The 451,988-nt window shown below is 59.7% G+C and carries 451 protein-coding genes, 12 tRNA genes, 2 pseudogenes and 2 riboswitches (1 of these 467 running past the window's edge); of the genes and pseudogenes, 206 read left to right on the top strand and 259 right to left on the bottom strand.

All coding sequences use genetic code 11. The features are described 5' to 3' along the window. Positions 1-979, top strand: partial view of an HPP family protein gene (locus WDZ78_RS06310; protein ID WP_020012525.1) — the 3' portion only. The gene continues 170 nt to the left of window position 1, outside the view; only the last 979 of its 1,149 coding nucleotides appear in the window; its start codon lies beyond the left edge, outside the window; the stop codon is at positions 977-979. A 54-nt stretch (positions 980-1,033) separates the two neighbouring features. On the opposite strand, the gene WDZ78_RS06305 is transcribed toward WDZ78_RS06310, so the two are convergent. Together WDZ78_RS06305 and WDZ78_RS06300 are read right to left on the bottom strand one after the other, a co-directional pair. Further along, positions 1,034-1,297, bottom strand: coding sequence for a hypothetical protein (locus tag WDZ78_RS06305; RefSeq protein ID WP_020012526.1), 264 nt, complete (start codon positions 1,295-1,297; stop codon positions 1,034-1,036). Positions 1,298-1,330: 33 nt separating this feature from the next. Further along, complete coding sequence (locus WDZ78_RS06300) at positions 1,331-1,909, bottom strand: single-stranded DNA-binding protein (RefSeq protein ID WP_020012527.1); 579 nt, start codon at positions 1,907-1,909, stop codon at positions 1,331-1,333. Between the two features lie 263 nt (positions 1,910-2,172). Between WDZ78_RS06300 and uvrA the strand changes: the two genes are divergently transcribed. Both uvrA and WDZ78_RS06290 read left to right on the top strand, forming a co-directional pair. After that, positions 2,173-5,094, top strand: coding sequence for an excinuclease ABC subunit UvrA (gene uvrA / locus WDZ78_RS06295; protein WP_425672579.1), 2,922 nt, complete (start codon positions 2,173-2,175; stop codon positions 5,092-5,094). Between the two features lie 56 nt (positions 5,095-5,150). Next, entirely contained in the window at positions 5,151-5,951 is an 801-nt protein-coding gene (locus tag WDZ78_RS06290; protein WP_425672578.1) for a DUF72 domain-containing protein, read from the top strand. Between the two features lie 6 nt (positions 5,952-5,957). On the opposite strand, the gene dusA is transcribed toward WDZ78_RS06290, so the two are convergent. Then, complete coding sequence (gene dusA / locus WDZ78_RS06285) at positions 5,958-6,968, bottom strand: tRNA dihydrouridine(20/20a) synthase DusA (protein WP_425672577.1); 1,011 nt, start codon at positions 6,966-6,968, stop codon at positions 5,958-5,960. A gap of 137 nt (positions 6,969-7,105) precedes the next feature. Between dusA and WDZ78_RS06280 the strand changes: the two genes are divergently transcribed. Further along, complete coding sequence (locus WDZ78_RS06280) at positions 7,106-7,795, top strand: fumarylacetoacetate hydrolase family protein (RefSeq protein WP_020012531.1); 690 nt, start codon at positions 7,106-7,108, stop codon at positions 7,793-7,795. Between the two features lie 35 nt (positions 7,796-7,830). Continuing rightward, positions 7,831-8,364: a gamma carbonic anhydrase family protein gene (locus WDZ78_RS06275; protein WP_060725819.1), complete on the top strand. Its 534-nt coding sequence runs from the start codon at positions 7,831-7,833 to the stop codon at positions 8,362-8,364. 36 nt (positions 8,365-8,400) lie between these two features. Here WDZ78_RS06275 and zur read toward each other — a convergent pair whose 3' ends face one another. Genes zur through znuC form a run of 3 tightly spaced genes read right to left on the bottom strand, consistent with a single transcriptional unit; the run spans position 8,401 to position 10,548 of the window. Beyond that, on the bottom strand, positions 8,401-8,814 hold the full coding sequence (gene zur, locus WDZ78_RS06270) for a zinc uptake transcriptional repressor Zur (RefSeq protein WP_003502775.1): 414 nt from the start codon (positions 8,812-8,814) through the stop codon (positions 8,401-8,403). Beyond that, the gene (znuB, locus tag WDZ78_RS06265) at positions 8,811-9,629 is read right to left on the bottom strand and encodes a zinc ABC transporter permease subunit ZnuB (RefSeq protein WP_020012533.1); all 819 of its coding nucleotides are present in this window, start codon (positions 9,627-9,629) and stop codon (positions 8,811-8,813) included. Before znuB ends, zur begins: the two co-directional genes overlap by 4 nt. Continuing rightward, positions 9,622-10,548: a zinc ABC transporter ATP-binding protein ZnuC gene (znuC, locus tag WDZ78_RS06260; protein WP_020012534.1), complete on the bottom strand. Its 927-nt coding sequence runs from the start codon at positions 10,546-10,548 to the stop codon at positions 9,622-9,624. Before znuC ends, znuB begins: the two co-directional genes overlap by 8 nt. A 104-nt stretch (positions 10,549-10,652) precedes the next feature. Between znuC and znuA the strand changes: the two genes are divergently transcribed. Then, a complete protein-coding gene (gene znuA / locus WDZ78_RS06255; RefSeq protein ID WP_425672576.1) occupies positions 10,653-11,645 on the top strand; it encodes a zinc ABC transporter substrate-binding protein ZnuA in 993 nt (330 codons plus the stop codon). A gap of 177 nt (positions 11,646-11,822) precedes the next feature. On the opposite strand, the gene WDZ78_RS06250 is transcribed toward znuA, so the two are convergent. Further along, positions 11,823-12,875 (bottom strand): LacI family transcriptional regulator, encoded by a 1,053-nt coding sequence (locus WDZ78_RS06250; protein WP_425672575.1) that lies wholly within the window; start codon positions 12,873-12,875, stop codon positions 11,823-11,825. Positions 12,876-13,363: 488 nt separating this feature from the next. On the opposite strand from WDZ78_RS06250, the gene WDZ78_RS06245 reads away from it, so the two are divergent. The 3 genes from WDZ78_RS06245 to WDZ78_RS06235 all read left to right on the top strand — a co-directional run bounded on the left by WDZ78_RS06245 (position 13,364) and on the right by WDZ78_RS06235 (position 17,490). After that, positions 13,364-15,829 (top strand): beta-mannosidase, encoded by a 2,466-nt coding sequence (locus tag WDZ78_RS06245; protein WP_425672574.1) that lies wholly within the window; start codon positions 13,364-13,366, stop codon positions 15,827-15,829. A 124-nt stretch (positions 15,830-15,953) separates the two neighbouring features. Next, on the top strand, positions 15,954-16,985 hold the full coding sequence (gene mgrA / locus WDZ78_RS06240) for an L-glyceraldehyde 3-phosphate reductase (protein ID WP_425672573.1): 1,032 nt from the start codon (positions 15,954-15,956) through the stop codon (positions 16,983-16,985). A gap of 178 nt (positions 16,986-17,163) precedes the next feature. Continuing rightward, positions 17,164-17,490, top strand: coding sequence for an RcnB family protein (locus WDZ78_RS06235; protein WP_020012539.1), 327 nt, complete (start codon positions 17,164-17,166; stop codon positions 17,488-17,490). A gap of 68 nt (positions 17,491-17,558) precedes the next feature. On the opposite strand, the gene gndA is transcribed toward WDZ78_RS06235, so the two are convergent. The 5 genes from gndA to ccoG form a co-directional block, all read right to left on the bottom strand. Continuing rightward, a complete protein-coding gene (gndA, locus tag WDZ78_RS06230; protein WP_425672572.1) occupies positions 17,559-18,989 on the bottom strand; it encodes an NADP-dependent phosphogluconate dehydrogenase in 1,431 nt (476 codons plus the stop codon). Between the two features lie 164 nt (positions 18,990-19,153). Beyond that, positions 19,154-19,312 (bottom strand): cbb3-type cytochrome oxidase assembly protein CcoS, encoded by a 159-nt coding sequence (gene ccoS / locus WDZ78_RS06225; RefSeq protein ID WP_003502794.1) that lies wholly within the window; start codon positions 19,310-19,312, stop codon positions 19,154-19,156. Further along, positions 19,309-21,603 carry a cation-translocating P-type ATPase gene (locus WDZ78_RS06220; protein WP_425672571.1) on the bottom strand — a complete coding sequence of 765 codons (2,295 nt, stop codon included), beginning with the start codon at positions 21,601-21,603 and terminating at the stop codon, positions 19,309-19,311. The genes ccoS and WDZ78_RS06220 overlap by 4 nt, the downstream gene beginning before the upstream one ends. Next, positions 21,600-22,100, bottom strand: a complete 501-nt coding sequence (locus WDZ78_RS06215) for a FixH family protein (protein WP_425672570.1) — start codon at positions 22,098-22,100, stop codon at positions 21,600-21,602. Before WDZ78_RS06215 ends, WDZ78_RS06220 begins: the two co-directional genes overlap by 4 nt. Beyond that, positions 22,097-23,680: a cytochrome c oxidase accessory protein CcoG gene (gene ccoG, locus WDZ78_RS06210; protein ID WP_425672569.1), complete on the bottom strand. Its 1,584-nt coding sequence runs from the start codon at positions 23,678-23,680 to the stop codon at positions 22,097-22,099. The genes WDZ78_RS06215 and ccoG overlap by 4 nt, the downstream gene beginning before the upstream one ends. 120 nt (positions 23,681-23,800) lie before the next feature. On the opposite strand from ccoG, the gene WDZ78_RS06205 reads away from it, so the two are divergent. The 3 genes from WDZ78_RS06205 to WDZ78_RS06195 are packed head-to-tail and all read left to right on the top strand — an operon-like array spanning position 23,801 to position 25,035. Next, entirely contained in the window at positions 23,801-24,205 is a 405-nt protein-coding gene (locus tag WDZ78_RS06205; RefSeq protein ID WP_003502802.1) for an SRPBCC family protein, read from the top strand. A 10-nt stretch (positions 24,206-24,215) separates the two neighbouring features. Beyond that, entirely contained in the window at positions 24,216-24,572 is a 357-nt protein-coding gene (locus tag WDZ78_RS06200) for a VOC family protein (RefSeq protein ID WP_003502804.1), read from the top strand. A gap of 16 nt (positions 24,573-24,588) precedes the next feature. Beyond that, on the top strand, positions 24,589-25,035 hold the full coding sequence (locus WDZ78_RS06195) for a VOC family protein (protein ID WP_003502805.1): 447 nt from the start codon (positions 24,589-24,591) through the stop codon (positions 25,033-25,035). Positions 25,036-25,091: 56 nt separating this feature from the next. Here WDZ78_RS06195 and ccoP read toward each other — a convergent pair whose 3' ends face one another. From ccoP to cobU, 5 genes are all read right to left on the bottom strand, one after another. Then, positions 25,092-25,955, bottom strand: a complete 864-nt coding sequence (ccoP, locus tag WDZ78_RS06190; RefSeq protein ID WP_112277842.1) for a cytochrome-c oxidase, cbb3-type subunit III — start codon at positions 25,953-25,955, stop codon at positions 25,092-25,094. A gap of 3 nt (positions 25,956-25,958) precedes the next feature. Next, positions 25,959-26,111 carry a CcoQ/FixQ family Cbb3-type cytochrome c oxidase assembly chaperone gene (locus WDZ78_RS06185; RefSeq protein WP_003502810.1) on the bottom strand — a complete coding sequence of 51 codons (153 nt, stop codon included), beginning with the start codon at positions 26,109-26,111 and terminating at the stop codon, positions 25,959-25,961. Between the two features lie 13 nt (positions 26,112-26,124). Continuing rightward, positions 26,125-26,856, bottom strand: a complete 732-nt coding sequence (ccoO, locus tag WDZ78_RS06180) for a cytochrome-c oxidase, cbb3-type subunit II (RefSeq protein ID WP_026364104.1) — start codon at positions 26,854-26,856, stop codon at positions 26,125-26,127. 10 nt (positions 26,857-26,866) lie between these two features. Beyond that, positions 26,867-28,489: a cytochrome-c oxidase, cbb3-type subunit I gene (gene ccoN, locus WDZ78_RS06175; RefSeq protein ID WP_425672568.1), complete on the bottom strand. Its 1,623-nt coding sequence runs from the start codon at positions 28,487-28,489 to the stop codon at positions 26,867-26,869. A 239-nt stretch (positions 28,490-28,728) separates the two neighbouring features. After that, complete coding sequence (gene cobU / locus WDZ78_RS06170; RefSeq protein WP_425672567.1) at positions 28,729-29,250, bottom strand: bifunctional adenosylcobinamide kinase/adenosylcobinamide-phosphate guanylyltransferase; 522 nt, start codon at positions 29,248-29,250, stop codon at positions 28,729-28,731. 501 nt (positions 29,251-29,751) lie between these two features. Here cobU and WDZ78_RS06165 point away from each other — a divergent pair. Beyond that, positions 29,752-30,444, top strand: coding sequence for a DUF599 domain-containing protein (locus tag WDZ78_RS06165; RefSeq protein WP_020012551.1), 693 nt, complete (start codon positions 29,752-29,754; stop codon positions 30,442-30,444). A 93-nt stretch (positions 30,445-30,537) separates the two neighbouring features. Continuing rightward, positions 30,538-31,503 carry a heparan-alpha-glucosaminide N-acetyltransferase gene (locus WDZ78_RS06160; protein WP_026364105.1) on the top strand — a complete coding sequence of 322 codons (966 nt, stop codon included), beginning with the start codon at positions 30,538-30,540 and terminating at the stop codon, positions 31,501-31,503. A gap of 246 nt (positions 31,504-31,749) precedes the next feature. On the opposite strand, the gene WDZ78_RS06155 is transcribed toward WDZ78_RS06160, so the two are convergent. Both WDZ78_RS06155 and mgtE read right to left on the bottom strand, forming a co-directional pair. After that, entirely contained in the window at positions 31,750-32,136 is a 387-nt protein-coding gene (locus tag WDZ78_RS06155; protein WP_003495942.1) for a MerR family transcriptional regulator, read from the bottom strand. 70 nt (positions 32,137-32,206) lie between these two features. Continuing rightward, complete coding sequence (gene mgtE, locus WDZ78_RS06150; RefSeq protein ID WP_020012553.1) at positions 32,207-33,634, bottom strand: magnesium transporter; 1,428 nt, start codon at positions 33,632-33,634, stop codon at positions 32,207-32,209. A 393-nt stretch (positions 33,635-34,027) separates the two neighbouring features. On the opposite strand from mgtE, the pseudogene WDZ78_RS06145 reads away from it, so the two are divergent. The 3 genes and pseudogenes from WDZ78_RS06145 to WDZ78_RS06135 all read left to right on the top strand — a co-directional run bounded on the left by WDZ78_RS06145 (position 34,028) and on the right by WDZ78_RS06135 (position 37,141). Continuing rightward, positions 34,028-36,327, top strand: a pseudogene (locus WDZ78_RS06145) (FdhF/YdeP family oxidoreductase). Further along, on the top strand, positions 36,327-36,629 hold the full coding sequence (locus tag WDZ78_RS06140; protein ID WP_425672566.1) for a hypothetical protein: 303 nt from the start codon (positions 36,327-36,329) through the stop codon (positions 36,627-36,629). The pseudogene WDZ78_RS06145 and the gene WDZ78_RS06140 overlap by 1 nt, the downstream one beginning before the upstream one ends. 17 nt (positions 36,630-36,646) lie before the next feature. Then, the gene (locus WDZ78_RS06135) at positions 36,647-37,141 is read left to right on the top strand and encodes a peptide deformylase (RefSeq protein WP_425672565.1); all 495 of its coding nucleotides are present in this window, start codon (positions 36,647-36,649) and stop codon (positions 37,139-37,141) included. A 3-nt stretch (positions 37,142-37,144) separates the two neighbouring features. Here WDZ78_RS06135 and WDZ78_RS06130 read toward each other — a convergent pair whose 3' ends face one another. Further along, positions 37,145-37,570, bottom strand: a complete 426-nt coding sequence (locus WDZ78_RS06130; protein WP_425672564.1) for an OsmC family protein — start codon at positions 37,568-37,570, stop codon at positions 37,145-37,147. 111 nt (positions 37,571-37,681) lie between these two features. Between WDZ78_RS06130 and WDZ78_RS06125 the strand changes: the two genes are divergently transcribed. Next, positions 37,682-37,849 carry a Thivi_2564 family membrane protein gene (locus tag WDZ78_RS06125; RefSeq protein WP_003502827.1) on the top strand — a complete coding sequence of 56 codons (168 nt, stop codon included), beginning with the start codon at positions 37,682-37,684 and terminating at the stop codon, positions 37,847-37,849. 76 nt (positions 37,850-37,925) lie between these two features. Here WDZ78_RS06125 and WDZ78_RS06120 read toward each other — a convergent pair whose 3' ends face one another. Together WDZ78_RS06120 and WDZ78_RS06115 are read right to left on the bottom strand one after the other, a co-directional pair. Beyond that, complete coding sequence (locus WDZ78_RS06120; protein ID WP_020012558.1) at positions 37,926-38,312, bottom strand: PAS domain-containing protein; 387 nt, start codon at positions 38,310-38,312, stop codon at positions 37,926-37,928. A gap of 582 nt (positions 38,313-38,894) precedes the next feature. Beyond that, positions 38,895-38,979, bottom strand: a tRNA-Leu gene (locus WDZ78_RS06115). Positions 38,980-39,168: 189 nt separating this feature from the next. Here WDZ78_RS06115 and lipB point away from each other — a divergent pair. The 3 genes from lipB to WDZ78_RS06100 all read left to right on the top strand — a co-directional run bounded on the left by lipB (position 39,169) and on the right by WDZ78_RS06100 (position 42,058). After that, on the top strand, positions 39,169-39,900 hold the full coding sequence (lipB, locus tag WDZ78_RS06110; RefSeq protein ID WP_020012559.1) for a lipoyl(octanoyl) transferase LipB: 732 nt from the start codon (positions 39,169-39,171) through the stop codon (positions 39,898-39,900). 66 nt (positions 39,901-39,966) lie between these two features. Next, positions 39,967-41,034, top strand: coding sequence for an NAD(P)-dependent alcohol dehydrogenase (locus WDZ78_RS06105; protein ID WP_425672563.1), 1,068 nt, complete (start codon positions 39,967-39,969; stop codon positions 41,032-41,034). Positions 41,035-41,122: 88 nt separating this feature from the next. Further along, entirely contained in the window at positions 41,123-42,058 is a 936-nt protein-coding gene (locus WDZ78_RS06100; RefSeq protein WP_425672562.1) for a DMT family transporter, read from the top strand. A 20-nt stretch (positions 42,059-42,078) separates the two neighbouring features. Here the strand turns inward: WDZ78_RS06100 and WDZ78_RS06095 are convergent, their stop codons facing one another. The 5 genes from WDZ78_RS06095 to yajC all read right to left on the bottom strand — a co-directional run bounded on the left by WDZ78_RS06095 (position 42,079) and on the right by yajC (position 46,935). Continuing rightward, positions 42,079-42,537, bottom strand: a complete 459-nt coding sequence (locus WDZ78_RS06095) for a hypothetical protein (RefSeq protein ID WP_425672561.1) — start codon at positions 42,535-42,537, stop codon at positions 42,079-42,081. Between the two features lie 145 nt (positions 42,538-42,682). After that, positions 42,683-43,528 carry a phytoene/squalene synthase family protein gene (locus WDZ78_RS06090; protein WP_020012563.1) on the bottom strand — a complete coding sequence of 282 codons (846 nt, stop codon included), beginning with the start codon at positions 43,526-43,528 and terminating at the stop codon, positions 42,683-42,685. Positions 43,529-43,550: 22 nt separating this feature from the next. Then, positions 43,551-43,943: an Mth938-like domain-containing protein gene (locus tag WDZ78_RS06085; protein WP_425672560.1), complete on the bottom strand. Its 393-nt coding sequence runs from the start codon at positions 43,941-43,943 to the stop codon at positions 43,551-43,553. After that, the gene (gene secDF, locus WDZ78_RS06080; RefSeq protein WP_020012564.1) at positions 43,943-46,507 is read right to left on the bottom strand and encodes a protein translocase subunit SecDF; all 2,565 of its coding nucleotides are present in this window, start codon (positions 46,505-46,507) and stop codon (positions 43,943-43,945) included. Before secDF ends, WDZ78_RS06085 begins: the two co-directional genes overlap by 1 nt. An 80-nt stretch (positions 46,508-46,587) precedes the next feature. Then, on the bottom strand, positions 46,588-46,935 hold the full coding sequence (gene yajC / locus WDZ78_RS06075) for a preprotein translocase subunit YajC (protein ID WP_020012565.1): 348 nt from the start codon (positions 46,933-46,935) through the stop codon (positions 46,588-46,590). Between the two features lie 206 nt (positions 46,936-47,141). Here yajC and WDZ78_RS06070 point away from each other — a divergent pair, with 206 nt between their 5' ends. Together WDZ78_RS06070 and fdhA are read left to right on the top strand one after the other, a co-directional pair. Next, positions 47,142-48,014 (top strand): ATP-binding protein, encoded by an 873-nt coding sequence (locus tag WDZ78_RS06070; protein ID WP_020012566.1) that lies wholly within the window; start codon positions 47,142-47,144, stop codon positions 48,012-48,014. Positions 48,015-48,173: 159 nt separating this feature from the next. Then, positions 48,174-49,364 carry a formaldehyde dehydrogenase, glutathione-independent gene (gene fdhA, locus WDZ78_RS06065; RefSeq protein ID WP_003502846.1) on the top strand — a complete coding sequence of 397 codons (1,191 nt, stop codon included), beginning with the start codon at positions 48,174-48,176 and terminating at the stop codon, positions 49,362-49,364. A gap of 97 nt (positions 49,365-49,461) precedes the next feature. Here fdhA and WDZ78_RS06060 read toward each other — a convergent pair whose 3' ends face one another. Beyond that, positions 49,462-50,121, bottom strand: a complete 660-nt coding sequence (locus tag WDZ78_RS06060) for a TetR/AcrR family transcriptional regulator (RefSeq protein ID WP_425672559.1) — start codon at positions 50,119-50,121, stop codon at positions 49,462-49,464. Positions 50,122-50,231: 110 nt separating this feature from the next. Between WDZ78_RS06060 and WDZ78_RS06055 the strand changes: the two genes are divergently transcribed. Beyond that, positions 50,232-51,623, top strand: coding sequence for a cytochrome P450 (locus WDZ78_RS06055; protein ID WP_020012569.1), 1,392 nt, complete (start codon positions 50,232-50,234; stop codon positions 51,621-51,623). 55 nt (positions 51,624-51,678) lie between these two features. Here WDZ78_RS06055 and WDZ78_RS06050 read toward each other — a convergent pair whose 3' ends face one another. The 3 genes from WDZ78_RS06050 to WDZ78_RS06040 all read right to left on the bottom strand — a co-directional run bounded on the left by WDZ78_RS06050 (position 51,679) and on the right by WDZ78_RS06040 (position 53,767). Continuing rightward, positions 51,679-51,882 (bottom strand): DUF3126 family protein, encoded by a 204-nt coding sequence (locus WDZ78_RS06050; protein WP_003502851.1) that lies wholly within the window; start codon positions 51,880-51,882, stop codon positions 51,679-51,681. 140 nt (positions 51,883-52,022) lie between these two features. Next, a complete protein-coding gene (gene cysE, locus WDZ78_RS06045; protein ID WP_425672558.1) occupies positions 52,023-52,847 on the bottom strand; it encodes a serine O-acetyltransferase in 825 nt (274 codons plus the stop codon). A gap of 143 nt (positions 52,848-52,990) precedes the next feature. Further along, positions 52,991-53,767: an alpha/beta fold hydrolase gene (locus tag WDZ78_RS06040; protein WP_425672557.1), complete on the bottom strand. Its 777-nt coding sequence runs from the start codon at positions 53,765-53,767 to the stop codon at positions 52,991-52,993. A 170-nt stretch (positions 53,768-53,937) separates the two neighbouring features. On the opposite strand from WDZ78_RS06040, the gene WDZ78_RS06035 reads away from it, so the two are divergent. Continuing rightward, complete coding sequence (locus tag WDZ78_RS06035; protein WP_003502857.1) at positions 53,938-54,183, top strand: zinc-finger domain-containing protein; 246 nt, start codon at positions 53,938-53,940, stop codon at positions 54,181-54,183. A 29-nt stretch (positions 54,184-54,212) separates the two neighbouring features. Further along, on the top strand, positions 54,213-55,394 hold the full coding sequence (locus WDZ78_RS06030) for an FAD-dependent monooxygenase (protein ID WP_425672556.1): 1,182 nt from the start codon (positions 54,213-54,215) through the stop codon (positions 55,392-55,394). Between the two features lie 11 nt (positions 55,395-55,405). Here WDZ78_RS06030 and WDZ78_RS06025 read toward each other — a convergent pair whose 3' ends face one another. Then, on the bottom strand, positions 55,406-56,593 hold the full coding sequence (locus WDZ78_RS06025; protein WP_425672555.1) for a cystathionine beta-lyase: 1,188 nt from the start codon (positions 56,591-56,593) through the stop codon (positions 55,406-55,408). 376 nt (positions 56,594-56,969) lie between these two features. On the opposite strand from WDZ78_RS06025, the gene WDZ78_RS06020 reads away from it, so the two are divergent. From WDZ78_RS06020 to WDZ78_RS05995, 6 genes are all read left to right on the top strand, one after another. Continuing rightward, positions 56,970-57,992: an amino acid ABC transporter substrate-binding protein gene (locus WDZ78_RS06020; protein ID WP_020012577.1), complete on the top strand. Its 1,023-nt coding sequence runs from the start codon at positions 56,970-56,972 to the stop codon at positions 57,990-57,992. 109 nt (positions 57,993-58,101) lie between these two features. Then, the gene (locus tag WDZ78_RS06015; protein ID WP_020012578.1) at positions 58,102-59,298 is read left to right on the top strand and encodes an amino acid ABC transporter permease; all 1,197 of its coding nucleotides are present in this window, start codon (positions 58,102-58,104) and stop codon (positions 59,296-59,298) included. Positions 59,299-59,300: 2 nt separating this feature from the next. Beyond that, positions 59,301-60,458, top strand: coding sequence for an amino acid ABC transporter permease (locus WDZ78_RS06010; protein WP_026364108.1), 1,158 nt, complete (start codon positions 59,301-59,303; stop codon positions 60,456-60,458). 11 nt (positions 60,459-60,469) lie between these two features. Then, positions 60,470-61,243 carry an amino acid ABC transporter ATP-binding protein gene (locus WDZ78_RS06005; RefSeq protein ID WP_020012580.1) on the top strand — a complete coding sequence of 258 codons (774 nt, stop codon included), beginning with the start codon at positions 60,470-60,472 and terminating at the stop codon, positions 61,241-61,243. Between the two features lie 421 nt (positions 61,244-61,664). Next, positions 61,665-61,739 (top strand) — tRNA-Glu (locus tag WDZ78_RS06000). A 451-nt stretch (positions 61,740-62,190) separates the two neighbouring features. Further along, positions 62,191-62,265 (top strand) — tRNA-Glu (locus tag WDZ78_RS05995). A gap of 131 nt (positions 62,266-62,396) precedes the next feature. On the opposite strand, the gene recJ is transcribed toward WDZ78_RS05995, so the two are convergent. The 5 genes from recJ to WDZ78_RS05970 form a co-directional block, all read right to left on the bottom strand. Further along, complete coding sequence (gene recJ, locus WDZ78_RS05990) at positions 62,397-64,205, bottom strand: single-stranded-DNA-specific exonuclease RecJ (RefSeq protein ID WP_425672701.1); 1,809 nt, start codon at positions 64,203-64,205, stop codon at positions 62,397-62,399. Positions 64,206-64,300: 95 nt separating this feature from the next. Further along, a complete protein-coding gene (locus WDZ78_RS05985) occupies positions 64,301-64,525 on the bottom strand; it encodes a hypothetical protein (protein ID WP_020012583.1) in 225 nt (74 codons plus the stop codon). A 187-nt stretch (positions 64,526-64,712) separates the two neighbouring features. After that, positions 64,713-66,023 carry a homoserine dehydrogenase gene (locus WDZ78_RS05980; RefSeq protein ID WP_425672554.1) on the bottom strand — a complete coding sequence of 437 codons (1,311 nt, stop codon included), beginning with the start codon at positions 66,021-66,023 and terminating at the stop codon, positions 64,713-64,715. A gap of 61 nt (positions 66,024-66,084) precedes the next feature. Continuing rightward, positions 66,085-67,305: an LL-diaminopimelate aminotransferase gene (locus tag WDZ78_RS05975; RefSeq protein WP_003502876.1), complete on the bottom strand. Its 1,221-nt coding sequence runs from the start codon at positions 67,303-67,305 to the stop codon at positions 66,085-66,087. A 302-nt stretch (positions 67,306-67,607) separates the two neighbouring features. Further along, positions 67,608-68,567: a nucleoside hydrolase gene (locus WDZ78_RS05970; RefSeq protein ID WP_425672553.1), complete on the bottom strand. Its 960-nt coding sequence runs from the start codon at positions 68,565-68,567 to the stop codon at positions 67,608-67,610. A gap of 182 nt (positions 68,568-68,749) precedes the next feature. Between WDZ78_RS05970 and WDZ78_RS05965 the strand changes: the two genes are divergently transcribed. Continuing rightward, complete coding sequence (locus WDZ78_RS05965; RefSeq protein WP_425672552.1) at positions 68,750-69,553, top strand: TSUP family transporter; 804 nt, start codon at positions 68,750-68,752, stop codon at positions 69,551-69,553. Between the two features lie 56 nt (positions 69,554-69,609). Here WDZ78_RS05965 and WDZ78_RS05960 read toward each other — a convergent pair whose 3' ends face one another. From WDZ78_RS05960 to hemN, 8 genes are all read right to left on the bottom strand, one after another. Beyond that, on the bottom strand, positions 69,610-70,305 hold the full coding sequence (locus WDZ78_RS05960; RefSeq protein WP_003502880.1) for a hypothetical protein: 696 nt from the start codon (positions 70,303-70,305) through the stop codon (positions 69,610-69,612). Between the two features lie 279 nt (positions 70,306-70,584). Continuing rightward, on the bottom strand, positions 70,585-71,514 hold the full coding sequence (locus WDZ78_RS05955) for a lipid A biosynthesis lauroyl acyltransferase (protein ID WP_425672551.1): 930 nt from the start codon (positions 71,512-71,514) through the stop codon (positions 70,585-70,587). A 5-nt stretch (positions 71,515-71,519) separates the two neighbouring features. Beyond that, a complete protein-coding gene (locus WDZ78_RS05950; protein WP_003502882.1) occupies positions 71,520-72,548 on the bottom strand; it encodes a zinc-binding dehydrogenase in 1,029 nt (342 codons plus the stop codon). 152 nt (positions 72,549-72,700) lie between these two features. Beyond that, on the bottom strand, positions 72,701-73,984 hold the full coding sequence (locus WDZ78_RS05945; protein WP_003502883.1) for a beta-ketoacyl-ACP synthase: 1,284 nt from the start codon (positions 73,982-73,984) through the stop codon (positions 72,701-72,703). 11 nt (positions 73,985-73,995) lie between these two features. Next, the gene (locus WDZ78_RS05940; protein WP_425672550.1) at positions 73,996-75,192 is read right to left on the bottom strand and encodes a beta-ketoacyl-ACP synthase; all 1,197 of its coding nucleotides are present in this window, start codon (positions 75,190-75,192) and stop codon (positions 73,996-73,998) included. A gap of 208 nt (positions 75,193-75,400) precedes the next feature. Continuing rightward, positions 75,401-75,880, bottom strand: a complete 480-nt coding sequence (locus tag WDZ78_RS05935; protein WP_003502886.1) for a 3-hydroxyacyl-ACP dehydratase FabZ family protein — start codon at positions 75,878-75,880, stop codon at positions 75,401-75,403. 89 nt (positions 75,881-75,969) lie between these two features. Further along, positions 75,970-76,254 carry an acyl carrier protein gene (locus WDZ78_RS05930; protein ID WP_003495848.1) on the bottom strand — a complete coding sequence of 95 codons (285 nt, stop codon included), beginning with the start codon at positions 76,252-76,254 and terminating at the stop codon, positions 75,970-75,972. A gap of 114 nt (positions 76,255-76,368) precedes the next feature. Then, positions 76,369-77,718: an oxygen-independent coproporphyrinogen III oxidase gene (gene hemN / locus WDZ78_RS05925; RefSeq protein ID WP_425672549.1), complete on the bottom strand. Its 1,350-nt coding sequence runs from the start codon at positions 77,716-77,718 to the stop codon at positions 76,369-76,371. A 212-nt stretch (positions 77,719-77,930) separates the two neighbouring features. Between hemN and fnrN the strand changes: the two genes are divergently transcribed. Further along, positions 77,931-78,656: a transcriptional regulator FnrN gene (fnrN, locus tag WDZ78_RS05920; protein WP_003502897.1), complete on the top strand. Its 726-nt coding sequence runs from the start codon at positions 77,931-77,933 to the stop codon at positions 78,654-78,656. A gap of 547 nt (positions 78,657-79,203) precedes the next feature. Here fnrN and WDZ78_RS05915 read toward each other — a convergent pair. Beyond that, a complete protein-coding gene (locus tag WDZ78_RS05915; RefSeq protein WP_425672548.1) occupies positions 79,204-79,629 on the bottom strand; it encodes a hypothetical protein in 426 nt (141 codons plus the stop codon). A 138-nt stretch (positions 79,630-79,767) separates the two neighbouring features. Here WDZ78_RS05915 and WDZ78_RS05910 point away from each other — a divergent pair, with 138 nt between their 5' ends. The 6 genes from WDZ78_RS05910 (at position 79,768) to WDZ78_RS05885 (ending at position 86,408) form a co-directional block, all read left to right on the top strand. After that, the gene (locus WDZ78_RS05910; RefSeq protein ID WP_020012597.1) at positions 79,768-81,627 is read left to right on the top strand and encodes a PHA/PHB synthase family protein; all 1,860 of its coding nucleotides are present in this window, start codon (positions 79,768-79,770) and stop codon (positions 81,625-81,627) included. A gap of 33 nt (positions 81,628-81,660) precedes the next feature. Next, positions 81,661-82,380: a DNA/RNA nuclease SfsA gene (sfsA, locus tag WDZ78_RS05905; protein WP_020012598.1), complete on the top strand. Its 720-nt coding sequence runs from the start codon at positions 81,661-81,663 to the stop codon at positions 82,378-82,380. Positions 82,381-82,411: 31 nt separating this feature from the next. After that, positions 82,412-83,251, top strand: a complete 840-nt coding sequence (gene map / locus WDZ78_RS05900; protein ID WP_020012599.1) for a type I methionyl aminopeptidase — start codon at positions 82,412-82,414, stop codon at positions 83,249-83,251. 13 nt (positions 83,252-83,264) lie between these two features. Then, the gene (gene radC, locus WDZ78_RS05895) at positions 83,265-84,107 is read left to right on the top strand and encodes a RadC family protein (RefSeq protein WP_020012600.1); all 843 of its coding nucleotides are present in this window, start codon (positions 83,265-83,267) and stop codon (positions 84,105-84,107) included. Between the two features lie 137 nt (positions 84,108-84,244). Continuing rightward, on the top strand, positions 84,245-84,667 hold the full coding sequence (locus WDZ78_RS05890; RefSeq protein WP_020012601.1) for a TadE/TadG family type IV pilus assembly protein: 423 nt from the start codon (positions 84,245-84,247) through the stop codon (positions 84,665-84,667). 1 nt (position 84,668) lies between these two features. Next, on the top strand, positions 84,669-86,408 hold the full coding sequence (locus tag WDZ78_RS05885; protein ID WP_425672546.1) for a TadG family pilus assembly protein: 1,740 nt from the start codon (positions 84,669-84,671) through the stop codon (positions 86,406-86,408). 66 nt (positions 86,409-86,474) lie between these two features. Here WDZ78_RS05885 and WDZ78_RS05880 read toward each other — a convergent pair whose 3' ends face one another. Further along, a complete protein-coding gene (locus WDZ78_RS05880) occupies positions 86,475-87,851 on the bottom strand; it encodes a class II 3-deoxy-7-phosphoheptulonate synthase (RefSeq protein WP_020012603.1) in 1,377 nt (458 codons plus the stop codon). A 201-nt stretch (positions 87,852-88,052) separates the two neighbouring features. Continuing rightward, a complete protein-coding gene (locus tag WDZ78_RS05875) occupies positions 88,053-88,238 on the bottom strand; it encodes a hypothetical protein (protein ID WP_425672545.1) in 186 nt (61 codons plus the stop codon). 144 nt (positions 88,239-88,382) lie between these two features. Here WDZ78_RS05875 and WDZ78_RS05870 point away from each other — a divergent pair, with 144 nt between their 5' ends. After that, on the top strand, positions 88,383-89,243 hold the full coding sequence (locus WDZ78_RS05870) for a LysR family transcriptional regulator (RefSeq protein ID WP_425672544.1): 861 nt from the start codon (positions 88,383-88,385) through the stop codon (positions 89,241-89,243). 42 nt (positions 89,244-89,285) lie between these two features. On the opposite strand, the gene gor is transcribed toward WDZ78_RS05870, so the two are convergent. The 3 genes from gor to rpiA all read right to left on the bottom strand — a co-directional run bounded on the left by gor (position 89,286) and on the right by rpiA (position 92,099). Then, positions 89,286-90,674, bottom strand: a complete 1,389-nt coding sequence (gor, locus tag WDZ78_RS05865; protein ID WP_425672543.1) for a glutathione-disulfide reductase — start codon at positions 90,672-90,674, stop codon at positions 89,286-89,288. A gap of 143 nt (positions 90,675-90,817) precedes the next feature. Then, positions 90,818-91,387 carry a DUF2059 domain-containing protein gene (locus WDZ78_RS05860; RefSeq protein WP_003524811.1) on the bottom strand — a complete coding sequence of 190 codons (570 nt, stop codon included), beginning with the start codon at positions 91,385-91,387 and terminating at the stop codon, positions 90,818-90,820. Between the two features lie 16 nt (positions 91,388-91,403). Further along, a complete protein-coding gene (gene rpiA / locus WDZ78_RS05855) occupies positions 91,404-92,099 on the bottom strand; it encodes a ribose-5-phosphate isomerase RpiA (protein WP_425672542.1) in 696 nt (231 codons plus the stop codon). A 191-nt stretch (positions 92,100-92,290) separates the two neighbouring features. Between rpiA and WDZ78_RS05850 the strand changes: the two genes are divergently transcribed. Further along, a complete protein-coding gene (locus WDZ78_RS05850) occupies positions 92,291-92,992 on the top strand; it encodes an HAD family hydrolase (RefSeq protein ID WP_425672541.1) in 702 nt (233 codons plus the stop codon). A gap of 25 nt (positions 92,993-93,017) precedes the next feature. Next, entirely contained in the window at positions 93,018-93,581 is a 564-nt protein-coding gene (locus WDZ78_RS05845) for a hypothetical protein (RefSeq protein ID WP_425672540.1), read from the top strand. 77 nt (positions 93,582-93,658) lie between these two features. Here the strand turns inward: WDZ78_RS05845 and WDZ78_RS05840 are convergent, their stop codons facing one another. Continuing rightward, positions 93,659-95,527, bottom strand: a complete 1,869-nt coding sequence (locus tag WDZ78_RS05840; RefSeq protein WP_425672700.1) for a L,D-transpeptidase family protein — start codon at positions 95,525-95,527, stop codon at positions 93,659-93,661. 500 nt (positions 95,528-96,027) lie between these two features. Between WDZ78_RS05840 and fumC the strand changes: the two genes are divergently transcribed. Together fumC and WDZ78_RS05830 are read left to right on the top strand one after the other, a co-directional pair. Next, the gene (gene fumC / locus WDZ78_RS05835; RefSeq protein WP_425672539.1) at positions 96,028-97,419 is read left to right on the top strand and encodes a class II fumarate hydratase; all 1,392 of its coding nucleotides are present in this window, start codon (positions 96,028-96,030) and stop codon (positions 97,417-97,419) included. 211 nt (positions 97,420-97,630) lie between these two features. After that, positions 97,631-98,563: an alpha/beta hydrolase gene (locus WDZ78_RS05830; protein ID WP_425672538.1), complete on the top strand. Its 933-nt coding sequence runs from the start codon at positions 97,631-97,633 to the stop codon at positions 98,561-98,563. A 66-nt stretch (positions 98,564-98,629) separates the two neighbouring features. Here the strand turns inward: WDZ78_RS05830 and WDZ78_RS05825 are convergent, their stop codons facing one another. The 4 genes from WDZ78_RS05825 to WDZ78_RS05810 form a co-directional block, all read right to left on the bottom strand. Then, complete coding sequence (locus tag WDZ78_RS05825; protein ID WP_425672536.1) at positions 98,630-100,258, bottom strand: CTP synthase; 1,629 nt, start codon at positions 100,256-100,258, stop codon at positions 98,630-98,632. A gap of 159 nt (positions 100,259-100,417) precedes the next feature. After that, positions 100,418-100,876, bottom strand: coding sequence for a preprotein translocase subunit SecG (gene secG, locus WDZ78_RS05820; RefSeq protein ID WP_425672535.1), 459 nt, complete (start codon positions 100,874-100,876; stop codon positions 100,418-100,420). A 115-nt stretch (positions 100,877-100,991) separates the two neighbouring features. Next, on the bottom strand, positions 100,992-101,762 hold the full coding sequence (gene tpiA / locus WDZ78_RS05815) for a triose-phosphate isomerase (RefSeq protein WP_020012613.1): 771 nt from the start codon (positions 101,760-101,762) through the stop codon (positions 100,992-100,994). A 212-nt stretch (positions 101,763-101,974) separates the two neighbouring features. Then, positions 101,975-102,856 (bottom strand): alpha/beta fold hydrolase, encoded by an 882-nt coding sequence (locus tag WDZ78_RS05810; protein ID WP_026364114.1) that lies wholly within the window; start codon positions 102,854-102,856, stop codon positions 101,975-101,977. Positions 102,857-103,062: 206 nt separating this feature from the next. Here WDZ78_RS05810 and parE point away from each other — a divergent pair, with 206 nt between their 5' ends. Both parE and WDZ78_RS05800 read left to right on the top strand, forming a co-directional pair. After that, complete coding sequence (gene parE / locus WDZ78_RS05805) at positions 103,063-105,183, top strand: DNA topoisomerase IV subunit B (RefSeq protein WP_020012615.1); 2,121 nt, start codon at positions 103,063-103,065, stop codon at positions 105,181-105,183. Between the two features lie 67 nt (positions 105,184-105,250). Continuing rightward, a complete protein-coding gene (locus WDZ78_RS05800; protein WP_425672534.1) occupies positions 105,251-106,141 on the top strand; it encodes an NAD-dependent epimerase/dehydratase family protein in 891 nt (296 codons plus the stop codon). A gap of 8 nt (positions 106,142-106,149) precedes the next feature. On the opposite strand, the gene WDZ78_RS05795 is transcribed toward WDZ78_RS05800, so the two are convergent. The 3 genes from WDZ78_RS05795 to WDZ78_RS05785 are packed head-to-tail and all read right to left on the bottom strand — an operon-like array spanning position 106,150 to position 107,469. Then, positions 106,150-106,758: an ATP-dependent Clp protease proteolytic subunit gene (locus WDZ78_RS05795; protein WP_060725770.1), complete on the bottom strand. Its 609-nt coding sequence runs from the start codon at positions 106,756-106,758 to the stop codon at positions 106,150-106,152. Positions 106,759-106,801: 43 nt separating this feature from the next. After that, positions 106,802-107,158, bottom strand: a complete 357-nt coding sequence (locus WDZ78_RS05790; protein WP_425672533.1) for an SRPBCC family protein — start codon at positions 107,156-107,158, stop codon at positions 106,802-106,804. Further along, positions 107,155-107,469, bottom strand: coding sequence for an ArsR/SmtB family transcription factor (locus tag WDZ78_RS05785; protein ID WP_006697387.1), 315 nt, complete (start codon positions 107,467-107,469; stop codon positions 107,155-107,157). Before WDZ78_RS05785 ends, WDZ78_RS05790 begins: the two co-directional genes overlap by 4 nt. A gap of 156 nt (positions 107,470-107,625) precedes the next feature. On the opposite strand from WDZ78_RS05785, the gene WDZ78_RS05780 reads away from it, so the two are divergent. After that, positions 107,626-109,182: a phospholipase D family protein gene (locus WDZ78_RS05780; protein WP_425672532.1), complete on the top strand. Its 1,557-nt coding sequence runs from the start codon at positions 107,626-107,628 to the stop codon at positions 109,180-109,182. 15 nt (positions 109,183-109,197) lie between these two features. Here the strand turns inward: WDZ78_RS05780 and WDZ78_RS05775 are convergent, their stop codons facing one another. From WDZ78_RS05775 to WDZ78_RS05755, 5 genes are all read right to left on the bottom strand, one after another. After that, positions 109,198-110,031, bottom strand: a complete 834-nt coding sequence (locus WDZ78_RS05775) for a response regulator (RefSeq protein ID WP_003502949.1) — start codon at positions 110,029-110,031, stop codon at positions 109,198-109,200. Between the two features lie 160 nt (positions 110,032-110,191). Then, positions 110,192-112,705 carry a GcvT family protein gene (locus WDZ78_RS05770; RefSeq protein WP_425672531.1) on the bottom strand — a complete coding sequence of 838 codons (2,514 nt, stop codon included), beginning with the start codon at positions 112,703-112,705 and terminating at the stop codon, positions 110,192-110,194. Between the two features lie 215 nt (positions 112,706-112,920). Continuing rightward, positions 112,921-113,283 carry a hypothetical protein gene (locus WDZ78_RS05765; protein WP_026364123.1) on the bottom strand — a complete coding sequence of 121 codons (363 nt, stop codon included), beginning with the start codon at positions 113,281-113,283 and terminating at the stop codon, positions 112,921-112,923. Beyond that, positions 113,253-114,548, bottom strand: a complete 1,296-nt coding sequence (locus tag WDZ78_RS05760; protein ID WP_425672530.1) for a hypothetical protein — start codon at positions 114,546-114,548, stop codon at positions 113,253-113,255. The genes WDZ78_RS05765 and WDZ78_RS05760 overlap by 31 nt, the downstream gene beginning before the upstream one ends. 232 nt (positions 114,549-114,780) lie before the next feature. Beyond that, complete coding sequence (locus tag WDZ78_RS05755; protein ID WP_020012675.1) at positions 114,781-117,327, bottom strand: mechanosensitive ion channel family protein; 2,547 nt, start codon at positions 117,325-117,327, stop codon at positions 114,781-114,783. Here WDZ78_RS05755 and WDZ78_RS05750 point away from each other — a divergent pair. The 3 genes from WDZ78_RS05750 (at position 117,320) to WDZ78_RS05740 (ending at position 118,059) form a co-directional block, all read left to right on the top strand. Further along, positions 117,320-117,463, top strand: a complete 144-nt coding sequence (locus tag WDZ78_RS05750) for a hypothetical protein (RefSeq protein WP_425672529.1) — start codon at positions 117,320-117,322, stop codon at positions 117,461-117,463. The two genes, WDZ78_RS05755 and WDZ78_RS05750, sit on opposite strands and share 8 nt — an antisense overlap. A gap of 110 nt (positions 117,464-117,573) precedes the next feature. Further along, positions 117,574-117,828: a GlsB/YeaQ/YmgE family stress response membrane protein gene (locus WDZ78_RS05745; RefSeq protein ID WP_003524764.1), complete on the top strand. Its 255-nt coding sequence runs from the start codon at positions 117,574-117,576 to the stop codon at positions 117,826-117,828. 155 nt (positions 117,829-117,983) lie between these two features. Then, positions 117,984-118,059: transfer RNA gene (locus WDZ78_RS05740), tRNA-Lys, on the top strand. A 171-nt stretch (positions 118,060-118,230) separates the two neighbouring features. Here the strand turns inward: WDZ78_RS05740 and WDZ78_RS05735 are convergent. Then, on the bottom strand, positions 118,231-119,040 hold the full coding sequence (locus WDZ78_RS05735; protein WP_425672528.1) for a hypothetical protein: 810 nt from the start codon (positions 119,038-119,040) through the stop codon (positions 118,231-118,233). 105 nt (positions 119,041-119,145) lie between these two features. Here WDZ78_RS05735 and WDZ78_RS05730 point away from each other — a divergent pair, with 105 nt between their 5' ends. The 3 genes from WDZ78_RS05730 (at position 119,146) to WDZ78_RS05720 (ending at position 120,291) form a co-directional block, all read left to right on the top strand. Continuing rightward, positions 119,146-119,397, top strand: coding sequence for a hypothetical protein (locus tag WDZ78_RS05730; protein ID WP_026364126.1), 252 nt, complete (start codon positions 119,146-119,148; stop codon positions 119,395-119,397). Between the two features lie 201 nt (positions 119,398-119,598). After that, positions 119,599-119,829, top strand: coding sequence for a hypothetical protein (locus WDZ78_RS05725; RefSeq protein ID WP_006315379.1), 231 nt, complete (start codon positions 119,599-119,601; stop codon positions 119,827-119,829). 273 nt (positions 119,830-120,102) lie between these two features. After that, the gene (locus tag WDZ78_RS05720) at positions 120,103-120,291 is read left to right on the top strand and encodes a hypothetical protein (protein WP_020012681.1); all 189 of its coding nucleotides are present in this window, start codon (positions 120,103-120,105) and stop codon (positions 120,289-120,291) included. Between the two features lie 141 nt (positions 120,292-120,432). On the opposite strand, the gene WDZ78_RS05715 is transcribed toward WDZ78_RS05720, so the two are convergent. Both WDZ78_RS05715 and WDZ78_RS05710 read right to left on the bottom strand, forming a co-directional pair. After that, on the bottom strand, positions 120,433-120,681 hold the full coding sequence (locus WDZ78_RS05715; protein ID WP_003502962.1) for a hypothetical protein: 249 nt from the start codon (positions 120,679-120,681) through the stop codon (positions 120,433-120,435). A gap of 153 nt (positions 120,682-120,834) precedes the next feature. Further along, a complete protein-coding gene (locus tag WDZ78_RS05710) occupies positions 120,835-120,993 on the bottom strand; it encodes a hypothetical protein (RefSeq protein WP_003502964.1) in 159 nt (52 codons plus the stop codon). A 368-nt stretch (positions 120,994-121,361) separates the two neighbouring features. On the opposite strand from WDZ78_RS05710, the gene WDZ78_RS05705 reads away from it, so the two are divergent. Then, positions 121,362-121,799 carry a PACE efflux transporter gene (locus WDZ78_RS05705; RefSeq protein ID WP_003502966.1) on the top strand — a complete coding sequence of 146 codons (438 nt, stop codon included), beginning with the start codon at positions 121,362-121,364 and terminating at the stop codon, positions 121,797-121,799. Between the two features lie 31 nt (positions 121,800-121,830). On the opposite strand, the gene WDZ78_RS05700 is transcribed toward WDZ78_RS05705, so the two are convergent. The 5 genes from WDZ78_RS05700 to WDZ78_RS05680 all read right to left on the bottom strand — a co-directional run bounded on the left by WDZ78_RS05700 (position 121,831) and on the right by WDZ78_RS05680 (position 126,905). Then, a complete protein-coding gene (locus WDZ78_RS05700; RefSeq protein WP_425672527.1) occupies positions 121,831-122,796 on the bottom strand; it encodes an alpha/beta hydrolase family protein in 966 nt (321 codons plus the stop codon). Between the two features lie 101 nt (positions 122,797-122,897). Continuing rightward, a complete protein-coding gene (locus tag WDZ78_RS05695) occupies positions 122,898-123,503 on the bottom strand; it encodes an ABC-type transport auxiliary lipoprotein family protein (protein ID WP_080866166.1) in 606 nt (201 codons plus the stop codon). Positions 123,504-123,518: 15 nt separating this feature from the next. Beyond that, complete coding sequence (locus WDZ78_RS05690; RefSeq protein ID WP_003502971.1) at positions 123,519-124,889, bottom strand: MlaD family protein; 1,371 nt, start codon at positions 124,887-124,889, stop codon at positions 123,519-123,521. Between the two features lie 8 nt (positions 124,890-124,897). After that, positions 124,898-125,734 carry an ABC transporter ATP-binding protein gene (locus WDZ78_RS05685; protein ID WP_020012687.1) on the bottom strand — a complete coding sequence of 279 codons (837 nt, stop codon included), beginning with the start codon at positions 125,732-125,734 and terminating at the stop codon, positions 124,898-124,900. Between the two features lie 10 nt (positions 125,735-125,744). Further along, positions 125,745-126,905, bottom strand: coding sequence for an ABC transporter permease (locus tag WDZ78_RS05680; protein WP_020012688.1), 1,161 nt, complete (start codon positions 126,903-126,905; stop codon positions 125,745-125,747). Between the two features lie 143 nt (positions 126,906-127,048). Here WDZ78_RS05680 and dgcA point away from each other — a divergent pair, with 143 nt between their 5' ends. Then, positions 127,049-128,032, top strand: a complete 984-nt coding sequence (dgcA, locus tag WDZ78_RS05675; RefSeq protein ID WP_425672526.1) for an N-acetyl-D-Glu racemase DgcA — start codon at positions 127,049-127,051, stop codon at positions 128,030-128,032. Positions 128,033-128,529: 497 nt separating this feature from the next. Here dgcA and WDZ78_RS05670 read toward each other — a convergent pair whose 3' ends face one another. Beyond that, on the bottom strand, positions 128,530-129,369 hold the full coding sequence (locus tag WDZ78_RS05670) for a UDP-2,3-diacylglucosamine diphosphatase (RefSeq protein WP_020012690.1): 840 nt from the start codon (positions 129,367-129,369) through the stop codon (positions 128,530-128,532). Positions 129,370-129,597: 228 nt separating this feature from the next. Here WDZ78_RS05670 and WDZ78_RS05665 point away from each other — a divergent pair, with 228 nt between their 5' ends. Next, positions 129,598-131,913, top strand: coding sequence for an NADP-dependent malic enzyme (locus WDZ78_RS05665; RefSeq protein ID WP_425672525.1), 2,316 nt, complete (start codon positions 129,598-129,600; stop codon positions 131,911-131,913). A 136-nt stretch (positions 131,914-132,049) separates the two neighbouring features. Then, positions 132,050-133,156: a DUF2865 domain-containing protein gene (locus WDZ78_RS05660; RefSeq protein ID WP_425672524.1), complete on the top strand. Its 1,107-nt coding sequence runs from the start codon at positions 132,050-132,052 to the stop codon at positions 133,154-133,156. A gap of 206 nt (positions 133,157-133,362) precedes the next feature. On the opposite strand, the gene bluB is transcribed toward WDZ78_RS05660, so the two are convergent. Next, on the bottom strand, positions 133,363-134,079 hold the full coding sequence (bluB, locus tag WDZ78_RS05655) for a 5,6-dimethylbenzimidazole synthase (RefSeq protein WP_425672523.1): 717 nt from the start codon (positions 134,077-134,079) through the stop codon (positions 133,363-133,365). A gap of 77 nt (positions 134,080-134,156) precedes the next feature. Next, a riboswitch (cobalamin riboswitch) is annotated at positions 134,157-134,339 on the bottom strand. A 63-nt stretch (positions 134,340-134,402) separates the two neighbouring features. After that, on the bottom strand, positions 134,403-135,230 hold the full coding sequence (locus WDZ78_RS05650; RefSeq protein WP_425672522.1) for a TolB family protein: 828 nt from the start codon (positions 135,228-135,230) through the stop codon (positions 134,403-134,405). A gap of 192 nt (positions 135,231-135,422) precedes the next feature. On the opposite strand from WDZ78_RS05650, the gene WDZ78_RS05645 reads away from it, so the two are divergent. After that, the gene (locus WDZ78_RS05645) at positions 135,423-135,800 is read left to right on the top strand and encodes a glyoxalase superfamily protein (RefSeq protein ID WP_020012695.1); all 378 of its coding nucleotides are present in this window, start codon (positions 135,423-135,425) and stop codon (positions 135,798-135,800) included. A gap of 252 nt (positions 135,801-136,052) precedes the next feature. Here the strand turns inward: WDZ78_RS05645 and WDZ78_RS05640 are convergent, their stop codons facing one another. Then, positions 136,053-137,732, bottom strand: coding sequence for an NAD+ synthase (locus WDZ78_RS05640; protein ID WP_020012696.1), 1,680 nt, complete (start codon positions 137,730-137,732; stop codon positions 136,053-136,055). A 222-nt stretch (positions 137,733-137,954) separates the two neighbouring features. Here WDZ78_RS05640 and WDZ78_RS05635 point away from each other — a divergent pair, with 222 nt between their 5' ends. From WDZ78_RS05635 to sthA, 3 genes are all read left to right on the top strand, one after another. Beyond that, a complete protein-coding gene (locus tag WDZ78_RS05635) occupies positions 137,955-139,895 on the top strand; it encodes an LTA synthase family protein (protein WP_425672521.1) in 1,941 nt (646 codons plus the stop codon). A 116-nt stretch (positions 139,896-140,011) separates the two neighbouring features. Next, positions 140,012-140,545 carry a DUF1003 domain-containing protein gene (locus tag WDZ78_RS05630; protein WP_020012699.1) on the top strand — a complete coding sequence of 178 codons (534 nt, stop codon included), beginning with the start codon at positions 140,012-140,014 and terminating at the stop codon, positions 140,543-140,545. Positions 140,546-141,300: 755 nt separating this feature from the next. Further along, entirely contained in the window at positions 141,301-142,704 is a 1,404-nt protein-coding gene (gene sthA / locus WDZ78_RS05625) for a Si-specific NAD(P)(+) transhydrogenase (protein ID WP_425672520.1), read from the top strand. A gap of 197 nt (positions 142,705-142,901) precedes the next feature. Here the strand turns inward: sthA and WDZ78_RS05620 are convergent, their stop codons facing one another. The 4 genes from WDZ78_RS05620 to WDZ78_RS05605 form a co-directional block, all read right to left on the bottom strand. Then, the gene (locus WDZ78_RS05620) at positions 142,902-143,549 is read right to left on the bottom strand and encodes a hypothetical protein (protein ID WP_425672519.1); all 648 of its coding nucleotides are present in this window, start codon (positions 143,547-143,549) and stop codon (positions 142,902-142,904) included. 221 nt (positions 143,550-143,770) lie between these two features. Next, positions 143,771-144,331, bottom strand: coding sequence for an AAA family ATPase (locus tag WDZ78_RS05615; RefSeq protein ID WP_034501517.1), 561 nt, complete (start codon positions 144,329-144,331; stop codon positions 143,771-143,773). Between the two features lie 212 nt (positions 144,332-144,543). After that, the gene (gene tig / locus WDZ78_RS05610) at positions 144,544-146,019 is read right to left on the bottom strand and encodes a trigger factor (RefSeq protein WP_425672518.1); all 1,476 of its coding nucleotides are present in this window, start codon (positions 146,017-146,019) and stop codon (positions 144,544-144,546) included. Positions 146,020-146,260: 241 nt separating this feature from the next. Then, positions 146,261-146,343, bottom strand: a tRNA-Leu gene (locus WDZ78_RS05605). 659 nt (positions 146,344-147,002) lie between these two features. On the opposite strand from WDZ78_RS05605, the gene WDZ78_RS05600 reads away from it, so the two are divergent. The 3 genes from WDZ78_RS05600 (at position 147,003) to trmFO (ending at position 149,640) form a co-directional block, all read left to right on the top strand. Continuing rightward, positions 147,003-147,149 carry a DUF1127 domain-containing protein gene (locus tag WDZ78_RS05600; protein WP_003502992.1) on the top strand — a complete coding sequence of 49 codons (147 nt, stop codon included), beginning with the start codon at positions 147,003-147,005 and terminating at the stop codon, positions 147,147-147,149. A 458-nt stretch (positions 147,150-147,607) separates the two neighbouring features. Continuing rightward, the gene (locus WDZ78_RS05595) at positions 147,608-147,751 is read left to right on the top strand and encodes a DUF1127 domain-containing protein (protein WP_003495735.1); all 144 of its coding nucleotides are present in this window, start codon (positions 147,608-147,610) and stop codon (positions 147,749-147,751) included. Between the two features lie 446 nt (positions 147,752-148,197). Then, positions 148,198-149,640, top strand: coding sequence for a methylenetetrahydrofolate--tRNA-(uracil(54)-C(5))-methyltransferase (FADH(2)-oxidizing) TrmFO (gene trmFO, locus WDZ78_RS05590; protein WP_425672517.1), 1,443 nt, complete (start codon positions 148,198-148,200; stop codon positions 149,638-149,640). A 6-nt stretch (positions 149,641-149,646) separates the two neighbouring features. On the opposite strand, the gene WDZ78_RS05585 is transcribed toward trmFO, so the two are convergent. Genes WDZ78_RS05585 through WDZ78_RS05570 form a run of 4 tightly spaced genes read right to left on the bottom strand, consistent with a single transcriptional unit; the run spans position 149,647 to position 152,104 of the window. After that, positions 149,647-150,249, bottom strand: a complete 603-nt coding sequence (locus WDZ78_RS05585; RefSeq protein ID WP_020012705.1) for a TadE/TadG family type IV pilus assembly protein — start codon at positions 150,247-150,249, stop codon at positions 149,647-149,649. After that, positions 150,246-150,812, bottom strand: coding sequence for a TadE/TadG family type IV pilus assembly protein (locus tag WDZ78_RS05580; protein WP_425672516.1), 567 nt, complete (start codon positions 150,810-150,812; stop codon positions 150,246-150,248). The genes WDZ78_RS05585 and WDZ78_RS05580 overlap by 4 nt, the downstream gene beginning before the upstream one ends. 1 nt (position 150,813) lies before the next feature. After that, positions 150,814-151,941, bottom strand: a complete 1,128-nt coding sequence (locus WDZ78_RS05575; RefSeq protein WP_425672515.1) for a pilus assembly protein — start codon at positions 151,939-151,941, stop codon at positions 150,814-150,816. Positions 151,942-151,966: 25 nt separating this feature from the next. Then, positions 151,967-152,104, bottom strand: coding sequence for a hypothetical protein (locus WDZ78_RS05570; RefSeq protein ID WP_425672514.1), 138 nt, complete (start codon positions 152,102-152,104; stop codon positions 151,967-151,969). Between the two features lie 351 nt (positions 152,105-152,455). Here WDZ78_RS05570 and WDZ78_RS05565 point away from each other — a divergent pair, with 351 nt between their 5' ends. From WDZ78_RS05565 to WDZ78_RS05545, 5 genes are all read left to right on the top strand, one after another. Then, on the top strand, positions 152,456-153,583 hold the full coding sequence (locus WDZ78_RS05565) for an S-(hydroxymethyl)glutathione dehydrogenase/class III alcohol dehydrogenase (protein WP_425672513.1): 1,128 nt from the start codon (positions 152,456-152,458) through the stop codon (positions 153,581-153,583). 287 nt (positions 153,584-153,870) lie between these two features. Then, positions 153,871-154,611, top strand: a complete 741-nt coding sequence (locus WDZ78_RS05560) for a hypothetical protein (RefSeq protein ID WP_425672512.1) — start codon at positions 153,871-153,873, stop codon at positions 154,609-154,611. Between the two features lie 105 nt (positions 154,612-154,716). Continuing rightward, on the top strand, positions 154,717-154,980 hold the full coding sequence (locus tag WDZ78_RS05555; RefSeq protein WP_003503006.1) for an acyl carrier protein: 264 nt from the start codon (positions 154,717-154,719) through the stop codon (positions 154,978-154,980). After that, positions 154,977-156,509 (top strand): AMP-binding protein, encoded by a 1,533-nt coding sequence (locus tag WDZ78_RS05550; RefSeq protein WP_425672511.1) that lies wholly within the window; start codon positions 154,977-154,979, stop codon positions 156,507-156,509. The genes WDZ78_RS05555 and WDZ78_RS05550 overlap by 4 nt, the downstream gene beginning before the upstream one ends. After that, entirely contained in the window at positions 156,493-157,770 is a 1,278-nt protein-coding gene (locus tag WDZ78_RS05545; protein ID WP_425672510.1) for a type III PLP-dependent enzyme, read from the top strand. Before WDZ78_RS05550 ends, WDZ78_RS05545 begins: the two co-directional genes overlap by 17 nt. A gap of 104 nt (positions 157,771-157,874) precedes the next feature. On the opposite strand, the gene WDZ78_RS05540 is transcribed toward WDZ78_RS05545, so the two are convergent. The 6 genes from WDZ78_RS05540 to coaD form a co-directional block, all read right to left on the bottom strand. Next, entirely contained in the window at positions 157,875-159,032 is a 1,158-nt protein-coding gene (locus WDZ78_RS05540; protein WP_020012713.1) for an aminodeoxychorismate synthase component I, read from the bottom strand. Between the two features lie 124 nt (positions 159,033-159,156). Continuing rightward, positions 159,157-160,287 (bottom strand): tRNA guanosine(34) transglycosylase Tgt, encoded by a 1,131-nt coding sequence (gene tgt, locus WDZ78_RS05535; protein ID WP_045024749.1) that lies wholly within the window; start codon positions 160,285-160,287, stop codon positions 159,157-159,159. Next, positions 160,287-161,369, bottom strand: coding sequence for a tRNA preQ1(34) S-adenosylmethionine ribosyltransferase-isomerase QueA (gene queA, locus WDZ78_RS05530; RefSeq protein ID WP_425672509.1), 1,083 nt, complete (start codon positions 161,367-161,369; stop codon positions 160,287-160,289). The genes tgt and queA overlap by 1 nt, the downstream gene beginning before the upstream one ends. 243 nt (positions 161,370-161,612) lie before the next feature. Beyond that, positions 161,613-162,122, bottom strand: a complete 510-nt coding sequence (locus WDZ78_RS05525; protein ID WP_020012715.1) for a peptidylprolyl isomerase — start codon at positions 162,120-162,122, stop codon at positions 161,613-161,615. A gap of 36 nt (positions 162,123-162,158) precedes the next feature. Then, positions 162,159-162,728 carry a peptidylprolyl isomerase gene (locus WDZ78_RS05520; RefSeq protein WP_020012716.1) on the bottom strand — a complete coding sequence of 190 codons (570 nt, stop codon included), beginning with the start codon at positions 162,726-162,728 and terminating at the stop codon, positions 162,159-162,161. Positions 162,729-162,757: 29 nt separating this feature from the next. Continuing rightward, a complete protein-coding gene (coaD, locus tag WDZ78_RS05515) occupies positions 162,758-163,252 on the bottom strand; it encodes a pantetheine-phosphate adenylyltransferase (RefSeq protein ID WP_425672508.1) in 495 nt (164 codons plus the stop codon). A 417-nt stretch (positions 163,253-163,669) separates the two neighbouring features. Between coaD and WDZ78_RS05510 the strand changes: the two genes are divergently transcribed. The 8 genes from WDZ78_RS05510 to WDZ78_RS05475 all read left to right on the top strand — a co-directional run bounded on the left by WDZ78_RS05510 (position 163,670) and on the right by WDZ78_RS05475 (position 171,430). Further along, positions 163,670-163,849 (top strand): hypothetical protein, encoded by a 180-nt coding sequence (locus WDZ78_RS05510; RefSeq protein WP_003503030.1) that lies wholly within the window; start codon positions 163,670-163,672, stop codon positions 163,847-163,849. A gap of 42 nt (positions 163,850-163,891) precedes the next feature. Further along, entirely contained in the window at positions 163,892-164,026 is a 135-nt protein-coding gene (locus WDZ78_RS05505; RefSeq protein WP_003503032.1) for a hypothetical protein, read from the top strand. A gap of 373 nt (positions 164,027-164,399) precedes the next feature. Continuing rightward, positions 164,400-166,292 carry a peptidyl-prolyl cis-trans isomerase gene (locus WDZ78_RS05500; protein WP_425672507.1) on the top strand — a complete coding sequence of 631 codons (1,893 nt, stop codon included), beginning with the start codon at positions 164,400-164,402 and terminating at the stop codon, positions 166,290-166,292. A gap of 16 nt (positions 166,293-166,308) precedes the next feature. Continuing rightward, positions 166,309-167,322 carry an anthranilate phosphoribosyltransferase gene (gene trpD, locus WDZ78_RS05495; RefSeq protein ID WP_425672506.1) on the top strand — a complete coding sequence of 338 codons (1,014 nt, stop codon included), beginning with the start codon at positions 166,309-166,311 and terminating at the stop codon, positions 167,320-167,322. Positions 167,323-167,332: 10 nt separating this feature from the next. Next, positions 167,333-168,148, top strand: a complete 816-nt coding sequence (trpC, locus tag WDZ78_RS05490; RefSeq protein WP_425672505.1) for an indole-3-glycerol phosphate synthase TrpC — start codon at positions 167,333-167,335, stop codon at positions 168,146-168,148. Between the two features lie 7 nt (positions 168,149-168,155). Beyond that, the gene (gene moaC / locus WDZ78_RS05485) at positions 168,156-168,647 is read left to right on the top strand and encodes a cyclic pyranopterin monophosphate synthase MoaC (protein WP_020012722.1); all 492 of its coding nucleotides are present in this window, start codon (positions 168,156-168,158) and stop codon (positions 168,645-168,647) included. Continuing rightward, on the top strand, positions 168,648-169,865 hold the full coding sequence (gene glp, locus WDZ78_RS05480; protein WP_425672504.1) for a gephyrin-like molybdotransferase Glp: 1,218 nt from the start codon (positions 168,648-168,650) through the stop codon (positions 169,863-169,865). 494 nt (positions 169,866-170,359) lie between these two features. Further along, positions 170,360-171,430, top strand: coding sequence for a GGDEF domain-containing protein (locus WDZ78_RS05475; RefSeq protein ID WP_020012725.1), 1,071 nt, complete (start codon positions 170,360-170,362; stop codon positions 171,428-171,430). A 95-nt stretch (positions 171,431-171,525) separates the two neighbouring features. Here WDZ78_RS05475 and WDZ78_RS05470 read toward each other — a convergent pair whose 3' ends face one another. From WDZ78_RS05470 to WDZ78_RS05460, 3 genes are all read right to left on the bottom strand, one after another. Continuing rightward, the gene (locus WDZ78_RS05470) at positions 171,526-172,134 is read right to left on the bottom strand and encodes a pyridoxamine 5'-phosphate oxidase family protein (protein ID WP_425672503.1); all 609 of its coding nucleotides are present in this window, start codon (positions 172,132-172,134) and stop codon (positions 171,526-171,528) included. Positions 172,135-172,184: 50 nt separating this feature from the next. Continuing rightward, positions 172,185-173,996: a monovalent cation:proton antiporter-2 (CPA2) family protein gene (locus WDZ78_RS05465; RefSeq protein WP_020012727.1), complete on the bottom strand. Its 1,812-nt coding sequence runs from the start codon at positions 173,994-173,996 to the stop codon at positions 172,185-172,187. Positions 173,997-174,307: 311 nt separating this feature from the next. Further along, complete coding sequence (locus WDZ78_RS05460) at positions 174,308-174,676, bottom strand: gamma-butyrobetaine hydroxylase-like domain-containing protein (RefSeq protein WP_003509699.1); 369 nt, start codon at positions 174,674-174,676, stop codon at positions 174,308-174,310. Between the two features lie 132 nt (positions 174,677-174,808). Between WDZ78_RS05460 and moaA the strand changes: the two genes are divergently transcribed. The 5 genes from moaA to mobB all read left to right on the top strand — a co-directional run bounded on the left by moaA (position 174,809) and on the right by mobB (position 179,336). Beyond that, positions 174,809-175,858, top strand: a complete 1,050-nt coding sequence (moaA, locus tag WDZ78_RS05455) for a GTP 3',8-cyclase MoaA (RefSeq protein WP_111781066.1) — start codon at positions 174,809-174,811, stop codon at positions 175,856-175,858. A gap of 161 nt (positions 175,859-176,019) precedes the next feature. After that, positions 176,020-176,988, top strand: coding sequence for a DMT family transporter (locus WDZ78_RS05450; protein WP_060726306.1), 969 nt, complete (start codon positions 176,020-176,022; stop codon positions 176,986-176,988). A gap of 1 nt (position 176,989) precedes the next feature. Continuing rightward, on the top strand, positions 176,990-178,189 hold the full coding sequence (locus WDZ78_RS05445; RefSeq protein ID WP_111794188.1) for a multidrug effflux MFS transporter: 1,200 nt from the start codon (positions 176,990-176,992) through the stop codon (positions 178,187-178,189). After that, on the top strand, positions 178,186-178,824 hold the full coding sequence (mobA, locus tag WDZ78_RS05440; protein ID WP_060725729.1) for a molybdenum cofactor guanylyltransferase MobA: 639 nt from the start codon (positions 178,186-178,188) through the stop codon (positions 178,822-178,824). The genes WDZ78_RS05445 and mobA overlap by 4 nt, the downstream gene beginning before the upstream one ends. Further along, complete coding sequence (gene mobB / locus WDZ78_RS05435) at positions 178,821-179,336, top strand: molybdopterin-guanine dinucleotide biosynthesis protein B (protein ID WP_111794190.1); 516 nt, start codon at positions 178,821-178,823, stop codon at positions 179,334-179,336. Before mobA ends, mobB begins: the two co-directional genes overlap by 4 nt. Before the next feature lie 290 nt (positions 179,337-179,626). On the opposite strand, the gene WDZ78_RS05430 is transcribed toward mobB, so the two are convergent. The 13 genes from WDZ78_RS05430 to WDZ78_RS05370 form a co-directional block, all read right to left on the bottom strand. Continuing rightward, positions 179,627-181,189 (bottom strand): peptidoglycan DD-metalloendopeptidase family protein, encoded by a 1,563-nt coding sequence (locus WDZ78_RS05430; RefSeq protein WP_425672502.1) that lies wholly within the window; start codon positions 181,187-181,189, stop codon positions 179,627-179,629. 346 nt (positions 181,190-181,535) lie between these two features. Then, positions 181,536-182,189, bottom strand: coding sequence for a protein-L-isoaspartate(D-aspartate) O-methyltransferase (locus tag WDZ78_RS05425; protein ID WP_026364136.1), 654 nt, complete (start codon positions 182,187-182,189; stop codon positions 181,536-181,538). Continuing rightward, positions 182,186-182,956: a 5'/3'-nucleotidase SurE gene (surE, locus tag WDZ78_RS05420; RefSeq protein WP_020012736.1), complete on the bottom strand. Its 771-nt coding sequence runs from the start codon at positions 182,954-182,956 to the stop codon at positions 182,186-182,188. The genes WDZ78_RS05425 and surE overlap by 4 nt, the downstream gene beginning before the upstream one ends. A gap of 213 nt (positions 182,957-183,169) precedes the next feature. After that, positions 183,170-184,453 carry a serine--tRNA ligase gene (serS, locus tag WDZ78_RS05415; RefSeq protein WP_425672501.1) on the bottom strand — a complete coding sequence of 428 codons (1,284 nt, stop codon included), beginning with the start codon at positions 184,451-184,453 and terminating at the stop codon, positions 183,170-183,172. Between the two features lie 104 nt (positions 184,454-184,557). After that, complete coding sequence (gene tatC, locus WDZ78_RS05410; RefSeq protein ID WP_020012738.1) at positions 184,558-185,361, bottom strand: twin-arginine translocase subunit TatC; 804 nt, start codon at positions 185,359-185,361, stop codon at positions 184,558-184,560. Next, positions 185,358-186,095: a Sec-independent protein translocase protein TatB gene (gene tatB / locus WDZ78_RS05405; RefSeq protein WP_425672500.1), complete on the bottom strand. Its 738-nt coding sequence runs from the start codon at positions 186,093-186,095 to the stop codon at positions 185,358-185,360. The genes tatC and tatB overlap by 4 nt, the downstream gene beginning before the upstream one ends. A gap of 56 nt (positions 186,096-186,151) precedes the next feature. Beyond that, positions 186,152-186,358, bottom strand: a complete 207-nt coding sequence (locus WDZ78_RS05400) for a twin-arginine translocase TatA/TatE family subunit (RefSeq protein WP_003509722.1) — start codon at positions 186,356-186,358, stop codon at positions 186,152-186,154. Positions 186,359-186,486: 128 nt separating this feature from the next. After that, complete coding sequence (gene scpB, locus WDZ78_RS05395; RefSeq protein ID WP_425672499.1) at positions 186,487-187,221, bottom strand: SMC-Scp complex subunit ScpB; 735 nt, start codon at positions 187,219-187,221, stop codon at positions 186,487-186,489. Beyond that, entirely contained in the window at positions 187,214-188,059 is an 846-nt protein-coding gene (locus WDZ78_RS05390) for a segregation and condensation protein A (protein WP_026364137.1), read from the bottom strand. Before WDZ78_RS05390 ends, scpB begins: the two co-directional genes overlap by 8 nt. A gap of 58 nt (positions 188,060-188,117) precedes the next feature. Next, positions 188,118-189,134, bottom strand: coding sequence for a beta-N-acetylhexosaminidase (gene nagZ / locus WDZ78_RS05385; protein ID WP_425672498.1), 1,017 nt, complete (start codon positions 189,132-189,134; stop codon positions 188,118-188,120). Positions 189,135-189,381: 247 nt separating this feature from the next. Then, positions 189,382-192,411, bottom strand: a complete 3,030-nt coding sequence (locus WDZ78_RS05380) for an SPOR domain-containing protein (RefSeq protein WP_425672497.1) — start codon at positions 192,409-192,411, stop codon at positions 189,382-189,384. Between the two features lie 66 nt (positions 192,412-192,477). Continuing rightward, a complete protein-coding gene (gene argS / locus WDZ78_RS05375) occupies positions 192,478-194,235 on the bottom strand; it encodes an arginine--tRNA ligase (protein WP_026364139.1) in 1,758 nt (585 codons plus the stop codon). 76 nt (positions 194,236-194,311) lie between these two features. Continuing rightward, positions 194,312-195,529, bottom strand: coding sequence for a deoxyguanosinetriphosphate triphosphohydrolase (locus tag WDZ78_RS05370; protein WP_020012746.1), 1,218 nt, complete (start codon positions 195,527-195,529; stop codon positions 194,312-194,314). A 215-nt stretch (positions 195,530-195,744) separates the two neighbouring features. On the opposite strand from WDZ78_RS05370, the gene erpA reads away from it, so the two are divergent. Both erpA and xth read left to right on the top strand, forming a co-directional pair. Continuing rightward, a complete protein-coding gene (gene erpA, locus WDZ78_RS05365; protein WP_020012748.1) occupies positions 195,745-196,077 on the top strand; it encodes an iron-sulfur cluster insertion protein ErpA in 333 nt (110 codons plus the stop codon). A gap of 310 nt (positions 196,078-196,387) precedes the next feature. Beyond that, positions 196,388-197,185, top strand: coding sequence for an exodeoxyribonuclease III (gene xth / locus WDZ78_RS05360; protein ID WP_020811523.1), 798 nt, complete (start codon positions 196,388-196,390; stop codon positions 197,183-197,185). A 42-nt stretch (positions 197,186-197,227) separates the two neighbouring features. On the opposite strand, the gene exoR is transcribed toward xth, so the two are convergent. The 8 genes from exoR to WDZ78_RS05320 all read right to left on the bottom strand — a co-directional run bounded on the left by exoR (position 197,228) and on the right by WDZ78_RS05320 (position 206,373). Beyond that, a complete protein-coding gene (gene exoR, locus WDZ78_RS05355) occupies positions 197,228-198,022 on the bottom strand; it encodes an exopolysaccharide production regulator ExoR (RefSeq protein WP_020012750.1) in 795 nt (264 codons plus the stop codon). A gap of 562 nt (positions 198,023-198,584) precedes the next feature. Then, on the bottom strand, positions 198,585-199,874 hold the full coding sequence (locus WDZ78_RS05350) for an outer membrane protein transport protein (protein WP_065656003.1): 1,290 nt from the start codon (positions 199,872-199,874) through the stop codon (positions 198,585-198,587). Between the two features lie 461 nt (positions 199,875-200,335). Further along, positions 200,336-203,179, bottom strand: coding sequence for a valine--tRNA ligase (locus WDZ78_RS05345; RefSeq protein ID WP_425672496.1), 2,844 nt, complete (start codon positions 203,177-203,179; stop codon positions 200,336-200,338). A gap of 219 nt (positions 203,180-203,398) precedes the next feature. Continuing rightward, positions 203,399-204,370, bottom strand: coding sequence for a cell division protein PopZ (popZ, locus tag WDZ78_RS05340; protein ID WP_425672495.1), 972 nt, complete (start codon positions 204,368-204,370; stop codon positions 203,399-203,401). A gap of 392 nt (positions 204,371-204,762) precedes the next feature. Beyond that, on the bottom strand, positions 204,763-205,434 hold the full coding sequence (locus tag WDZ78_RS05335) for a protein-L-isoaspartate O-methyltransferase family protein (protein WP_020012753.1): 672 nt from the start codon (positions 205,432-205,434) through the stop codon (positions 204,763-204,765). Positions 205,435-205,617: 183 nt separating this feature from the next. Next, the gene (locus tag WDZ78_RS05330) at positions 205,618-205,863 is read right to left on the bottom strand and encodes a hypothetical protein (protein ID WP_020012755.1); all 246 of its coding nucleotides are present in this window, start codon (positions 205,861-205,863) and stop codon (positions 205,618-205,620) included. A 43-nt stretch (positions 205,864-205,906) separates the two neighbouring features. Next, positions 205,907-205,980, bottom strand: a tRNA-Cys gene (locus WDZ78_RS05325). A gap of 240 nt (positions 205,981-206,220) precedes the next feature. Beyond that, positions 206,221-206,373 carry a DUF3309 family protein gene (locus WDZ78_RS05320; protein ID WP_003495626.1) on the bottom strand — a complete coding sequence of 51 codons (153 nt, stop codon included), beginning with the start codon at positions 206,371-206,373 and terminating at the stop codon, positions 206,221-206,223. A gap of 708 nt (positions 206,374-207,081) precedes the next feature. Between WDZ78_RS05320 and WDZ78_RS05315 the strand changes: the two genes are divergently transcribed. Together WDZ78_RS05315 and WDZ78_RS05310 are read left to right on the top strand one after the other, a co-directional pair. After that, positions 207,082-207,384, top strand: coding sequence for a hypothetical protein (locus tag WDZ78_RS05315; RefSeq protein ID WP_003509745.1), 303 nt, complete (start codon positions 207,082-207,084; stop codon positions 207,382-207,384). 94 nt (positions 207,385-207,478) lie between these two features. Then, on the top strand, positions 207,479-207,724 hold the full coding sequence (locus WDZ78_RS05310; RefSeq protein ID WP_003509748.1) for a DUF982 domain-containing protein: 246 nt from the start codon (positions 207,479-207,481) through the stop codon (positions 207,722-207,724). A gap of 512 nt (positions 207,725-208,236) precedes the next feature. On the opposite strand, the gene wrbA is transcribed toward WDZ78_RS05310, so the two are convergent. Then, positions 208,237-208,836 carry an NAD(P)H:quinone oxidoreductase type IV gene (gene wrbA / locus WDZ78_RS05305; RefSeq protein WP_026364141.1) on the bottom strand — a complete coding sequence of 200 codons (600 nt, stop codon included), beginning with the start codon at positions 208,834-208,836 and terminating at the stop codon, positions 208,237-208,239. A gap of 278 nt (positions 208,837-209,114) precedes the next feature. Between wrbA and WDZ78_RS05300 the strand changes: the two genes are divergently transcribed. The 8 genes from WDZ78_RS05300 to WDZ78_RS05265 all read left to right on the top strand — a co-directional run bounded on the left by WDZ78_RS05300 (position 209,115) and on the right by WDZ78_RS05265 (position 217,450). Continuing rightward, the gene (locus tag WDZ78_RS05300) at positions 209,115-209,906 is read left to right on the top strand and encodes a competence/damage-inducible protein A (protein WP_425672699.1); all 792 of its coding nucleotides are present in this window, start codon (positions 209,115-209,117) and stop codon (positions 209,904-209,906) included. Between the two features lie 103 nt (positions 209,907-210,009). Then, on the top strand, positions 210,010-210,855 hold the full coding sequence (locus WDZ78_RS05295; protein ID WP_020012759.1) for a universal stress protein: 846 nt from the start codon (positions 210,010-210,012) through the stop codon (positions 210,853-210,855). A 299-nt stretch (positions 210,856-211,154) separates the two neighbouring features. Next, on the top strand, positions 211,155-211,652 hold the full coding sequence (gene gpt, locus WDZ78_RS05290) for a xanthine phosphoribosyltransferase (protein ID WP_003508098.1): 498 nt from the start codon (positions 211,155-211,157) through the stop codon (positions 211,650-211,652). Then, positions 211,653-211,949: a hypothetical protein gene (locus tag WDZ78_RS05285; protein ID WP_425672494.1), complete on the top strand. Its 297-nt coding sequence runs from the start codon at positions 211,653-211,655 to the stop codon at positions 211,947-211,949. It begins immediately after the preceding gene. 261 nt (positions 211,950-212,210) lie between these two features. Then, on the top strand, positions 212,211-212,342 hold the full coding sequence (locus WDZ78_RS05280) for a hypothetical protein (RefSeq protein ID WP_262514456.1): 132 nt from the start codon (positions 212,211-212,213) through the stop codon (positions 212,340-212,342). Beyond that, positions 212,332-216,150, top strand: a complete 3,819-nt coding sequence (locus tag WDZ78_RS05275; protein WP_425672493.1) for a vitamin B12-dependent ribonucleotide reductase — start codon at positions 212,332-212,334, stop codon at positions 216,148-216,150. The genes WDZ78_RS05280 and WDZ78_RS05275 overlap by 11 nt, the downstream gene beginning before the upstream one ends. 111 nt (positions 216,151-216,261) lie before the next feature. Beyond that, the gene (locus tag WDZ78_RS05270; protein WP_141097696.1) at positions 216,262-216,882 is read left to right on the top strand and encodes a DUF5343 domain-containing protein; all 621 of its coding nucleotides are present in this window, start codon (positions 216,262-216,264) and stop codon (positions 216,880-216,882) included. Next, on the top strand, positions 216,872-217,450 hold the full coding sequence (locus WDZ78_RS05265) for a Swt1 family HEPN domain-containing protein (protein ID WP_020012762.1): 579 nt from the start codon (positions 216,872-216,874) through the stop codon (positions 217,448-217,450). Before WDZ78_RS05270 ends, WDZ78_RS05265 begins: the two co-directional genes overlap by 11 nt. 203 nt (positions 217,451-217,653) lie before the next feature. Here the strand turns inward: WDZ78_RS05265 and WDZ78_RS05260 are convergent, their stop codons facing one another. Further along, positions 217,654-218,979: an Nramp family divalent metal transporter gene (locus WDZ78_RS05260; protein ID WP_425672492.1), complete on the bottom strand. Its 1,326-nt coding sequence runs from the start codon at positions 218,977-218,979 to the stop codon at positions 217,654-217,656. 463 nt (positions 218,980-219,442) lie between these two features. On the opposite strand from WDZ78_RS05260, the gene WDZ78_RS05255 reads away from it, so the two are divergent. Then, a complete protein-coding gene (locus tag WDZ78_RS05255) occupies positions 219,443-219,670 on the top strand; it encodes a hypothetical protein (protein ID WP_425672491.1) in 228 nt (75 codons plus the stop codon). A 23-nt stretch (positions 219,671-219,693) separates the two neighbouring features. On the opposite strand, the gene WDZ78_RS05250 is transcribed toward WDZ78_RS05255, so the two are convergent. Continuing rightward, positions 219,694-221,427, bottom strand: coding sequence for an ABC transporter ATP-binding protein (locus tag WDZ78_RS05250; protein WP_425672490.1), 1,734 nt, complete (start codon positions 221,425-221,427; stop codon positions 219,694-219,696). A gap of 231 nt (positions 221,428-221,658) precedes the next feature. On the opposite strand from WDZ78_RS05250, the gene WDZ78_RS05245 reads away from it, so the two are divergent. Beyond that, a complete protein-coding gene (locus tag WDZ78_RS05245) occupies positions 221,659-222,897 on the top strand; it encodes an AI-2E family transporter (protein ID WP_020012767.1) in 1,239 nt (412 codons plus the stop codon). A gap of 25 nt (positions 222,898-222,922) precedes the next feature. Further along, on the top strand, positions 222,923-223,066 hold the full coding sequence (locus WDZ78_RS05240; RefSeq protein WP_020012768.1) for a hypothetical protein: 144 nt from the start codon (positions 222,923-222,925) through the stop codon (positions 223,064-223,066). A gap of 87 nt (positions 223,067-223,153) precedes the next feature. Here WDZ78_RS05240 and WDZ78_RS05235 read toward each other — a convergent pair whose 3' ends face one another. Next, a complete protein-coding gene (locus WDZ78_RS05235; RefSeq protein WP_020012769.1) occupies positions 223,154-223,609 on the bottom strand; it encodes a GNAT family N-acetyltransferase in 456 nt (151 codons plus the stop codon). 106 nt (positions 223,610-223,715) lie between these two features. Here WDZ78_RS05235 and WDZ78_RS05230 point away from each other — a divergent pair, with 106 nt between their 5' ends. Then, entirely contained in the window at positions 223,716-224,150 is a 435-nt protein-coding gene (locus WDZ78_RS05230; protein ID WP_003508079.1) for a hypothetical protein, read from the top strand. 42 nt (positions 224,151-224,192) lie between these two features. On the opposite strand, the gene WDZ78_RS05225 is transcribed toward WDZ78_RS05230, so the two are convergent. From WDZ78_RS05225 to WDZ78_RS05215, 3 genes are all read right to left on the bottom strand, one after another. Then, positions 224,193-225,347: a DUF2336 domain-containing protein gene (locus WDZ78_RS05225; protein ID WP_425672489.1), complete on the bottom strand. Its 1,155-nt coding sequence runs from the start codon at positions 225,345-225,347 to the stop codon at positions 224,193-224,195. A 105-nt stretch (positions 225,348-225,452) separates the two neighbouring features. Further along, entirely contained in the window at positions 225,453-226,070 is a 618-nt protein-coding gene (locus WDZ78_RS05220) for a flavin reductase family protein (RefSeq protein ID WP_425672488.1), read from the bottom strand. Further along, positions 226,070-226,651 (bottom strand): nitroreductase family protein, encoded by a 582-nt coding sequence (locus WDZ78_RS05215; protein WP_425672487.1) that lies wholly within the window; start codon positions 226,649-226,651, stop codon positions 226,070-226,072. The genes WDZ78_RS05220 and WDZ78_RS05215 overlap by 1 nt, the downstream gene beginning before the upstream one ends. A gap of 109 nt (positions 226,652-226,760) precedes the next feature. Here WDZ78_RS05215 and WDZ78_RS05210 point away from each other — a divergent pair, with 109 nt between their 5' ends. Then, the gene (locus WDZ78_RS05210; RefSeq protein ID WP_020012772.1) at positions 226,761-227,741 is read left to right on the top strand and encodes a hypothetical protein; all 981 of its coding nucleotides are present in this window, start codon (positions 226,761-226,763) and stop codon (positions 227,739-227,741) included. Positions 227,742-227,954: 213 nt separating this feature from the next. Here WDZ78_RS05210 and thrS read toward each other — a convergent pair whose 3' ends face one another. The 4 genes from thrS to WDZ78_RS05190 all read right to left on the bottom strand — a co-directional run bounded on the left by thrS (position 227,955) and on the right by WDZ78_RS05190 (position 231,415). Further along, entirely contained in the window at positions 227,955-229,958 is a 2,004-nt protein-coding gene (thrS, locus tag WDZ78_RS05205) for a threonine--tRNA ligase (RefSeq protein ID WP_425672485.1), read from the bottom strand. A 126-nt stretch (positions 229,959-230,084) separates the two neighbouring features. Next, positions 230,085-230,609, bottom strand: a complete 525-nt coding sequence (locus WDZ78_RS05200; RefSeq protein ID WP_425672484.1) for a DUF1697 domain-containing protein — start codon at positions 230,607-230,609, stop codon at positions 230,085-230,087. Further along, complete coding sequence (gene yidD, locus WDZ78_RS05195) at positions 230,606-230,965, bottom strand: membrane protein insertion efficiency factor YidD (RefSeq protein ID WP_020012775.1); 360 nt, start codon at positions 230,963-230,965, stop codon at positions 230,606-230,608. Before yidD ends, WDZ78_RS05200 begins: the two co-directional genes overlap by 4 nt. Positions 230,966-230,968: 3 nt before the next feature. Then, entirely contained in the window at positions 230,969-231,415 is a 447-nt protein-coding gene (locus WDZ78_RS05190; RefSeq protein ID WP_026364143.1) for an iron-sulfur cluster assembly scaffold protein, read from the bottom strand. A 283-nt stretch (positions 231,416-231,698) separates the two neighbouring features. Between WDZ78_RS05190 and folE the strand changes: the two genes are divergently transcribed. The 4 genes from folE to WDZ78_RS05170 all read left to right on the top strand — a co-directional run bounded on the left by folE (position 231,699) and on the right by WDZ78_RS05170 (position 234,331). Beyond that, positions 231,699-232,325 carry a GTP cyclohydrolase I FolE gene (folE, locus tag WDZ78_RS05185; RefSeq protein WP_003495569.1) on the top strand — a complete coding sequence of 209 codons (627 nt, stop codon included), beginning with the start codon at positions 231,699-231,701 and terminating at the stop codon, positions 232,323-232,325. A 125-nt stretch (positions 232,326-232,450) separates the two neighbouring features. Further along, positions 232,451-232,903, top strand: a complete 453-nt coding sequence (hisI, locus tag WDZ78_RS05180; protein WP_425672483.1) for a phosphoribosyl-AMP cyclohydrolase — start codon at positions 232,451-232,453, stop codon at positions 232,901-232,903. Positions 232,904-232,998: 95 nt separating this feature from the next. Further along, positions 232,999-233,937 (top strand): patatin-like phospholipase family protein, encoded by a 939-nt coding sequence (locus tag WDZ78_RS05175; RefSeq protein ID WP_003508061.1) that lies wholly within the window; start codon positions 232,999-233,001, stop codon positions 233,935-233,937. A gap of 109 nt (positions 233,938-234,046) precedes the next feature. Beyond that, positions 234,047-234,331 (top strand): hypothetical protein, encoded by a 285-nt coding sequence (locus WDZ78_RS05170; RefSeq protein ID WP_425672482.1) that lies wholly within the window; start codon positions 234,047-234,049, stop codon positions 234,329-234,331. Positions 234,332-234,365: 34 nt separating this feature from the next. Here the strand turns inward: WDZ78_RS05170 and WDZ78_RS05165 are convergent, their stop codons facing one another. Next, positions 234,366-234,800, bottom strand: coding sequence for a CBS domain-containing protein (locus tag WDZ78_RS05165; RefSeq protein ID WP_003508059.1), 435 nt, complete (start codon positions 234,798-234,800; stop codon positions 234,366-234,368). 154 nt (positions 234,801-234,954) lie between these two features. After that, entirely contained in the window at positions 234,955-235,692 is a 738-nt protein-coding gene (locus WDZ78_RS05160) for a rhomboid family intramembrane serine protease (protein WP_020012778.1), read from the bottom strand. 354 nt (positions 235,693-236,046) lie between these two features. On the opposite strand from WDZ78_RS05160, the gene WDZ78_RS05155 reads away from it, so the two are divergent. The 4 genes from WDZ78_RS05155 to WDZ78_RS05140 all read left to right on the top strand — a co-directional run bounded on the left by WDZ78_RS05155 (position 236,047) and on the right by WDZ78_RS05140 (position 238,757). Next, positions 236,047-236,589: a PAS domain-containing protein gene (locus tag WDZ78_RS05155; RefSeq protein ID WP_425672481.1), complete on the top strand. Its 543-nt coding sequence runs from the start codon at positions 236,047-236,049 to the stop codon at positions 236,587-236,589. Between the two features lie 184 nt (positions 236,590-236,773). Then, a complete protein-coding gene (locus WDZ78_RS05150) occupies positions 236,774-237,391 on the top strand; it encodes a PilZ domain-containing protein (RefSeq protein WP_003508056.1) in 618 nt (205 codons plus the stop codon). An 81-nt stretch (positions 237,392-237,472) separates the two neighbouring features. Beyond that, the gene (locus WDZ78_RS05145; RefSeq protein ID WP_141097697.1) at positions 237,473-237,712 is read left to right on the top strand and encodes a DUF1993 family protein; all 240 of its coding nucleotides are present in this window, start codon (positions 237,473-237,475) and stop codon (positions 237,710-237,712) included. A gap of 436 nt (positions 237,713-238,148) precedes the next feature. Next, the gene (locus WDZ78_RS05140) at positions 238,149-238,757 is read left to right on the top strand and encodes a transglutaminase-like cysteine peptidase (protein ID WP_425672480.1); all 609 of its coding nucleotides are present in this window, start codon (positions 238,149-238,151) and stop codon (positions 238,755-238,757) included. An 83-nt stretch (positions 238,758-238,840) separates the two neighbouring features. On the opposite strand, the gene WDZ78_RS05135 is transcribed toward WDZ78_RS05140, so the two are convergent. Continuing rightward, positions 238,841-239,275: a DUF1489 family protein gene (locus WDZ78_RS05135; RefSeq protein ID WP_020012781.1), complete on the bottom strand. Its 435-nt coding sequence runs from the start codon at positions 239,273-239,275 to the stop codon at positions 238,841-238,843. A gap of 65 nt (positions 239,276-239,340) precedes the next feature. Continuing rightward, on the bottom strand, positions 239,341-240,744 hold the full coding sequence (locus tag WDZ78_RS05130) for an L-serine ammonia-lyase (protein ID WP_425672479.1): 1,404 nt from the start codon (positions 240,742-240,744) through the stop codon (positions 239,341-239,343). On the opposite strand from WDZ78_RS05130, the gene WDZ78_RS05125 reads away from it, so the two are divergent. Both WDZ78_RS05125 and WDZ78_RS05120 read left to right on the top strand, forming a co-directional pair. Continuing rightward, positions 240,743-241,132: a hypothetical protein gene (locus tag WDZ78_RS05125; protein ID WP_425672478.1), complete on the top strand. Its 390-nt coding sequence runs from the start codon at positions 240,743-240,745 to the stop codon at positions 241,130-241,132. The two genes, WDZ78_RS05130 and WDZ78_RS05125, sit on opposite strands and share 2 nt — an antisense overlap. Positions 241,133-241,402: 270 nt before the next feature. After that, positions 241,403-241,753, top strand: coding sequence for a hypothetical protein (locus WDZ78_RS05120; RefSeq protein ID WP_425672698.1), 351 nt, complete (start codon positions 241,403-241,405; stop codon positions 241,751-241,753). Positions 241,754-241,762: 9 nt separating this feature from the next. On the opposite strand, the gene WDZ78_RS05115 is transcribed toward WDZ78_RS05120, so the two are convergent. Together WDZ78_RS05115 and WDZ78_RS05110 are read right to left on the bottom strand one after the other, a co-directional pair. Then, positions 241,763-242,527: a phosphodiester glycosidase family protein gene (locus WDZ78_RS05115; protein WP_425672477.1), complete on the bottom strand. Its 765-nt coding sequence runs from the start codon at positions 242,525-242,527 to the stop codon at positions 241,763-241,765. A gap of 107 nt (positions 242,528-242,634) precedes the next feature. Continuing rightward, positions 242,635-242,796, bottom strand: coding sequence for an entericidin A/B family lipoprotein (locus WDZ78_RS05110; RefSeq protein WP_003495552.1), 162 nt, complete (start codon positions 242,794-242,796; stop codon positions 242,635-242,637). 193 nt (positions 242,797-242,989) lie between these two features. On the opposite strand from WDZ78_RS05110, the gene WDZ78_RS05105 reads away from it, so the two are divergent. Both WDZ78_RS05105 and WDZ78_RS05100 read left to right on the top strand, forming a co-directional pair. Next, positions 242,990-243,766: a formyl transferase gene (locus tag WDZ78_RS05105; protein ID WP_425672697.1), complete on the top strand. Its 777-nt coding sequence runs from the start codon at positions 242,990-242,992 to the stop codon at positions 243,764-243,766. 88 nt (positions 243,767-243,854) lie between these two features. After that, positions 243,855-244,775 carry a methylenetetrahydrofolate reductase gene (locus WDZ78_RS05100; RefSeq protein WP_425672476.1) on the top strand — a complete coding sequence of 307 codons (921 nt, stop codon included), beginning with the start codon at positions 243,855-243,857 and terminating at the stop codon, positions 244,773-244,775. A 53-nt stretch (positions 244,776-244,828) separates the two neighbouring features. On the opposite strand, the gene WDZ78_RS05095 is transcribed toward WDZ78_RS05100, so the two are convergent. Then, a complete protein-coding gene (locus tag WDZ78_RS05095) occupies positions 244,829-245,767 on the bottom strand; it encodes a LysR family transcriptional regulator (protein ID WP_003508046.1) in 939 nt (312 codons plus the stop codon). 239 nt (positions 245,768-246,006) lie between these two features. On the opposite strand from WDZ78_RS05095, the gene WDZ78_RS05090 reads away from it, so the two are divergent. Continuing rightward, positions 246,007-246,225 carry a DUF1127 domain-containing protein gene (locus tag WDZ78_RS05090; RefSeq protein WP_020012786.1) on the top strand — a complete coding sequence of 73 codons (219 nt, stop codon included), beginning with the start codon at positions 246,007-246,009 and terminating at the stop codon, positions 246,223-246,225. A gap of 271 nt (positions 246,226-246,496) precedes the next feature. Beyond that, the gene (locus WDZ78_RS05085; RefSeq protein WP_020012787.1) at positions 246,497-247,534 is read left to right on the top strand and encodes a GlxA family transcriptional regulator; all 1,038 of its coding nucleotides are present in this window, start codon (positions 246,497-246,499) and stop codon (positions 247,532-247,534) included. A 131-nt stretch (positions 247,535-247,665) separates the two neighbouring features. Here the strand turns inward: WDZ78_RS05085 and WDZ78_RS05080 are convergent, their stop codons facing one another. Continuing rightward, positions 247,666-249,141, bottom strand: a complete 1,476-nt coding sequence (locus WDZ78_RS05080) for an NAD(P)H-hydrate dehydratase (protein ID WP_425672475.1) — start codon at positions 249,139-249,141, stop codon at positions 247,666-247,668. After that, on the bottom strand, positions 249,138-249,410 hold the full coding sequence (locus tag WDZ78_RS05075) for a hypothetical protein (protein WP_243016602.1): 273 nt from the start codon (positions 249,408-249,410) through the stop codon (positions 249,138-249,140). The genes WDZ78_RS05080 and WDZ78_RS05075 overlap by 4 nt, the downstream gene beginning before the upstream one ends. 89 nt (positions 249,411-249,499) lie before the next feature. Between WDZ78_RS05075 and WDZ78_RS05070 the strand changes: the two genes are divergently transcribed. From WDZ78_RS05070 to hspQ, 4 genes are all read left to right on the top strand, one after another. Beyond that, positions 249,500-249,838 carry a P-II family nitrogen regulator gene (locus WDZ78_RS05070; RefSeq protein ID WP_003508042.1) on the top strand — a complete coding sequence of 113 codons (339 nt, stop codon included), beginning with the start codon at positions 249,500-249,502 and terminating at the stop codon, positions 249,836-249,838. Between the two features lie 71 nt (positions 249,839-249,909). Then, entirely contained in the window at positions 249,910-251,319 is a 1,410-nt protein-coding gene (gene glnA / locus WDZ78_RS05065; protein WP_003508040.1) for a type I glutamate--ammonia ligase, read from the top strand. Between the two features lie 97 nt (positions 251,320-251,416). Then, positions 251,417-252,337: a DMT family transporter gene (locus tag WDZ78_RS05060; RefSeq protein ID WP_020012789.1), complete on the top strand. Its 921-nt coding sequence runs from the start codon at positions 251,417-251,419 to the stop codon at positions 252,335-252,337. A 91-nt stretch (positions 252,338-252,428) separates the two neighbouring features. Continuing rightward, positions 252,429-252,758: a heat shock protein HspQ gene (gene hspQ / locus WDZ78_RS05055; protein WP_003508038.1), complete on the top strand. Its 330-nt coding sequence runs from the start codon at positions 252,429-252,431 to the stop codon at positions 252,756-252,758. Between the two features lie 102 nt (positions 252,759-252,860). Here hspQ and WDZ78_RS05050 read toward each other — a convergent pair whose 3' ends face one another. After that, complete coding sequence (locus tag WDZ78_RS05050; RefSeq protein ID WP_003508037.1) at positions 252,861-253,517, bottom strand: invasion associated locus B family protein; 657 nt, start codon at positions 253,515-253,517, stop codon at positions 252,861-252,863. Positions 253,518-253,823: 306 nt separating this feature from the next. On the opposite strand from WDZ78_RS05050, the gene WDZ78_RS05045 reads away from it, so the two are divergent. Genes WDZ78_RS05045 through WDZ78_RS05035 form a run of 3 tightly spaced genes read left to right on the top strand, consistent with a single transcriptional unit; the run spans position 253,824 to position 257,359 of the window. Continuing rightward, on the top strand, positions 253,824-255,671 hold the full coding sequence (locus tag WDZ78_RS05045; protein WP_425672474.1) for an extracellular solute-binding protein: 1,848 nt from the start codon (positions 253,824-253,826) through the stop codon (positions 255,669-255,671). Between the two features lie 35 nt (positions 255,672-255,706). Further along, positions 255,707-256,375, top strand: a complete 669-nt coding sequence (locus tag WDZ78_RS05040; protein ID WP_020012792.1) for a DsbA family oxidoreductase — start codon at positions 255,707-255,709, stop codon at positions 256,373-256,375. Between the two features lie 51 nt (positions 256,376-256,426). Next, positions 256,427-257,359: a DMT family transporter gene (locus WDZ78_RS05035; protein WP_020012793.1), complete on the top strand. Its 933-nt coding sequence runs from the start codon at positions 256,427-256,429 to the stop codon at positions 257,357-257,359. Positions 257,360-257,413: 54 nt separating this feature from the next. On the opposite strand, the gene WDZ78_RS05030 is transcribed toward WDZ78_RS05035, so the two are convergent. The 3 genes from WDZ78_RS05030 to WDZ78_RS05020 all read right to left on the bottom strand — a co-directional run bounded on the left by WDZ78_RS05030 (position 257,414) and on the right by WDZ78_RS05020 (position 261,948). Beyond that, positions 257,414-257,758, bottom strand: coding sequence for a hypothetical protein (locus tag WDZ78_RS05030; RefSeq protein ID WP_020012794.1), 345 nt, complete (start codon positions 257,756-257,758; stop codon positions 257,414-257,416). Positions 257,759-258,135: 377 nt separating this feature from the next. After that, positions 258,136-261,633, bottom strand: coding sequence for a transcription-repair coupling factor (gene mfd, locus WDZ78_RS05025; RefSeq protein ID WP_020012795.1), 3,498 nt, complete (start codon positions 261,631-261,633; stop codon positions 258,136-258,138). Positions 261,634-261,636: 3 nt separating this feature from the next. Then, positions 261,637-261,948 carry a succinate dehydrogenase assembly factor 2 gene (locus tag WDZ78_RS05020; protein ID WP_026364147.1) on the bottom strand — a complete coding sequence of 104 codons (312 nt, stop codon included), beginning with the start codon at positions 261,946-261,948 and terminating at the stop codon, positions 261,637-261,639. A 188-nt stretch (positions 261,949-262,136) separates the two neighbouring features. On the opposite strand from WDZ78_RS05020, the gene recG reads away from it, so the two are divergent. From recG to WDZ78_RS05000, 4 genes are read left to right on the top strand one after another with little or no spacing between them, the layout of a single operon-like run. Beyond that, the gene (recG, locus tag WDZ78_RS05015; protein ID WP_425672473.1) at positions 262,137-264,242 is read left to right on the top strand and encodes an ATP-dependent DNA helicase RecG; all 2,106 of its coding nucleotides are present in this window, start codon (positions 262,137-262,139) and stop codon (positions 264,240-264,242) included. 12 nt (positions 264,243-264,254) lie between these two features. Beyond that, a complete protein-coding gene (locus WDZ78_RS05010; protein ID WP_003508029.1) occupies positions 264,255-264,527 on the top strand; it encodes a hypothetical protein in 273 nt (90 codons plus the stop codon). A 54-nt stretch (positions 264,528-264,581) separates the two neighbouring features. Further along, entirely contained in the window at positions 264,582-264,839 is a 258-nt protein-coding gene (locus WDZ78_RS05005) for a type II toxin-antitoxin system Phd/YefM family antitoxin (RefSeq protein WP_425672696.1), read from the top strand. Next, complete coding sequence (locus WDZ78_RS05000) at positions 264,836-265,219, top strand: type II toxin-antitoxin system VapC family toxin (RefSeq protein ID WP_060724303.1); 384 nt, start codon at positions 264,836-264,838, stop codon at positions 265,217-265,219. Before WDZ78_RS05005 ends, WDZ78_RS05000 begins: the two co-directional genes overlap by 4 nt. A gap of 3 nt (positions 265,220-265,222) precedes the next feature. Here the strand turns inward: WDZ78_RS05000 and WDZ78_RS04995 are convergent, their stop codons facing one another. From WDZ78_RS04995 to pcsA, 10 genes are all read right to left on the bottom strand, one after another. After that, positions 265,223-265,891 (bottom strand): DUF502 domain-containing protein, encoded by a 669-nt coding sequence (locus tag WDZ78_RS04995; RefSeq protein WP_020012801.1) that lies wholly within the window; start codon positions 265,889-265,891, stop codon positions 265,223-265,225. Positions 265,892-265,904: 13 nt separating this feature from the next. Further along, positions 265,905-266,408 (bottom strand): GNAT family N-acetyltransferase, encoded by a 504-nt coding sequence (locus WDZ78_RS04990; RefSeq protein WP_425672472.1) that lies wholly within the window; start codon positions 266,406-266,408, stop codon positions 265,905-265,907. Continuing rightward, positions 266,405-268,231, bottom strand: coding sequence for a glutamine--fructose-6-phosphate transaminase (isomerizing) (gene glmS / locus WDZ78_RS04985; protein ID WP_020012803.1), 1,827 nt, complete (start codon positions 268,229-268,231; stop codon positions 266,405-266,407). Before glmS ends, WDZ78_RS04990 begins: the two co-directional genes overlap by 4 nt. A gap of 204 nt (positions 268,232-268,435) precedes the next feature. Beyond that, positions 268,436-269,797 (bottom strand): bifunctional UDP-N-acetylglucosamine diphosphorylase/glucosamine-1-phosphate N-acetyltransferase GlmU, encoded by a 1,362-nt coding sequence (gene glmU, locus WDZ78_RS04980; protein WP_425672471.1) that lies wholly within the window; start codon positions 269,795-269,797, stop codon positions 268,436-268,438. A gap of 222 nt (positions 269,798-270,019) precedes the next feature. Next, on the bottom strand, positions 270,020-270,757 hold the full coding sequence (locus tag WDZ78_RS04975) for a FadR/GntR family transcriptional regulator (protein ID WP_020012805.1): 738 nt from the start codon (positions 270,755-270,757) through the stop codon (positions 270,020-270,022). A 212-nt stretch (positions 270,758-270,969) separates the two neighbouring features. Next, complete coding sequence (locus WDZ78_RS04970; protein WP_003508013.1) at positions 270,970-272,043, bottom strand: BMP family ABC transporter substrate-binding protein; 1,074 nt, start codon at positions 272,041-272,043, stop codon at positions 270,970-270,972. A 35-nt stretch (positions 272,044-272,078) separates the two neighbouring features. Then, on the bottom strand, positions 272,079-272,999 hold the full coding sequence (locus tag WDZ78_RS04965) for an ABC transporter permease (protein ID WP_425672695.1): 921 nt from the start codon (positions 272,997-272,999) through the stop codon (positions 272,079-272,081). After that, complete coding sequence (locus WDZ78_RS04960) at positions 272,999-274,090, bottom strand: ABC transporter permease (RefSeq protein WP_425672469.1); 1,092 nt, start codon at positions 274,088-274,090, stop codon at positions 272,999-273,001. Before WDZ78_RS04960 ends, WDZ78_RS04965 begins: the two co-directional genes overlap by 1 nt. Next, positions 274,080-275,639 carry an ABC transporter ATP-binding protein gene (locus WDZ78_RS04955; RefSeq protein WP_020012808.1) on the bottom strand — a complete coding sequence of 520 codons (1,560 nt, stop codon included), beginning with the start codon at positions 275,637-275,639 and terminating at the stop codon, positions 274,080-274,082. The genes WDZ78_RS04960 and WDZ78_RS04955 overlap by 11 nt, the downstream gene beginning before the upstream one ends. Positions 275,640-275,852: 213 nt before the next feature. Then, on the bottom strand, positions 275,853-276,578 hold the full coding sequence (gene pcsA / locus WDZ78_RS04950) for a phosphatidylcholine synthase (RefSeq protein ID WP_425672694.1): 726 nt from the start codon (positions 276,576-276,578) through the stop codon (positions 275,853-275,855). Positions 276,579-276,787: 209 nt separating this feature from the next. Between pcsA and WDZ78_RS04945 the strand changes: the two genes are divergently transcribed. Continuing rightward, complete coding sequence (locus WDZ78_RS04945; RefSeq protein ID WP_425672468.1) at positions 276,788-277,996, top strand: UbiH/UbiF family hydroxylase; 1,209 nt, start codon at positions 276,788-276,790, stop codon at positions 277,994-277,996. Here the strand turns inward: WDZ78_RS04945 and WDZ78_RS04940 are convergent. Further along, the gene (locus WDZ78_RS04940) at positions 277,980-278,918 is read right to left on the bottom strand and encodes an AEC family transporter (protein WP_425672467.1); all 939 of its coding nucleotides are present in this window, start codon (positions 278,916-278,918) and stop codon (positions 277,980-277,982) included. The genes WDZ78_RS04945 and WDZ78_RS04940 overlap by 17 nt on opposite strands. Before the next feature lie 34 nt (positions 278,919-278,952). Beyond that, complete coding sequence (locus WDZ78_RS04935; RefSeq protein WP_020012812.1) at positions 278,953-279,699, bottom strand: cytochrome c biogenesis CcdA family protein; 747 nt, start codon at positions 279,697-279,699, stop codon at positions 278,953-278,955. Positions 279,700-279,981: 282 nt separating this feature from the next. Here WDZ78_RS04935 and WDZ78_RS04930 point away from each other — a divergent pair. Further along, a tRNA-Lys gene (locus WDZ78_RS04930) sits at positions 279,982-280,057 on the top strand. A gap of 310 nt (positions 280,058-280,367) precedes the next feature. Here WDZ78_RS04930 and WDZ78_RS04925 read toward each other — a convergent pair. Then, the gene (locus tag WDZ78_RS04925; RefSeq protein ID WP_425672466.1) at positions 280,368-281,630 is read right to left on the bottom strand and encodes a YcbK family protein; all 1,263 of its coding nucleotides are present in this window, start codon (positions 281,628-281,630) and stop codon (positions 280,368-280,370) included. A gap of 156 nt (positions 281,631-281,786) precedes the next feature. Further along, positions 281,787-282,227: a VOC family protein gene (locus WDZ78_RS04920; protein WP_003507992.1), complete on the bottom strand. Its 441-nt coding sequence runs from the start codon at positions 282,225-282,227 to the stop codon at positions 281,787-281,789. A 192-nt stretch (positions 282,228-282,419) separates the two neighbouring features. Here WDZ78_RS04920 and WDZ78_RS04915 point away from each other — a divergent pair, with 192 nt between their 5' ends. Together WDZ78_RS04915 and WDZ78_RS04910 are read left to right on the top strand one after the other, a co-directional pair. Then, entirely contained in the window at positions 282,420-282,998 is a 579-nt protein-coding gene (locus WDZ78_RS04915; protein WP_026364152.1) for a cold-shock protein, read from the top strand. Continuing rightward, positions 282,998-283,480, top strand: a complete 483-nt coding sequence (locus WDZ78_RS04910) for a DUF192 domain-containing protein (RefSeq protein WP_425672465.1) — start codon at positions 282,998-283,000, stop codon at positions 283,478-283,480. Before WDZ78_RS04915 ends, WDZ78_RS04910 begins: the two co-directional genes overlap by 1 nt. A 60-nt stretch (positions 283,481-283,540) precedes the next feature. Here the strand turns inward: WDZ78_RS04910 and WDZ78_RS04905 are convergent, their stop codons facing one another. Further along, positions 283,541-283,789: a BON domain-containing protein gene (locus WDZ78_RS04905; protein ID WP_003507987.1), complete on the bottom strand. Its 249-nt coding sequence runs from the start codon at positions 283,787-283,789 to the stop codon at positions 283,541-283,543. A gap of 213 nt (positions 283,790-284,002) precedes the next feature. Here WDZ78_RS04905 and WDZ78_RS04900 point away from each other — a divergent pair, with 213 nt between their 5' ends. Then, a complete protein-coding gene (locus tag WDZ78_RS04900; RefSeq protein WP_026364153.1) occupies positions 284,003-284,272 on the top strand; it encodes a DUF982 domain-containing protein in 270 nt (89 codons plus the stop codon). A 226-nt stretch (positions 284,273-284,498) separates the two neighbouring features. Beyond that, positions 284,499-285,641, top strand: a complete 1,143-nt coding sequence (locus WDZ78_RS04895) for a ceramide glucosyltransferase (protein ID WP_425672693.1) — start codon at positions 284,499-284,501, stop codon at positions 285,639-285,641. Positions 285,642-285,694: 53 nt separating this feature from the next. On the opposite strand, the gene WDZ78_RS04890 is transcribed toward WDZ78_RS04895, so the two are convergent. Beyond that, positions 285,695-285,771: transfer RNA gene (locus tag WDZ78_RS04890), tRNA-Pro, on the bottom strand. A gap of 267 nt (positions 285,772-286,038) precedes the next feature. Here WDZ78_RS04890 and WDZ78_RS04885 point away from each other — a divergent pair. After that, positions 286,039-286,344, top strand: coding sequence for an ETC complex I subunit (locus WDZ78_RS04885; protein WP_003507982.1), 306 nt, complete (start codon positions 286,039-286,041; stop codon positions 286,342-286,344). Positions 286,345-286,392: 48 nt separating this feature from the next. Beyond that, a tRNA-Arg gene (locus WDZ78_RS04880) sits at positions 286,393-286,469 on the top strand. Between the two features lie 453 nt (positions 286,470-286,922). On the opposite strand, the gene WDZ78_RS04875 is transcribed toward WDZ78_RS04880, so the two are convergent. Continuing rightward, the gene (locus tag WDZ78_RS04875) at positions 286,923-287,078 is read right to left on the bottom strand and encodes a hypothetical protein (protein WP_129565849.1); all 156 of its coding nucleotides are present in this window, start codon (positions 287,076-287,078) and stop codon (positions 286,923-286,925) included. 237 nt (positions 287,079-287,315) lie between these two features. On the opposite strand from WDZ78_RS04875, the gene WDZ78_RS04870 reads away from it, so the two are divergent. Genes WDZ78_RS04870 through WDZ78_RS04860 form a run of 3 tightly spaced genes read left to right on the top strand, consistent with a single transcriptional unit; the run spans position 287,316 to position 290,546 of the window. Beyond that, positions 287,316-288,614, top strand: coding sequence for an efflux RND transporter periplasmic adaptor subunit (locus WDZ78_RS04870; RefSeq protein WP_425672464.1), 1,299 nt, complete (start codon positions 287,316-287,318; stop codon positions 288,612-288,614). 14 nt (positions 288,615-288,628) lie between these two features. Continuing rightward, entirely contained in the window at positions 288,629-289,348 is a 720-nt protein-coding gene (locus WDZ78_RS04865) for an ABC transporter ATP-binding protein (protein ID WP_425672463.1), read from the top strand. Then, a complete protein-coding gene (locus WDZ78_RS04860) occupies positions 289,338-290,546 on the top strand; it encodes an ABC transporter permease (RefSeq protein WP_065695031.1) in 1,209 nt (402 codons plus the stop codon). The genes WDZ78_RS04865 and WDZ78_RS04860 overlap by 11 nt, the downstream gene beginning before the upstream one ends. Positions 290,547-290,614: 68 nt before the next feature. Here WDZ78_RS04860 and WDZ78_RS04855 read toward each other — a convergent pair whose 3' ends face one another. Further along, positions 290,615-291,142 carry a DUF6714 family protein gene (locus WDZ78_RS04855; RefSeq protein WP_425672462.1) on the bottom strand — a complete coding sequence of 176 codons (528 nt, stop codon included), beginning with the start codon at positions 291,140-291,142 and terminating at the stop codon, positions 290,615-290,617. Beyond that, positions 291,111-291,344, bottom strand: coding sequence for a hypothetical protein (locus tag WDZ78_RS04850; protein ID WP_425672461.1), 234 nt, complete (start codon positions 291,342-291,344; stop codon positions 291,111-291,113). Before WDZ78_RS04850 ends, WDZ78_RS04855 begins: the two co-directional genes overlap by 32 nt. Positions 291,345-291,518: 174 nt before the next feature. On the opposite strand from WDZ78_RS04850, the gene WDZ78_RS04845 reads away from it, so the two are divergent. Beyond that, positions 291,519-291,794, top strand: coding sequence for a hypothetical protein (locus tag WDZ78_RS04845; RefSeq protein WP_425672460.1), 276 nt, complete (start codon positions 291,519-291,521; stop codon positions 291,792-291,794). Positions 291,795-292,012: 218 nt separating this feature from the next. On the opposite strand, the gene sufA is transcribed toward WDZ78_RS04845, so the two are convergent. From sufA to WDZ78_RS04805, 8 genes are all read right to left on the bottom strand, one after another. Further along, positions 292,013-292,402 carry a Fe-S cluster assembly scaffold SufA gene (gene sufA, locus WDZ78_RS04840; RefSeq protein WP_045017228.1) on the bottom strand — a complete coding sequence of 130 codons (390 nt, stop codon included), beginning with the start codon at positions 292,400-292,402 and terminating at the stop codon, positions 292,013-292,015. A 105-nt stretch (positions 292,403-292,507) separates the two neighbouring features. Next, on the bottom strand, positions 292,508-292,891 hold the full coding sequence (locus WDZ78_RS04835) for an SUF system Fe-S cluster assembly protein (RefSeq protein WP_003507963.1): 384 nt from the start codon (positions 292,889-292,891) through the stop codon (positions 292,508-292,510). Positions 292,892-292,927: 36 nt separating this feature from the next. Beyond that, positions 292,928-294,178, bottom strand: coding sequence for a cysteine desulfurase (locus WDZ78_RS04830; RefSeq protein ID WP_425672459.1), 1,251 nt, complete (start codon positions 294,176-294,178; stop codon positions 292,928-292,930). Then, positions 294,171-295,442, bottom strand: coding sequence for a Fe-S cluster assembly protein SufD (gene sufD / locus WDZ78_RS04825; protein WP_425672458.1), 1,272 nt, complete (start codon positions 295,440-295,442; stop codon positions 294,171-294,173). Before sufD ends, WDZ78_RS04830 begins: the two co-directional genes overlap by 8 nt. A gap of 22 nt (positions 295,443-295,464) precedes the next feature. Next, on the bottom strand, positions 295,465-296,220 hold the full coding sequence (sufC, locus tag WDZ78_RS04820; RefSeq protein ID WP_003522658.1) for a Fe-S cluster assembly ATPase SufC: 756 nt from the start codon (positions 296,218-296,220) through the stop codon (positions 295,465-295,467). Between the two features lie 112 nt (positions 296,221-296,332). Next, a complete protein-coding gene (locus tag WDZ78_RS04815) occupies positions 296,333-296,674 on the bottom strand; it encodes a GIY-YIG nuclease family protein (RefSeq protein WP_425672457.1) in 342 nt (113 codons plus the stop codon). Between the two features lie 54 nt (positions 296,675-296,728). Beyond that, positions 296,729-298,198 carry a Fe-S cluster assembly protein SufB gene (gene sufB / locus WDZ78_RS04810; RefSeq protein WP_425672456.1) on the bottom strand — a complete coding sequence of 490 codons (1,470 nt, stop codon included), beginning with the start codon at positions 298,196-298,198 and terminating at the stop codon, positions 296,729-296,731. A 197-nt stretch (positions 298,199-298,395) separates the two neighbouring features. Beyond that, complete coding sequence (locus WDZ78_RS04805) at positions 298,396-299,565, bottom strand: cysteine desulfurase family protein (RefSeq protein WP_425672455.1); 1,170 nt, start codon at positions 299,563-299,565, stop codon at positions 298,396-298,398. A gap of 210 nt (positions 299,566-299,775) precedes the next feature. Between WDZ78_RS04805 and WDZ78_RS04800 the strand changes: the two genes are divergently transcribed. Beyond that, on the top strand, positions 299,776-300,453 hold the full coding sequence (locus tag WDZ78_RS04800; RefSeq protein WP_020012833.1) for an alpha/beta hydrolase: 678 nt from the start codon (positions 299,776-299,778) through the stop codon (positions 300,451-300,453). 241 nt (positions 300,454-300,694) lie between these two features. Here the strand turns inward: WDZ78_RS04800 and WDZ78_RS04795 are convergent, their stop codons facing one another. Further along, on the bottom strand, positions 300,695-301,816 hold the full coding sequence (locus WDZ78_RS04795; protein ID WP_425672454.1) for an anhydro-N-acetylmuramic acid kinase: 1,122 nt from the start codon (positions 301,814-301,816) through the stop codon (positions 300,695-300,697). A gap of 200 nt (positions 301,817-302,016) precedes the next feature. Between WDZ78_RS04795 and tyrS the strand changes: the two genes are divergently transcribed. After that, positions 302,017-303,270, top strand: a complete 1,254-nt coding sequence (gene tyrS, locus WDZ78_RS04790; RefSeq protein WP_020012835.1) for a tyrosine--tRNA ligase — start codon at positions 302,017-302,019, stop codon at positions 303,268-303,270. 45 nt (positions 303,271-303,315) lie between these two features. Here the strand turns inward: tyrS and WDZ78_RS04785 are convergent, their stop codons facing one another. Further along, positions 303,316-306,699, bottom strand: coding sequence for a DUF3971 domain-containing protein (locus WDZ78_RS04785; RefSeq protein ID WP_425672453.1), 3,384 nt, complete (start codon positions 306,697-306,699; stop codon positions 303,316-303,318). 233 nt (positions 306,700-306,932) lie between these two features. Here WDZ78_RS04785 and bcp point away from each other — a divergent pair, with 233 nt between their 5' ends. The 14 genes from bcp (at position 306,933) to WDZ78_RS04715 (ending at position 319,594) form a co-directional block, all read left to right on the top strand. After that, entirely contained in the window at positions 306,933-307,400 is a 468-nt protein-coding gene (gene bcp / locus WDZ78_RS04780) for a thioredoxin-dependent thiol peroxidase (protein ID WP_425672452.1), read from the top strand. Positions 307,401-307,414: 14 nt separating this feature from the next. Beyond that, entirely contained in the window at positions 307,415-308,239 is an 825-nt protein-coding gene (locus WDZ78_RS04775) for a ferritin-like domain-containing protein (protein ID WP_020012838.1), read from the top strand. A 92-nt stretch (positions 308,240-308,331) separates the two neighbouring features. Further along, on the top strand, positions 308,332-309,630 hold the full coding sequence (locus tag WDZ78_RS04770; protein ID WP_425672451.1) for a M23 family metallopeptidase: 1,299 nt from the start codon (positions 308,332-308,334) through the stop codon (positions 309,628-309,630). Between the two features lie 219 nt (positions 309,631-309,849). After that, the gene (locus WDZ78_RS04765) at positions 309,850-311,355 is read left to right on the top strand and encodes a DEAD/DEAH box helicase (RefSeq protein ID WP_425672450.1); all 1,506 of its coding nucleotides are present in this window, start codon (positions 309,850-309,852) and stop codon (positions 311,353-311,355) included. A gap of 8 nt (positions 311,356-311,363) precedes the next feature. Next, on the top strand, positions 311,364-311,789 hold the full coding sequence (locus tag WDZ78_RS04760; protein WP_425672449.1) for an NUDIX domain-containing protein: 426 nt from the start codon (positions 311,364-311,366) through the stop codon (positions 311,787-311,789). Between the two features lie 874 nt (positions 311,790-312,663). Continuing rightward, the gene (locus WDZ78_RS04755) at positions 312,664-313,743 is read left to right on the top strand and encodes an ABC transporter substrate-binding protein (protein WP_425672448.1); all 1,080 of its coding nucleotides are present in this window, start codon (positions 312,664-312,666) and stop codon (positions 313,741-313,743) included. A gap of 131 nt (positions 313,744-313,874) precedes the next feature. After that, positions 313,875-314,552, top strand: coding sequence for a ribulose-phosphate 3-epimerase (gene rpe / locus WDZ78_RS04750; RefSeq protein WP_003507931.1), 678 nt, complete (start codon positions 313,875-313,877; stop codon positions 314,550-314,552). A gap of 60 nt (positions 314,553-314,612) precedes the next feature. Next, the gene (locus tag WDZ78_RS04745) at positions 314,613-315,119 is read left to right on the top strand and encodes a hypothetical protein (RefSeq protein ID WP_425672447.1); all 507 of its coding nucleotides are present in this window, start codon (positions 314,613-314,615) and stop codon (positions 315,117-315,119) included. 81 nt (positions 315,120-315,200) lie between these two features. After that, entirely contained in the window at positions 315,201-316,508 is a 1,308-nt protein-coding gene (gene purB, locus WDZ78_RS04740; RefSeq protein WP_425672446.1) for an adenylosuccinate lyase, read from the top strand. An 81-nt stretch (positions 316,509-316,589) separates the two neighbouring features. Next, positions 316,590-317,153 (top strand): alpha/beta hydrolase, encoded by a 564-nt coding sequence (locus tag WDZ78_RS04735; protein WP_020012845.1) that lies wholly within the window; start codon positions 316,590-316,592, stop codon positions 317,151-317,153. Between the two features lie 203 nt (positions 317,154-317,356). Further along, on the top strand, positions 317,357-318,121 hold the full coding sequence (gene purC / locus WDZ78_RS04730) for a phosphoribosylaminoimidazolesuccinocarboxamide synthase (RefSeq protein WP_003516002.1): 765 nt from the start codon (positions 317,357-317,359) through the stop codon (positions 318,119-318,121). Between the two features lie 55 nt (positions 318,122-318,176). Then, positions 318,177-318,419 carry a phosphoribosylformylglycinamidine synthase subunit PurS gene (gene purS / locus WDZ78_RS04725; RefSeq protein ID WP_003507918.1) on the top strand — a complete coding sequence of 81 codons (243 nt, stop codon included), beginning with the start codon at positions 318,177-318,179 and terminating at the stop codon, positions 318,417-318,419. Between the two features lie 20 nt (positions 318,420-318,439). After that, positions 318,440-319,111 (top strand): phosphoribosylformylglycinamidine synthase subunit PurQ, encoded by a 672-nt coding sequence (gene purQ / locus WDZ78_RS04720; protein ID WP_425672445.1) that lies wholly within the window; start codon positions 318,440-318,442, stop codon positions 319,109-319,111. 33 nt (positions 319,112-319,144) lie between these two features. Further along, complete coding sequence (locus tag WDZ78_RS04715) at positions 319,145-319,594, top strand: hypothetical protein (RefSeq protein WP_020012847.1); 450 nt, start codon at positions 319,145-319,147, stop codon at positions 319,592-319,594. Between the two features lie 241 nt (positions 319,595-319,835). On the opposite strand, the gene WDZ78_RS04710 is transcribed toward WDZ78_RS04715, so the two are convergent. Further along, positions 319,836-320,141: a DUF1127 domain-containing protein gene (locus tag WDZ78_RS04710; protein ID WP_425672444.1), complete on the bottom strand. Its 306-nt coding sequence runs from the start codon at positions 320,139-320,141 to the stop codon at positions 319,836-319,838. 93 nt (positions 320,142-320,234) lie between these two features. Here WDZ78_RS04710 and WDZ78_RS04705 point away from each other — a divergent pair, with 93 nt between their 5' ends. From WDZ78_RS04705 to WDZ78_RS04690, 4 genes are all read left to right on the top strand, one after another. Then, a complete protein-coding gene (locus WDZ78_RS04705) occupies positions 320,235-321,653 on the top strand; it encodes a PLP-dependent aminotransferase family protein (protein ID WP_425672443.1) in 1,419 nt (472 codons plus the stop codon). Between the two features lie 112 nt (positions 321,654-321,765). Then, positions 321,766-322,356 (top strand): acyloxyacyl hydrolase, encoded by a 591-nt coding sequence (locus WDZ78_RS04700; RefSeq protein WP_020012850.1) that lies wholly within the window; start codon positions 321,766-321,768, stop codon positions 322,354-322,356. Between the two features lie 114 nt (positions 322,357-322,470). Further along, positions 322,471-324,705, top strand: a complete 2,235-nt coding sequence (purL, locus tag WDZ78_RS04695) for a phosphoribosylformylglycinamidine synthase subunit PurL (RefSeq protein WP_020012851.1) — start codon at positions 322,471-322,473, stop codon at positions 324,703-324,705. A gap of 16 nt (positions 324,706-324,721) precedes the next feature. Further along, the gene (locus WDZ78_RS04690) at positions 324,722-324,955 is read left to right on the top strand and encodes a BolA family protein (protein ID WP_003516012.1); all 234 of its coding nucleotides are present in this window, start codon (positions 324,722-324,724) and stop codon (positions 324,953-324,955) included. 136 nt (positions 324,956-325,091) lie between these two features. Here WDZ78_RS04690 and WDZ78_RS04685 read toward each other — a convergent pair whose 3' ends face one another. Beyond that, positions 325,092-326,240, bottom strand: coding sequence for a hypothetical protein (locus tag WDZ78_RS04685; protein ID WP_425672442.1), 1,149 nt, complete (start codon positions 326,238-326,240; stop codon positions 325,092-325,094). A 110-nt stretch (positions 326,241-326,350) separates the two neighbouring features. Between WDZ78_RS04685 and WDZ78_RS04680 the strand changes: the two genes are divergently transcribed. The 4 genes from WDZ78_RS04680 to WDZ78_RS04665 all read left to right on the top strand — a co-directional run bounded on the left by WDZ78_RS04680 (position 326,351) and on the right by WDZ78_RS04665 (position 328,850). Further along, positions 326,351-326,602 (top strand): hypothetical protein, encoded by a 252-nt coding sequence (locus tag WDZ78_RS04680; RefSeq protein ID WP_020012853.1) that lies wholly within the window; start codon positions 326,351-326,353, stop codon positions 326,600-326,602. After that, on the top strand, positions 326,599-327,030 hold the full coding sequence (locus tag WDZ78_RS04675; protein ID WP_425672441.1) for a hypothetical protein: 432 nt from the start codon (positions 326,599-326,601) through the stop codon (positions 327,028-327,030). Before WDZ78_RS04680 ends, WDZ78_RS04675 begins: the two co-directional genes overlap by 4 nt. A 138-nt stretch (positions 327,031-327,168) precedes the next feature. Then, positions 327,169-327,504, top strand: a complete 336-nt coding sequence (gene grxD / locus WDZ78_RS04670) for a Grx4 family monothiol glutaredoxin (protein ID WP_004442454.1) — start codon at positions 327,169-327,171, stop codon at positions 327,502-327,504. Positions 327,505-327,641: 137 nt separating this feature from the next. After that, on the top strand, positions 327,642-328,850 hold the full coding sequence (locus WDZ78_RS04665; RefSeq protein ID WP_425672692.1) for a multidrug effflux MFS transporter: 1,209 nt from the start codon (positions 327,642-327,644) through the stop codon (positions 328,848-328,850). 75 nt (positions 328,851-328,925) lie between these two features. On the opposite strand, the gene WDZ78_RS04660 is transcribed toward WDZ78_RS04665, so the two are convergent. From WDZ78_RS04660 to rpsD, 5 genes are all read right to left on the bottom strand, one after another. Further along, entirely contained in the window at positions 328,926-329,750 is an 825-nt protein-coding gene (locus WDZ78_RS04660) for an inositol monophosphatase family protein (RefSeq protein WP_020012856.1), read from the bottom strand. 30 nt (positions 329,751-329,780) lie between these two features. Continuing rightward, positions 329,781-330,608, bottom strand: coding sequence for an inositol monophosphatase family protein (locus WDZ78_RS04655; RefSeq protein ID WP_425672440.1), 828 nt, complete (start codon positions 330,606-330,608; stop codon positions 329,781-329,783). A gap of 16 nt (positions 330,609-330,624) precedes the next feature. Beyond that, positions 330,625-331,551 carry a tRNA 2-thiocytidine(32) synthetase TtcA gene (ttcA, locus tag WDZ78_RS04650; RefSeq protein WP_020012858.1) on the bottom strand — a complete coding sequence of 309 codons (927 nt, stop codon included), beginning with the start codon at positions 331,549-331,551 and terminating at the stop codon, positions 330,625-330,627. A 62-nt stretch (positions 331,552-331,613) separates the two neighbouring features. Further along, positions 331,614-332,543 (bottom strand): glutaminase, encoded by a 930-nt coding sequence (locus WDZ78_RS04645; protein WP_107675700.1) that lies wholly within the window; start codon positions 332,541-332,543, stop codon positions 331,614-331,616. Positions 332,544-332,612: 69 nt separating this feature from the next. Then, positions 332,613-333,230, bottom strand: coding sequence for a 30S ribosomal protein S4 (gene rpsD / locus WDZ78_RS04640; protein WP_003507896.1), 618 nt, complete (start codon positions 333,228-333,230; stop codon positions 332,613-332,615). 451 nt (positions 333,231-333,681) lie between these two features. Here rpsD and WDZ78_RS04635 point away from each other — a divergent pair, with 451 nt between their 5' ends. Further along, positions 333,682-334,665 carry a TerC family protein gene (locus WDZ78_RS04635; protein ID WP_425672439.1) on the top strand — a complete coding sequence of 328 codons (984 nt, stop codon included), beginning with the start codon at positions 333,682-333,684 and terminating at the stop codon, positions 334,663-334,665. Between the two features lie 185 nt (positions 334,666-334,850). Here WDZ78_RS04635 and WDZ78_RS04630 read toward each other — a convergent pair whose 3' ends face one another. The 7 genes from WDZ78_RS04630 to WDZ78_RS04600 form a co-directional block, all read right to left on the bottom strand. Then, positions 334,851-336,395 (bottom strand): helicase HerA domain-containing protein, encoded by a 1,545-nt coding sequence (locus tag WDZ78_RS04630; protein WP_425672437.1) that lies wholly within the window; start codon positions 336,393-336,395, stop codon positions 334,851-334,853. A gap of 101 nt (positions 336,396-336,496) precedes the next feature. Next, positions 336,497-337,384, bottom strand: a complete 888-nt coding sequence (locus tag WDZ78_RS04625; RefSeq protein ID WP_425672436.1) for an EamA family transporter — start codon at positions 337,382-337,384, stop codon at positions 336,497-336,499. A gap of 36 nt (positions 337,385-337,420) precedes the next feature. Next, the gene (locus WDZ78_RS04620; RefSeq protein WP_020012862.1) at positions 337,421-338,056 is read right to left on the bottom strand and encodes a LysE family translocator; all 636 of its coding nucleotides are present in this window, start codon (positions 338,054-338,056) and stop codon (positions 337,421-337,423) included. A 186-nt stretch (positions 338,057-338,242) separates the two neighbouring features. Further along, a complete protein-coding gene (locus tag WDZ78_RS04615) occupies positions 338,243-338,482 on the bottom strand; it encodes a hypothetical protein (RefSeq protein ID WP_080834873.1) in 240 nt (79 codons plus the stop codon). 392 nt (positions 338,483-338,874) lie between these two features. Beyond that, positions 338,875-339,696, bottom strand: a complete 822-nt coding sequence (murI, locus tag WDZ78_RS04610; protein WP_425672435.1) for a glutamate racemase — start codon at positions 339,694-339,696, stop codon at positions 338,875-338,877. Continuing rightward, positions 339,680-340,522 (bottom strand): RNA methyltransferase, encoded by an 843-nt coding sequence (locus WDZ78_RS04605; RefSeq protein WP_020012866.1) that lies wholly within the window; start codon positions 340,520-340,522, stop codon positions 339,680-339,682. Before WDZ78_RS04605 ends, murI begins: the two co-directional genes overlap by 17 nt. A gap of 116 nt (positions 340,523-340,638) precedes the next feature. Then, a complete protein-coding gene (locus WDZ78_RS04600; protein WP_425672434.1) occupies positions 340,639-341,169 on the bottom strand; it encodes a hypothetical protein in 531 nt (176 codons plus the stop codon). Positions 341,170-341,384: 215 nt separating this feature from the next. On the opposite strand from WDZ78_RS04600, the gene WDZ78_RS04595 reads away from it, so the two are divergent. The 3 genes from WDZ78_RS04595 to WDZ78_RS04585 all read left to right on the top strand — a co-directional run bounded on the left by WDZ78_RS04595 (position 341,385) and on the right by WDZ78_RS04585 (position 344,036). Beyond that, the gene (locus tag WDZ78_RS04595) at positions 341,385-342,599 is read left to right on the top strand and encodes an NADP-dependent isocitrate dehydrogenase (protein WP_020012868.1); all 1,215 of its coding nucleotides are present in this window, start codon (positions 341,385-341,387) and stop codon (positions 342,597-342,599) included. Between the two features lie 201 nt (positions 342,600-342,800). Further along, positions 342,801-343,052 (top strand): DUF1772 domain-containing protein, encoded by a 252-nt coding sequence (locus WDZ78_RS04590; protein ID WP_020012869.1) that lies wholly within the window; start codon positions 342,801-342,803, stop codon positions 343,050-343,052. Between the two features lie 357 nt (positions 343,053-343,409). Then, a complete protein-coding gene (locus WDZ78_RS04585) occupies positions 343,410-344,036 on the top strand; it encodes a glutathione S-transferase family protein (protein WP_425672433.1) in 627 nt (208 codons plus the stop codon). A gap of 76 nt (positions 344,037-344,112) precedes the next feature. Here WDZ78_RS04585 and WDZ78_RS04580 read toward each other — a convergent pair whose 3' ends face one another. The 3 genes from WDZ78_RS04580 to recA form a co-directional block, all read right to left on the bottom strand. Then, entirely contained in the window at positions 344,113-344,496 is a 384-nt protein-coding gene (locus tag WDZ78_RS04580) for a VOC family protein (RefSeq protein WP_020012871.1), read from the bottom strand. A gap of 86 nt (positions 344,497-344,582) precedes the next feature. Continuing rightward, positions 344,583-347,246 (bottom strand): alanine--tRNA ligase, encoded by a 2,664-nt coding sequence (gene alaS, locus WDZ78_RS04575; RefSeq protein WP_128286777.1) that lies wholly within the window; start codon positions 347,244-347,246, stop codon positions 344,583-344,585. 230 nt (positions 347,247-347,476) lie between these two features. After that, a complete protein-coding gene (gene recA / locus WDZ78_RS04570) occupies positions 347,477-348,568 on the bottom strand; it encodes a recombinase RecA (protein ID WP_020012874.1) in 1,092 nt (363 codons plus the stop codon). Positions 348,569-348,814: 246 nt separating this feature from the next. Here recA and WDZ78_RS04565 point away from each other — a divergent pair, with 246 nt between their 5' ends. Further along, positions 348,815-349,756, top strand: coding sequence for a carbohydrate kinase family protein (locus tag WDZ78_RS04565; protein ID WP_425672432.1), 942 nt, complete (start codon positions 348,815-348,817; stop codon positions 349,754-349,756). After that, positions 349,753-350,688 (top strand): annotated as a pseudogene (locus WDZ78_RS04560) (pseudouridine-5'-phosphate glycosidase); the annotation flags it as partial. The gene WDZ78_RS04565 and the pseudogene WDZ78_RS04560, both read left to right, overlap by 4 nt. 158 nt (positions 350,689-350,846) lie before the next feature. Here WDZ78_RS04560 and WDZ78_RS04555 read toward each other — a convergent pair. After that, complete coding sequence (locus WDZ78_RS04555; RefSeq protein ID WP_425672431.1) at positions 350,847-353,111, bottom strand: OmpA family protein; 2,265 nt, start codon at positions 353,109-353,111, stop codon at positions 350,847-350,849. A 341-nt stretch (positions 353,112-353,452) separates the two neighbouring features. On the opposite strand from WDZ78_RS04555, the gene WDZ78_RS04550 reads away from it, so the two are divergent. The 5 genes from WDZ78_RS04550 (at position 353,453) to WDZ78_RS04530 (ending at position 357,313) form a co-directional block, all read left to right on the top strand. Continuing rightward, positions 353,453-354,226 (top strand): ABC transporter substrate-binding protein, encoded by a 774-nt coding sequence (locus WDZ78_RS04550; RefSeq protein WP_003507867.1) that lies wholly within the window; start codon positions 353,453-353,455, stop codon positions 354,224-354,226. 112 nt (positions 354,227-354,338) lie between these two features. Next, positions 354,339-355,142 carry an ABC transporter permease gene (locus WDZ78_RS04545; RefSeq protein WP_425672430.1) on the top strand — a complete coding sequence of 268 codons (804 nt, stop codon included), beginning with the start codon at positions 354,339-354,341 and terminating at the stop codon, positions 355,140-355,142. Next, positions 355,139-355,969: an ABC transporter permease gene (locus tag WDZ78_RS04540; protein ID WP_020012879.1), complete on the top strand. Its 831-nt coding sequence runs from the start codon at positions 355,139-355,141 to the stop codon at positions 355,967-355,969. Before WDZ78_RS04545 ends, WDZ78_RS04540 begins: the two co-directional genes overlap by 4 nt. A 169-nt stretch (positions 355,970-356,138) precedes the next feature. Then, positions 356,139-356,405, top strand: a complete 267-nt coding sequence (locus tag WDZ78_RS04535; RefSeq protein WP_003507863.1) for an usg protein — start codon at positions 356,139-356,141, stop codon at positions 356,403-356,405. An 83-nt stretch (positions 356,406-356,488) separates the two neighbouring features. Further along, entirely contained in the window at positions 356,489-357,313 is an 825-nt protein-coding gene (locus WDZ78_RS04530) for a methyltransferase domain-containing protein (protein WP_425672429.1), read from the top strand. 260 nt (positions 357,314-357,573) lie between these two features. On the opposite strand, the gene WDZ78_RS04525 is transcribed toward WDZ78_RS04530, so the two are convergent. From WDZ78_RS04525 to WDZ78_RS04510, 4 genes are all read right to left on the bottom strand, one after another. Then, positions 357,574-358,539 (bottom strand): aliphatic sulfonate ABC transporter substrate-binding protein, encoded by a 966-nt coding sequence (locus WDZ78_RS04525; protein ID WP_425672428.1) that lies wholly within the window; start codon positions 358,537-358,539, stop codon positions 357,574-357,576. A 285-nt stretch (positions 358,540-358,824) separates the two neighbouring features. Further along, positions 358,825-359,313, bottom strand: coding sequence for an Lrp/AsnC family transcriptional regulator (locus tag WDZ78_RS04520; RefSeq protein ID WP_003507846.1), 489 nt, complete (start codon positions 359,311-359,313; stop codon positions 358,825-358,827). A 70-nt stretch (positions 359,314-359,383) separates the two neighbouring features. Then, positions 359,384-360,028, bottom strand: a complete 645-nt coding sequence (locus WDZ78_RS04515) for a uracil-DNA glycosylase family protein (protein WP_425672427.1) — start codon at positions 360,026-360,028, stop codon at positions 359,384-359,386. Beyond that, entirely contained in the window at positions 360,021-360,614 is a 594-nt protein-coding gene (locus tag WDZ78_RS04510; RefSeq protein WP_425672426.1) for a thermonuclease family protein, read from the bottom strand. Before WDZ78_RS04510 ends, WDZ78_RS04515 begins: the two co-directional genes overlap by 8 nt. A gap of 108 nt (positions 360,615-360,722) precedes the next feature. Here WDZ78_RS04510 and pdhS2 point away from each other — a divergent pair, with 108 nt between their 5' ends. After that, positions 360,723-362,258, top strand: coding sequence for a two-component system sensor histidine kinase PdhS2 (gene pdhS2 / locus WDZ78_RS04505; RefSeq protein WP_425672425.1), 1,536 nt, complete (start codon positions 360,723-360,725; stop codon positions 362,256-362,258). Positions 362,259-362,296: 38 nt separating this feature from the next. Here pdhS2 and WDZ78_RS04500 read toward each other — a convergent pair whose 3' ends face one another. Both WDZ78_RS04500 and cobT read right to left on the bottom strand, forming a co-directional pair. Next, positions 362,297-362,701 carry a diacylglycerol kinase gene (locus WDZ78_RS04500; RefSeq protein ID WP_020012886.1) on the bottom strand — a complete coding sequence of 135 codons (405 nt, stop codon included), beginning with the start codon at positions 362,699-362,701 and terminating at the stop codon, positions 362,297-362,299. 8 nt (positions 362,702-362,709) lie between these two features. After that, positions 362,710-363,744, bottom strand: a complete 1,035-nt coding sequence (gene cobT / locus WDZ78_RS04495; protein ID WP_020012887.1) for a nicotinate-nucleotide--dimethylbenzimidazole phosphoribosyltransferase — start codon at positions 363,742-363,744, stop codon at positions 362,710-362,712. Between the two features lie 152 nt (positions 363,745-363,896). On the opposite strand from cobT, the gene WDZ78_RS04490 reads away from it, so the two are divergent. The 4 genes from WDZ78_RS04490 (at position 363,897) to ribB (ending at position 366,668) form a co-directional block, all read left to right on the top strand. Next, positions 363,897-364,682: an adenosylcobinamide-GDP ribazoletransferase gene (locus WDZ78_RS04490; protein WP_425672424.1), complete on the top strand. Its 786-nt coding sequence runs from the start codon at positions 363,897-363,899 to the stop codon at positions 364,680-364,682. Between the two features lie 19 nt (positions 364,683-364,701). Then, on the top strand, positions 364,702-364,893 hold the full coding sequence (locus WDZ78_RS04485; RefSeq protein WP_425672423.1) for a DUF1289 domain-containing protein: 192 nt from the start codon (positions 364,702-364,704) through the stop codon (positions 364,891-364,893). Continuing rightward, on the top strand, positions 364,890-365,597 hold the full coding sequence (locus WDZ78_RS04480) for a TIGR02281 family clan AA aspartic protease (RefSeq protein WP_020012890.1): 708 nt from the start codon (positions 364,890-364,892) through the stop codon (positions 365,595-365,597). The genes WDZ78_RS04485 and WDZ78_RS04480 overlap by 4 nt, the downstream gene beginning before the upstream one ends. Positions 365,598-365,756: 159 nt before the next feature. Continuing rightward, positions 365,757-365,907, top strand: a riboswitch (FMN riboswitch). A 119-nt stretch (positions 365,908-366,026) separates the two neighbouring features. Beyond that, complete coding sequence (ribB, locus tag WDZ78_RS04475; RefSeq protein WP_111781119.1) at positions 366,027-366,668, top strand: 3,4-dihydroxy-2-butanone-4-phosphate synthase; 642 nt, start codon at positions 366,027-366,029, stop codon at positions 366,666-366,668. Between the two features lie 74 nt (positions 366,669-366,742). Here the strand turns inward: ribB and WDZ78_RS04470 are convergent, their stop codons facing one another. The 5 genes from WDZ78_RS04470 to WDZ78_RS04450 form a co-directional block, all read right to left on the bottom strand. Continuing rightward, positions 366,743-367,504, bottom strand: coding sequence for an ABC transporter permease (locus tag WDZ78_RS04470; RefSeq protein WP_425672422.1), 762 nt, complete (start codon positions 367,502-367,504; stop codon positions 366,743-366,745). Continuing rightward, positions 367,501-368,427, bottom strand: a complete 927-nt coding sequence (locus WDZ78_RS04465; protein WP_425672421.1) for an ABC transporter ATP-binding protein — start codon at positions 368,425-368,427, stop codon at positions 367,501-367,503. The genes WDZ78_RS04470 and WDZ78_RS04465 overlap by 4 nt, the downstream gene beginning before the upstream one ends. 105 nt (positions 368,428-368,532) lie before the next feature. After that, positions 368,533-369,354 (bottom strand): sulfite exporter TauE/SafE family protein, encoded by an 822-nt coding sequence (locus WDZ78_RS04460; RefSeq protein WP_026364169.1) that lies wholly within the window; start codon positions 369,352-369,354, stop codon positions 368,533-368,535. 479 nt (positions 369,355-369,833) lie between these two features. Next, entirely contained in the window at positions 369,834-371,117 is a 1,284-nt protein-coding gene (locus WDZ78_RS04455) for an extensin family protein (RefSeq protein WP_425672419.1), read from the bottom strand. 381 nt (positions 371,118-371,498) lie between these two features. After that, positions 371,499-373,313, bottom strand: a complete 1,815-nt coding sequence (locus WDZ78_RS04450; protein ID WP_425672418.1) for a methyl-accepting chemotaxis protein — start codon at positions 373,311-373,313, stop codon at positions 371,499-371,501. Positions 373,314-373,554: 241 nt separating this feature from the next. Between WDZ78_RS04450 and WDZ78_RS04445 the strand changes: the two genes are divergently transcribed. Beyond that, entirely contained in the window at positions 373,555-373,869 is a 315-nt protein-coding gene (locus tag WDZ78_RS04445) for a DUF1883 domain-containing protein (protein WP_020012896.1), read from the top strand. Positions 373,870-373,982: 113 nt separating this feature from the next. Here the strand turns inward: WDZ78_RS04445 and WDZ78_RS04440 are convergent, their stop codons facing one another. Both WDZ78_RS04440 and WDZ78_RS04435 read right to left on the bottom strand, forming a co-directional pair. After that, a complete protein-coding gene (locus WDZ78_RS04440; protein ID WP_425672417.1) occupies positions 373,983-375,299 on the bottom strand; it encodes a replication-associated recombination protein A in 1,317 nt (438 codons plus the stop codon). Then, entirely contained in the window at positions 375,296-376,702 is a 1,407-nt protein-coding gene (locus WDZ78_RS04435; protein ID WP_020012898.1) for a DegQ family serine endoprotease, read from the bottom strand. The genes WDZ78_RS04440 and WDZ78_RS04435 overlap by 4 nt, the downstream gene beginning before the upstream one ends. A gap of 184 nt (positions 376,703-376,886) precedes the next feature. On the opposite strand from WDZ78_RS04435, the gene WDZ78_RS04430 reads away from it, so the two are divergent. Beyond that, entirely contained in the window at positions 376,887-377,237 is a 351-nt protein-coding gene (locus tag WDZ78_RS04430; protein ID WP_020012899.1) for a lysozyme inhibitor LprI family protein, read from the top strand. 16 nt (positions 377,238-377,253) lie between these two features. Here WDZ78_RS04430 and WDZ78_RS04425 read toward each other — a convergent pair whose 3' ends face one another. Both WDZ78_RS04425 and ilvD read right to left on the bottom strand, forming a co-directional pair. Next, positions 377,254-378,255 carry a serine hydrolase domain-containing protein gene (locus tag WDZ78_RS04425; protein ID WP_425672416.1) on the bottom strand — a complete coding sequence of 334 codons (1,002 nt, stop codon included), beginning with the start codon at positions 378,253-378,255 and terminating at the stop codon, positions 377,254-377,256. Positions 378,256-378,640: 385 nt separating this feature from the next. Next, on the bottom strand, positions 378,641-380,476 hold the full coding sequence (ilvD, locus tag WDZ78_RS04420) for a dihydroxy-acid dehydratase (protein WP_026364171.1): 1,836 nt from the start codon (positions 380,474-380,476) through the stop codon (positions 378,641-378,643). 312 nt (positions 380,477-380,788) lie between these two features. On the opposite strand from ilvD, the gene msrP reads away from it, so the two are divergent. Both msrP and msrQ read left to right on the top strand, forming a co-directional pair. Beyond that, complete coding sequence (gene msrP / locus WDZ78_RS04415) at positions 380,789-381,730, top strand: protein-methionine-sulfoxide reductase catalytic subunit MsrP (protein ID WP_425672415.1); 942 nt, start codon at positions 380,789-380,791, stop codon at positions 381,728-381,730. A gap of 2 nt (positions 381,731-381,732) precedes the next feature. Then, positions 381,733-382,380 carry a protein-methionine-sulfoxide reductase heme-binding subunit MsrQ gene (msrQ, locus tag WDZ78_RS04410; protein WP_425672414.1) on the top strand — a complete coding sequence of 216 codons (648 nt, stop codon included), beginning with the start codon at positions 381,733-381,735 and terminating at the stop codon, positions 382,378-382,380. On the opposite strand, the gene WDZ78_RS04405 is transcribed toward msrQ, so the two are convergent. Then, positions 382,334-382,762 carry a DUF2809 domain-containing protein gene (locus WDZ78_RS04405; RefSeq protein ID WP_020012904.1) on the bottom strand — a complete coding sequence of 143 codons (429 nt, stop codon included), beginning with the start codon at positions 382,760-382,762 and terminating at the stop codon, positions 382,334-382,336. The two genes, msrQ and WDZ78_RS04405, sit on opposite strands and share 47 nt — an antisense overlap. A gap of 55 nt (positions 382,763-382,817) precedes the next feature. Between WDZ78_RS04405 and WDZ78_RS04400 the strand changes: the two genes are divergently transcribed. After that, positions 382,818-383,690 (top strand): DUF817 domain-containing protein, encoded by an 873-nt coding sequence (locus WDZ78_RS04400; RefSeq protein ID WP_020012905.1) that lies wholly within the window; start codon positions 382,818-382,820, stop codon positions 383,688-383,690. A gap of 124 nt (positions 383,691-383,814) precedes the next feature. Then, the gene (locus WDZ78_RS04395) at positions 383,815-384,762 is read left to right on the top strand and encodes a hypothetical protein (RefSeq protein WP_425672413.1); all 948 of its coding nucleotides are present in this window, start codon (positions 383,815-383,817) and stop codon (positions 384,760-384,762) included. A 137-nt stretch (positions 384,763-384,899) separates the two neighbouring features. Here WDZ78_RS04395 and rplQ read toward each other — a convergent pair whose 3' ends face one another. The 31 genes from rplQ to rpsL form a co-directional block, all read right to left on the bottom strand. Continuing rightward, positions 384,900-385,325: a 50S ribosomal protein L17 gene (rplQ, locus tag WDZ78_RS04390; protein WP_006313985.1), complete on the bottom strand. Its 426-nt coding sequence runs from the start codon at positions 385,323-385,325 to the stop codon at positions 384,900-384,902. A gap of 118 nt (positions 385,326-385,443) precedes the next feature. Beyond that, a complete protein-coding gene (locus WDZ78_RS04385; protein ID WP_003495228.1) occupies positions 385,444-386,454 on the bottom strand; it encodes a DNA-directed RNA polymerase subunit alpha in 1,011 nt (336 codons plus the stop codon). A gap of 195 nt (positions 386,455-386,649) precedes the next feature. Further along, positions 386,650-387,039, bottom strand: coding sequence for a 30S ribosomal protein S11 (gene rpsK, locus WDZ78_RS04380; protein ID WP_003495225.1), 390 nt, complete (start codon positions 387,037-387,039; stop codon positions 386,650-386,652). 138 nt (positions 387,040-387,177) lie between these two features. Then, positions 387,178-387,546 (bottom strand): 30S ribosomal protein S13, encoded by a 369-nt coding sequence (gene rpsM, locus WDZ78_RS04375; RefSeq protein ID WP_003507791.1) that lies wholly within the window; start codon positions 387,544-387,546, stop codon positions 387,178-387,180. A 300-nt stretch (positions 387,547-387,846) separates the two neighbouring features. After that, positions 387,847-388,437, bottom strand: coding sequence for an adenylate kinase (locus WDZ78_RS04370; RefSeq protein ID WP_003507790.1), 591 nt, complete (start codon positions 388,435-388,437; stop codon positions 387,847-387,849). Continuing rightward, positions 388,434-389,774, bottom strand: coding sequence for a preprotein translocase subunit SecY (gene secY, locus WDZ78_RS04365; RefSeq protein WP_020012909.1), 1,341 nt, complete (start codon positions 389,772-389,774; stop codon positions 388,434-388,436). The genes WDZ78_RS04370 and secY overlap by 4 nt, the downstream gene beginning before the upstream one ends. A 328-nt stretch (positions 389,775-390,102) precedes the next feature. Next, complete coding sequence (rplO, locus tag WDZ78_RS04360; RefSeq protein WP_003521009.1) at positions 390,103-390,582, bottom strand: 50S ribosomal protein L15; 480 nt, start codon at positions 390,580-390,582, stop codon at positions 390,103-390,105. A 16-nt stretch (positions 390,583-390,598) separates the two neighbouring features. Further along, on the bottom strand, positions 390,599-390,805 hold the full coding sequence (rpmD, locus tag WDZ78_RS04355; protein WP_003495212.1) for a 50S ribosomal protein L30: 207 nt from the start codon (positions 390,803-390,805) through the stop codon (positions 390,599-390,601). An 11-nt stretch (positions 390,806-390,816) separates the two neighbouring features. Further along, positions 390,817-391,386 (bottom strand): 30S ribosomal protein S5, encoded by a 570-nt coding sequence (gene rpsE / locus WDZ78_RS04350; protein WP_003495208.1) that lies wholly within the window; start codon positions 391,384-391,386, stop codon positions 390,817-390,819. Between the two features lie 119 nt (positions 391,387-391,505). Continuing rightward, entirely contained in the window at positions 391,506-391,868 is a 363-nt protein-coding gene (gene rplR, locus WDZ78_RS04345; protein WP_003507787.1) for a 50S ribosomal protein L18, read from the bottom strand. Between the two features lie 12 nt (positions 391,869-391,880). After that, positions 391,881-392,414, bottom strand: a complete 534-nt coding sequence (rplF, locus tag WDZ78_RS04340) for a 50S ribosomal protein L6 (protein ID WP_003495204.1) — start codon at positions 392,412-392,414, stop codon at positions 391,881-391,883. Between the two features lie 43 nt (positions 392,415-392,457). Further along, positions 392,458-392,856, bottom strand: a complete 399-nt coding sequence (gene rpsH / locus WDZ78_RS04335) for a 30S ribosomal protein S8 (RefSeq protein WP_003507786.1) — start codon at positions 392,854-392,856, stop codon at positions 392,458-392,460. 12 nt (positions 392,857-392,868) lie between these two features. Next, positions 392,869-393,174 carry a 30S ribosomal protein S14 gene (gene rpsN / locus WDZ78_RS04330; RefSeq protein WP_003507785.1) on the bottom strand — a complete coding sequence of 102 codons (306 nt, stop codon included), beginning with the start codon at positions 393,172-393,174 and terminating at the stop codon, positions 392,869-392,871. Positions 393,175-393,207: 33 nt separating this feature from the next. Next, positions 393,208-393,762, bottom strand: coding sequence for a 50S ribosomal protein L5 (gene rplE / locus WDZ78_RS04325; RefSeq protein ID WP_003507784.1), 555 nt, complete (start codon positions 393,760-393,762; stop codon positions 393,208-393,210). Continuing rightward, positions 393,755-394,063, bottom strand: coding sequence for a 50S ribosomal protein L24 (rplX, locus tag WDZ78_RS04320; protein WP_003495200.1), 309 nt, complete (start codon positions 394,061-394,063; stop codon positions 393,755-393,757). Before rplX ends, rplE begins: the two co-directional genes overlap by 8 nt. Before the next feature lie 12 nt (positions 394,064-394,075). Then, a complete protein-coding gene (gene rplN, locus WDZ78_RS04315; protein ID WP_003495199.1) occupies positions 394,076-394,444 on the bottom strand; it encodes a 50S ribosomal protein L14 in 369 nt (122 codons plus the stop codon). Between the two features lie 235 nt (positions 394,445-394,679). Next, positions 394,680-394,916, bottom strand: coding sequence for a 30S ribosomal protein S17 (gene rpsQ, locus WDZ78_RS04310; protein ID WP_003495195.1), 237 nt, complete (start codon positions 394,914-394,916; stop codon positions 394,680-394,682). Positions 394,917-394,927: 11 nt separating this feature from the next. Continuing rightward, complete coding sequence (gene rpmC, locus WDZ78_RS04305) at positions 394,928-395,128, bottom strand: 50S ribosomal protein L29 (RefSeq protein WP_003495193.1); 201 nt, start codon at positions 395,126-395,128, stop codon at positions 394,928-394,930. Positions 395,129-395,140: 12 nt separating this feature from the next. Beyond that, positions 395,141-395,554, bottom strand: coding sequence for a 50S ribosomal protein L16 (gene rplP, locus WDZ78_RS04300; protein ID WP_003495190.1), 414 nt, complete (start codon positions 395,552-395,554; stop codon positions 395,141-395,143). Positions 395,555-395,592: 38 nt separating this feature from the next. Next, positions 395,593-396,324, bottom strand: a complete 732-nt coding sequence (gene rpsC / locus WDZ78_RS04295; RefSeq protein ID WP_003507773.1) for a 30S ribosomal protein S3 — start codon at positions 396,322-396,324, stop codon at positions 395,593-395,595. After that, positions 396,324-396,713, bottom strand: a complete 390-nt coding sequence (gene rplV, locus WDZ78_RS04290; RefSeq protein ID WP_003495184.1) for a 50S ribosomal protein L22 — start codon at positions 396,711-396,713, stop codon at positions 396,324-396,326. Before rplV ends, rpsC begins: the two co-directional genes overlap by 1 nt. Positions 396,714-396,715: 2 nt before the next feature. Beyond that, positions 396,716-396,994, bottom strand: coding sequence for a 30S ribosomal protein S19 (gene rpsS, locus WDZ78_RS04285; RefSeq protein WP_003507772.1), 279 nt, complete (start codon positions 396,992-396,994; stop codon positions 396,716-396,718). A 15-nt stretch (positions 396,995-397,009) separates the two neighbouring features. Further along, positions 397,010-397,846, bottom strand: coding sequence for a 50S ribosomal protein L2 (gene rplB / locus WDZ78_RS04280; RefSeq protein WP_003507771.1), 837 nt, complete (start codon positions 397,844-397,846; stop codon positions 397,010-397,012). 43 nt (positions 397,847-397,889) lie between these two features. Beyond that, entirely contained in the window at positions 397,890-398,183 is a 294-nt protein-coding gene (locus WDZ78_RS04275) for a 50S ribosomal protein L23 (RefSeq protein ID WP_003495178.1), read from the bottom strand. Continuing rightward, positions 398,180-398,800: a 50S ribosomal protein L4 gene (rplD, locus tag WDZ78_RS04270; protein WP_003495173.1), complete on the bottom strand. Its 621-nt coding sequence runs from the start codon at positions 398,798-398,800 to the stop codon at positions 398,180-398,182. Before rplD ends, WDZ78_RS04275 begins: the two co-directional genes overlap by 4 nt. Before the next feature lie 12 nt (positions 398,801-398,812). Continuing rightward, complete coding sequence (gene rplC / locus WDZ78_RS04265; RefSeq protein ID WP_003507769.1) at positions 398,813-399,454, bottom strand: 50S ribosomal protein L3; 642 nt, start codon at positions 399,452-399,454, stop codon at positions 398,813-398,815. A 204-nt stretch (positions 399,455-399,658) separates the two neighbouring features. Next, complete coding sequence (rpsJ, locus tag WDZ78_RS04260) at positions 399,659-399,967, bottom strand: 30S ribosomal protein S10 (protein ID WP_003507767.1); 309 nt, start codon at positions 399,965-399,967, stop codon at positions 399,659-399,661. A 311-nt stretch (positions 399,968-400,278) separates the two neighbouring features. Then, positions 400,279-401,454, bottom strand: a complete 1,176-nt coding sequence (gene tuf, locus WDZ78_RS04255) for an elongation factor Tu (protein WP_279656171.1) — start codon at positions 401,452-401,454, stop codon at positions 400,279-400,281. Between the two features lie 65 nt (positions 401,455-401,519). Continuing rightward, positions 401,520-403,619 (bottom strand): elongation factor G, encoded by a 2,100-nt coding sequence (gene fusA, locus WDZ78_RS04250; protein WP_003523732.1) that lies wholly within the window; start codon positions 403,617-403,619, stop codon positions 401,520-401,522. A 34-nt stretch (positions 403,620-403,653) separates the two neighbouring features. Continuing rightward, a complete protein-coding gene (gene rpsG / locus WDZ78_RS04245) occupies positions 403,654-404,124 on the bottom strand; it encodes a 30S ribosomal protein S7 (RefSeq protein ID WP_003507761.1) in 471 nt (156 codons plus the stop codon). A 78-nt stretch (positions 404,125-404,202) separates the two neighbouring features. Then, on the bottom strand, positions 404,203-404,574 hold the full coding sequence (gene rpsL, locus WDZ78_RS04240) for a 30S ribosomal protein S12 (protein ID WP_003507760.1): 372 nt from the start codon (positions 404,572-404,574) through the stop codon (positions 404,203-404,205). A gap of 526 nt (positions 404,575-405,100) precedes the next feature. On the opposite strand from rpsL, the gene WDZ78_RS04235 reads away from it, so the two are divergent. The 3 genes from WDZ78_RS04235 (at position 405,101) to WDZ78_RS04225 (ending at position 406,940) form a co-directional block, all read left to right on the top strand. After that, positions 405,101-405,394: a hypothetical protein gene (locus WDZ78_RS04235; protein ID WP_020008893.1), complete on the top strand. Its 294-nt coding sequence runs from the start codon at positions 405,101-405,103 to the stop codon at positions 405,392-405,394. An 11-nt stretch (positions 405,395-405,405) separates the two neighbouring features. Further along, positions 405,406-405,756 (top strand): VOC family protein, encoded by a 351-nt coding sequence (locus tag WDZ78_RS04230; protein WP_425672412.1) that lies wholly within the window; start codon positions 405,406-405,408, stop codon positions 405,754-405,756. A 98-nt stretch (positions 405,757-405,854) separates the two neighbouring features. Then, entirely contained in the window at positions 405,855-406,940 is a 1,086-nt protein-coding gene (locus WDZ78_RS04225) for a helix-turn-helix transcriptional regulator (protein WP_425672411.1), read from the top strand. A gap of 154 nt (positions 406,941-407,094) precedes the next feature. On the opposite strand, the gene rpoC is transcribed toward WDZ78_RS04225, so the two are convergent. The 11 genes from rpoC to tuf (WDZ78_RS04170) all read right to left on the bottom strand — a co-directional run bounded on the left by rpoC (position 407,095) and on the right by tuf (WDZ78_RS04170) (position 421,841). Then, positions 407,095-411,303, bottom strand: coding sequence for a DNA-directed RNA polymerase subunit beta' (rpoC, locus tag WDZ78_RS04220; RefSeq protein ID WP_026363335.1), 4,209 nt, complete (start codon positions 411,301-411,303; stop codon positions 407,095-407,097). A gap of 180 nt (positions 411,304-411,483) precedes the next feature. Beyond that, entirely contained in the window at positions 411,484-415,620 is a 4,137-nt protein-coding gene (gene rpoB, locus WDZ78_RS04215; RefSeq protein WP_020008897.1) for a DNA-directed RNA polymerase subunit beta, read from the bottom strand. Between the two features lie 263 nt (positions 415,621-415,883). Next, positions 415,884-416,261 (bottom strand): 50S ribosomal protein L7/L12, encoded by a 378-nt coding sequence (gene rplL, locus WDZ78_RS04210; protein ID WP_003507708.1) that lies wholly within the window; start codon positions 416,259-416,261, stop codon positions 415,884-415,886. Positions 416,262-416,320: 59 nt separating this feature from the next. Further along, positions 416,321-416,839, bottom strand: a complete 519-nt coding sequence (gene rplJ, locus WDZ78_RS04205) for a 50S ribosomal protein L10 (RefSeq protein WP_003519348.1) — start codon at positions 416,837-416,839, stop codon at positions 416,321-416,323. Between the two features lie 355 nt (positions 416,840-417,194). Continuing rightward, positions 417,195-417,890 (bottom strand): 50S ribosomal protein L1, encoded by a 696-nt coding sequence (gene rplA / locus WDZ78_RS04200; RefSeq protein ID WP_003507704.1) that lies wholly within the window; start codon positions 417,888-417,890, stop codon positions 417,195-417,197. A 2-nt stretch (positions 417,891-417,892) separates the two neighbouring features. Further along, positions 417,893-418,324, bottom strand: coding sequence for a 50S ribosomal protein L11 (rplK, locus tag WDZ78_RS04195; RefSeq protein WP_003507702.1), 432 nt, complete (start codon positions 418,322-418,324; stop codon positions 417,893-417,895). Positions 418,325-418,468: 144 nt separating this feature from the next. Then, positions 418,469-418,999, bottom strand: coding sequence for a transcription termination/antitermination protein NusG (gene nusG / locus WDZ78_RS04190; protein WP_003523721.1), 531 nt, complete (start codon positions 418,997-418,999; stop codon positions 418,469-418,471). 45 nt (positions 419,000-419,044) lie between these two features. Then, positions 419,045-419,245 carry a preprotein translocase subunit SecE gene (gene secE, locus WDZ78_RS04185; RefSeq protein WP_003523719.1) on the bottom strand — a complete coding sequence of 67 codons (201 nt, stop codon included), beginning with the start codon at positions 419,243-419,245 and terminating at the stop codon, positions 419,045-419,047. A 183-nt stretch (positions 419,246-419,428) separates the two neighbouring features. Continuing rightward, a tRNA-Trp gene (locus WDZ78_RS04180) sits at positions 419,429-419,504 on the bottom strand. 125 nt (positions 419,505-419,629) lie between these two features. Beyond that, entirely contained in the window at positions 419,630-420,523 is an 894-nt protein-coding gene (locus WDZ78_RS04175) for an NAD-dependent epimerase/dehydratase family protein (protein WP_425672410.1), read from the bottom strand. Positions 420,524-420,665: 142 nt separating this feature from the next. Further along, positions 420,666-421,841, bottom strand: a complete 1,176-nt coding sequence (tuf, locus tag WDZ78_RS04170) for an elongation factor Tu (RefSeq protein ID WP_003525183.1) — start codon at positions 421,839-421,841, stop codon at positions 420,666-420,668. 403 nt (positions 421,842-422,244) lie between these two features. Here tuf (WDZ78_RS04170) and WDZ78_RS04165 point away from each other — a divergent pair, with 403 nt between their 5' ends. Beyond that, on the top strand, positions 422,245-422,877 hold the full coding sequence (locus WDZ78_RS04165; protein WP_099086092.1) for a TerC family protein: 633 nt from the start codon (positions 422,245-422,247) through the stop codon (positions 422,875-422,877). Positions 422,878-423,347: 470 nt separating this feature from the next. Here the strand turns inward: WDZ78_RS04165 and WDZ78_RS04160 are convergent, their stop codons facing one another. After that, entirely contained in the window at positions 423,348-423,716 is a 369-nt protein-coding gene (locus WDZ78_RS04160; RefSeq protein WP_425672409.1) for an MliC family protein, read from the bottom strand. A 651-nt stretch (positions 423,717-424,367) separates the two neighbouring features. Further along, positions 424,368-424,817, bottom strand: coding sequence for a hypothetical protein (locus WDZ78_RS04155; protein ID WP_020009392.1), 450 nt, complete (start codon positions 424,815-424,817; stop codon positions 424,368-424,370). Positions 424,818-425,113: 296 nt separating this feature from the next. Here WDZ78_RS04155 and WDZ78_RS04150 point away from each other — a divergent pair, with 296 nt between their 5' ends. Together WDZ78_RS04150 and WDZ78_RS04145 are read left to right on the top strand one after the other, a co-directional pair. Further along, positions 425,114-425,440 carry a BA14K family protein gene (locus WDZ78_RS04150; protein ID WP_425672408.1) on the top strand — a complete coding sequence of 109 codons (327 nt, stop codon included), beginning with the start codon at positions 425,114-425,116 and terminating at the stop codon, positions 425,438-425,440. A gap of 117 nt (positions 425,441-425,557) precedes the next feature. Beyond that, positions 425,558-425,752 (top strand): hypothetical protein, encoded by a 195-nt coding sequence (locus WDZ78_RS04145; protein WP_060723321.1) that lies wholly within the window; start codon positions 425,558-425,560, stop codon positions 425,750-425,752. An 85-nt stretch (positions 425,753-425,837) separates the two neighbouring features. Here WDZ78_RS04145 and WDZ78_RS04140 read toward each other — a convergent pair whose 3' ends face one another. The 3 genes from WDZ78_RS04140 to WDZ78_RS04130 form a co-directional block, all read right to left on the bottom strand. Further along, complete coding sequence (locus WDZ78_RS04140; protein ID WP_425672407.1) at positions 425,838-427,688, bottom strand: ABC transporter ATP-binding protein; 1,851 nt, start codon at positions 427,686-427,688, stop codon at positions 425,838-425,840. 310 nt (positions 427,689-427,998) lie between these two features. Beyond that, a complete protein-coding gene (locus WDZ78_RS04135; protein WP_060723323.1) occupies positions 427,999-429,024 on the bottom strand; it encodes an SAM-dependent methyltransferase in 1,026 nt (341 codons plus the stop codon). Next, a complete protein-coding gene (locus WDZ78_RS04130; protein WP_265613863.1) occupies positions 429,021-429,809 on the bottom strand; it encodes a DUF1295 domain-containing protein in 789 nt (262 codons plus the stop codon). The genes WDZ78_RS04135 and WDZ78_RS04130 overlap by 4 nt, the downstream gene beginning before the upstream one ends. 189 nt (positions 429,810-429,998) lie before the next feature. On the opposite strand from WDZ78_RS04130, the gene WDZ78_RS04125 reads away from it, so the two are divergent. The 7 genes from WDZ78_RS04125 to WDZ78_RS04095 all read left to right on the top strand — a co-directional run bounded on the left by WDZ78_RS04125 (position 429,999) and on the right by WDZ78_RS04095 (position 435,695). Next, positions 429,999-431,372: an NAD(P)/FAD-dependent oxidoreductase gene (locus tag WDZ78_RS04125; protein ID WP_265613862.1), complete on the top strand. Its 1,374-nt coding sequence runs from the start codon at positions 429,999-430,001 to the stop codon at positions 431,370-431,372. Then, on the top strand, positions 431,369-432,187 hold the full coding sequence (locus WDZ78_RS04120) for a DUF1365 domain-containing protein (protein WP_060726366.1): 819 nt from the start codon (positions 431,369-431,371) through the stop codon (positions 432,185-432,187). Before WDZ78_RS04125 ends, WDZ78_RS04120 begins: the two co-directional genes overlap by 4 nt. Further along, positions 432,174-433,406, top strand: a complete 1,233-nt coding sequence (locus WDZ78_RS04115) for an SAM-dependent methyltransferase (RefSeq protein WP_003507666.1) — start codon at positions 432,174-432,176, stop codon at positions 433,404-433,406. Before WDZ78_RS04120 ends, WDZ78_RS04115 begins: the two co-directional genes overlap by 14 nt. A gap of 27 nt (positions 433,407-433,433) precedes the next feature. Continuing rightward, positions 433,434-433,811 carry a DUF2147 domain-containing protein gene (locus tag WDZ78_RS04110; RefSeq protein WP_003507664.1) on the top strand — a complete coding sequence of 126 codons (378 nt, stop codon included), beginning with the start codon at positions 433,434-433,436 and terminating at the stop codon, positions 433,809-433,811. Positions 433,812-433,888: 77 nt separating this feature from the next. After that, a complete protein-coding gene (locus WDZ78_RS04105) occupies positions 433,889-434,320 on the top strand; it encodes a DUF2177 family protein (RefSeq protein WP_003507662.1) in 432 nt (143 codons plus the stop codon). A 125-nt stretch (positions 434,321-434,445) separates the two neighbouring features. Continuing rightward, positions 434,446-434,988: a sigma-70 family RNA polymerase sigma factor gene (locus tag WDZ78_RS04100; RefSeq protein WP_003507660.1), complete on the top strand. Its 543-nt coding sequence runs from the start codon at positions 434,446-434,448 to the stop codon at positions 434,986-434,988. Beyond that, complete coding sequence (locus WDZ78_RS04095; RefSeq protein WP_020009381.1) at positions 434,985-435,695, top strand: anti-sigma factor; 711 nt, start codon at positions 434,985-434,987, stop codon at positions 435,693-435,695. Before WDZ78_RS04100 ends, WDZ78_RS04095 begins: the two co-directional genes overlap by 4 nt. 269 nt (positions 435,696-435,964) lie before the next feature. On the opposite strand, the gene WDZ78_RS04090 is transcribed toward WDZ78_RS04095, so the two are convergent. Both WDZ78_RS04090 and WDZ78_RS04085 read right to left on the bottom strand, forming a co-directional pair. After that, positions 435,965-436,038 (bottom strand) — tRNA-Gly (locus WDZ78_RS04090). Positions 436,039-436,063: 25 nt separating this feature from the next. Then, a tRNA-Tyr gene (locus WDZ78_RS04085) sits at positions 436,064-436,148 on the bottom strand. A gap of 209 nt (positions 436,149-436,357) precedes the next feature. Between WDZ78_RS04085 and rlmB the strand changes: the two genes are divergently transcribed. The 4 genes from rlmB (at position 436,358) to WDZ78_RS04065 (ending at position 439,639) form a co-directional block, all read left to right on the top strand. After that, positions 436,358-437,245, top strand: a complete 888-nt coding sequence (rlmB, locus tag WDZ78_RS04080; protein ID WP_020009380.1) for a 23S rRNA (guanosine(2251)-2'-O)-methyltransferase RlmB — start codon at positions 436,358-436,360, stop codon at positions 437,243-437,245. A 76-nt stretch (positions 437,246-437,321) separates the two neighbouring features. Then, positions 437,322-437,714, top strand: a complete 393-nt coding sequence (locus WDZ78_RS04075) for an acyl-CoA thioesterase (RefSeq protein WP_003507645.1) — start codon at positions 437,322-437,324, stop codon at positions 437,712-437,714. Between the two features lie 108 nt (positions 437,715-437,822). Then, on the top strand, positions 437,823-438,227 hold the full coding sequence (locus tag WDZ78_RS04070; protein WP_425672406.1) for a DUF2946 family protein: 405 nt from the start codon (positions 437,823-437,825) through the stop codon (positions 438,225-438,227). A gap of 47 nt (positions 438,228-438,274) precedes the next feature. Beyond that, positions 438,275-439,639: a PepSY-associated TM helix domain-containing protein gene (locus WDZ78_RS04065; RefSeq protein ID WP_425672405.1), complete on the top strand. Its 1,365-nt coding sequence runs from the start codon at positions 438,275-438,277 to the stop codon at positions 439,637-439,639. A 68-nt stretch (positions 439,640-439,707) separates the two neighbouring features. Here the strand turns inward: WDZ78_RS04065 and WDZ78_RS04060 are convergent, their stop codons facing one another. Together WDZ78_RS04060 and WDZ78_RS04055 are read right to left on the bottom strand one after the other, a co-directional pair. Further along, positions 439,708-440,184 carry a nuclear transport factor 2 family protein gene (locus WDZ78_RS04060; protein WP_020009376.1) on the bottom strand — a complete coding sequence of 159 codons (477 nt, stop codon included), beginning with the start codon at positions 440,182-440,184 and terminating at the stop codon, positions 439,708-439,710. 12 nt (positions 440,185-440,196) lie between these two features. Next, the gene (locus WDZ78_RS04055) at positions 440,197-440,808 is read right to left on the bottom strand and encodes an NAD(P)-dependent oxidoreductase (RefSeq protein ID WP_425672404.1); all 612 of its coding nucleotides are present in this window, start codon (positions 440,806-440,808) and stop codon (positions 440,197-440,199) included. Between the two features lie 154 nt (positions 440,809-440,962). Here WDZ78_RS04055 and WDZ78_RS04050 point away from each other — a divergent pair, with 154 nt between their 5' ends. After that, on the top strand, positions 440,963-441,346 hold the full coding sequence (locus WDZ78_RS04050) for a winged helix-turn-helix transcriptional regulator (protein WP_003522442.1): 384 nt from the start codon (positions 440,963-440,965) through the stop codon (positions 441,344-441,346). A 118-nt stretch (positions 441,347-441,464) separates the two neighbouring features. On the opposite strand, the gene WDZ78_RS04045 is transcribed toward WDZ78_RS04050, so the two are convergent. Continuing rightward, on the bottom strand, positions 441,465-441,887 hold the full coding sequence (locus WDZ78_RS04045; protein WP_425672691.1) for a GNAT family N-acetyltransferase: 423 nt from the start codon (positions 441,885-441,887) through the stop codon (positions 441,465-441,467). Between the two features lie 108 nt (positions 441,888-441,995). Further along, entirely contained in the window at positions 441,996-442,349 is a 354-nt protein-coding gene (locus WDZ78_RS04040; protein ID WP_003507620.1) for a DMT family protein, read from the bottom strand. A 266-nt stretch (positions 442,350-442,615) separates the two neighbouring features. Here WDZ78_RS04040 and uvrB point away from each other — a divergent pair, with 266 nt between their 5' ends. Further along, the gene (gene uvrB / locus WDZ78_RS04035; protein ID WP_425672403.1) at positions 442,616-445,582 is read left to right on the top strand and encodes an excinuclease ABC subunit UvrB; all 2,967 of its coding nucleotides are present in this window, start codon (positions 442,616-442,618) and stop codon (positions 445,580-445,582) included. A gap of 19 nt (positions 445,583-445,601) precedes the next feature. Here the strand turns inward: uvrB and WDZ78_RS04030 are convergent, their stop codons facing one another. Next, positions 445,602-446,135, bottom strand: coding sequence for a hypothetical protein (locus WDZ78_RS04030; RefSeq protein ID WP_223564864.1), 534 nt, complete (start codon positions 446,133-446,135; stop codon positions 445,602-445,604). 256 nt (positions 446,136-446,391) lie between these two features. Here WDZ78_RS04030 and WDZ78_RS04025 point away from each other — a divergent pair, with 256 nt between their 5' ends. Further along, positions 446,392-447,360, top strand: coding sequence for an alpha/beta hydrolase (locus WDZ78_RS04025; RefSeq protein WP_425672402.1), 969 nt, complete (start codon positions 446,392-446,394; stop codon positions 447,358-447,360). 27 nt (positions 447,361-447,387) lie between these two features. Here WDZ78_RS04025 and WDZ78_RS04020 read toward each other — a convergent pair whose 3' ends face one another. After that, positions 447,388-447,813: a DUF1801 domain-containing protein gene (locus tag WDZ78_RS04020; RefSeq protein WP_020009369.1), complete on the bottom strand. Its 426-nt coding sequence runs from the start codon at positions 447,811-447,813 to the stop codon at positions 447,388-447,390. A 163-nt stretch (positions 447,814-447,976) separates the two neighbouring features. On the opposite strand from WDZ78_RS04020, the gene WDZ78_RS04015 reads away from it, so the two are divergent. Both WDZ78_RS04015 and WDZ78_RS04010 read left to right on the top strand, forming a co-directional pair. Further along, positions 447,977-448,432, top strand: coding sequence for a PRC-barrel domain-containing protein (locus WDZ78_RS04015; RefSeq protein WP_020009368.1), 456 nt, complete (start codon positions 447,977-447,979; stop codon positions 448,430-448,432). 158 nt (positions 448,433-448,590) lie between these two features. After that, positions 448,591-449,199 carry a DUF922 domain-containing Zn-dependent protease gene (locus WDZ78_RS04010; protein WP_425672400.1) on the top strand — a complete coding sequence of 203 codons (609 nt, stop codon included), beginning with the start codon at positions 448,591-448,593 and terminating at the stop codon, positions 449,197-449,199. A gap of 7 nt (positions 449,200-449,206) precedes the next feature. On the opposite strand, the gene WDZ78_RS04005 is transcribed toward WDZ78_RS04010, so the two are convergent. Further along, entirely contained in the window at positions 449,207-449,809 is a 603-nt protein-coding gene (locus tag WDZ78_RS04005) for a J domain-containing protein (protein WP_425672399.1), read from the bottom strand. Positions 449,810-450,203: 394 nt separating this feature from the next. On the opposite strand from WDZ78_RS04005, the gene WDZ78_RS04000 reads away from it, so the two are divergent. After that, a complete protein-coding gene (locus WDZ78_RS04000; protein WP_003507612.1) occupies positions 450,204-450,557 on the top strand; it encodes a nuclear transport factor 2 family protein in 354 nt (117 codons plus the stop codon). Between the two features lie 105 nt (positions 450,558-450,662). On the opposite strand, the gene WDZ78_RS03995 is transcribed toward WDZ78_RS04000, so the two are convergent. Together WDZ78_RS03995 and WDZ78_RS03990 are read right to left on the bottom strand one after the other, a co-directional pair. Beyond that, positions 450,663-451,232, bottom strand: a complete 570-nt coding sequence (locus tag WDZ78_RS03995) for a hypothetical protein (RefSeq protein ID WP_026363431.1) — start codon at positions 451,230-451,232, stop codon at positions 450,663-450,665. 424 nt (positions 451,233-451,656) lie between these two features. Next, positions 451,657-451,988, bottom strand: a 332-nt coding sequence (locus WDZ78_RS03990; protein ID WP_425672398.1) for a hypothetical protein, incomplete at its 5' end; no start/stop codon positions are given.

The following is a 451,988-nucleotide window of genomic DNA, read 5'->3' as shown; positions in this document are numbered from 1 at the left end:
TTCGGCCGTGCTTCTGTTTGCCGTGCCCTCCAGCCCGCTGGCGCAGCCCTGGTCGATCCTCTGCGGCAACCTCGTTTCGGCTTTCGTCGGGGTGACCGTGGCTCTGCTGGTTCCGGATTTATTCCTCGCCAGCGCACTCGCCATAAGCCTCGCCATCGCCGCCATGATGGCGCTGCGCTGCCTGCACCCGCCAAGCGGTGCTGTCGCACTGACCGCCGTCCTCGGCGGCCCCGCCGTGCACAGCCTCGGTTACGGTTTCCTGCTGTGGCCGGTCGCCGGAAATTCGCTGATCCTTCTTGCTTTGGCCCTCGCCTATAACAATGCCACCGGCCGCGCCTATCCGCACGGCCTGAAGCTCGGCAAGGCCGCCCACGGCACCACGGATCCGACACCCATCCAGAAAATCGGCTTTTCCTCCACCGATCTCGACGAAGTGCTGAAGGAATATGACGAGTTCATCGATATCGACCGCGATGCGCTGGAAACCATCCTGCGCAGGACCGAGCTGCGCTCCTACCGGCGTCGCGCGCTGCATCTCGATTGCGAAAGCGTCATGTCGCGGGATGTGGTCGGTGTTGCTCCTGACGACAGCCTGCGACACGCCCATGCGCTGATGCACAGCCATCATTTCAAGGCTTTGCCCGTCACCAATGACAGGGCCGAAATCGTCGGCATCGTCACCCAGACGGATTTTCTGGAAAAGGCGAGCTGGAGAAACGGTCGTCCCTCCATCGGTTTCCTGCAGCGGCTGCGCCTCATCCTCTCAGGCGCAAGCGCACCCAATGATACGGTCAAGGACATCATGACATCACCGGTGAAAACCGTGCGGCCGGAAACCCCGATAGAGGAAGCCATCATCCGCTTTGCGGAGGAAGGGCTGCATTATCTGCCGGTGATCGATGCCAGGGGCAAGATGGTGGGCATCGTGTCGCAATCCGATGTCATGGTCGCGATGCTGGCGGACAAGGTCGCGGCATAGCCTGCCGCGACGTGGAAGTATCCTCCTCCCAGGAGGAACCGACAAAGCCTGACGTCAGCGTTTCGCTTTCAGGAGGCGCTGCCACAGCGTGCCGCCGAAGAACCGCCCGAGCACGACAAAATAGGCGATGATCAGCGCAAAGGCGATAAAGGCGGGCGCGCCGTTGAGGGCAAAACCTTCAGGCGTTCGCCCGCCTGCGACCGTTGCGACCAGAAATCCGGCGGCGAAAAACGCCGTCCAGAAATCGAGGAAAAAAGCGAGAATAATGCGCCAGGTGGCGGGCTGTTTCGGCTGCACGGTTTCGTCAGTCAAGCTCACCTCCTGTCGCAGGTTTCTTCATCCACCGCCCGATCAGAACGGGATATCGTCGTCCATGTCGTTGGAGAAGCCGCCGGAGGGCTGGCTGCCGCCGCGGGAAGCACCGCCACGCGACGAGGGCTGCTGGTCGTAACCGCCGCCATAGCCGGAGCCGCCGCCGCTGCCATAATCGTTGCCGCCGCCGAAATCACCGCCGCCGCTACGGCCGCCGCCCTCGCCGCGACCGTCAAGCATGGTCAGCGTGGAATTAAAGCCCTGCAGCACGATTTCGGTGGAGTAACGGTCGTTACCGGTCTGGTCCTGCCATTTGCGGGTCTGCAGCTGGCCTTCGATGTAGAGCTTGGCGCCCTTCTTGACATATTGCTCGACGACCTTGCACAGGCCTTCGTTGAATACCACGACGGTGTGCCATTCGGTCTTTTCCTTGCGCTCGCCGCTGTTGCGGTCACGCCAGGTCTCCGAGGTGGCGATGCGCAGGTTGGCGATGGGGCGGCCATCCTGCGTCCGGCGGATTTCGGGATCAGCGCCCACGTTCCCGATCAGAATTACCTTGTTTACGCTACCAGCCATCTCGTCATCCTGTCCGCCGGCCATCATGACCGGCAATTGCATTTCAAAAAATTCGCCACACAATAGCCGCCGCCGCCCGCAAAGGGCACCGCAAGCATGGAACTATCCACAAAGAATAATCTTAAGCTGCGGGAGCGGACATTCGCGCTTGCATTTCGTTCCTTTTTTGTTCTATTAAATCGCAGATTTCGAGTCAAGCTTTCCGAAAAGCTGCGACCGATAGGGAATAGACCTCGACACACCCGGCTGCGTCACTACATAAGACGCGCTGCCATCAAGCCTGTTATTTTTGTCCGAGCCATGTCATGAGTGAACTGAAGACGATTTCCATCCGTGGCGCCCGCGAGCATAACCTCAAGGGCATCGATCTGGATTTGCCGCGCAACAAGCTGATCGTCATGACCGGCCTTTCCGGCTCGGGCAAGTCCTCGCTTGCCTTCGATACGATCTATGCCGAGGGCCAGCGCCGTTATGTCGAGAGCCTCTCTGCCTATGCGCGCCAGTTCCTGGAGATGATGCAGAAGCCGGATGTCGATCAGATCGACGGCCTGTCGCCGGCAATCTCCATCGAGCAGAAGACCACCTCGCGCAACCCGCGCTCCACGGTGGGCACGGTCACCGAGATCTACGACTATATGCGCCTTTTGTTTGCGCGTGTCGGTGTCCCCTATTCTCCAGCCACCGGCCTGCCGATCGAAAGCCAGACGGTCAGCCAGATGGTCGACCGTATTCTCGCTTTCGAGGAAGGCACGCGTCTTTATATTCTTGCGCCGATAGTGCGCGGCCGCAAAGGCGAATATAAAAAGGAACTCGCCGATCTGATGAAGAAGGGCTTCCAGCGCGTCAAGGTGGATGGCCAGTTCTACGAAATCGCCGACGTGCCCGCCCTGGACAAGAAATACAAGCACGACATCGACGTGGTGGTCGACCGCGCCGTCGTACGCCCGGATATGGCAGCACGTCTTGCCGACAGTCTCGAGACCTGCCTCAAGCTCGCCGACGGGCTGGCGATTGCGGAATTTGCCGACAAGCCTTTGCCACCGGAAGAAACCGCCGCCGGCGGCTCCGCCAACAAGTCGCTCAACGAGACCCATGAGCGGGTGCTGTTTTCGGAAAAATTCGCCTGCCCCGTTTCCGGCTTCACCATTCCGGAAATCGAGCCGCGGCTTTTCTCCTTCAACAACCCCTTCGGCGCCTGCCCGAGCTGTGACGGTCTCGGCTCGCAGCAGAAGGTGGATGAAAACCTCATTGTGCCGGAGCCCGCCCGCACGCTGCGCGACGGCGCGATTGCGCCCTGGGCCAAATCCTCCTCGCCCTATTATAACCAGACGCTGGAAGCGCTCGGCAAGGCCTTCGGCTTCAAGCTCTCCAGCAAGTGGTCCGATCTTTCGAAGGACGCACAGCACGCCATCCTGCAGGGCACCGAGGAAAAGATCGAATTCAACTATCAGGACGGCGCCCGCTCCTACAAGACGGTGAAGAATTTCGAAGGCATCGTGCCCAATCTGGAACGTCGCTGGAAAGAGACGGACAGCGCCTGGGCGCGCGAGGAAATCGAACGTTACATGTCGGCAGCCCCCTGCCCGGCCTGCGCCGGTTATCGCCTGAAACCGGAAGCGCTCGCCGTCAAGATCAACAAGCTTCACATCGGTGAAGTCACCGAAATGTCGATCCGCACGGCGCGCGACTGGTTTGAAGTGCTGCCGGAAAACCTCAACGCCAAGCAGAACGAAATCGCAGTCCGCATCCTCAAGGAAATCCGCGAGCGCCTGCGCTTCCTCAATGATGTCGGACTGGATTATCTCAGCCTGTCGCGCAATTCCGGCACGCTTTCCGGCGGTGAAAGCCAGCGTATCCGTCTGGCCTCGCAGATCGGCTCGGGCCTGACAGGCGTTCTCTATGTTCTCGACGAGCCGTCAATCGGCCTGCACCAGCGCGACAACGCCCGCCTGCTCGATACGCTGAAACATCTGCGCGATATCGGCAATACCGTCATCGTGGTCGAACATGACGAAGACGCCATTCTGACGGCCGATTATGTCGTCGATATCGGCCCGGCCGCCGGCATTCATGGCGGTCAGGTGATTGCCGAAGGATCACCGCAGGAGGTGATGGCCAATCCGAAATCGCTGACCGGTAAATATCTTTCGGGTGAACTCGGCGTCGCCGTGCCTGTTGAGCGTCGCAAGCCCAAGAAGGGCCGCGAGATCAAGGTGTTTGGCGCGCGCGGCAACAACCTGAAGAATGTCACGGCAGCTGTGCCGCTCGGTGTTTTCACTGCCGTAACCGGCGTTTCAGGCGGCGGCAAATCCACATTCCTGATCGAGACGCTTTATAAATCGGCGGCGCGCCGGGTGATGGGTGCGCGCGAAATCCCGGCCGAGCACGACCGCATCGATGGTTTCGAATTCATCGACAAGGTGATCGATATCGACCAGTCGCCGATTGGCCGCACACCGCGTTCCAACCCGGCCACCTATACCGGCGCGTTCACGCCGATCCGCGACTGGTTCGCCGGTCTGCCGGAAGCCAAGGCGCGCGGTTACGCGCCGGGCCGTTTCTCCTTCAACGTCAAGGGCGGCCGCTGCGAGGCCTGCCAGGGCGATGGCGTCATCAAGATCGAGATGCACTTCCTGCCTGACGTTTACGTCACCTGCGATGTCTGCCACGGCAAGCGTTATAATCGCGAAACGCTGGACGTTACCTTCAAGGGCAAATCCATCGCCGATGTGCTGGATATGACGGTGGAGGAAGGTGTGGAATTCTTCGCCGCCGTGCCGGCTGTGCGCGACAAGCTGCAATCGCTCTTCGATGTCGGGCTCGGTTATATCAAGGTCGGCCAGCAGGCCAATACCCTCTCCGGTGGCGAAGCGCAGCGCGTCAAGCTCGCCAAGGAACTGTCCAAGCGCTCCACCGGTCGCACGCTCTACATTCTCGACGAGCCGACGACCGGCCTGCATTTCCACGATGTCAACAAGCTCCTGGAAATGCTGCATGCGCTGGTGGAACAGGGTAATTCGGTCGTGGTGATCGAGCACAATCTCGAAGTCATCAAGACGGCCGACTGGATCATCGATATCGGGCCTGAAGGCGGCACGGGCGGCGGCGAAGTGGTAGCGACCGGCACGCCGGAGGACATCGTGAAGGTTGAGCGTTCCTATACCGGACATTTCCTGAAGGAGCTTCTGGAGCGCCGGCCAGCCGGAAAACGGGAGGCTGCGGAGTAATCCGCAGCTTTCGTCGCAAGGGTAAGAAAGGCCGAAGGCCGGAGGAGGAATAACACATGTCGACATCAGGCACGATCCGCACCGGTATCGGCGGTTGGACCTTCGAGCCCTGGGAAGGCACGTTTTATCCCGAAAAATTGCCGAAGAAGCGCCAGCTGGAGCACGCCAGCCGGCAGCTCACGGCCATTGAGGTGAACGGCACCTATTACAGCAGCCAGAAGCCGGAGACCTTCGCCAAATGGGCGGCAGACGTGCCGGAGGACTTCATCTTCTCGCTAAAGGCAAGCCGCTTCGTCACCAACCGCAGGGTTCTGGCCGAGGCCGGTGAATCGATGACGAAGTTCCTGACGCAGGGACTGACGGAACTTGGGTCCCACCTCGGCCCGATCCTCTGGCAATTCGCGCCGACAAAAAAATTCGATGCGGATGATTTCGGTGCATTTCTGGCGCTCCTGCCCGAGAAGCAGGACGGCATCCGTCTTCGCCATGTCGTCGAGGTACGCAACCCGACATTTCAGGTTCCGGAATTCATCGATCTTCTCGCCAGACACAAGGTCGCTGTCGTCTGCGCCGATCATCATGACTATCCGATGCTGCCTGACGTGACGGCCGACTTCGTCTATTGCCGCCTGCAGAAGGGCGAGGACGACATCAAGACCTGTTATCCGGAAAAAGAGATCGTCCACTGGGCCGAGCGGGTAAAGACCTATGCCAAGGGTGGCGTGCCGGACGATCTGCCTTTGATTGCGCCGGAGCGAAAAGTCGAAAAGACAGCGCGCGACGTCTTCGCTTTCTTCATCACCGGCGGCAAGGTCAATGCGCCCAATGGGGCGCAGGAACTGCAAAAGGCGGTCTGAGCGCTTTCAGCCCGCCATTTCTTTCGTCGGGCTGAAATCGATTGTCGCAAAAGCGGCCTCGATCACTTCCGGCCCTGCCCCCGGCCGGGTGGCGTCGCTGGAGAGGATTTGCCGAAAACGACGCGCGCCGGGCATGCCCTGAAACAGTCCGACCATGTGGCGGGTGACGTGGTTGAGACGTCCGCCTGCGGCGATATAGTCGGCGGCATAGGCCATCATCGCGTCTCGCAGCGCCATCCAGTCCGGCTGCCGAGCCTCTTCGCCATAGATGCGATGGTCGACATCGGCAAGAATGGACGTATTGTGATAGGCGGCCCGGCCGAGCATCACGCCATCCATATGCTGGAGATGTTCGCTCGCCTGATCCAGATCGGCGATACCGCCATTGATGCCGATAAAGACGTCAGGGTTCTCCCGCTTCATGCGATAGACGAGATCATAATCGAGCGGTGGCACTTCGCGGTTTTCCTTCGGCGAAAGCCCTTGCAGCCAGGCTTTTCGCGCATGAACCCAGACCGCGTCCGCGCCTGCGGCAACAACCCGATTCAGAAAATCCGGCAGAACAGCTTCCGGCTGCTGATCATCCACCCCGATCCGGCATTTCACCGTAACCGGCACGCGGGCGACAGCCTTCATTGCGGCGACACATTGCGCCACCACATCAGGCTCGCGCATCAGGCATGCACCGAAAGTGCCGGATTGCACCCGATCCGAGGGACAGCCGACATTGAGATTGATCTCGTCATAAGCGTAGTCCCCGGCGATCCGCACGGCTTCGGCAAGCTTGGCCGGATCAGACCCGCCAAGCTGCAGGGCGACGGGATGTTCCTGAGGATGATAACCGAGCAGCCTATCACGCTGACCATGGATGATGGCGTCGGCGACGATCATTTCGGTGTAAAGCAGCGCGCGCTTCGACAATTGCCGGTGCAGAAATCTGCATCTCGTGTCGGTCCAGTCGATCATGGGGGCCACGGCGAAGATTTTTTCGCCGCTTGCAAGCGCTTGTCTGTACATGGATTAACCTCTTTGCGCCGGCTTCTACAGCAAAGGACCGCAAAAAGCCAGTTTTGCAGGCACGGACATTTTGAACTGGAAATCGCCCCGGAATCGCGGGACAAGAATTGCACCGAAAAAGACGACAGGAAATCGACATGGCCGCCACCGTCATCCCCGCTCCGAAACCCGTTCTCCTGCCCGTGGAAGGCACGGGCGATCTGTTCCCCGTCCGGCGGGTCTATTGCGTCGGCCGCAATTATGCCGATCACGCCATTGAGATGGGCCACGATCCCTCGCGCGAGCCGCCCTTTTATTTCCAGAAAAACCCGGACAATCTGCTGCCCGCCGGTCAGGACTTCCCCTACCCGCCGCTGTCATCGAATGTGCACTACGAAGTCGAGTGCGTCGTGGTTCTGAAAAGCGGCGGTGCCGATATCCCGGCGGCCGAGGCCCTGAACCATATCTGGGGTTACGCCGTCGGCATAGACATGACCCGTCGGGACCTTCAGGACGGTCTGAAAAAGATGGGGCGTTCCTGGGAGGGCGCGAAGGCTTTCGAATATTCCGCGCCGATTTCGGCCATCGTCCCCGCAGACAAGATCGGCCATCCCGCTACCGGTGCGATCTGGCTTGACGTCAATGGCGAACGCAAGCAGACGGGCGATCTTGCCCAGATGATCTGGAAGGTGCCGGAAGTGATTGCCGAGCTTTCCAAGCTGTTCACGCTTGCCGCCGGCGACGTCATCATGACCGGCACGCCGGCCGGCGTTGGCCCCATCGTGCGCGGCGATCGGATCGAATGCGGTGTCGAGGGTGTCGGCACGCTTGCCGTGACGGTTGCCTGACCGCAGTCGGAAAAAACCAAAAGGGAGACACCACCATGCCGCTTTACCGCCTTGCCGACCGGGTGCCGCAGACCCCTGCCCCGGATAGCTACTGGGTAGCACCCGACGCCAACGTCATCGGCTCGGTCACGCTCGGCGAGGATGTCGGCATCTGGTTCGGCGCAACGCTGCGCGGCGATAACGAGCCGATCAGCGTCGGGCGCGGCACCAATATTCAGGAAGGCGTGATGGTGCACAGCGATCCCGGCTTTGCCGCTGTCATCGGCGAAATGTGCACCATCGGCCACCACGCCATCGTGCATGGCTGCACCATTGGCGATAATTCGCTTGTCGGCATGGGGGCGACGATCCTGAATGGCGCAAAGATCGGCCGCAACTGCCTCGTCGGCGCCAATGCGCTGGTGACGGAGGGCAAGGAATTCCCGGACAATTCACTGATTGTCGGCTCGCCGGCGCGCGCCATCCGAACGCTGGATGATGAAGCTGTCGCGGGGCTCCGTCGCTCGGCGGAGAAATACATCGAAAACTGGAAGCGCTTTTCGAACGATCTGGCGATCATCGAGGGATAGGAACGGCGGGCCTCTATGCCCGCCCCCGTCGTGAGATTAAGCCGAGCAGGCGGCGCAAAGGCCGCGAATTTCAATGGTTGTCTTTTCCGCCTTGAACTTGCTGTCCTTCACCCAGCGCTCAAGGCGGTGGTCGATCTCATGATCGTGAAACTCCGTCACCTGCCCGCAGGATTCGCAGATGGCGAAAGCGACTGTTCCATGGTGGTGCGAGCAGCACTCCGCCTGCGTATGGGTGCAGGCGACAAAGGCGTTGAGGCTCTCAAGCCGGTGCACGAGACCAAATTCCACCAGCTTTTCCAGCGCCCGATAAACCTGCAGCGGCGCGCGAAAACCATCGTCGCGCAGCTTGTCGAGAATCATATAGGCGCTGAGCGGCTGATGCGCGTTTGAGAGAGCATTCATGACCAGCGACTGGTTTTTGGTGAGGTTCTGCTGGGTCTGCACATTCATGACTTGCCTCCTTCATCCGCGGCGCGGGAAAAACCCGGCGCCGGCAACAGGCTTATAACGAAGAGGATCACCGCGGCAACCACGATGGAAGGGCCGGACGGCGTATCGTAGGTGAGCGAGCCGAACAGGCCGCCGACAACTGCAACCGCACCGATCAGCGAAGCCACCACCGCCATCACCTCTGGCGTCGCGGAAAAACGTCTGGCGGTCGCCGCCGGTATGATGAGCAGCGAGGTGATGAGCATGATGCCGACCACCTTCATGGCAATAGCGATTACTAGCGCCATCAAGAGCGTAAAGATCAGCTTTGCACGCTCCGGGTTCAACCCCTCGGCCTCGGCCAATTCTGTATTCACGGTGGAGGCGAGCAGCGACCGCCACAGGAAGACCATGGAGACGATGACCACCAGCCCACCGCCCCAGATCAGGGCGATATCGCTGCGGGTAACAGCGAGAATATCGCCGAACAGGAATGAGACGAGGTCGATACGCACCCAGCTCATGAAAGCGACGATGACAAGACCGATCGCCAGCGCCGAATGGGACAATATGCCAAGCAGTGCATCGGAGGAGAGCGCCTGCCGGCGTTGCAAGAAGAGCAGCAGGATCGACACGGCCGACGCGACCAGAAAGACGCTGACGATGAGGTTGAGCTGCAACAGCAGCGAGAGCGCGACGCCGAGCAGCGCCGAATGGGCCATCGTATCACCGAAGTAGGCCATGCGCCGCCAGACGACGAAACAGCCGAGAGGACCGGCAGTGAGCGCGACGCCGATACCGGCGACCATGGCGCGAATGAAGAAATCGTCAAACATGGCGCTCTCCCTGCCGCTGGCTGGAGGAAATATGATCCTCATGCTCATGCTCATGCTGGTGGCCGCAGCCGCATTCGCCATGGTCGTCATGATGGCGGCCATGGTCATGCATATGGTGGTGGCCATCCTCGGGGTGGCAATGATCGGTTACGGAACCATCCGCATGCTGCACCCGGCCATCGGGCAAATGGGTATGATCGTGATGGTGGCTATAGACGGCAAGCGCCTTGGCTGCCGAGCCGCCGAACAGCCGCATATATTCCGGGCTCTGGCTCACCGCCTGTGGCGTGCCCCGGCAGCAGACATGGCCGTTCAGGCATATGACGGTGTCGGTTTCCGCCATCACCACATGCAGATCATGCGAGATTAACAGAATTCCGCAATTATTTGAATTTCTGATATTTTTTATCAGATCATAGAGAGCTATCTCGCCGGAGAAATCGACGCCCTGCACGGGCTCGTCAAGAACCAGCAGATCGGGCTTGCGGGCGATGGCGCGGGCCAGAAGCGCGCGCTGGAACTCGCCGCCGGAAAGGTGCTGGACCTCGGCATTGGCGAGATGCGCAATGCCAGTCGCATTCAGCGCCGCGTCGATTTCACGGGCTGGCAGCGGCCCGGTCAGCGTCATCAGCCGGCGCACCGAAAGCGGCATGGTCCAATCAACGGAAAGCTTCTGCGGCACATAACCGACCCTCAGACCGGCAATGCGCGAGACCTCGCCCTCAGTCGGCTTCACCACACCGATCGCCATCTTTGCGCTCGTTGACTTGCCGGAACCGTTCGGCCCGATCAGCGTGACGATCTCACCTTTGCTGACGGAAAACTCCACGCCGCGCACCAGCCAGCGGCCGTTGCGCTGCACGCCGGCATTGGCAAGGGAAACCAGTATCTCGTTGCCCCGATGGGCGGAATGAAGCATGGGATTGTCCGTTCGGCGATGTTGCTTACCGCTATTGCATACGTTATAGAGTAACGCAATAAATGTAATAACATAACTATACTTCTTCAAGTGGAGTGCATTTCATGAAATCGTTCCTGGTCCCGCTCATGGCATCGGTGGCTATCGCAGCCGCCGCTTCCGGCGCCACAGCAGCGCCCGATGTCGTGGTCTCGATCAAGCCGGTCCATTCCCTCGTCGCCGCAATCATGCGGGGCGTCGGCGAACCGCAGCTCATTGTCGACGGCGCGGCCTCGCCGCACACCTATAATCTCAGACCGTCCAATGCGCGCAAGCTGGAAAAGGCGGATGTGGTCTTCTGGGTTGGCCCCGGACTGGAAGCATTTCTGGAAAAGCCGCTGGAGGCGCTTGCCAGCAAGGCGACCGTGGTGGAACTGGAAGACGCCAAGGGGCTGGAGAAGCTGCCCTTCCGCGAAGGCGGCCCCTTTGAAGCACATGACCATGGCGACGAGGGCCATGATGCGCATGACGGCCACGCCGAAGAGGAAGGCGCACACGATCATGGACATGACCATGCGGAGGGTCACGAGGACCATGACCACGGCGCATACGACACCCATCTCTGGCTCGATCCCGCCAATGCCAAGGCCATGGCGCAGACGATCGAAACCGCGCTGATCGCGGCCGATGCCGGCAATGCCGCGACCTATCAGGCCAACACCAAAAAACTGATCGACGATCTCGATGCGCTTGATGCTGAACTGAAGGAAACGGTCAAGCCGGTGAAGGACAAACCCTTCATCGTCTTCCACGATGCCTATCAGTATTTCGAGCATCGTTACGGCGTGAAGACGGCGGGATCGATCACCGTCAGCCCCGAAACCCTGCCAGGTGCTGACCGCGTCAAACAGATGCAGGAAAAGGTTCGCCAGCTCGGCGCAACCTGCGTCTTCGCGGAACCGCAATTCGAGCCGAAGCTGATTTCGGTCATTACCGAAGGTACAGCAGCAAAATCCGCGACGCTCGACCCGGAGGCGGCGACGCTGGAGCCCGGCCCCGATCTCTATTTCAAGCTGATGCGTGGTATTGCCGGTTCTCTGAAGGATTGCCTGTCCTGATGCGCATTGTCGCGCGCTGACACGCCGCCGCCTTTCCGGCCCTGAGCCAGGATCAGCTCAAATATGAAGTAAAGATCATTTTATCCCAAAGGCTTGTGATAAAAAATTGAAGTGATTTATAAAAAAAGACGAACATAACTGCGTCACGGCGAGTAACGCCGAGCGCTAAGCGGCTGTCTACGGCTTCGGCGCCATCGAAGACCAGACCGGGCTGCTGATGCTCTGCAAGGTCTCCGGCGGCGCGCCGTTGATGCGCGCCAGAAGGGCCTTTGCAAGCTCCCTGCCCGCCAGCTTGATATCCTCATTGACGGTGTGGATCTGCGGTTTGATCCAGTTCAGGAACTCAGCGGACTGCTTCGAGACGATATCGATATCCTCGCCGATTCTCACACCCGCCGCCTCGAAACCGGCCACCAGCGCGATGGTGCTGCTGCCGCTGATCGAAACGATACCGTCGGGGCGGTCATCCGACTGCATCAGCCGCTGACCGAAATCGCGGATTTTCTCAAGCGGCGTTTCGATGGTGATGGCATCCAGCGGAAATTCGCTAAGGCCGAAATCCCTGATCCCCCTCATTAACCCCTTGCGGGCGTGATCGTGGAACGAAAACCGCGATGGCGGCACGATGACGGCGATCCTTTTACGTCCGCATTGCGCCAGCCGTTCAACCGCCTCATAGGCATAGGCCTCATTGTCAAAATCATGAAAGGCGTGTTCGATGCCCATATCCGACCGCCCATGGGTGACGAAGGGCATGTTGCGCTCAGTCATGAAACGGACGCGCGGATCGTTGGGCTCGATCTTCGAAATAATGACCCCATCCGCCGAACCGGTATCGAGAATGTAGCGGATCGGCACCATCGAATCCTTGGCGTGGATATGGGGCGTCACGACCAGATGATATTGTGTCGTGGAAAGAACCTCGGTGATGCCAAATACCATCTGACTGGTGAAACCCATCAGTTCTTCATCGACGCTCAGAACAAGGGCAATCACATTGGTCTTGCCGGTGCGAAGGCGCACGCCGGCGCGGTTTGGCTGGTAACCGATCTGCCGGGCTATCAGCCGCACACGCTCCTTGGTTTCAGCGCCGATGTCTGGCGCATCCTTCAGCGCGCGCGAGACGGTGGTGATGCCAAGACCCGTCATATAGGCGATCGTCTTCAAGGTCGGACGCTCGCCCGTCGTCGCGGGTATGTCATCCCTGCCGGATTTGCCAGTATCGTTCATTTCATTTCGCCACGCTTTACCGAACGATAATCATAGATAGCTTTTGCTCTGTTGCAAAGGCAAAGGTCTGCGGTCAAACGCCGGTCCTTTGCGACTATCTGCCAATTCAGCTAAAACGATATAGGTCCGGAAAATATTTCCCGACACTTCCCACTTCTTCCGGCACGGAATTTCCAGAAATCCACGGATACATATCTTAATTTCAAATATTAATATCTTGATACAAATAACTGATATAAAAATATAAAGTATACGATTTCTTCCAAGAAGTGACTTCGCCACCCCGACGCGGAGGTGCCCGTCATTATTCATGTCGCACGTTGTCACTCAAAGGAATGACGAAACGATTGTTTTACGGTAACGTTGCCGGAGGGAGGAAATCGCAAAGCCGGATAAGCGTGTCGCAGCCGCTTTGCGGGCATCCGCTCCCCCAGATTCTGACACAAGCCTGCACCATAATGCCGGCCAGTCCTCTTCGAATTCATACTATGCAGGGTCCGATTATGATTTCTTCTTCCTCGCCCGAAACCGTCATTGATCTGGCCGGGCCCTGGCGCCTGACCTCGGTGGAAGGAGACCATACCACCCAGCTTTCCGTACCGGGTGATATTCACAGCGCGCTCAAAAATGCGGGCATCATTCTCGATCCCTATCACGGCGCCAATGAAAAGGTGGTGCAATGGGTGGCTGAGCGCGACTGGGTCATCGAGCGCACATTCATTCTCGATGAGGCGGATGCCAGCTGGTATCTCGATATCGACTACCTCGACACCGTCGCCATCGTCTTCGTCAACGACGTCCCGGTATTGACCGCCGACAATTGCTTCCGCCGCTACCGCCCGGATATTTCCCGCGCTGTCCGTCCGGGTGAAAACACCATCCGCATCCATTTCCATTCCAACATCGTGGCCGGTGCGGAGCGGCAGGCGCGGCAGCCTTTTTACATTCCCTATCACCCCGGTAATTCACCCATTGCCAATGGCAACATGCTGCGCAAGCCGCAATGCCATTTCGGCTGGGACTGGAACATCGCGATTGCGCCGCTCGGCCTTTACGGCAAAATCCTGCTGAAGCGCCTCGATACGGCCCGCATTGAACATATCGTCACCTCGCAGCACCATGTCGAAGGCGGAGTCGAGCTGCATGTGGCCGTCACGCTGTTTGCCGAGGGTCCGGCGAGCCTGCCGGTCTACCTCTCCCTCAACGATGAAACACTGAGACTCGATTGCGGCGTCGGCGCCGGCGAGACGGTGGTGCGCCACGTCTTCTTCGTCGAAAATCCGGAGCTCTGGTGGCCGGCCGGCAGTGGCGAACAGACGCTCTACAAGCTGACGGTGGAACTGCCTGATGAGACCGTCACCCGCCAGATCGGCTTCAGGACAATCGAGCTTCTGACGGACGAGGACGAGGCCGGCAGCCGCTTCGCCTTCCGCATCAACGGCCGCGAGATCTTCTGCCGCGGCGCCAACTGGATCCCCGCAGATGCGCTCTATTCGCTCGCCAGCAGGGAAAAGACCGAAGATCTCCTCTGCTCTGCGGTGGAGGCAAATATGAACATGATCCGCGTCTGGGGCGGCGGCTTTTATGAGGAAGACTGGTTCTACGATCTCTGCGACCGGCTTGGCCTGCTGGTCTGGCAGGACTTCATGTTTGCCTGCAATCTTTATCCCTGCAGCGAGGACTTTCTCGACAATGTCGAACACGAGGTCGACTATCAGGTGAAACGCCTCTCCTCGCATCCGTCCATCGCACTCTGGTGCGGTGATAACGAGCTGGTGGGTGCGCTGACCTGGTTCGAGGAATCCCGCAACAATCGCGACCGTTATCTCGTGGCTTACGACCGCCTGAACCGCACGATCGAAAGAGCACTGAAAAAAGCAGCACCGGAAGCGCTCTGGTGGCCCTCCAGCCCGGCCTCCGGTTATCTCGATTATGGCGACGCCTGGCATGCGGATGGTTCCGGTGACATGCACTACTGGTCCGTCTGGCACGAAAACAAGTCGTTCGACAATTACCGATCGGTCAAGCCGCGTTTCTGCTCCGAATTCGGTTTCCAGTCCTACACATCCATGCCCGTCATCCGCACCTATGCGGAAGAAAAGGACATGAACATCGCCTCCCCGGTCATTGAGCTGCACCAGAAGAATGTCGGCGGCAATGAGCGGATCGCCGGCACCATGTTCCGCTATTTCCGCTTCCCCAAGGATTTCGAGAATTTCGTTTATCTGAGCCAGGTCCAGCAGGCGCTGGCCATCCGCACTGCTGTGGATTACTGGCGTTCGCTGAAGCCCCATTGCATGGGCACGCTTTATTGGCAGCTCAACGATACCTGGCCGGTCGCCTCATGGTCCAGCCTCGATTATGGCGGCGGCTGGAAAGCGCTGCATTATGCCGCCCGCCGCTTCTTCCAACCGGTGACCGTCTCGGCCATTCCCTCCGAGGATGGACGCCGGGTGAGCTTCTCCATGGTCAACGACACCGCGGAAGACGTCGAAATCGACATGAACATCGTTGCGCTGACCATGGACGGTAACCGCGTGCCGCTGAAATCCGCCAACGGCACCTGCGCAACGGACAAGGCTGCGACGCTCACCGAGATCGACATGGATAGCCTGCCGGATGGGGCCATCCTCGCCTGGAGCTTCATCGCCTCAAACGGCATGACAGGTGAAGGCCACCATGTGCGCGACACCTACAAGGCGCTGGAGCTTCAGCCTGCCGGGCTCGAATTTTCCGTGGGCCCGTTAAAAAACGGCCAGTACGAAATCGATGTCACCGCTGCCGGTCTCGCGCTCTTCGTCATGCTGGAGGCAGATCAGCCCGGCCGTTATTCCGACAATCTCTTCGATCTGGCCACCGGCGAAACGCGCCGTATCATCTTCACGCCGAAGGCGGGCGGCCCCCAGCCGCATTTCCGCATCTTCGATCTTCATACCTGCCAATCCTCGCATTGAAACCATGCGGAGAAAGGCATAACCATCCCTCTCGGGAATGACAGGTGAACCCGCGCCTGTTTCATCGCTTCAAAAGGCTGCCGGGTTCTCCGGCGGCCAGTCATCAGCAAGTGGAGGAAGACCCATGGTTTGGCAACCGGCCGAAAACCGATACGCATCCATGAAGTATAATCATTGCGGCAAGACCGGCCTGAAACTGCCGGCGATCTCGCTCGGCCTCTGGCACAATTTCGGCAACGACACGCCGCACCAGACCAAACAGGCCATCTGCCGCCGCGCCTTCGATCTCGGCATCACCCATTTCGATCTCGCCAATAATTACGGCCCGCCGCCCGGCAGCGCCGAAACCGCCTTCGGTGAAATCCTGAAGACGGATTTCAGGGGTTATCGCGATGAGATGATCATCTCCTCCAAGGCCGGTTACAACATGTGGCCCGGCCCCTATGGCGAATGGGGCAGCCGCAAATACGTCATCGCCTCCTGCGACCAGAGCCTGAAGCGCATGGGGCTGGACTACGTCGATATCTTCTACTCCCACCGTTTCGACCCCAACACGCCGCTTGAGGAAACCTGCGGTGCGCTCGACCAGATCGTGCGCTCGGGCAAGGCGCTTTATGTCGGCATCTCGTCCTACAACTCGAAGCGCACCCGTGAGGCCGCCGCCATCCTCAAGGACCTCGGCACGCCCTGCATCATCCACCAGCCGAGCTATTCGATGATCAACCGCTGGATCGAGGAGGATGGTCTCGTCGATACGCTGGAAGAACTGGGCATCGGCTCCATCGTCTTTTCGCCACTGGCGCAGGGCATGCTGACGACGAAATATCTGGGCGGCGTGCCTGATGGCAGCCGCGCAGCGCAGAGCAAGTCGCTGAACCCGGCCTTCCTCAACGAACGCAACGTCGAGAACATCCGGGCGCTCAACAGCATTGCCGAGCGGCGCGGCCAGACGTTGGCGCAGATGGCGATTGCCTGGGTTCTGCGCGGCGGCCGCATCACCTCAGCGCTGATCGGGGCAAGCCGCGTCGAACAGGTCGAGGATTGCGTGAAGGCACTCGACCGGCCGGATTTCACGGCCGAAGAGCTTGCCGAAATTGATCGTTACGCCAAGGAAGCGGATATCAACCTCTGGGCAAAATCCGCTGAACGCGTCTGATTGAGGAGAGACCGCCCGGTTCCTCCGGGCGGTCTGTTTGCCCTCAAAAACTCAAAATAAAAGATTAACTCACGCTCCTAACCATTAACAACCATTACATAAATGTAATTTTAAATTCAGTTTCCGTTCATTCGTTTATTCGTAAGTTCTCCTCATCGAAACACGAGAGGAAACATTCATGAAAAAGTTCGTCACCATTCTTCTGGCTGCCACCGTTCTCGCTGCTCCAATGGCGCAGGCACAGAGCCGTCATGACGATCGCCACCGTGGCGTTACCGTCGAGCGCCAGATCACCACGAAAAAGGTCATCGTCAAGAAGCACCGCTGGGATCGCGGCCAGCGCCTGTCTGCAGGCGAACGCCGTCACACCGTCGACCGCCGCGACTATCGCCGTTATCGCCTCGCCGAACCACGCCGCGACCAGCGCTGGGTGCGCGTCGACAACCAGTTCCTGCTCATCAACGCCGTCAGCGGCCTGATCGTCGGCCTCGCTGCCGCTCGCTGATTGAAGTCATCGGATGAAATGAAAAGGCCCGCTTGCGCGGGCCTTTTGTCGTTTATCGTTTCAGCCGATCAGAAAATGTCGGCGCCGCTGCCCCATGGGCCGTGCGGCTTGTCCACACCGTCGGTGCGTTCGAAACCATGCGCGCCAAAGAAGTCGCGCTGCGCCTGGATGAGGTTGGCGCTGCCGCGGCCGCGGCGATAGGCGTCGAAATAACCGAGTGCCGAAGCCAGCGCCGAAACCGGCAGGCCCGACAGAACGGCGTAGGAAACCACACGGCGCAGCGGCGCATCGGTATCCTTGACGATGCCGGAGAAGGCAGGCGTCACGATGAGGTTCGCCACATGCGGATCCTTGGTGAAGGCCGAGGTGATCTCATCGAGGAACTCCGAGCGGATGATGCAGCCGGCGCGCCAGATGCGGGCAATCGTCGGCATCGGCAGGTTCCAGTTGAACTCCTTCGATGCGGCCGACATGATCGCGAAGCCCTGGGCGTAAGCACCAACCTTGGCGGCCAGAAGCGCGCTTTCCAGATCGGCGATAAAGGCCTTTTTGTCAGCGGGCGCCGGTGCAAGGGTCGGCAGGCCGAAGATCTTCTCGGCAGCTTCGCGCTCGTCCTTCTGCGAGGAGAGAATACGCGCAGCCACGGCCGCTTCGATGGCGGTTGCGGCGACGCCCATGTTCTGCGCCTCGATGACCGACCACTTGCCGGTGCCCTTCTGGCCGGCCTTGTCGAGGATCAGATCGACCATCGGCTTGCCGGTGATCGGATCGGCGGCGCGCAGAACCTTCTCGGTGATTTCGATCAGGTAGGAGTTCAGGCGGCCCTTGTTCCATTCTGCGAACACGTCGGCGATTTCGACTGCGCTCATGCCAAGGCCGTCACGCAGGATGCCGTAGATTTCGGCGATCATCTGCATGTCGGCATATTCGATGCCGTTATGGATCGTCTTGACGAAATGGCCGGCGCCGTCATTGCCGAGCCAGGCCACGCACGGATCGTTGTTGTACTTGGCTGAAATGGAAGTCAGCACCTTCTCGACGCGCTTCCAGCTATCCTCGGTGCCGCCGACCATGATCGACGGTCCATGACGCGCACCTTCTTCGCCGCCGGAAACGCCCATGCCTATAAAGGTCAGGCCGCTATCCTTGAGATTGTCGAAACGGCGGATCGTATCGCGGAAATTCGCATTGCCCGCATCGATCATGATGTCGCCGTTAGAAAGATGCGGCTTCAGGATTTCCATCTGCTGGTCGACAGGGTCACCGGCCTTGATCATGATGATGATCGGGCGCGGAGGACGAATGGCGGCGACGAATTCCTCGATGGTTTCGCAGGGGATCAGCTGTCCCTGCAAGTCCCCAGCCTCGGCGTAGAATTTTTTCGTCGCTTCAGGGGTTCGGTTGAATACGGCAATCTTGTTGCCCTTTTCCGCGATGTTCAACGCCAGGTTCGAGCCCATGACGCCGAGACCGATCAAACCGATTTCTGCCTGTTCCACGGATGTGCCTCCATCTTGCTTTTAGGTGGTCGTGTTGTGGCACTGTAATGAACAAACGGCAAGGCTAGCCGCGACTGAAACGATTAAATTTTGATGACGCAAATCAGCTTTGCATATTTGCGACAGGTCAGAGCCGGCTCGAAACGACAGGCCCACCTCGCCTCCTATGATCGCCGGGGTCGGTCGTCGCCGTCATCCAGCGCACGCCAGGCGGCCCCGTCCATATCCTCATACTGGCCAGAGCGCACCGACCAGAGGAAGGCGAAAAGGCCGAGCGCCCCCAGAAACAGCGCGACGGGAATGAGATAGATCAGCATGTTCATGCCAGTTGCGCCCCCTCTCCCGCAAAACCTGTTTTTACGTCGTTCCGAGGACGCACGGTTTCAGCCGTGCCGGCAAGACGCAACGCATTGGCGACGACGATCAGCGAGGATGTCGACATGGCGATGGCCGCGATCATCGGCGTCGCATAACCGGCAATCGCAATCGGCACGGCGATGACATTATAGCCGATGGCGAGAGCGAAGTTCTGCCGGATGAGCCTTCCGGCCCGCTGCGACGTCTCGATCGCAAAGGGCACGGCATCAAGATCCTCCTGCATGAACACGAAATCAGCGGCCTGCCGGCCGATATCGGCGGCGGTGGCGGGCGCCATGGAAACATGGGCGGCGGCAAGCGCCGGCGCATCGTTGATGCCGTCTCCCACCATCAGCACCCTGCGACCCTCGCCGGCAAGCGCAGCGCAGCGCGCCGCCTTGTCCCTCGGCGAAAGGTCTGCACTCCAGTTGCCGATCCCCAGCCGCTGCGCCATGGCGCTGACAGCCGCCGCCCGGTCACCCGAGACGATTTCCTGCGCAAGGCCCCGCACTGAGAGGCTGCGCAATGCCGCAACCGCACCTGCGCGCGGATTGTCCTCGAAGCCGAAGCTCGCCAGATGCCGGCCGTCAAGGGACAGCACGACTTCCGACCGGGCATCGCCATTGTCGACGCCCGCGTCGTCATCCGGGCAGGCGAAACGGCGATTGCCGAGCCGGTAGGTTCCGGCTTCCGTCTCAGCCTCAACGCCGGAGCCGGGAATTTCCCGCACTGCCTCATAGGTCGGCATGGCACCGTTATAGGCGGCATACAGGGCTTTCGAGAGGGGATGGCGCGAATGGGCGGCAAGCCCCGCAGCAATCGCCATGGTGGCCGGCTTCACGTCACCTGTCTCGACCAGTCTCGGCTTTCCAACGGTCAGGGTGCCTGTCTTGTCGAACAGCACGGTATCGATTTCGGCCAGCCGCTCCATGGCCGAGCCTTCCTTGACCATGACGCCGTGCCGGAAGAGCCTTCCTGCCGCCACCACCTGCACGACGGGAACGGCAAGGCCAAGCGCACAGGGGCAGGTTATGATGAGAACCGCTATGGCGATCAGCATCGCCTGTTTCCAGTCACCGCCGAAAAAGCCCCAGCCAAGAAATGTCACCAGCGCGAGAAGATGCACGACGGGCGAATAATAGCTCGCGGCACGATCAGCGATGCGCCGATACCGCGCCCGGCCGCCTTCCGCCGCCTCCATAAGCCCGATCACCTCCGACAGGAAGGACTCCTTTGCCGAGGCGGTTACCCGCGCGATCAGCGAACCGGTGAGGTTGAGCGTACCGGCCTGCAGGCTGTCACCTGCCGTAACGCGGCGCGGTGCGCTTTCGCCGTTGACGATGGACATGTCGAGATCGCTGCTGCCGGAGACGACCACGGCATCAACCGCCACACGGTCCCCGGCGGCGATCGCTATCGACATTCCGGGTTGGACATCGGCAAGCTGGCGGTATTCCCGCGTTCCATCCTCACCGATGACGGTTGCGCCGCGCGGCGAAAGCCGGGCCAAGCCCGCAATGGCCGAACGCGCCTTGTCGCGCATGATATGGTCAAGCGTGCGGCCGATCAGCAGGAAGAACAGCAGCGACACGGTCGCGTCGAACCACGCATGTTCACCGTGATGGATCGTTTCCCACAGCGAAACGGCATAGGAGAGCGTGATGGCGAGTGCGATCGGCACATCCATATTGGTGCGGCCGTGTTTCAGCGCATTCCAGGCCGACTGGTAAAAGAAGCGGCCGCCATAGATCAGCGCCGGCGCGGCGATCATCGCCGAAATCCAGTGGAACATGTCGCGCGTCGCCGCATCCGCGCCTGACCAGACGGAGACGGAAAGGAGCATGATATTGGCGGAGGCAAAACCGCACAGCGCCACCGCCCTGATCAATTGCGAACGCAAGGCGTCGGAAGCATCCTGACCGCTGGCGAAAAGATGCGTGCGATATCCGGTCGAAAGAATGGCGCGAGCGAGATCGGAAGGATCGGTCCTGACGCCATCGACCTCTTCCTTCCAGACGATTGCGACGCGTTTCGACGACAGGTTCACGCGCGCGCGCTCCACCTGGCGGAGACGGCCGAGCGCGGTTTCGATGGTGGTGATGCAGGCGCCGCAATAGACATCCGGCACGCTGAGATCAGTCTGCCGCAGCCCCTGCCCCAGATCGCGGCTCGCCAGCAGCAATTCCTCCGACGATGGTGGATTGACCGGTTCGCCAAGCTGAAGCGAACCTTCCGTTCCCGGTGCGCAGCAGCTCATTTGCGCCCCCTGATGACGGCGATCCGCGTCCCCTCATGCACGATGATCCGGCCATCCTTGACGGCGGTGATCTCAACGATCCACTGGCCGGGCAGCATGTCATGCGCGCCGGTGAAGACGCCGATGGACAGCGGGGTGAGCTCCATGTCGAAATTCTGGCTTTCACCGACCGGCCGGCGGAAATGCGCCGTCACCGTATCCGTATCGACGGGGCCGGTGTCGGGATGGAAAACATCGTAGCGTACGGTCTGTTCGTCCACCACGAGCTTGCCCTTGATGCCGGTCGCAGCCCGTGCCTTGGCGGCTTCCGCCTTGGCGTTGAACTGCTGGCTGGCGACATAGGTATTGGGCACGACAAGCCCGCTCCAGCTGTTCACCGCATTCCAGGCCATGATCATGTTGACGGTGATGATGGTGCCGAAGAACAGCAGCATGACGCCGAGCATGTGCCAGCCGGTAAAAGTGAAGCCGGATGTCTGGCGATTGTTCACGGTCATTTTTTCACTCCCGGAGCGTTGAAGACAGCATCGTAACGGGCCGTCTCGTGGCCGCCCGTATCGCTGACGATGAACTCGAAATTTTCAGCCGTGCGCGCGACATCCTTGCCCGGCAGGGTGACGAAGACCTTCAGCGTCGTCGCCTCATCCGGCTCGACCGTGACGTCGAAAGTGCGCGAGGCCGTATCCGGCATGCCGTTTATCTTCATCACCGCATTCGGGATGCCCTCGATGGTGAGGCTCATCGTGCGCGGCTGCGGCACCATGTTGAGAATGCGCACGGTATAGCCGTTGCGGATGGAACCATTCGATTCCAGTACATATTGCGGATTGCGGTCGTGCAGAACGTTGAGCGCCAGCCGCTCGCGCGTCACCAGCGCAAACAGCATGCCGATGCCGACCGCCGCCCAGATGGCCGTGTAAAGCAGCGTGCGCGGACGGAAGACGATGCGCCAGTTGAAGTGGCGGATGCTCTTCCTGAAGCTGCCGTCCTCCTCGCGCACATTGGCGGGGCGGATGGCGTGCGAACCGTTGCCGGTCGCCAGCGCCATGTTGGACTGGTATTCCGCAAGCGTCGCATAGGCGATCAGCCCGCGCGGTTTGCCGATCTTGTCCATCACCCCGTCGCAGGCGTCGATGCAGAGCGCGCAGGTGATGCATTCCAGCTGCTGCCCATCCCTGATGTCGATGCCCATGGGACAGACGGCGACACAGGCGTTGCAATCGACGCAATCGCCGATACTCTCGCCCGCCGCAGCGGCTTTTTTGGCGTGCCGCGAGCGCGGTTCGCCGCGCCAGTCATTATAGGTGACAACAAGCGAATTCTCATCCAGCATCGCCGCCTGGATGCGTGGCCAGGGACACATGTAGGTACAGACCTGCTCCCGCATCAGCCCGCCGAAAACATAGGTGGTGGCGGTAAGCGTGGCGACGGTCGAATAGGCGATCATCGGCGCCTGCCCCGTCATGAACTGCATCGCCAGCGTCGGCGCATCGGCGAAATAGAAAATCCAGGCGCCGCCGGTCAGAACGCCAATCACCAGCCAGATCGCATGTTTCAGCACGCGCTTGCGCAGCTTGCCGAATGTAAGGGGCGCGGCGTCCAGTTTCATGCGGGCGTTCCTGTCTCCCTCTATCGCCCGTTCAACCACCAGAAACAGATCGACCCAGACGGTCTGTGGACAGGTATAACCGCACCATGCGCGCCCCACGGCTGAGGTGACGAGAAACAGCCCCAGCCCCGCCATGACCAGCAATCCCGCAACGAAAAAGAACTCCTGCGGCCAGATTTCGATGAAGAAGAAATAAAAGCGCCGGTTGGCGATATCGATCAGCACTGCCTGATCGGGTGCATAAGGCCCCCTGTCCCAGCGCAGGAACGGCGTCAGATAATAGATGCCGAGGGTGACGAGCATCACCAGCCATTTGAACCGCCGGAACCGACCTTCCGCGCGCTTGGGAAAAATCTTCTTGCGGGCTTCGTAGAGCGGTTTGCGCGTTTTTGCGGAATTGACGGCTTCCGCCTCCAGCCTTTCGACGGGCTGTTGCGGGCTGTCCTGTCCGGCGCGATAGATGTTCATGGTAAGATGTCCGTTTTTATCTCCTTGCTTTCTCCCATCTCCCCGGTGAAACATCCTTGACTTACATCAAGTGACGACAAAGTGGCGCAGTATGGGAACGCGCCGCCAAGGGAGGATGAAATGCCTGTCATGCAGTCGAGAATCATTCATCTGTCGATCGAAAAACCCTGGGCCCAGGTCTACGACTTCGCCTCAGACCCGCAGAACATGCCCAGCTGGGCCGCAGGCCTTGCGGGCGGCCTCAAATCCGATGGCGAGGACTGGATCGCCGAGGGCGGACCGCTTGGCGAGGTGCGCGTCAATTTTGCGCCCGCAAACGAATTCGGCGTCATCGACCATGTCGTGACATTGCCGGATGGCATCAAGGTTTATAACGCGCTACGGGTGACGCCGAACGGCAGTGGTACGGAGGTGAGTTTCACCCTCCTTCGCCTTCAGGATATGACGGATGAGGATTTCGAGCAGGATGCAAGAGCGATCACGGCCGATCTCGAAACGCTGAAGGCGCTGCTCGAAAAGGACTGATGGAGGAACGATGACCACGAATACAAACGACCGGCGGATCGACTATGTCGAATTCAACGTCACCGATATCGAGCGCAGCAAGGAATTTTACGGCGGTGCCTTTGGCTGGTCCTTCAAGGATTACGGTCCGCAATATTGCGAATTTTCCGACGGCCGGCTGACCGGCGGGTTCACCACAACGGCACCCGTCTCGGCCAAAGGCGGGCCGCTCGTGATTCTCTACGCCGCGGATATCGAGGATGCCCAGCGCCGCGTCGAGGCCGCCGGCGGCCAGATCAGTGTCGCGCTTTTCGAGTTTCCCGGCGGACGCCGTTTTCATTTCACCGATCCGGATGGATACGAACTGGCCGTCTGGTCGAAAAACTGATCGGCAGGAGCCCGTCATGACTTTGACAACGCCGCCTTTTTCGTTGGTCGGTATCGATCATATCGTCTTCATCGTCGACGACATGATGCGGGCGCTCGATTTTTACCGGAACGTGCTGGGGTGTAGGGATGGTTACTCTTACCCTGCTCTCGGGATGGAACAAGTCTGGTGCGGAAATGCCTTGATCGTGCTGTGGGATGTCACGCATCCCGGTGGCACGAAGGCTGCTCCGCCCGTCGCCGGAGGACGTAATGTCGATCACATCTGCATAGCGACCGGTCCTCTGAACCATGATGCACTTCGCGCACATCTGGCGAAATTTAACGTCACGATAGAACAGGAAGCCTTTCACGGCGGCGCGAGAGGAATGGGACATTCGTTCTATTTCCGTGATCCCTTCGGCAACAAGATCGAGTTGAAGGGACCAGCCGAATATCCGGATGGACGGGCGGAAAACGCCTGATCTAAACAATAAAAAAGGGCGCCTCCCCGGCGCCCCCTCTTTACATTCCGCTTGCTTCACTCGCCCCCACCAAGCGAATGCACGAAGATCGCCAACTGCTTGACCGTCGTATCGCCAAGGCGCTCACCCCAGGCGGGCATGACGCCATGCTTGGGCGAACGGATCTGCGCGACGATGCCCTCTTCTCCATGCGCCTTCAGCCAGATCGCATCGGCGAGGTTCGGTGCGCCAAACTCGCGGTTACCCTTGGCATCCTCGCCGTGGCACGAAGCGCAATTGTCGGCAAAGAGCTGCTTGCCGGGTTCCACCAGCGCCGGGTTGGCGGGCGTTCCCGTCAGGCTGACGACGTAAGCCGCAACCTCGCGGATTTCATCCGACTTGAGAATATCGCCGAAGGCGGGCATTTCCGACGCGCGCGTATCAGCGTCATCTGCAAAACGGATGCCGTGCTTCACCGTCGTGTAGATGTCGTCGACGCTGCCGCCCCACATCCAGTCGTCATCATTGAGGTTGGGATAACCCTGCCCGCCTTCCGCACCGGAACCGTGACACTGAATGCAATTGACCTTGAAAGCGGCTGCGCCACCGGAAAGGGCAAATTGCATCAGGGTCGGATCGGCCTGAATGTCGGCAAGCGACGAATTGGCGATCTTGTCGACAAAAACGCTCTGCGACTGTTTTGCATCGGCGATTTCGGCGGCTATCTCACCGCGGCTGCTCCAGCCGAGCAGCCCTTGTGTCGCCCCGTTGATCAACGGCCATGCCGGATAGGCGATGGTATAACCGATGGCCCAGAGGATCGTGAAGTAGAAGGTCCAGACCCACCAGCGCGGCATGGGATTGTTCAGCTCACGGATACCGTCCCATTCATGGCCGGTGGTTTCGACGCCGCTGATGTCATCAATGTGTTTTTCGGACATATCCTAGTCCTCCTTGAGCGGAATGCTGGCGGCATCGTCCGCGGCCTTCTTCGAGCCGGGGCGAAGGGTGAAAACGACGACGCCGGCGAAGAACAGGGTCATGGCAAGCAGGCCCCAGCTATCGGCGAAGTGGCGCATGGCCGTGTAGGTTTCCATGGCTTACACCTCCTCACCGGTATCCGGCGGCATCGTCATAGGTCGAAAAATCGACCAGCGTGCCGAGCATCTGCAGATAGGCGACCAGCGCATCCATTTCGGTGAGCTTGGCTGGATCGCCGTCAAAATCACCCACTTTCGCCTTGGGATACCGCGCCAGGAGTTCCGACGAATCCGCATTCGGGTCGGCCTGGGCGGCAAGATCGGCCGCGGATTTCTCGATCATCTCGTCGCTATAGGGCACACCAACGGCGCGGTTGGCCTTCAGCTCCATGGAAACGTCGGTGATCTTCAGCGGCGTGGTCTTGAGGAAGGCATAGGACGGCATGATCGATTCCGGCACCACCGAGCGCGGATCGGCCAGATGCTGCACATGCCATTCGTTCGAATAACGATCCCCGACGCGCGCGAGGTCAGGCCCCGTGCGCTTGGAACCCCACTGGAACGGATGGTCGTACATGGATTCCGCCGCCAGGCTGTAATGCCCGTAACGCTCCACTTCATCGCGGAACGGACGGATCATCTGGCTGTGGCAGACGTAACATCCCTCGCGGATGTAGATGTTACGCCCGGCAAGCTCCAGCGGCGTGTAGGGCCGCATGCCCTCCACCTTCTCGATGGTGTTTTCGAGATAAAAGAGCGGTGCGATTTCCACGATGCCGCCGATAGAGACGACCAGAAGCGAGCCGACCAGAAGCAGCGTGGCGTTGCGTTCGATGACGCCGTGTTTGTCGAGTATGGACATCGGCCTCTCCTTATTCAGCGGGCTGCAGCGAAGGAGCCGCATCCTTGCGGACGCCCTCCTCGCGTTGATGACCGAGGATGGTCATCGTGACGTTGTAGGCCATGATGAGTGCGCCGCTGAGGAACATCAGGCCGCCCAGTGCACGCATCACGTAATAGGGGAACAGCGCCGCGACCGATTCCGCGAAGGAATAGACGAGGAAGCCCTGGGTATCGTATTCGCGCCACATCAGCGCCTGCTGGATGCCGGCCACCCACATGACGGCGGCGTAAATGACGATGCCGAGCGTGGCGAGCCAGAAGTGCCAGTTGACCAGCTGCAGGCTGTAGAGACGCTCCCTGCCCCAGAGTTTCGGCGTCAGGTAATAGATCGCGCCGAAGGTGATCATGCCGTTCCAGCCGAGAGCGCCGGAGTGAACGTGGCCGATGGTCCAGTCGGTATAGTGGCTGAGCGAGTTGACGGCCTTGATCGACATCATCGGTCCCTCGAAGGTCGCCATGCCGTAGAAGGCCACCGCCATCACCATCATGCGCACGATGGGATCGGTGCGGATCTTGTCCCATGCGCCCGAAAGCGTCATCAGGCCGTTGATCATCCCGCCCCAGGACGGCATCCACAGCATGATCGAGAACACCATGCCGAGCGTCTGCGCCCAGTCCGGCAGCGCCGTATAATGCAGGTGGTGCGGGCCGGCCCAGATATACATGAAGATCAGCGCCCAGAAGTGGATGATCGACAGCCGGTAGGAATAGACCGGGCGGTTCACCTGCTTGGGAATGAAATAATACATCATGCCGAGGAAGCCGGCGGTGAGGAAGAACCCGACGGCGTTGTGGCCGTACCACCATTGCGTCAGCGCATCCTGCACGCCCGAGAAAGCCGAGTAGCTCTTCACCCCGAGGAAGGACACAGGCACCGCCAGATTGTTGACGATGTGCAGCATTGCGATGGTGACGATGAAGGCGAGGTAGAACCAGTTCGCCACATAGATATGCGGCTCCCTGCGCATCAGGATCGTACCAAGGAAGGCAACGAGATAGGCGACCCAGACGATGGTCAGCCAGATATCGACATACCATTCCGGCTCGGCATATTCGCGGCCCTGCGTGATACCAAGGAGATAACCCGTAGCAGCCATGACGATGAAGAGGTTATAACCCCAGAACACGAACCAGCCGAGATTGCCGCCGAACAGGCGCGCGCGACAGGTTCTCTGCACGACGTAGAAAGACGTGGCAATCAGCGCATTTCCCCCGAAAGCGAAGATCACCGCTGACGTGTGCAGCGGCCGCATGCGGCCGAAATTGAAATAGGGCGCGATGTTGAGATCGGGAAAGGCGAGCTGTAACGCCACCACGACCCCGACCAGAAAGCCGACGACACCCCAGAACACGGTGGCGATGACACCGTATTTCACCACCTCGTCGAAATATTCCGACTTGAGTCGCACGCGCGCAGCCTGATCGACCGGCGCGAAGGAAACGAGGCGCAGCAGAAGCACCGTGCTGACCAGGAGTGTAAAGAACAGCACCCACATATGGGCAGCGAAAAGACTGTCATGGGCAAAGGCTGCCCCGAGCAACGCGAGAAAGGCCCCGAGGGCCACGATCGCGGTTTCTAACGTGTAATTCATTGTTGGTTTCCCCCAACGTGCAAGCCGACCGACGAAAGGCACGGCACGCGCCTGGGAGAGCGGGAACGCGCCTTTGCGTCGGTTGGAGCATTGCCACCGCGCGGGAAAGCCCACCTTGATCCAGATCAAGAATGCAAAGCTGTCGCAGCCCCGGCAAAACAGGGCGCGGCTTTACGAGGGGAATTTGCGTAAAAGCAAAAAACGCAGGGCGATATCGACCAGCCTGGACGGGTGTCGTCTCAGCCCTTCATCTTCAGGGGCAGCCCGGCGGCGACAAAATAGACCTCGCCGGCAATGGCTGCGATTCGCTGATGCAGGCGGCCGGCGTGATCACGGAATTCGCGCGCCATGCGGTTTTCGGGCACGATGCCGAGACCCACTTCATTGGAGACGAATATCAGCGTCGCCTGCGACGATATGATCGCCGCCTCAACTGCGGTGAAGGCAGCCTCGATATCGGCATTCTCCATCATCAGATTGGTAAGCCACAGAGTGAGGCAGTCGACAAGAATGACATTTCCCGGGTCGTCGAGCCGCTGCAGAACGGCGACGATATCGACCGGCGCTTCATGGGTGGTCCATTCCCCGCCGCGCCGCTCCTGATGATGGCTGATGCGGTCGCGCATCTCGTCATCCCATGCTCGCCCGGTGGCGAGGTAATGCAGGCGTCCGCCGGCTTTTCCCGCGAGTTCCTCGGCAAAACGCGATTTGCCGGAGCGCGCGCCGCCAAGAATGAAAACGGAGCGGTTTTTATCTGTCATGGGAAACCTGAAGGAAAAGAATGAAGCGGACCGGCATCTTTGCGGTGAAGCAAGCCAGGGACAGGCGGTCATGAAGGGAACGATTCGTAGAAAAAGGCGTCCCCCGGTTGTTCATGCCGGACTGCCGCTGATACCGGACCGGAGAAACAAGACCCGCCCGCACGATGCGGGACATGGAAAGCCCTGATTACCCCGGATACCGGAAACACCGGTCCTGATGAAAGGCTAGGTGCGAAATGCCATCCTGTCAATCGGCGGGTGACCGTGCCGGGATTTACGCGGAACCGGTACGCAAAACCTTACCCGGAACCGGCAGACCTGTCGTCCGCAAGTGGATTGATAATGCGACTTGGTTACCGGAAAGTTAGCGAAAAACCGAATGATGAAACCGCAACGCCGAAGGAGAATATCGAGTGACGGCAGTCACCGCCATTGCCTTGCCATGGCCTTCAAATCAATATGCTTTCGAAGATTCGCTAACACCAGGGTGGCCTGCCCGTGATGACCGTCATGGACTATATCTCGATCGTCGTTTTCATCCTGCTTTGGGCCGTCTATACCCATGTAACGACGGGAACGAGGCTGTTTTCCAGAGCCAGCCTCAATCAGGCCATGGCCGAGCGCCGTCGCCACTGGATCATGAATTCGCTGAAACGCGACCTGAAAATGATCGACACGCAGATCATGGCCGGCCTGCAGAACGGTACAGCCTTTTTCGCCTCCACCTCCATTTTCGCCATCGGTGGGTGTTTCGCCCTTCTGGGAGCGACCGAGCAGGTGGAATCGGTGTTTCGCGACATGCCTTTCGTGCATTATGCCGGGCGCACGGCCTTCGAACTGAAGGTCATAGGGCTCACCTGTCTTTTCGGTTATTCCTTCTTCAAATTCGGCTGGTCCTACCGCCTGTTCAACTATTGCACGATCCTTTTCGGCGCCATCCCCATGGTCCACGATGTCAACGCGGATCGCGAGGCAGCGGAGCGAGCGGCCGAAAACGTCATAAAGATGAACATCATCGCTGCTAAGAACTTCAATGACGGCCTGCGGACGATCTTTCTGTCCATCGGTTATCTCGGCTGGTTCATCAGCCCCTATGTCTTCATTGCCAGTACGGTCATCATCATCGTGGCGCTGTTGCGCCGCCAGTTCTTTTCCGAGGCCCGGCGCGCGATCATGGAAGAAAACCAGCCTTGAAATAGCCGCACTTCAAGGGCCAAGCCCTCGGGTCATTTCGAGCGAATCCAAGTGAATGTCAGCTCCCTCGAAAAGCTGAAAAAAGCGGGAAACATGGACACAGACGCAGCCGTAAACGAAAACCGCCGCAAAGGCCGCATCGGCGGTCTCGACACCCTGCGCGGGCTGGCCCTCATCGCCATGGCGTCCTACCACTTCACATGGAACCTGGAATATTTCGGCTATCTCGAACCCGGCACGGCGACAACAGGTCTGTGGAAACTCTATGCGCGCGCCATCGCCAGCTCGTTCCTGTTTCTGGCCGGTTTCAGCCTGTTTCTCGCCCACGGCAGGGGTGTGAACTGGCCGTCTTTCGGCAAACGTTTTGCGATGGTGGCCGGCTCGGCGCTGCTCATTACCGTCGCGACCTATTTCGCCTTTCCGGACAGTTTCATCTTCTTCGGCATATTGCACAATATCGCCGCCGCAAGCCTCGTGGGGCTCCTGTTCCTGCGAGCCCCTGCAGCCGTGACGCTGCTTTTCGCGGTGATCGCTTTCATCCTGCCGCAATATCTGCAATCCGAACTGTTCAACGTAAAATGGCTGGCCTGGATCGGCTTTTCCACCATGCCGCCCCGCTCTAACGATTATGTGCCGCTTCTGCCCTGGCTTGCGCCGTTCCTCGCCGGGCTTGCGGTTTCGCAATTTGTCGCGCCGCGCGGTTGGCTCGATCGCTTTCGAAACCCGAGTTCACCTCGCAACCTGATCGCCAGCGCCGGCCGTCACAGCCTTGCCTTCTACCTCATCCACCAGCCGGTGCTGATCGGCCTCGTTTACACCCTGTCGCTCATCGCTCCGCCTCCGCCTGTCGATCAGGTCGAGCTGTACAAATCGAGCTGTGAAAAGAGCTGCGTCGAGCAGGCAAACGGGCTGGAACTGTGCCAGCGTTTCTGCGGCTGCACGCTGGAGAAGCTGCAGGCGGAAAATCTGTTCGATATGATGATGGAAGGTAAACTCAGCGCCGATCAGCAGACGAAGGTCAGCGAAGTGGCGCAGCAGTGCACGGCTGAGGCGCAGTAAGGAGAGTCAGGCCTTGGCACCCTTTCTTCTCCCCATGGGGGAGAAGGTGGCCCGAAGGGTCGGATGAGGGGCAACGTTGCCGTAACTCACTACCCTTGCCCCCTCATCCCGCTGCCGCGACCTTCTCCCCGGCGGGGAGAAGAGACAAGCGAAACCCGCTCGTTCCATATGCAGCAAAAGTGGAAAGGCTTCAGAGCCATTCTCGACGTAAGTTAACGGAATAGCCAAACCGCTACAGGGCGGGTTTCAAGTCCCCACGCCGATTTCGGCAAGCCGCGTCAGACAGGCTTCTTCAACATTGTCGAGTTCCGCCAGCGTCTCTTCGATGTCCTTGCGTTTTTGCCTGAGATCGGCGCGCTTTTCATCGACCTTCTTCATCAGAAGCACCAGTTGGCCCGATTCGCCCGGCGGCTCCTTGTAGACATGAATGATTTCGCGAATTTCGGAGATCGTGAAACCGATACGACGGCCGCGCAGGATTTCCTGAATGAGGCGGCGGTCCGCAGCCCTGAAAAGCCGGGTGCGCCCGCGACGCTCAGGGTGAATAAGCCCCTCGTCCTCATAAAATCTCAAGGTACGGGTGGAAACACCGAATTCGCGTGTCAGTTCGGTTATGCTATAATACTTGTCCAAGGGCCTATCCGATTCATAACCGGATGATATTATTTGACCTTCACGTAAAAGTCAATTTTTGCCCGCCTCCCTATCCGGAAATACCGTACCACCAGGTCGCGATCCCCAGAAAGGCGAAAAAGCCAACAATATCGGTCACCGCCGTAACGAAGACTGCCGAAGAGACGGCCGGGTCCGCTCCGAACTTGTCGAGCACCAGCGGAATGAGAATGCCCGCCAGCGCCGCCGCCAGCATGTTGAGACACATGGCCGTGGCGATGATGCCGCCAATATGGATATCCTGAAACCAGACACCGGCGACAATGCCGATGGCGCAACCGAACAGCATGCCGTTCAGGATACCCACACCCGCCTCGCGCCTGATGATGCGGGCGGCGTTGTGAATATCGAGGCTTTTGGTGGCGAGCGCCCGCACCGACACCGTCATGGTCTGCGATCCGGCATTGCCGCCCATGCCGGCCACCGCCGGCATCAGGATCGCCAGCGCGACGATCTGCTGGATCGTCGCATCGAACAGGCTGATGACGGAGGCGGAGAGAAAAGCGGTGATGAGATTGACCGCAAGCCAAGGCACGCGTGACCGGGATGTGCTGGCGATCGAGTCCGACAGCTCTTCGTCACCGACACCGCCAAGGCGCAGCAGATCCTCCTCGGCCTCTTCCTGAATGACGTCCACCACGTCATCGATGGTCAGCACGCCCACCAGTCGGCCGTTGTCGTCGACCACGGCGGCGGAGAGAAGGTCGTATTGTTCGAAAAGCTGCGCGGCCTCTTCCTGGTCCATCTCGGCCGGAATGGAATGGTTGGTCTCGTGCATGATCGTTTCGATCTTCACCTGACGCTTGGCGCGCAGCACCTTGTCGAGATCAAGCGCACCGACCAGCTTGAAGGTGGGGTCGATAACGAAAATTTGCGAGAAGGATTCCGGCAGCTCTTCTTCTTCGCGCAGATAATCGATGGTCTGCCCCACGGTCCAGAACGGCGGCACGGCGACGAATTCCGTCTGCATGCGGCGGCCGGCCGAACTTTCCGGATAATCCAGCGCCCGCATCAGCCGCACGCGTTCGGTGAACGGCAGTTGCGAGAGAATATCCTCGCGGTCTTCGTCGTCGAGATCCTCGAGAATATAGACGGCGTCGTCCGAATCCAGCTCGCCGATACCGGCGGCAATCTGCTCGTTCGACATCTGGTCGACGATATCGAGACGGATGCCCTCATCCACCTCGGTCAACGCCGTCATGTCGAAATCGGAACCGAGAAGCCGCACCAGCGCATGGCGCTGTTCTGGCAGGATGGATTCCAGAAGGTCGCCGAGTTCCGATTCATGCAGCCGCGCCACATTCTTGCGCAGGAAAAGCAGATCGCGGTCAGCGATCGCCGCACCCACCATCGTCAGAAAATCGGAGCGTACCGAACCGTCTTCGGCGTAGATATCGGAGAGCGCTTCCGTCGGCTTCATGTCCTCGGGCGCGACAGGATCGTCGTCACGGTCTGTCATCTGGCGTCCCCTCGTATTCAAATGCCGCAGTGCACGGATGCGCAGGCAGAATGGCGTTAAAAGGTATATTGTCAACAACCGGATAGCGGCAAATGAACAAGCTTTCCGACTGCGGCGAAAAATCCATTCAACATTCCTCTTCCTATTGGCCGGCAGGGTCTCAGCCAGCGGCCATAAGCATGTTTAGCCAATCTGCGCGGCTTGTTTTACGACAACGTCCGGCCCCTTTACGCCGTTCCCGTTTCAAAAGTCGAACGGGCAAATAAGGGTTTTACCGCAATGCACAATTAAGACATTGACAGGCGGTGTGGATCAGCGCTTTTGAAGCTGCTTTTGACAAACGGCAAGCGCCTTCGGGCAGGCGCAAGAAGACACATCCCGGGAATCACAGACATGAGCAAGACGGATTTCATAGGCAAGGCATCCTCCGCCGCAGGTGGCTGGGGCGCACTGAAAAGCGTCGGCAAACGCCTTCTGGAATCCGGCGCACCGATTTCCGGCGCCCGCACACTTTGAAGACCAACCAGCCGGATGGGTTCGACTGCCCGGGCTGCGCCTGGGGCGACCCCGAACACGGCTCCTCTTTCGAATTTTGCGAGAATGGCGTCAAGGCGGTGTCATGGGAAGCGACGGAAGCGCGCGTACCACCGGATTTCTTCGCCAGCCGCACCGTCTCCGAATTGCGCAGCTGGTCCGACTACGATCTGGAAAAACAGGGCCGCCTCACCCATCCCATGCGTTATGACCGGGATAGCGATAAATATCTGCCTGTCTCCTGGGACGATGCCTTCGCCGAAATCGGCGACATCCTCAAGGGTCTCGACAGTCCGGACCGGGCGGAGTTCTATACCTCCGGCCGCGCCTCCAACGAGGCGGCCTTCCTTTATCAGCTGATGGTCAGGCTCTACGGCACCAACAATTTCCCCGACTGCTCCAACATGTGTCACGAAGCGAGCGGCGTCGGCCTGAAGGAATCGATCGGCGTCGGCAAGGGCACCGTGCTGCTTGAGGATTTCGAGCAGACGGACGCCATTTTCGTCATCGGACAAAATCCCGGTACAAACCATCCCCGCATGCTGGGCGACCTGCGCCGCGCCGCCCTTCGCGGCGCCCGGATCGCGGTCTTCAACCCCATCCGCGAAAAGGGTCTGGAGCGCTTTGCAGACCCGCAGGACAAGGTGGAGATGATTACCGGTGGCAGCACCCGCATAGCCACCAATTATTACCAGCCCCGGCAGGGCGGAGACATGGCGGCGGTGCGAGGCATGAGCAAGGCGGTCTTCGCCGCCGACGACGCCGCAAGGGCGGCCGGTGAGCCCGCCATTATCGATTATGACTTCATCGCCGAACATGCGGCGGAGTTCGAGGCCTATCGCGCCACCGTCGAAGCGACGAGCTGGGAAAACATCCTCGACCAGTCCGGCCTCACCCGCGCGGAGATCGAGGAAGCCGCCCGTATCTACATGAATGCCGGGTCCGTCATCGCCACCTGGGCCATGGGCGTCACCCAGCACCGTCACTCCGTCATCATCGTTCGTGAAATCACCAATTTCATGCTGCTGCGCGGCAATGTCGGCCGTCCGGGCGCCGGCCTTTGCCCGGTGCGCGGCCATTCCAACGTGCAGGGTGACCGCACCGTCGGCATCGACGAAAAAGCACCGCCGGCGCTTCTCGACGCGCTGGAGAAGGAACTTGGTGTGCCTATGCCGCGCAGACCCGGCCACAATACCGTGGAAGCCGTCGCCGCGATGCTGGACGGCAAGGCTCAGACCTTCATCGCGCTTGGCGGCAATTTCATGCGCGCGACACCCGACAGCCCGCTGATTATCAAGGCTTTCGAAAAGCAGAAGCTGACCGTCAACATCGCCACCAAGCTCAACCATTCGCATCTGGTGCCGGGTGAAACCTCCTTCGTATTGCCCTGCCTTGGCCGAACGGAAATCGACCGCAATTCGGCCGGCCGCTCGCAGATCGTCACGGTGGAAGATTCCATGAGCATGGTGCACGGCTCCGGCGGCATCAATCCGCCGGCCTCGGAGGAGCTGCGTTCGGAAGTCGCCATCGTTGCCGGCATCGCCGAAGCAACGCTTGGCAATGCGCATGTCGACTGGAAGGCGCTTGCCGATGATTACGATCTCATCCGCGACATGATCGAGCGCGTCATTCCCGGTTTCGATAATTTCAACGAGCGCGTCCGTGTGCCGCGCGGTTTTCATCTGCGCAATGCCGCGGCCGAACGGGAATGGAACACGCCGGCGAAAAAGGCCACCTTCTATAGCGGCCCGCTGCCCGAACAGACCGAACACCAGCAGGCGCTGATGCGCGACAACCTCTTCGTATTGCAGACCTTCCGCAGCCATGATCAATACAACACCACGATCTACGGCATGGATGACCGCTATCGCGGCGTCTATGGCGAGCGCCATGTCATCTTCATGAACCCAGGGGATATGGAAGCGCTTGGCGCCCATTCCCGCCAGCGCGTCGATGTCATCGGCGAATATGGCGATGGTGTGGAACGGGTCGCGAGAAATTTCCGGCTGGTGCCCTATAATATCCCGCGTGGCAGCGTCGGCGGTTATTATCCGGAACTGAACGTGCTGGTTCCGCTGTCGAGCTATGGCGAAGGCAGCTTCACGCCGACATCGAAATCGGTGCTCGTCTCCGTTCGCCTGCGCCCGGACGCCTCCTGATGGACGAGGCGCACTCCGCCGCTGCGTTCATGGCGGCGATGGAGCGGGTTCAGGAAAGTTCCTCACAGGCGCTGACAGCCACGGGCGCGGCGATCCTTCTGGCGGTTTATCTAAACATTGCCGCCGACAGCCGCAGCATCGCCAACCGGCTTGGGCTTGCACACGCCCTCATTCTGCGCGAAATCACTCTGCTGTCGCCGCGTTTCGTGCGGGTCACAAAACGCGATGCCCGCACCCAGCGCAGCTTTCTGGAGGCAACGGAGGAAGGACAGGCGCTCGCCGCCTCTTCCTCCCGAATTTGAAAAGAACGGAGCATTCCTTGGCAATCAGGCCGATCCTGCCCTATCCCCATTTCGGTCTGTCCGAGATCTGCGCGCCGGTCACCGTTTTCGGCGAGCAGCTGCACGATCTGGTCACCGACCTGACCGACACGATGCGCGCCGCGCCCGGCGTGGGCATCACCGCCGCCCATATCGGCGTAAAACAGCGAGTTTTCGTGCTGGAGCTGACACCGGGAACTGTCCTGACTTACGTCAACCCTGAAATCGTCAGCCAGTCGTCGCAGACAATGCGCCATGTGGAGGGCAGCGTCTCCATGCCGGGCTTTACCGACGAGGTGGAACGGCCCTCGGAAATCGAGGTTAGGTTTCAGGACATATACGGGGCAGAACACCGGCAGACCGCCCAAGGATTTCACGCCATCTGCATCCAGCACGAGATCGACCAGCTGGATGGTATTTTCTGGCTGAAGCGCCTCTCGAAGCTCAAGCGCGACCGGCTGGTAAAAAAATGGGAAAAATCCCGAAAACCCTGACGGTCAGCCGGTAACTGACAGCATAAATTCCGCATCGCCCTTCAGCGTGTTGCTGACGGTGCAGATATCCTCGGCCATATGGGCGATGGCGCTGCGGGTGGCCTCATCGAAATCCCCCTTTATCTCGATCCGGACATCGAAACGCACGATCCGCGATGGCTCTTCATCGGCCTTTTCGCCCGACACACGCACCGTGACCTTTTCGAACCGGTCGAGCACAGCCATGCGGCTCGCCGCAATCCGGGCGCTAAGCGCCAGGCAGGCCGCCAGCGACGAATAAAGAAGATCGAGCGGATTGAAACCCGGCTCTGAGGCCCCCGTCACCACCGTCAGCGCGCCTCCGGTGGCCGTGACGACGTCGGGATGCCCAAGACGGCCAAGTGTAACGACGGCCCCCGTCGGACGCTTTTTAACCCGGAACTGATTCATACCCGACCTCACACCGCGATTTCACCCGATGGAACCAAAATTAGCCTCGCGCTTTTACTCACGCAACGGTGAACGACCGTCGAATATTGATTAAAAAGGGAGCTGGGACATATGGTTACATCTACGCTCGTCAGCATTCTGATCACCTTCCTGGTGATTGTGCTTGTCTTGTGGCTTATCGCGCGACTGCCGGTCGGCGGCGGTGCGAAGCAGATCGCTCAGGTGATCGTCATCATCATCGGCATTATTTCGTTGCTGAAATATCTCGCCGTGTTCTGATGTCCCGGCACGGTGCAGACAAAAAAAGGCGGCGAAAGCCGCCTCTTTTATGCGCTTTTTTCCACCCGCCTGATCGCTATTGGCGAGGCTCGAACTGATAGGCTTTTTTCAGTGTAATATCCCGGACGCTGCCAATGCCGAGAAACGGCGTATTGTCGGCGTCAAAAATCGCCCTGCCCTTCGCCACGATCCAGCGGCTCGAACCATCAGGCAGATTGACCTTGTAGCGCTGGTCGAAAAACACGCCGGTGGTGATACTCTCAAAAATGGCCTGCGCCACCTGATCGCGCATTTCGACGTCGATTCTTTCGAGAATTTCCTCGATCGTCACCCCGCGCGACGCAACGGGTTCCGGAAACCCATGACATTCCGCCGTTACAGCATCCATGATCAGCCTGTTGTCGGAAATGCTCCACATGTAATAGCCGAGCGCATTGTCTGAATCCGTTTTGTCCCCCAGCACGAAAACCCCCAGACATTTTTCCTGACAAAAGCTAACATCAGACCTCTAATATTCCACCCCTCGTTTTTATGGGGGGAAGCGTCTGGCTACTGCAGCGTGTATCGATATCCACGGAAATCTGCTGATCACCGAATCCAAATGGCGTTCCGAGATGGACGATAATTCTGAAAAGGCATCGCAAAACCACCTGCCTGCGCCTACATGGCTTAAGATGATATTTCGAAGGAGTTCAACATGGTGCGAACCGCCATCACTTTCGGATTGTTGACCGCAACCGTCTTTCTAGCCGGATGCCAGACATGGCATAGTCCATATCGTGGAAACGAGTGGCGAATGGATCAGGTCATGGACGGCGATCCCTACCGTGTCGGTGACGGGCAGCGCAACCGACGCTAGTTCACCTCGTCCATTCAAGCCGGACGGCGGCAAGTGGATAATTTGCCGCCCTTCAATCAGAGCGTTCCGGCTGCGCGCTAAAACATTGACATGGCCGATGTGCGCACCAACGAACCTTCGTGGTTTCCAAGGCGTAGGGCTAATCAGTTGACTAAAAAAGAAAAAACCCGCCGAAGCGGGTTTCTTTGGTGCGGTCGAGAAGACTCGAACTTCCACGGGTTGCCCCACAGCGACCTCAACGCTGCGCGTCTACCAATTCCGCCACGACCGCATCGTGGTAGGCGTCGACTTGCGCCGACGGGGGTGCATGTAGCAAAAGGATTTTCGGTGCACAAGAGCGTCGTGACAGTTTTTTGAAATTAAAAATCGCACTGCACCATCCTATATGCAGGAAGCCCGGAAATGCTGGGGTTGCGGCCCTGTCGCCATTTTGCGAGAAGGCTGTGGAAAGGACTTTTTCATGCTCACACGCACCGATATCGAGACAAATATGCTTGCCCCCGCCGGTTCGCCGCCGGTTCGCTGGCGAATCTCGGAAGGTCTCGTGCCTTACGAGGTGGCAATAGAGGAGATGGAGCGGGAAGTCGCCGCCATCGCCGCCGGGGAGGCTGACGAACTCGTCTGGCTTCTGGAGCATCCGCCGCTCTATACCGCCGGCACCAGCGCCGATGTCGCCGATCTCATCGAGCCGGAGCGTTTCCCGGTCTTCGCCACGGGTCGCGGCGGTGAATATACCTATCACGGGCCCGGACAGCGGGTCGTCTACGTCATGCTCGACCTGAAGCGGCGGCGGCAGGATGTGCGCGCCTATGTGGCGGCGCTGGAGGATGTCATCATCCGCACGCTCGACAAGATGAATGTCCGGGGCGAACGGCGCGAGGACCGCGTCGGCGTCTGGGTCAGGCGGCCGGAAAAACCCCTGCTTGCCGATGGCGGCATGGCCGAGGACAAGATCGCCGCGCTCGGCATCCGCCTGCGCAAATGGGTGAGCTTCCATGGGCTCTCGATCAATGTCGATCCCGACCTCACGCATTTTTCCGGTATCGTTCCCTGCGGCATCAGCGCCTATGGCGTCACCAGCCTTGTCGATCTCGGATTGCCGGTTATGATCGGCGACGTCGACGTTCTGCTGCGCGAGGCCTTCGAGGAGGTCTTTGGCCCTGCAGTGCCCGAAACCGGCGCTGGCGGCTGATTGCAGCGCAACCTTTGCCGCAGTCCGGTGTTTCCAGCATCGATCACTACAAGAGGAGGAACGACCATGTTCACAACGTCCGCCTATGCCTGCGACGACGGTTCTTCGCCGATGAAGCTCGCGGCCATCAAGCGTCGCGATCCCGGCCCGCGCGATGTCGAAATCGAGATCGAATTCTGTGGCGTCTGCCACTCCGATATTCATACGGCCCGCAGCGAATGGCCGGGGTCCCTCTACCCCTGCGTTCCCGGCCACGAAATCATCGGCCGTGTCGGCCGGGTGGGTGCGCAGGTCACCAAATTCAAGGCGGGTGACCGCGTCGGCGTCGGCTGCATCGTCGATAGTTGCCGTGAATGCGCGAGCTGCGCCGAAGGTCTGGAGCAATATTGCGAAAACGGCATGACCGGCACCTATAATTCGCCTGACAAGGCGATGGGCGGCGGCGCGCATACGCTTGGTGGTTATTCCGCCCATGTGGTCGTCGATGACCGCTACGTCCTCAACATTCCCGAAGGCCTCGACCCGGCGGCCGCCGCACCCCTGCTCTGCGCGGGCATTACCACCTACTCGCCGCTGCGGCACTGGAACGCCGGCCCCGGCAAGCGTGTCGGCGTCGTCGGTCTCGGTGGCCTTGGCCATATGGCTGTCAAGCTTGCCAATGCCATGGGTGCGACTGTCGTGATGATCACGACCTCGCCCGGCAAGGCGGAGGACGCCAAAAAGCTTGGCGCCCACGAGGTCATCATCTCGCGTGATGCCGAGCAGATGAAAAAGGCCGCCTCGAGCCTCGATCTCATCATCGACGCTGTGGCCGCCGACCACGACATCAACGCCTACCTCGCACTGCTGAAACGTGACGGTGCACTGGTGCAGGTAGGCGCGCCGGAAAAGCCGCTCTCGGTGATGGCTTTCAGCCTTATCCCCGGCCGCAAGACCTTTGCCGGCTCGATGATCGGCGGCATTCCCGAGACGCAGGAAATGCTGGATTTCTGCGCCGAAAAAGGCATCGCCGCCGAGATCGAGATGATCGATATCGATCAGATCAACGACGCTTATGAACGCATGATAAAAAGCGATGTGCGTTATCGCTTTGTCATTGATATGAAGAGCCTGCCGCGCCAGAAGGCCGCCTGACCCCGGAAGGGGGGCGACCTTGCAGGCGTCCCCTCTCCCGTTGGACCTTTTGGTCGAAAGCGCAGCCTGATCCATGACTCCCCGATCCATGACCAGCCAGACCGGTTTCAACGATATCGCCAAGGGCATGACCATCATGGCGGGTTGCATGCTGGTGCTGCCGGTCATGGATGCGATCGCCAAATACATGGCGGTGAGCGGCGGCATGTCGCCGGCGCAGGTGACCTTCTACCGATTCTTTTTCCAGGTGCTCTGCACCCTGCCGCTACTGCTTGCGGTGTCACCCAGGGCGCTGTTCAGCGCCAAACGGCCATGGATGAACTGCCTGCGCGGCGTGCTGCACGCCTCGGCCAGCCTGATGTTCTTCGCCGCTGTCAAATACATGCCGCTTGCGGATGTCTTTGCGATCTATTTCGTCGAACCATTCATGCTGACGATGATGTCGGCGATCTTCCTCGGCGACAAGGTTGGCTGGAAGCGCTGGACGGCGATCGCAGTCGGGTTTGGCGGCGCCTTGATCGTCATTCAGCCAAGTTTCGAAATCTTCGGCTGGACATCGCTTCTGCCGGTCGCCTGCGCCTTCCTGTACACACTTTACCTGTTCCTGAACCGCGCCATCGGCGATGCCGACAGCCCGCTGGTCATGCAGACCATGTCCGGCATTGCCGGCACGGTGTTCATGGGAGCGGCCCTTCTTGCCGGTGATGCACTCGGCGACAAGGATTTCGCCGTCTCGCTCCCGCAATCCGGCTTTGCCCTCACGCTGCTAATCCTGTTGGGATCGATATCCGGCTACATGCACCTGTTGATTGTCAGGGCCTTCCGGCTGGCGCCGCTTTCTCTGCTGGCGCCGTTCCAGTATTTCGAGATCATCTCGGCGACTATCCTCGGTTATGCGCTGTTTTCCGATTTCCCGACGCCATCAAAATGGCTCGGCATCCTCATCATCGTCGCATCCGGCCTGTTCATCATCTGGCGCGAGCGCCAGCAAACCGGTGCGACCCCGCCGCTTGACCGGCAGTGACAGTCGACACCTGACATGCCTCAACCGTTCGAGGGCAGCGGCCCGTCGTCGTGATGATCCTGCGCCTCCACAAGGCTGCCAAGCAGCCACAGCGAAACCTCGGCCGCCTCTCCGGCCGATTTGAACCGGTATGAGCCGCTATATTTCGGCATGTCGAAAAAGGTGACGACGAAACCGTCACCGCTTTCCAGACTCTCGACCCTGATGCGCTCGGGATCGATCATCACACACACATAATGCGACCCCATATTGCGCATGAAGCCGGCCTTGTTATCATGTAGCCGCACGAAGGCGGCACCACCATCCGCCGTCATGTGCAGACTTCTGATCGCCTCGTTGGGAAAGGCGCGGGCGAAATCCATGATCGCCTGCCCCACATCATGACTGTTATCCTCATCCGTCGCCCGCGTCATGCGCCAGGCGTAGACAGCGAAGACCGAAAGCAGCACGAAAACGATAATCCAGATCGCAATACTCATCCGGGGCGCTCCCTCAGCATCGAAACATCACGATTCGCGAATCGAAACGACGCGAACCCGGCTCAGGTTCATACAGACCGAGGCTTGTGTGAAGTGTGGCTCTGCCGGATCGACGTCGTTTCGCTGCGTTACGCGGTCTGCGCAATCAGAAACGCTTGAGGAAAGAGGCCTTTGCCAGCAGCCATTGCCGGCGAAGCTGCGACAGTTGCAGGTCGCCGTCAAATACGCCGCTCCCCGCCTTTCTCGCCGCAGCGATGACAGGGCCGGACAGGGCGACGGGAAGATAGGCGGCAAAAACATTTTTCGAGATCTTTGCGCGTCGCGCCCTCTCCATATGATCCAGCGCATGGGTCGCAAAAATCTCGATGGCAATGCCGATGCGCTGCCCGTCCTTGCCTTCCAGAAAGGTCTCGCGGTCGAGCCCGGCCGCAGCAAGCATATCGGCGGGAATATAGACCTGCCCGCGACGCCGGTGCAGCGGCATGAGCAGCAACATGCCGGCCATGGCCTGCGCCACGCCCGCGTGACCTGCCGCTTCCGCGCTGGATGCGGCATCCTCAGCGGAAAGCACGAGACTTGCAAGCTGGATCAAAGCGGATGCGGTTTCGCCAGCATAACCTTCAAGCGCATTGCGATCCTCGAACAGGTCGTCATAGAGATCGAAGATCCGGGCCTCGATCATATTGGCCAGAACCGGGCGCGGCAGGCGATATTGCTCGATCGTTGTCAGAAGCGCTGCAGCCACCGGGTGGGACTGGCTGTCACCGTGCGGATTGCCATCGATAAGGTCGCGCCACCATTGCATGCGCACTTCGCCGGGCAGCGCCTCGCGCACGGAATCGCGGATGCGGGCGATTTCGGCGTTGAAGGCATAAAGCGCAGCAAGGGCATTGCGCCTGTCGGCAGGCGACAGAAGGCAGGCAAGATAACGGTCGCGATCGGTATCGCGCAGCGTCGCGAGGCTGACGTCGAGATTTTCTGTGGGTGCCATGGTTCCCCGCGCGAAACGCCTGTCAGCCTTCGACGGCAATCAGCGCCGCAGCCACGGCGCGCGATTCCGAAAGCATGATATTATAGGTGCGCACCGCAGCACCCGTACTCATCGGGTCAACCGAAATGCCCGCCTCCTTAAAGGCGGCGCGCAGTTCTTTCGGCAGAACCCGCATGCCGTCACCGGTGCCGATCAGCAGCACTTCGATATCCTGTGCTTCCGCCAGAACCTTTTCGAAATGCCCGACGGTCAGTTCTTTTGCCTCAACGGGCTCCCACCCGTAAATGCCCGAAGGCAGAAGCAGAAGCGAACCGCGATGCGACATGTCGGCAAAACGGAAACCGCCATTGCCATAGGCATCGATGGGCGCCCGGCCGGGAAAATGGGCCGGGCGTATTTCGATCCCGCCGGCCATCAGACGGCAGGCTTGCCGCCGATGGCGTTGCCGGACTTCTCATCCTTCTCGTCTTCCGCATCCTTGCTATCGGGACGCAGCTTGAAGGCGATCAGCACCGGAGCCGCGATATAGACCGAGGAGAACACGCCGATACCGACGCCGAACAGCATAGCGAAGGTGAAGGAACGGATGACCTCGCCACCGAAGAGGTAGAGTGCCAGAAGCGCCAGAAGGACAGTCAGACCAGTCAGGATCGTGCGCGACAGGGTCTGGTTCAGCGACGCATCGATGATCATCGACAGCGGCATCTTTTTGTACCGCCTCAAATTTTCACGGACACGGTCATAGATGACGACGGTGTCGTTCAGCGAATAACCAATGATCGTCAGGATCGCCGCGATACTGGTGAGGTTGAACTCTATATCCAGGAAGACGAACAGGCCGATGGTGAAGACCACGTCATGAACCATCGAGATGACCGCGCCGAGTGCAAACTGCCACTCGAAGCGAACCCAGATGTAGACCATAATCGCCGCCATGGCGAGCACAACGCCGATCGTGGAGGTGAAGGTCAGGTCACCGGAAACGGCAGGACCGACGACTTCCACGCGGCGGAAGTCATATTTGTCCTCAAGCTCGCCACGCACCATGGTGATGGCGGACTGCTCGGCATTTTCACCGCCGTCCTGCGCCTGAATGCGGATGAGAACATCCTGCGGTGTGCCAAAGTTCTGCGCCTGGATTTCACCGAGGTTCAGCTGGTTCAGACGATCGCGAATATCGGCGAGATCGGCCTCACCCTGCTTGGCGCGCACTTCGATAACCGAACCGCCCTGGAAGTCGATGCCGAGGTTCAGGCCCTTGGCAACGAAACCGCCGACACAGGCGAGCATGATCACGCCGGTGATCATGAACACCACGCGACGATAGCGCATGAAGGGAATGTCGCGGCCATCGAACATGGCGGTACGCACACCCTTGGGCAGATGTTTCGGACGGCTGCGGCGAACCCAGTAGCCGAACATCCACGCCGTCAGCGTATACGCCGTGAAGACGGTGGTGATGATGCCGACGGCGAGCGTAACGGCAAAACCCTTGACCGGACCGGTGCCCATGTAGAACAGCACGCTCGCCACGATCAGTGTCGTCAGGTTGGCGTCGACAATGGTCGCAAAGGCGCGGGTGAAGCCGTTATCCAGGGACTGGATCAGCGGTTTGCCGCTCTTCACCTCTTCACGTATGCGCTCATAGATCAGAACGTTGGAATCCACCGCCATGCCGATCGTCAAGACGATACCGGCAATACCGGGCAAGGTCAGCGTCGATCCGATCACACTGAGGACGGCAAGCAGCATGACGACGTTGACGATGAGCGCAATATTCGCGAGCAGGCCGAAGAAGCCATAAAAGACGAACATGAAGATGAGGACGCCGACGGCGCCGATGGCGCTTGCCGTCAGGCCGGCGGTGATGGAGTCGTTACCAAGGCTCGGGCCGACGGTGCGTTCTTCTACCACGGTCAGCGTGGCCGGCAGCGCACCGGCGCGCAGCAGCACCGCAAGGTCGTTGGCGCCCTGAACCGAGAAGTTCCCGGAAATCTGTCCCGAACCGCCGATGATCGGCTCGCGGATAACAGGTGCGGAAATGACCTGGTTGTCGAGCACGATGGCGAAAGGCTTGCCGACATTCTGCTGCGTCGCCTGCGCAAAGCGTTGCGCGCCGCGGCTGTCGAAGCGGAAGGTGACGACCGGTTCATTGGTCTGCTGGTTGAAGCTTGCCTGCGCGTCGACGAGATTGTCGCCGGAAACGAGCGCACGGCGTTCCACCAGATAGGGAACCGGCGGATCATCCTGCGAATAGAGAACTTCAGAGGTCGCGGGCGGACGGCCGTTCATGGCTTCCTGCACCGGCATGGTGGTGTCCACCATGCGGAAGGACAGCTTTGCCGTCTGGTTGAGGAGCGACTTCAGGCGCTGCGGGTCTTGAAGGCCAGGCACCTGCACGATGATGCGGTCGGAACCCTGACGCTGGATGAGCGGCTCTGTGGTGCCGACTTCGTCAACGCGGCGGCGCACGACTTCGATGGACTGCGACACGGCCGAAGACAGGCGGTAATCGATGCCTTCATCCGTGAGGTTGAGCCGCAGCAGATTGTCGCCGCCGTCATTCATCGTCACTTCGGTGATGGAGCCGCCGACCAGCGTGCCGGCGGACACCGGCTGCGTCAGGTCGCGAAGCGCGGTTTTAGCCGCTTCGTATTGTGCCGGGTCACTGATGCGAACCTGAATTTGCTGGCCGTTGCCGGTGAGCCCCGAATAGCGGATGTTGGCGTCGCGAAGCTGGGTGCGCACATCGCCCACGATCGTTTCAAGCCGTTCCTTGACGATGTCGGAACGCTCGATCTTGAGCATGATGTGCGAACCGCCCTGAAGGTCGAGACCGAGCGTTACCTTGTTGTCCTTGTACCAGGCAGGCATGCCCTCCAGCTGTTTGTCCGTAAACAGGTTGGGAGAGGCGATGAAGACGCTTGCCAGCACAAGCAGCCAGATGAAGACTGTTTTCCAACGGGAAAAATGAAGCATTTCGATCTCGGTCAGGGTTGGGGTCGCGCTCCGCGCAACCCGTCAAAATTCGCAATCGGGCATTCGGTTGTCCGGCAGGATCAGGAAGCGGTTTCCGTCTTGACCACTTCGCCCTTCACGCGCACTTCGGCAATGTAAGCACGGGCGGCACGGATTTTCACGCCTTCGGCGATTTCGACTTCGAGTTCATTGTCATCGATGACCTTGGTCACCTTGCCAACGATGCCGCCGCCAAGAACGACCTGATCGCCACGGCGAATATTGGTGAGCGTTTCCTGACGCTTTTTCATCTGCGCGCGCTGCGGGCGGATAAGGAAAAAGTACCAGACCACCATGAGCGGCGCAAACAGGAAAAGCATTTCAAGGCCGGAACCGAAGGCAGATGCGCCGCCTGCTGCGTCCTGGGCAAAAGCTTGACTAATGAACATATAAAACTCCTCAGAATTACGGCACGACCTTGGATGCCGCCCCAGCTTTCAAGCCGCCGGAATATAGTGGGGAACGCCGGGATTGCAACAGATGCAGGGCCCACGCCGTACCGATTCCGGACCTCTTAACCTTTATGGGCGCCAAACACCATGCTAGGCCGGGCGCAAAACAGAGTTTTGAACACCAGACAAGCGGAAGAAACACCATGATTCGAGAAGAAACGGCCTCCCTGCTTCTTTCAGAACTGCGCCGGCTCACCCTCGCCGTGGAGCGGCTGGCCGGCCCCGCCCCCGCCGTGAACGACTGGGATGCGGCCGATTGTTTCGTCTGGGTGCCGACCAACTCCTTTATCCAGCCGGTTCCCCGCCCCAACCGCATCGCCCTGAAGCTCATCCGCGGCGTCGACCATGTCCGAGACATTCTCCACGAAAACACGCTGCGTTTCGCGGAAGGTTTTGCCGCCAACAACGTGCTCCTGTGGGGTGCGCGCGGCATGGGCAAGTCCTCGCTGGTCAAGGCCGTTCACGAAGATGTGCGCGCGGCAAGCGGCGTTTCGCTCAAGCTGGTGGAAGTGCACCGCGAAGACATTCACACCCTGCCCGCTTTGCTCGACACCTTGAAGACATCCGGCCATCGCGTCATCGTTTTCTGCGACGACCTCTCCTTCGATCATGACGACACGGCCTATAAATCGCTCAAAGCAGCACTCGACGGCGGCATCGAGGGACGGCCGGACAATGTGCTGTTTTATGCGACCTCCAACCGCCGCCATCTTCTGCCGCGCCACATGATGGAAAACGAGCAGTCCACCGCCATCAACCCTTCCGAAGCAGTTGAGGAAAAAGTGTCGCTTTCGGACCGGTTCGGCCTGTGGCTCGGTTTCCACAAATGCGGCCAGGAAGACTATCTGACGATGATCGACAGCTATGCCACGCATTTCGATCTGGGTCTGGACCGCGACACCCTGCATCACGAAGCGCTGGAATGGGCGACGACCCGCGGCGGCCGCTCGGGCCGTGTCGCCTGGCAATATATTCAGGACGCCGCCGGCCGCCTCAGAAAACCGCTCGACAGATAACGCCGCCGTGACATCAGGCGAAACGCGGTGTCGTTACGACCACACAGCGTGTCGTATTTCCGAACGCCACATCTCCCCTCACATGGTTTGCTGCACCCATGGAGTCACCTGCCCGCGGAGGAGCGGACAGGCACGGTGTTCACCACGGAGGAGATGGATATGAGCAGGAACAGAGGCGTCGTCTACATGCGGCCGGGTCAGGTCGAAGTCCGCGACATCGACGACCCGAAGCTTGAGGCGCCGGATGGCCGCCGTATCGAGCACGGCGTGATTCTCAAGGTGATTTCCACCAATATCTGCGGCTCCGACCAGCACATGGTGCGCGGCCGCACGACGGCAATGCCGGGCCTCGTTCTTGGCCATGAGATCACCGGTGAAGTCATCGAAAAAGGCATCGACGTCGAGATGCTGCAGGTCGGTGATATCGTATCCGTGCCGTTCAACGTCGCCTGCGGCCGTTGCCGCTGCTGCAAGTCGCAGGATACCGGCGTCTGCCTGACGGTGAACCCGTCCCGCGCCGGCGGCGCTTACGGTTATGTCGATATGGGCGGCTGGATCGGCGGACAGGCCCGCTATGTCACGATCCCCTATGCCGATTTCAACCTGCTGAAGTTCCCGGACCGCGACAAGGCGATGTCGAAAATCCGCGACCTCACCATGCTGTCGGACATTCTGCCGACCGGCTTCCACGGCGCGGTCAAGGCGGGCGTCGGCGTCGGCTCTACGGTCTATGTCGCAGGCGCCGGCCCGGTGGGTCTTGCCGCGGCCGCTTCCGCCCGCATTCTGGGTGCCGCCGTCGTCATGATCGGCGATTTCAACAAGGATCGCCTTGCCCATGCGGCAAAAGTCGGCTTCGAACCCGTCGATCTCTCCAAGGGCGACCGGCTGGGCGACATGATCGCCGAGATCGTCGGCACCAACGAGGTTGATAGTGCAATCGACGCCGTCGGTTTCGAGGCACGCGGCCATTCCGGCGGTGAACAGCCAGCCATCGTTCTCAACCAGATGATGGAAATCACCCGCGCCGCCGGCTCTATCGGCATTCCCGGGCTTTATGTCACGGAAGATCCCGGCGCGGTTGACAATGCGGCAAAACAGGGCGCCCTTTCGCTGCGCTTCGGCCTCGGCTGGGCAAAGGCGCAATCCTTCCACACCGGCCAGACGCCGGTGCTGAAGTACAACCGCCAACTCATGCAGGCGATCCTGCATGACCGCCTGCCGATTGCCGATATCGTCAACGCCAAGATCATCGCGCTTGATGACGCCGTGCAGGGTTATGAAAGCTTCGACCAGGGTGCGGCAACCAAGTTCGTCCTCGATCCGCATGGCGATCTGCTGAAAGCCGCCTGATACTTCAACGGCACCCGGCTGATACTCGTAAAAACGCCCGCGACGGATATCGTCGCGGGTGCTTTTGTTTTCCGGCTATGTCACCATCCGGTGAGATTTACGGCTCCACTACCAGAATCGCTTCCAGTTCGGCTTTCGCTTCCGGGGAGAGATAGGGTCTGAACAGGCTTGAGACCTGCTTCAACCCCCAGTCCAGCTGCTGCGGTCCAAATTCAGTGACACCTTCCTGAAGGTTGAGATAGGCCGCCCAATAGGTGGAGACGATCCAGAGATTTGTGAGGACGGCCGGCCGTCCTTCCTCGGGAATAACCGCCAGGCCCGCTTTCTCCATGCGGGAGACGATATCGCCGACGGCAAGGCGCATGGCGGCGCTTATGGTTCGCACGGGCTCCACCAGCGCCGGGGCGGAAGAGATAAGGCCGACCAGATCGCGAAACAGGAAACGATAGTCCCATACAAGCGAAAACCAGAGCCGCAGAAAACCGGCATAGGTCGCCGCCGCACCCTCATCCGCCCCGTCAATCTTTCCGACAATCGCCAGCGCATCGGCCTCGAATCGTGCAAACAGCGCCAGAAACAACGCTTCCTTGGTGCGAAAGTGGTAATAGAGATTGCCCTCATTGATCTCCACAGCCCTTGCGATTTCGGCCGTCGTCACATGATCGGGCCCGCGCTCGTTGAACAGCACAAGGGCGGCATCGAGAATTCTCTGGCGCGTGGGACGAGCGGACGTCCGTCCGGTACTGATTTTTTTCATTGATGTCGAACCCAACCATTGAAACCTAAGGCATGCACCTTAAATACGAAAAATAAGGTATACACCTTAACAGGAAATGTAAGTGTTCAACGCGGACAAAGGACCTGTAAATGACCGGCACCGACATTCGCACCGCCTCCCCCGATACGCCCGGAACCGCTCCCGTCTCCAAATTCGCGACGGTACGCGTCGCCCTGTCGCTCATCCGCAACCCGCTGAAGGCTCTGCCGCCGGAAATTTTCAGCGAGCCGGCGGTCTTTACGCGCCTTGGCGGCGTCATGCGGGTTCATCTCGCCGACCCCGTGCTTATTCATGAAGCTCTGGTCAAGAACGCGCATCTGCTCGGCAAGGGCGAAGATGTACGCCGCGCCCTCGGCCCCGCACTCGGCCAGGGCCTGCTGACGGCCGACGGCGATCACTGGAAGTGGCAAAGGCAATCCGTCGCTGCGGCCTTTCGGCATGAGAAGCTGCTGGAATTGCTGCCGGTCATGATCGACGCCGCGCATCGCACGCAAGGGCGCTGGCGCTCACCTGCCGGTGACATCGATATCGGCCATGAGATGATGCGGACGACGTTCGATATCATTGTCGAAACCATGATGTCCGGCGGCCATGGCATCGACATAGGACGTGTCGAGCAAAGCATCACCGATTATCTGAAACCCACGGGCTGGACCTTTGCGCTCGCCATGCTGGGCGCACCGGAATGGCTTCCGCATCCGGGCCGGCGCAAGGCCCGCGCGGCGGTCGGCTATCTTCGCTCCAGCCTCGCGACCGTCATTTCCGAAAGGCGCCGGAAGCCGATCGAGAGGAACGATCTGGTTTCCATGCTGCTCGAAGCGAAAGACCCGGAAACCGGACGCATGATGAGCGACACGGAAATCATCGACAATCTGCTGACATTCATCACGGCCGGTCACGAAACCACGGCCCTCGGCCTTGCCTGGACTTTCCATCTGCTCTCGCAAAACAGCGACGTGGAAAGCAAGGTCATCGACGAGATTGAAACCGTTACCGCCGGCGAACCGGTCGCGGCGGACCATATCGCCCGCCTGACCTATACCAGACAGGTGTTTTCGGAAGCGATGCGGCTCTACCCGCCCGCCCCTGTCGTGACACGCACCGCATTGCAGGACTTCAGGCTCGGCGAACACGATATTCCCGCGGGCACCGTTCTCTATGTGCCAATCTACGCCGTCCACCGGCACACCAGGCTGTGGGACGAGCCCGACCGCTTCGACCCGTCACGTTTCGAGGCCGAAAAGGTCAAGGCGCGCCACCGTTACGCCTATATGCCCTTCGGCGCCGGCCCGCGCGTCTGCATCGGCAACGCCTTCGCCATGATGGAGGCTGTCGCAATCCTTGCCGTGCTTTTGCAGAACGTCCACCTCAAGAACAAAAGCCCGGCAAATACGGAGCCGCTGATGCGGGTCACCTTGCGGCCGGAAAACCGCCTGATGATGCAGGTAAGCCCGCGAAAAAACAAATCGCCCGCGGCGTAACCACCACGGGCGACTGTTCTAATGCGAAACTCCATCCGTCACCGGATGGTGACGATCAAAGATCGACGTCGAGGATCGCCATGGAGAAGTTGTAGGAACGGTCGCCGTCTTCGTCATCGATATAAACGACGCCGAGAAACTCTTCGCCAAGATACACTTCGGCGGAATCGTCCTTGCGCGGACGCGCCTTCACAATCATCTTTTCATTGAAAGTGCGCTTGAAATAGGCGTCGAGTTTTTTGATTTCGTCGGCTTTCACCACTATTCTCCTGTGCGGTTCGCGTTGGCCCGCTTTTGGCATGGGACAAAGGCCAAAGTAAAGTGAAAGCGGCAAGTCATCCGCGTCTTCCACACGGACGACCGTGAAAACGCCGGCCCATCAGAGCGCGACAGGGCCGGTCAGATATCGGCTCCGATAAGCTGGTCCATCAGACGCGAGGGTTCCGAACACCCTGCTTCTCCCACCACGCGCGCCGGCACGCCGGCAACGGTGGTCTTCGGCGGGACCGCTTTCAGCACCACCGAACCGGCGGCGATGCGCGAGCAGCTGCCGATCTCGATATTGCCGAGGATTTTCGCGCCTGCCCCGATCATCACGCCGTTGCCGATCTTCGGGTGACGGTCCGCCCCCTCCTTGCCGGTGCCGCCGAGGGTGACGCCATGCAGAATGGAGACGTTGTCACCGATGACAGCCGTTTCGCCGACCACAAGCCCGGTGGCGTGGTCAAGGAAGATGCCCTTGCCGATGCGTGCAGCCGGGTTGATATCCGTCTGGAAAATGCTCGACGAGCGGCTTTGCAGATAAAGCGCCAGATCCCTGCGGCCCTTCTGCAGCAGCCAATGAGCAAGGCGATGGGTCTGGATGGCCTGGAACCCCTTGAAATAGAGGAGCGGCTCCATGAAGCGCGTGCAGGCGGGATCACGGTCGTAAACGGCCTGGATATCGACGCGCAGCACGCTGCCCCATTCCGGCCAGTCATCCAGCATGTCCTGGAAGGTCTGGCGCAAAAGGACGGCCTGCATATCGGGATGATCGAGGAGTTCGCAGATACGGTAGATCACACATTCTTCAAGAGATCGGTGATTGAGGATCGTCGAATAAAGGAAAGCGGAAAGCAGCGGGTCCTGCGCTGCGGCGCTACGCGCTTCATGCAGCAGGCTGCCCCAGATCGGATCGACGATCGCCAGCTGTTCGGGCTGACGGGCCTCGGTACGTGCGACCATGAATGGTCTCCTCGTTTGCAGTGGTCGTTCTTTATACAGAAAAAGACGTGCATTAGAAATGGGATTCGAATGACGACTTTAAAGGCGGCAAGGCTTCAGTTTTTCTTCATGCAGCATGAAAAACCGTTTCTTGCCGCCCCCGGTCAAAGCGAGCGGTAAAATTCCAGCACCGCCGCCTTGAACACCCGGTCGCCAACGGCCAGCATGTGGTCGCGGCCGGGAATGTCGATTGCCCGCGCATGCGGCATGATCGCGGCAAGCTCGGCACCCGATCCGGCGATGTCGTCTTTCGTTCCGACTGCGATCAGCGTCGGGGCATCGATCTTTTCCGCCTGTTCGCGGGTGACGAGAACCCGCGATGTCTCGATGCAGGCGGCAAGCGCCAGCCGGTCGCTTTTCGTCTGGTCGGCAAAGGCGCGGAACATACGACCGCGCTCATGCGTCACGACATCGAGCGAAGGCGCCAGAAGCGCCTCGGCAATCGGATCCCAGTCGCCGACACCCTCGACCATGCCGATGCCGAGCCCGCCGAAGACCAGCGAACGCACGCGCTCAGGATGGGCCATGGAAAGGAAGGCGGAAATGCGCGCGCCCATGGAATATCCCATCACATGCGCTTCGGCGATGCCGAGATGATTGAGCAGCGCCACCGCATCCCCGGCCATGACGGGCGGATAATAGGCTTCCGGATCATGCGGCTTGTCGCTTGCGCCATGCCCACGATTGTCGATGGCGATCACCCTGTAGCCCGCTTCACCCAGCGTCTTCAGCCAGCCGGGATGCACCCAGTTGACATTGGCGCTGGAGGCAAAGCCATGGATCAGCAAAACCGGATCGCCCGCCGGATCACCCTCGTCGAAATAAGCAAGGCGAAGGCCGTCATGGGAAAAATCGGAAAACTGCGGCGTGTTGAGATTCATCAAGGACATCCTTTTTGCCGGACCATATGGCAGGAATTAGCAATGTTGAACATGTTTTGCTGACGATTTTTATGGAGATGCAATGCGTTTGAGGCTACATATCCGCAACGACGAGCCGATGCGCGCAAACCAGCGGCGGCTTGATAACGATGTTGCATTTGGAGACGAACATGGCCGGCCATTCCATTCCCCACTTCCAGAACGATGGCGGACACCGCATGATCGAGATCGGCGTCAAGGAATTCATGTGCACCGGCGCTTCCGTGCCTTTCGATCATCCGCATATCTTCATCGATATGGGCGACGATAATGAGAAGGTCTGTTCCTACTGCTCGACCCTTTATCGCTACAATCCGTCGCTGAAGGCAGAGCAGACCAATCCTCCGGGCTGCGTCTTCCATGTGAAGGCTGCCTGACCTTCCACCTTTTCTGATCGGGGCGCACCATGCCCATAAAATCCGTAGCCATCGTCGGTGCCGGCATCGCCGGTCTCACCGCTGCCCTTTCTTTTGCCCGGCACGGTATCGACTGTGATATCATCGAACAGGCCGGCGAACTGGCGGAAGTCGGCGCCGGCCTGCAGCTTTCCCCCAATGCCGCCCGCATTCTCGCCACGCTCGGGGTACTGCCTGATATCGAGGCGCGCTGGACCGAACCTGTCAGCGTCGAACTCGCCTCCGGAAAATCGCTTGCCACGCTGCTCTCCCTGCCGATGGGCGCGGTGGCCCGCAGCCGCTGGGGCGCACCTTACGGTGTGCTGCACCGCTCGACGCTGCAAAACGCACTTCTCCAGGCGGTGATACGCAACCCGCTCTGCCGGCTGCATCTCGGAAAACGCATCGAAAATGCGACAGCGGATATCATCGCCGCAACCACCTTCCGCGACCATGATCTGATCGTCGGCGCGGATGGCGTCTGGTCGGCGGCCCGCTTCGCCGTGCCTTCCGCTCCCACCGCCACCTTCTCCGGCAATGTGGCCTGGCGCTTCACGGTCACAGCAAATGACGTGCCGTCAGCCATCAACAAAAGCGCCGTCACGGCCTATCTCGGCTCGGGCGGCCATATCGTCGCCTATCCGCTGAAGGAAGTCGGCGGCTTCAACATCGTCGCCATCGCGCTCGGTGCCGATCCCGGCGCGACATGGCGGGCGGAATCGAGTGGGCGTCAGAAAGCCCTCTTGCTGGAACAGTTTCGCGGCTTCAGCCCTGACATCGTCCGATTGCTCGATTCGTCTGAAAACCCCACCTTCTGGCCGCTCTATCAGGCTGGCCCCGGCCGCTGGCACAATGGCCGTGACACGGTGCTGATCGGCGACGCGGCGCACGCCATGATGCCGTTCGCCGCTCAGGGCGCGGCCATGGCGATCGAGGATGCGTTTGAACTTGCGGGAACCATGGCAGGCAGCAACGTTGCAGCCCCCCTGCCCCTGCCGCAGGCCCTTGCCGCTTTCGAGGCCCTGCGCCTGCCACGCATAGAAAAGGCCCGCAAGCGGGCCTCTCTCAATCGTTTTGCTTACCATGCCCGAGGCCCGGTCCGCACCGCACGGGACTTCGTGTTTTCGACGCGGCCGACGGAAGCCTTCCTGAAGGATTTCGACTGGCTCTACGGCTATCACGCAAAGGGCTGAGGGGTCTGAAATCAGACCCCGGCGGCAGCCGCGAACCCGGCTTCGAGGTCCTTCCGGAGATCGGCGACATCCTCCAGCCCGATCTGCAGGCGGATGACCGGCCCTTCCGAGGGGCCCTTGGCGATGGTCCTGTCGACAAGCGAGACCGAAACGGCAAGCGATTCGTACCCGCCCCAGGAATAACCAAGCCCGAAGAAGGTCAGCGCATCAAGGAAGGCAGCCGCCGTCTGCTTGTATTTGCCCTCTTCCGCCTTTAGCACGAAGGAAAAGACGCCGCTTGCGCCCTTGAAATCGCGCTTCCAGAGTTCGTGCCCGGCAAAGCTCGGCAAGGCCGGATGCAGGACGCGAACGACGTCGCCACGGCTCTCCAGCCATGTGGCGATTTCAAGCGCGCTTTTCTGGTGATGCGCCAGCCGGATTCCCATGGTGCGCATGCCGCGCAGGATCTGATAGGCATCGTCAGAGGTAACGCAGATGCCAAGATTGGTATTGGCCTGATAAAGCGTCTTCCAGTGCTTTTCATTGGCCGAGACAAAGCCCATCAGCACATCGGAATGACCCGAAGGATATTTGGTGGCGGCGTGAATTGAAACATCGACGCCGAAATCGAGCGGCCTGAAATAAAGCGGCGTCGCCCAGGTATTGTCCATCGTCACCACACAATCATGCCTGTGGGCGATATCGGTGATCAGCCGGACATCCTGAATCTCGAAGGTATTGGACCCCGGCGCTTCCAGATGCACGAGTTTCGTATTCGGACGGATCAGCGCCTCGATGCCCGTGCCAATTGCCGGGTCGTAATATTCCACCTCAACACCGAGCTTCCGCAGCATCACGTTGCAGAAGCGGCGCGTGGGATAATAGACGGAATCGACGATCAACGCATGATCGCCGGCGCCGAGATAGGCGAGGAACGGCACGGTAATCGCCGCAAGGCCCGACGGCACGAGAATGGTTCCGGCAGACCCTTCCAGTTCATCAACGAGACTGCACAGCGCATCGGTCGTCGGCGTGCCATGGGTGCCATAGGTGTATTTCTGATTTTCGGTCGAAAGCGTCTCGGCATCAGGGAAAAGCACGGTAGAGCCACGCACGATGGGCGGATTGACGAAACCGAAACAGTCCGCGGGATCGTTGCCGCCATGGGTCAGGCGCGTATTCACACCTGCGGCGGAAAGCAGGTCATTTGTCTTGGTCATTTCAGATCAGCTTTCGAAGGAACATTGACGCGTGCGACAATGCTAAGAGCGGACCGCAAGGTCAAGTCCCGCAGGGTTCTGTCAAACAGGGTGAATTGATCCGCCGAGAGCGAGCATACAACAAGTATACAAATACTGTGCAAGTTCAAATTTTCGCAAAAATATGCTTATATTTTCACCCTTTGCACACTTCCCGACCAAAATTTGGAAAATTCCGTTTTATAGGCACAATTATTGCCCGCATGTCTTGACCCCGCTGCCAATTGCGATTGTGATAGAAAAAGCGGATCGAAAAGGTCTCGCTGAAGGGGGAGCTGGGGCAAGACAATATGCCGGTCCTCTTCCAAGTGACGATAACAAACAAAGGTTGGGAAAAATGAAAAAGGCAATTCTGTCAGCCGCCATCGGCGCAGCAGTTTTGGGAGGAGCCTCGGTCGCTTCGGCTGCGACGCTTCAGGATGTGAAGGGCAAGGGTTTCGTCACCTGCGGCGTCAGCGCCGGCATTCCGGGATTTTCCAATCCCGATGACAAGGGCGAATGGTCCGGTATCGACGTGGACTATTGCCGTGGTATTGCCACAGCGGTTTTCGGCGATCCTACAAAGGCTAAATTTGTCGCTCTTTCGAGCAAGGACCGTTTTCCGGCTCTCCAGTCTGGCGAGGTCGATGTTCTGACCCGTAACACCACCTGGACGATCAGCCGCGACACGTCGCTCGGCTTCAACTTCCGTACCGTCAACTATTATGACGGTCAGGGCTTCATCGCCAAGAAGGGCTTGAATGTTAAGTCCGCGCTCGAGCTTTCCGGCGCCGCCGTCTGCGTTCAGACCGGCACGACCACCGAGCTCAATCTCGCCGACTACTTCAAGACCAACAATCTGCAGTACAACCCGGTCGTTTTCGAAAAGGAAGCCGACGCAACCTCCGCCTATGATTCCGGCCGTTGCGACGTCTACACCACCGACCAGTCCGGTCTTTACGCCATCCGCCTCAAGCTGAAGAACCCGGACGACAACATCGTTCTGCCTGAGGTCATCTCCAAGGAGCCGCTTGGACCGGCCGTTCGCCAGGGCGACGACCAGTGGTTCGACATCGTGACCTGGGTTCACTACGCCATGGTCAATGCCGAAGAACTGGGCATCACCTCGAAAAACGTCGATGAGCAGAAGACCAGCGCCAACCCCGACATCAAGCGCCTGCTCGGCACGGAAGAAGGCACCAAGATCGGCACCGATCTCGGCGTGACCAACGACTGGGCCTACAACATCATCAAGCTGGTGGGTAACTACGGCGAAGTCTTCGACCGCAACGTCGGTGCGGGCTCTCCGCTGAAGATCGAGCGTGGCCAGAACGCGCTGTGGACCAAGGGCGGCCTGCAATACGCACCGCCGGTCCGTTGATCGGCCCCATCATCGGCTAGATCATGACAGGAGGCTGGGCAATGCCCGGCCTCCATTTTAAAATTATATAAATAAGCTCGCAAAGAGCACATAAAAGGGAAAGGTGCCTATGGCAGGCAACGCGGTCAGTTCGCAACGATCGCGCGCGCAAAGCGCGTCGTCACTTATCTACGATCCACGCATACGCGGAATTTTCTATCAGGTCCTGACAGTCGTCATCCTGGCCGCCTTCGTCTGGATCATCGTGACGAATACGATCACCAATCTTCAACGGTCAAACATTTCGTCCGGCTTCGGCTTCCTCAACGGAAGAGCCGGTTTTGATATCGGCCAGTCGCTGATCGCTTATACCAGCGACGCGACCTATGGCCGGGCTTTGCTCGTTGGCATTCTCAACACGATCCAGGTTGCGTTTTTTGGCATCATCGCCGCCTCGATCATCGGTTTCATCGTCGGTATCGCCCGGCTGTCCAGCAACTGGCTGATTTCAAAGCTCGCGCAGGCCTATGTGGAAATCTTCCGCAACATCCCGCCCCTGCTCGTCATCTTCTTCTGGTACAAGGGCGTCATTTCCGTCCTGCCGCAGGCGCGTGATTCGCTGGAGCTTCCGCTGGGAAGCTACCTCAACAATCGCGGCTTCTTCTTTCCGAAGCCCCTTTGGGGCGAAGGCACCTGGCTGATACCGCTCGCCCTTGTGGTCGCCATCGTCATCAGCTTTTTCGTTTACCGCTGGGCAAAGGCGAGACAGGAAAAGACCGGTCAGCAGTTCCGCACCGGGATCACGGCCACACTTCTCATCATCGGCCTTCCGGCTGCGACATTTCTCGCGCTCGGCTCACCGCTGACCTTCGACTACCCGATTGCCGGGCGGTTCAACCTTTCGGGCGGCGCGGTGGTCGCACCTGAATTCATGTCGCTGTTTCTGGCGCTTTCCTTCTACACCGCCTCCTTCATCGCCGAGATCGTTCGCGGCGGCATCAAGGCCGTGGCGAAGGGTCAGACGGAAGCTGCGGATGCGCTCGGGCTTCGCTCCAGCACCACGACGCGCCTGATCGTCGTTCCGCAGGCGATGCGCATCATCATCCCCCCGCTGACAAGCCAATATCTCAACCTGACCAAGAACTCATCGCTTGCGGTCGCGGTCGGCTTCGCCGACATCGTCTCCGTCGGCGGCACGATCCTGAACCAGACGGGTCAGGCGGTCGAAGTCGTTGCGATCTGGCTGGTCATCTATCTCTCGCTGTCCCTGCTCACGGCCGTGGTCATGAACTGGTTCAACGCGAAAATGGCGCTGGTGGAGAGATGACGATGACAACAAGCAATCACGCTTTCGTGCGGCAGACCATCGAGGACGCCAGACCCGCGCCCTCGAGCGCCGTCGGCTTCGGTCACTGGCTGCGCACCAAACTCTTCGCCACGCCCAAGGACACGGTCCTGACGGTGATCGCCCTTGCCCTGCTCGCCTATCTGGTGCCGCCGGTCATTAAGTGGCTGTTCATCGATGCGGTGTGGACCGGTAGCGATCGTATCGCCTGCCTGACCGCCTCGCAGGGCGGCGCGCTGCCGGACGGCCAGTCCGGTGCGTGCTGGGCTTTCGTTTCGGCAAAGCTCGGACAATTCGTCTTCGGCCGCTATCCGATCGACGAACGCTGGCGTCCCATCCTTGTCATGGCGACGTTCGCCATCCTGCTGATACCGATGCTGATTCCAAAAGCGCCATTCAAGCGCCTCAACGCGCTGACGCTTTTCATCATCCTGCCCTTCATTGCGTTTTTCCTGCTCATCGGCGGCGTCTTCGGCCTGCCGAAGGTGGAAACGCAGCTGTGGGGCGGCCTGATGGTGACGCTCATCCTGTCCTTCTTCGGGATCACGGTGTCGCTCCCCTTCGGCATTCTCCTGGCGCTCGGCCGACGGTCGAACCTGCCGGTCATCAAGATGCTCTGCGTGCTCTTCATTGAAGTCATCAGAGGCATTCCGCTGATCACCGTGCTGTTCTTCGCCAGCATCATGCTGCCGCTGTTCCTGCCCGACGGCTGGACCTTCGACAAGTTCCTGCGTGCGCTTGTCGGCGTGTCGCTCTTCTCATCCGCCTATATGGCGGAGGTGATCCGCGGCGGCCTGCAGGCCATTCCGAAGGGACAATATGAAGGTGCGGATTCGCTCGGCCTGAACTACTGGCAGAAGACGCGGCTGATCGTGCTGCCGCAGGCGCTGAAGCTGGTCATTCCTGGCATCGTCAACACCTTCATTGGGCTGTTCAAGGACACGTCGCTGGTCTCGATCATCGGCATGTTCGACCTGCTCGGTATTGTCACACTCAACCAGTCGGATGCGAACTGGGCGACGCCCGTCACCGCCATGACTGGCTATATTTTCGCAGGCTTCGTATTCTGGATATTCTGCTTCGGCATGTCGCGTTATTCGCTGTTCATGGAACGGCACCTCGACACCGGGCATAAACGATAAGGGACGCTCAAATGGCAGAAACCCAAGCAAAAAAACTGACCGTCTCGACAACGGACGTAGCGATCGAACTCATCGGCATGAACAAGTGGTATGGCGACTTCCACGTGCTGCGCGACATCAACCTGAAGGTCATGAAAGGCGAGCGCATCGTCATCGCCGGTCCTTCGGGGTCGGGCAAGTCGACCATGATCCGCTGCATCAACCGGCTGGAAGAACATCAGTCGGGTACGATCAATGTCGATGGCATCGAGCTCACCAACGATCTGAAGAAGATCGACGAGGTGCGTCGCGAGGTTGGCATGGTGTTCCAGCACTTCAATCTCTTCCCGCATCTGACGATCCTCGAGAACTGCACGCTGGCGCCGATCTGGGTTCGCAAGATGCCCAAGAAGGAAGCCGAAGAAGTGGCGATGCACTATCTGAAGCGCGTCAAGATCCCCGAGCAGGCTCATAAATATCCCGGCCAGCTCTCCGGCGGCCAGCAGCAGCGCGTGGCGATTGCCCGTTCGCTCTGCATGAAGCCGAAGATCATGCTGTTCGACGAACCCACCTCGGCGCTTGACCCGGAAATGGTCAAGGAAGTGCTCGACACCATGGTCAGCCTTGCCGAAGACGGCATGACGATGCTGTGCGTGACCCACGAAATGGGCTTCGCCCGCCAGGTCGCAAACCGCGTCATCTTCATGGACCAGGGCCAGATCGTCGAACAGAACTCGCCCGCCGAATTCTTCGACAATCCGCAGCACGAGCGCACCCGGCTGTTCCTCAGCCAGATTCTGCACTGAGACCTTTTGCCATCAACGCATCATCCAACGGGGCCGTTTCGGCCCCGTTTTTTATTGCAGAAACAGTTGGCGACACCCAACGTCATCCTCGCCCCTGAGGCGAGGATCCATGGGTGACTAGAGAGCGGATCCTCGCCTCAGGGGCGAGGATGATGGCAAATGTGTTCTACCTTATCACTGCCTCGCCGTTAGGTTCCAATCCGGCCAACGCTTGTGCCGAGTCGTCGTTTCACAGCCCACATCCAAATCAACAGGCCTCTAAAATAGCCATAACCCGACCATTTAACCATTTGTTACGAAACAAGAATCCTTGTTTTTCAGGACTTCTGGCGGTCCATGTCATTTTTTTGTCAAATCATGCATTTTTCCGCTTGCGGAGCAACGGGAGCCTGACTATAAGGGCGCCACACCACAAGCGCACGCGCCCTTCGTCTATCGGTTAGGACGTCAGATTTTCATTCTGAAAAGAGGGGTTCGACTCCCCTAGGGCGTGCCACTTGCCTTCGTGTTCTTCCCCTTCAAAAATATAAAGCAGCTTCGCAGATCGCGAATTCGTCACGCGTGATCGATGCGCCGGAACCGATTCCCGGGCGACACGTTAGAGTGCTGTCCCCCCGATGGAAGGCAAGCCGGATGAAGCGCCAGCGTGCAAATCGACCGGCTTGCCTTTCCCCTTCCAGCCAAATCACAACGTCGGTTCTTTCTGGCGGGCAGCAGATGCCAGCTAAGGGTTGGGAAAGCACGCCCCGGGCCTTCCACGAGGCATGAAGGCGTTGCCGGCGCAAAGCGATAGCGGCGAAATTTCAAGGCCTTGGCCAGTCCCGGCGCAGTTTTCCACAGCCGTTCCGGCTTCCATAAAAAAACTCGCCAGGAAGCGAAAAAAATCAATTTTTCCGCTTGCGGAGCAACGGGAGCCTGACTATAAGGGCGCCACACCACAAGCGCACGCGCCCTTCGTCTATCGGTTAGGACGTCAGATTTTCATTCTGAAAAGAGGGGTTCGACTCCCCTAGGGCGTGCCACTTGCTTCTCCATAAAAATCAGTAGTCTGCACGAAAATCTTAACGCGTCGCGTGAAGACGCATTGGCGCGTCTCGGCCATTCGCCAGAGACAGTGTTCCATAAAATTCAGGGTAAGTGTGCGAAGGCCCTCTCAGGGCGCGAAAGCCGCGTCCAGAACGCGCAGCTGCACGCGCCTCTGGCCCTGCCACAGATCGGCGCCCACGGAGCCTGCGACGTGAATGTTCCTGCCGCGCGCATTCAGCAGCATCTGCCCCAGAGGCGCTTCTGCGGCGCGAAACGCTATACCGTCCAGCCGCGAGCCGTCCATGGCCTCCAGCGTGATCTTGACGTGAGCTGTACCCACGAGCCGCACATCGCGCAGGCGATGCGCCGGCACGGCAAAGATCGGCTGCGAGTGGCCTGATCCGTAAGGACCGGCCTGCTCCAATTGGTCGACAAGCTGCAATGTCGCACCCGAGGCGCCGATGGCGCCGTCGATCTTCAGCACGCTGCTTTCCACCAGCTCATTCACGGTCTTTGCGGCCGCCTCCTCGAAGAAGGTCCTGAGCTTGCCGAGATTGGCGCGCTCAACCGTCAGACCGGCCGCCATGGCATGCCCACCGCCCTTGACCAGCAAACCGGCCTCCACGGCGGCGCGCACCATGCGCCCCATATCGAAACCGTTGATCGAACGGCCGGAGCCGGTGCCCTTGCCGGAGGGATCAAAAGCGATGGCGAAAGCCGGGCGGCGGAAACGGTCCTTCAGACGCGAGGCGAGCAGGCCGACAATGCCGGGATGCCAGTTTTCCCGCGCCGTGACGATAACGCCCGCACCCGAGCCGTCACCATATTCGAACAGAGCCTCCGCTTCCGCTTCCGCGAGCATCGCCGCTTCCATGGCCTGTCGCTCGCGATTCAGCTCGTCCAGCCGCTCCGCGATCACCTCGGCCTGCGAGGAATCATCTATCGTCAGCAGTCGGCTGCCGAGCGCCGCATCGCCGATGCGGCCGCCGGCATTGATGCGCGGCCCGATCAGGAAACCGAAATGATAGGGTGTGACAGGTCCGCCGAGCCCGGCCTTCTTGAACAGCGCGGCAAGACCTGCATTGTTCATGTGGCGCGCGGCAATCAGCCCTTTGACCACATAGGCGCGGTTGAGGCCCTTCAGCGGCACCACATCACATACGGTGGCAAGCGCAACGATATCGAGAAGGGAGAGCAGATCGAGTGTGAAGGCCTGCCGGTTCCGCCTGTCCTTCAATAGGCGCAGGGTGGCGACCAGCACGAGGAACACCACACCGGCCGCACAGAGATGCCCCTGCCCCGAAAGATCATCCTCGCGGTTGGGATTGACCAGCGCCACGGCCGGCGGCAGCTCCGTGCCGACCTGGTGGTGGTCGATCACCACCACATCCGTTCCCGCGTCCCTGGCGGCCTGCAGCGATTCATGGCTGGTTGAGCCGCAATCGACCGTCACGATCAGTGTCGCGCCATTGGCGGCAAGTTGCTGCATCGCCGCCGGGTTCGGCCCGTAGCCCTCAAAGATACGGTCGGGAATATAGATCTCCGGCGTCAGACCGAAATGCGCGAGGAAGCGATACATCAACGCGGAAGAGGCCGCCCCGTCGACATCGTAATCCCCGAAGATCGCCACCTTCTCGCCGGTCTCGATGGCGCGTACCAGCCGCTCGGCGGCCTTCTCGCAATCGGTCAGCATATGCGGATCGGGCATCAAAGAGCGGATGGTCGGATCGAGGAATGCCAGGGCGTCATCGACACCCACGCCGCGCCCGGCAAGAACGCGTGCGATCAGTTCAGGAATGGCGTGAATCTGGGACATGGCCAGCGCACGGTTCTGCCCGGCCTGATCCAGCCGCGATACCCAGCGCTGTTCTGTCGCCGACCGCTCCACGCTTAAAAATGCGCGGGCCACGGTATCGGCCGGCTCCATCATTGCCATCCTGTCCATTCGTCCTGTCATGCGCCTGATCGCGCTCTTAAGACGGGCTAAATGGCGGTGGCGCGTTTTTCAAGCAAAAACGCGCATATGAGGTTTCACACCGAAAAAATCGAGAAAAACGGACTGACGATGGAGACCGCGCCAACGAGCAGCAGCAAAGAGAAGACGGCGAGCGAACACCAGTTGCGCTCATGCTCCCCCATGTCGAATTCCATAGTGCGAATATTGTCATTGGCATTGTGAGGCCGCGCCCGGTGATGGGCCGCCGCAACGCCAGCGCGCTTATTGTCCTTGAACAGGATGATCGATGTCACGGCCACGCCTCCCTCGCTTGGTGAACAAGATTAACCATAGTGCCGAATCGCCTTGTTTTCCAGCGCTTCCGTCGCCTTCCCCTCAAATTTTATGGGCGCCGGACCACCGGCGCTATACAGGCAGCCACGCAACTAAAAACCGCGCCTCCATATGGAAGCGCGGCTCTCGGTGTCATCAAAATAATGAAGCGTCTCAGGTCCGCTCGATGCGGATGACCTGCGGCTCGCTGACGAGATATTTCTCGTTCTTAATCGCCTTTACCGCCTTGCGGATCGCATCTTCCATCGTCGCATGGGTGACGAGGATGATGGTCTGCGGCGCGCCCTCTACATGCACGCGCTGGCGCTGCACGATGGATTCCAGCGAGATGTTATTGTCAGCCATGCGGGTGGCGATGGAGGCGAAGACGCCCGCCTGGTCCTTCACCGTCAGGCGGATGAAATAACCGCCCTCATGGCTCTTCATCTTGGCGCGGCGATACTCCGACAGGGATTTCGCCGGACGGCCGAGGACAGGCACCTGCTGGGCGCCGGGGCGGCTCTTGGCGATATCGGCGATGTCACCCAGCACGGCGGAAGCCGTGGCGTTGCCGCCGGCACCCGGGCCGACCATCAGCAACTCACCGAGAATGTCGGATTCGATCGCCACCGCATTGGTCACGCCGTCCACCTGGGCAATGACGGAATCAAGCGGCACCATGGTCGGATGCACGCGCTGCTCGATGCCGGATTCGGTCACCTGCGCCACGCCGAGAAGCTTGATGCGGTAACCGAGTTCGGCGGCCGCCTGAATGTCCTCGCTGGAGATATTGGTGATGCCTTCGAGATAGATGTCATCAGCCGAAATCTTGTTGCCGAAGGCAAGCGTGGTCAGAATGGCCAGCTTGTGGGCGGTGTCGTTGCCCTCGATATCGAAGGCCGGATCGGCTTCCGCATAGCCCAGCCGCTGCGCTTCCTTCAGACAGGCCTCGAAGGACAACCCTTCCTTCTCCATCTTGGTCAGGATGTAATTGCAGGTGCCGTTCATGATGCCGTAGATGCGCGACACATGGTTGCCGGTCAGGGATTCACGCAGCGCCTTGATGACGGGGATACCGCCGGCCACCGCCGCTTCGAAATTGAGAAGCGCCCCCTTGTCTTCGGCAATCGTCGCCAGTTCGACGCCGTGCTTGGCCAGCAACGCCTTGTTGGCTGTCACCACATGGAGACCACGGGCGAGTGCCGCGCGCACCGCATTTTCCGCCTGACCGGAAGCGCCGCCGACCAGTTCGACGAAGACGTCGATATCGGCTTCGCTTGCCATCTGCTCGGGCGTGTCGAACCAGCTAATACCCTTGAGATCGATGCCGCGGTCGCGCGAACGGTCGCGCGCGCTCACCGCAATAATCTCAATCGCGCGTCCGCAGGTAATCGCAAGTTCGTTGCTTCTCTGCTGGAGGATGCGCACGAGCGAAGCGCCGACAGTGCCGAGCCCCGCTATGCCGATTCTCAATGAATCTGCCATGGGTATGTTCCTGATTTGCTGGTGATGGTGGCGGCCGAGGCCCGGCCGCCTTCGGTTGCCCTTATCTGTGGGCGTTAAGCGAAACGACATTGTGCATCGTTTCGTCTGCGCTCGACAGGAAACGCTTCAGATTGCGCGCTGCCTGACGAATTCGGTGCTCGTTTTCCACGAGCGCGAGACGGACGTAATCGTCGCCCATCTCGCCAAAGCCGATGCCGGGAGCAACGGCGATATCGGCCTTCTCGACCAGGAGCTTGGAGAACTCCAGGCTGCCGAGATGACGGAATTTTTCCGGGATTTTCGCCCAGGCGAACATGGTCGCCGCCGGCGGCGGAACCTCGAAGCCGGCCTTGCCGAAGGTGTCGACCATGACATCGCGACGGCGGCGATAGACATTGCGCACTTCGGCAATGTCGGAGCCATCACCGTTCAGCGCATGGGTCGCCGCAACCTGGATCGGCGTGAAGGCGCCGTAGTCGAGATAGGACTTCACACGCGTCAGCGCCGCGATCAGCCGCTCGTTGCCGACGGCAAAGCCCATGCGCCAGCCGGGCATGGAAAACGTCTTCGACATGGAGGTGAACTCCACCGCGACGTCGATGGCGCCGGGAACTTCGAGAACCGAAGGCGGCGGGTTGTTGTCGTCGAAATAGATCTCCGAATAGGCAAGGTCGGACAGCACGATGATCTCGTGCTTCTTCGCAAAGGCGATCACGTCCTTGTAGAAATCGAGCGAGGCGACATGCGCCGTCGGGTTCGACGGGTAGTTGACGATCAGCGCCAGCGGCTTCGGAATGGAGTGGCGCACGGCGCGCTCCAGCGGGCCAAAGAAGCTGTCGTCAGGCTCGACATTCATCGAACGGATAACCCCGCCCGCCATCAGGAAACCGAAGGCATGGATCGGATAGGTCGGGTTCGGACACAGGATGACGTCACCAGGCGCGGTGATGGCCTGCGCCATATTGGCGAAGCCTTCCTTGGAGCCGAGGGTCGCGACGACCTGCGTATCGGGGTTCAGCTTCACGCCGAAACGGCGGGCATAATAACCGGCCTGCGCGCGGCGAAGGCCTGGAATGCCCTTGGAGGAGGAATAACGATGGGTGCGCGGATCCTGAACGACCTCGCAAAGCTTGTCGACGATCGCCTTGGGGGTCGGAAGGTCGGGATTGCCCATGCCGAGATCGATGATATCGGCCCCGGCCGCTCGCGCGCTCGCTTTCAAACGGTTGACCTGTTCGAAGACGTATTGCGGCAGACGCCGGACCTTATGAAACTCTTCCATCTCTTTCCTCATAGGAATGGACCGGTACTGCCGGTCCATAACGAAGGTTCGTTTTTTGTTGTTAAACGCCGCCGACACGAACCGACCCGGCAGGCGTTATTCATTGTAGCGCAAAGCACGGGAAAACCTACAGGGGTTTTCTCGGCCCACGCCGCATAGCGGCCATCCGCCCGTCCTTCCGGCACGGCCTTTTCAGCCCCTCAGGCATGGCGGATCGCGCACTACGATCAGGGAACTTGCATAACGCCAGATTCTTGGAAAATGCAAGGCAAGCCATGCTCAAGAACGGCCATTCCCGCCCGTCAGCCGCGCTCCCCTGTCACAATTGCGGCGCGGATGACCGAAAGCACGCGCTCCGGCTCGATATCCGTGCAGACCAGCTGGCTCGGATGCCCGTCCCAGTCACCCGGCGGAAAGGCGCGGCCATCCGGCTTCTGGATCGTCTGGCCGTCGGCAAGCCCGCCACAGACGACGCGTACCGGACCGCTGCGGGTTTCAAAAAGCTCAGGCGCCACGAGATAGACGCAGGCGCAGCTATCATGCACCACCATGCCGTCGCCGGTGCGGGTCTTGTAGAAATCGATATAGAACTGCGACAGGTCCGAAAGCAGCTCTACCGGCTTGCCGCCGGCCTTTGCCATGTCAGCCATGAAGGCGCTGGTCATCACCGTTTTCGTCGTCACATCGAGACCGACAACGACCACGCGCCAGGGCGCGGTGAAGACGAGATCGGCCGCTTCCGGATCGCCGTGAATATTGGCCTCGGCCGCCGGCGACACATTGCCGTTGATATCGAAGGCGCCGCCCATGACGATCACTTCCTTCACCAGCGCGGCAAAATCCGGCTCTTCGCTGAGCGCCAGCGCCAGATTGGTCATGCGACCAACAGCAATCAGCGTCACCTCACCGGGATTGGCCTTGACCGTCTCGATGATGAAGCGATGCGCCGGACGCGGATCGAGCGGCAGATCGATGGTCTCGGGGATATCGATATCGCCGAGACCGTTTTCGCCGTGGATGAAGGTCGGCCAGTGGCCTTCCTTGCGGGCGGGATCGAAGGTCACGCCGGCGCCCCTGGCGACCGGTGCGGTCATCTGCCATTCCCGCTTCAGGAAAAGCGCATTGCGGGTGGTGATATCGATGGGCGCATTGCCGAAAACGGTGGTGACGCCGATCAGATCGATATCGGGATGGCGGTGCAGAAAAAGAAGCGCCATGGCGTCATCCACACCGGGATCCGTATCGAATATCACTTTATGCATAATGCCCTCATCCGTATGTCTCAAGCGCCATCAGGCCTTCCGGCGACGCGCCACGGAAACATAACGATAAGCGGCAACACCGCAATCCCCCTGCCCGCAGCCGAACGTACAGAAAGATATTGCGCGGTGGCCTTTTCGGTGAAAGAAGAAGCCCTCTCCTCCCGCCTGCCCGGACATTCCCAGTGCAAGACATCGCCCTCAACGTTTTTATCGTTCTCTTCTGCGTCGCCATCTTTGCCGGATTTATCGATTCCATCGCCGGTGGCGGCGGCCTTATCGTCATTCCCGCAATGATGATCATGGGCATCGCCCCGCTCGATACGCTCGGCACGAACAAGCTGCAGGCGCAGTTCGGTTCCGCCTCCGCGACCCTTGCCTATGCCAGACGCGGCCACGTCAATCTCAAAGAGCAACTGCCAATGGGGCTGATGGCCATGGCGGGCGGAATGCTCGGCGCGCTGACAGCCGCCTTCGTGCCGGCCGATCTCATGCGCGCCATCATGCCGTTCCTGTTGATTGCGATCGCGCGTTATTTCGCCTTCAAACCGCAGCTCAGCGATATCGACAGCCATCGCCGCATCACGCCCTTCGTGTTCGGGCTGGCGGTCGCGCCGCTGATCGGTTTTTACGATGGTGTTTTCGGCCCCGGCGCGGGGTCCTTCTACATGCTGGCCTTTGTGGGCCTTGCCGGTTTTGGAATGCTGAAGGCGACCGCCCACACGAAGCTTCTCAACCTCGGTTCGAATTTCGGCGGCTTTCTCGTCTTTGCAATGGGTGGCGCGGTTTTGTGGAAGCTTGGCCTGGCCATGGGGGTCGGCCAGTTCATCGGCGCGCAGATCGGATCCCGTTTCGCGATGAAAAACGGCGCGAAGATCATCCGCCCGCTTCTCGTCCTGTCATGTCTCGCCATGGCGACGAAACTTCTTGTCGATGCATCGTCCGCCTGGTCCATCGCAACGGTCTGGGAAACCATCTTCCCGAAATAAGGGATGGTGGAACGCCGTTTCCCATCTTTACGACGATGGGAAGGCGCCTCGCTGCCTCAGCCGGCGGCGCGGCGACGGCGATCGGCGATTTCGCGGATCACCACCATCGCCCCCACGAGCTTGTAGGCGGACGAGTAGCACGGCGACATTTCCAGCGACTTGACGACCGTGCGGCCGTTCTGATCTTCCGCATAGGTATATTTCGACGTATCGCCCTTGAAGCAATTGTCGAGCTTTTCCCTGAGATTGTTCTGGAAACGGTGAACGCCGACAAGCTCGGCGATATGGCAGCCGACAAGCCCTTCCGGGGCATTGCGCTGAAATGCATCGAGAGCATTGGCGAAGGAAACGCGGTAGCCGGGTGAAACGATCACCACCGGCTCGTCGAGATCGTTGAGCATATCCTCATCGAGGATCAGGTGGCGATGATGCCATTCCAGAGTGTCTTCGTCCTCGTCACCGACGACCTTGGCCTTTGACGGCATGCCGACGTAGCGATCGACAAGCGTGCGAAGAAGCTCGGAGTTGCGCTGCACGCAGCCAAGGTCTTCCGCCTCGTGGTTGAGGAGATCGATGGCGAAACGGAACTGCTCGCGAATATCTTCGGAATTTTCTGTCTTACGTCCGACAACCCGCTCGAGGAGCTGTTCCAGTTCACGTTCCAGCACGGCAATCTTGTCGGCTTCGTTTTTACCAACGGCAGATTGCAGTTCCGTATAACGCAGCCAGAACAACTCAATCAAATCTTTCAACCCAACTCTCCCTGAACGGGCATAACCCCCGCTACCTATGCGAACGGATTAAGCCTTTATCCCCTGATTATAGCGTCTTTGCGCTTAAAAATGACGTAACGAAACGCAGGAACGCCGCGAGGATTGTTGTCCAAAATATCACAGCAACCGCTAATTTTTCAATTTCGATAATCCATGAACGAAAAATGAGGTTCCGCAAATATGGAAAAGCACCGAAACGCGCGATTTTCCCGTCGAATTTCATAAGAATCGCCGAAAATCCGGCCGCACGTGATCCCGTCAAATCTGATGCTTCACGTCCCAGCGGTCGTGATACCACAGCCATTGTCCGGGGTATTCGCGCACCCAGCTTTCGACCTTGTCGTTCAGAAGCTGCGCCGTCGCCTGAATATCGACATTGCCCTTGTCGTCACGCGGAATTTCAACCCTGGGCTCTATTTCCAGCCTGTAGCGGTTGTCAGGAAGACGCACGCAGCGAGCGGGATAAACATCGCAGTTGAACTGTCGCACCAGCTTGGCCAGAAGCGGGTTGGTGCGAACCTCAAGGCCGAAAAACTTCGTCGTCAGCCCCTTGCCGAACTTCTGGTCAACGAGCACGCCCACGCCGCCGCCCTTTTCCAGCTGCCGCGCCAGCGCGAAGGAAGAGCCGGCATGCGAGGGCACGAGATTACCCATGCGCTCCTTGCGGAAATTGAAAACCTTGTCAGCCACGAAGGGATTGTTGGGTGGCCGGAACAGCACCGTCACATCGAGACCAAAAGCCGAGCCGGCAACCGGCAACAGCTCGAAATTACCGCTATGGGCGGTAAAGACGATGAAGGGTCGTGGATTGTCGCGCAGTTCGAGGAAGGTCGAGATGCCTTCGACCTCGATGCGGCCCGGCTCGTTCTTTTCAGGGTCGAAGTCGAACAGACGGTCGAGAAATACATATTCCGCCGCAAGCCGGCCCATATTGGCCCAGCTGTCCATGGCGATCGCAAGCCGCTCTTCCTCTGACTTCTCGGGAAAGGCGCGCGCCAGATTATAGAGCATCAGCTTGTGGCGGCCGGTTTTCGGCCCCACCCAGCGCGCCAGCCGATCGGCGGCGCGAATGCCCGCATCGGCCGGAAAAAGCTTCAGCAGGTTGAGAAGGCCGAAGGCGAATGTCGCGATCAGCCACTGCCGGAAGTGGTCCAGTTTCAGGACGATCCGTGTCAGGAAAAGCTTCAAGATGGTCAATCCATCCGCAGAACGATTTTACCGAACACCTGGCGCGTCTCCATGCGTTCCAGCGCCCGGTCGATATCGTCGAAGGTGACTTCGGTGTCGATAACCGGATGCACGATGCCACGCGCCATCTTCTGCATGGCGTTGGCCATGTTTTCCATGCGGCAACCGAAGGAGCCGAGCAGCTTCAGCTGCTGCTGGAACAACATCATCAGGTTGATATCGGTGGAGACGCCTGACGTGGAACCGCAGGTGACGAGACGGCCGCCGCGCTTCAGCGAGAACATCGAGCCCGCCCAGGTATCCTTGCCGACATGTTCGAACACAACGTCGACACCCTTCTTTTTCGTCAGCTTGCGCACGACGCCTTCGAAACGGTCGGTCCGGTAGTTGATGACGTGGTCCGCACCAAGGGCCTTCGCCCTTTCGATCTTGTCGTCGGAGCCGACGGTGGTGATGACGGTGCAGCCCATCTTCTTGGCAAGCTGGATCGCCGCCGTGCCGATGCCGGAACCGCCGGCATGCACGAGGATCGTCTCACCGGATTCGAGCTTGGCATTGTCGAACAGCATGTGCTCGACCGTGCCGAAGGTGACAGGTGCAAGAGCGGCCGCAACGGCATCGACGCCATGCGGCGCAGGTACGAGCTGACGGGCGGGAATATTGATCTTTTCCTGGGCAAAACCGTCGAGATGGAAACCGTGAACGCCCTGCACATGTTCGCACAGATTGTCACGGCCTTCGCGGCAGGGTTTGCACAGCCCGCAGGTGCGCGCGCCATAGATTGCGACGAGCTGGCCGGGCAGCACATTCGATACGCCCGGACCGATGGCTTCGACCACGCCGGAGGCCTCCGCACCGATGGTGAGCGGCATCTTGCGCTTGGCGAAAGCCATGCCGCGCCAGCCCCACACGTCGATGTGGTTCAGCGCCACGGCCTTGACGCGCAGCGTCACCTCGCCCGGTGCCGGAGCATCCGGTTCGGGCAGGTCCACTTTTTCGAGCTTCCGGTCGTCCACGAGTTGAAGAGCGCGCATATATCAGTCCTTCGCCCGAGGGCGTTTATCTAAAGGGCTATTCCAGCAAACCTCTGTAACGGTTTTGCGGCCGGAATGCGTAATCAAAGAAGCGAGAGCGTTTCCGGAGTTCCATTCGGGCCCGAAAACGCTCCTGTTAGTGGTGAAACCGGTCAGGCCGGTTCCCGCGTCATGACAAGGCTTGCATTCTGCCCGCCAAATCCGAAGGAGTTGGACAGAACCGCGCTCACCTGAGCATCCCGCTTCACATTCGGCACCACGTCGAGCGTGATAGTCGGATCGGGATTGTTGTAGTTGATCGTCGGCGGCAGGGTGCCGGTCAGCATGGTCTGCAGCGAGAACACCGCTTCCACAGCGCCTGCGGCGGTCAAGGTGTGGCCGATCATCGATTTGTTGGATGACAGCGGGATGTTCTTCAGGCCCTCGCCGAAGACGGCGAGCATGGAGCCATATTCCATCTTGTCGTTTTCCGGCGTCGAGGTGCCGTGGGCGTTGATATAACCGATATCGCTTTCGGCCACGCCCGCATCGGCAAGTGCCGCGCGGATCGTCGCAATCGCCGGGCCGCCGTCGGGCGAAGAGCGTGTGCGGTGGAAGCTGTCAGCCTTTTCACCGGCGCCCTTGATGATGCCGAGAACCTTCGCACCGCGCGCAACGGCGGCTTCGAGCGATTCCAGCACCAGCGTTGCCGCGCCTTCGGCGATCACGAAACCGTCGCGGTCCTTGCTGAATGGCTTGGAGGCCTTTTCCGGCGGGTCGTTCTGGGTCGAAAGCGCCGACAGCAGCGAGAAGCGGATCAGCGCTTCGGCGCTGACCGAACCGTCTGTCGCAACCGTCAGCGCGCGCTCGGTGCGGCCCTGGCGGATGGCTTCGACACCGAGCTGGATCGCGGTCGCCCCGGATGCACAGGCGGTCGAAAGCGTGACCGGCAGGCCGCGTGTGCCAAAGCGGTCGGAAAGACGTTCGGAGATCGCGCCGAACAGCGCCGCCTCCTGGAATGCCGGATCGGGACGCTGGCGGAAAGCCGTCAGGAACCGTTCATAGGCGTCACCCGGCTGGGCAGCCGGCGGAGACCGGTCGGCAAGCTCGAAACGGGCGCTCCATTCCGGCTCGATTGGCGGTGCTGCGAGAAACAGCGGACCGTCGAAATCACCTGATATACCGGCCTGCGCCAGAGCCTCGATGGTGGTCTCACGCGCAAAAGCATAAGAACGCTCGACGGAATTCGGAACCGGGATATCGATGAAATCCACCGTGCCGCTGATCCGCGTCGAAAGCCCCTCGGTCGGGAAACGGGTGATCTTGTGGATGCCCGACTTGCCGGATGTCAGCGCCGCCCAGTTATCGGCAAGTCCCTGCCCAAGCGACGTGATGATGCCCATGCCCGTCACGGCAACGATGGGACGACCGAGATGATCCTTGAAGTTGGAAGTCATGGTCTTTCTCCTCACACGTCACGGGACAGAACGGCGACACCTTCGCCGCGCACATGGCCGACGGTGGTGACGACGGCTTCACTGGCCGCCTCGCCCATGGGTTTTTCCTCGGCCGCGTCAAAAGCCGGCACCTTCGCGCCGCTTTCAAGGGTAAGCGCCGCAAGCGCCAGTCCAAGCGGGAACTGCGCTTCCAGCCCGTGGCCGGTGATGCCGCCGAAACCGCGAATGACGGCATTTGGCAGAGCCTTTTCGAGAATGTCCTTCTCACGGGCCGTCACGCCGTCATAACCGCTTGCGCCGGAGAACACGACCGTCGCCGCACCGTCCTTAGCGGGGGCAAGCAGACGCTCCATGCGCTTTTCCATTTTGCCTTCGTCACGGCTGCCGCGGTCACCCTCGATGGCGTCGATACGGGCATAGATGCGCGCGCCGCGTTCACTGGCGTGCTTGCGCGATTCCAGCACTAGGAAGGCGCCGAGCGAACCGGAAATCATGCCGCCGCCGTCCTGGTCGCCACGCGACCACAGCGGCTGCCAGCCGCCTTGCGCATGTGCGCCGATGGCTTCAAACAGCAGGATCATGTCGGGACGTTCCGCAGAGAAAGCGCCGCCCACCAGCGCGTGGCTCGATTCGCCGGAGCGAATGCGGTGGAACGCGGTTTCGACGGCGGAAATGCCGGCCGCTTCCTCGCCCATGAAGGTGCGGGAAGACCCGGTGACCTTGTGCACGATGGAGATGTTGCCGGCCATCAGGTTGGAAAGCTGGGCGAGAAACAGCGTCGGGCGCAGTTCGGTCGTCAGCTTTTCGTTCAGCAGCTTTTCGCGGTCATTGCGCTTCAGCGCCTCGTCGACGATCAGCGTATCGACATTGATGTCGCGCTCACCACCACCGGCGGCAACGATCATGTCCATGGTGGCGCAGGCTTCGGCATTTTCCTTCAGCCCGGCATCATCAAGCGCCAGGCCGGCGGCAAAAACGCCAAGCCGCTGCCAGTTTTCCATCTGGCGCTGGTCGCCGCGCTTGGCGATCTGCGCGGACCAGTCGATCTCAGGCATGGGATGGACCGGATAGGGTTTGAATTTTTCGGTCTCGACAATCGTCGCCGGCGCGGCGGTTCCAGAAAGAAGCGCCACATGCGCCTGGCTGCCAACGCCGTGACAGGTCACGATGCCGACCCCTGTTATCACCACATCATTGTCAGATTTCATCGTCTGTCATCCTTTGCAGCCGGCCCCGCGGAAACGGTCACGGCTATCCACAGCGGTTGCGAACAACCACTTCATGCGTTGCGGAATAAAGCGCGCGATGCGGATTGGCAATGGTGAAGGCCCGATCCGCCGTCGCGAGCCCACGAATTTCATGCGTCAAAACCGGGCCGACGGGAAAAACGATCTCCTTCAAAACGGGTGGAAACGTCTATTTCTGCGCATCCGCGGCAATCGCCGCCATCAGGCCGACTTCCTCCGCCCGCTTCTTGACGATAGGCCCGAGCGGAATTTCGCTGAACGGCATGGTGCGCAATTTAAGCTGCGCGTCGCAGACCTTCTTGCCGGCAGAGGTTATCTTTGCCTTGGTGACGGCAAAACCGGAACCGTCATGCTCCAGCACCGCCTCGATGTCGAGAACAGCGCCCGGCTCCACGAAGGTGCGCATCTTGGCGCCGTCAACCGACATCAGGAACGGCATGGACGCAAAATCGGAAAATGCCAGAACCAGCATGCCGGAAGCCTGCGCCATGGTTTCGATCAGCAGCACACCCGGAACCAGCGGCATGCCGGGGAAGTGACCTTCGAAAACCGGGCTCTGGTCGGGAACGATCGACTGCGCCTTCAATGTGCGCGTCGCCATGTCCACGGCCTCGACCTTGTCGATCATCTGAAAATATTCAAGCAGCATCCGTCCGGCCCGTCTCTGGTCGGTTGCGACCCGCCGTTACAGGCTGGGTCCAGAAAGAAAAATGCCCGCCTGAAGCGGGCATCGTTGCTTCAGCCCTTGGCTGCGCGCAATTCGTCGATCTTGGCGCAGAGGTTCTTCAGCACGAAGTATTCTTCGGTGGAAACCTTGCCTTCGTTGACTTCCTGCGTCCACTGCTCGAGCGGAATCTTGATGCCGAATTCCTTGTCGATCGCAAAAACGATATCAAGAAAGTCGAGGCTGTCGATGCCGAGATCGTCGATCGTGTGGCTCTCCGGCGTAATGGTTTCGCGGTCGATTTCGCTGGTTTCGGCGATAATGTCGGCAACCTTGTCGAATGTAGCTGTCACGCCCATAATCCTTATTGTCGTTCGTATGAATTATCCTGTCTGACGCACCACATAGGCAAGTCGCACAAAAAAGCCAATGGTTTCGTGACGTAACTTTGTAATTTGCCCCAAAACTGTTGCCTAAACAGCAACCGAATGACGGCCGCGTCCGTTACCGAGATAGGTGTCGAAGATTGCCGCGATGTTACGCACGAACGGCTTTCCGGCCTCCGTCACGGCAAAAATATCGGCGTCCAGCCGCACCACGCCATCCCTGTCGCCTGCGGCGAACAGCTGCGCCTGATCCCTCACGGAATGGCTCGCCTTGCCGAAACGGTGCCGCAATTGCGAAAGATCGATCGAAAAATCGCACATCAGCCTTTCGATGACGTGCGAGCGCAGATGATCCTCCTCCGACAGTTCAATGCCCTTGGCGACGGCAAGCCCGCCCTCGCCCGCCATGCGCTGATATTCCCCCGTCGCCACCATGTTCTGCACATAACCCTGCGGCAGCCTGCCGATCGAGGATGCACCAAGCCCGATCAGCGCATCGGCGGTGTCAGTCGTGTAGCCCTGGAAATTCCGCCGCAACGCGCCGGCTTCTGCGGTCTGGCATAATGTATCGGTCGGCTTGGCGAAGTGGTCGATGCCGATCGCCTTGTAGCCTGCCTGTTGCAGCATCTCGCCCGCCATCGTCATCTGGCGGTAGCGCTCGGCAATATCCGGAAGCGCGTGTTCGGGGATCAGCGACTGGTGTTTTTTCATCCAGGGAACATGGGCGTAACCGAAAAGCGCGATGCGATCGGGATCGAGCGACACGATCTGGTTGACGGTCCTTTCCAATGTCTCACAGGTCTGGAACGGCAGCCCATAGAGAATGTCGCAGTTGACCGAGTGCACGCCCCTCGCCCGCACGGCATCCACGACCGATTTCGTCTGTTCGAAAGACTGGATGCGGTTGATGGTTTTTTGCACTTTGTCATCGAAGTCCTGAACGCCGAGACTTGCCCGCGACATGCCGATGGCGGCAAGCGCGTCATAGCGGCTGTCGTCCAGATCATTGGGGTCCATCTCGACGCTGATTTCAGGTGCAAGCCCGAAGGTGAAGTGACGCCGCAGACAGTCCATCAGGCTCTTTATGTCCTCCGGCTTCAGCATGGTGGGCGAACCACCGCCGAAATGAACAGCACTCACCACCGCATCGGGCGAAACAAGCGCGCCAACCGCCGCGATCTCCTGCTTAAGTGCTTCAAGATAAACTGCAATCGGCTCGTATTTCAGCGTGTGCTTGGTGTGGCAGGCGCAGAACCAGCACAGCCGGTCGCAATAGGGAATATGCAGATAAAGCGATATGCTATTCCTGTGGCCAAGCGCGCCGAGCCAGCTGCGATAGGCGCCATTATCGATTCCCTCGTGGAAATGCGGCGCGGTCGGATAGCTCGTGTAACGCGGCACTGCACCCGAATATTTGTGAAGAAGTTCGGTATTCATCACCCGATTTGCCTTTTATCAAGAAAATGTCGATTTCCTCTCTTTCAGTAACGGCTGCGACAGTTTGCAACTTTGACTTCAATCAAATTGCGCCATAAGTTCTTGCTAAAGTAGACGCGGGGACAACGGCTACATGGCGAAAGCCTTCCATGAGACCGGATTTGATACCCACGGTCGCAATCGTCCCGAAAAGCCAGCATTGGAAAAGGCTTATGGACACGCTGCAGAAGACCATCCACAATTCGGAAGAGCCCGTTGTTTGCCGCTCCTGCGAGGCGCGTCACGGCGGTCTTTGCAGCACGCTGACACCACAGCAGCTCTGCGATCTCAACCGCCATTCCAGCCGCAAAAAACTGGAAGCCGGCAACGAGCTTCTCGGCCAGGGCGAACTCGTCACCTCCTATGGCAATATCCTGAAGGGCGTGGTGAAGCTGTCGAAAATGATGTCGGATGGCCGCCAGCAGATCGTCGGCCTGCAATTCGCGCCGGATTTCCTCGGCCGTCCGTTCCTTGCGGAAAGCAAGATGACGGCGGAAGCCGCAACCGATGTGGAGATTTGTCTCTTTCCCCGTCGCGTTGTCGACCGCATGGTCTCCGAAGTACCCGATATGGAACGCAAGCTTCACAACCAGTCCCTGAAGGAACTGGATGAGGCGCGCGACTGGATGCTGACGCTGGGTCGCAAATCGGCGCAGGAAAAGGTTGCCAGCTTCCTTTATATGATCGCCACCCATATCGATCCGGAAAACGACGACAAATCCTGTTTCGACCTGCCGCTTTCACGCGCCGACATCGCCGATTTCCTTGGACTCACCATCGAAACGGTTAGCCGGCAAATGACCAAACTGCGTAAGGAAGGCATTATCCGCATCGAGAACAACCGTCACATCACGGTGCCTGATCTCGACGTGCTGAGCGAAGCCGCCGGCAACGACTGACGGGCTTTCCCTTCGATCATTGCCCCTGAAGCGCGGATGCTCCGAAATTGATGTGCGGCGCCCGCGCCTGTGCGGGTGCGAGCGCAAAACTGGCAAAAACCAGCAAAGCGGCGATGCATTTCATGATATTTCACCCCGTGCCTCGCTTTTTCAGCGGCCTGTTTGTTATGGCTGCATCATAGCGGCAAACCTCATCCATCCGCTTAACATCTTGGGTAAGCGGAAGGTTCAAAGGCAGGGTAAAGAAGGGGTTATGATTGCCGGGCCGACAGGACCTTCAGCCGTGATTGTCGCTGTAGCAAGTTCGGCACCCCCTCTTGTTTCTTGTCCCCGGCGGGGAGAAGGTGGCCCGAAGGGTCGGATGAGGGGCAAGCGCAGAGATATGCGGAGAGCTTACCCCCTCATCCCGCTGCCGCGGACTTCTCCCCGGCGGGGAGAAGAAACCGGGCGCACCCGCTTGCTCCATAGGGAATTCCCCGTTTGGGTGCATGTTTCGTCAATCAAAGATAATCTGGCCAGTCGCTGAGACCGCGCAAACTGCATGATCTCACTGCGAGGCTGCAGGCGTCGCAACCGGCTTCTGGTTTTCGGCAAGCGCCCGCAGCTCGGCCACCCGGCGCTTGTATTCGGCTTCCGAAATCTGGCCGTTGCGCCTTGCCGCACCGAGGCGCGACAGGCTCGATTCCATGGTGGAGGCCTCATCGTCACCCATCTGGGTGCCCGCGGCCGTCAGCGGCTGCGAGAAGGTCGGATAGGTGCCGGTATCGCGCTTCTGGCTCACCGCATTGTCGCTGACGGGGCGCGGACCGACGATTTCAGTCGTGGGACGGCGCATATGGGCGGGCGCAACAATCGGCTCCGGGGCCTTGCAGGCTGCAAGCGCGGTGACGAGCAATGTGCCGGAGAGCGAAAAGACAGCGATTCTCGCGGCGTTTTCCGCATATGTTCCCCATGTGCCCATGTGCTTGCCCATCGTCATGTTCCGCCTGTAAGGATATCGCCGATATCGAATTCGACTGCGGTTCGGCCCTTTGCGGCCTCCCCTTGCTGGTGGAACTTGTATTCGTTTTCATGCAGAATGTGCAAACACAAATTTGGTGGAGGATGGCGCATGGCAGGTGTTGACGGCGGGGCAGAGAAAAAGGGTGGAAAAACGCCCGGTTTCGACGCTACTTCCGCCGAGGCCTACCTGATCCGCGACCCGGAAACCTTCGCGATCAATATCGCCCGCGCGCTGGAGAATCTCGGCAAGGCCGCCTCCGAATGGCTGGCGCCGCGCGAACGCGGTGAAATTCCGCAGGCAAGCGCTGATCCCGTGACCGATCTGGTCAAGACGCTCTCCGATGTCGCCGAATACTGGATGGCAGAACCGAAGCGCTCGCTCGAAGCGCAGACCCATCTGCTTTCCAGCTATTACGATCTGTGGGCGAAATCGGTGGCGCAGTTTTCCGACGACGCCGATTCGGCTTTTGAAAAACCCGCCGAAAGCGGTCCTGCCGTCCGCAGGAGCAGGCGTTTTGCCGATGCCGACTGGCAGGCCAATCCGTTCTTCGATTTTCTCCTGAAAGCCTACCAGACCACCGTCGGTTTTGCCGACCGGATGGTGACGGAGGCAGACGGGCTGGACGAACATACCCGCACCAAGGCGCTGTTTTACATGCGCCAGGTGACGGAGGCCCTCTCGCCGGCCAATTTCGTCTTCACCAATCCGCAGGTCTTTCGCGAGACGGTCGCCTCCAGCGGCGCCAATCTCGTCAAGGGCATGGCGCAGCTGGCGGAGGATGTCGCGGCCGGCAATGGCCATCTGAAACTGCGCCAGACCGATTACAGCAAATTCGTCATCGGCCAGAATATCGCCGTCACGCCTGGCAAGGTCGTGGCGAAAAGCCCGCTCTGCGAAATCATCCATTATGCGCCGACGACGCAGAAGGCCTTCAAACGGCCGCTGCTGATCGTGCCGCCATGGATCAACAAATTCTACATTCTCGATCTCAACCCGCAGAAATCCTTCGTCGGCTGGTGCCTTGAGCAGGGCCACAGCGTGTTCATGGTCTCCTGGATCAATCCGGATGCCCGTCTGGCCGACAAGGGCTGGGACGATTACATCCGCGAAGGCATCGATTTTGCGCTTGATACCATCGAGGAACGGACCGGCGAGAAGGAAATCAACGCCATCGGCTATTGCGTCGGCGGCACGCTTTTGTCCTCGGCGCTGGCGCTGCATGCGCAGGAAGGCGATGAGCGCATCCGCAGCGCCACGCTGCTGGCCGCCCAGACCGATTTCATCCATGCCGGCGACCTCAAGGTGTTCATCGACGAAGGCCAGCTTGCGGCGCTGGACAAGCACATGCAGGCGGTCGGTTATCTCGACGGTTCGATCATGGCGACCGTCTTCAACATGCTGCGCGCCTCCGATCTCATCTGGCCCTATGTGGTCGATAACTACCTGCGCGGCGCCGAGCCCCTGCCCTTCGACCTGCTGTACTGGAACTCCGATTCGACCCGGGTGACCGCCGCCAGCCACTCGTTTTATCTGCGCAATTGTTATCTCGAGAACAATCTCGCCCGCGGACTGATGCGCGTTGCCGGCAAGCGCATCAATCTCGGCGATATCACGATACCCGTCTATGATCTCGCCACCCGCGACGACCATATCGCACCGGCGAAATCGGTCTTCACGGGCGCTGCGCTGTTCGGCGGGCCGGTGGAATTCGTACTCGGCGCTTCCGGCCATATCGCCGGTGTCGTCAACCCGCCGCAGCTTGAGAAATACCAATATTGGACGGGACCGTCACCGGCCGGAGACTTCGACGCCTGGCAGGCCGCCGCCACGGCCCATAAGGGCTCGTGGTGGGTGCACTGGCAGAACTGGATCGAAAGCCAGAGTGCCGAAAAGGTGAAGGCGCGAAAACCGGGGGACGGCAAGCGCCCGGTGCTCGGCGATGCGCCGGGAATCTATGTCCTGTCCTGATCACGCCCGCTACCTCTTAGTCTTTCAGGCCCCATGTTCTTCACACCCCCGCTTATTCCCGCAACGTTGATCTCCCGCTACAAGCGTTTCCTCTTCGATGCCGTTCTGGAAGACGGCACGGCGATCACCGGCTCCTGCCCCAATACCGGCTCCATGCGCGGGCTGACGACCCCGGGCTCCCGCATCTGGCTTTCCGAACACGACAGCCCCACCCGCAAGTACCGTCACATGCTGGAAATGGTCGAGGCCGATGGCACCGTGGTCGGCATCAATACCGGCATGCCGAACCGGCTGGCGGAAGAAGCGATCCTGAACGGCCGCATTCCGGAACTCGGCGGCTATTCGACGATCCGGCGCGAGCAGAAATACGGCCGCAATTCCCGCATCGATTTCCTGCTGTCCGAACCCGGCCGGCCGGACGCCTATGTGGAAGTGAAGAACGTGCATTTCATGCGCGAGCAAGGCCTCGCCGAATTTCCTGATACCGCCACCAAACGCGGCGCGAAACATCTGGAGGAATTGGGTGACGCAGCGGAATCTGGTTACCGTTCAGTGATGCTCTATCTCATCCAGCGCGGTGATTGCGACCGGATGCGCATCTGCGACGATCTCGATCCCGTCTATGCGCTGGCGTTTCAGCGGGCGATGGCGCGCGGCGTGGAGGCCTATGCGGTCAAATGCACGGTCTCCCCGGCACAAATTTCAGTCAGCGGAACGGTTAAGATGGACGAATGGCGTCCGGCTGTTTTATGAACGGGGACGTAAAGAGACAGAAAGCACCAAGATGGTCACCTATATCGAAGCAGCCTCCGCCCCCCTCAAGAATACCGGCGTCATCCGCCTTTATACGCCTGAGGACTTTGACGGCATGCGCAAGGCGTGCCAGCTGACGGCGCGTTGCCTCGATGAACTGGCAGCCATCGTCAAGCCGGGTGTGACGACTGACGCCATCGACCGCTTCGTCTTCGAATTCGGCGCCGACCATGGCGCGCTGCCGGCGACGCTGAATTATCGTGGTTATACGAAATCCGTCTGCACCTCGATCAACCATGTGGTCTGCCACGGCATTCCGGATGAGAAGCCGCTGCGCGAAGGCGATATCGTCAATATCGACGTGACCTATGTGCTTGACGGCTGGCACGGCGATTCGAGCCGCATGTATCCCGTCGGCCAGATCAAGCGCGCCGCCGAGCGGCTGATGGAAGTGACCTATGAATGCCTGCTGCGCGGTATTGCCGCCGTAAAGCCCGGCGTACGCACCGGCGCGATCGGCGCTGCGATCCAGGCCTATGCGGAAGCGGAACGCTGCTCCGTGGTGCGTGATTTCTGCGGCCATGGCGTCGGACGCCTGTTCCACGACACACCCAACATCCTGCACTACGGCCGCCCCGATGAAGGCCCGGAAATCCGCGAGGGCATGATCTTCACCATCGAGCCGATGATCAATCTCGGCAAGCCGCATGTGAAGGTGCTTTCGGACGGCTGGACCGCGGTGACGCGTGACCGTTCCCTTTCCGCCCAATATGAACATGCCGTTGGTGTCACGGCCACCGGCTGCGAAATCTTCACGCTGTCACCGGGTGGTTTTGATCGTCCGGGCCTGCCGCCGCTTTCCCCCGCATAAGGCCAGACCGCCTATGGCAAAACGCCCCGCCTCGCCTTCCGCCGATCTTTCCACGACGTCAGGCTTTGAGGCGGGCGAAGGCGATCTGTTTGAAGGGGCGGATGAGCGCGGCTTTTTTGCAGAACCGCGAAATGCGCCCAGGAAACCCGAGCGGGCCGTAGCCACCGCAGAACAGGAAACGGATGCGGCCCATTATCACGGTCACCGCGACAGGCTGCGGGCGCGTTACCGCGATGGCGGCGATGCAGCGCTTGCCGATTACGAGTTGCTGGAGCTTCTGCTGTTCCGGCTGATTCCGCGGCGCGATACCAAACCCATCGCCAAGGCCCTCCTTGCCCGGTTCGGAACCCTTGGCGGCGTTCTCGGCGCTCCTTTGGCATTATTGCAGGAAGTGAAGGGCGTGGGCGAAGCCGTGGCGCTTGATCTGAAGCTCGTCGCCTCCGTTTCCCAGCGCATGCTGAAAAGCGAAATCCGCAACAAGCAGGTTCTCGGATCCTGGTCGTCGGTCATCGATTATTGCCATGCCGCCATGGCCCACGAGACGCGGGAACAGTTCCGCATCCTCTTCCTCGACAAGCGCAACGTCCTGATCGCCGACGAGGTGCAGGGTCAGGGAACCGTGGACCACACGCCGGTCTACCCGCGCGAAATCGTGCGGCGCGCGCTTGAGCTATCCTCTACAGCCTTGATTTTAATACATAATCACCCGAGTGGCGACCCCACCCCTTCGCGAGCGGATATCGAGATGACCAAAACCATCATCGATACGGCAAAGCCGCTCGGCATCGCCGTTCACGACCATATCATCATTGGCAAGGATGGCCACGCCAGCTTCAAAGGCCTTCGGCTGATCTGAAGCAAACGCGAAAGTTTAACGCGAGTTGCAACCCATAGAGGCGGCATCAACACAAAATTAACACCTATAAATTAGCATTTCCGAAAATAATAAATCAAGGCATCGAACCTTGATGCCTGAAGGAACGGGGGTGCTTTATGTTTAATGGAGTGCGTTTCTTTCGCGATAGATCCGGCTCGTCTGCTGTCGAGTTCGCCATCGTCGCACCGATATTCTTTCTCGTCCTGCTCACGATGATCGCCTACGGCATTTATCTGATGGCCGCCTATTCGGTGCAGCAGATCGCCGCCGATGCGGCAAGAACGGCCGTTGCCGGACTGAACACCACCGAACGCCAGCAACTTGCCCGCGATTTCGTCAGCAAAAGCGATCTTAGCTACGCCTTCATGGACAAGACGCGTTTCACCGTCAACGTCGCCACCGATCCCGCCAATGCCAACCAGTTCACGGTCAAGGTCGAATATGACGCCCGTAACCTGCCGATCTGGAGCCTCTACAGCTACACCCTGCCCGAGCCGGTCATCCGGCGTTTTTCCACCATCCGGATCGGAGGAGCATGACATGCGAGATATCCATTCCCTTCTCCCCCGCTTCCTCAGGGATAAAAAGGGCAACATCGCCATCTCGGCGGGGCTCACCGCACCGCTTTTCATCGGCATATTGGCGCTCGGTGTCGATTACGGTTACCTGACATTGCAGAAACGGCAATTGCAGCAGACCGCCGACCTCGCCGCCATCTCGGCGGCGGCCAACGCCACCGATGCCGAAAAAGCGGTTCAGCAATATTTTGCCCTCAACGGCATGGATCTCGGCGTCCGGACGGCCCAGGGCATTTTGACCGCCAAGGGGCTCCAGCCATTCGATCCCCTGAATGAATTCGCCAGCAGCAAGGGTTATGCCGAAGTCATCAAGGGTCACTATGAGCCGGATGCGACGGTCCCTGTCGGCCAGCGTTTTGTCGATAACGCCCTGCCCACCAATGCGATAAAAGTGAACATCGTCGAACAGGGGCAGATATTCTTCGCCTCCGCCTTCACCAAGCCGCCGAAGGTTTCGGCGGTCGGAACGGCCTCGTCCCAGAAGATCGCGGCATTTTCGGTGGGATCGCGGCTCGCCAGCCTCGATGAGGGAATTCTCAACAGCCTTCTCGGCGGCCTGCTTGGCACCACGGTGTCGTTGAAGCTGATGGATTATCAGGCGCTTCTCGCCGCCGATGTCAACGCACTGAAGATCGTCGAGGCGCTGGCCATCGATCTCAACCTCACCGCCGGCACCTACAAGGATGTTCTGAAGACCGAAATCAGCTACGGCAAATTCCTCGACGTGCTGACGAAAACAACGGGATTGCAGCCGGCGGTCGTCAACATTCTGAATACGCTGCAAAAAACCGTCAACAAGAGCAACGTCAAGATCAAGCTCGAGGAAATCCTCAATCTCGGCCCGTTCTCGGACAAGCTGATCGGTACGGGTGAAAACCTCAAGGTCACCGCCGGTGTCTTCGATCTCATCAATGCCGCCGCGGTAGCCGGCAATGGCGGCAATCAGCTGGGGCTTAATATCAACGCCAATCTTCTCGGTCTCGCCTCGGTCAAGGCAACGCTTGCCATCGGTGAACCGCCGGTCGAAACGCCGTCGCTTGCCGTCGGAGGTCAGGGCACGGTGGTGCGCACCGCGCAGACCCGGCTTGCGGTCAATGTCGTGGTTGACGGGCTTCAGGCCATTGCCGGCCTCAAGGTCAATCTTCCGCTCTATGTGGAAGTCGCCCATGCCGAAGCGCGGCTTGCCGATATTCGCTGCACGGGCGGCGGACAGGGAACCGTCGATGTCGAGGTCGTTCCCGGCGTCGCGGAAATCGCTCTTGGCAATGTCGATACCACGGCCTTTGCCAATTTCGGCAAGGATCCGCGTGTCACCAAGGCGGCAATCGTGGATTCGGCGCTGCTCGCCATCAATGGCAGCGCCCTCATTAACGCCACCAATATGGCCAAGACCAAGCTGACCTTCACGCAGTCCGATATCACCCAGGCCAAGATCAAGAGTGTCTCCACCAAGGACACCGTTACCACTCTCGTCAGTTCACTGCTGAAGAACCTCAATCTGGATATCAGGCTTCTCTTCCTCAACCTTGATCTGGGAGGCCTGGCGGGCATTCAGGCGGCGCTTGCCAACACGCTTGCGGTAGTCACAGCCCCCGTCGATCAGCTGCTCTATAACGTGCTGCTGGTTCTCGGTGTCAAGATCGGCGAAGCCGATGTGCGGGTCACGGATGTCCGCTGCCAGCAGCCGGCGCTGGTGCAATAGTTCAGCACCGCGCACGAAAAAGCCGCCGGAAGGTCTCCCGGCGGCTTTTTTGTTTATGTCGTCAGATCAGGCGTTGGCAATCGCCAGACGCTTCTCATCGCGGCCGCTTTTCATGCGCTCGGACAGCAGGAACGCCAGCTCCAGCGCCTGATCGGCGTTGAGGCGCGGGTCGCAATGGGTGTGGTAACGGTCCGACAGCGAATCCGCCGTCACGGCGCGCGCGCCGCCCGTGCATTCCGTCACGTCCTTGCCGGTCATCTCGATATGGATGCCGCCCGGATGCGTGCCTTCGGCGCGGTGGATCTGGAAGAAGCTTTCGACTTCCGACAGGATCCGCTCGAACGGACGCGTCTTGTAGTGGTTGAGCGTGATCGTGTTGCCGTGCATCGGATCGCAGGACCAGACGACCTTGCGGCCTTCCTTCTCCACCGCCCGGATGAGCTTCGGCAGGCTGTCCGCCACCTTGTCATGGCCGAAGCGGCAAATCAGCGTCAGGCGGCCGGCTTCGTTCGCCGGGTTCAGCGCATCGATCAGCTCGATCAGGTTATCGGGCGTCAGCGACGGACCGCATTTCAAACCGATCGGGTTCTTGATGCCGCGGAAATATTCCACATGCGCATGGTCGAGCTGACGCGTGCGGTCGCCGATCCAGATCATGTGGCCCGACGTCGCGTACCAGTCGCCGGAGGTGGAATCGACGCGGGTCAACGCCTCTTCGTAACCGAGCAGCAGCGCTTCATGGCTGGTGAAGAAATCGGTTTCGCGCAGGCTCGGATTGCTGTCCGCCGAAATGCCGATCGCCTTCATGAAATCCATGGTTTCGGAGATGCGGTCGGCCAGCTTGCGGTAACGGTCCGCCTGCGGGCTGTCCTTGATGAAGCCGAGCATCCACTGGTGAACGTTTTCGAGGTTGGCATAACCACCCATCGCGAAAGCGCGCAGCAGGTTCAGCGTCGCCGCCGACTGGCGGTAGGCGTCGAGCTGACGCTCCGGGTTCGGAATGCGCGAAGCCTCGTTGAATTCGATACCGTTGATGATGTCACCACGGTAGGACGGCAGGGAAACGCCATCCTGCACTTCCACGTTGGAAGAGCGCGGCTTGGCGAACTGGCCGGCAATGCGTCCTACCTTCACGACGGGCAACTGCGCGCCATAGGTCAGGACGACGGCCATCTGCAGGAAAGCGCGGAAGAAGTCACGAATATTGTCCGCGCCATGCTCAAGGAAGCTTTCGGCGCAATCGCCGCCCTGCAGCAGGAAGGCGTTGCCTTCGGCCACATTGGCAAGCTGCTTTTTCAGGCGACGGGCCTCACCGGCAAAAACCAGCGGCGGATAGGTCGCAAGCGTGGCTTCCGTCGCCGCAAGCGCCGCCGCGTCAGGATATTCGGGAACCTGCTGGATTGGCTTCTGCCGCCAGCTGCCGGGGGTCCAATTCTGTGCCATGTTCTTACCCTTTTCTCGCCCGCGCGACTGCCGCGCGACCGCCTCGAAAAATTGAGCGGCTTATAGCTCCAAGCGCCGAGTTTGCATAGACACCCGCGCCACCGCGCCTCCCTTTCCGACCCTTTTGATGCCCTCCGACGAAGAAAAATCGTTTCAAACGATTAAAATATCACAAGATGGTGTCCGCCTGTTCCCAAGCAATCAAGAAATTCCCCATTTTGCGCGGATATAGTGGCGCAGAGAAAGAGGCAGATGGAAGAGAAAGACTGCCAGTCGGTCCATGGCAGAGGATGGCCATGTCTCCCACTCATCATCACTCCCGCCTTGCCTGCGCAGTACTTCAGTGCGCCTCATCTTTTCCATCAGGAACATGGTTTCCGGTAACATCTCTGCCTCCTTGGTGTGGAGACGAGTTAAGCGGACCCGGCGGGAGAGAGCATAGGTGCACGTTTGAAAGACCCGTTTCATATAAAAACGGAGAAAGCGGCCCCTGATGCGCATAGGGTGCTGCGGTGATTTGGAGAAGATGCCGTGAAGGAAGTAGACTGGGACGATCTGAAGCTTTTCGACATTGTTGCGACAGAGGGAGGTTTGGCTGGTGCTGCAGGCAGGGCCGGGCTCAGCGCGCCAACGATTGGCCGGAAAATGCTCCTTTTGGAGCGCAAGATCGGAAGAACGCTCTTTATTCGAAGCCAGAACGGATACCGGCTCGCCCCGGATGGTGAGGTCCTCCTCGAAAAGGTTCTGATCATGCGACAGAGCGCGGCAGAGATCGCGCAATGGCACGGTGAGGCCTTCTCGCTGCCGATTGTTTCGATATCGAGCGACATCTGGATTGCGGACTTCATAGCCGCCAATACGGCAGCCATCCGGGGCCCATCCGACGCTTTTCGGCTGTGCTGCAAACAATGCGAGAACGAAGACGAGCTGACCTATCGGCGCGGCCTGATTTCGATAAGGCACGACAAGCCAGCCTCCGGAAATTTTGCCGTGCGCAAATCGGTCGACGTCGCCTATTGCGCCTATCGCCCGCAGGACAGTTCAGGCGAAGAGTTCACGCAATGGATTTCAATTGGAACCGAGGTGGCAGCGTCCGACGCGGAGAAATGGGTATTTCGTCATCGGGAACCGCTTATCCACACCTGGACGAACGCGCCCTCACTTTTACCGGGCCTTATCCAGGGCGGCGCGGGAAAAGGCGTCCTGCCGTGTTTCGTTGGCGATGCCCTGCCCGGCCTTGTCCGCGATGGCGAGGCGATCGAAGAATTATCCCATCCGCTATGGATCGTCGTCAACGATGACGACCGACATGCCGCGGAAATGCGGCTCGCCATAGACCGTCTCGTTGCCCTTTTGAAGAGCAACGAGAGCCTGTTCAGCGGGCGTCGGTGATAATCGGGCGAAAATCACCGATGTGCCGAAGTGGGAGGGTGACTAGACCTTTTCGCCGTTCACCACGCGGTAGCTCGGCGAATACATCGTCACCAGTTCCTCGGACGCTGTCGGATGAACCGCCATGGTGCGGTCGAAATCATCCTTGGTGCAGCCGGCTTTCAGCGTGATGCCGAGAAGCTGCGCCATCTCACCCGCCTCATGGCCGAGAATATGGACGCCGACAACCTTGCGGTCGGCAGCATTGACGATCAGCTTCATGATCGTCTTTTCCTGACGGCCGGATAACGTCGCCTTCATCGGGCGGAACTGGGCGCGATAGACCTCCAGTTCCGGATATTTCCTGCCGGCTTCCTCTTCCGAAAGACCGACCGTGCCGATTTCGGGCTGCGAAAACACCGCCGTCGCGATCAGTTCGTGATCCGGCTTGGTCGGGTTGTTCTTGTATTCGGTTTCGATGAAGCACATGGCCTCGTGGATCGCCACCGGCGTCAACTGTACCCGGTCGGTGACGTCACCCAGCGCGAAGATGTTCGGCACATTCGTGCGCGAGTAATCATCGACGATGATCGCGCCCCGCGCATCGAGTTTCACCCCGGCATTTTCGAGGCCAAGGCCCTTGGTGTTCGGATCGCGGCCAAGCGCCAGCATCACCAGGCCGACATGCAGCGAGACGCCCTGCTTCGTGCGCGCCACGAAGCCACCGGCGCCATCCTTGCTGACGTCCTCGATGATGTCTTCCAGAATGATGCGGATGCCCTTGGCCTCCATCGCCTCATGCAGGCCCTTGCGCATGTCGTGATCGAACCGCGAGAGGATTTCCTTGCCGCGATAGATCAGTGTCGTTTCGACACCGAGCCCGTGGAAGATATTGGCGAATTCCACGGCGATGTAACCGCCGCCGGCGATCAGGATCGATTTCGGCAGCTCTTCCAGATCGAAAGCCTCGTTGGACGAGATCGTCAGCTCATGGCCGGGCAGCGCCTTGTGCTCGTTCGGCGTGCCGCCGACGGCGATCACGATACGCTCGGCCGTGAACGTCTGGCCGGTTTTCGTAAGCTTCACGGTGTGAGCGTCAACCAGTTCCGCCCGGCTGTCGAAAATGTCCGCCTTGGCGTTCTCCAGCCCCTTTCGGTAGAGTCCTTCCAGACGGGTGATTTCCTTGTCCTTCGCCGCGATCAGCTTCTTCCAGTCGAAGCTGCGTTCGCCGACGCTCCAGCCAAATCCTTCCGAATCCTCGAAATGCTCGGGGAATTGCGAGGCGTAGACGAACAGCTTCTTCGGCACGCAGCCGCGGATGACGCAGGTGCCGCCATAGCGGTATTCCTCGGCGATCGCCACGCGCTTGCCGAGAGAGGCCGCCACACGGCCGCTGCGCACGCCGCCAGAACCGCCACCGATGACAAAGAGATCGTAGTCATAAGCTGTCATAGTCAAAACCCCTGATCAAAACCGCCGTCCTCAGCCTCGAGACGGGCGGCGGCGCATTCACGGCACATATAGGTGCTGCGACGCACAAATGAAAAGCCCGGTCTTGCGACCGGGCTTTGAATATTTCTGAACTGTCTCTTCAATCAGGGTTTGGGAGCCGCCGGAGCACCGCCCGTGGCGTTCTGATCGGCCGGAAGCGGCTTCAGATCGGCGCCGGCGACTTTCTGCAGTTCCGACATGCTGGAGGCGTTCAGGTCACGGTTGATGCCGGCGGCCCAGATGTCGGCGGCCTTCATCAATTCGCGCGTGGCGATCGGGCCGTCCTTCAGGAGTTTCTTGCCGGCTTCGCTGCTGTAGAAGGTGGAAATGGCGTTCAATTCTTCAACGGTGAAAGCGCGCGCATAGGTCAGCGCAGCTTCGCGCTCCAGATCGGCGCGGCGCGGCGCAAGCTCGAGCGCCTTCGCGTCAACGGTCTCGGTGATCGCGTCCTGAACATTCGGCGAGGCCTGAATGAGTTCGGCCTTCAGACGCTCCGCCAGTCCAGGCAGGATGTCGTCGAAACGGTCAGTAACGCCAAGAGAGGTGATAGCCTGCCGTGCGGCAGCGATATGCGCTTCCGAAATTTCCTGAGCGCGTGCGGCAGTACCGAACACGATGCCGGAAATGAGGATCGAAGCAGCGGCAGCTTTGCCCAGTCCCGCTAGTTTGACCATGAAAATCTCGCTCCTGTTATACTGCCTGCATCACGCGGGCGCCTTCAGGACCCGCGATAATGGCAAGCGATGCCAAATTTATGAAAAGTCCGTGCTCGACGACACCGGGAATCGTGTTCAGCTCGCGTGCTAGCGCTTCTGCATCAGGAATACGGCCAAAAGATGCGTCAAGGATGACGTGTCCACCGTCGGTCATGAAGGCGCCATCACCTGACGAGCGCATCGTCAACGCGCCCGAAAGGCCTGATCGCGCCGCCAGTTTTTCGATGGCGATACGCGTTGCCACCTGGCCGAACGGGTTGATTTCGATGGGAAGCGGAAAGGCGCCAAGCGTCTCGACGACCTTGCTCTGGTCGGCGATGACGATCACGCGGGCGGATGCCGCAGCCACGATCTTTTCGCGCAGAAGCGCGCCGCCGCCGCCCTTGACGAGACGCAGCGCATGATCGACCTCGTCGGCACCATCGATGGTCAGATCGAGCTCCGGCAATTCATCGAGGGATTTCAACGGCACGCCAAGCTCGACGCACAGGCGCGCGGTACGCTCGGATGTCGGCACGCCCTCGACCTTGAGGCCGGCTGCGACCTTTTCGGCCAGAAGCCGGACAAATTCCTCGGCCGTCGAACCCGTGCCGATACCAAGCCGCATCCCGTCCTGAACGTGGGACAATGCGGCCTCGGCGGCCTTGATCTTCATCTGGCGGGCATCCATGTGCCTGAAACTCCGGTAGCTTTGTCGTCGCCGTGCTGTTTACACGGGTCGAAAGCCAAACGAAAGCCTTTTTCAAGGCAACGAACAGAACGTTGTGACGCGGTTGCAAAGCGAAAGCCGTTTGCCTAGGCTTGGCCGCAACGAACGCACCGATACCAACGCCAAAAGCATTCTCCAAGAGGCCAGTTCCCGTGACATCCCGCCCGCTCTCCCCGCTCGCCATTTTCGACCTCGACGGCACGCTGGTCGATACCGCCGCCGACCTGGTCTCTAGCCTCAATCACACCATCGCCGCCGCCGGCCTTGCGCCCGTCACCTATGACGACCTGACGCATCTCGTCGGCCAAGGCGCGCGAGTGATGATCAAGCGCGCCTTCGCGCTGCGCGAAACGGAATTGCCGGAGGCCGAGATCGAACCCCTCTATGAGCGTTTCATCACCCATTACCGCGCCGAAATGCCCGGCGAGAGCCGCCCCTACCCCGGCATCGTCGGCGTGCTGGATGCGCTCTCGGCAGCCGATATCACACTCGCAGTCTGCACCAACAAGACCGAAATCCTCGCTCTGCCGCTGCTCGAAAAACTCGATCTCACCCGATATTTCGCCGCCATCACCTGCGGCGACACCTTTTCCTTCCGCAAGCCGGATGCCCGCCATATTCTCGGCACCATCGAAAGGGCCGGCGGCGACCCGCAGCGCACGATCATGGTGGGTGACAGCATCAACGACATTCTCGCCGCCAAGAACGCCGCCGTGCCCTCGATCGGCGTTACCTTCGGTTATACGGATGTGCCGATGGCCGAACTCGAACCGGATGTCGTGATCGATGATTTCGCAGCACTGACGCCCGATCTGGTCAGAAGGCTGCTGACAGGGCGCAACGCGGCAGCGTAAATCAACCGCTACCGGTAGGCTCGCCATGGTCGATCGCAATTTCTTTTTCCCACGCACCGCCGTCGGCATCGTCGCCGTTGGCGATTCCGGCGAGGCCTTGCTTTTGAGGGCAATGCTGGAAAGTCTCGGCGCATCGGTGAGGCTCTATCTCCCCGGCACGCCGGAAGATATTCTGGCCTGCCTGAAACAACCCGATCAGCCGCCGCCCTATCTCATCATCAGCGGCCATGGTGATGAAAACGGCCTTGTCGTCGGCGAGTTTGATACGGAGGTGACCCGGATCGGGTTGAAAGACGGCAGCATGTGCGCCGATATTCTTTCTGGAGACATCGACCTGCGGGACACAGTCGTTTTCAGTACCGCCTGCTGTACGGGCTCGGAGGCTTTCGCCAAAGCCTTCATGGAAGGTGGTGCAAGAGCCTACATCGCCTCGCCCGGTTATCCCGACGGCGCGGCGACGCCGCTTTTCGTTCATCTGTTCTTTTACGAACTCCTCATCCGCAAATCATTGCTGGAGGATGCACTGCGGCACGCAAATACGCTCGATACAGATGGCCAACTGGGATTCACGCTTTTTACTGCATCATAGCCAAAAGACTGACCGATGATCGCAGAAACAAAAAAGCGCCGTCTCCGGCGCTTTCTTTTTCTCAAATCTGGTCTTGATCAGATCGACGCGGCCCGCGCCTTCGTCGTTACGGCGAAGGCCTTCTGCACATAGCTGTCGCGATCATAGACATCGTCGAAGAATTGGACCTTGCCGTCCTTGTCCGGCCATGCGGTGAAATAGGCCACATAGACCGGAACCTTCTCCGGCACCTGCACGGCCCGGTTCTTGCCGGATGCGATCTGCTCGCCAACCTTGTCGACGCTGGTGCCCAGAACCGCGGCCGCCATGCGGCGCGGATCGACCAGGCGTATACAGCCGTGGCTCAGCGCCCGCATGTCGCGGTTGAAGAAGCTCTTGGCCGGCGTGTCATGCATGTAGATGGCATGTGCGTTCGGGAAGAGGATCTTCAGGTCGCCCAGCGCATTGTCGCTGCTCGGCGGCTGGCGCACGGAAATCGCGTTGGTGGAGCCGTACCAGTTGACGCTGGTGGAAGAAACGGCACGGCCGCCCACCTGCACTTCGTAACCCAGACGGTCGAGGTAGGACGGATCACGGCGCAGCTTCGGCAGCATCTCGTTGACGATGATCGACTGCGGCACGCCCCAATAGGGGTTGAACTCGACGGTCTGGATCTCATCCTGGAAGAAATAGGTCTGGTTGGCCTTCGAGCCGACCACCACCTTCATGCCGAACTGTTCCAGGCCGTCATTGTGGTAATAGGCCATGAAAGCGGGCTGGTTGATGAAGACGTAACGCTGGCCGAGATCGGCCGGCAGCCAGCGGACCTGCTCCATGGCCACCTGCACCTTGGCGATCTTGGCGTCATTGCTTTCGCCGACCATGGCGCGCACGGTCGCGCGGCCGATGACGCCATCCGGCTTCAGGCCGTTTTCGCTCTGGAACGCCTTCACCAGATCAACGAGATCAGGCGTATAATCCGGCGTCTGCTGATAGGCGGAAATGATCGCCGCATGTTCGGCCTTGAAGGCGGGCGAAGCGCGATGTTCGATGGCCTTGACGACATTGGCCATATCCGCGCTGCTGTTGCCGGGCTTCAGCACCAGATCGGCGGGAACGCGCACGACATGCGCCGCATCACCCTCGCCGCGCAGGCGGGCAAGTTCGGACTTCAACGCCAGATATTCAGCGCTCGACGGTTCGCGGCTGCGCAGATAGGCGGCGACATCGGGGCTGAGGCCGGCAAGCTTCAGCACAGGTGCGAGGTTCACCGTCTTGCGCTTGAAATCATGGTAGCCGGAAAGCCGGTTCGGATCGACACGGCCACGGGTCGTATCCTGCACATAGGCAAGAACCTTGGCGGAGAGCGCCAGCTCGAACTGCATCTGCGCCCGCTGATAGGCGTCGGATACGGGCGCCGAGGCCGTTTCGACCGGCGTGCCGGTTGCAGTTGTGCCTGCAGCATTGCTGCTGATGCTGGCGGTCACGTCCCTTGCCGGTGCGGAAATGCTGTAATCGGCCGGATCGAGGCCGCTTTCGCCCACCGTCTCGAAAAAGGCGATGACGGCATTGGCGCGCTCGGTGAGCTCACCTTCCGAAACCCAAAGCGTCTTGCCGCCGGCGCCATAATAGGCTTCCAGCGCCTTGGCGATTTCTGGCGTGGCGCTGAATTTCAGATTGGCGAGACCTTCGCCGAAATTCGCCGTGCTCACCGCACGCGCCGCATCCGCCTTGTAGTCGTAATAGCGCGGGCCGGAAACGCGCGGCAAGGGTTCGGGATCGGACGCGTCCGCACTCTGTCCCGCGCCAGCCCCGGAGGTCGAGGGCGAGGTGACGATGCCGGCCGGCGGCAATTCACCGCGATCACGCGCGATCTTGCCGGGGCCGCCGCGCAGGAGGTCCATCAGCGTAACCGCCCCGGCGCTGCCGGGAAGAGCGGTGGAAACGGAAAGACCGAGAGCCAGCACCAGCGCTGCGGATGATTTTCCAGATGTGACTTGCAATTTGATCCTCGTAGCACCCAGCACCGCCAGCAAAGGGCGGGCATCAGTTTCATGCCTGTCTAGCCGATCGCCGGCCCGTTGAAAAGAAAACGCCCAAAGCCCACAACCGTGCCGAAATGAACCTTATGATACAGCCAAAGCCATAAAAACGTAATTTCCAGAATTGGCGAGAATGGTTAAATTTCTATTTATTTCATTCACTTTACCCTGCCCCAACAAGCCGTCAGCGACCCCGGTAAAGCCCGGTTTTCCGGCCATTTCGCGTCGTAGTAAAAATGACACGCCGACGCCTTTTTCTCCGCGTACCACGCCACACGGTAAAATCGCTTTTGCGCGGCGGGAAATATCTTCCTCTGCCGCATTGCAGCGCTTTCATTGGCGGCGCGATGATTCTATATATCGGCCGCGCAAGGCGGGCGAAGGCGCCGTTTTGGCGGAGGAACACGAGTAAAAAGGCAAGATTGATGACAGCCACACGGACGGAAACCGATACATTTGGCCCTATTGAAGTTCAGGCCGATCGCTACTGGGGCGCGCAGGCGCAGCGCTCGCTCGGCAACTTCAAGATCGGCTGGGAAAAACAGCCCGCCTCTGTCGTTCGCGCGCTCGGCATCGTCAAGCAGGCAGCGGCCCGCGCCAATATGGCTCTTGCCGGCCTCGACCCCAAGGTCGGAGACGCCATCATCGCGGCTGCTCAGGAAGTCATCGACGGCAAGCTGACAGAACATTTTCCGCTGGTCGTCTGGCAGACCGGTTCCGGCACGCAATCCAACATGAATGCCAATGAGGTGATTTCCAACCGCGCGATCGAGATGCTCGGCGGCGAAATGGGCACCAAGAAGCCGGTTCACCCCAACGACCACGTCAATATGAGCCAGTCCTCGAACGACACCTACCCGACGGCGATGCACATCGCCTGCGTGGAAGAGATCGTTCACCACCTGCTGCCTGGCCTCAAGCACCTGCACAAGGCGCTGGAGGCCAAGGTCAAGCAGTTCGAAAAGATCATCAAGATCGGCCGCACCCACACCCAGGATGCCACGCCGCTGACGCTCGGCCAGGAATTTTCCGGCTATGCCGCGCAGGTCGCCTCGGCCATCGCCAATATCGAACTCACCCTGCCCGCACTTTCCAAGCTCGCCCAGGGCGGCACGGCTGTTGGCACGGGCCTCAATGCCCCCATCGGCTTTGCTGAAAAGGTCGCCGATGAAATCTCCAAGATCACCGGCCTGCCCTTCGTGACCGCGCCGAACAAGTTCGAGGCGCTCGCCTCGCACGATTCCATGGTCTTCTCGCATGGCGCGATCAATGCGGCTGCCGCTGCACTCTTCAAGATCGCCAACGACATCCGCTTCCTCGGCTCCGGCCCGCGCGCCGGCCTCGGCGAGCTCTCGCTGCCGGAAAACGAACCCGGCTCGTCGATCATGCCGGGCAAGGTCAACCCGACCCAGTCGGAAGCGCTGACCCAGGTTTGCGCCCATATCTTCGGCAACAATGCAGCGCTCTCCTTTGCCGGTTCGCAGGGCCACTTCGAGCTGAACGTCTATAATCCGATGATGGCCTACAACTTCCTGCAGTCGGTCCAGCTTCTGGGCGATGCCGCCGTCTCCTTCACCGACAACTGCGTCGTCGGCATCGAGGCGCGCGAAGACAACATCCGAAAGGGCGTCGAAAACTCGCTGATGCTGGTGACTGCGCTCAACAGCAAGCTCGGCTACGACATCTGCGCCAAGATCGCCAAGACCGCGCACAAGAACGGCACGACCCTTCGCGACGAGGCCGTCGGCGGCGGATACCTCACCAACGAGGAATTCGACCAGTATGTGCGCCCGGAAAACATGATCGGCCCGAAGTAAGCCGGTCGAGGTTTATCGCTGGAACAGAGAACGGGCCTTCGGGCCCGTTTTTGTTTGTTCGATTGGCGGATCAGCAATCAGACTGTTGTGTAGGGCGAAAGCATCGGGATGTCCCGGTATTGACGGCGCTTGGTGTTTTCAAATCGTCCCCGTAAGCTGTTCTTCCGCAGAGAACGCCGAAACCAAGTGCGCCATTGAGGATGATGACATCATGATCTGCCGCCGCAGCCTGCTTCTAGGTGGCGCGTTCCTCGCCACGGCCATGAAAGCCCCAAACCTGCTTGCGCAGGCCGATCGGCCCCGAATTTCCCTTTGGCCCGGCCCTCCTCCCGGAGGCGGTGGTCCGAACGGCGTCCCGGATATCAGCAAAAAAGGCGCTGTCAACAACATTGTCGTACCGAGCCTGGAGGTGTTCGCCCCTGCAAAGCCAAATGGTTCCGCAATGATCATTGCAGGCGGCGGTGGATATAAACGCATCGAGGAAGGCAAGGAGTCCTATCCCGCCGCGCGCTGGCTCGCGGCCAGAGGCATTTATGCTTTTGTCCTCACCTACCGTCTTCCAACTGAAGGATGGGCTACCGGACCGCTGGCGCCGCTTCAGGATGCGCAGCGCGCATTTCGTCTGGTGCGCGCACGCGCTTCGGACTGGAAGATCGATCCGCACAGGATCGGCGCGCTTGGCTTTTCTGCAGGCGGGCACTTGATGGGGCTGGCCGCCGCCCGCTCGGCTTTTGCGTCTTACGAAGCAGTCGATGACATCGACAGGCAATCAGCCCGGCCGGATGTTGCGGCCCTGATCTATCCGGTCATCACGCTTGCAGCGCCCTATGACCATACATCGACCCGGAGGTCGCTTATCGGCAGACGCCCGACAGACGAGGCAACACGAGAGTGGTCGGTGGAGCGCCATGTGAGCAAAGATTGCCCTCCGGTCTTCCTCACACAGGCGGATGACGACCGGATTTCCAATCCCGCCAATAGCCGTATCATGCAGCAGACCTGCGAGAAGGCGGATGTGGATGTCGAATTTCAGCCAATCATTTCTGGCGGCCACGGCTTCGGCATGGGCAAGCCCGGAACCCCGACGCAAGAATGGCCTGGATGGTATGAGGCATGGCTGAGGAAGTGCAACCTTTTGGCCTGACGCTTTCTGTGCGCACCCCAATAAAAAAGGGCCGCAAAAGCGGCCCTCTCCGTATCATTCAAACCATCAAACCAGCCGGCTCTGCTCCACCGCCGCTTCAACGAAGCTGGCAAACAGCGGATGCGGGTCGAGCGGGCGGCTCTTGAGTTCCGGGTGGTATTGCACACCGATGAACCAGGGATGGTCAGGATATTCCACCGTTTCCGGCAGCACACCATCAGGAGACATGCCCGAGAAGACGAGGCCGCACTCTTCCAGCCGGTCCTTATAGTCCACATTCACCTCGTAACGGTGGCGGTGGCGCTCGGAAATATCCGTGGAACCGTAGATTTCGGCGATCTTCGTGTCCTTCTTCAGCGCTGCCTTGTAAGCGCCGAGACGCATGGTGCCGCCTAGATCGCCCTTGGTGGAGCGCTTCTCCAGCTCGTTGCCCTTTACCCACTCGGTCATCAGGCCAACGACGGGCTCAGCCGTCGGACCGAATTCGGTGGAGGAGGCATTCTCGATGCCGGCCAGATGACGCGCCGCTTCCACGACTGCCATCTGCATGCCAAAGCAGATCCCGAAATAGGGCACGTTGCGCTCACGGGCGAACTGCGCCGCCATGATCTTGCCTTCCGAACCGCGCTCGCCGAAACCGCCCGGCACCAGAATGCCGTTGACCTTTTCGAGATAGGGTGTCGGATCTTCCTTTTCGAAGACTTCCGACTCGATCCATTCCAGCTTGACCTTAACCCGGTTGGCGAAGCCACCGTGATGCAGCGCCTCGATCAGCGACTTATAGGCATCCTTGAGGCCGGTATATTTGCCGACGATCGCAATCGTGACTTCACCTTCCGGCGTGCGGATGCGGTTGCAGACCTCTTCCCATGGCTCCAGACGCGGCTTGGGCGCCGGCTCGATGCCGAAGGCGGCCAGCACTTCCGAATCGAGACCTTCCTTGTGGTAGGCGATCGGAACGTCATAGATGTTTGCAACATCCAGCGCCTGAATGACAGCGGAAGGACGCACGTTGCAGAACAGCGAAAGCTTGCGGCGTTCCGCTTCCGGGATTTCCCGGTCGGCGCGCACAAGCAGGATGTCGGGGTGAATGCCGAGCGCCTGCAGCTCCTTCACGGAATGCTGGGTCGGCTTGGTCTTCAGCTCGCCGGCTGCCGGAATGTAAGGCATCAGCGTCAGGTGAAGATAGATCGCCGTGCCGCGCGGCAGGTCGTTGCCGAGCTGGCGGATCGCTTCCATGAACGGCATCGCCTCGATGTCACCCACCGTGCCGCCGATCTCGCAGATGACGAAGTCGTAATCGTCATTGCCCTCGATCACGAAATCCTTGATCTCGTTGGTGACATGCGGAATGACCTGAACGGTTGCGCCGAGATAGTCGCCGCGCCGTTCCTTGTCGATGATGTTCTTGTAGATGCGACCGGTCGTGATGTTATCGGTCTTGGTGGCCGAACGCCCCGTGAAGCGCTCATAGTGGCCAAGATCGAGGTCCGTCTCGGCACCGTCGTCAGTCACGAACACTTCGCCGTGCTGTGTCGGGCTCATGGTGCCGGGATCGACGTTCAGATAGGGGTCGAGTTTACGAAGCCGCACCCGATAACCACGGGATTGCAACAAAGCTCCGAGTGCTGCCGCAGCGATGCCCTTGCCAAGAGAGGAGACCACGCCGCCTGTGATGAATACATATCGCGCCATGGGATTCACCGGATACCTTTTTACCTCTGATTCCGCCAGCCCAAAATTAATGGTTTCGAAAATTCGCTGTTGACGAATCTGCGATGGGACGAGCCGGAATGCGAACAAAAGAAAACCGGCAGGCTTTTGGCCTGCCGGAGCGTTAAATCAGAACCGGGCTTATTGACCGGTCGGAACTGCGTTCGGATCGGCGGGCTGCGCCGGTGCCGGGGCGGCCGTGCCGGAAGCGGCAGGGGCCGGTGTCGTCTGTGCGGGTGCGGCTGCGCCACTATTGGTCGGAACGCCATTCCCAGCCGGAGCCGGGGTTGCGGGCGTCGTTGCCGGGCCGAGCGTGTCGAGAATGCCGTTGCCCTGACCCTGCGTGGCCGGGATACGGTTCAGAATGTCGGTCGGGCGCGATTCGTAGCGGGTCATAAGACCAAGGCCGAGCGACGTCAGGAAGAACAGCGCGGCGAGGATGCCCGTCGTGCGGGTCAACGCATTGGCCGTTCCGCGCGCGGACATGAAGCCCGAACCGCCGCCGATACCGAGGCCGCCGCCTTCGGAACGCTGGATCAGGACCACGCCGACAAGCGCCAGCACGATCATGAGGTGAATAACAATCAAAACGGTCTGCATGACAATCCATTCCATGCCCCGCGCGGAGCACCATAAAGAAGGTTTTGCGGCTCTTTACATGAGGCGACGGCTTATTCCAAGCCCCTTTCCCGCCACTCTTGCAGGAAAGCTTGGATCAAGCCGTCAGTTGCTCGTATGCCGCATAGATGGAAAGGAAGTCGGAAGCTTTCAAGCTCGCACCGCCAATCAGCGCGCCATCGACGTTTTCGACGCCCATCAGTTCCAGCGCATTGGCCGGCTTTACCGAGCCGCCATAGAGGATGCGCATGGTCTTGCCGGCATCGCCGAAGCGCTTCACGAGCTCGTCGCGCATGAAGGCATGGGCCTCGCGCACGTCTTCAACCGTCGGCGTCAGACCCGTGCCGATCGCCCAGACCGGCTCATAGGCGATGACGGTGTTTTCGGCGGTTGCCTCGTCCGGCAGGGAGCCGGCCAGCTGCCGCTTGAGGATATCGAGTGTCTGGCCCGCCTTGCGCTCATCCGCCGTCTCGCCGATGCAGACGATGGCGATGAGATCCGCCTCGTGCGCGGCAACGGCCTTGGCGCGCACCAGATGATCCGTCTCGGCATGGTCGGTGCGACGCTCTGAATGGCCGACGATGACATGGGTGCCGAAGCAGTCGGCAATCATCTCGGCGGAAATATCGCCGGTATGGGCGCCGGATGCGTTCTGGTGGCAATCCTGCGCGCCGATCATCAGCGGGCTGTCATCACAGAGCGCCGTTGCAACGTAAAGCAATGTCGAGGGCGGGCAGATCAGCGCATCCACCTTTTCGGACAGCGCGCCCTTGACGCCTTCTGCCATGGCCTTGATCTGATCGAGCGAGGCACGGGTGCCGTTCATCTTCCAGTTTCCGGCAACAAGCGGTCGAACATTCGGCGTCATGCGTATCCATTCCCTTTGTCTCTGGCCCCACCTTTGGCGGCGCCCCATCCCTCAGCCGCAAAGCGGCCCTTAATCACGACAGAAATACTGCCGGAAATCCCGGGATATTCCTTTAACCGCAGCCGGCAACAAATGGTACAAAAAAGCGGCCCGAAGGTTCAAAACGACGGCCGATTTCGAAAATTTTGCCACCGCTGACCCAAATCGAGGCCTCAGCGGCTCAAAATCCAGTTCAAAACCGCCCGCCAGTCGGTCATCCGCACCGGCGTGCCGTGGCTTCCGGTCTCATACCGCGTGAACCGCGCCGGCTCGCCGGCCTTCAGCAGGGTGCGGAAGATCATCGCCTGCTGATCGGCCGAATAGACCTTGTCGGCGCTGCCATGGGTGAACCACACAGGCTTCTTCGCTTTTGCAAAGACGCTTTTCGGAAAATCGGGATCGACCGCACCACCGAGGATCGCCATGCCCTTGAGCTTGGCGACAGCAGCCTTGTCGCGGCTGATGCCATAGCAGATGAAGCTGCCCATGGAGGCGCAGGTCAGCACAACAGGCTTGCCGCCCGATTTTCTGGCTGCATCGGCAATCAACGCCGCGACATCGGCAACGCCGTTCTCATCGAAGGAGCGCACGCTCGGCGCATAATAGGTGCCGCCATTGGCGACCGCCAGGTTCTTCATGCGGTTGAAGTTGCCGCCGAAGGTGTAGTCATTCATGCCGAGCCGCCGGTCACCGCCGCGCCCGTGGATGAAGATGACGGTGAAGGCCTGTCCGCTTGCCGGCCCGACGCGCCCCACTTCGAGCGCCCTACCCTCGACCGACACGGTTTCAAGCGCCTGCGCGCTCTTCGGCGCCATATCGACATATTGCCGTTTCACCCGCCGCTCCGGCACCTCGTCGCGGCCGTTGATGTCGCGCATCTCCTGATAATCGATCACCTCAGATGCGCCGCCATCTCCAGTGGAAAGCACCGTCTGGGCGGAAAATAGCTCGTCCTTGAAGGGCCGCAGCGGCCCGTCAGCCGCCCCGGCGCCGCCCGGCATCGCCGCAACAGTCAGGCAGAAAAGAGTACAAAACGTGAAATGAGCTGTGGACATGCCTTGGTTAACCGTTCATTCGTGGCTGCGAGACTTGCCATTGCAAGGCCGGCAGCGCAATCCTCCTGTTGCGAAACCCTGACACAATCGTGGCATAAGGTGCGCCGCGTTCGGCCACACGCCTTACACGTTTGGCGCTATAATCGCCCCATTGGCATACTGATTCGCTTGGCGAAATTCTGACGACACGAATTTTGAACTTGGACATGATGGACGACAGCAACGATCTCTTCTCCGGTCTTCCGGCAGCACGAAACAGCGAAACGGAAACGAATGATGACGCGGTCAAACCCGTGAAGGCCCCGTCGACAGTTCCCGCCAACGCGAACGTGCAGCCGAAACCCGCAGCCGTTGCGGCTGCCACGCCGCCTGCGCCACCAGCACCCGTGTCTCCTTCCGGTGACGATTACGGCGCCTCATCAATCCGCGTGCTTGAAGGGCTGGAGCCGGTGCGCATGCGGCCGGGCATGTATATCGGCGGCACCGACGAGAAGGCGCTGCACCACCTTTTCGCCGAAGTCATCGACAACTCCATGGACGAGGCCGTCGCCGGCCATGCCAATTTCATCGAGGTCCATCTCGATGCCGAAGGCTTTCTGACGGTCACCGATAACGGCCGCGGCATTCCCGTGGAAAACCACCCGCAGGTTCCCGGCAAGTCGACGCTCGAAGTCATCATGACCAAGCTGCATGCCGGCGGCAAGTTCGACGGCAAGGCCTATGAGACATCGGGCGGCCTGCACGGCGTCGGCGTTTCCGTGGTCAATGCGCTGTCCGATCTTCTGGAAGTGGAAGTGGCGCGTAACCGCAAGCTTTACCGCCAGCGTTTTTCGCGCGGCGCGCCGATCGGCGGGCTTGAGGAACTGGGCGACGTGCACAACCGTCGCGGCACCCGCGTGCGGTTCCATCCCGATCCGCAAATCTTCGGCGATCACGCGAAATTCGAACCGGCGCGCATTTTCCGCATGGCCCGCTCCAAGGCCTATCTCTTCGGCGGCGTCGAAATCCGCTGGAGCTGCGATCCCGGCATGGTGCCGGCCGGCGGCGAAATCCCCGAAAAGGCCGTGTTCCATTTCCCCGGCGGCCTCAAGGATTATCTTGCCGCCACGCTCGGCAAGGAATTCACCGTCACCCGCGAGATTTTCTCGGGCCGCACCGAAAAGACCGGCGGCCACGGCGCGCTGGAATGGGCGGTCACCTGGTATGGCGGCGATACGCAGATCCATTCCTATTGCAACACCATCCCGACGCCCGAAGGCGGCACGCATGAGGCGGGTTTCCGCATCGCGCTCACCAAGGGCCTCAAAAATTATGCCGATCTGACGCAGAACAAGCGCGCCAAGGACATCACCACCGACGACGTGATGATCTCTGCCGCCGGCATGCTCTCGGTCTTCATCCGCGAGCCTGAATTCGTCGGCCAGACCAAGGACAAGCTCGCGACCGTCGAAGCCCAGCGCATCGTCGAAAACGCGCTGCGCGATCCCTTCGACCACTATCTCGCCGGCAATCCGGGCGAAGCGGCCAAGCTGCTCGACTGGGTGATCGAGCGCGCCGAAGAGCGCCTGCGCCGCCGCAAGGAAAAGGAAGTCAACCGCAAGACCGCCGTGCGCAAGCTGCGCCTGCCCGGCAAGCTGGCGGACTGCGCCCAGAACACGGCGGAAAATGCGGAACTTTTCATCGTCGAGGGTGACTCGGCCGGCGGCTCGGCCAAGCAGGCGCGCAACCGCGCCAATCAGGCCATCCTGCCCCTGCGCGGCAAGATTTTGAACGTCGGCAGCGCCAGCCGCGAAAAACTCTCCGCCAACCAGCAGATCGCCGATCTCATTCAGGCGCTCGGCTGCGGTACCCGCACCAAATACCGCGAAGAAGATTTGCGTTACGAGCGCATCATCATCATGACCGATGCCGATGTCGACGGCGCCCATATCGCCTCGCTGCTCATCACCTTCTTCTATCAGGAAATGCCGGAACTCATTCGCGGCAATCACCTCTATCTGGCGGTGCCGCCGCTTTACGTCATCCGTCAGGGTGCCAAGAGCGCTTATGCCCGCGACGACGCCCACCGCGCCGAGCTGATGGAAACCGTCTTCAAGGGCAAGAAGGTCGAAATCGGCCGCTTCAAAGGCCTTGGCGAAATGATGGCCCAGCAGCTGAAGGAAACCACCATGGATCCCGAAAAGCGCACCCTGCTGCGCGTCGAGATCGACGATGTGGATTTCGAAGGCACCCGCGAGGCCGTCGACAACCTGATGGGCACCAAGGCCGATGCGCGCTTCCGTTTCATTCAGGAGCGGGCGGCCTTTGCGGACAATCTGGATATCTGATCATCCGGATGCACCCCTGAAAGGCAGCGCATGGCGCTGCCTTTTGTGTTGATATGGAGGCAACATCATGCGGATAGTGCTCACGGGCAGTTCCGGTCGGGTCGGCCGTGCGATTTTCAGCGCCCTGGCCGGCAGGCACGATGTTACCGGCATTGACCGCTCCCCCTTCTCCACCACCCATATCGTTGGCGATTTCGCAGACAGGGCGCTCCTGCATTCCGCTCTCGAGCGCGCAGATGCGGTGATCCATACGGCGGCACTCCACGCCCCGCATGTCGGCATCGTTCCGGACGCGGAATTTCAGCGCATCAATGTCGACGGGACCCGCATGCTGGCGGAAGCGGCCATGGCGGCAGGCGTGCCACGGCTGGTTTTCACCAGCACCACGGCGCTTTATGGACACGCCGTATCTGCAGGGTCCTGCACATTCATCGATGAAGAGACGCCGCCCCGGCCGAAAAGCATCTATCACCGCACCAAGCTCGAAGCCGAGCAGGTGCTGGCGGAGATGGCGGGCCCGCATCTCGCCGTGCGCGTGCTGCGCATGTCCAGAAGTTTCCCGGAGCCCGCCGATGTGATGGCGGCCTACCGGCTGCATCGCGGCGTCGATATCCGCGATGTCGCCGACGCCCATCTGCTGGCGCTGAGCAATGCGGGAGACGATTTCCAACGCTATATCATATCGGCCGCGACCCCGTTTTCCGCTGATGACTGCGACATCCTCGCTCGGGATGCAGCCTTCATCCTGCGGCAGCGGACCCCCGCCCTCGCCGCCGCTTTCGCGCAGATGGGATGGGCGCTGCCGGCGACCATTGACCGGATCTATTCACCCGCACGCGCCGCAGAGGGGCTGGGCTGGACATCCCGCTTCGGTTTCGAGGAAGTAGTGGCTGAGCTTGCCCGGCGCAGCCTGGAAGTCCTGCCAGCAGGTGCCAATATCAGCCGGAAATCCGAGTAAGTCCGGCCCTATGCCGCCGCATCCTCGCGGACTTCCAGAATGCGGTCGATCAGGCCCCATTCCAGAGCCTCCTGCACCGTCATGAACCGGTCGCGATCCATCGCCCTCTCGAAATCCTCGTAGCTGCGCCCGCAATGTTCGGCGTAAAGCCGCGTCATGCGGTGTTTTGTCTGCCTGATTTCCTCGGCGTGGATAAGCATGTCCGACGCCTGCCCCTGAAAACCGCCTGATGGCTGGTGAATGAGGATGCTGGCATTGGGCAGCGCCGCCCGCATGCCGGGTTCGCCCGCCATCAGCAGGAACGAGCCCATGGAACGGGCCGTTCCCATGCACAGCGTATGCACCGGCGCGCGAATGTAACGCATGGTGTCATACATGGCGAAACCGCTGGTCACCATGCCACCCGGCGAATTGATGTAGAGATGGATCGGCTTCTTCGGGTTTTCCGCTTCAAGAAACAGCAATTGCGCGCAGACCAGCGCGGAAACCGTATCGTTCACCTCGCCATTGAGGAAGATGATCCTCTCCCGCAGCAGGCGGGAGTAGATGTCGAAAGACCGTTCTCCCCTTGACGATTGTTCGACTACCATAGGGACGAGTTGCATCGTTTCGCGCATCGGCGAACTCCTGTCGTTTAAGAATATCGGGAAACGTGCCGGATCAGGCGGCGAGCTTGATCGGCGAACCGTTGTGGTTTGCGGCGGCCTTCGTCATGCAGCCGGTATTTACGGGCAGGTCATGAATGATGCGCAGGCGGGTGCCGCCACGGTCATTCGTTGCGATCCGGAACGTGACGGTGCTTTCCAGAAATGGCGGATGATCCTCCCGCAGCCGGTAGCAGACCTCCTGCCCCGGCGTCGTCTTTATCGCCTCTGGTTCCGCCAGGGCCTGCCTCGGCAACCAGTGTTCGCGAAAGGCGGGAATGCTGATCGCACGCCACACTTTCTGCGGCGGCTCGTCCAGATCATATTCAAGCTCCAGACCGTTTTTCGGTGCTTCCGGTGTTTGCCTGTTCATTGATCCATATCCTTCAGCAGGAGCTTCAGAGCCTCGATGCGCTGCGGCCAGTAGGCGCGATATTTGCCGAGCCATGCCGCAATGCGGGTCAATCCTTCCGGATCGACCTCATAATTGACGAAACGGCCCTGCCGCCTTTCAACCACCAGCCCCGCCCCGCGCAGGACAGAAAGATGCTGCGACATGGCCGGCTGGCTGATCTCGATGCCTTCACGCAAGGCGGAAGCGTTCATGGCGCCGTCCGCCAGTTTTTCGAAAATGGCGCGGCGTGTCGGATCGGCCAGCGCACGGAAAATATCATTCTCAGTCATGACAACACATAAGCACACACTTATCTTAATCACAAGTCCCTTCGACGGGCGGAAGACAGCGTTTTTCATCCACAACGTCCAATGCCGTGAACGCTTTATCTCCTCGCGCGTTTTCACTGCGCCTGATACTCTTCGGGCCGGGAGCGATCAAAACAAGTGACTGCATTTACGGTCTTCATCATCATTCTTCTCCTGGTCATAGGACCGAGCCTGTTCGTCGTCATCGGCAAGCAGCGGGAAAGGGCCATTCCCAAACGCCCCTCCACCGCCATGCCCGTTGCCGAGGATGAAACGGCGCTGGACCGGCACTGGCAGTCGATCAGAAACGGCTGGAACGAGAAGAATGCGCTCTGCCTCTTACATTCCAATCTCGATGCCTTTGCGGTGCGCGTGGCGGCGGCCCGGGCGGCGGGGCGCAGCCTCGATCTCATGTATTACATGTGGAATGCCGACCTGACCGGACGGCTGATGATGCGTGAGGTGATCGCCGCCGCCGATCGCGGCGTGCGCGTGCGTCTGCTCCTCGACGATCTCGGCGTTTCCATTTCCGACCGTATCTTCCACGCCATCGACAGCCATCCGAATATCGAACTCAGGCTGTTTAATCCCACCCGGGCGCGGGAAAACATGCTGCATCGAGGCATCGAGCTGGTGCTGCGTTTCCGAAGCGTCAACCGGCGCATGCACAACAAGGCGTGGATTGCCGACGGGCGGGCCGTGATCGTCGGCGGGCGCAATATTGGCGACGCCTATTTCGATGCCGCCGAGCGCGCGAATTTCCATGATTTCGATATTCTCGGTTTCGGCAGCATCGTCGCCGACGCCACCGAGATCTTCGACGATTACTGGAACAGCGCCGTTTCCGTTCCCGTGCGTTCCCTGCTTTCACGCAGGCCAAACAAACTCGCCAAATTGCGCCGCGAACTGGATGCCCTGCCGAAAAGCGAGGCGGCCAAACCCTATCTGGAACGCGTCGAAAGCCAGTATGGCCGCGATCATTTTCTGATGTCGGACCGCCTGCACTGGGTTGAGGCGGCGGATATCCTTGCCGATCCGCCGGAGAAAGCGGCGGGTAAACGCCGCAAGGGCCACAACTTCCTGATGGAAAGCCTGCTGCCGCTGATGCAGGCAGCAGGCGACAGCCTGCATATCACCTCCCCCTATTTCATTCCCGGCAAACAGGGGGTGGGGATATTCCTGCAACTCGCCGAAAACGGCGTGTCAGTCGCCATCCTCACCAATTCGCTGGCGGCGACCGATGTTGCCGCCGTTCACGCCGGTTATGCCCGCTATCGAAAACCGCTCCTCTCCGGCGGGGTGCAGCTGCATGAGCTGCGCGCGCAGGCGGATCAGTCAAACTTCACCCTGCGCGGTTCGGGACAGGCGAGCCTGCACACCAAGGCCTTCACCCGTGATGGCAAGACCGGCTATATCGGCTCGCTCAATTTCGATCCACGCTCCGCCTCGCTCAATACGGAAATGGGCGTCGTGTTCAACTCAGCCCCGCTGGTCGCCCGTATGGATGAGATATTCGCCGACGAAATCCGCCGCACCATGAGCTTCGAGCTGGAAATCGACAAAGGCAGGCATATTGTCTGGATGACGGAAGAACAGGGGCGGACGAAAACCTACCGGCGCGAACCCGACGCCGCCATCAGCCGCCGCATCGTCGCCGGTATCATGCGCTTCCTGCCGCTCGAATCGCAGCTTTAACGGGGAAGACCCGGCTCAGGCCGCCGGCCTTACTCCCGCTTTTGCCAGCTGTATCTGAACCAGCGTATCGAGGTTCTGGTTGACGCGGCAATAGAACTCCTCGTCAATGAAGGGCCGCAGCATGAAATCATTGCCGCCCGCCTTGAGGAACCGCGCGGAAAGCAGCCGGTTTGTGGAGGACGAGACGCCGATGATGCGCAGCTCATGCGACCCGCGTACGGTGCGGATGCGCCGCGTCAGTTCGAAGCCGTCAATATCGGGCATGTTATAGTCAGTCACCACGAGGCCGATATCGGAATTGGCCTTCAGGATTTCGAGCGCCTTGGCGCCGCTATCTGCCAGGCTGACACGGAAATTATAACGCTTGAGGCGGCTCGAAAGCAGCGCCCGCGCCGTCGGGCTGTCATCAACGATCAGCACATGGTGGCGGTGGTTGGTGAGAAAACGGCAGACGGATTCCGTCAGCATATCCACGGCGAAAATATTGTCCTTCAGGATATAATCGACCACATCCTTGGCGATCAGCGTTTCGCGCGTCCCCTCGTGGAAGGTGCTGGTGAAAACGATGGTCGGGATCGAAAGATCGATCAGATATTCCAGCGCCTCACCCTTTTCCGCCCCCGGTAGGTTGATGTTGGAAATCGCCAGCGTCACCGGTTCGGGAGAATGTTCGTAACAGGCCTGCAACTCTTCAAAAGAGCGGCACACCTCCACGGAAACGCCCAGCATCTCCTTGAGACGCAGGGTCACCATCTGGGTGAACACGTTGCTGTCTTCCGCCAGCAAAATGCGGTTGTTAGTGAAAGGCACGCCAGAATATTGCATGCCCGTAATGCCCAGGAAATTCATTCTGCCCCGATCCCCCATCGTATGTCAGGGAAAGATAGCAGGCTCATTTTTCAGAATGATTAATAACACTTTTGCGTGAAAGCCAGTTGAGCACATGCTTACTTAAAAGGAAATACGGCCCGCGAGGGGCCGTATTCCGACTTTGGGAGGGGATGTGGTCTTATACGCGCAGAAGCGCATTTTCGGTGTCGAACGGGCTCTCTTCAACCACTTCGGCATCATAGGACGTGCCGAGAATGCGGATCTTGAGCTTGGTGCCGATGGCCGCGTATTCCGGCTTGAGCATGGCAAGCGCGATGGATTTGCCCATGCGCCAGCCGAACCCACCGCTTGTTGCACGTCCGGCAAGCACACCGTTTTCATCGAAGATCGCTTCCGAACCGCGCGCATCGACATCCGTATTGCCCGAAACAGTCAGCGTCGAGAAGACCGACTTCAGGCCCGCCTCCTTGTAGGCCACCAGTGCGTCGCGGCCGATGAAGTTCTTCTCCGGGCGCAGGAAGCGGTCGAGGCCGGATTCATAGGCGTTATATTCGACCGACAGTTCTCGGCCCATGTTGCGGTAGGATTTTTCGAGCGACATGGACACCATGGCCCGGATACCGAAAGGCTTGATGCCGAATTCAGCGCCCGCTTCCATCAGCCGGTCAAAGATGTAGTTCTGCATCTCGATCGGATGGTGCAGTTCCCAGCCCAGTTCGCCCACGAAGTTGACACGCAGCGCATGCGCCGTCGCCACGCCGACGGAAATCTGCTTGCCGGTGAGCCAGGGGAAATCCTTGTTATCAAGGCTGGTGCGGGTGAGCTTCTTCAGGAGATCGCGCGACTTCGGACCGGCCAGAACCAGCACGCCGTATTTCTGAGTGATCGGCTGCAGCACCACGGACCCGTCGGTGGGCGCAAGACGGCGCAGCACGTCATGGTCATGCGTCTCGAGACCACCGGCCGAAACCATGTAGAAGCGGCCCGGCGCCCACTCATAAACGGTGAATTCCGCCTTCACGCCGCCAGTCGGCGTCAGAAGATGGGTGAGCGCGATGCGACCGCGCTTCTTCGGCACAGCGTTGGCAAGAATGCTGTCGAGCCATGCCCGCGCACCGGGGCCGGAAACCTCCATCTTCGCGAAGGCCGACATATCAAGCACGCCGACATTCTGGTGAACGTTCTTCACCTCGTTGCCGACATGTTCGAAATAATTCGAGCGGCGGAAGGACCATTTTTCAACGATACGGCCGTCATCCAGAGCCGGCGCGTGATTGTGGCTGGTGATCACATCGGCGCCGACGCCGAGATCTTCGTCGCGCAGCGCATAACCTTCCGGCGCATACCAGTTGGCGCGTTCCCAGCCATAAACCGAGCCGAACACGCCGCCGAGCTTCTTCAGGCGGTCATAAACCGGCGTGGTCTTCAGCGGACGGGCGGCGGAGCGCTCCTCATCCGGATAATGCATGGTAAAGACGTTGGCATAGGCTTCCTCGTTCTTCGCGATGAGGTAACCTTCCGTTGCGTAAGGCCCGAAGCGGCGCGGATCGACACCCATCAGGTCGAGCGTCGGCTCGCCGTCGACGATCCATTCGGCCAGCTGCCAGCCGGCGCCGCCGGCGGCGGTGATGCCGAAGGAATGACCTTCGTTCAGCCAGAAATTCTTCAGGCCCGGTGCGGGACCAACGATCGGGTTACCGTCAGGCGTATAGGCGATCGCGCCGTTATAGACTTTCTTGATGCCCACTTCGCCGAAGGCCGGAACGCGCACCATGGCGGTTTCGATATGCGGCATCAGGCGGTCCAGTTCTTCCTGGAACAGCTCATATTCGCTGTCATCGGAGGGACCGTCGACATAACAGACCGGCGCACCGACTTCATAAGGACCGAGGATCAGGCCGCCCGCTTCTTCGCGCATATACCAGGCCGAGTCGGATTCGCGCAGGACGCCCATTTCCGGCAGGCCCTGGCGGCGACGTTCCTGAATGGCCGGATGCGGCTCGGTAACGATGTACTGATGCTCGACCGGGATGACCGGAATGTTGATGCCGACCATCTCGCCGGTCTTGCGGGCAAAAGAACCCGTGCAGGAGATGATATGTTCGGCGATGATCTCGCCCTTGTCCGTCGTCACCTTCCAGTGACCGTCTTCCAGCTGCTCGATGGCGGTGACCGTCGTGTTGCGGTAGATGGTCGCCCCGCGATCACGCGCGCCCTTGGCCAGCGCCTGCGTCAGATCGGCGGGCTGGATATAACCGTCATCCGGATGCTGGATGGCGCCCAGCAGGCCGTCCGTCTCGCAGAGCGGCCAGATTTCCTTCACCTGCTCCGGCGTCAGCATGTTGACGCGCACACCGATAGTCTCGGCGATGCCGGCATAATACATATATTCGTCCCAGCGATCCTTGGTGCGGGCGAGACGGATGTTGGAGACCTTGGAGAAGCCGACATTCATGCCGGTCTCTTCCTGAAGCTCCTCATAGAACTTCACGGAATATTTGTGGATCTGGCCGACCGAATAGCTCATGTTGAACAGCGGCAGAAGCCCGGCCGCATGCCAGGTGGAACCCGAGGTGAGCTCCTTGCGCTCGATGAGAACGCTGTCGCTCCAGCCCTTCTTGGCAAGATGATAAAGCGTCGAAACGCCGACGACGCCGCCACCGATCACCACCGCCCGTGCATGTGTCTTCATTTACAGAACCCCTGAAAAGCGCCGGCCTTGCCTTATTCCGCCGACATTGGATGGGAGGAATATGAAGCGCTTGCCGGCCGTTCAGCCGCCTGATTGCGACATGGCCATAGGGTGCTGCGACAGGGAAGAAATTGCGCCATCGGGGTGGGCTTTGGTTCGACTGCCGCCGCCCCTGTGGAGACGGCGACACAGGCTGGATAGTATCGATCCGATATTCAGGGTGACCGATTCTGAAGCTGCTTCTGCATCTCAAGCATCTTGGGCTGATCCAGTTTGAATTCTTCGAACATGTTGTTGCCGGGAATAATTATCGTTTCCTTGAAAACGGAGGCTCCAGGCAGATTGTGAATGCCTCCTCCCCCTGCTGCCGGTGGTGGAGAGACCGGAGGCTTACCTGGAACACTGACGATTGGAGTTTCGCAAGGCGGAATCTCAAATTGGCAATCGGCGTTGATCGGGGAACCGTTGCCACCAACAGGCTGCGAGAGGGCATTTTGAGTACTGGCGAGAAAGAAGCAGAAAAGTCCGAACAAAATCGATGCGTTTTTCATTTCTGCGCCTCCGTTGATGTCGCGCATGCCAGCGTCGTGCCTTTTACTTTCTCATCGGCGGCTGCCTTTGCCAGATCATCCCTCCAGGCAGGTGTACTGCCGCGCATACCCAGCGAAACGGAATTGAAACCAATAACGAGGGGCCGGGCAAAACGACGTTCGGAGAAAAGGCCCGAACTATTGGCGCTGCGGATGGTATTTTCAGCAGCGAGCTTTTCCTTCACGGCGGCGTCCGCCGGGGTTTCCTTGGGTCGGTCGGTTGCCGCCGAATTCACGGCATCCTGCAATTGCTTCATGTCCGGCTTGCTACCGGCCAGATTGGCCTCAACCAACCGGCCACGGCCGTTGGTGACCTTCACACCACGCGTCAGGAATGCCTGGCGCACCACAAGCAGCCGGATGTCGTAGATGTAGCGCAGACCGCAATCCTTGGTTTCCGCACTTCTCAAAATGTCGCGGCCGAGAATATAGGACAGCTTCTCCCGCAGATATTCATCGTTACAAAGAAGCTGCGTTTTCTTGCCGGCACAAAACTGAATCAATGCGTATTGAGCGTGAAAAGGATTGATGGCGTACGTCTGAACGTTCTGCAGCTCGATTTCCTCGACATCCGCACGCGCGCCGCCGAAACCGATAGTGTTCCAGAGCCCGGCCATACCTTCCCGTCGCTCGATCTTGATAACCGGGAAAAGCACATCCTTCACCTCGAGACCCGACGTCGTGCCATTATTCTGGACTTCGGTGCGCGGCTGCGAAAGAGCAAGCTTTTCCTCACTCTGCTGCCAGGTATTGTCGCCGAAATAAGGGGCTTCCGATTTCAGGGAAAGGTATCGTCGAAGATCCGGTATCTGCGTCACCTTGACGTAGCGGCCGATGAAGGATTCGCTCTGGAGGTCGTCCGGCAGGGATTTGAACTTGTGGCCTGAATCTACGACCTCGGCGATGATATCGCCAACGTAAATGTCCTCCTGGGGCGGGTAGACCGGCGTGATACCCAACCGGCGGATGGATTCATTCCAGCGTTTGGGCAGGTAATCGTCGGTCACATCCGTCTGACCCATCAGGAAAAACAGACCCGCCGAACCTATAACGACCCCGGCCGTCAGAAGGGACAGCCGGGCGGCATGGGGCTGCATCCACGCCCAAAAACCCTTCAGTTTTTCGCGAAGAGGTATTTTTGCGGAAACCGGGCCCGGAGGCTGGGCAGGCTGGGCAGGCTGGGCAGGCTGGGCAGGCTGGGCAGGCTGGGCAGGCTGGGCAGGCTGGGCATTCTCATCGATTGGATCCGGCATTTGAACCCCGACAGAAACGAAATAAACTAAACAATAACCACAATATATCAACTTACAGTTTACATAACAATACAGTCATTACGGGTATTCCGATTATATTTTCGTGACGGCAGTCGGGCATATCCGGCCTCCATCAAGTAAAGGCAAACCCGGTGCGCCCATCATTCACCGCAAGACAGTCGGATGCGAGGCCTGCCCCGCACCCGTAAGGACCGATACCAGCCGCAGCCGCTCACTTGTCCTTGCCGGCCGCTTTTGCCGCGGCTGGCTGTTCCGCAACAGTCTTGCCGCCCGCCTTGCCGGCATCGTTCTCCGGCGCATTGCCGGCGACGGGCGACGCCGCACCCGTATGGGCCACCACCGCCTTGTCGCCCTCTTCCGAAAGCAGCGCCGCCAGCATCTGCGGATTGGCGTCGCCTTCGACGTGGATGTTGAGGTTGCGCTGCGGGAACGGGATGTCGATCCCCTCCTCCCGGAAGCGCTGGAGGATGGCGATGCGCAGCGCGTTTTTCACGCCAAGCCCGTTCGACAGATCAGCGAGATGGAAACGCAGTTCGAAATCCAGCGAAAAATCGCCGAAGCGGAGGAATTCCACATGCGGCTCGGGATTGCGCAGCACCGGCGGCTGGGCGCGCACGAGTTCCAGCAGAATATCCATGACCTTCTGCGGATCGGAATCGTAAGACACGGAAACCGGGATTTCGGCGCGCATGATGCGGTTGCGGTGTGTCCAGTTGCCAACCGAGGAATTGATGAATTCCGAATTCGGCACGATGATCGATTGCCCACGGAAAGTTTCGATCTCGGTGGCGCGCACGGAAAGCCGCTTGACGGTGCCCTCCGTCGTGCCTGTTACCACCCAGTCCCCCACCTTGAAGGGTCGCTCCACCAGCAGGATAAGGCCGGAGACGAAGTTCGAGACGATATTCTGCAGGCCGAAACCGATACCGACCGACAGGGCAGAAGCCACCAGCGCCAGGCTCGAAAGGTTGAGACCGGCCGAAGAGACGCCGAAAATGGCCGCAACTGCGATACCGAGATAACCGATACCTGTTTTGACCGAGTTGCGCACGCCGGCATCCACCTGCCCGCGCGCCATGACGTTGTTGTCCAGCCACTTCTGGAACCAGCGGGTGATGATATAACCGATGGCGAAGACGAGAACACCGCCGAAGAGGCCGATCAGCGAAATCGAGGCATTTCCGACGGTGATGCCGGTCAGCAGGCGATAGGCCCAGCTTTCAATATCGCCCGGCTGGAAACCCCAGGAAAACAGGATGAGCGGCACGCCGAAGGCAAGTGCTACCGCATAGATGCCGAGCCCGGCGGCAAGACCGGCCTGATCGAGCGCAACCGGGCCGAGGCCGAAACGTCGCCCAAGATAGCGGCCGGCAAGGGATTCCGAAAAGGCCCCCTGCCGTGAAATCGCCTTGCCGGAGAGAATGCCGATATACATCGTCGCCAGCACCGCGCCGGTGGCGACAATCTGCGTGGCGAGGAAGCGCGCAAGACCGACATAACCCGTCAGGCAGGCGCCGATGAGAATGAGACCGCCGACCCGCAGCAGAATGACGAGCCAGCGCGGCAGTCGCTGATTGCCGGTCTCGTAATCCTGCCCTTCGCCGATGACCGGCCGCAGGAACGACACGGTGAGCAGGATGAGGCCGATAATGATCGAGGCGACAAAACTCTTGGCGACGGTGACGATCAGCGGCGAATACAACGTCTCGCTGATAGTGCCGAACAGATAATCGAGCCCATTGACGAGCGCCATCAGCAGCACGGCCGAGGACAGCGTGTGTGCGCCGCGATTGGAAACCTGCAGCAGACGCCATTCCGACTGCGTCGGCGCAAAGATCGCATAGCTCAGCCGCGACACGAAATAAACGAAGCCCGTGACCGCCATGGCCCCGAACAGGATCGGCGCGATATCGGACCGCAGCACGTTGAAATTATCGAGGAAAAACGCCGAGGTGACGAGAAACAGGAAAAGCGACAGCGACTGCACCATGGTGGACCAGAAGGCCACCGAAAGCCGTCTGAGATAGGAAGGCTCGCCCGTAAACGCCCGCCGGTCCATGCGGCTGCCGAAAAAGCGGTAACCGCCCACCAGAAACAGAAGAGCCGCCATGATCGACAGCGTCACGGCCCCGAACATCGGCAGGCGCTTGTAATTCCAGACGAAACTCGCCCAGCTGCTGAAAGCGTTGTTCAGGTTGGTCAGCTCGGTCAGAAAGGCCGAGGACGCATCACCCAGCGTCTGTGCCGAAACTTCCGTGCGCTTGAACAGCGTGGCGGCGAAAAGCGCCCGGCGAACGGCGGTGATATTGTTGGAGATCTGCGCGGCATTGGTGGCCGTGCTCTCCACCTCGCCGGCAATCGCATTCACCTCGGCCCGTTCCGCCGTCAGCCGGTTTCGCTCTTCCGTCACCATGCTGGCTTCCGGCGGCTGGTCGTCCGCAGGCGCCGCACCCAGCGCATCCAGCCGGGTCTTGATCTGGTCGAGACGGGTGCGCAGCTTGGTGTTGGCGGCGGCCGCATCGGCGGCAATGGTATCGGCCCGCCCCTTGAGGTCCACAAGCTGCACGTCGTCGCTGCCGCCCGCTTCCACCTGCCGGGCGATGGCCGCAACATCGGCCTTCCATTTCTCCAGCTCCGCCCTCGCCTGTTCGACGGTCGAAGCCTGGATCGCCACCGGGGCGGGCGATGTCGTTCCCTCCTGCGCCGCGGCGGGCATTGCCGACAAGAGACCGCCGACCAGGAAAAGCACCATGGCCATTATCGCCGCCATGGCCGTCCTTTGCCGCCGATCCCGCGTCGAGCCGTCTAACACCCGTTTGCCGTCCATCAATCCGCCCAACATCAACCGCACATCCATGCCTTTCGTCTCTTCGCGCCCGCATCAGGCTATTTAGCGCCTGCCGCGCGGAAAACCACCCGCATAAAGCGAGGTTTTCAGGAGTTTGCCTTGCTTTTCACCACGGGAATCATCACCTTTGATAATGCAGCAACATGGGAGGAAATCATGGAATCTGCTGGCATTGGCTGGATCGCAGCCATCATCATCGGTGGTGTCGCCGGGTGGCTCGCCGAACAATTCATGAAAAGCAATATGGGTGTTTTCATGAACATCCTTCTTGGAATCGTCGGCGCGATCGTCGCCAACGCCATCCTTTCCGTATTTGGAATCGTTTTGACGGGTTGGCTCGGTTATCTCATCGCCGGCTTTATCGGCGCCTGCATCCTCATCCTTATCGGCCGGGCTTTCAGACGCGGATGAATAAAAGGAAAAATCCGTAAAACCCCGGATTTTCAGGCTTTTCCAGCGCGGCTGAAATTTTTTCGTCACAAAAATCGAAGAAATTTCATTTCCGCGCTGGACAAGCCCAAACTTCCCCTTTATACGCCCCCTCACACCGCCACACGGTGCCGGTCGGGTGATTAGCTCAGTTGGTAGAGCAGCTGACTCTTAATCAGCGGGTCGTAGGTTCGAGCCCTACATCACCCACCATTAACTCCTTGATTTATCATAAAATTAACGGACGCAGCCAGCGTCGGCCTTACGGGCCGATGATGCCCTTGGGGCGGGCTGGAAGCCTTGGACCGCGTCCATAAAAAGGCGGCTTGCACCGCCTCTGTCGGTGTTCCCAAAGCGCATTGTTGATGCGGAGCTAAAAGCCCGTCAGCGGCATTGCCCCGCCAGCTCGATACCTTCCTTGATCAACCCTTCATTGACTGCAAAACCGGTCTCCCGCCGGAACTTGCTTCCGAGAACGGCAACCAGATTGCCGACATTCGGTGAGCCGTCAGCACCAAAAAGCGCAAGATTGTCATTGATCCCGACTTTCACGCTGGCCGCCATGCCTTGCGCAACGCCATCGGGGCAATTGCAGCTTCCGCACTGGCCGGCCGCAGGCGTGCCGTTTGCGGGTTTTGCGCAGAGAGGACCTTTAAAGCCTGCAGGCGGCTGCGGGCCGCCAGTGCATGATCTGCCCCAGCCGTTTCGAACCCCGACGGTGCCGAGCGTATCGCACCAGGGTGAATAGGTCTCGGCAATCTGCATTGCAGATCGCAATCCCCTGCGGTTCTTTGAGCAATAATCCCGGACAACTGCGCGCACCGACCATTTCGGATGCTCGAAGATGGCATGACCGACCCTGTCGTTGGCGACTGCCCCTTGCCAGCTTCGCCCCATAACGCATCCATAATTATTCATTTTAACGCAACGCAAGCGGTTCTGGTGACGTTGCAGGTCCGCCGCATCGAACGTCAGGGCCTGACCATTATAGGTCAAATATTCGGAACCAAATTTTTTCCAGTCAGGAGCCGTATCCTGAGCAACAGACGGTGATATGGCGAAGAGAAAAAAAGCGAGCGTAACAAAAACGACCCTGATCATCTGAAAATCCCCATTTATAACCCCGAAGTAATAAAACCAGAATTCCCGTAAAACGCGAGTCATATTTAAAATTCGACTTAGTGCTTTCGTCAATTCGCTGCGGCGAGAAAAGGCGTTCTTTCCTTCTCAAGGCTGCCGAAACGGTGAATATAGGTCTCGCCGTGACGCCGTTTCCCCAAAGCTGTCTTAATCATCCCTATGATCGGGGGCATGAGATTGTTCATCAACATATTGCTTTTCATTCTCGGCGCGGTCGGGAGTGGGATATGTGCGTTTTTATTGTCGGCAGCACTCGCCGATTCCGGATTTCTCGGCTCCTGTTTTGAGGGAAACTGCGCTTATGCGGCGCTTTTTATGGTGCTGCCCGTCACATGGTTCGTGCTTTTTGCGCTTTACGTGATGGCGCTGCTGATCTGGCGGCGAAAACCGTTCCGGAACGGAAGGCTCTGAGAACGAGTATGGCGACGTTCCTGCCACCCTGCGCTCGTTGACAGCGATCAAGACTTACCGTTAACGTCCGCCTGCTGGGGGATTCGCTGCCAGTGATATGCGGGCCTCACAAGATACCCGATATCACCGGCCTCTGAATGTGCATGTTCCGATTTGCGTCTCGCGTAGAATGAGCATGCCGGAAAACAGGGAGACCAAAGGATGCGGGCCGCAATCAATTCCCCGTCGCTTTCGATCGACACCATGGACTACCAGGCAGAGTGCCAGTTCGCGCTGGAGCCTTCCATTCAAGGACTGATCGAAAAAGCGGAACATGCCGGCTGGAACCGCCAGCAGGCCGCCCTTGCCATCGTCGCGCTCGCCAGCGAGCATCTCACCGATCTCTTGACCGCCGGCAGCCTTCCCGCGCCGGATCAACGCCCCCTCTCCTGAGCCCCTCCTGAAGCCGGGCGGATCAGCCTCGCGCCTTCGAAACATCATCGTGAAAATCGACGTAGCCAGCCCGGAGTGTCCCTGTCGACACTGCCGGAACAGATCCGTGCGGGGCAGCTTGGCGCGTGGAGCAAAGCCGATCCCCACGCAGTCTTTCGCGCCGCCGTGCTCAGCGTGCCGGGGGCGTATCGATTACCTGCCCGTAACCGTGCCATAGTGTTGACACAAGCCATCAATAATGAGAACATAAAGTGAACATTATGGAGGTCAGCGATGAACACAGCAGACGCAACCATAGAAAATGCCCTTTCCGTCGTCGCCCGCTCCCGCGACATGCGCGAGCGCGCGCTCGAACGACGCCGCGAACTGCAACGGCGAACGGAAGTCATCATCACCCGGCCGCTTTACGTGCTGAAAAAGAACGAAGGGCCGAAACAGCTGTCGCTGAAGCTCGACAGCTAGTCGCTCCCGAAATGCCGGAGAAGGCGCGCGAAGCAGGCCTTTACCGTTAGCATTCCTGCCTCCCCTCGTTTTCAAAAAGCAAAATCCCGTGCGGATCACCTCACGCACGGGATTTCTGAATGAAGAGGTTATTGTTCTTGTCTATTGCATGCGCTGCATTGCGGCTTCGGGCTCACCGGTCGTCGCAACCGCAGCCGGAAGGCGGTCGGTCTTTTTCAGGATGACGACAGGCTTCTCAACCGGGTCCGTTGGCGGAACGATGCTTGCAGTTTTGAATTCACGGTCTACGGCAGGAACGGAAGCGTTGATCTGTTGATGACCTGCGCATTCCGCAAGCGCTGCACTGGCGGAAAAACCAAAGACAGCGGCGATAATGAGAACTGATTTCATGTCATTCTCCCTTCGCTCTTGTGGCGATCTCCAGTCTAGGTGGAGACGGGCCGGATTGAAAATCACACTTTAGAGACATCTAAAGCTTTCGATCATTTCGGCAGTCGTCGTCATCAATGTGCGGGGCCAAGTAACAGGCAAGTTCCCTCACCCTTATTTCTTCCGCACATCCAGCGGATTTCGGCAAAGCGGTCTGCGAAATATCATCGCCACATAGCTTCCCTTGAGGGAAATGAGGCTTGGCGTGTAAGTCGAAACCTTCGCCGTGTTGGCGGCCTTGATCGTTCTTCCCTCAGAGGAATTCTGCTGCATGGCACGCCTCCTTCCATAAGCGATAACGAAAATGCACCGGTCTGGTTCCGCATCGCCCTCTCTTTGCACCGAGAGAGATCGAGCCGCTGCCGCGTATTTCTTCTCCCCGCCGGGGAGAAGGTGGCCCGAAGGGCCGGATGAGGGGGCTAGCGCAGAGATATACGGAGAGCTTGCCCCCTCATCCCGCTGCGCGGACTTCTCCCCCTCGGGGAGAAGAAACAAGCGGCGACCTTCCAGCCATATCCAAGGCCCCAAATGCACGCGCTTGAAAAATTCGCCCAAAACCTCTATATGCCTCAGCGCGAGGACGACCTCGGCCATATCGGCGACAGCATGCGGGACGGCCCGGTCACATACCGGAGAATGAAATGCGTTCCCTGCAAGATCGTATCCGCCACGCCCTCAGTTTCGAAATCATCGGCCTTCTGCTCGTCATTCCCCTGGGCGCATTGCTCTTTGGCATGCCTATGGAAGATATCGGCATTGTCGGCCTCGTCAGCGCCACGCTGGCGACGGTCTGGAACTATGTCTATAATCTCGGCTTCGACCACGCCATGCAGCGGCTGAAAGGCACGACGCTGAAGACGCCCGCTCTTCGGGTGGCCCATGCCGTGCTGTTCGAACTGGGCCTGCTGATCGTGCTGATGCCCTTCATCGCCTGGTATCTGAATATCAGCCTTGCCCACGCACTGGTAATGGATATCTCGTTTGCGCTGTTTTACGTGGTCTATGCTTTTGTCTTCAACTGGAGCTACGACCGGGTTTTCCCCCTTCCGGAATGGAAGTCGCAGCAGGACGCCGTCTGATCGACGGCTTCCGCTACAGGCAAACAGCGCCTCAGCGCAGCGATGCCTTGAAGAAGCTGACGACATCGGCGTTGAAGCCGCGATGGAACTCCACCCGGTCGAAGCCCGCCGCATCGCTGCAAATCTGGGGCACGGCCTTTTCCATCTCGGCGGGGCAAGGGGTGATAAACGAAAAGTGCCCCGCCCCTTTCACCATCCGATAGTCCGGTTTCGCCGGCAGATCGCCGCGCAGCCGCAGAACATCCTGCGGCGCGACGCCATCGCCACCCCGTTCCGAACTCCAGAGCTGGACCGGGATCCTAATATTCTTCAGGTCGCCCGCGCCGGGAAAGGCATTTAACGGGTCGGCAGCAACCACAGCCTTCACACGCTCATCCTGACCGCCGTGCTGCGGTAATGTCGTCTTCTGCCGCATCTGCGCGCAAATGGGCGCCTGCGGGTCCGGACAGGGCAGCCCGGCATTCGCAAAATCGGGAGTGCCGCCGGCAAGCACCAGTGCGGTATAACCGCCACGCGAAAATCCGAAAACGCCGATCCGCCCGGCATCGATGGAACCGGCTTCGCTAAAACCTTCAAGCAGATGATCCAGCAAACGGGCAATCTCCGCCGGCCGGCCCGTCAGCGCGGAAAGTTCGCCCGCCTTCTTCATGTCAAGCGCATTGTCGCCGGGGTGATTGATCGCCGCGACAATGAAACCGGCATCCGCCAGCGCCGCCGCCGTGTCCCGATGGCTGAAATAGGTGCCGCCAAAACCATGGGAGATAACGATAAGCGGATATTTTCCATCGGGAACAGGGCAATCCCGCACGGCGGGCAAAATGAAGGGGCCGATCCTGACCTCCGCCGGCGCGGCCGCGCAGGGTGACCATACCGCAGCCTTCATGGCAGCTTTGCCATTCGCGGCTGGAACCTCGATCAGCCGGAGACCGGCCGCCATGGCGGCGCCCGCTCCAGACAGGGTGGAAAGCACAAGGCAAAGCAGCAGCAGAAAACGCATTACGAACTCACGGATCGGCAACATCGCATATGGACCGATCGGCAACCGGTCTGACGCAAACATAAAGCGATTTCTTCTGACGGCAATGACCGCTGAAACGCCTAGAGCGATTTCAGCGTCCAGGCCACGATCTCCCGCGTGGCGGCAGCGAAAGCCTGATCCAGCGCCTTTACGAAATTGGCGTTGCCGGAGCCGCTGACACGGGCGCTGGCGCGGAACACTTCCTGCGCCTTCACCGTGCCGTTGCGGTCATTCAGCAGCTTCACCGAGATTTCGATATTGGCGAGGTTCTTTGCCGTATCGATTTCGAAAGCGCGAATATCGGTCACGACCTGATAGTCGATCGCCAGCCCCTGCCCCGGCCGGCCGACGCCACCGAGCTTGCCGGTATCCTCGAAGGCTTCCACGAGCTTGGATTGCACCATGCGCGGCAGGCGGTCGCTCCATTGCGAATTGCCGAGATACTGCACCTCCGAGCCGGAAAGGCGCACCACGATGTTTTCGCTGTCCAGCGCCTTCAGCGCCGTCGGATCGGCGATCAGCAGCTGCCGGCTCCTGAGCGAAGGCCCCTGCGTCACCGTCGCCGAAGAGACGGAAAGATCGAAAGTATCGTTCTTCGGCGCACCCGCACAGCCCGCCATCATCGCGGCAAGCAGCGGAGCCAGAATGAGGGCGCGGCGCCTTTGGCCGTTCATCGATAGTCTCATTGGCCCATACCCCTCTTAGCGCCTTGTTCTGCCGTCATATTGTTTCACGGTTTCGCCGCCGAAGATCAACCGCTGCGGATCGCGGTCGATATTGGTGATGGCGTTGTTGAGATTGTCGACCGTCACCCGCGTGCTGCCGATCAGCGCCTGGAAATCTTTCAGGCCCGAGCTGGAGAAGCGCGTGAGATTGTCGGCAATCGGCCCGATGCGGGCATTGAGATTGTCGGCCACCGCCTTGAAGGAGGTGAGCGTCTCGCGCGCCTTGGCAAACAGCGAATTGGCGTCATCAGTGCCGAGCATGCCGTCCACCTTGGCGAGAATGCCATCGACGCGGCTGGAGGCCAGGTTCAGCTTGCGGCCCATTTCCGTGAAATCGGAAACCGCCTGATCGATATCGGCGCGGCGCGCGCCGACATCGTCGGCGATCCGCTTGAAGTTCGCCACTGCGTCGCGCGCATCGGCCGTGGCAGCCGAGACGTCGTTGACGACCGTGCCCACCTTGGCGGGATCAACCGAGGCGAGAAGCTCATCCGCACGCTTCACGACCGTTTGCACTTCCGTGCTCGCCGCCTCGAAATTGCGCGCTGTGCTCTGCACCGTCTCCATGATGCCCTGGATGTCGCTGGAAGCAGAGGCCACATCCTTCGTCACCTTGTCGACATTCGACAGGATGGAATCGATCTTGCCGGCATCCACAGCCTTCACCAGATCTTCGATCGCGGTCAGCGTGCCATCGAGACGCACTGAGACCGACTGCACGGTGGTGGAAAGCGAGCTGAGGCTTGCAATGAAATTCTTGATGCCGTCGGAATTGGCCGCCAGCGCATCGGAGAATTTCTCGGCGTTGCGCACCGTCTGCGTCAGCGGGCCGCGCGCATCCTGCACGAAGCCCTGCAATTCACCGATCGCGCCGTCCGCACGTTTCAGGATCTTGTCTGCGGTGGCAAGCAGGTTGGTGACACTGGAAAGATCGGCCGTCAGCTCGGCGGGAACGCCGCTTTCGACGGCTTTCTGCAGAATACGCTCGCCATCCTTGTTGCCGCCGGAAAGCTCGATATAGGCAGCGCCCGTCAGGCCCTGGATTTCAAGCACGGCGCGCGTGGACGGGAAAACCGGGGCATCGGCCTGCACTTCGGTAAAGGCGATGGAATAGGCCGGGTCATCGCGGTCGATGGCAAGGCCGCGCACGGTGCCGACAGGAATACCGTTGAAGCGCACGGGAGAACCGACGGACAAGCCGTTGGCCGAACCGGGAATACGCACGACAAGCTGCGCCGTCGGGCCGCCACGGCCGAATTCCGCCATCCAGTAAACGAAGCCGAATGCGGCGGCGATCACGATCAGCGTGAAAATTCCGACTATGGTGTAGTTCGCCTTGGTTTCCATGCTTCTTGTTACTCCACCGGATTTTCATGTCTGCCGTCCGGAAGAACGACAGAGCGCGCCCGTTTGCCGCGGAAATAGGACTGCACCCAGGGATCGTCACAGGCAAACATGTCCTGCAATGTTCCTTCCACCAGCACCTTCTTCTGGCCGAGAACCGCGATGCGGTCACAGACGGAGAACAGGCTGTCGAGGTCGTGCGTCACCATATAGACGGTCAGGCCGAGCGAATCGCGCAAGCGCGCGATCAGCATATCAAATTCCGCCGCCCCGATGGGATCGAGGCCGGATGTCGGCTCATCGAGGAAGACGAGGTCGGGATCGAGCGACAGCGCTCGGGCAAGGGCTGCGCGCTTGATCATGCCGCCTGACAGTTCGGACGGGTATTTGTCGCCCGCATCGGGCTTCAGCCCCACCATCTCGATCTTGAGATAGGCAAGCTCGTCCATCAGCTTTTTCGGCAGATCAAGATATTCGCGCATCGGCAGCTGGATGTTTTCCTTCACCGTCAGGCCGGAAAACAGCGCCCCCTGCTGGAACAGCACGCCAAGACGCTGGTCGAGCATCATGCGGTCGTCTTCGCTCGCCTTGTCGTAATCGGTGCCCAGAATGCGGATCGCACCCGCCTGCCGCGGCAGGAGCCGCAAAATCGCACGCATCAACACGGATTTGCCGGCACCAGAAGGGCCGATGAAGCCCAGGATTTCACCGCGATAGACATCGAGGTCGAGATTTTCAAGCACGTTCCGGCCGTTGAAACCAACGGTCACGCCCTCGACGGAAAGCACCACTTCGCGGCCGTCTTTTCCGGTTCTGGTCTCATGCGGTTTCTGGTCCAGGGTTTCCAACGCGCCCTCCTTAAAAATCGATGGCTGCGTAGAAGATGGCGAAAAGACCATCCACCAGAATGACGACGAAGATCGACTTCACCACCGAGGAGGTGACATGCTGGCCAAGCGATTCCGCCGAACCGCCCACCTTCATGCCCTCAACCGCCGCGACAATGCCGATGATGAGCGCCATGAACGGCGCCTTGATCATGCCGGCGGCAATGGTCGATTCCTCGACAGCGCCGTGCAGGCGCGACAGGAACACTTCGAACGTGATGCCGGAATAAAGCAGCGCCACGATAGCCGCGCCGAAAAGTGCTGCAAAATTGGCGAGAATGGTCAAAAGCGGCAGCGCGATGGTGAGCGCCACCAGACGCGGAAACACCAGCACGCCGACAGGGTTGAGACCGATCACCTTCAGCGCGTCGATCTCCTCGCGCATCTTCATCGAGCCGATTTCCGCCGTGATGGCGCTGCCGGACCGGCCGGCAATCATGATCGCGGTCAGAAGCACGCCGATTTCACGCAATTGCAGAATGCCGACGAGATCGACGACGAAGACTTCCGCACCGAAATATCTGAGCTGGAACGCGCCCTGCTGGGCGATGATCGCGCCGATCAGGAACGACATCAGCATGATGATCGGCACGGCGCGCACGCCCATATGGTCGATCTGGTTGACGATCGCCGCCGGCGACACGCCGCGTCCGCGCCCGAGCTTCATCTGCGCGCCGCGCACGGCGGAGCCGAGAATATACATGCCGGCGAGGAAATCCGCGCCGTTCTGGATCACGGCCTTGCCGATGGGCGCAAAAATGCGCTCGGCAAGCCCCTCCTTCGCAGCGGCTTCGCCCTCCATCTCCACCTTTTCGGGCAACTGGCCGATGACCTCTTCAATATGGTCATTGCCAGTCAAGGTGACGGTGGCGCCGTTGGCCTCAAGGTCCTTGCGCAGACGCTGAATGATCCACGCGCCCGTGGTATCGATGGCCTCGACGGCGGAAAGATCGATTTCCACCGCACCGGCGGATCTGCTTTTTTCGATCTTTTCGAGACTGGGGAAAACGCCGGAGAGATTGCTGTTGCGCCAGGAGCCGCTCATGACAAAACGCAACCCGCCGCCGGAGACGCTGTCGTCTTCGGTGATGGCGGCCGGGTTCGCCTGTTGCCGTGTGTCCTGTTCTTGCATAATGCTCCGAGCGAGTGCAGCCGTCATGAGATTCTTAAAGGTTTCATAACGGTTTGGCCTTCGGCAGGCCACAGTAACCGCCGACAATTCGTGATAAATTTGGCGTCATGTGTCTTTTGCCGCCCAATCGGAAGTGAAAAAACATGCCCCGTTACCTGCAAGCCACAACAGAACGTTTTCCCGTCGCCGGCAGCTTCACCATTTCACGCGGCACCCGCACGCATGCGGATGTCGTAACGTGCACCATCCGCGATGGTTCCTTCACCGGCAGAGGTGAATGTGTGCCCTATCCGCGTTATGGCGAAAGTATCGAAGGCGTCATCGCCGATATCGAGATCATGGCGGAGCGGATTGCCGACGGCCTGACAAGGCAGGAACTGCAGCAGGCGATGCAACCCGGCGCCGCCCGTAATGCGGTCGATTGCGCGCTGTGGGACCTCGAAGCCAAGATGAGCGGTAAAAGCGCCGCCGAAAGCATTCTCGGACAGGCGGCAAAACCGCTCGTCACCGCCTATACGATTTCACTCGCCGACCCCGAGACCATGGCCGCGAAAACGGCGGAAAATGCAGGCCGCCCGCTGCTGAAGATCAAGACCGGCACGGCCGATGACGAAGCGCGTCTGCGCGCCGTGCGCGCCGCAGCACCGGAGGCGCGCATCATCATCGACGCCAATGAGGGCTGGAATGATTATAATATCGAATATTATCTGAGACTTGCGGCGGAACTGAAGATATCTCTGATCGAACAGCCGCTCCCCGCCGGCAAGGACGCCATCCTCGCCCGCATCGACCATCCGGTGCTGATCTGCGCCGATGAAAGCGTGCATTCCACCAAGGACCTCACCGACCTGCGCGACCGCTACGATGCGATCAACATCAAGCTCGACAAGACCGGCGGGCTGACGGAAGCGCTCGTCATGAAGGCGGAAGCGGAGCGCCTCGGCTTCACCATCATGGTCGGCTGCATGCTCGGCACCTCGCTCGGCATGGCCCCCGCCGTGCTGGCCGCTCAAGGGACAGCCTTTGCCGATCTCGACGGGCCGCTGCTGCTGGCTGAGGACCGGCAGCCGGGTCTCGTCTATGAGGGTTCGCTGGTTTATCCCGCACGGCCGGAATTGTGGGGGTAAGCCCCGGCTATCGAAGGCAGAGAAACAAGATAAGACGCGACCTCGCCGCCTGTTTCTTCTCCCCGCCGGGGAGAAGGTGGCCCGAAGGGTCGGATGAGAGGGCAACCTCTCCGCATACCACCACCCTCGCCCCCTCATCCCGCTGCCGCGACCTTCTCCCCGGCGGGAGAAAAAACAAGCGGCATCCGCTTGCTCCATATTAGCTAGTCGAGGCTCGTCTACGACGAACGCAGTCCTAACGAGATTTTGAGGATAGCGATTGACGTTTGAGTTTCGCGCGAATGCACCGCGCCGACCGTCAAAGTGGCTCTTGCAACATCGCGTGAAGACGACCACCAGCTTTGCCGCACACTTGACGTCATCCTCGGGCTTGTCCCGAGGATCTATTCACATCGCGTGAAATCGATCTGCTGCAGATCCTCGGGACAAGCCCGAGGATGACGTCAGAGAGTGAGACCACGCTTAGGGATCGCCGCCGCCATCAAGCAGCACCCAGTTCAGGCCGCATGCTTCCCGATCAGCCCCGGAATATCCACCGGCTCCATCTCATCCGATGTCTGCTCGGCGGTAACGTCGCTTGTCTGCATCCAGGTGATCAGCTCGAAGCTGCCATCGGCGTTCTCGGCAATCGCCGTGCAGCTTTCCACCCAGTCGCCGGTGTTGATGTAACGAATGCCGTCCATGTCTTCCATGACAGCATGGTGAATGTGACCACAGATCACACCATCCACATTGTTGCGGCGCGCCTCGTCGGCCACCACGCGCTGGAACTCGCCGATGAAGTTGACGGCGTGTTTGACCTGCAGCTTGGCCCAGGCCGAAAACGACCAGTAAGGCAGGCCGATGCGACGGCGTACGGCGGCGATGACGATGTTGAGCGCGATCGCAGCGTCATAGGCCCAGTCGCCGAGATAGGCGAGCAGGCGGGCGTTGCGCACCACCACGTCGAACTCGTCGCCATGGATGATGAGATATTTCTTGCCATCGCCCGCCTCGTGGATCATGCGCTCGGCCACTTCGATGCCGCCGAAATGCATGCCCGGAAATTCCCGCAGGAATTCATCGTGATTGCCGGGAATATAGACGATGCGGGTTCCCTTGCGGGCCTTGCGTAGAAGCTTCTGCACCACGTCGTTGCAGCCCTGCGGCCAATACCAGCTGCGGCGCAGGCGCCAGCCGTCGATGATGTCGCCGACCAGAATGATCGTCTCGGCTTCGTGATGTTTCAGAAAATCGAGCAGGAAATCCGTCTTGGCCGCCTTGGAACCGAGATGGACATCCGAAATGAAAAGCGTTCTGAACTGTCTGGTTTCAATTTGACCGGCCACGGATTTCATCCCCCTGTTCGGTTGCGTCCCTGCGGCTTTCTTCCCTCTCAGAACCAGACTCGTGTTGCAGCAACATGACAATGGCCGGTTTTTATAGGGAATATGACTGGTGGCATCACGAAAACGCGAATAAGCCATGCCCGCATTTGCATAAGGGGGCGGTAAATAACGGCTGTACCATGGGAAAGTTTGTTGTATTCAGGGGGCCGGAATTGAACCAGACATGACGGTGGAAGAATGACCTCTCACGATAAGAACAACACGCCCGCCAACACGGCAAAGGCCGACATCGAGGAACAGGCGCTCTTTTTCCACCGCTACCCGCGCCCCGGCAAGCTGGAAATCCAGGCCACCAAGCCGCTTGGCAACCAGCGTGACCTAGCGCTCGCCTATTCGCCGGGCGTTGCCGCCCCCTGCCTCGCCATCCATGAAAATCCTGAGATGGCGGCGGAATATACCGCCCGCGCCAACCTCGTCGCGGTCATTTCCAACGGCACGGCGGTGCTTGGTCTTGGCAATATCGGTCCGCTTGCCTCCAAGCCGGTGATGGAGGGCAAGGCCGTCCTCTTCAAGAAATTCGCCGGCATCGACGTCTTCGACATCGAGATCGACGCGCCCGGCATCAATGACATGGTCTCCACCATCGCAGCGCTGGAACCCACCTTCGGCGGCATCAACCTTGAGGACATCAAGGCGCCGGAATGTTTCGAGGTGGAACGCCAGCTGCGCGAGAAGATGAACATCCCGGTCTTCCACGACGATCAGCACGGCACCGCGATCATCGTCGCCGCCGCCGTCACCAACGCTCTGGAACTGGCCGGAAAATCGCTTGCGAGCGTCAAGATCGTGGCGTCAGGCGCGGGTGCTGCGGCGCTCGCCTGCCTCAACCTGCTTGTCGCCATGGGCGCGAAGAAAGAAAACATCTGGGTCCACGACATTGAAGGCCTCGTCTATGACGGCCGCAACACGCTGATGGACGAATGGAAGGAAGTTTACGCCCAGAAGACCGACAAGCGCGTCCTTTCCGAAACCATCGATGGCGCCGACGTCTTCCTCGGTCTTTCGGCGGCGGGCGTGCTGAAGCCGGAACTGCTGGAGCGCATGGCGGAAAATCCGCTGATCCTGGCGCTTGCCAACCCGAACCCGGAAATCATGCCGGAGGCGGCCCGCGCTGCCCGCCCGGATGCGATGATCTGCACCGGCCGTTCGGACTTCCCGAACCAGGTCAACAACGTTCTCTGCTTCCCCTATATCTTCCGCGGCGCGCTGGATTGCGGCGCAACCACGATCAACGAGGAAATGAAGATGGCCGCCGTGCAGGCCATCGCCGAGCTTGCCCGCGAGGAGGTCTCGGAAGTCGCCGCCAGGGCCTATAGCGGCGAGACGCCGATTTTCGGCCCGAACTACCTCATTCCCTCGCCTTTCGATCCGCGCCTCATCCTGCGCATCGCCCCGGCGGTCGCCCGCGCGGCTGCGGCAAGCGGCGTCGCCGCCCGGCCGATCACCGATTTCGAAGCCTATCTCGACCAGCTGAACCGTTTCGTCTGGCGTTCCGGCTTCATCATGAAGCCGGTCTTCAATGCTGCCAAGGCCGCCGAAAAGAAGCGCATCATCTTTGCCGAAGGCGAAGACGAACGCGTGCTGCGCGCCGCCCAGGTTCTGCTGGAAGAAGGCACCGGCATCCCGATCCTCATCGGCCGTCCGCAGATCATCGAAACGCGCCTCAAGCGCTTCGGCCTGCGCATCCGTCCGCATACGGATTTCGCCGTGGTCAACCCGGAAGACGATCCGCGTTACCGCGACTATGTCGATGATTATTTCGCCCTCGTCGGCCGTGCTGGCATCAACCCGGAAGCAGCCCGCACCATCGTGCGCACCAACTCCACGGTGATCGGCGCGCTTGCGGTCAAGCGCGATGAAGCGGATGCACTGATCTGCGGTCTCGAAGGCCGCTACGACCGGCATCTTCGCGACGTGAACCAGATCATCGGCAAGCAGGAAGGCGTGCGTTCCTTTGCGGGTCTCAGCCTGCTCATCACCCAGCAGGGCGCGCTGTTCCTTACCGACACTTTCGTCAATTACGACCCGACGTCAGAGGAAGTGGCGGAAATGGCCATTCTCGCGGCCAAGGAAATCCGCCGCTTCGGCATCACGCCGAAGATCGCACTCGCCAGCCATTCCAACTTCGGCTCGCGCGATTCCGAAAGCGCCCGCAAGATGCGCCGTGCATTGAAGATCGTGCAGGCGGCGGCACCTGAACTGGAAGTGGACGGCGAAATGCAGGGCGGCTCCGCACTTTCGGAAGCGCTGCGCAAGCGTGCGATGCCGAACAGCGTGCTGACGGGCGAAGCGAACCTCCTGGTCTTCCCGAACCTCGATGCCGCCAACATCACGCTCGGCGTCACCCGAACGCTGACGGAGGGCCTGCATGTCGGCCCGATCCTTCTCGGCACGGCTTTGCCCGCCCATATCCTGTCGCCCAGCGTCACCTCGCGCGGCGTGGTCAACATGGCGGCCTTTGCCGTGGTGCAGGCATCGCATCCTTCGGTGTGATGCGGGCCGCATTAACGCAATTTTGAACATGCTGTTGCCGCATTGCGGCAACAGCTTATGTTATCTTCCTGAAACACGGATTTCGTGAAGTATAACGCCCCTGCCACCGGTCGGGGACATCGAACGGATCGAACAATTGACCCGGCGCCAAAGCCGCATCATCGGCCTCCTGCTTCCCCTCGTCTTCATCGCTCCGACCGCCGCTTTTGCGGATCAGGTCTGTGACACTCTCTATGCGCAATTGCGCGAGCCGCCGCGCGTCATCGGCAACACGGCCGAGGTGCGGCGCTACGCCAATGCGCTCACCCGCCAGAACATAGAAATCCGCAGGATCAGGAACGATCTGCGCCGTTACGGCTGCTCATCGGCAAGCATCACCGTTTATGGCAACCCCAATGCCGATCTCTGCGCGCAGATCAGCGATGCGCTGGTTGATGCGCAGAGCGAGCGCGACGCCATCATCCGCGACCGTGACGATGCGATGGCGGCCCAGAACAGCGACGACGGCGACATCAGACGCCAGCGCATTCTCGCCGCGCTCGACGCCAATGGCTGCAGCACCCTCCCGGAAACGGAAGCACAGCTGCCGCCGGCCCCCGATGTCACCCGTTACCCCGATACCTTTCGCCAGCAGGAAAATCAGCCGGGACAGGCAGGGCTTTCGCCCTATCCCAACGCCGCAGCGGAAGGTGGGCTTAGAACGCTCTGCGTGCGCACCTGCGACGGCTCGTTTTTCCCCATCGCCGCCAACGCCTCACCGCTTGATTTCCGCGCCCAGGCAGAACAATGCCAGAAGATGTGCCCCGGCACGGAGACGGAGCTCTATTTCCATTCCATGGCGGATCAGGAAACGGCCGACATGGTGTCTGCAGAAACAGGCAAACCCTACAGAGAGCTGCCAACCGCCTTCGCTTACAGAAACGCCAGCACAAAAGCGCCGGGCTGCGCCTGCAACATGGCCGCCTATCACAAGGAAATGCAAAAGCAGGAAGAGGCCGCCCCGCCGCAGCCCGAAAAACCCTATTCCGGCATCACCACAATTCCATCACCGCAAGGTGACAAGGCTGAGAAACCCGCCGAACAGCAACAGGCCGCCAAGCCACCGGAACAGCCTGTTCCCGAACGCGAATATGACCCGAACGACAGCCGCGTCCGCGTCATAGGCCCGAAATTTCTGCCCGACCAGACAGGCCGTATCGACCTGAAGAACCCGGCACTGAAGGGTATACAGCCGCAGCAGTGAAATCTCTTCCGCGCTCGTAATGGGGCGAGCGCGCGCCTTTCTTCTTCTCCCCTAGGGGGAGAAGTCCGCGGCAGCGGGATGAGGGGGCGGCGTCAGCGATATTCGGAGAGCTTGCCCCCCTCATCCGACCCTTCGGGCCACCTTCTCCCCGGCGGGGAGAAGAAACACGCGGCAACGTGTCCCGCCTTATTTACAGGCCTCCGCTTCTACACCCCGCCCCAGCGATTGCGAAACACCAGTTCCTCCAGCGGCAAGCGCTGACGCCAGCCCTTCACCGCCAGTTCCGGCTCGGTGTAAAGCGCATCGACACGGCCGACGCAGAGCCAGGCGACGATTTCGATATGGTCGGGAATACCAAGAATGGTGCGAATGTCGCTATCGTGGAAAATGCTGACCCAGCCGACGCCGATGCCTTCGGCGCGGGCCGCAAGCCAGAGATTCTGGATGGCGCAGACGGTGGAATAGACATCCGTGCGCGGATTATGGGTGCGGCCCAGCACCACCTTGCCGCCGCGTGTGGGATCGCAGGTGACGCAGATGCTGAGCGGCGCCTTGCGGATGCCTTCAAGCTTGAGACTGCGATAAAGCGCCTGCTGCTCGCCCGTAAACATCGCCGCCGCTTCCTCATTGGCGCGGCTGAAGGCCACAAAAGCCGCCTGGCGGATCGCGCCATCGGTGACGAGGGTGAAATTCCACGGCTGCATGAAACCGACCGAGGGTGCTGAATGGGCCGCCTTCAGGAGACGTTCCACCAGATCATCCGGCAGCGGATCGGACAGGAACTGATCACGCACGTCACGGCGGGTTTCAATGGCGCGGTAAATCGCCTCGCGTTCCTCACCGGAAAACGGGCGGGCGGGTGACAGCGCCTGATCGAAAGAACTGGCGCCGGGCGGATTGCTCACGGACGGATCGGCTGGCATCGTTTATCCCCAACAATGCGAAGGCCGGGCGCAAATGCGCACCCCGCCTCGACAACAACCTGCCGCCGTCCGCGCGGTTCGGTCTATCCCGTCAGGCCGGTCTTCTGACTTGGCTTCATCCGCCCTTTTCGCCTTCCCGAATTGCTTCAGTGGCTTCTAAAAAAGAGCGTCCGCCTCACAGCGCTGGGCACGTTCCGGGCTTTCACCGGATTCCCGATTCTCCCGCCGCAAGGGCGGGCACCTGACAAAGGAAGCTATGGGCAAAAAAGTTTGCGAATGCAAGTATTCTGCCGGTGGTGCGGCAATGTGGCCTGCCTCCCCCATTACACAGGGAAATACCTGACATAGGCGAACTCGTCCCCCTCAGGTGACCAGTTAGGCGAGTTCATCGTTCCCTGCCCGCCGAAAAGCTCAAACAGCGTCTCGGCATTACCGCCATCCATATCCATCAGCCGCACCCGTACATCGAGATCGCGCGGATGGTCAAAAACGTCGCCGTCATAGGAGACGAACACCACCTTGTCTCCCTTCGGAGACGGGTGCGGAAACCAGTCGCCATAGGGGCTGTCGGTGATGCGCTCGACGGCGGAGCCATCCACCCGTACGCGCCAGATCTGCATCAATCCGGTGCGGCTGGAATTAAAATAGATCCACGCACCGTCAGGCGAATAATCCGGCCCGTCATTGCGACCTTCGCCATGGGTCAGCCGCGTCTCGACGCCGCTTTCTATATCCATGGAGTAGATATCGAAGACCTGATCGCGAATGCCGCAATAGGCGAAGCTCTTCCCGTCCGGCGACCAGCCATGCCAGTAGGAGGGAAGGTTCTTCGTCATCAGCCATGGCGCGCCGCCTGCGGAGGCCATGAGATAGATGGCGCTCTTGCCGAATTCCACCTTGTCGGAAATGGCGTAGAGCGAACCATCGGGCGAAATGCCGTGATCGTTATTGCAGAGCGTGGCGAAGCCGGTATCGACCTTCTCCGGCGCAACATCACCGGCCAGAGACAGGCGATAAAGCAGGCCTTCGCTGTTCAACAGCAGGTATTTTCCATCCGGCGACCAGTTCGGCGCTTCAAAGAGATCAGGTGTCTGCCACACCACCCGCATCTGCCGGGTGCGGATGTTGAAGATTTCGATGGAGCTGCGCATTCTGCCTCCCGGGCGTGTCCGTGTTCTCGTTCAAAGCGCTGGGCAATGCAGACATTCCGTTTGCATCCGCCATCGCCTCGATTATGATCCTAGGGCGGCAGGCACCGTCCTGCAAATTCAAACCGGAAAAAACGCCAGCGCTCCGGCACCGTCCGCGCCGCTTCCCGTTTCTCCCAGATCCGAGGTTCCGCGATGAATACCATCGCCGATCACGGCATCCGCTTCGGCCGGATCGCCGCAATGCTTCCTGTCAAAAATATCGAAACGGCCCATGATTTTTACGTTGGCGTGCTGGGCTTCGAAAAGACCTTCGAAAACGGCAACCCCGTTGGCTTCATGATCCTGAAACAGGGCAATGCCGAGCTGCATCTGACATTGCAGCCCACGCACAAGGCAGCGCCCTTCAACGTGGCGCATATGATGGTGAGCGATGTCGATGCGCTGCACGCGCTCTGCAAGAGCCAGGGCTTGCGCATCATCAAGGGCCTGCAGGACAAGGATTACGGCCTGCGCGCCTTCGTCTTTGAAGACCCCGATGGCAACCGCATCGATGTGGGGCAGGTTATCTGAGGCGAGTGGGCGGCGCGGGGTTTTCTCCCCGCCGTCTGCTTAAACACGAAGTCCCACTGGGGACCGAGCACATGCCACTTGTTTCTTCTCCCCGCCGGGGAGAAGTCCGAGGCAGCGGGATGAGGGGGCAAGGGTCGAGATATTCGGCAAGGTTGCCCCCTCATCCGACCCTTCGGGCCACCTTCTCCCCCGAGGGGAGAAGAAACGCATGGCAACGCCGAGCAAACATCCGCTACCCGCGCCTTCCTTCAGTCACCGATCCCGGAACCGGTTGGTGATCGGATAACGCCGGTCACGGCCGAAGTTCTTCTTGGTGATCTTAACACCCGGGGCCGATTGCCGGCGCTTATATTCAGCGAGGTAAAGCAGATGCTCGACCCGGTGCACGGTGGCCAAGTCGTGGCCGCGCGCGAGAATCTCCTCGACCGACATTTCCTTCTCGACGAGGCATTCGAGAATATCGTCGAGCACCGGATAGGGCGGCAGCGAATCCTGGTCGGTCTGGTTGGGACGCAATTCGGCCGAGGGCGCCTTGGAAAGGATATTGGCGGGGATCACCTCGCCGGAAGGGCCGAGAGCGCCCGGCGGCACATGGGCGTTGCGCCAGCTGGAAATGGCATAGACCTGCATCTTGTAGAGGTCCTTGATGGGGTTGAAACCGCCATTCATGTCGCCGTAGAGCGTGGCGTAACCCACCGACATTTCCGACTTGTTGCCCGTCGTCACAACCATCGAGCCGAACTTGTTCGAGACGGCCATCAAAATGGTGCCGCGCGTGCGGCTCTGCAGGTTTTCCTCGGTAATGCCCTCTTCCGTGCCCTCGAAGAGATCGGAAAGCGCCGAGAGAAACCCCTCCACCGGCTCCACGATCGGCACGATATCGTAACGGCAGCCCAGCGCCCTGGCGCAATCGGCCGCGTCCTTCAGCGATTCTTCCGACGTATAACGGTAAGGCAGCATGATGCAGCGCACCCGCTCTTCGCCCAGCGCATCGACGGCAAGGGCTGCACAGATCGCCGAATCGATGCCGCCGGAAAGGCCGAGAACCACGCTCTTGAAGCCGTTCTTGTTGACGTAATCGCGAAAGCCCAGCATGCAGGCGCGGTAATCCGCTTCCTCACCTTCCGGAATCTTGGAGAAAGGCCCGCTTTCGCAGCGCCAGCCATCTGCCGTGCGTTTCCAGTCGGTGACGGCAAGTGTGGCCTCGAACTGGCTCATCTGGAAGGCAAGCGTCTTGTCGGCGTTAAAACCGAAGCTTGCGCCGTCGAATACCAGCTCGTCCTGCCCGCCCAGCTGGTTGGCGAAAACGAGCGGCAGGCCGCTTTCGATCACCTGCCTCAGCGCCACCTGATGGCGCACATCCAGCTTGCCGCGATAATAGGGCGAACCGTTCGGCACCAGCAGGATTTCCGCCCCGCTTTCGGCGAGCGTTTCGCAGACACCCATATCGTTCCAGATTTCCTCGCAGATCGGAATGCCGATCCTGACCCCACGGAAATTATAGGGACCGGAAATCGAGCCCTCGGAGAAAACACGCTTTTCGTCGAACTCACCGTAATTCGGCAGGTCTATCTTGTCGCGCAGCGCGATGATCTTGCCGCCATCCAGAAGCGCCACCGAATTGTGTCGTCCCGTCTCGCCCTGTCGCGGAAAACCGATAACGACGCCCGGCCCGCCATCGGCGGTTTCCGCCGCCAGTTCTTCCACCGCTTTCAGGCATGCTTTCAGGAAAGCCGGCTTCAGCACCAGATCCTCAGGCGGATAGCCGGAAATGAACAGTTCGGTCAGAAGCAGAAGGTCGGCGCCCTGCGTTGCCGCATCGGCCCTTGCCTCACGCGCCCTGGCGAGATTGCCCGCCACGTCGCCAACAGTGGGATTGAACTGCCCGACGGCAATCCGGAGATGGTTCTGGATATCGTGTCTGTCGCTCATGGCTTTTCAATACCGCGCCCGTGCGCGCTCCGCAACGCGGCAATTGCATGGCGGCGTCCGTTACGCATCAGCCGCGCGCGTTCACGCTAAGGTTATCGCCGCACCGGCCAGACTCTTCAAAGTTCATGTCGCGTTCATCGCGCTTATGTGACAGTTACATGACACTTTTGCGACACCCGATTCACCTCCCCGGATCGGCCGTGCCGCCTGAAATACCGGAGTATGGGTTTGAGACATTCGGCGCCAAAAACAACGGCTTCCGAAAAGGCTGGTTTTGTCTTTTCGCCTGCAGGGATAAGGAGCCTTTCCAAGCTTTCGGGCACGGCCTCTACGCTTGCCAATCTGACGGTCGCTTCCGTCGTGCTCGTTGTGGCGCTGGAGTGGATAGCCCGCGGTTCACTCACGGATGTCGGTGCTTTCCTCACCTCTTCCGCCCGCCCCGGCATGACCACCATTGCCGCCGTGCTCGCCCTTCTCGTGGCGCTGGATGCGATCCTCGGCCGGCGTTACCTGTCGCTGATCGCCGTCGCACCGCTCTGCGTGCTGACGGGGCTGATTTCCGCGCAGAAACAGACCTATCTTTCCGATCCGCTTTACCCTTCCGACCTGTTGTTCGGCCGGCAGATCCTAGAGCTTCTGCCGACCATGCTGAAGGCCCAGCCCTTGACGGCAGTGCTGCTCGGGCTTGGCATCTGCGCCACCATCGCCGCACTTGTGGCGCTATGGCTGCTGGCGCGCCGCCATTCGCCCGTCCTGCGCTGGCGTGAACGCGCGGCAGGTCTCGCGCTGGCGCTGCCGCTTCTTGCCGGTCTGGCCTCGCTGATGGACTATTCGCACTATTCCTGGGCGCGTGACCGTCTCAACATCATACCCATGATGTGGGATCAGCAGGAAAACTACCGCCACAACGGCTTCCTGATGGCCTTCGCCTTCAATATTCCGATGGCCAATGTCGCAGCGCCGCAGGGTTACGGTGAAAACAGCATCGCCGACCTGACGTCCGAACCCGCCGCCTTCGCCGCCAACAAGGGCGACTACCCTGACGTCATCATGCTGATGAGCGAATCGCTCTGGGATCCGGCGCGTCTCGAAAACGTAAAGCTTTCGGCCGATCCGATGCCGACCATCCGCGCCAAACAGTCCGGCAACGTCTTTTCGCCCGAGTTCGGCGGCATGACGGCGAATGTGGAATTCGAGGCGCTGACCGGCTTTTCCAACGCCTTCCTGCCCTATGGCAGCATTCCCTATCAGCAATATATCCGCCGCCCGGTGCCCTCGCTCGCCAGTTTCTTCCGCGGCGAAGGTTATTCCGCCATCGCCATGCATCCGTTCCAGGAATGGTTCTGGAACCGCAAGCAGGTCTACAGGAATTTCGGCTTCGAGGAATTCCGCTCGGAAGAGACGCTGCCCGCCATGGAAAAACGCGGCAACTTCGCCTCCGACGATGCGCTGATGGACGAGATCATGGCGACGGCGGAGCGCACGCAGAACCCGCTTTTCCTCTTCGCCGTCACCCTTCAGGGACATGGGCCTTACGAGGCGACCCGTTACGCCGAAAACACCATCGGCGTCGACGGTGATCTCTCCGCCTCGGCCTCGCAGGCGCTCGCCACCTATTCGCAAGGGGTGGCGGAAGCCGATGAAGCGCTGCTGAAACTGATGCGCTGGGCGAAAAAACGCGACCGCGAAACCATCATCGTCCTCTTCGGCGATCACCTGCCGCCGCTTGGCCAGGCCTTCGTGGAAAGCGGTTACATGCCGGGCATGGTGGCCAGCCGCCGCGCGCCGCTGGAGGTGATGAAGAAGGAACACGAGACGCCGCTCGTCGTCTGGTCCTCCAGGAAGGGCGTGCGCAAGAATATCGGCACCATCAGCCCGGCGCTTTTGCCCTACCATGTGCTGAAGACCGCGGGATTCTCCGATCCCTTCTATACCGGCACGCTCGGTGAGGTTCAGCAGGCCTTTTCCGTCATCGACCGGCACATGCTGGTGGCGACCGACGGCAAGGCCCTGCCCGACTGGTCGATCGCGCCCAATGCCGTTCCCGACGTGGTGCGCGATTACCGCCTGCTGCAGTTCGACATGATGTTCGGCCAGCAATATGGCCGCGAGCGCTTCTTCCCCGGTTTCAATTGGCTGCATGAGGGCGCGCCGTCGGTCTGATGGTTTTCGGCGGGGACGCCTGAGCCGCATGGCGGTGGAAATCGTTTGAATTCCATCGCCATGCGGGTTTATCTCGGGAAACATCCGCATCGCCCCATAGAAACCGGAGAAACACCGTGTCAGATATCTCCGACTATATCGTTTCGCACTTCAAGCGCTCTTCCCGCGAAATCGGCGAGGTGGAGCGCCGCATTCTCGAACTGTCGCACCAGAAAAAGCTGGTTTCGAGCGACATCAACGCGGAATTTTCCGCCGGCGCCAGCCTCGGCGACAGGCTGGCCGACAATATCGCCAAGGTCGGCGGCTCCTGGGGTTTCATCCTCAGCTTCTGCTTTTTCCTGGTGGTCTGGGCCATCATCAACACCATCGTGCTGACGACGCGCGCCTTCGACCCCTATCCCTTCATCTTCCTCAATCTGCTGCTCTCCATGCTGGCCGCCATTCAGGCGCCGATCATCATGATGTCGCAGAACCGTCAGGCCGCCCGTGACCGTTTCGAGGCCGCCAAGGATTATGAGGTGAACCTGAAGGCCGAGCTCGAGGTTCTTTCCCTGCATGAAAAGATCGATGTGAAAGTGCTGGCCGAACTGGCCGCGCTTCGCCAGGACCTTGCCGCGCTGCACCGTCACGTTACCCGCAAGGAAGACTGACGCCGGAAAAATTCGTCCCCGCTTTTCCCCGCTCCGCGGCGCGCTGTTAGAGTGAACGCAGTCCTGCCGGGTGGCTGCCAGACGTGGCGGAAACCAAGGGACGGTCCTGTGGTGGGAACGCTGGCAACGTTCGTGGAAAGGACCATTTCGCAACAGGCGGTGCACCGCCCTTTGCGAGATACGGCATGGTGAAAGACCCGGTTGCGCAACGCATCCGACCCACACCAACCCCAACCGAAGCGCAGCCGGGCAATCGCCCGACGCACGCTGGGTATCCCCGACCGGCAACGCCGGGCGGGATGAAGCTGTTGGGTTTTTGAGGCTTTTTCAGGAGTGAAGGGAGGAGCGTGGGGCTTACCCCCCTCTGCCCTGCCGGGCATTTCCCCCTCAAGGGGGGAGATCGATCTGCGGCAAGGCCTCGCCCATCTCAACGCTTGAGAATGGAGCAGTAAAAGAGCCTCTTGCCGATCTCCCCCCTTGAGGGGGAAATGCCCGGCAGGGCAGAGGGGGGTAAGCTCCACGCACCTCCGCGCCACTAAGAATCGCACAACCTCCTGAAACCTCACCCCCCAGTTACGAATCCGTCAGATTCTTACGCTACAGATTGACGCAGGCGTTTGTTGCATTGCACTCTTGCGGGCAAGGCTGAAGGGGAATCACTCCCCATCGTCAAAATGGCATCACGACCATTTCGCGGCGACGCCATGCCGGATGCGACATCCGGTCATTGCAATAATTCTGTTCCGGGGTTTTTCATGCACCAGTTCGATCTGATTGTTGTCGGCAGCGGTCCGGCGGGAAGACGGGCCGCCATTCAGGCCGCCAAGCTCGAAAAGAAGGTTCTGGTCATCGAGAAGGGCAGCCGCGTCGGCGGCGTTTCGGTGCACACCGGCACCATCCCTTCGAAGACCCTGCGCGAAACGGCGCTCAACCTCACCGGCTGGCGCGAGCGCGGTTTTTACGGGCGCGCCTATCGTGTCAAGCAGGAGATCGACGCCGAAGACCTGCGCCGCCGCCTGCTCATCACGCTGGATCACGAAGTGGAAGTGCTGGAGCACCAGTTCGCCCGCAACCGCGTCCAGCACATTCGCGGCACGGCAAGCTTCATCGACGCCAACACCATGAAGGTGGTGAAAAACGACGGTGAAATCATGACCGTTACCGCCACCTCCATCCTGCTGACCATCGGCACCCGCCCCTACCGGCCGCCGCATATTCCCTTCGATGGCGAGGCGGTGCTCGATTCGGACGAGATTCTCGAGATCAAGGAATTGCCGCGTTCGATGATCGTTGTCGGCGCCGGCGTCATCGGCATCGAATATGCCACCATCTTCAGCGCGCTCGACACGCAGGTGACGGTGGTGGAGCCGCGCGAAACGATGCTGGAATTCATCGACAAGGAAATCGTCGAGGATTTCGCCTATCAGCTGCGCGACCGCAACATGAAGCTGATCTTCGGCCAGAAGGCGGAAAAGGTGGAGCGCGACGAAAGCGGCAAATGCCTCGTCTCGCTCGGCAATGGCCGCGTCCTCAAGGCCGAGACGGTGCTGTTTGCCGCCGGCCGCGTCGGCGCTACCGATACGCTCAACCTTTCGGCCTGCGGGCTGGAGGCCGACAGCCGCGGCCGCCTGAAGGTCGATCCCGAGACCTTCCAGACCTCGGTGCCGAACATCTATGCCGCCGGCGACATCATCGGTTTCCCGAGCCTTGCCTCCACGTCCATGGAACAGGGCCGCATCGCCGCCCGCCATGCCGTGGGCGCACCGGCCGGCGAACCGCCGCAATTTTTCCCCTACGGCATCTATGCCGTGCCTGAAATCTCCACCTGCGGCCTGACGGAAGAAGAAGTCATCGAACGCGCCATTCCCTATGAATGCGGCATCGCCCATTTCCGCGAAACCTCCCGCGGCCACATCATGGGTCTCGACAGCGGGCTCTTGAAGATGATCTTCTCGCTGAAAACCCGCCGCCTGCTCGGCGTCCACATCGTCGGCGAAGGCGCAACGGAACTGGTGCATATCGGCCAGGCGGTGCTGAATCTCAAAGGCACGGTGGAGTATTTCGTCGAGAATACTTTCAACTATCCGACGCTTGCCGAAGCCTACAAGATTGCCGGGCTCGATGCGTGGAACCGCATGGGTGAGATCAAGAAGGATTAGGCTTTTGTTGCGAGGAGAGTTCGTTGCGATATGCGCAACCCTCTCCTCCGTCATGCTCGGGCCTGTCCCGAGCATCTGCAACGCCGCAATTTTATACGACGTGATTAGATCCTTGGGACAAGCCCAAGGATGACGCCGCGCAGGGCGGAGAATGCCTATCGTTTCTGCTCATTCATCCGACAACCGGTAAGGCCCCCTCACCACCGAATACTATACCGCGCACTCACCCCCGGCCGGAAATGATCCGCAAAACCCTGGTCAAGCGTTCCGCGCACCGTCAGATTATCGCCGATCTTCTGCTCCACGGCCACGCCGCTGCTGAACTCGTTAAAGCTGTTACGGCTCGCCCCCGTCAGCACGAAGGCCGTGCCGGTTTCCGCGCGGGACAGGCGCAGCGACTGCGACACATCCAGCCCGTTCCATTGCTGCGCCGTGCCGTCGTACCGCACGGTGAAATTGCGGTTCGCCTCGATATCCAGTTCCGGCGTGACGATGCGCTTCTGCTGCGATGTCATGGAGAGGCTGCTCGATCCCGTCAATGCATTGACGATGACACCGACATCGCGCGCAAGCGAGACACCCGGCAGCTGTTCGGCCAGCAGCGTGACATTGCCCCACAGGCGCACCGGCGTATCCACCACCTGCCCCGTCCTCGAGGCATTCATGCCCATTTCCAGCCCCGCCCGGATCGGCGTATCGACTGGCAGCTTGGCGCCGATGCGCGCCGTGTAGGAACGATCGGAATTCTTGACCGGTTTCCAGATCAGCCCGGCCTCATCGGCATGAGCGGCCGTGGCGGCGGTAAAGAACGACAATACAAGGGCAGAACCCGTTCGGAGCGACATATTTGTCCCCTGGCAGATTAAGGGCGCGCCGGAAGACCCGGCAGGCACGGTAAAAGCTCAAGGCCAATGGTTTGGCAGCGATGAGGCCGCATAAAAGCGGCACACAGTACCCGAGCGGCCGCGTTCCGCGACCGGGGCAAATCATGCTGCGCAGGGTGCCAGATGAACGGGAGATGAACAAGAGCAGATGCAGCAAAAAATCATGCTGCACCGCATTGTGATCAAAACGAAGAAGCCCCGTGTTGCTGACTTCCTGAGGTCGGGCTAACGCAGCGGGCCAGGATATCGTCGACCACAGCGTCTAAAGGCCTGGAGGAATCAATGACCGTTGCAGAGGCGGGAAGGTCTTCTTTCGTCGCATGGAGTCGCAAGACAAATTCACGTTCGTCCGCCTTTCCGCCGAACTCGTCTTCACTCCTCTCCATCAACCGCCTTTGCAGGGTGGCGACATCGATATCCAGAACGAAGACCTGATCGAAGCGGTCTATAAAACGCCCAAAGTTCCTTGAGCCGCCGCAAAAGAACGTGATCGCGTGACGTCGATCAGTCACCAGCGCCTGCACTTTTTTGACATCCCAAATATGATGCCGATGACGGTAGACAATATCCTCATCGCCTTGAAACATCGAGAGATCGACCAGTTCGCCTGTTTCAGGATCACCTTTGTAGGCAAGTTCACGGTCGCCGTGGATGACATGATAGCCACGGCGCTGGAGTTCCGTTGCCACCGAGGTTTTACCGGTCCCGGAAACACCCTCAATCAAATAGTTTCTGACACCCATAAAACGACCCTTCAACATTCCCCGGCGTCGTGGCGATGGTGCCGATACTTCCGGTTCGGCGGCCACGGTCTCAAACGATAATGATTAAGAATGCTGCAACGATGTCAAAAGCCCGAAACCGAGCGGGCAATACTGCCAGGAAACCGGCGCCAAACAAAAAGGCCGCAGCTTTCGCCACGGCCCTCTGTTCAATCAGCTTGCACTGAAGAAGATTATTCGGCGTCGCCTTCGGCGGCCTTCTTCTTGGCCGGAGCCTTCTTCTTCGGAGCGGCTTCTTCGCCTTCAGCGGCGTCAGCTTTGGCAGCAGCCTTTTTCTTGGCCGGAGCCTTCTTCTTGGTTTCCGTTTCCTCTTCGCCGTCGTCAGCCAGAAGCTCTTCCTTGGAAACGGTCTTGTCCGTTACCGAGATTTCGGAGAGCAGCTTGTCGATGACCTTTTCTTCGAAGATCGGAGCGCGCAGCGAAGCGGAAGCGCCGGGGGTGTTGCGGAAGAAATCGAGGATTTCCTTCTGCTGGCCGGGGAACTGCTGCAGTTGCTGGAACAGCGCGCGCTGCATTTCTTCTTCGGTCACTTCAACGCCGGCCTTTTCGCCGATTTCGGAGAGAACGAGGCCGAGACGGACGCGACGTTCAGCCAGCTTGCGATATTCTTCGCGGGCTTCTTCTTCAGTCGTGTCTTCGTCAGCAAAGGTCTTGCCGGACTGGGCGAGATCGGTGTTGATCTGGCGCCAGATGTTGTCGAACTCGGCGTCAACCAGGCCAGCCGGCGTGTCGAACTTGTACATCTCGTCCAGCTGGTCGAGGATCTGACGCTTGACCTTCTGGCGGGTGACGTTGCCGTACTGGCTTTCGATCTGGCCCTTGACGATTTCCTTCAGCTTTTCAGCCGATTCGAGGCCGAGCTTGGTGGCCAGTTCGTCGTTGATTTCGACTGCGGCGGCGGCAGCAACTTCCTTGACGGTGATGTCGAAGTTGGCTTCCTTGCCTGCGAGGTTCGCAGCCGGATAGTCGGCCGGGAAGGTCACGGTGATGGTCTTTTCGTCGCCGGCCTTGACGCCGACGAGCTGGTCTTCGAAGCCGGGAATGAAGCGGCCGGAGCCGAGAACCAGTTCAGCGTCTTCAGCAGCGCCGCCGTCGAAGGCAACGCCGTCAACCTTGCCGAGATAGTTCATGGTGACGCGGTCGCCGTCGGCGGCCTTGCCCTTCTTGGTCTCGTAGGTGCGGGCGCTTTCAGCGATCTTGAGGATCTGCTCGTTGATTTCGTCTTCGGAGACTTCAACAACTTCGCGGGTAACCTTGATGCCGTCATTGGCCTTCAGTTCGATGGCCGGAATGATTTCATAGGCGACGGTGAATTCGAAATCGGATTCGGCCGACAGGATCTTTTCGGCTTCCTGCTCGTCTTCGGTCATGGAGATGGCCGGCTGCGTCGCAGACTTCTCGCCGCGGCTGGAGAGGATTTCGGACGGCTTTTCACGAACCAGCTCGTTGACGAGGTCGGCCATGATGGACTTGCCATACATCTTCTTCAGGTGGCCCATCGGCACCTTGCCGGGACGGAAACCGTTGATGCGAACCTTGTCCTTGGCGTCAACCAGGCGCTCGTCCAGACGAGCCTTCATGTCGGCAGCCGGGATAACGATCTTGAGTTCGCGCTTCAGCCCTTCAGCGAGCGTTTCAATAACCTGCATTTTCTCAAACCTTCACATCATGGCGGCGGTGCTCAGACAGCCGTTGGTTTACTTTCGAGCACTGCGCCGGAAACGTCGTTCCCCGGCCGTGGCTTCCCTTATTTCTTTACACAAGCGCCTGCCGGACACCATTTCGCCTGCACCGGAGAAAAAGACCAAAGGGGAGAAAAGAACCCCGAAGCTCCCCGCATCTTATAAAGATGCACTCTGGCGCAAGCGTGGCACAGCCATGCTTTGCTTGTGGTGCGGGTAGAGAGACTCGAACTCCCACGCCGAAGCGTTGGTACCTAAAACCAATGCGTCTACCAATTCCGCCATACCCGCACGTTGGGCGGCGGTATGTCACAATGTTCTGAAAGGGTCAAGCACGCCGTTCCCCCGCCTTTCGTTTCCTCCGGACTTTTCTTGTTGCCCGCGCCCGCGGGAAGAGGCAGCCGCCCTCCAGGCTTATTTGCCGCCGGCGCCAGGAGATGGGGCACAGGGGCGGAACCGAGACGATTCTGGGCTGAAAACGGGAAACCGAGGGGCGTCCACCCCCCTCGCCTTGCCGGCCCGCCCCAAGCGGCACACCCGCATGGACGCAGGCGGGAAGCGGGCAATATTTATGCGGCTACATTGACATTATATATAGCCTCTCCCGCAACCGATATTGCCGGATTGCCGCCCCCGCTTCATATCTGTAATTCGAGGCTTCTGCGGCCCGCCCATCCCGTTTCCGGCCATTCCCTCTGGATTCGCAACGCCCGACCCCTTTCGAGCACCAAAAGCACACAAATTGGTCACAAATTATGCACGGATCGCCGCAATCAGGTCGATTTCCCTGCTTGCCTTGCGTTTAATGCATAGGTGACATCTTGCTTTGTCTGTTTTTGTTTTGATTAAACCGATTATATTCATGGTCATACAGAGATCGAGTTCAGCCCCGGACCAAAGCCTCCCAAGACTGGCCGTAGAGACTGAACAGCACGAAGAGGAAGATGAAAATGAACATCACACGCTCGCTGACCAACTGGCGCAAGTATCGTCAGACCGTAACCGAACTCGGCCGCATGACCGACCGCGAACTGAATGACCTCGGCATTGGCCGTCAGGACATCCGCCGCGTCGCCCGCACCGCCGTCGGCATCTAATCATACGCCCCGCCGCTTCTTGCGGCGGATGCGAGACGACCTACCCAAAAAGGCCTGAGGCTTCCGCCTCCGGCCTTTTTTCGTTTTGGGCGACTGCGCAGCCACTCGCCGTATCGGCAGATGAAAAATGCATCGATGGGCCGACCAATTGCACTGGCCTGGATCGCGCTAGAGCCTCTTCAAGGCTGCTTTTCACACCGGAAAGCCTCTCCTACGCCGCCAAAAGCTGCCAAATCAGTCAAAACCGCCTGAAACACAGGCATTTCCGCTCATATTTTGCCCAACCGATACTCAAAGCCGCAAATTTAGCCGACATAGTGCACAAATGCATGGCAGTAGCCTAAATTCTGCACTGCACAACATGGCTCAATGTCTATATATAAACCTCAACAGCCGAGAGCACAGAGAAACACTGAGCCGGCAGACGAAATCAACAGAGATAGATTGAGGAAACGATTATGAACCCCATCCGCATCGCAAAGAACTGGATCTCCTACCGCCGCACGATCAACGAACTTGGCAGTCTGTCCAACCAGGCTCTGAGCGACATCGGCCTGACCCGTTACGACATCCGTAACGTAGCAGCCCGTTCGTTCCGCTAAGGCGTAAACGGTCGTCCCGCTGCCCGACCTCCAGGGCGCGACGATTGAGCGACAGGTTAGAGAAAGCGGCGCCTCCGGCGCCGTTTTAGATTCTGGGGTTTGGCTGGAGAAACTGGCCTTTGAAAAGGCGCCCGGCATCGCGGCATATTTCTTCTCCACGCCAGGGAGAAGGTGGCCCGAAGGATCGGATGAGGGGCAACCCCAGCGATAGACCGCACCCTCGCCCCCTCATCCCGCTGCCGCGACCTTCTCCCCGGCGGGGAGAAGAAACAAGCGGCAACCGCCCGCTCCACATCTCCTCCCTCACATCCCCCACCCCAAAAACATTTGGCTGCCCCGGCCATGCATGCTAGTGCATCCGCAAACAATGCAGCGTCCTTCGGGACCCGCGGAACAATCACTCGAAAGACAGCCGCCGGACGGGAGCCTTTGCCCCGCGGCCGGCCATGGACACCAGCATGCAAGACAAGACCACTTCTCCCATTCACGTCGTGGGCGGCGGACTGGCCGGTTCGGAAGCCGCATGGCAGATCGCGCAAAGCGGCGTCCCTGTCATCCTGCACGAAATGCGCGGCGTGCGCGGCACGGATGCGCATAAGGGCGATACGCTGGCGGAACTGGTCTGTTCCAACTCGTTCCGCTCCGACGACGCGACGGCGAACGCCGTGGGCGTCATCCATGCCGAAATGCGGCTTGCCGGCTCGCTGATCATGGCCTGCGCCGACAGACACCAGGTGCCGGCCGGCGGTGCGCTCGCCGTCGACCGCGACGGGTTTTCTGAAGCAGTGACGAAAGAGCTGGAAAGTCACCCTCTGGTGACGATCGTCCGCGAAGAGGTAAACGGCCTGCCGCCGAAGGAATGGGGCAACTCTATCATCGCCACCGGCCCGCTGACCTCACCGGATCTCGCCGCCGCCATCCAGGCCGAGACGGGTGAGGATGCGCTCGCCTTTTTCGACGCCATCGCCCCCATCGTTCACCGCGACAGCATCAACATGGATATCTGCTGGTACCAGTCGCGTTACGACAAGGTCGGCCCCGGCGGCACTGGCAAGGATTACATCAACTGCCCGCTGAACGAGGAGCAGTATAACGCCTTCATCGATGCGCTGATTGCCGGCGACACGGTCGGTTTCAAGGAATGGGAAGGCACGCCCTATTTCGATGGCTGCCTGCCGATCGAGATCATGGCCGAACGCGGCCGCGAGACGCTGCGCCATGGCCCGATGAAGCCGATGGGCCTGACCAACGCCCATAACCCGACCGTCAAGGCCTATGCCGTCGTCCAGCTGCGCCAGGACAATGCGCTCGGCACGCTCTACAACATGGTCGGTTTCCAGACCAAACTGAAATACGGCGTCCAGGCGGATGTGTTCCGCATGATTCCGGGCCTCGAAAATGCGGAATTCGCCCGCCTCGGCGGCCTGCACCGCAACACCTATATCGATTCCCCTGTTCTGCTCGACCGCTCGCTGAAGCTTAAATCCCGGCCTGACCTGCGTTTCGCCGGCCAGATCACCGGCTGCGAAGGTTATGTAGAAAGCGCCTCGGTCGGCCTTCTGGCCGGTCGCTTCGCCGCCGCCGAACAGAAGGGCGAGGCCCCGAGCCTGCCGCCGGCAACCACCGCGCTCGGCTCGCTCCTCAACCACATCACCGGCGGCCACCTCTCCTCCGATGATGAGCAGGGCAAACGTTCCTTCCAGCCGATGAACATCAATTTCGGCCTCTTCCCGGAACTGGAACCCGGCTCCATCGTCAAGCCTGATGGCGTGAAGCGTTTTCGCGGCAAGGACAAGACGATCATGAAACGCCAGCTGATTGCAGCGCGGGCGTTGCGGGATTGTGCGGCGTGGCTCGGCGAAAGCCAGGCCGAGACAGAGGCTGTCTGAGGCCGATCAGTTCGGTTTGAATGGCGAGCGCTTGAGGTTCCACTTTGCGAAATCCGATTTGCCGCTCTGGTAAGGATATCGCTGGGAAAAGAACGGGTTGACCGCCGCGACATATTCGAATTTGAGCGAGATATCGGCCACCGCAGCGATCAGAGGCCGATAGCTGTACCGCCCAGAGACAACAATGATAGCGTCCTGAGCGACGAAACCGTTGGCGATCACGGTTTTCTCCCACGGCACATCTTCGGCAGAGCCCAGAAAATTGTGGGCGGGAAATTGCAGCCGGGCGACCTTATCCACCAGTTTGACGCTTCTCAATGTCAGGTCGAGTTTGCCCGTCTGGAGAATGCCGCTGCCGGAAAGCACGACGAAACTCGGAACCCCCGTGCGCACCCTTTCCTCGAATTCAGGAAATCTTGCCGCCCAGCGCGCTGAATTGTCGACGATCGTCATGAACCGGTCATAGCTCAGCCAGCCCCGCCCGATCTCAATGACCACGGCAAGCATAAGGACGAGCAGCGGTGCCAGAAGCCCCATTTCCACCGCCGCAGCGCCAGAGCGGCAACGGCCAAAACCAGCAAGACGCAAAAACTGTGTCGTCTTTTTCATTCGGTCACCCGCACGGCAGTGATCGCCAGGGAAATGTTGCGCAACTGATGAATGCCGCCGGTGTCCGGCACGAGGATACGCGTCGTCGGCATCAAAAAATTCCATTTGTAACCGATCGCCAGAATGTACTGCCCGGCGGTATCGGCGGGCGGGCGGAAATCGTTCACGATCGGTATGGGCACCTTGGCTTCGGCAATGTCGTCGTCGGGAATCGGCAAAAGGGCAATCTTGAGATTGGCTTCGTCCGTCCCTCCAATGAAACGGGAGGCGATTGCCTTACGCAGCGCAATCTCGGTCGCCGGTTTACCGTCCGCCGCCGCCTTGCGGAGATACTCGATGCCCGCATTCGAGGCAAAAGAGAGATAGAGATAATAGAGCATCAGCAGGCCGATTTCGAGCGCCCCGAAAATCAGCGCAAAAAACAGCGGCAACAGCAGCGCCGTCTCCACCGCCGTTGCCGCCTTTCGGTCGCCAAACAGCCGGTAACATGCCCCATGCGTGAACCGGCATCCGCGCGGGCCGCCGCAGCTTTTATCCTGACGCGGGGAAAGAAAAGACTTCATCTCAGCCTTCTTCCATTCGATCCACATAGATAAGCTGGAAGCCCGTGATGATGCCGCCGAAGCTGTCGCTCAGTCCGGTAGCTTCGATCGTCACCCGATAGATGGAGTAAGCCTTGACCCTGAAACTGTAATCCCTCGGCGTCCAAGCGATATTGTTTTTATCCTGAGCCATTTCCCACACCTTCTGCTGAGGTTTCAGGGTGGGGAGCCGTTGCTGTAGCGAAATCTTGATTCCGTTTGTTTTTTCGACGTCCTCGACGGCCCGGCGCCCACTATACCAAACCATGATCTTATATATTCCGGGGTGAAGCTCGACATCCTTGTAGATCGAGCTATTGGCTTCGATATTTTTTTTCTTGCCGGGCGCAGGCGGTCCCCAGTCGCTGTCGAGTTCCATGACATAACGGGTTGGCAATGAGAGCTCGGTGCCCGCCTTCTTTTCAATTCCGTTCTTGTCGGTGGTCTTTACCTTATCGGCCTCCTTCAGCGTGCAGGCCAAATCGTTCGCGGTGGGGGCCCCGTTGAGTTTCTTGCTCTCCATGCCCGCCGGATAACCCTGCCAGTTGTGATTGCGGCGACAGCAGGGGCTGCTCCAGTCCTGCAACTCTACGCCGGGTCCGGTCCCGCCATCCCATCCGATTTCCGAATATGGATAGACACCCCAGCAGCCGCCGGGGGTTTCCTTGGTGACGCCGTTTTTCAGAACTCGCTCGACGCCGAGAGCATTGCTCTCGAACATATTGTCAATGATGACCGCATCGTCCTCGGGATAGGGCGGGATGCCTTCGCAGGACTCATCAAGGCGATATTTCAGCTTATCGAGATTGAACATCTCCGAGAAAATCAGACCGTAACTGAACTCAGCCTTGATCTTCGTCGTGGTCCAGTCCACCTCCACCTGGCGCGAGAGGACCTTTTGCTTGGTGGATTGAATCATGGCATCGAAGGCCGCGGCCACGTTGTCACGCCTGACGCGGTCAAGCAACGTATAGGTGCGCGTCGGCTTGGTGGCTCTTTCGCACGCCATGGCCATGACCCGCTTGGACTGGTTGTAATATGCCAGCGCCCTGCCGCCTTCAAAAAGCAACCCCAGCAAGATGATGAAAACCGGCAGCAGCAGCGCGGTCATGATAGCGAAGGTGCCCGAGTGGTCTCTAAGGAGCGACGAAAAAAGGCTCCTTTTCCGCGCTGTTTTTTTTATCCGCCTGCTCATCCTGAAAACACCGTTTCATGTCGCTCATCGCGGCGGGAAAGGCGCGCTGTGAAAAGCGGTGCGCCGGGCTTTCTGCCACGCTAAAAAATATCCGGCCCGCCGCCGGGTGCTGAAAATTGCCTGTCGATTGGCGAACGCTTTTTCGGGAGGAGTTCTCGCCGACCTCTTAAAATCCACGGGGTCATTAGCACGGAAACCGTAAACCAAAGGCCAACAAAAATCGGAAAATATGCTGTAAATTCATATGCTTAATTCATTTATTAATAAATTAGAACGTATGAATTACGGCCATCATGCCGTGCATGACGGGGCCGATTTCGGCAATGCAGTTTTCTTCGGGGCGACAAACCGGGCTTTGCCCCTTGTCCCTCCAGCCAAGCTCGGGCAAAACAGCCCTGTTCAATCACAAGACAATGCCAGGAGATAAGATATGGACGTTCGCGCCGCAGTTGCCATTCAGGCCGGAAAGCCGCTTGAGGTCATGACCGTTCAACTCGAAGGCCCCCGCGCCGGCGAAGTGCTGGTTGAGGTCAAGGCGACCGGCATCTGCCATACAGACGATTTCACCCTGTCGGGCGCCGATCCGGAAGGCCTGTTCCCGGCCATTCTCGGCCATGAAGGCGCAGGCGTCGTGGTTGATGTCGGACCGGGCGTCACCTCGGTCAGGAAGGGCGACCATGTCATTCCGCTCTACACGCCGGAATGCCGCGAGTGCTATTCCTGCACCTCGCGCAAGACCAATCTCTGCACCTCCATCCGCGCCACCCAGGGCCAGGGCGTGATGCCTGACGGCACCTCGCGATTCTCGATCGGCAAGGACAAGATCCATCACTACATGGGCTGCTCGACCTTCTCGAACTATACGGTCCTGCCGGAGATCGCGCTCGCCAAGATCAACCCTGACGCACCCTTCGACAAGGTCTGCTACATCGGCTGCGGCGTGACGACGGGCATCGGTGCGGTCATCAACACCGCCAAGGTCGAGATCGGTTCCACGGCGATCGTCTTCGGTCTCGGCGGCATCGGCCTCAACGTGCTGCAGGGCCTGCGCCTTGCCGGCGCGGACATGATCATCGGCGTCGACATCAACCCCGACCGCAAGGCCTGGGGCGAGAAGTTCGGCATGACCCATTTCGTCAACCCGAAGGAAGTCGGCGACGACATCGTGCCCTATCTCGTCAACATGACGAAGCGTAATGGCGACCTGATCGGCGGCGCGGATTACACGTTCGATTGCACCGGCAATACCAGGGTCATGCGCCAGGCGCTGGAAGCCTCGCATCGCGGCTGGGGCAAGTCGGTCATCATCGGCGTTGCCGGCGCCGGCCAGGAAATCTCCACGCGTCCGTTCCAGCTCGTCACCGGCCGCAACTGGATGGGCACCGCCTTTGGCGGCGCGCGCGGCCGCACGGATGTGCCGAAGATCGTCGACTGGTACATGGAAGGCAAGATCCAGATCGACCCGATGATCACCCACACCATGCCGCTCGAAGACATCAACAAGGGCTTCGACCTGATGCACAAGGGCGAAAGCATCCGCGGCGTCGTGATTTATTGATTGGATAAGAAGGAGGCGGGCGCGCATAACCGCGCGCGCCCGCCTTTCATGCAAATGTGATCGCCTCCAACCGCCTGCAGCCATTGCGATTAACTGGACGGTAAATCTATCGTCGTAAGCCGATACTGCGCGGTGGAGTTGAAAATCCCTCCCCGCCCCGAAAGGCGCAAGACCAGCGGAGAGCGACCCTGAAAATCGTACCGATCGACAACGGAAACCGCGTCGCCGCCGTCGCTCTTCTGGCGAAAGGCTTCCCGGAGAAAAGCGAGGCCTTCTGGTCGCGCGGGTTGTCGCTCATCAGTAAACATCACGAGCGGCGCGAACTGGGCCCGATCGGGCAATTGCTGATGAAGGGCGACGACGCCGCAGGTGTGCTGCTGACGATCAAAAGCCGCCTGCCCGGTACCGGCACGATCATCGTCAACCTGTCCAGCTGGTATGTGGAGCCTTCCTGCCGCTGGTTCGCACCGCGCATGCTGCAGATGGCCTCATCCAATGAGGACGAAATCTTCACCGATCTCACCCCCTCTCCCGAAGCCTGCAGGCTGAATGAGAGGCTGGGCTTTGCGACGGTGACCGATTGCACGCTTTTTTATCCGCTGCCCTTTGCGGCACTTCGCCCGGCGAGTGCGCGGCTCCGCCCGCTTGCGGACATAAAACCGGAAACACTGTCCGCCGAAACGCGCGGCATGCTGGAAGACCACGCCCGCCTCGGCTGCATCGTGGCCGTGATGGAGGCGGAGAACCGCCACCACCCGCTGGTCTTCCTTAAAACCACAACCAAGAGACTACCCTCCGCGCGCCTCATCCATTGCGACGACCGGCAGGTTGCGCAAAGGCACATATCCGCAATTGCCCGCCACCTTCTTGGCCACGGCCGGCTTGCGCTGACCATGGCGGCGCTTGAGGGAGAGCGAAAGGCGGGCGGGCTTGCCGCATATAAATCTGCACTGATACAAGTAAAAGGCGTATGGAACCCACATTTTATTAACGAAACATACTCAGAGTTGGTGTTATTGCCACCGTAGGTATTTTAGTGATTCGTGCGCGACTTGACGGAATCTTGGCCTTTACAGACAAAGCGCCGTTCCGGGCAGTCTTCTGGGGAACACGAGGGAAATCGGAGAACGAGCATGCTTGCAGCGCAAAAGAGTGAAATCGACGTTGCTGATACCATCTATTCCTACCTCTCCAACCGTTTCCCCGCCTATGCCCCCTTTTCCGCCGATACGCTGCTTCTCGAAGGCGGCGTGATCGATTCGCTTGGCTTTCTGGAACTGATGATCTTCCTCGGTGAGGGTTTCGGCATCATTCTCGATGACGAGCATTTCACCCCCGACAATCTCGGCACGCCGGCCGATCTCATCGCCTTCGTCCTCAGGGAACGGAGGAGATGACACCCCATTTCCTGCTGCACCATCTTCTTGCCGCGCGCGCGGCGAGCGACGATCAGGCCGTTGTCCACAAGGACCGATCGCTGAATTATCGCGAATTCGCCGAAGCAGCAGCCCGTTGTGCAGCGGCATTGCAGGAAGCCGGAACACAACGCGGTGACCGCATCGTCATCTATCTGCCGCGCGGCATCGAGGAATGCTGGTCGATCTTCGGCGTGAGCATGGCCTCCGGCGTCTTCGTGCCGGTCAACGCATTGCTGAAGGCGCAGCAGATCCGCCATATCATCAGGGATTGCGGCGCGAAAGTCGTCATCAGCGACGCTGCGATGATGGATGAGCTGGAAGCAGCATTGGCAGACCTTCCCGATGTCACGGTCCTGCTGGCGGAGGAGATTGGGACCCGCACCGGCGCACCCGCCCGGCCTTCGGCGGCGATCGGCGAAGACCTGGCCGCAATTCTTTATACCTCCGGCTCCACCGGCTCGCCCAAGGGCGTGATGCTGTCGCACCGCAATCTTCTGGCCGGCGCACGCATCGTGCGCACCTATCTGGACATTACCGGCAGGGACCGCATTCTTTCCCTCCTGCCTTTCAGCTTCGATTATGGCCTGAACCAGCTGCTGACGGCGGTGGAACAGGGCGCGGCCACTGTTATCTCCACTTTCCGGCTGGGCGATGAGATCGTCCGCGATCTGCGCGACCACGCCATCACGGGTCTGGCCGGCGTGCCGACCATCTGGGCGATCCTGACGAAAGCGGCACCATCGCTCACAAAGACGCCTCTGCCGCATCTGCGTTACATCACCAATTCCGGCGGACGCGTGCCGCAGGAAACCGTAAAAGCGCTGCGCGAGAAGCTGCCGGACACGAAAATCTACCTGATGTATGGCCTCACCGAGGCCTTCCGCTCCACCTTCCTGCCGCCTGATGAAATCGACCGCCGCCCGACCTCCATCGGCAAGGCCATTCCCGAATGTGAAATCTTCATCGTCACCGCCGAGGGACAGAGGGCGAAACCGGGTGAACCCGGCATTCTCGTGCATCGCGGCCCGACCGTCTCGCTTGGTTACTGGAACCGGCCGGAAGACACCGCCAAGGTACTGCGCCCTCACCCCTTCATTCCGGCGGCGCTGGGCGGCGAGACCGTCTGTTATTCCGGCGATCTGGCGGTGGAGGATGAGGACGGTTTCTTCAGCTTCGTCGCCCGCAACGATGCGATGATCAAATCGTCGGGCTATCGCATCAGCCCGACCGAGGTGGAGGAAAGCCTGATGTCGACAGGCCTTTTCCAGCAGGTCGCCGTCATCGGCCTGCCCGACCCCTTTGCGGGCGAAAAGGTGCATGCCGTGGCGACTGCCGCCAACCAGAATATCGATGTTTCGGCGGCACTGAAGAAGGCGGCCGAAATGCTCGCCCCCTTCATGATCCCGCGCGCCATCGAACTGGTGGAACGGCTGCCGATCACGGCCAATGGCAAGGTGGATTACCGCGCGCTGGTGCGCGAACGGACGGACAATGGCGCCAACGGATAAAAACCAGAACCATGGCCCGGCCTTTGCAGCCGCGTTATTCGAAATAAGCGAGAACGATTTGATGATCGGCGGACTTCCCGTGCGCGATATTGTCGCCGGGACCGGAACGCCTTGCTTCCTCTATGACGCCGCCGCCATGCGCCGCGCCTATCGCGATCTCGAAGCGGCGCTCGGCGGTTTTGCCGATATCTATTATTCGGTGAAGGCCAATCCCCTGCCCGCCATCGTCTCGCTTTTCCGGCAGGAAGGTGCGGGTGCAGAAATCGCTTCCGTCGGCGAATACCGCGCCGCCATCAAGGCCGGTGTCGTACCGGAAAAAATCATCTTCGCCGGCCCCGGCAAAGGCAAAGCCGAATTGCGCGAAGTGATCGAGGGCGGCATCGGCGAAATCCACATCGAAAGCGCCGAGGAAATTGGCCGCATCGAGGCGATCGGCAAGCCGGTCAAAGCCTCGATCCGCATCAATCCGGTGCCGGATGCTCAAGCCGGCGCGATGCGCATGGGCGGCAAGGCCACGGCCTTCGGGTTCGATGAGGAAGAGCTGGAAAACATCCTGCCGCTCTTCAAGAGCACCCGATATATCGATCTCGTCGGCGTCCATATTTATGGCGGCACGCAGATTCTCGATGCAGACATGCTTGTCTCCCAATGGCGACACGGCATTTCCATTGCTGCGCGCATGGCCGAGATGCTGGGCAAGCCGCTCGAAACCATCGATCTCGGCGGCGGTCTAGGCATCCCCTATTTCGCCGGGGAAACAGCGCTCGATCTTGAAAAAGTCAGCGCCGCCATTCCCGAGCTCAAGGCCCTTCTCCATGCGCATCCGCTGATTGCCAACGCCCACATCATCGTTGAACCCGGCCGTTTCCTCGCCGGTCCCGGCGGCGTCTATGTGGCGGAGGTGAATTCGGTAAAGAGCTCACGCGGCACCACCTTCGTGGTGATGGATGGCGGCATGCACCACCATCTCGCCGCCTCGGGCAATCTCGGCCAGATCGTCAAGCGCAACTATCCCATCGTCGCGCCGGCCATGATGCTGGCGGAGCATGAGGAAACGGCAACCCTCGTCGGCCCGCTCTGCACGCCGCTCGACACGCTCGCCCGCAATGCGGCGCTACCGAAGCTCAAGGCCGGTGATCTCCTCGCCATCCTGCAATCGGGCGCCTATGGCGCCAGCGCCAGCCCTGCGGGTTTTCTGAGCCATGCGGCGGCGAAGGAGGTGCTGGTGGAGAATGGCGTGTTTGAGGTGATCGGGCGCTGACGACGCGAAAGCCGGAGTCCATTTTTCTACGGATACACATCTGGTTGCTTACGTCATAGCTTCCCCCCTCATTCCTGTGACACGCACAGGAATGAGGGGGGAAGCTAACCCCGCAACAACCTGTCCCCCACCGCGAATTTCGATTTCAGCAGACACTCGTCATATTCCGCCTCGGCAACGGAATCGAACACGATACCGCCGCCGACATTAAAGACGGCGCGTCCATCCTCGAACAGGCTGAGCGTGCGGATCGCCACCGAAAAGCGCATCTCACCATCAGGAGACATGAAGCCGATTGCGCCGCAATAGGCGTCGCGCGGCGTTGCCTCCAGTTCTCGCAGGATTTTCATCGCCCACATTTTCGGCGCACCGGTAACGGAGCCGCAGGGAAACAGGGCGGCGAAGATGTCTTCCACCGTCATGTCAGGCAGAAGCTTCGCCCTGACATGGCTGACCATCTGATGCACGGTCGGATAGGTCTCAATATCGAAAAGCCGCGGCACATCGAGGCTGCCGACCTCGGTGATGCGGGAAATATCGTTGCGCAGCAGATCGACGATCATGCGGTTTTCGGCGAGCGTCTTTTCGTCCGCGAGCATCGCCGCGATAATCGCCCGGTCCTCTTCCGCATCGGCCCCGCGCGGCGTCGTTCCCTTCATCGGATGGGTTTCGATGAAACCGTCCCCATCAACCGAGAAAAACAGTTCCGGTGAGCGCGACAGGATGACCGGGCCGCCGAGATCGACCAGCGCGCCATATTTCACCGGCTGCCGTTCGATCAGCGACCAGAAGGCCGTCAGCGGATCGCCGCTCCAGCGGGCATGGACCGGCATGGTCAGATTGCCCTGATAACAGTCGCCCCGGCGCAGATGCCCGTGCAGCCGCTCGAAGCGCTGGCAATAGTCTTCAAGGCTCCATGCGGGCGCAGGATCGGACAGAAACGCATCCGCTTCCGGCAGGTCAGTGGGACGAGCAAACCGCCCCTCATCCGGCTGCGGGCCGGAAAAGACGCCAAAGCGAAGGAACGGCACGTTGCGGGGCTCGGCCGCAAAAGGCGCAAGCTTCGGCTCGAACAGGAAGCCGGCCTCGTAGGACATATAGCCGGCAAGATATTTCCCGTCGCGACGCAGCTGCTCCATGCGTACAAGTGCTGCAAAAAACGCCTCCGGCTCATCCGCGACGATGATCTCTTCCGGCTCGGTGAAGGCTGTCACCGCGCCGGTCGTGTCATCCCGGAAAAGAACGTAAGGCGCATGTGCCAAGGAATAAATCCGTAGAAGGAAGGTTTGGGGCGTTCAAAGCGGCGGATAGAAACCTCTCCTCCGTCATCCTCGGTCCCCGGATCAAGTCCGAGGATGACGTCGAGTGTGGGGGAAGCTCTGCAACCTAAACCGGGTCTATATCGCCTCGCGCCCACATCTCGATGGTTTCCGCATAAAAATCGGCGAAACGGCCTTCCTCGATCGACTTGCGGATACCCTGCATCAGCTCCTGATAATAGGCAAGATTGTGCCAGGAGAGCAGCATGCCGCCCAGCGCCTCGTTGGAGCGCGTGAGGTGATGCAGATAGGCGCGGGAATAATCGCGCGAGGCCGGGCAGTTGGATTGCTCGTCGAGCGGCCGCATATCCTCGGCATGGCGGGCGTTGCGGATATTGACCCTGCCGCGACGGGTGAAAGCAAGCCCGTGACGGCCGGAACGGGTCGGCATCACGCAGTCGAACATGTCGATGCCGCGCGCGACGGATTTCAGGATATCGTCAGGCGTGCCGACGCCCATCAGATAACGCGGCTTTTCAGTGGGCAGCACCGGCAGCGTGATGTCGAGCATGCCCAGCATCACATCCTGCGGCTCGCCGACGGCAAGGCCGCCGACCGCGTAACCCTTGAGATCGAGCTGTTTCAAGCCTTCAGCCGAGCGAATGCGCAGGTCCGGCTGGTCGCCGCCCTGCACGATGCCGAACATGGCCTTGCCGGGCTGCTCGCCGAAAGCGACGCGGCAGCGTTCCGCCCAGCGCAGCGACATTTCCATGGCGCGCTCGATTTCCTTGCGCTCGGCCGGCAGCGCAATGCATTCGTCGAGCTGCATCTGGATGTCCGAATCGAGCATGCCCTGAATTTCGATCGAGCGTTCCGGCGACATATGGTGCAGCGAACCGTCCACATGGCTCTTGAAGGTCACGCCCTTCTCGTCGAGCTTGCGCAGACCGGAAAGCGACATGACCTGAAAACCGCCGCTGTCGGTGAGGATCGGATGCGGCCAGCGGATCAGCTCATGCAGACCGCCAAGACGCGCAACACGTTCCGGGCCGGGCCGCAGCATCAGGTGATAGGTATTGCCGAGAATGATATCGGCGCCCAGCTCGCGTACCTGATCGAGATACATGGCCTTGACGGTGCCAACAGTGCCGACAGGCATGAAGGCGGGCGTGCGGATGACGCCGCGCGGCATGGCGACTTCGCCGAGGCGCGCGCCGCCGCTCGTGGCTTTCAGGGTGAAGGTGAATTTGTCGTGCATCAGTTTTTCCGGAACAACAGGCTGGAATCGCCATAGGAATAGAAACGGTATCCGGTTTCGATGGCGCGCCTGTAAGCGTCACGCATCGTTTCGAGACCGCAGAAAGCCGAAACCAGCATGAACAGTGTCGATTTCGGCAGGTGGAAATTGGTCATCAGTATGTCGACGGCCCGGAAACGGTATCCCGGCGTGATGAAAATCCCGGTGGCGTCGGACCATGGGTGGATAACGCCATTCTCATCGGCCGCACTTTCGATCAGGCGCAGCGATGTCGTGCCGACACAGACGATGCGCCCGCCGCGCGCCTTGACGGCATTCAGCCTATCGGCGGTTTCCTGCGACACATGACCGATCTCGAAATGCATCTTGTGATCGTCGGTATCGTCGGACTTAACCGGAAGGAAGGTGCCTGCCCCAACGTGAAGCGTCACGAAATGTCGCTCGACGCCCACCTTGTCCAGCGCGGCAAACAGATCGGGCGTGAAATGCAGCCCGGCGGTGGGGGCGGCGACGGCTCCCTTCTCGCGGGCATAGATGGTCTGGTAATCGGTCTGGTCCTGCGCATCTTCCGGCCGCTTGGCGGCGATATAGGGCGGCAAGGGAATATGGCCGACGGAGGCGATCGCCTCGTCCAGAACAGGGCCGGAAACGTCGAAAAGCAGCGTGATCTCGCCCTCCTCGCCCTTTTCTTCGACAGTGGCCTCCAGATGGGCAAGGCCGCAGGCATTGTCGCGCTCATAACCGAAACGGATGCGGTCACCCTGCTTGATGCGCTTGCCGGGGCGCGCGAAAGCCTTCCAGCGGGATTGATCGGCGCGCATGTGCAGCGTGGCCGAAACCGCCGTCTCCGGCGCACCTTCGCGCAGCCTGACACCTTCCAGCTGGGCGGGAATGACGCGGGTGTCGTTGAAGACAAGCGCATCGCCCGGCTTCAGGAAAGACGGCAGGTCAAAGACGCGGTGGTCTTCCATGCGGTTTTCATTCGGATCGACCACCAGCAGGCGCGCGCTATCGCGCGGGTTCGCGGGGCGAAGGGCGATATTCTCCTCGGGCAGGTCGAAATCGAACAGGTCTACACGCATTGCAAGGGCTCTCGAAAATATCAAAACCCGCCCTGCATTGCATGGGGCGGGTGGAAGGTGGTGACAAGGCTTCCTCTAACGAGGCGTCATCCTCGGGCTTGTCCCGAGGATCTAACGATCCACATCGTCAACGTGGTTAGATCCTCGGGACAAGCCCGAGGATGACGACGGAGAGGTTCTGACACCTTCTCAACATTCGAACCGCCCCGCAGTCGCCTGCGGAGCGGTGTGATGCAATATTTCTTAAGCCGCAGAAGCGAGCTTGATGGAAACGATCGAATCGGGGTCCTTCACCGGCTCGCCGCGCTTGACCTTGTCGATGGCTTCCATGCCTTCGATGACCTGGCCCCAGACGGTGTACTGCTTGTTAAGCCACGGAGAATCCGTGAAGCAGATGAAGAACTGGGAGTTGGCGGAGTTCGGGTTCTGCGAACGGGCCATGGAGCAGGTGCCGCGCACATGCGGGATGGCGGAGAATTCAGCCTTCAGATCCGGCTTGTCGGAACCGCCCATGCCGGCGCGGGCCGGGTTGAAGCTGTCGGAACCCTTCTTGCCGAACTGCACGTCGCCGGTCTGGGCCATGAAATCTTCGATGACGCGGTGGAACACGACGCCGTCATAGGCGCCTTCCGAAACGAGTTCCTTGATGCGGGCGACGTGGCCAGGCGCAACCTCCGGCAGCAGCTGGATCACGACCTTGCCGGTCGTCGTTTCCATGATGATGGTGTTTTCCGGATCCTTGATCTCGGCCATGGTTATTCTCCTCTGTTCGGGCTCTATTGCCCTACCTTACTTTTTGCCGACGGTGACCTTGATCATCCGGTCGGGGTTGGAAACTTCGCCGTTGCCGCCGGCGCCGCGCTTGATCTTGTCCACGGCTTCCATGCCGGACACGACCTTGCCGACCACGGTGTACTGGCCATTCAGGAACGGACCATCGGCAAACATGATGAAGAACTGCGAATTGGCGGAATTCGGGTCCTGCGAGCGGGCCATGCCGACCACACCGCGCGTGAACGGAACCTTGGAGAATTCGGCCGGAATATCCGGCAGGTCGGAACCGCCGGTGCCGGCGCGCTGGGCGCTGAAGCCCTTCTCCATGTTGCCATACTGCACGTCGCCGGTCTGCGCCATGAAGCCGTCGATGACGCGGTGGAAGGCCACGTTGTCATAAGCGCCCTTCTTGGCCAGCGCCTCGATCTGCGCAACGTGCTTTGGCGCAACATCAGGCATCAGCTCGATGACAACGGGACCATCCTTCAGCTGGACGTTAAGAAGTTCGGCGGCAGACGCGAATGTGCTGGCGGCAAGCACACCTGCAAACATGGCGCCGGCAAAGGCAAATCGAACGAGTTTCATCGGATTGGCTCCAGAATGTGGGGCTGAAGTCAGCGCTTCAGCTTGGCGTTGAGGGCTTCAAGCACGGCCTTGGGCACGAAGGCGTCGACATTGCCGCCCATGGCGGCGATCTGCCGGACCAATGTGGCTGTAATGGGTCGCGACGACGTGCCGGCGGGCAGGAACACGGTCTGAATATCAGGCGCCATCTGGCGGTTCATGCCCGCCATCTGCATTTCATAATCGAGATCGGTGCCGTCTCGCAGGCCGCGCAGCAGGAGATGCGCGCCGTGCTGGCGCGCGGCATCAACGACGAGATTGTCGAAGGAGACGACTTCCATGCGCCCCGTTTCACCCGGCAGGGTCTCGGAAAGGGCCTGACGTATCAGCGCCGCCCGTTCCTCGAAGCTGAACATCGGCGCTTTTCCGGGATGGATGCCAACGGCGACGATGACTTTGGACGCCACGTTCAGCGCCTGGATAAGCACATCCAGATGTCCGTTGGTCATCGGATCGAAGGATCCTGGATAAAAGGCAATCGTCATATCGCTCTCAGGTGGTGGGCGTTATGTGCCGCCTTTTGTCATGGAGACGGGCTCGGCGCAAGACTTTTACCACCCAAGCACGTGTTCGAGACCGCCTGAACCACGGATGAATGGGCCGTTCAGGGCGGTTTCAGAGCTATTTTGTTTAAATGCACGCCATCGGGAAACCGAAACGCCCCTCACTCGTTAAGCATCCGGAGAATTGAAAATGCTGGCCTTCATGATCGTCCTTTCGATCATCGCTTCATTCGCTGCCGAGTATCTTTTTCTCGAATGACGGCCTTAGCCAGTTTCCTGAACGCCAGATGAACGAGCCATTCAAGGAAGTTTCACAGGCGCGATGCTAATCGATTTTTACGTTTGACGCGGAACATGTCGAGACATGGCGCGTTAAGAAAGAACCAAAGGAACGGACATATGTTTGTAAGAGAAAAACAGTCTACTTCGGCGAAAATCAGCGTCATCAGCACCGCCTGGACAGTACTGGTTATCGCAATGGTAGCAACGACGTTTAGCCTTTATGAGCAGAAGCCTGAAACCCAGGGACCGGACTACCCGCAGCTGACCGCCCGTTACCAGTATATGAATTATTACTGAGGAACGGGGAGAATTTCCCCATAACTCCCGGAGACGATATCAATGTTCACATTTCTGACGATGCTTCTGGCCCTGATCAGCGTAATGTTCGTGACATCGATGATATCAGTCGTCGCCGAGATGCGGCGGGAAGATGAGGAATTCAAGGCGACGATCCGGCGCGACCGCGCCTTCTGAGTGCGGCGAACGGGCCCGACAGCCCCTTAAAAATGATTCTTTTCAACCGCCTGGACCGTCCGGGCGGTTTTGTTTTGCCAAGCCGCCAGCCTCTCCTTCCCCCATTCAAGTGCTCATCCCAGCAATCCGACTGACGCGGCTCGCGCGCGGCGGGAGGAGCCCTTCAGCCCAAGGACTTGAGCTGGCTAGAGGCAGCCGATATCGAACCGTCGCCTCCATTTCGGCGCCTTCAATCACACAACCGTTTTCAAAACCCCGTTTTTCCAAGGCAAATTCCCTTCAATTTCCGTTTGGATTGATTTAAGGAACGCCGATACGTTGCGGGCCGGACAGCCGGCGACCGCGATGACGTTCCTGTGAGGTTTGCATAACGATGCTCGATTCCCTGAGAAATGCTTCTCGAACCATGGCAGCCAAGCTGCTGCTTCTCCTGCTTGTTGTTTCGTTTGGCGTCTGGGGCGTCTCCGCATCGCTTGTCACCGCCAATTCCCACGCCGTCATGACGGTGGGCGACCAGACGGTCAGCCCTGAGGAATTCCGCCTCGCCTATCAGCGCCAGATTTCCGATCTCAGCCGCCAGTTCGGCACCCGCCTGACGACCGAACAGGCCAAGGCCTTCGGCATCGACCGTCAGGTCTTCAGCCAGCTTGCGGCCGGTGCAGCCCTTGACGAGCTGGCCTCGAAGATGAATCTCGGCCTTTCGGAAAACCGCCTCGCCAACCTCATCGCCGAAGACCCGGCCTTCAAGTCTGTCAACGGCCAGTTCGACCGCAATCTCTTCAGCGAGCGCCTGCGCAATTCCGGTTTCCGCGAGGACGACTATATCAAGGAACGCAGCAAGGTTGCCGTCCGAAGCCAGATCGTCGAAGCCGTTTCCGATGGTTTTGCCGCACCGCAGGTGCTGGTGGATGCGCTGAAGCAATATCGTAATGAACAGCGCTCGGTCGACTACGTCATTCTTTCGAACGCCGTCATTCCGCCGGTCAAGGCGCCGGGCGACGATGTGCTCACGCCCTGGTTCGAGACCAACAAGACGAAATATCGCGCGCCCGAATTCCGCAAGTTCACCTACGTGAAGCTGGAACCGTCAGACATCGCTGATCAGGCCTCCGTTACCGACGCCCAGATCGCTGATTATTACAACAGCCACAAGGACAGCTTCCGCACTGCCGGCCGCCGCACGGTGGAGCAGCTGACCTTCCCTGAAAAGGAAATGGCCGAAGCCGCCGCCGAACAGATCCGCCTCGGCAATACCACCTATGACCAGGTGGTGAAGGATCAGGGCAAGGCCGCATCGGACGTCACGCTCGGCGAATTCACCAAGGATACCATCCCGGACCAGTCGATCGCCGACGCTGCTTTCGCCATCCAGAAGGATGGCGGCGTGTCGCCCGTGGTCGAAGGTTCCTTCGGCCCGGTCATCCTGCGCGTCACCGGCATCAAGCCGGAAACCACCCGCACGCTGGAAGAGGCGAAAGAGGATATCCGCAAGGACCTCGCCACCGCCGCCGCCGCGGAAGAAATCACCAATGTGCATGACCGTTACGAGGACCTGCGCGCCGGCGGCTCCTCGCTTGCCGATGCCGCCAAGCAGCTGAACCTCAAGCCCGTCACCATCACCGCCATCGATGCCGCCGGCCTCGATGAAAAGGGCGATGCGGTTCAGGGCCTGCCCTCCCCGCAGCTCGCGCAGGAGGTCTTCAAGACCGAACCCGGCACGGAAGCGCTGCCGATCAATCTCGGCCGCGAAGGTTACATCTGGTTCGATGTTGACCAGATCATCGCCGCCCGCGACCGCACGCTTGCCGAAGTGCGCGACGACGTCGTGGCCGACTGGACGGCGGAACAGCAGCGCAACGCGCTTGCCGCCAAGGCCGAGGAGCTGAAGGCGCGCGTCGAAAAGGGCGACACGCTGGAAGCCGTGGCCGGTGAGCTGAGCCTTGCCGTCGAGCAGAAATCCGGCCTGCGCCGCACCAGCGAGGACGCGATTTTCGGCCGGCAGACCATCGCCGCCGTCTTCTCGGGCGCCGAAGGCGTGGTCGGCACGGCCGCCGATGCCGAGGGTTCGAGCCGCATCCTCTTTAAGGTCACCGCCGTCGACACCAATGCGCCTGCAGATGCGCTCGCCAATGACGACCAGCAGTTCGCCGCCATTGCCCGCGCGGCCGGCGACGACATGCTGGACCAGATGGTCAACCGCCTGCAGAATGACTATGGTGTCACCATCAATCAGGCCCTCGCCGATCAGGCGATGGTCGGCTTCTAACCCGGGGGGCGACAAGATGGCCGAACTGAAGCCGCTGATCGCCAAGGTCGCAAATGGAGAAAGCCTGAACCGCGAGGAGTCGCGGGCGGCTTTCGACATTCTGATGTCGGGCGAAGCCACGCCGTCGCAGATCGGCGGTTTCCTGATGGCGCTGCGCGTGCGCGGGGAAACGGTGGACGAAATCGTCGGCGCAGTCTCCTCCATGCGTTCCCGCATGCTGCCGGTTTCGGCCCCCGCCAATGCCATCGATATCGTCGGCACAGGCGGTGACGGCATCGGCACCTATAATATCTCGACACTCGCCTCGATCATCGTCGCCGGAACGGGCCTGCCGGTCGCCAAACATGGCAACCGCGCGCTAAGCTCCAAATCCGGCACGGCGGATGCGCTCTCTGCGCTTGGCGTGAAGCTCGACATCGGTCCCGAGCTCATCGCCCGCTGCATCAGCGAGGCGGGTCTCGGTTTCATGTTCGCGCAGCTGCACCACTCGGCCATGCGCCATGTCGGCCCCAGCCGCGTCGAACTCGGCACGCGGACGATCTTCAACCTGCTCGGGCCCCTCTCCAATCCGGCGGGCGCCAAACGGCAATTGCTCGGCGTCTTTTCGCCGCGCTGGCTGGTGCCGCTTGCCGAAGTGCTGCGCGATCTGGGTTCGGAAAGCATCTGGGTCGTGCATGGCGACGGCATGGATGAAGTTACGACAACCGGCGTCACCCATGTGGCGGCGCTGGAAGATGGCAAGATCCGCACCTTCGACCTGACGCCGAAGGATTTCGGCGTCGAGCCCGTTTCCATGGAAGATTTGAAGGGCGGCGACGGCATTGCCAATGCGGCGGCGCTGCGCGAGGTCCTCTCCGGAAAACGCAACGCCTATCGTGACGTATCGCTGTGCAACGCGGCAGCAGCGCTGGTCATTGCCGGCCAGACTGAGACGATTGGCGAGGCGATGACGATCGTCAGCGAAGCGCTCGACAGCGGCGCGGCCGCAGCAGCGCTTGACCGTCTGGTCGCCGTGTCCAACGAAGAATGAGAGCGAGATCATGAGCGACATTCTGAAAAAGATCGAGATTTACAAGCGCGAGGAAATCGCCGCCGCCAAGGCCAGGGTTTCGCTTGCCGATCTCAAGGCGATGGCCGCCGGCCAGACCGCGCCGCGCGGCTTTTATAAAGCGCTGAGGGCAAAACAGGCCGAAGGCAAGTTCGGGCTGATCGCCGAAATCAAGAAGGCCAGCCCCTCCAAGGGCCTGATCCGCCCGGATTTCGATCCGCCGGCGCTGGCTGCAGCCTATGAGGCCGGTGGCGCCGCCTGCCTCTCCGTGCTGACGGATACGCCGAGCTTCCAGGGCGCGCCGGAATTCCTGACCGCCGCCCGCAATGCCTGCGCCCTGCCGGCGCTGCGCAAGGATTTCATGTTCGATACCTATCAGGTGCATGAAGCCCGCGCCTGGGGTGCGGACTGCATTCTCCTCATCATGGCCTCGCTTTCCGACGACGAGGCGAAACGGCTTGAGGATGAGGCTTTTTCGCTCGGCATGGATGTGCTGGTCGAGGTGCATGACGCCGAAGAAACCGAACGGGCGCTGAAACTCGCCTCGCCGCTTCTCGGCATCAACAACCGCAACCTGCGCACCTTCGAAGTCGGCCTCGAAACCAGCGAGAAGCTCGCGGGCCTCGTGCCGGCTGACCGGCTGCTGGTGGGCGAAAGCGGCATCTTCACCTTCGAGGATTGCCAGCGTCTGGAAAAGAGCGGCATCAGCACCTTCCTCGTCGGCGAAAGCCTGATGCGCAAGGATGATGTGACGGCGGCGACCAAAGCGCTGCTGACAGGCCAATCCGGCATTCTGGCAGCGGAATAAAGCGCCGATGAGCGAGACGGGAAAGCTCACCCATATCGATGCGAGCGGCGAAGCGCATATGGTCGATGTCGGCGACAAGGCCGAAACCGTCCGTGTCGCCGTGGCCGAAGGCTTCGTGAAGATGAAGCCGGAAACGCTGGCGCTCATTCGCGACGGCAACGCCAAGAAGGGCGATGTCATCGGCACCGCGCGCCTCGCCGGCATCATGGCCGCCAAACAGACAGCAAACCTCATTCCGCTCTGCCATCCGCTGATGCTGACCAAGGTTGCGGTCGATATTACCGAAGATACCGCCCTGCCCGGCCTGAGAGTCGAGGCCATGGTGAAACTGTCTGGCAAAACGGGCGTGGAGATGGAAGCGTTGACCGCCGTCTCCATTGCCTGCCTGACGATCTATGACATGGCGAAAGCCGCCGACAAGGCGATGGAAATCGTCAATATCCGCCTTCTCGAAAAGAGCGGCGGCAAATCCGGCGATTTCCGGCGACAGGAGACCTGAATGAAACCGCTGCTGCCCGTAGATGAGGCCATAACACGCCTTCTTGAAGCAGCGGTTCCGGTGACCGAAAGCGAGACCCTGCCGCTTACCGAATGTGATGGCCGGGTTCTCTCGGCCGATCTCATTGCACGCCTCACCCAGCCCCCCTTCGATGCCTCGGCCATGGACGGTTATGCGCTGCGCAGCGCCGATGCAGCGGCAATCGGCTCGGTCCTCACCGTCATCGGTCAGGCAGCCGCCGGCCATGCCTTTACCGGCACGGTGGGTGAAGGCCAGGCCGTGCGCATCTTCACCGGCGCGCCCGTGCCGCAGGGTGCGGACACCATTCTCATTCAGGAAGATGCCGAAGTGCTGGAGGGCGGAAAAATCCGCACCGCCTTCGACGTCACCGCCGGGCGACATATCCGCCCGCACGGGCAGGATTTTGCCGAAGGCGAAACGGCTCTGAAGACCGGGCGTGAACTTGGCTTCACCGACCTCACACTGGCGGCGGCGATGAACCATGCCGCGCTCACTGTCTATCGCAAGCCACGCATCGCCATCCTCGCCACCGGCGATGAGTTGCTGCCGCCGGGAAGCGCACCGCAGCCCGCCCAGATCATCGCCTCCAACACCTTCGGTGTTGCAGCCCTTGCCCGGCAGGCCGGCGCGGAGGTTCTCGATCTCGGCATCATTGCCGATGACGAGAGGCTGATCCGCGCCGCCATCGGCAAGGCCGTCGCGGCGAAGGTGGATGTGCTGGTAACGCTCGGCGGCGCCTCCGTTGGCGACCATGACCTCGTGCAGGCCGCGTTGAAGGCGGAAGGCATGCAGCTCGATTTCTGGCGCATCGCCATGCGTCCGGGGAAACCGCTGATGGTCGGATCCATCGGCGTCATGCAGGTTCTGGGCCTGCCTGGAAATCCGGTTGCCAGCCTCGTCTGCGGCCTGCTGTTCCTCGAACCGCTGATACGCCGCATCGCCCGCCGCGCGCCCCTGCAACGCATGGCCCTGGCCCGCACCGCCACGCCGCTGAAGGCGAATGACCACCGGCAGGACTATCTGCGCGCCCGCTTCAGCACGGACGAAAACGGCGTGCTGGTGGCGGAAGCCTATGCGAAGCAGGATTCATCGATGATGAAGATTTTGGCCCATTCCGATTGTCTGATCGTGCGTCCGCCAAATGCGCCTGAGGCAGCCGCAGGGGCGGAGTGCCCGGTCATAAGGCTCAAATACTGATACGCAGGCGGTGTCGCCGGCAGCATAACGGACCCCTTCCCAAAACTTGCCAAATGATTGCCGCGCCGTCTCAAAACGGCACTGACGCATCCCGCGCTGCACGGGAGCCGCCAATAAAACTGTAACATTCCTGTATCCGGACACGAATGACAGAAAAAGCCGCCTATAGGCGGAGTCTCCTTCAACTCAAAACCCCGCTTCTCTCTTTGTCCCGGCAATATCTCCCCTTATTGTTGTGCCAAAATAAATCACACGAATCCTCTTATTGGGATTGACAGAATAAATGCGATGCTGGCACCAAGACGAATAGTAGAGAGAAAAACTTCCGGAATTCCTCAAAATGAAAATTACTTATATTTATCAATTAAATAAAATAAATATCGGCGAAAATCGCGTTTCCGAAAACAAAAATTAGTTTCCCGTAAATTAAGCTTTCCAAAACGCGCTTCATAATAATAATCATAATCGATAAGCAGACTCACTGGAGTTTCTTGATGAACACGGCATCCACGCCCAAAACCACGGGGCCCGACATTGCCGGGCAGATTGCCTATGCCATGCGAAGCATGGGTGTTTCGCCGATCCCGCGTAACTACAGCCTGTTTTACGAAGCCTATATCGGCTCGAACCCTGCCCTGACGAAGGACCTGGCCGCGCTTGGCAACCGGGTGACACAGGAAGATCTGGACGAGCTGTCCTCCCGCTACGGCGAAGGCAATCCCGAACGGTCGATCGACGATGCGCATGAGAAGCTGCGGCGTGAGCTGGAGAGCCTCCTGGGAACGCTGAGGCGCGAACAATCCTCCATCGAAAACTACAACAGGATTCTCGGCGAAACGCGCCAGCGCATCGATGACAAGAACGCCGCCAGCAGCAATATTCTGAGGAATGCGATTTCATTGCTGGCCGAAGCCACCGGCTCGAAGATCATCGATGGCGAAAAGGCGTTCAACGACGTCAACCGCCATGCCGAGGAAATGCATCAGGTGCGCCTCGAACTGGACGAATACAAGCGCATCGCCAACACCGATTCGCTGACGCGCCTCTCCAACCGGCGCGCCTTCGACGACCGGCTGGCATCCGTTTACGACAGCTCCATCGGCCTGCAATATACCACGCTGGTTCTGCTCGATATCGATCACTTCAAGCGGATCAACGACACTTTCGGCCATCCGGTCGGCGACAAGATCCTCGCCACCGTCGCTTCGGTCATCCGCGCCAATGTCCGCAAGGATGGTTTTGTCGCCAGAAGCGGCGGCGAGGAATTCGCCATCATTCTGGATGGCAACACGCCGGAAGAGGTGATGGTGACGTGCGAGCGCATCCGCCTGTCGCTGGAAAGCACGCCCTTCCGCAATTCGAGATCGGGCGCCGACTACGGCACGGTGACGATCTCCATCGGCTTCGCCTCCGCCGCGCAGGCCACCAATCCGAGCGAGCTTTACGGCCATGCCGATACGGCGCTCTACCATGCCAAGGAAACCGGCCGGAACCGCTCCGTCTATTATGAGGACGGCATGCAGAAGAATTACGTCGGGAAGAACTGGCTGATTTATCGGACGTGAAGCAAATTGCGCCAATTTGGGCGCATTAAAAACACGGCGCTCTCCCCACCCTCATTCCTGTGACAAGCACAGGAATGAGGGTGGGAGGGGAAGCCTCACCACATGGTCTTCGCCGCCCGCGCCGCCCATTCGCGGTCGTAGGTTTCCTGATCGAATTCCGCCTTTGCCGCCTTGAGCAGAAGACCGGGGGTCGGAAGCGACGCCGGATCGACGAAATTATCGGGGTTCCAGAGCTCGGAGCGCATCAGCGCCCGGGCGCACTGGAAATAGACTTCGTCGATCGTCACCACGATAACCGTGCGCGGATGTTTGCCATCCATCTCGAAGCTTTCCAGCAGATCGGGAGCGACGGAGACCAGAGCGCGGCCGTTGATGCGCATCGTCGTGTTCGAGCCGGGGATCAGGAACATCAGCGCTACGCGCGGATCGCGCACGATGTTCAAAAGCGAATCCACCCGGTTATTGCCGCGCCAGTCCGGCAGAAGCACCGTCCTGTCATCAGCCACCCTGACCACGCCGCCCTTATCACCGCGCGGTGAACAGTCCATACCCTCCGGCCCGACCGTCGCCAGCGCGAGGAACGGCGAAGTCTCGATCATCAGCCGGTATTCGGCCGTCAACGTGGCCGTCACCTTGGCGATCGATGCCTCGCTCGCGCCGTCATAGATGGCCTTCAATTCCTCAACCGTGCGAATGATCGTCATATCCGTTCCTATCCCTTGAAATCACCCTGCGACACCACCGGGCGCAATCCCTATTCCTCTGCCGCTTCCGCCTTTTCCCGCTCCGCCCGCTCGCGCGCCGTGCGCGCGGCGACGAGATCGGCCGGCTGGGCGTTGCCGCGGATCAGCGAACGGCCGGCATAGATGCCGCCGACGACTTCCATGGCGAAACGTTCCTCGTCGCGATCGCGGAATTCCTCCACCAGACGGGCGGCGTCTTCCCGCTCCTCGCCCATGGCGCCAAGCACTTCCTCGCTGAAATTCAGCGCCGATTCCAGCGTCTCGCGGATCTGGTAGTCCACACCCGCCTTGAGCAGATCAATGGCATGGCCACGGTCGTAAGCACGGGCAAGGACGGGCACCAGCGGGAATTCGTGCTTGACGATCTCCGCGATCCTGACCGCGGCCTCCTTGTCGTCGACGCAGATGAGAACCGCGCGCGCCGTGCTGGCGCCGGCCGCATGCAGGATTTCCGCCCGCGAACCATCGCCATAATAGACCTTGAAGCCAAACTCCGCCGCATCGCGCACGAATTCGGCATCCTTGTCGATGAGCGACAGCGTGTAGCCCCGCGCCAGAAGCGGCTGGCTGACGATCTGCCCGAAACGGCCGAAGCCGATGAGGAGAATGCTGCCCTCGACATTCTCGGGCACGTCGAGATCGTCGGTATTGGGAACCGCCGCCGGCACCAGACGGTCATGCAGGATGACCATCAGCGGCGTCAGTACCATGGAGATGATGATGGTCGCCGTCAGGATGGCGTTCGCCTCCCGGTCGAGAATACCGGCGCTGACGGCGGCCGAATAAAGTACGAAGGCGAATTCGCCGCCCTGCGCCATCAGCACCGCCCGCTCCAGGCTTTCGCGCCTGGTGGTTCCAAGTGCCCGCGCCACGCCATAGATCAGGAAGGCCTTGAGCAGCATGTAAGCCGCGACGCTTACCAGCACGAGCTGCCAGTTGGAGGCAATGACGGCAAGGTCGATCGCCATGCCGACGCCGAGGAAAAAAAGGCCGAGCAGAATGCCGCGAAACGGCTCGATATCCGCCTCAAGCTGGTGACGGAAAGAGGATTCCGACAATAGCACGCCGGCAAGGAAAGCGCCCATGGCCATCGAAAGACCGCTGACCTGCATCAGAAGCGCCGAACCGAGCACCACCAGCAACGCTGCGGCCGTCATCACCTCACGCGCGCCGGAAGCGGCGAGCAGGCGGAAAAACGGGTTGAGAAGATAACGCCCGGCAAGGATGAGCGCGCCGACGGCGGCAAGCGCGATGCCGACTGAAACCCAGCGCTCCGACGCCGTCACATGTTCGCCGCCCGAACCGAGGAAGGCGACAAGCGCCAGCAGCGGCACGATGGCCAGATCCTCAAACAGCAGGATGGCGATGATGCGCTGGCCCTTGAGGCTGGACATGCTGTTGCGTTCCTGCAGCATCTGCATGACGATCGCCGTTGAGGTCAGCACGAAACCGGTGCCGGCGACAAAGGACATGATGACGGGAAAGCCGAGACTGACGCCCACCAGCGTCAGGCCCGCCATGCAGACCAGCACCTGCAGGGCACCCAGCCCGAAAATATCCTGCCGCATCGACCATAGCCGCGAGGGCTGCATTTCAAGGCCGATGATGAACAGGAACATCACCACGCCGAGTTCCGCTATATGCAGAATGGCCTGCGAATCGGAAAAGAAACCGAGACCATAAGGCCCGATCACGAGGCCGGCGGCCAGATAACCGAGCACCGAGCCGAGACCGATGCGCTTGAAGATCGGCGCGGCGACAACGCCTGCCGCCAACAATACGACCACCTGGGCCAGATCATTTCCGTTCGCTTCTACAGCCACACGCCACCCCGCTGAAAATCAATAAGACGAGGGTGTTCCCTCCCTCACTTCCTAGCGCATCGGCGGGAAAAGCGAAAACGATTTTACTGGTGGACGGCGCGCAGATTCAACGGGTTATTTGTCCCTCAGGCATGCGGGCCTCGGATGCCGCTGTCCTCCTCCCACTCATTCCTGTGCTTGTCACAGGAATCCAGTCGACGCGCGGCGGCGCGGCGGGAGGAGTCTTTTTCAGCCCAAGGACTTGGGTCGGCTGGATTTCCTGTGACAAGCACAGGAATGAGGGTGGTAGGGTCCGCAGGCCTTGCGTCCGCCTACCGGAATCGCGGTTCCCTGCTCAAGCCCTTTTCGGCGAGCTGCCGTTCATAATCGGCAAACAGCGCATCCCCTGTCTCACCCAATTCCTTCAGATATTTCCACGTGTAGATGCCGCTATCGTGGCCATCGTCGAAAACGATGCGAACCGCATAATTGCCGGTCGCGACCATGGAACGGATGGCGACATTGCGTTTGCCGGGCACCGTGACCTTTTGTCCCGGCCCGTGGCCCTGCACTTCCGCCGAGGGCGAAAGCACGCGCAGCATCTCGGCGCCAAGCCGGTAAACGCTTCCATCATCAAAGGAAACAGTCAATTCGCGCCGGTCTTTCGACACAAGCAGCTCGGTCGGCCAGGCATCACTCATTTTTCACTTCCGCAAGCTCGTCACATGCGTCAGAATTACGGACTTGCCTCACGATAGGCAAGCCACTACATCACCTAATAGAGCACACATCAGGCGTGTGTGCCCGGCGCAAGGCGCAATGAGGATGGAGACGTGAACAGTTTCCCCGGCTCGCTTGAAAAAGCGAAAACCCTGACGGAAAACAGCACACCGATGGTGGACCCTTTCGGTCGCGCCATCACCTATCTACGCGTTTCCGTGACCGACCGCTGTGATTTCCGCTGCACCTATTGCATGTCCGAGCACATGACCTTCCTGCCGAAGAAGGACCTCCTGACGCTCGAAGAACTCGACCGCCTCTGTTCCGTCTTCATCGCGCGCGGCGTGCGCAAGCTGAGGCTGACTGGCGGCGAGCCGCTGGTGCGCAAGAACATCATGTCGCTGGTGAGGAACCTCGGCCGACATGTGCAAACAGGCGCGCTCGACGAACTGACGCTGACCACCAACGGCTCGCAGCTTGCGAAATTCGCCGCCGAACTCGCCGATTGCGGCGTGCGCCGCATCAATGTCTCGCTCGATACGCTCGACCGCGATAAATTCCGCCATATCACCCGCTGGGGCGATATCGACCGGGTGATGGAAGGGTTGGATGCGGCCCAGGCCGCGGGCATCAAGGTCAAGCTCAACGCCGTGGCGCTGAAGGACTTCAACGACGCCGAGATTCCCGATCTGATGCGTTTCGCCCATGGCCGCGGCATGGACCTGACTGTCATCGAAACCATGCCGATGGGCGAGATCGAGGAAGATCGCACTGACCGCTACCTGCCGCTTTCGCAGCTGCGCGCCGATCTCGAAAAGAGCTTCACGCTCATCGACAGCGATTACCAGACCGGCGGCCCCGCCCGTTACGTGACGGTGAAGGAGACCGGCGGCCGGATGGGTTTCATCACCCCGATGACGCATAATTTCTGCGAAAGCTGCAATCGCGTGCGCCTCACCTGCACCGGCACGCTTTATATGTGTCTCGGCCAGGACGACGCCGCCGATCTGCGCACGGCGCTGCGCGCCTCCGACAGCGACGCCTATCTCTCGAGCGCTATCGATGAAGCCCTGCTGCGCAAGCCGAAGGGGCATGATTTCATCATCGACCGGACCCATAACCGGCCCGCCGTCTCCCGCCATATGAGCGTGACCGGCGGCTGAGCCTCTTTCTCGTCCACCCGCCCATATAAGCGGTTGAAATACCGGCTGTGCCGTGCCACGTCTCTTTGCATGGAGGAATGCGTGGTTGCGCCGGAACGGCGGCTCCAGATCGCCCGCAAGGGCGGACGGAGTAAACCGCGCATGGTCTGGGATATTTGGGAATGGCATTGACGGACAATACGCGCGGCGCACTTTTCATGGCGCTCGCAATGGCAAGCTTCACGGCCAATGATGCGCTGACGAAGTCCGTCACTCCCTATATCAACACCGGCCAGATCATGTTCGTGCGCGGCATCATGACCGTGGTGCTGATCTATATCGCCGCACGCCATTTCGGCGCGCTCCGGCCGCTCAAAACCCTGCTGCGGCCCATCATCATCCTGCGCTGTCTCTGCGAGGTGACAGCCGCCGTGCTTTATCTGACGGCGCTCGGCCTCATCGAATTCTCCAACGCCTCGGCCATATTGCAATCCCTGCCGCTGGTGGTGACGCTGGGGGCTGCCCTTTTCCTGCGCGAACCCGTGGGCTGGCGGCGCTGGGCGGCCATCATCACCGGTTTCATCGGCGTGCTGATCATCATTCGCCCGGGCCCTGAAGGCTTCACGCCGGGGGCGCTGCTCGTCGTCGCATCGCTTGCGGTCACCGCCGCGCGTGACCTGCTGACCCGGAAAATGTATGCGGATGTGCCCTCACTCGCCATCACCGTCATCACCGCTTTCGTCAACATGGCCGTGGGCGGCCTGTTGATCGTGCCCTTCGGCGGCTGGCAGCCGATGAATTTCATGATTCTCTCGCATCTCGCCGGTTCCGCCATCCTGGTGCTGGTGGGCTATCAGGCGATCATTCTCGCGATGAGATCAGGCGAAATCTCCTTTGTCGCGCCATTCCGTTACACCAGCCTGCTCTGGGGTTTCATGATCGGCGTGTTCTTCTTCAACGAGAAAATCGACAGCTACACCATCGTTGGCGCCATGATCGTCATCGGTTCGGGCCTCTATACCTTCTATCGCGAAAGCCTGCGCAAGCGTTCGCAGATGGCCAAGCGCTCGGCTGCGACACCCACCGCCGCCACCACGGTGCGGCCGGCTTCCGTAACGAAAACTACCGTAACGGAAGAAGCGGGAGAATGAGATGAACAGCGGCCGTTTTCTCGACAGGACCACCCCGCCTCACATCATCACGCTAGTCGTCATCGCCGGCGTCGCCGCGCTGTGCATGAACGTGTTCCTGCCCTCGCTTGCGGCCATGGCGCTCTATTTCGAGACCGATTATGCCGTGATGCAATTTGCCGTTTCGGGCTATCTTGCCGCCACCGCCTGCCTGCAGCTCATCATCGGCCCGCTTTCCGATCTCTTCGGACGCCGCCCGGTCATGCTCGTCAGCATCGCCATCATGATCGTCGCAACGCTCGTCTGCATGCTGGCGCCCAATATCACCGTTTTCATGATCGGGCGCGTCGCGCAGGCGGCCGTCGTTTCGGGCTTCGTGCTGGCGCGCGCCATCGTGCGTGACATGGTGCCGATGGAACAGGCGGCCTCGATGATCGGCTATGTGACAATGGGCATGTCCGTGGTGCCGATGGTGGGGCCGACGGTTGGCGGCCTGCTCAACGACATCTCCGGCTGGCAGTCGAGCTTCGCCCTCCTCTGCCTGCTCGGCGTCGGCATTCTGGTGCTCGCCTGGTTCGATCTCGGAGAAACCAACCACAACAAATCGGCAAGCTTTTCCCAGCAGTTTCACGCCTGGCCGGAGCTGCTGCGCTCGCCGCTGTTCTGGGGTTATGCGCTGACCTCGACCTTCTCATCGGGCATGTTCTTTTCATTCCTCGGCGGCGCGCCCTTCGTCGGCAGCGTGCTTTACGGGCTTGCACCGGCCATGCTCGGCCTGCAATTCTTCTTCATGGCCAGCGGCTATATGCTCGGCAACTTCATCTCCGGCCGTTATGCCAGTGAAATCGGCATCACCCGCATGATGTTGTCGGGCAATGTCATCGCCATTGCGGGCATCGTCACGACCATGGTGCTGATCTCGGCCGGGGCGGAAAGCGCCTATGCGTTTTTCGTGCCGCTTGCCCTGATCGGCGTCGGCAACGGCGTGACGCTGCCGAGCGCCAATGCCGGCATGGTCAGCGTCCAGCCGCATCTGGCAGGCTCCGCCTCCGGTCTCGGCGGCGCCATGACCATCGGCGGCGGCGCGGCATTGTCGGTGCTCGCCTCCTCGGTCCTGTCCAAAGAGGATGGAACCTGGCCGCTTCTTCTCGTGATGCTGGCGACCGGCCTTGTCGCCCTCCTCACCACCTATATCGTAAGGCTGCAGGAAAAGCGGGAATGACGGCCCCTTTTGAAATACCCGGTCTCGTGCTCGCCGGCGGGCTTTCGCGGCGCATGGGCAGCAACAAGGCGATGGTGCAGCTGGGCGATCGCCCCCTCATTTCTCATGTCATCAGCCGCATCACGCCGCAGGTCTCGGATGTCACCATTAATGCCGCCATCAGCGGCAATAACGGCTGGGCGGAGAGTTTAGGCCTGCCGATGCTGCCTGATACGCTGAACGGCCATGCCGGCCCTCTCGCGGGCGTTCTGGCAGGCATGCGCCACTTCCGCAATCGCGAGACCGCCGGCAGTCATTTTCTTACCGCGCCGGCCGACAGCCCATTTTTTCCTGACGACCTTGTGGCGCGCCTTTGCGAGCACGTGTCAGATCATGCGATCGTCATCGCCGCCTCCAGCGGCCAGCTTCACCCGGTTTTTGCGCTGTGGCCGGTGGCCCTCGCCGATGATCTCGAGGCGTGGCTGAAGAACGATGCGAACCGGCGCATCCGCGCCTATCTTGCCCGGCATGTCACCATCGGCGTGGCTTTCCCGCCGCTGGAAACGGCAAAGGGCAGCCTCGATCCGTTCTTCAACATCAACACGCCGGATGAACTGGCGCTCGCGCGCAGCTATCTGGAGAGCATGGAACCATGACGGCACAAAAGGTCTTCGGCATTGCCGGCTGGAAGAACTCGGGAAAAACCGGCCTTGCGGTGCGCATCGTCACCGAACTGACGGCGCGCGGCTACCGCGTCTCCACCATCAAGCACGCCCATCATGATTTCGACATCGACAAGGTCGGCGCCGATAGCTGGCGTCACCGGCAGGCTGGCGCGCACGAGGTTACCATCGTTTCCGGCACCCGTTTCGCCATCATGCATGAACTGCGCGGCGAACCGGAACCCTCCTTCGAGGATATTCTCTCCCGCCTCGCCCCCTGCGATCTGGTGCTGATCGAAGGTTACAAATATGAGCCGGTGCCGAAGATCGAGGCGCGCCGGCTGGAGGCCGCCAAGACCGAACCACTTGCGCCGCTCGATCCGCATATCGTCGCGATTGCCGCCGATCATGAGGTGGCGGACGCCACCCTTCCCGTCTTCGATCTCGACGATACCGCCACGATCGCAGACTTCATCGAGAAGACGGTGGGGCTGGTCAGGGGCTAGACATGTAGCGGATCGACGTGACTTGGGCTGCATCCCCACATCCGTCATACCGACCTTGAGCCGGTATCCAGCCAGCCCAAGTCCTTGGGCTGAGGAGGCTCATTCCGCCGCGCAGACGCGCGTCGACTGGATGCCGGATCAGGTCCGGCATGACGGAGGAGAAAACCGCGAGGAAACCAACACCCACTAAGCCCGTGGCACCCATTCCAGCACCTTCTCCGCACGCACCACCCCAAAAATGAAAAAGCCGGGTTCTTCACCCGGCTTCATCATTCCTTGAGACGCAATACCTATTCAAGGAAACTGGAGGGGTTCACCGGCGTCGCATCCTTGCGGACTTCGAAGTGAACCTGCGGACGCTTGGCGCTGCCGGTCATGCCTGAGGTGGCGATGGTCTGGCCGCGCTGGACCTTCTGGCCGCGCTGGACGTCGAGATTGGCGGCGTTGCCGTAAACCGTGACCTTGCCATCGTCGTGACGGACGAGAACCGTGTTGCCGAGCTGCTTCAGGCCGTTGCCCGCATAGATGACCACGCCGTTTTCGGCGGCCTTGATCGGCGTTCCCTCGGGAACGGAGATGTTGATGCCATCGTTGCGGCTGCCTTCGACATTGTCGCCGAAATTGTTGATGACCGCACCGCGAACCGGCCAGCGATATTTGCCGATGCCGGTGGATTCCGGTGCGATGGAGGCCATATCGGCCTTCTTCTCGATATCGCTGACACTTGCCGTCGCCGGTGTGGCAGGCGCAGTCGGAGCGGCGGCAGCAGCGGGAGCCTTGTAGGGCTCAGGCTTGACGGATGCGGTTTCGACCGCCTTCGCCGCTTCCTTGGCGGGAACGGAAGCTGTCTTGATGGCATCCGTCGAAGCGCCCGGCATGTTGAGCGTCTGGCCGACGCGGATGCTTTCATTGCCGAGACCGTTCGCCGCCTTCAGGGCAGCAACCGACACGCCGTTTTCGCGGGCGATCTTCGCCAGGCTATCGCCCGGCTGAACCTTGTAACCACCGGTCGGCGGCAACGGCTTGCCGCCCGGAGGCGTCAGCTTGCCGGCTTCGGAGGAAACCTTGTCACGGGCGGCGGCCTGCGACGGCAGCACGGCCACGTTCCCCTCGGGGCCGCGCAGCGGGGTCGGCTGGTCGCCATTGCGGTTGAGAGCGATATTGCCGGCGGCATCCTTGGCGGCATTGCGGGCCTGGCCGAATTTCGGAATGAGGATCGACTGGCCGGCCTGCGCCGAGGATGCGGTCTTCAGACCGTTGACGCGCAGCAGTTCCTTTTCCGGAACGCCGTAACGGTTGGAGAGTGTCGCGATGCTTTCGCCGGGACGCAGGGTCACGGAGGAAGCGCCATCGGTGTGCCAGCCATTCTTGTCGGAACGTACGGTCGCGGTGGTCAGGTTGTCGGCGACGGGAGCGGCAGCCTGCTGGGCGGGTGCAGCAAGAGACGGCGCGGCTTGTCGCTGAGCGGACGGGAAAGGCTGGGCCATGGCTTCGTTGCGGGTCGACGGGTCGCGGCTTGCCACGGCGGTTGGGGCCGAAAGCTCGGAACGCTGCACCGGCGAGGCCGAAGCGCGGGCCGTGGAAGGCTGGACGCCGCCATAACCACCGGACTGCGGATAGGAGTTGCCGGCCATGTTCTGGTTGGCGTAACCACCCTGCGGCGCGACTGAGGCGTAACCGCCATTCATGTCACCCTGCGGAACCGGGGCCTGCCCGTAAGCACCGCCGCCCTGACGGGCAGGAATTGACGCCGTTGTCATCCGATCCGGTCCACTGGAAAAGAGGCCGCTGAACCGCGTTGCATCCGAGCTACAGCCCGTTGCGACGCTTGCCAGCAATGCCGCTGCGAACATTTTTGCGACTGATTTTCCGATTTTAGACGAATGTCTCATACGCATGACTCGATCTACACTGACGCCAACCCGCCGCATCTGGATGCGATCCGGCACAAATTTCACTTCTTGCAAGGCCCATTTCCCGAGGTGGGGAAAACCATGCGTCGATGTTTATGATTAAAGCGCGTTAGTGTTACCACGCCGTTAAAACGTTAAGCCGCTCAACGCTTTTTTGACACTTCGATAACCATGACGGAAACCATATGCGTCACGTTGAGACAATAATGATATTAAAAATCAGATAGTTGCGACAATTCAGAACATTAGGAGACAAAAATAGAATGTCTCCAAAATTTTCAGTTTGTCACAAATGGCGCGCAATATGGGTGCTGAGCGGCAAATAAGGCGCCTCGAACAGCTCTTCCTTCTCGAAGCGGCTGCCGGTCTTGGAGAAACGCGTCATCACGCAGCGGTCGCCTTCAAGAATGATCGGCGCGATCATCATGCCGCCGGAAACGATCTGCTCGGCAAAGAAGCGGGGCATGGTGGTAAAGGCGGCGGTGGAGACGATGCGGTCGAAGGTTCCCTCGCCCACCAGACCGTTGCTGCCATCCGCCTGGCGGATGACGACATTGCGGATGGAGAGATCGTCCAGACAATTCTGCGCCTGCTGCACCAGCGTCTTGTAGCGCTCCAGCGAAAAGACGCGCTCCACCCGGCGTGCAATGATCGCCGTCATGAAACCGCTGCCCGTGCCGATTTCCAGCACGCGCTGGCCGGGTTTCAACTGCAGGCGGGCAAGGATCTTCACCGCCATGTCAGCACCTTCCATGAAGGCGCCGCAGTCGATCGGGATCGTGCGGCTGGAATAGGCGTCAGCCGCAAATTGCGGCGGCACGAATTTGGAACGCGGCGTCTGCTCGACCGCCGTCAGAAGGTCAAGGTCGGAAATCCCCTCGCCCCTTAAGCGGAGAACGAGAGCGGCAAAACCTTCCTTTTCGACCATTGCGGATTTCAATCGGCGACTCCGAATCCAAGTGCTTGCGCAACCCGATCCTTCACCGTGTAGTCCGTCAGGTCAAGCTTAAGCGGTGTGACCGAAATCTTGCCGTGCTTCAAGGCGTGAATATCCGTGCCCTCGCGGAAGGTGCCGAGGCGCTCGCCGAAGCGCAGCCAATAATAAGGAAGACCGCGACCATCCTGCCGCTCCTCCACCGTCAGGCCGAAATCGAGCTTGCCCTGCCCGGTGACGGACACGCCCTGCACATCCTTTGGCGCACAATTGGGAAAATTGAGATTGAGGAAGGTGCCGTCAGGCAGATCGACATCAATGAGCTTGCGGATGAGATCGGGCGCATAGGTTTCAGCGACTTCCCACGGCACGACGCGGCCTTCGCCATGGCTGAACGCCTGGCTCAGCGCAAAGGAACGCACGCCCTGCAGCGTGCCTTCGATGGCGCCGGCAATGGTGCCGGAATAGGTGACATCATCGGCCATATTGGCGCCGGCATTGACGCCTGACAGCACGAGATCGGGTTTTTCCGGCAGGACTTCGCGAATGCCCATGATGACGCAATCGGTGGGCGTGCCGCGCAGCGCGAAATGTTTGTCGGAAACCTTGCGCAGACGCAGGGGTTCGGAAAGCGTCAGCGAATGGGCAAGCCCGCTCTGGTCTGTCTCCGGCGCGACGATCCAGACATCGTCGGACAGCGTGCGGGCGATACGCTCCAGCACGGCCAGACCTTCGGCGTGAATACCGTCGTCATTCGTCAGCAAAATCCGCATGTTTCTCTCTCCGCTTCTCATGTCTTCAGTGACGGAGCATCCTCTCCTCCGGCGGTGAAGTGTGCAGTTCACTCAACGTCATCCTCGGGCCTGTCCCGAGTATCTAATCACGTCCAAATAAATCGATAGGTTGCAGATCCTCGGGACAGGCCCGAGGATGACGGTCGGAGTAATTGGCAGACTCTCCTTCCAATAACACGATGCCGCGCTCTCTTAAGCCGCCTTCTCGATGCGCTTCAGACCGCCCATATAGGGCAGCAGCACGTCTGGAATTGTGACGGAACCGTCGTCGTTCAGGTAATTTTCGAGAACGGCGATCAGGCAGCGGCCGACGGCGGTGCCGGAACCGTTCAGCGTATGAACGAACTTCGTCGCCTTGTCGTCCTTGCCGCGATAACGCGCATTCATGCGCCGCGCCTGGAAATCGCCGCAGACCGAGCAGGACGAAATTTCGCGATAGGTATTCTGGCCGGGCAGCCACACTTCCAGATCGTAGGTCTTGCGGGCGCTGAAGCCCATGTCGCCGGTGCAGAGCGTCATGGTGCGGAAATGCAGGCCGAGACGCTTCAGAACCTCTTCGGCGCAGGCCGTCATCCGCTCATGTTCGGCAACGGCGCTTTCCGCATCGGTGATGGAGACGAGCTCACATTTCCAGAATTGGTGCTGGCGCAGCATGCCGCGTGTGTCGCGGCCGGCCGAGCCCGCTTCCGAACGGAAGGACGGCGTCAGCGCGGTGAAGCGCAGCGGCAGCTTCTCCTGATCGAGAATTTCGCCGGACACGAGGTTGGTCAGCGTCACCTCGGCCGTCGGGATCAACCAGCGGCCATCTGTGGTCTTGAACAGGTCCTCGGAGAATTTCGGCAATTGCCCGGTGCCGAACATCGCCTCGTCGCGCACCATCAGCGGCGAGGAGACTTCGGTATAGCCGTGTTCCGAGGTGTGCAGGTCGATCATGAACTGGCCGAGCGCCCGTTCCAGACGCGCCAGCTGGCTGGTCAGCACGGTAAAACGTGCGCCCGAAAGCTTGGCGGCGCGCTCGAAATCCATATAGCCGAGCGCTTCGCCAATCTCGAAATGCTCCTTTGCCTCATGGTTCCAGCCGGGCTTCTGACCGACGACGCGGGCGACCACATTGTCATGCTCGTCCTTGCCGTCGGGCACATCGTCGAAGGGCATGTTGGGCAGGCGCGACAGGGCGTCGTTCAACTCGGCAGTGACCTGGCGGTCCTCCTCCTCGGCGCGCGGCATGTTGTCTTTGAGGTCGGCGACTTCGGCCTTGAGCTTTTCAGCCAGCTCCATGTTCTTCTGCGCCATGGCGGCGCCGATTTCCTTGGAAGCGGCATTACGGCGCGACTGCATGTCCTGCAGGGACTGGATGACGGAACGGCGCTTTTCATCAAGCGCGATCAGGCCGCTAGCGGCAGGCTCCGCGCCACGGCGCGCAAGCGCCGCATCAAAGGCTTCGGGGTTTTCGCGTATCCATTTAATGTCGTGCATCGTCGTTCCAGACTGTTGTTGGTAGCCCGCGTTTTATCAGCAAAACGCCGGGCGAAGGGCCCGGCGCGAGGAAACTGGATGAGCGGGAAGACCGTGGCGAAGCGTCAGGTCTCTTCCAGCTCCGTGCTTTTGGATTCCGCCGCACGTTTCCTCTCCACGAGTCGAGCCATGTAGATGGAAATCTCGTAGAGAATGATCGCAGGCAGCGCAAGACCGATCTGGGACATGGGGTCCGGCGGCGTCAGCACGGCTGCGACCACGAAGGCGAGCACGATGGCGAACTTGCGCTTCTCACGCAGCCAGTCGCTGGTCAGAAGTCCGACGCGGGCCAGAAGCGTGGTGACGACAGGCAGCTGGAACACCAGACCGAAGGAGAGGACCAGCGTCATGATGAGGCTCAGATACTCCGACACCTTCGGCATCAGGGAAATCGCCACCTCACCATCCTCAGGCAATTGCTGCATGGCGAGGAAGAACCACATGACCATGGGCGTGAAGAAGAAATAGACGAGCGCCGCACCGACAAGGAACAGGATCGGGGAAGCGATGAGAAATGGCAGGAAGGCGGCGCGCTCGTTCTTGTAGAGACCGGGCGCCACGAATTTGTAAAGCTGCGAGGCGATCACCGGGAAGGAGATAACCATGGCGCCGAACATCGCAACCTTGATCTGCGTGAAGAAGAATTCCTGCGGCGCGGTATAGATCAGCGACGATTTCGTGACATCCAGACCCGCCCAGAGCACGGCCCATTTATAGGGAATGACAAGCAGGTTGAAGAGATGTTTGGCAACAGCGAAACAGGCGATGAAGGCGACGAAAAATGCGCCGAGCGACCAGATCAGCCGCGTGCGCAACTCCATGAGATGCTCGATCAGCGGCTGCGGCTTATCCTCGATGTCCCCGCTCATGCTTCATCCTTCTTGGGCTTTGCAGCCTTGGTTTTTGCCGTTTTCGCCGGCTTGGCATCGGCCACCGCCGCCTTGTCTGCGGAAGACTTCCGGACGGCCGCCTTTTTGGCGACTGTCTTCAGGGCGGGCTTCGAGGCGGCGGGCTCACTGGTTTTCACGGTGACGGCGGTTTCGGGCGCTGCGGCAACCTTGCTCCGGGCTGCACGTTTCGGCTTGGCGGCAACCGCTTCGGCCTCAACAGTAGCAATAGATTTCGCCCGTGCGCGCTTCGGCTTCTCCTCCGCAGCGACGGCCGCGGCAACCGGCGCAGCGGGCGCGGCAACAGCAGGCGACGCATCCGGCAGCTTCATTTCAGGCTCAGGCACGCTGACCAGCGGCGCGACCGGCTCGCCTGTCGCCGGCGCCGGCGTGGATGAAAGGCCATCCGGCGCAGCCGTCGCCTTCTGGAGATCGGACTTGATCTCGTTGCCGAGCTGGCGAAGCGGGTTCATCGCATCGCGCAGCGAGTTGGTGGGGTTGAGATTGCGGACATCGGAGATCGTCTGGCGCACATCGTCCATGTCGGCCTCTTTGAGCGCCTCATCGAACTGCGTGCGGAAATCCCCCGCCATCTTGCGAAGGCCGGCCATCGTCTTGCCGAAGGCGCGGATCATGGGCGGCAAGTCTTTCGGTCCGACGACCACGATCAAAACGACCGCAATCACCAGAAGCTCGCTCCAGCCGATATCTAACATCAATATGCTCCCGAGACCCTAACGCCCGTCAGTCTCACACCAAGCGGCAAGGCCGCTTACTTGATCTCGTCAGCCTTGTGGTCGACGGTCTTCGTGTTGGCATCGGCCGGCGGCGGCGTCTGGTCTTCGTCAGCCATGCCCTTCTTGAAGCTCTTGATGCCCTTTGCGACATCACCCATCAGTTCCGGAATCTTGCCGCGTCCGAAGAGGACGAGAACGATCACCAGCACGATGAGCCAATGCCACACACTAAAAGAACCCATAACTGAAACTCCTGAATTTCGCTTTCAGACGATGTAAGACGTTTGAAAGGCTTTTTCAAACGACAAATCGTCGCTTCAACAGCGAGTGCGCATAAAGTTTTCGTGGCCGCGCCAACAGGATGGCGATATCAATCGTCGCCATCGCCGCCGCCAGGCGCAAGCAGGCCCAGTTCCTCCAGATCAAGCTGCGTGATCGGGTCTTCGTCCTCACGCAATTCGTCGCTCATCATCGGCAGAGGCACGCCGAAATTGGAGGGGATGCGGCCTGAAAGCAGCCCTGCGCCCTTCAATTCCTCAAGGCCCGGCAGATCGCGCAATTCCTCAAGGCCGAAATGGTCAAGAAACTCCACCGTGGTGCCGATCGTCACCGGCCGGCCGGGGGTGCGCCTGCGGCCACGGAACCTGACCCAGCCCGCCTCCATCAGCACATCAAGCGTGCCGCGCGAGGTCTGAACACCGCGGATTTCCTCGATTTCGGCGCGTGTCACCGGCTGATGATATGCGATAATCGCCAGAACTTCCAGCGCCGCGCGCGACAGCTTCTTCGGCTCCTTTTCCTCGGCGCGAATGACGAAGGAAAGATCGCCGGCGGTGCGGAAGGCCCATTGCCCGCCCACCTGCACGAGATTGACGCCCCGTTCCGCATAGACAACCTTGAGACGCTGCAGAATGGCGACGACATCGATGCCGCGCGGCAGGCGCTCGGCGATGAAAGCCACGGAAACCGGCTCGGACGAGGCAAAGACCAAAGCCTCGGCGATCCGCTCGGCCTCCTTCAGCTGCCGTTCGGAAAATACCGTGGGTTCGAATCCCACCCCATCTGTCACGATCATCGCCTCGCCGGTCTCTTCATCATCAGTCATTATCGTTCCTCCCGGCACTGGCTGCGGGCTCATCCCTCGTGCCGCGGCGCATATAGATGGGCTGGAAAGCGCCCTCCTGCCGGATTTGCAGCGATCCCTCGCGCACCAGCTCCAGCGAAGCGGCAAAGGCGCTGGCAATCGCTGTCACCCGCATGGCGGGATCGGGCACATATTGCAGCAGATATTGGTCGAGTACGGTCCATTCCCCGACATCGCCGAGGAGGTGGGTCAGAAGCTCGCGCGCCTCGACAAGCGACCAGACCTGCCGTTTTTCAATCGTGACCTGGGTAATCGCCTGACGCTGCCGCAGATTGGCATAGGCGCTGAGCAGATCATAAAGATTGGCCTCATAGGCCGAGCGGTTGATATGCGGAATATGCTCCGGCGCGCCGCGGGCAAAAACATCGCGGCCGAGCTGGGCGCGGTTGACGAGGCGCTCCGCCGCCTCGCGCATCGCCTCCAGGCGTTTCAGCCGGAAGGCCAGCGTCGCCGCCATTTCCTCGCCCGAGGGGCCGTCATCCTTGGATTGCTGCGGAATGAGGAGCTTGGATTTGAGGAAGGCGAGCCATGCCGCCATCACGAGATAATCGGCCGCAAGCTCGATGCGCACGCGACGCGCACTTTCCACGAATTGCAGATATTGTTCGGCGAGCGCCAGCACCGAAATGCGCGACAGATCGACCTTCTGCGTGCGCGCAAGATGCAGGAGAAGATCGAGCGGGCCTTCGAAACCCGCGACATCGATGACCAGCCCGGCCTCACCCGTCAACCGCTCCGGCGTCACGTCCTGCCAGAGCTTGTCCATCGGTGTCGAATTGCGAGACTTGTCTGCGGCCATTGTTCCATCCGCCGGGCGTCCGGCCTTGATCCCGAGTGAGCGGCCGCCCCCAAGATCGTCAGGAAACGGCCCACATGGCGTTGAATTCGGCTCTCAGTTCCGCTTCGTCGGACGGGTCCGCAGTCGGGAAACCCGATTCAACTGCCCGCACCCGCTCCAGCGAGCGGCCGGAAAGAACGGGAACCTCCTTCACGACTTCAAGCATTTCACCCATCACGCCGTTGCAATGCAAGACTATATCGCAGCCACCAGCAACAATATTCGCAGCCCGCTCGCCCAGCGTACCCTTCAACGCGTTCATGGAACTGTCGTCGGACATCAGCAGGCCATCAAAGCCGATGCGGCCGCGAATGATCTCCTCGATGACCTTCGGCGAGGTCGTCGCTGGCCGTTCGCGGTCGACGGCATTGAATACCAGATGCGCGCTCATCGCCATCAATTCGTGGTTCAGCGCCCGGAACGGCACGAAATCATGGGCGTCCAGCTCATCGAGCGGTACATCGACAACAGGCAGTTCATGGTGCGAATCCACCATGCCTCGGCCATGGCCCGGCATATGTTTCATGACAGGCAGCATGCCGCCCGCCTTCAGCCCATCGGCCGCCGCCTGCCCCATCTCGGCCACCATGGTCGGCGTGTAGCCATAGGCGCGGTTGCCGATGACGTTGCTGGCGCCTTCCACCGGCACGTCAAGCACCGGCAGGCAATCGACATTGATACCGAATTTCATGAGGTCGAAGGCATGCAGGCGCGACATCAGCCAGGCGGCACGCAGGCCCGCCCCCCGGTCGCGCTCATAGATTTCACCGAGAATGCGGGCATTCGGATAGGCCTGCAGGATCGGCGGCTTGATGCGCTGCACGCGCCCGCCCTCCTGATCGATCAGAACCGGCGCGTCTGGCCGCCCGACGGCGTCGCGCATGGCGGCGACGAGATCGGTGATCTGCTGCGGCTCGCCGATATTACGCCCGAACAGGATGAAGCCCCAGGGCTGTTCATCGCGGTAAAGGGCAATCTCGTCGGCCGTCAGCGAAAGCCCGCTGCATCCGAGGATCATAGCTTTGCAATCGGTCATGATGTCACGCTCTCAGGAAATGGAATGGGAAATGGCCTTGTACCGAAAGGCGTGGGGAGGAGTATCAAACTCTCCGCCGTCATGCTCGGGCCTGTCCCGAGCATCTGCAACCGACCGGCTGGCGAAACGTTGGCAGATCCTCGGCACAAGGCCGAGGATGACGTCGCGTGTGGGGAAAACCCTTCCCCACCCAAAGAAGGGTTGCCCTAGAAGGCAACCCCAATCTTACAAGCCGTATTGGCCGCTATCAGCGCGCCACCAGGCAGCTGCCGCCGGCTGAGCGGAACTTTTCGCACAGCGCCACGGCTTCGTTCTTGTCACCCGCCGGGATGCGGACGCGGTAGAACGTGCCCTTGCCGGCGATTTCGGCGGCCTTGATGTCGACGCCGCGTCCACCGATGACCGAGCCGAACTTGGCCGACATGTTCTGGTAGGACTTCTGGGCTTCCGCCTGGCTCGGCAGCGAGGCGATCTGGATGTAATAGCCGCCGGCGGAAGGCGTGCTGGTCGCTGCAGGCGTTGCGGCCGCCGTCTGCTGCTGCGCGGCCTGCGGCTGCGCCGGAGCGGTCGCGGGGCGCACATTGCCCTGGTTGGTCACCGTCGCCACCACATTGGCAGGCTGCGAGGACGGACGCGCCGCTGGAAGCGGTGCCGCCGACTGTGCTGCCGGTTTAGCGGCAGCGGCAGGCGTGTTGGCCTGCGGCTGAGCCGCCTGTTCCGGCGCGACCGGAACCCGCGATGCGGCGATGACGGCGGGAGCGCCCTCACCGGGCTTGGCGGTCTGCGGCGCTGCAAGCTCCTCGACCTTGTCGGCCTTCGGCGGCTGGGCTGCCGGCACCTCGACCTCCTGGGCAACCAGCGTGCCGTCAGGCTTGACGATCATGGTGCGGACCTTGCGCGGCGAAACGCCGGTTGCAGCCGAACCTTCGTTCTGTGCGGCCTTTTCTTCCGGCGAAAGCAGGCGCGGATCCTCGGTCTCGCCAACCGGCGTACCGGCGGTTTCCATATCCGCGTCGTTTTCGCCTTCAAGCGGCAATTGTTCGGGGATCAGCGTGCGCTGAACCACATCCACCGGCTGCTCGTTGCTGGAAATCAGCGCCGGCTGCTTCGGATCGGCAGCGCTGCCGCCGGCCACACGGTCATAAACCGCCTTGTCCTGATTTGGCACGACGCGACCGCCCGGATTTTCCGGCACGACCTTCATCGGGTCGTTGTCGGCGGAAATGATAACAGGCGCGCCGTTGGAACCCGTGCTGGACGAGCCGCCGGAAACCAATGCGTAAACGCCGCCACCGATCAGCACCAGACCGATTGCCGCGGCAACCGGCATGATCCAGCGGCGACCGCCGCGTTCATCTTCATCACGATAGGCCGCCTGATGGTCGACATAGGTGTTTTCGGCATCGCGCGGGGCGCTGCCACGGGAAGCCGCAGCCTCCTGCATGGAACGACGGAAATCCTCTTCCAGCGCCCGTTCGAATTCATCGGCCTCTTCCGGAGCCTGAACAGGACGCGCCTGGGCGGCACCGCGATTTTCCGCATGTTTGTGACGATCGAGACCACCGGCGACAGCAGGCGCAAACAGCGTCGCAAGCTCGGTATCGATATCGAGATCTTCCTCGTGACGGCGCGCGGCCGGCTTGGGTTCAAAAACCCCGACCGGCAGTTCCGGCACATCCATTTCGACAATGGTTTCCGGATGTTCTTCCGTCTCGCCGATCTGCGAAGGATCGAAAGGCAGGCTTTCCAGCGTCTGCGGCGCGACTGGCTGCGGTGCTGCTGCAACAGCGGGGCGCGGCTGAACCGGAACGGCGGCTACCGGTACGGCCACGGGAGCCGGGCGCGGCTGCGGCGCGGGCTGTTCCCTCACCGGCTGCGGTGCTACGGCAGCAACGGCAACCGGAGCAACCGGCTGCTGGCGAACGGGCTGCGGCACGGGCGCAGGTGCAACTTCTGCCTCGGCGATTTCAGACAGGTCCAGATCAAGATCGAGATCGTCGAGCGCAAGCTCGAAATCATCATCGTTGAAGCCGGCAAAATCAGTGAAATCCAGCTCTTCAGCGGGTGCTGCAGGCGCAGCAGCGGCAATCGGCGCCGCCTTCACCGGCGCGGCGGCAACCACGGGCGGCTCCACCTTCGCAGCCTGCGCAGCGGGAACGTCCTGCACGAGCGGTGTTTCACCGCGACCGGGAATGGAATATTTCGCGACGTCGTAAATCAGCTCGTCCATCGGCGAGAGATGTTTCGCTGCCGGCTTCTCGGCAACCTCAAACGCCAGAGGCTCTGCGGCCGGCGTGAAGGTCTCGGCGACCGAAGGCGCAAAGGACGGAGCGGTCTCCACCGCCTGAACGACGGCAGGCGCGGGAGCGGCTTCGACCTGCGGCTCGATGCGGGCTGCGGCAGGCTGCAGCTCGGAGCGCGGCTCAACCCGCTTCGGATCGACAGCCGAAACATCCCGGCGCGCGCCGAAATTGGCGAGCGGCAGCCGCAGGCTGGAGAATTCCAGCGAAGACCGGCCGCCATGCGACGGCGGACGCACGGAAATCGGTGCGGGCGCTTCCTCGGCGACAGCTATTTCCACCTCATCGGCGAGATCGAAAGCCTGCGGCTCCGGTGCATAGGACTGAACATTGCTCGAAACATCGGCCGGGAGCTCCGGCATGGCGTGCCATTCGGGCTGCACGGGCTCGGCAGCCTGCGGCTCTTCCCATGCTGCCTGCTGGGCGACCGGCTGGTAAACCATCGGCTCGGCGGGACGCGACTGGCGCGAATGCACATCGAAAACTTCCGCCACCGCGCCGGCATCATCGCGGAAATCCGCGCGAATATCCTGCGTGGTCGTTTCGACGTAGTTGTGAATATAGGCCTGATCGATTTCCGGAAGCGGCTCTTCCCTCACCTCTGGCGCAGATGCGGCCACGGGTGCGGGTTCGGCCACCGGCGCAAGCTCCGGCTCACGGCGGGCGAAAACAGATTCGACACGCTGCATGAAATCGTTGGGGTGGATGCCCGCACGAACATCGTTTGCCGGATCAAGAACGACCGGATCGGCGTGCGGCGCATCGTAAACCTCGAACTCCCGAAGCAGCTCGTCCTCGAGGTTGAACTCGGGTTCGCGGCGGGTCGCCGGTGAGGCAGCGCGTGGCGCAGCTTCGGAACCCGCATGCGAAGGACGATCTTCGAAGCCGACGATACGCGCCAGCTCTGCCAGGGGATCGTTGTCAGCGAAGCCTTCGGACCGGGTGTCCCGGTTATACGCGACATTTTTTTCGACCATTACGTGTTCCACCATCTACGCATTGCAGCTCTTGCCAGCGTATTGTGAGCAAATAATGGTGATATGTTATCGCATTTCAGCAGGTGCGTCCGCTCCTAAAAGCGTAAGGCCGGACCTCAAAACATTTGCGACAGCATTCACCAGCCCAAGTCTGGCAATGCTCAATTCTCGGTTTTTATCGTTAATAAAACGTAATTCCTGATGGTCTTTACCCTTGTTCCAGTGTCCATGGAAGGAACTGGCGAGATCATAGAGGTAAAAAGCAAGCCGGTGCGGCTCATGCGAAAGGGCCGCCGATTCGATCAGGCGCGGATATTCGGCGAGCTTTGCAACCAGCTGCAACTCGTTGATATCGCTGATCAAAGCGACAGATGCCGCCATCTCTTCCGCAGAGGGAGCAAGCCCCGGAAACGCTTCCTGCGCTTGCCGGAAGATCGACATTGAGCGGGCGTGCGCATATTGCACGTAAAAAACCGGATTATCCTTCGATTGTTCGGTCACTTTCGCGAAATCGAAGTCCAGCGGCTCGGAATTCTTCCGATAAAGCATCATGAATCGCACGGGATCGCGACCCACTTCGTCGACGACATCACGCAGAGTGACGAAGTCGCCGGAGCGTTTCGACATCTTCACCGGCTCGCCGTCGCGGAACAGCTTGACGAGCTGGCACAGAAGAACCGTCAGCTTCGACTTGCCCTCGGAGACGGCGCGCGCAACGGCTTCAAGACGCTTGACGTAACCGCCGTGGTCAGCGCCGAGCACATAGATCATCTCGGAGAAACCACGGTCGAACTTGTTCTTGAAATAAGCGACGTCGGCGGCGAAATAGGTGTAGGAGCCATCCGATTTCATCAGCGCGCGGTCCATGTCGTCGCCCACTTCCGTGGAGCGGAACAGCGTCTGTTCGCGGTCTTCCCAGTCCTCAGGCAATTCGCCCTTCGGCGGCGGCAGGGTGCCCTTGTAGACATGGCCCTTGAAGGTGAGATCGTTGATGGCCGAGAGAATGGGGCCGCCATTGCCCTCATGCAGCGTGCGCTCCGAGAAGAACACGTCGTGCCGGACGTTGAGCAGCGCAAGATCCTCGCGGATCATCACCATCATCGCGTCGATCGCCTTGTCTTTCACGATCGGCAGCCATTTTTCCTCGGGCATGGCGCGCAGCTTGATGCCATATTCATCCGCCAGCGCCTGGCCAACGGGAACGAGATAGTCACCGGGGTAGAGACCGGACGGAATGGTGCCGATATCTTCGCCAAGCGCCTCGCGGTAACGCAGGAACACCGAACGGGCCAGCACATCGATCTGCGAGCCGGCATCGTTGATGTAATATTCCTTGGTAACGCCGTAACCCGCAAAAGCGAGCAGGTTCGCCAGCGTGTCGCCCACCACGGCGCCACGGCAATGGCCGACATGCATCGGGCCGGTCGGATTGGCGGAGACATATTCGACGTTGATCTTCTGGCCTGCACCGATGGTGGAGCGGCCGAAATCGATACCCTGGCTGATCATGTCGGCCAGAAGACGCTGCCAGTAACCGACCGAGACCTTGAGATTGATGAAACCGGGACCCGCGACATTGACGCTGTCGACGTCGCCATCGGCCTGAAGTGCGGGCACGATGAGTTCGGCAAGCGCGCGCGGATTGGTGCCGAGCGGCTTCGCCAGCACCATGGCGGCATTGGTTGCAACATCGCCGTGGCTCAGATCACGCGGGGATTCGACCGTAATTCGACTGAAATCGACCTTTTCGCGGTTCTCTTTCACGAGATCGAGGGTCTCGAGCGCGTTTTTGATCCTGGTATCGAAATCAGCAAAAATGTTCATCGTTCCAACCTGCGCGAAGGGCTTCTGTTTATGTCCGGCCATCATAACCGGGTCGGCTCCGCGATTGCCCGCTGCCCTATCGCAAATCGGGGGTGTGGTCAAACAGACGCTGGTGGGCGCGCAGTGCATAACTGTCGGTCATCCCGGCCAGATAGTCGCCCACATGCCGGGCTTTTGCGGCCACGCTCATGCCGGAAATGCTGTCCACCCAGTAGTGGCTCTGCATTTCCGCCGGTGTTTCCATATAACGGTGGAAAAGATCGGTGACTATCTGTGTCGCACCGGCGCGGATGCGCATGATTTCCGGATGCCGGTAGATATGGCCGAACAGCAGCTTCTTGATCTGCCGGTCGGTCTCGGCCATCTCAGGCGAGAAGGTCGCGACGGTGAAATCGGCGGCGCGAATATCGGCCGCGCTTCGCGGTTTCAGGCGGGCAAGATTCTGCTGCGCAACGCCGATCACATCCTCGACCATGTGGGTGATCTGCCGGCGCATGATCTCATTGGCGAAACGCTCCTTGTCGAGCACGGGATATTTCGCCCGCACCTGCGCCATCAGGCCGCTGAGGAAAGGCACCTCCTCCAGCATCTCGAAGGTGAGATAACCGGCGCGCAGGCCGTCATCGATGTCGTGGGTATTATAGGCGATATCATCGGCAATCGCCGCCACCTGCGCCTCGAGGCTCGCATAGGTGCCGATTTCCAGATCCTGCAGCTCGCAATATTCGAGGATGGGCAGCGGAACCGGTCCCTTGATCCCCTCACCCTTGGCGTTCACCAGCGGGCCATTGTGTTTGACGAGCCCTTCGAGCGTCTCCCAGGTGAGGTTGATGCCGTCATATTCGGCATAACGGCGCTCCAGCTTCGTGACGATGCGCAGCGACTGCGCATTGTGGTCGAAACCGCCATAGAGCAACAGAACCGCATCCAGCGCGTCTTCGCCGGTATGGCCGAAGGGCGTGTGGCCGAAATCATGCACCAGCGCCACGCCTTCGGCGAGATCCTCATCGAGCTTCAGCGCGCGGGCGAGCGCTCGCGCAATCTGCGCAACTTCGATGGTGTGGGTGAGACGGGTGCGATAATGGTCGCCGTCAGGGCTGATGAAGACCTGGGTCTTGTGCTTCAGGCGGCGAAAGGCTGTCGTGTGGACGATGCGGTCACGGTCGCGCTGGAATTCGGAACGCGTCAGGCTTCCCTCTTCGGGAAAAAGACGGCCGCGCGTGGTCCATGGATCAGAGGCGAAAACCGCCCTCTCGCCACTTCCGAAACCCAATGCGCGCTGGTCTATGATCATGCATCCACCTGTTGTCTTCTCTGGCCGGTACTTCCTTTTGGTCTCGGCCATTGACCTTTTCATTCACCCTTCATACCTATCGCAGACGTCAGCGCAAAGCATCATCGCCGCGCTGACCGCCTTCACACAGGCTATAGACCGGGAATTTGACCGGTTTATAATGGTGACAACGAGATTATTGCTCTCCGGTTCTTGACCCCGGCAGGAGAAACGACATGGAAAACAGCGACATTACCCTTTCGGAAGCAGCGGCGAAGCGAATCGCCCAGATCGTCGCAGCCGACGCCGGCAAACAGGCGCTGCGCGTTTCGGTGGAAGGCGGCGGCTGCTCGGGCTTCTCCTACAAGTTCGATCTGGCCGAAGACAAAACCGATGACGACATCGTGATCGCCCGCGGCGACGCCAAGGTGCTGATCGACAGCCTGTCGGTTGTCTATATGGCCGGCTCCGAAATCGACTTTGTGGACAATCTGCTCGGGCAATCCTTCCAGATCAAGAACCCCAACGCCGTGGCAAGCTGCGGCTGTGGCACGAGCTTTTCTATTTGAGCGAATGGCCCGCGACTCCACCTCGATGCTCTCAACTTTGAGGTGATGCGCATTTCTCTCCTCCCCTCATCCCTGTGCTTGTCACAGGGATTCAGCCAGCCCAAGTCCTTGGGCTGAGAAGAGTCCTTTCGCCGCGCAGACGCGCGTCGGCTGGATTCCTGTGACAAGCACAGGAATGAGGGACGAAAAAACGCAGCGATGCCGCCCGCCCGCCCGGCGTCTTTCCACCACATCCACAGGGCCGTTTTCCAAAAACGGTGGCAATCGATTTTGCATCGGGTAAAAGTACCCTCACAAAAGGGAAACTCCGATGAAGATTGCCACCTGGAACATCAATGGCGTCAAGGCGCGTATCGAAAACCTCTGCCAGTGGCTGAAGGATTCATCGCCCGATATCGTCTGCCTTCAGGAAATCAAATCGGTCGACGAGGGTTTTCCCCGGCTTGAGCTGGAAGCGCTCGGTTATCACGTCGAGACTCACGGCCAGAAGGGCTTCAATGGTGTGGCGCTGCTCTCGAAGGTAAAGCCCGACGAAGTCAATCGCGGCCTGCCGGGCGACGACGCCGACGAACAGGCGCGTTTCATCGAAGGCGTGTTTTCCGTGGAAGGCGGCGCGATCCGCGTCTGCTCGCTTTACCTGCCGAATGGCAATCCGCCTGACGATCCGGTCAAATATCCCTACAAACTTGCCTGGATGGAGCGGCTGCGGCGTTTTGCCGAAGATCGCCTCGCGCTTGAGGAACCGCTGATCCTCGCTGGCGACTACAATGTCATCCCCGAGCCGTTCGATTGCCACGACCCACGCGTGTGGGAAGGTGATGCTTTGTTCCTGCCGAAGACCCGCGCCGCCTTCCGCAAGCTGGAGAATCTGGGCTTCACCGATGCCGCGCGGGCGACGACGGATGAAGCAGGACTTTATTCCTTCTGGGATTATCAGGCCGGCGCATGGCCGAAAAACAACGGCATCCGCATCGATCATCTGATGTTATCGGCCGAAGCTGCCGACCGGCTGCAATCCGTCAGCATCGAAAAACATGTGCGGGCCTGGGAAAAACCGTCCGACCATGTGCCGGTCTGCGGTTATTTCGCTTTCAGTCCGGCCGGCTGACCGGCCCTCTTCGGGCGGAAGAAGCCGCCCTGATCGCCATTCTCAATCCGGATCGTTGAACTGCATGTTCTGCGCCATGGCGATCGCCGCGCGGCGATCGTTCTCACCGGCGAGCGAAAAAGCCTGCTCCTGGAGGTTCTGTATCCAGGTGCAGTCCACCGCCGTGCATTTGTCGAGCGCAGCCGTCATGAAGGCGAGGCCCTGCGTCGTCTGGCCTTCCTGGAAGATCAGGTTGCCGAAGATCGACATGGCGCCGGCATGGCCGTGCTTGCGGGCCTGATTGAGCCACTTCTTGGCCTGCTGCACATCCGCACGGCCGCCCTCGCCGGCAAGAATCATCTCCGCCAGACGGAACTGCGCTTCAGCGACACCAAAGGTGGAGGCCACCTGGAAATAAAGCTGTCGGGCCTGCGAAAGGTCCATTTTGACAGGGCTGCCGGGAATGCCGTGACGGTAATAATCGGCGAGAGAAAGCAGCGCATTGACGAAGAAGCCGGTATCTTCCGAACCCGGCTCGACGCCCTGATTGGCGATTTCGCTGTAGATCTTGAAAGCTTCGAAGTCGTTCTTGGCGACGCCGTCGCCATAGGCATACATATTGGCCAGCGCCCAGCGCGAGCCGGTATGGCCCTTCTCAGCCGCGTAGCGATAGGCCTCGACGGCTTCACCCTTGTTGCCGTTCTTGTAGGCCTTGAAGCCGAACTTGAACAGGTCGAAGGGGCCGGATTCCTTGGTCACGCCCGCATTGATGTCAAAAGCCGCAGCAGGCATTGCGAGCGACGCAAGCAACATGCCCATGAGGAGCGGCTTTAAAACGTTGGCTTCACATTTCAGCATTTCAGCGAACTTCTCTCACTCTTCCCGGCATATAGCCAATACTTGCGGAATACTGCAAAGCCGAACCCGCCGGGTCGCGATTTTTCGAACACACTGCGTCTTTCCGGCAGCACTTTCCAGCGCACCACCGGTGGTCATCTGCGGCAATTGCCCTCATTTTCCAGTGAGACAGATATAGGCATAATTTCCGGCAATATAACGGCATTTCACCGTCCACCGGTCAGCGCCAAACAAGAAAGCCGGACCCAATTCCCGTATTACTTGCTTAAACCCTGAATCCAAACCCGTTTTCACTTTCCGGCCTTGCGCACCACCACATCAAACGCCTGCATGTTCTTTCATTCCCGCGTCCCTAAACATAAGCCAAGCACCCTGTTTGTGGCGGGAAATGGACAGATATGCTCACATTCCAACGCGACCACACGCTTGCAGAAAAGTGTTGCCAAATCGTCACAAAACTTTCGGGCTAGAAAATTTTATCGAGCAGGAATCATAGTCGCGCATGAAAAAAGGCCCGGTTGGTAAACCGGACCTTTATTTTAGCATCTACGGAAGGATGGTGTCAGAACTTGACCTTCACGCCGGTCGAGATTGCTGCGACGAGGTCGTTACCGAAGTCGTAGCCCGCCTCGTTGCCGCAGGTGAAGCCTGCGCCGCACGGTCCGCCATTGATGGACGAGCTACCCGAGGTGAGAAGGCCGAGAGCGCCGGCAATCTTGAACTCGATGTTCTTGTTCGGGGAGTAGACGATCTGCGTGCCCAGTGTCCAGGTGTCGGTCTGGGTGCCGATGACGGTCGATGTACCGCGATCCCAGGTCAGGCTCACAGCACCGCTCCACTGTTCGTTGAACTTGTGACCGACGCCGCCGGAAATCGTCCAGCCGTCGCGATAAAACAGGTCGAGCGTGTTCAGCGTGTCTGCGCCACTTGGAACGCAGGGCGACGTGCCGACCGCGCAGAAAGGAATAACCTGAATCTGGCTCCAGTCCGTCCACTTGACCGAACCGAAAGCAAGCCAGTCCGGCGCAATACCGGATTGCACCTTGAGCTCGATGCTGTCAGGCATGGAAACAGAGCCATAGATCGGCACAAGCTTGCCGCCGTATTTTGCGAGCGTGGGAGATATGGACGGCGGCGTCTGCGGGATCGCCCTGACATCGGCGAAACCGGTCAGGTCGTGATCGACGGCGCTGTTGTAAACGAGGCTCGCACGGAACGCGATCTCGGGAATCTCATAGGCCATGCCGGCGCGCCAGCCCCAGCCGTCACCTTCCATCTCGAGTTTGCCGACGCCGCTGAAGCTGGACCAGGCCGGATTGAGGCCCAGAACGGCCGGGCCGAGAACCTGACGGTATTTATAACCGCTCAATTCCTGATAGAAGCCGCCGCCGATGATCGAGAAGTCACCCTTGCCAAGATCGAACTTCACCCGGCAGGTGGTGGCGTAGTTGTGCGACTTGACCTTGGTTTCGATATTGTAGCTCGAACCCTGCCAGATGCCGGGATTAAGGTGCGCGCCCCATGGCTGCGAATAGTCGAACATGCAGTCGCCGAAATCGCCGATTGCCGCCTTGGCGCCGATACGAGTCGACCAGAAGTTTTCAGAGTCATCTGCGCTTCTTGACCAGGCCGCAGGCAAAGGACCGCTCTTCAGCGGATTGTCCCGCGCATTCTCCACCTTGCGCTGCGGTGCGACGAAGGTCGCGGAACTGTCGAGAACATAATCGGACGGATCGAACAGCAGGTCGATATTGTAACCACCGCGCTCAAGGCCACCCGCCAGTGAAGGCGTTACCGCCGCGATGCTGACTGCGAAACATACCGCGCCGCGAAAAATTGCAGTTTTTGCCATCTCTCTCCCCAATCAAGGCAATGTGATCATCAAAAGAGTGAAGCTCTTCGCAGCAAATGACAATCTGCCGCACACTGGCACAGTTCTGCGACACTTCTCCATTTTTTACGTAAGAATTTCATGTCGATCCCCTTGCATAGTCATTTTAGGTTATTTTTCTAATCCAATTGAAGCAATCCGACATAAAATGAAACAAATTCCCACTTGAGACGGGAATTGTCTCCAAATAACCACACTCCCGGGTTTCCCGAGGAAACGCGCTTATCAGGCCGTTTTTGTTGGCTTTTTTAACTGTTCGGACGGTTTTTGGCCAAAAATGACGTGAAATAATTGCGCTTTCGAGCGAACATGATTCGCCATCGCAGTGCAGCAATCAACCGAGACGAATTGTTATATCAACGCAAAAAACGCCCCGTTGCGGACGGGGCGTTTCTGATTTCTGCAGAGCCGTAAGCGGTATATTACCCCGCTTCGCTGACCCGTGTGAGCGCCGTTCTCAGGCTTGCAAGCTGCACTTCCAGCTCCGCCTTGCGCTCGCGCTCGGCGGCAACCACTTCCGGGTCGGCATTGGCCACGAATTTTTCGTTCGACAGCTTCTTGTCGATGCGTTCCATTTCCGCATCCACCTTGCCGATCGCCTTTTCGAGACGGGTCTGTTCAGCCGCGAGATCAACGAGGTTGCCGAGCGGCAGGCAGACAGTCGCCTCGCCGACGATGATCTGCGCGGAACCCTTCGGCGCAACCTCGGCGGCACGGATTTCATCCGCCCGCGCTAAGCGCCGGATGGCGGCGGCGTGGCGGTCGAGCCGCGCTTCGGTGGAGGTATTGGCGCCGACGACCACAAGCGACGCGGTGGCGCCCGGCGGCACATTCATTTCGGCGCGCGCGGAGCGGATGCCGGAAACGAGATCGATCAGCCAGTTGATCTCCGCAGCTGCGGCATCATCGCGGAACTCCGGCGTCGGCCAGTCGGTGAGGCAAAGCAGATCATCCCGCTCCTCGCCCTCGCCCGCCGTGTGCGCCCAAAGCTCTTCGGTCATGAAGGGCATGAAGGGATGCAGGAGCTTGTAGATCTCTTCCAGAACATAGGCCGCACAGGCCTGGGATTCCCGCTTCGCCTTTTCGTCCTCGCCGCCGAAGACGGGCTTCAGCAGTTCCAGATACCAGTCGCAGAACTGGTTCCAGACGAAACGATAGAGAATGCCTGACGCATCGTTGAAGCGGAAATTCTCAAGCGCCGCCGTCACGTCGCGCGCCGTATTGGCAAGCTCGGTCAGGATCCAGCGGTTGATGGTCAGCGATGCGGTTTCAGCCAGGAAGTGCGGATCGCGCTTGACGCCATTCATCTCGGCAAAGCGCGTGGCGTTCCAGAGCTTGGTGCCGAAGTTGCGGTAACCGGCAATACGAGCCGGATCGAGCTTCACGTCGCGACCCTGCGCCGCCATGATGGCTAGCGTGAAACGCAGCGCATCCGCGCCGTATTCGTCGATGAGCTCCAGCGGGTCGATGACGTTGCCCTTGGACTTCGACATCTTCTGGCCGTTCTTGTCGCGAACCAGCGCATGGATATAGACCGTGCTGAAGGGCTCGACCGGATTGCCGGCGTCGTCCTTCATGAAATGCAGGCCCATCTGCATCATCCGCACCACCCAGAAGGGGATGATGTCGAAGCCGGTAACCAGCACGTTGGTCGGGTAATAACGCGCCAGTTCAGGCGTCTGTTCAGGCCAGCCGAGCGTCGAGAACGGCCAGAGCGCCGACGAGAACCAGGTGTCGAGCACGTCTTCGTCGCGCGTCAGGATGTCGCCCGGCGCGAAGTTTTCGAGCTTCTCCTCGACCCAGGCCTTCCACGGACCTTCATGGGCGATATAGTGCTGGATGGCGGCCTGCAGCGCCTCTTCTTCGGTCTTCTCAACAAAGACCTGCCCGTCCGGGCCATACCATGCCGGAATCTGGTGTCCCCACCACAATTGCCGCGAGATGCACCACGGCTGGATATTCTCCATCCACTGGAAGTAAGTGTTTTCCCAGTTCTTCGGCACAAAATTGGTGCGGCCTTCGCGAACCGAGGCAATCGCCGGCTGCGCCAGCGTCTTGTTGTCCACCCACCACTGGTCGGTCAGGCGCGGCTCGATCGGCACGCCGCCGCGGTCGCCATGCGGCACCACATGCTTGTGCGGCTCGATCTTGTCGAGCAACCCGGCCTCTTCGAAGATTTCAACGATGATCTTGCGCGCGGTAAAGCGATCCTGTCCTTCCAGACGATCCCATGCGCCGTGCAGCGCAGCGGGATGGCTGAGACCTTCGAGGAAATCCTCGTTCTCCTTGATGGTGATCGTGCCGTCGATATTCATGACATTGATGGCGCGCAGGCCGCAGCGCTTGCCGACTTCGAAATCGTTGAAGTCATGCGCGGGCGTGATCTTCACGGCGCCCGTGCCGGCGGTCGGATCGGCATAGTCATCGGCAACGATCGGGACCTTGCGGCCGACGATCGGCAGGATGACATGCTTGCCGACAATGCCCTTGTAACGCTCATCCTCAGGGTTCACCGCAATGCCGGTATCGCCGAGCATCGTTTCCGGGCGCGTCGTGGCGACGACGATATAATCGCGGGTCTCGAACTCGGTGGGCTTGCCCTCCTCATCGAAAGCGATCGGATACTGATAGGTAACGCCCTTTTCGAGCGGGTAACGCAGATGCCAGAGATTGCCCTTGACCTCGATCTGTTCGACTTCCATGTCGGAAATCGCGGTCAGCAGCTTCGGGTCCCAGTTGACCAGACGCTTGTCCTTATAGATCAGGCCCTGCTTGTAGAGCGTAACGAAAACTTCGAGTACAGCCTCGGAGAGACCTTCATCCATGGTGAAGCGCTCACGCGACCAGTCGCAGGATGCGCCAAGGCGTTTCAGCTGGTTAAAAATCAGACCGCCGGATTCGGCCTTCCATTCCCAGACCTTCTCCACGAAAGCCTCGCGGCCCATCTCACGGCGGCCGGGAAGCTGGCCTTCCATCAGCTTGCGCTCGACGACCATCTGCGTGGCGATGCCGGCATGGTCCATGCCCGGTTGCCACAGCACGTCCTTGCCGCGCATACGCTCGAAGCGGACCAGAATATCCTGCAGCGTGTTGTTGAGCGCGTGCCCCATATGCAGGGAGCCGGTCACATTCGGCGGCGGGATGACGATGGTGAAGGTTTCCGCGCCCGGCTTGGCGTTGGCGCCGGCACGAAAAGCATTAGCCTCGTCCCAGGCTTTGGCGATCTTCGGTTCGACGGATGCGGAATCGTAGGTCTTTTCGAGCATTTCCTGACCTGAATTTTAGAGTTCTTGTGTGGATTTTTTTAAATAAGGATGGACGGGAGAGAGTCAACAGAAACCCGCCCGCGAGCCAACCATTGAGCGGACCCACGGGTGACTATGACCCCATAACACCTTCATCTTCAACAAAAAAGCCGCCCCGTTGCCGGAGCGGCGGCTGTTTCATCGCATCATCAGCAATTGCAGATGCGACAAGAGCGGGACTTAGCGGCGCGAACCGCGCGCCACGCGTTCGATTTCCTCGCGCACGAGACGCTCCACCAGCGTCGGCAGATTGTCTTCCAGCCAGTCCTGCAGCATCGGGCGCAGCATCTCGGCGGCCATATCCTCGATCGAGCGCCGCTCGACACCGTCAAAAACCTCCGCCAGCTCGCTGAAGGAACGGGCGATCTGCGCACCGGCAGCGGCGGAAAGCAGATTGAGCGACAGGCCGCCCTCAACATCCGCCTCGTCTTTTGCCTGCAACTCGGCCAGATCGAATGTCGGCTTCTCACCGACAGGGTTCAGCACCGCGATGTCGAAACGCTCCGCTGTCAGCGGCGTTTCAATGGCGCCGCGCAGCGTAAGCTGATCGAAGCGGCTTTCGGCCGAAGGCGCGCTTTCGACGGCGGCGGCGGCGGCGCGATCCTCAGCGGCAAAAGACGCCGGCTGCTCGTTCACACCTGCGGCCGCCACGGCTGCCATCAGCGGCCGAACATCCGTCGGGCGCTGCGGCGCGGCGCGGTCGGAAGACGATACGGACGAAGGCTGTGATACATTCGGGGCGGCTGCGGCCGGCAACGCGGTCTCGGCCGCGCCACGCTGCGCCTGCGGTCCCATGGCGGCGTTACGGTCGGCGGCGGCACGCACGCGGGCGGCGACATCGGCAAGCGACATGGTCTTTTCGGCAGAGCTTTCCTGCCGTTCAACCATGGGCCCTTCAGAAATCGGCGAAAAATCCTGCGCAGGCCGTGCGCCAAAAGCCTGGTTTGCGGCGGGGGGGACGCGTGCCGGCGGGCTGATGGGCTCCGCCACGAAAGCCGCTTCGCTTGCAGCCTCGTCTTCATCGTCATAGACCGGCGGCAACTGCCCGGAGAACGCGCCGGTGGGTCCGGTCTCGTTGCTTTCGATGATCCGGCGGATAGACGCCAGAATCTCTTCCATGGACGGTTCACGCGCTACGCTTGGCTGAGCCATATCAATCCCCGGTTTCCACTCTTCGAGCGCCCTGCCGCATCCCTCTCGGACACCGGATAAAGCGCTCCTTGACCTGTTCAATTTTCACATCGCGTTTTCGGCAACCGAAATCGATCACCACACCGATGCTCTGAAACACGGCCGGCCAAAGCGCTTGAGCAATTTTGCCGTCCCTGTCGCAGGGTCATGCGGGGCAGAAATACGCACACCCCGAATCACCCTTAGTTTAGGTCAGCATAGCGAGGAACTAAATCACTGATTCGACAAGTTTCGTGATGATGCACAGCTTTGTGAGAGCGGCCGGGAGGAAGCGGTCTTCCGGCAAACCAAACACAAAAACGCCGGGGCGGAAAGTCCACCCCGGCGTCAAAAAGACAATGATCGTTTGCCGATCAGAAAACGAATTCAGCCGCCTTGGCAAAACCCGGCAGCGGCTTGACCGACGCATTGAAGAAGGTGGCGGCCGATGTGCCGTTGCCGTCGCGGCGATAGACGGTGGCCTTCGCGGCTCCGCCATATCCGACAACGACAACCAGACGTCCGCCGTCACGCAGCTGGTCGGTCAACGCCGCCGGCACTTCTTCCACCGAGCCATTGATGAAAATGAGGTCATAGGGCGCTTCGCCCGCATAGCCCTTTTCGAGATCGCCGGTCACGACGGCGACATTGTCATATCCGAGCGAAGCCAGCGTCTCGGTCGCCTGCGCGGCCAGGGCCTCATCGCTTTCGAGCGAAACCACCGAACCGGCAAGCTGGGAAAGAATGGCAGCCGCATAACCTGCACCACCGCCGACTTCCAGGACGACGTCTTCCTTCGATACGGCCGAAAGCTGCAGCAGCTTCGCCAGCGGCGAAGTCTTCATGACATAACGGGCCGGGCGGCCATCGCGGGCGGGACAGATCTGCAGATCCTCGTCCACATAGGCAATCTGCCGCACGCCCGCCGGCACGAAAGCCTCGCGCGGCACGCTCAAAAACGCCTTCAGCACGGAATGCGACGTCACGTCGGTCGTGCGCAACTGGCTGTCGACCATATTGGCGCGTGCGGTTTCGAAATCCATCATGTCCTTATCGCCTCAATTTCACGGATAGGGGCCAAAAACCAGCCCAAGTCGGAAGATGCAGCCGACCGTTAAAACAATCTCATAATTGCCAGAGGCTGCGCTTTCAAGCGCGCTCATTGGCTGCGGTCCTAAAAAGCACCGGAGGGTGATGCAAATTTCCCGCGATTGGCGTGAATCGCATCGTCAGGAAGCAGGAATATCCGGCATGATCCACCAGAAAAGCTGAACGAGATCGCTCCAAAGCTGCGTCAGGTCCTCGATCATCTGGATCGTCGTCACATAGGCATAGATCGCCAAGACAGTCACAACACCGAGGAGCAGCCATGGCCAGAGCCTTCGCTTCCCGCCGTTGCCCGCCTTGGCCTGCCGATCCTGATCCACGCTCTCCTCCTGCATTCTGGCCAAAAAAACAGCGCGCATACGCGTCATCTACGGGTCGCAGATCTGATGTAATGCCGATGGTGGAGAAATTTGGAGGCCTCGCCCGGAATTGAACCGGGGTACAAGGATTTGCAGTCCTCTGCGTCACCACTCCGCCACGAGGCCTCACACGCTCATCAATCAAGCGATGGCGGGCATTTAGAACGAATCCATTATGGGCGCAAGAGGGTTCGTTCCGAATGTAGTGTTTTTTCGGATCGGACCGACACGCAGCAAAGGTGGGTCACCTAAGCGCTTAAGATTCCGAAGCTTTTTGTATCTGCTTCATATCTCAGAAGAAAACAAAGCCCGCATCCGGCGCGTTTGCGCCGTCGCGGGCAATGCTGCATCTTATATGCCGATCGGTCAGATCCGCCCAAGCAGGACAAGGATCAGAACGATGACCAGTACCAGTCCGAGGCCACCCGACGGACCGTAGCCGTAATTATGGTAACCCCAGCTGGGCAGCGCGCCGATCAGGAAAAGAATGAGCAGGATGACGAGGATGGTGCCGAGCATGTTTAACCCTCCGCTGTTGGCATGTGTCTGCCTGATTGAATGATGAAACGCGCAAAAAGTTCCCTTTCCTGCGGGTCCGGCACCATAATTGCAGATGGGCATCCTGTTCCGTTTCAACGGGTTACACCGGCAATTCTAGGAAGCGGCCCATTCGCCCCCTCTCCTGAAGTAATTCTCTGGCTAATTATATCGCGGCGGGAAGCTCGGGATGCGAATGACAGGCCAGCCTTCACGCGGACCCACCAAACCAGCGATTTATTCGTGGTAATTTCTCGGCCTATGTCTATCGGCAGTTGTCCGTCATATTAAGCGCCAGTCCCCCGTACCCTGAAACTGGCGGGAGACGGAGAGATCTGGCATCACTGGCAGTGCGCCAGATCTCTCCCGCCCCTCCCCAAGGCCCTCAAATTCTCCTTTGCAGGCACACGGATATTTTACCGGCCGTGTCACGCCTTTGCCTTGCCTTGCCGGTTTCAGTCCGGCTAGACCCCGTGCCGGGAGGGAGAAACGAGAATCATATGTCCGGTTTTGCGAACCTCATCCCGCTTTTCATCTTTGGCCTGCTCGTCTACTTTTTCTTTCGCTGGGTCGCGCGCGACATTCAGAATCCGAAAAGCAAATAGTCGGGGAAAATCGCCTCCGGCCCCTTGCCCGCCGGGAACCGCTGCGCCTCCATCTCGTTTTCACAGACGCACTTCGGAGGACAGGATGAAAACGCTCGCATCATCGGCCACTATCGCGCTTGCACTGGCACTTGCCGGATGCACCGCCGGCACGACTGCCTATGTCGGCCCCGCGCCCTATGTCGAACCCATCCCCGGCAGCATCATCTACAGGGGCCAGCCGCGCACAAAGCTGACGAAATCACCGATCGGCAGCACCTTCAGCCATGAATTCCGCATAGACGGCAGCACAAGGGCGGTGGAAACCTATCGCATTGCGCCCGACCGCTCGCTGGAACTCATCGACCGGCGCATCATTCGCGACTGGCTGTTCGGGCGCGACGACTGACCGCACCGCAACCGGCAGAAACGCATCCGCAACGGGATTGCGCATCCTGACCGGTTCGTTTAGAGCCGGGCGCAACAACCACGATGGATAGGCGATGAATACGCGCTGGCAAAAACCCGTCCTGATCGCGTTCGAAACGCCGGGCGATTACACGAGCATCGAAACCACTCAGGCCGCCTCCTGGGCGCTGATCGAGGACTGGCCTATAGAAGACGGCGATGCGCTGGACAAGGCGCTGCTGATCTGCGCCGCCGTCGATGCAGGCCGGAAAAAGCCCGAGGACGCGCGCAAGGCCTTCATCGCAGCCGCAATCGAAGCGGGCCTCGATATCAAGGCCTGACGGCGCAATAACTGGGGCCGCAGACTATAAATGCCGCCTGCAGCGCTACGGTTTCAACAAGACAGGTTCGATGGATCGCAACAGATGGAAGCTTCCGGAAACATGAAAAAAGCCCTGTTCATTTTTCTCCTCTCCTGCCTGGCGATCGGCCTTCTCGGCCACCTCGTGGTCGCCTTCGTCGTCACAGGCTGAAGCGTGAAAACGCCCTCCGTCGAAAGGCGGAGAGGCTGGATTTTAGAATTTCCTGAATTTCATTCTTTCGTTATGGAACCGCGATAAACTTTGACCGTTCTCTTTTCACTCAACAGGAGGAGGGTTGGAATGCGTGACGGATTGAACGGTTTTCTCGAAATCTCGATGATCGGCTTCGTGGTCGCAAGCTGCCTTTTCATGGTCAACCTGCCGATTTGACCCACCTCAAAAATCTATCTCCGACAGAACCGGCGACTTGACGTTCCGGCATAAAAAATGCGGCCTTTTGGGCCGCATTTCTGTTTCAACAAATCATCACGTCAGGCAGAAAGCTTGGCGGCCAGCTTGGCGACATGGGCGCCCTGATAACGAGCGGCGTCCAGCTCGATTTCGGAAGGCTGACGCGAACCATCGCCATCGGTGATGGTGGAGGCGCCATAGGGCGAACCGCCCTTGATCTCATCAACGCCCATCTGGCCCTGGAAAGCATAGGGCAGGCCGACAACGGCCATGCCGTGGTGCAGGAAGGTGGGGATGAAGCCGAGAATGGTGGATTCCTGGCCGCCATGCTGGGTGGCGGACGACGTGAAGGCCGAGCCGACCTTGCCGACCAGCTTGCCACTGAACCACAGGCCACCGGTCTGGTCCCAGAAATTGCGCATCTGCGACGCAACCGTACCGAAACGCGTGCCGGCGCCGACGATGATCGCATCGTAATCCGCCAGTTCGTCCACCGTCGCCACCGGAGCCGGCTGGTCCAGCTTGAAGTGGGAGGACTTGGCAACCTCTTCCGGAACGAGTTCGGGAACGCGCTTGACCACGGCTTCCGCGCCGGTGGACTTCACGCCCTCGGCAACCGCATAGGCCATTTTCTCGATATGGCCGTAAGAGGAGTAATAAAGTACCAGAACCTTCGTCATTCTCTTCGTTTCCTTTGCTGGAACTGTTTCCGGCGTACCGGCGACAAGCTTCTTTAAAAACTCGATGATCATCGGCGTTGACCTGTAAAAACCGTATGACAAAAACGTAGCGGACGGATCGGTCTCTCGCCAGCCGGGGATTGGCATACGCACTGTTCACGATGAGTGAACACTCGATGCCATCGTCAACCAATCCCCGTTTTGCGTTTCTTTAAAACCGCTTTGCATTCGCACTGGCGCGGCGTTAACGTCTGACAAAACAGATGACGAGTGCACCCATGTCCAACCCCTCCTCCACCTCCTCCGTTGTTACCGCCGCCATGCTTGCCATCGGCGACGAACTGCTTTCGGGCCGCACCAAGGACAAGAATATCGGGCACCTCGCGGATGTGCTCACCATGTCCGGAATTGACCTGAAGGAAGTGCGCATCGTCGCCGACGAGGAGGAAGCGATCGTGGAAGCGCTGAACGCGCTGCGCAGCCGTTACGATTATGTCTTCACCTCGGGCGGCATCGGCCCGACCCATGACGACATAACCGCGGATGCGGTATCAGTGGCATTCGGCCTGCCCTGCGAACACGACGCCGAGGCGCTGCGCCTGCTCGGTGACATGTATCGCGTCCGCGAAATGGAATTCACCGAGGCGCGCAAGCGCATGGCGCGCATGCCGAGAGGCGCCGCCCACATCGCCAACCCCGTTTCCGTCGCCCCCGGCTTCGTCATCGGCAATGTCCACGTCATGGCCGGCGTGCCGCAGGTGTTCCAGGCCATGCTCGACAATGTCATGCCGACGCTGCGCACCGGTGCGAAAGTCATGTCGCAGGCGGTGCGTTCGCCCTATGGCGAAGGTGATATCGGCACGCCGCTGACGGCCATCCAGAAGGCGCACCCCGAAACCAGCATCGGCTCCTATCCGAAATATGACGGGCAGCGTTTTTCGACGGAGATCGTCGTGCGCGCCAGAGACGCCGGCGTGCTGAAGGCGGCGACCGACGCGGTTGCGGCCATGATCGAAACCATCGGCCAGGAGAAACAATTGGCCGCCAGCAAGGGCGATGCAACCGCCTGAAACGAAAAGGCCTGAAACAAAAAGGTTTGACCAAAATCAAGGTGGCCATCGGCAAAGACGGCCACTCTCCCCCTAGAAAAGACATGTCACCGAGGAGAGAGAAATGGGTTACAAAACGATACTGGCAGTGGTCGACAATGTTTCGAACACGCAGAAGCTCGGCGAATTCGTGGTGAGCCTTGCCGACCAGTTTTCCTCGCATGTGATTGGCCTGCACATGGAAACGCTGGCCGCCGTTCCGCTCGTCGCGCCGATGGAAATTCCCGATCCCGCCACCGTGCAGGCGCTGCAGGATGTGGCGCACAAGGAAACCACCGACGTCGGGACTATCTTCGAGCACACCCTGTCCGCCAATGGCATCTCGCATGAATGGCGCAGCTTCGTCACCTCGGTGGGTTACGCCTCCGCATCGGCGATCGACAGCGCGCGTTGCGCCGATCTCATCGTCGCCCGCCAGAGCAGCTCCTCGGCACTGTCAGACAGCCGCTCGGACATTGACGGCTTCCTTTATGAAAGCGGCCGCCCCGTTCTTCTCGTGCCGCATGTGCTGACCCTTGCGAAACCGATCAAGCGCGTCCTGATCGCATGGAACGGCTCGCGCGAGGCGACCCGCGCGACCTTCGACGCCCTGCCCTTCCTGAAGGCCGCAGACAGTGTCGAGATTTTCTCCGTCGATCAGGCCGAAAGCGAAACGCAGTCTTCCGGCCTTGCCGGTGCGGAACTGGCCGCCACCCTCGCCCGCCACGGCGTCAATGTCACCGTCACCTCGCAGGAAAAGATCGCCGGGATCTCGCCGCAGGCGGCTATCGAAAACCGCCTGTCCGACAACAGCATCGACCTGCTGGTCATGGGCGCTTATGGCCATTCCCGCTGGTGGGAGCTGCTGTTCGGCGGCGTGACGCGCACGCTGCTCGATTCCATGACCGCAATGACGCTGCTGTCGCGTTGAATAAGGATGCGGCGCAAACAGTGCCGCATACCCTCCGTATCCCGCATTATACGAGCGATCACCGCTTGTTTCTTCTCCCCGCCGGGGAGAAGTCCGCGGCAGCGGGATGAGGGGGCGACAGTCGAGATATGCGGTGAGGCTTCCCCCTCATCCGACCCTTCGGGCCACCTTCTCCCCAGCGGGGAGAAGAAACAGGCGGCAATCTCCCGCCCTGTCCTTTTAGCGGAAAGCTTGCCTTTTTGCCGGTCTTGCGGCTATTAGCCAAAGCCATCGACAATTTTGACCAGATGGTAGACGACATGTCCCTTCCCGATAAAGCCTTTCCCGTTTCCTGGGACCAGTTCCACCGCGACGCCCGTGCGCTTGCCTGGCGTCTTGCCGGTCTCGACAAAGAGTTCCGGGCAATCGTCTGCATTACCCGCGGCGGCCTCGTTCCGGCGGCGATCATCTCGCGCGAACTCAACATCCGCATGATCGACACGGTCTGCATCGCCACCCGCCACGATTACGTCAACCAGGGCGACACGGTTCTGCTGAAGGGCGTAGCGCCGGAGCTGATGTCCGACAGCGGCGAAGGCGTGCTCGTCGTCGACGATCTGACCGACACCGGCAAGACGGCGCTGGAAGTGCGTGAAATGCTGCCGAAGGCGCATTTCGCCTGTGTTTACGCCAAGCCGAAGGGCGTGCCGACCATTGACACCTTCGTCACCGAAGTCAGCCAGGATACCTGGATCTATTTTCCCTGGGACATGGGCTTCACCTATCAGGAGCCGATCGCCAAGGGATCGCGCGGCTGATTGCCGGCCGTCATTAAAAAATCGCACAGAAAAAACCGCCCCGCCGAGGGCGGTTTTTTTGGGAGAAAATCCTTCTTTGATGACGGCGGAAAAACACGGAAAAACCGCAGTGTCGCCATTATGCCTCACCCCGGAAATGCGGGGTTTTGTCTTTCCGTTGCGGAAACCAGCCTCGCGCAAGCTTCAAATTTTCCCGCCAAGTCACTGATTTTTCTAATCGCTTTTCCTATCCCCGTTTTCCACAGGCACTTCACACAATATCTTGTGGTTAAAAATGGGTTTCAATCTATGGCTTGACGAATCTGTGCCGCGAGAGGAAAGTGACACTTATGTTGCGGCGGCAACGGACCGGAAAGTAACGAGGCCGGTTCCTCTCCATCTTCAGCGCGCATGTCCAAACGGCTGTCCCGACCATGAGGGGGCGGTTCGCCGCAGGCTTTTGCGCGCCTTTCGGAAACCGCCAAAAACATGACGCGGGGACTGGCGGCAGGAAGCTGTTGATACTATATTTAGTATTCCATGACATGCTTGCAGCCGAATAAGCCACGAGATACAGGGATGACATCCAAGGATGAACATCCCTTACAGATCGGCAACAACCGGCTGCGCGAAGGCATCGCACGGCTGGACCGGATTTTTGCGCCCTTCACCGGGCGCCCAATGGACGAGGACAGAAACCATGCGCATTGAACGCCGCTTCACGAAGCCCGGCCAATCGCCTTACGCGGAAATCGACTTCCGCAAGGCCGTCAGTGAAATCAAGAACCCGGATGGATCGATCGTGTTCCGTCTGGCTGACATCGACGTTCCCGCGCAGTTTTCCCAGGTTGCCACAGACGTTCTGGCGCAGAAATATTTCCGCAAGGCCGGTGTGCCGAAGTTCCTGAAGAAGGTTGAGGAAAACGATGTTCCTTCCTTCCTGTGGCGCTCCGTTCCCGATGAAAAGGCGTTGAAGGACGTTCCGGAAGCCGAACGTTTCGGTTCCGAGACCGATGCGCGTCAGGTTTTCGACCGTCTGGCCGGCACCTGGGCCTATTGGGGCTGGAAGGGCAAATATTTCTCGTCCGAAGAAGATGCGCTGGCCTTCCGCGACGAGCTTGCCTATATGCTCGCCACCCAGCGCGTCGCCCCCAACAGCCCGCAATGGTTCAACACCGGCCTGCACTGGGCCTATGGCATTGATGGTCCCGGCCAGGGCCACTTCTATGTCGACCCCTTCACGGGCAAGCTGACCAAGTCCAAATCCGCTTACGAACATCCGCAGCCGCATGCCTGCTTCATCCAGTCCGTTGAAGACGACCTCGTCAATGAAGGCGGCATTATGGACCTGTGGGTGCGTGAAGCGCGCCTGTTCAAATATGGTTCCGGCACCGGCTCCAACTTCTCCTATCTGCGCGGCGAAGGCGAAAAGCTCTCCGGCGGCGGCCGCTCCTCCGGCCTGATGAGCTTCCTCAAGATCGGCGACCGCGCAGCCGGCGCCATCAAGTCCGGCGGCACGACCCGTCGCGCAGCAAAGATGGTGGTCGTCGATGCCGATCACCCGGATATCGAAGCCTATATCGACTGGAAGGTGAACGAGGAGCAGAAGGTTGCCGCGCTCGTCACCGGCTCGAAGATCGTCGCCAAGCACCTGAAAGCGATCATGAAGGCCTGCGTCAATTGCGAGGCTGACAATGGTGACTGCTTCGACCCGGCCAAGAACCCTGCCCTGAAGCGCGAAATCCGCGCCGCCAAGAAGGACATGGTGCCGGAAAACTACGTCAAGCGCGTCATCCAGTTCGCCGAACAGGGTTACAAGGACATCCAGTTCAAGACCTATGACACGGACTGGGATTCGGAAGCCTACCTCACGGTATCAGGCCAGAACTCCAACAATTCCGTCTCGCTGAAGGACGACTTCCTGCGCGCTGTCGAGAACGACGGCGACTGGAACCTCACCGCCCGCAAGGACGGCAAGGTCATGAAGACGCTGAAGGCCCGCGACCTCTGGGAAAAGATTTCCCACGCCGCCTGGGCGTCGGCTGACCCCGGCCTGCACTTCAACACCACCATGAACGACTGGCACACCTCGCCGGCCGAAGGCCCGATCCGCGCTTCGAACCCGTGCTCGGAATATATGTTCCTCGACGACACGGCCTGCAACCTCGCCTCGCTGAACCTCTTGCAGTTCAAGGATCAGGCGACGAAGCGCATCGACATCGCCGATTACGAACATGCCGTTCGCCTGTGGACCGTCGTGCTCGAAGTGTCCGTCATGATGGCGCAGTTTCCGTCGCGCCAGATTGCCGAACGTTCCTATGAATACCGCACGCTCGGTCTCGGTTACGCCAATATCGGCGGCCTCCTGATGTCCTCGGGCATTCCCTATGACAGCGATGAAGGCCGCGCCATTGCCGGTGCGCTGACCGCGATCATGACTGGCGTTTCCTACGCCACCTCGGCGGAAATGGCCGGCGAGCTTGGCCCCTTCCCGAGCTTTGCGCCGAACCGCGACAACATGCTGCGCGTCATCCGCAACCACCGCCGCGCCGCCCATGGCCTGTCGGATGGTTATGAGGGCCTGTCGGTGAACCCGGTCGCACTTATCCATGCCGATTGCACGGATCAGGACCTTATCACCCACGCCACTGCCGCCTGGGACAAGGCGCTGGAACTTGGCGAACAGCATGGCTACCGCAACGCCCAGACGACGGTTATCGCGCCGACCGGCACGATCGGCCTCGTGATGGATTGCGACACCACCGGCATCGAACCCGACTTCGCGCTGGTGAAGTTCAAGAAGCTCGCCGGCGGCGGCTACTTCAAGATCATCAACCGCGCGGTTCCCGATGCGCTGCGTTCGCTCGGTTATTCCGAAAGCCAGATCGCCGAGATCGAGGCCTATGCCGTCGGCCATGGCAATCTCAACCAGGCGCCGGCCATCAACCCTTCCACGCTGAAGGCCAAGGGCTTCACCGATGAGAAGATCGAAGCCGTCAATGGCGCGCTGAAAAGCGCCTTCGACATCAAGTTCGTCTTCAACCAGTGGACGCTCGGCGCCGACTTCCTCAAGGACACGCTGAAGGTCTCCGACGAGCAGCTCTCCGACATGAGCTTCAACCTGCTTGAGCACCTCGGCTTTGCCAAGAAGGACATCGAAGCGGCGAACGTTCACGTCTGCGGCGCGATGACGCTGGAAGGCGCACCGTTCCTCAAGAACGAGCATCTGCCTGTCTTCGATTGCGCCAATCCCTGCGGCAAGATCGGCAAGCGTTATCTCTCGGTCGAATCCCACATCCGCATGATGGCGGCGGCACAGCCGTTCATCTCGGGCGCGATCTCCAAGACGATCAACATGCCGAACGATGCGACGGTTGAAGATTGCGGCGCAGCCTACATGCTTTCCTGGAAGCTGGCGCTGAAGGCCAACGCCCTTTACCGCGATGGTTCCAAGCTTTCCCAGCCGCTCAACGCTTCGCTGGTGGAAGACGAGGACGACGAAGATTTCGTTGAAGACCTGATCCAGCAGCCGCTTGCCCAGCAGGCCGTGACGATCACCGAAAAGATCGTTGAGCGCGTCATCGAGCGGGTTTCCCGCGAGCGTGAAAAGCTGCCGAACCGCCGTCAGGGTTACACCCAGAAGGCAACGGTTGGCGGTCACAAGGTCTATCTGCGCACCGGCGAATTCGGTGACGGCCGCATCGGCGAAATCTTCATCGACATGCACAAGGAAGGCGCCGCCTTCCGTGCGATGATGAACAACTTCGCCATCGCCATTTCGCTCGGCCTGCAATATGGCGTGCCGCTGGAAGAATATGTGGAGGCCTTCACCTTCACCAAGTTCGAACCGGCCGGCATGGTGCAGGGCAACGACGCGATCAAGAACGCCACATCGATCCTCGACTACGTGTTTCGCGAACTCGCCGTCTCCTATCTCGGCCGCCACGATCTGGCCCATGTCGATACGTCCGACTTCTCCAATACCGCACTCGGCAAGGGCATCCAGGAAGGCAAGACCAACCTGCTTTCCACCGGCTGGACACGCGGTTACAAGCCGACGCTGGTTTCCAGCAACGAAGGCGAACGCTCCGCTTCCGAACCCAAGGGTTCGGCAACGGCAGCCCCGGCCCGCGCCTCGGCCAACGTCACCTCCTTTGCAGGCTCCGCCGCCCGCAAGCTGGAACCGACGGTCGCCATCTCCACCTCGGAAATCGTCTCCTTCAAGCGCGATTATGAAGAACGCGCCAAGGAACTGGCGGAAGAGATTGCCGAAGAGGTGATCGACGACGTGGTCCAGGAAGCCAAACAGACCGCAACCGCCCTCTTCTCCGACAAGGCCGCCGCAGACGCTGCATCGGCCAAGGCGGAAGCCAAGAAGAAGGAAAACGAACGCCGCATGCGCTCGATTGCACAGGGCTATACGGGCAACATGTGCTCGGAATGCCAGAACTTCACGATGGTGCGGAATGGCACTTGCGAGAAGTGCGATACTTGCGGTGCGACGAGTGGTTGCAGCTGAGAAATACAGGGATAAGTGGCGTAGCCACTTTCCAGTAGCTTAAGTTGAGCAGAATATATCCCCGCGATGACTTAGTTCATTGCGGGGATTTTTATTGAGGAGGTTTGGACTTTGACGCTTACAAATACATACCTAGTTGCCTCAGGTCGAGTGAAAGAGTTTTTTGAGAAGATTAAAAGTGGCCAGGCTCCGGAGCAATTTACGACGCAGCTTCTCAAAGATTGGGGCTTTGGCTCATCAAATGACAGGGCGTTTATTCCTTTATTGAAAGCACTCGGGTTTCTTTCACCAGATGGAAAACCCACCTCAAGATACCACACATATCGCGATCATTCTCGATCCGAAAAAGTGATGGCAGAAGCTCTTCGAGAGGCATACTCCGACATTTTCCTTATAAAAGAAATCCCAACAAACTCCGATAAATCATCTATACTTGGAAAATTTAAGAGTTACCATAATACAAATGATAATGTTGCTGGACTGATGACAAAAACATTCTTGGCGCTATGCGAATTAGCAGACTTCAAGGGTGGAAATATTATCAAAAGCGAAGCTTCACCGGAACCTTCGACAAACATTGTGGACCGAATGGTAGCTCCAACAGGGCACGCCACCCACAGACCTCCACCCGGCCTTCACTACAACATTCAAATTCACCTACCGGCGACAAAAGACGTGGAGGTATATAACGCGATTTTCAAGTCATTGAGAGAGCATCTATATGACCACTAAGGAACTTAGAGACTTCCTCTTTCGTGGTCTGATGTTCGAAGCTGAGGCAGCCAATTTCCAATCGGCGGGAATTCAAGTTGGCGCAGACCAAAGTGACGCTGAAGAAAAACTACTTGCTGAAGCTCTGTCACCTTTCAGTGTGTCACTTCGCAATAAAGCGCTTGAAATGGCGAGGCTTTATGCCGTCCTATTTTGCTTCGAAAATTCCGTTCGCGATTTCATTCGAGACACTCTCTTGGAAAAAGACGGAATAGAGTGGATTGAGCAACTGCCACCAAAAATTAGAGGGCAGGCCGAATCTCGTCGAAACGCCGCCGTCCAAGACTCTTGGCTTGAAGGTGAAAACACGGATTTGCTCGGCTTTGTGGACTTCGGTCACCTCGCCCAAATTATTATAAACAAATGGGATTATTTCCCAATATTACCTTCCCAACATTGGCTTAAACAACGCATGGATGAGATGGAAAAGGTCAGAAATTTCATTGCGCACAACAGAATGTTGCTTCCGAGCGAGTTTCAAAGACTATACATGTACGTCAATGACTGGAATCGAGTAGTGGGGCTTTAAGCTCGTCAAATGCATCACAAGGTCGTTTCTAGCACTAGGTCGTGATTAACTATCAAGCATTGCCCATCCCCGGTACAATATTTCGCTCGACACAGTGCGCTATGCGGAGCCAGACCAGTCGGCCCGCAGCTATCTGAAAGTCATCGCCGTCGATCCCGAGGGAACGGCGGCCGAACTCCGTAAAGGCGCGGCCTGACCCCGCCTCACCCCATAAAATCCAAAAGCAGCTTCACATTCAGCCCCGCAATCACCACCGCGATCAGCCACGCAAAGGCCGAGAGCCATAGCGGCGCTTTCAGTGCGCCCATCTTGGCGCGGTCGGAGGTAAACATGACGAGCGGGAAGACCGCGAAGGAGAGTTGCAGGCTGAGCACCACCTGCGTCAGGATCAAGAGTTCGGCCGTGCCGCTGTCGCCATAGAAGATGGTCACGCCGGCGGCGGGGATGATGGCGATACCGCGGGTGATGAGGCGGCGCAGCCAGGGGGCGAGCTGCATCTTGAGGAAACCCTCCATCACGATCTGGCCGGCGAGCGTTGCCGTGACGGTGGAATTGATGCCGCAGCACAGGAGCGCCACGCCGAACAGCGTTGGCGCAATGGCAAGGCCGAGCAATGGTGCCAGCAGATTATGGGCTTCGCCGAGTTCGGCGACATTGGTCTGCCCGGTCTTGTTGAAGGTCGCCGCCGCCAGAATGAGGATCGAGGCGTTGATGAGCAGGGCGAACATCAAGGCGATGGTTGAATCGAGGGTGGCGAATTTCAGCGCCTCGCGTTTTTCGGCAACCGTCTCGCCGATTTCGCGGGTCTGCACGATGCCCGAATGCAGATAGAGATTATGCGGCATCACCGTCGCACCCAGAATGCCGAGCGCCAGATAAAGCATGTCCGGATTGGTGACGATATCAGTCGTCGGCGCGAACCCAAGGATCACCTGCCCCCAGTCAGGATCGGCGAGCGCCACCTGAATGGCGAAACACACGGCGATGACGCCAAGCAGCGTGATGACCAGCGCCTCCACCCAGCGGAAACCGAGCCTTTGCAGATAAAGGATGAGGAATACATCGAGCGCGGTGATGAGGACGCCGAGTTCGAGCGGAATGCCGAAGATAAGGTTGAGGCCGATCGCCGTGCCGATCACCTCGGCAATATCGGTGGCGATGATGGCGATTTCCGCCAGCAGCCACAGCACCATGGCCACCGGCTTTGGATAGGCGTCGCGGCAGGCCTGGGCGAGATCGCGGCCGGAGGCGATCGCAAGGCGCGCGCAGAGCGATTGCAGCACAATCGCCATGATGTTCGAGACCAGCGCAACAGTCAGCAGCGTGTAGCCGAATTTGGAGCCGCCGGCGAGCGACGTCGCCCAGTTTCCGGGATCCATATAACCGACCGCAACGAGATATCCGGGGCCGAAAAAAGCCATCGCCCGGCGAAACGTGCCGGCATTCGGCTTGATCCTGATCGAACTGTGAACGTCTGATAACGAGAGGTCGTCGCCGTTTCGCCGCCATCCAAAGACTGGCTTGTCCATTTTATGCGCTTTCAAAGGGAAGGTTGAAGTGATGCAATTGCAAATCATTCGCATAAGCAACAGTGGCTGGCAAGGGGAGTTTTGCAGCCATGCAGACGACGCCGGGTGAACCTATCCGGTTTGAACGCGATCCGGCGCACCTTCACGTTCCCCGGGCGGCTGACACCCCTTCCTACCCTCCCTTCCACGTTGCCAGTGCCCAACCCAGGCCCTGCTGATGAAAAGACTCGTCTCGCCGCGCAGACGCACCTCCGCTGAATTCCGGTTCAGGGCCGGAATGACGGAGGTTTGAGGAAAAAGAGCCGCAGCAAATGCGAAGACCGCCATGCCGACGGCTGTAGAAGACGGAGCTACAGCCAGCCGGGCTCACAGCCTTGTCATCGCCCCGGCACCGCCCTTGCGGAACAGCGGCGCGCCCGCCTGCGTTTATATTTCAGGAAACACTCTGATACCGGGGAAGTTCATGCGACACGGCCAGAAATTCAGCCTGGTGAACCATCCGAGCCGATGGCCGAAATATATCATGGCGTATCGAAGGCCGCGCGACTGGCTGATGACGATCAGCGGCATCGTGCTGCTGTTCGTCGTCGCCGCCGCGGTCGCCATGGGTTATCTCGTCACCAGCCATCCCGGCAAGCCGGAGCCAAACCCCGGCATCGTGGAGGAACAGGCGGCGGAGAACGGCGGTTAAGCTGCGGCGCAAACGCGCCGCTCTCAGCTCAGGCCCGCAAGATGGCCGCTGAACTGCGCCTCATGCAGGCGGCTGTAATGGCCCTTGGCGGCGAGGAGCTCGGCGTGGGCGCCGGTTTCGGCAATGCCTGTCTGGTCCACCACCACGATGCGCGAGGCATCGCGGATCGTCGCCAGCCGGTGGGCGATAACGAGCGTGGTGCGCCCCTTGGCAAGCTCTGTGAGCGATTGCTGGATGGCGCGTTCGGTTTCCGTGTCCAGCGCCGAGGTCGCCTCGTCCAGAATGAGGATCGGCGGGTTCTTGAGGAACATGCGGGCAATGGCGAGACGCTGTTTCTGGCCGCCGGATAATTTGACGCCACGTTCACCGATGACCGTGTCGAGCCCGAGCGGCATGGCCTCGATGACACCATCAAGACGGGCGCGGCGCGCCGCCTCCATGATATCCGCATCCGAAGCGCCAAGCCGGCCATATTCGATATTCTCGCGAATCGTGCCGCCGAACAGGAAGACATCCTGCTGCACGATGCCGATCTGGTTGCGCAGTGACGCGAGCTTCATCTTGCGGATATCCACGCCGTCAATGGTGATCGAACCGCTGGTCACGTCATAAAATCGCGGCAGCAGCGAGCAGAGCGTCGTTTTGCCCGCACCCGAAGGGCCAACGAAGGCCACGGTCTCGCCGGCGTTGATCTTCAGGTCGATATTGGTGAGAACCTGCTTGCCCTCGGCATAACCGAAACCGACATGGCGATATTCGATATCGCCGCGCAGCAGCGGCGCGTCCACCGCATCAGGCGCATCGACAATGTCAGGCGCTGTGTCGAGAAGTTCGGTGAAGCGGCGGAAACCGGCAATGCCCTTGGGATAGGTCTCGATGACCGAATTGATCTTTTCCACCGGACGGAAAAACACGCCGACCAGCAGCAGGAAGCCAACGAAGCCGCCTTCCGTGAGACCACCCGTCAGCACGAACCATGCGCCGCAGATCATCACGATCATCTGCGTCAGCCGCATGCTCATGTAGCTGAGCGAGGTGCTGGCCGCCATGATCTTGTAGGCATCGAGTTTCGTGCGGCGGTATTTCTGGTTGTCCTTCTCGAACAGCGCCCGCTCGTGATCCTCATTGGCGAAAGCCTGCACCACCCGCATGCCGCCGACATTTTCCTCGATACGCGCGTTGAAATCCCCCACACGGCCATAAAGCGCGCGGAAATTCTGCGTCATGCGGCCACCGTAACGGCTGGTCACCCAGGCGGTGACGGGCACGACGGCGGCGGTGATGAGCGCCAGCGGCACATTGACCGACAGCATCAAAAGGAAAGCGCCGATGAAGGTCATGATGGCGATGAACAGGTCTTCGGGACCGTGATGGGCGACCTCGCCGATCTCTTCCAGATCCTTGGTCAGCCGCCCGACCAGATGGCCGGTCTTCTGATTGTCGAAATAACGGAAGGAAAGCTTCTGCAGATGGTCGAAAGCAAGCCGGCGCATATCGGTCTCGATATTGATGCCGAGCATGTGCCCCCAATAGGTGACAGTCGCCATCAGCCCGGTATTCAGCACATAGATGACCAGCAGCCCGACCGAAGCGGCAAGAATGATGGCCCATTCACCGCCCGGCAGCAGCACGTCGACAAAGGCCTTCACCGCCATCGGAAAACCGAGTTCGAGCACGCCCGACAAAACCGCGCAGGAAAAATCGAGAATGAACAGACCGCGATAGGGGCGATAATAGGCAAAGAAACGGCGCAGCATGGCATGACCTGGAGATCGGGCGCGGCAACCTGACGCCGCAATAAAAACGGAGTTCAATTGTCATATTTCAATGCGCGCGCCAAGACCGATGTTCTATTTTTACCAAAATCGTTCAATAGGTTCAGCAATAAACACACAACGGTAATGTGATCCGGTTATATTGCACTTATATGTATCGGTGTGACAGAGTGAATGCACCCCTTGCGGGGAGAATGCGAGAAAGAGCCTGCCGTGAGTAATATTGACAGCCGTAAGCCCAGTGGCGAACCGAGATGGCTTGGTCCCGCCAGCCCGACGCGGATCGCCCTGATCCCGCCTATTTCGGCTGCGCGCTGGCTGCTCCTTCTGGTCGTCCTTGCGGGCATCTATTTCTTCAACGGCTTTCTGGTTCCGGTTCTCGCCGCCCTCGTCATCGGTTTCGCCAGCTGGCCGGTCTATACGCGGCTTCTGCGTCAGGTGGGCGGCAACACCACGCTCGGCGCCACCATCGCCATCATCCTCATCATTGCCTTCCTCGTGGTGCCGATCTTCATCGCCGCCTCCTATACGGCAACCGAAATCCGCGAATGGTTCGGCTGGGCGGTGCACGTCAACAAGACGGGCGCGCCCGTGCCGGACTGGATCGCCGCCCTTCCCGCCGTCGGCCCCTGGCTCGGCGAACAATGGGTGAAATATATCGGTACGCCGGGCGCCATCGGCGAACTCATCCAACTCGTCAGCGGCGCCAATATCGGCAATATATACCGGGCGATCCTCGCCGCCGGCAATGGTGCGTTCCACCTGGTGCTGACCCTGCTGTTCATGCTGATCGCGCTGTTCTTCGTTTACCGCAACGGCGCAGGCTTCACCCGTCAGGTTGATCTGGTGGGTGAGCGCATCCTGCCGACGCGGTGGGAACGCATTTCCCGCGTCGTGCCCGCCACCATCAGCTCCACCGTAACCGGCATGACGCTGATCGCCATCGGCGAAGGCATCATCCTCGGCATCGCCTACTGGATCGCCGGCGTGCCCTCGCCCGTCACGCTCGGCGTGCTCACCGGTGTCATGGCGCTCATTCCGGGCGGCGCGCCGCTCTCCTTTACGCTGGTGTCGATCTATCTGGTCGCCAGCGGCTCGCCTGCCCACGGGCTGGCGCTGTTCGTCTGGGGCTCGGTCGAACTCTTCATCGTTGACAAGACCATCCGCCCGAAACTCGTCGGCGGACCGATCAAGCTGCCGTTCCTGCCCACCTTTTTCGGCCTTGTCGGCGGCGTCAAAACCATGGGCTTCCTCGGCCTCTTCATCGGCCCGGTGCTGATGGCGCTTCTGGTGGCAATCTGGCGCGAATGGGTGCGCGAGGTGGAACTGTCCGCCGCCGCCACCCCCGAGGCTCCGCCACCGCCGCCGACAGAGGACGATCCGGTTGATGAGGTTGCCGCGCTCGAAGAGGATAGCGAGGAAACGACGGCATTTCGGAAAGCCGCCTTTTGACTGGTGAGGCCTGCGGTGATTGGCGATGACGTGGAGCGCCAGCCGACGGGCCAAAGTCGATTCTCTCTCTTTCGTCACGCCGCGCTTGGATACCGGCATCCAGCCACGGCGCGTCTGCGCCGTGAAAGAGCATTCGGCGATCAAAGACGTGATCGCGCTGGAACTATGACCTAGTTCGGGGTGATGTGGGCGGATGCCGCGGCTATACCTCAAACACTCACATCGCCAGACAATCCGAACGATCTGCGCCTTCGACTTAAAGCACCTTCTCCATGAACAGGCTGAGCGGGTCAGGCTTATAGGGCGCAAAGGCCTCGATCTCCACAAACCCCGCCTTGCGGTAAAGACCGATCGCCTCCGGCTGGCTGATTCCGGTTTCCAGCCGGATGGCGGAAAGGCCGAGTTCGGCACCGCGCGCGACAAGCGTATCCATGATCAGCTTGCCGATCCGCAATCCCCGCGCCTCGGGATCAACGAACATGCGCTTGACCTCCGCCGTGCCGTCACCCGCCTCCACCAGCGCGCCGCAACCGACCACGCGGCCATCGTGCCGCACCACGAAAAAGGAGACATTGTCCTTTTCCAGCTGGCCTATATCGACCAGATGATTGCTCTCGGCGGGGTAAAGTGACGCCATATAGGTATTGGAGAGATCGATGAGGCGCAGAACCGCGTCCTGCCTCGGTGTTTCAAGCTTGATTTCGGTGGCCAATGCGATGCCTGCCTTCTCTATAAAAATGCGTATTTCGTCGTAATGTCACTGCAATCGGGATAGATGAGTTTCTAGAGCATTATTCCCGACAGAGGCAACACACTCCATGAAAACAGCCCTCGTTCTCATGACCTTCCTTGGCTGCGACGACAGCGCCACCGATTGCCATTACCTCGCCACCTCGCAGCAGCGCTGGACGAGCATCGAACTATGTGACGCCGTGTCGGAAAAGGAGCTGGAGCGTTACGCCAATGCGCCCTACCCGGTCGTGGTGGCCGTGTGCCAGACACCGGGTGAGCAGGCCCCGCAAACGGCGGGCAACACGCCCGGCGCACAGCCTCCCGCCGCCGCAGCACCTGCCGGAACGCAGCAGGCGACCGCAGAGGTAACGCCGAAGGAAGAAGAGAGCCTCACCAAACAGGCGATCGGCCGCGTCAGCCGTATCCTGCCGTCCACCGAGGGCATAAAGCACCTCCTGGGGACACCAGTCAGGATGGTCGAAAACAGCTATTCGTGGATCGCCAAGCGGTTCGATAAATGATTGCGAGGAATGCAGCAATTGCGTCTGGAGGCCCCCAGGACCTTACGCCGCCTCGACAGTCAGCGCTTCCGCATAATACCGCGCCTTCTGCCGTTCTTCGGCAATGGCCAGCTTGCGCACGGCATGCAGCAGTTCGAACAATGTCTCGGAACCGTTGACGTCGCGGAAATGCGCCAGCAATTCTGCCGAGACGGAGGCCGCCGCCTCAGAAAGCTGCGAGCGGGCGGCACGGCGCCACATCAGCGTCGCCTCGATGAAAACGTCAACGACATCGCCAAAAAGCCCGACGGACTGGAACAGGGCCTTCAGCGCGTGCGGCCGCCCCGTCGCCAGAATAGCGCGCACCTTGCGGTCATCGAGACCGGAGAGATTGACCATCGCCGCCGTGAAGAATTCCAGCCGGCCCGAACAGACGGCGTGGATGAGCAGCGCCGGCGTCAGTTCCAGCCGCTGGCGCAGATGCTCCACCAGCGCCGGCAGTTCCGGCGAAGAAACGCTGGATGCGATAAGAATGGTGGCGGAATCTTCCGCCTCGCGAAATAGACTGTCGGCGCGGTTGCGCGCGATCATCGCGTGAACCAGCGCCGAGCCGGCGAGCGCCTCGCTGATGCGACCCATCAACAGGTGGCGCGCATCGGCCGGCAGCGCCTCACGGCGAAGCAGGAGGTCACGAATATCGGCGTCGCAGCCATGGCGCTCGGCAATGCGCCGCAGCGAGAATGGAGTGATGAAGGCATCGTCGTTTTCAAGCAGGATGATGGTCTCAGGCAGATCGCCGACTTCGGCGAGGGCGGCGCAGACCCCGCGCGGCAGGCCGGGCCTTGCCGCGATGAGCGCGCGCGTCGGGCTTTCGCCGCGCCCGGCCAGATCAACCAGGTCGGCCTCGCCGAGAACCGGCGAACGGGCAATGACGGTGCAGGCGATTTCCGGCTGGTCTTCGGCAAGCGAAACGAGAATGGCGCGCGGTGCGTCATCGGCATCCGCCAGCGCTTCGGCAAGCGCCAGCCGCACACGCGGCGATGGATCGTCGAGCAGATAGGTCATCGCCATATAGGCGGCATCGCGGTTTTCCCGCGCCATGTCTGACTGCAGATAGGCACGGCCGAGCGCATTGGCGGCTTTCGCCCGCTCGGTCGATCCAGCCTTTTCAGACCAGCGAAGAAATGCCTGTACGATCACCTGAGCCTCGAAACACATTCATACAATGGATGGCGGCATCATCGCCGCCACCATGTATAAAACTCTAGGCGCAAATGGTTTACGTTTGGTTCACCATAAAATTTAACCCTTGCCGGCGAAGGATTATATTGACGGCGTAGTAGAGGGGCGCTGCAGCTGGAACACATCGCTGCCGCCATCGCAGTAATCCATGTAACCCATGCGCGCCACGGGGCGCGACAGCCCCATGTCGATGCGTCCATCACGAATGATCGTTTCATCGATATGGATCGCCATGACCTGCCCGATCACCATCCACGAATCCGTCGGCTTGCCGTCGAGATCCCCGAGTTGCTGTATCTGCGTCACCCGGCATTCCAGAACAGCAAGCGCTTCGCCGACGAACGGCGCGTCCACCACCCGCCCGTCGACGGCGGTAAGGCCGGCAAGGGAGAATTCATCAACGTCATAGGCGACAGGTGCAGAAGACGCATTCATCCGGTCCACCAGATGACGGCTGACGAGATTGGCGGTGAAGACGCCGGTTTCCTCGACATTGCGCAGGCTGTCCTTCCTGCCGCTCGAGGAAAACATGACGAGCTTCGGCCGGTCCGAAATCGCATTGAAGAAGGAATAGGGTGAGAGGTTCATGGAGCCGTCCCTGCCCTTCGAGCCGATCCAGCCGATCGGCCGCGGCGCGACGATGGCCTTGAACGGATCATGCGGCAGGCCGTGCTGGTTGGTGTCCGTGGTGTAGAACATCAGACGTCCCCGACCCAGGTAACAACATCGGCAAGCTCCGGCCGCGGCCGCTCCACCGGCGGGAATGTCGTTGAGCCGATGTGGATATAGCCTGCGACCTTCTCTTCCCCGCCGACGCCCGTCTCAGCAAGGAATGCCGGGTCGAAAGCAAGCCATTCCGTCAGCCAGTTCGCGGCAAAACCGCTCGCATTGGCCGCGAAGATGAGATTGAGGCACACCGCGCCGGCGGACATGACCTGTTCCCATTCCGGAATCTTGAAATGCGGCTTGGCGGTGCTGATGACGGCGATAACGACGGGCGCGCGGGTGAAGCGCGTGCGCTCCGCTTCCTGCTGCTGCAGGTCCAGTTCCGGGTTCTTTTCAAGCGCGATCCTGAGCGCCGTCTCACCGAGGCGCACACGCTCCTCGCCACGATAAACCACGAAACGCCACGGCGCGAGCTTGCCATGGTCAGGCACGCGCACGGCAAGGCGAAGGATGTCCTCGATTTGCCCCTTCGAAGGTCCCGGCTCGGCAAGTTGCAGGGCCGGCGTGGAACGGCGAGCCTTGAGATAATCGAGGAGCTTGATATCGCTGGTCATGATCAAAAATCTTCCATTCTGCTGTCATCGCGAAACATGGGCCTTGAAATAGCCATGGCATTGGTTTTGAAGTGATGCGGGAAAATCAAGAAGTCAATCGGTATCGAAAATGTCGGCAATCAAAATCGCGGCACGTCTGGCCATTGCATGTGCTGCGCTTGGCCTTTTATCACAGGCCGCTTTTTCGCAGGATGCCTTTAAAGACTTCAAGCAACTCGGCGGCACGCCGAAAATGCCGAAACTCAACGCTTTCACCGCCCCTTCCGCACCCAATGCCCCCGCAAGCACCGCGCGCGACATCGCCATGGAAGCCAAGCTGACGAGCGAAGGCGAAGCGGTGAAGGAAGGCCTGTCCTGGCGCGTGTTCAGCCCCATTCCGGGTGCTGACGGCAAATTGCCGATGCTGGCAAGCTCCGAGGGCGGCTCGGCCCATTTCAATCTGGTACCAGGCGAATATTTCGTCAACGTCGCCTTCGGCCGTGCGGGCGTGACCAAGAAGCTCAACATCCCAACGTCCGGCAACGTTCAGAAACAGGTGCTGATTCTCGATGCCGGCGGCTTCGTGCTGAACGCGGTTGCGGGTTCCGACAAACAGATTTCCGGCACCCAGCTCAAATTTTCCGTCTATTCGTCCGACGCCCGGCCGGATGGCGAACGCGGTCTCGTCATGGCCGATATCAAGCCCAACACCATCGTGCGGCTGAATGCCGGCACCTATCACGTGGTTTCCGAATACGGCAACGTCAATGCGGTGGTGCGCGCCGACATTCAGGTGGAAGCCGGCAAGCTGACCGAAGCGACACTGCAACATCAGGCCGCGCAGATCACCCTCAAGCTCGTGTCCGAAGAGGGCGGCGAAGCCATTGCCGATACGGCCTGGTCCGTGTTGAACGGCGGCGGCGACGTGGTGAACGAAAGCGTCAGCGCGTTCTCGACCATGGTACTGGCGGAAGGCGAATATACCGCCATCGCCCGCAACAAGGACAAGGTCTACCAGCGTAACTTCAAGGTCACCTCGGGCAGGGATTCGGATGTGGAAGTGCTGATGAAGGATCAGGCGCCGGAAGATATGACCGGGGATTTCGAGTAAACGTCAAGACTCTCGAATTCATCCTCAGCCTTGAGGATGATGACTCTCCGTCTTACGCGCGACGTCATCCTTGGGCTTGTCCCAAGGATCTAAACACGTCCAATTCAATCGAGACGTTGCAGATGCCCGGGACAGGCCCGAGCATGACGGAAGAGAGCTTTCAGGACTTTGCCCACAAACAAAACGGCCCCCGAAGGGGCCGTTGTTTTTTTATCAGGCAACCTGCTTCTTCGCCGCAAGCTTGCGCTTCACATCCGGCGGCGTCGCCTCGTCCACGAGGCTTGTAATAGCCTCCTCGAGCGACATCGACGTCTGGTTCTGCGAACCGAGACGACGGATGTTGACGGTGCGCTCTTCCGCTTCCTTGCGGCCGCAGACGATGATGACGGGAACCTTGGTCACCGAGTGCTCGCGGACCTTGTAGTTGATCTTCTCGTTGCGGAAGTCGGTCTCGACCGCCATACCCGCCTCGCGCAGCGCTTCGGCAACCTCGCGGCCGTAATCGTCCGCATCCGATGTGATCGTCGCGACCACGACCTGAAGCGGCGCGAACCACAGCGGCATGTGACCGGCGAAGTTCTCGATGAGAATACCAAGGAAACGCTCCATCGAACCGCAGATGGCGCGATGGATCATCACCGGCTGCGTCTTTTCGGAGTTCTGGTCGATATAGAAGGCGCCGAAGCGTTCCGGCAGGTTGAAGTCCACCTGCGTCGTGCCGCACTGCCATTCACGGCCGATGGCGTCCTTCAGCGTATATTCGAACTTCGGCCCATAGAAAGCGCCCTCGCCCGGCAGGATGCCGGTCTTGATGCGGCCGCCGGACTGTTCCTCGATGGTCTTCAGAACATCCATCATCACGCTTTCGGCGCGATCCCAGAGATCGTCGGAACCAACGCGCTTTTCCGGGCGCGTGGAGAGCTTGACGACGACTTCGCTGAAGCCGAAATCCTCATAGACGGAGAGGATCAGGTCGTTGATGCGCAGGCATTCCGCCGCCATCTGCTCTTCGGTGCAGAAAACGTGCGCATCATCCTGCGTGAAGCCGCGAACGCGCATCAAGCCATGCAGCGCACCCGAAGCCTCGTAACGATGAACGGTGCCAAATTCCGCAAGGCGGACAGGCATTTCGCGGTAAGACTTCAAGCCATGCTTGAAGATCTGAACGTGACCGGGGCAGTTCATCGGCTTCAAGGCAAAGACACGCTGATCGGCTTCCTCGTCATCGGGATGGGTGAAGGCATGGGCGGATTTCACCGCAAACATGTTTTCCTGATACCAGCCCCAGTGACCGGAGGTTTCCCACAGCGACTTGTCCAGCACCTGCGGCGCGTTGACTTCCTGATAGGTATTGGCGAGACGCCGGCGCATATAGGCCGTCAGCGTCTGGAACATGCGCCAGCCCTTGCCGTGCCAGAACACGACGCCCGGGCCCTCTTCCTGGAAATGGAACAGGTCCATTTCGCGGCCGAGGCGGCGATGGTCGCGCTTTTCGGCTTCGGCCAGAACATGCAGATAATTGTCCAGCTCTTCCTGCGTCGCCCAGGCGGTGCCGTAGATGCGCGACAGCATCGCATTGTTGCTGTCGCCGCGCCAGTAAGCACCCGCCACCTTCATCAGCTTGAAGGCGGTGCCGACCTGGCCGGTGGACGCCATATGCGGGCCACGGCAAAGATCGAACCAGTCACCCTGATAATAGATCTTCAGGTCCTGACCTTCGGGGATCGCATCAACCAGCTCGACCTTGTAGTTCTCGCCCTTGGCGGCGAACACTTCCTTGGCCTTTTCGCGCGACCAGACCTCGCGGGTAAACGGCTTGTTGCGCAGAATGATTTCCTTCATGCGCTTTTCGATCTTCGGCAGATCTTCCGGCGTGAAGGGTTCGTTCTTGGCGAAGTCGTAATAAAAGCCGTTTTCGATGACAGGGCCGATCGTCACCTGCGTGCCGGGCCACAGCTCCTGCACGGCCTCGGCCATGACGTGGGCTGCATCGTGGCGGATGAGTTCAAGCGCACGCATGTCTTCACGCGTGACGATCTCGATTTTGCCATCGGTGATGGTGTCGGACAAATCGCGCACGGTGCCGTCAAGCGCAATGGCGACGGCCTTCTTGGCAAGCGATTTGGAGATGGATTCGGCAACTTCGCGGCCGGTCGTACCGGGGGCGTAGCTGCGGACGGATCCATCGGGAAATGTAAGGGAAATGGCTTCAGACATCGTCTCGTGCTCCTGTCCAGTCCCGCCAACGAATGCGGGTGGTGTTGGAATAATGATCTGCCCGGTGAAAACGGACAGGCAGGCTGATAAAGACTTTTGCCATTCCAGTCAAAGGTGAAGGGTCGTTCAGCGAAGCATTTCCGCGAGACCATTGACCGTATTGGCGTTGCGGCTCGTGCCGATACCGAGCCTTTTGGTGGTCAGGACCGGGAGAAGCCGGCTCTCGCTTGGCTTTCCCAGAAAATCGATCCATAAATCACCGCCAACAACGGCGATCTTCTCCTGCCGGCGATATTTTTCGAGAAATCCGAGAACCTCCTCGCCAAGCGGTTCACGCATCACCCGAACGCAGACATCGGATGGGTTGCCGTCCGTAAACGGATTTTCAGCCGCCAGTTTCAGCCAGTCGCGAGCCGGGCGAACCATGATATCGACATGTTTGTCGAAACGCTTTTCGAAGGCGCGCTCCAGCCTGTCCTCGATCTCGCGAACGGAAGCATCCTCCGCACGAAAGATCAGGTTTCCGGTGGCGACAAGCGTCCGGCACTCGGCAAATCCCAGTTCTTCAGCCATTGCGCGCAGATCGGCCATGATGAGCCGCTTGCCCGCGCCAAGGACGATGCTGTGCAGCAGCGCCACATGATCCTTCATCGACGCAGGCTCCAGTATCGCCAGGGCGCCCACCAGCGCCTGGTGCTGCCGAGCGCTTCCGGCACCGGGTCCAGCCCGCTCGTGCCGCCAGGGCCACAGCGCGCAACGCGAAACAGCGCCATCCATCCGCCCGCCCAAAGCCCGTGGCGGGCGATGGCCTCATAGCCATATTCGGAACAGGTGGGGATGTGACGGCAGGAGTTTCCGATGAAGCCGGAAAGCGTCAATTGATAAAGCCGGATAAGGCCGACACCAAACAACCGCCCCGGCGTTTTGGCAAAGCCGCCCGCCCAGTTGCGGGATCGGCCCGCTTTTTTTGCCGTCTGCTGATGCCGGCAGCCCGGTTCGCCGCACATGGCCTAACCTGCGGCGTTCAAAGCCGGTCGGCCTTCGATCTGGTCGAGCGCATCGACCACCGCTTCAAAGGTCAGCATGGTGGAGGCGTGGCGCGCCTTGAAATCGCGCACGGGCTGAAGCACCCGCATGTCTTCGAAACGGCCTGCCGGCCCCTCGCCGCCCTGTTTCAGCATGGCGAGCATATCTTCCCGCGCTTGCCGGATTTCGCCGCTGGAAGCGCCGATGATGTGATGCGCCATGATGGAGGCGGAGGCCTGGCCGAGCGCGCAGGCACGCACCTCGTGGGAAAACGCCGTCACGATGCCGCCTTCGACCTTCAGATAAACCTTGAGCTTAGAGCCGCACAGGCGCGAGTGTTTTTCGGCGCTGGCGTCGGCATCTTCAAGAACACCCGTCAGTGGAATATTCCCGGCAAAGTCCAGAATGCGATTATTGTAGATATCGTCCATCGTCAGGTGCCCGGCGCGCTCAAAATTGCCCAAAAACAGGACAGGTCAAATTTTTCAAACACAGCGTTTGTCGCAGTGAAGCTTTCCTGCCCTTCATTCTCATTATATGCTAACGAGCTTTCTGGACATCAAGCCGTGATGAAATTAACGGCTCCGATACCGAAATAACAGCATCGGTCTTGCCAAAATGCTGTAAAACAACCAGATAGCAGCAACTGCGAACAAGAGTTCGCGATGAAAAACGAATTCAGGTGCGGCCTTTACCCGCATCGGGAGAGACGGAATGGATGCGATCGTGAAGAATTTCCCCGGCGCTGGCGCAAAACCCGACGTGGCAGAAGCTCGCCCAAGCCAGGCCGAAGCGGAAGAAGCAGTGCGCGTTCTTTTGCGCTGGGCAGGAGAAAATCCCGCCCGCGAAGGACTTCTGGATACGCCGAAGCGCGTCGCCAAGGCCTATCGCGAGCTTTTTGCCGGTTATGAGCTGAACGTTCAGGACGTGCTCGGCACGACCTTCGAGGAAGTCGGCGGTTATGACGATGTGGTGCTGGTGCGCGACATCCCCTTCTTCTCCCATTGCGAGCACCACATGGTGCCGATCGTCGGCAAGGCGCATGTGGCCTATCTTCCGGCCGGCCGCGTGCTTGGCCTGTCGAAGATCGCCCGTGTCGTCGAAATCTTCGGCCGCCGCCTGCAGACGCAGGAAAACATGACAGCGCAGATCGCAAGATCGATCGAAGAAACGCTGAAACCGCGCGGCGTGGCCGTCATGATCGACGCCGAACATATGTGCATGTCCATGCGCGGCGTAAACAAGCAGGGATCCACGACGCTGACCACCAGCTTCACCGGCACGTTCAAGAACGATCCGGCCGAGCAGGTCCGTTTCATGACCATGGTGCGCAACCGCTAGGCATCGGACCGGAAAGTGTAGCGCGGGCTTCAAAAAAATCCCGATGCTCAGACAAATTTGGAGTGGCGGAGTGATCTCATTTTCCCCGCCGCTCTGAAACCTTCCGCTTTTCTCCCGGGGTAACCATGTCCATTTCGTTTCCGTCCGCGCCTGCGGACAAGGAAGTGCTCGAAAACGCAGGTCTCTTTTCGCCAAAATTCGATGCCCACGGTCTCGTCACCGCCGTGGTTACCGATGCACGCGACGGCGAATTGCTGATGGTCGCCCATATGAATGCGCAAGCCCTGTCGCTGACGCTGGAGACCGGCATCGCCCACTATTACAGCCGTTCACGCGACAAGATCTGGAAGAAGGGCGAAACATCGGGCAACCTGCAGACGGTGAAGGAATTCCGCACCGATTGCGATCAGGACGCCGTGTGGCTGAAGGTCTCCGTCGCCGGCCATGATGCGACCTGCCATACCGGCCGCCGCTCGTGCTTTTATCGCACCGTCGAGCTTTCCAATGGTGATGCTGTGACAAAGATCACCGACGACATCCGCCATTTCGATCCGTCCACGACCTATTCGGACAAATAAACGGCCACCTTCCATCGGCCGCACCAATTTGCTACCAATATAGCGGGCTCCGGGGACAAGGGCGGAGCCTTACAGAATTGGCAGGGAGTGCGGTCATGTTGGGATGGGGAAATCGTCACAATCATCTTGCGGCTGGAAATCCCGAAGCCACCGGCAATGAGCCGCCCGTCACCCAGATCGTCGACAAACACCGCATAGCGCTCGCCCTTGGCGGCGGCGCGGCCCGCGGCTGGGCCCATATCGGCGTCCTGCGGGCGCTGGACGAGGCTGGCGTGAAGATCGGCATGATCGCCGGCACGTCCATCGGAGCGCTGGTGGGCGGTTGTTATCTCGCCGGCAAGCTCGATGAGCTGGAGGAATTCGCCCGCTCGCTGACGATGCGCCGCATTGCCGGCCTGCTCGATTTGACGATCGGCGGGGGCGGTCTTTTTGGCGGCATGCGGCTGACCAAGCGCATGCAGGAGCATCTGGAAGGCCTGCGCGTCGAAAACCTCGACCATCCCTTCATCGCCGTCGCCACGGAGCTGCGCACAGGCCACGAAGTGTGGATCCATCAGGGCGATCTCGTCACCGCGCTGCGTTCATCCTATGCCCTGCCCGGCATTTTCGAACCCGTGCAATGCAACGGCCGCACGCTGATTGACGGCGCGCTCGTCAATCCCGTGCCGGTGTCCGTCTGCCGCGCCTATGAGCAGGCGCTGGTCGTCGCCGTGAACCTCAACTACGATCTGTTTGGCCGTTCCGCCGTGGTCAAGCACGCGGCCTCACCGCATGGCGGCGGCACACCGCCGGTGGAAACGGCGCCGCGTCCCGGCCTGCCGGGCGTCATGGTGCAGGCCTTCAACATCATTCAGGACCGGATTTCGCGCTCGCGTCTGGCGGGCGACCCGCCCGATCTGATGCTTCATCCCCGCATCAACCATATCGGCCTCTCGGAATTCCATCGCGCCAGCGAAGCCATCGACCGGGGATATGAGGAAACGCGCTCCCGTATTCCGGAGCTTGAGCGCATGCAGCAGGCGTTCCGGCGCTAATACCCTGCTTTTAAAAGCGTCTCCAAAGCCCAGATATGGTGAGACTATGTATTGGTATATCTCGGTCCTGCCCCCGACCGACAAAAACATATCTTGCGACACGAATCGATTGATCGGATTTCTGGAGGGACAGCCTGAGCTCAAACGGAAAAACGATGTCACCTTTACGTCGGCGGAAAGTCAGCCCTGGATCGACATCGTCATTGTGAAAGAAGAGGCCGATGGCAACTGGTCCAGCAGCGGCAAATTCATTTCACAGTTCAATCGGGTTGAAATTGTCTGCTCTGACTATGAGACGCAAGACTTCTACGTGGAAATATCGGCAAAAATAGCCGACTTTCTTCAATGGCGACTTGTTACCAAGGGCGATGCGTGCGTCCCGGCCCGAGATTGAACCTTTTCCAGCCATCTGACGCCGGGACGCAAGATCAACCGGCAATATAGGCCTTGATGTGCTCCGCTTCGGCTTCGATCTCGCCAATCCGCGCCTTCACCACGTCACCGATGGAGATGATGCCGGCAAGACGGCCGTTTTCTTCAACAGGAACATGCCTGAAACGTCCGCCCGTCATGATTTCCATCAGCTCATCGGTGGTGGAATTGTGATGACAGCGAATGACATTCTTGGTCATGGCCACCGAAACGGATTGCTGGAGGGAAGCGGCGCCCTGGCCCGCCACGATCTTCACCAGATCGCGTTCCGTGAAGATGCCGAGAACGACACCATCGGCGTCGGTCACGACGACGGAACCGATCTTATGCGCATTGAGCGTTGCCGCCGCTTCACCGATGCTGACCTCCGGACCGACAGTCACGACGTCCCGGCCCTTGCGGTCGAGAAGATCCTTTACGAATGTTGGCATGCCTTCCTCCTCTTTTCAGCGATACGCAGCGCCGCAGTCTCCCCCGGCGGTTGCAAATCATGGGATATGGTGCGCTGAGGTCCGCATGAATGCAATCCCGGATGGGACGCGCGAAAGCAAATTTGCGCCACGGCCGACAAGGAGCGTGATCGGCTCAGGCCAGTCGTCGATCGAAAAGCCCGAAGAACAGGAAGCCGAGCAGAAAGCCGAAGACATGGGCATCCCAGGCGATTTCACCGCCGACATCGCCGAACAGCGGCACGCCGACCGCAATCAGCACATTGCCGAACAGCCACATCAGCGTGAAGATCAGCACGGTGCGGTTGGAAAGCGCCCCAAGAATGCTCTGCCGCGGCATCAGATGGCCGAAGGAGGCGCTATATCCGCCACGCGCCGGGAAAGCGAAGCGGCAGGCCGCCCCCATCAGCGCCGAAACGACACCCGACGCGCCGATCAGCACCGTCACATCGCCCCAGTTCAGCGCCGCATGACCGAAGGCGGAAACGGCGGCGGAAATGCACCATAACAGCACGAAGCGCACTGTTCCGATCCGGCGCAGAACCGGCGCGCCGAAGGCCATCAGCCACAATCCGTTAAAGAGAATGTGCTCGATGCCGCCATGCAGGAAAGAATAGGTCACCGGCGTCCAGAGCCATTCCAGCCCCTGCTGGGAAAACGGCACCGCATAGCGCAGCGGAATGAAGCCGAAGGTGAAGATGAACCAGCCATTGCCTTCCTCCGAAAGAAGATAGGCGGGAACGACATAGGCGACGATCAGCGCGGCCAGGATGCCGACCAGCAGCGATGGCAGGTTGAAGACGGGATCGTTCGTGTCGTCTTTCGGCTCCGGCGTTTCCGAAACCGGCGGCTGTTCGCCGTCCCCGTAGGACATGATCCCATCCCTGTCTTGGTCGAATTTTGCGTTCCCCGAGCAATATAGGAAGCCCGAACGAAAAAAAAGCCGTCCCGCCTTTGAAGCGCGCGACGCCCAAACCGCAATCGGTCAAGACGCCGGGCCAGGGATGGTCCGGCTTGTGGGCCCGCCGTAAAATAACGGGCGGCGCCATCGAATTGTGCTGACGGAGCTTTCCCCGACATGGCCGCACCGATGCCACGACCATTGTCGCCATTCAATATCAACCCTTTGTTAACCTTAACAAATCCAGTTGGCACGAAATTCGCTACACCTCCGGATACAGACGTTCGGATGGACATGATGTCCCAAAAACGAACATGGAGAGATGCTATGAAGAGCATGGCCGGACTGGACATATATGCCTATTGGGATGAACTGCGCGGCAAGCGATCGGCCCCTCGACGCGAGGACATCGATCCCGCAAAGCTGAAACATCACCTCGGCGATCTTTTCATCCTCACTGACAAGGGAGAGAACACCCCGTTCTTCCGCCTTGCCGGCACACGTCTCTGCGACCTGTTCGGCCGCGAGCTGCGGGATCGCCCGTTTTCGGAACTGTGGCATCCGGCAAATGCCGTTTTCCCCTGCCGCGTCGCGCGCGGCATCCTGCACCACCAGTTGCCCGTGGTCTTCGATCTGGAGGCGGAGGACAGCCATGGCGCCGCACCGCAGGCATATGAAATGCTGCTCCTGCCGCTGCACACGGATCCCAACGCCGCGCCGCGGTTGCTCGGGGCGTTGCTTCCGGAGCGGCCGCGACACGAATTCGCCGCGCCCATCCAGCATCTGTCAATGAAAAGCAGCCGCCTGCTGCGCCTGGACATCGCGCCGGCAGAATATCCCACGGATACGCTGCGCGCCGAAAGCTGCTGACCGACCTGTTTCACCGCTCCCACCCGGGTCTGGAAAAGGTGCGGCAGCATCGAAATCTCAAAAAAATAGGTCAGAACTGTAACGATATTGCCGATCAGAAAAATTGTAGAGATTAAACAATACAGTCTGTTAACTCGCGCAAGGTAGAAACTTACCATCATCGTTCATCACAATTGCGCTGCTCATGTTTTCGTCTCGTTCGGTCAACACCGCCCAAATCCTGCGTCCGGTTGAGGAAGCTCATCTTGACGACGCCGTCCGCGTGTCCTTCACCGGCCGCCTGATGTTGCCCGACCATGAAGAATATGATTGCACCGCGACCGAGATGACCGCCGAAAGAGCGCAGTTTACCTGCTCGGGCATTGCCCGCCACGGAGACCGCGTCATCGCCTATCTCCAGCATATCGGCCGGATCGAAGGCACGGTGACATCGCTCACCGCATCGGGCTTCCTCATCGCCATCAACGCGCCGGAGCGCAAGCGGGAAAAACTCGCCGCCCAGCTGGCATGGATCGCCAAGCGTCAATTGCTCGGCCTGCCGGAAGATCGCCGCCACGACCGCCTGACGCCGCGCAACGCGAGAGCCCAGCTTGTTCTGGAAGACGGCGTGCTCGTTGCCTGCAGGCTGATCGACCTTTCCCTGTCGGGCGCCGCAATCGAGATCGAAAACCGGCCGCCGCTCGGAAGCCGGGTCCAGCTCGGCAAAAACATGAGCGGCAAGATCGTGCGCCATTTCATGGAAGGCGTCGCCGTCGAATTCGACCGCGTCCAGTCGCCCGACGCACTGATTGAATTTCTCTAGAACGTTCCACTGAATACGGCAGGTTTTACGTCCGCAAGAATAGGTGCGGCGGTTGGCGTGCTTTGCGCTCACCCCAGCCGCATGATTGAGAAGATTCCCGGACCACGGTTTGGCAGCATATCCATGCTCCGCCCTTCGCGGGCCGTATCGGGTTCAAAAGCCGCTTATGGCTTCCAGCGCCTTATTTTCCACTTCTCGCTGCCGAACTTCCATTTTCATGCCCTGACCGCGCGACATCCTGCGCGCATACTCGGCGTACCGGTCGGAAGAGGTGATTATCAGCGACAGCTGTGCGGCAGATCGGTCCACCATAGTCGGTAAAAAATAAGCGCGGTAGAACATGTCTCGCCCTGTCCACGGCACGAAAAAGCGCCCTGCAAAACATTTTTCCAGAAAAAATGCAGTTTTTTTGAAGTTTTTTTGCCGCTTTTTCCGGCCTGTCCCAGCCTGAAACAGCCATCCCAAAACGGGAAATCCGTGCCTGTGATACGCTCCGCCAACTGGCTGCACAGGGCTCCTCAAATATCTCCGCGCCGAAAATCGCTTTCAATACAGGGGCCTAAATGGCTACCAAAAACCTAAGGGTGAGATGCGTAAAATTGTAATAAAATTTGCTTCAAACACGCATAAAAACTAATTCGAATACAGTTCAAAACAACCGCTAATTTGCTGAAATTTAAGCTCAAATTGCGCTTCGCAAATTTCCGCCGGGTCAAAATATACCTGCGAATGTCTTCTCAACACGGGGAGACAAGCAATGAACAAGAACAACCGTTTCGTTTTCACTCTGATCGCATTCATCGTCAGCGCCTTCGCGCATCAGGCAAGCGCTTCGCCGGCCGCCGTCATGCGCGTCATCGGCAAGGCCAATCCGCCGATCGGCCACTATGAATTCTGCCAGACCTATCAGAGCGAATGCCAGCCGACATCGCTGGACAACAGCCCGATGAAACTGACCGAAGAGCGCTGGAAGACGATGCTCGACGTCAACTACACCGTCAACACCACCATCACGCCGATGACCGACATGGAAATCTATGGCGTCGAAGAGCGCTGGGCCTATCCGACCACGGTGGGCGATTGCGAAGACTTCGTGCTTCTGAAGCGCAAGATGCTGATGAACAAGGGCTTCTCCGCCTCCAACCTCTTGATCACCGTTGTTCTGCAGCCGAATGGCGAAGGCCATGCCGTTCTGACCGTCCGCACCGATCGTGGCGATTTCGTTCTCGACAACATGCGCAACAAGGTCATGAACTGGTCGGAAACCGAATACACCTACCTGAAGCGCCAGGACACCGCCAATCCCGGCCGCTGGGTAAAAATTCAGGATGGTCGCGCCACCACTGCGGTCGGCGGCATCAACTGAACCAACAAGCGACCCGTCTCCCCAAACGAAAAAAGCCGGCTCCCGAGAAGGGGCCGGCTTTTTTCGTTTTCATCCGTCAGGCGTCAGAGCAGACCGAGCTCGGCCAGTTCCCGCCGGAGATCGGAAGGCATATCCTCGCCGCCCGCGCCGCCGCCGAGATCGCGTGGCGCTTCATCGTCCTTCAGGTAACGCCAGCCCTGAAACGGGCGTTTTGGCGCAGGTGAGGTTTCGATGACTTCGGGGCCGAGAATGAGATCGCAGCGGGAAATACCGTCTTCGCCCTTGAAGGAGCGGATATCGAGAAGTTTCTGCCGCGCCTGTACCTGTCCCTTGATGACCCAGTAGAGCGAACCGCCCTCGAGCAATTCCTCGACACGTTTCGGGATCATCCGGGTGGTGTGAACGCTGTGCGGCTCAAGGCCTGCGGCAATTGCGGTCAGCGCGCGATGCGCGACCCAGTCTCTCAAGTCCTGGATTGAATCCGCGCCGACGCAAAGTTTGATGAGATGTAGAGGCATGGTTCTATCAATGCCTTTTTGCAGCGGGCGTCAAGCATGGCAACCCTGCCTGACGCCCTGCCCGCTCAGCACTCCACAACGTTCACGGCAAGGCCGCCGGTGGAGGTTTCCTTGTATTTCTCGCTCATGTCGTTGCCGGTCTGGCGCATGGTCTCGATACAGGCATCGAGCGGCACGAAATGCTGGCCGTCGCCCTTCAGCGCCAGCGAGGCCGCCGTCACCGCTTTCACCGCGCCCATGGCGTTACGTTCGATGCACGGCACCTGCACAAGCCCGGCAATCGGATCGCATGTCATGCCGAGATGATGTTCGAGCGCGATCTCGGCGGCATTTTCCACCTGCTCCGGCGATCCGCCCATGACTGCGGCAAGGCCCGCCGCCGCCATGGCGGAAGCCGAGCCCACCTCGCCCTGACAGCCCACTTCCGCGCCTGAAATCGAGGCATTGTGCTTGATGATGCCGCCGATGGCGGCCGCCGTCAGCAAAAAGTCGCGCACATCATCGATGCTGGCATCCTCATGGAAGTGCCGGAAATATCTGACGGTCGCCGGAACGACACCTGCCGCACCATTGGTCGGCGCGGTCACCACGCGGCCGCCGGCGGCGTTTTCCTCGTTAACGGCCATGGCGTAAACGCTCAGCCAGTCATTGGCCATGACAGGGTTCAGCCGGTTGCTGCGCCATTCCGCATTCAGCTTCTCGTAAATGGAGCGGGCGCGGCGGCGCACCTTCAGGCCGCCAGGCATGATGCCGTCCACTTTCAGACCGCGCTCAATGCAGCCGTTCATGGCTTCCCAGATATGGTCGAGGCGCTCGTTCAGCTCCTCGCGGGAAACCACCGTCTCTTCATTGGCGCGCTTCATCTGGGCGATGGTGCGGCCGGAACGGGCCGCCATCTCAAGCATTTCCCGCGCCGTCCCGAAGGGATAAGGCACGCGCGGACCATTATCGATGGTCTTGCCGCGCTGCTTGATCGCCTCAAGTTCCGTATCGGTCACGACGAAACCGCCGCCGACGGAATAATAGATGCGCTTGATGAGCAGCCTGCCCTGATTGTCGAAGGCGGAGAAGATCATGCCGTTGGCATGGCCGGGCAGCGGGTTCTTCTTGTCGAAGATCAGATCTTCTGCGGGCCGAAACTCGTAGGACGGATGGCCGGGCGGCGTTACCGTGCCGGCCTTCTCCACCGCATCGATAATGGCGTCCATCGCATCGGGATCGACAAGATCCGGCCGCTCGCCGGTGAGGCCGAGAATGACGGCACGGCCGGTGCCGTGGCCAATGCCGGTAAAGGCGAGAGAGCCATGCAGGCTGACCTTCAGCTGCGCAACGGCTGCACCCGCCGGCCGCGGCCACTCATCGCTGAGGATCAGCGCCAGGAAGCGGTTTGCAGCCGTCATCGGCCCCATCGTGTGGGAGCTCGAAGGACCGATACCGATCTTGAAGACGTCAAAGACCGAAAGAAACATGAAGTTCGCCTTGAATAAGAATGGATTCCTGCATCATCATATCCAAAGCCGAAACGGATCGCCACAAAAGAGCGTCAGCGGTTTGCGCAGCTGCGACATCAGCGTCCCAGAAACGAAAACAGCACGGTTTCCAGAGGAAAACCGCGCCGTTTCAAAACCCGTCATTCAGGAGAGATGCTTATGGGCTGCCAAAAATGTACGTCAATGCGAGAAAAGCGGCAAAGCCTGCAAGTGCGCGCAAGGTGACGCCCCAGCAGGATTTCTGAGCGGTTTCTTCCATGATTACTCCAGCTATTCACTCTCCGGGGGATCTTCAAGACCCGGCCCGTTGAGGCAAGCATTTATTAAAATCCGGCGGCGAACACAAATGCAAAAAGCGGCTAAATGAAGGCGTTTTCGATGGTCTGCCATTCGCCCCGCGCATAGGTATGTGAAAAAACAAGATGTTAGCGCAGCACGCAAAAAGACGCCGTTTCGGGCTTCGCCGCAATTTAGGCTAAAGTGTAACCGTTATTTAAAGCTTTCCTACAAACACCTGTTGAAAACCCTCGCGGCCGAACACGTTACAGTCGAATTTCTTCCGCTGAAGCGTCACGCCTTGAAAGGCCGCCAGTGCTGCTTTATCGACGATGGCAACGGCAACGATGCGAGTCACCCCATGCAGCAGGCATCCTCTTTTCCCGACCGCGAAACGGTCGCATCGAAGCTCACTTCGCTGACGAGCGAGGACAAGGCATGGGTGCTGCTGTTGATGGAAAACGCCCTGCAGGACGAAAACCTGCTGGCTGGCCTCAATCTTTATCTCGACCAGCAGACCAATGCCCGCTTCCTGAACAGCCTGAAACTGGAAACGACCGGCGAATGGCTTGGCGGCAATGCCCCTGCCCGGTTGCAGATCCGCATCACGGAAACCGCAAGAGCGAGCCAGCACCCCGCCTATCTCGCCTTCCGCAAGGGGCTGACGGCATCGGCAGGTCTCGAAAAAGCCTATCCCAAGGCGCCTATCTGATCTTTCCGGCTAATCCGGCACGCGATCGACAACGGCGATGATCGGCCCCATAGGAAACAGCGAGTCCCGCCTTTTCATCGCGGGAATATCGACGCTGGATATGGTGCCGTCGAGATAGAGCGCATTTGGCGCATCCAGCACGTCCCTGAACAGCGTGGCGAAATCGTAAAAGCGCACGGTATTTTCCGAAATGGCGAAATGCACCATGCCGTTGCGGGAGACGCCGACGCCGTTGCGACGCTTCAGGCTGTCGCTATCGGGCAGGAAGCGCGGATGCAGCTTGCCCTCGATCACCAGCATCGGCCCGGACTGGGTGGCGAAATCGGGTTTCGGATCAGCCGCCAGATAGGCTGCGGTTTCCAGCACGCCAGCCTTTGCACCCTTCAGATAAAAGACGCCATTTGGCAAAAGGTGAAAATTGCCCCAGCCGCCCCGGGTGCTGAGCGGCGATCGCTCCACCCCATTTTCAATGTAAAGGCCAACAGGCGAATAGTCGGAATGATACATGCCGCCATTCATGGCGAAGATGCTGAACATGTGGTGCCGCCACAAGGCCGACGACAGGTCGGCGAAACTGCGGTATCCCTGCCCGGAGACATGGTCGCGGTCATAAATGCGGATGGCGTTCCTTGCCGGATCGAAACTGCAGACGGTGTAGCGCCCGCCCGCATGGTCGATGGCCTTGCAGAAATCCGGCTGCCCACCGGCCTGCGCGGAGAATGGCAACAACAACGGCAGCAGCGCCTTTGCCAGTTTCTTCATCGATGAAATCATGCCCGCCCCTTTGATTCTCGTCAGGCGAACATTCGCAGGGAAATTCGGTCAAAGAAAAGGCGTCACCCGGGTTTTAGGGTAACGCCTTTCTGGGAGGGGAGCCTTGATTAACGACGCGCTGCGCGGTCCACGTTGCGTCCGGCATCCTGCGTCGCATCAACGGCGTTTGCCGTATCCCGGCCCATGCCGCGAATGGTATTACCGCAGGAGCTGAGGGTGACGACAGTCAGCAAAGCCACGAAAACGGTCGAGAGAATGCGTGTGATCATGTGAAACTACTCCCCTATGACTTGCCGTCCAAAGGCAAGCGCCAATGTGATATGCGTCACAATAACGTGAGTCCCAAAAAACGGTTCCAGCGGCATCTCAAAAAATCCCGTCGATGAAAATTAACATGGTTTTGAAAGTTCACGAGCGACACTCGGCAGCTGGATCATGGCTTAGGAAAATCCCGTGGGTGATATGACTGACATCAACAATCGGCTTCTGGTGATGACGGCGGGCGGCGTGAACCCCAATGTCATGATCAATGCGCTGGCTGCCCGATTTCCCGATATCCACGTCTTCATGGAGCAGCCGGAAAGCAAGTCGGTCATTCTCAGGCGACGCGCGCGACTGCTCGGCTGGATTGTCGCTGCGGGCCAGATGGCGACGATGATCGCCTCACGGCTCGGCAAACGCTTCACGGTTCGCAGAAGCAACGAGATCATCGCCGAACACGGCCTTTCTCCCGATCTCCACCACAGTCTTCCCGTTACGCAATTCGCCTCGCTCAACGATGAGGAATGCCGCAAGGCCGCCAATCTGCTGCAACCGGCGGCGATCTTTACCATTTCGTGCCGTCTGCTGAGACCCGCCACGCTGCAGGCCCTGCAATGCCCGGTCATCAATTTCCACGCCGGCATCAACCCCGCCTATCGCGGGCAGATGGGCGGTTACTGGGCGCTGGTCGAAAAGGACCGCGGCAATTTCGGCGCGACCGTGCATCTGGTCGACAAAGGCGTGGATACCGGCGCCACACTCTACGAGAAGCGGCTGAAACCATCGCCTTCCGACACGATCGCCACCTATCCGCTGCTTTTGACCGCCGCTTCGGTGGATATCGCCGTCAGCGCCATCGAGGACGCGCTTTCCGGCAGCCTCGCCCCGCAGCCGCCCTCACCCGGCAAATCGGTGCTGCGTTTTCCGCCGACCATCTGGACCTGGCTGTGGAACGGCCTGACGAAACGGATCTGGTGAAACCGCGGTCAGGGAACCGGGTGAGCTTCGTCGCAGATGCAAGCCTGTCTTGCCGCAACAGGCACAGACTTCGCCGAAAAATCGGTGCATGATAATAAAAAGGATCATGCACAAATTGCCCGATATTTCCGCCGCTTCCATCATTCCCGCCTCCATCGAAGCCTCGCCCGCGCAGGTGCTTGGCGTAACCGACCTTGACGGTCTCTTTCCGCGGGGTGTCCGCGTCTATCTTACCGACACCGGAGCCGCCTCGCAGGAAAAGCTCGTTGATGCCGCAGGACATTTGCGCGACCTCGGTTATGAGCCAGTGCCGCATCTTGCAGCGCGGCGCATACCCTCCCGCACGGGGTTTGAGGAACAGGTGAGACGGCTTGCCGGAGAAGCGGGTGTTACGGATGTTCTGGTTGTCGGCGGCGGTGTCGACCGGCCGGCCGGTCCCTTCGCATCCAGCATGGACATGCTGTCATCAGGCATTTTCGACCGTTGCGGAATAAGGCGGATCGCCATCGCCGGCCACCCCGAAGGCAGCCCGGATTTCAACGACGACACGGCGATGGCCGCACTCAGGCTGAAACGTGATTTTGCAGAAAGAAGCGATGCTGAAATGCGCATCGTCACGCAATTCGGTTTCGATCCCGCGCGTTTCATCGCCTGGGCGGAAGGTCTAACGGCGTCAGGCATCGATTTGCCGGTGCATATCGGCGTTTCCGGCCCGGCCAAGATCACGACGCTCTTGAAATATGCCGCGCTCTGCGGCGTCGGCAATTCCATTGCCTATCTCAAGAAAAACGCGCTTTCCCTGACGACGCTGGCGAAGGGGCATTCGCCGGAAAGCATCGTCGGGCCGATCGAACGGCACTGGCAGGCCAATCCGCAGGGGCCGATCCGGCAGATTCACGTCTTTCCCTTTGGCGGATTGCAGAATTCGGCCGACTGGCTGGTCAAGCGTGGAAGCTGGCAAACCGGCGGCGCAGACCGTTCGGCATCACAGGATTCGATGGCGGGCTGAAGCAGCCATCCTGACAGCGCGACGGGCCACGGCCGCCGCGCACTATCAGGACCTCAGGCCGCCTTGGCAACCTCGACAAAAGCGTTTCGAATGCTTTCAGCCACGGCAAGAACAGGGCGCGACGCCTTGTCGCCCATGATCAGGCGAATATCGAAAGAGCCGAGTTCCGGCAGACCTTCCTTGTCGCCCAGAATGACCATGTCGTTCAGCACATAGGATCGCGGCAGCGGTGCAATCGCGAGATCGGCGGCAATCGCCGCGCGCTGCGCCATGGTATGGCCGCTGAGATAGGCCACGCGGAAATTGCGCCCGCGCCGCTCCAGCGAATTGATCGCTTCCGAACGCCAGATGCAGCCTTCCTCCCAGATGGAGATCGGCAGCGGATCACGCAGATAGGCCGTGCCGCATTTCGCGCCTGCCCAGACAAGACGTTCGCGCATCAGCACCTCACCGGTGTCGCGCAGCGGATGCGAGGCACAGTTGACGAGGGCGAGATCGAGCCGCTGCTCGTCCATGCGCTTGTAGAGATTGGAACTGGAATCGATGGTGACGTCGATCATGATGCCGGGGAAAGCCTCGGCAAAACGCTTGAGAATGCCCGGCAGCAGGCCGCGCTCGCCAATATCCTCCGGCGCGCCGAGCCGGACGACGCCTGAAAGCTCCGGCATGACGAAACGCGACACCGCCTCGTTGGAGAGCGCAATCATCCGCCGCGCATAGGTCAGCAGCGTCTCCCCATGCGCCGTCAATGTAACCGAACGGGCATCGCGCAGGAACAGCGTCGTCTTCAACTGCTCCTCAAGCTTCTTGATCTGCATGGAAACGGCGGAAGGCGTTCTGAACACCACTTCAGCGGCGGTGGAAAAATTTCCCGTTTCCGCAATGGCGACGAAGGTTCTCAATATGTCGTTATCCAGCAACGGCAGCGGTTGGCGGAAAGTCACGGTCATGGCACGCACCTTCAAATATTTTGATTTATAGATGGATATCATTTCGTTTGATTGAATGTCAACAAGCGCGCACCATCCGGGACATCGATTGACGCGGCGAATTGAGCCTCGTCGGAATGAAGCGCTGACGATCTCGCGGATTGGAATTTTCCCCGCAGGCTTTGCCGGCAATTCATTCCAAAAACTGATGAATGACATAAAATTCATTCTCTTGTTTGATGCAACATGCAAGCGCATACCCAAGTCGCAAACAGGATCGTGGTTCACGAAAGGATCAAGACATGACCATGATACATTATCTCCCGGTGACGAACCGTTCTCCGCACCGTCCTTCATCCATTGGCTGGCTCCATCGCCTGTCCAACCAGGTTTCCGCCCGTTACGCAGAATGGCGTCGCGCCAGGATGCTCCGCGCACTGGAGGCTTTGCCGCCTGAAACATTGAAGGATATCGGATGGCCGACCACCGACACCACTCGCATACACACCATCCGCAAATGATGTCCAACCGATGGCTCGCAAACATTGCGCGTTTTGCGAGCCATCCCTGCCCGCGCCCGAACGGCAGGACGGAGGCGCAAAACAGCCTGCCTGTTTTGCATGCGACACATCGCCTTTTTTAAAGGCTTGTCGCGAAATTTGCATATTTCAAAAGCTATTTTTTGACAGCTCCGAATCCGAGGCGTATTTTTCGTTAAAGATGTCGTAATCAGGACATCCAGAAGACCAATTCCAAGGGAGGAATTGCGTATTCGCAACGGAGCACGGGCAAATGAGCAGAAACTCCCAGAAGAAACGCTCAATCGTCTTTTTTCTCATTCCGCAATTTACCTTGCTGCCATTCGCCGCAGCGGTTGAAACGCTTCGCATCGCCAACCGAATGTTGGGCTATCAGGCCTATGAATGGCGCCTTGCCTCCCTCGACGGCCAGAAGGTCATGTCGTCAAGCGGCATCTGTCTTGAGGCCGATACCTGTCTTGCCGACGAGCGGCGATACGTCAGCGGCGAAAACCGCCCTGAGATGGCGATCATCTGTTCCGGCATCGATGTGGATCAACACATCAACAAGTCCGTCAACGCCTGGCTGCGCGAAGCCTATAATCGCGGCATCGCCATCGGCAGCCTCTGCACCGCCGCCCATATCCTGGCACAGGCTGGCCTCCTCAACGGCAAGCGCTGCGCGATCCACTGGGAAAACCTGCCCGGCTTTTCCGAAGCCTTCCCCCAGGTGGAAGTCTATGCCGACCTCTTTGAAGTCGACAGCAATATCTACACCTGCGCCGGCGGCACGGCCTCGCTGGACATGATGCTGAGCCTGATCGGTCAGGATTTCGGCGAAAACCTCGTCAACCGCGTCTGCGAACAGCAATTGACCGACCGGGTGCGCAGCCCGAACGACCGCCAGCGCCTGCCTCTGCGGGCCCGCCTCGGCGTCCAGAACAGCAAGGTCCTGTCGATCATCGAATTGATGGAAGGCAATCTTGCCGAACCGCTGTCGCTGCTTGATATCGCCGACGCCGCCGATCTGTCCCGCCGGCAGGTGGAGCGCCTCTTCCGCCAGGAAATGGGCCGTTCACCCGCCCGCTATTACCTTGAAATCCGTCTCGACCGCGCCCGCCACCTGCTGGTGCAGTCTGCCATGCCGGTGGTCGAGGTCGCCGTCGCCTGCGGTTTCGTCTCGGCTTCGCATTTTTCCAAGTGTTATCGCGAAATCTACAATCGCACCCCGCAGCAGGAGCGTGCCGAACGCAAACTCTTGATCAGCGCCTCGCGAATGGCAATGGCGGGCCAGGGCAAAGCCGCGCATTGAGTGCTGGCATTAGCGCCTGAAATGCGACCTCCGTCATGCCGGACTTATGTGGACGGAGTGGGGATGGTGGAACTGTGCCAAACCACCGGATCTGTCAGCGGCCAGCAAACAGCGAACATAATCAGACCAACTCACCCAAACGGCCGAACCGCATGGGCAAGGTCTTCCGCCGTCATGCCGTCACCCGCCCTGTGGCCCGCCTGCCCATGCAGCCAGACACCGGCCGCAGCCGCTTCGAAGGCTGGGGCTCCCTGCGCCAGCAGCGCACCGATGATACCGGCCAGCACATCACCTGATCCGGCCGTCGCAAGGCTCGCCGGCGCATTGGTGTTGACCAGCGCCCGGCCATCAGGCGCGGCAATCACCGTGTCTGCGCCTTTATAGACCAGCACAGCGCCGCTGCGCGCCGAGGCGGCCTGCGCCTTCTCGATCTTGCTCAGCGTCCCGTCGGCGGCAAGATCGGGAAACAAACGCGCAAACTCGCCCTCATGCGGCGTCAGCACGAATTTTCCCGCGCCTGAAGTGACGCGCTCGAACAAGGTCTCCGCATAATCCTTGAAAGCCGTGATCGCATCGGCATCCAGCACGGCCGCCCTGTCTCCAAGCAGGGACACGAATTGCCGCGCCTTTTCCAGATCGCCGAAACCGGGACCGAGAACGAAGGCTCCATGACGCCGGTCGTCCAGCCAGAGCCGCAGATCATCAGCATCGTCCATCGGCGCATTCATCACGGCCGTCAGCGTCACGGACAGCACGTCGAGCGCCCGCCTCGGAGCGGCGACAGTGACGATACCCGCCCCTGCCTTCAGCGCCGCGAGCGCCGTCATGCGGCTTGCACCCGTCGCATGGGCCGGGCCGGAAAAGACGGTCAGATGGCCGCGGCGGAATTTATGCGTCTCGATATCGCTCGCGGGCAAGGCGTCACGCCAGACCAGCGGATGGTTTTCCGCAACCGCGCCTGCGTGATCGGTGAGGATGCGGGAGGGAATACCGATATCGAACACCTCGAGCGCCCCGCAAAGCTCCCGCCCCGGCATCAGCAGATGGCCGGGCTTGCGCGCCATGAAGGTCACCGTCCGTTCGGCCGTGAACGAGGCGCCAAGCGGCACGCCCCGCCGGCCGCAGAGACCGGAGGGCAGATCGACGGCGAGAACCGAGGCCTTCGCATTGGTCACCGCCTCGATTATCCGTGCAAGCTCCCGAGGAATATCGCGGGACAGTCCTGCCCCGAAGACCGCGTCGATCACCACGTCGCCGGCAAGAGGCGCGTAGTCGCCAAGCGGCAACGGCGCCACCCCGCTGCGCTCGAAAGCCATCCGCGCATCACCCCTGAGCGCGCCGGCATCACCGAGATGATAGACCACAACGACCGCGCCGCTTTCCACAAGCGCCCGCGCCGCCACGTAACCATCACCGCCATTGTTGCCGCCGCCGCAGAGCACGACGAAACGCAGGGCCTGCGGATAGTGGCGAAGCGCTGAGGCGGCAACCGCCTGCCCCGCCCGCTCCATCAGATCATAAAGCGGAATGCCGGATTGACCGGCCGCCGCATCGATGCTGGCCATAATAGCCGGGTCAAAAAGGGAGAGCTGAGAGAGGGATGTCATGCCTCAATCATCCCTTCAAAACGCCGGAAAGGCAATCGATACAAAAATAAGCAGATAGCCAAGTCCAAATAATAATCAAATGCATAAAATATAAACAAACCAACTTCATCACACTCACGCATTCTCAAATATTCGAACCATCTAAAATAATAAGAATTGGCAGAAATGCTGATGGATTTTTCAGGTTCCCGAGAAAAATTGGCTGGAAAACCGCCAAAACCGAATGCATTTTGTGTCGGAAGGCCGGGGGATCGAAGTTTTTTCTTCAAGCCCGCTTCCGATCTGGCACAATACGTGCATTCTTGTGGCAGAGCGGGAATAACCTGCTTTAACGGGAGAAGCGGAGAGATATTTTCTCATGAAAAAGATCGAAGCGATCATTAAGCCTTTCAAGCTCGATGAAGTGAAGGAAGCCCTTCAGGAAGTCGGACTTCAGGGCATCACGGTCACGGAAGCAAAAGGCTTTGGTCGTCAGAAGGGCCACACGGAACTCTACCGCGGTGCAGAGTACGTCGTGGACTTTTTGCCGAAAGTGAAAGTCGAAGTCGTACTGGCGGACGAAAACGCGGAAGCCGTCATCGAGGCGATCCGCAATGCGGCGCAGACCGGACGTATCGGCGACGGAAAGATTTTCGTTTCCAATATCGAGGAAGTCATCCGCATCCGTACCGGTGAAACAGGCGTGGACGCCATATAATCAAGAACGTCCCGAGCCGGGGAGGCTTGGGTTTTCACCTCGTCATCATCACACTCAAGGAAAACGTTTAAATGACGACCGCAAACGATATCTTGAAGCAGATCAAGGATAACGACATCAAGTTCGTGGACCTGCGCTTTACCGACCCCAAGGGCAAGCTGCAGCACGTCACCATGGATGTTGTCTGTGTGGACGAAGACATGTTCGCCGATGGCGTCATGTTCGACGGCTCCTCGATCGCCGGCTGGAAGGCCATCAACGAGTCCGACATGGTGCTGATGCCCGATCCGGCCACCGCCCATATCGACCCGTTCTTCGCCCAGTCCACCCTGGTCGTCCTTTGCGACATTCTCGACCCGGTCTCGGGCGAAGCCTATAACCGCGACCCGCGCGGCACCGCCAAGAAGGCCGAAGCCTACCTCAAGGCCTCGGGCATCGGCGACACCGTCTTCGTCGGCCCCGAGCCCGAATTTTTCGTCTTCGACGACGTCAAGTACAAGGCAGACCCCTACAACACCGGCTTCAAGCTTGACTCGTCCGAGCTGCCGTCCAACGACGACACGGATTATGAAACCGGCAACCTCGGCCACCGTCCGCGCGTCAAGGGCGGTTATTTCCCCGTTCCGCCGATCGACAGCCTGCAGGACATGCGCTCCGAAATGCTGACGGTTCTGGCCGAAATGGGCGTCGTTGTTGAAAAGCACCACCACGAAGTGGCTGCCGCACAGCACGAGCTGGGCGTGAAGTTCGACACGCTGGTATCCAGCGCCGACAAGATGCAGATCTACAAGTACGTTGTGCATCAGGTCGCCAATGCCTATGGCAAGACGGCAACCTTCATGCCGAAGCCGATCTTCGGCGACAACGGCTCGGGCATGCACGTTCACCAGTCTATCTGGAAGGGCGGCAAGCCGACCTTTGCTGGCGACGAATATGCCGGCCTTTCTGAAAACTGCCTCTATTACATCGGCGGCATCATCAAGCACGCCAAGGCCATCAACGCCTTCACCAACCCCACCACCAACTCCTACAAGCGTCTGGTGCCGGGTTATGAAGCGCCGGTTCTGCTCGCCTACTCCGCGCGCAACCGTTCCGCATCCTGCCGCATTCCCTTCGGCTCCAACCCGAAGGCAAAGCGCGTCGAAGTCCGCTTCCCGGACCCGACCCAGAACCCCTATCTCGGTTTTGCGGCCATGCTGATGGCCGGCCTCGACGGCATCAAGAACAAGATTCACCCCGGCAAGCCGATGGACAAGGACCTCTACGACCTTCCTGCAAAGGAACTGAAGAAGATCCCGACCGTCTGCGGTTCGCTGCGTGAAGCGCTTGAAAGCCTCGACAAGGATCGCAAGTTCCTGACCGCCGGCGGCGTGTTCGATGACGACCAGATCGACTCGTTCATCGAGCTGAAGATGCAGGAAGTCATGCGTTTCGAAATGACCCCGCATCCGGTCGAATTCGACATGTACTACTCGGCCTGATCGGCCTTTCGAGCGCTCTCCGGGGCGCTCGATCCATCTCGGCGGTTTTCCCCGGAAAGCCGCCGTTTTCTTTTGAAGACCAGCCATGTCGCGAAGAATGTCAATCAAGCCAGCCACTCAGCAAACACGCCTCACGGACTGGCTCATCTTTCTGGCGGTGCCGTTCTTTTTCTCCAGCAATGTCATTTTCGGCCGTGGCGTCGTCGGCGAAGTCTCGCCCTTCATCGCCGCCTTCATCCGCTGGATGGGCTCGACACTCATCATCGCGCCGTTCATGATCGCCGACTGGCGCAACTGCATCGCTTTCCTGCGCCGGAAAACGTTGCTCTGGCTCGTTCTCGGCGTTCTCGGCATGGGCATCTGCGGCGGCGTTGTTTATTGGGGCCTCACAATGACCACGGCCGCCAACGGCACGCTCATCTACACGACTTCGTCGTTGTTCATCATCCTGTTCCAGCGCATCTTTCAGGGCCGCCCCATCAGAAAGCTCGAAGTGGCGGGCATGGTCATCGCCTTTGCCGGCGTGGCGGCCATCGTGCTCAAGGGCGATATCGCAGCTCTCCGGCACATGAACTTCAACATCGGCGATTTCGCCATACTGACGGCGGCCATCGCCTTTGCCGTCTATTCGCTGCTGCTGCGCGAACCGGCGGCGCGGCAGATGGCGTCCTTCAGCCTTTTTGGCCTGATCGCGCTCTCCGGTGCGCTGGTGCTTCTGCCGCCGGCGGCGCTGGAACTGGCGCAGGGCGGCATGCTGCCCGCCACGCCAATGGCATGGGCCAAGATCGGCGGCATCATCCTGTTCGCCTCGCTATTGGCCTTTTATTGCTTCACCCACACGGTGCGGGTCTTCGGTCCCGCCACGGCAGGCGTCACGCTTTACATGATGCCGCCCGTCTCGATCCTCATGGCCACGCTGTTTCTGGGGGAGACCTTCGAGACCTACCACGCGATCGGCATCGTGCTGGTCACCGGCGGCGTCATCATCGCCACAGCACCGCTCGGCCGCCGTGGCTGAGCCCATATAGCCAGAAAGAGGCGGGATACCCCCTAGCCCTTGATATTTTGCGTTCCGCACCCAACTATTAGTGGGAAAGGAAGTTCATGCCATGAAACAAAGAGACGCAAAATTCACGCTTGGCGAGATCGTCCGCCACAAGGTGTTTCCGTTCCGCGGTGTGGTCATCGACGTGGACCCGGAATATGCCAATACCGAGGAATGGTGGAACGCCATCCCTGCGGAAATCAGGCCGGATCGCGACCAGCCCTTCTATCATCTTCTGGCCGAAAACGAGGAGACGGAGTATGTCGCCTATGTTTCCGAGCAGAACCTCGTCCACGACGAAAACGAGACGCCGCTCCGAAACCCCAATATCGGCCGCATCTTCGACAAGGCGCCTAACGGTGAGTGGCGTCCGAAAATGTCAACGGCGCATTGACGCCCGCCAGGCATCTCCCCACCCTCCCAGGGGCGTAAAAACGGCATAAAAAAACCGGTCTGTCGCCAGACCGGTTTTCTGTTTTTAGCGCTTACGCTGCAATCAGGGCTTCGGAGCGCCCTTGGCGGCATCCTGAGCGGCTTCCAGCTTCTTGCGAGCCTCTTCAGCCTTCTTCTGCATGCCTTCCTGCAGGCTGCGCTGGCTTTCGGCCAGCTGCGACTGGGTGATCGCCGGGCCGTCAAAGGCGCCGGTGAAGCCGGAGAGAGCGATCTTGATGGGGTTCGGCGCGCGGCGGAAGTTGATGGAGGTGAAGACCACCTCGCTACCCTTCTTCAGGGAAGCGATCATGGCGTCCGTCAGCGGAACTTCGGCCGTGCACTTGTCGGGAAGGCATACGGCGTAATCGAGCTTCTGACCCTTGCCGCCGTCGATCTGCATCATCACACCAGGAGGAATGAGACGCGCGGTCGGAACGGAAACCTGCAGCAGCTTGCGGTTGACCTTGCCTTCAACAGTGATGAGGCCGACAGCGGTGATCATCTGGCCGTTCTGGGCGAGAACCACGTTCTGCACAACGCAGACATCGTTGTCTTCCTGCTTGGAGCAGGTCTTGAACCAGCCGAGCGGCGGAGCGCCAGCGCCCTGAGCGGCGGGAGCAGCATCCTGTGCCTGCGAGATGGCCGGAGCGGAAACCGCGCCCAGAGAGAGGACCAGAGCGGACAGAGCCGTCCGGGTGAATGTGTTTGCCTTTTGCATCATAAGAGTTCCGTCTCCTGAATGTCTGCCAGAACAGAACCGTTAAGGCCCTGTTCGTCGATGGCGGTATCCTTCTGCCCGTTCAACTGTCGTTTAAATGAGGCAAATGCGTGACCCGTCTCTTCCGGCCACCCTGTTACATGCCGATCGCGGCGATATCCAGCACTTCTTTAACTTTTTCTTGAGCTGACCCAAGATTTCCCGCGCCTGGATGGGTCGCACCATGTCCGTGTGCTACATATCTGCCAGAATCATGATGATAAACGGTCGTGACGCACATCGGACGGACAGTTGAGACAGGACAGTGACATGCGCAACCTTGCGGCCCTCATCCCCGCATTGTTCCTTTTGGGATCATCCCTGCTTCCCACCGGGAACGCTCTCGCGCAGCCGCTGCACGGCATTTCCATGCACGGCACGCCGGAGCTTCCCGCAGACTTCAGGCATCTTCCTTATGTCAATCCGGATGTGAAGAAAGGCGGCCGCATTTCCTATGGCGTCGTCGGCACCTTCGACAGCCTCAATCCCTTCGTTCTCAAGGGAATGCGCACCACCGCGCGCGGTGTCTGGGACCCGGAATTCGGCAATCTGCTCTACGAACCCCTGATGCTGCGTTCCAGCGACGAGCCTTTCAGCCTTTACGGCCTGCTAGCCGAAACAGTGGAGTGGGATGAGGAGCGCAGCTTCGTCCAGTTCAACATCAATCCGAAGGCAAAATGGTCCGACGGCGAGCCGGTGACCGCAGATGACGTTATCTTCACCTTCAATCTTCTGAAGGAAAAAGGCCGCCCGCCCTTCAACAGCCGCCTGGACGGGGTGGCGAAGCTGGAAAAGATCGGCGATCGCAGCGTGCGTTTCACCTTCAACGACAAGGCCAACCGCGAAACGCCGCTCATTCTCGCCTCCTCCACCCCGATCCTGCCAAAACATGCGATCGATCCGGAAAAATTCGAACAGGCCGGCCTCGGCGCAGTCGTCGGCTCGGGTCCATACCGAATCAAAACCCTGCGGCCGGGCGAACGAATCATCTGGGAGCGCAATCCGGACTATTGGGGCAAGGACATTCCGGGCAAGGTCGGCTTCGACAATTACGACGAGATCAGCGTGACCTATTTCCTGCAGGTCACCACCATGTTCGAGGCCTTCAAGAAGGGCGATATCGACATCTATCCCGAAGGCGACGCCATCAACGGCACCTCCGACACCTCCCATTGGGGACAGGCTTACAATTTCCCCGCCGTCCATCGTGGCGATATCGTCAAGGACGTCTTCCAGCCGCGTCTGCCGACAGGCATGTTCGGTCTCGTCTTCAACACCCGCCGCGCCGTCTTCGCCGACGAGAAGGTGCGCGAAGGCCTTACCTACGCGTTCGATTTCGAGTGGATGAACAGAAACATTCTCGGCGGCTCCTTCAAGCGCACACAGAGTTACTGGCAGAATTCACCGCTCGGCGCCTATGGCAATGCCGCGGACGAACGCGAGCTGGCGCTGCTCGGCGACGCGGCTAAGACCATGCCTCCGCAGCTACTGGCCGGCACCTATGCCTTGCCGACCACCGACGCCACCGGTGCGGACCGCAAGGTCCTCAAAATGGCCGTCGACAAGCTGAAAGAGGCCGGATACAGCATCAAAAACGGCAGGATGTCCGATGCCAGCGGCCGCCAGCTCGCCTTCGAGATCATGACGCAGAACCCCGCTCAGGAGCGCATCGCGCTTGCCTATCAGCGCTCGCTCAATCTGATCGGCGTCGCCATGGGCATCCGCTCGGTTGATGACGGGCAATATCAGGCCCGCTCGAACAGCTTTGATTACGACATGATCATCCGCTCCCTGCCGTCGTCGCTTTCGCCGGGCATGGAGCAGCTCAACCGCTGGAGTTCGCTCTCACGCGATGCGCAGGGCAGCTTCAACTATGCCGGCGCCGCCAATCCCGATATTGACCGGATGATCGAAGCGCTGCTGCAGGCGCGCTCGACGGAAGATTTCCAGGCCGCCGTGCGCGCCTATGACCGCCTTCTGGTGGCCGGCCATTATATCATTCCGCTCTATTACATCGGCGCCCAATGGGTTGCGCGCTGGAAATATATCGACCGCCCGGATATGACGCCAATATCGGGAAATCAGAAACAGACCTGGTGGGATTCAAGGGTGCAATAACCCGCCGCCCGGTCCAGACAAGGGAAGATGAAACCATGGAACGCATCGTTATCGACGTCGTGTCGGATATGGTCTGCCCCTGGTGTTATCTCGGCAAGGCGAGGCTCGATCTCGCCATTGCCGACGTACAGGATGAAATCAGCGTCGACGTGAACTGGCGTCCCTATCGCCTCAACCCGGACTATCCGCCCGAGGGTGTCGACCAGAAAGCTGCCCTGGAGGAGAAGCTCGGCAAGGAGCGCCTGGAACAGGCCCACGCCACACTGGTGCAGCTCGGCAAGGAAGTCGGCATCGACTACGATTTTGATGCGATCAAGATCGGCCCGAACACACTCGACGCGCACCGCCTGTCGCTCTGGGCCCATTCCGAAGGCCGCGACGTCCAGGAAAAGGTCGTGACGGCGCTGTTCAGGGCCAATTTCGAAGAAGGCCGCAATATCGGCGACCACGCCGTGCTGATCGATGTGGCCGAAAAGGCGGGTATGGACGCGCAGGTGGTGGCACGGCTTCTCGCTTCGGAGGCGGACAAGGACACGGTCATCGCCGAAATTGATGCGGCGCAGCAGATGGGCGTCGCCGGCGTACCTTTCTTCATCATCGACCAGAAATACGCCATAAGCGGTGCACAAACGCCTGATGTCCTGATTGCTGCATTGCGGGATATTGCAAAAATCAAGGCGGACGAGCATAGATCGATGAACTGACGGTCAAATCACCGGCGGTTTTCTGCAACTTGATTTTCCGCCGGTGTTTCCGTGTCCGACCAGACCCTGAAAGGCATTCTGCTCGCCTTTGCCGCCTTCGCTGCCTACGCCTGGAGCGATGCCAGCGTTAAACTCATAGAAGGCCAGATTTCGCCGATCGAATCGGTCTTTTTCGGCGCCGTGTTCGGCCTTGTCGCCCTGCCCTTCATCCGCAAGCGCAATGACAGCTGGCTGGATGTGGTGAAGACGACCAACCGTCCTTTGTGGATCATCCGCTTTTTTTCCGCCGGGATCGGCGCGGTCGGCAGTGTGACTGCCTTTACCCATCTTTCCATGGCCGAAGCCTTCGCGCTGATCTTCCTGCTTCCTTCCTTCGTCACCATCATGTCTGTGGTGTTCCTCAAGGAACAGGTGGGAATTCGCCGCTGGTCGGCCGTCATCATCGGTTTTGTGGGTGTGCTCATTATTCTGCGGCCTGGATTCCGAGAATTGGGCATCGGCCATCTGGGCGCCATCATCGCCGGCTTCAGCGGCGCGCTCAGCATCGTCATCTTCCGCGCAATGGGCCCATCGGAAAAGAACGTTTCGCTTTATGGTGCCGGATTGCTCGGCTGCCTCGCCATAAGCGGAATCGCCATGGTGCCGACCTTTGTCATGCCGGGTGGAGAACAATGGCTGCTGCTGGCGGGATATGGCCTGCTCGGCGCGCTTGGCAACGTGCTGGTCATGTATGCCGCCCAATATGCGCCGGCCGCCATGATCGGCCCGACGCAATATAGCCAGATGCTCTGGGCCATCCTGTTCGGTTATCTGATTTTCGGTGACCGCATCGATGGATGGATGCTGGTCGGCATCGCCCTCATCGTCGGCTCCGGCCTATTGACGCTCATCCGCGAGAAACAGAGAAAAGTGCCGCTGCCCGCCTCGATCGCGGCAACCGACCAGAACGTGGCCGTCGGCATCACACCGGAAGACAGCCGCTAGCTAAAATCATGCAAAAACCGGCGACGCTCTGCACGCCGCCGGTCTGCCAATCGATTAATCGCAAACCCTGACCCGATACATGTCACCCCAGGCATTCTGCCTCCAGGCAACGTGGCAGCGCGGATAAACCGGCTGGTAAACGACCGGCGGGCCATAAGCAGGCGCAGCGTAGACGGGTGGACCGTAAGCCGGCGCGTAATAGGCGGGGCCGTAAGCGTAGCCCGGGTGTCTTGCACCCGCAATCAGCGCTCCGCCAATGATCGTGCCTGCGATGCCGGCGGCAAGGCCGCGGCCGAAGTTATTGCGCGCTTCCGCCTGGCTGGTGGTGGCAATTGTGGCGCCCGCAATTGTCAAGGCAACCAGACCAGCGGTGGCAAACCTGTTGATATTGGTCCACATCGTCCTGCTCCTTCATCACCCGGCGGCATCCACTCATCCGCCGCACCGGGTATGAGGGAAAGATTACGCCGGCGAAGACTACCGGCGCATGTCCGTTTCATTACATCGAGGTAATTTTCGCTGAACGGAGTGGGTGGGGTATTGGAAATTTGGCTGGGGATGGGTGTGGCTTACCCCCCTCTGCCCTGCCGGGCATCTCCCCCTCAAGGGGGGAGATCGATATGCGGCAATGCCTCGCCTATCTCGACGTTAGAGGATGAAGTGGTTGACAGCGCCTCTCGCCAATCTCCCCCCTTGAGGGGGAGATGCCCGGCAGGGCAGAGGGGGGTAAGCCGCACCCACCTGCGGTGCCAAATAGCCCCCCTTGAAGCTCAAATCTAGGACCGCGCCAGTTCCGCCAGCTGCGTCATGATCATGGCCGCACCCGTCAGCCGCTTTTCCGGCGTCGGCAGATCGCGGTTCAGGAACAGGCTGTGGTCGGGGCGGATTTTCGCCATTGATCCCTGCTTGCCGATGTAACCGACCAGCGCGCCCGGATTGGGGAATTCCTTGTTGCGGAACTGCACGACGACGCCCTTCGGCCCGGCATCCAGCTTCTCCACATTGGCGATGCGGCAGAGCGACTTGATGTAGACGATCTTGAGCAGGTGCTGCACCTCTTTCGGCAATGGGCCGAAACGGTCGATCATTTCCGCGCCAAAACCGTCGATCTCGCTGATATCCGCAAGCTCGCCGAGACGGCGGTAAAGGCCCATGCGCAGATGCAGATCCGGAACATAATCTTCCGGGATCATGACGGAGGTGCCGACCGAAATCTGCGGCGACCAGCCGCTGTCCTGCACCTGTTCGTCGCCCTTCACCTCGGCAACCGCCTCTTCCAGCATCTGCTGGTAAAGCTCGAAACCGACTTCCTTGATGTGGCCGGACTGTTCTTCGCCGAGCAGATTGCCCGCGCCGCGAATATCGAGGTCGTGGCTCGCCAGCTGGAAGCCTGCGCCGAGCGTGTCGAGCGATTGCAGCACCTTCAGCCGCCGCTCCGCCATCGTCGTCAGCACCTTGTTGACCGGCAGGGTGAAGAGCGCGAAGGCACGCACCTTGGAACGACCGACGCGACCACGCAGCTGGTAAAGCTGGGCAAGACCGAACATGTCGGCGCGGTGCACGATCAGCGTATTGGCGGTCGGCACATCGAGGCCGGATTCGACGATGGTGGTCGAAAGCAGCACGTCATATTTGCCGTCGTAAAAGGCGTTCATGATGTCTTCGAGTTCGCCTGCCGGCATCTGCCCATGCGCCACCGCCACCTTCAGCTCCGGCACATCCGATTGCAGGAACGCGTGGATATCGGCGAGATCGGCAAGCCGCGGACAGACATAGAAGCTCTGACCGCCGCGATAGTGCTCACGCATCAGCGTTTCGCGGATGACGAGCGGGTCAAAGGGCGAAATGAAGGTGCGCACCGCCATGCGGTCCACCGGCGGCGTGGTGATGAGCGACAGTTCGCGCACGCCCGTCATGGCCAGCTGCAGGGTGCGCGGAATGGGCGTCGCAGAGAGCGTCAGCACATGCACGTCGCTCTTCAGCTCCTTCAGCCGCTCCTTGTGCTTCACACCGAAATGCTGCTCTTCGTCGATGATGAGCAGGCCGAGATTGGCAAAACTGATGCCCGCGCCAAGCAGCGCATGGGTGCCGACGACGATGTCAGTCTTTCCGTCAGCCACTTCCTTTTTCGTCAGCGTCAGTTCCTTGGAGCCGACGAGGCGTGAAGCCTGCTGCACCCGGATCGGCAGGCCGCGGAAACGCTCGGAGAAAGTGCGGAAATGCTGGCGCGAAAGCAGCGTGGTGGGCACCACCACCGCCACCTGCACGCCGTTCATCGCGGCAAGGAAAGCAGCGCGAAGCGCCACTTCGGTCTTGCCGAAACCGACATCGCCGCAGATGAGACGATCCATCGGCCGGCCGGCGCCGAGATCTTCACGAATGGCCTCGATGGCGTTCAGCTGGTCTTCCGTCTCATCATAGGGGAAACGGGCGGCGAATTCGTCGTAAAGCCCATCGGGAGCCGTCAGCACCGGCGCATGGCGCACCAGACGCGCGGCCGCGATGCGGATAAGCTCATCGGCCATGTCGAGCAGGCGCTTCTTGAGCTTGGCCTTGCGCATCTGCCATGCGCCGCCGCCGAGCCTGTCGAGCTGGGCTTCGGCCGCATCCGAGCCGTAACGCGAGAGAAGATCGATGTTTTCAACCGGCAGGAACAACTTGGCATCATCGGCATAATGCAGTTCGAGGCACGCACGCGGCGCGCCCGCCGCCTCGATCGTCCGCAGGCCGACGAAGCGACCGATACCATGTTCGGCATGGACGACCAGCGAGCCTTCGTCCAGCCCCGCCACTTCCGAGATGAAATCCGCACCGCGCTTGCGGCGCTTGGAGCGCCGCACCATGCGGTCGCCGAGAATATCCTGCTCGCCGATGACCGCGAGCGTCCCGGTCTCGAAACCCGTCTCAAGGCTCAGCACCGCCGAGGCAGCCTCACCCTTACCGAGCTTCTCCACTTCCTTCAGCGAGGTCACCGGCTTGATCTTCTCAAGCCCGTGCTCGTTCAGCACCTGTAGCAGCCGGTCGAGCGAACCTTCCGACCAGCCTGTTATCAGCACCTTCCAGCCCTTGGCGCGGCGCTCGGCAATATGCTTCACCGCCAGATCGAAAACATTGACCCGTTCTTCGCTCTCGCCTTCGGTTGGCGGACGCGCCCAGCGCGGCCCGACATGGGCGTCGAGCGTGGCGACCGGGCGGCCTTCGCTGTCCTGTTCGTTGAAGGGTGTCAGACGCACCGCATTGACGGCGGCCAGTGCGGCATCGAAACTCTTGCCGTCGAGATAGAGCTGGCCGGGCGAAACCGGCTTATAAGGCGCACCCTGGGTCGAGCCCTTGGTTTCGCCGGAGCTGCGGCGTGCATCGTAATAATCGAGCACCAGCTTGGAGCGCTCTTTTGCCGCCTCCCGCGCCGTGTGATCGGTGACGATCCGGAACCCCGCGAGATAATCGAACGCCGTTTCCAGCTTCTCGTAAAACAGCGGCAGCCAGTGCTCCATGCCGGCATAACGGCGGCCTTCGGAGACGGCCTGATAAAGCGCATCGTCACGCGTCGCGGCGCCGAACAGCGACAGATAATTCTTGCGGAAACGGCTGATCGTATCCGGCGTCAGCGTCACTTCGCTCATCGGGTTCAAATCGAGCGAACGCGCCTGGCCGATGGTGCGCTGGCTGGCCGGATCGAAGGTGCGGATGCTTTCCAGCGTATCGCCGAAGAAATCGAGCCGCACCGGCTCTTCCGTGCCGGGCACGAAGACATCGAGAATGCCGCCGCGCACGGCGAATTCACCGACTTCACGCACCGTCGCCACCCGGTCAAAACCGTTGCGCTCCAGCCGTGCGGCGATGTCGTCCATACGGATCTGGTTGCCGGGCTTCGCCGAAAAGCCGAGGCTCTCGATAATGTCGCGCGGCGCCATCTTCTGCAGCATGGCGTTGACGGTGACGAGCACGATGGCCGGATGCGGTTTCTTCGCGTGGGCGATGAGGCCGGAAAGCGCCGCCAGCCGGCGCGCCGAGGTGTCGGCGCTCGGTGACACGCGGTCATAGGGAAGGCAGTCCCAGGCCGGCAGCGTCATGACCGGAATATCAGGCGCGACGAAACCGAGGATCTGTTCGAGATCGGCGACCCGCTGGCCATCCGACATCACATAGGCAACCGATGTCCCCGCCCGCGCCATATCGGCGAGCAGCAGGGCTTCCATGCCGGAGGGCACATTTCCGATGGTCAGCGGCGTATCGGCCGACGCCACCAGCTTTGCATCGAATCCGGCTATCATGTTTCAGGCTTTCAGGGTTTCGGCGGTGACGAGATCAAAATCGGGACGGTAGGAGGCGATCTGTTCAAACAGCGGGGTCTGGAATTTTTCCGGTATGGCAAGGGCACCCGTCACCATCTTGACGAGGTCGTTATCCTCTTCCGCCATGATGATCTCAAGCTCATCGAGCTGATCATCGGAAAGCCCGGCAATATTGTCTTCCGCAAATTGCCCGAGCACCAGATCCATCTCGCGAATGCCCCGGTGCCAGCAGCGGTAAAGAATCCGCCGGCGTCTCGGATCGAGGTCGGCACTCGTGCGCACCAGTCCAGTCATCGCATTCACCTTTCGGTTGGCTATTCAACAGGATGTTGACTGCGACCTCCTATAGAACAGGAGGCGAACGCTTGGGAACCGGTTTTTATCGAAATAATGCCACGGCGGCTAAAAACTGCCGGTGATAACCCGCCTTTGTGACCTGCGAAGTCTTGCATAAGCCGTGCCCTTCCCCGATTTTGCTGACCATGCGCCCGGCCATTCTCGATCCGCTGTTTGCTTCCGTCTCCACCCTTGCCGGTGTAGGGCCGAAGCTTGCCGACCTTCTGGCCAAACTCCTGAGCCGGGAAAATGCCGAAGACACCCGCGTGATCGATCTCCTGTTCCACGCGCCATCGAACGTCATCGACCGCCGAAACCGCCCCGGCATCGCGCTGGCCGCGCCCGGCGCCATTGTCACCATTCAGGGACGCGTGGACCGCCACCAGCCGCCACCGCCGGGAAACCGCTCCGCGCCCTATCGCGTCTTCCTGCATGACGAGACCGGCGAACTGGCGCTGACCTTCTTCCGCGCCAAGGGCGACTGGCTGTCAAAGGCCCTGCCCATGGACGAGGAGGTTCTCGTCAGCGGCAAGGTGGACTGGTTCAACGGTCGCGCCTCCATGGTGCATCCGGATTTCATGGTGAAGGTTTCCGAAGCCGAAAACCTGCCTTTGGTGGAAGCCGTTTACCCCATGACCGCCGGTCTATCGCCCAAGGTGCTGCGGCGGGCAATCGAAGGCGGGCTGTCGAAGCTGCCGGTCTTTCCGGAATGGATCGATGAAACGCTGAAAACCCGTCAGGGCTTCGGTGATGTCGCTTCTAGCTTCCGTGAATTGCACGACCCGCGCGACAGCGCCGATATCGAGCCGCAGGCTCCGGCGCGCAGGCGGCTTGCCTATGATGAGTTCCTTGCCGGGCAGCTGTCACTGGCGCTGGTGCGCCAGCGGCTGCGCAAGGTGGCTGGCCAGCCAGTCCGCGCCAGGGGTGATGTCGCCGCGAAAATCCTCTCGCAACTGCCCTTCTCGCTGACACCGAGCCAGAGCGCTGCGGTGAAGGATATTCTGACTGACATGGCCGGCGAAGACCGCATGCTTCGCCTGCTGCAGGGCGATGTCGGCGCAGGCAAGACGCTGGTGGCGCTGATGGCGATGACAACGGCCGTGGAGGCCGGCGGACAGGCGGTGCTGATGGCCCCGACCGAAATCCTCGCCCGGCAGCACTACGCCACCATTTCCAAACTCGCTCAGGCAGCGGGTATTACCGTCGAAGTGCTGACCGGCCGCACCAAGGGCAAGGAGCGGCGCGAGATCGAGGAGCGCGTCGCATCAGGCGAAGCGCAAATCGTCATCGGCACCCATGCGCTCTTTCAGGACAGCGTGAGTTACAAGAACCTCGTGCTGGCCGTTGTGGATGAACAGCACCGTTTCGGCGTGCATCAACGCCTGCGCCTTACCGCCAAGGGCATCACGCCGCATATGCTTGTTATGACCGCCACCCCCATTCCGCGCACGCTGGTGCTGGCCGCCTTCGGCGATATGGATGTCTCCAAGCTCACCGAAAAGCCTGCCGGCCGCAAACCCATCCAGACGGTGACCATCCCCACGGAACGCATCGGCGATATCGTCGAGCGACTGCGTGCCGCGCTGAAGGAAGGCAAGAAGGCCTACTGGATTTGCCCGCTGGTGGAAGAAACGGAAGAATCCGACCTGATGTCGGCGGAGGAGCGGCATGCGGTTCTCTCGCAGATGCTGGGCGCAAATATCGGCCTCATCCATGGCCGCATGAGCGGCCCGGAGAAGGACGCCGCCATGCTCGCCTTCAAGAGCGGTGAAACCCGGCTTCTGGTGGCAACGACGGTGGTGGAAGTGGGCGTCGACGTGCCTGACGCGACGATCATGGTCATCGAACATGCCGAACGTTTCGGCCTTGCCCAGCTTCACCAGCTGCGCGGCCGCGTGGGGCGCGGTGACGAGGCTTCCACCTGCATCCTGCTCTATAAGGGCCCGCTCAGCGAAAACGGCCGCGCCCGGCTTTCCATCCTGCGCGACAGCGAGGACGGCTTTCTGATCGCCGAGGAAGATTTAAAGCTGCGCGGCGAAGGCGAGTTGCTCGGCACCCGCCAGTCCGGCACGCCGGGCTTCCGCATCGCCAGCCTGGAAGCCCACGCCGATCTTCTGGAAATCGCCCGCAAGGACGCGGCCTACGTCATCGAGCGCGACCCCGAACTGACGGGCCCACGCGGCAATGCGCTGCGCACCCTGCTCTACCTGCACCGCCGCGACGAAGCGATCCGCTTCCTGCACGCCGGCTGAAAGTGACCTGCCATGAACATGATCGACCCCCGCCGCCCGCCACCTGCCTTCCGCAAGGGCTACGCGCTATGCTCGCCGCAGAACATCCTGCAACCCGAGACATTTGCGAAGAGTGAGAAAAAGGCGATCGGCAAGGCGTTCAAGAAGCCCGGCCGCAAAAAGGCCTGGAGCGAGGCGCTGGAGGCAGGCTGGAGCGTGCGGCTGGTCTATATGCGGCTTTTCGTTCCCGTATTCCACGCGACCAATGCGGGGACGGAAGTGGATGATCTTGATGACGAGGATTGATATGGTCCATTGAATGGACTAATCTGCGGAGTGCCTCAATTCCTGGAGCAAGCCATGCAGATTTCTGTTACTGACGCAAAGGGCCAGCTGACCGAATTGGTGCGCCGCGCCGAGGCGGGAGATGAAATCATTCTCACCCGGCATGGTCACGCAGCAGTGCGTCTTGTTCCGGTCGTTGTCGCGGCGGACAAGACATCCCGCGGTGCCACGCTGAAAAAAGTGCGCAAGGCAGTCGCAAACAAAACCAATGATGGCCCCGATGCCGCGCATAGTCAGGATTTCCTCTATGAGGAGAACGGCCTGCCTGAATGATCGTCATCGACACGTCGGCTCTGATGGCGATCCTGCTTGATGAGCCCAAAGCGGATGCCTGCGCCGCAGCTCTCGAAACAGATGAGCCTCTACTCATTTCCGCCGGTACGCTTGCGGAGGCCATGATCGTGGCGCAACGGCGCGACCGCAGCCGGGAACTAGAGATACTGATCGAAGGTCTGAGCGTCGAAATCAGACCCGTTACCCCAAAATCGGCGCATGGCGTTTCTGAAGCTTACCGCATCTGGGGCAAGGGTATTCATCCCGCCGGACTGAATTTCGGCGACTGTTTTGCCTATGATCTGGCGAAAACCGAGGGCTGCCCTTTGCTTTATGTCGGCAACGACTTTTCGCAGACGGACATCCTCGGCGCTCTCTAACCGTCAAACCGGCGCGATCATCTTGGGCGGCGTGAAATCGGGCGCCACCAAGCCGCCGGAAATCAGCAGTTTCGCCGCATCCTCCGGTGTCATGTCCAGCATCACGATCTTGTCTTTCGGCACGAAGAGCAGGAAGCCGGCTGTCGGCACCGGTGTGGGCGGCAGGAAGACGGCGACCATCTGCTGGCCCATTTCGTTGAAACGGTGAGCAAGCTCGCCCTTGGCCTCGGAGGCGACGAAGACCATGGCCCAGGTGCCTGACGATGGAAACTCGATCAGGCCGACCTTCTTGAAGGAGTTTGAATGCTCTTTCAGGACGGATTCGAACAGCTGCTTGATGCTCTTATAGATCGGCCGCACCAGCGGCATGCGGTTGAGGATGGATTCGCCAACGCCGAAAATCCATTTGCCGATGAGGTTATTGCCGAGAAAGCCGATGAGCGTGATGCCAATGACGGCGATCAGCAGGCCGAAACCGGGGATTGCCACATCGAAATATTGCTCGGGATCGTAACGGGCCGGAATATAGGGCTTCACCCAGCTATCCGCCCATTGCAGGAAACTCCACACCAGCCACATGGTGATGGTGACGGGCGCAAGGATCAGAACGCCCGTGAGGAAACTATTGCGCAGGCGGGCTGCGAATGAAATTTTGACTGGAATATCGGTCATTTACCGTTCGGAATTAAGCTTTGTCGCCATCGAAACCCGGATGAAAACCGACAATGCCGGATGGAGTTCCACCATGCAAGCGAAGAACTGTGAAATATTCGTCAGGAATCCCTTCCGCACCCACCCCTTCAACATGGTGAAAACCGAAGCGACCGTAATAGGCGGGATCACCGACAACGACGCAGCCGGCAGCACTCAACCGCTCCAGTGCGGCAAGCCCTTCACGCGCCAGCCGCGAACCGACACCTTCTCCCTGCCTTTCCGGCGTCACGGAGAGCGGCGCGAGGCAGAACCAGCCGGTCTCGCCGCCCGACAGCGTCACCGGCGAGAAGCCGACATGGCCGATGACGCCTTCGCTGTCTTCCGCCACCAGTGAAACCGTCAGTGCGCCGGCATCCCGCAGCCGCGCGACGATCAGCTGTTCTGTCCCGCTGCTGTGCTCAGCGTTACGGAAGGCATCTTCCGTAACGCGAGCGATCGCTTCCTCGTCGCCCTGTCGCTCCGGCCGGATGATCATTCCACCGTTACCGATTTCGCCAGATTGCGCGGCTGGTCCACATCCGTGCCCATGAAGACGGCGGTGTGATAGGCGAGCAGCTGGATCGGCAGCGAAAAGACCATCGGCGCGATCAGCTCATCGACATTGGGCAGCGTGATCGTCGCCATGGTGTCGAGCTTGGAGGCTGCAGCCCCCTTCTCATCGGTGATGAAGATGATGCGGCCGCCACGCGCGGCGACCTCCTGCATGTTCGAAACGGTCTTTTCGAAAAAGCGGTCATGCGGCGCAATGACGATGACGGGCATGTTCTCATCGATCAGCGCGATCGGCCCATGCTTCAGCTCGCCGGCGGCATAACCTTCGGCGTGGATATAGGAAATTTCCTTGAGCTTCAGCGCGCCTTCAAGCGCCAGCGGGAAGCTGGTGCCGCGGCCGAGATAAAGCACGTCCTTGAAACGCGACAGATCGCGCGACAGCGCTTCGATCTGCGGCTGGACGCTGTTGAGAACCTTGCTCATGATGCGCGGCATCTCGGTGAGATGGCGAACCAGCTCGGTTTCCTGCTGTGGCGTGATGGTGCCGCGCGCCTTGCCGGCGGCAACGGCAAGCGAAGCGAGCACGGCAAGCTGACAGGTGAAAGCCTTGGTGGAGGCAACGCCGATTTCCGGACCGGCGAGGATCGGGAAGATCGCGTCCGATTCGCGCGCCATGGTGGATTCACGGGTATTGACCACCGCGCCGATCTTCAGCCCCTCCTGCTGGCAATAACGCAGGGCCGCCAGCGTATCGGCAGTTTCCCCCGATTGCGAAATGAACAGTGCCGCCTGCGTGGGAACGAGCGGGATTTCGCGATAGCGGAATTCCGAGGCGACATCGATTTCCACCGGCAGGCGCGCATAACGCTCGAACCAGTATTTGCCGATCAGGCCGGACAGATAGGCCGTGCCGCAGGCGGAAATGGCAAGGCCGGAAAGCTTGGCGAAGTCGATGGCCGTGTCAGCCTGCTTCACGGTCTTGGAGGCGAAATCCACATAGTGGCTGAGCGCGTGGGAAATGACTTCCGGCTGCTCGTAGATTTCCTTTTCCATGAAGTGGCGATGGTTGCCCTTGTCGACCACGAAGGCCGTCGCCTGCGAAATCTGACGCTCGCGCTTCACCGGCTTGCCGGAGAAATCGATGATCTCAGCACCCTGACGGGTCACGATGGCGCAGTCGCCATCCACCAGATAGGTGATTTCGTTGGTGAAGGGCGAGAGCGCGATGGCATCCGATCCGAGGAACATTTCGCCACGGCCGTAACCGACGGCGAGCGGCGGGCCGGAACGCGCCGAAAGCAGCGTGTCGGGATCGTCCTTGAACATCACCACCAGCGCGTAGGCGCCCGTGACGCGGTTCAGCATCTTCAGCATCGCTTCGCGATGGCCGAGACCCTCGCGGGTATATTTCGCCAGAAGCTGCGCCACCACTTCGGTGTCGGTCTGGGTAGTGAAGGTCGCCCCTTCGGCACTCAGTTCTTCGCGCAGTTCGGCGAAGTTTTCGATGATGCCATTATGGACGACGGCAACGCCATCGACGAAATGCGGGTGGGCATTGGTCTCGTTCGGAACGCCGTGGGTCGCCCAACGGGTGTGCGCGATGCCAACGACACCCGGCAGCGGCTCTTGCGAAAGCAGCGTCTCCAGATTGAACAGCTTGCCTTCCGCACGGCGGCGGTCCATCGCGCCATTGTCGATGGTGGCGACACCCGCCGAATCGTAACCACGATATTCGAGACGCTTCAGCGCATCGACAAGCCTTTCAGCAACGGGCTGGGTTCCGACAATTCCGACAATTCCGCACATATATTTCTCCAGACGGCGATCTCTTCGCCGAAACTTTCAGAGTATTTTCGCATTTCCCTGAAATGCGAAAATACTTCACCTTTTTGTTCTGACGCATTTCCGGACGTAAAACCGCTGCACACTTTTACTGGAAATGCTTTAACCGTTTCCCTGAAATCGGCAATTACGCCGCCGGTCACTTTCGGTATCGCTCGGTAACGTCTTTCAAGAGGACTTTTTCTTCGCTTCCTTCAGCGCTTTTGCCCGCTCGCGCACAACGGTCGCCCGGCCCGGTTTCATCTCCTGCCGCGCCCGCCCGAACGCCAGCGCATCATCAGGCACGTCATCGGTAATCACGCTGCCGGAGGCGACATAGGCCCCCTCTCCAATGGTGACAGGAGCAACCAGCGACGAGTTCGAGCCGATGAAGCTGTTCGCACCGATGCGCGTTTCAGCCTTGTTGTAGCCATCGTAATTGCAGGTGATGGTGCCCGCGCCGATATTGCTGCCGGCACCGATAAAGGCGTCACCGATATAGGTCAGATGGTTGACCTTGGCGCCCTCGCCGATCTCCGCCTTCTTGACCTCGCAGAAATTGCCCACCTTGGAATTGGCATGCAGGTTTGAACCCGGACGCAACCGCGCATAGGGACCAACGGCCGCGCCTTGTGCGACATGGGCCCCTTCCAGATGCGAGAAGGCGTGGATGACGGCGCCCGGCTCGATGGTGACGCCGGGACCGATGACGACGTTCGGCTCGATCAGAACATCCTGAGCGATCTTCGTGTCGAAGGAGAGGAAGACGGTTTCGGGGGCAATCATCGAAACGCCGTCCACCATCAATTCGTGGCGGCGGCGCTCCTGCCAGAGCTTCTCGATAAAGGCGAGTTCGGCGCGGTTGTTGCAGCCGACCAACTCGGCTTCCGGCGCGTCGATGGCGACGGCGCGGCGGCCGAGAGAGCGGGCGATCTCGACGACGTCGGTGAGATAATATTCGCCCTTCACATTGCTGTTGCCGATCCGGTCGAGCAGGTCCAGCGCGTTGCGGCCGTTGATGGCCATCAGGCCGCTATTGCACCAGGTGACCTTGCGCTCCGCGTCCGTGGCGTCCTTTTCCTCGCGGATCGCGACAAGTTCGCCATTCTCGACCAGAAGCCGGCCGTAACCGGTCGGGCGATCGGTATGGAAACCGATGACAGCCACATCGGCGCCGGCGGCAATCGCCTCACGCGCCCGGTCGAGCGTTGCGGAGGTGATAAGTGGCACATCGCCATAGGCAATGATGAGATCATCGAAACCGCGCTCAAGGGCAGCACGTGCGGCAAGAACCGCGTGGCCGGTGCCCTTGCGTTCCGTCTGCAGGAAAGCTTCGACCTGAATGCCTTTCATGCTTGCGGCCGCGGTGACATTGTCGGCATCGCGCCCGACCACCAGCGCCACCGTGCCGACGCCAGATCCAGCCACCGCCTCCACCACATGCGCGATCATCGGACGCCCGGCGACCGGATGCAGCACCTTGGACTTCGACGATTTCATGCGCGTGCTGTCGCCCGCTGCGAGAATAATGGCTAGAGAGCTGCGCTCCATAAGACCTCCAACACCCTGTCACCGGCCGCATGGCGGCCAGGACGGCGGCATATGTTTGACTTCACGCCGTCCGGCAAACGAACGGGCGCATCGGTAATTTCATTCCGGAATTGCTATAACGGCGGCCCACTTAAGAAACCATGCAAATCTGCACCAAATTTCCGCACCGATTTTCATCAAACGTGATTGGGAGAGGGTCGCATCCCGCTCCCGCAGTTTGAGTTATCGTGGGGTATTGCGGGCAGTGAATTCCAGCACCTGCTGGCGGCCGTTTTCAATCAGCCTTTCCATTTCACGGCGCGCCGCTGCCTCATCGCGCAGGCGAAACGCCTCGACGAGCCTCAGGTGAGAGGCGGAGACATCGGAAATCTCATTGGGATCGGTGTCCGGGTTGCTCATCCGGAAAATGCCCACCAGAGCCGCCTTTATCAGCGAACCGACGGTGCGCATGAACGGGTTGCCCGACATTTCGGTGATGAGCACATGGAAGTTCATATCCGCAAGAGCGCGCTTTTCCTTGGAATAGGCCGTGTTGCCCATCTCGTTGGCATAGGCGGCTAGCTTGGCGATATCGCCGTCCTTTGCCCTGATAGCGGCAAGTCCCGCGCCATAGGGTTCGAAAGCCTGACGGATATCATAGAGATGCAGCAGGAACTCATCGCTGACGCCCGCCTCGAAATGCCATAGCAGCACTTCGCTGTCGAACATGTTCCAGCTCTCGCGCTCCGTCACCCGGGTGCCGATACGCGCCTTGGGGGAAATCATGCCCTTGGCGGTGAGCGTCTTCATCGCTTCGCGCAGCACTGTGCGCGACACTTTCAGCCGCTCCATCAGCTCGGCATCACCGGGAAGGATGTCACCCGTCTTGAAGGTGCCGGAGACGATATCGAGACCGAGCTTGTGAACGACCTGTGCATGATTTGTCCGCAGCTTTCGAAAACCGATCGCCGCATCGAGCATTCCGCGCTGCAAGTGCCATATCCTTCCGTGCGGTTGGCGATCTCGAAAAAATCGCGCCAGACGTGTGTATCTCAAGTCAGATTATAGTGAAAAACATCAAGTTGCGTGAAAAGCAAAGGCAAACTTCATCCATGCAGTAAAACGCATGAAAATAAGCAAGGCCGCACATGACACATGTGCGGCCTTGCTTCAATAAGAATAGATAATCCGCATTATTGCGGCAGCTTGTCGTCCACACCGGCAACGTAGAAGTTGAGGCCGAGCAGAACCTTGTCTTCAGCCTTTTCGCCCGCCTTCAGCCATTCCGAACCGTCCTGCTTCTTCACCGGGCCGGTGAAGGGGTGCAGTTCGCCCGACTTGATCTTGGCTTCGGTTTCCTCGGCCATCTTCTTCACGTCATCAGGCATGTTGGTGTAGGGCGCCATTGTCAGGATGCCGTCCTTCAGGCCGTCCCAGATGGATTCGGACTTCCAGGTGCCGTCCAGAAGAGCCTGCGTACGCTTGATGTAATATGCGCCCCAGGTGTCCTTGATCGCGGTCAGCTGCGTCTCCGGACCGGCCTTGATCATGTCCGAAGCCTGACCGAAGGCCTTGATGCCGCGTTCGGCTGCAACCTGCATCGGTGCTGTCGTGTCGGTGTGCTGCGTCAGGATGTCGACCCCCTGGTCGATCAGCGCCTTGGCGGCATCGGCTTCCTTGCCGGGGTCGAACCAGGTGTTGGCCCAGACGACCTTGACCTTGAACTCGGGATTGACGGACTGCGCGCCGAGAACGAAGGCGTCGATGCCCATCACCACTTCCGGGATCGGGAAGGACGCGATGTAGCCGGCGACACCCTTCTTCGACATCTTAGCGGCGATCTGGCCCTGAATGTAACGGCCTTCATAGAAGCGCGAATTGTAGGTCGCAACGTTTTCAGCGGTCTTGAAGCCGGTGGCGTGCTCGAATTTCACCTTGGGGAACTTCTGGGCGACCTTCACGGTCGCATCCATGAAACCGAAGGAGGTGGTGAACACCAGTTCGCAGCCGGAACGGGCCATGCGCTCGATGGCGCGTTCGGCATCCGGGCCTTCCGGAACGCTTTCGAGGAACGGCGTTTCGATCTTGTCGCCGAAGTGCTTCTGCAGCTCTTCGCGGCCGATTTCATGCGCCTGCGTCCAGCCGCCATCGGTGCGGCTACCGACATAGATGAAGCAGACCTTCTTGGCGTCGGCGGCTTCAGCGGAGGAAACAACGCCTCCAAGCGCCGCGATGGAAGCGGCAAGTGCGATGACCAGTTTTTTCATTTTTACCCCTGTTGGTTTGGAGACGTGAGAATGCTTCACCTGTCCGGCACGAAGGATTTGCCTAGGGATGCCGGTGTATTGATCAAGGTCGTACGGCGATTATGCGAGATGATGACCAGCACGACAATAGTTGCAAGGTAAGGTAGCGCCGAAAGCAGTTGCGACGGCACGCCGATACCGAATGCCTGCGCATGTAATTGCCCGATGGAGACGGCGCCGAACAGATAACCGCCCGCCAGAACCCGCCATGGACGCCATGACGCGAAAACGACGAGCGCGAGCGCAATCCAGCCGCGCCCGGCCGACATGTTTTCCACCCATTGCGGCGTATAGACGAGCGACAGCTGCGCACCGGCCAGACCGGCGCAGGCGCCGCCGAACATCACAGCCAGATAACGCGTGCGGATGACGTTGATGCCAAGCGCGTGGGCGGAAGCGTGACTGTCACCGATGGCGCGGATTTTCAGGCCCGCGCGGCTTTTGAACAGAAACCAGCCAGTGCCGAAAACCAGCGCGATGGACATGTAGAAGATCAGATCCTGCCGGAACAGCAAGGGGCCGACGAAAGGAATATCCGACAGCAGAGGAAAGACGATGGGCTGCAGCTTGACGCCGGGCAGGCCGACGAAACTTTCGCCCAGCATACCGGAAACGCCAAGACCCAAAATTGTGAGCGCGAGACCGGTCGCCACCTGGTTGGTGACGAGCGTCAGCGTCAGGAAGCCGAACAGCAGCGAGAAAAGCGCGCCGGAGGCGATGCCGGCCAGAATGCCGAGATAGGGAGACCCCGTCATATGGGCGGTCGCAAAAGCGCATACCGCACCCATGATCATCATGCCCTCGACGCCGAGATTGAGGACGCCGGAGCGCTCCGTCACCAGCTCGCCGGAGGCGGCGATAACCAGCGGCGTGGCGGCGGTGATGACGGTGAGGAGGATGGCCTGAAGCATATCCATCATGCCGCTCCTTGATTGTTATGCGCCTTGCCGGTGAAGACGACCCGGATGCGATAGAAGATCAGCGTATCGCAGGACAGCACGAAGAACAGCATCAGCCCCTGAAACACGCGCGTCACCTTGTCAGACACACCAATCGAAAGCTGCGCCGCCTCGCCGCCGAGATAGGTCAGCGCCAGCACCAGCCCGGAGAGGATGATGCCGAGCGGGTTGAGACGACCGAGAAAGGCGACGATGATGGCGGTGAAACCATAACCCGGAGAAATGCTGGGCTGGAGATGGCCGATGGAGCCGGAAGCTTCCGAAATGCCCGCAAGCCCTGCCAGCGCGCCTGACAGCAGCATCGAAAACCACACCATGCGGCTCGACGAGAAACCGGCGAACCGCCCTGCCCGCGCCGATTGGCCGAGAACCGTGACCTCGAAGCCCTTCAGCATGTAGCGCATCATGAACCACAGCGCGATTGCCGCGACGATGGCGAAAACGAAACCCCAATGCGCCCGGCCCGATGCCAGCATCTCCGGCAAGACGGCGCTATCGTTGAAGGGCTTGGTCTGCGGGAAGTTGTAGCCGCCCGGATCGCGCCAGATGCCGCGTGTCAGCCAGTCGAGAAACAGCTGCGCGACATAAACAAGCATCAGGCTGACGAGAATTTCGTTGGTGTTGAACTTCGTCTTCAAAAGTGCGGGAATTCCCGCATAAAGCGCGCCGCCGATGGCGCCCATCACCAGCATCAGCGGCAGGAGCATCGGCGAATGCCAGTCGGGATAAAGCACCGGCAGAATGGAGCCGGTGATCGCGCCGATGGTGAATTGCCCTTCCGCGCCGATGTTCCAGTTGTTGGAGCGATAACAGATCGACAGGCCAACGCCGATCAGGATCAGCGGTGCGGCCTTGATCGCAAGCTCGTGCAACGACCAGACTTCCAGCAGCGGTTCAACGAAAAAGGCGTAAAGTGCATGAGCCGGATTTTTGCCGAGCATGGCGAACATGACGGCGCCGACGAGCAGCGTCAGCACAAGCGCAAGAAGCGGCGAAAGAAGGGTGAAAAGCCGGGAGACCCCTGCGCGTTTTTCCAGTTCAATGCGCATGCTGGGCCGCTCCTGAATGTGACGTGTGAATGCCGCCCATCAAAAGGCCGATCTTTTCAAGCGTCATCTCTTCCACCGGATGAGCCTCTGAAAGCTTGCCGTCGGAAATGACCGCGATATTGGTGGCGACCTCGAAGATTTCGTCGAGATCCTGGCTAATGACAATGACGGCCGAGCCCGCCTTGGCAAGATCGACAAGCGCCTGGCGAATGCGGCTTGCAGCACCGGCGTCCACGCCCCAGGTCGGCTGGTTGACAACAAGCACGGTCGGCTGACGATCAAGCTCGCGCCCGACGATGAATTTCTGCAGGTTGCCGCCGGAAAGCGATCCGGCCAGCGGATCGGCCCCGCTCTTGCGCACATCCATCGTTTCGGAAATGCGCCGCGCCGCCGCCCTGATCGCCGAGCCCCTGACGATGCGCAGGAAACCGCCGGTCAGAAACGCCTTGCGGTCGGAACGCGCCCGCGCCAGCAGCAGATTGTCGGAAAGGCTCATGCCGGGAACGGCGGCGTGGCCGTGGCGTTCTTCTGGCACAAAACCCGCACCCATCAGGCGACGGCCATTGATGCCGATGCGACCGACGGGCTTGCCGCGCAGGTGAATGGCGTCGTTATTATAGACCGGATATTCGCCCGAAAGCGCATCGAACAACTCACCCTGCCCGTTTCCGGCCACACCGGCAATCGCCAGCACCTCGCCGGCGCGCACCTGCATGGAAATCGATTTCAGCGCCACGGCAAAAGGCGTGCGTGGCGCGACCGAAAGCCCCATGACCTCGATCTGCGGTTGCCCGAGCGCCTCGCCCGTCGGCCGCGAGACGCTTGCGACATCGCTGCCGACCATCATGCGCGCCAGCGATGCCGGCGTTTCCTTGCGTGGATCGCAGGCGCCCGTCACCTTGCCATGGCGCAGAACGGTGGCGCGATCACAGATGCGCTGCACCTCTTCCAGACGGTGGCTGATATAAAGCACCGAACGGCCTTCGGCCTTCAGCTTTGCCAGCGTCTCGAACAGCTTGTCGGCCTCCTGCGGCGTCAGCACCGAGGTCGGCTCATCGAGAATGATGAGGCGCGGGTTCTGTAGCAAGGCGCGGACGATCTCGATTCGCTGGCGCTCGCCAACCGAAAGATCGGCCACATGCGCATAGGGATCGAGCGGCAGGCCATAGGCCCGCGATAGCGTTTCCGCTTCCCTTGCGATTTCCTTCAGTGAAATTTTAGGGTCGAGCGACAGTGCGATGTTTTCAGCGACCGTCAGCGCCTCGAACAGGGAAAAATGCTGGAAGACCATGCCAATGCCGAGCTCGCGGGCCTCGCTTGGCGAACCGACGGAAACCGGCTGGCCCTGCCAGACAATATCACCCTCGGTGGGTGCGAGAACGCCGAACAGCATCTTGACGAGCGTGGATTTGCCCGCACCGTTTTCACCCAGAAGTGCGTGGATTTCGCCCGGCGCAATATCGAGATCAATACCGTTGCAGGCGGCGAAATTGCCGAACAGCTTGGTCAGCTTGCGAACGGACAGGAGAGGCACGGCCTCCGGCGCCAAAGTTCCAGTCACGAGTTCCCTCTCTCACCGACCATCCATGCCTTCTTCGAGGCGTTTCTAACGATCGCGGTCATTGTTCCCAATCGGACGCCAATGCGTATGCAATTTCATCCAATCAAGACTTATTGATAACGGTTTTGCTGCTGCGCACAACTGAAAAAGAAGCCGCTTAAATGCGATTTGCACAAGCAATAAACGGCTTTACCTTTTTTCTTATTTCGCACCGAGCGAGGGGAAAAACTGCAATATGCCACCGATGCAATAAAGATAGATGCCGCTGGCCACGAAGCCGATCACGGCCCAGCTCGGGGTTTCGAAGTGCCTCAGCAGCGCATAACCGCCAAGCGCACACCAGATGAACACGACAGCCAGATTGAGCGGCCGCAACCGCTTCACCCGAACGGGATGCAGGAAATTGATCGGCAGGAATGTCAGGAACACCGAGACGGTAACGACGATCATGGCCGTCGTTGCGCTGGCGTCCATGACGAACAGGGTGAACACCACCATGTTCCACACCACCGGAAAGCCGGAGAAGAAATATTCATCCGTCTTCATGCCCATGTCGGCATAATAGATGGCGCTCGACACCACGATCATGCCGGCCGCCACGAAGGACAGCGGCTCGCCGATCATGCCGCTCTGGTAGAGCGCAAAGGCGGGCAAGAGCACATAGGTGACGTAGTCGATGATATTGTCGAGCGTATCGCCGGACCAGTTGGGCAGAACTTCCTTCACCCGCACCTTACGGGCGATGGGTCCGTCGATACCATCGACCAGAAGCGCAAGCCCCAGCCACCAGAACATGTCGACGAAACGGTGTTCAGCCGCGGCAACGACGCCGAGAAAGGCCAGAAACGAACCGGAAGCCGTAAGCATATGAACGGAAAAGGCGCGGATTTCCGCGTAGGGAACACGCTTGTAGTTGAAAATTTTCATGGTCAGCGTCTGCGCCCCGTTTTTCATCCGCCCTGCTTATTCCGGTATGCGGCCATTCACCACGCTTTGCAACCGGCTCAATCCGCTTATCCTAGGACTAATATAACAGGGCGACCAACGAATCTTCGCAACCGGATGTTCCGGAGCCGAAGTGGATTTACCCGCGCAAAGCCATTATGATGCTTTGGAAATAACAACGGATCAGGACCATGAGACACTTCGATATCGCCATAACAGGTGCGGGACTTGCGGGCCAGATCGCGGCCATCGCGCTGGCGCGGGCGGGCCGCCATGTGGCGCTCATTGCACCCTCGAGCGAAAGGAAGGACCAGCGCACCACGGCGCTGATGGACCAGTCCATCCGCTTCATGGACCGTCTCGGCCTCTGGTCACGAATCGCGCCATCAGCCGCACGCCTTTCCACCATGCAGATCATCGACGGCACCGAGCGCCTGCTGCGCGCGCCGACCGTGCAGTTCCGCTCCTCCGAAATCGGGCTCGATGCCTTCGGCTGGAACATTCCCAACGAGGCGCTGCTCGATGTTCTCAGCGAAGCTGTCGGGCAGGAACACAATATTACCCGCCTCGACGCCACGGCAGAAACGATAGACATCGGCAATGACCGCGTATCGGTGACGCTTGCGGACGGCGAAACGCTTTCGGCCGATTTCCTCATCGGCGCTGATGGCAGGAAGTCGATGGTGCGGGATGCGGCCGGCATCGGCGTCAAATCCTGGTCCTATCCGCAGACAGCCATTGTTTTGAACTTCGGCCATAGCCGGCCGCATGGCAATGTCTCGACGGAATTCCACACGCCAACCGGTCCTTTCACCCAGGTTCCCCTGCCCGGCAACCGATCCAGTCTCGTCTGGGTCGTTACCCCGCAACAGGCAGAGGAATTGACGGCGCTGCCGCTGGAAACACTCAGCCTCCGGGTCGAGGAGCGCATGCAATCCATGCTGGGCGCGGTCACCGTCGAGGACAGCGTGCAGGCCTGGCCGCTCTCTTCAATGACGGCGCACCGCTTCGGCAAGGGCCGCGTTGCCCTGATCGGCGAGGCCGCACATGGTTTTCCGCCCATCGGCGCGCAGGGGCTGAACCTCAGCCTGCGCGACATCATCGCGCTGACGGAACGGCTGGGCGCGGTCTCCGACCGACCGATTGCGGGCGATGCGGGCAGCAGCTTCGACCGCAGGCGGCGGGCGGATGTCTATAGCCGCACGCTCAGCGTCGATCTCCTGAACCGCTCCCTGCTTTCCGATCTCCTGCCGGTGCAGATGGCGCGCGCGGCGGGCCTGCACGTGCTCTCCGGCATCGGCACGCTCAGAAGCATGGTCATGCGCGAAGGCATCGAGCCCGGACGCGGGCTGAAGGCCCTGCCCTCGCTTTTATTCGGCAGCTTCAAAAAGGCTGGATGAAATACACCACGCCGGTCAGCGTGAAGACCGACAGAACCGTCGAAATCAGGATCGTCGCAGACGCCCTCTCCTGCCAGACGTGATATTGCTGGCCGATGACGAAGACATTCGTCGCGGTCGGCAGCGCTGCCAGCAGCACGGCCGAATAAATCCACACCGGCTCGAACCGCCCGAGCGATGAGAGCACTAGATAAGCGGCGAGCGGATGCAGGATCAGCTTTGCCGGCACGATATAGCTGATTTCCACCGGCACCCGTTTCATTGGCCGCAGCGCCAGCGTCACACCCATGGCAAACAGCGCGCAGGGTGCTGCCGATTGCGCCAGATAATCCACCAGCCGCTGCACCGCCTCTGGCGGCTGCCATGACAGCGATGCGGCCAGAAAACCGGCGATGACGGATACGATAAAGGGATGGGTGATGACCTTGCGCGCCACATCCAGCGCAAGCCTTGGCGGGGAGCGTTTGTCACCGCCGGCAACCGCCATCATCGCCGGCGCGACGATGAAATGGGCGGCGTTTTCAAGGCAGACGATCAGCGCGACGGGCACCGCCGCCTTCTCGCCAAGCGCCAGAAGCGCAAGGCCCGGCCCCATATAGCCGATATTGCCGTAGCTGGCCGCAAAACTCTGGATCGTGGTTTCGGCAAGGCTGTTTTTCCGCACGAACCGGCCGATCAGGAACACAGCCAAGAAAATGCCATAGGTGCAGGCGAGGCTGGCCGCGACGAAATCCATGCGCGCCAGCTCTTCAACCGGCGTTTTCGACACCAGCTTGAAAAACAGCGCCGGAAGCGCCGCATAGATGATGAATGTGTTCAGCCAGCCCATCGCCTCGACCGGCTGTTTCGTTAGGCGCGCCGCACCATAACCGATGAAGATCAGCCCGAAAAACGGCAAAAGCAATCCGACGATATCGGTCACTGTGTTTCCCCCGCAAGCAACTCCGGCGGGAGGCTTAACCGATTTTCATCAGGATCGGAAAGGTCTCCTGGAACCAGATCGCCACATTGGTGATAAAACCGGACATGAAGGCAAGACCGGTCAGCACCAGCAACACGCCCAGCAGCTTTTCCACGAGGCCGAGATGGCGGCGGAAGCGGACGAGGAAACGCATGAAGGAACCGGAAAACGCCGCGGCGATCCAGAACGGCACGGCAAGGCCCAGAGAATAGACGGCAAGCAGCGCCGCACCATCACCAACCGTATCACGCGCGGCGGCGACACCAAGGATCGCACCCAGAACCGGACCAATGCAGGGCGTCCAGCCGAAAGCGAAGGCAAGGCCCATGACATAGGCCCCCGAAAGCGTGGCGGGCTTGCCCGCCCCCTGAAACCGCGCTTCGCGCGAAAACAGGCCGATGCGGAAGACGCCGAGGAAATTCAGACCCATGAGAATGATGATGAAACCGCCGACCTTGGCGAGAATATCCAGGTTCTGACGCAGGAGCGTACCGATCGTCGAGGCCCCTGCTCCAAGCGCCACGAAAACAGTGGCGAAACCGAGCGTAAAGAAAAAGGCCGAAAACAGCACGGCCCTGCGAATCTCCGGCCGGGGTGCTGTATCTTCCGTCCTGAACTGCTCGACCGAAACGCCCGCCATATAACAGAGATAGGGCGGCACCAGCGGCAGGACGCAGGGCGACAGAAAGGAAAGAGCGCCGGCCAGAAGCGCGCTGAACAGGGAAATATCGGCAATCGACAAGAAAGAACTCCGCATCCCGCAAAGCCGCCGCGATTCCTGGGATTCGCCGCCGCTTCACGCTTCATTTTCATGCATGTCATTGCTGCAAAAGGATTTCACCCGTCTGGCCGACATGTCTGCAGCAGGTTTTATCCCCAGCCGCCCCCTCTCTCCAATCACCTTTTCGGGGGTGCGACAAAAAAAACCGGATTGATTGTAGAAAGCGCTTTTTTTGGGTTGACCGAACGGATCGCTCTACATATGTTCCGCGCACTTCCGAAGGGCAACCAAGCCCCGACACGGGAGAGCGTAGCTCAGCCGGTAGAGCAACTGACTTTTAATCAGTAGGTCCAGGGTTCGAATCCCTGCGCTCTCACCACCTCAAATCTACATTTTCTGATATTTTGCAAAGAGTTATCACCGCTAGTGACAGGACTCTGATGTGAGCGGAAAAGATGGTTTGCAGTCTTAGACTGTATCCATTGCAAGCCTGGTTTCAGAATACCCACTGCGCGCATCAATCAGGCAACCGGCCCCCACACCGCGTAGCAACAATCAGGGCTATCGGCTCAAACACTAACTCCCCAGCACGACCGGACCGTCTCTAAAACGTTTGGAACAGTCTGCAGGCATAAATTTCAGGCTCGGAAAGCATCGGGTTTTGATATTCCTGCAAGCCCGGCCAGAGATCATTTGCGCGCAGCGGTACGGCGGCAGCGCCAGTTCCAGTCTCTTGGCTCACCCGTGTCCATATGGACCGATTCGGTGTGGCAATAGGTGCCCACGCCGCCGCGCTCCGGCAGGGAACGCAGATAGGTCGCAAGCTCCCATTTGGAGACGCCCTTGATCTGGATGTCGGCGGCATCGCAGGTATAGTGCTTGGAGCCCTGCCTTACGCCCTTTGGCGGACGATAGCCCGAGGTGACGATCGCCGGGCTGTTGTAGTGGCGCTCGACATCCTTGATCATCCGCACCAGTTCCGGCTTGAAGCAGCCAACTTCGACGCGATCCGTCTGCAGGAAAAGCCCATTCGGGGCGACGCGGCTCAGGCCGGAGAGCGAGGCGAGCTTCATCAGGCCCGTCGGCTGGTCATCCTCTTCATCGAGGTGGGCGTCATCGAACTCGTCGGACATGACCGAGCGGCCGGAAAGCGCAATGCCCATCGTCCCGTCCGCGGCCCCGGGCAATGATGCGACCTGCGTATTGCCCGCCGTGCCGCTTTCAATCATCTTGGGCAGGCGCTTCTTGGCCGCGCCGGCGAAAAATGCCGCAAGCGTCACGCCCTTACCGTCGCCTCCCTGCGCCTCGCCCGCCATCTTGGCAGCGTCTGCGGCCGGCTGCGCCGCAACAGCCGCAAGCTGTTCCGAGGCGGACTGCGGCGCGGGCACAGGAACCGGCTGACGATTTTCGCTGTGCTGTTCCGCCGGCACATACCCGGCTGGCGGGACCTGGACCGGCGCTGATGCCGGCTGAGGCTGAGGTTGCGCCGCCTGCACGGGCGCCGAATAAACGCTGCTGACCGCAGGAATGATTTTGTGAGAAGGAGCGCCCGTCGCGCCGGGTGCACCCGCAGCACCAGCGGACGCTGCGGTGGAATAAATGCTTGTTGTTCCGGCGGAAATCGCCGTTGGCTGCGTTGTCAATCCGCCAATATCGGCGGCGGCGCCATAAGCCTGCGCCGGGCCGCCCGGCGCCTGCGGCTGGGCGGGCGCAGCCGCACCGGCCGCCGATGCCACGGCGGGATCAACATAATGTCCCGGTTGCGCGCCGGCGGCAGCGGCAGAAGCTGCGGTTTGCGGCTTCTGCTGTGCGGCAATTTCCGGCTTCCTGGCAGCGGCGGCCATCTCGTCGTCGGTCACCGCCGAAACACATCCGGAAAGCCCAAGCAGCGAAACCGCGACGACGAGACGCGGACGGACAAGGCGTCCTTTCGCGCTATCGACAGTTTTCATGGCTGGCCTCCGTATCTTGCATTTCCAACAGCAGCACGGGAACGGGCGCGTGTGCTTCCCCAAAACGGGACTGGCCGTTTCGATTCGCGGACTATGCCTCATCCCCTCGGGACAAGGCAAGAGCACCCGAAAACGCCGCTACTCACCGGAAAATCCCTACCAGGAACCGGTATTCTGCATAGATATCCACGGTTCGGCTGGTGCGAGGCTTTCGCCCTTCTGCAGAATTTCGAAGGAAATACCGTCAGGCGAACGCACGAAGGCCATATGTCCGTCGCGCGGCGGCCGGTTGATGACGATGCCGTTCTGCTGAAGCCGGGCGCAGAAATCGTAGATATTGTCGACCTCGTATGCCAGATGGCCGAAATTGCGGCCGCCGGTATAATCCTCGGTGTCCCAGTTATAGGTGAGCTCCAGGCACGGCGCCTTGTTTTCCTTTGCCGCAGCAATGTCGTCGCGCGCCGCAAGAAACACCAGAGTGAAGCGGCCTTTTTCGTTCTCGATTCGGCGTATTTCCGTAAGACCCAGGAGGTCGACATAGAATTTAAGTGATTCGCCAAGGTCTTTGACGCGAACCATCGTGTGCAGATACCGCATTTTATTCCTCTCCATTACACGGGTCCGAAGCCGATAAACGCGTGATGGCAAGCCCCGGACAAGGACGGCGACATAAAAGCAGCTGCGTAAATCAAAAACTAGGGCTTGCGTGAAACCGTTACCAAGATGTTAATCTGGCGCACAGGAATCAGTTGACCGGTGTATGGCGCGTAATCGAGGGGTTGGCAGGATATGGCTGATAGGATGTCATCGAAAACGATAGTCGATGTCGAGGACCTTTCGGGCGATGCCGTGGACCTGACCGAGATCACCGGCGTCGTGAAGTGGTTCGATGTCGCCAAGGGTTTCGGCTTCATCGTGCCTGACAACGGCACGCAGGATGTGCTGCTGCACGTCTCCTGCCTGCGCCGCGACGGTTACCAGACAATTCTCGAAGGCACGCGCATCGTCGCCCTCATCCAGCGGCGCGACCGTGGTTTCCAGGCTTTCCGCATTCTCTCCATGGACCAGTCGACCGCCGTTCACCCCTCGCAGCTGCCGCCGGTGCGCACCCATGTGCAGGTGACGCCTTCGAGCGGGCTTGAGCGCGCCATCGTGAAGTGGTTCAACCGCACCAAGGGTTTCGGCTTCCTGACGCGCGGCGAAGGAACGGAAGATATTTTCGTCCATATGGAAACGCTGCGCCGTTTCGGCCTGACGGAGCTTCGCCCCGGCCAGGTGGTGCTGGTGCGCTACGGCGATGGCGACAAGGGCCTGATGGCGGCGGAAATCCATCCCGACAACCCGGTTGCCATAGGGATGTCGCATTGATGCCCGGCCTGCGCCATATGGTGAAAAGCGCCGTTATGGCGCTTCTTTTTTTCACCCTCGCCGGCGCCGCCGAGGCTCAGGAACGCCAGACCTTCACGTCAGAGCCGCTCACCATTGAAACCGCTTCCGGGAAAACGCACGACTTCGTTGCCGAACTGGCGCTTGACGATGCCCAGCGCGCGCAGGGCCTGATGTTCCGCAAATCCATGCCGTCTGAAAACGGCATGTTGTTCGATTTCGGTGAGACGCGGGCTGTCGCCATGTGGATGCGCAACACCCTCATCCCGCTCGATATGCTGTTCATCGGCAGCGATGGCCGAATCACCCATATTCACGAAAACGCCGTTCCGCATTCGGAAGCGATCATCAGCTCCCGCGGACCGGTGAAATTTGTGCTTGAACTGAATGGCGGTGCCGCGAAACGTTCTGGCATCAAGCCCGGCGATATGGTTCGCAGCGCGCAAATCGGCAACCGGAAATGACATTGCCGCGTTATTGCGTGTGAATGAGCCGGACGAGGTTTCGCCCGGCTGGCGCAATATTCAGTAAACCGGCTCGATATGGCTCAGAATCCGGCAATTGGAAATGGAAGCGGCAAGATTGATGGCGATATCAATAGCCTCGACCGAATCGGCCGTGCCTTCCAGATAAATCACATCATTTTCGACACTTGCGGAAATGCGCGACTTTTCGAGCCCTGATTCGAAGGCCAGAGCCGAGGTGATAGCCTCGCATACGCCGGCCATGCGGTCTCCGAAGAAGCTTTCCTGAATGCCTGACAAATTAAACATATGTGTTCTCCTTCTTATGAACATACCAACGCCGTAGCGGTGGTTTTGTTCATCTCCGGTTCATCTATTTGTTCATCTTCCATTCATCTTGGAAAATTGGAACCCCCTGGCCGATCACATTTTAGGTGATCGGGAACCATTTCGTGAGGCGGGCATTTCGCGCATGGGAGTGTGAGAGGCTTTCAAGCCAGGTGAAACAGGGAGGAAAATGACATGCTGATTCACAGAACGGAGCCGTGTCACCACGCCGCGTGGATGAAACCGGTGGCGATCCATCTGCCGCTTTCGGCGGCCGTGGAAATCTACAGCCCGCTGGTGGCGCTTGATATGCTGATGTACCGCTGGCCCGAGGAACATGGGCCGGAATATGAGGAAGCGCGCAGGAACTGCCTCGATGCCATCGCCGGCAGATGCGACATCGAGAAAGCACGGGAATCGTTTCTCATCGCTAGCAGTCATGCCCATATCCTGAACGTCCACTAAAATTCATCGAGCATCATGACGATTGGGCCCTTCTATGCGGAGGGCTTTTCTTTTGCGCGGGGGCCATCGTGACGCCTATCATGCGCCTCTCATGCGCCGCTCGATCTCCCCGCTTGTCCGATCATGACATGTAACTGTCACGCAAACGTTATAATCGGCAGAGACGAATTCCATGGAATCGATTGGCGGGTGGACCGCCGAAAGCTTGGGAGTGGAACTGGCCAGCATGGAAACCGTTTTTGCCCTTTGCGCAATCCTGCTCCTCGCCTTCAATCTTCTCGGCATCGTTCTGGCCGGCTGGCGACTGACAAGACGGGATGCAGAAAACGATCTTGTCCGGAAAAAACCGCCTGTCTCGCTTGTCGTGCCGCTGCGCGGCGTGGAAAACTTCACGCCGCTGACGTTGTCGCGCGCCTTTGAGCTCAACTGGCCCGACTACGAGCTGTTATTCTGCGTCGCTGATGAATTCGATCCCGTGATCGAGGAAGTCCGCAAGGCCGAAGCCGCCTTTCCCACGGTTTCCACGCAATTGCTCATCGGTGACGATCGCATCAGCGCCAATCCGAAGCTGAACAATTGCGTCAAGGGCTGGCGCGCCGCCCGGCATGAATGGGTGATTCTCGCCGATTCGAACGTGTTGATGCCGAAATCCTATATAGCCACCATGATGTCGGCCTGGCAGAGCGATAGCGGGCTCGTCTGCTCGCCGCCGCTCGGTTCACGGCCTGCGGGTTTCTGGGCGCATGTGGAATGCGCCTTCCTCAACGGCTCGCAGGGCCGCTGGCAATATGCGGCGGAAGCGATCGGCATGGGTTTCGCGCAGGGCAAGTCGATGTTGTGGAACAAGCCGTTCCTGGAAGACAATGGCGGCATTCGCGCGCTGGCCGCCGAAATCGCCGAAGACGCCGCCTCGACGAAGCTGGTGCGAAGCGCCGGCCGCAAGGTGCACCTGGTCTCCGCCCCCTTCGAGCAGCCGCTCGGCAAGCGCCATGCCGGCGAAATCTGGTCGCGCCAGACCCGCTGGGCGCGGCTGCGACGCGTGACCTTCCCGCAATATTTCGCACCGGAAATCCTGACCGGCGCGCTTCCCCCGCTTCTCTTCGCGCTCGCCGCCGCTGCGATGATGGACGCGAACCTCGCCGCAACCGCCTTTGCCGTCCTTTCCCTCATGTACGTGCCGGAACTCGCGCTCGCCGCCCTCAACCGCTGGCCGGTTTCGCTCTACACGCTGCCGGCCATGATCAGCAGGGATATGATCATGCCCGTCGTCTGGGCCCGCAGCTGGATCGGCAGCGCAGTGGCATGGCGTGGCAATGTCATGACGATCGGCACGGCCGAGAGCAAACTGGCTGGTCCGTCAGCGGAATAAATTGTCATCTTTGGGATAGGGTTACGCCGGAAAGCTGATGTTTTGCTTTAAAATGGTCGGAGTGGAGAGATTCGAACTCCCGACCCTCTGGTCCCAAACCAGATGCGCTACCAGACTGCGCTACACTCCGCCGAGGCGATGGCTGGGGAATACACGGTTCATTCGCAGTCCGCAACAGGGAAATTCATCTTTGTTCAACCGCGGCCCCGACGGGCAAAACATGACGCCGCAACGGCGCAGTGCGATCGGGCTGCAAGGGGATAATCGTCTTGACTCTCACCTGAAGTCAGTCCATTTCAAATTCAACGTTCCTGACACGATTTGGTTATTCTATTCAGGTACGTGATGAATAATTCGGGGGCGTTGCGCCCCGCTGTCCAACCGGAGCAGTTTCGACATGTCTGCGAAGATTTACCGCCCTGCAAAAACCGCCATGCAATCCGGCAAGGCGAAGACCAATGTCTGGGTTCTGGAATTCGACGCCGAGGTTCCGCGCAAGATCGATCCGATCATGGGCTACACCTCCAGTTCAGACATGAAGCAGCAGCTCAAGCTGACATTCGAGACCCAGGAACAGGCCGAAGCCTATGCCCAGCGCAAGGGCATCGAATACCGCGTCATCCAGCCGAAGGAAGCGACCCGCAAGGTGGTTTCCTACACCGACAATTTCCGTTTCAACCGCACCCAGCCCTGGACGCACTGAAACATCAAGACCAAAGTCTTTGCCGGAGTATCGATTGCCCGGCATGATGGCCCCTTAGCTCAACTGGATAGAGCAACTGCCTTCTAAGCAGTAGGTCGCAGGTTCGAGTCCTGCAGGGGTCGCCAATCTTTTCAATTACTTAGCGGCACTTCCTGAATCATCAGTTTGCAGTTTTCTGACGCAGTTTGCAGAATTAGTTCTGCGGGCGTTCTTGTGGTGCAACTTTTTGTTGATTTTCCTCTTGCGCGAATCGGTGCCGACAACCATCTCTCAATACAACCAGAGACAGCCGCGCATGAGGGGGCCACTTGGCTGTTCAAACTGGAAACACCCTCAAAAAGTCTGGCGGGCGATACGCGGTTACCCAAGACTTCGCCCAGAGATATAGGAGCTCCTTATGGATGCATCTTTGCTTCTCGAAGCCAGTCAGTCCGAACGGTCGTTTCGGTTGAAGCTTGACCTGAAGGTCAGTACGGCTTTGATCCTCGGCTGGCTCGGCCTGTAATGCAGAAGCCTCTCCTGCTCGCGCGGGGGAGGCTTTTTAGCACCAAATACAGAGCGGACCTACGCGAGGGTGCCTACCCCTGCCCCATCAACGTGAAATACCCCCACGCGGCCACAAAAAACGCGATGACAGCCGCAATCGTCAAAGCCTTCCTGGCTTTCGGCCCCAACGGTTCGCGCGGCTTCTTCGGCGGCACCGGTTTGCGGAACTTCACCACATTGTCGTTCATTTCATCATCGTCCTGAATGTCACTGCTGAAAGCTCAGCGGCGTTTATGGCATCGATATTTCCGGATTTATCTCTAGCAGACCAGAACTATCATAAATATTACCAAGTTTTCACTTCACCCTTACGGCAAGCTATGTCACTTCCCACAATCAGAGGAATACAACGGCGACAGATGGACGGACAAACCGGAGAGCGGAAACAACCCTCTGTGGTATTTTGAAATTTGCGGGTGATAAGAATGAATGACGCCAATACGAGTGGCAGCGATACAAAAAACAGCCAGCCCGATCTGCGCGAGATTCTGGGAACGAACAGAAACGGCCGCAGGAAAAAGTCGCGTCGGTTTCTCTATGCCGCAGCAGCCATTGTGCTGATTGGCGGGGGCCTTGGTTATTATTACCAGTCACGCGCAGCTGGCGTCGCCTATAGCTACACCACGGAGGCCGCACGTCAGGGCGATCTCTCGGTCATCGTCACCTCCACGGGCTCGGTTCAGCCGACGGACCAGGTCGATATATCGAGTGAACTGTCCGGCACGGTGCGCAAGGTCAACGTCACCTATAATACGCCGGTCAAGGCCGGAGACGTGTTGGCGGAACTGGATACCAACAAGCTGGAGGCCGATGTGCAGAGCGCCCGCGCCAAGCTTGCCTCCGCCAAGGCCAATGTGCTGAAGGCGCGCGCCGATCTCGGCTCGGCAAAAACCTCGATGGAGCGCCTGAGATCGCTGGTGCAGAACCGGGTGTCCAGCCAGCAGGATCTGGATGCGGCGCAGTTCACCCATGATGCCGCCGCCGCCACGCTGGAGGTCAACGAGGCGACGGTGCTTTCGGCGGAAGCGGATTTGCGGCTCGCCGAGGTCAATCTCGGCAAGGCCAAGATCGTCTCGCCCATTGATGGCGTCATCCTTACCCGCAGCGTCGATCCCGGCGCCACTGTCGCCTCCTCGCTCAACGCCCCTGTTCTCTTCACCATCGCCGGTGATTTGCGCCACATGGAACTGCAGGTGTCTGTGGATGAGGCCGATGTCGGCAAGGTTGAAACCGGGCAGAAGGCCACTTTCAACGTCGATGCCTATCCCGACCACAGTTTCCCGGCCGAGATCGAGACCGTGCGCTTCGCGTCCGAGACCGTGTCCAACGTGGTGACTTACAAGGGCATATTGACTGTCGACAATGAGGAACTGCTGCTGCGCCCCGGCATGACGGCAACAGCCAATATCATTGTCGAGGAAATCAAGGACACGCTGCTGGTGCCGAATTCCGCGCTTCGTTATACGCCGCCGCGTGAATCCGCCTCGCGTGGCGGCGGGCTGATGAGCCTGTTCCGCCCGCCCCGCATGGGCCGCTCGCAGAACCGCGACGCCGGCCAGGCTGCGACAGGCAAAAGAACGGTCTGGGTGCTGCGCAACAACAATCCGGTCTCCGTTTCCATCGAAACCGGCTCCACCGATGGCCAGCATACCGTGGTAAAATCGGGTGAGCTGAAGGCCGATGACCAGGTAATTACCGACGCAACGGCCCGCAACGCCGGCTGACGGAGGACAAGCGCATGCAACAGCCGCCGCTCATCGAATTCCGCGATGTCGTCAAGCAATATGGCCGCGGCGAAGCGACGATCCGCGCGCTCGATGGCGTCAGCCTTTCCATTCGCGAGAAGGAGTTCGTCGCCATCATGGGCCCGTCAGGATCGGGCAAATCCACCTCGATGAACATCATCGGCTGTCTGGATGTGCCGACATCAGGCGAATATCTGTTTCAGGGCGTGCCCACCAGCAGTTTCGACAATGAACATCTGACGCTGCTGCGCCGGCACATGCTGGGGTTTGTGTTTCAGGGTTTCAATCTTCTCTCACGCACCTCAGCGGTGGAAAATGTCGAGCTGCCGCTGATCTATCGCGGCATGAAGGCCTCGGAGCGGCGCGAGCGCGCCATGGAGGCGCTGGCGCAGGTGGGGTTGAAGGGCCGCGAGGACCACACCACGCAGGAGCTTTCCGGCGGCCAGCAGCAGCGTGTGGCCATTGCCCGCGCCATCGTCACCCGCCCTGCTCTCCTTCTTGCCGATGAGCCGACCGGCAATCTCGATACGAGAACCAGTGTCGAGATCATGGAACTGATCACCGCACTCAATCGTGACAGGGGCATCACGGTGGTCATGGTCACGCATGAAGAGGATATCGCCGCCCACGCCGGACGCCTCCTGCGCTTTGTCGACGGCCATCTCGCCTCCGATAGCGCCGCAGACAAAAAGGAGACATCGGATGTTCTTTGAAACGTCGCGTCTTGCGCTGCGCGCCATCAGCCGCAACCTGCTGCGCTCCTTCCTCACCGTGCTTGGTGTCGTCATCGGCGTGGCCGCCGTCATCGCCATGGTCACCATCGGCAACGGCACGACGGAACAGGTGAAATCGGAACTGTCGCGGCTCGGCACCAACATGCTGTTCGTCCGCCCCGGCCAGTTTGGCCCCGGAAGGGCGAGCACCGAAGCCAAACGCTTCGATGACCGCGATGTCGAGGCCATCCGCAACCAGATATCAGGCATCCGCGCCGTTGCCCCGCAGAACCGCAGTTCCGCCGCAACAGTCATTTTCGGCGGCAAGAACCACCAGACAAGTGTCATCGGCACCACCAACGACTATCTGATAGCGCAGGACTGGACCATTGCGCTTGGCCGCGACTTCCAGCCCGCCGAAGATCGCGGCGGCCAGATCGGCTGCATCATCGGCGAAACGGTGCGGCAGGAACTGTTTGGTGCGGAAAACCCCGTGGGGCAGACGATCCGTGTCAGCAACATCTCCTGCCCCGTCATCGGTGTACTGGCCAGAAAAGGCCAGTCAGGCCTCGGTGACGACCAGGACGATACGATCATCATGCCGCTGAAGATCCACCAGCGTCGCATCGGCGGCACCACCACCATCTCCTCGATCATGGTTTCGGCGCAGGACGGCGTTTCTACCGCCAAGGTGCAGAGCGACCTGCAGAACCTGCTGCGCGAACGCCGCCGCATCGGCATCGGCCGCGAGGATGATTTCACCGTCAACGACATGACGCAGATCGCCTCGGCCATGACCGGCACGACGACGCTGCTGACCGGGCTTCTCGGCGCGGTGGCCGCCGTCAGCCTGCTGGTCGGCGGCATCGGCATCATGAACATCATGCTGGTGTCAGTGACGGAACGCACCCGCGAGATCGGTATTCGCCTCGCCATTGGTGCGCTGGAAAAACAGGTGCTGACGCAGTTTCTGGTGGAAGCCGTCATGCTGTCGGCCTTCGGTGGCCTCGTCGGCATCCTCACCGGCCTCGGCCTTGCTTATGCCGTCGTCAGCTATCTCACCGTGCCCTTTGTCACCAGCCCCTCGATCATCTTCCTCGCCTTCGCCTTTTCGGCGGCCATCGGGGTGATTTTCGGCTATTTCCCGGCACGGCGGGCGGCAAGCCTGAGCCCGATTGAGGCGTTGCGGCATGAGTGAAAGCCGGCGTTCAAACCGCAACCGGCTTTATGTAACAACCTCTTCCCGGGGATTGACCCGATCCGCTTTTAATCGCTCACCAGGAAGCGTGCACTATCCACCCACTCTTCGAGCGCGCGCTCTATGTCGTTCTGATAGGACGGCAGGTTCTCCTTCTCACTGATGGCGCGGAGATACATTTCCACGGCATTCCGTTGCAAAGGGGTCAGTAAGGAAAACGTCTCCTGGCATCCGCACAAATAGGGTACGAATTCGTGCCTGTAGTCGCCATCGAGATCGGCGACCATATAGGCGGGCAGATGAAATCGCATTCCTTCAGCATCAAGGAAGGCGGGACTGCCTGAATGTCTGTTGAGGTCCCTCAGCGGGATCGCGGCCCAGTCACTCTTCTCATCGCCAGCACGACATGCGGCGCGAACCTCATTGCTCGCGTCGTCGTCAAGCGCCTGCGCCTCGGCGAGGCCGACGCCGCCACCCAGGGTGACACCCGCGAATGCCTCTCTCACCGCGGCTTTCGCATTTGCGATATTATCGGGTTCCGGCCTCATTAAATCGTTTGCCTGTTCAATGATGCGCTCCCCCACTCCCGTCACCATGCACTGTCGGCCAGTCTCCACCCTCGGTCCGTTCGAGCGGGGGACTATTCAACGCGTCCCCCTTGGATGCCGCAGATTCCTTTGCCTCCTCCCAGTAAAACGCAAGGCAAACAATACCGGCAATCAGCGTCAGGCCAGCCACGACGCTGGCGACGATCAGACCTATCGTCCACATATCAATCGAGGCGCTACTGATGTCCATGCTGCTTCACTCCCCACAATCAATCCCGCCGGCGGTCCGAAACGCCTTCCAGCGTGGACGGCAGGCGGTTCCTCCTCTCCCGCCAAACCTCGCAGAATATCCGATACCCTCGCTGATCTTGCTTCAGGGCGTCAATCGGATAGGCTCACCCTCAGTTTACCGGATGGAGTCTGGATGTTCAAATCGGTATCGGACAGCGCCGCTGCCGCGGACGGCGGTTCGCTCGCTCTCTTCGTGGAACGGATTGACGGGCAGACGGAAGTGTTTGTGATCAATCGTTCCCTCGCGTCACGCGGCACGCCCGACTATAACAAGGTAACTTCGAGCCTTCGGCCACTTTCCGGAGAAGATTGCGGGATAATCGCAGCGGCTCTCGAACCGCTACTGACGACAACGCCATCGCTTCATCCGCTGGCGGATTTTATCGATACGCTGAAACAGCAGTCATGATCCTTCGAAAGCTGATTTTACACGGGGCGCAGTTTGCGGAAAAAGAATCTGAAACCTCTCATCCGTCATCCTCGGGCTTGACCCGAGGATCTACAAACGTCTTAAGCGATTTGACGGGGATGGATCCTCGGGTCAAGCCCGAGGATGACGTCGCGTTTGTCGGAGCGCTACGAGCATAAGAAAGGTCTGCCTCCCCATCGCAGAGATAGCGTAAGCGATCAAACGCTGGCCTCTGCCTCACGCTGCTTGGCCAGCGCCGCCAGATCGGCAGGCTTCAGCTCAACCGATTCGCCGCAACCGCAGGCGGAGGTCTGGTTCGGATTGTTGAAGGTGAAACCGGAACGCATCTTGGTCACTTCGAAATCCATCTGGGTGCCGAGCAGATAGAGCACGGCGGAGGGCTGAACCCAGACCCTGGCGCCATCGAATTCGACCAGATCGTCCTTCGCATCCGCTTCGGTCACGAGGTCGATGGTATATTCCATGCCTGCGCAGCCGCCCTTCTTGATGCCGACGCGCACGCCCTTGGCGTCCGGACCGGAATTTTCGACGATTGCTTTAACGCGCGAGGCGGCAGCCCCGGTCATGGTCATGATCGCAAAGCCCATGGGCTCATTCTCCTTCGACAATCGAGTTCAAGGCTCGATGTTCACGGATTTCAATCTAATAGCGCCAGAGAGTGTCATCAAGGGATGACACCTGTCAAAATCACGTCAATACCAGCCGACGGCGACCTGTGCTTCTTCCGACATACGGTCCGGCGTCCACGGCGGATCGAAAGTCATTTCGACGGTGACACCGGAAACACCCTCGACGGCGCCCACGGCATTTTCCACCCAGCCCGGCATTTCGCCCGCCACCGGGCAACCGGGTGCCGTCAGCGTCATGACGATCTTGACCATCCGGTCATCCTCGATATCGATCTTGTAGACGAGACCGAGTTCGAAGATATCGGCCGGAATTTCCGGGTCGTAGACGGTTTTCAGCGCCGCAATCACGTCGTCGCTGAGGCGCGCCAGCTCATCCGGCGGAATGGTGGACACCTTTTCCTGGGCTTCGGTCGCATCCTGGGTCTTTGCAGTGGCTTCGGCAGTCATGGTCTTAAACCTCAATCCTGATCTCTTATTCCGATATCAGGCGAAAAATTTGCGCGCATATTCCAGCGCTTCAACAAGAGAGTCTACTTCGGCACGGGTATTGTAAAGGCCGAACGATGCCCGGCATGTGGAGGTGACGCCGAACCGTTTCAAGAGCGGCATGGCGCAATGGGTGCCCGCACGTACCGCAACGCCGCGCCGGTCGATCACCATCGACACGTCATGGGCATGGATGCCTTCGAGCTCGAAGGAGAAGATGCCGCCCTTGTCCGGGGCATTGCCGATGATGCGCAGCGAATTGATCTCGCGCAGACGCTCGGCAGCGTAAGCGGCAAGATCGGCCTCATGCGCGGCAATCGCGGCGCGGCCGAGATTGTCCATGTAATCCAGCGCGTAACCAAGGCCGATGGCCTGCACGATGGGCGGCGTGCCGGCTTCGAAACGGTGCGGCGGCTCGTTATAGGTCACGTTGTCTTCGGAAACGTCGAGGATCATCTCGCCGCCGCCCTGGAAGGGCCGCATCTCGCGCAGGCGATCCGCCTTGCCGTAGAGCACGCCGATGCCCGAAGGACCGTAAAGCTTGTGGCCGGTCATCACATACCAGTCGCAATCGATATCGCGCACATCGACCGGCATGTGAACCGCGCCCTGCGAACCATCGACCAACACCGGAATGCCGCGCTCATGGGCAATACGGCATATTTCCTTGACTGGCACGATGGTGCCGAGCGCATTCGACATATGGGTGATGGCGACAAGCTTGGTGCGTTCCGTCAGGCTTTTTTCGAAAGCCTCGATGTGGAACGCGCCGTCATCATCGACAGGCACCCAGACGAGCTTCGCACCCTGCCGTTCGCGGATGAAATGCCACGGCACGATGTTGGAGTGATGCTCCATGATCGAAATGACGATCTCGTCGCCTTCGCCGATCTTCGGCATGCCGTAACCGTAAGCGACCGTGTTGATCGCTTCCGTTGAGGATTTGGTAAAGACGATTTCGTCCACCGAACCGGCGTTCAGGAAACGGCGCACCTTTTCGCGCGCCGCCTCATAGGCATCGGTTGCGGCATTGGAGAGGAAATGCAGGCCGCGATGCACATTGGCATATTCGTTCGCATAAGCATGCGAAACGGCGTCGATCACCACCTGCGGTTTTTGAGCGGACGCGCCGTTGTCGAGATAGACCAGCGGCTTGCCATAGACCTCGCGCGACAGGATCGGGAAATCCTTGCGCACGGCTTCAATGTCATAAGGGGCCGCCAATGCGGCGCGTTCGCTCTCAGGCATGATGTTCCAGCCAGCCGGAGATGATCGTCTCCAGCGCCTCTACCAGATTTTCTTCTTCCAGTTCCTCGACGATCTCGGCAACGAAGGCGTTGACGAGCATCGCCCGCGCCTTCGCCCGCGGCACGCCGCGCGCCATCAGATAATAGAGATGATTGTCGCTGATATCAGCAACCGTCGCGCCATGGCCGCACTGAACGTCGTCAGCGAAGATTTCCAGTTCCGGCTTGGCCGAAAACTCGCCATCGTCGGACATCAGCAGCGTATTGCACGCCATCTTCGCATCGGTCTTCTGAGCATCGGGCGCAACCCGGATCATGCCCTGGAAAATACCCTTTGCACGGTCGAACACCACGTTGCGGAAGACTTCCGTGGAGGTCGTGTTCGGCACGTTGTGGCCGAGAACCATCGTCACGTCGGTATGGGTTTCGCCACCAAGAAGGTTAACGCCGCGAACGATGAGATCAGTGCCCTCGCCTTCCACATCGATGCGCAGTTCCTGACGCACCAGCTTGCCGCCGGCATTGACAATGAACAGGCGAATCTTGGCATCCGCGCCGATTTTCATGCGCAGCTGGCCAAGATGGATATCGGCCGCACCCTGTTGCTGCAGGATGATCCAGGTCACTTCCGCACCGTCTTCAACGACGATGTCGCTGACGGAGGAAACAAGTGCCGCATCCGAAGTCACCGAAAGGTGACGCTCTATGACGGTTGCCTTGGAGCCCTTGCCGAAGCGGACCGGGAAGCGGCTGTGAACCTGGCCTGCGCCATGGACTGCCTGCAATTCGATCGGCTTTTCGATCTCGGCATCATCAGGGATGTCGAGCACCAGACCGTCACGCACGAAGCTGCCGTTGATGCGGCCGATCACGTCGTCCTTGCTGGCTTCCGCAAGACCCGCGGCGGCGGAACCGTCGAGCAGGCTTTCGGCAAAGCGCGACACGCGGATGTCATCGATCTTGCCGATGTCGGCAGTGCCATGCTGCACATAGGCAACCAGAGAACCGGCAACCGTCGGCGCCTGCTTCTCGATAACAGGCGCGGGCCGCTCTTCAGGAACAGTCCGCAACAGGCTTTTGAGATCGGTATAGTGCCACGCCTCGATGCGGCGGGTCGGAAGACCGCCGGTCTTCAGATCGTCGAACAAAACGTCACGCGCGGCAACCACGGCGCCGTCGCCGGGCAGTTCGCTGAACTTTGCGGTATAGGCATCGACCAGCGCGGTTTCCGCTGGCGTCAGCCGGTTGGTAGCTTGAATGTTCATGGACATCACCTCCTGGCCCGACTTAGGCCGCTTCACCGATGATGTCGGCGTAACCATTGTTTTCCAGTTCCAGCGCCAGAGCCTTGTCACCCGAGCGGATGATCTTGCCCTTGTAGAGAACGTGAACGCTGTCAGGCACGATGTAATCGAGCAGGCGCTGATAGTGGGTAATGACGACGGTGGCGCGATCCGGCGACTTCAGCGCGTTGACGCCGTCAGCCACGATCTTCAGCGCGTCGATGTCGAGACCGCTATCGGTTTCGTCGAGAACGCAGAGCTTCGGCTCCAGGAGCGCCATCTGCAGGATTTCGGCGCGCTTCTTTTCACCGCCGGAGAAACCGACGTTCAGCGGACGCTTCAGCATCTCCATGTCGATCTTCAGATCGCCGGCCGCTTCCTTGACGCGACGGATGAAGTCCGGCGTCGTCAGTTCGGACTCGCCGCGCGCCTTGCGCTGCTCGTTCATAGCGACCTTCAGGAACTGCATGGTGGCGACGCCCGGAATTTCGACCGGATACTGGAAGGCAAGGAAGATGCCCTTGGCGGCGCGCTCGGCGGCATCCAGTTCCAGAATGCTTTCGCCGTTATAGAGGATGTCACCGGAGGTGACTTCATAGTCTTCGCGGCCCGACAGGATGTAGGACAGCGTCGACTTGCCGGAACCGTTCGGGCCCATGATGGCGGCGACTTCACCAGCGGCAACCTTCAGGTTGAGGCCCTTGATGATCTCGGTTTCGGTATCGGCGATCTTTGCGTGCAGGTCGATGATTTCAAGCATGGTTTTGTTCCTGTTCATGGTGCGGTTTCAAGGACCGCCTCGGAGACCCCTGAGGGGCCGTCTCAACTTTCACATCCGTCATCCTCGGGCTTGTCCCGAGGATCTAATCACGTCAATTATAGTCATCCGACGCCAGCGTATTCGGGTGCGGCACATAAGCATTTTCAATCTCATCAATGCGCTCAAAAAGATCGAGCCACGTTGGGTTCAGCTTTTCGATCAACTTGATTTTCCATTCACGAAGATAGCGCTTCAACGATTTCTCCCGCTGGATCGCCAAAACGATGTTTGGGTGGGTTTCAAACCAGACAAGATTTTTCGCCTGGTATTTTTCTGTGTAACCCTTCCGTTCAGCGTTTCGATGCTCCCATCCCCGTCCCAATAAATCGCTAGTGACACCGGTGTAAATTACCCCGCGCGGTTTGTCAGACATCATGTAGACGAAGCCACTCATTCTAACAGCTACCGCAGCAGATCCTCGGGACAAGCCCGAGGATGACGAGGAAAACTATCCCACAGACCCTTCCAGCGAAATGCCGATCAGCTTCTGCGCTTCAACCGCAAATTCCATCGGCAGCTGCTGGATAACGTCCTTCACGAAGCCGTTGACGATCAATGCGATCGCCGACTCCTCGGGAATGCCGCGTTGCAGGCAATAGAACAGCTGGTCTTCGGAAATCTTCGACGTCGTCGCCTCGTGCTCGAAATGAGCAGACGAGTTCTTCGCCTCGATATAGGGCACGGTATGCGCGCCGCACTTGTCGCCGATCAGCAAGCTGTCGCACTGCGTGAAGTTGCGCGTGTTGGTCGCCTTGCGGTGGGCCGAGACCTGACCGCGATAGACGTTTTCCGAAAAGCCGGCGGCGATGCCCTTGGCGATGATGCGGCTCGACGTGTTCTTGCCGAGATGGATCATCTTGGTGCCGCTGTCGATCTGCTGATGGCCGTTGGAAACCGCGATCGAATAGAACTCGCCACGGCTGTCATCGCCGCGCAGGATGCAGGACGGGTATTTCCAGGTGATGGCCGAGCCGGTTTCCACCTGCGTCCACGAAATCTTCGAACGGTCGCCACGGCAGTCACCGCGCTTGGTCACGAAGTTATAGATACCGCCCTTGCCTTCCTTGTCGCCCGGATACCAGTTCTGGACGGTGGAATATTTGATTTCGGCATCATCAAGCGCCACCAGTTCGACAACGGCGGCGTGAAGCTGGTTCTCGTCGCGCTGAGGTGCCGTGCAGCCTTCCAGATAGGAGACGTAAGCACCCTCTTCGGCGATGATCAGCGTGCGCTCGAACTGGCCGGTGTTCTTCTCGTTGATGCGGAAATAGGTGGAAAGCTCCATCGGGCAACGCACGCCCTTCGGCACGAACACGAAGGAACCGTCGGTGAAGACCGCCGAATTCAGCGTCGCATAGAAATTGTCCGTCGTCGGCACGACCGAGCCGAGATATTTCTTCACCAGCTCCGGATGCTCGCGAACGGCTTCCGAAATCGACATGAAGATGACGCCGGCTTTCGCCAGTTCCGCCTTGAAGGTGGTGACGACGGAGACGCTGTCGAACACGGCATCCACGGCCACGCGGCGGTTTTCCACGCCGGCCAGGATTTCCTGTTCCTTCAGCGGAATGCCGAGCTTCTCGTAAACCTTCAGCAGCTCGGGATCGACATCCTCAAGCGACTTCGGGCCGGGCGTGCTTTTGGGTGCGGCATAATAATAGAGATCGTTGAAGTCGATCTTGGGATAGCTGACGCGCGCCCAGGTCGGCTCTTCCATCGTCAGCCAGCGCTTGTAAGCCTCAAGACGCCATTCCAGCATCCATTCCGGCTCCTGCTTCTTGGCCGAGATGAAGCGGATCACCTCTTCCGAAAGGCCCTTGGGGGCCTTGTCGACTTCGATATTGGTTTCGAAGCCGTATTTATACTGGTCCACATCGATCTGGCGGACCTGATCGATCGTTTCCTGAACCGCTGCCATGTCGTTCTCCAATCTCGCCGGAGCAAAGGTCCGGTGGCTTGTCAACGTATCAAGGCGGAAAGCCGCCTTATCCATCTTCGGGCAATATCACCGCGCCGTTGAGCGGGGCGGAGCTTATACCCATGTAAGTGCGGGATGGCGCTTTTCACACATCCCGGCAAGCGGAAAATTGCTATTCCGCAATTCTTTGCCGCATTTTACGCGGCCTGACCGGCCAGCTTGCGCCGCCCGGCAATTTTCATGAACGCCGCGAGCGTGCGCTCGATATCCGCCTCGGTCGTGGCGTGGCCAAGGGAAATCCTGAGTGCGCCAAGCTTGGGATCACGCCCCATAGCCGTCAGCACATGGCTTTCCCCCACCTTGCCGGATGAGCAGGCCGAACCGGCAGAGAGCGCAATGCCTTCAATATCGAAAGCGATCTGCCCCGTTTCCGCCTTCAGGCCCGGCAGGGTGAAAAACGTGGTATTGCCAACGCGGGCAACGTCCTCGCCGTGGATGATCACGTCAGGCGCACTCACCCGCATGCCGTCTTCCAGCCGCGCCCGCAGAGCGGCAAGACGCGCCGCTTCAATCTCGAGATTCCGGGCAGCCACAACGGCAGCGGCGCCAAAACCGATGACCGACAGGGTGTTTTCCGTGCCCGAACGATGCCCCTTCTCCTGCCCGCCGCCATGGATCAGCGGCCTCGGCATCATCACCTCGCCGCGCGAAACCAGCGCCCCAGCACCCTTGGGGCCACCGAGCTTGTGGGACGAGATGACCAGAAAATCGGCATCGAGAGCATTGATGTCGAGCGAGATACGACCTGCCGCCTGCACGGCGTCGACGACCATCAACCCACCCGCAGCATGCGCAAGCCGTGCGGCTTGCGCTACCGGCTGAACAATGCCCGTCTCGTTATTGACCAGCATGCAGGCAACCATCGGTAGGCCGGCGGACGCATCGTGTGACGACAACAGCGCCTCAAGTGCGGCAAGATCGATGACGCCCGCTGACGTAACGGGAATTTCCGTAACGTCAGCCTTGGCGAAGCGGCCGCCTTCGCGAAAGGCAGGATGTTCGATAGCGGACACATAAAGACGGCCATAGCGCACGGGAGCGCGCCCCATCCTGAAATCCGGCGAAAGCACCAGATTGGCGGCTTCAGTCGCACCGCTGGTGAAGGTGACGTGAGACGCCGAAGCCCCGGCAAGTGCCGCAACCTCGCGGCGGGCGGTCTCAACGGCAGCGCGCGCCGCACGCCCTTCCCGGTGGACGGAAGACGGATTGCCGGCAAGGTCGAGCGCAGAGACGAGAACATCCCGCACGGCGGGCAAAAGCGGCGCCGTGGCGTTCCAATCCATATATGTGCGCGTCAAAACCGTCATAACGAGAGGCTTCGCCCAATCTTCAATGCGCCAAAACGCATTTTTCTTGAAATTACAGTTGCGCTTGCCTTATGACACGACCCGAGTGCTTAAGCACACGCAAAGTTTCGAATTATTCTAAACTGCGTTCTAGAAAAGATGACACAGTTCGTCAAGTCTTCTCATCGGAAGAATGCGGTTGGAGAATGAAAAAACACGACCGGAGTACCAATGCCCGAAGTCATCTTTAACGGCCCTGCGGGTCGCCTCGAAGGCCGTTATCAACCCTCCAAGGAAAAGAGCGCGCCGATAGCGATCATCCTTCATCCGCACCCGCAGTTCGGCGGCACGATGAACAACCAGATCGTCTATCAGCTCTTCTATCTTTTCCAGAAGCGCGGTTTCACGACGCTCCGGTTCAATTTCCGCTCCATCGGCCGCAGCCAGGGCGAGTTCGACCACGGCGCTGGCGAGCTTTCAGACGCCGCTTCCGCTCTCGACTGGGTGCAGAGCCTGCATCCCGATTCGAAAAGCTGCTGGGTTGCCGGTTATTCCTTCGGCGCCTGGATCGGCATGCAGCTTCTGATGCGCCGTCCGGAAATCGAAGGCTTCATGTCGATTGCGCCGCAGCCCAACACCTACGATTTCTCCTTCCTCGCCCCCTGCCCGTCTTCCGGCCTCATCATCAACGGCGATTCCGACAAGGTCGCGCCTGAGAAGGACGTGAATGGTCTGGTGGAAAAGCTGAAGACCCAGAAGGGCATCCTCATCACCCACCGCACCCTTCCGGGCGCCAACCACTTCTTCAACGGCAAGGTGGATGAGCTGATGGGCGAATGCGAGGACTACCTCGATCGCCGCCTTAACGGCGAACTGGTACCGGAACCGGCAGCGAAGCGTATTCGGTGATAAGCCGCGCATCGTCGGGGCAGCTCTTCACCTAGCTACAATGATCGACGGCGGGTGTGGCTCACCCCCCTCTGCCCTGCCGGGCATCTCCCCCTCAAGGGGGGAGATCAGCCAGACGCCTGCTCTTTGCCTAAGCTGCTACGTTCAAGGTGGCCGATAGGTCGCCACGATTCGATCTCCCCCCTTGCGGGGGAGATGCCCGGCAGGGCAGAGGGGGGTGAGCCACACCCGCCGTCGTCTATTACGCCCTCACCAAAACCCCACCCGTCACCGGCTCGTTCACGCCCGTCGTGCCGGGATAGGTCAGCGGCAGGCCTTTAAGCGATCGCACGGCGAGATAGGCCCAGGCCTCCGCCTCCATCGCCCCGCCATCGAAACCCGCCTCCTCCGCCGCAATCACCCGCGCCCCCACCTTTGCGGCAAGGTTTGCAAACTCTTCCATGATAACAGGGTTAAGACGCCCGCCACCACAGACGACATAGGTTTTCGCCGCTTCCGGCAGATAGCTCGCCGATTTGAGGATCGCAGCGCCCGTCAGATGCGATAGCGTGCGCGCACCGTCCGCCAGCGAAATCTCCCCCTGTTGCGGCGGAACGAAATCGCTGCGGTCAAGCGAGCGGCGGATATTGGCCGAGAAGAACGGGCTTTCCATGTAACGCGTGACGAGCGAGGCAACGACGCTGCCGCCCGCCGCCGTCCTGCCGCCCTTGTCGAAGGCTTTGCCGGTATGCGCCTCGATCCACTGGTCGATCAGCATATTGCCCGGCCCGCTGTCGAAAGCCGTAAGCCGCCCGCCCTCGCCAATATAGGTCAGATTGGAGATACCGCCGATATTGACGAAGACGGCGGGCGTTTCGAAGCCATCAGGCAGATTGGCGGAGAGCGCCATGTGGTAGGCGGGAATGAGCGGCGCACCCTGCCCGCCATGCACCATGTCGTTGGCGCGCATGTCATAAACCACGTCGATGCCGGTTTCGGAGGCCAGCAGCGCGCCATCACCGATCTGTACGGTCAGCGCCTCATCCGGCCGGTGTAGCACGGTCTGCCCATGAAACCCGATGACATCGATATCACCGGGCAGAAGCCGGTGACGGTGGAGGAAGGATTTGACCGCCGCCGCATGGGCAAGCGTCAGCTTGTGCTCTGCATCAGCCAGATCGCCGGGGCGTTCACGCCGTTCGCGAATGGCTTTTGCCGTAACCAGCGCCTTCTGCCAGATGGCGCGCAGGCCCGGATCATAGGGGAAATAACCGCTCGGCCCGTGCCGCACCACGCTCTCGCCCTCCGTGCGCAACAGGGCGATATCGATGCCGTCCATCGATGTCCCGCTCATCAGCCCGATCGCCGTTTTGACCTCGCCCACGCGCCGCTCCCCTTCAATATCGAATCATGATGACGTGAATCGCCGTTATTCATGGCCGAAACGGGTGCACATTTCAAAAAACAATGATAAAGCCGCGTCGTTCATTGGCTGCTTACGGCATTGTGGAGCGTCCTTTGCGCGTCCGAAAGGACGTGCGGCGCTCCAGCGACGGCAAAGATCAAACCAGAAAGTAAAAGGTTATGTCCAGGTTCAAGTCCGATTTCCTCCGCACGCTCGATGAGCGCGGCTTCATTCACCAGATCTCCGATGAGGCAGGTCTCGACGAACTGTTCGCCAAGGAAACCGTGACCGCCTATATCGGCTATGACCCGACGGCTTCGAGTTTGCATGTCGGCCACCTCACCCAGATCATGATGCTGCACTGGATGCAGAAGACCGGCCACCAGCCGATTTCCCTGATGGGCGGCGGCACCGGCATGGTCGGCGATCCCTCCTTCAAGGAAGAGGCCCGCAAGTTGATGACGATCGACATGATCGAGGATAACATAACCTCGCTCAAGCACGTCTTCGCCAACTACCTCGATTACGATCGCGCCAGCAATCCGGCGCTGATGATCAACAATGCCGACTGGCTGCGTGGTCTCAACTACCTCGAATTCCTGCGCGATGTCGGCCGCCATTTCTCGGTCAACCGCATGCTGTCCTTCGACAGCGTGAAGACGCGTCTCGACCGCGAGCAGTCGCTGTCCTTCCTCGAATTCAACTACATGATCCTGCAGGCCTACGACTTCGTGGAGCTGAACCAGCGCACAGGCTGCCGCCTGCAGATGGGCGGTTCCGACCAGTGGGGCAACATCATCAACGGCATCGACCTCGGTCACCGCATGGGGACACCGCAACTCTACGCGCTGACCTCGCCGCTTCTGACCACTTCCTCGGGTGCAAAGATGGGCAAGTCGGCGTCGGGCGCCGTATGGCTGAATAAGGACCTGCTACCGGTCTATGATTTCTGGCAGTACTGGCGCAACACGGAAGATGCGGATGTCGTTCGCTTCGCGAAGCTCTTCACCACGCTTCCGATGGATGAGATCGCCCGTATCGCCGCGCTTGGCGGATCGGAGATCAACGAGGCGAAGAAAATCCTCGCGACCGAAGTAACGGCGATCCTGCATGGCCGCGCCGCTGCGGAAGAAGCTGCCGAAACCGCACGCAAGACCTTTGAGGAAGGCGCGTTGGCTGAAAACCTGCCCTCCATCGAGGTTCCGGCATCCGAACTCGAAGCCGGCGTCGGCGTTCTCTCGCTCATCGTGCGCGCCGGTCTCGCCGGTTCGAATGGTGAGGCCCGCCGCCATGTTCAGGGCGGTGCGGTTAAGATCAACGACATCGGCGTTTCCGATGAGCGTCAGAGCGTTGGTTCCGGCGAAGTGACCGGTGACGGCGTCATCAAGCTCTCGGTCGGCAAGAAGAAGCACGTTCTGGTTCGCCCGGCGTAACACCCGCACCAAAGCTGTTATTGAGGGCCGCGAAAGCGGCCCTTTTTATTGGAACTCGAAGATTTGCCGGAAGACGCCGGGCGCGATGAGCGACAGCGGATTAATCGTCAGCTTCGGCTGGTCCGTCTGGCCTGACAGCTTGAAGGTAATGCCGAGCAGACCCCGGTCGCGGCCATTGCCAAGGAAGATGCCGATGAAAGGCAGTTCCCCGAACAGCCGGTTCAGACCATAGGCAGGCATGAAGGTGCCAGTCATGTCCATGCGGCCGCTCTGGTCCTTCAAGAGCCCCTGGAATGTCGCGCCGATCTGTTCACCGCGCACGACGCCGTTTTCCACCGCCACCGAACCATTGACATAAACGAGGCGGGCAAAACCGCGCTGGAATTTTTCCGAACTGACATCGATATTGCGGCGCACCGCATTGTTGAGGCTCCTGCCGTCCTCACCCGTCGGTGTGGCGACGATGTCCTGCAGCTTGGCTTCGTTGACGACGGCAAAATTGCGCAGGTCGAGCGAGCCGCTCCAATCGTTGCCATTGGACGTCGTCAGCGCAAGATTGAGCAGGCCGCCGCGGATGCGGCTGTAGATATTGGCAAAACGGGCGAGCGAACCCGCATCGCTGCTGGTCAGCGTTACGGTTCCCGTCGCCCCGCGATTGGTGGTCTGGGCGACGACCGCCTGGCCGTTGCCGGTGACACCGCGGAAATCAACCGAGCGTACCTTGCCGTCCCGCACGCTGACATCGGCGCTGACATTGCCGAGGATTTCGTCGTTGAAACCGTAAACCTTGTCGAACTGCGCCTTGACGGAAAGTGTGGGCTGCGAACGGGACGCGCCGTCGCTGCCGCTGGAGGGGCTGCGCAGCTTCGAAATGAAGGGCCTGAGATCGGCGGATTTGCCCGATGCATTGATGATATAGCCGTTCTTCGACGCGGCGACCGAAACGGCGTAATTGTCGGAGGGCGAGAGTTGCACGCGGCTGAGATCGGCGGAAATCAGCCCGTTCTTGCTGAAGGCGATATCGCCGGCAGCGCCGAAACCGTCGCCATCGAGTGAGAAGTCGCTGATCGTCGTGCGCCCATCAGCCACTTCCATGGTCAAGGTGGCATTGGCCGGAATGCCGATACCCTTGCTCCAGCCGAGCCCGGGCAGAATGATCGACGCCTTGGTCAGATCAAGCCGGATGTCCTGGCGTTTCGGGTCAGCGCCGTCGATTTCAATCGCCGTCGTGCCGCCGAGGACCGTGGACAGTTCAGGGGCGAGCTTGGCGACCTGCGTCTCATTGAGGGTTGCCTTCAGCGACAGTGTCGGCGCGATATCGCTCTTCTTGCGCACCGGTTCCGTCATCACGATGTCCATCGGCACGTCGTCCACGCGGCCCTTGCCCTCCAGTTTGAGCTGGCGGTCGTCCAACGTCATGAAGCCGTCGACAGCGGTCACCTTGTGGCCGGCGAAGGGCTTCGTCAGCGACAGGTTTTTCAGGTCGAGATCGGCCGTCCAGACCGGCGGCGGCGGGTTGTGGCTGGAAAGCAGGCCAACGGTGAGATTCGCGTGGGCTTTGACATCGCCGGTGAAATCTTCCGGTTTGAACTGCGTGTCCTTGAGCGCATTGATGGGTTTGAGTGTCGCAAGCTCGGCCACGGCATCGGCCGAACCTGAAACGTTCAACTCGAGATTTCCGAGCAACGGCTTGTCGTAAACGGCGGAAATGAGAAAGCGGCTGTTCTCCAGCGCAAGCGACCGGTTCGACGGGAAATAGGTTGTGCCCTGCTTGATATCGACGGCCATCTTGCCGCCGACAAGGTCAAAATGCGCATCCACATCGCGCAAGGGTGGAATGTCGCCGGTGGTATTGAGGCGCGTGTCATCGATATCGAAACGGATCTGCATTTCGCTTTCGCCCAGCACCAGAGGGCAGCCGGGGCCGCACATCCGTCCCTGCGGGATGAAGATCGCGATTGAACCATTGGTGACGGTGCCGCCGTAAAGATTGGACACGACCCAGTCGCGCGGCTTGTGCGCCATCCAGAACGGCCAGAGCTGCTTGACCGCCGTGGCCTCCATCTTCGGAATCTGTCCGCCGAAACTGATTTCCGGCGAGCCCTGGCCGAACCGGATTTTCAGCGATCCCGCCATGTCTCCTAGCGGGCCCGAGACATAAAGCGCGGGAACATCAAGCTGTTTTGTCGCCGCCGTGAAATGCCCGTCCGCCTTCAGGCTGAAAGGAACTGGGGCCTCCCCCGAAGCTTCGGACGAAGCAACGCCATTGTCGATCCGCAGCGAAAGACCGAAGCCGTCTTCCGTATCGCTGATTTCACCGGCGACCGGAATAATGGTCCGGCCAAGCTCCAGCCGCGAATTGTCGATGACGAGGGTGCTTTTTGCAAAGTCATAATGCGCATTGACGGTGCCTGCCGTGAAGGTCTGGGCTTCGCCGCCAATCCGAAGCGTGCCGTTGCCCATGCCGAGGGAAACGTCCAGGCGCGGCTCCTGCCCCTGCGTGGCCCGCCGGGCGACAATGTTGACGCCGGTCTTGACGTTCAGGCCCTCATGAAGATTGCCGTCGGGATCGTATTTTTCCAGGAACGGGCCGATATCGAAACCGTCGATGCGGGCCTCGAAGCCGTTGATCACACCGCCCGCGCCGGAGGTCTTGAGCGATACGCTGGCAATCTCACCGTTAAACAGCGTTTCGCCATCAAGCGAATAGCCGCCCTGCTGATCCGGCGTCAGCGACAATTCGCGCACTTCTATGGTGCGCGGCTTGCCGAGTTCGCCGGGCGGCAGGTGAACCGAAACGCTGGAAATATCGATCTCCTCGGTTCCGCTGCTGAGGAAAGCCTGGGCGAGCTTGTCGAGCTGTCCGAATGCGTCCTGCAATTGCTGCGGCACGGCGTCGAGCTTGATGCTGGTAAGATCGAACCCGTTACCCTTGGGCAAAAGCGCGGTATCGAGCTCCATCCCGTCAGCTTCGAGGCTTTGCACCGAGACGCGGCCGGTCAGAAGCGCAAGCGGATCGAGCGCCATGCCGATCGCCCGCGCCCGGCTCAGATGCTGGCCGGATTCCTTCTCGACGATATCCACGTCCTCGGCCACCAGCGCAAGGCGCAGCCCGGTGGAAAACCTGATCGCCGAAGAACCGATCCGCGCGCTGTAGTGTGGACCGAGCGCCTTTTCCAGCGCCTGCTGCGCCTGGCTGGAAAGCGTCGCATCGATCGATCCGGTCTCGACCGAAAGAATGATGCCGCCGATGGAGAGGAAGGCCAGCACGAAAAGCGCCGCGAAAATCTTGACGAAGGCCCGCACCATGGAGCGCGGCGCAGGGCAATGAACGATGATGGGATCTTCGGCCTGCGCCGAAGGAAGATCATGCAGCGCAATGATATCACGCTTGCCGAACTTGACCTTTTCACCCCTGACTTCAGCCATACGCCCTTGTTTGCCCTTGAATAGCTTTGTTTCGCCGCAACACCGGAGCGGATGGCGAAAAGTATAAGCGGTTTCCGTCTGGAATCCCGCTCTAATTCTTTAGCCCAGATCACGATTGAGATTTAAGATCGTTTCGACCTCAAATCTCAATCGTGATCTGGACGACGCGCGGTTTCGCTATATATCGAATGTGGCGACTTTCACTCAACATCCCGGCGAAAGAAAGGTAGATTATGACAGACTTGACGATTGGCGGCACCGCTCCCGATTTTACTTTGCCCCGTAGCGGTGAAGGGACGGTGACATTGTCCAAACTGCAAGGCAAGGCCGTCATCCTCTATTTCTACCCGAAGGACGACACATCGGGCTGCACCGCCGAAGCCATCGACTTCAGCGCGCTGGGCGGCGAATTCGAGGCAGCCAACGCCGTCGTCATCGGCATTTCGCCCGACAGCGTCAAAAGTCACGACAAATTCGCGGCAAAACACGCCCTCTCCGTCATGCTGGTCTCCGATGAGGAGAAGAAGGTTGTGGAAGCCTATGGCGTCTGGAAGGAAAAAAGCATGTATGGCAAAAAATACATGGGTGTCGAACGCACCACCTTCCTCGTCGCGCCCGATGGAAAAATCGCGGAAGTCTGGAACAAGGTGAAGGTCGCGGGTCACGCGCAGGCCGTTCTTGAGGCCGTGAAGAAGCTCTGAGGGACCAACCCGTCGTGACGCCCCCGTTCAAGATCATTTCGCTCCGAGGCGGCGCGACGGATGCGATCGCGAGCGCCGATCTCGACAGAAAAACCGCGCTTGCGCAGGAAACGGCGACACGCTGGTTTGCGCGCCGCCTGTCGCTGCGCTCCCCGCTCGACGCGCCGCTGCCCGAACGTCCGGGCAGGCCCGAGAAGCCGGAACTCGTGCCGCCAACCGCTGTGGAACGCCGCTCGCTCCACAGCGTCAGGGGACGGATCGCGCTGCTTCATGCCATCGCCCATATCGAACTCAACGCCGTCGATCTCGCGCTCGATATCGTCGCGCGTTACGCCAGCGAACCGGTGCCGCATTCCTTTTTCGACGGTTGGATGCAGGTCGCCTTCGAAGAGGCCAAACATTTCCGGCTGGTGCGCGACCGCCTGAGAAGCCTCGGCGCCGACTATGGCGATCTGCCGGCCCATGACGGGCTCTGGCAGGCCGCCCACTCCACACGCAACGATCTCACCGCGCGGCTGGCGGTCGTGCCGCTCATCTTGGAAGCGCGCGGGCTGGACGTTACCCCTGCCCTGCAGGCCAGGATGCGAGAAACCGGCGACCTCGAAAGCGCCGCCGTTCTCGACATCATCTATAATGATGAAAAGGGCCATGTCGCCATCGGCGCGAAATGGTTCCGGTTCCTGTGCGCTCGGGAGAAGAAGGACCCGGCCGCAACCTTCAGGCAACTGGTGCGCGCCAATTTCCGCGGCCCGCTGAAACCGCCCTTCAACGACCTTGCCCGGGCCGAAGCCGGCCTGACACCTTCCTTTTACCGCGCGCTCACATCCGTCAGCCAATAGCTGACAAGGCTAAAAGACCTCTCCTGCAAAACTTCGTTAACCTTAACGAATTATGATTTCCCTTAAGAAATCGGCCAGTCCGGAGAGAGATTGTGACTGATACGGCGGAAAACCGGGTATTCGGCAAAAAGCGTGAGCCCCACGTGCTCATTCTCGCGCGCGGCGACAGGGTGCGGCACATGACCATCCGGCCGTGGATGGCGGCGCTTGCCGGCTGCACGATAGGCCTGTTTTCACTCGGCTATCTCGGCGCCACAAGCTATCTCATCTTGCGTGACGACCTGATCGGCGCGACCATGGCGCGCCAGACCCGCATGCAGAACGACTATGAAGACCGCATCGCGGCGCTGAGGGCCCAGGTGGACCGCGTCACGTCCCGGCAGCTGCTCGATCAGCAGGTCGTTGAAAAGAAAGTGGAAAAGCTGCTGGAACAGCAGGCGGCGCTGACCTCGCGACACGGCCGCATGAGTGAATTGCTGGAGCGCGCCGAAAATTCCGGCATCGCCGCCTCCCCGGCCGCGCCCTCGTCTCTTTCGAACGCCATGGCGCCGGAAAAACGCGCTGACCTTTCCGGCGGCCTTTCGGCCATTGAAAAGCTGATGGCGCCACGCAGGCCACAGACGGAAAAGTCCGCCACATCAGACAGACGCGCCGCCTATGTACCCGAAGCCGGCGAAACACCGTCCGACCGGGCCGATCGGGTGTTCTCCAAGGTGACACTGTCGCTGAAGGATATAGAGCGCCAGCAGATATCGCGCATAGCCAGACTGACCAGCGACGCCGAGGACAAGGCGAATGCGATGCAGGATATCATCCGGCAGGCCGGCCTGAAAATTGAGGAGAACGGCAACGACGACGTAGGCGGCCCCTATGCCGATCCCGAGCGCGGTGAAACCGATCCTTTCAACCTGTCGCTTACCAATCTCGACAATGCGCTGAACAGGCTCGACATCGTCAAGGAAACCGCAACCGCCCTGCCCTTCGGCAACCCGGCCCCCGGTCGGGCGATCACCAGCCGATTCGGCAACCGGATGGATCCGTTTCTCGGCAGACCGGCCCTTCATACCGGCATCGATTTTCGCGCCGAAACCGGCGCAGACGTCAAATCCACCGGCGCGGGCAAGGTGACGGTGGCGGAAAACTCAGGCGGCTACGGCAATATGGTCGAAATCGATCACGGCCAGGGCGTCTCGACGCGATTCGGCCATCTCTCCGCCATTCTGGTGAGAGCCGGCGACAAGGTCGAAGCAGGCGACGTCATCGGTCGCGCCGGCAGCACCGGTCGCTCCACCGGTCCGCATGTGCATTATGAGGTGCGCCGCAACGATACGCCTGTTGATCCCATGCGGTTCCTGATCGCTGGAACGGAACTCAAAACCTATTTAAAATAGCAGCACGATTTTAATGCTTTTTTTGGGCTTTTTACGATAAATCGCTGAAATCTGCACCAAAGGCCCAGAAGCCCCGCCCGAACCCCGCTGTTTCGCGCGCTTTCCCCGTTGTTTCCTTGACTTTCCGGCAATTTGGGCATATCCCCGCGCCAAGTCTTTGCAAGTGCCGCAGCGGCACGCAGGTGTTCTTACCGAACCAGAACGGAAAAAGTTCTTCCTTTGACAACATTCTCTGATCTTGGCCTGAGCCAAAAAGTTCTTTCCGCTATTGCAGATGCCGGCTACACGACGCCGACACCCATTCAGGCTGGCGCCATTCCGCCGGCGCTGGAAAAGCGTGATATCTGCGGTATCGCACAGACAGGCACGGGCAAAACCGCGTCCTTCGTTCTGCCGATGCTGACGTTGCTCGAAAAGGGCCGTGCGCGCGCCAGAATGCCGCGCACCCTGATCCTCGAGCCGACCCGCGAGCTTGCAGCACAGGTGGCGGAGAACTTCGAGAAATACGGCAAGAATCACAAGCTGAACGTCGCCCTCCTCATCGGCGGTGTTTCCTTCGAAGACCAGGACCGCAAGCTGGAGCGCGGCGCCGATGTGCTGATCTGCACGCCCGGCCGCCTTCTCGACCATTGCGAGCGCGGCAAGCTCCTGATGACCGGCGTGGAAATCCTCGTCATCGACGAAGCCGACCGCATGCTCGACATGGGCTTCATTCCCGATATCGAGCGTATCGCCAAGATGATCCCCTTCACCCGGCAGACGCTGTTCTTCTCGGCCACCATGCCGCCGGAAATCCAGAAGCTGGCTGACCGGTTCCTTCAGAACCCGACCCGTATCGAAGTCGCCAAGCCTTCTTCCACGGCAAAGACCGTGACGCAGCGCATCGTCGCCGCGCACAACAAGGACTATGAAAAACGCGCTGTCCTGCGCGATCTGGTCCGTGCCGAGGAAGCCGAACTCAAGAACGCGATCATCTTCTGCAACCGCAAGAAGGATGTGGCCGACCTGTTCCGCTCGCTCGACCGCCACGGCTTTTCCGTCGGCGCGCTGCATGGCGACATGGACCAGCGTTCGCGCACCACGATGCTGCAGAACTTCCGCGACGGAAACCTGTCGCTGCTGGTCGCCTCCGACGTCGCGGCACGCGGGCTGGATATTCCCGATGTCAGCCACGTCTTCAACTTCGATGTTCCCATTCATGCCGAAGACTATGTCCACCGCATCGGCCGTACCGGTCGTGCGGGCCGTTCGGGCAAGGCCTTCACCCTCGTCACCAAGAGCGATGCGAAATATCTCGACGCGATCGAAAAGCTGATCGCCGAGAAGATCGAGTGGCTGAGCGGTGACCTGTCCTCACTCCCCGCGCCCATGGAAAGCTTCGAGAGCAATTCCAGCCGCCGGGGGCCCAAGGAACGTGGCGGTAGAGGTCGCGACAGGAACCGTCGCGATGCACCCGCATCGCCGGTCGAAAACATCAATCAGGATGCACAGTCCGCTGTGGATACGGACGTTGCGGCTCACGGAGAAGACAAGGTGAAGGCAGAACGCAGACCGGAAAAGACCCCGCGCAATTCCGAGCGCAACAGCCGCAACCAGCCGCACGCCAACGACGACAACCGCGACCGCCGCCGCCATTATCGCGACCATGACGATGGCCCGACACCGGTTGGTTTCGGCGACGACATTCCCGCCTTCATGCTGATCGTGGCCAACGCCAAGGCTTGACCAGCGCAATGGACAATATGACATCAACCATCAAGCCCGGCCTCGATTTTCCGGGCGTTGGTGTCGGCCTTGTCATATTGCGTGACGAGCGCGTACTTTTGTGCCGGCGCTTAAAGGCGCCGGAAGCCGGATACTGGAGTATTCCGGGCGGCAAGGTCGATCACCTTGAAACATCCCTCGCCGCGGCACGCCGCGAGGCCGAAGAAGAAACCGGCCTTGAGATCGGCGACGTCGAATTTCTCTGCCATAGCGAATTTATCGATACGCAAGACCGCCACCACTGGGTTTCGCTGATCTTCGTCACCCGCGATGCGCAGGGTGAGCCGGCATTGACCGAACCGGACAAGCTTTCCGCCATCGGCTGGTTCGATCCGGGTGAACTTCCCGAACCCATCTCCGCCTTTGCCAGGGACGCCCTGGCCGCCCTGAAATAAGGCCGCACAAGCGGCCAACCGAACCCGCCTGCAGGCAGCAAGGGCGTTCGACGGGCAATTTCACACAGTCATACGATCTATACGCCGGAGTCGGATTTACCCTCTCCGCGCTATATCTTTTCCAGAAATACAAAAATGAAAGAACGTCTTTGCGCCTGGCTTTCGGAATTCAATTTTAAATTGCTTAAATTAGCTTCATGTAAAAAACCGCCCCAGTTGCCTGAAGCGGTTTATACGTAATGAAAAAAATAGAATATAGAATGTAATATAGTCTGGCAGTGCTTATAATCGGAACACTTTCCGAGGCCTGTTACAGCCAATTTCAGTCGTCCCCTGAAACAATTACATCTAAGCTAATCATTTACTTTCCGTCAAGCAAATCTTCTCGCAAATGCGAAAAAAACATGGCGTAAAAGCGGGGAATAATTGGAAGGATTATATATTCGTCATATATATCAATAAATTATGCAATTGATAATAAAATGTGCATGTTTTTGTGCTGCACTCTGAAAAGCATAAACCTAGCTCAGTCTTTTCTAAACTGTGCTTATACGCGGCACATGTAATAGATTTATGAAGTAACGCAACTCACGGCAGGAACACGAAATACCTCCTCGTCCAGTCGGCGCAAAGGAGGAACAACTCACCGCAAGAACAGCCGCGCCGTGAGACCGGTCGCGCGCAATTGCACCGAATGCAAACAATCAAAAGTTGTCTCACTGCTACGAGCCCTCGAATCGGGCAACTTCCGATCAAAACCGCCGCCCTGCGGATGGCGATATGCGATTAAGATGAAACCGCAGCGATTTTTCCTTTGGAAAACCGGTTGTTGCCGATAAACATCAAGCCGGGACAACAGGATTTCTATCGCGTCATGCTTTCACTTCGCCTGCTAACGATCATCGCCGGTTTTGCCTTCGCGGGCTCAGCAAGCGCGGCATCGATTGGCATTGTTGCCCCCCAGAACGGTCCTTACGAGCTTCTGGGCCAGCAGGTGCGGCAGGGGGCGAAGGCGGCGGCGGCCAAGCTCGGGCTTGATGTCGTGGAAATCCACGAGAGCTGCGAAGACGGCAGCGGCGGCGCGATTGCCGATGGCCTCGTGGCCGCCAAGGTCAGCGCCGCGATCGGGTTTTTATGCACGGAAACGCTTCAGGGCGTTCTGCCGCCATTGAAGGCGGCCGCCATTCCCGCGATCACACTTTCCAGCCGCGCGCCGATCCTGATGGAAGATGCGCTAAAATACGGCTGGCCGCTCTTCCGCCTCGCCCCATCAGACCGGGCCGAATCGGACAGGATCGCGGAGATCATCCTGCGCGACTGGAAGGGACACTCCATCGGACTTGTGGATGACGGCACGATCTATAGCCGCGAACTGGTGGACCGCATCCGCTCGGCGCTCGAGGAAAACGGCCTCAAGCCCACCTTCACCGATACGATGCGGCCCAACCAGGAACAGCAGGTTGCGCTTGTACGCCGGCTGGCGCGCACCGGCATCACCCATGTCTTCGTGGGCGCAGAGCGCAACGACGTCGCCATCATCGCCAGGGATGCCGCATCCGAAAACCTTCCCTTGACCATCATGGGCGGCGACGCCATGAACGCCGCCAACAATCCGGTTCCCTTGACCGCGAATGTGCTGGCCGTCACGCGTCCGGCCTATGACGCCCTGCCCTCCGCCCAGACCGTCGCCGGCGAACTGCGGGGCGCAGGCATCGAACCTGAGGGTTACATCCTGCCCGCTTATGCAGCGGCCGAACTCACCGCCGCCCTTGCGGAGGCAGTGCAGGCGCAGTCGAAACCCGGGCCGGAAATATTGGCTGGCGGCGCCGTCTTCAAAACCGTCATCGGCGATCTCGGCTTCAACCCGTCACACGACCTTTCCGACAATCCCTATCGCCTGCAGCGCTGGAACGGCCAGCGTTTCGAACCGGCGGACAAGGCGGAAAGACAATAGGCAACGCGGCAGGAACGGAAATTCGATGAAACGCGGCTGAAAACCGCCCGCAACCGCGCGGCCGGCCGTTTCAAACCCCGATACTTGATGTTAAAGGCAGCTTACGCAACGCGTCGAGAGGAGTTTGCCCCATGTCCCTGCCCATCCGCATAGCCCCTTCCATTCTGGCCGCCAATTTCGCCAAGCTCGGACAGGAAGTCGCCGATGTCACGGAAGCCGGCGCGGACTGGATCCATCTCGATGTCATGGATGGCCACTTCGTCCCCAACATCTCCTTCGGCCCAGATGTCATCAAGGCGCTGCGCCCGCACAGCATGGCGTTCTTCGACTGCCATCTGATGATCGCGCCCGTCGACCCCTATCTCGAAGCCTTCGCCAAGGCTGGCTGTGACAGCATCACCGTGCATGCGGAAGCAGGGCCTCACCTGCACCGCTCGCTGCAGACGATCCGTGGGCTTGGCAGAAAGGCCGGCGTGACGCTCAACCCCGCCACGCCGCTTTCGGTCATCGAGAACGTGCTTGATGATGTCGATCTCGTCCTGATCATGAGCGTCAATCCCGGTTTCGGCGGGCAGAAATTCATTCCGGCCATGCTCGACAAGATCCGCGCGGCAAAGGCAATGATCGGCGACCGGCCGATCGAACTGGAAGTGGATGGCGGCGTGACGGCGGAAACCGCAGGCGCAATCGTTGCCGCCGGTGCGAACGCGCTGGTAGCCGGCTCGGCCGTCTTCAAAGGCGATGGCGTCGCCGACTACCGCAAGACCGTCGCTCAGCTGCGCGCGGCGGCGGAAGCCGGACGGACGTAACCCGTCGCCGCTGAATGCGGACAGGCAGGGGGCGGCACAGCAAGGCGTTGGGGGATTTTCATGGAAAGCGACAGGCAGGGTTTCCGTGACACGGCTTCGGCAGCGCTGTTTACGCTGCTCGGCGCGTTTGTCTGGGCCCTCTGCTCAGCCGCGGCCGCCGCCATCGGCCTCTATGTCAGGAACCGGCTGGAAACCGACCACGCCACCGACATAATCACGCTTTTCTTCGCGGGCGGCCTTTTCGGCTGGCTGCTGGCCATGGCCGCGTTGCACTTCGTTCCCCCGTCCACCGCCCTGCCGCTGCGTTTTGCGGCGGCCTGTCTTGCCATCGTTTTTTTCACGCTGGCGGTCGCGGCGGCGTTCTTCGCTTTCGAGTACCGGATTTTCTATGCGCAATGGCACGCGCCGGCATTCTCCCGCATCTGGTTTTTCCAGCAGCTCTTCACATCGCTCGGCGCGATTTACCAGTTCTGCGTTCTGGGTCTGGGATTATATCTGCCCTTTGCCGCCGTTCCGCTCCTGCCTGCGGGCGCATTCCTTTGCCGACGTGCGCAACGAGCAACATAGGCATGTGGCTTGATAGATTGAGATTACCGGAACACTTTGCTAAACGGGCAGCAAAATTCCTCCACAAAGAAAGTCATTGCCATGATCCCTCGTTACTCCCGGCCGGAAATGGTCGCCATCTGGTCGCCGGAAACAAAGTTCCGCATCTGGTTCGAGATCGAGGCACATGCCTGTGACGCGCTGGCCGAACTCGGCGTCATCCCCAAGTCGGCTGCCCAGACGATCTGGGAAAAGGGCGGCAGCGCCACCTTCGACGTCGCCCGCATCGATGAAATCGAAGCCGTCACCAAGCATGACGTCATTGCCTTCCTCACCCATCTTGCCGAATTTGTCGGTCCCGACAGCCGTTTCGTGCATCAGGGCATGACCTCGTCGGACGTGCTTGATACCACGCTCAACATCCAGCTCGTGCGCGCCGCCGATCTTCTGCTCGCCGATATGGACCGGGTTCTGGCAGCGCTGAAAACCCGCGCCTTCGAACACAAGAACACGGTGCGAATCGGCCGCAGCCACGGCATCCATGCCGAGCCCACCACCATGGGCCTGACCTTTGCCCGCTTTTATGCCGAGATGCACCGCAACCGCGAGCGTCTTGTCAATGCCCGCGCCGAAATCGCCACGGGCGCGATCTCCGGCGCCGTCGGCACCTTCGCCAATATCGATCCGCGCGTCGAGGAACATGTCTGCGAAAAGCTCGGCCTCATCCCCGAGCCGGTCTCCACGCAGGTCATCCCGCGTGACCGCCACGCCATGTTCTTCGCGACCCTCGGCGTCATCGCCTCGTCGATCGAAAACGTCGCCATCGAAATCCGCCACATGCAGCGCACCGAGGTTCTGGAAGCCGAAGAGTTCTTCTCTCCCGGCCAGAAGGGTTCGTCCGCCATGCCGCACAAGCGCAACCCGGTTCTGACCGAAAACCTGACCGGCCTTGCCCGTCTGGTGCGCATGTCGGTCGTGCCGGCCATGGAAAACGTGGCGCTCTGGCACGAGCGCGATATCAGCCACTCCTCCGTGGAGCGCGCTATCGGCCCCGACACGACCGTCACGCTGGATTTCGCGCTGAACCGTCTGGCCGGCGTCATCGAAAAGCTGGTGATCTACCCGGACAACATGCTGAAGAACATGAACAAGTTCCGCGGCCTCGTGCATTCGCAGCGCGTTCTGCTGGCGCTGACGCAGGCTGGCGTTTCCCGCGAAGACGCCTACCGTCTGGTACAACGCAACGCCATGAAGGTCTGGGAACAGGGCGCAGATTTCCTTGAGGAACTGTTGGGCGACGAGGAAGTGCGCGCTGCACTTCCGGAAGAGGCGATCCGCGAGAAGTTCGACCTCGGTTACCACACCAAGCATGTCGACACGATCTTCACCCGCGTCTTCGGCAACGCATGAGACTTGAGCTGAGCAAGAGACCTTGAAGTTAATGCCGCCGCGACCTTGATCGCGGCGGCATCACAACACAGATATGGGCGCATGAAAGTTTCAGAAGCAGATATCCTGATCGTCCCCGGTTATACCAATTCCGGCCCCGACCACTGGCAGAGCCGCTGGGAGCGCAAGCTTTCCACCGCCCGCCGCGTCGAGCAGGCCGAATGGTCCAAACCCGTGAAGGAAGATTGGGTCGCCCGGCTGGTGGAAGAGGTCAATGCCTCCACCAAGCCCATCGTCCTCGTCGCCCATTCCCTCGGTGTGCCGACCGTCATCCATGCCCTGCCGGAAATCGGCAAGAAGGTGTCCGGCGCGCTGTTCGTTGCGCCGCCCGATGTCGCCAATCCCGATATCCGGCCCAAGCACCTGATGACCTTCGGACCTTACCCGCGCGATCCGCTGCCTTTCCCGACGATCACCATCGCCAGCCGGAACGATCCTTTCGGCTCCTATGAACATGCCGATGACATCGCCGCCGCCTGGGGCTCGCTGCTGATCGACGCCGGCATGTCCGGCCATATCAACAGCGAGTCCGGTCATGGTCCGTGGCCGGAAGGCGGCATGGTATTCGCCCAGTTCCTGAGCCGACTGAAGGCCGTCGAGCCCTGACGGCGGCGGCCGTGCGGGCCGCAGCCCCTTCGATCTGCCCCGGAGGCCTGTTTTCCGGGTGCCGCGGTTTCTCCGGCCTGTCACAAGAATTGAAGGGAAATATGCGAGCCGCATTGTAGAATGCACTCTTTTCCTTTATGGGACCGCTTCAAAGACCAAACACAACGCCACCAGAATCGGCGTCAACCAAGAGACCTGCAATTATGAACCGTCGCCGCCGTATTTACGAAGGCAAGGCCAAGATCCTCTACGAAGGTCCGGAGCCAGGCACGCTTATCCAGTTCTTCAAGGACGATGCGACCGCTTTCAACAAGAAGAAGCATGAAGTCATCGACGGCAAGGGTGTGCTGAACAACCGTATCTGCGAATATGTCTTCACGCATCTGAACAAGATTGGCATTCCCACGCACTTCATCCGCCGCCTCAACATGCGCGAGCAGCTGATCAAGGAAGTGGAGATGATCCCGCTCGAGATCGTCGTGCGCAATGTTGCCGCCGGCTCGCTCTCCAAGCGCCTCGGCATTGATGAAGGTGTGGTTCTGCCGCGTTCCATCATCGAGTTCTATTACAAGTCGGATGAGCTGGAAGACCCGATGGTCTCCGAAGAGCACATCACGGCCTTTGGCTGGGCCAATCCCGCCGAGCTTGATGACATCATGGCGCTTGCCATCCGCGTCAACGACTTCCTGTCCGGCCTCTTCCTCGGCGTCGGCATCCAGCTCGTCGATTTCAAGATCGAATGCGGCCGCCTGTTCGAAGGCGACATGATGCGCATCATCCTTGCCGACGAGATTTCGCCTGACAGCTGCCGCCTGTGGGACATCGAGACCCAGAAAAAGATGGACAAGGACCTGTTCCGCCGCGATATGGGCGGACTTGTGGAAGCCTATTCCGAAGTGGCGCGCCGTCTCGGCATCATCAATGAAAACGAACCGATCCGCGGCACCGGTCCTGTCCTGGTAAAGTAATATCGGCCTCGTGAAGTAATATTGGCCTAACAAGGTAAAATCAGGAGAAGATCAGGTGATCAAGGCACGGGTGACTGTTACGCTGAAGAACGGCGTTCTCGATCCGCAGGGCAAGGCAATTGAAGGCGCGCTCGGCAGCCTCGGTTTCGGCGGCGTCGGCCATGTCCGTCAGGGCAAGGTCTTCGACCTGGAGCTGGAAGGCGCCGACAAGGCCAAGGCTGAGACCGACCTGAAGGCGATGTGCGAAAAGCTCCTGGCCAATACGGTCATCGAAAACTACGCTATCGCTATCCTCTGAAGCCGCAGGAGCCGCCGTCCATGAAATCCGCTGTCGTCCAACTTCCCGGCCTCAACCGCGACCGCGACATGATCGCGGCGCTGACGAAAATCTCCGGAAGCGCGCCCGTCACCATCTGGCAGACGGAAACGGATATTCCCGATGTCGACCTGATCGTCATCCCGGGCGGCTTCTCCTATGGTGACTACCTGCGTTGCGGCGCCATCGCCGCGCGCATGCCGGTCATGCAGGCCATTCGCGAAAAGGCCGAAAAAGGCGTCAAGGTTCTCGGCGTCTGCAACGGCTTCCAGATACTGGTCGAAGCCGGCATGCTGCCCGGTGCGCTGATGCGCAACGCCTCGCTGAAATTCGTCTGCCGTGAAGTGAAGCTGGAAGTCGCCAATAACGACACCGATTTCACCCGCGCTTACGACAAGGGCCAGATCCTGCGCTGCCCCGTCGCCCACCACGATGGCAACTATTTCGTCGAAGCCGAAGAGCTGAAGGCGCTGGAAGGCAACGGCCAGGTGGTGTTCCGTTATGCCGAGGGCACCAACCCCAACGGCTCGCTGAACGACATTGCCGGCGTCATCAACGCCCAAGGCAACGTTCTCGGCATGATGCCGCATCCGGAAAACCTGATCGAAGCCGCCCATGGCGGCAATGATGGGCGCGGCCTCTTCGCCTCGGCGCTTGGCGTCATCGCAGCCTGACAGACCGGGCGGGCTTCAGGCCCGCCTTTTTTGATGCCGGCTTCCGGCGCCGTTTCGGCCTTTCTTCTGGATGACCTGATGCCCCGTCTTCTTCGACACAATGCCTATAAAGCCGCCGGATTGATCCTCGCTGCCGCCGCACTTGCCGCCTGCCAGCCGAAACCGCAGCCGGCTGCCTCCGTCTCCCGCGCGGCCCTGCCGACCATGGAACGGATCGCGCTTGGCGCGAATGCCTGCTGGTTCAAATCGGGCGATGCGGCGTTCAAGGCCTATCGCTTGGCCCCCGAACTCAATTCCTTCTCCGGCCGCCCGCGCATCCTGCTCGTACCGCGCAACAGCCCGGAATCGCGCCCCATGCTGGTGGTTCAGGCCGAAGGTAATCCGGCAAAGCTCGACGCTTTCGGACCCGTGATGAACGAAGCCCTTTCCGGCCGCATCGCAACCGACGTCAAGCGCTGGGCGAACGGCGGCAAGGGCTGCTGATCTAACATACGTCCACAGACGTCATCCTCGGGCTTGTCCCGAGGACCCAAATACGTCAGCAAAATCGATATGTGCAGATCCTCGGGACAAGCCCGAGGATGACGGGGAGTTGTTTTGGCCGTTTGCCACCCCCGCGTATACCCACTAAAAAAACCCGCCAGCGCCGGTTGGGAGTGGCGCGGCGGGCTGCCGAATGGCTTGATGGCGCCGGGGAAAGAAGGCACCGCTCTCCGACAAAAAATCAAAGCGACCGGGAGGGCCAGGAGAGAAGCCGCGATTTTGCGGCCTCGTTGAGGGCCTCATCCCGCGTAACGCCGATATCCTCCAGAAGATCGTCGGACAATTCCCGCAAAGCGAGCCGTCCCTGCCGTTTCCGGTGCCAATTGAACATGCCCGCAATCAGGCGACCAATAAGCGTGCGGGCGATCTTGGCCGGAAAGGGCGCCGGTGCGACCATGTCGCCGGCATCGCGGAACACGCGTTCCCGTTCGTAGCCATCAGGATAGAGTGTATCCGCTGTCGAAAGGTATTGATCCATCTTGCGCATATTGCACCTATTGTCTCCGTTCGTTGATCCTCAATCAATGCATACAATAAATACAATTGACTTACCGATAGATACAATGCATAAATTGTCACCATGACAAATTGGCTTCCCGACATTACCGAGGGCGACGGCCCGATTTATCTTCGCCTTGCCGACAGTATTGAAGGCGCGATTTCCGACGGCACCCTGCAGGCCGGCTCGAAATTGCCGCCCCAGCGCAATCTTGCTTACGATCTCGGTGTGACAATCGGTACAATCAGCCGGGCCTATGCGCTCATTCACGAACGCGGCCTCGTCAGTGGTGAGGTCGGACGCGGCACCTATGTCAATGAGCGCAAGACCCCTGCCCCGTCCTTGCCCATGGAGCCGGCAGCGGCGGCCTTCGGCAGCACGCGCCACGCCATAGACAGCAGCGCCGAATTCAGGCTGAACACGACGGCGGCACCGGATGTCGGCCAGAGCGGGCTGATCGCCAGGCACATCGAGGCCGTCACCCGTGAGCATGCCTACGACATCACCAATTACGCCCGCTCCTTCCCTGACAGCTGGTGCATGGCGGGCGTTCGCTGGCTTTCCCAGAATGGCTGGTCGCCAAAACCGGAAAACATCGTCTCGACGCTCGGCGCCCATGCGGCGGTGATGAGTGTGGTGACGGCGATGACCGCGCCGGGCGACCGCATCGTCTTCGAACCCGTCACCTATTCCCACATCAGCCGCAGCGCCGCCCTTGCCGGTCGGCGAGTGACGCTGGTGGAAGCGGATGAGAACGGCATCGTCCCTGATGATTTCGAGCGCGTCTGCGCCCAGCAGCATCCGAAGATGATCTTCCTGATGTCGGCCGGCCAGAACCCCACCTGCGCCACCCTGCCGGAAGAGCGCCGCCGCGCGATTGCCGATATCGCCCGCCGATACGGCGTGTGGATCATCGAGGACAATCTTTATGGCGCGATGACCCGCGAGGCGATCCCGCTGATCGCCGAATTTGCGCCCGACATCACCTTCGTTGTCGGCGGCCTGTCGAAATCCGTCGCCGCCGGCGTGCGCGGCGGCTGGGTCGCCTGTCCGGCGCAATATTCCTCGCGCATCCGCATTTCCCACTCGATGATGACGGGCGGCCTGCCGTTCATGCTCGCCGAACTCAATGCGCGCCTCGTCAATTGCGGCGACGCCCACGATATCCGCAAGGATTGCATCGCCGAACTGAATAAGCGCGAGGCGATTGCCCGGCGCGTCTTTGCCGGGCTGGACTTCAATTCGCTGCCCGATATCGCCTTCCTGTGGCTGAGACTGCCCGAACCCTGGCTTTCCGGCACCTTCCGCAATGCGGCGATGAAGGAAGGCGTGCTGATCGATGACGAGGACGAATTCAAGGCCGGACGGACGGACAAGGTTTTCCACCGCGTCCGCATCAGCTTTTCAGGCCCCTCCACCCGCGAAGAACTGACGCATGCCTTCGGCGTCCTTCGCCACCTGCTCGATAATGGCTCGGCCGGCTATGAAAGCGTGGCGTGAACGCTGGCCCGCAGAGTCTTTCCTGCAACATCCCGTTTAATTCAGTAACTGATCATTTACCAAAATTACAAACCTGCCATCCTTTGCGCAATTCGCAGTGGGGAATGATTCGATGGCAGCATTCGGTTCCACAGGTGTCAGGGCGTTTTTCACTTTGGCGGTGCTGCTTGCGGCATATGTCTTCATCGACATCGTGCCGGCCAATGCGGCGGACGGCAGCATCTTCGATGAATTGCGCTTCGGAGCCACCACCTCGCTCGCCAATCGCGATGGCGGCGGTGAAAACGGCGTCTTCCCGGCCTTCACCGCCTATTTCGATCCCTTCGCCAGCGCAGCCGCCGTAACGACAGGCGAAAAACTCGCTCGCCCCCGCCTGCATCTGGGTGCGGAAATCGGCACCGAGGGCGCGGCGAACACCATTTACGGCGGCGTGAACTGGACCTTCGATCTTAACCCGAAGATTTTCGTGGATTTCGGTTTTGGCGGCCTTTGGCACGATGGCAGGCTGAAAAACGGCGCTGGCGAAACCGGCGCGGAATTCGGCTGCCGGGTGCTTTTCCATGAATATGCCGCCATCGGATATCGCTTCGACAACAACTGGAATATTTCGACCCAGATCGAGCACGCCTCCCACGCCAATCTGTGCGATGGCCCCAATGACGGGCTCACCCGCGTCGGCCTGATGGTCGGCTACAAGTTCTGAATAAGCCAACAAAGCAGCGTTTTGCCGGCAAAACAGCACATTTTCCTGTCGCGCCATTGAGCCTCTTGCGCTAAAGAACCGGAAACTTTCCTCGGCTCGAACCGCGTGAGACCTATGTCTATCTCAAATTCCATCAAGATCACCCCGGAACTCGTTGCATCCCACGGGCTGAAGCCCGACGAATACCAGCGTATCCTCGACCTGATCGGACGGGAGCCCAGCTTTACCGAGCTTGGCATCTTCTCGGCCATGTGGAACGAGCACTGCTCCTACAAGTCCTCCAAGAAGTGGCTGAAGACCCTGCCGACCACCGGCCCGCGCGTCATTCAAGGCCCCGGCGAAAACGCCGGCGTGGTGGATATCGACGATGGCGACTGCGTCGTCTTCAAGATGGAGAGCCACAACCACCCGTCCTATATCGAGCCCTATCAGGGTGCGGCGACCGGCGTCGGCGGCATCCTGCGTGACGTCTTCACCATGGGCGCACGCCCGATCGCGGCCATGAATGCCCTGCGTTTCGGCGCGCCTGACCATCCGAAGACCCGCCACCTCGTGGCCGGCGTCGTCGCCGGTGTCGGCGGATACGGCAACTCCTTCGGCGTGCCGACGGTTGGCGGCGAAGTGGAATTCGACCCGCGCTACAACGGCAACATCCTCGTCAACGCCTTTGCCGCCGGCCTTGCCAAGTCCGATGCGATCTTCCTTTCGGAAGCCAAGGGCGTCGGCCTGCCGGTGGTCTATCTCGGCGCGAAGACCGGCCGCGACGGCGTCGGCGGCGCGACCATGGCGTCCGCCGAATTCGATGAGTCCATCGAAGAAAAGCGCCCGACCGTTCAGGTCGGCGACCCCTTCACCGAAAAGTGCCTGCTGGAAGCCTGCCTCGAACTGATGAAAACAGGCGCGGTCATCGCCATTCAGGACATGGGCGCCGCCGGCCTCACCTGCTCGGCCGTCGAAATGGGCGCGAAGGGCGATCTCGGCATCGAGCTCGATCTCAATGCCGTACCGGTGCGCGAAGAGCGCATGACGGCTTATGAAATGATGCTGTCGGAAAGCCAGGAGCGCATGCTCATGGTTCTCGAGCCATCCAAGGAAGAGGTCGCCAAGGCGATCTTCGTCAAATGGGGTCTGGACTTCGCCATTGTCGGCAGGACCACCGACGACCTGCGCTTCCGCGTGCTGCACAATGGCGAGGAAGTCGCCAACCTGCCGATCAAGGAACTGGGCGACGAGGCCCCGGAATACGACCGCCCGTGGACGCCCGCCAAGGTGCCGGCGGCTCTGGCCGACAACGACGTGCCGTCGGCCGATATTGCCGATGCGCTGGTTTCGCTTCTCGGTTCGGCCAACAACTCCTCGCGCCGCTGGGTCTACGAACAGTATGACACGCTGATCCAGGGCAACTCTCTGCAGCTGCCGGGTGGCGATGCGGGCGTGGTTCGCGTTGAAGGCCATGACAAGAAGGCGCTCGCCTTCTCCTCCGACGTCACACCGCGTTATGTCGAGGCCGACCCGTTCGAAGGCGGCAAGCAGGCGGTCGCCGAATGCTGGCGCAACATCACCGCAACCGGCGCTTTGCCGCTCGCGGCCACCGACAATCTCAATTTCGGCAATCCGGAAAAGCCCGAGATCATGAGCCAGCTCGTCCATGCCATCAAGGGCATCGGCGAAGCCTGCCGCGTGCTGGAATTCCCCATCGTTTCCGGCAACGTCTCGCTCTACAACGAGACCAACGGTCAGGCGATCCTGCCCACCCCCACCATCGGCGGCGTTGGCCTGCTGAAGGATTGGGGCCGCATGGCGCGCATTCGTTTCGCCGCCGCTGACGAAGTGGTGCTGCTCATCGGTGCGCCTGCCGGTCTCGGCACGCATATCGCCCAGTCGGTTTACATGCGCGATATCCACGGCCGCATCGATGGCCCGGCGCCGCATGTGGATCTGGCAGCCGAAAAGAAGAACGGCGATTTCGTCCGCACGCTCATCACCGATGGTCTTGCGACAGCCGTTCACGATTGCTCTTCGGGCGGTCTGGCGCTTGCGGTTGCCGAAATGGCGATTTCCTCCGGCATCGGCGCGACGATCGATGCGGTCGAAGGCCATAATCCGGTCCTCACCTTCTATGGCGAAGACCAGGGCCGTTACGTCCTGACGGTGAAGAAGGCCGATCTCGACAAGGTGCAGGCGGCGGCCAAAGCGGCGGGCGTTTCCTGCCCGGCAATCGGCGTTACCGGCGGTGCGAGCGTAAAGCTGGGCACGGCGCGGGCTGTCGAGATTAAAGAATTGCACTTGGCCTATGAATCGTGGTTCCCTCAATTCATGGACGGCGAAACTTTGCTCGCCGCAGAATGAATTAAGGAGAAACACCATGCCCATGAAACCCGGCGACATTGAAGACATGATTAAGGCGGGAATTCCCGGGGCAAAGGTCACGATCCGCGATCTGGCCGGTGACGGCGATCATTACGCAGCAGAAGTCGTTGCGGATGCGTTCAAGGGCAAGACCCGCGTGCAGCAGCACCAGATGGTCTATGACGCGCTGAAGGGCAATATGGGCGGCGTTCTGCACGCCCTTGCCCTGCAGACCTCGGCTCCCGAATGACCGTGGCCGTCAAAGCCGTTCGGGCAAGACAGTTTCACTGTCCTGCCAACGCATAAAGGCTCCGGACTAAAATCAAAGGCCCGCGTGATACTCTCACGCGGGCCTTTTCATATCCGGTAGAATGAGCAGTAGCCGCTTACAAAGCAGGCGGGCTCTGCGATTCCAGATCGGCAAAAGATGCGGCCGGTAAAGGTCCAGCCGTTAGCAGCGTAAAATCGTAACCGGATTTGCGATCAGGCCCCAGAACATATTGCCGGTGCATGCGCAGGAAGTTGCGCTTGTTCTTTTTATACCGCTCCGGCGAAAGCGAATGCTTGAAGCGGATCGGCACGATCTTCGGCAACGGCGCATCCTTATGGCCGGTCAGCGCCACCGTGTTGCACCTGTAGAGGTGAATGGGATCGGTGAGGCACTGGATATCGAACCATGTCACCTCAGGGTGATGTGCAATCGCGCCGACGCTCTCACGCAGCCTGTCCGCACTCGACAGGAACGCACATTGCAGCGCTGCGCCGCCCAGCGTTGTAAAGGACAGCTTCCGGCCATCCAGCGCATCCGGCCTGAGTTCCAGCACGCGGCCGATCACGGCGAGCGCAAGACTGGCGCCCATGCTGTGCGAAATGACCAGAACCTCGTCCGAGGGCTGCTCAAGCGCCGTCAGAACAAGTGCGGCCCTCTCTTCGATCCAGTCGCGGGCAATCGCTTCATCGCGGCCGACAGCGAGCGCGAAGCGCCAGTCCGCATAGAGATGCAGGGTGTGAAACCGCTCCGCAAAAGGCAGAAACGCCTTCACGAAAAACAGGGCGGCGGCGGGAAGGCTGATTGCGAAGAGCCAGAGAGGCAAACCGAGCAGCGAAGGCGAGAGCGCAATAGCCGCCGCAACAGCGCCGCCGACCAGCATCAGCAGGAACGGGAAGATGAAGAACAGACCAAAACGCCAGGCATGGCGGAAGTAGCGCGCCGCACCGCCCTCGGCGATAATGCCTGCACCGGCTTTGAAACCAAGCCAGATCTGCTGCCACACCGGCGCATCCCGTAACTGCGATATCACCGCATTATGATCGTAAACGAAAATGTCTGAGCGCGTCCGCCAGTCGCCCGCCGAAGCTTCAACCGTGAATGTCTCGCCGCCCGGCCTGCTCGTGAGCGGTCCCACCGCATAGTCGACATCCCAAGTCTTGCCGGCCAGCGCCGCCGCCCGCTGGTAACGCAGATGATGGGCCGCCGCATCGAGCGGATCGAAACCGGGGAAATAAAGAACAAGTCGTGACTTGACGCTCGGCATGCATAAACCTTCGGGCTGGAGACACCCGAAAGGATCGCTTGATACAGTGGGCGATGCACGTATAGTAAAAATCGCGACGGAAATATGATTTATTTATTGGCGAGGGAAAATTGTCTGGCATCGTCGATCAAGTGCTCAACGGCGTCGTCAAGGGCGCGCTGTCTGAAATCCTCACCAAGACCGGTCTTCGCAAGACCCGCCGCACCCGCCGCCGGACGAAAAGCAATACTTCCCTCGCAGGCGGCATCGTCGGCTCGGTTCTGGAAGCGGCAATAAACGCCGCGGTCAAACCCAAGCCGGCCAAGAAACAGGTGAGCAAAAGACGCACCGCCGCCGCGCGCAGCAGACAGCGGCTTCGATGATGCATCGCCTTCTCCTGCTTCCCACCTTTTTGGTGTTGACGATTTCGGGGCCGCAAAAAGGTGCCGCGGAGGTCAAGAGCAGCAAAGAGATCAAGATCGGCTTCGTCGTGGAGCTTGATGGTGCTGATCGGATATCTGGCACAGCCTTCTGCAAAACCGGCGACACCTGCCGACTCGTAGAACAGGAAAGTCCAAAACTAATTATCGATATCAAAGCGGGTCGCTTCTCTAGCGAGATCGAAATCAAGTGCAAGGATGACTGCTCACTGAATAGCGGGCACGAAACCATGACGTTCGACAACAAACAGGAACTCAATATTTATAACGGCAGATCAGGTCCGATAATAAAATCAGTCTTCAGGCGGCGGGAGCCTATCGGGAAGATAATGGTCGACTTTTCTTACCCGCCCGGGACGACGCGCTGGTAGCGGGGGTTGCGACCTTTACTTAGCGATACCACACCAGCGCATTTTTTACGCACCACGGGTGGAAATCGCGCCGCGACATGTTATTTAGGGACAAAGTCAAAGCAGCGGCCTTGAACCGCATGTGAAAGGAATAGGCCTATGAGCGGCATTCACGACATGATCGACAGCGAAGTGAAGAGCAACGACATCGTTCTTTTCATGAAGGGCACCCCGCAATTTCCGCAATGCGGTTTTTCCGGCCAGGTGGTACAGATCCTCGATTATCTCGGCGTCGACTACAAGGGCATCAACGTGCTTGCCGATGCCGACATCCGTCAGGGCATCAAGGACTATTCCAACTGGCCGACAATCCCGCAGCTCTACGTCAAGGGCGAATTCGTCGGCGGCTGTGACATCGTAAGAGAGATGTTCCAGTCCGGCGAACTGCAGAGCCACTTCCAAGAACAGGGTATCAGCGTCCGCGGCGCGGCCTGATTTCGGCCGGTTCATCCGGCCCACCCTGATTGTCAGAAATGTATGCCAGGCGTTGCTTCATGCAACGCCTTTGCCGTTCTTTTTGGGGCAATCCTGTGACAGAACTTTCACAATCCACCGCTTCGCGCGCAGGCTCGATGGGGCGCACGGAATTCATCGCGCTCGCCGCCATGCTGATGGCGCTGAACGCGCTCGCCATCGACATCATGCTGCCCGGTCTTCAGGAAATCGGCGCATCGCTTGGCGTCGTGAATGAAAACCACCGCCAATATGTCATTTCCACCTATCTTCTGGGCTTCGGCGTCGCGCAGCTTCTGTACGGTCCGATCTCGGACCGTTTTGGACGCCGCAAGCCGATGCTCGTTGGACTTGCGATCTATATCGTTTCAGCCCTCGCCGTAGTCTTCGTACCGTCATTCTCCGGCCTGCTGATCCTGCGTTTCATTCAGGGCATCGGCTCGGCGGCGACACGCGTCATCACCATCTCGATCGTGCGTGACATTTATGGCGGCCGTCAGATGGCGGAAGTCATGTCGCTGATCATGATGGTATTCATGGTCGTTCCGGTCATCGCGCCCGGCACCGGCCAGATCGTGCTGTTTTTCGGTAACTGGCACCTGATCTTCGCCTTCATGGCGGGAATTGCCGCCGTGGTGACGGCCTGGATGTATTTCCGCCTGCCGGAAACCCTGCATCCGGACGATGTCCGCCCCTTCACTGCCCGCTCTATCCTTGGCGGTTTCAAGATCGTGCTCACCAACCGCATCGCGCTCTGTTACACGCTCTCCAGCACCTTCATCTTCGGTGCGCTGTTCGGCTTCATCAACTCGGCCGAACAGGTTTACAAGGGCATTTACGGGCTCGGCGCATGGTTTGCGGCGGCCTTTGCGGGCGTTGCTTTGTTCATGGCCTTCTCGTCCTTCATCAATGCAAGGCTGGTCGGCCGGTTCGGCATGCGCAAGCTGTCGCACGGGTCGCTGCTCGGCTTCATCGCCATCACCTTCCTCTGGCTGGTGGTGCAGATGGTTGGACCGGAACCGATGCCTTTTGCCATCTTCATCGTGTTCTTCGCGCTCGCCATGTTCCAGTTCGGCTGGATCGGCTCTAACTTCAACTCGCTCGCCATGGAGCCGCTCGGCCACGTCGCCGGCACCGCCTCCTCCGTCATCGGCTTCATGGGAACGGTCGGCGGCTCGCTCATCGGCGCCGCCATCGGCCAGGCCTTCGACGGCACGGCGCTGCCCATGGTGGCGGGCTTCTTCGTCGTCTCCATCATCGGCCTCGTCTTCGTGCTGATCGGCGAAAAGGGCGTGCTGTTCCAAGCGCATAACAAACCGACACGGTAAGTTCAGGCACACAAACAAAAAGGGCGCGGAACTCGGTTCCACGCCCTTTTTTTGTTGGTTACAGCGACGCTTCCCTCAAACCGTAAAAATCTTCTCGCGCAGCAATTCCCACGTCTCCTGATCAGGAGCAAGCAGCAGGCCGCCATCCAGATGGCGCGGCAGATAGGGAGAGCCGTCGAGACGGGCGGCATAAGCGCCCGCTTCCTGCGACAGCAGCGTGCCGGCCAGATGGTCCCAGGGCATCAGCTTGTTATACATCAGGAAATGCATATGGCCGCCGCAGAACACGCGGTATTCATGCGCAGCACAGCGATAGCTGGTGAACAACCGCACATCGGCAAGGTTCATGAGAATCTTGCGGCGTGTCTCCACATCAAAATAGCCGGTATTGGCGATGCCAACCATCTGCGACAATGCAGGCGCCGACACGACCGACATCTGCGTCTGCGAGCCATCGGCGGCGCAAAGCCATGCACCGGAGCCCTTTTCGGCAATCGCCCAGTCATTCCCCATCGGATCGAAGATCAGGCCGGCAACGGTCTCGCCCTTTGAGATAACGCTCATCATCACGCCGAAGAGCGGCAGGCCGGAGGCGAAATTATAGGTGCCGTCGATTGGGTCGACCACCACGGCGAGATCGGCGTCGGCAAGCTTGCCAAGCAGCGAGGCATCCGCCGCGACCGCCTCTTCGCCGATGAACAGCGCGTCCGGCATGATTTCCTGCACCCGGGCCCGGATCAGCCGCTCCGCAGCCTCGTCGGCCTCGGTGACAAGATCGATCGCCTCGCTCTTTATCCTGACGTCGCCATCGCCCAGATTGCGGAACCGCGGCAGGATTTCCACCGCCGCCGCCTCCTGAAGCGCATTGGCAAGAGAGGCGATGTCGAGTTCGAGAGCCATGGGCGATATCCTTCTTTCTGAGCGTAACGACTATAAAGCGACGATTTCCCGTCGCAGCATCTTCCAGCTTTCCTTGTCGGGGGCCGACAGGATGCCGCCGGTCGTCTGTCCCGGCCGGTAGGGCGTATTGTCGAAACGGGCCGTGTAGCCGCCCGCTTCCTGATGAATGAGAACACCGGCAAGATGATCCCAAGGCATCAGCTTTTCATGGCCGATGAAGTGCAGCTTGCCAGTCGAGGCAAGCCAATATTCATGAGCCGAGCAATTGATTGAAAGCGCCATCTTGATCTTGGCCATATTGGCGGCGATCACCGGGCGGCGATCTTCATGGCTGTGACCCCAGGAAAAGATGCCGACCATTTCGGACAATGGCACGGGATCGGCGACCTTGAGCCTTGCCTGCGAGCCGTCCCTGCGGTTGAGAAACGCGCCCTCACCTTTCAGTGCGATGATGGTATCGCCCATGACGGGATCGTGGATGATGCCCGCGACCGTCTCACCCTTGACGGTGACGGCGAGCAGCGTGCCGAAGGCGGAAAAACCCGAAGCATAGTTGAAAGTGCCGTCGATTGGATCGATCACGAAGGCGAACGGCGCATCGGCAAGAGCTGGAATGACGGATTGATCCGCATCATAGGCCTCTTCGCCAACGATATGGGCCTTCGGAAACCGTTGCAGGAGAGCGGCGGTTATCGCCTTTTCCGTAAGAATATCCGCCTCGGTTACGAGATCGACGGCGGAGGTCTTTTCGGAGATCGCGCCGGCGTCGAGATTGCGGAAGCGGGGCATGATTTCCTGGCGGCCGGCAGCGGCAACGGTGGAAATCAGAAAGTCGATATCTTTATCGGAAAGGGTCATCGCGCGGGGCACTTCTTCATAAGGGAGGGCGGGCCTCCGTACGCTCTTCAGGTGACGCCCCGGTGACAGCGAGCGCCGAAAAATCAAAAAGCTTCGGATCGAGCAGGTGCGACGGATTGACGTGGGCAAGCGCCCGCAGCATCACGTCCTTGCGGCCCGGCATGCGCCTTTCGATGTCGGCCAGCATTTCCTTCATGGCATTGCGCTGAAGTCCGTCCTGCGAGCCGCAGAGGTCGCAGGGGATGATCGGGAACTCCATCGCCGCCGCGAATTTCGCCATATCCTCTTCGGCGCAATAGGCAAGCGGGCGCAGCACCATCAGGTCACCCTCGTCATTCATCAGCTTCGCCGGCATGCCCGCAAGGCGACCGCCATGGAAGAAGTTCATGAAGAAGGTCTCGAGAATATCCTCGCGGTGATGGCCGAGCAGCAGCGCGTCACAGCCCTCTTCCCGCGCGATGCGGTAGAGATTGCCGCGCCGCAGCCGCGAACAGAGGGAACAGTACGTACCGCCAGACGGCACCTTTTCCTTCACCACGGAATAGGTGTCGCGATATTCGATACGATGGGCAACGCCGATCTTCGCCAGATATTCCGGCAGCACGTGCTTGGGGAAATTCGGCTGGCCCTGATCCAGATTGCAGGCGATGAGTTCGACAGGCAAAAGGCCGCGCCACTTCAGATCGAGCAGCAGCGCCAACAGCCCATAGCTGTCCTTGCCACCGGAAAGGCCCACCAGCCAGCGTTTCTGGCCGTTCAGCATGCCGAAATTGGTAAAGGCCTGACGCACATTGCGTAGCAGACGCTTGCGCAGCTTGTTGAACGAGACCGAACGCGGTGCATTGTCGAACAGAGGATGCGAGCTGCCGTTTTCCTCGGGCGCGTCCTGATCTGCCTCGACCTTATCGGCGATGTCATCGATCCTGGTGAGAATGTTCATCATTAGCTCGCTCCGGCACGACTGCCGTTCTCAATGCAGGCAAATGCCCGCATCTGCCTGCAATATCAAGCCCCGAATACCGACCAGCCGGTTTTCGTCGCCAGCATTTCCAGCGCCTGTGACCCAAGCGCCGAATTGCCGACCTTGTTGAGACCCGGCGACCAGACGGCAATGGACGCCTTGCCCGGCGCAACCGCCATGATGCCGCCACCCACACCGCTCTTGCCGGGCAGGCCGACATGATAGGCGAAATCGCCCGATCCGTCATAATGGCCGCAGGTCAGCATCAGCGCGTTGATGCGCCGCGCCCGCCGGTCTGACACGACCGTATGGCCGCTCAGCGGATTGCGGCCGCGATTGGCAAGGAACAGCCCGGCCCGCGAAAGCTGCGCGCAGGTCATGGACAGCGCACATTGGTGAAAATAAACGCCCAGCGTATATTCGACGGGGTGGTGCAGATTGCCGAAGGACCGCATGAAATTGGCAAGCGCGAAATTGCGGAAACCCGTCGCCTGCTCGGATTTCGCCACCGTGTCGTCAATGCTGATCGTGTCGTCGTCGGCGAGATAACGCACGAAGCGCAGAAGTTCGCCGATCGCCTCTCGCGGCTGGTGGCCGGAAAGAACGATATCCGTCACCACGATGGCGCCGGCATTCACGAAGGGATTGCGCGGAATGCCGTGCTCATGCTCCAGCTGGACGATGGAGTTGAAGGAAGACCCTGACGGTTCGCGCCCGACGCGGTTCCATACAGTCTCCCCCGCCTTGCCGAGCGCCAGCGTCAGCATGAAGACCTTGGAGATGCTCTGGATCGAAAACGGCGTGAGCGCATTGCCGGCCGTGTAGGTGGTTCCATCGACGGTGGTGATGGCGATGCCGAACTGGTTCGGATCGACCTTGGCAAGCTCGGGAATATAGTCCGCAACTTTGCCCTCGCCCAGGCGCGGCACCATGCTGTCGTAAATGGAATCGACGATCGCCTGAATGTCCTGCATGCAAAGCCTTCCCCAGCAAACAAAAAAGCCGCCCCGAGGGGCGGCTTTCTCAATACTGAAACGCGTCGATTAACGCGAGTAGAATTCGACGACCAGATGCGGTTCCATGACGACCGGGTACGGAACGTCAGACAGAGCCGGGATACGAGCATAGGTCGCAACCATCTTATTGTGATCGACTTCGATGTAGTCAGGAACGTCGCGTTCTGCGAGCTGAACAGCTTCGAGAACGGTCACCAGCTGCTTGGACTTCTGGCGAACTTCAACAACGTCGCCCGGCTTGCAACGGTAAGAACCGATGTTGACGCGAACGCCGTTAACCGTGACGTGGCCATGGTTGATGAACTGACGCGATGCGAAAACGGTCGGAACGAACTTGGCGCGGTAGACGATGGCGTCCAGACGCGACTCGAGCAGGCCGATCAGGTTCTCGGAGGTATCGCCCTTGCGACGGTTTGCTTCGTCGTAGGTGGCGCGGAACTGCTTTTCGCGCAGTTCGCCGTAGTAGCCCTTGAGCTTCTGCTTGGCGCGCAGCTGCGTGCCGAAGTCGCTCATCTTGCCCTTGCGGCGCTGGCCGTGCTGGCCCGGGCCGTATTCGCGGCGGTTTACCGGGGACTTCGGACGGCCCCAGATGTTTTCGCCCATGCGGCGGTCAATTTTGTACTTAGCCGATTCGCGCTTGCTCATCGTATTTCCTTCTCAAAAGGTTATGCCGGTCTGTTACCAAACCGGTTTAAGGAAACACGCCCTCCTCTGAAGCCCGTTTCAGGGCCTCTGACAGGCTTCTCACATGCAAATGGAGAAACCACGGGACATGTCGGTGATATTGACCGCCGAACGTCAGTTATTAAACTGCAGGGCAGTCAACAAAACACACCGGACATCACTGCCCGGCGTTGGGGCGGCTTCTAAACATGTTTTACAAATTTGTCAAACAAAGCCTGCCGCTTTTTTCTCGAACCGGCCCTTGAAAAGCCTGAAGGCTCTCCTATCTCTCCCTCGTGATCAGAACTCGGGCCCCTCTGGCGTGTTACCGGACAACACGTGATGTCGAGTTTCTTTAGGTTGGGGCCCACGTATATTCTTGACACACGTTCCCCATCCGCAAAGCCAACCTCGTCCGGCTAAAGGTTGACTGATGGAGTTCCTCCTCAACGATTTTCTCGGTACCCCCACATGGATGTGGGCGGTCTTCATTTCTCTCGTCCTTGGCCTCCTGGCGCTCGATCTTGGCGTATTGCACAAGAACTCTAAGGAAATCGGCATCCGTGAAAGCCTGCTGATGTCAGGCTTCTATATCGCCATCGGTTTGGCCTTCGGCGGCTGGATCTGGTACCAGTCCGGCCAGCAGTCGGCGATGGAATATGTCACCGGCTTCGTGGTCGAAAAAAGCCTGGCGATGGACAATATCTTCATCATCGCCATGATCTTCTCCTATTTCGCCATTCCCCGCCAATATCAGCACCGCGTGCTGCTCTGGGGTATCCTCGGCGTCATCATCCTGCGCGGCATCATGATCGCCGGCGGCGCCGCCATTGTCGAAAACTTCCACTGGGTGCTTTATCTCTTCGCGGCCTTCCTCGTCTTCACTGGCCTCAAGATGCTGTTCTCGTCCGACCATGACGAGGCCGATATCGGCAATAACCGCATCCTGAAATTCCTGCGCAGCCGCCTTCCGGTGACGGAGAAGCTGCATGGCGAGAAGTTCTTCGTCAAGGAAACGGATCCAGCCACTGGCAAGCTGAAAACCTTCGTGACGCCCCTGTTTCTGGCGCTGATCATGGTCGAAATCGCCGACCTGATCTTCGCGGTCGATTCGATCCCGGCGATCTTTGCGATCACCACCGATCCGTTTATCGTCTACACCTCGAACATCTTCGCGATCCTTGGCCTGCGCGCCCTCTATTTTGCGCTCGCCGCCCTGATCCACCGCTTCGCTTATCTGAAATATGCGCTGGCTGCGGTTCTGGTTTTCGTCGGTTCGAAGATTTTCGTGGCGGATATGCTCGGCATCGCCAAGATCCCGCCCGCAGTCTCACTGGGCGTCACGGTCGCCATCCTCGCAACCGGCATCATCGGTTCGCTGATCGCAACGCGAAAGGAAGCAAAGGCCATCGAGTAAGGATGAGCAAGATGAGGAGGCGGTAACGCCTCCTCACACGCCGTCACCCCGGACTTGATCCGGGGTCCAGCGCGATCAAGTCCTTGATCGCAACAGACTCGTCTCACGGCGCAGACGCGCCGTGGCTGGATGCCGGATCAAGTCCGGCATGACGGAAGGTATGTCAAACAAGCAGCCTGCCTACCTCACTCCGCCGCAAGTCTCGCATCATCCTCAGCCGCATCCGCATCGCCGGGTGCGGTTTTTGCGTCGAGATCAGGGAAAGCCACGATGCGCTTGCCGGAGAAATCGGCATGCACCACCACAAGCTCCTTCTCCTCGAAATAACCGAGCAGACGGCGAGCGCGGCGGGCGGAATGGGTGCCATAGGCGCGGGCGATGCGGGCATCCGACGGACAAGGCTCCTCGCCAAGAGCGGCCTTGACCAGCAACAGGAAGACGCCCTGCAAATCATCGGAAACCGACGTCGACAATTCCAGCGCCTTCTCCCAGCCTTCGCTTGCCGCCATCGCCGCATCGACGCCGGAGCGGGCAATCGCCACCTGCCGGCGGAATTCCGGCAGCGTCATCGGCGTGCCGGGAATTCGGCGCATACGGGCGCGCACCAGAAAATCCTGATAAAGCACGGCATCCGTGCGATAGGCCGATTGTGGATCGTCGAGAATTTCAACGAGAACCGCACCGATCTTCTCCTCACGCTCCTCCGGCGTCAGTTCCGGCTGACCGGCACGCGGAGACTGCTCCGGTGAAGGGCCAACGGCAGCGGGCGTGGAACGGGAGAGTTCGGCCAGAATATCCGTGGTCGGACGCGGCGCTGGTGGCGTCCGACGCACGACAGCGCGCGTGAATTCTTCCGGATCCGGCGTGAAGATCAGGTCTTCCACATCCTGCGGCGCATCCGGCAGCGGCATCAGCTTCGGTGACGACGAGCGCGCCGAGGTTTCCACCGCACCGATGACGATGGGCAGAGGGCGGCGCGACAGCGCAGGCCCAAGCGCCACGAAGTTGCCTCGCTGCAGATCGCGGAACATTTCCGCCTGCCGCCGGTCCATGCCGAGCAGATCGGCAGCACGCGCCATGTCGATATCGAGGAAGGTGCGGCCCATCAGGAAGTTCGAGGCTTCCGCCGCCACGTTCTTGGCGAGCTTCGCCAGACGCTGCGTGGCGATGACACCGGCAAGACCACGTTTACGGCCACGGCACATCAGATTGGTCATGGCGCCCAGCGACGCCTTGCGGGCATCTTCCGTCACTTCGCCGGCAACGGAGGGCGCAAACATCTGCGCCTCATCCACCACGACAAGCACCGGATACCAAAATTCACGATCCGCATCGAACAAGCCGTTGAGGAAGGCGGCGGCGGCCCGCATCTGCTGCTCGATATCAAGGCCTTCCAGCGTCAGCACGCAGGAGACGCGGTGCTGGCGAATGCGGTTGGCAATGCCGGCAAGCTCGGCTTCCGTGCGCTCGCCATCCACCACCACATGACCGAACTTGTCGGAAAGCGTGACGAAATCGCCCTCGGGATCGATGATGACCTGCTGTACCCATTGCGCCGATTGCTCCAGCAGCCGGCGCAGGAGATGCGACTTGCCGGACCCGGAATTGCCCTGCACCAGCAAACGTGTCGCAAGCAATTCTTCAATATCGAGCTTGGCCTGTTGCCCGCCCGATAGGGTTCCCATGTCGATACCGACCTGCAATGTTCCATTCCTCGTGCTGCATGTCATCCGGCCGATTCCCTTAGCGGCGGCCGAAAACATGCTCTTTACCAAAAAATCGCCTGTTGCGTCTGTCCCATGCCGATAATGCACAGGCAATTGCACCGCATCTATGCGGCCCCGGACGAGACCCGCAAAAATGAAAGCCGCCTGCCGAACACGTTCAGCATCAGCCCGGTGATGACCAATGCGGCGCCGACCACTTCGAAGACGGTGATATGCTCCGCAAAAGCGAGATAGGCGCTGATGAAACCGACAATCGGCACCAGCAGCGAAAACGGCGCCACCGTTCCGGCCGGATAACGCAGAAGCAGGTAACTCCAGATGCCTGCGCCGACGATGGTCGCGCCATAGGCCATGTAGATCACCACGAAAGCCATCGTCGGCGTTGCGTTGAGCAGGCCTTCCGCAATCGCATCAGGTCCTTCCACCATAAGCGAAAGCAGGATTAACGGCAGAACGGGTACAAGGCTCGTCCATGCGACAAAGGAAACCGCGTTCACCTGGCCGATGCGGCGATTGACGATGTTGCCGCAGGCCCAGGCAATGGCCGAGCCGACGCCCATCAGGAGCGGTATCAGCGCTGCCGCCGTCATGCGCTCCAGACCGATGACCGCCAGCCCGCCAAAAGCGATGATCGCGCCGAGGATCTGTGACGGCAACGGCCGCTCGCCGAGAAACACCACGGCCAGCGCCAGCGTGAAGAAGGCCTGCGACTGCATGACGAGCGAAGCAAGCCCAGCCGGCAGGCCGAGCTTGATGGCCGGGTAAAGCAGGCCGAATTGCACGAAACCCATCGCCATGCCGTAAACGATCATATGCCGCCACGGCACGTTAGGTTTCGGCAGGAAGAACACCAGCGGCACGGCCGCAAAGAGATAACGCACCCCCGTCAGAAACAAGGGCGGCATGTCGGCAACGCCGATCTTGATGGCGACGAAGTTGAAGCCCCACAAAAACACGGTGATCAGGGCGAGAAGAATATGCGGCAATGCCATTTTGTTATGTCCGAATTTCAGGCGATCGACGGGCGTTTACGCCGAAACCGCCCTCTTCCAGCCAAAGGCGACAAGACCGGCGCCGATCAGGAGACCGCCGCCCGTGCGATTGACGATGCGCTGGACCTTCGGTTTGCGGATCGTATTGCGGGCGGCGCTTGCCAGAAGTCCATAAAGCGCCGCGTTCACCGTGGCAAGCACCAGGAATGTCACCTCGAAGATCAGCACCTGCGGCCAGAAGGGCAATGTCGGCACCAGAAACTGCGGCAGGAAGGCGACGAAGAACACGATGCTCTTGGGGTTCAGCGCGGTGACGATATAGGCATGCAGGAAGATTTTGAGCGGCCTTTCACGGCCCGTCACGCCCGTGTTTTCCGCCGCGTCACCAACCGGCGAACGCCACAGCTTGATGCCGAGATAGATGAGGTAAGCCGCACCGATCCATTTGAGACCAGTGAAAAGCGCCGCCGATGTGGCAAGCAGTGCCCCGAGCCCCAGCATGGAAGCCGTCATGGCGGTGAAATCCCCAAGCGCCACGCCCGTTACCGTCGCGGTGCTTGCCTTGCGGCCGTGGCCGAGTGCATAGGAAATTACCAGCAGGATCGTCGGTCCCGGAATGGCAAGCATGATGGCGGATGCGGCCACGAAGGCCAGCCAGTTCTCCAGTGGCATGATGAGTCTCCTTTATCCCGAGTCTTGAGCAAGCCACGGAAAATGTTTCGCTTCAAGCCGGATTTTACAAACCGTGCAGCTCTCTCGTAACAACCCGAAAAACGTCTGCGCAGGATTTTCTCCGCCGTCGGCGGTGAAAGTTCGATACGGCCCCTCCCGCATGTCTGCGCGGGAGAGGCCATCACATCAAAACCGGGGCGCCCAGTGAGGAACCTCCCAATCCCGCCGCCGCTTTACGCGGGAGGGGTCAAGGCCGATATCGACCAGAAGGCGTTCAGGCAGATCGGCAGGATCAGTCGGCGGCGCGCGCGGCACCAGTGCGGCAACGAGAACCGCTTTGAGAGTTTTCCAGACGCCGAATGTGACGAACAAGCGATCGACCGCATCCGGCAGCGCATATGCTACCAATGGTTGATTTTTCTGCATGAGAAATCCATCCCGGCGCGGCAAAGCGGCCAGGTCCTTTATCGATGGAAAACGACATGCCGAAACGGCGGGCGCAGCAGTCATGCCACGCGGACGCGCAAGTCACATGTCGGACGAAGTGAAAATGCCTAACGGCAGGGAAATCAGGCTTTAAGCCTTATCGGAGGGAGATGCCTCGCATCACATAACCACCGAAGACCATGCCGGAAAAGCCAGACATGCCGTTAAGGCGCATATTCATGTCATTGGTCATTCCACGCCTCCATTCATAGCGGTTACAGACGAGAAACATCTTACATAAGAAATCCGGCGCGACAAGAGGTCGCAATCTCGAATTGCAAAAGACAGGCAAAACAGATGCAAAAATACAACAGGCGGATGGGCGGGGAAACTCAGGTCGCCGAAACGGTGAGACCAAATCCCTGCATCAGCCGCCGGGTGGCAAAATCCGGCTTGCCTGATGTGAAGACGGCAAAATCGAAACCGTCAGGGTGCTCCGCATCCTGTGGCAGCGGCACCAGATGGCGGGCTCGCCGGGCAATCGCCTCGGCGGGATCGAGCCAGTCCACCGGCCAGGGCGCCAACCGGCGAAACACATTGGCCATGAAGGGATAATGGGTACAGGCAAGCACGATGATGTCTGTGCGCTTGCCATCGCTGTCGATGAAGCAAGGCTCTATTTCGGCCAGAACCGCCTCGTCCGAGACCGGCTCTCCCCTGATCCAGCTTTCCGCCATGCGTGCCAGATTTTCCGAGCCAACGAGACGGACATGGCATTGGGTGGCGAAGGACTGGATGAGATCGCGCGTATAAGCGCGCTTGACGGTGCCCGGTGTCGCCAGCACGGAAACCAGGCCCGAACGGGTGCGCTCCGCCGCCGGTTTGATGGCGGGCACGGTGCCGACAAAAGTCATCTGCGGAAAGCGGGCGCGAAGATCGGCACCCGCGAGCGTAAAGGCCGTGTTGCAGGCGATGATGCAGACTTCCGGGCTATAATCCTGCAGCAGCGTTTCGAAGAGCGAGAGAATACGCGCCTTCAGCGCCTCCTCCTCCCAGCCGCCATAGGGAAAACCCGCATCATCGGCCACATAGATGAAACCGCGCTCAGGCATCAGCACCCGCGCCTCGCGCAGAACCGTCAGCCCGCCAATGCCGGAATCAAACACCAGCACCGGTTTCAGCACATCGGCGGCCGCCTCACTCGTCTTCAGCATTCTCCCCAGTTCCCTTCGCCAATGTTCCCTCTGCCGCTCCTCCACGGCCGGCCTGCTTTGGCCATTGCCGGGGAAAACGGTCGAGCGAATTGATCACGCCACGGAAAACACTGATTTCCTGCTCGGAAAAACCACGTCTCGACAGCACGGCGCGCAGATTGTCGACCATTTTCGGCTTTTTTTCAGCCGGATGGAAATAACCGCGCGCGTCCAGCGCCTCTTCAATATGTTCGAACAGGCCGAAAACCTGTTCCTTGGTCGAAGGCCGCTGCTCGACGGACTGAAACAGCGTCTCTCCCAGATCATCCATGCCGGACTTCATCCACTCATAGGACATCAAAAGCACTGCCTGGGCGATATTGAGCGAGGCAAAGGCGGGATTGACCGGAAAGGTCACGATCTCGTCAGCCAGCGCCACCTCTTCGTTGGTCAGCCCCCAGCGCTCGCGCCCGAACAGGATGCCGGTTCTTTCGCCCGTCTTGAACTTTGCACGCAGCGTCTCGGCGGCAGTGACAGGCGCGCGTACCGGCTTGAAACCGTAACGCTCGCGCGCCGTCGTCGCATAGACGAAGTTCAGGTCCCTGATCGCCTCTTCCAGCGTCTCGAACACCTTCGTTCCGTCGATGACATGGTCGGCCTTGGAAGCAGCCGCCCGCGCCTTCTCGCTCGGCCAGCCATCGCGCGGGTTGACCAGACGCAATTCGGCAAGGCCGAAATTGGCCATGGCCCGCGCCACCATGCCGATATTTTCGCCGAGCTGCGGCTCGACCAGAATGATCGCCGGGCCTTCCGCCACAAGTTCAAGCTCGCTGTTTGTGCCTGCCATCGTCTTTCGTCCGTTTTCTGAAGCGGCGCGTCGATATTGGAACCGATACGCTAAAGCGCGCCTCACTGGCACAGATCGGCGGTAAAATCAAAGGCGGAGGGATGTGAGCGTCCTCTTCACTCCCCCTTGATGATCGTCGCCATCTCTTCGCGCAGCGAATCCCTGCCCTCGTCACCAACGCGATGAATATCGCTGATGACCGGCCGGCCATCCTCCTCGACGACGTCGAAATGCACTTCGTCAACCGTCGCCTTCATCTCCGCCTCATCCATGCAGGCCCAGAGTTTGAATTTCGCCGTCACGTCAGTCACGCCGTCCTTCACCGCACCGGCGGTCACTGAAACCTCCTGCAGCGGGCAGCCATCCTGGGAGTTGGTGACGACATCGTAGCCGAAGGGATCACCCTTCTCCCCGCTTTCGGCCTCGTAAGCCGGCTTCTTGGACGCTTCGTGATATTGTGCGACGAAATCCTTGCTGAACAGGCTGGTCAGCATGTCCTCATCAAAGACGTATTTCCAATTTTCGGCGTCACCGGACCAGTTCTTGACGGTGATGTCCATCACCTTCTGGACGGGATCGGTGGGCCCGGCAGCAAGGGCGCTGTGGGAAAAGAGGACGGCGGCAGTCAGAAGCAGAATATTCCGCATGATGTGATCCCGGGGTAGGCCCGACAAGCGGGCAAAGCGATTCGCCTGACTGTATTCCGGCATTATGGTTTGGCAATGCGCAAAGCGTTATTGCGCTGCGCCAAAAAAGCGCCCCCCATGGCTTTGCCTCAGGCGCGTGCGATGCTATAGCCGCACCGGATATTTTTCCGACTATTGGCGTTATCAAGCGTCACAGCTTCGAAGGTGAGGAATTCATGGCAAAGATCAAGGTAGCCAATCCGGTCGTCGATCTCGACGGCGACGAAATGACCCGTATCATCTGGCAGCTCATCAAGGACAAGCTGATCCTGCCATACCTCGATCTCGACATCGAATATTACGACCTCTCGGTTGAAAACCGCGACGCCACCAACGACCAGGTCACTGTCGACGCGGCGCACGCGATCAAGAAGCACGGCGTCGGCATCAAGTGCGCGACCATTACCCCGGATGAAGCCCGCGTCGAGGAATTCGGCCTGAAGCAGATGTGGAAGAGCCCGAACGGCACGATCCGCAACATTCTGGGCGGCGTCATCTTCCGCGAGCCGATCATCTGCAAGAACGTTCCCCGCCTCGTACCCGGCTGGACCAAGCCGATCGTTGTCGGCCGTCACGCTTTCGGCGACCAGTACAAGGCAACCGACTTCAAATTCCCCGGCAAGGGCAAGCTGACGATCAAGTTCGTCGGTGAAGACGGTCAGGTCATCGAAAAGGACGTCTTCGACGCTCCGAGCGCCGGCGTGGCTCTTGCCATGTACAACCTCGACGAATCCATCCGCGAATTCGCCCGCGCCTCCATGAATTATGGCCTGATGCGCAAGTGGCCGGTTTATCTCTCCACGAAGAACACCATCCTCAAGGCCTATGACGGCCGCTTCAAGGACATCTTCGAAGAAGTCTACCAGACCGAGTTCAAGGCGCAGTTCGACGAAGCCGGCATCACCTATGAGCACCGCCTGATCGACGATATGGTCGCTTCCGCGCTGAAGTGGTCCGGCGGCTACATCTGGGCCTGCAAGAACTACGACGGCGACGTGCAGTCCGACACGGTTGCGCAGGGCTTCGGCTCGCTCGGCCTGATGACCTCAGTTCTTCTGTCGCCTGATGGTCGCACGGTCGAAGCTGAAGCGGCACACGGCACGGTTACCCGCCACTACCGCCAGCACCAGAAGGGTCAGGAAACCTCGACCAACTCGATCGCTTCGATCTTCGCCTGGACGCGTGGCCTTGCCCACCGCGCCAAGCTGGACGACAATGCGGAACTGGCAAAGTTCGCAGCAACGCTCGAAACCGTCTGCGTCGACACCGTCGAAAGCGGCTTCATGACCAAGGATCTGGCCCTCCTCATCGGTCCGGACCAGCCGTGGCTCTCCACCACCGCCTTCCTCGACAAGATCGACGAAAACCTCAAGAAGGCGATGGCGGCTTAAGCCTGCTTTCTCAACGACTTCAAAACCCGGCCTCAGCGCCGGGTTTTTTATGTCTACCGTAGAGCTGACACGTCAACTGCGCGACGCGGGCCGAGCGTGCGCCTATCTCCTCCCGCGTCGGCAGGGCAAGCCCACCCTTTGTACGCTTTATCTACAAATCCCCTGCGAGAAGCGACAACCAGATTTCCGCAGGCTCCTCCGATGCCGCCGCGCCGGCTGTTATGGCGGTCGGCCTTGATCATCTACACCGTCGCCGTCATTCAGACGCGAATGGTCAATGTTCCGATCAACGAGTTTTTCAAGGCCGTCGCGGCAGAAGTGCCGGTCGACTGGCAGGAACTGCGCAAACGCTGGGCGCTTTCCAACCTCCTCCACACCCTGCTCGCCACCATCGCGTTTTTTCTGGCGCTTCTCGCGGAAACAAGGCATGCCGGAAGAAAAGACCCTCACTGAACCACAATGGTTTTCCTGCCCAAAGGATCTGGCAGCCAATGGCATTGATGGCTGAAGATACAGACATGGGAAACACAAGCCCGGCGCAATGCCGGGTTTCTTTTTTGTTCACAGTATCTTGATTAGCCGTTGTACTAGGCGCAGACTTCGATTCCGCGTGCTGCGGCCAGTACAAAAGCTTAAACAGCATCTACTTGCAGATAACTTGCCCGGCACAGTCAAATATTCATCGGAGCATCGGCGCGGTCTTAGGGAACATGCGAAGGATGCCGCGGACTAAAAAAGCGAAGCGCAGGCGCGAAATCCGCATCGGTTTTCCCGGGATGCTTCGAGGATTTTGCTTGGGGAGGCAAAAGCATGAGTGAATTGATCTTCTACACCAACCCCATGTCGCGCGGACGCATCGCGCGGTGGATGCTCGAGGAAGTGGGCGTTCCATACCGAACGGAACTACTGGGTTTCGAGACCTCGATGAAATCGCCGGCCTACCGGCTGATAAATCCGATGGCCAAGGTGCCCGCCATCAAACATGGCGATACGATCGTCACCGAGGCGGCAGCGATCTGCGCCTATCTCGCCGATGCCTTTCCCGGCGCAAACCTTGCGCCCACGCCCAAGGCGCGCGGGCTCTATTATCGCTGGATGTTCTTTGCCGCAGGCCCGCTGGAAATGGCGGCAAGCATGAAGGCGATGGGTTTCGAAGTGCCGAAGGAGAAATTGCGCATGGCCGGCTGCGGCAGCTATGCGGATGTGATGAATACGCTTGAACGGGCCGTCAGCGAAAACCGCTTTATCGCCGGTGATCTCTTTACCGCGGCGGATGTCTATGTCGGCGCCCATATCGGCTGGGGCCTGCATTTCGGCACGATCGAAAAACGTCCGGCCTTTCTCGATTACATGGCCCATCTCACCGACCGCCCGGCCTTCAAGCGGGCCGCACAACTCGATGAGGAAGCGGCAAAGGATTTGCAGGCAACCGGATAATACTGGCCGATCGTTTCGCCACCGACGAAACCATAACCCGCCCGAAATCGTCTATCCGGTCGATAGTCACGGTGGGTTAGTCACCGGACTGGCCGAGCGGCTCTCCGACCTCTATCGCATGTCCGTCCGGATCGTAAAAACGAAACACCCTCTGCCCCCAGGCCTGCCGCTCGAGAGGATGGATAAGCTCGACATGGGGCGCGATATTTCGAAAGGCCGCCTCGACATCCGCATGTTCGAAATAAAGCAGCATATTTCGTCTGCCATAGGGCTCTTCCGCGCCCAACGATGTCCCCCAGACAGTCTCCGCAAGCGACCGCCCCTCATGGATTGCAAAGCCAGTTTCAAAGAGGACGAAGTCTCCGAAATCCTCGATGATCTTCAGGCCGAGCCTGTCACGATAAAACGCCTTTGACCGATCGATATCTCGCACGAAAGGGATGGGATTTACAAAACGCATCGCTTCCCTCCGTCGCGTCTTTGGCAGCCCCTGAAGGCCGAAACAAAAAAGGCGGGGTAAAACCCCGCCCTTTCAATTTACTCTGACTAGGCCGCCAGGGCCGCCGCCACCGCTTCGATGGCATCCTGCGCCTTGGCGCCATCAGGACCGCCGGCCTGCGCCATATCAGGGCGACCGCCGCCGCCCTTGCCGCCAAGTGCGGCAGACGCGGTGCGGACGATATCGACAGCGCTGAAACGGGCCGTCAGATCTTCCGTCACGGCCGCAACAGCGCTTGCCTTGCCATCTTCGGAAACGGCAATCAAAAGCACGACGCCCGAGCCGAGATTGGCCTTGGCCTCATCGGCAAGGCCCTTGAGGTCCTTGGCATCGATGCCGGAGAGGGATTTCGCCAGGAAATTGACGCCCGCGACCTGCTGGACGTCGTTTGCACCGGCATCCGACGAACCGCCGCCCATTGCGAGTTTCTTGCGGGCATCCGCAAGCTCGCGCTCCAGCTTCTTGCGCTCGTCGAGAAGTCCCTCGACACGCGACAGCACGTCGCCTGGCTGCACCTTCAGGGAAGAGGCCAGCGCCTTCACCCGCTCATCCTGCTCGGCGAGGTAGGCAAGCGCGCCCTGCCCCGTTACGGCTTCGAGACGGCGCACGCCGGCACCAACAGCGCTTTCGCCGAGAATGCGGATGAGGCCGATCTGGCCTGTTGCCGCCACATGCGTGCCGCCGCAAAGCTCGACGGAATAGGGGCGGTTGGCTTTCGCGCCGTGAAGACCGGTGCCCATGGACACGACACGAACCTCGTCGCCATATTTTTCACCGAACAGCGCCATCGCACCCTCGTCAATGGCGTCGTCGACGCTCATCAGGCGGGTAACAACAGGCGAGTTCTGCAAGACGATTTCGTTCGCCATCTCCTCGACCACCTTCAGCTCCTCGGCCGACATCGGCTTCGGATGCGAAACGTCGAAGCGCAGGCGCTCGGGCGCAACCAGCGAACCCTTCTGAGCGACGTGCGTGCCAAGCACCTCCCGCAGCGCCTCGTGCAGCAAGTGGGTGGCGGAGTGGTTGGCACGCAGACGCGAGCGGCGGTCATGATCGACCGTCAGCTGCACGGCTTCGTCGAGCTTCAATCCACCCTTAGAAACGGTGCCCAAATGCACGAACAGGCCTTCGCCCTTTTTCTGGGTGTCGGAAACGGCAAAGGCGCCATTGTCGCCGGAAATAACGCCGGTATCGCCCATCTGGCCACCGGACTCGCCATAAAACGGCGTCTGGTTGACGACGATCTGCACCGTCTCGCCCTCGGCGGCGCTGTCCACCGACTTGCCGTCCTTGACGATCGCCTGAATGACGCCTTCGGCGGTTTCAGTATCGTAACCGAGGAATTCGGTCGCGCCGAACTTTTCCTTCAGTTCGAACCAGACGGTTTCGGTCGCCTTGTCGCCGGAGCCGGCCCAGTGCGAGCGAGCTTCCGCCTTCTGGCGCTGCATGGCGTCGGTGAAGCCGGAAATATCGACGCCGATCTCACGCGCGCGCAGCGCATCCTGCGTCAGATCGAGCGGGAAACCATAGGTGTCGTAAAGCTTGAAAGCCGTTTCGCCGTCCAGCATGTCGCCCTTGTGCAGGGTCGAGGTGGCGTCGGAGAGAAGCGACAGGCCGCGTTCCAGGGTCTTGCGGAAACGGGTTTCCTCAAGCTTCAGCGTTTCGGAAATCAGCGCCTCGGCGCGAACCAGTTCCGGATAGGCGCGGCCCATCTGCTGCACGAGTGCCGGCAGCAGCTTGTAGATCAGCGGCTCGCGCGCGCCGAGAAGTTCGGCATGGCGCATGGCGCGACGCATGATGCGGCGCAGGACATAACCGCGGCCTTCATTGGACGGCAGGACGCCATCGGCGATCAGGAAAGCGGAAGAGCGCAGATGGTCGGCGATGACCCGGTGGCTGGCGCGCTTTTCACCTTCGGCCGGAACACCGGTCGCTTCCACGGAAGCAGCAATCAGCGCGCGGAACAGATCCGTATCGTAATTGTCGTGCTTGCCCTGCAGCAGCGCGGAAATACGCTCAAGACCCATGCCCGTGTCGATCGACGGACGCGGCAGGTCGATGCGCTCTTCCTTCGTCAGCTGCTCATATTGCATGAAGACGAGGTTCCAGATTTCGATGAAACGGTCGCCATCCTCTTCCGGCGAGCCGGGCGGGCCGCCCCAGATATGATCGCCGTGGTCATAGAAAATTTCCGAACAGGGACCGCAGGGACCGGTATCGCCCATTGCCCAAAAATTGTCGCTGGTCGGGATGCGGATGATGCGGTCGTCGGAGAAACCGGCAATCTTCTTCCAGAGGTTAAAGGCCTCGTCGTCGGTGTGATAGACAGTCACCAGCAGACGGTTGCGGTCGATGCCGAATTCCCTGGTGATCAGGTTCCAGGCATGGGTGATCGCTTCTTCCTTGAAATAATCGCCGAAGGAGAAATTGCCGAGCATTTCGAAGAAGGTGTGGTGGCGGGCGGTATAACCGACATTGTCGAGGTCATTATGCTTGCCGCCGGCGCGCACGCATTTCTGCGCCGAAGCGGCCGTGGAATAAGGACGGCTTTCAAGACCGGTGAAGACGTTCTTGAACTGCACCATGCCGGCATTGGTGAACATCAGTGTCGGATCGTTGCGCGGCACCAGCGGGCTGGAGGGCACGATCTCATGTCCGTTCTTCTTGAAGTAGTCGAGAAAGGTCGACCGAATTTCATTCACACCGCTCATGCCCACACACCGCTCACAGCTGGAGTCCATCACCGCCACCGGAAACGATGGCTATATTGCAAAATCACTGGCTTTTATCGTCCGCATCCTGCCCTGTCCAGCCATGGAGGCGAAGCAAGACATATAGGCAAAGAAAAAGGGCCGCGCGAAGAAAAATCGCACGACCCTTTTGATCTATACCAGTTCGACGAAGTCTCCGGACGGCGACATCAGGACCTTCGCGGAATGCATCAGCCCTCGTCGCTGCCGTCGTCGCCTTCACCGGCGTCCGGGCCGCCATTCTGCAGGAAGCGGTCGGCAATCAGACCGGCATTCTGGCGCAATGCCAGTTCGATCTCATTTGCCGTTTCCGGATTGTCGCGCAGGAAGGTCTTGGCGTTCTCACGCCCCTGCCCCAGACGCTGACTGTTATAGGAGAACCATGCACCGGATTTTTCGACGATTCCGGCCTTCACGCCGAGGTCGACCAACTCACCGGTCTTGGAAACACCCTCGCCATACATGATGTCGAATTCCACCTGCTTGAAGGGCGGAGCCATCTTGTTCTTGACGACCTTGACGCGGGTCTGGTTGCCAACAACCTCTTCGCGTTCCTTGACGGCGCCGATGCGGCGGATGTCGAGGCGAACGGACGCATAGAACTTGAGAGCGTTACCGCCTGTCGTCGTTTCCGGCGAACCGAACATGACGCCGATCTTCATGCGAATCTGGTTGATGAAGATGACCATGCATTTCGACTTGGAGATCGAAGCGGTCAGCTTGCGCAGCGCCTGGCTCATCAGGCGGGCCTGAAGACCCGGCAGGCTGTCGCCCATCTCGCCTTCGATTTCCGCCCGCGGTGTCAGCGCCGCAACGGAGTCGACCACGAGGACATCAACCGCGCCGGAACGCACCAACGTATCGGTGATCTCAAGCGCCTGCTCGCCCGTATCGGGCTGCGAGATAAGAAGGCCCTGCAAATCCACGCCAAGCTTGCGGGCATAGACCGGATCGAGCGCATGCTCGGCATCCACGAAGGCGCAGATGCCGCCCTTCTTCTGGGCTTCCGCAATCGTCTGCAGCGCCAGCGTCGTCTTACCCGAGCTTTCCGGGCCATAAATTTCAACGATGCGCCCCTTCGGCAAACCGCCGATGCCGAGCGCGATATCCAGGCTGAGAGAACCCGTCGAAACGGTCTCCACCTCAACCACATTTTCATTGGAACCGAGCTTCATGATCGATCCCTTGCCGAACGACCGTTCGATCTGGGAGAGCGCCGCTTCCAGTGCCTTGCTTTTATCCACCGATTTATCCTCTACGAGACGCAAAGAATTTTGTGCCATCCGAACCACCTTTAGGTTATTGAAGCCGCACAGGCAATGAAGCAGTATGGAAACGGTATGTACTCTATTTGTTCTCATTTCGCAAGGCTGAGCCAGCATATTGAAAACAAATAGCGATAAGTAGTTTGTTCTGCTTTCGTTTTTCCGTGCCCGGCCCATCGCCGCAAACCGGATGCGAGGTCAGGAAGACGTCAGTTTAGGCCGAATCGTCCGGTCTTTCCATCCGCCAAAGAGGGAAACGCAAGCGTGAAGAAAATACTCGTTCTGGGCGGCGCGCATATCGACCGGCGCGGCATGATCGAGACTGAGACGGCGCCCGGCGCGAGCAACCCCGGCTCGTGGATGGAAGAGGCGGGCGGCGGCGGCTTCAACGCCGCGCGCAATCTCTCCCGCCTCGGTTTTCAGGTCCGCATCATCGCTCCGCGCGGCGGTGACGTGACAGGCGAAGCGGTGGCGGAGGCTGCGCGGCAGGCGGGCGTTGAAGACACGCCCTTCACCTTCCTCGACCGGCGCACGCCGAGCTACACCGCCATTCTGGAGCGTGACGGCAACCTCGTCATCGCGCTTGCCGATATGGACCTCTACAAGCTCTTCACCCCGCGCCGCCTGAAGATACGCGCCGTGCGCGAGGCGATCACGGAGAGCGATATCCTGCTTTGCGACGCCAATCTGCCGGATGATACGCTGACGGCGCTCGGTCTCGTTGCCCGCGCCTGCGAAAAGCCGCTGGCGGCCATCGCCATTTCGCCGGCCAAGGCGGTGAAGCTGAAAGCCGCTCTCGGCGATATCGACATTCTCTTCATGAACGAGGCGGAGGCCCGCGCCCTGACCGGCGAGACGGCCGCCAATGTTCGCGACTGGCCGGATATTCTGCGCAAGGCCGGGCTTTCCGGCGGCGTCGTTACGCGCGGCGCAAGCGAAGTTGTTGCCTTCAACAGAACGGAAAAAGCGATCCTCCACCCGCCCCTCATCCGCGAAGTGAAGGATGTCACCGGTGCGGGCGACGCCATGGCGTCGGGTTATCTCGCCGCCATCGCCGGGGGAAAGACGATTGCGGAGGCCTTGCGACAGGGGGCGGCCGCGGCGGCCATCACCGTGCAGTCCCCCTTCGCCACCTCGCATGAACTATCAAAAGACAGTGTCGAAGCCATGTTGGGGCTTGTTCCCCAGGCTGAAATGCTGGCATGAACCCGCTTTTAAAAACTGGAACAGATGCCATGACCCGCCCCATCTCCCCGCTCCTGCCCATCGTCTATTCTCAGGAAGTCGCCGCAGCCAAGCAGCGCGGCGCGCCGATCGTGGCGCTTGAATCGACCATCATCACCCACGGCATGCCCTATCCCGGCAATATCGAGATGGCCGAAAGCGTCGAACAGATCATCCGCGATCAGGGTGCGGTTCCGGCCACCATCGCCGTCATTCACGGCACGCTGCATATCGGCCTTGAGAAGGACCAGCTTGAGGCGCTTGCCCAGACAACCGACGCCATGAAGGTCTCGCGCGCCGATATCGCCTTTGCGATCGCCGAGCGCCGCACCGGCGCCACCACGGTTGCCGCCACCATGATCGCCGCCGCCCGCGCCGGCATCCGCGTTTTTGCGACAGGCGGTATCGGCGGCGTGCACAAGGGCGCGGAAGAGACTTTCGACATCTCCGCCGACCTGACCGAGCTTGCCAAGACCGGCGTGATCGTCGTCTGCGCCGGCGCGAAAGCCATTCTCGACATTCCGAAGACGCTGGAAGTTCTCGAAACCAACGGCGTGCCTGTCGTCACCTTCGGATCTGAGGAATTCCCCGCTTTCTGGTCGCGCTCCTCCGGCCTGTCGAGCCCGCTTTCGCTCAACAGCCCGGCAGCGATTGCCAATTTCCAGGTAACCCGCGAACAGCTGGGCATCGATGGCGGCATGCTGGTGGCCAATCCCGTGCCGGAAGCAGACGAAATTCCGCGCGAAGAGATGGAGATCTACATCAACCGCGCCATCTCGCACGCCGAGCGCGACGAAGTCACCGGCAAGGAAGTCACCCCCTACCTGCTCGGCGATATTTTCCGCCTGACGGATGGCCGCAGCCTGGAGACGAATATTGCGCTGGTGCGCAACAATGCGCAGCTTGCGGCTGAGATCGCCGTGGCGCTGAACTGAAGAAAAGATCGTCTTGTCAGTCATCCTCGGGTCAAGCCCGAGGATGCCGGTGTGAAGGCGAAAAGCCTTGCAACCGGCAAAAAGGCCCGGAGAGCTTGCGCTTTCCGGGCCTTTTTCTTTTCAGTTCCTGAACCCAATCAGTTCTGTGCGACCGGCTTCACCAGCGGCGTCACGCGGCGGATGGTGACCCGGCGGTTCTGCTGTTCCGGTCCAAGTGTCTGAACCTTCAGGTAACGTTCGCCATAGCCTTGAGTCGCGAGGTTTTCCGGCGGAATGCCGTAAACATCGGTCAGCACATTGGCGACGGAAGCGGCGCGCTCGTCGGAAAGAACGAGGTTGCTTTCATCCGAACCGACGGCATCGGTATGACCTTCGATCAGGAAGGTTTCCCCCGGGTTCTTGTCCAGCGCCTTGTTGATGGCATCCGCCACCTTGCGCAGCGAACGTGCCTGCGTCATCGGGATTTCGGCGCTGCCGGTGGCAAAGGTGATCGTATCAAGGTCGATACGGCGCACCTTGTCGCGGATACGGGCCGAATAACGCACTTCGTCCAGCGAATAGACACGCTCCACCGGCTCGACGGGCGGCTGTTCCAGGAAGCGGTAATAATCGCGGTCCGGATCGCTTGACGTATCGATGATGTAATCGGTCACGGGAATGCGCAGGCGCATCGGCGGCAGGTCGAGGCCGGGATCGCGATAGACGTAATCACGGTCCGGATCTTCCATCAGCTCCGGTGCGTAGAACAGCACATATTCGCGGCCGCGATCGTCGATGCGCGAGCGCTGGATCACGTCGCCATAACGGTTGCGGATCGTCACCACCTGCGTTCCATCGCGGCGCTCCACGGTTTCGCGGACACGCCCGCCGGGCAGACGCTCGTAATAGGGCTCGCCGCCATCGCGGATGAAGCGCTGGTTGTCGTCGCCGCGCACCACCACGCGATCGCCGAATTGCAGGATGATCGGCGCACCGCCGTCACGGTCACGCGGACGACCCTCGCGCGGCTGCCATTCGCGAACACCTTCCGGCCGCTCATATTGCGGACGACGATCGACACGTTCGCCCTGCTGGGAGGTGATCGCCTCCATCTTGACGGGCGGTGGCGGAGCCTTGCCTTCGGCGACGCCGGCGCGCTGCGCTTCGGCGTCAGACTTCGGAACCTTCACGTCACCGGCCTGCTCGCGTTCACGACGGCGCTCCTCGCGGGTCTGGCGGTTGCCGGAGCGTTCCACTTCCTTGTCGCTGTCAAGAACGGCGGCGCCCTTGTCGACCGGCAGAATGACGGTATCGGCGGTCTTGGACGGGTCCTTGGCAATGGCCTTGGCCTTGTCCAGCTCTTCCTTCGTCATTGGCGGCGCTTCCGTCTGCGGAACAGCGACCTGATTAGGCACGGGTTCGCCGGCCGGCGCCTGTCCGGTCGTCGCACCGCTCGGCGGCGGAGGCGTCGGCGTGCCTGGTAGCGGGGCTGCAGGTTCAGTTCTACCCTGGCCCTCTACCGGCGGCTGCTCAGAAGGCTGACGACCCGGTGCGGGGTTGGGCTGGGTCTCGGGTGCAGGCGGACGCGCGGGCGTCGGGGCTTCGGTCGGAACCGGTGCTTCCTTCGCGGCCGGCTCCGGGGCGGCCGGCTTTTTCTCCGGAACGGCTTTTTCAGCCGGTTCGGCTTTCTGTTCCGGGGCCCTTTCCTCTACCTGCGGCTTTTTCGCAGGCGCAGGCTCGCGGGGCTTGGCCGGCTGCTCGGCATTTTCAGGTTGCGCTGCGGGCGCCTGTTCGGCAGGTTCCTTCGCGCGCTCCTTGCGGGGACGCTGCTGCTCACCCTCACCTGCGGGCTGCTCGGCCCTTTCAGACTTGCGCGGACGTTCCTTCGGCTGTTCTTCGGCAGGTGCAGCTTCGGGCGCGGCCTCGCGCTGGCGTGCCGGGCGCTGTTCGCCCTCGCCCTGCGGCTCCTGTGCGCGTTCTGGTTTGCGGGGACGCTCCTGCGGCTGTTCGGCCGGCGCGGGCTCCGGGCGGGCCTCGCGCTGCTGCTGCGGTTCCCGCTGGGGTTCGGGCTGCGGCTCACGCTGGGGTTCCCTCTGGGGCTCCCTCTGCGGTTCTGGGCGTGGCTCGGCGGGCGCGGCTTCGCGTTTGGGCTCCGGCTCACGCGGCGGTTCCGGTGCGCGCTCCTGGCGTTGCGGCTCGGCCTGCGGCTGCGCCTCTTCGGCCTGCTTGCGCCGCTTGCGCAGTTCTTCTTCCGGGTTCGGCTCTTCCGGCTGTGCCTGCGCCAGAATCACCTGACCGGTCGTCGCCTGGCCGGGAAGCGCCCGCGCCGCGCCGGCAAAACCGGCCGCGGCCGGTTCCACCGCAATCGCCAGCGACATGAGGGGGAAAACCACCCCCGTCAGCAATGTGTTCTTCTTCAGCATCGGTGTTTCCTCATCTGCCATTATTGGTCGCCAGTCTTGCGACATCGTGATTCCGGCTGCGCGTGCGGGCGCTGGTCAACGCCCGGCACACACTTCGGTTCCCATGATGAACAAAGCGTTCTGTACCGGAAATGAACAGATCAAGGCCTTTTCGTGGAGGCTCTGCGGCACAAACGCGGTGGCTAATATTGCAGTTGCATTTTTTGACCAACCGGATGAATAATTGCATCCGCGCTGAAGGCCACAGGCGGTATCCTCCGTCCTGCCGCGCCCAGCGCCCATGGCGTCCGCACTGAAAACAACAACAGACTGCGGATGAACGACCAAAAGAGAGGATCGAAATGCCTATTTCCACCCGTCTGCTCGCAGCCGTATCGATTGCCGCCATCTCGCTGTTGTCGGGCGCAGCCCTCGCGCAGGACAAGATCGTCATCGGCACCGAAGGCGCCTATCCGCCCTTCAACAATCTCGAAGCCGACGGCACGCTGACCGGCTTCGACATCGACATCGCCAAGGCGCTGTGCGAACAAATGAAGGCCGAGTGCACCTTCGTCACCAATGACTGGGACGGCATCATCCCCGCCCTGCAGGCCAAGAAGTTCGACGCCATCATCGCGTCCATGTCGATCACGCCGGAACGTCTCCAGAAGGTCGACTTCTCCAAGAAATATTACAACACCCCGCCGGCCATTGCCGTGCCGAAGGATTCGCCGATCAAGTCGCTCGACGATCTCAAGGGCAAGTCGCTCGGCGCGCAGGGTTCCACCACCCACTCCAACTATGCCGAAAAGCATTTCCCGGATGCCGACGTGAAGATGTATCCGACCGCCGACGAATATAAGCTCGACATCGCCAATGGCCGCATCGACGCCGTCATCGACGACATCGTCGTGCTTTCGGAATGGCTGAAGACGGATGCTGGCGCCTGCTGCAAGATCCTAACGCCGCTCAAGGTCGACGTCGAAATCAACGGCAATGGCGCGGGCGTTGCCGTGCGCAAGGGTGACACGGCGCTCGCCGACAAGTTCACCGCGGCCATCGCCGGCATCCGCGCCAGCGGCAAGTATCAGGAGATCAACAAAAAATACTTCGATTTCGACGTTTACGGCGAGTAAGCCTGTTCGATCTGTTGAAATCTCGTGGCGGAAGGCTTGCCCTTCCGCCATTTTTGTTTGAAAACGTCACAATAACAATCACGGCGGCTTCAGACCGCAGGGGAAAATTGGCATGAGCGGAGCATTTTCCGCCATAGGTGCGTTCTGGACCTATGTCTCGACACTTCTCGATCCCTTCTGCGGGCCGGTCGGTCTCTTCTCGCTTTTCGGAAACGGCACCCTGGTCGCCTGCGGCGATGCGGGCTGGGGCGATGAGATCGCTTTCGGCGTCAAGGTCACGATCTCGCTGGCGCTTGCCACCCTGCCCGTCGGGCTGCTGATCGGCTTCCTCATCGCGCTCGCCGCACAATCGGAAGAAAAATCGCTACGGCTGGCGACGGGTATCTACACCACCATCTTCCGCGGTCTGCCGGAACTCCTGACGCTCTTCATCGTCTATTACGGCATCCAGATGCTGCTGCAATCGATGGCCGGTTATATCGGCATCACCGGCCCGGTCGAGATCAACGCCTTCGTGGCGGGCATGGTGGCGTTATCGGTGGTGTTCTCGTCCTATGCCTCTGAAGTGCTGCTCTCCGCCTTCAAGGCGATACCCAAGGGGCAATATGAGGCGGGCGCGGCCCTCGGCCTTTCGCGGGGCCACACCATGGTGCTCATCATCATTCCGCAACTTGTCCGCATCGCCCTGCCCGGCATGACCAATCTCTGGGTCATCCTGCTGAAAGACACGTCCTACGTCTCGATCATCGGCCTTGCCGATATCATCCGCCAGACCGGCATCGCCGCCCGCGTCAGCAAGGAAGCCTTTTTCTTCTACAGCATCGCCTGCCTGCTTTATCTCACTCTCGCGCTGCTTTCGTCGATCGGGATCGGCTTCATCGATCGCTGGTCGCGCAAATCGGAGGCGCGCCGATGAGCCATATCAAGGAACTCATTCCAGCCCGCCCCGCCCCGGCCGTCGCGGACAAGCCGCTCAATATCTCGCGCATCGTCGGCATTGCCGTTATCACGCTCTGGCTGCTGCTTGCCGCCGGGCTGATCTTCGCGATGATCGAAGGCTGGGACTGGGATAAATTCGAACGTTACGGGCCGCGCTATATCAATGGTCTCATCACCACCATCACGCTGGTCGGCAGTTCGATCATTCTCGGCGCCATTCTCTCCGTGCCGATCGCCTTTGGCCGCATGTCGCAAAATCGCATCATCGGCGCGCTCGCTTATGCCTATGTCTATGTCTTCCGCAGCACACCGCTTCTGGCGCAGCTTTTCCTGATCTATTACGGCCTTGGCAGCTTCCGCCAGGGGCTGGAGACCGTCGGCCTGTGGTGGTTCTTCCGCGAAGCCTGGTATTGCGGCCTCCTGTCGCTCACGCTCAACACCGCCGCCTATCAGGCCGAAATCCTGCGCGGCGCCATTCAGAGCGTGCCGCGCGGCCAGCATGAGGGCGCCGCCTCGCTCGGCCTGTCGAAACTCGTCACCTTCCGCAAGGTCATCCTGCCGCAGGCGCTCATCGTCGCGCTGCGTCCCTATGGCAATGAGATCATTCTGATGATCAAGGGTTCGGCGGTGGTCTCCATCGTCACGGTCTTCGACCTCATGGGCCAGACCCGTTATGCGTTTTCCCGCACCTTCGATTATCAGGCCTATCTCTGGGCGGCGATCTTCTACCTGACGATCGTTGAAACGCTGAGACATGTCTGGGCATGGCTGGAAGCCCGCCTGACGCGCCATCTCAAGCGTTAAGCGGCAAAGCTGGCAGCACTCATCAAGGAAGGCTGCTAACACTCTGAAAAATATAACTATTTTATGACAATCCATGTCCTTGGCAAGCTTGGATTAACCATGTCGTGTTCCCATATTCGATACAGCGGTAATGCTGTGATCGGCAATCATGGAAACGGGAACCGCCGTCATGAACAAGGACATGGAAATGATGCTGAGAGGCTACGGCCTCACCACCGCCCAGATTTTTTATCGCCTGCCGGACCATCCGCTGGTTCTCCAGACCTATATCTGGCAGAACTATGATCTGGCCCCTGATTTCCCCGAAATGCACGGTTTCCTCAAATTCTGGCAGGAAAAGCTCGACGGGCCTTTGCACTCCGTCCGCTACGTGCACCGGCAGGTGATCTCGGCGCAGGAATGGCGCGCGCTGAAAGGGGAGTTCATCCTCCACTGAGCCATAGCGCCACATAAACATTGCGCCCGTCCCCGATGCGGCTTACAGCAAACTTCAACTGAAGACGCTGACGGATAGGCACGATGACGAAGAACCAGAAAATTGACGAAGAGGCGCTTGCCGAGGCCTATAACCGCGCGCTGGCGCTTGAAAAAGCCGGCGATGTGGACGCGGCGGTGAAGGCCTATGAAGAGGTTCTCGCCATCGATCCGGACGATCACGGCGGTGCGGCCGTGCGCATCGCCGCCATGGGCCGTGGCGAACAGCCATCGAAAGCGCCTGACGCCTATGTCGAAACCCTGTTCGACCAGCACGCCGAAGCTTTCGAGGATATTCTCGTCGAGCAGCTCGGTTACGCCGTGCCGATGATGGTGCGCCAGCGGCTGCAGACCCTCAACCTCGGCCCCTTCAAGCGCCTGCTCGATCTCGGCTGCGGCACCGGCCTCACCGGCGAAGCGCTGCGCGATATGGCCGACGATATCACCGGCATCGATATTTCCGAAAACATGGTCGAGATCGCCCATGAGAAGGACCTTTACGAGACGCTCTATGTCGCCGAAGCCGAGGACTTTCTCGAGGATAATGACGACGAGCCCTTCGACATCATCACCGCCACCGATGTGCTGCCCTATCTCGGCGCGCTGGAGCCGCTGTTTTTCGGCGCTGCCGAAAACCTCAACGCCGGCGGCCTGCTGATCTTCTCGTCGGAAACTCTGCCTGAAGGGACGCTCGCCGGACGCCCCTATATGGTCGGCCCGCACCAGCGTTTCGCCCATGCGGAAAACTATGTCAGGGAAAGACTGGCCGCGACGGGCTTCGAGGTTCTCGAAGTGACCGACATCAACGTGCGCATGCAGGACGGCAATCCGACGCCCGGTCATCTGGTGATTGCAAAGCTCAAGGGCTGATACGACATAGGAGGCTTATGCCCCGACGTCTCGGCAGTTTTCTTCTCCCCGCCGGGGAGAAGGTGGCCCGAAGGGTCGGATGAGGGGGCAAGCTCTCAATCTATCTCTACCCTTGCCCCTCATCCCGCTGCCGCTGACTTCTCCCCGGCGGGGAGAAGAAACAAGCGGGGCATGCTCGCCCTAAGTTTAAGGAACATTGCTGAATCAACCTCTCAGCAACATCCGCCAGCAGGTTGAAGAGACTCACCTTTCCCGCCCGCTCAACTCGCCTTGGGACGCCAGACGATATCCGCCACCTTGAGTTTCTTCGGCACGATTTTCAGATCGTAGAACTCATCCGCAAGCGCCTGCTGATAGGCGATAGCCTCATCCGGAACCAGCGAGACCCGTCCGAGATCAGCCCCCGGTCGTGTCAGCGAGACCTTGGTGACATCCTCGAGAACGCCGGTGATCGACGCCAGCGATTTTGCCGTTGCATCGATATTGGCCTGCGCCTTCGCACCCACATTCGCCAGTTCCTTGAGGATCAGCGGCACGAGATCGGGATTGGTCTCGACGAAATCGCCATTGGCGAGGAAGTAACTCCACGGATCGACGATGCCTTCGGCGGTCGAAAGAACCCGCGTCGTCGGCTCTTTTTCCGCCACGGCGAAATAAGGATCCCAGATCGACCAGGCATCGATGCTGCCGCTGCGGAAGGCGGCGGCCGCATCCGGCGGCGCAAGATCGACCGGCGTAATGTCGTTCAAGGTCAATCCCGCCTTTCGCAGCGCCTTGACGGTGACATTATGGGCGCTGGAGCCGCGCTTGAAGGCGACCTTCCTGCCTTTCAGGTCTTCCAGCGTCTTCAGCGGTGAATCCTTCTGCACGAGGATGGCCGATCCGCCGGCCGCCGCCTTGTAGGTGCCGACATAACGAAGATTGCCGCCGGCGGCCTGTGCGAAAAGCGGCGGCACATCGCCAGTCGGGCCAATATCAAGCGCGCCTGCGCCAAGCGCTTCGAGAAGCGGCGGTCCGGAGGAAAATTCCGACCATTTGACCTCGATGCCGCGATCTTTCAGCAGCGCTTCGAGCGCGCCCTGGCTTTTCGCGAGCGCTATCACGCCATTCTTCTGCCAGCCAATCCGCAATGTGGTGGTTGCGGCGCTTGCCCGCCGGATATGCGGCAGAAACGCCGCCCCGGTCGCACCTGCAATCAGTCCTAATGTTCCGCGTCGTGTGAGCATATGGATATCCCTCGCTATTCCATCCTTCGACAGTAAAAGCGTAGATATTCGAGAGATTTTATCAAAATCCCAGTTTGCGCTGAGACCGCGCCGAGAGAATTGAATGTGCGAATTTGCCATTCTGGGCGGAATAGAATTGTCGTGGCCTGGCGGCGGCTACCGAATGGACCTTCCTGCAGGATCAGCTTCCGGCGGGCCAGAGCGACGGAAAAAACGGCCCGCAAATGAAAATGCCCTCCCCGGCAACCGGAAAGGGCATTGATCAAAAACCTGGCCGGCGGCGGATCACTCCTCGCCGGATTTCGGATTGTCCAGCAGCATATAGTCAAGCGGCAGTTCCGTCGTATATTTGATCTGCTCCATCGCGAACGCGGAGGACACGTCGCGAATTTCGATCTTGGCGATCATGCGCTTGTAGAAAGCGTCATAGGCGGCAATATCAGGCACAACAACGCGCAGCAGATAATCGACGTCACCGCTCATGCGGTAAAATTCGACGACTTCCGGAAACTCGGAAACCACCTCGGAGAAACGCTTCAGCCATTCGATGGAATGGGAGGCGGTGCGGATGGAGACGAAAACCGTGACCTTGGTGTTGACCTTGACCGGATCGAGCAGCGCCACGCGCCGGCGGATGACGCCGTCTTCTTCCATCTTCTGGATACGCCGCCAACAGGGCGTCGTGGAAAGGCCGACCTTTTTCGCCAGATCGGCAACGGCCAGCGTGGAATCCTCTTGCAGAATGCGCAAAATCTTACGGTCTAGGCGATCCAATGCGTCTATCCTCCTGAATTAATTTCCTTTCAATACACTAATTTTTGCAGAAAAACAGAAAATTGTTTCACTAAAGCCGCATTTCCACATGTTGTCGCAGAACCGGCAGCAGTTCCTCCGCGAACCATGGGTTCTTTTTCAGCCAGCCGGTGTTGCGCCAGCTCGGATGCGGCAGGGGAAAAATGGCGGGACCGGAATTGGCATGAAGATAGCTGCGCCAGTTTTGCACCGTTTCAGTCATGGTTTTGCGCCGCTTTCCACCCAGGTGAAAGGCCTGCGCATATTGGCCAATGGCGAGGATCAGCTCCACCTGCGGCATGGCCACGATTACCCGCTCACGCCAGTGCGGCGCACATTCGCGCCGGGGCGGCAGGTCGCCGCCCTTGTCGTCATAACCGGGAAAACAGAAGCCCATGGGCACGATGGCGAAACAATCCGGGTCGTAGAAAGTCTGCCGATCGACATCAAGCCACTGGCGCAGCCTGTCGCCCGAGGCATCGTTGAAGGGCAACCCTGTTTCATGCACACGAAGCCCCGGCGCCTGCCCGGCGATCAGGATGCGCGCCTTGGCCGACATGACGACTACCGGCCGGGGTTCGTGCGGCAGGCGATCGGCCATTCCGTTGAGCGGCATATCGCGACAGAGACGACAGCGGGCGATTTCGCTGCGCAACCCGTCCAGCCCATCATCACGCACCGGCGCTAGTTCAACCATGGTCCCATCCCAGAAGATGGCGGATAATGGTGAGGAAGCCCGCCGCCGGCGTTTCCAGATCCGCAGCCCGGTGTTCCCGCCGCCATTGCGATGGTTTCTCGAATTCTCCCGCCCAGATGCCGCGCGCCTGCCTGCGCGCCGCCGCCTGCTCGCTTGAGAACTGGAAATAACCTGATGCGACCGCAAAACCCGCCGACACCATTTCCGATGAGACATCCCTGCCGCCTGCGGAACAATAGACGAGCAGCCGCCCGTAACGGTCTCTGGAACTGCCGGAACAGGAAAAATCCGCCGGCTCGGCCAGCCGTTGCAGGACGCGACGCGCCTCCTTCCCGCATGGCCAGCTTTCGTTGCCGCGCAGGCATGTCTGCGCAAGCTCCGGCGCATCGATACCGAGCAGCCGAAAACGGTCCTCACCCTTTGACAGCGTGTCACCATCGATCACGAAGAAGCGGCCGCTATAGGTCTCGCTGTTGATCTGATCGAGCTTGGCCGCGATCAGAATGCCGAGAAAAACCGTGGCGAGAAAAAGCCCGCCATCGCGAAATGCCGAAAAACGCCTGCCCTTGCCTCCATTTCGTCTCATGTAACAACAAACCCTTGTCAGAAATGGCAAACAAATCCTTTAACGGCAGCATCTTCTTAAGATTTTGCGCGTAGTCTGCAAGGGTTCATGTCACCCCGCGTTGTAACAATGAGTAAAAGCGTCAGCACGTCCACCGACAAGATCATCGTCGACCGGTCGAAAAAGCATCGCAACAAGGCGGTCTTCGACACGGTGAAGACGACACGTGAACGCCTGCAGCAAGGGGCCGGCGCAAGTGACGCCTATGAACGCGAAATGCTGACCATGCATATCGCCGAAACCCTGCAGGGCGCGATGATCATGCCGCTCTTCATCGTGCTCGCTTCCGTCATCGGCCTTTATATAACCCGCGATATCGGCCTGATCATCTGGTCGCTGATTGCGCTGAGCTTCCACGCCTTTTCTCTGCTTCTGGCCAAACGGGCGGCAAAGCAAGAGATCACCGCCGACAATCTCCAGCACTGGAAAAGTCTCTTCCTCGGCGTGCAGATTCTGATCGGCTGCGCCTGGGCGATGTTCGCACTGGCCGAACCGGTGCGCAATAACCCGACGCTTGTCCTTTTCTTCAAGGGCTCGACGCTGCTGATCGCGCTTTCGCTCACCGCCATGGCCAATTTCATGCTGCGGCGGGCGACCTTCATGACCTTCCTGCCGGTGCTGGCGGCGCTTTGCATAACATCGGCCATTTCACGCGATCCCTTTGATGTCGGCTTGGCGCTGATGTTCGGCATGGCGATCCTCTTCTGTCATCGCATCACCAGCCGGCTTTACCAGACCAGCATCAAGCTTCTTTCCTCGCAGACGGAGAAGGACGACCTGATCGCCGAACTCGAAGTCGCGAACTCGGTTTCGGACGAAGCACGGCGGCGCGCGGAAGAAGCCAATCTGGCGAAATCACGCTTTCTCGCCTCCATGTCGCACGAGCTCAGAACCCCGCTCAACGCGATTCTCGGCTTCTCCGAGGTCATGTCCTCGGAAGTACTCGGCCCGCTCAACAATCCGCTCTACAAGGAATATTCCGGCGACATCCACCGTTCCGGCCAGCATCTGCTTGATCTCATAAACGAAATCCTCGACCTGTCGCGCATCGAGGCCGGCCGTTATGACCTGAATGAAGAAGCGATCTCGATGCTGGAAATCGCCGAGGATTGCATCGGCATGATCCAGCTTCGCGCCCGCGCCAAGAATATCAGGATTTCCCAGCAGTTCGAAAACAGCCTGCCGCAGGTCTGGGCCGATGAAAAATCCATCCGCCAGGTCATTCTCAACCTGCTCTCCAACGCCGTGAAGTTCACGCCGCAGGGCGGCGAAATCCTCGTGAAAGCCGGCTGGACCGCGGGCGGGGGCCAATATGTGTCGATCAGGGATAATGGCCCCGGCATTCCCGAAGATGAAATTCCCGTGGTGCTGTCGGCCTTCGGTCAGGGCTCTATCGCGATCAAGAGCGCCGAACAGGGAACAGGTCTTGGCCTGCCCATCGTCCAGGCCATTCTCGCCAAACATGACGGCCAGTTCATCCTGAAATCGAAACTGCGCGAGGGCACCGAAGGCATCGCCATCCTGCCCGCAAGACGCGTGCTGCAGAGCCTGCCGGCCGTGGAAGAAACCCACGCCATCCAACCGCGCCGACGGTCCTTTGCCTGAAGCCCCTGAGCATTAGCCCAAAAGCGAAGGCGCTCCGCCTAGAAGAACAGCGTCGTCACCAGCGAATAAAGCACGAAAAATCCGTTCGCCATCAACAGGCAGAAGACGGCAAAGGAACCGAGGTCCTTGGCATGCCGCCCGACCGAGGAGATTTCCGGCGAAATGCGATCCACCAGCTCTTCGATCGCGGTATTCAACGCCTCTACTGAAAACAGCAACAGCATCAGCACCGTGAAGACGAGAAGATGCGCAAACGGCGCGCCCACGACCAGAAGCAGGGCGAGCCCGACGCCGAAGGCAAGAACCTCATGCCGGAACGCCGCTTCCTGCCACAGCCGGCCAAGCCCCTGCACGGAATAGCGCGCGGCGGCAAAAAGATGCCGCCAGCCTTTTTCCTTGCGAAATGCGGGTTCCGGTTGCTTCTTTTGCGGCGTCACGTCCATCTTCAGCCTCAATGATCGGTGCGGGAACTGATGCGGGTGTCCACACCCGCCGCTTCGAATGTCGCCATGCCGGAATGGCAGGCGGCCGCAGCCTTGACGATGCCGGCGGCAAGGGCAGCCCCGGTTCCCTCGCCAAGCCGCATGCCAAGCGCCAGCAGCGGCGTCTTGCCGAGCTTTTCGATGGCGGCCAGATGGCCGGGCTCACCCGAGACATGGCCGATCAGGCAATGATCAAGCGCCGAAGGATTGGCGGCCTTGAGAAGAGCGGCAGCGGCCGTCGCCACATAACCGTCGATCAGCACGGGAATGCGCTGCACGCGGGCGGCGAGGATGGCGCCGGCAATCGCCGCGATCTCGCGTCCGCCAAGACGGCGCATGATCTCCAGCGGATCGGACAGGTGATCCTTGTGGAATTCCACCGCGGCCTTCACCGCCGCGATCTTGCGGGCCATGACCTCGCCTTCCGAGCCGGTGCCCGGACCGGTCCACTCTTCCGCCGTGCCGCCATAGAGCGCGAGATTGATCGCCGCCGCAATGGTGGTGTTGCCGATGCCCATTTCGCCGACGCAGAGAAGATCGGTGCCGCCGGCAATCGCCTCCATGCCGAAGGCCATGGTGGCGGCGCAGTCGCGCTCCGAGAGCGCAGGCTCACAGGTGATGTCGCCGGTCGGGTAATCGAGCGCCAGATCGAAGATCTTCAGGCCGAGATCATTGGCGACACAGATCTGGTTGATCGCCGCACCGCCTGCCGCGAAATTTTCCACCATCTGCTGGGTCACTGAGGTCGGATAGGGCGTAACGCCGTGCCGGGTAACGCCGTGATTGCCGGCGAAGATCGCCACCAGCGGACGGGTGACGGCCGGAGAACGGCCGGACCAGGCAGCCAGCCACATGGCGATTTCTTCGAGGCGGCCGAGCGAACCGGCGGGCTTGGTCAGCTGCGCATTTCGCTCCTTGGCCGCCACAAGCGCATGCGTATCCGGGCCGGGAAGCTCGCGCAGCAGCGCGCGGAAATCGTCGAAGGGCAATCCGCTCATGCTCATGATATCTGTCTTTCTCGTCGTCGGGTTGGCTGTCGCATCGGCTCATGCGTCCGGAACTTGTGTTTTCCGGCAAATCGGTCTTTGTTGCGCCTCTCATAATCGCGGATGCGCCGCGGAACAACCGGAAATGCAGCAACTGCAACGGAGAGAGCATGAAGGCCGGGGATTTTATAACAGATGTCATGCATTCCCTCGCCTTTCTGAGCCGCCTGCCCGTTCCCTCGCGGTTTTTTGATGATGCCGACGATCTGTCGATGCGCCGCACTGCCCGCGCCTTTCCCGCCGCCGGTCTGCTGATCGCCCTGCCCGCCGCTTTCCTCGTTGTGGTTTTTGCGGCCTTCGACGCCTCTCCGCAGCTCACCGGCTGGCTTGTCATCGGCCTGACGGCGCTCGTGACAGGTGCGCTGCACGAAGATGGCCTCGCCGACATGGCCGACGGTTTCGGCAGCGGCAAGGAGAAGGCGCGCATGCTTGAGATCATGAAGGACAGCCGCATCGGCAGCTATGGCGCGATTGCCATGATCCTGTCCTTTGCGCTCCGCGCCACCGCACTCGCCTCGCTCGTTGAAACGCTGCCGGCAAAAACCGCCGCCGCCGCCCTGATCGCCGCGCTTGTCCTGAGCCGCGCGCTGATGGTGTGGCACTGGCAGTCCCTGCCCGCCGCCAAGACCTCCGGCATCGCCGCCGGCGCCGGCCAGCCGGGCACAAGCGAGCGCAACATCGCGCTTGTAATCGGGTTGCTGCTTTTCATCCTCTTCACGCTGCACGCCCTGCCGCTCCTGTCGATCGCCCTTGTGCTGGCGGCAGCCTTTCTGGCGGCCATGCTTTTCGGCAGGCTCTGCGACCGGAAGATCGGCGGCCATACCGGCGACACCATCGGCGCCTGCCAGCAGATCACGGAGATCGTGATTCTTGTCGCCCTTGCCCTTGCGGCGTGACGGCCTGATATAAATCATCATGGAAACACCCTGCATCCATATCTGCCGCCTCGATGAAACCATGAGCCTCTGCATCAGCTGCGGACGAATGCTGGATGAAATTGGCGGCTGGGCAGGGTATAGCGACGAGAAGCGCCACGAGATCATGCGGTTGCTACCGCAAAGACTGGCAAATCTGGCCGAGACCGCCAAGGAGACGCATACCGCATGAACAGGCTGACCATCGTTCTCCTCCTGCTGGCCGTTGGCCTTGGGCTGCTGCTCATCAATCACGACGGTGGCCGAACGCTCGGCATCGACAATGATCAATTCGCCCATGTTCTTTATCTTCTGCCAATCGCCGGTCTTCTATCGGCAGGCATTCTGGCGGGAAGCCGCGGCAGTTTCGGCACCGTCATCCGCCAGCTCGCCGTCTGGCTGGTCATTATCCTCGGCCTCGTTTCCCTCTACCTCTATCGCTACGATCTGCAATCCTTCGGCGACAGGCTGCTTGGCGGCCTGATACCCGGCCGCGCCGTGGTGGTGACGACCTCGGACGGTGGGCAGGAAATCATATTGCATAAATCGATGAGCGGTCATTTCGAAGCCAATGTCGGCGTCGAAGGCAAGACCATCCATATGCTGGTGGATACCGGCGCAAGCTCGGTGGTACTCGCCAATGCGGATGCCGCCGCAATCGGCATCGACACCACAAACCTCCGCTATACCGTACCGGTTATGACTGCGAACGGCCGCACGGCGGCAGCCCCCGTCACCCTGTCGGAAATTGGCATTGGCCCGATCGTGCGCCGCAACATCCCGGCCCTCGTCGCCCAGGACGGCCAATTGGGCCAGAGCCTGCTCGGCATGAGCTTCCTGTCGACGCTCGGTTCGCTGCAGATGCAGACCGATGAACTGCGGCTGCGCGACCGATAAACGCCGGCCCTTTGCTTTTCATTCTGCGGCTTCCCCGAGACATTGGCCCCAGAAAGAAAATACCCCGATGCGACTGCAACAGGGATATTCTTTTCGCACATAGGGGCCAAAGACCGGCCATTGCCCCTTGCTTCCTTCCCATTTGATAATTTATCTTGGCCTTGTTCTCAGGGCGGGGTGCAATTCCCCACCGGCGGTATCGGGATTTTTCCCGGAGCCCGCGAGCGCTTCCGGTCTCCAAAGCCGGAAGGTCAGCAGATCCGGTGAGAGGCCGGAGCCGACGGTATAGTCCGGATGGAAGAGGACAAGGCATAAGGCGCCCGCACGCAGCGGGCCTCGCATTGCATTGTTCGCCCAAGGGATATTTGGCGCTTCTTGAAGCGCGAAAATGCCGCAAAACGGCATAACCCTTGAAAGGCTTGAAAGAAAATGACCATTGCAAGAATTGAAGACGCCATCGAAGCCATTTCCCGTGGCGAGATGGTGATTGTCGTTGACGACGAAGACCGCGAAAATGAAGGCGATGTCATCGCCGCCTCCGACAGCATTACCCCGCAGCAGATCGCCTTCATGATGAACCATGCGCGCGGGCTGATCTGCGTCGCCATGCCGGGCGAGCGTCTCGATGCCCTCGACATTCCGCTTATGGTGTCGCGCAATACCGAATCCCTCAAGACAGCCTTCACCGTCTCGGTGGATTATATTCCCGGCACCACGACAGGCATTTCCGCCGCCGACCGGGCAAACACCGTGCGTGCGCTGGTATCGGAGGATTCACGCCCCGAAGACTTCGCCCGCCCCGGCCATATCTTCCCGCTGCGCGCCAACCCGCAAGGCGTTCTCGGCCGCACCGGCCATACGGAAGCGGCCGTCGATCTTTGCCGTCTTGCCGGGAAATTCCCCTGCGGCACCATCTGCGAAGTCGCCAATGACGACGGCACCATGGCCCGCCTGCCCCAGCTTGAAGTCTTTGCTGAACGCCACGGCCTGCTCGTCGTGACGATCAAGGATCTCGTTTCTTACCTCAAGGGCGAGGTTGTCGAGGACGTGGTGCAGAAGCAGGTCGCCTGATCTGCGCTTCCTGTTGTGAATACGAAAACGCCCGGCGCAAACCGGGCGTTAAATTTTAAAAAAAGCTTTTCCGATCAGTTGCGCAACCGATACCCCGTCTTGAATATCCAGCTGACAACACCGAGGCAGAGCGCAAGAAACAGCGTGATCATCGCCAGACTGATGATCGGATTGACGTCGGCGATCTCATAGAAGCTCCAGCGGAAACCGCTGATGAGATAAAGCACCGGATTGAAATGGCTAACCGTCTGCCAGAAGGGCGGCAGCATGTCGATGGAATAGAAGCTGCCGCCAAGGAAGGTCAAAGGCGGCACCACCAGCATGGGAATGAGGTTCAGCTGCTCGAAATTCGTTGCCCAGATGCCGATGATGAAGCCGAACAGGCTGAAACTGACAGCCGTCAGTACGAAGAACAGCACCATCATGAACGGATGAGCAATCGTGATATCCACGAAGAAGGTGGCTGTTATCAGAATGATCGTCCCGATCATCAGGCCCTTGGTCGCCGCCGCCCCGACATAGCCGGCGACAATTTCCGTCATCGATACGGGCGCGGACAATATTTCATAGACCGTACCGGTGAATTTCGGGAAATAAATGCCGAAGGAGCCGTTGCCGATACATTGCGTCAGCAGCGTCAGCATGATGAGGCCGGGGGTTATGAACGCGCCGTAGGAAACCCCGCCAACCTCCTGAATCCGCGAACCGATCGCGGTTCCGAAGACGATGAAATAAAGCGAGGTGGAGATGACCGGCGAGACCACGCTCTGCAGCAGGGTGCGTCGCGTGCGTGCCATTTCGAACAGATAGATGGCTTTGATGGCTTCGAAATTCATTTCTGGCCTCCCACCAGCGAAACGAAGATATCCTCAAGCGAACTCTGTCGCGTGGAAATATCCTTGAAATGGATGTTGGCGGCGGAAAGGGCGCTCAGAACATCGGCAATGCGGCCCTGCTCGCCATTATCTTCGATCTCATAGGTGACGGTGCAACCGTCTTCGGAAAGCGTCAGACCGAAGGGCGCGAGGCTCTCGGGCAATTGCTCCACCGGCTGGGCAAGTTCCAGGAAAAGCTGCTTGCGGCCGAGTTTCTTCATCAGCGCCGTCTTTTCTTCCACCAGCAGCAATTCGCCGCCATTGATGACACCCACCCGGTCGGCGATTTCTTCCGCCTCTTCGATGTAGTGCGTGGTGAGGATGATGGTGACGCCCTTGGTCCGCAGCTCGGAGACGACGTTCCACATGTCGCGGCGGAGCGTCACATCAACGCCGGCGGTCGGCTCGTCGAGGAACAGAACCTTCGGCTCGTGCGCCAGCGCCTTGGCGATCAGCACACGCCGTTTCATGCCGCCGGAAAGCTCCCGCAGCATGTTGTCCTTCTTGTTCCAGAGTGACAGGGATTTCAGGATGCGCTCGATCAGTTCCGGGTTCTTCTTCTGCCCGTGCAGGCCGCGCGAGAAGCTGACGGTGTTCCACACCGTCTCGAACTGGTCGGTGGTCAATTCCTGCGGCACGAGGCCGATCAGGGCGCGGGTCTGGCGAAAATCCTTCACCACATCATGCCCGCCGACAAGCACCGAACCTTCACCCGGATTGACGAGGCCGCAGACAATCGAGATCAGCGTTGTCTTGCCGGCGCCGTTCGGGCCAAGTAGGGCAAGGATTTCACCCTCCCTGATATCGAGGCTGACACCTTTGAGCGCCTGAAAGCCGTTTGCGTAGGATTTTGTCAGATTCCGTATCGAAACAATGGCATTCATGGCGAATTCTTTCGAAAAACCGAGTAAGATGAACGCCATATAGACCGCAGAGGTTGCAAATGCCACCCCAGCGGACCGAACACTGCGTTCGGCAGAGACGGAAAATCAGCCGTAGACGCTATAGAAAAACTGCGCTGCGACGAAGACCAGAAACACCCCGAAGGCCCGCTCCAGCTGCTTTTTGCTGAGCGCATGGGCGAGCCTGGCGCCATAGGGCGCAACGACAAGCGTGATGGGAATCAGCAGCACCACGGCGATCCAGTTGATGAAACCGGTGGAAAACGGCGGCAGGCCCGCATCGCCCCAGCCGGCCCAGATGTAACCCAGAAGCCCCGGCAGCGAAATCAACACGCCGACACCGGAAGAGGTGGCGACCGCCTGATGGATCGTGCGTCCGTAAAGCGTCATGAAGGTGTTGTTCATCACCCCGCCGCCCACGCCCATCAGGCCGGAAAAGAGCCCGATGCCGGCGCCGACAAGAAAACGGCCCGGATTTTTCGGCAGGTCGGAGCCGAGATGCCAGCTCGCCCGGTTGAAGATCATCCGGAAGGCGAGCGCGAGCGCGATGAAAGCGAAGATCAGCCGCAGCGCAACGCTCGAGGCATAGGCGGCAACCACGGATGCGAGGATGGTGCCGAGCGGCACCGCAACGATCCAGCCCTTCAGAAGATCGATATCAACCGCGCCTTTCTGACGATGCGTCAGAAACGAGCGGATGGAGGTGGGCACGATGATGGCAAGCGAGGTGCCGAGCGAGAGATGCATGCGCACCGCTTCCGGCACATCCAGAAGCCCGAAGACCTGGTAGAAGACGGGCACCAGCACCGCGCCGCCGCCGATGCCGAACAGGCCGGCCAGGAGACCGGCGACCACACCCGCTACCGCAAGCGCCGCCGCAAAGACCATCAGCTCTGAAACAGGAGGCATAAAGGCAGGCTCCCGAAGGCCGTTGTCACAAACATGTGACCCTCATAGCGTATCAGAAGAGCGCGGCAAGCCATGTTGGCCGCAGGTCAGTACGGCGCGATGTCTTTTGCCGCATATCCGCGCCGGATGGACCACTCCATGGGATCGTTTTCCCATTGCATGCCCTTGCAAAGACGCCGATATCCCCCCGATAAGGCTGTCTTCTTCAACCGGCCTTCGGGCCGGTCTTTTTTTGTTGGAATGTGACAGAAGAATTGGAATTCCGACAAGTGAATCCACACTTCCATCATTCCGGCCTTGAGCCGGAATCCGGCCGACGCCCGTTGGCGCGACGGGAAGACTCCTTTCAGCTCAAGGACTTGGGCTGGCTGAATTACGGCTCGAAGCCGGAATGGCGGAAGTTGAAAACATGAAGCATTACGGCGAGCGTCTAAGACGCCGCCCGACTATCGCCCTGCCCAATCACGCCGTTCGCGTTCCTAGTCGCAATGCCTGTAACCTGACTTGCGCGTGCGCAGGTCGAAGTGAAAATGGTTCCAGTGATTGGGATCGCTGCCCGGCCCGAGAACGGTCGAGAAATATTTGCAGCTGTCAGACCGCACCGCCTTCAGCAGCGCCTTTTCGCGGAAGGCGAAGAAGCTCTTGCTGCGCACGTCGATCTCCTTGCCGTTTTTCAGCGTGATGGTGCCGATATCGATGGCGTTGCCGCGCGCATGTTCGGACCATGGGTTGCTGGAGCGCGAATTCATCTTGCGGCAGGAATAACCGCCCATCGGCGTGATGCGGCCAACGCCGGAGAGATAACGGAAGCGTGAGGATGGCACGAGTTCGAACTTCACCCATTTGGCAAAGGCAAGCGTGACCTGACAATTGAGCTTCACCGCCGGACGGATCGCGACGCCGCTGGCAAGACCGCTGAGTTCAATCGGATAATCGATACCGCAGGTCGGACCATCGGCAATGCGCGCAACGTCCCGGAAAGCAACGCCAAGGCGGCGCAGTTCGGAGCGGCAGGCAACCTCCGAAGATGGCATGACGCCTGGTGGCATCGAGCGGTTGCTTTGCGGCCCGCCGCCCGCCATCGGATTATCAGGCATGAGCATGGCGACTTCCTCCACCGGCTGGCGGCGCGAGGAGGAGCCAAGCGGCGGCGGCGGGATGAGCCGCGATTGGCTGGCCCGTTGCGTCTGGCGGGCCGGAGGCACGGCCATGGGATTATCCGTGCCGATACCATCCACCACAGGCTGCGTGGAAGCGCCTTCGGCAATCTCCGCATCCTGTTCTTCGGCAAGCCCGCGGACGGGCTCCACACCCAGCATGGAATCCATGTTCACGCCGCCTTCGCCTTCAGCGATCTGGTTGCTGCTCATCTGCTGCGCGGGCATGGTCTGGTTCTGCATGGTCTGCGCCGGCACAGTGGTATGACCGCTGGCCGCCATGCGCGCCTGATGCTGGGAATCGAGTGTCGAATAACCCTGCCCGCCCTGCGGCGATTGCAGCAGGGGATCCTGCGAGGCGTAAGGTTCCGGCATCGGCTGAGAAACGGCCGCGGGATAGTCACCGCCCTGCCCCACCCGCTCCGCCTGATACACGGCACCCGCCGGCGCGCTGTATCCCTGTTGCCGCGAGGAGCGGATGGCGCTGACGCGCGTGGTGCCGTCCACCTCCGCCGGGGGCACGAGGCCCTCCGCCGAACACGACACCATGACCGTCGAAATCATCAGCAACGTCACAAGACGACGCGGAAGGGAAACATACGCCATACGAGAACCTGTACCTTCAGCGGCCGCTATTCGCGGCAATACAGGATAAATTTTAAAGAAATGAGGTAAACGAAACCTTATTGGTTGCGGGAAATAACGAACCTGATTGTTGCGTGACGCCGCAAGACCGAAATCGCGTCGAAGGTCATGACATAAACGCCGAAACCTCTCCTCCGACATCCAGCACCGAAACCTCCCCTCCGACACCCGACGCTCAAACTTCTCCTGCGTCATCCTAGGGCTTGACCCGAGGATCCAGAGCCGCGCTAGGAATGGATCCTCAGGTCAAGCCCGAGGATGACGTCGAGTGCTGGAAAGGCTTCTCATTCATCTAAGGGCGCAGCCATGGCCGCGCCCTCCGCTTTACCTCAAACGCATGTATCACGCGGCCCGCGAAACCTCGCGCCCGACACTGTGTCCAAGTTCAAAACGCGACAGCAGCGAGCGCAGCTGGCGGCTTTCCTCGGCGAGCGTCTGGCTCGCCGCCGTCGTCTCTTCCACCATGGCGGCGTTCTGCTGGGTCATCTGGTCCATGTGATTGACGGAGGTGTTGATCTCCTGCAGGCCGGTCGCCTGTTCGCGGGCGGCCGTGGCGATGGAGTTGACGTGCCCGTCAACGCGGTTGACCAGCGCCACGATCTCCTCCAGCGCATCGCCTGTCGAGCGCACGAGTGCGACGCCGCCGCCGACCTCCTCGGCCGAACGGTTGATGAGGGTCTTGATTTCCTTGGCCGCATTGGCGGAACGTTGCGCCAGTTCGCGAACCTCCTGCGCCACCACGGCAAAACCACGCCCGGCCTCGCCCGCACGCGCCGCTTCCACACCGGCATTCAGCGCCAGAAGATTGGTCTGGAAAGCGATCTCGTCGATTACAGAGATGATCTGCCCGATGCGTTTGGAGGAGTCCTCGATACGGCCCATGGCGTCGACGGCATTACGCACGATCTCGCCCGAGCGACCGGCGCTGGTTTTCGTGTCCTGCACCATCTGCCGGGCCTCGTTGGCCCGCTCGGAAGCGGTGCGCACCGTGGCGGTGATTTCATCGAGAGCGGCCGCCGTCTCCTCCAGCGCCGCCGCCTGCTGTTCGGTCCGGCGGGATAGATTGCCGGTAGCGCCGCTGATGTCGGAGGCGCTGTCATTAACGACATGGCCGGTTCTGGCAATGGCCTCGATCGCACCGTGCAATGCACCGACCGCGCGGTTGAAGTCCATGCGCAGCTTTTCATAATCCGCGCCGATATCGGTAAGCGAAACGGTCAGGTCGCCATTGGCAAGCGCCTCGAGCGCATCGCCCAGTTGCTCCATGGCATGGGCCTGCCGCTCGGATGCGGAACGAAGCACCATCTCGTTGCCGTGCCGCGCTTCTTCCAGCGCCCGTTGCTGGTCGGCCTCGCGGGCCTGCAGCGCGCTGCGCTCATTGACGCTGTCGCGCAGTACCAGCAGCGTCTTGGCGATCGCGCCGATTTCATTGCGTCGGTCGGCGAACTGGATATCCGCCGCACCGTCACCATCGGCGATGCGGCGCATGCTCTGGCGGATGAGATCGATCGGCCGGGTCACGCTGCGCACGACGGCTGCGGCCACGCCGACAACCAGAAGGCCGGCCAAGACACAAAGACCACCATTAAAATAGACGTCGCGCCAGAACACCGCTTCAAGATCGTCAACATAAACACCGGTGCCGACAATCCAGCCCCAGGGGGCGAAACCGGCGACATGGGAGAATTTCTCGACCGGCTCCGGCGCACCGGGCTTCGGCCAGTAATAATCGACAAAGCCCTTGCCACCTGCCTTGACCGTGTTCACGAACTCGACGAACAGCGCCTTGCCGTTCGGGTCCTTGTTGGCGGTAAGGTCGGTGCCGTTCATCTCGGGCTTGATCGGATGCATCACCATTTTGGGGTGCATGTCGTTGATCCAGAAATAGCCGCTGCCATTGCCGTAGCGCATTGCCGCAATGGTCGTCTTGGCCTGCTGCTGCGCCGCCTCCCGCGTCAGGCTTCCGCCCTGCTCCAGCCGGTAATATTGATCGAGAATGGCGACAGCGGTTTCGTTCATTGACGCAAGCCCGGCTTTCCGCTCGCGCTCCATTTCGTGGTAGCTTTCAAACAGGCTGAATGTGAGAGCCGCGGCCAGTATTGCCAGAAACAATGCGACGAGCGCATACAGGCGCATAGATATTGTTACGTTTTTCATGTTCCCCCTCAACGTCGCTGATGCACTTCGACCAGCCGATGTTAAAGGCAAAAAATTTATTATTATTAAATACACATATTATACGTTGGTATTATTCTTCTGTGCTCGCATTAATTCGCTCCACCATTCCAAACCGGTACAGCAAAGTGAATTTTCAAACCGGCCGGCGGCATTTAAAGACAGCGTTAACCGTGTGGCCCCTATCCTCCTTGACCGAAATTACACTACAGGGAGACGCGCGATGGCACGGCCCAATTTTCGCTATACACATTATGACCTGAAGGAACTTCGGGCCGGCACGGTCATTGAAGTATCCCTGTCGGTCGTCAACAATGTCCGGCTGATGACGGGTGCGAATTTCCAGCGCTTCACCGAATTGCTCGATTTCAAATATCTCGGCGGCGTCGCGAAAAAATCGCCGATCCGCCTCGCCATTCCCGAGACATTGCACTGGCATCTGGTCATCGACGCCGAAGGCCATAGCGGCCTCGCCGAATCCTCGGTCAAGATGCTGCCCGCGCAGACGCAGGCAGCACCACATCGCAAGGCATCCTGATCTTCTTTAAAAACAGTGAGTTGCCGCAGTTTCGCGACTCTTTTTGTCAGCGGCCTGAATCTTTTTCTTAAGATCGACGGCGACACGGTTTCGGCTCAAACCGCGCAAAAACCCTAACGCGATCCCCGCTCGCGGCGCAGCTTCGCCCACCAGTCCAGACGCTTGCGGATTTCCCTTTCGAAACCCCGGTCCGGTGGATCATAAAAGGTCGTGCGCCCCATTTTCTCAGGGAAATAATCCTGCCCGGAAAAGGCGTCCGGCTCGTCATGGTCGTAGCGGTAGCCATCGCCGTAACCTTCGCCCTTCATGAGCTTGGTCGGCGCGTTCAGAATATGTTTCGGAGGCACCAGCGAGCCATTTTCCTTGGCCGCCCGCATCGCCGACTTGAAGGCCGTATAAACGGCGTTCGATTTCGGCGCGGTGGCGAGATAGACGCAGGCCTGAGCCAATGCGAGCTCGCCTTCCGGTGAGCCGAGATAATCATAGGCGTCTTTGGCGGCGTTGCATACGACGAGCGCCTGCGGATCGGCAAGACCGATATCCTCCACCGCCATGCGCACCAGCCGCCGCCCGAGATAGAGCGGGTCTTCGCCGGCATCGAACATGCGGGCGAGATAATAAAGCGCCGCATCCGGGTCCGAACCCCGCACGGACTTATGCAGCGCCGAAATGAGATTATAGTGGCCGTCCTGGCTTTTGTCATAAACCGGGGCGCGACGCTGCACGATGCGCGTCAGCCCCGCGGTATCGAAGGTCTCATCTTTGCGCGCCGCGCGCCAGACCTCTTCGGCAAGCGTCAGCACGGCGCGGCCATCGCCATCGGCCATCCGGATGAGGCTTGCACGCGCATCCTCGGTGAGCGGCAGGGGCTTGCCCTCCGCCTCCTCGGCGCGTTTTAATAATTCGCTCAGGCTCTCCTCGTCATGCGAGCCGAACGTCAGCACGCGCGCACGCGACAACAGAGCGGCATTCAACTCAAAGGACGGGTTTTCGGTGGTGGCGCCCACCAGAATGATGGTGCCGTCTTCCATCACCGGCAGGAAACTGTCCTGCTGGGCGCGGTTGAAACGATGGATTTCGTCGACGAAAAGCAGCGTCTGCCGGCCGTTCATCCGGCGTGTGCGCGCTGCCTCGAAAACCTTCTTGAGATCGGCGACACCGGAAAAGATCGCCGAAATCTGTTCGAAGGCCAGTCCCGCCTCGCCGGAAAGCAGCCGGGCGACCGTGGTCTTGCCGGTGCCGGGCGGGCCCCAGAAGATCATCGATCCCAATGACCCGCTGTCGATCATGCGGCGCAGAACGCCCTCTTCACCCGTCAGATGCGGCTGCCCGCTCACCTCCGCCAGCGTCTTCGGACGCAGGCGATCGGCAAGAGGCCGCCGGTTGGCGACCTCCGCGGGCACTTGCGGGGCGAAGAGATCGTCGCTCATCGCAGGAACTGCCGGATACGTTGCCCGTCACGCAGGATTTCCACGCGCCAGAAGCCGGGATTATCGTCCAGCGCCTTTTCTGCCGCAGCGGTGGAGGCGATATCTGCACCGTTCAGCGACAGGATCACATCCTTCGGCTGGAAACCGACACGATAGGCCGGCGAACCGCGCTTCACATCGGTGATCACAACACCCGTCACCTGTGACGGCATCCGCAATTCATCGGCAAGCTTCGGCGAGAGATTGGCGACTGTCGCGCCGGCAAAGGGATTGCGACCCTCGATCAGGCGCTCATCACGCGGCGCGGTTTCCGGCGCAGTATCGAGCGCGATGGTCACCTTTTTTTCTTTGCCCTTCTCCACCACCGTCAGTTCAGCGGATTTGCCGATTCCGGCGGTCGTCACGCGATATCCCAGCGCATCCGGATGCTCCACCTCGAAGCCGTTGACGGCGGTAACGACCTCGCCGGGCTCGATGCCCGCCTTTTCGGCCGGTCCGCCCTTGACGACGCTGACGACAAGCGCGCCGCGGGCGCGGTGCAGGCCAAGCGCCTCAGCAACGTCCGATGTCACGGGATCGAAGGTGGCGCCGATATAGGGCCGCTCGAAGCTCGCGTCACCGCGTTCAGCAGCCGCGACGAAAACCCGGACGAGATTGGCGGGAATGGCGAAACCGATGCCGTTCGATCCGCCGCCCTTGGAGAAGATGGCCGTATTGATGCCGATCAGCTCACCCGCCATGTTCATGAGTGCGCCGCCGGAATTGCCGGGGTTGATGGAGGCGTCGGTCTGGATGAAGAAGCCGAAATCGCCCTGCGTCACCTGATTGCGGGCGAGACCCGAGACGATGCCGCTGGTCACCGTCTGGCCGACGCCGAAGGGGTTGCCAATGGCAAGCACCAGATCACCAACTTCAATCGCGTCGGAATTGCCGAGCGACAGCACCGGGAACTGTTCTTTCGCATCGATCTGCAGAATGGCAAGATCGACCCGGTCATCTTTCAGCAGCACCTTTGAGGAGAACTCGCGCCCGTCCGCAAGCGCCACCTTGATGTCGTCGGCGCCATCGATGACGTGATTGTTGGTCACCACGAGGCCGCCGGAGGTCACGATCACGCCCGAGCCGAGCGACGACTGTTTTTCCGTGCGGTTCGGCATCTGCTGGCCGAAGAACTGCTCAAAGAAAGGATCGCCGGCAAAAGGCGACAGGCGCCGCTGCACGACACGCTCGGCATAGACATTCACCACCGCGCCCGCGGTGCGCTTGACCAGCGGCGCAAAGGAAAGCTGCATTTCCGTGTGGCTTGAGGGCACGGTCCTGTTGTCCTGTGCGCCAGCGCCCACGGGCAAGAGAATAAGCGCGGCGAGAAAGCCGGTGGACAGATACTTCAACACGCTTCGCATGTGATTCCTCATCGTCATCAGTATGATGGAGTTATAACGCCAAAGCCTGTAAAGCAAAGAGCGGCAAGATGATGGCTATCCTTTTCCCAAGCCGCGCCTTTTCCCATCATGACAGCAGCGAAATGGAACCAGCGAGCCGCCTTTCCGGTTTCATCCGCAACAGCATTTCTCAAAGAGACACGTCATGGATTTGAAAAGGCCCCTCCTCGCCTGCGGTCTGCTCCTCGCCTCCTCCCTCGTTTCACCGGCCGCTGCTGCAAGCTTCGACTGCGCAAAGCCCGATCTGGCGGCCGATGAAAAGGCTATCTGCGACAACCGTAGCCTCAACGATCAGGATGTGAAGATGGCCACCACCTTCGATATCCTCACCCAGCTGATGGCCATGGGCGCACGCGACACGCTGCGTGACGAACAGAGCAAATGGCTGAAGAAACGTCAGGAATGTACAGCCGACGTCGCCTGCCTGACAGCCGCCTATGAGGAGCGCATGAAGCGTCTTGCAGAGGCGTTCCAGAGCATCAACCGGCCGCTCTGACCGTTATCGCCTGCCCTCACACAGCACGGATGATGACTTCCATGAGGCCATGCAGCTGGTCGCGATAACCGGTTCTGGCGGAAGGTGCATCCTCACGAGAGGTCATCGCCACGGACAGCCGTCTGGCGGGCACGATATAGAGCATCTGCCCGCCATAACCCCAGGCGTAATAGACCGTTTCGCCCGCCATCTCCTTGATGAACCAGCAATAGCCATATCCGTCGCCGTTAAAGACCGAATTGGTGCGCTGCTGCCAGGACTGGTTGATCCAGCCTTGCGAAATCAGTCGCTCGCCCTCCGGTGTCGTCCCGCCACGCCGGTAAAGTTCGCCGAAGGCCAGCAGTGACCGCGCCGTCATCGCCATCTGGTTACCGCCGAGATAGATGCCCTGTGGATCACGCTCCCAGCCGCCGATCGCAAAACCCTTCAGCGGACGAAACCAGTCACGCGCCAGAGCAAGCGTCGAGCGGCCGGAGGCCTTGGTCAATATCGCCGAGAGCAGATGCGTGGAACCCGTGGAATAGAGCATGCCGCCGCCGGGCTCTCCCGCAAAACCGGAACCCAGCGCCATCCGCACCCAGTTGCGGCTGGCGACCCAGCGGCCGTAATTCGGCCCGGACATGCGCTCCAGACCCGACTGCATGGACAAGAGGTTACCGATGGTGATCCGTTCCAGTCTCGCATCGGGACTTGGCGGAAAATCGCCGCGCAGAACCGTCGAAATCGGCTGGTCCGCACTCTCGATGATCTTGCGGTCAATCGCCATGCCGACCAGCGCCGAAATGATCGATTTGGACGCCGATTTGATATTGGTGGAGCCATTAACGCTGGCCCCATGATAGGCGCGGCTTGCGACCTCCTCGCCGTCGATGCTGACGAGGACCGTCTTGAGGCTGGAAAGCGCGTCTGCGTCCCTCAGCAACGGATCGAAACGGATGCCCTTGCCTGAACTCTGTGCGCGGGCAAGCTCGGCAAAAGGCAGGGACGCGATGAGGGCGAGTGCGGTTCGTCTTTTCATGGTGTTGAAATTAGGCATCGCCAGGCCGTGGAAAAGAGCCGAGGGCTGAACATCACTCCAATGTGACTGCGGGGGTTGCCGGCACCCGATTGGAAATTTCGAATTTATAGCTGGAAAACAGCATGTTGCGCGGGTTTGGGGAATCAAGCTCTAAGGCGGTTGAATCTGTTTCTGAAGGAAGCGTTTAACCGACGTACAGGCAGCAAAAAGCCGCCCCGAAAGGGCGGCTGATAGAGGATGAGAGACTCCTCACGCTCGACGTCATCCTCGGACCTGCCCCGAGGAACCATGGCGTCAGTGGTTTTGGGCTCCTCGCCTCAAGGGCAGGGATGACGAAGGAAGCCTTATGCACCTTCGCCCTTAACCCGAAACCGCAGAAAAGGCCTTACTCCGGCAGAATCCGCACCGCGCCCTTGTCCGCACTGGACGCAAAGGCCGCATAGGCCTTCAGCGCCGTGGTGACATTGCGCTTGCGCGGTGCTTCCGGCTTCCAGCCCAGCTCTTCCTGTTCGGCGCGGCGCGAAGCCAGTTCCGAATCCGCTACCCTGAGATTGATCGTGCGGTTCGGGATATCGATCTCGATCAGGTCACCCTGGCGTACGAGGCCGATTGCGCCGCCCTGCGCCGCTTCCGGCGAGGCGTGACCGATCGAGAGGCCAGAAGTGCCGCCCGAGAAACGACCGTCGGTGATCAGTGCGCAGGCTTTGCCGAGGCCCTTGGATTTCAGGTAGCTGGTCGGATAGAGCATTTCCTGCATGCCGGGGCCGCCCTTCGGGCCTTCATAACGGATGACGACGACGTCGCCCGCCTTGACCTCGTTGCCGAGAATGCCCTTCACCGCTGCGTCCTGGCTTTCGTAAACGACCGCCGGGCCGGTGAATTTCAGGATGGATTCGTCAACACCAGCCGTCTTCACGATGCAGCCGTCGAGCGCGATGTTGCCGTAAAGCACGGCCAGACCGCCATCCTTTGAGAACGGCTTTTCGACCGAGCGGATGACGCCGTTGTCGCTGTCGGTATCCAGATCGTCCCAACGCGAGGACTGGCTGAAAGCGACCTGCGTCGGCACGCCGCCCGGCGCTGCCTTGAAGAATTCGCGCACCGTCTCGCTGTTGGTGCGGGTGATGTCCCAGCGGTCAATGGCGTCGCCAAGCGTCGCTTCGTGCACCGTATAGGTATCGCGGTTGATGAGGCCGCCGCGTTCCAGCTCACCGAGAATACGCATGATGCCGCCGGCGCGGTGAACGTCTTCCATGTGCACGTCCTGCTTGGCAGGCGCGACCTTGGAAAGGCAGGGAACCTTGCGGGAAAGACGGTCGATGTCTTCCATGCCGAAATCGACACCGCCCTCATGCGCTGCCGCCAGAATATGCAGCACCGTATTGGTGGACCCCCCCATGGCGATATCCAGCGACATGGCGTTTTCAAACGCAGCCTTGTTGGCAATGGTGCGCGGCAGAACGGTCTCGTCGTCCTGCTCGTAATAACGGCGCGCCAGATCGACGATCAGGTGACCGGCCTCGACGAACAGGCGTTTGCGGTCCGAATGGGTGGCAAGCGTCGAACCGTTGCCGGGCAATGACAGGCCGAGCGCCTCGGTCAGACAGTTCATGGAATTGGCAGTGAACATGCCGGAACAGGAACCGCAGGTCGGGCAAGCGGAACGCTCGATGATCTTGACGTCCTCATCGGAAATCTTGTCGTCCGCAGCTGCGACCATGGCGTCAACCAGATCGAGCGCGACCGTCTTGCCATGCAGAACGACCTTGCCCGCTTCCATCGGACCACCGGAAACGAAGACGGCGGGAATGTTGAGGCGCATCGCCGCATTCAGCATGCCGGGGGTGATCTTGTCGCAGTTGGAAATGCACACCATCGCATCGGCGCAATGGGCATTGACCATGTATTCCACCGAGTCAGCGATGATTTCGCGCGACGGCAGCGAATAGAGCATGCCGTCATGGCCCATGGCGATGCCGTCATCGACCGCGATGGTATTGAATTCCTTGGCCACACCGCCGGCCGCCTCGATTTCGCGGGCAACGAGCTGGCCGAGATCTTTGAGATGCACATGGCCCGGCACGAACTGCGTGAAGGAATTGACCACGGCGATGATCGGCTTGCCGAAATCGCTGTCCTTCATGCCGGTGGCGCGCCATAGGCCGCGCGCGCCCGCCATGTTGCGGCCGTGGGTTGTCGTTCTGGAGCGATAGGCTGGCATGGTGTTTTCCTCGATCTCATGGCAAAGAGCGCATTTCCGCAAACGCGGTAAAAACCGCTCCTGCCCTATTTTGCGGTTTTTCTAGCGCAAACCGCAACCCCTGTCACTGTCACCTTCAGGCAAAACAGTACGGTTCGGTACGGTACGCTGCTTCCCGGTGCAGCAATTCACGCGGCCACTTATCACAAATGCGCGATTTCCGCCGCCCGACCGTTGTTTTTGCGCGACGCGCTGAAACATATCTGTGCAGCAGCCGTATAGCCTATCATAATCGATTTATCGCCGATGCACCCGGCTTTTGTGGAGGTTGAAATGCCCGCCTATCGTCCGCCCCTGATCGCTGCTACAGAAATCACGCCGAAGAACATCTACCTGTCCAGACGCGGCTTCCTTGGTACGGCGGCGGGACTTGCGGCCATCGGGCTTGGCGGCCGCGAGGCAATTGCCGCTCCGCTTGCGGCGAAACCCGGCGCCTACAAGCTGGATGAAAAGCTCACCCCGCTCGACGCCGTCACCAGCTACAATAACTTCTACGAGTTCGGGGTGGGCAAATCCGACCCCAAGGAAAATTCCGGCAAGTTCAAGCCCACACCGTGGACCGTGAAGGTGGATGGCCTTGTCTCCAAACCACAGGAATTCGGCATCGAAGAGCTGATGAAATATCAGCTCGAAGAGCGCACCTATCGCATGCGCTGCGTCGAGGGCTGGTCGATGGTCATTCCGTGGATCGGTTTCCCCTTGGCTGCCCTTCTCGACAAGGTGGAGCCGCTTGGCAGCGCCAAATACGTCTCCTTCGAAACCGTGGTGCGGCCGGATGAAATGCCCGGCCAGAGCGGCCTGTTCCAGCCTTTGTCCTGGCCCTATGTCGAGGGCCTGCGCCTCGATGAAGCACGCCACCCGCTGACCATCCTCGCCGTTGGCCTCTACGGCGAAACGCTGCCGAACCAGAATGGTGCGCCCATCCGCCTCGTCGTTCCGTGGAAGTACGGTTTCAAGGGCATCAAATCCATCGTCCGGATTTCGCTGACCGAGAAACAGCCGGAAACGACGTGGAAAAACTCCAACGCCCGCGAATATGGCTTCTATTCCAACGTCAATCCGCATGTGGACCATCCGCGCTGGAGCCAGGCGACGGAACAGCGCATCGGCGAAGGCGGCTTTTTCGGCACCCAGAACCGCCCTACCCTGATGTTCAACGGCTATGACGAGGTGGCAAGCCTTTACGCCGGCATGGACCTGAAAGCGAATTATTGACCATGGCCCTCGCCTTTTCACTTCCATCGCTGCCGAAGCGTTACCAGCCGGCGGCTATCTGGTCGCTTTATGTGATCGGCCTCTGTCCCGGCGTCTGGTATTTCTACCTCGCCGCGACCGGCGGCCTCGGCTTTAATCCGGTCAAGGATTTCGAGCACCTGCTCGGCATCTGGGCGCTGCGCTTCCTCTGCCTCGGACTGCTGGTGACGCCGCTGCGAGACCTGTTCAATATCAACCTCATCGCCTATCGCCGCGCTCTGGGACTGATCGCCTTTTATTACGTGCTGGCGCATTTCACGGTCTATCTGGTGCTGGATCGCGGCCTGATCATCAGCTCCATCGCCGGCGATATTCTGAAACGGCCCTATATCATGCTCGGCATGGCAGGGCTTACCATGCTCCTGCCCCTCGCGCTCACCTCCAACCGCTGGTCCATCCGCAAGCTCGGCAACCGCTGGAACACGCTGCACAAGCTTGCCTATCTCATACTCATCGTCGGCGTGCTGCATTTCGTGCTGGCGCGAAAATCGATCACGCTGGAGCCTGTGTTTTATATCAGCACGATGGTCGTGCTGCTCGGCTATCGGCTGGTACGGCCCTCGATCATGTCGATGAAGAGGGCGAAACGCGCCAGACCCGTCCGGCCATAATGGCGGCGGCCCCAATCCCCGCGACATAACAGACTATATTCCACAGCGAAAAAACACGGCCGAGCAGCAAAGCGCCGGCTGTCGTTGCGCGAAACCCATCCAGCGCCGGGAAATGAACAAGCCGGACGAGTTCCACGAGGATAGCCGCAATAATCGCGGCATGGACCTCATAGCCACGCCAACGGTAGGGAAAGACGGTCGCCAGCAACAGATAAACCATCGCACCCCAGAGCACGGATCCGCCATATTTTACCGCCACGAACGGCAGTCCCACATCGTAACCGAAGGTCCGCAGGCAAAGGCCGCAGACGATCACCGCCATCGCCGCCGCCAGAAGCCGGATGCTGGCTAAATAAGATGGGGATACGCGCGGCAGGCCCATACGGCTTCCTTCGGGTTTTCGTATGAAAGGTGACTAACTGAGATCGGGGACGGAAATGAGCACAACAACAAGCCCGGCCGCAAGCCGCCTCTCCGTCCTGGACAATCTGCTCTGCGATACCTATCCCTGGGGCGAACTCAAGGGCATCAGGCGTTTTATCGTCGAGTTTCTGTATTTCGGCATCAAGGAGGCACGGGCCTGCATGTTCGCGGGCTTGTTCTTCGTCTCCATCTTCGTGGTGCCGCATGGCGGCGTGCTCGGCATCCCCCGATATGACGTGCTGCTGATCATTGCGCTCGGCATCCAGTTCTTCATGATCTGGAGCAGGCTCGAAACGCTTGACGAGGCCAAGGCCATCCTGCTGTTCCATATCGTCGGCTTCGCACTGGAAGTGTTCAAGACGTCGAGCGCCATCCAGTCATGGTCTTATCCGGATTTCGCCTACACCAAAGTGCTAGGCGTACCGCTGTTTTCCGGCTTCATGTATGCCGCCGTCGGCAGCTACATCATTCAGGCATGGCGGCTGCTGGATGTGCGCATTCGCCACTATCCGACCTACTGGATGGCAACCTTGATCGGCATCGCCATCTACGCCAACTTCTTCACCCATCACTTCATCGGCGATTACCGCTGGTACATCGCCGCCTGCGCCATCGGCCTCTATTCCCGCGCAACAGTCGTCTTTCGCCCCTACGATCGGGATCGAAAGATGCCGCTGCTCCTCGCCTTCATCCTGATCGGCTTTTTCGTCTGGCTGGCGGAAAATATCTCCACCTTCTTCGGTATCTGGAAATACCCCGATCAAATAGGCGCCTGGTCCGTCGTCCACATCGGAAAGTGGAGTTCATGGTCGCTGCTGGTCATCATGACTTTCACAATCGTCGCACATCTAAAGCACATCAAGGCCCGCATTCATATTCCGGAGTAAGATGGGCTCTCTCACAAAACGCCCGCGGATTTGCGCATGATCAATGAGCGAAGCAGCCATTTTTTCCACGTCGCTAAAAACAGATTTAATCTCGTTAGTTCTATGAACTTGGAGATTACCAGCTGTGGAGAAGCTTGAAAGAAAACTCAAAATCTGTCGCCTGTACTTATCTTATGCCCGTCTGCAGATTCACCGAACAAAGGCCAATTTCAATCCAGATCAACCCAGAATACCCGCAGGTGATCCACGCGGTGGAGAATGGACTGCAGTCAATCATTCGGGCTCGCAAGACGAAGTTCCTTCTTCGGAAAAAAATACCCCGAAGGTAGATTTACGCAAGGAAGAAAACTACCGTGGCGCGCATACGCTACGATACCATGTCGGCAAAACCGATATGGAAATACTACTGCGGATGGGACCTCCAGCAAGATGGTGGATGCCTCGACCCTTCGTTATGTATCGAAACGGCAGCTTCGACAGTTATGGAGATGCCGATTACTTTGTGAATAAAACTATTGCTCGCAATATCGAAACTGTAAGGCTTGTCTCCTCAGGTATCTTGCAACAAGCTTTTCTAATAACGAGATTCGGCCATCGCACAGGTGTCGAGGGTTTTAGAGAGACGCCGTACTCAGAAGCATATTTGCGCGTTGCCTACGAGGTTGGCGTGCAGATTATCCATGATCGCGACCGCCCGAACGGCTTTTATATCAATACGGCTTACCCCAGAAACGATGAGCCAATGAGGAAGAACGTCACCCCGCCCACCGTTTTCTTGAAGTTCACAAGCTATATGATCCAGGACTTCGAGTTGTTTGAAAGTCTCGACGCGGTACTGCTTTTTGGTCTCATGCATCTGACAAAAACGGAACGCAATGAACTCCTCGCATTTTTGCGATCCACACTGCGCCCAGATATCCCAAACAGTTTGATTGGAAAACTCTGGAACAAATCGAATGCCGAGTTCGGCAGCGATGACGACGGTATTCGTTGGCTGCTTCAACGTACTGCCGACTTGATTGAGAAGGATGACGGGACCGACGTTTACTACAACCGGCCATTTCGAAGTTAAAGTCGAGTGTTGCTCGAACATACGTCGTCCGAAACGCAAAACTTCCTTCAAGATCGAAAGGCCATTTAAGGACGCAAAAAGCCGGGCGATCTCTCGCCCGGCTTCTTTAACTCACGACGCCTCAAGGGCGCCAGACCTTATGCGGCTTCAGCAGCAGCAGCTTCTGCAGCAACGCGAGCCTTGTCGGCTGCGCCCTTGGCATCAACGTCGCGCTCAACGAATTCAACGACGGCGAGAGCCGCGTTGTCGCCCTGGCGGTAGCCGGCCTTCATGATACGCAGGTAGCCGCCATTGCGGGTTGCGTAACGCGAAGCGATCGCGTCGAACAGCTTGCGAACGGCGTCCTGATCCTTGATCTGCGAGATCGCCTGACGACGAGCGTGCAGGTCGCCGCGCTTGCCGAGGGTCACGAGACGCTCGACGATCGGACGGATTTCCTTCGCCTTCGGAAGGGTGGTGACGATCTGCTCATGGGTGATGAGCGAAGCAGCCATGTTGGCAAACATTGCCTTGCGGTGGCTGGCGGTTCTATTGAGCTTGCGGCCTGAATTTCCGTGGCGCATTGCTATTCTCCTTGTACGCAGGTTCCTGTCCGGACCTGCCGTTTCCTGGCACATGCAGGTGACTTACCTGCTGTTTGACGGGGAAAGGCAGTCTTTAAAGGGTCTGCCTTTTTGATTGTTAGTACTGGTCTTCGTAACGCTTGGCGAGATCTTCGATGTTCTCAGGCGGCCATGCCGGTACTTCCATACCGAGGTGCAGACCCATGGAAGCGAGAACTTCCTTGATTTCGTTCAGCGACTTGCGACCGAAGTTCGGCGTGCGAAGCATTTCGGCTTCGGTCTTCTGGATCAGGTCGCCGATGTAAACGATGTTGTCGTTCTTCAGGCAGTTTGCCGAACGAACGGACAGCTCGAGTTCATCGACCTTCTTGAGAAGCGCCGGGTTGAACGCGAGTTCGGTAACCGATTCTTCTTCTGCTTCCTTCTGCGGCTCGTCGAAGTTGACGAAGACGCCCAGCTGGTCCTGAAGAATGCGAGCGGCGAAGGCAACGGCGTCTTCGCCGGAAACCGAACCGTTGGTCTCGATCGTCATGATCAGCTTGTCATAGTCGAGAACCTGGCCTTCACGGGTGTTTTCCACCTTGTAGGACACTTTCTTGACCGGAGAATAGAGGCTGTCCACCGGAATGAGGCCGATCGGGGCATCTTCCGCGCGGTTGCGCTCAGCCGGTACGTAACCCTTGCCGTTGTTGACGGTGAATTCCATGCGGATTTCAGCGCCATCATCAAGCGTGCAGATCACGTGGTCGGGGTTCAGGATCTCGATGTCGCCAACCGTCTGGATGTCACCAGCGGTTACGGCACCCGGACCCTGCTTGCGCACGACCATGCGCTTGGAATCATCGCCGTCCATCTTGATGGCGATTTCCTTGATGTTGAGCACGATATCCGTCACATCTTCCCGAACGCCGGGGATGGAGGAGAATTCGTGCAGGACACCGTCGATCTGCACGGCCGTTACAGCGGCGCCACGCAGAGAAGACAACAGAACGCGACGCAGCGCGTTGCCGAGGGTAAGACCGAAACCACGCTCCAGCGGCTCGGCAACCAGCGTTGCCTTGGTGCGGCTGGACGAGGTGAACTCGACCTTGTTCGGCTTGATAAGTTCCTGCCAGTTCTTCTGAATCATCTTTAAACCTTCCGTTCGCCGCCACCATCCAATCGTGACGGACCGAGCATGAAAACACCGAGAGGAACCTAATTCAGTGGTTCATCGGTGGGTTCTTGAGCGCAAGTCCGTCGATCGAAATCGACGCGCACACGCCAGATACGCGAAAATTCCGCCTGACCTGGGGAAAGGCGGAATTTCCGAACCACGGTCGCGTCAGACGCGGCGCTTCTTGCGCGGACGGCAACCGTTGTGCGGGATCGGCGTCACGTCGCGAATGGAGGTGATCATGAAACCGGCAGCCTGCAGGGCGCGAAGTGCCGATTCACGGCCGGAACCCGGACCGCAAACTTCAACTTCAAGCGACTTCATGCCGTGTTCCTGAGCCTTCTTCGCGCAATCTTCAGCAGCGATCTGGGCAGCGAACGGGGTCGACTTACGCGAACCCTTGAAGCCCTTGGCACCAGCAGACGACCAGGCAATAGCATTGCCCTGTGCGTCGGTGATGGTGATCATCGTGTTGTTGAAGGTCGAGTTGACGTGCGCGACGCCCGACGTGATATTTTTACGTTCGCGACGGCGAACGCGTGCGGCTTCCTTGGCCATTTTATACCTTTCATTGATCTCTTCACCGCCGTAACACCAGCGGCTACACCGGCGATCGACCCGTATCCGGGCTTCACGCCAAACCCAGAAAGGCTGGCGCGGACTGCACCAGCCTCCCCTTTCCGGAGAACCGGAAAATTACTTCTTCTTACCAGCGATAGCCTTCGCCGGACCCTTGCGGGTGCGGGCGTTGGTGTGCGTGCGCTGACCGCGGACCGGAAGGCCACGACGGTGACGCAGGCCGCGGTAGCAGCCGAGGTCCATCAAACGCTTGATGTTCATCGACGTGTCGCGACGCAGGTCACCTTCGACCTGGTAGTCGCGGTCGATGGCTTCGCGGATCTGAAGAACTTCAGCATCCGTCAGCTGATGAACGCGCTTGTCAGCCGGAAGACCGACCTTGTCCATGATTTCCTGCGCGAATTTCGGACCAATCCCGTGAATGTAGGTCAGCGCAATAACAACGCGCTTCGCAGTCGGGATGTTGACGCCAGCGATACGTGCCACGTCTTTTCTCCTTGGTTCCAGTTGCCATCCGGCAAGTGGTGATTCCATTCGAGCGGCCGAGACCGCCAGTTCAAAATTGATGTCCGTGACAAGTCAAAACGACCGAACCCGGATCTCCCTTCCCTCAAGGAAATCCGCGCCAGTCGCTTGGGATGTCGCGAGTTGGCGCGGTGTTTAACGGAATCAGCGCAAAAAAGCAACCGGCTCCGCCAAGATTCTTTTACGATCCAAAGGATCAGTCGCCATGCGGCAGCGAGATATGGGCAAGAACACAACAGCCTCGCCCATCCGCTCCATCGATCAGGCGGAGGCTTTCTCGAGAACGCGCTCGATTGCCTCGGTGACGGCATCGACGTCAGCCATGCCATCCAGTGTTACGAGCTCGCCCTGTTCGCTGTAATAGGCAGACAGCGGCGCAGTCTTCTCGCGATATTCCGTCAGGCGCTTGCGAAATGCTTCCGGATTGTCATCCGAGCGAACCGTGCCGCCGGCGGCAATGGTTTCAGCCACACGGTTTTCGATTCGGCGAATCAACGCCTCTTCGTCGACCTTCAGTTCGATAACGGCATCAAGGACCAGATTCTTTTTGCGCATGTTGTCTGCAAGCGCCTTGGCCTGCGGAACGGTGCGCGGATAGCCGTCCAGAATAAAGCCCTTGGCACAGTCCGGCGCTTCGATGCGTTCGGAAACGATCTGATTGACGATATCGTCGGAAACAAGCCCGCCGGCGTCCATGACCGCCTTGGCGCGTTTGCCGATTTCGGTGCCCGCGCTGACCGCAGCGCGAAGCATGTCACCGGTGGAAAGCTGCGGGATCCCGTACTTGTCCGTCAGCCGTTTGGCCTGGGTTCCCTTGCCCGCACCCGGCGGACCCAAAAATATCAGTCTCATCGTCCCCTCTTTCCTCCACGCAACTTCGACTTCTTGATCAGCCCTTCATATTGCTGCGCGATCAGGTGACCCTGAATCTGCGCAACCGTATCCAGAGTTACACTGACAACGATCAAAAGCGAAGTACCACCAAGGGCTAATGGAATGCCCGTGCGTGCGATAAGTGTCTCAGGAAGGATACACACGAAGACCAGATAAATCGCGCCGACCACGGTGATACGGGTCAGGACGTAATCAATGTACTCCGCGGTGCGCTCGCCCGGACGAATACCCGGGATGAAGCCGCCATGCTTCTTGAGGTTATCTGCGGTGTCCTTCGGATTGAAGACGATCGCCGTATAGAAGAACGCAAAGAACGCAATCAGCAGGCCATAAAGCGCCATGAACAGCGGCTGTCCATGCTGCAGCGACGCGATGATCGACGTCGCCCAGCCCGGCAGGTTGGTGTTGCCTGCAAAACCCGCAGCCGTCGCCGGCAGGAGCAGCAGCGAAGATGCGAAGATCGCGGGAATGACGCCGGCCGTATTGAGCTTCAGCGGCAGATGCGAAGTATCGCCCTGGAACATCCGGTTACCGACCTGTCGCTTCGGATATTGAATGAGCAGACGGCGCTGGGCGCGCTCCACGAAGACGATAAGCGCGATGACACCGATGGCGACCACGACAACCATCAGGATGAGCGGGGTCGAAAGCGCACCGGTACGGCCGAGTTCGAGCGTGCCGGCGAGCGCCTTGGGCAGGCCTGCGGCAATACCCGCGAAGATGATCAGCGAAATACCGTTGCCAATACCGCGCGAGGTGATCTGTTCACCGAGCCACATCAGGAACATCGTGCCGCCGAGCAGCGTGATGACGGTGGAAACGCGGAAGAACCAGCCGGGATCGACCACAAGGCCGTTGCCGCTTTCAAGGCCGACCGCAATGCCATAGGCCTGCAGCGTGCCGAGCAGCACCGTGCCGTAGCGCGTATACTGGTTGATGATCTTGCGGCCGGCTTCGCCTTCCTTCTTCAACGCTTCGAGCGACGGCACGACCGAGGTCATGAGCTGCACGATGATCGAAGCGGAGATGTAAGGCATGATGCCGAGCGCGAAGATCGCCATGCGCTCGACGGCGCCACCCGCAAACATGTTGAAAAGACCGAGAATACCGTTGGCCTGGCCACGGAAGGCCTGCGCATAGGCTTCTGGGTTCAGGCCCGGAAGCGGAATGTGGGTGCCGAGACGGTAGACGAGAAGTGCGGCAAGAGTAAACCAGAGACGCTTTTTCAGATCCTCCGCCTTAGCGAAGGTCGAAAAATTCAGGTTCGAAGCCAGTTGTTCCGCTGCTGAAGCCATAAATTTCTCCGAATGACCCTTGCCAGCCAGCGCAACCGGCCGATGCGGAAAGGTCTAAAAGATACTGGTCAAAACCGGGCTTCGGACAAATGCGGCTCTCGACCGCCATCATGCCTCACCCTGTTTTTTATGTCCTATCCCCTCCCCTACGGAAGTTCAAGAACTGTGAGGCTCTCCCTGCAGCACTTTCTGCCGCAAGCGGGGCCAAGGAAGCACACCGCGAAGAGATTGCCCTGATGCTCTATAAATCGATTTAGATCGAAAGCACCATAGGCCAGGGAGCGCAAACGCCCGGAGCGACGAGCCCCGGGCGTCTGAAGTCTATATATTACTCGGCGGCTTCTGCTGCAACTGCGAGAAGCTTGATCGAACCGCCAGCCTTTTCGATCTTTTCGATTGCGGGCTTGGAAGCACCGGCAACTTCGAAAGCGACCTTGGCCTTCAGCTCGCCGTCGGCGAGAATGCGAACGCCGTCCTTGGCGCGACGGATAACGCCGGCGGCCTTGAGAGCAGCAGCATCGATCGTTGCGGAAGCGTCAAGCTTCTTGGCGTCGATGGCGGTCTGAATGCGGCCGAGCGATACGACAACATATTCGGAAGCGAAGATGTTGTTGAAACCGCGCTTCGGCAGACGACGGTAGATTGGCATCTGACCGCCTTCAAAACCGTTGATGGCGACGCCCGAACGAGCCTTCTGACCCTTCACACCGCGACCACCGGTCTTGCCCTTGCCGGAACCGATACCGCGACCTACGCGGATACGATCCTTGGAGGCGCCTTCGTTGTCTCTGATTTCATTGAGTTTCATGATAGGTTACTCCGTCTCACTTCTCGTCAACGACGCGAACGAGATGCTGGACCGCACGGATCATGCCGCGAACCGCAGGAGTATCTTCCAGGGTGCGCTGACGATGCATCTTGTTGAGACCCAGACCGACCAGCGTCTGACGCTGGATTGCCGGGCGGCGAATAGGGCTGCCGATCTGTTCGACCGTAACAGTCTTCTTGGCTTCAGTAGTCTTCTTGGCCATGATCCAGCTCCTTATTCTTCAGAAGCGTTGCCGGAGGCGGCACGGCGAGCCTGAAGCGTGGCATACTTGAGACCGCGCTGTGCAGCGATGTCCTTCGGATGAACCTGATGCTTCAGAGCGTCGAACGTTGCGCGAACCATGTTGTACGGGTTCGAAGAACCGGTCGACTTGGCAACAACGTCGTGAACACCCAGGGTTTCGAAAACGGCGCGCATCGGGCCACCGGCGATGATACCGGTACCGGCCTTGGCCGAACGCAGCAGAACCTTGCCTGCGCCGTGACGGCCATTGACGTCGTGATGCAGCGTGCGGCCATCGCGCAGCGGAACGAAGATCAGATCGCGCTTGGCGCTCTCGGTAGCCTTACGGATGGCTTCCGGAACTTCGCGAGCCTTGCCGTGACCGAAGCCAACGCGGCCCTTCTGGTCGCCGACGACGACGAGAGCGGCGAAGCCGAAGCGACGGCCACCCTTAACAACCTTTGCAACGCGGTTGATCGCGACCAGCTTGTCGACGAATTCGCTATCGCGCTCTTCACGGTTCTGGCGATCGTCGCGAGAACCTCTTTTTTCCTGTGCCATTGTCCTTGTCCTTTTTCTTTTACGGGTGGAACGGCAAACGAAAAGACCACCGGCCTCTTTGAGGAGACCCGCATGGCCCGGTGAAATTCCGCCCGGATCGTTGTCCGGGCGGAAAAAAATCAGAAGTTCAGACCGCTTTCACGGGCAGCGTCTGCCAGGGCCTTGATGCGGCCGTGATAGATGAACGCGCCACGATCGAATACGACATCCTTGACGCCAGCCTTGACGCCACGCTCGGCAACCAGCTTGCCTACGACAGCTGCTGCTGCAACGTCGGCGCCGGTCTTGAGCGAGCCGCGCAGATCTGCCTCGAGCGTGGAGGCAGACGCAAGCGTCTTGCCAGCAACGTCATCGATGATCTGGGCGTAGATGTTCTTCGACGAGCGATGAACCGACAGGCGCGGGCGGCCGTTGGCAACCGCCTTGATCTGGCGGCGCACACGGCTCGCGCGACGTGCAAGTGCTTCTTTCCTGCTAGCCATTTCGCGTGATCCTTACTTCTTCTTGCCTTCTTTGCGGACAATACGCTCTTCAGCGTACTTCACGCCCTTACCCTTGTAGGGCTCGGGACCGCGGTATTCGCGGATTTCCGCGGCTACCTGGCCAACCTGCTGCTTGTTGATGCCGGAAACGATGATTTCCGTCGGCTTCGGAACGGCAATGGTGATGCCGACCGGCGGCTCGTAAACAACGTCATGGGAAAAGCCGAGAGCCAGCTGCAGGTTCTTGCCCTGCATGGCGGCACGGTAACCGACGCCGTTGATTTCGAGCTTGCGCTCGTAGCCGTCCTTAACACCCTTGAAGATGTTCTCGATCATCGTGCGGGACATGCCCCACTTCGAACGAGCTTCCTTGGTGCCGTTAGCCGGCGTTACGGAAACGCCGTTATCTTCGAGCTTCAGCTGAATGTCGTCGTTAGCGACGAAAAACAGTTCACCCTTCGGGCCCTTCGCAGTGACCTTCTGGCCGTCGACATTGGCCGTCACACCTGCGGGAACCGGAACGGGCTTTTTACCGATACGAGACATTATTCAATCCTGTCTGTTCGTTATGGAGATCCTTGCTCGGGTCTTAGAAGACCGAGCAAAGAACCTCGCCACCAACGTTCTGTTCGCGAGCCTGGTGATCGGCCATCACGCCCTTCGGGGTCGAAAGGATGGTGATGCCGAGGCCGTTCGCGACCTGCGGAATGGACTTTACCGAGACATAAACCCGGCGGCCCGGCTTGGAAACGCGGCCGATCTCACGGATCACGGACGCGCCTTCGTAGTACTTCAGCTCGATCGTGAATTCGGACTTGCCGTTTTCGAAATCGACCTTGGAATAACCGCGAATGTAGCCTTCAGCCTGCAGCACGTCGAGAACGCGTGCGCGGAGGCTGGAAGCAGGCGTGCTTACCGCAGACTTGCGGCGAGCGGCACCATTGCGGATGCGGGTGAGCATATCACCCAAAGGATCAGTCATGGTCATGTGCCCGTCTCCTTACCAGCTCGACTTGACAATGCCCGGCACCTTGCCGGAATTGCCCAGCTCACGAAGCGCGATACGCGACATCTTGAGCTTGCGATAGAACGCGCGCGGACGGCCCGTTACTTCGCAGCGGTTGCGGATACGCGTCTTCGAGCCGTCACGCGGCAGCGAAGCGAGCTTCAGAGTGGCCTTGAACCGGTCTTCGATCGGAAGGGACTGGTTCATCACGATCGCCTTCAGTGCAGCGCGCTTGGCGGCCTGCTGGGCGACCGACTTGCGGCGGCGCTTGTTCTTTTCAACTGCGCTTGTTTTCGCCATATCGGAGTTCCTTTTCTACGCTCGTCGTTACGGTTAGTGACGGAACGGGAAGTTGAACTCTGTCAGCAGAGCCCGAGCTTCGTCGTCCGACGTCGCCGTCGTGCAAACGATGATGTCCATGCCCCACATCTGATCAACCTTATCGTAGTTGATCTCAGGGAACACAATGTGTTCCTTGATGCCCATGGCGAAGTTGCCACGGCCGTCAAAGCTCTTCGGGTTCAGGCCCCGGAAGTCGCGAACGCGCGGCAGCGCGATGTTGACCAGACGATCAAGGAATTCGTACATGCGTGCGCCACGAAGGGTAACCTTCGCACCGATCGGCATGCCTTCGCGAACCTTGAAACCAGCGATCGAGTTGCGAGCGCGGGTAACGACCGGCTTCTGGCCGGCAATTGCAGCCAGATCGGCGGCAGCAATCGTGGGCTTCTTGGAGTCGGCAGTTGCCTCGCCAACACCCATGTTGATCACGATCTTTTCAAGCTTCGGGATCATCATCACGTTGGCGTAGGAGAACTTCTCCTGCATGGCGCCACGGATACGGGAAACGTATTCCGTCTTGAGACGCGGCTCGTACTTATCAGCCATCGATCACTTCTCCCGAACGCTTGGCCACGCGGACCTTCTTGCCATCCACAACAGAGAAACCAACGCGGGTCGGCTTGCCATCCTTGTCGACGATGGCGATGTTGGAGATGTGCAAGGATGCTTCCTTGTTGATGATGCCGGCTTCCTGTGCCTGGGTCTGGCGCTGGTGACGCTTCACCATGTTTACGCCACGCACAACGGCACGGTCTTCCTTCGGCATCACCTGGATTACTTCGCCGGTACGGCCCTTGTCCTTACCGGTCAATACGACAACCTTGTCGCCTTTACGAATTTTCTGCATCGCTATAGCTCCTTACAGCACTTCTGGAGCCAGCGAGATGATCTTCATGTGGTTCTTGGCGCGAAGTTCGCGCGGAACCGGTCCGAAGATACGGGTGCCGATCGGCTCTTTCTTGTTGTCGATAAGAACGGCTGCGTTGTTATCGAAACGGATGACGCTGCCGTCAGCGCGGCGGATGTCCTTGGCGGTGCGAACGACAACCGCCTTCATCACGTCGCCCTTCTTGACGCGGCCGCGCGGAATAGCTTCCTTGATGGAAACGACAATAATGTCGCCAACAGAAGCATATTTGCGCTTCGAGCCGCCCAGCACCTTGATGCACATGACACGACGTGCGCCGGAATTATCCGCCACGTCGAGGTTTGTTTGCATCTGAATCATGTCAGGTCGCCTTCTTGTTGTTACCGGAACGGTTGGGCAAACTCTCCCGAGCGAGCCCCCTGCCCCAGCTTATGAATATATCTTCGTCTTGCGCGGAAATGTCGTGACAGGGTGGTTTCCCGAGGGACCTTCCGTGCGCATCAAAGCAAAAGACGCTCGATTCACGAGCGTCCTTGCGGTGCTTCATACAGGAATTCGCGCCAAGTTCAAGAGACCTGGCGCGATTCTGATGAAATTAAGCCTGGGCGGATACAACCGTCCAGCGCTTGTCCTTGGAGATCGGTGCGCATTCCTCGATGGAAACGACATCGCCGACCTTATACTGATTGTTTTCGTCGTGCGCCTTGTACTTCTTCGAACGGCGAACGGTCTTCTGAAGCAGCGGGTGAGCGAATCGACGCTCAACGCGGACAACGACAGTCTTCTCGTTCTTGTCGGACACTACGACGCCCTGCAGAATGCGTTTCGGCATATTATTTTTCCTTAGGCCTTGGCTTCTGCCGCCTTCTGGCGGGCAATGGTTTTAACGCGGGCGATATCCTTGCGGACTTCGTTGATGCGCGAGGACTTTTCCAGCTGGCCAGTCGCCTTCTGGAAGCGCAGGTTGAACTGCTCCTTCTTCAGATCGGCGAGCTTGTCCTTGAGCTGGTCGGCGCTGAGGCCGCGAACTTCATCGGCTTTCATGTGCCTTGCTCCTTACTCTGCGATGCGCTGTACGAAGCGCGTCTTGACCGAGAGCTTGGCAGCGCCGAGACGAAGCGCCTCACGGGCGATCTCCTCGGACACACCGTCGATCTCGAACATCATACGACCGGGCTTGACCTTGCATGCCCAGTAATCGACCGAACCCTTGCCCTTACCCATACGAACTTCGGTCGGCTTTGCCGTTACCGGAACGTCGGGGAATACGCGGATCCACACACGACCTGCGCGCTTCATGTAACGCGTGATCGCGCGGCGTGCCGCTTCGATCTCGCGTGCATTCACGCGGTTCGGTTCCTGCGACTTCAAGCCGAATTCACCGAATGCCAGGTCAAAGCCGCCCTTGGCGACGCCCTTGATGCGTCCCTTGAACTGCTTACGGTACTTAGTACGCTTTGGCTGCAACATTTTCTTACTTCTCCGAGCTTATCTTTCGCCAGCGTCAATCAAGCGTTTTCGCGACGACGATCGGAACGATCGCCACGCTCACGGCTTGCAGGGCCCTGTGCGTCGCCTTCGAGACCGCGACGCTCAGAAGCCATCGGATCGTGCTCAAGGATTTCGCCCTTGAAGATCCAGACCTTGATGCCGCAGATGCCGAATGCGGTTTCAGCTTCGGCTGTGCCGTAGTCAATGTCCGCACGCAGCGTGTGCAGCGGAACGCGACCTTCGCGGTACCATTCGGTACGAGCGATTTCTGCACCACCGAGACGACCGCCGCAGGTGATCTTGATGCCTTCGGCGCCAAGACGCATTGCGGACTGAACAGCACGCTTCATCGCACGGCGGAAAGCCACGCGGCGCTCGAGCTGCTGAGCGATCGACTGGGCAACCAGCGTCGCGTCGATTTCCGGCTTGCGCACTTCAACGATGTTGAGGTGCGTTTCGGAGTTGGTCATCTCGGAAAGCTTCTTGCGAAGCTTCTCGATGTCTGCACCCTTCTTGCCGATGATCAGACCCGGACGAGCCGAGTGGATCGTGACGCGGCACTTCTTGTGCGGACGCTCGATGACCACCTTGGCGATACCGGCCTGCTTGAGTTCCTTGATCAGGTAAGCCCGGATCTTCAGGTCTTCATGCAGAAGCTTGCCGTATTCTGCGGTATCAGCGTACCAGCGGCTATCCCAGGTACGGTTGATGCCGAGGCGGAAGCCGATCGGATTGATTTTCTGACCCATTATGCGGCCTCCCCTTTTTCCTCAACTTCACGAACAACAATCGTGAGGTGAGAGAACGGCTTTTCAATGCGGGAAGCACGACCACGGCCACGGGCGTGGAAACGCTTCATGGTGATGGACTTGCCAACATAGGCCTCGGCGACGACGAGAGCGTCGACGTCGAGGTCATGGTTGTTTTCCGCATTGGCAATTGCAGATTCGAGCGTCTTCTTGACGGTGCCTGCAATGCGCTTGCGGGAGAATTCGAGCTCGGCGAGAGCGCGATCAACCTTCTTGCCACGGATAAGAGCGGCAACCAGGTTCAGTTTCTGGGGGCTGACGCGGAGCGTACGGGCAATGGCCTGAGCCTCATTGTCCTTCAGCCGGCGTTCGGTCTTAGCCTTCGCCATGATTACTTCCTCTTTGCCTTCTTGTCCGCGCCGTGACCGTAATAGGTACGGGTCGGAGAGAATTCACCGAACTTGTGTCCGACCATGTCTTCGTTGACAGAGACGGGCACATGCTTGCTGCCGTTGTAGACGCCGAACGTCAGACCAACGAACTGCGGCAGGATCGTGGAGCGACGGCTCCAGATCTTGATTACTTCGTTACGTCCGCTCTCGCGCACCTTCTCAGCCTTGGTGAGAAGATAGCCGTCAACAAACGGACCTTTCCATACTGAACGAGCCATTAGTGACTACCTCTCTTACTTCTTACGCTGATGGCGCGAGCGCATGATGAACTTGTCGGTCGACTTGTTCGAACGGGTGCGCTTGCCCTTCGTGGGCTTGCCCCACGGAGTAACCGGGTGGCGACCACCCGACGTGCGACCTTCACCACCACCGTGCGGGTGGTCGACCGGGTTCATGACGACGCCGCGAACGTGCGGACGCTTGCCACGCCAACGCGAACGACCGGCTTTACCGTCGTTGATGTTGCCGTGATCCGAGTTCGAAACAGCGCCGATCGATGCGAGGCAGGAGCCGTGCACCAGACGCTGTTCGCCCGAGTTGAGACGCAGGATAGCCATACCGGCATCGCGGCCGACGAGCTGGACATACGTACCGGCGGAGCGGGCAATCTGACCGCCTTTACCCGGCTTCATCTCGACGTTGTGGATGATCGAACCAACCGGAATGTACTGAAGCGGCATGGTGTTGCCGGGCTTCACGTCCACTGCCTTGTCGGAGGCGATCACCTTGTCACCGGCAGCGAGACGCTGTGGCGCGAGAATGTAAGCCTGTTCGCCGTCGGTATACGTAACCAGCGCGATGAACGCGGTGCGGTTGGGGTCGTATTCCAGACGCTCAACGGTGCCTTCAACGTCGAACTTGCGACGCTTGAAGTCAACCAGACGGTAGGTCCGCTTGTGACCGCCACCCTGGAAACGGACGGTGATCCGGCCCTGGTTGTTACGGCCACCCTTGGAGCTGAGGCCCTGGGTGAGAGCCTTTACCGGCTTGCCCTTGTAGAGCGAAGCGCGGTCCACGATAACCAGCTGACGCTGGCTCGGCGTGGTCGGATTGAAACTTTTCAATGCCATATTCTTGTTCCCTTTTGGGTCTTTGCCCGCTTGGGCCTAACCTTTAGAGTCCGGTGGACACGTCGATGGATTGACCTTCGGCGAGCGTAACGACGGCTTTCTTGACGTCCTTCAGCTTACCGGCGAACCCACGGAAACGACGGGTCTTACCCTTGCGGATAAGCGTGTTCACAGCCGTGACTTTGACGCCGAAGAGAGCTTCCACGGCAGCCTTGATTTCAGGCTTGGAAGCGCTTTTGGCGACGTTGAATACGACCTGGTTCTGTTCGGATACCAGCGTCGACTTTTCCGTGATCGAAGGAGATACGATCACATCGTAGTGGCGAAGATCCGTCATTTGAACCGCTCCTCCAGAGCCTCTACAGCAGCCTTGGAAAGCACCAGCTTGCCACGGCGCAGGATGTCGTAAACATTGATGCCCTGTACCGGCAGAACGTCCACATTCGGGATGTTCTGAGCAGCGAGCTTGAAGTTGCCATCAAGTTCTGCGCCACCGATGACGAGAGCGTTGGTCAGGCCAAGCGAAGCGAAGCTGCCCAGCAGAGCCTTGGTCTTTGCTTCGGACGCGACGAGCTGATCGACGATGATCAGTTCTTCAGCCTTCAGCTTTGCAGACAGGGCGTGACGCAGAGCAAGCGCACGAACCTTCTTGGGAAGGTCATGGGCGTGGCTGCGAACGACCGGGCCGTGGGCCTTGCCGCCGCCGCGGAACTGCGGTGCGCGAGCCGAATGGTGACGAGCGCGGCCCGTACCCTTCTGCTTGTACATCTTCGCGCCGGTGCGGGAAACTTCCGACCGGTTCTTGGACTTGTGGGTTCCCTGCTGCTTCTTAGCAAGCTGCCAGCGAACCATGCGGGCCAGGATGTCCTGACGGGGGTCGAGGCCGAAGATCTCATCCGACAGAGAAACCTTGCCGGCGTCTTTTCCCTCGAGGGTTTTGACGTTCAATTCCATGATAAGGCTCCCTTACTTCGCAGCCGACTTGACGGCGTCGCGGACGATGATCCAGGAACCCTTCGAGCCGGGAACTGCACCCTTCACGAGGATGAGGCCACGGTCTTCATCGGTCGAAACGACTTCGAGGTTCTGGGTCGTAACGCGCGTCTGGCCCATATGACCAGCCATGCGCTTGCCCTTCCAGACGCGGCCCGGGTCCTGGTTGTTACCGGTCGAACCGTGTGCACGGTGCGATACGGAGTTACCGTGCGAAGCGCGGCCACCACCGAAGTTGTGACGCTTCATAGCACCGGCAAAACCCTTACCGATCGTGGTTCCAGTGACGTCGACCAGCTGGCCGGACTGAAAATGATTTGCGGTCAGTGTTGCACCGATGTCGATCAGGTTCTCGGGGGAAACCCGGAACTCGACGAGCTTGGCTTTCGGCTCGACGTTGGCAGCGGCGAAATGACCGCGAAGCGCCTTCGTCGTGTTCTTGACCTTGGACTGGCCGGCACCGAGCTGAACTGCGGTGTAGCCATTCTTGTCTTCCGTGCGCTGGGCAACGACTTGTACGTTATCCAGTCGCAATACTGTTACAGGGATATGTTCACCTGCGTCGTTATAGACGCGTGTCATACCCACTTTCTGTGCAATCACACCTGAACGCATTGGTTCATCCTCTTGCGAGCCTTGAAGGGAAAACCCTCTCTGGCCTTTGTTAAGGAGTGCCCTTCGACATCTCACGATGTTTCCGGTCTCCGGTTTGGAAGTCGTTGGATTTCTCCACGTACCTTCCTTGTTATTGGCCCTCACCCAAAGGTGAAGTCCGGCCTTTTACTTCAGTCCTCACCCTGGATGGGGTCGGGCCGGGTCTTAGAGCTTGATTTCCACGTCAACGCCAGCAGCGAGGTCGAGCTTCATCAGAGCATCGACAGTCTGCGGGGTGGGGTCAACGATATCGAGAAGACGCTTGTGCGTCCGCATTTCGAACTGTTCACGGCTCTTCTTATCAACGTGGGGAGAGCGGTTGACGGTAAACTTTTCGATGCGGGTGGGGAGCGGAACCGGGCCGCGAACGCTGGCGCCGGTGCGCTTTGCGGTCGACACGATTTCACGGGTAGAGGCATCGAGGATCCGGTGATCGAACGCCTTGAGGCGGATACGGATATTCTGGCCGTTCATTCGTCTTGTCCTTGTTCTTTGTTATTCGTTTCCGCACGCGGAAACACATGAACTTCTATTGATCGTGGCGCCGCAGATTTTCAAAAATCGAGAGGGATGCGGGTTGCACCCCAATCATTTCGGTAGTCTGTATTGCTAAAAACACCGCGTTCCGCAATCGCTTGCGAATCCAGCGGTGATTGTGAGTGCGCGTTTACGCGCTTTCACCGAATTTTTCAAGCACTAAAAATGCAACGCCGCCAGGCTTTTTACTAAAAGGCCGGCGGCGGTGTTGTTCACACCGCCGCCAGTCAAAATTTCAATGGCCGAAATTACTCGACGATCGATGCAACGATGCCGGCGCCGACGGTACGGCCGCCTTCGCGGATAGCGAAGCGCAGCTTTTCTTCCATCGCGATCGGAACGATCAGCTCGACGTCAACGGTGACGTTGTCGCCAGGCATAACCATTTCCGTGCCTTCCGGAAGCGTAACGATGCCTGTTACGTCCGTCGTGCGGAAGTAGAACTGCGGACGGTAGTTCGTGAAGAACGGCGTATGACGGCCGCCTTCTTCCTTCGTCAGGATGTAGGCTTCTGCCTTGAACTTCTTGTGCGGCTTGACAGAACCCGGCTTGCACAGGATCTGACCACGCTCAACGCCGTCACGGTTAACACCGCGAACCAGCGCACCGATGTTGTCGCCAGCCTGGCCCTGGTCGAGCAGCTTGCGGAACATTTCAACGCCGGTAACAGTCGTCTTCGAGGTCGGACGGATGCCGACGATCTCGACTTCTTCACCAACCTTGACGATACCGCGCTCAACGCGACCCGTCACAACCGTACCACGGCCGGAGATCGAGAACACGTCTTCGATCGGCATCAGGAACGGCTGGTCGATCGGACGCTCAGGCGTCGGGATGTAGGCGTCAACAGCAGCCATCAGCTCGCGGATCGCGTCTTCACCGATCTTCTTGTCGGAATCTTCAAGAGCAGCAAGCGCCGAACCCTTGACGATCGGGATATCGTCGCCCGGGAAGTCGTAGGACGACAGAAGTTCGCGAACTTCAAGCTCAACCAGCTCGAGAAGCTCGGCGTCGTCAACCTGGTCGACCTTGTTGAGGAACACGACGATTGCCGGAACGCCAACCTGGCGGGCGAGCAGGATGTGCTCGCGGGTCTGCGGCATCGGGCCGTCAGCTGCAGAGCAAACCAGGATCGCGCCGTCCATCTGGGCAGCACCGGTGATCATGTTCTTCACGTAGTCGGCGTGGCCGGGGCAGTCGACGTGCGCGTAGTGACGGGCAGGCGTCTCATATTCAACGTGTGCCGTCGAGATCGTGATACCACGAGCCTTTTCTTCCGGAGCCGCGTCGATCTGGTCATACGCCTTGAACTCGCCGAAGAACTTCGTGATTGCTGCCGTCAGCGACGTCTTGCCATGGTCAACGTGACCGATCGTGCCAATGTTGACGTGCGGCTTATTGCGCTCGAACTTGCTCTTTGCCATTAGTGGCTCTCCATTCTTGTCCCTTGACGGGAATAATCTTCAAAATTCGGTGGGGCGTACCCCGATCACTTCTGACCGGAGTACTTTGCCTGGATTTCCTGCGCCACGTTCGAAGGAACCGGCGAATAGTGGTCGAACGTCATCGAGTACTGAGCGCGACCCTGCGACATGGAGCGCAGGTTATCGACGTACTTGAACATGTTCGCGAGCGGAACATGCGCGTTGATGACGACGGCGATACCACGGCTTTCCTGGCCCTGGATCTGACCACGACGGGAGTTCAGGTCGCCGATAACGTCACCGACATAGTCTTCCGGCGTTACGACTTCGACCTTCATCATCGGCTCGAGAAGCTGTGCGCCAGCCTTCTTCGCTGCTTCACGGAAGCAGGCACGCGATGCGATTTCGAAGGCGAGAACCGACGAGTCAACATCGTGGAATGCACCGTCGACCAGCGTCGCCTTGACGCCGAGCATCGGGAAGCCAGCGAGCGGACCGGAAGACAGAACGCTTTCGATACCCTTCTGAACGCCCGGGATGTATTCCTTCGGAACAGCACCACCGACGATCTTCGACTCGAACTTGAAGTCTTCGCCTTCGGGGTTCGGTTCGAAGATGATCTTCACGCGAGCGAACTGACCGGTACCACCGGACTGCTTCTTGTGCGTGTAGTCTTCTTCGTGCTGACGCGTGATGGTTTCGCGGTAGGCAACCTGCGGAGCACCGACGGTAGCTTCAACCTTGAACTCGCGACGCATACGGTCAACGAGAATGTCGAGGTGAAGTTCGCCCATGCCTGCGATGATCGTCTGACCGGATTCTTCATCCGTCTTGACGCGGAACGAAGGATCTTCAGCAGCCAGACGGTTGAGCGCGAGGCCCATCTTTTCCTGGTCGCCCTTGGTCTTCGGCTCGATCGCGATCTGGATGACCGGCTCGGGGAATTCCATGCGCTCGAGGATAACCGGCTTCAGCGGATCGCAGAGCGTATCGCCAGTGGTGGTTTCCTTGAGGCCAGCCAGAGCAACGATGTCGCCGGCGAAGGCTTCTTCGATGTCTTCACGGCTGTTGGAGTGCATCTGCAGCATACGGCCGACGCGCTCGCGCTTGTCCTTGACCGTGTTGATGACAGACGTACCCTTTTCGAGCTTGCCCGAGTAGATACGAGCGAAGGTCAGCGAACCGACGAAGGGGTCGTTCATGATCTTGAACGCGAGCATGGAAAGCGGCTCGCTGTCGTCGGCATGACGCTCGATTTCGGCTTCGGTCTTGAAGTCGATGCCCTTGATCGCCGGAATGTCCAGCGGAGAAGGCAGGTAGTCGACAACAGCGTCGAGAAGCGGCTGAACGCCCTTGTTCTTGAACGCGGTACCGCAGAACATCGGGTGGAACTTCACGTCGATGGTGCCGCGGCGAACGAGCGCACGGATCTTGTCGTTGTCGGGCATGATGCCGTTCAGGTAGTCTTCCATCGCTTCTTCGTCGATCTCGACAACGGTCTCGATCAGCTTTTCGCGATATTCGTCAGCCTTGGCCTTCATGTCTTCCGGGATTTCGACGACGTCCCACTGAGCGCCGAGCGATTCGTCGCGCCAGATGAGTGCGTTCATCTCGATCAGGTCGATAACGCCCTTGAACTCGGTCTCAGCGCCGATCGGCAGCTGCATGACAACGGCGATGGCGCCGAGACGGGTCTTGATCATTTCTACCGAGCGGTAGAAGTCAGCACCGGTCTTGTCCATTTTGTTGCAGAAGATCATGCGCGGAACATGATACTTCTCGGCCTGGCGCCAGACGGTTTCCGTCTGCGGCTCAACACCGGCGTTGGCGTCGAGCAGCGCGATGGCGCCGTCGAGAACGCGCAGCGAACGCTCGACTTCAATGGTGAAGTCGACGTGGCCGGGGGTGTCGATGATGTTGAAGCGGCGCATCTTGCCGTCGCGACCCTTCCAGAAGGTCGTGGTGGCAGCGGAGGTGATGGTGATACCACGCTCCTGCTCCTGCTCCATCCAGTCCATCGTGGCTGCGCCATCATGGACTTCACCGATCTTGTGCGACTTACCGGTGTAATAAAGAATACGCTCGGTGGTCGTCGTCTTGCCGGCGTCGATATGCGCCATGATACCGAAATTGCGGTAGTCTTCGATTTTATATTCGCGAGCCATAATGGACTGCCTTTCGATATGCGACCGGTTAAGATTACCAGCGGTAATGCGAGAATGCGCGGTTGGCGTCGGCCATCTTGTGCGTGTCTTCGCGCTTCTTGACAGCGGAACCGCGGTTGTTCGCAGCGTCCATGAGTTCGCCGGAAAGGCGATCGACCATGGTCGTTTCGTTGCGCTTGCGGGCAGCCGTGATCAGCCAGCGGATAGCAAGCGCCTGACGGCGCTCGGGGCGAACGTCGACCGGAACCTGATAGGTGGCACCACCAACGCGGCGCGAACGCACTTCAACGTGCGGAGCAACGTTGTCGAGGGCGGAGTGGAACACGCCGAGCGGCTCCTGCTTCGTCTTGCCCTGAACGACGTCGAACGCGCCGTAAACGATGCTTTCTGCGACCGACTTCTTGCCGTGAAGCATGATGGCGTTCATGAACTTGGTGACGACCAGATCGCCGAACTTCGGGTCCGGGTTGATCTCACGCTTTTCTGCACTATGGCGACGGGACATATTCTTTGTCTCTCAATGTTATTGACGCTAAACCACGCGGAGAACCTCGCGCAGCGCCGGAATTTGTTTGAACCCGAATTACTTCGGACGCTTCGCACCGTACTTGGAGCGGCGCTGCTTGCGGTTCTTGACGCCCTGGGTATCGAGAACACCGCGGATGATGTGGTAACGCACACCCGGCAAGTCCTTTACGCGGCCGCCGCGGATCATGACCACGGAGTGTTCCTGAAGGTTGTGACCTTCGCCCGGAATGTAACCGATGACTTCGAAGCCGTTGGTGAGGCGGATCTTGGCAACCTTACGCAGAGCCGAGTTCGGCTTCTTCGGGGTCGTCGTGTAAACGCGGGTGCAAACACCACGCTTCTGCGGGTTTTCCTGAAGTGCAGGAACCTTGTTGCGCTTTACCTGTGCCTGGCGAGGCTTGCGGATCAGCTGGTTTACGGTAGGCATATAACCATCCCTTGCAAAAACTACTTAAGCCACCCTCACGGGTGGCGACTATGCCGTTGCCGGCGACGATGCACGCATATATCCTCATGCGCAAAACGTGGCCCGATCCGGTTTCACGGATGGACCACCAAGAGCAGAGGACACCGGATGAGGCGTCTTGCGTGCAACATTCGTGTCTTCTACGTGCAATGGAGACCCGTTTGAGATGATGTTCGGGAAAAAGCTTCCCGAACGGCCAGCACCCACAGAGGCTCCGATGGCGGGCGTACTACTGTTTTAGCCAGCTTTCGTCAAGGGCGAATCCGCATTTTGCCCCCGCGCCAGCGGCCACTAAGCCCGCGTCCGGGTCATTTCCAGCCAGCTTTAACATAAGTCGGCGCAGAAGGCTGCGATTTCGACCTCCACGCTTTGGCTTTTCATAAAATCCGTCTATTGATTCCCTGTGGCGAGCCGGAGCAGCGCCGCCACGGGCGGAACCGATTCCATCGGCCCGCATTACAGCAACGAATGATCAAGGAAACGCGTCATGAGCACCCTCCCCGACAACGACAACGGACGCGAAGAGCCGATGGTCTTCATCGTCATCGGCAAGGCCTATGAGCACGATAATTCCGAGGGCATCGACATCCACGTCATCCTGCGGGCGCCGGATGACGATACGGCCGTGCGTGAAACGCTGAACGCTCTTTCGGAAGAAGGTTTCATCGAAGCCGATCTCGACCAGATCGGCATGCTGACCGACATCCCGGATGAAGAGCCGCACGCCTCCGCCTATCAGGGCGCGCTCGAAGGCGAAGTCGCCATCATCCGCTTCGCCTGAGGCGCAGGTCCATGGCCGTAAGACGGGTTGTCGCCAATATAGCAACGCCCGACCCAGCGCGGGCGAAGGCGTTTTATGGCGATATTCTCGGCATGCCCGTCGCCATGGATCACGGCTGGATCGTCACCCATGCCAGCCCGCTCGAAGCAAGAGCACAGGTCAGCTTCGCAAGTGAAGGCGGCTCCGGCACTGATGTGCCGGACCTTTCGATCGAGGTCGATGATTTCGAGGAGGTCCACGTCAGAATCCTGAAGGCCGGGCTGCCCATCGAATACGGCCCCACCGTCGAGGCGTGGGGCGTTCGCCGCCTTTTCGTGCGCGACCCCTTCGGCAAACTTATCAATATATTAAGTCACTCATAGATTATATACTTTTAATACAATAGTATTATTTCTTTATCCGTTGAACAATACCCAAATATCAGCTTACAATAGTATCGACGCAAAATTTCGGTGGCGGGTTGGATACTATATCTTCAGCAGACATTATCGACGACATTTACGAGGCGGCACTTTTCCCTGATCGCTGGGCTGAGGTCATAGAGACAATCGGTAACCGCCTGGATTTCTGGGGCGGTGCGCTCACCTGGGGCAAGGGTGAGGAAGAGGCATGGCTCTTCACCCCCAATCTGCAGGACGTGATGCAGGCCTTCATGGAAGGCGGCTGGAACAGGCGCAACGATCGCCTCACCCGCGCAATCCGCGAAGGACAGTTTTCCTTCGTACAGGATTTCGACGTCTTCACCCATGACGAATGGGCCGGATTGCCGATCGTGCGTGACTTCCTGATGCCGCGCGGACTGGGATATGGCGCAGCGACGCAGATTGCACCACCGGATCATCCGGAAATGACAGTGCTTTTCGAACGCAGGCTCGCTAGCGGCGTCATCGGGCCGGAAACCATGGCGGCGCTGGGCCGGCTGAGGCCACACATTGCCCGCAGCCTCACTCTCGCAACCCGGCTGCAGCGACAGAAGGCCGACGCCATGACGCTCGGGCTGAACGCCATAGGCGCACCTGCGGCGGTGCTTCAGGCGAGCGGGCGTATCCTATCCGCAAACGACATGTTTCTCTCTCTCAGGAAATGTATTTCCACCGGTGCCCGCGACAGGGTCGTGGTGTCCGACGAAAGAGTAAACCGGCTGCTCTATAAGGCGCTCGCCGGAGATAATGTCGGCTCTTTTCCCCTCCCGACCGGCGAAGATCGGTCCTGTATCCTCCACGTCATACCGTTGCGCAGGAACGCGCTGGATTTGTCCCCGAAAGGTTCCGCCATCGTGCTGATATCGCAACCCACGGGCACCATCACCGATGCGACCTCACTGTTAAAAGGGCTGTACGACCTCACCAAGGGCGAGGCCCGCGTGGCTCTGGAAATCATGAAGGGGTTTTCGCTTCCCGCCGTGGCGAAGCAATTGCAGATTTCCCATGAAACGGTGCGCAGCAACGCCAAGTCGATCTATGCGAAAACTGGCAGCACCGGCCAGACTGATCTCGTTCGCCGGCTCTCCGTTCTGACCCGCTATGACATCCGCGAACAGAGCTGACCCTCGCCGCGCGGCTGAAGATAATCTCAAAGACAAATCGTAAAATCGCGCTGGCTCGCCGGTGGCTTCCACACAAACAAAAACGCCCGGATTGCTCCGGGCGTTTCCACTGAACCTTTGGCGGGGCTTCGTAAAGCCCCTGCCCTGTCTGACCTTATTCGGCGGCCGGAGCCTGGTCCGTCATGTCCTGCAGCATCTGGTTCGCAGAGCCTGCACCCGTACCCTTGCGGCGTTCCTCGAGAATGAGGTCGTCGCGCGAGGTGGCGATGCGGCGGATCTGCGTCATGGTGCCGCCAGTACCGGCCGGGATGAGACGGCCGACGATGACGTTTTCCTTGAGGCCCTGCAGCGTGTCCGTCTTGCCGGCGATCGCAGCTTCCGTGAGAACCTTGGTGGTTTCCTGGAACGATGCGGCCGAGATGAAGGACGGCGTCTGCAGCGAAGCCTTGGTGATGCCGAGCAGAACCGGCTCGCCATAGGCAGGCTTCTTGCCTTCTTCGATCAGGCGGTCGTTGTTGTCGTCAAGCTCGATGCGATCGACGTTGTCACCAACGATGTACTGGCTGTCGCCAGCATCGGTGATTTCAACCTTCTGCAGCATCTGGCGAACGATCACCTCGATGTGCTTGTCGTTGATCACAACGCCCTGCAGTCGGTAGACTTCCTGGATTTCGTTCACGAGATAGGAAGCCAGAGCCTCCACGCCCTTGATCGCCAGAATGTCGTGCGGCGCCGGGTTGCCGTCGAGAATGTATTCGCCCTTCTCGATGTAGTCGCCTTCCTGAAGATGGAAGGGCTTGCCCTTCGGGATCAGGTATTCGACCGGCTCGACGCCGTCTTCCGCAGGCTCGATCATCACGCGACGCTTGTTCTTGTAGTCGCGGCCGAGGCGGATCGTACCATCGATCTCGGCGATGATGGCGTGATCCTTCGGACGACGTGCTTCGAACAGTTCGGCAACGCGCGGCAGACCACCGGTGATGTCCTTCGTCTTGGCGCTTTCCAGCGGCGAACGTGCAAGCACGTCACCCTGGGAGACCTTGGAACCCGGCTCAACCGACAGAATGGCGTCAACAGAGAGCTGGAAGCGGGCTTCGCCACCACGGGCAAGCTTCGCCACAGCACCGGAAGCGTCCTTGATGACGATCGCAGGCTTAAGGTCCGAACCGCGCGGCGTCGAACGCCAGTCAATGACCTGACGCTTGGTGATGCCGGTGGATTCGTCGGTCGCTTCCAGAACGGAGAGACCGTCGACGAGGTCTTCGAAGTGAACGGTACCTTCCACTTCCGTCATCATCGGACGGGTGTAGGGGTCCCACTCTGCAAGACGCTGGCCACGCTTAACCTTGTCGCCATCATCCACGAAGATCTTCGAACCGTAAGCGACACGCTGCGAGGAACGTTCCGCGCCGCGCTCATCAAGGATCGTAACGGACATGTTACGGCCCATGGCGATGAGAACGCCTTCGGAGTTCCGCAGGATGTTGCGGTTCTTGATCTGGATCGTGCCTTCATACGACGCTTCGAGGAACGACTGGTCGACCACGTTCGCCGTACCACCAAGGTGGAACGTGCGCATGGTGAGCTGCGTGCCCGGTTCACCGATCGACTGTGCGGCGATGACGCCAACGGCTTCGCCCATGTTGACAGGCGTACCGCGTGCAAGGTCACGACCGTAGCAGACGCCGCAAACGCCGATCTGCACTTCGCAGGTCAGAGCAGAGCGGATGCGAACGGACTGGATGCCCGCCTTTTCGATGGCGGCCACATCGGCCTCATCGATAAGCGTGCCGGCCTTGACGATGTTCTCGCCGGAAACCGGATGATCGATGTCATCCAGAGCCGTACGGCCGAGGATACGTGCGCCAAGCGAGGCAACCACCTGACCGGCATCGACGATGGCGGTCATGGTGAGGCCCTTGTCGGTGCCGCAATCCACGGAGTTAACGATGCAATCCTGCGCGACGTCGACGAGGCGGCGGGTAAGGTAACCCGAGTTCGCCGTCTTCAGGGCGGTGTCTGCAAGACCCTTACGGGCGCCGTGGGTCGAGTTGAAGTACTCGTTAACGGTCAGGCCTTCCTTGAAGTTCGAGATGATCGGCGTCTCGATGATTTCACCCGACGGCTTCGCCATCAGGCCGCGCATGCCGCCCAGCTGACGCATCTGGTTCGGAGAACCACGGGCGCCCGAGTGGGACATCATGTAGATGGAGTTCATCGGCTTCTGGCGGCCCGTTTCCGGATCGAACTCGACAGCCTTGATGCGCGCCATCATTTCTTCGGCGACCTTTTCGGTAGCCTTGCCCCAGGCGTCGACAACCTTGTTGTACTTTTCGCCCTGGGTGATGAGACCATCATTGTACTGCTGTTCGTATTCCTTCACCAAGGCTTCGGTGTCACCGACGATCTTCACCTTGCTGTCCGGAATGACCATGTCGTCCTTGCCGAACGAAATGCCGGCGCGGCAGGCATGGGCAAAGCCGAGCTGCATGATGCGGTCGCAGAAGATGACCGTGTCTTTCTGGCCGCAGTGACGGTAGACCGTGTCGATCATCTTGGAGATGTTCTTCTTGGTCATTTCCTGGTTGCAGACGTCGAAAGGCACGTTGACGTTCTTCGGCAGAAGTTCGCCAATCAGCATACGGCCAGGGGTCGTTTCATGGATCTTCGAAACCGGCTTGCCGTCGGCATCCACGGTCTTGAAGCGACCGCGGATCTTGGCATGCAGCGTCACGACCTTGTTTTCAAGCGCGTGATGCAGCTCACCGATATCCGAGAAGGCCATGCCTTCGCCGGGCTCATTCTGGTTCATGATCGACAGGTAATACAGGCCGAGAACCATGTCCTGCGAAGGAACGATGATGGGGTGGCCGTTTGCCGGATGCAGGATGTTGTTGGTCGACATCATCAGCACGCGCGCTTCCAGCTGGGCTTCCAGCGAGAGCGGAACGTGAACAGCCATCTGGTCACCGTCGAAGTCGGCGTTGAAGGCCGTGCAGACGAGCGGATGCAGCTGGATGGCCTTGCCTTCGACCAGCATGGGTTCGAAAGCCTGGATACCCAGACGGTGCAGCGTCGGTGCGCGGTTCAAGAGAACCGGATGCTCGCGGATGACCTCGTCGAGGATATCCCAAACTTCAGGCTTTTCCTTTTCAACCAGCTTCTTGGCCTGCTTGACGGTCGAGGAGTAACCCTTGGCGTCGAGGCGGGCGTAGATGAACGGCTTGAACAGTTCGAGCGCCATCTTCTTCGGCAGGCCGCACTGGTGCAACTTCAGTTCCGGACCAGTCACGATGACCGAACGGCCGGAGTAGTCGACGCGCTTGCCGAGAAGGTTCTGGCGGAAGCGGCCCTGCTTGCCCTTGAGCATGTCGGAGAGCGACTTCAGCGGACGCTTGTTGGCGCCCGTGATGACGCGGCCACGACGGCCGTTGTCGAACAGCGCATCGACGGATTCCTGCAACATACGCTTTTCGTTGCGGATGATGATGCCAGGCGCACGAAGCTCGATCAGGCGCTTCAGACGGTTGTTACGGTTGATGACGCGGCGATAGAGATCGTTGAGGTCGGACGTCGCGAAACGACCGCCATCCAGCGGAACCAGCGGACGCAGGTCCGGCGGAATGACCGGAACGACCTTCATGATCATCCATTCCGGACGATTGCCGCTCTCCATGAAGTTCTCGACGATCTTCAGGCGCTTCATCAGCTTCTTCTGCTTGAGATCAGACGTGGTCTCAGCAAGTTCGGCACGCAGGTCGCCAGCGATCTTTTCGAGGTTCATCGAAGCCAGCATCTCATAGATGGCTTCAGCGCCGATCATGGCGGTGAACTGGTCTTCGCCGAACTCGTCAACGGCGATCATGTACTCTTCTTCGGACAGAAGCTGGTTCTGCTTCAGCGAAGTGAGGCCGGGTTCGGTGACGATGTAGTTCTCGAAATAGAGAACGCGCTCGACATCCTTCAGCGTCATGTCGAGCAGGGTCGAGATACGCGAAGGAAGCGACTTCAGGAACCAGATATGGGCAACCGGTGCTGCGAGCTCGATGTGGCCCATGCGCTCACGGCGAACGCGCGACAGCGTGACTTCGACGCCGCACTTTTCGCAGATGATGCCCTTGTACTTCATGCGCTTGTACTTGCCGCACAGGCACTCGTAGTCCTTGATCGGTCCGAAAATACGCGCGCAGAAAAGACCGTCGCGTTCCGGCTTGAACGTACGGTAATTGATGGTTTCCGGCTTCTTGATCTCGCCGTAGGACCACGACAGGATTTTTTCCGGCGAAGCGATCGAAATCCGGATGGAATCGAAATGCTGCGCAGGCACCTGAGGATTGAAAAGATTCATGACCTCTTGGTTCATGCCTTGTCTCCTTGAGAGGCTAGCTGCTGCCCCTGTTTGCATCTGGACCGGCTTCTTCCCGGGTCACCGTCCAGAGCTTTAAATACGGATTTAACCGCACAATGCGGCGAAAGTGTCCCACACCGGCCTGGCCGATGCGGGAGCCGGCAGGCGCCCAAAAGGCGCCCACCTCTCTCATTTTTATTCCGCCGCGTCGGGCAGCTGGTCTTCGGGCTGGTTCTCGATCTTCGAGTTTTCCAGTTCGACCGAAAGACCGAGCGACCGCATTTCCTTGACGAGAACGTTGAAGCTCTCGGGGATACCGGCCTCGAAGGTGTCGTCGCCACGGACGATCGCCTCGTAGACCTTGGTGCGGCCCGCCACGTCATCCGACTTGACGGTAAGCATTTCCTGCAGCGTGTAAGCCGCGCCGTATGCTTCCAGAGCCCAGACTTCCATTTCCCCGAAGCGCTGTCCGCCGAACTGCGCCTTGCCGCCCAGCGGCTGCTGGGTAACGAGCGAGTAAGGACCGATCGAGCGAGCGTGGATCTTGTCGTCGACAAGGTGGTTCAGCTTGATCATGTACATGTAGCCGACGGTGACCTTGCGGTCGAACGGCTCACCGGTACGACCGTCATAAAGGACGGACTGACCGGATTCATGCAGACCTGCCTTCTTCAGCATCGCGGCAACGTCGGGCTCATGCGCACCGTCGAAGACCGGAGTCGCGATGGAAACACCGCGCTTGGCTTCTTCGGCAAGCTTGACCAGCGATTCGTCATCGAAGCGCTGCACCTCATCATGCGATTCACTCGCATAGATTTCGGTGAGCTCGGTGCGAAGCTCGCTGATGTCCATCGTCTTGCGATATTCTTCGAGCATCTCGCCGATCTTCTTGCCCATGCCTGCGCATGCCCATGCGAGGTGGGTTTCGAGGATCTGACCGACGTTCATGCGCGAAGGCACGCCGAGCGGGTTCAAGCAGATGTCGACATGCGTGCCGTCTTCGAGGAACGGCATGTCCTCGACAGGAACGATACGCGAGACGACGCCCTTGTTACCGTGACGGCCGGCCATCTTGTCGCCCGGCTGGATCTTGCGCTTAACAGCAACGAAGACCTTGACCATCTTCATGACGCCCGGAGGCATTTCATCGCCGCGCTGGACCTTTTCGACCTTGTCCATGAAGCGCTGTTCAAGGCGCGACTTGGATTCGTCGTACTGGCCGCGAAGCGCTTCGAGTTCGGACTGGGCCTTCTCGTCTTCGACTGCAAACATCCACCACTGCGAGCGGGGATATTCGGAGACGACGGCGTTGGAAAGCTCGACGCCCTTCTTGAAGCCCTTAGGACCGGCGATGGAAACGTGACCACGCAGCATGTCGATCAGGCGGCCGTAAACGTTACGGTCAAGAATTGCCTGTTCGTCGTCGCGGTCCTTTGCCAGACGCTCGATCTCTTCGCGCTCGATAGCCATCGCGCGCTCGTCCTTCTCCACACCGTGACGGTTGAAGACGCGGACTTCAACGACCGTACCGAACGTGCCCGGAGGCATGCGCATGGACGTGTCGCGAACGTCGGAAGCCTTTTCACCGAAGATGGCGCGCAGAAGCTTTTCTTCCGGCGTCATCGGGCTTTCGCCCTTCGGCGTGATCTTGCCGACGAGGATGTCGCCCGGCTGAACTTCCGCACCGATGTAAACGATACCGGCTTCGTCGAGGTTCTTCAGCGCTTCTTCCGAAACGTTCGGAATGTCGCGCGTGATTTCTTCCGGACCAAGCTTCGTGTCACGCGCCATCACTTCGAATTCTTCGATGTGGATGGAGGTGAACACGTCGTCGGAAACGATACGTTCCGACATCAGGATCGAGTCTTCGTAGTTGTAGCCGTTCCAGGGCATGAACGCGACGAGCGCGTTGCGGCCGAGCGCCAGGTCACCGAGGTCGGTCGACGGACCGTCCGCGATGATGTCACCCTTGGAGATCAGATCGCCGACGGCGACCAGCGGACGCTGGTTGACGCAGGTGTTCTGGTTCGAACGCTGGAACTTCTGCAGACGGTAGATATCGACGCCCGACTTGCCGGCATCGAGTTCTTCCGTAGCGCGGATAACGATACGCGTCGCATCGACCTGGTCGACGACACCGCCGCGGCGAGCCGCGATGGCAGCGCCGGAGTCACGGGCGACGATCGGCTCCATGCCGGTGCCGACGAACGGCGCTTCCGCCCGCAGAAGCGGAACGGCCTGACGCTGCATGTTCGAGCCCATGAGCGCGCGGTTGGCGTCGTCGTTTTCCAGGAACGGAATGAGAGCCGCCGCGACCGAAACGAGCTGCTTCGGCGAAACGTCCATCAGGTTGATGTTGTCGCGCGGTGCGAGCATGACTTCGCCCGAGTGACGGCAAACAACGAACTCTTCAGTGAAGGCGCCTTCGCCATCGAGCTCGGCATTGGCCTGTGCGACGTAGTACTTGGCCTCTTCCATGGCGGAGAGGTAGATAACGTCGGTCGTCACCTTGCCGTCGATGATCTTGCGGTACGGGCTTTCGATGAAGCCGTACTTGTTGACGCGGGCAAAGGTGGCAAGCGAGTTGATCAGACCGATGTTCGGGCCTTCCGGCGTCTCGATCGGGCAAATACGGCCGTAGTGGGTCGGGTGAACGTCGCGAACTTCGAAGCCGGCGCGCTCACGCGTCAGACCACCCGGTCCAAGAGCCGAAAGACGGCGCTTGTGGGTGATTTCCGAAAGCGGGTTCACCTGGTCCATGAACTGCGACAGCTGCGAGGAACCGAAGAATTCGCGAACGGCGGCAGCTGCCGGCTTCGCGTTGATCAGGTCCTGCGGCATCACGGTGTCGATTTCGATCGAGGACATACGTTCCTTGATCGCACGTTCCATGCGCAGAAGGCCCAGACGATACTGGTTTTCCATCAGCTCGCCGACCGAACGAACACGGCGGTTGCCGAGGTTGTCGATGTCGTCGATTTCGCCCTTGCCGTCACGCAGTTCGACCAGCATCTTGACGACGGCGAGGATGTCTTCCTTGCGCAGCGTGCGCACGGTGTCTTCCGCATCGAGGTCGAGACGCATGTTCATCTTCACGCGGCCAACAGCCGAGAGATCGTAACGCTCTGCATCGAAGAACAGCGAGTTGAACATCGCTTCCGCGGAATCCATGGTCGGCGGTTCGCCCGGACGCATGACGCGGTAGATGTCGAACAGCGCTTCCTGGCGGTTCTGGTTCTTGTCAACGGAGAGCGTGTTACGGATGTAGGCGCCAACATTGACGTGGTCGATGTTGAGAACCGGAATCTCGTCGAAGCCGGACTGAAGGATCAGGCCGAGCGTCTTCTCGTCGATTTCGTCGCCGGCTTCGAGATAGATTTCACCCGTCTCGTAGTTGACGATGTCTTCGGCCAGGAAGTTGCCGTAGAGGTCTTCGTCAGTCGCCTTAAGCGCCTTGAGGCCCTTGTCGACGAGCTGGCGGATAAGGCGCGGAGTCAGCTTCTTGCCACCCTCGACAACGACTTCACCGGTGTCGGCGTCGATCATGTCGGTGATGACCTTGGCATTCTTCAGCGCTTCGGGCTGGAACGGGATACGCCAGCCGTCGCCGGCGCGCTCGTAGGTAGCCTTGGTATAGAAGGTCGACAGGATTTCTTCACCATCCATGCCGAGCGCCATCAGGAGCGAGGTCACGGGCAGCTTGCGGCGGCGGTCGATACGCGCATAGACGATGTCCTTGGCGTCGAATTCGATGTCGAGCCAGGAACCGCGATACGGGATGACGCGGGCGGCGAAAAGCAGCTTGCCGGAAGAATGGCTCTTGCCCTTGTCGTGATCGAAGAACACGCCCGGCGAACGGTGCATCTGCGAAACGATGACGCGCTCGGTGCCGTTGACGATGAACGTACCGTTATTGGTCATGAGCGGCATGTCGCCCATGTAGACGGACTGTTCCTTGATGTCCTTGATGGACTTCGCGCCGGTATCTTCATCGATATCGAACACGATGAGGCGCAGCGTCACTTTCAGCGGCGCTGCATAGGTCAGATCGCGCTGACGGCATTCCTCGACGTCGAACTTCGGCGCTTCGAATTCGTAGGACACGAATTCGAGCATGGAGGCGCCCGAGAAATCGGTGATCGGGAATACGGACTTGAATACGGCATTCAATCCCTCGTCGGGACGGCCACCCTTGGGCTCGTCAACCATGAGAAACTGGTCGTACGAAGCCTTCTGAACCTCGATGAGGTTCGGCATTTCCGCTACTTCTGGAATTTTGCCGAAAAACTTGCGTACGCGCCTGCGACCGTTAAACGAAAGGGTCTGAGCCATCGTCGCTCCTTTAAAAATTGCATCCGGGCCTGCAACGGACGGGAACCGATGGCCAGTCGATCCCGTCAAGCAATGGGTTTCATCAATCTCGTTCCACATCCCGGATCGATCAGGCCGGATTGCCTAGATGAGCCGGTTCGGAACCATTCTCTTGAAGAACCCATTACCCAAAAGCCATTTTCACGCGGCTTTTGGGTAATGAGTTTTAAAAACGATGACGACGGAAAGGGGCAATAAGCCCCTTCCCGCCAGCAATCGCAAGATTACTTAACGTCGACCTTAGCGCCGGCTTCTTCAAGCTTCTTCTTGAGATCAGCAGCTTCAGCCTTGGAAACAGCTTCCTTGACAGCCTTCGGAGCGCCTTCAACGAGGTCCTTGGCTTCCTTGAGGCCGAGGCCCGTGATAGCGCGGACTTCCTTGATGACGTTGATCTTGTTGGCGCCAGCGTCAACCAGGATCACGTCGAATTCAGTCTTTTCTTCTTCAACAGCAGCAGCAACGCCAGCACCGCCAGCAGCAGCAACAGCTACCGGAGCAGCGGCGGAAACGCCCCACTTTTCTTCGAGAAGCTTGGACAGTTCTGCAGCTTCCAGAACGGTCAGGGTGGAGAGGTCTTCTACGATCTTTGCGAGATCAGCCATTTTGATAGTTCCTTTTGTTCAGTTCGAACCAGTTTGAATATTTACAGCGAAAAACCGCCTTAAGCGGCTTCGTCCTTCTTGGCGTAAGCCGAGAACACCCGTGCCAGCTGGCTTGCAGGTGCGGCGACAACCGTAGCGACGCGAGTTGCCGGGGCATTGAGAAGGCCCAGCAGCTTTGCGCGCAGCTCGTCCAGCGAAGGCAGGGTCGCAAGCGACTTGACTGCTTCGGCGTTGAGCGTGGTTGCACCCATGGAACCACCGAGAACAACGACCTTGTCGTTGGTCTTTGCGAAATCCATGACGACTTTCGGAGCGATCATCGGGTCGACGCTGTATGCAATCAGCGTCTGGCCCTTGAAGAGATCTGTCATCCCTTCCGACTCCGTGCCCTGAAGAGCGATCTTGGCCAGGCGGTTCTTCGCGACCTTGACGGTGCCTCCGGCAGCGCGCATTTTCGAACGGAAGTCGTTCATCTGCGCAACGGTGACACCAGCATAGTGGGCCACGACAACCGAACCGGAAGCCTTGAAGACTTCGTTCAGCTCCGTGACGAATTCGCGTTTTTCCGCTCTTTCCACTGTCTGTCTCCAGTAGACGGGACCACATGATTGTGAACCCGCCGGGTTTGCCTTTGCCCCAAGGGACCTTTTTACAAAGATCCCGAGCGACGCTCGAGGATCCTGTCCCCCGCTCTGTCGCCGCAAACGGCTTCAGGCACAGGCACACCAGGTTCGAACCGGACAGTCAGGCATCGAAAGATGCCTCAAATCCAGCCTCACCCGTCTCATGCAGGTTGAATGATTAAGGCCAGGCCCCGAAGGAAATGGCCACCCGCAATCTCGGACAGGAGTTCCGGGTTTCCCCGGAAATCTCCGGCTCCTGGGAGCCGGAAATTCTTTTATTCACACTTCCCTTGGGAAGCGCGAGAATTGATTAAGCCGTAACCGACGAAGGGTCGATCTTGACGCCCGGACCCATGGTCGAGGAAATGGCGACGCGCTTGACGTAGTTGCCCTTGGCGCCAGCCGGCTTTGCCTTGATGACGGCATCGGCGAAAGCCTTGATGTTTTCCTCAAGAGCCTTGGCGTCGAACGAAGCCTTGCCAACGCCAGCGTGTACGATACCGGCCTTTTCGACGCGGAACTCGACAGCGCCGCCCTTGGAAGCCTTGACGGCGCCGGCAACATCCATCGTCACCGTACCGACCTTCGGGTTCGGCATCATGCCACGCGGGCCGAGTACCTTGCCGAGACGGCCGACGAGCGGCATCATGTCCGGGGTCGCGATGCAACGATCGAAGTCGATCTTGCCGCCCTGAACGATTTCAACCAGTTCTTCCGCACCAACAACGTCAGCGCCAGCAGCCGTGGCTTCATCAGCCTTGGCGCCACGGGCGAAAACGGCGACGCGAACGTCACGGCCAGTGCCGTTCGGCAGGTTGACAACGCCACGGACCATCTGGTCCGCGTGGCGCGGGTCAACGCCGAGGTTCATCGAAACTTCAACGGTTTCGTCGAACTTGGCGACAGCACGTTCCTTGACCATCGAAATGGCGTCGGTGAGAACGTAAAGCTTGTTGGGATCCACACCTTCGCGGATCTTCTGAATGCGCTTTGCTACCTTGGCCATGATCAACCTACCACTTCCAGGCCCATGGCGCGGGCGGAGCCCTCAACCATTGCCATTGCGCCTTCGATGTCGGCTGCGTTCAGATCCTTCATCTTGGCTTCTGCGATCGTCTTGACCTGAGCCTTGGTGATGGAGCCGATCTTCGCGCCCTTGCCAGGCGTCTTGGAACCGGAGGTGATCTTGGCTTCCTTCTTCAGCCAATACGTCATCGGCGGCTGCTTCATGACGAAGGTGAAGGACTTGTCCTGGTAATAGGTGATGACGACCGGAATCGGCATACCCTTTTCCATTTCCTGCGTGGCGGCATTGAACGCCTTGCAGAATTCCATGATGTTAATGCCACGCTGACCAAGTGCCGGACCGATCGGCGGGGACGGATTGGCCGCCCCGGCCTTTACCTGCAACTTGAGCTGGCCTGCAACTTTCTTAGCCATATCTCTCTGCCTTTCAATTCAAACCGGTTACCCGGCTTCTCTTAAGCCGGATCGCTCCGGCGGCTGCGGTTGCGTGGTGCGGCGCCCTGCTCCGGCTTAAAGAGCCAGCTTGCCTTCCACGCGCTTGGGGTCTTGCCCCGCCAATCAGACCTTTTCGACCTGATTGTATTCCAGCTCGACCGGCGTAGCGCGGCCGAAAATCGAAACTTCCACCTTCAGGCGCGAACGCTCTTCATCGACATCCTGAACCACGCCGTTGAACGACGCGAACGGACCGTCGGAAACGCGAACCTGCTCGCCGATCTCGAACGAAACCGAAGACTTCGGACGCTCGACACCTTCCTGAACCTGACCGAGGATACGCTCGGCTTCATAATCGGGAATCGGAACAGGCTTGCTGTCCGAACCGAGGAAACCGGTAACCTTCGGCGTGTTCTTGATGAGGTGATAGGCCTCATCCGTCAGGTTGGCGCGCACCAGCACGTAACCTGGAAAGAACTTGCGCTCGCTGTCGACCTTACGGCCGCGGCGCACCTCGACCACCTTTTCGGTGGGCACGAGGATTTTCTCAAAAAGATGATCGAGCCCCTTCTGACGGGCCTTTTCTTCGATCGACTCGGCGACCTTCTTTTCGAAATTCGAATATGCGTGAACGATATACCAGCGCGCTGCCATTTTTATTCTCCGTTCGATCCTTCTACCGGGCCTTTGACCGCGCCGTTACCGGCCTACGTTCAACACCAGGCTAAGCAGCCAGCCGATGAGCTGGTCCGCAGCAAAGAAGAACAGAGCCGCAAAAATGACCATCACCAGCACCATAGCCGTCGAAATCATGGTCTCGCGGCGCGACGGCCAAGTGATTTTTGACGCTTCGGCGCGAACCTGCTGCAGAAACGTAAACGGATTGGTTTTGGATGCCATTGACTGCCCACGCAATTACGGCGCGTAAAGCCGAACTAATCAGCCCCACGCACCGCGTGTCTGTTTTGACCCTACATAAACACCGATTCCACTTTTAACAAGAGGAAATCGACATTCGGCGAAATTCGCCGGAAATCCGGCCCCATCTGCCATGCAGCGAAAACCGCGCTTGCGAATGGAAAGTGGCAGGGGCAGAGGGGCTCGAACCCCCGACCTGCGGTTTTGGAGACCGCCGCTCTACCAACTGAGCTATACCCCTTCAGCACCTGAATCGGCCGCGAAATCGCTTGGCCAATTCGGTATGCGCTCCTTTAAGGCGCAGGGAAAGGAATGGCAAGTGTGTTTTTTGTTTTTTCCACTCCGCCCCCGAAAATCCTGCGCCTCTCAGGGGTTAACGTATTTCCGCCAGTCGTGTTCTTCGCGGAAGCCCAGGACCTCGCGAATCTTGCGGTTGGAGATCAATCCCTCATGATCCCCGATCTCGCGGCGGAATTGCACGTCAGGGAAATAAGTCTGCGCAAGCTCACGCGTGGGGATAGTCGCTGTCGCTGTATCATTGACGGCGTTGAAGACCTGATAACCGAGGCCGTCCTTCTCGATGCACAGATGGCAGATCTGACCAAGATCACGCGCATCGATGTAACCCCAGGCATTGCGTCTGCGCGTTTCCGGACGGGCGAAGAAGCCGGGAAACTTCTCGTATTCATGGGGTTCGATGACATTGCCTATTCGCAGCGCGTAAATGTCGTATCCGCTTCGCTCGGCAAAGGCTCGCGCGGTCTTTTCATTCACCACCTTCGACAGCCCGTAGGAATCCATCGGATCGACGTCATAATCTTCCTCAAGCGGGAAATGGTGGAAATCCTTCTCGCCCTCGGCAAAACAGACCCCATAGGTGGTCTCGCTCGATGCGATGACGATCTTGCGGATACCAAGCTTCACCGCGGCCTCGATGACGTTGTAGGTTCCTATTGTATTGATGCGGAACGTCTCGTTGTCGGGCTTTATCAGAATGCGCGGAACCGCGGCGAAGTGGATCACCGCATCATAGGGCAAAACACCCTTCCCGCTTTCGAGCTCCGCAAAGCTCCTGTGCATGGACAGGGCGTTAAACACCTGCCCGCTATCGGTGATGTCGACAATGAGATTTGTGACGCCCGGCCTGTCGAGCGGAACGAGGTCGATGTTGTGGACCTCATAACCCTTGTCGATAAGCCACGGGATCACATGCCTGCCGGCCTTGCCGGAACCACCGGTAAATAGAATGCGCTTCTTCATGATGCTCCTCATCATCTCCCCGGCAACGACGTAGCAGCCCGGACAGGGAAGCGAAAGCCACCCTCCCCCAAACGCGCAATACAAAACAAAAAACCCCGCTGTTTCCAGCGGGGTTTCCATCAAGCCTTTTCAGGCCCGAAGATTACTCGACGATCGATGCAACGATGCCGGCGCCGACGGTACGGCCGCCTTCGCGGATAGCGAAGCGCAGCTTTTCTTCCATCGCGATCGGAACGATCAGCTCGACGTCAACGGTGACGTTGTCGCCAGGCATAACCATTTCCGTGCCTTCCGGAAGCGTAACGATGCCTGTTACGTCCGTCGTGCGGAAGTAGAACTGCGGACGGTAGTTCGTGAAGAACGGCGTATGACGGCCGCCTTCTTCCTTCGTCAGGATGTAGGCTTCTGCCTTGAACTTCTTGTGCGGCTTGACAGAACCCGGCTTGCACAGGATCTGACCACGCTCAACGCCGTCACGGTTAACACCGCGAACCAGCGCACCGATGTTGTCGCCAGCCTGGCCCTGGTCGAGCAGCTTGCGGAACATTTCAACGCCGGTAACAGTCGTCTTCGAGGTCGGACGGATGCCGACGATCTCGACTTCTTCACCAACCTTGACGATACCGCGCTCAACGCGACCCGTCACAACCGTACCACGGCCCGAGATCGAGAACACGTCTTCGATCGGCATCAGGAACGGCTGGTCGATCGGACGCTCAGGCGTCGGGATGTAGGCGTCAACAGCAGCCATCAGCTCGCGGATCGCGTCTTCACCGATCTTCTTGTCAGAATCTTCAAGAGCAGCAAGCGCCGAACCCTTGATGATCGGGATATCGTCGCCCGGGAAGTCGTAGGACGACAGAAGTTCGCGAACTTCAAGCTCAACCAGCTCGAGAAGCTCGGCGTCGTCAACCTGGTCGACCTTGTTGAGGAACACGACGATTGCCGGAACGCCAACCTGGCGGGCGAGCAGGATGTGCTCGCGGGTCTGCGGCATCGGGCCGTCAGCTGCAGAGCAAACCAGGATCGCGCCGTCCATCTGGGCAGCACCGGTGATCATGTTCTTCACGTAGTCGGCGTGGCCGGGGCAGTCGACGTGCGCGTAGTGACGGGCAGGCGTCTCGTATTCAACGTGTGCCGTCGAGATCGTGATACCACGAGCCTTTTCTTCCGGAGCCGCGTCGATCTGGTCATACGCCTTGAACTCGCCGAAGAACTTCGTGATTGCTGCCGTCAGCGACGTCTTGCCATGGTCAACGTGACCGATCGTGCCAATGTTGACGTGCGGCTTATTGCGCTCGAACTTGCTCTTTGCCATGTGAATTGCTTCCTGTGAACGTGAAGTAGTTTCCCCGGCGCACCGGTTTGGTGTCGCCGTTTAAGGCTTTGTAAGCGAATGCGCAAGACTTAATTATGAAAGCGTCTTCGCGCGCGCCTTAAGCGTGCCTTGAGGCCTGCATATGGTATCTGGTTTGCGACATTTAAACCCTCGTGGGGTGAGGCAGACGTCGGCCGGGAGAGCCCCATCCGTCAGTATGGCTGATCACTAAACAAGATATTTCTATCACAACTTCTTTACCTGCACCGGCATGATGGCTTAAGTGCATTCCATCGCCGGGGGGAGACGGGCGATGGAATCCGGCGCTGGCGCGCCATCCCATGCCATATCTCGATCCGTCGCCTTTCCCTCGCGACCTCTCTATCCGTTTCAGGACTATCCCATGGAAATCTTCACAGCCGCCGGTTTCACGGCATTTTTACAGGTCATAGCAATCGACCTCGTTCTGGCGGGCGACAATGCCATCGTCATCGGCCTTGCCGCCGCCGGCCTGCCCGCTCATCTTCGCCGCAAGGCGATCCTGGTCGGCATCATCGCCGCCACGGTCCTGCGCATCGGTTTTGCCGCTGTCACCGTCCAGCTTCTTGCCATTGTCGGCCTGCAATTGTTCGGCGGACTGCTGCTCGCCTGGGTGTGCTGGAAGATGTGGACGGAACTGCGTGAGGCCGCAGGTTCCATCGAAGACGAGGTGACCGACGAAGAGGCCGACCTGACCAAGGGTCACAAGACCTTCTTCCAGGCCGCGACCCAGATCGTCATCGCCGACGTCTCCATGTCGCTGGACAACGTCCTTGCCGTCGCCGGTGCTGCGCAGGAACACGTGACGGTGCTGATCATCGGCCTCGTCGTGTCTATCGCGCTGATGGGCCTCGCCGCCAACTTCGTCGCCAAGCTCCTGCACCGCTATCGCTGGATTTCCTACCTCGGCCTCATGGTCATCATCTATGTGGCGCTCAACATGCTCTACCACGGCACGCTCGAGGTTCTGCCCTATATCCAGGCCCATCTCGGCTGACACCGCCGGTCAAAACGCTGTTGCACAAGGCCCGGAAACGCCAGTTTCCGGGCCTTTTTCGTAACCTGTGACCGTCAAATCCTCCACCCGGTTTTGCCGTTGCAGAATAGGAAGAATCAATCGCCGCACTTGCTGCAACATCAGGAGAAGACAGGGAAATCGTGAATTCTCGCCGGTGGATTCTGACAATTGAGGTCAGCCACGGGCAAGCCTAGGGAGCTAGTCAATAAGTCATAATAATAAAAAGAAAGGTAAAGCTGCCAATGGCTTATGACTGGAGCGGCGGTCGTACCCGCCGCCTTCGCAGGGTGAGGCTCGGTGTTGTCGCCAGCTCTCTTATCCTGCTGGCGCTTCTTGCGTCGCTCGTTCTTGGCTGAACGCGCCGCGCGCGCACTCCCACGCTGACCGGCGGCATGGCAAGGTTTTCAAGAACCGCCCTGCCGCCGCTCCTTTGGGGGAAAGTCCAGCGCTCAGGATTTCTTCACCTCCACGCAATGAACCGGCTTTTTCATCTCCGGGTCCGCCATCAGGTCGTAAAGATCCGCCGCATCACCCTTCGACCACCAGACATAAATACCGCCCTGATATTTGGCGCCCGAACCCGAAATGACATTTGCGGCGACTGTCACGCCATCCTTCAACCCCAGCCGCACGAGGCTGACCTCGCCAGCATTGAAATAGACCGCCTCCACCTTGTCGGCGGCGCATTGATAGACGGTCTCCAGCTTTTCGACCGTCGTGTCCTTCGGAAGCGGAATCACCAGATCTTCAGCCATGACGCCGGTGGCGAGCGATACGGAAAAGGCTGCAACAGATATCGCGGCAACGGTTTTATTCATGATGATCCTTTCCTGATGTCACCGGATCATACGGTCATGCCAGCAAAGCCGAAATGGGGCCGCCGCCTCGCGCCTATCAAATTTTCGGGAAACCCGGCCTCGCAAACATGCGGCAGATCAACGCCGCGCCGGACCATGCGGCACTTTCATTCCGTCCGGCAAGCCGGGGCAAAACCTATAGAAACAGCCAATAAACGACGCCAAGGATCACCGTCCACATCAGCAGCGATATGGCCAGCACCGTGAGATAGTTTCGAAATCGTCTGGTCATCCGCCCACATTGCCGGCGAGCCGTCATCAGACAGCCGTAACCGTTGAATTGCTGGATGCGGATCAAGCCGCAGGGTCAATTCGTTCTATCAAGAGATTGAATCTCAAGCCATTCGCAGTTTTTACCCGTCCTAAAACGTGGTTGCCCGTCTAGGGAGTTTCACCCCATCGAGAAACAGGTCCATCCGCGAACAGGTCCTGATCGCGGATGGGACGTCATATCCTCACATGCCGGCGACGGCAGCAAAGGGCCTTGGGCGAGGAGGCGCAGGCAAAGACCATGCGGGACAGTCGATCGCAACCGAGACGACACGCGTTATCCGAATCTATCTCGGATAACGCGCCAATAGCGGAGCAGCGGTCATCGACCCGCCGCCTGCCTCAGCTCTTCAGGGCCGTGTTGCACAGGCTCCAGTAACCGCCGCCCTTCTGGATCCATTTCAGATCGCCGAGCGTGCCGTCACTCTTGTTCTTGTGGTAGGAGTCGACGCAGGTTTTCAGGCGGGCCTTGCCGGGCGTCTCGCTTGAATATTTCTTATCGACAGCGCTCGGGAAAGCGACGCCCTTCGGGGCTTTTATCGTCGCTTTTTCGGGTTCTTTTTCGGTGGTGGCCGCGACCTGCTTGTCGTCGGCCGCATCCTCAGCGGCCGCCTCGCTGCCGCAGAACTTGGCGCGATAGTCGTTCCACTTGACGTCCTTGGCGGACCCGTCGGCTTTCGCCGCCTGATATTTCACGCTGCACTCTTTCATGGTGAGTGCGGCTGCGGGGGAGACGAACGCCGCCGATGCCAGCAGCGCAAAGGATGAGAGAATGACAACCCTGTTAAACATTGAAGACTCCCGTGTGCATGATTGCCGGCCGACTATCTGACCGGATTTTCCGCTTGTCAACGAGCAGTGCGGTAAGGACGGAAACTCAGATCAGCGGGCACGGCACTTGCTCACCGGGCGCACCATATTCGTCGTCAAGCCGGCAAAGCGCCGTCATTTTCAACGCCCGTCGCAGGAACCGGTGCACCCGCAGCACCCAGCCTCAAGAATCACGTATCCGTGTGAAGTCAATCCTTCACCGGAACGAATTTCCTAAGTTTTCGTTAGCATACCGAACGAATAACGAGGATTTATCGATGTTGAGGATGCCGAAGACTATCTCCGCGCTCGCTCTTGGCGTCGCAATATCTGCCGCTTTTGTCGTGCCCGCCCATGCTTTCAGCCTCATACAGCCGGCCTATGAGACACAGCAAAAGGCGCAGACCTCAGACCAGCGAAGTTATCCCGCCTCAGCCTTTGCGGCAGGAAAAGGCGAAGACGCCACGCCCAACGGTTACGCCCTGTCGCAGGCCGAGATCAACCATGTAAAATGGTGTGCGACGCGTTACACATCCTACCATCCCACCGACAACAGCTATATGGCGGCTGGCGGCACACGGATGCAATGTCTCTCGCCCTATTGATTCGGCTGCGGCCCGGGGCGCGTCGTCTCCGACAAGATAAAATTTACCTTAAATTCTACCGATTTGAACCATTTCCCCAACTGGCCGTTTGAGCCGCGTGCCAGCGGGGAAAATGCGATGTTGTGGAATCTGGAAAAGCTTGAGCAGGAGCGACTTGACCTGATCGAGGTCATTACAGCCCTGCGTCGCGTGGAGCGCCTGTCGCAAACGGATCGCACCTCGATCTTTGATGAAATCACGGCGCATATGGCAAGGCTGAGCGAACTGGATGCGGAGAAACTGCGGGTTCAATCAGCGCTCGATGCAATCTGAAGGCACGCCACGCCAGCCGGCTCGTCGCCATCGGCGTGGTCCAATGCGGCCATCCTACGGGCTTGCAGCCGCAGATTTCACCTGATTACTCGTCTTCCGGTATGAACCCGCCGATCTGGCGTTTCCAAAGGCGCGCAAACAGCCCGCCCTGCTCAACCAGTTCCTCCGGCCTGCCCTCTTCGATAATCCGGCCATGATCCAGCACGATAATCCGGTCCATGCTGGCGATAGTTGACAGGCGGTGCGCGATGGCGATCACCGTCTTGCCCTCCATCACCAGATTGAGCTTTTCCTGAATGGCGGCTTCGGACTCGCTATCAAGGGCGGAGGTGGCTTCATCGAGGATCAGGATAGGCGCGTCTTTCAACAGCACGCGCGCAATGGCGACCCGCTGCCGCTGCCCGCCGGAAAGCTTGATGCCACGGTCTCCGACAAAAGCGAGATATCCTTTTCGCCCCTCACTATCGGCGAGATCAGCGATGAAGGCGTCGGCCTTCGCCACTTTCGCCACCTGCTCCACCTCCTCCCGCGTCGCCTCTGGCCGCCCGTAGCGGATATTGTCGCCAACCGACCGGTGCAGCAACGCCACATCTTGGGCAATCATCCCGATATTGCGGCGCAGGCTCATCTGCGTTACCTCGCGAATATCCTGACCGTCGATGCGGATGGCGCCATCCTGAATTTCGTAGAACCGCAGGAGCAGATTGACCAGCGTCGTTTTTCCCGCACCTGACAGCCCCACAAGGCCGACCCTCTCTCCCGCGCGGACCTTAAGCGACAGATCATCGATCACCGGTCTGCCGGACTTGTAGGCAAAGCGGATGTGGTCGAAATCAATGTCTCCACGCGCGACATTCAGTTCAGCCGCGCCGGCCCTGTCGGTAATGGTCGGCGGCGTCGTCATGACAGGCATGGCGTCCTTGATGGTGCCGATCGCCTGAAATATCTGCTGGCCCATCTGCAGGAAGGTGAATGTGTGCCCTGACAGCCGCTGCAATATATAGACCGCGCCGACAAATTCTCCGACCGTGATGAAGCCCTTCACCAGACCGGAAAACCCCACCGACAGGATTGCCAGCCACAACGCCATGTTGAGCGCAACCACGACCAGCTCGGACGCGCGGTAGACACGCTGCTCCCTGTGCTGCGTCTGCATCGCCTTTATCAGAATGCGGCGGATTGCGCCCGCCTCGCTGTCTTCGGCTGCAAATTGCTTGATCATCTGCATGTTGCTGTAGAGATCGGTGATCGCCCCCGAGACAAGGCTCTTTTGTTTCGCCGACCGGCGTGACCGTTCCGTGAAGACGGGAGCCAGTTTGACGGCGAGAACCACATTCAGCACGATCCAGATGAACACCGGCAGCGCCAGCTGCCAGGACAGGGCGGCAAGAAGCGCAAGGGAGCCGATCATTTGCAGCAGAAAACGCGGCCCGATCTGGAATGCGTTGATGATCTGCTGCTGAACGGCTGACGAGACTTGCGAAAGGCGTGAGGCGACCTGCCCGGCATAAAGCTCATGGAAAAATGCCAGATCCTGCCGCTCCACGGCCTTGTGGCCCTGCCACTGGATGGCCGCGGGCATGGCGATGCCGAGCGTGTGCGAATTGAGCGTATTGAGAAGAAATGACGCGATCGGCATCGCGGGAAAGATCAGCAGTCCGAGGGCGGTCAGCAGCGGCCATTCATTGTGCAGGAATGCCTCCGCACCCTGCGCCGTCACGCCATCGACGATCACGGACAATCCCCAGATGATCGACAGGTTGATGGCCTCCACCGCCATGGACGACAGGGCAAGCGCGATGAGGACGCCGCGAAACATCGCAATGAAATGCAGCAGCACCGCGACGGGGCCTTTCGACGGCAGTGGCCGAAAGGGAATGTCGAGCGGCCGTATCAGCGTCTCGAAAGGGCGAAAAATCGTATCTGAAATCGACATGGGCCTCTCGGATCGCAGTTTGGCATCGACGGGGAGGAATCAGCTACGCGTCCGGCATGGAACCATGACCGGCCCTTGACCTCAATTGTAAAGAATAGCTGGTGCGCGCCTTGGCGCGCGCCCTGAACATGGCGTGAAATGAAAGGTTCGCACGATCGCGCCGATCATCGGCAGGTCGAATCAGCGAAAATGATTGCGGGTGAACATGCCTGCAATGGAGAGCAGACAAGGCAAAACGGCGCAAAATCAACGTTTAACGGTGTCTTCGATTTTCAAGGGCGAACACAGCGCCTCTTTTAGTGTTTCGACCTTAACTGGGCATCAGAAGGTAATGTCCGACACCCCAGACCTCCCCACCCTGATGCCCGAACAGCCCGGCGGTTGCGAGGAAGAAAAGTCGCCAGCGGCGTTCCCACAGTCTCGCGTCGTTTCCGTAAACGCGCTTCAGGATCGGCCGGACACGGTCAATCTCCCGGTCAAAATTCGCCAGCCAATCAAGAGCTGTCCGTCGATAATGTAGACCGGACCATCGCCAGTCCTGTTCTACAGTGAAAATCTTCCCAAAACGATGGGGAAGATCGAAGGCAGGCATGATACCGCCGGTGAAGAAGTGCCGGGCGATCCAGTCTGCCGGATTATTGTGGTCAAAACGGTAGGATCGGTCACGGTGGTTGAAGACGTGCAGGAAGAACCTGCCTTCCGGCTGCAGCCAGGAACGAACCCGCTCGAATAACATCTGCCAGTTCGACATGTGCTCGAACATCTCCACCGACACGACACGATCGAAACGATTGCCTGTCGTGAAATCATTCATGTCGGCGGTTACCACCGAAAGGTTGGAGAAGCCGCGCTCCCGGGCGCAGCCGATTATGTAGTCACGCTGCGATGCTGAGTTCGAAACGGATGTGATCCGCGCATTGGGAAATCGGCCCGCCATATACAGGGAAAGCGAACCCCAACCGCAGCCGAGTTCCAGAATATCCATGCCATCACGCAGCCCGGCATGGGCCACTGTCTCGGAAAGCGCCACGGTCTCGGCTTCATCCAGCGTCGTCGTGGCGTCGGGATAATAACAGCAGGAATATTTGCGCTGCGCTCCGAGAACCAGCGAGAAAAACTCCGCTGGGACTTCGTAATGTTGTCTGTTCGCCTCGTCGGTGTGGCTGGCTATGGGAAACGTCGCCATATCCTTCGCAAAGGCCAATTCGGCATCATCGGGAATATTTGCAAGCCGCCGTTTCGTTCGCACGCAGAGCATATCTATACCGGCCAGTGTGACCGCGTCAGTGAGCGGTGCGCGTTCTGCGGCATTGATGGCGAAGGCGAGCATATTCATGGCGTTTCCTCGTTCTTGCGCGGGCCCGGAAAGAAGGCGTTGACGCGGCGTTGCAGGACGCGGAACCTCTCTCCGCGCGATTTCAGCATGTGCTCTTCAAGCGGCGGAATGCCGGAGACGTGGACGAGCAGCCAATACATCATGATGGGTGCAGCAAGCGACGCCCAGGACAAGACCTGCTCATGAACGGCGAGCAGCGGGAAACTGCACCAGAAAAGCCATTCGAAGAAATAATTGGGATGGCGGGAATAACGCCAAAGGCCGGTTTCACAGACGCCGGTTTTTGCTTCCGGCGTTTTCCTGAATTTTGAAAGCTGGGCATCCGAGAGCGCTTCACCAGCCAGTGCGGCAAAAGCGACCGCCGTGGCGAAAATATCGATGAGACGCGGAAAACCCTGGCCGTTGCCGGCAGCGAGATAAACCGCAAGAACGAGCACGAAAGCGGCAATGGCCTGTATCTGGAGGAAGATGAAAAGTCTGAGAGGGGCTGCGCTGCCCCATTGCCTGATGAGCTTTGCATAACGGGGATCTTCTCCGCCGCCCTGCGTGCGCATGCCTATATGCCCGGCAAGTCGCAACGACCAGACGACGACAAGGGAAAATACGACCGCGCGCCGCCAGCCGTCTCCTTCCGCGAATAAAACTGCCAAAACTCCGCCAAACCCGACACTCGCCGACCAGACGGTGTCGATCCAGCCGCTCGAACCCGTTGCTCTTTGCAGCGCCCACGCGCCTGCCATCAGAAGCGACATGAGAACGGCAAGCGTCAGGATCACAGACAACATCACTACTTCGCTCACGGTTTGAACAGATGGAGACCGGGTTTCGTGATGGCAAATACGACCGAACCGGCAAAAGAGTTTCAGATTTCGGAAAAGATTCCAAAAAAACACCCGCCGCTGAAACTTATTCGCCCCCTGCCTCGTATCTGCGCTGTCCCACGGCAAATTTCTGTAATGCGATGGCGAGGATAGATGACCGACACGGAAACGAGACAAAAAGATAGGCGGCACCGCATCGCAATTGTGGGAACGGGAATTTCCGGCCTGTCGGCAGCGTGGCTTTTGTCGAAACAACACGATGTCACGGTCTTTGAGGCGGCTGATCGCGTCGGCGGCCACAGCAACACGGTGACATTCGATACGGATAAAGGACCGGCTCATATCGATACCGGGTTCATTGTCTATAACGAGTGGACCTATCCCAATCTCACCGCGCTTTTTCGAACGCTTGACGTACAGACCGCAGCGTCGAACATGTCTTTTGCCGTTTCCCTCGACAATGGCGACTTTGAATATTCCGGTGGAACCGGTCTTGGCCTGCTGGCACAGAAGAGAAATGTGCTCAGACCACGTTTCTGGGCGATGGTTGCGGACCTCCTTCGGTTTTACCGCAATGCCCCTCGCGACCTGCATTTGATGGGCAATACATCGCTCGACGAATATCTCACGCACAACCGGTACGGATCGGCGTTCCGCGACGATCATCTTTACCCCATGGCGGCAGCCATATGGTCTACGCCGGCCATGGAGGTCGGCCGTTACCCGGCTGCGCATTTTATCAAATTCTGCCGCAATCACGGCCTGCTGTTGCTGCGCGATCGGCCGGTCTGGCGCACCGTTGTCGGTGGCTCGCGCGAATATGTGAAACGCATCACAGCGCCATTTGCGGATCGAATTCGCCTCTCGACACCGGTGACACGCATTCGCCGCCTTCCGCGCGGCGTCGAACTCACCACGGGGGACGGAGAAACTGCCCGCTTCGACGACGTGGTGATGGCAACCCATGCAGATCAGACGCTGGACATGCTCACGGACGCCTCGCCCGCTGAACAGCGCATCCTCGGCGCCTTTGGCTACACGAAAAACCGCGCCCTGCTTCACACCGACAGCAGTTTCATGCCCCGTCGCCGCGCTGCCTGGTCAAGCTGGAACTATGTTGCCGATACGCGCATTAAGGCGGGCCAGCCAAGCATCACATACTGGATGAACAGGCTTCAGCCGCTGGGAGAAACCCCGGACACTTTCGTAACGCTGAACCCGCTCCGGGAACCGGATCAAGGAAAGATCATCGCCGAGGAAACCTATCACCATCCCGTTTTCGACGCCGGCACAGAGCAGATGCGTCAGGAGCTTTGGGCTTTGCAGGGCCTGCGAAACACCTGGTTCTGCGGCGCTTATTTCGGATCGGGTTTTCACGAGGACGGACTTCAGGCCGGGCTTGCGGTTGCCGAAGATCTAGGCGGGGTGACACGGCCATGGAAGGTTGCCGACGATAGCGGCCGGATCATTCGCCTGGATTTGAAAACCATTGCGACGGACACGAAACTCATGGAGGCGACAGCATGACGCCTCCCTTCACGTCAGCGCTTTTCCCGGGCAATGTGACCCATGCGCGCTTCAAGCCGAAAATCCACAAACTGGCCTACCGGATTTATTCGCTGCTTCTCGATCTCGATGAACTTGAGACGCTCGACCGGAAATTGCGGTTTTTTTCCGTGGACCGCTTCAACCTCTTCTCATTTCATCGCAGGGACCGTGGCGACGGCAGCGCGATTGGCCTGCGCCGGCAGATAGAGACGGCGATGACGGCGGCGGGTATCGCCGTGGATGGAGGGCCTATTCGCCTTCTCACCATGCCGCGCCTGCTCGGCTGGGCTTTCAACCCTCTGAGCGTGTTCTTCTGCTATGGGCGCGACACGTCGCTGAAAGCCATCCTCTGGGAGGTGGATAACACCTTCGGGCAACGGCATTCCTATCTGATCCCGGTGGAGGCCGGCAAAGAGACCGAGATCGTCCAGCGATGCGACAAGGCTTTCTATGTCTCTCCCTTCATGGACATGGACCTACGTTATGTTTTCCGCGTCGTCCCGCCAGGTGACAGGCTGAAGATCGTCATCGAAACTTTCGACGATGACGGCGTGGTCCTGACGGCCCGCCATCTTGCCTGGCGCGTCGAGCTGACCGATCGCGCTCTGCTCAAAGCCTTCGTCACCATCCCGTTCCTGACGCTCAAGGTCGTTCTCGGCATTCACTGGGAAGCCCTTAAAATCTGGCTGAAAGGCGTGCGGCTCAAAAAACGTCCGCCGCCGCCCGCCGAACCCGTCTCATTCGTTCATCCATCATCGTCGCAAATCGAGGCCAGAATTCATGACCCCGTTTGAAAATCTCTCTGAATTATCGACGCAGGGCACTCGCCTCAACGGTCGTGCCGGCATGGGCACATGGCTCATCAGCCGGCTGCTGAACAATATCGAGCGCGGCCGACTGCGCGTAACCCTTCCTGGCGGTGGAAACATCGAAAAATCGGGCGATTCGGAAGGTAGCGAAGCCATTCTCGTGCTGCATAACTGGCGGGCCATCCGCAGGCTGCTCGTCAACGGCGATATCGGCTTTGCGGAAGGTTTCATCGAAAATGACTGGTCTACGCCTGACCTGACAGCGCTCATCCGTTTCGCCGCTCAAAATCGCGAGGCATTTGCAAGGTCGATGCGCGGCAGCCTGCCCATGCGTCTCATCAACCGGCTTGCACACGGGCTGAATGCCAATACCAGACGCGGCAGCCGCCGCAATATCGAGGCGCATTACGATCTTGGCAACGAGTTCTACCGGCAGTGGCTCGATCCCACGATGCTCTATTCCTCGGCGATTTTCGACGAAACCACCACCAGCCTTGAGGCCGCGCAACGCAAGAAACTCGAGCGCATTGCGGAGAAGCTACAGCTGACCGGAAATAACAACGTACTCGAAATCGGCTGCGGCTGGGGTGCACTCGCCATCCATCTCGCCACGCAGCACAATACAAACGTGACCGGCATCACCCTTTCCCCCTCCCAGTTGCGCTGGGCAGAAAATGCGGCGGAGAAAGAAAACAACGCGGGCCGGATCGATCTCAGGCTGCAGGATTACCGCGACGTGCAGGGTCAATTCGACAATATCGTCTCGGTGGAAATGTTTGAAGCTGTCGGCGAAGCCTATTGGCCAAGCTATTTCGAAACGCTGAAACGCTGCCTGAAACCCGGCGGCCGTGCGGTGCTGCAAATTATCTCCATTGAAGAAAGCCGCTTTGACACCTATCGGCGCAAGGCCGATTTCATTCAGAAATACATCTTCCCGGGCGGTTTTCTGCCCTCCGATTCAGCGCTTGAAAAAGCCATGGGACAAACCGGCCTGAAACTCACGGAGACGGAGCTTTTCGGCCAGTCCTATGCGCTCACACTGTCGGAATGGCGCCAGCGTTTTCACGCCCGATGGCAAACGATTTCCCTGCTTGGCTTCGATGAGCGCTTCCGGCGGCTGTGGGACTATTACCTCTGCTACTGCGAAGCGGGTTTTGCCGAGGGAACCATAAATGTCGGCCTATACACGATAGAACACGGATGAGGCGGGGCGAACAAGCGGAGAAAGACAATGAAAATCAGCAGATTGGCAATTGTACCCGCCCTCTTCCCGACGCTGGCGGGCCTCGGTGCGGCAGCAGGCGAGATTGACGGAAACTGGGCGCGCGGCGACGGCAAGGCGAAAGTGCTGATCGCGCCCTGCGGCGAGAAAATATGCGCCACGAATACATGGATCAAACCTGGCACCGCAAAAGAAAAGACCGGTGATCGCCTGATCATGGACATCAAGCAGAGCGAGGCGGGCAGCTATTCCGGCACCGCCTTCGACCCGCAACGGGAAAAATCCTACAAGATAACGGTGACGGTCGCGGGCAATAACATGACCACGAAAGGCTGCATCGTCGCCGGCCTGCTGTGCAAGGGCATAAGCTGGACCAGGATCGACTAGCGCATACTCAAATCGCTTCTCTTTATTCTCGTCATCCCGAAAAAAACGTCGCCTGATCAAAGGCAAAGGAAACACCGATGAAGACATACCTTGCCGCTTATTCCTTCACCCTCATCGCATTTCTGGTGATCGATTTCATCTGGCTGAGCACCATGGCGTCGCGTCTTTACCGGCCAGCCATCGGCGATCTTCTGGCGGAAAATTTCCGCCTTGCTCCGGCAATCGTCTTTTATCTCATCTACGCCGCCGGCCTCACTTTTCTCGCCGTTCGTCCGGCTCTGATTTCGGGCGAATGGACCACGGCTCTGCTTTATGGCGCAGCGGTGGGCTTCATGGCCTATGCCACCTATGATCTGACCAATCAGGCCACACTGAAGAACTGGTCCACCACCCTGACTGTTGCCGATCTACTGTGGGGAACCTTCGTCTCGGCGGCAGCGGCCATCATCGGTTATCTCGTCACGGTCCGCCTCATCGGCCCGCTTGAAAACTCGGCGGGTCTGTCATGACACTTGTCATAACCTGCGGCTTGCGCCCGATGCTCAAAGGGAGTCCATGTAGCGAACGCCCCAAGCATCTCTTGTCTTCTTCCGAAAGACGACCCTATAAAGGAAGGACAGCAAGGAAGGTTCGAATGCAGGGCAAAGAGATCGCAACGCTTATCAACCGCGTCGGCATGGGTGATCGTTCAGCATTCGTCTCGCTTTACCAGGCAACAAGCCCGAAGCTTTTTGCGATCTGCCTGAAAATCCTGCGGGACAAAATGGAAGCCGAAGAGGCGCTGCAGGAAATCTATATCAAGGTCTGGCAGCGCGCCCGAACATTTGCCGTAAGCGCCGGCAAACCGGCGACATGGCTTGCCACCATCGCCCGCAACCACGCGATAGACACCATCCGCGCGCGTAAACCCGCAAGCGATGACATTGACGAGGCCTATGATCTCGTTGACGAGAGCATCCGCGATCCCGAGCAGCAGGTCGTTCTGGTGGATGAAGGCCGCAGGATCGATGACTGCATGCGGGAACTTGAGACTGTGCATGCACAGGCGGTACGTCGTGCCTATGTCGAAGGTTTGAGCTATCTTGAACTCGCCGACGAATTGCGCGTGCCTCTGAACACGGTCAGAACCTGGCTCCGGCGCAGTCTTCTCAAACTCAGAGAGTGCATGCAGCGATGACAACGGGCGACCAGAGTGGCGGAATGCACGCGCGCGACGAAATCCTCGCCGGCGAATATGTGCTGGGCGTTCTGCCGCTCGAAAAGCGCCGCGAGGTGGAAAGGCGCATCCAGGACGAGGAAGCCTTCGCGCAACTCGTGCAGCGCTGGGAAACGGAGTTTTCCGACTTCAACGCCGAGTATCAGGAACAGACACCGAGCCCGACTGTCCTTACCCGCATCGAAGAGCGCCTGTTTGGCAGCAGGGCTGTCAATACCAATGGCAGTCTCTGGAACTCCGCGTCTTTCTGGCGCTGGATATCAGTCGCCACCAGCGCAGCCGCCGTCGCTGCCGTGGTCTATGCTGCGTTCCCCGACCAACGGCCGGGCACCACCCCGCTTGTGGCCGAGCTTGCGACAACCGACAGTCAGGTCAATCTCCTCGCATCCTACGATGCGGAATCGGGCCGGATGCGTATCGTGCCAGTCGCAACCGGCAAGACGGACGAAAAATCATTGGAATTGTGGCTCGTTATGGATGGCGGCAAGACCCGCTCGCTTGGCGTTTTCCAGCCCGGCACGAACGGCGACCTCATCATTCCCGCCGACATGCGCGGCACCATAACGGACGGCACGACCTTTGCAATCAGCGTGGAACCCTTCGGGGGCTCGCCAACGGGTCAGGCAACCGGTCCGGTGATCGCCGTCGGCACCGCGCGGCATCTGTGAGGTTTCAAACCGGTATTTAGCACCGCTTGAGAGAAGCCTTTTCGCCACTCTCATCACTGGCGCTGATGAGGACGGAAGATCAATCCTTACCGCTTCTCATGCCAGGTCATCGTAAAAGAGTTTGGCAAGAGCCTGCCCGAGAAACCCACCACGCGGGGCCGAAAACAGAACAAATCAGACTCACGGCCCGACTGAATCCGCACCCGAGAGGGACGAACGTCGCAAAATCAGTATTTGTTGAGCATCATTGATTTTGTTGGAAAGGTCGCTGGAGCGGGTAGCGGGAATCGAACCCGCGTATTCAGCTTGGAAGGCTGCTGCTCTACCATTGAGCTATACCCGCGGCGGCGATTTCGATCCGTGCAGAATGGTGGAGGGAGTTGGATTTGAACCAACGTAGGCGTAGCCAACGGATTTACAGTCCGTCCCCTTTAACCACTCGGGCATCCCTCCAGCTTTCTGCTAGGATCGAGCGACCAAGCTCTTCAGATTTCGCTGCGGCGAAGCGCCGTTGCGTCGTCTGTGGCGCGTATATGACGGCCTCGTTCGTTTCTGTCAACACGCCCTTTCACGAATTTTCGGGAAAAAATTCAAACCTCTTTACAGCCCTGTGGATTATCGCGGGGGCTGGTGCGCGGCTTCCGGCGGAGATATAAGGCGCCATGAGCAAAGACGATCCCAATAATAAATCCACCCGCGACACGCACTACGCCAACCTGCGCCGTGCCGTGCGCGACGCCAAGCGCGAGCGCGGCGAAATTCCGACCCCGCAGCAGCCGAAGCGCCGCAACCGCGGCGCCGATGACTGGAAGCCGCCGCAGCTTGCGCCAGATCAGGTGCATCTTTACGGCCTTCATACCGTGCGCGCGGCCCTTGCCAATCCCGAACGGCAGATCGTCAAGCTCTCCGTCACCCAGAACGCCTTTGCGCGACTGGATATTGGTGAGGCGGATGCGCAGCCCTTCCCGGTGGAGATGGTCTCCCCTCAGGATATCGACCGGGTGCTCGGCCCCGAGGCCATCCATCAGGGCGTGATGCTGGAAACAAGGCCGCTGCCGGTCAAGAGACTTGGCGCGCTGAAGGACAGCCCGCTCATCCTCGTGCTCGATCAGGTCACCGACCCGCACAATGTCGGCGCCATCATGCGCTCGGCAGTCGCCTTCAACGCCGGCGCGGTTATCACTACCATGCGCCACAGCCCGACCGAATCAGGCGTGCTGGCGAAATCCGCTTCCGGCGCGCTGGAACTCATTCCCTATATCCAGATCACCAATCTGGCCGATGCGCTGGGCGAGCTGCACAAGCTCGGTTTCTTCTCCGTCGGCCTGGATTCTGAAGGCCCCGCCCCCATCGAACAGACCTTCAGCGGTGAAAAAATCGCGCTGGTTCTGGGCGCCGAAGGCAAGGGACTGCGCCAGAAAACGCGCGAAACCGTCTCGGCGCTCGCCCGTCTCGACATGCCGGGCGAGATCAAATCGCTCAACGTTTCGAATGCGGCGGCCATCGCTCTTTATGCAACGCAGCAATTTCTGGGCAAAGCGTCGTCCTGACGCTTTGCCTTGCTTGCGAAATGGCAAAGCGCAACGCATGCTGCGCCTTTGTCATTCGCATGGAGCAAATCTCAACATGACCAACCCGACCATCAAACCGACCGGCGAGCTGACGCTCAGAACACTCGCCATGCCGGCCGACGCCAATCCGGCCGGTGATATTTTCGGCGGCTGGGTCATGTCACAGATGGACTTGGCGAGCGGCATCCGCGCCGCGGAACGCTCCCGCTGTCGTGTGGTCACGGCGGCGGTCAAGGAAATGGCTTTCGAACTGCCGGTGAAGATCGGCGATACCCTGTCCATCTATACTGACATCGCCCGCGTTGGCCGCACCTCCATCACGCTCACGGTGGAAGCCTGGGCGCAGCGGTCGCGTTATGACAAGCTGGAGAAAGTCACCGCCGGAACCTTCATCATGGTGGCGATGGACGAAAACGGACAACCCACGCCCATTCCCGCAGCGGAATAATCGCGTTGCGGCGCTGGGATCCAGTGCCGCTCTCAGCTCCCTGTTGTTTCTCCCCCGCCGTCATTGTGTCGCGGTGACATCTCGCCGCAAATATGACATTCCAATTCCATGGGATTCATTCGCAGGATCATGCAGGACAGGAGTTCGGCTGGCGCCATCGCCATGCTGGCGGTTCTGCTTTTCCTTTTGCAGGGTCTCGCCAATGGCCTGACCAGCGGCAATATGGCGATGGCCGCGCTGGCGGCGGATGAGATCATCTGTTCCAGCCATATGCCTGAAGGCGGCTCGGATAAACAGGACCCGGCGGGCAAGATCGCCGATGACTGCTGCGGCACGCTCTGCCGTCTGGCCTCGGCCACAGTCGCCGCTCTTCCGGTTATTCCCGTCGAAGGCGCGGATAACATTCTTCCTGCGGTCGAAGTCGCCTTTCAGAATTTCGACGCAGCGTTACCGCCATCACCGCCCAATCTGGAATCGCGCCCACGCGCGCCGCCCTTCGCTCCGCAGCGCTAGAACACTGTCCGGCCAGCCGGAAAATCAATTCTCTTGCGGAGACATCCATGTCCGTTACGACCTCTTTCGAGGGCGAGCGTGCGCCTGCGCATTCCTCGTCCGCCAATCTTTACCGCGCCGTGTGGCGTTGGCATTTTTATGCCGGTCTCCTCGTCTTGCCCTTCATGATATCGCTCGCCGTCACCGGCGCGCTTTATCTCTTCCGGGACGAATTCGACAATCTCATCCATTCGGACCTGAAACGCATCGAGGTGGTGCAAAACGCGCCCAAAACCCTGCCTTCCGAGATCGTGGCCGCAGCGCTCGCGGCCGTTCCCGGCACCGCCGTCAAATACACGACACCGACCGATCCGGGCGCTTCGACAGAAATCACCGTCAGTAGCGCGTCTGGAAAGCAGGCCGTCTACGTCAACCCTTACACTGCTGAGGTGGTCGGGTCCCTGCCGGATCGCGGCACAATCATGTGGGCGATCCGTTATCTCCACAGCCTGAAATATTTCGGCGCCTATGCCCGCTATCTGATCGAGATCGCAGCCGGCTGGTCCATTCTTCTCGTCGCCACCGGCGTCTATCTCTGGTGGCCGCGAAAGCAGACAGGCGGTGTCGTGACCGTGCGCGGCACCCCGAAAAAGCGGGTCTTCTGGCGCGACACCCATGCCGTCACCGGCATTTTCGTAGGCTTTTTCATCGTCTTTCTTGCGGTCACCGGCATGCCCTGGTCGGGCGTGTGGGGCGCGAAGGTCAATGAATGGGCGAATGGCAGCAACTTCGGATATCCGGCGGGCATCCGCACCGATGTTCCGATGTCCGGAGACCATCTCGATCACATGGCGAAGACAAGCTGGTCGCTGGAGCAGGCAAAAATACCGGAATCCACCACCGCCTCCGAAGGCCAGCCGATCGGAATCGACGAGGCGATCGCACGTTTCGACGCACTCGGCCTTGCCGCCGGTTATGCCGTCGCCCTGCCGGGAAAACCGACCGGCGTCTATAGCGGCTCGGTCTATCCCGATGATCTCGGTCAACAGCGCGTTGTGCACCTTGATCAATATAGCGGAGAGCCGTTGATCGACATGAGCTACGCCGATTACGGCCCGCTCGGCAAGGCGCTGGAATGGGGCATCAATGTACATCTGGGCCAGCAATATGGCCTCGCCAACCAGATCGTGCTTCTGGCGGCCTGTATCGGCATTGTGCTGCTTGCCGTGTCCGCCGGCGTCATGTGGTGGAAACGCCGTCCGAAAGGGTCGCTTGGGGTCCCACCCCTGCCGCAGGAAAGACGCGTGCTTCGCGGCCTGCTCGTCATGCTCGCCATCGGCGGCGTCATTTTCCCGCTGGTGGGCGCAAGTCTGCTGGTCATGCTCGTGCTGGACCTGATCATACAGTCCCGCCAGAAACGGCGCGTAATCTGAAAACGGAAACAGCCGGGCGAAAATCCCGGCTGTTTCCCTGTCATAGGTGAAGCGTCAAGAGACTGGCCTCAGAACATCGTATTATTGTTCGCCGCCGTTTCCGGAACGGGCTGGATCACGTCCCAGTGCTCGGTGATCTTGCCGTCGGTGACGCGGAAGATATCGACGATGGCCGTACCGCGATCGCCGTCTTTTTCGGTCGAATGAATGTGCAGATAGACGAGATCGCCATCCGTGGCGCTGCGCACGATGCGCGCCTTCGACTGCGGGTTTTCCTTGAAGTGGCCGGTGAAATAATCCACGAACGGCTTCTTGCCATCCGGCACCATGGGGTTGTGCTGCTTGTAGCTGTCGACAATGACGGCAGCCCCCTTTTCCACTTCATGCTTGTTGAAGACGGTATCGTAAAACTCGATCACCAGTTTGCGGTTGGCCTCTTCACGGGCGAGATCGCGCGTTGCGGTTTGCGCCAAAACCGGTGCGGCCATCAGCGCGGGCGCAAGGGCAAGGGTGGCGATGGCAAGACGACGTGTCACGAAATTCATGGGCGATACCTCTCAATAACCGACGGTGAAACGCTGGCGGGAATGCTGCGGCTTCTCGATTTCATCGACAAGCGCAATCGCATAGTCTTCGAAGGAAATGCGGCTGCCCTCACCATTGCTGAGGAGATTATCCTTGCCGATGCGGAATTTGCCCGTTCTTTCACCCGGCAAGAATTCGGCGGATGGCGACAGGAAGGTCCAGTCGAGCTGCTTTTCCTGCTTCAGCAGGTCCAGGAACTCCGCACCCTTGGTGGCTTCGGCCTTGTAGGCGGCCGGGAAATCCGGCAGGTCGACCACGCGCTGGCCCGGTGCGATTTCAAGGCTGCCGGCGCCGCCGACCACGAGATAACGCTGAACGCCGGAGGCCCGCACGGCCTCGATCAGCGTTGCGGGATCGCTGGCGGTGAAATGGACCGAGCTGATCACGGCATCGTGACCCTTCAGCAGGTCAGAAAGCCCTGCCTGATCAAAAGCATCGCCCTTCTTTGCCACCACACCAGGCAGGCTGGCGATCTTTTCGGGATTGCGGGCGATCGCCGTCACCGGATGCCCCCGGTCGGAAAGTTCCTTCAGAATACGGGACCCGGCATTGCCGGAAGCGCCGATGAGCGCGATTTTAGCCATGGCTTCTTTCCTTTATCACTGACGTTAACGGTCTAAATTATAGACCGCAAAGAAGAGCTATGGTATCGCAGCCTTAGCCGCAAGAAGTCAGCGGCGGCTGATCTGGTCACATGGCGATGACCTGCAGGGGTAAAACGGGTAAGGGGATAAGGACATGGCGGATACGCAAACGAAAGAAGTTTTTGCCTTCGATCAGCCCTGCCCCATCCGCGACGTGCTGGACCGCATCGGCGATCAATGGAGCCTTTTGGTTCTCGAAGCCCTGCAGGGCGGCGTGCTGCGCTTTAACGAACTGAACCGCAGGATCGACGACATTTCCAAGCAGATGTTGTCGCGCACGCTGAAGCGGCTGGAAGAGGATGGCTTCATCCGTCGCACGCTTTATGCCGAGGTGCCGCCGCGCGTGGAATATGAACTGACCAATCTCGGCCGCTCGTTTCTCGTGCCGATGCAATTGCTGGTGCAATGGGCGGACGAAAACCACGTCCGCATCTGCAAGGCCCGCCTGCAATATTCCGAAAACGACAATCGCAGCTGACTGGAAGCAGGGCATCCAGAGCATTTCCAGTAAAAGTGCGTAGCGGTTTTACGTCCGGATAATGCGGTAAACAAAGAGATGGAGCACGTCCGACGCTTCCGTTTAAACCGGGCGTGCCCTAGCCCAGCCGGTAGACCTTGCAGACCAGCCCTTCCGGCTGGCGATAGGTTGTGAAGCCCATGGCGTCATAATAACCCTGCCCGAGCATGTTGTCCGCGCCGATGCTGGCATCGATATTCTTGAGGCCCCGCGCCTCTGCCGCCCTTCGTGTTGCCGCGAAGAGGGCGGATCCTACTCCTCTTCGCGCCGCCTGCGGGCTGACATGGGTGCCGATGATGCCCCAGCCTTCCGCCACGCCATAGGGATTGTCCGCCCGCGCATAACGCAGCGACTGGAACCCCAGAATGCGCCCGTCGTCGTCCTCGGCGATCGAACATTCGATACGATCGGCGTGCTGGATATAATTCTCCAGCACCGCCGTAATATCCGTCGGCGCTTTTCGGAGGCCGGCCGAGAATATCTCGTTCTGGACCACAGCCATTCCTGTCGCATCGTCCACTCTTGCAGGCCGTATTTTCATCGATACATCACCTCATACCCGTTGCGACTGGTTTCGGGCCGGCAAAGCGCCGGTCTCTTTCGTTTGTCTTCAGGAGCGGAAAATGAAGGAAGCGCCGAAAGCGATCAGCGCAAAACCGATCACGTGATTGATGGTGATGCTTTCCTTCAGCCAGAAGATCGAAAACAGCGCGAAGACCGCGAGCGTGATGACTTCCTGAATGGTCTTGAGCTGCGCGGTGGAATAAACCTCCGAGCCTATGCGGTTCGCGGGAACGGCCAGCACATATTCGAAGAACGCGATACCCCAGCTGGCGACAATAGCCAGGAAAAGCGCGCTGCCCTTGTGCTTGAGATGGCCGTACCAGGCAAAAGTCATGAAAACATTGGAGGCGATAAGCATCAGGACAGGCCAGATGTGGGCAGGGCTGATTGAGAACGGCATGATGGGTCCTGAAAAAAGGGAGGGATGTCATGAAATGCAGTATAAAAAGCAGTCTGAAGGTAACCGTCATTCTGCCCGTATGGATTTGCTCTAGCGCATCCGCCCGAAAACCGGAATCGATTTTCTGCAGATTTTAGCAAAGCTGTCTTCAGCCGCTACGCAACGCATCCGGCCGAATTTTGTTCCGCACGCTTCGTTTCCTTTTTGTACTCATTTTTTCGCAGCATCCCCTTCACTTTGTGCGTGACTCCCTCCATATTTCGCCCATGGCCAGATCACCAAAAAACTCCACCTCCTCGCCCTCGGGCTTCGAGGAAGCTCCGCAATCGTCCTTCGAAGGCGCGCCGCTCAGCGGCAGCGTCTCCGATTGGGTGAAGCAGCTTGAGGCGGAAGCGGAGGCATCCTCCGTGGAAACCCAGCGCGAAATCGCCTCGAAGGCGGGCAAGCACCGCAAGAAGATCGAGATCGAAGCGCGCAAGGACGCGGAGAAGGCCGCCTCGAAGACGGCCAAGAACACCACGGCCTCCAAGACCGCCCGCGGTGTTTCCATCGGCGCATCGAGCGATCCGAAAACCCGCGCCGCCGCCGGCCTTAATCCGGTCGCCGGTATGGACGTATCGCTGGAAGACGCCGCCAACCTCGCGCCGGGGGCCGTCACCGCAACGGTGGACGCGCTGTCGAAGCTGATCGAGAGCGGCAATCCGCTGTTCAAGGACGGCAAGCTCTGGACGCCGCACCGCCCGGCCCGGCCGCCGAAATCGGAAGGCGGCGTCGCCATCCGCATGGACTCGGAGTACCAGCCCGCCGGCGACCAGCCGACGGCCATCAACGACCTCGTGGAAGGCATCAATTCCGGCGAGCGCAGCCAGGTCCTGCTCGGCGTCACCGGCTCCGGCAAGACCTTCACCATGGCCAAGGTGATCGAGGCCACGCAGCGCCCGGCTGTCATTCTCGCGCCCAACAAGACGCTGGCCGCGCAGCTCTATTCGGAGTTCAAGAACTTCTTCCCCGACAATGCGGTGGAATATTTCGTCTCCTACTACGATTATTACCAGCCGGAAGCCTATGTGCCGCGCTCCGACACCTTCATCGAGAAGGAATCCTCGATCAACGAGCAGATCGACCGGATGCGCCACTCCGCCACCCGCTCGCTGCTGGAACGCGACGACTGCATCATCGTCGCCTCGGTTTCCTGCATCTACGGTATCGGTTCGGTGGAGACCTACACCGCCATGACCTTCCAGATGCAGGTCGGCGACCGGCTGGACCAGCGCCAGCTTCTGGCCGACCTCGTGGCCCAGCAATACAAACGCCGCGACATGGATTTCCAGCGCGGTTCGTTCCGCGTGCGCGGTGACACCATCGAAATTTTCCCCGCCCACCTTGAGGATGCCGCCTGGCGTATCTCGATGTTCGGCGACGAAATCGATTCCATTACCGAATTCGACCCGCTGACCGGCCAGAAGACCGGTGACCTGCAATCCGTCAAGATCTACGCCAATTCGCACTATGTCACCCCGCGCCCGACGCTGAACGGCGCGATCAAGTCGATCAAGGAAGAGCTGAAGGTCCGTCTCGCCGAGCTGGAAAAGGCAGGACGTCTGCTGGAAGCCCAGAGGCTTGAGCAGCGCACCCGCTACGATATCGAGATGCTGGAAGCGACCGGCTCCTGCGCCGGTATCGAAAACTATTCGCGTTATCTCACCGGCCGCAATCCCGGCGAACCACCGCCGACGCTGTTCGAATATATCCCTGATAACGCGCTGCTGTTTATCGACGAAAGCCACGTCTCGGTCAGCCAGATCGGCGGCATGTATCGCGGCGACTTCAGGCGCAAGGCGACGCTGGCCGAATACGGCTTCCGCCTGCCCTCCTGCATGGATAACCGCCCGCTGCGCTTCGAGGAATGGGATGCGATGCGGCCGCTGACAGTCGCGGTTTCGGCTACGCCCGGCTCGTGGGAAATGGAACAGTCCGGCGGCGTCTTTGCCGAACAGGTCATCCGCCCGACCGGCCTCATCGATCCGCCGGTGGAGGTTCGTTCCGCCCGTAGCCAGGTGGACGATGTTCTCGGTGAAATCCGCGAGACAGCCGCCAAAGGCTATCGCACCCTCTGCACCGTGCTGACGAAACGCATGGCCGAGGACCTGACCGAATATCTGCACGAACAGGGCGTTCGCGTGCGCTATATGCACTCGGATATCGACACGCTGGAGCGCATCGAGATCATCCGCGACCTGCGCCTCGGCGCTTTCGACGTGCTGGTTGGTATCAACCTCTTGCGCGAAGGCCTCGACATTCCCGAATGCGGTTTCGTGGCGATCCTCGATGCCGACAAGGAAGGCTTCCTGCGTTCGGAAACTTCGCTGATCCAGACCATCGGCCGCGCCGCCCGTAACGTCGACGGCAAGGTCATCCTTTATGCCGACAACATCACCGGCTCGATGAAGCGGGCGATGGAGGAAACCTCCCGCCGCCGCGAAAAGCAAATGGCCTATAACGCCGAGCACGGCATCACGCCGGAATCGGTCAAGGCGAAGATCTCCGATATTCTTGATTCTGTTTATGAGCGGGACCACGTCAGGGCCGATATATCAGGCGCGTCCGGCAAGGGCTTCGCCGATGGCGGCCATCTGGTCGGCAACAATCTGCAGTCCCATCTCAACGCGCTGGAAAAATCCATGCGCGACGCCGCAGCAGATCTGGACTTCGAAAAGGCCGCCCGCCTGCGCGACGAAATCAAACGCCTCAAGGCCGCCGAACTCGCCACCATGGACGACCCCATGGCGAAGGAAGAGGCCCGCGCCATCGAAGGCGGCGGAAAAAACAACAGACGCAGCCACTTGTCGATCTCCCCGCCTGAGGGGGAGACATCCGGCAGGACGGAGGCGGGCGCCGCGCCGAACGAAAGCGGCAAATCCCTTTTCACCAAACCCTCACTGGATGAAATGGGCCCCGGCTCAGATGCGGGAAAACCGCTGTTCCGCAGGAACACGCTGGACGAGATGACCGTGGGCAGAACCGAAAAGCCCGTGCGCAGCGCAGTACCAGACAAGCCCGAGACCGAATCCGGCAAACGCTTCTCACCGCTCATGGAAGGCCAGCCGGAGCGTGCTACCGATGATCCGCGACCACTGGTGCGCGGCAAGATCGGCGCGGGGTCCTATGAAGACGCCGGCGAGCAGAAGCGCAAAAGCCGGACGAAGGGCAAGACGGGCCGACCGGGGCGCTAACGCGCCCCGGCAACGGCGATCAGTTTTCGCACTGTCTGATCCGCGCCGCGACCTGGCCCGCACCAAACACTTTCGTCAGATCCGCATCCACGGTCATGGCAATGTAGTCTTCATTTTCCGCAGGCTTGATGTAAGTCGAGAAATAGACCGGGCCGGTCGGGAGAACGCCTGTGACACAGGCGCGCAATATCTCGATCTCCGTACTCCCCCTGATGCGCGGCCCCTCGATGCGGGAAAGGCGCACCTTCTCCTGCAATGTTGCAAGCCTTGAAACCTCCTCAGGCTTTATTCTCCACACGCTTGTGGCGGTTCCCTCCCGCTTTTCCGCGTGGAACTGCGCGCGGGCGGCGGCGTCCTTATCCTCGATCAACGCAAACGTCTCGACAGTCTCGCCCTTTACGCCGTCTGTAACGCTGCGAATAATCATCACCGCATCACCGGAACCCAATGACAGATGGGCAGGAAGCTGCAGCCCTACACGCACATGCTCGAAATTCATCGTCAGAAAGTCGAGCCGCATCAGCTTGGGAATACTCGAGATGGGCGTGGTCATGCAGCCGGTAAGGAGAAAAAGTAAAATAAGCGAGCGTGTGAAACGCGATAATATCAATGTCACCATGTTTTAAATCCAAAATTATCAAATGTGCGCAATGGCCTTGGCGGGAACAATCCTTCCCGGACCTGAGACCGTCATACCGGTCCGCAGATGTGAGGGAATGACATTGCAGCAGCGTTACGTCTTCCGGAACTCACGGTTCCCTTGAACGTTGACCGCCCTTATGGAATGGCAAGCAGTATGGAGACACGGCATGCATCTCAGAAATCTGGCGCTCTCATACCTTTTCCTCTCCTGCACCCCGAGCTTTGCCGGCCAGATCGAGGATGCCACCTTCCACAGCGCGGCCCTCAACGCGCCGCTTCCCGTCAATATCTACCGCCCGGATGGCGCTCCACCGGAAAACGGCTGGCCGGTGCTCTACCTCCTGCACGGCCATGATGGTGACCAGAATAGCTGGCGCGATCTCGGCAATATCGAAAAGACGCTCGATACGCTCATCGAGGCCGGCGCCATACGCCCGCTTGTCGTCGTCATGCCTGGTGTCAAGAACAGCTGGTATGTGGATTCCACCGCCGTGGGCGGTCCCGGCGATTACGAAACCGCCCTGACCAGCGATCTGCGCCACCAGATCGAAAAAACACTGCCGGTGCGGAAAGATCGGGAAGGCCGCGCCATTGCCGGCCTCTCCATGGGCGGCTTCGGCGCCCTGCATCTCGCCTATGGCCACGAGGACCTCTATGGCGCCGTCGCCAACCTGTCGGGCGCCATCTGGCAGAATGTCCCTGCCGCCGATCTCGACAAGACACCTGCCGAACTCAAGCTCATTCAGGACAGTGCTTTCTTTCACCGGGTTGACCGCGCCACCGTTACAAGCGGCATCGTGCTGCCCTCAACCGGCGACCATTTCTCCGGCGCCTTCGGCACGCCTTTCGATGCAAGGCTCTTCAACGAAAAGAACGTCTTCACCCTCGTGGCGCAGCATGTCGCCGAAAGCCAGGATCTGCCCGCCACCTATCTGACCGTTGGAGACGATGACGGCTTCTTCCTCTGGCGCGGCGCCATCGCCCTGCATGAGACGCTACAGGCCGACAAGCGCAAATCCGAATTGCGCGTGACCGATGGCGATCACGTCTGGTCGGTATGGAAAGTTTCGATCATCGATGCACTGAAGTTTATCGATGGGGAGTGGGACAAGGCCGCAGACATAGCCCGGGACTGAGGCATCGCCCTCCCACCACCGGTTTCATCACTTTCCGGCCCGTTTCTTCCCGCTTGCCACCGCCACATTCAACGCCACCGCCGCCCGGATCAGCGCCGCCAGCGCCTTCTCATCCACGACATCTCCCTCGTGAAAATCGATCGCCCGCCGGGTATTGCCCTCCAGACTTGAATTGAACAGCCCCGCGGGGTCCTCCAGCGAAGCGCCCTTCGCAAATGTCATCTTCACGGCGCTTTTGTAGGTTTCGCCCGTGCAGAGAATGCCTGCGTGTGACCAGACCGGCACGCCGCGCCATTTCACTTCTTCGATAACATCGGGATCCGCCTTCCCGATCACCGCACGGATATGCGCAAGCGTGTCGCCGCGCCAGTCGCCCAGCTCTGCAATTTTCCGGTCGATGACCTCGGATGCCGCAGCCTCTTCCGCCGCTTTCTCCGTCACAGTTTTTGCCATTATACCCTCCCGATTTTGCCGCGCTGCCGCTCCCGGCCTGCTTCACATCTGTTCCGGTTTTCAGCATAAACCAAAATTTCCTGCGCTCCCATGCGGAACCAAATTCGCCCTTCACCGTTTCTTCCCCGAACGCAACGTTCAGCATACAAAGGGAAGAAACGTCATGAAAATCAATGTCATCGCTCTCGCTGCCGCAGCAGCGCTCTCCTCTTCCGTGGCTTTTGCCCAGACGGCAACCACGGCTCCTGCTGCCGGCGCGGACGCCACTTTGTCCGGCCCTGGAATCACCATGGGCACCAAGGCCACCGGCCCGCTGAAGTTCGTCAATGTCCAGAAGACCGATCTCACCGCCTCCCAGCTTGATGGCATGGACATCTATAACGCCCAGAACGAAAACATCGGCGAAATCGAAGATGTCGTCATCGGCGACGGCAAGTCGGTGATCGGCCTTGTCGCCAGCGTCGGCGGCTTCCTTGGCATCGACAAAAGCTATGTGGTTCTCGACCCCGCTTCCGTCGCCGTCCACAACGACAACGGCACCTGGAAGGCCTATGTCGACACCACCAAGGACGCACTGCAGAACGCGCCCAAGCTCGATTACGACAAGCTGGACGACTGATTACCCCTGCAGTCGTACGCTTGTCTCCCCCGCGCCGAGGCGCGGGGGTTTTCGTGTGGATTATTCCACGCAGGAGCTGGCGATCCTCGCCCGCTTCCCCTTGCCTGACCGCCTGCCCCTCGCCTATCTTCGGCGCGCAAACCACCAAGGATCGATGCGTGCCCGCCCATAGTCTTTTTCCCCTTTCCGTCAGCGCCGCCCTGTTGCTGAGCGCCCTTCCGCTGTCAGCGCAGTCCGCCGGCTGGAAACCCGCCGAGCAGATAAAGACCTATGCCATCACCGGTAATTCGGGTGGTGCGCTTTACCAGTCGATCGGCGAGCGCGGCCCCACTGCCGGCGTGCAGGCCATTGCCCACACCACCTTCAAGCTGACATGGCGGCGGGATTATCGTCCGCAGCCGGATGGCGCCTGTATTCTCGCCACAGCAAGACCCAATCTCACCATCATCTACACCTGGCCAAAAGCGCCGGCCAATTTGCCGCCGGCCGTCGCCACGAGCTGGAAGACCTTCATTTCCGGCGTGGAAACCCATGAGCGCGTCCATGGCGAGCACATCCTCGACATGGTGAAGAAGATCGAAGCCTTCAGCACCGGCCTGAGGGCGGAAAACGACCCTAAATGTCAGAAGGTGCGCGTCGTGCTGCAGCAGCGGCTGGGCGAACTCTCCAACGAGCAGCGCCAGCGCGGCCGCGATTTCGACCGCGACGAGCTCTCCCCGGGCGGACGGGTGCACCAGCTCATTCTTGCCCTCGTCAACGGGCCGTGACGGGCGGTTATTCCGCCGCCTCGCCTTTCAGCAAGGGCTCGGCCAGCATCACGCTCTCCAACTCATAGGAATAGCCCTCGAGCATCGTATAGGCCTGTTCGATCGCCTCGATCTGGGATTCGGCATTGCGGATCGCTTCAGCGATGGATTGGCTGCGGGCGCGCAGCATGGAACTCAGCACATCGGTTTCCGGCTTGCGGCCGAGACGGTCCATATGTTTGCGAACACGGGTGCGGTGCCGTTCCAGTTCGAGAATATGGAAACGGCTTTTCAGAATATCGTCGGTCAGCTTGCGGCGCATGGCGGCCACGGGGTCGAAACTGCCGGGCTCGCGTTCGTCCAGAATGAACTCGTTGACCAGCGTTTCCAGCATCAGCAGGCCCTTCAGGTCCTTGGCGTCGGCAAGCTGCGGGTCATAGCCGGTATCGTCGAACACCTTGCGGCGCACCGGATCCTTCAGAAGCTCATAGGCGGTTTGCAGGCGCGCGAACTGCTCGGCGTCGCCGCCGCTATCGGGGTGGGCGGCCTTGGCCACCTTGCGGTAAGCCGATTTGATCGCCGCCTCGTCGGCATCGCGCTCCACGCCAAGCAAAACATAGGGATCAATCACAAAAACACCTTCAAACGCAAACTGTTACCCGCACACCTGATGCCACCCTCATAAGGCCTGCGGGTGGATCATAGGCCAAATCCGCCCGGCACGGCACCCCGCCCCGGCGGTTAAACCGGCAAAGCCCACACAAAAGCCTTGCCGCAGGCGGCAGGAAGACCGGCGGAAAGCCCTTGAGGCCGAAATTTGTCCGACCCAAGGCGACTATAATGACGGGCAGGACAAAATTGTGGAAAGCGGCGGCAAAACATGCCGCCCCCTGCGGCGCCGCATTTGCCGCAGCCCGCCGCAAACCGTTCTGAAAAAGCGTAACCGGCACGTTTTCAGGAGGTTATGGTGGAACCTCGCCAACGGGTGTAAGCTTGGCTTTTGGATCCTGAGGGAGGACGATCCGATGCCGCAAACCATCACCCAGACCGTCACGGACTACATTCACGCCATGGCCTATGCGGATGAAAGCCTGATGCGTGACGTTTTCGACCCGCGCGCCAGCATCGTTGGAACCTTCGAAGGCGAAATCGAATGGTTGTCCCTGGAGGACTTTGTTGACCACATGCGCAAAAGCGAACGTGGCCTCCCCGATCACGACCCCGCTTTCGAAATCATGGGTATCGACAAGGAGGGCGACAGCGCCTCGGTGAAACTGACGACCCGCTTCGACGGCATGGATTTTTATGAATATTTGTCCCTGCTGGAACGCGACGGCAACTGGTCGATCGTGCACAAGCTTTATCACGTAAAGCCATAGGGATTTTTAAAACCGCCACCCCGCATTGTGCGCTTCCGCCCGCTCGCGTTCCACTCTCAGCGACGGGCCATAGTTGCGATTCTGGTTACCTTGCCGCTGGAAGAACTAAAACAGATCGCTGTAGATCGCCGTAATCCAGAGCGCGTTAACGAAGAGCCAGACAACACCGAGCCACATGATTTTGCGGCTGCTATCGGTTCTCATTGCCACAACAGCAATCAGCAGGCCGCCGACTATCCTTGCCAGATACCATGGCCCGAGCTGTTCAAAGTGCTCCTTCCCCTTGATGTAGGTGTCCATTAGATCGAAGACGAACGAGGCGGCAAACAAGGCAAAAAACGCATGCCGCCTGCGCACGAAAAAACTTTCCCGCTCGGACAACTCCTGAATGTGATCGGGATAAAGCAGCGTCGACATCAAAAAGAAGAGCGACGTGTAAACCAGAACGAAGATGTAAATCCAGAAATTCCAGTTATGGATGAGCCGCAGGGCAAATTCCCACCACCAGAAGTGGACCGCTCCGAGAAGCAGAACAATCGACCAGACGATCTGCGCGTGCATGCGATCGGTTTTTTGCGGCTCCTGCAGCCTTCTGGAAAGACCGGACAACACTCTGGTGATTGCAAGGCCGAGGATAAGGCTAACCAATATCCGCAAATGACCGTATGCATCCATGGGAAGCGCCCGCTGTTGCTCAACTTATCGCTGAACAATATGCTTAAACCCGCAGGCTTTACAATCATCCTGAAAGACCAGGCAATAAAGGGGCCTGTCTCGCGCCACAGACTAAGCGGCAATCCAGTCGCCCTGTTGGGCGAATTGCCGCCGCATCACTGGATCGGCAGACCAATCCGAGGTGGCAAGGTCATATTCGGCGGACGCTTACGATCCGCCGTTTTTCTTTTCGTTCTTCGCTTGATCGTGATGCCATTTAATGGCGAAGAACATGCCCGTGCCTAACACGAGAATCTTGAGCGGAAAGACGACTATAGGGAACCAGTCTACCCAATCCCAATCCATCATTTTGCATATTTCCAGGCTGTTGCTTGACACTATCTGTCGTGAGGATCGCTACCTCAAAACTGCTCCTGCAACAACTTCATATGCGCGGTCCTTTTGACGCAGCCCCGCCGGTCAACTTCATCTGCGGTTGTCGTGCCGGCCGCTCCCGCCACTCGAAAAGCGCTTCCCCTGGCGAAAACCTTGCCCGCGCCCTGCCCGAAATTCTTGTCTTTCTTGCTTGGCGCATCCTGGTGAATTCATTCAGACAGAACTGGACGCCGAGCGGCTTCACATCATCATGGCGCAGGGAGACGCGCTGGCGACGGACTGTAAAATGCGCCACGCAGTAAAACGGATGATTTTGAAGGGAAAGATAAAGCATTGATAAACAATGAGAAAACTGGTGCCCCCGACAAGGTTCGAACTCGT

Source organism: Agrobacterium sp. M50-1 (assembly GCF_049843495.1).
Taxonomy (GTDB): Bacteria; Pseudomonadota; Alphaproteobacteria; order Rhizobiales; family Rhizobiaceae; genus Agrobacterium; species Agrobacterium radiobacter.
This window is presented reverse-complemented; position numbering and strand designations above follow the sequence as displayed.

Excerpts from the sequence above, each read along its gene's own strand:
- WDZ78_RS05695 (WP_080866166.1), bottom strand. The coding sequence starts at position 123,503 with ATGAGACTATCGATGAACGGCCAAAGGCGCCGCGCCCTCATTCTGGCT.
- WDZ78_RS05155 (WP_425672481.1), top strand. The coding sequence starts at position 236,047 with ATGAAGAGCATGGCCGGACTGGACATATATGCCTATTGGGATGAACTG.
- WDZ78_RS05260 (WP_425672492.1), bottom strand. The coding sequence starts at position 218,979 with ATGGACAAGCCAGTCTTTGGATGGCGGCGAAACGGCGACGACCTCTCG.
- WDZ78_RS05810 (WP_026364114.1), bottom strand. The coding sequence starts at position 102,856 with ATGTCCACAGCTCATTTCACGTTTTGTACTCTTTTCTGCCTGACTGTT.
- WDZ78_RS04705 (WP_425672443.1), top strand. The coding sequence starts at position 320,235 with ATGACAAATTGGCTTCCCGACATTACCGAGGGCGACGGCCCGATTTAT.
- WDZ78_RS05145 (WP_141097697.1), top strand. The coding sequence starts at position 237,473 with ATGATTGAGAAGATTCCCGGACCACGGTTTGGCAGCATATCCATGCTC.
- rpsQ (WP_003495195.1), bottom strand. The coding sequence starts at position 394,916 with ATGCCGAAACGCATTCTGCAGGGCGTCGTAGTGTCCGACAAGAACGAG.
- ttcA (WP_020012858.1), bottom strand. The coding sequence starts at position 331,551 with ATGATGAACATTCTCACCAGGATCGATGACATCGCCGATAAGGTCGAG.
- WDZ78_RS04945 (WP_425672468.1), top strand. The coding sequence starts at position 276,788 with ATGAGACACTTCGATATCGCCATAACAGGTGCGGGACTTGCGGGCCAG.
- WDZ78_RS05110 (WP_003495552.1), bottom strand. The coding sequence starts at position 242,796 with ATGATCACACGCATTCTCTCGACCGTTTTCGTGGCTTTGCTGACTGTC.
- tig (WP_425672518.1), bottom strand. The coding sequence starts at position 146,019 with ATGCAGGTTATTGAAACGCTCGCTGAAGGGCTGAAGCGCGAACTCAAG.
- WDZ78_RS05640 (WP_020012696.1), bottom strand. The coding sequence starts at position 137,732 with ATGAGCGACAGACACGATATCCAGAACCATCTCCGGATTGCCGTCGGG.
- WDZ78_RS05860 (WP_003524811.1), bottom strand. The coding sequence starts at position 91,387 with ATGGTCAAACTAGCGGGACTGGGCAAAGCTGCCGCTGCTTCGATCCTC.
- rpsN (WP_003507785.1), bottom strand. The coding sequence starts at position 393,174 with ATGGCGAAAACAAGCGCAGTTGAAAAGAACAAGCGCCGCCGCAAGTCG.
- WDZ78_RS04715 (WP_020012847.1), top strand. The coding sequence starts at position 319,145 with ATGCCGGCTTCCGGCGCCGTTTCGGCCTTTCTTCTGGATGACCTGATG.
- WDZ78_RS05730 (WP_026364126.1), top strand. The coding sequence starts at position 119,146 with ATGATCGGGGGCATGAGATTGTTCATCAACATATTGCTTTTCATTCTC.
- WDZ78_RS05090 (WP_020012786.1), top strand. The coding sequence starts at position 246,007 with ATGACCATGATACATTATCTCCCGGTGACGAACCGTTCTCCGCACCGT.
- WDZ78_RS04665 (WP_425672692.1), top strand. The coding sequence starts at position 327,642 with ATGGGGCGCACGGAATTCATCGCGCTCGCCGCCATGCTGATGGCGCTG.
- WDZ78_RS05760 (WP_425672530.1), bottom strand. The coding sequence starts at position 114,548 with ATGCCGGATCCAATCGATGAGAATGCCCAGCCTGCCCAGCCTGCCCAG.
- WDZ78_RS06070 (WP_020012566.1), top strand. The coding sequence starts at position 47,142 with ATGATTCGAGAAGAAACGGCCTCCCTGCTTCTTTCAGAACTGCGCCGG.
- ccoP (WP_112277842.1), bottom strand. The coding sequence starts at position 25,955 with ATGTCCGAAAAACACATTGATGACATCAGCGGCGTCGAAACCACCGGC.
- WDZ78_RS05150 (WP_003508056.1), top strand. The coding sequence starts at position 236,774 with ATGTTTTCGTCTCGTTCGGTCAACACCGCCCAAATCCTGCGTCCGGTT.
- WDZ78_RS04905 (WP_003507987.1), bottom strand. The coding sequence starts at position 283,789 with ATGTTTAATTTGTCAGGCATTCAGGAAAGCTTCTTCGGAGACCGCATG.
- WDZ78_RS05700 (WP_425672527.1), bottom strand. The coding sequence starts at position 122,796 with ATGCGTTTTCTGCTGCTGCTTTGCCTTGTGCTTTCCACCCTGTCTGGA.
- rplB (WP_003507771.1), bottom strand. The coding sequence starts at position 397,846 with ATGGCATTGAAAAGTTTCAATCCGACCACGCCGAGCCAGCGTCAGCTG.
- WDZ78_RS05020 (WP_026364147.1), bottom strand. The coding sequence starts at position 261,948 with ATGACTGGACTGGTGCGCACGAGTGCCGACCTCGATCCGAGACGCCGG.
- WDZ78_RS05690 (WP_003502971.1), bottom strand. The coding sequence starts at position 124,889 with ATGGAAACCAAGGCGAACTACACCATAGTCGGAATTTTCACGCTGATC.
- purB (WP_425672446.1), top strand. The coding sequence starts at position 315,201 with ATGATCCCTCGTTACTCCCGGCCGGAAATGGTCGCCATCTGGTCGCCG.
- WDZ78_RS04055 (WP_425672404.1), bottom strand. The coding sequence starts at position 440,808 with ATGGCTAAAATCGCGCTCATCGGCGCTTCCGGCAATGCCGGGTCCCGT.
- purL (WP_020012851.1), top strand. The coding sequence starts at position 322,471 with ATGTCTATCTCAAATTCCATCAAGATCACCCCGGAACTCGTTGCATCC.
- rplQ (WP_006313985.1), bottom strand. The coding sequence starts at position 385,325 with ATGCGCCACGGAAATTCAGGCCGCAAGCTCAATAGAACCGCCAGCCAC.
- WDZ78_RS06035 (WP_003502857.1), top strand. The coding sequence starts at position 53,938 with ATGGCCGGCCATTCCATTCCCCACTTCCAGAACGATGGCGGACACCGC.
- WDZ78_RS05890 (WP_020012601.1), top strand. The coding sequence starts at position 84,245 with ATGTTTAATGGAGTGCGTTTCTTTCGCGATAGATCCGGCTCGTCTGCT.
- WDZ78_RS04130 (WP_265613863.1), bottom strand. The coding sequence starts at position 429,809 with ATGTTGTCTGTGATCCTGACGCTTGCCGTTCTCATGTCGCTTCTGATG.
- WDZ78_RS04910 (WP_425672465.1), top strand. The coding sequence starts at position 282,998 with ATGCCCGGCCTGCGCCATATGGTGAAAAGCGCCGTTATGGCGCTTCTT.
- rpoC (WP_026363335.1), bottom strand. The coding sequence starts at position 411,303 with ATGAACCAAGAGGTCATGAATCTTTTCAATCCTCAGGTGCCTGCGCAG.
- WDZ78_RS05940 (WP_425672550.1), bottom strand. The coding sequence starts at position 75,192 with ATGAAATCTGACAATGATGTGGTGATAACAGGGGTCGGCATCGTGACC.
- lipB (WP_020012559.1), top strand. The coding sequence starts at position 39,169 with ATGCTCACACGCACCGATATCGAGACAAATATGCTTGCCCCCGCCGGT.
- tuf (WP_003525183.1), bottom strand. The coding sequence starts at position 421,841 with ATGGCAAAGAGCAAGTTCGAGCGCAATAAGCCGCACGTCAACATTGGC.
- WDZ78_RS05125 (WP_425672478.1), top strand. The coding sequence starts at position 240,743 with ATGAAGTTCGCCTTGAATAAGAATGGATTCCTGCATCATCATATCCAA.
- uvrA (WP_425672579.1), top strand. The coding sequence starts at position 2,173 with ATGAGTGAACTGAAGACGATTTCCATCCGTGGCGCCCGCGAGCATAAC.
- rpsD (WP_003507896.1), bottom strand. The coding sequence starts at position 333,230 with ATGAGCAAGCGCGAATCGGCTAAGTACAAAATTGACCGCCGCATGGGC.
- WDZ78_RS06165 (WP_020012551.1), top strand. The coding sequence starts at position 29,752 with ATGACCGTCATGGACTATATCTCGATCGTCGTTTTCATCCTGCTTTGG.
- WDZ78_RS05005 (WP_425672696.1), top strand. The coding sequence starts at position 264,582 with ATGCAGATTTCTGTTACTGACGCAAAGGGCCAGCTGACCGAATTGGTG.
- WDZ78_RS05120 (WP_425672698.1), top strand. The coding sequence starts at position 241,403 with ATGCAGCAGGCATCCTCTTTTCCCGACCGCGAAACGGTCGCATCGAAG.
- WDZ78_RS04405 (WP_020012904.1), bottom strand. The coding sequence starts at position 382,762 with ATGGGCCTGCCGCGCGTATCCCCATCTTATTTAGCCAGCATCCGGCTT.
- zur (WP_003502775.1), bottom strand. The coding sequence starts at position 8,814 with ATGAATGTGCAGACCCAGCAGAACCTCACCAAAAACCAGTCGCTGGTC.
- WDZ78_RS04545 (WP_425672430.1), top strand. The coding sequence starts at position 354,339 with ATGAGCGGAGCATTTTCCGCCATAGGTGCGTTCTGGACCTATGTCTCG.
- WDZ78_RS05680 (WP_020012688.1), bottom strand. The coding sequence starts at position 126,905 with ATGCAAGAACAGGACACACGGCAACAGGCGAACCCGGCCGCCATCACC.
- coaD (WP_425672508.1), bottom strand. The coding sequence starts at position 163,252 with ATGACGATTGCCTTTTATCCAGGATCCTTCGATCCGATGACCAACGGA.
- WDZ78_RS06010 (WP_026364108.1), top strand. The coding sequence starts at position 59,301 with ATGACAACAAGCAATCACGCTTTCGTGCGGCAGACCATCGAGGACGCC.
- WDZ78_RS05430 (WP_425672502.1), bottom strand. The coding sequence starts at position 181,189 with ATGTTCGCAGCGGCATTGCTGGCAAGCGTCGCAACGGGCTGTAGCTCG.
- sufA (WP_045017228.1), bottom strand. The coding sequence starts at position 292,402 with ATGGGCTTTGCGATCATGACCATGACCGGGGCTGCCGCCTCGCGCGTT.
- WDZ78_RS05915 (WP_425672548.1), bottom strand. The coding sequence starts at position 79,629 with ATGGGCAAGCACATGGGCACATGGGGAACATATGCGGAAAACGCCGCG.
- WDZ78_RS04815 (WP_425672457.1), bottom strand. The coding sequence starts at position 296,674 with ATGAGTGGCTTCGTCTACATGATGTCTGACAAACCGCGCGGGGTAATT.
- WDZ78_RS04030 (WP_223564864.1), bottom strand. The coding sequence starts at position 446,135 with ATGACCACGCCCATCTCGAGTATTCCCAAGCTGATGCGGCTCGACTTT.
- WDZ78_RS05795 (WP_060725770.1), bottom strand. The coding sequence starts at position 106,758 with ATGCGCGAAACGATGCAACTCGTCCCTATGGTAGTCGAACAATCGTCA.
- WDZ78_RS05885 (WP_425672546.1), top strand. The coding sequence starts at position 84,669 with ATGCGAGATATCCATTCCCTTCTCCCCCGCTTCCTCAGGGATAAAAAG.
- WDZ78_RS04700 (WP_020012850.1), top strand. The coding sequence starts at position 321,766 with ATGGCAGCATTCGGTTCCACAGGTGTCAGGGCGTTTTTCACTTTGGCG.
- WDZ78_RS05755 (WP_020012675.1), bottom strand. The coding sequence starts at position 117,327 with ATGGCCATGGTGCTTTTCCTGGTCGGCGGTCTCTTGTCGGCAATGCCC.
- WDZ78_RS05320 (WP_003495626.1), bottom strand. The coding sequence starts at position 206,373 with ATGCTCGGCACCATCCTCGTCATCCTGCTCATTCTTTTCCTGATCGGC.
- rpsH (WP_003507786.1), bottom strand. The coding sequence starts at position 392,856 with ATGACCATGACTGATCCTTTGGGTGATATGCTCACCCGCATCCGCAAT.
- rpsC (WP_003507773.1), bottom strand. The coding sequence starts at position 396,324 with ATGGGTCAGAAAATCAATCCGATCGGCTTCCGCCTCGGCATCAACCGT.
- WDZ78_RS05770 (WP_425672531.1), bottom strand. The coding sequence starts at position 112,705 with ATGAAGACACATGCACGGGCGGTGGTGATCGGTGGCGGCGTCGTCGGC.
- WDZ78_RS05400 (WP_003509722.1), bottom strand. The coding sequence starts at position 186,358 with ATGGGTTCTTTTAGTGTGTGGCATTGGCTCATCGTGCTGGTGATCGTT.
- dusA (WP_425672577.1), bottom strand. The coding sequence starts at position 6,968 with ATGTACAGACAAGCGCTTGCAAGCGGCGAAAAAATCTTCGCCGTGGCC.
- WDZ78_RS06245 (WP_425672574.1), top strand. The coding sequence starts at position 13,364 with ATGCAGGGTCCGATTATGATTTCTTCTTCCTCGCCCGAAACCGTCATT.
- WDZ78_RS04135 (WP_060723323.1), bottom strand. The coding sequence starts at position 429,024 with ATGAATATGCTCGCCTTCGCCATCAATGCCGCAGAACGCGCACCGCTC.
- alaS (WP_128286777.1), bottom strand. The coding sequence starts at position 347,246 with ATGAGCGGTGTGAATGAAATTCGGTCGACCTTTCTCGACTACTTCAAG.
- dgcA (WP_425672526.1), top strand. The coding sequence starts at position 127,049 with ATGCCCCGTTACCTGCAAGCCACAACAGAACGTTTTCCCGTCGCCGGC.
- WDZ78_RS04145 (WP_060723321.1), top strand. The coding sequence starts at position 425,558 with ATGTTGTGGAATCTGGAAAAGCTTGAGCAGGAGCGACTTGACCTGATC.
- WDZ78_RS05030 (WP_020012794.1), bottom strand. The coding sequence starts at position 257,758 with ATGTGGACCAATATCAACAGGTTTGCCACCGCTGGTCTGGTTGCCTTG.
- rplE (WP_003507784.1), bottom strand. The coding sequence starts at position 393,762 with ATGGCTGATAAGTACGAGCCGCGTCTCAAGACGGAATACGTTTCCCGT.
- WDZ78_RS04430 (WP_020012899.1), top strand. The coding sequence starts at position 376,887 with ATGGATTTGAAAAGGCCCCTCCTCGCCTGCGGTCTGCTCCTCGCCTCC.
- WDZ78_RS04915 (WP_026364152.1), top strand. The coding sequence starts at position 282,420 with ATGGCTGATAGGATGTCATCGAAAACGATAGTCGATGTCGAGGACCTT.
- scpB (WP_425672499.1), bottom strand. The coding sequence starts at position 187,221 with ATGACTGATGATGAAGAGACCGGCGAGGCGATGATCGTGACAGATGGG.
- WDZ78_RS05935 (WP_003502886.1), bottom strand. The coding sequence starts at position 75,880 with ATGCTGCTTGAATATTTTCAGATGATCGACAAGGTCGAGGCCGTGGAC.
- WDZ78_RS05975 (WP_003502876.1), bottom strand. The coding sequence starts at position 67,305 with ATGGAAGAGTTTCATAAGGTCCGGCGTCTGCCGCAATACGTCTTCGAA.
- WDZ78_RS06200 (WP_003502804.1), top strand. The coding sequence starts at position 24,216 with ATGACCACGAATACAAACGACCGGCGGATCGACTATGTCGAATTCAAC.
- sthA (WP_425672520.1), top strand. The coding sequence starts at position 141,301 with ATGCACCAGTTCGATCTGATTGTTGTCGGCAGCGGTCCGGCGGGAAGA.
- WDZ78_RS04735 (WP_020012845.1), top strand. The coding sequence starts at position 316,590 with ATGAAAGTTTCAGAAGCAGATATCCTGATCGTCCCCGGTTATACCAAT.
- WDZ78_RS04745 (WP_425672447.1), top strand. The coding sequence starts at position 314,613 with ATGGAAAGCGACAGGCAGGGTTTCCGTGACACGGCTTCGGCAGCGCTG.
- WDZ78_RS05670 (WP_020012690.1), bottom strand. The coding sequence starts at position 129,369 with ATGAAATCCGTGGCCGGTCAAATTGAAACCAGACAGTTCAGAACGCTT.
- WDZ78_RS04230 (WP_425672412.1), top strand. The coding sequence starts at position 405,406 with ATGGCCGTAAGACGGGTTGTCGCCAATATAGCAACGCCCGACCCAGCG.
- WDZ78_RS04800 (WP_020012833.1), top strand. The coding sequence starts at position 299,776 with ATGCCCGAAGTCATCTTTAACGGCCCTGCGGGTCGCCTCGAAGGCCGT.
- WDZ78_RS04510 (WP_425672426.1), bottom strand. The coding sequence starts at position 360,614 with ATGAGACGAAATGGAGGCAAGGGCAGGCGTTTTTCGGCATTTCGCGAT.
- rpiA (WP_425672542.1), bottom strand. The coding sequence starts at position 92,099 with ATGGATGCCCGCCAGATGAAGATCAAGGCCGCCGAGGCCGCATTGTCC.
- fusA (WP_003523732.1), bottom strand. The coding sequence starts at position 403,619 with ATGGCTCGCGAATATAAAATCGAAGACTACCGCAATTTCGGTATCATG.
- tpiA (WP_020012613.1), bottom strand. The coding sequence starts at position 101,762 with ATGACGCCGAATGTTCGACCGCTTGTTGCCGGAAACTGGAAGATGAAC.
- WDZ78_RS05165 (WP_003508059.1), bottom strand. The coding sequence starts at position 234,800 with ATGCCAACATTCGTAAAGGATCTTCTCGACCGCAAGGGCCGGGACGTC.
- WDZ78_RS04000 (WP_003507612.1), top strand. The coding sequence starts at position 450,204 with ATGCCGCAAACCATCACCCAGACCGTCACGGACTACATTCACGCCATG.
- uvrB (WP_425672403.1), top strand. The coding sequence starts at position 442,616 with ATGGCCAGATCACCAAAAAACTCCACCTCCTCGCCCTCGGGCTTCGAG.
- trmFO (WP_425672517.1), top strand. The coding sequence starts at position 148,198 with ATGGACACCAGCATGCAAGACAAGACCACTTCTCCCATTCACGTCGTG.
- fdhA (WP_003502846.1), top strand. The coding sequence starts at position 48,174 with ATGAGCAGGAACAGAGGCGTCGTCTACATGCGGCCGGGTCAGGTCGAA.
- mobB (WP_111794190.1), top strand. The coding sequence starts at position 178,821 with ATGACGGCACAAAAGGTCTTCGGCATTGCCGGCTGGAAGAACTCGGGA.
- WDZ78_RS04615 (WP_080834873.1), bottom strand. The coding sequence starts at position 338,482 with ATGCAGAAAAATCAACCATTGGTAGCATATGCGCTGCCGGATGCGGTC.
- rpsS (WP_003507772.1), bottom strand. The coding sequence starts at position 396,994 with ATGGCTCGTTCAGTATGGAAAGGTCCGTTTGTTGACGGCTATCTTCTC.
- WDZ78_RS04100 (WP_003507660.1), top strand. The coding sequence starts at position 434,446 with ATGCAGGGCAAAGAGATCGCAACGCTTATCAACCGCGTCGGCATGGGT.
- cobU (WP_425672567.1), bottom strand. The coding sequence starts at position 29,250 with ATGACAGATAAAAACCGCTCCGTTTTCATTCTTGGCGGCGCGCGCTCC.
- WDZ78_RS05715 (WP_003502962.1), bottom strand. The coding sequence starts at position 120,681 with ATGAAATCAGTTCTCATTATCGCCGCTGTCTTTGGTTTTTCCGCCAGT.
- WDZ78_RS04690 (WP_003516012.1), top strand. The coding sequence starts at position 324,722 with ATGCCCATGAAACCCGGCGACATTGAAGACATGATTAAGGCGGGAATT.
- ribB (WP_111781119.1), top strand. The coding sequence starts at position 366,027 with ATGACCATTGCAAGAATTGAAGACGCCATCGAAGCCATTTCCCGTGGC.
- WDZ78_RS05470 (WP_425672503.1), bottom strand. The coding sequence starts at position 172,134 with ATGACGATCATTCGCACGGTTGAGGAATTGAAGGCCATCTATGACGGC.
- WDZ78_RS05830 (WP_425672538.1), top strand. The coding sequence starts at position 97,631 with ATGATCTGCCGCCGCAGCCTGCTTCTAGGTGGCGCGTTCCTCGCCACG.
- WDZ78_RS05500 (WP_425672507.1), top strand. The coding sequence starts at position 164,400 with ATGCTCGATTCCCTGAGAAATGCTTCTCGAACCATGGCAGCCAAGCTG.
- WDZ78_RS05880 (WP_020012603.1), bottom strand. The coding sequence starts at position 87,851 with ATGGCACAGAATTGGACCCCCGGCAGCTGGCGGCAGAAGCCAATCCAG.
- trpD (WP_425672506.1), top strand. The coding sequence starts at position 166,309 with ATGGCCGAACTGAAGCCGCTGATCGCCAAGGTCGCAAATGGAGAAAGC.
- mgrA (WP_425672573.1), top strand. The coding sequence starts at position 15,954 with ATGGTTTGGCAACCGGCCGAAAACCGATACGCATCCATGAAGTATAAT.
- WDZ78_RS04095 (WP_020009381.1), top strand. The coding sequence starts at position 434,985 with ATGACAACGGGCGACCAGAGTGGCGGAATGCACGCGCGCGACGAAATC.
- mobA (WP_060725729.1), top strand. The coding sequence starts at position 178,186 with ATGACGGCCCCTTTTGAAATACCCGGTCTCGTGCTCGCCGGCGGGCTT.
- WDZ78_RS05635 (WP_425672521.1), top strand. The coding sequence starts at position 137,955 with ATGGGTTTGAGACATTCGGCGCCAAAAACAACGGCTTCCGAAAAGGCT.
- WDZ78_RS05200 (WP_425672484.1), bottom strand. The coding sequence starts at position 230,609 with ATGAAGGATCATGTGGCGCTGCTGCACAGCATCGTCCTTGGCGCGGGC.
- WDZ78_RS05000 (WP_060724303.1), top strand. The coding sequence starts at position 264,836 with ATGATCGTCATCGACACGTCGGCTCTGATGGCGATCCTGCTTGATGAG.
- WDZ78_RS05135 (WP_020012781.1), bottom strand. The coding sequence starts at position 239,275 with ATGCCTCTACATCTCATCAAACTTTGCGTCGGCGCGGATTCAATCCAG.
- ccoN (WP_425672568.1), bottom strand. The coding sequence starts at position 28,489 with ATGAATTACACGTTAGAAACCGCGATCGTGGCCCTCGGGGCCTTTCTC.
- WDZ78_RS06090 (WP_020012563.1), bottom strand. The coding sequence starts at position 43,528 with ATGGCACCCACAGAAAATCTCGACGTCAGCCTCGCGACGCTGCGCGAT.
- recA (WP_020012874.1), bottom strand. The coding sequence starts at position 348,568 with ATGGCACAAAATTCTTTGCGTCTCGTAGAGGATAAATCGGTGGATAAA.
- WDZ78_RS04900 (WP_026364153.1), top strand. The coding sequence starts at position 284,003 with ATGCTGATTCACAGAACGGAGCCGTGTCACCACGCCGCGTGGATGAAA.
- WDZ78_RS05910 (WP_020012597.1), top strand. The coding sequence starts at position 79,768 with ATGGCAGGTGTTGACGGCGGGGCAGAGAAAAAGGGTGGAAAAACGCCC.
- WDZ78_RS04175 (WP_425672410.1), bottom strand. The coding sequence starts at position 420,523 with ATGAAGAAGCGCATTCTATTTACCGGTGGTTCCGGCAAGGCCGGCAGG.
- WDZ78_RS05255 (WP_425672491.1), top strand. The coding sequence starts at position 219,443 with ATGCGACACGGCCAGAAATTCAGCCTGGTGAACCATCCGAGCCGATGG.
- WDZ78_RS04675 (WP_425672441.1), top strand. The coding sequence starts at position 326,599 with ATGATGCATCGCCTTCTCCTGCTTCCCACCTTTTTGGTGTTGACGATT.
- WDZ78_RS05175 (WP_003508061.1), top strand. The coding sequence starts at position 232,999 with ATGTTGGGATGGGGAAATCGTCACAATCATCTTGCGGCTGGAAATCCC.
- WDZ78_RS05085 (WP_020012787.1), top strand. The coding sequence starts at position 246,497 with ATGAGCAGAAACTCCCAGAAGAAACGCTCAATCGTCTTTTTTCTCATT.
- WDZ78_RS05825 (WP_425672536.1), bottom strand. The coding sequence starts at position 100,258 with ATGGCGCGATATGTATTCATCACAGGCGGCGTGGTCTCCTCTCTTGGC.
- WDZ78_RS06275 (WP_060725819.1), top strand. The coding sequence starts at position 7,831 with ATGCCGCTTTACCGCCTTGCCGACCGGGTGCCGCAGACCCCTGCCCCG.
- WDZ78_RS04925 (WP_425672466.1), bottom strand. The coding sequence starts at position 281,630 with ATGAAAACTGTCGATAGCGCGAAAGGACGCCTTGTCCGTCCGCGTCTC.
- WDZ78_RS04450 (WP_425672418.1), bottom strand. The coding sequence starts at position 373,313 with ATGAAAAACGTAACAATATCTATGCGCCTGTATGCGCTCGTCGCATTG.
- rpsE (WP_003495208.1), bottom strand. The coding sequence starts at position 391,386 with ATGGCACAGGAAAAAAGAGGTTCTCGCGACGATCGCCAGAACCGTGAA.
- purC (WP_003516002.1), top strand. The coding sequence starts at position 317,357 with ATGAACCGTCGCCGCCGTATTTACGAAGGCAAGGCCAAGATCCTCTAC.
- fnrN (WP_003502897.1), top strand. The coding sequence starts at position 77,931 with ATGGACACGCTGCAGAAGACCATCCACAATTCGGAAGAGCCCGTTGTT.
- WDZ78_RS05665 (WP_425672525.1), top strand. The coding sequence starts at position 129,598 with ATGACCTCTCACGATAAGAACAACACGCCCGCCAACACGGCAAAGGCC.
- rplR (WP_003507787.1), bottom strand. The coding sequence starts at position 391,868 with ATGGCTAGCAGGAAAGAAGCACTTGCACGTCGCGCGAGCCGTGTGCGC.
- argS (WP_026364139.1), bottom strand. The coding sequence starts at position 194,235 with ATGAACATTTTTGCTGATTTCGATACCAGGATCAAAAACGCGCTCGAG.
- WDZ78_RS06085 (WP_425672560.1), bottom strand. The coding sequence starts at position 43,943 with ATGGCCGGCGGGATCGAAATACGCCCGGCCCATTTTCCCGGCCGGGCG.
- WDZ78_RS05765 (WP_026364123.1), bottom strand. The coding sequence starts at position 113,283 with ATGCGCGACATCAACGGAGGCGCAGAAATGAAAAACGCATCGATTTTG.
- WDZ78_RS05505 (WP_003503032.1), top strand. The coding sequence starts at position 163,892 with ATGTTCACATTTCTGACGATGCTTCTGGCCCTGATCAGCGTAATGTTC.
- surE (WP_020012736.1), bottom strand. The coding sequence starts at position 182,956 with ATGCGGATTTTGCTGACGAATGACGACGGTATTCACGCCGAAGGTCTG.
- WDZ78_RS04620 (WP_020012862.1), bottom strand. The coding sequence starts at position 338,056 with ATGCCACTGGAGAACTGGCTGGCCTTCGTGGCCGCATCCGCCATCATG.
- WDZ78_RS06220 (WP_425672571.1), bottom strand. The coding sequence starts at position 21,603 with ATGAGCTGCTGCGCACCGGGAACGGAAGGTTCGCTTCAGCTTGGCGAA.
- WDZ78_RS05370 (WP_020012746.1), bottom strand. The coding sequence starts at position 195,529 with ATGATCATAGACCAGCGCGCATTGGGTTTCGGAAGTGGCGAGAGGGCG.
- WDZ78_RS04515 (WP_425672427.1), bottom strand. The coding sequence starts at position 360,028 with ATGGTTGAACTAGCGCCGGTGCGTGATGATGGGCTGGACGGGTTGCGC.
- hspQ (WP_003508038.1), top strand. The coding sequence starts at position 252,429 with ATGAAACAAAGAGACGCAAAATTCACGCTTGGCGAGATCGTCCGCCAC.
- WDZ78_RS05725 (WP_006315379.1), top strand. The coding sequence starts at position 119,599 with ATGCGGGCCGCAATCAATTCCCCGTCGCTTTCGATCGACACCATGGAC.
- WDZ78_RS04580 (WP_020012871.1), bottom strand. The coding sequence starts at position 344,496 with ATGCGTTTTGTAAATCCCATCCCTTTCGTGCGAGATATCGATCGGTCA.
- WDZ78_RS05160 (WP_020012778.1), bottom strand. The coding sequence starts at position 235,692 with ATGTCCTACGGGGACGGCGAACAGCCGCCGGTTTCGGAAACGCCGGAG.
- WDZ78_RS04120 (WP_060726366.1), top strand. The coding sequence starts at position 431,369 with ATGACGCCTCCCTTCACGTCAGCGCTTTTCCCGGGCAATGTGACCCAT.
- WDZ78_RS04440 (WP_425672417.1), bottom strand. The coding sequence starts at position 375,299 with ATGAGCGACGATCTCTTCGCCCCGCAAGTGCCCGCGGAGGTCGCCAAC.
- bluB (WP_425672523.1), bottom strand. The coding sequence starts at position 134,079 with ATGCCAGCCGATCCGTCCGTGAGCAATCCGCCCGGCGCCAGTTCTTTC.
- WDZ78_RS05930 (WP_003495848.1), bottom strand. The coding sequence starts at position 76,254 with ATGGGCGTGACAGCTACATTCGACAAGGTTGCCGACATTATCGCCGAA.
- mfd (WP_020012795.1), bottom strand. The coding sequence starts at position 261,633 with ATGATAGCCGGATTCGATGCAAAGCTGGTGGCGTCGGCCGATACGCCG.
- znuA (WP_425672576.1), top strand. The coding sequence starts at position 10,653 with ATGAAATCGTTCCTGGTCCCGCTCATGGCATCGGTGGCTATCGCAGCC.
- WDZ78_RS04480 (WP_020012890.1), top strand. The coding sequence starts at position 364,890 with ATGAACAGGCTGACCATCGTTCTCCTCCTGCTGGCCGTTGGCCTTGGG.
- WDZ78_RS05620 (WP_425672519.1), bottom strand. The coding sequence starts at position 143,549 with ATGTCGCTCCGAACGGGTTCTGCCCTTGTATTGTCGTTCTTTACCGCC.
- WDZ78_RS06300 (WP_020012527.1), bottom strand. The coding sequence starts at position 1,909 with ATGCAATTGCCGGTCATGATGGCCGGCGGACAGGATGACGAGATGGCT.
- nusG (WP_003523721.1), bottom strand. The coding sequence starts at position 418,999 with ATGGCAGCGCGCTGGTATATCGTTCACGCATATTCGAATTTCGAAAAG.
- queA (WP_425672509.1), bottom strand. The coding sequence starts at position 161,369 with ATGCGTGTAGACCTGTTCGATTTCGACCTGCCCGAGGAGAATATCGCC.
- WDZ78_RS04105 (WP_003507662.1), top strand. The coding sequence starts at position 433,889 with ATGAAGACATACCTTGCCGCTTATTCCTTCACCCTCATCGCATTTCTG.
- WDZ78_RS05390 (WP_026364137.1), bottom strand. The coding sequence starts at position 188,059 with ATGGCCGCAGACAAGTCTCGCAATTCGACACCGATGGACAAGCTCTGG.
- WDZ78_RS04755 (WP_425672448.1), top strand. The coding sequence starts at position 312,664 with ATGCTTTCACTTCGCCTGCTAACGATCATCGCCGGTTTTGCCTTCGCG.
- tuf (WP_279656171.1), bottom strand. The coding sequence starts at position 401,454 with ATGGCAAAGAGCAAGTTCGAGCGCAATAAGCCGCACGTCAACATTGGC.
- WDZ78_RS06040 (WP_425672557.1), bottom strand. The coding sequence starts at position 53,767 with ATGAATCTCAACACGCCGCAGTTTTCCGATTTTTCCCATGACGGCCTT.
- rplV (WP_003495184.1), bottom strand. The coding sequence starts at position 396,713 with ATGGCGAAGGCTAAGACCGAACGCCGGCTGAAGGACAATGAGGCTCAG.
- WDZ78_RS04595 (WP_020012868.1), top strand. The coding sequence starts at position 341,385 with ATGGCAAAGATCAAGGTAGCCAATCCGGTCGTCGATCTCGACGGCGAC.
- WDZ78_RS05705 (WP_003502966.1), top strand. The coding sequence starts at position 121,362 with ATGCGTTCCCTGCAAGATCGTATCCGCCACGCCCTCAGTTTCGAAATC.
- WDZ78_RS05040 (WP_020012792.1), top strand. The coding sequence starts at position 255,707 with ATGGAACGCATCGTTATCGACGTCGTGTCGGATATGGTCTGCCCCTGG.
- WDZ78_RS04630 (WP_425672437.1), bottom strand. The coding sequence starts at position 336,395 with ATGACATGCAGCACGAGGAATGGAACATTGCAGGTCGGTATCGACATG.
- WDZ78_RS04835 (WP_003507963.1), bottom strand. The coding sequence starts at position 292,891 with ATGACTGCCGAAGCCACTGCAAAGACCCAGGATGCGACCGAAGCCCAG.
- WDZ78_RS06140 (WP_425672566.1), top strand. The coding sequence starts at position 36,327 with ATGGACGAGGCGCACTCCGCCGCTGCGTTCATGGCGGCGATGGAGCGG.
- WDZ78_RS05130 (WP_425672479.1), bottom strand. The coding sequence starts at position 240,744 with ATGTTTCTTTCGGTCTTTGACGTCTTCAAGATCGGTATCGGTCCTTCG.
- WDZ78_RS04460 (WP_026364169.1), bottom strand. The coding sequence starts at position 369,354 with ATGCCTCCTGTTTCAGAGCTGATGGTCTTTGCGGCGGCGCTTGCGGTA.
- glmU (WP_425672471.1), bottom strand. The coding sequence starts at position 269,797 with ATGGAGCGCAGCTCTCTAGCCATTATTCTCGCAGCGGGCGACAGCACG.
- WDZ78_RS05275 (WP_425672493.1), top strand. The coding sequence starts at position 212,332 with ATGCGCATTGAACGCCGCTTCACGAAGCCCGGCCAATCGCCTTACGCG.
- WDZ78_RS06125 (WP_003502827.1), top strand. The coding sequence starts at position 37,682 with ATGGTTACATCTACGCTCGTCAGCATTCTGATCACCTTCCTGGTGATT.
- WDZ78_RS05250 (WP_425672490.1), bottom strand. The coding sequence starts at position 221,427 with ATGCTGCGCCGTTTCTTTGCCTATTATCGCCCCTATCGCGGTCTGTTC.
- sufB (WP_425672456.1), bottom strand. The coding sequence starts at position 298,198 with ATGGCAGCGGTTCAGGAAACGATCGATCAGGTCCGCCAGATCGATGTG.
- wrbA (WP_026364141.1), bottom strand. The coding sequence starts at position 208,836 with ATGACGAAGGTTCTGGTACTTTATTACTCCTCTTACGGCCATATCGAG.
- WDZ78_RS04155 (WP_020009392.1), bottom strand. The coding sequence starts at position 424,817 with ATGTTTAACAGGGTTGTCATTCTCTCATCCTTTGCGCTGCTGGCATCG.
- WDZ78_RS04645 (WP_107675700.1), bottom strand. The coding sequence starts at position 332,543 with ATGCAGGACATTCAGGCGATCGTCGATTCCATTTACGACAGCATGGTG.
- WDZ78_RS05575 (WP_425672515.1), bottom strand. The coding sequence starts at position 151,941 with ATGACCGCGCTGCTGCTGCCGGTTTTCATCATCTTGCTGGGGTTGCTT.
- moaC (WP_020012722.1), top strand. The coding sequence starts at position 168,156 with ATGAGCGAGACGGGAAAGCTCACCCATATCGATGCGAGCGGCGAAGCG.
- rpmD (WP_003495212.1), bottom strand. The coding sequence starts at position 390,805 with ATGGCCAAGAAGACTACTGAAGCCAAGAAGACTGTTACGGTCGAACAG.
- WDZ78_RS04020 (WP_020009369.1), bottom strand. The coding sequence starts at position 447,813 with ATGGCAAAAACTGTGACGGAGAAAGCGGCGGAAGAGGCTGCGGCATCC.
- WDZ78_RS04960 (WP_425672469.1), bottom strand. The coding sequence starts at position 274,090 with ATGCGCATTGAACTGGAAAAACGCGCAGGGGTCTCCCGGCTTTTCACC.
- WDZ78_RS05335 (WP_020012753.1), bottom strand. The coding sequence starts at position 205,434 with ATGATGGATTTCGAAACCGCACGCGCCAATATGGTCGACAGCCAGTTG.
- tatC (WP_020012738.1), bottom strand. The coding sequence starts at position 185,361 with ATGAGCGGGGACATCGAGGATAAGCCGCAGCCGCTGATCGAGCATCTC.
- secG (WP_425672535.1), bottom strand. The coding sequence starts at position 100,876 with ATGCAGACCGTTTTGATTGTTATTCACCTCATGATCGTGCTGGCGCTT.
- msrP (WP_425672415.1), top strand. The coding sequence starts at position 380,789 with ATGCCCGCCTATCGTCCGCCCCTGATCGCTGCTACAGAAATCACGCCG.
- rplX (WP_003495200.1), bottom strand. The coding sequence starts at position 394,063 with ATGCAGAAAATTCGTAAAGGCGACAAGGTTGTCGTATTGACCGGTAAG.
- ccoG (WP_425672569.1), bottom strand. The coding sequence starts at position 23,680 with ATGAACATCTATCGCGCCGGACAGGACAGCCCGCAACAGCCCGTCGAA.
- WDZ78_RS05240 (WP_020012768.1), top strand. The coding sequence starts at position 222,923 with ATGACGTGGAGCGCCAGCCGACGGGCCAAAGTCGATTCTCTCTCTTTC.
- WDZ78_RS06250 (WP_425672575.1), bottom strand. The coding sequence starts at position 12,875 with ATGAACGATACTGGCAAATCCGGCAGGGATGACATACCCGCGACGACG.
- WDZ78_RS04990 (WP_425672472.1), bottom strand. The coding sequence starts at position 266,408 with ATGATCATCCGGCCGGAGCGACAGGGCGACGAGGAAGCGATCGCTCGC.
- rplN (WP_003495199.1), bottom strand. The coding sequence starts at position 394,444 with ATGATTCAGATGCAAACAAACCTCGACGTGGCGGATAATTCCGGCGCA.
- rlmB (WP_020009380.1), top strand. The coding sequence starts at position 436,358 with ATGAGCAAAGACGATCCCAATAATAAATCCACCCGCGACACGCACTAC.
- WDZ78_RS04070 (WP_425672406.1), top strand. The coding sequence starts at position 437,823 with ATGGGATTCATTCGCAGGATCATGCAGGACAGGAGTTCGGCTGGCGCC.
- WDZ78_RS05450 (WP_060726306.1), top strand. The coding sequence starts at position 176,020 with ATGGCATTGACGGACAATACGCGCGGCGCACTTTTCATGGCGCTCGCA.
- murI (WP_425672435.1), bottom strand. The coding sequence starts at position 339,696 with ATGCTGAAGACGAGTGAGGCGGCCGCCGATGTGCTGAAACCGGTGCTG.
- WDZ78_RS03995 (WP_026363431.1), bottom strand. The coding sequence starts at position 451,232 with ATGGATGCATACGGTCATTTGCGGATATTGGTTAGCCTTATCCTCGGC.
- rplP (WP_003495190.1), bottom strand. The coding sequence starts at position 395,554 with ATGTTGCAGCCAAAGCGTACTAAGTACCGTAAGCAGTTCAAGGGACGC.
- WDZ78_RS04585 (WP_425672433.1), top strand. The coding sequence starts at position 343,410 with ATGAGTGAATTGATCTTCTACACCAACCCCATGTCGCGCGGACGCATC.
- WDZ78_RS05800 (WP_425672534.1), top strand. The coding sequence starts at position 105,251 with ATGCGGATAGTGCTCACGGGCAGTTCCGGTCGGGTCGGCCGTGCGATT.
- WDZ78_RS04875 (WP_129565849.1), bottom strand. The coding sequence starts at position 287,078 with ATGAACGACAATGTGGTGAAGTTCCGCAAACCGGTGCCGCCGAAGAAG.
- WDZ78_RS05790 (WP_425672533.1), bottom strand. The coding sequence starts at position 107,158 with ATGAACAGGCAAACACCGGAAGCACCGAAAAACGGTCTGGAGCTTGAA.
- WDZ78_RS05875 (WP_425672545.1), bottom strand. The coding sequence starts at position 88,238 with ATGTTACCGGAAACCATGTTCCTGATGGAAAAGATGAGGCGCACTGAA.
- WDZ78_RS05095 (WP_003508046.1), bottom strand. The coding sequence starts at position 245,767 with ATGATATCCATCTATAAATCAAAATATTTGAAGGTGCGTGCCATGACC.
- WDZ78_RS05520 (WP_020012716.1), bottom strand. The coding sequence starts at position 162,728 with ATGAAACTCGTTCGATTTGCCTTTGCCGGCGCCATGTTTGCAGGTGTG.
- WDZ78_RS05710 (WP_003502964.1), bottom strand. The coding sequence starts at position 120,993 with ATGCAGCAGAATTCCTCTGAGGGAAGAACGATCAAGGCCGCCAACACG.
- WDZ78_RS04975 (WP_020012805.1), bottom strand. The coding sequence starts at position 270,757 with ATGCTCGATGCGGCGATCGGTTTTCGAAAGCTGCGGACAAATCATGCA.
- rplF (WP_003495204.1), bottom strand. The coding sequence starts at position 392,414 with ATGTCTCGTATCGGTAAAAAGCCCGTTCCGGTTCCCGCAGGTGTGACG.
- rpe (WP_003507931.1), top strand. The coding sequence starts at position 313,875 with ATGTCCCTGCCCATCCGCATAGCCCCTTCCATTCTGGCCGCCAATTTC.
- WDZ78_RS06215 (WP_425672570.1), bottom strand. The coding sequence starts at position 22,100 with ATGACCGTGAACAATCGCCAGACATCCGGCTTCACTTTTACCGGCTGG.
- nagZ (WP_425672498.1), bottom strand. The coding sequence starts at position 189,134 with ATGACCGATTGCAAAGCTATGATCCTCGGATGCAGCGGGCTTTCGCTG.
- WDZ78_RS05445 (WP_111794188.1), top strand. The coding sequence starts at position 176,990 with ATGAACAGCGGCCGTTTTCTCGACAGGACCACCCCGCCTCACATCATC.
- WDZ78_RS05785 (WP_006697387.1), bottom strand. The coding sequence starts at position 107,469 with ATGACTGAGAATGATATTTTCCGTGCGCTGGCCGATCCGACACGCCGC.
- WDZ78_RS04275 (WP_003495178.1), bottom strand. The coding sequence starts at position 398,183 with ATGACGGATCTTCGCCACTACGATGTGATCGTATCTCCTTCGATCACG.
- WDZ78_RS04015 (WP_020009368.1), top strand. The coding sequence starts at position 447,977 with ATGAAAATCAATGTCATCGCTCTCGCTGCCGCAGCAGCGCTCTCCTCT.
- WDZ78_RS04040 (WP_003507620.1), bottom strand. The coding sequence starts at position 442,349 with ATGCCGTTCTCAATCAGCCCTGCCCACATCTGGCCTGTCCTGATGCTT.
- recJ (WP_425672701.1), bottom strand. The coding sequence starts at position 64,205 with ATGGCAATGATGGAGCCGGCCGATACCGTGGCCCGCGCATTTTTAAGC.
- WDZ78_RS04710 (WP_425672444.1), bottom strand. The coding sequence starts at position 320,141 with ATGCGCAAGATGGATCAATACCTTTCGACAGCGGATACACTCTATCCT.
- hisI (WP_425672483.1), top strand. The coding sequence starts at position 232,451 with ATGTCCATTTCGTTTCCGTCCGCGCCTGCGGACAAGGAAGTGCTCGAA.
- rplK (WP_003507702.1), bottom strand. The coding sequence starts at position 418,324 with ATGGCTAAGAAAGTTGCAGGCCAGCTCAAGTTGCAGGTAAAGGCCGGG.
- WDZ78_RS04470 (WP_425672422.1), bottom strand. The coding sequence starts at position 367,504 with ATGAATTTCGAAGCCATCAAAGCCATCTATCTGTTCGAAATGGCACGC.
- hemN (WP_425672549.1), bottom strand. The coding sequence starts at position 77,718 with ATGAATACCGAACTTCTTCACAAATATTCGGGTGCAGTGCCGCGTTAC.
- WDZ78_RS05060 (WP_020012789.1), top strand. The coding sequence starts at position 251,417 with ATGTCAATCAAGCCAGCCACTCAGCAAACACGCCTCACGGACTGGCTC.
- WDZ78_RS04400 (WP_020012905.1), top strand. The coding sequence starts at position 382,818 with ATGAGCACAACAACAAGCCCGGCCGCAAGCCGCCTCTCCGTCCTGGAC.
- yidD (WP_020012775.1), bottom strand. The coding sequence starts at position 230,965 with ATGTGCGGCGAACCGGGCTGCCGGCATCAGCAGACGGCAAAAAAAGCG.
- WDZ78_RS05525 (WP_020012715.1), bottom strand. The coding sequence starts at position 162,122 with ATGGCCGAGATCAAGGATCCGGAAAACACCATCATCATGGAAACGACG.
- map (WP_020012599.1), top strand. The coding sequence starts at position 82,412 with ATGGTCACCTATATCGAAGCAGCCTCCGCCCCCCTCAAGAATACCGGC.
- WDZ78_RS05750 (WP_425672529.1), top strand. The coding sequence starts at position 117,320 with ATGGCCATTATCGCCGCCATGGCCGTCCTTTGCCGCCGATCCCGCGTC.
- WDZ78_RS05080 (WP_425672475.1), bottom strand. The coding sequence starts at position 249,141 with ATGACATCCCTCTCTCAGCTCTCCCTTTTTGACCCGGCTATTATGGCC.
- WDZ78_RS04760 (WP_425672449.1), top strand. The coding sequence starts at position 311,364 with ATGGACAATATGACATCAACCATCAAGCCCGGCCTCGATTTTCCGGGC.
- WDZ78_RS04435 (WP_020012898.1), bottom strand. The coding sequence starts at position 376,702 with ATGCGAAGCGTGTTGAAGTATCTGTCCACCGGCTTTCTCGCCGCGCTT.
- WDZ78_RS05230 (WP_003508079.1), top strand. The coding sequence starts at position 223,716 with ATGAAAACAGCCCTCGTTCTCATGACCTTCCTTGGCTGCGACGACAGC.
- rpoB (WP_020008897.1), bottom strand. The coding sequence starts at position 415,620 with ATGGCTCAGACCCTTTCGTTTAACGGTCGCAGGCGCGTACGCAAGTTT.
- WDZ78_RS05545 (WP_425672510.1), top strand. The coding sequence starts at position 156,493 with ATGGCGCCAACGGATAAAAACCAGAACCATGGCCCGGCCTTTGCAGCC.
- WDZ78_RS05720 (WP_020012681.1), top strand. The coding sequence starts at position 120,103 with ATGAACACAGCAGACGCAACCATAGAAAATGCCCTTTCCGTCGTCGCC.
- WDZ78_RS05315 (WP_003509745.1), top strand. The coding sequence starts at position 207,082 with ATGAAAACGCTCGCATCATCGGCCACTATCGCGCTTGCACTGGCACTT.
- WDZ78_RS04125 (WP_265613862.1), top strand. The coding sequence starts at position 429,999 with ATGACCGACACGGAAACGAGACAAAAAGATAGGCGGCACCGCATCGCA.
- WDZ78_RS04605 (WP_020012866.1), bottom strand. The coding sequence starts at position 340,522 with ATGGCAGGCACAAACAGCGAGCTTGAACTTGTGGCGGAAGGCCCGGCG.
- WDZ78_RS04540 (WP_020012879.1), top strand. The coding sequence starts at position 355,139 with ATGAGCCATATCAAGGAACTCATTCCAGCCCGCCCCGCCCCGGCCGTC.
- yajC (WP_020012565.1), bottom strand. The coding sequence starts at position 46,935 with ATGTTCATTAGTCAAGCTTTTGCCCAGGACGCAGCAGGCGGCGCATCT.
- WDZ78_RS05115 (WP_425672477.1), bottom strand. The coding sequence starts at position 242,527 with ATGATTTCATCGATGAAGAAACTGGCAAAGGCGCTGCTGCCGTTGTTG.
- WDZ78_RS05105 (WP_425672697.1), top strand. The coding sequence starts at position 242,990 with ATGACTGACATCAACAATCGGCTTCTGGTGATGACGGCGGGCGGCGTG.
- WDZ78_RS04140 (WP_425672407.1), bottom strand. The coding sequence starts at position 427,688 with ATGTCGATTTCAGATACGATTTTTCGCCCTTTCGAGACGCTGATACGG.
- WDZ78_RS05600 (WP_003502992.1), top strand. The coding sequence starts at position 147,003 with ATGAACATCACACGCTCGCTGACCAACTGGCGCAAGTATCGTCAGACC.
- thrS (WP_425672485.1), bottom strand. The coding sequence starts at position 229,958 with ATGTCTGAAGCCATTTCCCTTACATTTCCCGATGGATCCGTCCGCAGC.
- grxD (WP_004442454.1), top strand. The coding sequence starts at position 327,169 with ATGAGCGGCATTCACGACATGATCGACAGCGAAGTGAAGAGCAACGAC.
- WDZ78_RS06235 (WP_020012539.1), top strand. The coding sequence starts at position 17,164 with ATGAAAAAGTTCGTCACCATTCTTCTGGCTGCCACCGTTCTCGCTGCT.
- WDZ78_RS05615 (WP_034501517.1), bottom strand. The coding sequence starts at position 144,331 with ATGGGTGTCAGAAACTATTTGATTGAGGGTGTTTCCGGGACCGGTAAA.
- xth (WP_020811523.1), top strand. The coding sequence starts at position 196,388 with ATGAAGATTGCCACCTGGAACATCAATGGCGTCAAGGCGCGTATCGAA.
- WDZ78_RS06055 (WP_020012569.1), top strand. The coding sequence starts at position 50,232 with ATGACCGGCACCGACATTCGCACCGCCTCCCCCGATACGCCCGGAACC.
- WDZ78_RS04600 (WP_425672434.1), bottom strand. The coding sequence starts at position 341,169 with ATGCGGAATATTCTGCTTCTGACTGCCGCCGTCCTCTTTTCCCACAGC.
- mgtE (WP_020012553.1), bottom strand. The coding sequence starts at position 33,634 with ATGACAGACCGTGACGACGATCCTGTCGCGCCCGAGGACATGAAGCCG.
- WDZ78_RS04115 (WP_003507666.1), top strand. The coding sequence starts at position 432,174 with ATGACCCCGTTTGAAAATCTCTCTGAATTATCGACGCAGGGCACTCGC.
- WDZ78_RS04385 (WP_003495228.1), bottom strand. The coding sequence starts at position 386,454 with ATGATTCAGAAGAACTGGCAGGAACTTATCAAGCCGAACAAGGTCGAG.
- WDZ78_RS05295 (WP_020012759.1), top strand. The coding sequence starts at position 210,010 with ATGGGTTACAAAACGATACTGGCAGTGGTCGACAATGTTTCGAACACG.
- rplD (WP_003495173.1), bottom strand. The coding sequence starts at position 398,800 with ATGGAATTGAACGTCAAAACCCTCGAGGGAAAAGACGCCGGCAAGGTT.
- rpsK (WP_003495225.1), bottom strand. The coding sequence starts at position 387,039 with ATGGCCAAGGAAGCCGCACGCGTTCGCCGTCGCGAACGTAAAAATATC.
- WDZ78_RS05190 (WP_026364143.1), bottom strand. The coding sequence starts at position 231,415 with ATGGACGATATCTACAATAATCGCATTCTGGACTTTGCCGGGAATATT.
- WDZ78_RS04500 (WP_020012886.1), bottom strand. The coding sequence starts at position 362,701 with ATGGACGTGACGCCGCAAAAGAAGCAACCGGAACCCGCATTTCGCAAG.
- znuC (WP_020012534.1), bottom strand. The coding sequence starts at position 10,548 with ATGCTTCATTCCGCCCATCGGGGCAACGAGATACTGGTTTCCCTTGCC.
- WDZ78_RS04425 (WP_425672416.1), bottom strand. The coding sequence starts at position 378,255 with ATGAAAAGACGAACCGCACTCGCCCTCATCGCGTCCCTGCCTTTTGCC.
- WDZ78_RS04995 (WP_020012801.1), bottom strand. The coding sequence starts at position 265,891 with ATGACCGATATTCCAGTCAAAATTTCATTCGCAGCCCGCCTGCGCAAT.
- rpsL (WP_003507760.1), bottom strand. The coding sequence starts at position 404,574 with ATGCCTACCGTAAACCAGCTGATCCGCAAGCCTCGCCAGGCACAGGTA.
- sufD (WP_425672458.1), bottom strand. The coding sequence starts at position 295,442 with ATGAACATTCAAGCTACCAACCGGCTGACGCCAGCGGAAACCGCGCTG.
- bcp (WP_425672452.1), top strand. The coding sequence starts at position 306,933 with ATGACAGACTTGACGATTGGCGGCACCGCTCCCGATTTTACTTTGCCC.
- WDZ78_RS04965 (WP_425672695.1), bottom strand. The coding sequence starts at position 272,999 with ATGGATATGCTTCAGGCCATCCTCCTCACCGTCATCACCGCCGCCACG.
- WDZ78_RS05300 (WP_425672699.1), top strand. The coding sequence starts at position 209,115 with ATGTCCAACCCCTCCTCCACCTCCTCCGTTGTTACCGCCGCCATGCTT.
- gpt (WP_003508098.1), top strand. The coding sequence starts at position 211,155 with ATGTCCCTTCCCGATAAAGCCTTTCCCGTTTCCTGGGACCAGTTCCAC.
- WDZ78_RS04485 (WP_425672423.1), top strand. The coding sequence starts at position 364,702 with ATGGAAACACCCTGCATCCATATCTGCCGCCTCGATGAAACCATGAGC.
- WDZ78_RS04445 (WP_020012896.1), top strand. The coding sequence starts at position 373,555 with ATGGCACGGCCCAATTTTCGCTATACACATTATGACCTGAAGGAACTT.
- WDZ78_RS04655 (WP_425672440.1), bottom strand. The coding sequence starts at position 330,608 with ATGACCCTTTCCGATAAAGATATCGACTTTCTGATTTCCACCGTTGCC.
- recG (WP_425672473.1), top strand. The coding sequence starts at position 262,137 with ATGCGCCCGGCCATTCTCGATCCGCTGTTTGCTTCCGTCTCCACCCTT.
- WDZ78_RS04550 (WP_003507867.1), top strand. The coding sequence starts at position 353,453 with ATGCCTATTTCCACCCGTCTGCTCGCAGCCGTATCGATTGCCGCCATC.
- popZ (WP_425672495.1), bottom strand. The coding sequence starts at position 204,370 with ATGGCTCAGCCAAGCGTAGCGCGTGAACCGTCCATGGAAGAGATTCTG.
- WDZ78_RS04855 (WP_425672462.1), bottom strand. The coding sequence starts at position 291,142 with ATGGTGACGGGAGTGGGGGAGCGCATCATTGAACAGGCAAACGATTTA.
- WDZ78_RS05950 (WP_003502882.1), bottom strand. The coding sequence starts at position 72,548 with ATGCGCGCTCTTCAACTCGTGGACGACCGGAAGCTCGAAAAAGTGGAC.
- cobT (WP_020012887.1), bottom strand. The coding sequence starts at position 363,744 with ATGAGCATGAGCGGATTGCCCTTCGACGATTTCCGCGCGCTGCTGCGC.
- WDZ78_RS05845 (WP_425672540.1), top strand. The coding sequence starts at position 93,018 with ATGGTCGATCGCAATTTCTTTTTCCCACGCACCGCCGTCGGCATCGTC.
- WDZ78_RS04860 (WP_065695031.1), top strand. The coding sequence starts at position 289,338 with ATGTTCTTTGAAACGTCGCGTCTTGCGCTGCGCGCCATCAGCCGCAAC.
- WDZ78_RS04625 (WP_425672436.1), bottom strand. The coding sequence starts at position 337,384 with ATGGCATTGCCGCATATTCTTCTCGCCCTGATCACCGTGTTTTTGTGG.
- WDZ78_RS06205 (WP_003502802.1), top strand. The coding sequence starts at position 23,801 with ATGCCTGTCATGCAGTCGAGAATCATTCATCTGTCGATCGAAAAACCC.
- sfsA (WP_020012598.1), top strand. The coding sequence starts at position 81,661 with ATGTTCTTCACACCCCCGCTTATTCCCGCAACGTTGATCTCCCGCTAC.
- WDZ78_RS04060 (WP_020009376.1), bottom strand. The coding sequence starts at position 440,184 with ATGAATTTCGTGACACGTCGTCTTGCCATCGCCACCCTTGCCCTTGCG.
- rplA (WP_003507704.1), bottom strand. The coding sequence starts at position 417,890 with ATGGCCAAGGTAGCAAAGCGCATTCAGAAGATCCGCGAAGGTGTGGAT.
- tgt (WP_045024749.1), bottom strand. The coding sequence starts at position 160,287 with ATGCACGACAAATTCACCTTCACCCTGAAAGCCACGAGCGGCGGCGCG.
- WDZ78_RS04160 (WP_425672409.1), bottom strand. The coding sequence starts at position 423,716 with ATGAATAAAACCGTTGCCGCGATATCTGTTGCAGCCTTTTCCGTATCG.
- WDZ78_RS05215 (WP_425672487.1), bottom strand. The coding sequence starts at position 226,651 with ATGACCAGCGATATCAAGCTCCTCGATTATCTCAAGGCTCGCCGTTCC.
- WDZ78_RS04865 (WP_425672463.1), top strand. The coding sequence starts at position 288,629 with ATGCAACAGCCGCCGCTCATCGAATTCCGCGATGTCGTCAAGCAATAT.
- WDZ78_RS05050 (WP_003508037.1), bottom strand. The coding sequence starts at position 253,517 with ATGATGCAAAAGGCAAACACATTCACCCGGACGGCTCTGTCCGCTCTG.
- WDZ78_RS05070 (WP_003508042.1), top strand. The coding sequence starts at position 249,500 with ATGAAAAAGATCGAAGCGATCATTAAGCCTTTCAAGCTCGATGAAGTG.
- fumC (WP_425672539.1), top strand. The coding sequence starts at position 96,028 with ATGACAGCCACACGGACGGAAACCGATACATTTGGCCCTATTGAAGTT.
- glnA (WP_003508040.1), top strand. The coding sequence starts at position 249,910 with ATGACGACCGCAAACGATATCTTGAAGCAGATCAAGGATAACGACATC.
- rplL (WP_003507708.1), bottom strand. The coding sequence starts at position 416,261 with ATGGCTGATCTCGCAAAGATCGTAGAAGACCTCTCCACCCTGACCGTT.
- tyrS (WP_020012835.1), top strand. The coding sequence starts at position 302,017 with ATGTCCAGGTTCAAGTCCGATTTCCTCCGCACGCTCGATGAGCGCGGC.
- WDZ78_RS04590 (WP_020012869.1), top strand. The coding sequence starts at position 342,801 with ATGCCGCCGCGCCGGCTGTTATGGCGGTCGGCCTTGATCATCTACACC.
- pdhS2 (WP_425672425.1), top strand. The coding sequence starts at position 360,723 with ATGAGTAAAAGCGTCAGCACGTCCACCGACAAGATCATCGTCGACCGG.
- folE (WP_003495569.1), top strand. The coding sequence starts at position 231,699 with ATGGATGCGATCGTGAAGAATTTCCCCGGCGCTGGCGCAAAACCCGAC.
- WDZ78_RS04660 (WP_020012856.1), bottom strand. The coding sequence starts at position 329,750 with ATGGCTCTCGAACTCGACATCGCCTCTCTTGCCAATGCGCTTCAGGAG.
- WDZ78_RS05595 (WP_003495735.1), top strand. The coding sequence starts at position 147,608 with ATGAACCCCATCCGCATCGCAAAGAACTGGATCTCCTACCGCCGCACG.
- WDZ78_RS06005 (WP_020012580.1), top strand. The coding sequence starts at position 60,470 with ATGGCAGAAACCCAAGCAAAAAAACTGACCGTCTCGACAACGGACGTA.
- WDZ78_RS06160 (WP_026364105.1), top strand. The coding sequence starts at position 30,538 with ATGGACACAGACGCAGCCGTAAACGAAAACCGCCGCAAAGGCCGCATC.
- WDZ78_RS06095 (WP_425672561.1), bottom strand. The coding sequence starts at position 42,537 with ATGAGTATTGCGATCTGGATTATCGTTTTCGTGCTGCTTTCGGTCTTC.
- WDZ78_RS04045 (WP_425672691.1), bottom strand. The coding sequence starts at position 441,887 with ATGGCTGTGGTCCAGAACGAGATATTCTCGGCCGGCCTCCGAAAAGCG.
- rplC (WP_003507769.1), bottom strand. The coding sequence starts at position 399,454 with ATGCGTTCAGGTGTGATTGCACAGAAAGTGGGTATGACACGCGTCTAT.
- WDZ78_RS05345 (WP_425672496.1), bottom strand. The coding sequence starts at position 203,179 with ATGCTCGAAAAGACCTACGATTCCGCATCCGTCGAACCGAAGATCGCC.
- WDZ78_RS05775 (WP_003502949.1), bottom strand. The coding sequence starts at position 110,031 with ATGAATTTCCTGGGCATTACGGGCATGCAATATTCTGGCGTGCCTTTC.
- WDZ78_RS06280 (WP_020012531.1), top strand. The coding sequence starts at position 7,106 with ATGGCCGCCACCGTCATCCCCGCTCCGAAACCCGTTCTCCTGCCCGTG.
- WDZ78_RS04165 (WP_099086092.1), top strand. The coding sequence starts at position 422,245 with ATGGAAATCTTCACAGCCGCCGGTTTCACGGCATTTTTACAGGTCATA.
- erpA (WP_020012748.1), top strand. The coding sequence starts at position 195,745 with ATGGAAAACAGCGACATTACCCTTTCGGAAGCAGCGGCGAAGCGAATC.
- WDZ78_RS05225 (WP_425672489.1), bottom strand. The coding sequence starts at position 225,347 with ATGTGTTTCGAGGCTCAGGTGATCGTACAGGCATTTCTTCGCTGGTCT.
- WDZ78_RS04150 (WP_425672408.1), top strand. The coding sequence starts at position 425,114 with ATGTTGAGGATGCCGAAGACTATCTCCGCGCTCGCTCTTGGCGTCGCA.
- pcsA (WP_425672694.1), bottom strand. The coding sequence starts at position 276,578 with ATGAAAATTTTCAACTACAAGCGTGTTCCCTACGCGGAAATCCGCGCC.
- WDZ78_RS05265 (WP_020012762.1), top strand. The coding sequence starts at position 216,872 with ATGACCACTAAGGAACTTAGAGACTTCCTCTTTCGTGGTCTGATGTTC.
- WDZ78_RS05650 (WP_425672522.1), bottom strand. The coding sequence starts at position 135,230 with ATGCGCAGCTCCATCGAAATCTTCAACATCCGCACCCGGCAGATGCGG.
- tatB (WP_425672500.1), bottom strand. The coding sequence starts at position 186,095 with ATGTTAGATATCGGCTGGAGCGAGCTTCTGGTGATTGCGGTCGTTTTG.
- rpsG (WP_003507761.1), bottom strand. The coding sequence starts at position 404,124 with ATGTCCCGTCGCCATAGTGCAGAAAAGCGTGAGATCAACCCGGACCCG.
- secY (WP_020012909.1), bottom strand. The coding sequence starts at position 389,774 with ATGGCTTCAGCAGCGGAACAACTGGCTTCGAACCTGAATTTTTCGACC.
- WDZ78_RS05310 (WP_003509748.1), top strand. The coding sequence starts at position 207,479 with ATGAATACGCGCTGGCAAAAACCCGTCCTGATCGCGTTCGAAACGCCG.
- WDZ78_RS06185 (WP_003502810.1), bottom strand. The coding sequence starts at position 26,111 with ATGGAAACCTACACGGCCATGCGCCACTTCGCCGATAGCTGGGGCCTG.
- WDZ78_RS05745 (WP_003524764.1), top strand. The coding sequence starts at position 117,574 with ATGGAATCTGCTGGCATTGGCTGGATCGCAGCCATCATCATCGGTGGT.
- WDZ78_RS05585 (WP_020012705.1), bottom strand. The coding sequence starts at position 150,249 with ATGAAAAAGACGACACAGTTTTTGCGTCTTGCTGGTTTTGGCCGTTGC.
- WDZ78_RS05350 (WP_065656003.1), bottom strand. The coding sequence starts at position 199,874 with ATGGCAAAAACTGCAATTTTTCGCGGCGCGGTATGTTTCGCAGTCAGC.
- WDZ78_RS04525 (WP_425672428.1), bottom strand. The coding sequence starts at position 358,539 with ATGCTCACACGACGCGGAACATTAGGACTGATTGCAGGTGCGACCGGG.
- WDZ78_RS06195 (WP_003502805.1), top strand. The coding sequence starts at position 24,589 with ATGACTTTGACAACGCCGCCTTTTTCGTTGGTCGGTATCGATCATATC.
- WDZ78_RS05550 (WP_425672511.1), top strand. The coding sequence starts at position 154,977 with ATGACACCCCATTTCCTGCTGCACCATCTTCTTGCCGCGCGCGCGGCG.
- WDZ78_RS04490 (WP_425672424.1), top strand. The coding sequence starts at position 363,897 with ATGAAGGCCGGGGATTTTATAACAGATGTCATGCATTCCCTCGCCTTT.
- msrQ (WP_425672414.1), top strand. The coding sequence starts at position 381,733 with ATGGCCCTCGCCTTTTCACTTCCATCGCTGCCGAAGCGTTACCAGCCG.
- ilvD (WP_026364171.1), bottom strand. The coding sequence starts at position 380,476 with ATGCCAGCCTATCGCTCCAGAACGACAACCCACGGCCGCAACATGGCG.
- exoR (WP_020012750.1), bottom strand. The coding sequence starts at position 198,022 with ATGCTGAAATGTGAAGCCAACGTTTTAAAGCCGCTCCTCATGGGCATG.
- WDZ78_RS05945 (WP_003502883.1), bottom strand. The coding sequence starts at position 73,984 with ATGACTTCCAACTTCAAGGATCATCTCGGTCGTCCCATCGTTGCCGTG.
- WDZ78_RS05280 (WP_262514456.1), top strand. The coding sequence starts at position 212,211 with ATGACATCCAAGGATGAACATCCCTTACAGATCGGCAACAACCGGCTG.
- WDZ78_RS04025 (WP_425672402.1), top strand. The coding sequence starts at position 446,392 with ATGCATCTCAGAAATCTGGCGCTCTCATACCTTTTCCTCTCCTGCACC.
- cysE (WP_425672558.1), bottom strand. The coding sequence starts at position 52,847 with ATGGTCGCACGTACCGAGGCCCGTCAGCCCGAACAGCTGGCGATCGTC.
- WDZ78_RS04075 (WP_003507645.1), top strand. The coding sequence starts at position 437,322 with ATGACCAACCCGACCATCAAACCGACCGGCGAGCTGACGCTCAGAACA.
- WDZ78_RS04465 (WP_425672421.1), bottom strand. The coding sequence starts at position 368,427 with ATGAATGCCATTGTTTCGATACGGAATCTGACAAAATCCTACGCAAAC.
- WDZ78_RS06060 (WP_425672559.1), bottom strand. The coding sequence starts at position 50,121 with ATGAAAAAAATCAGTACCGGACGGACGTCCGCTCGTCCCACGCGCCAG.
- WDZ78_RS05980 (WP_425672554.1), bottom strand. The coding sequence starts at position 66,023 with ATGGCAGATTCATTGAGAATCGGCATAGCGGGGCTCGGCACTGTCGGC.
- sufC (WP_003522658.1), bottom strand. The coding sequence starts at position 296,220 with ATGCTTGAAATCATCGACCTGCACGCAAAGATCGCCGATACCGAAACC.
- WDZ78_RS04870 (WP_425672464.1), top strand. The coding sequence starts at position 287,316 with ATGAATGACGCCAATACGAGTGGCAGCGATACAAAAAACAGCCAGCCC.
- WDZ78_RS05330 (WP_020012755.1), bottom strand. The coding sequence starts at position 205,863 with ATGACGCGTATGCGCGCTGTTTTTTTGGCCAGAATGCAGGAGGAGAGC.
- ccoO (WP_026364104.1), bottom strand. The coding sequence starts at position 26,856 with ATGTCCATACTCGACAAACACGGCGTCATCGAACGCAACGCCACGCTG.
- purQ (WP_425672445.1), top strand. The coding sequence starts at position 318,440 with ATGAAATCCGCTGTCGTCCAACTTCCCGGCCTCAACCGCGACCGCGAC.
- WDZ78_RS05100 (WP_425672476.1), top strand. The coding sequence starts at position 243,855 with ATGATAATAAAAAGGATCATGCACAAATTGCCCGATATTTCCGCCGCT.
- serS (WP_425672501.1), bottom strand. The coding sequence starts at position 184,453 with ATGCACGACATTAAATGGATACGCGAAAACCCCGAAGCCTTTGATGCG.
- znuB (WP_020012533.1), bottom strand. The coding sequence starts at position 9,629 with ATGTTTGACGATTTCTTCATTCGCGCCATGGTCGCCGGTATCGGCGTC.
- WDZ78_RS04685 (WP_425672442.1), bottom strand. The coding sequence starts at position 326,240 with ATGCCGAGCGTCAAGTCACGACTTGTTCTTTATTTCCCCGGTTTCGAT.
- WDZ78_RS04805 (WP_425672455.1), bottom strand. The coding sequence starts at position 299,565 with ATGACGGTTTTGACGCGCACATATATGGATTGGAACGCCACGGCGCCG.
- WDZ78_RS06130 (WP_425672564.1), bottom strand. The coding sequence starts at position 37,570 with ATGAATCAGTTCCGGGTTAAAAAGCGTCCGACGGGGGCCGTCGTTACA.
- WDZ78_RS06020 (WP_020012577.1), top strand. The coding sequence starts at position 56,970 with ATGAAAAAGGCAATTCTGTCAGCCGCCATCGGCGCAGCAGTTTTGGGA.
- ccoS (WP_003502794.1), bottom strand. The coding sequence starts at position 19,312 with ATGAACATGCTGATCTATCTCATTCCCGTCGCGCTGTTTCTGGGGGCG.
- secDF (WP_020012564.1), bottom strand. The coding sequence starts at position 46,507 with ATGCTTCATTTTTCCCGTTGGAAAACAGTCTTCATCTGGCTGCTTGTG.
- WDZ78_RS05970 (WP_425672553.1), bottom strand. The coding sequence starts at position 68,567 with ATGCATAAAGTGATATTCGATACGGATCCCGGTGTGGATGACGCCATG.
- WDZ78_RS04065 (WP_425672405.1), top strand. The coding sequence starts at position 438,275 with ATGTCCGTTACGACCTCTTTCGAGGGCGAGCGTGCGCCTGCGCATTCC.
- WDZ78_RS04830 (WP_425672459.1), bottom strand. The coding sequence starts at position 294,178 with ATGCCTGAGAGCGAACGCGCCGCATTGGCGGCCCCTTATGACATTGAA.
- WDZ78_RS05460 (WP_003509699.1), bottom strand. The coding sequence starts at position 174,676 with ATGAGTGATGCCTGGCCGACCGAGCTGCTTGTGTCGAAAGACCGGCGC.
- WDZ78_RS05220 (WP_425672488.1), bottom strand. The coding sequence starts at position 226,070 with ATGTTCTACACCACGGACACCAACCAGCACGGCCTGCCGCATGATCCG.
- WDZ78_RS05580 (WP_425672516.1), bottom strand. The coding sequence starts at position 150,812 with ATGAAGTCTTTTCTTTCCCCGCGTCAGGATAAAAGCTGCGGCGGCCCG.
- gor (WP_425672543.1), bottom strand. The coding sequence starts at position 90,674 with ATGACAGCTTATGACTACGATCTCTTTGTCATCGGTGGCGGTTCTGGC.
- glp (WP_425672504.1), top strand. The coding sequence starts at position 168,648 with ATGAAACCGCTGCTGCCCGTAGATGAGGCCATAACACGCCTTCTTGAA.
- WDZ78_RS04895 (WP_425672693.1), top strand. The coding sequence starts at position 284,499 with ATGGAAACCGTTTTTGCCCTTTGCGCAATCCTGCTCCTCGCCTTCAAT.
- WDZ78_RS04920 (WP_003507992.1), bottom strand. The coding sequence starts at position 282,227 with ATGCGGTATCTGCACACGATGGTTCGCGTCAAAGACCTTGGCGAATCA.
- WDZ78_RS05555 (WP_003503006.1), top strand. The coding sequence starts at position 154,717 with ATGCTTGCAGCGCAAAAGAGTGAAATCGACGTTGCTGATACCATCTAT.
- WDZ78_RS05010 (WP_003508029.1), top strand. The coding sequence starts at position 264,255 with ATGAACATGATCGACCCCCGCCGCCCGCCACCTGCCTTCCGCAAGGGC.
- rpmC (WP_003495193.1), bottom strand. The coding sequence starts at position 395,128 with ATGAAAGCCGATGAAGTTCGCGGCCTCAGCGCCGACCAGCTCAAGGAC.
- WDZ78_RS06030 (WP_425672556.1), top strand. The coding sequence starts at position 54,213 with ATGCCCATAAAATCCGTAGCCATCGTCGGTGCCGGCATCGCCGGTCTC.
- WDZ78_RS04235 (WP_020008893.1), top strand. The coding sequence starts at position 405,101 with ATGAGCACCCTCCCCGACAACGACAACGGACGCGAAGAGCCGATGGTC.
- WDZ78_RS04530 (WP_425672429.1), top strand. The coding sequence starts at position 356,489 with ATGACGAAGAACCAGAAAATTGACGAAGAGGCGCTTGCCGAGGCCTAT.
- WDZ78_RS06100 (WP_425672562.1), top strand. The coding sequence starts at position 41,123 with ATGACCAGCCAGACCGGTTTCAACGATATCGCCAAGGGCATGACCATC.
- WDZ78_RS04555 (WP_425672431.1), bottom strand. The coding sequence starts at position 353,111 with ATGCTGAAGAAGAACACATTGCTGACGGGGGTGGTTTTCCCCCTCATG.
- secE (WP_003523719.1), bottom strand. The coding sequence starts at position 419,245 with ATGGCATCCAAAACCAATCCGTTTACGTTTCTGCAGCAGGTTCGCGCC.
- WDZ78_RS04635 (WP_425672439.1), top strand. The coding sequence starts at position 333,682 with ATGGAGTTCCTCCTCAACGATTTTCTCGGTACCCCCACATGGATGTGG.
- WDZ78_RS04370 (WP_003507790.1), bottom strand. The coding sequence starts at position 388,437 with ATGAGACTGATATTTTTGGGTCCGCCGGGTGCGGGCAAGGGAACCCAG.
- WDZ78_RS04050 (WP_003522442.1), top strand. The coding sequence starts at position 440,963 with ATGGCGGATACGCAAACGAAAGAAGTTTTTGCCTTCGATCAGCCCTGC.
- WDZ78_RS06015 (WP_020012578.1), top strand. The coding sequence starts at position 58,102 with ATGGCAGGCAACGCGGTCAGTTCGCAACGATCGCGCGCGCAAAGCGCG.
- WDZ78_RS06290 (WP_425672578.1), top strand. The coding sequence starts at position 5,151 with ATGTCGACATCAGGCACGATCCGCACCGGTATCGGCGGTTGGACCTTC.
- rpsJ (WP_003507767.1), bottom strand. The coding sequence starts at position 399,967 with ATGAACGGCCAGAATATCCGTATCCGCCTCAAGGCGTTCGATCACCGG.
- WDZ78_RS05510 (WP_003503030.1), top strand. The coding sequence starts at position 163,670 with ATGTTTGTAAGAGAAAAACAGTCTACTTCGGCGAAAATCAGCGTCATC.
- WDZ78_RS05380 (WP_425672497.1), bottom strand. The coding sequence starts at position 192,411 with ATGGTCGAAAAAAATGTCGCGTATAACCGGGACACCCGGTCCGAAGGC.
- WDZ78_RS05045 (WP_425672474.1), top strand. The coding sequence starts at position 253,824 with ATGCGCAACCTTGCGGCCCTCATCCCCGCATTGTTCCTTTTGGGATCA.
- WDZ78_RS05645 (WP_020012695.1), top strand. The coding sequence starts at position 135,423 with ATGAATACCATCGCCGATCACGGCATCCGCTTCGGCCGGATCGCCGCA.
- trpC (WP_425672505.1), top strand. The coding sequence starts at position 167,333 with ATGAGCGACATTCTGAAAAAGATCGAGATTTACAAGCGCGAGGAAATC.
- WDZ78_RS05565 (WP_425672513.1), top strand. The coding sequence starts at position 152,456 with ATGGACGTTCGCGCCGCAGTTGCCATTCAGGCCGGAAAGCCGCTTGAG.
- rplO (WP_003521009.1), bottom strand. The coding sequence starts at position 390,582 with ATGAAACTCAATGAAATCAGAGACAACGAAGGCGCCTCCAAGGATCGT.
- WDZ78_RS04885 (WP_003507982.1), top strand. The coding sequence starts at position 286,039 with ATGTCTGCGAAGATTTACCGCCCTGCAAAAACCGCCATGCAATCCGGC.
- WDZ78_RS04850 (WP_425672461.1), bottom strand. The coding sequence starts at position 291,344 with ATGGACATCAGTAGCGCCTCGATTGATATGTGGACGATAGGTCTGATC.
- radC (WP_020012600.1), top strand. The coding sequence starts at position 83,265 with ATGGCAAAACGCCCCGCCTCGCCTTCCGCCGATCTTTCCACGACGTCA.
- glmS (WP_020012803.1), bottom strand. The coding sequence starts at position 268,231 with ATGTGCGGAATTGTCGGAATTGTCGGAACCCAGCCCGTTGCTGAAAGG.
- WDZ78_RS05140 (WP_425672480.1), top strand. The coding sequence starts at position 238,149 with ATGAACAAGAACAACCGTTTCGTTTTCACTCTGATCGCATTCATCGTC.
- WDZ78_RS04455 (WP_425672419.1), bottom strand. The coding sequence starts at position 371,117 with ATGGCGTATGTTTCCCTTCCGCGTCGTCTTGTGACGTTGCTGATGATT.
- parE (WP_020012615.1), top strand. The coding sequence starts at position 103,063 with ATGATGGACGACAGCAACGATCTCTTCTCCGGTCTTCCGGCAGCACGA.
- WDZ78_RS06025 (WP_425672555.1), bottom strand. The coding sequence starts at position 56,593 with ATGACCAAGACAAATGACCTGCTTTCCGCCGCAGGTGTGAATACGCGC.
- WDZ78_RS04535 (WP_003507863.1), top strand. The coding sequence starts at position 356,139 with ATGAACAAGGACATGGAAATGATGCTGAGAGGCTACGGCCTCACCACC.
- WDZ78_RS05210 (WP_020012772.1), top strand. The coding sequence starts at position 226,761 with ATGTCGGCAATCAAAATCGCGGCACGTCTGGCCATTGCATGTGCTGCG.
- WDZ78_RS05475 (WP_020012725.1), top strand. The coding sequence starts at position 170,360 with ATGAACACGGCATCCACGCCCAAAACCACGGGGCCCGACATTGCCGGG.
- WDZ78_RS04845 (WP_425672460.1), top strand. The coding sequence starts at position 291,519 with ATGTTCAAATCGGTATCGGACAGCGCCGCTGCCGCGGACGGCGGTTCG.
- WDZ78_RS04110 (WP_003507664.1), top strand. The coding sequence starts at position 433,434 with ATGAAAATCAGCAGATTGGCAATTGTACCCGCCCTCTTCCCGACGCTG.
- WDZ78_RS04785 (WP_425672453.1), bottom strand. The coding sequence starts at position 306,699 with ATGGCTGAAGTCAGGGGTGAAAAGGTCAAGTTCGGCAAGCGTGATATC.
- WDZ78_RS06105 (WP_425672563.1), top strand. The coding sequence starts at position 39,967 with ATGTTCACAACGTCCGCCTATGCCTGCGACGACGGTTCTTCGCCGATG.
- WDZ78_RS04970 (WP_003508013.1), bottom strand. The coding sequence starts at position 272,043 with ATGAAAAAACTGGTCATCGCACTTGCCGCTTCCATCGCGGCGCTTGGA.